The organism is Leucobacter sp. 1207-22, assembly GCF_052850455.1.
Genome location: NZ_VXCR01000003.1, coordinates 173,015 through 535,354 on the forward strand (window position 1 = coordinate 173,015; position 362,340 = coordinate 535,354).

Here is a 362,340-nt window from a genome sequence, read left to right on the forward strand (position 1 = left end):
GGCAGTGGATCAGGTGGGGTGGACACGCTCGTCCACCTCACCCTGCCCGCCATCGCGCTCGCGGTTGCGAGTGCCGCCTACCAGACGCGTATTACGCGTGCTTCGGTGTTCGAGGAGGAAGGTCGCGAGCACGTGCAGACTGCTGTTGCTCGCGGTCTCCGCCCGGGGCTCATCGTGCGTCGCCATATTCTGCGCAACGCACTCATCCCCATTACGACGGTCCTCGGCCTGACTGTTGCGACGCTCATCGCTGGCGCTGTCGTCGTGGAGAACGTGTTCGCGCTCGACGGTCTGGGGTCGCTCCTGGTCCGCGCGATCCTGCAGCGCGACTTTGCGGTCGTGCAGGCGGTGATCCTCGTGCTGGTGGTCGCGTTTGTCATCATCAACGCGATCGTTGACTTCCTGTACACGATCATCGATCCGCGCATTCAATTGGGGAGTAAGCAGTGACGACACTCAGCACGACTCAGATCGCGCTTCGGCGCGTGGCAAACGAGGGTCCTGGCCCGATCACGCGCGCATACCGCTTGCTCGGTGTCACGGGTGTTATCGCGGCCGCGGTCCTCACGATCATCGCCTTGCTTGCCCTGCTTGCGCCGTGGCTTGCGCCGTATGATCCCGACTACCCGGATCTGCTTGCCGCACTCTCCGGGCCAAGCAGCGCTCACCTACTCGGGGCTGATGCGCTTGGCCGTGACTTGCTCTCGCGGCTCATGTACGGTGCGCGGATCACCCTGGTTGGCCCGACATTCGTGATCCTCATCGCTACGGTCGTTGGCACGACGCTTGCGCTCATTGCCGCGTGGAATCGTGGCCGTGTTGACACCGTCATTTCGTGGGTCCTTGATGTGTTGTTCTCGGTGCCTGGCATCGTGTTCGCGCTCATTGCGGTTGCAATCTTCGGCCCGAACCTGCCGACCGTGGTCGTGGGTCTCTCAATCGGGTACATCCCGTATGTCGCCCGCGTTGTACGCGGTGCGGCGCTGCGTGAGCGGGGCATGCCGTACGTGCAGGCCGCGTGGCTGCAGGGGCAATCTGGCGTTGGCATCAGCCTCACGCAGATTCTGCCGAACGTGCAGCCGATCATTGTGGCGCAGGCAGTGTCATCGCTTGGTTTTGCAGTCATCGACCTCGCGGCAGTCTCCTTCTTGGGGCTCGGCGTGCAGCCACCAACTGCGGATCTCGGTCTCATGGTGAAGAGCGGCTTCGATTCGCTCCTGCGCGGCCAGAGCATGGAAGCAATCAGCGCTGGCCTGACAATTGTGCTCATTGTGTGGAGCATCACCGTGCTCGGTGATCGCCTCGCCTCGAACAACAGGAGAATGCGATGAGCGATGCCCTGCTCGAAGTACACTCACTGCACGCGAACCTCAATACGAGAGATCGCAAGCTACACCTGCTCAACGGCGTGAGTTTCTCGCTCAACCGAGGCGAAGCACTTGGCCTGGTTGGTGAGTCAGGATCAGGCAAGTCACTGACCACGCGAGCGATCATGCGCATGCTCGCGCCTGGCTTCACCACGCGAGGCGAAGTGATTTTTGATGGCGAGAACGTGCTCGACATGGGCCGCGAACGGCTTCGTCAGTACCGCGCGGCAGACGTGGGAATGATCTTCCAAGATCCGCGCGCCCACGTGAACCCGGTGCACACGGTTGGTGACTTCCTCACGGAGGCGCTCGTGCGCGACCGGGGAATCCAGCGTGCAGAAGCCGAACGACGTGCGGTGCAGCTGCTTGATGAGGTTGGTGTGCGACATCCGGAGCAGCGATTGCGACAGTACCCGCACGAACTTTCTGGTGGTCTACTGCAGCGCGTCATGATCGCGAGTGTGTTGCTTGCGGAGCCGCGGTTGATCCTCGCCGATGAACCGACGACCGCGCTTGACGTAACCGCACAGTCTGACGTCATGGCAATCCTCGACGAACAACGTCGTGCGCGCGACTTGTCGCTGCTCTTCATCACACACGATCTTGAACTCGCGAACGCGTGCTGCGACAGGCTCGCAGTCATGTACGCGGGTGAGATCGTCGAACAGGGAGCACACGTGTACTCGGCGCCGACGCACCCGTACACGATTGAGCTGCTGGGCGCGCGTCCAAGTATCGATGAACGGCGTGACCGACTTCCGGTGCTCGAATACAACGCTGAGCTACACAAGGAACTGAAAGAGAGGACCGCCTCATGAGCGCTCAACTGTCGCACGCAGACGCTGCTTTCGATGGCGTCGGTCACTCAAGCGGCGCCGCCGGGAACGATCCTGCGGCACCGCTCGTGCAGGCCACCGATCTGCGCAAGGTGTTTCCCGCAGCCCGTGGGAGCAAGAATCGTGATGGGGTGACAGCTGTCGATGGTGTCTCCTTCGCGCTCATGCCGAATGAGTGCCTCGCGATTGTGGGCGAGTCAGGATCCGGCAAGACCACCGTTGCGCGCATGATCGTCGGGCTTGAGACGGTGACGAGCGGCGAAGTGCTTCTCGGTGGCAAAGATGTGACGGCTGCGCCTCGCAGCCTCGCATCCCGTCGTGAGCGGGCACGCGAAATTCAGTACGTATTCCAAGATCCGTATTCCTCACTCAACGGACGTCAGCGGATCGGTGACGTCATCGCGTCAAATGTGAAACTGCATTCACGCGACAAATCGCGTAGCGCGCAGGCTCAAGCACAAGAGATCCTTGATGCCGTTGGGCTACCTGAACGATTCTTTGACAGGTATCCGCGCGAGCTCTCCGGGGGCAGCGACAGCGCGTCGCGATCGCCCGCGCGCTCGCCGCCGAGCCGAAGGTGATCGTGCTCGACGAAGCCGTCGCAGCGCTCGACGTGTCGATTCAGGCCCAGATCCTGAACCTCCTTGCCGACATTCGACAGCAGCGTGAGGTGAGCTACCTCTTCATCTCGCACGATCTTGCCGTGGTGAACCAGATCTCGGAGCGCATGCTTGTTATGGAAAACGGCAAGGTCGTCGACCAAGGAGACACGGCCGAGCTGCTCGCAAACCCGACGCACCCGTACACGCGTGCACTGCGCGCAGCGGTGCCGGGCCCCGGCTGGAAGCCCACCCGACGAGAGCAGTTGGCGTCGTGAAGGCGATCCGCGCCGCGTATGTGATCGCGGAAGGCCAGGGGCCCGGGGGTATCGTCTGGACCGGCACCAACGCCGGTTCCGGTGCTGGTTTCAATAGTGGCGACAGAGCGAAGGCACCTGGCGCTGTTACTGTCAGCGCTACGGGCGCTGCGGCCGTTGCACCGTTTCTAGAGCTGCGCGACGCAGTTGTGCTCGTCGACGGTGATCGGATCGTCGACGTGGCCACAGGTGCTGCGGGTGACGCGCTCGCTGCCCGTGCCGCAGAAGTCATCGATCTCGGCGAGAGCGTGCTTATGCCAGGGCTCATTGACCTCGAAGGCCTGGTAGATATTGACCATCTGCAGCTCGACTCCTGGTGGTCTGGAGAACATGAGGCTCGACTCGAGTGGTCAGAAGCGTATGCACGCGACCCTGACGCGGTGCTGACCAGCGATGAACGCAGTACCCTGCGTCGGTACGGGCTGGTGCAGTTGCTGCTGCATGGCATTACGTCGGCGATGCCGATCTCCACCGAGGTGCACGGTGCTTGGGCCGAGACACACGATGACATGCTCGACACCGCCCGCACTGCGAGTGAACTCGGGATCCGTGTGTTCTTGGGCCCCTCGTACCGCTCTGGCGTGCACGTCACGCGCGCGGATGGCACACCGAGCATCTTTTGGGATGAGGAGAAGGGTCGCGCTGGATTCGCTGACGCCGCCCGCTTCTTGGATACCGTCGAAGCGCTTGCCGATCCGCTCATCACAGGTGTGCTCGTGCCGTGCCGGGTGGAGACAGTCACCGACGAGGTGCTGCAAGCAACAGCGAAGCTCTCGGCAGAACGAGGCACGCTCGTGCGTGTGCATGCGACGCAGGGACTTGCATCAGAAATCGACATTCTGCGCGAAGAACGCGGTGCAACGCCACTCGGCCTGTTGCAGCGCGTGGGACTGCTGAACGATCGACTCATCCTCGCGCACGGAGTGTATATCGACGTGCATCCCGACGTGCACGGTGAGGACCGCGGTGATCTCGCAACGCTTGCTGAGGCTGGAGTGAGCATCGTCCACTGCCCGGTGACGAACGCGCGGTACGCGTTCCTGCTCGAAAAAATCTCGCAGTATCTTGAAGCTGGTGTCACCGTTGCGCTTGGGACAGACTCGTTCCCGCCAGACCTCATTCGAGCTATCGATACTGGCGTGCAGCTCTCAAAAGTGCAGCACAATGACCTCGGTATGGGCATGCTCGCGGAATACGTCGAGGCGGCAACCCTCGGTGGCGCGCGTGCCCTGCAGCGACCCGATCTGGGGCGCATCGGCGCCGGGCGCACTGCCGACCTCGTGGCCTTTTCGCTCGCCGACTTCCGGATGGGTGCCATCGACGACCCGCTGCGAACTCTTACGTTGTCCGGCACCGGGCGAGATGCGAATTTCAGCATGGTGAACGGTCGCGTGGTGATGCGTGATGGGAACCTGCCAGGCGTCGACCTCACAGCGCTACGCAGCGAGGGGCAGCGGATCTTCGAGAAGCTCCGTGCTGCTTATGCTGGGCGCGATGCACTACAGGGGAAGTCGCACCTGGGGGAGTTGTTCCCGCCGCTCTTCCCGCGCGGTAGTTAGGGGCGCGGATCCGCCTCTTCAAACCGCGGATCCGCCCGCTCAAACAATGGGACAGTGTCAGCGCGGCTGTGCTCGACGTGCGCAAGCGCGAGGGCGCAGGCGCGCGTGACCTGTCCCTTCAAGATTGCGTCACACAGGTCGTAGTGTTCACGATGGAGATCGAGCGCGTCGCGATCGTGTGTGAGATTAAACAATCGGGCCACGCGGCCCTGCACAGGGACCATAAGGTCCGAAAGCAGGGCGCTGCCGGCGAGTTCCACGATGGAGCCGTGGAGCTGCGCTGTTGCAAACGCAATGTCTTTGACGACTCCACTCGCAACTGCCCGCTCTGCCTGCGCGAGTGCCTCGGTTACTACTGTGCTGTCTGCGCCGTCAGCGCACCGCTGTGCTGCGAGACGCGCTGCGAGCACCTCGAGTGAGGCTCGGACGTCGAACACCTCGTTCACCTCGGGGAGACCCATTGGGGCAACAACTGCCCCGCGGCGCGGGATGGTTCGGATATAGCCTTCGGCTTCAAGCCGTGGGAATGCCTCGCGGATCGGAATGCGCGAGACCTGAATCTCTTCTGCAAGATCACGCTCTCGGATGCGGCTGCCGGTAGGGAATCTGCCGTCAATGATCCGCTCACGAACCCACTCGTAGACGATCTCGCCGCGGCTCGGTGAGGATGGGGTGCCCGGCTCGGCTGTATCGCTATCGAGCATGCGGTCAATCGCCAAGGTGCACCAGTCCGTTCTGAGGGGCTCGCGAGTGTTCGAAGAGCCAACAATTAATCATGCCCGAAAGCACGATCTGGATCCACTTGGTATTCCAAATTGGTGAAACTTTCCGATAAACGTGTCTCGATTTGCGTCAGATGGGGGCATTTGGCATACAATCTGACGGGGCTTGGTGCGAAACTGGGCCCGGGCAGTCACAGCGCACAAAGGAGTCTGAGTATGACCACCCCCGTAACCTCACGCAGCGAAGAAGCACAGCGTCCACGAACTATGAAGCGAGAGTTGGGGCTTCCGGCACTGGTGCTCTATGGCCTGACCTCCATGGGTGTGCTCTCGGTGGTCTCGGTCTACGGGCCCGCCTCTGCCATCAGTGATGGCCATCTGCCTGCCTCCTATATCGCGGCAATCATCATCATGCTCTTCACTGCGCACAGCTACGGTCGTATGGCCGCGCACGTGCCGATCACTGGTGGCGCGTATGCCTACGTCACCCGTGGCTTTGGTTCGGTGACGGGCTTTCTCACCGGCTGGGTCATGATGCTTGACTACCTCTTCCTGCCGATGGTGAACTTCCTGTTGTTTGGTCTCTACTTCAATAGCATGTTCGGCGGAGTTCCTGCCTGGCTTGGAACCCTGATCTGTATCGTTGTCGTCGCAGTGCTGAGTGTGGTCGGCGTCTCGTGGATCCGCCGCCTGAACTCAGTGGTGATCACCGCGTCGATTCTGCTCGTTCTGGGGTTCCTGGTGCTGGCAATCATGAACGCGCCAGAGGTGAGCATCGAGGCGGTTGTTACTCCGCTGTCGATTGGCGATGCTGGCATCGTGCCGATCCTGTCAGCAGCTGCGCTGTTGTCGTTTGTGTTCCTTGGCTTTGATGGTGTGGCAACGCTGTCAGAAGAAACAAAGAACCCCCGCCGCACGGTTCCCCGTGGCATTGTGCTCGCGACACTCGTTGCTGGTCTCGGGTACCTGGCATTTGCAATCGCTGGCAGCCTCATCATGCCCGACTGGACCAAGATCGAGAACCTCGATGCTGCTGGCACCGAACTCATGCAGCAGGCTGGCGGAGACTGGTTCATGGCAGCGTTCGTCATCATTAACCTTGCTGGCCTCATCACCTGTGGCGCCGCCGCGCAGATGAGCGTAAGTCGCGTGCTCTTCGCGATGGGCCGCGACAAGATCCTGCCCTCGGTGTTTGCAAAGTTGCACCCGCGCTTCCGCACCCCGTATGTCTCAGCGCTCGTGGTCTCTGCCGTGTCACTCGTCGCACTCTTTATTACGCTCGACCAGGCCGTCTATATGATCAACTTTGGTGCGCTCGTTGCGTTTGCCTTGGTAAACCTCGCGACGGTGAAGGTGCTGTACCTTGACCTCAAGCTGCGCCGAGGCTGGGGCGCCCTGCGTCACCTCGTCATGCCGCTCCTCGGCTTCGCGTCGATCGTCTGGCTATGGACCTCGCTCGCGCCCTTCACCTACGTGCTTGGTGGAGCGTGGCTTGCCGTGGGTGTCGCCGTCTATGTTCTGCGTCGAAAGCAGCGTGGAGGCCCGCTTGCCCTCAACATTGATGGCGCCGCGACTGAGACGATGCCGACAATTCCTTACCAGGAGGATGCGCGCGCCTAGCCCCGTTGCTTGGAGCGCCGGCCTTCGACCCGTGAAACTGAGTGGTTTCGTGGGTCGGGGGCCGGTTTTGCGTTTCGTGCTTGGCGCTTGATGTGGGCGCGTGGGTCCGTGTTGGGGCGGGTATGCGTGCGTGCTGTGCGACGCGATCCAGGCGCTTGCCTGCTAGTCCGCCATTCTGTTTGCGAGATCGCAAGCCTTCTTCTGGAAATCGGCCGTCGTTAGGACGAATTGCGCCGAAAACGTCTGGACGACGGCCGATTTCAAGGTGAAGGTGCGGAGAGGGCTGCGCAGCGAGGCGCTAGGCGTCACTGTTGCAACTTTTTGTAATGTGAGAAATAAGCGAAGTGAATAGGTGCTAGTGTTTCTCCTTGTTGGCCCGACTTCTGCGTTAATACGCAGGGACGGCACGGGCAGCGCGATCGGCTCCGGGGGAGCCGCGTCGGGAACACACAATGTAGGGCACGCCCGCCCTGGCCCCAAGGCGCCGAGGCCCGGCCTCGCGCCCAGGCCTAAGCCCAGAATCAGTGGAAACGCTGCCTGAGCCTGAACCTGAGCCAGGCAGCTACTGGCCAGCGGCGGGATTGAGAGGAAAACATGTCTGCAGATGCAGCAGTGAAGAAGCGGAAGCTCCCGAAGTGGGTTACTTCCTTTGGATGGCAGATTCTCGCGGCACTCGTCGTGGGTCTCGTGCTTGGCGGCCTCGCTCGGTCGCTCGGGCCGGATGTTGAGGGCAACCCCAACGGTCTCCAGGCGACTCTGTCAGTCATCGGCAGCAGCTATGTGTCGCTGCTGAAGGCGGCGGTTGTGCCGCTCATCTTCACCGCGATCGTGTCGAGCATCGTGGGCCTGCGTAAGGTCACGAACGCTGCGCGACTTGCAGGTCAGACCCTGCTCTGGTTTGCAATCACTGCACTCATTTCGGTGACGATCGGTATCGTGCTTGGCGTCGTGTTGAAGCCTGGCGCTTCAGCATCGCAGACGCTTGAGACCGGCGACCCCTACGCGGTTGGCACCTGGTGGAACTTCCTCATCGGTCTCGTGCCCTCGAACTTCCTTGGCTTGTCAGTCAACGCATCGTTCGATGCTGATGCAGGCGCGGTTGCTGCAAGCCCATCGTTCAACGTGCTGCAGATCATTGTGATCTCGGTCGTTGTCGGTATTGCTGCCCTCAAGCTTGGCGCGCAGGCTGAACCGTTCATTCGGTTCACTGAGTCGGCACTCGCAATTATTCAGAAGGTCCTGTGGTGGATCATTCGCATCGCACCCATCGGCACCCTCGGCCTGATTGGTAACGCAGTTGCAGTGTACGGCTGGGACAAGATGGGTTCGCTCACCTCGTTCGTGGCGGTGCTGTACCTCGGCCTACTGCTCGTGATGTTTGTGGTGTACCCCGCGATCATCAAGGCAAATGGTCTTTCGATCAAGCAGTACCTTTCGGGTGTCTGGCCCGCAGTTCAGCTTGGCTTCGTGAGCCGCTCATCGATTGGCACCCTGCCGCTGACCCAGCGTGTGACCGAGCGAAACCTTGGTGTTCCCCGCGGCTACGCGTCGTTCGCAGTCCCCCTCGGCGCGACGACAAAGATGGACGGTTGCGCGGCAATCTACCCTGCTGTTGCGGCAATCTTCATCGCGCAGTTCTTCGGAATTGAGCTCACCATTGTGCAGTACCTGCTCATCGTGCTTGTCTCGGTCGTCGGTTCGGCAGCGACCGCTGGCACCACTGGCGCGACCGTCATGCTCACGCTGACCCTGTCGACGCTTGGTCTGCCGCTTGAGGGTGTCGGCCTGCTGCTCGCTGTTGATCCGATTATCGACATGGGTCGCACCGCGCTCAACGTTGCTGGTCAGGCACTGGTTCCTGCCGTGGTCGCGAAGCGCGAGGGCATTATCGATCTCGATCTGTACAACGCTCCGCGTCGTGGGCTTGCGTTCGACAATGACGACGTCGATGCGAACGCCGAGGCAGCCGTGAACGCAGACGCGACACCGAACGCCGAAGAAACCGCAGACGCAGACACCGCTTCCAAGGCGTAAACGCCCGCGAAGTAGTCGCGATCCGCGCCCTGTTCCCGGCGTCGTGCGCAGAACCGATGGCCAGGTCTTCAGTGACCTGGCCATCGGTCTTTGTGTGTGGCGAGATGCTTCGCCGAAAGGCAACGTAGAATTATGAGTATGACCACCGCACGCGAGCAGCTCATTGAACTTATTACGACCGAGGCCGTATTCCACGGCGACTTCACGCTCACCAGCGGCAAGAAGGCGACGTACTACATCGACCTCCGCAAGCTGAGCCTTGATCACCGTGCGGCTCCGCTCATTGGCCAGGTCATGCTTGACCTCATCGACGATGTTGATGGCGTTGTGGCAGTCGGTGGCCTGACCATGGGCGCTGACCCGATTGCTTCGGCGATCATGCACCAGGGCGTCGCACGCGGCAAGGTGTACGACTCCTTCGTCGTACGCAAGGAGCCTAAGGACCACGGACGTGGCCGCCAGGTTGAGGGTCCTGATCTTGATGGCAAGCGCGTGATCGTCGTTGAGGACACTTCGACGACCGGCGGATCCCCCCTCAAGGCAATCGAAGCGCTCGAGAAGGTCGGCGCAATCGTTGCTGGCGTTGCTGTCGTGGTGGATCGCCAGGCACCTGCAAAGGCGCGCATCGAAGAGGCTGGCTACGAGTATCGCTACGCGATCGGCCTCGACGACCTCGGTCTCGACCCGCAGTAGGTTTTCGTGGGGCGGTTGATGCCCGGTGTATCAACCGCGTACACGTAGAGGAGGGGAGCAGCTCAGTGAGCTGCTCCCCTCCTCTACGTTGTGCCGTGTTTAGCGGGCTGCGACCGAACGGCTGATGATGCGGTAGACAACCGCGAGCGCTGCAACAGCGATGAGTGAAACGATCGCGACGGTGCCGAAGTACTGCGCCTCTGCGCCCTCCCGGTAGGACTGTGAGATCCACCCCGAAAGGGTCGATCCGCCAGCCATGGTGAGGAAGTAGAGTGCGGTCATCTGCGAGCTCGCCGCCTTAGGCGCCAGCTCTGCGGTGAAGGAGAGCGCCGAAGGGGCGAAGAGCGCCTCGCCGAAGGCGAAGAAGATCATGACGAGGAGCGCGATTGCGAGCGGCATCGACTGCCCTGCACCGAAGCTGAACGGCACGATTGCTGCCGCACCAGCCGCCATGGCAACGATGCCGACGACGAGCTTGGTGATGGGTTCCATGCGGGTTGAACGGGCGCGAGTCCACATGACAGCGAGGAGCGCAGTGACCGCTGCAACAGCAAGGCTCTCGAGCGTCACGATGAGGCTCGGGGGCATCGTGTACGAGCCAATGGTGAGATTGATCTTCGTGTCAGCAAACACGGCGAATGCGGTGAAGAGCTGGAAGAGCAGGGTCCAGAAGACGAGGCTCATCAGGAACACTGGCACGTAGGTGACGATTGCTCCGCGCTCGCTGCGGGTGACCTGCTTGTTCGTGAGGAGCATGGTGAAGAGGCCGATTGCTGCCACGAGTACGATCAGCGCGACCACGCTGCTGATGTTGTCGGGGCGGATCAGGCCGGTCATGACCGCAATTGCGACGAGTCCGAGGCCAATCAGGGTGATGATGATCCACTTTGCGCGCTGTGCCGCGGGGAGCGGGTTGGGCACGACGGCGGTGCTCGCCGGGAGGCGGCGCATGCCGAAGATGTACTGGCCGAGTCCGAATGCCATGCCAACGGCTGCAGCGCCGAACGCCATGTGGAAGCCCCATGACTGGTGGAGCGCGCCGGTGATCAGCGGGCCAGCGAACGCGCCAACGGTGATGCCCATGTAGTAGATCGCGTAGCCTGCGTCGCGGCGTGCGCCGCCGTCAGGGTAGAGCGCGCCGACCATCATGGTCGTGTTGACCTTCAGGCCTCCGGTCCCGATCACGATGAGGACGAGGCCAATGATGAGACCGATGAGGCCGGGCACCACTGCAAGCATGATGTGACCTGCGAGGATCGCGGTTCCGCCGACGAGGACGACGTACTTCGGCGCGAGCACGCGGTCGGCGACCCAGGCGCCGATGATCTGCGAAATGTAGACGAGCCCGCCGTACGAGCCAGCGATGCCGAGCGCGATGGGCTGGGGGAGGCCGAGGCCGCCGTCGCTCAGTGAGTAGTAGAGGTAGTACGCGAGCAGTACCTGCAGGCCGTAGAAGCTGAAGCGCTCCCACATTTCGACGCCCGAGAGCGTCATCAGGCCGCTTGGCTTGGCGTCGCGCGATACGACGTCGAGGGCACGAGTGACGCCTACGGTGGCGGTGTCTGGTGCCTTCGTGTGCGACGCCGCCTTGGCGCCACCGGACTGGGGGTTCGTCATTGATACTCCGAGATGAACTGGGCGGATCGGCTGCGTGCGATTCGCTATCTGATCGGGGTGCCAAACACTCACGCCCGAAATAAAGATGATTAGTTGGTCAGACCAACTGCTTAACAATTACAGAAATGTACCCTGTTGGGCCGGTGGCGTCAATTTGGGTCTGGTGGTTGTGCGGATGCGTCGCTACGTTCAAGTTTTAAATATGAAATTGATCTGGAGTTTTGCCACCTTTCCTATCGTGTGGTTTGCAAATCGTGAGTTGCGGGATCTAGGATCATTGGTACTTGGTCAGACCAACTGATCAATTGGCTTGTGAAGATACCCGGTCACTCTTGCGTAAGTCAATGGCATATCTGACAGAGTTACGGTGCAGCATTTCCGCGGCAAATCTCACACACGAACAGAAGGAGGGGCGATGGACTGGACAAATATTTCGCGAGCAACGACGCTCTCACTCCCAGATCGCCTTTCGGTAGATATCGAACGATTGATCCTCGACGGCAAGCTTGCCCCGGGGGATCGCCTGCCACCAGAACGCGAGCTCGCCGAGCATCTTGGCGTCTCGCGCGTCTCGATTCGCGAAGCGCTTCGCGAGCTCGAAAACCGTGGCTTGATTGACCGAAAGCCCGGTCGCGGCACCATTGTGCTGAGTCCAGGTGAGCAGTCGCCCATGGCTGAAAGCATCGGCACCGCGGTGAACGCGGCGGAGGCCGAGATCCGCGACATCATGGAATTGCGCGCCATACTGGAGCCGCCCATCGCGCGTCTCACTGCTGGCCGCGCAAAGTCTCGAGACGTCGCGCAGCTTCGTGAGCTCGTTGAAGCGATGGAAAAGGAAACCTCGAACGAGCGCTATGCAGAGCTCGACCGGGCCTTCCACCAGACGATTGCGCAGTACACGCACAATCCCTTGCTCGCGCTCATTAACGAGCAGCTTGCGCAGCAGATCGCGCCGAGCCGTGCAAAGCGGTATCAGACGAGTGAGCGACGCAACGCGTCAAGCCGCGCGCATCGACTCATCTTTGAAGCGATTGAGGCGGGCAATGGTGAGGCTGCAGAGCAGGCTGCACGTGACCATGTCCTCGACATTGCGCATCAGATCGCCCTCGCAGGGCGCGAAGAATAAACAGATAGGAACACACGGACCATGACGATGCCTAAGGGAGCCATCTCAACGTCGCACCACCTCGCAACTGAGGCTGGCGCAGCGGTACTCGAGGCTGGCGGCAATGCGATCGACGCGGCAATCGCTGCAGCAGCAACGCTGTGCGTCGTGTACCCCAACAACGTTGCACTCGGTGGCGATCTGGTCGCCATCGTGCGTAGCCCCGACGGGCAGGTCCGGTTCTTGAATGCGACGGGCACGGCTCCCAGCGGGCAGTCGCTTGAGGCGCTCCGCGCCCAGCACGGTGACGCGCTCCCGCTGCGCGGTGTCGACACGATCACCGTTCCCGGTGGCATCCGCGGGTGGGAAGCACTGCACGAGCTCGGCGCAACGCGGGAGTGGGCGGATCACCTCGCGCCTGCGATCCGCCACGCTGAACAGGGGTTCCCCAACTCGCGCTCAGTTGCCCGCGCGCTCATCGATGCGAAGGGCACACTCGACAAGGATCCCGGCGCACGCGCGATCTTCTACCCGAACGGCGAACCCCTTGCCGAGGGTGAGACGCTCACGCAACCCGCGCTTGCTGAGTCGCTCAAGCAGCTCGCTGCAAACGGTGCAGCCGAGTTCTACGAGGGTGAGCTTGCGCAGCGTTGGACCACCGGCCTCGCGAAGCTTGGCTCGAAGATCACCCGCGAGGATGCCGCGGCGTACCGCCCGTTCTGGGGTGAGCCCATCGAGACTGAGTTCAACGGTCTGCGTGTGCTCACTGGACCGCCGAACACCTCGGGGTTCATGCTCCTTCGCGCGCTGAACGAGATCACCGCAGGCATTGCTGATCCCCTTGGTGCCGGTGCTGGCGAGCTGTCACGCGCGTTCTACGAGAGCAATCTCGTGCGCACGGCTTCGCTTTCTGATCCGACTTTCGGCGGCGCAACCGGCGCCGAGCTCGTCGCGGCCAAGGCGCCAGCTGGGCCGCTGCGCGGTGAGGCGAAGGCGAGTGGTGACACGGTCGGCTTCTCTGCGGTCAGCTCCGATGGCTGGGCTGTCTCGTTCATTAACTCGGTGTTCTGGGACTTCGGTTCGTACATCCTCGAGCCAGATACCGGCATCATCTTCCAGAATCGCGGGACGTCGTTCTCGCTCGATCCTGCGTCTCCCAACGCGTTCGAGCCGGGTAAGCGCCCACGCCACACGCTCATGCCGGTGCTCGTGCTCGACGGCGAGGAAATCGCGTACGTTCCCGCGACGATGGGCGGGGCAGCACAGCCGCAGATCCATGCGCAGCTGTTGCAGCGCATGATCGAGGGCGCGGATCCCAGCACCGCCACCCACGCGCCGCGTTGGATGGTCGATGAGGTTGTCGGTGATTCGCCCGTGCGCGTCACCATTGAAGAAGACGTCCCGCTGGTTGCGCGTGCAGCAATCGAAGCCGCAGGTTTCGCACTCAATGTGGTGCGACCCTATGACGAAGACTTGGGCCACTCGAACGTGATCCGCGTCGATCGCAGCGCAGGCACTGCTACCGGCTACTCGGCAGCGAGTGATCCGCGCTCTGACGGATCCGCAATCGTCGTTTCTGCCTAACCGATATAGAGAAGATCGAAGCAATGACAAACTTTGACGTCGCTCACAAGCGGCAGCCCGTAATTATCCTGCTCCTCCTGGGTGCGCTCACCGGCATGCTCTCGGGCCTGTTCGGCATTGGTGGCGGCATCGTGCTCGTCCCGTTGCTCGTGCTCGTTCTTGGCTACCAGCAGAAGCTTGCAGCAGGTACTTCGGTGGCGACGATTCTCCCGGCTGCGGTCGTGGGTGGCATCACCTACGCCGTGCAGGGACACGTGGACTGGGTTGCGGCGCTGTTGCTTGCGATCGGCATTATCGGCGGCGCGCAGGTTGGCAGCTACTTGCTGCAGCGGATCCCGACCGGGGTGCTGCGCTGGACCTTCATGGCCTTCCTGGTGCTCGTTGTGGTGAGCCTGTGGTTCATTGTGCCGTCACGCGACTCTGAGGTGACGATCACGATCATCAGTGGCATCGCGCTCATCCTTGTTGGGTTTGGCACCGGCATCTTGTCGGGTCTGCTCGGTGTTGGCGGTGGCGTCGTCGTGGTTCCAGTGCTGATGTTCTTCTTTGGGGCGAACGACCTTGTCGCAAAGGGCACCTCGCTCATCATGCTGATTCCTGGCTCGATCTCGGGCACGATCGGTAACTTCCGCCGCCAGAATGTTGACCTGCGGGCAGCGGTTCCCCTGGGCATTGCAGCGAGCCTGTGCTCGCCCCTTGGCTCAATCGTGGCAACCTACATCACCCCCATGTGGTCGAACATTGCGTTCTCGGCACTGTTGGTGCTGGTCATCGTGCAGATGGCAGTGAAGGCAATTCGCTCGAAAAAGTAGGAATGCCGATCAGTCACCGCGCCAATGGCACGTGAACATTCGGTGAAGGGGCGGACGAGTATCGCAAGAATCGCGATTGCTCGCCCGCCCCTTTTCTGTAGAACGCATGCAACGACAAGGCCGGTTCAATGCATGCGAATTGATCTAACTGACAGGTGTTGTCCTTCCGCTGGGCGATTTCAGCGCTGTGTGTCACTCTTGTGAACCACCAGACGCGTTTCGGAGGGGCCAAATGCGTGATCAGTACTTCCATCGCAAGGGGGCGACGGAGCGTCGTTTCCCGGCGATCGTGCCTGCGGCTGTCATTGCACCCGAACGGGTGCAGCGCCTGACCGAGGAGATCTCACAACCGAACGCGAGCGTGCTTCTGCTGGGTGAACAGGGCAGTGGCCGACTCCAGCTCGCGCAAGAGGTTGCGAATGCATTCGCGCAGCAGGCCGAGGAGCCCTGGCATGTCGTTGAACTCCCTCCGCCGCCACACGCTGGTCATATGTCGGTGTTCAGCATTGCGTTTCCAGAAATTGAATTGGGTGATGATGACCCCGACATTCGGGCGGTGAGAGTGGGCGACGCCCTGCGGCAGCTCGGACGCGTCGCGGCGGGCGAGCCGCTCCTGATCCTCGCTCCGAACGTTGATTTCTATCTCCCGATGGATATCGCCACGCTCATGTTGCTCCAGCGGTATCCCTTTGTTCGATGCATTGCAACGGCCTCGCGGATGACGGGTCCGCTCACCCGCTGGACCGCAGGCACAAACCTCGTGCGTTTACCGGTTCCGCCGCTGACCATTGACGAGGCTGACCGGATGCTCAGCGAGCTGCTCTCAGTGCCGCACATTGTCCCGTCGACCCTGCGGCGTTGGCATGCGGTGACCAGGGGTAATTCCTATCTGCTGCTGACGCTCGCGATTGAGGCTGAGTATCAGGGGCGCATGCGCTATTCCCGTGATGGGGCTTGGGTCAACGAAGCAGAAAACGCCCCTTTGCGTGGCATCGGGGAAACCGTGGCTGGGGTGTGTACCCCAGATGAGTGGGAGCTTCTCGAGCAGATTGCCCTGCTAGAACCGGTCTCAGAGGTCGTGCTGTTGCGTCGAATGCCAGCTGAATCGCTGAAAGCGTTGATCACGTATGGATTTGTGGCCTCGAGTACGCACCATCAAGCCGTCGACGCGCTTGAGGTGGCGCACCCGATGCTTGCTGACTCGATCCGCGCAGGTGTTCTGCCACAGCGCAGATACGAAGTGTATAGCGAGACGCTCGACATCTTGCAACAGGAATATGCAAAGTACGACCTGCTGCAATCACCGCAGCGCATGCTGCGGCTGGTGATGCTCAGTCTTGCGGTTGGCGTCGAGGTGCCAATCGCGTGGTTGTGGTCTGCGTTCGAATCAACGCGATACAGCGGCGAACGAATGTTGAGAATGCGGATCGCGCAGGAAGTGCTTGCGAGCGAGCAATCAACGGCAGAACAACGCATTGAATGCACGTTTGTGGTGATCAGCGTTGCTCGTCTTGTCGGCGACGTCGAAGCATATGCGAGCGTGATGGCTGCGGCAGGAGCTGTACTCGGTGGGGCGAGTGGCGAGACCGTGCTCACCGCACACACGGCAGCCCACATTGGCGCGGAGCTCGCACTGTGGGAGCTCATGCATCATGCTGATTCGAGCCGCGCCTTTGCCATGCTTGACAGCGCGGAAGCGGCGTCTGTGGCGGCCACCGGTGAAGGGTCGCACTATGTACGGGGCATGCGGGCGCTCATGCTTGCTTCTACCGGCAGGCTGCGGGAAGCCTTCGAAACGACCGAGCCTACTGCAATACGCGCAGGATCGGAGACGGCTGGCGCCGGAGCGTTGGGAAGTGCAGTTCGGGCATTGATTCTGACCCAGCGCGGTGAGTCTGGTGCTGCGGTCGAGGAAGCAACGGCGGTACGGGTGATGCACGGTGCGGGGCAGGCTAGCCGCACCGAATTGACGCAGTTGGTTGCGTTCGCTTGGGTACTCGCACTCGTCGCCCACAGTGACGTTGAGCGGGCACACGAGGCGCTTGCTGAAATGGAAGAGCGCGCACTGCGGTCAGGCGAGTACCTCGTGTTGCTCGGTGGATGTGCTGCGATCATCGCCATCGAAGAGGGCCGATGGGACGTCGCGCTTGGCGAAACCGAACGGTTGATCGACAGCATCAACGAGCGAGACATGTATGGCGTACTCCCGGTGGTGCACGCCATGCGCGCGTTTGCTGCCGCAGCTCTGGGTGATCAGCACATCGCTGAGCGTTCGATTGCTCTCGCAGAGCAAACGCGGCCGGGTCTCGGCCGCGCAGTTGGTGGAATTCGGCGGATCCTCCTGCTTCGTGCGCGGCAGTGGATGCGGGATCCGCTCATTGCCGAACACGCTCGACAGACGGCAGAGTGGGCACGCGACCAGCATCTGCCAGACACCGAACTGCAGGCACTCCATGTGGCAGTGTGCGAGCGTCGCACGGCCACGAGCGATGAACTGGAGCGGGCGATGCTACTCGCCGATGTCGTAGCAACCGCGAAGGGTGATGCGATGCTCGCGCACATCCGGTGCTTTGCGGCTGAGGGTCATGCAGCAGTACACGTTGACTCTGCAGAAGAGCGTCGCCTCGCAAGCCTTGGTGTGCACTTGCCGCCGCCGCCAACGGCTGACCTCACCTCACGTGAACGGGAGGTGATGCTGCTTGCGTCACTTGGCTATTCCAACAAGTTCATCGCGGATCGCCTGTACATCGCGCATCGTACGGTGGAGACCCACCTGGCCCGTGTGTTTCAAAAACTGGGTGTTACCAATCGCGACGAACTCGGCACTTGGGCGTCGAGGGAACGGTGGCGTCGTGACGAGTGAGTAACTTACGTGGTTTTCCACGATGTTTTCGAGACAAGTTGATACGTAATCTCCTTCACAAGATGACCGAAATCATGCGCAGGATCCCGACACGACCGAGACCTTGCGCTCGGTCTTGTGGAGGGAAAGATCATGAGCGCTCGACGACACGAACGGGACTCAGAACGAAGACTTGTCTGGCGAACGGTGCGACGCAGCATCATCGCTCTCCTTGGCGCCGGTGCACTGGCATTGGGGCCGGGAGCGCTCGCCGCATACGCGGTAGATGAGGGGGTGGATCAGGCTCCTTCTGCGCAAGCTGCAGCACCTGATGCCGGTGCTGACACCGGGGGTGGAACACCAGCGGATACGCCAGCTGAGCAGCCCGCACCCGAACCAGCTGCCCCCGCGGCAGAAGAGCCTGCTGCAGAAGAACCTGCTGAGCCTGCGCCCGCGGAGCCTGCGGTCGAGGCACCAGCGGAAGCGCCCACCGCCGACCCTGTTGCCCCCGCTGATCCGGTAGCGCCTCCTGCTGACGACGCTGAGGGTCCTGACGGTGCAGATTCGGGCGAGCCAGCGGCTCCAGCTGACGAGGCAAACGCTGCACGCACTGCAGCGCCTGCGGCATCGAAAACGCAGGAATCTGCAGAGCCAGCGGCGCGTGGTGGCAATGATGCGAACATCACCTATTGCCACTGGCGCGGGCAAGAAAATGGCTGGGCGAAGCCACTGACCTCAAACGCGAACAGCATCATTTCGCAGGGTCACACCTCCCACCAGGGAAATCGCGACATCATCCCGCCGTTCACTGTGACACAAGGACACCAAACCCTCACCTACCCGGGCTTGAACTGGGATGCAGAGGGGCAGGCGATTCTCGCAAACGGATGCCAGGAAGTTCCACCCGAGGTAGATCCACCAGCGATGGTGCTGGCGGCGACACCCGAGTGTCTTGATGCAGATACTTCGACGCAGGAAATGCTTGCGGTGACGCTCAGCAAGGTACTGTCACGGTCTGGTGTGAACATTGAAGTCACTGGCCCGAACGGCTTCACAAAGACGCTGAGCAACCTCGGCGACGGTACGACAACGTTCGCGCTGGGAGCGCCTGGCGAATACAATCTGACGCTGTTGCTCTCGAATGAGACCGTCAGCACGATGGAGCTCACCTTCGACTCCTGTGAGGAAGAGCCACCTGTCTATGAGGGTGAGACCCAGGTCTGTCACTTTATCTCTGACGAAGAAGGGTGGGAGAAGCGCACCGTGACCGGTGAAGAATTTGCCAACGGATACGCGCAAGACAATCCGCAATCGATCTTCAACGATTTCACCTTCACGGTTGACGGTGAAGAGGTCGCTGTTGTTGGGCAGCACTGGGACGCTGAGGGGCAAGCCTTCTTCGCCAATGACTGCCAAGAAGAGCCGCCGGTTGTAGATCCGCCAGTAGAGCCACCGGCCAAGCCAGGAGTCGTGACACCGACTCCGGTGGTCCAGGTCACCCCGGCTCCGAAGCCGATTGCGGTAGCTGAGACGAAACAGCTTGCCGTCACCGGTGACGACGGCAACATGTGGCTCGCGATGGTTGGCGCACTGCTGCTGGTCGGTGGCATCACCGTCCTCGCAGGGTACCGGTCACGTGGGAATGATTACCGGCCACACGGTCGACGGTAACCGCATATGAGTGGGTTCGGGCGACAGCCCGGACCCACTCGTGTGTGTGTGTGTGTGTACTTCGAGGCACCTTGCGTGACAAAGGACACCGCGGCATACGTAGTTTTCACGCAGATGCCGGTGGCGATGGGGAATGGACGGTCGCCCAACGCACTACTTCTGGCGAAACGTGAGTTAGTGTCACCACATGGGAATCTTCGACCGCTTCAAGAAACGTGCACCTGAGGCTGTGGCGCCAGTACAGCCGGTTGCGATCGAGGCGTCACCTGACATCGATTACACCCCACTCATTGAGATGGCAAAGATTATCAGTAACGGGGATGCAGCTGCGGTTGCTGACATCTCGCTCCTGGTGACTGACCCAGACGCATTCAGCGTTCGGCATCGGAGCTGGTTGAACGACTTCGGTTATGAGGAACATGTGGCGTTCAGCGATGTGGAAGTTCGCGATACCTTCGCCTACCGGCTTGCCGGGTACGAAACTCCGTTTGGGTTTGGCGCCTACATTGACTGGAAGGAAGCCCCGGAGGAAATCACCGCGCAACTCGACGTCGTACTGAAAAACCTCGGATACCCGGTTGATACCTCAAGCCTCAATCTCGAGAACGAGCACACCTGGGAAGCGCTCGTATTGATCGCGCGGCACCTCGAAGAGTCAGACCTGAAGCTTGCGATCCTCGATACTGAAAGCGACTGCTACCACCTGTATGTCGTCCCGACCGCGAGCTTCTTCCGGCTGGTGACGCTCGCTGCTTCGCTCGATATCAGGGTGCACTCAGCGGACTAGAAGATCCGCCACCGAATTCAGCACCTCATCTGGGCGGAACGGGAACTTTTCAATCTCAGCTGGATCCGAGATGCCGGTCATCACCAAGACCGTGTGCAGCCCGGCTTCCATGCCCGCGACGATGTCAGTATCCATGCGGTCACCGATCATTGCGGTGTTGTGCGAGTGCGCGCCAATCTTGTTGAGCGCGGATCGGAACATCATCGGGTTCGGCTTGCCAACGATGTATGGCTCCTTGCCGGTGGCCTTGGTGATGAGTGCCGTGATCGCGCCCGTTGCTGGCAGTGGCCCCTCGGGACTCGGCCCGGTTGCATCGGGGTTGGTTGCGATGAACCGCGCTCCGCTATTGATGAGGCGGATCGCCTTCGTGATTGCGTCAAATGAGTAGTTGCGCGTCTCGCCAACCACCACAAAATCGGGATCAGTTTCGGTCATGATGTAGCCAGCGTCGTGGAGCGCAGTCAGGATTCCTGCCTCGCCGATGACGAAGGCCGATCCGCCAGGCTTCTGCTGCTTGAGGAAGGCCGCGGTTGCGAGCGCGCTCGTCCAGATGCGATCTTCTGGAACATCGATGCCAGAAGCCGCGAGGCGGGCCGAGAGGTCACGCGCGGTGAAGATTGAGTTGTTGGTGAGCACCAGGTACGGCTGCTCAGTGTCGCGCCAGTGCTGCAGCAGCTCTGCAGCGCCGGGAATCGCGGCTTGTTCGTGTACGAGCACGCCGTCCATGTCAGTCAGCCAGCATTCGATGTTCTCGCGGTGCGTTGCCTGCGTGTTCATAGTGTTTACATTACGCCGGAAAGATGAACGAATGGCAAACGGCCACGGTGTGCGCTTTGTGGGCGCTCGTCTCACGGGTGCTCGTTCTCGCGGGTGTTCACTTCGCGGGTGCTCGCCTCGCCGGGCATGTGAACTTCGATGTCAGCGGGGGCTGGCAGACTAGCCGTATGCATGCACGAGCTGGCAAAGCCCCCATCGCAGCTGATCTCATTGAAGTTGAGGCGCTGCTGAGCGCCTACGCTGAGGTGACGCCTGACCCCGCAGTCGCGTCGCAGCGGGTGGCATTTGGCACCTCTGGTCATCGCGGCTCGGCGCTCAAAGCCTCGTTCAACGATGCTCACATTGCTGCGATCAGCCTCGCGATCGCAGAATACCGAGCGGAGCAGGGCATTACCGGGCCGCTCTACATCGGCGCTGACACGCACGCACTCTCGGCTGTCGCAGAGACGACCGCGCGTGAGGTGCTCGTTGCTGCTGGGGTACACGTGATCGCGTCGGCGGGTGAGGGCGATGCAGTGTTCGTCCCGACCCCGGCGTTGAGTCATGCGATCCTCACACACAATCGTGACCTCGCGGTCGATGACCCCGCGCGCGCTGACGGCATTGTGGTGACGCCGAGCCACAACCCGCCTGCTGACGGTGGTTTCAAGTACAACCCGCCGCACGGTGGCCCGGCCGACACCGACGCCACCGGGTGGATCGCAGCTCGTGCGAATGCACTTCTCGAATCGGGTGCTGAGATTGCGCGCGGCGACGCCGATGCCGTCGACCGCTATGACTTCCTTGGCGCATACGTCGAGAGCCTCGGCGAAGCGATCAACATGGCGGCTATTCGTGACGCTGGAGTGCAGTTTGCTGCGCATCCGCTTGGTGGAGCGAGCCAGGCCTACTGGGGCGCGATTGCCGAGCGCTACGAACTTGATCTCACCGTGCTTGGCCCAGGGGTCGATCCGCAGTGGGGCTTCTTGCACCTTGATTGGGACGGCAAGATCCGCATGGATCCATCATCAGCGCACGTCATGTCAACGGTCGAAGCGTTCCGTGATGACTTTGCGCTCGTGACCGGCAACGATGCCGACGCCGATCGACATGGCATCGTGACGCGTGACGCCGGTCTTATGAATCCAAACCACTTCCTCGCGGTTGCCATTGAATACCTGCTCGGGCACCGTCCTGAGTGGTCTGCTAGCGCTGGCATCGGCAAGACCCTGGTCTCTTCTGCGATGATCGACCGCGTTGTCGCGGCGCATGAGCGCACACTGCTCGAGGTGCCCGTCGGATTCAAGTGGTTTGTACCTGGCCTGTCAGACGGCACCGTCGTATTTGGTGGTGAAGAGAGCGCTGGCGCATCATTCTTGCGCTTTGACGGCACTCCTTGGAGCACTGACAAAGATGGCATCTTGCTCGCGCTTCTCGCGGCTGAGATTCAGGCGGTCACCGTTAAGTCGCCCTCTGAGCACTACCGTGATCTCGAGGCACGCTTTGGTTCCCCTGCGTACGCGCGCATCGACGCGGCAGCAACCCCTGCGCAGAAGGCCAAGCTTGCGAAGCTCAGCGCAGACGATGTCACCGCAACTGAGCTCGCTGGCGACCCCATCGTCGCAGTACTCACAGAGGCGCCGGGCAATGGCGCGAGCATCGGCGGCCTGAAGGTGCAGACCGAGCATGCGTGGTTCGCAGCGCGCCCGTCTGGCACGGAAGACGTCATGAAGATCTACGCTGAGTCGTTCCGCGGCGCAGCACACCTCGCAGAGGTGCAGCAGGCAGCACAGGCACTCGTAGGTCGAGTGCTGGGGGAATAACGCCCTGGGGCAATAAGCTGGTGGGCATGTCCTCGAACACCACCGCGCCCCTTCGTCGTTACTCGTACCTCGGCCCGGCCGGTACGTTTACCGAGGCTGCGCTCAAGCAGGTGCCAGAGGCAGTTGGTCAGCACTGGAATCCAGTTGCCAACCTGGGTGAGGCGCTGCAAGACGTCGTGAGTGGCGAGAGTGACGCGGCCATGATCGCGATCGAGAACTCGATCGACGGTGGCGTCACCGTTGCGCAAGATGCGCTCGCGACGATTCCCGGACTCCGCATCATTGGCGAGTACCTGGTCTCAGTGAACTTCGTGCTCGTCGTGCGGCCCGGTACCAAGCTCGAAGATGTGCGCGTTATCAGCGGCCACCCGGTTGCGTACGGGCAGTGCCGCGCGTGGCTCGACGAGCAGGTGCCAGCACACCAGCACATCCCAGCGCCGTCAAACGTGCAGGCGGTCGTTGACCTCTTCGAGTCGAACGCCAACATCGACGCTGCCATCGCGCCTCCCGGTATCGAAGACCACTACGACGTTTCGGTGCTTGCCTCGGGCCTTGCCGAGAATCCCGATGCGCAGACCCGCTTTGTGCTGGTGAGCAGTGTGCTGCCCGTCGCTGAACCCACCGGCACTGACAAGACGTCACTCATCGTCGAGCTGCCAGAAGACAAGTCGGGTGCGCTGTTGCTGCTGCTTGAACAGTTCGCGACGCGCGGCATCAACCTCACGCTGCTCGCCTCACGGCCTGTCGGCGATCGCATGGGACGCTACCGCTTTGTCATCGACGCAGAGGGCCACGTGAAAGATGAGCGAGTCGCAGACGCGATCCTCGGTGTGAAGCGTTTCAGCCCCCGCGTCGTGTTCCTCGGCTCATACCCGCGCGCAGATCGACTGCCAGCGTCATACGCTGCTGGGCACAGTGATGACTCGTTCCGAGCAGCACGCGAGTGGCTGAGCGATGTCGTTGAGGGGTCGCGCGCGTAACCTTGCGCGTCACGATGCGTGGCTTGACCTGCGCGGGGCTGAGGAATCAGCGCCCAGCGTTAGCCCTCGGCAACCCAAGCGGGGTCAACGCGCAGCACGAGTGAGCGCGGGTCGACCGATCCGCTCACCTGTACGGCAAGGCCGAAGTCATCGCCATCGAGCTGCACGGGCTCGGGGTGCGGAACCGACAGCGCATACTTTCGAGCAAGCGAATAGGTGACTGCGCGACGACCGCGGCCAAGGTCGATGATGCGACGGCCAAACCGGCTCTTGGAGAGCACGCCGTTTTCCAGGCCGATCTTGCGCCAAATGCTCAGCCAGCTGAAGGGGCCGAGTGGCTTCATCACGATCACGTCGAGCATGCCGTCGTCAAGCTTCGCATCGGGAATGAGGTGCACGCCGCCTGGGAGCAGACCGCAATTGCCGATCATGACGGTGAACACGCGAAGTGACTTCACCGCGCCCTGATCAAGCGAGTAGTGCACCTCGAGTGGCTTCTCCTTGACCATCGTGCGCACGCCAGCGTCGACGTACGCGAGCCAGCCAACCTTCTTCTTTAGGTCAGGGTTCGTGATTGAGATCGTGCGCGCATCGAGTCCCATGCCCGCGAGCACGAGGAAGACATGCTCCTCTTCTGACTCGTCGGGGCGCACAATGGTGAGCAGCCCGAGGTCGATGGGGCGATCCACGCCCTGGAACGCAGCGCGCACCACATTCTGCATGTCATCGAGTGGCGCACCGAGATTGCGTGCGAGCAGATTTCCCGTGCCCTGTGGCACGATCGTGAGCGGAACTTCGGTGCCGCGCATCCCCTCTGCCAGGGCGCGGATCGTGCCGTCACCGCCAGCACCAATCACCACGGCAGCGCCCTCGTCGACCGCGCGCCGGGCAGCACCGGTTCCCGCGTCAGCCTCTTCGGTCTCGTACCACCGGGTCGGGCCCCAGCCAGCGTCGGTCTCTGCGATCGACACCGCAATTCGTAGTGCGTCGACGTCGGTTTTGAACGGCTGGTACACCACTGCTGCGTGAGGGACAGGCTCGCTCTTCTCGCTCGACATGGCTACAAGAGTAGTAGGTTGTGCATCTTTCAAGCGGACGCCCGGCTGCAGGCTCTAAGCTTGGGGTGTGATCGATCCCGTACTTCTCCGCAACGATCCCGAGACCGTTAAGCGTTCCCAGCGAGCGCGTGGCAACGACGAATCGGTGGTTGATCGTGCCATCGAGGCAGATATTGCACGTCGTGCCGCACTGGCAGAGTTTGAGAGCCTCCGCGCTGCTCAGAAAGATGTCAGTGCCAAGGTCAAGACTGCAGCAAAGGAAGACAAGCCTGCCGCTGCTGCCGAGGCGAAAGAATTCGCCACCAAGGTCAAGGCCGCTGATGCTCGCTCGAAGGAGGCCGCAGAGGTTTTCGAAGCAGCCGCGATGGCAATTGAAAACCTGGTGATTGACGGTGTGCCTGAGGGTGGCGAAGAGAACTTCGTGACACTGCGCACGGTTGGCGAGATTCCCTCGTTCGACTTCGAACCCCGTGACCACCTCGAGCTCGGTGAGATGCTCGGTGCGATCGACATGCAGCGCGGTGCGAAGGTGTCTGGCGCTCGCTTCTACTTCTTGCGTGGCGTCGGTGCCCGTCTCGAGCTCGCGCTCATGAACCTCGCGCTCGACCGCGCACTTTCGCACGGTTTCACGCCGCTCATCACTCCGACGCTGGTCAAGCCGCAGATCATGCAGGGCACCGGCTTCCTTGGCGAGCACGCTGACGAGGTCTACCACCTACCGAATCAGGACCTGTACCTGACCGGCACGAGCGAGGTTGCGCTCGCTGGCTACCACTCAGACGAGATCATTGACCTCGAAGGTGGCCCACTGCGTTACGCCGGTTGGTCAACCTGCTACCGCAGCGAGGCAGGCTCACACGGTAAAGACACCCGTGGCATTCTGCGCGTGCACCAGTTCAACAAGCTTGAGATGTTCGTATACATCGACCCGAAGGACGCAGAGGCAGAGCACGACCGTCTCGTCGCGTGGCAGGAAGAGATGCTGCAGTCGCTCGGTCTCTCGTACCGCGTGATCGACGTTGCTGCGGGCGACCTCGGTTCGAGCGCGGCACGCAAGTTCGACATTGAGGCGTGGATCCCAACCCAGGGCACCTACCGCGAACTCACCTCGACGAGTAACTGCACGAGCTACCAGGCCCGTCGCCTGTCGACCCGCTACCGCACGGAGACCGGCAAGACCGCTCACGTTGCGACTTTGAACGGCACGCTCGCGACCACTCGCTGGCTTGTCGCAATTCTTGAAACTCACCAGCGCGCTGACGGCAGCGTGACGGTACCTGAGGTGCTTCGCCCGTACCTCGGTGGACTCGAAGTGTTCGAGCCCATCGCAGGCGCAGCAACCTCGGGAGACACCAACTAGGAGGAATCTTTGGCGGCATCGCTTCGCGCAGACGAACGACACCTCATTGCGCTCGATCTCGATGGCACCGTACTCGGTCACGAGATGCCAGGTGCAGATGATGACCCATCAGAAGGTCACATCTCGGAGGAACTGATCGAGGCGATCCGCGCCCTCCATAACGCCGGGCACCTGGTCGTTGTCGCGACCGGGCGCTCGGTGGACGCCACGCTGCCGATCGTCGAGCGCCTTGGCATCGCAGCAGAGTGGGTCATTGCGGCAAATGGTGCGGTGACGCTGAAGCGCGATCCGCTTGCGACGCGTGCGTACCGCCGCGAGATCGTTGAGGCGTTTGATCCGACTGAAGCGCTGTTGCGGATCCGACCCCACCTCTTCAACGCCCGCTACGCGGTCGAGCTTGCTGATGGCGGCTTCCTCTACACGCAGCAGATTCCTGCTGGCACGCTGCCGTCAGAGCAGAAGCAGGTGACGTTCGAGGAGCTGCTGCACGTCAATGCCTCGCGCGTTGTCGTCGTGTCGCCAAACGCGAATGTCGAAAAATTCTTTGAGACCGTCGAATCGCTCGGCCTTACGCACGTCTCGTACGTTGTCGGAACGACCTCGTGGCTCGACATCGCGCCAGCAGGTGTCACCAAAGCGAGCGCGCTTGAGGTCGTGCGTTCGCGCATGGATGTCAGTCAGGCACACGTATTTGCGGCCGGTGACGGTCGAAACGACATTGAAATGCTGCGCTGGGCTTCGCGACTTGGCGATGGCGTTGCGATGGGTCAGGCAAGCCCTGAGGTACAGGCCGCCGCGTCGCGCACGACCGCGTCAGTCTTCGATGACGGACTGCTTTTGGCGCTTCGTGAGCGTTTCCCGGTTCTCCTTGGCTAAAAAGTTTTGCTAAGCTCTTTCGCGGAGGGTTGTCCGAGCGGCCGAAGGAACTTGTCTTGAAAACAAGCAGGCGGTGATCCCGTCTCAGGAGTTCAAATCTCCTACCCTCCGCCACTGAAAGCCCCCGACTCGTAGTTCGCTACTTGAGTCGGGGGCTTTTGCGGTGGGTGCGCAGGGCTGATTCTGGTGGTGGGTGCGTAACACCGTGGTTTTGGTGCTCAACCCCGCGACACCGGCGCCCAACCCCGCGGCTTTGGCGCTCAGCCCCGCGAAACTGGCACTTTCTCTCGAGATTGCCGCTTTATGCCGGCAGAAAGACCTCTTTTCGGCGGGAAGCCCCTTTCTCGCGGATCCGCCGGCCGATCCGCCCACTGCCCACCAGCGGCCCGCCGCCGCCCGCCCGCCAGCGGCCCAGGCCAACGCCAGCACGAAAGACCGACCGCAATGCGGCGCAACCCTGAAAATTTCCTTGAGAGAAAAGGATCGCAGGAGTCCTCCAGCGTTTCGCGGTAGATTGGAAGCTTGAATATCGTCCGGCAACCGTCCGGCGTGTGGGAGGGAACTGCCTTATGGCAAGCAGCAAGGAACGAGACGCAGCACAGAGTGCGGGCGTCCGCCACGGCTCGCTGCGCCGTTCACGCACCTGGGTCAATGTGCTCCGCTCGATTACGGGCCTTGTCGTTGTGGTCGCTCTGAGCGGCATCGCGACAGTCTCGTACGCGCTGCTCAATGTTGCATCAGGCCTGCAGACTGTTGACCTGAAGTCAAAGGATGCCGTCGGTGCCGGAGACCAGTCGATCGATGGCGAAATCACGATGTTGCTCGTCGGCTCTGATACCCGCGAGGGGCAGGCCTACGACGACGGTGAGACCGGCGAGCTCAACGACGTGAACCTGCTGTTGCATGTCTCGGCGGATCACCAGAACGCGACAGTTGTCAGCTTCCCGCGTGACCTCATGTTGCCGATTCCCAGCTGCCCCGGACCTGACGGCGAACCCGACTACTACTCGGCGATGAGCGAGCAACAGCTGAACTCAACGCTTGGCTACGGTGGTTTGCCGTGCACAGTTCTGACGATTGAAGAACTCACTGGCATGGACATCCCTTACGCGGGGATTGTCACCTTCGACGGTGTTATTGCGATTTCGAACGCAGTGGGCGGCGTTGACGTCTGCCTCACTGCACCGCTTGAAGACGTCGAGAACACAGGTCTCGATCTGCCAGCGGGTATGAATACGCTGCAGGGTGACGAAGCGCTGCAGTTCCTCCGCACCCGCCACGGTGTTGGCGACGGTGGCGATCTTGGCCGCATCAACAACCAGCAGGTCTTCATGTCTGCGCTCATGCGTGAACTCAAGAGCTCAGACACGCTCTCGGATCCGCTGAAGGTATACGGCCTCGCGAAGGCTGGCGTTGAGAACCTCACGCTCTCGAGCAACATGGCCTCGGTGAACTTCATTCAGGCGATGGCTGGAACGGTGAAGGACATCGACCTTGAGCGCATGAACTTCGTGCAGTACCCCTCGCTTGACCACCCATACGAGTCGGGGCGCTTGACGCCAAACTACGAGCTTGCAGATGTGCTCTTCGAAACCATCAAGAGTGGCCAGCCGTTCGATGTGACCGGTAAGGGCCTCGTTGCGCAGGTTGAAGGTGAGACTGACGCTCCTCCTGCAGAGGAGGCCCCTGCAGAAGAAACGCCCGCTGACGCTCCCGCAGCAGAAGACTCTTCTGAATCTTCTGCTGGCGACGGCACCGCAGCGACAACACCTTCAGGCCCTGTTCAGCTGCCAGAATCCATCACCGGAGTGAAACCAGACAAACAAGTCTGTTCCGGCGGTAGTGGTTATTAGCGCGTCTGATTTCTCTATCCGGGGATTCACCCAGTAGGATTAGAGAGCTGTCCACGCATGGAGACGTGCCGGAGCGGCCGAACGGACTTCACTGCTAATGAAGGGTTCTTGTTAAAGGGAACCGGGGGTTCAAATCCCCCCGTCTCCGCCATAGCTGGATAGCAGAAATTCCCCCTGATCGTTGATTCGTCAACAATCAGGGGGAATTTTTTTGTCTGCGCTCATGAACTCGCCAGACCAGCAATGGGTCCCCTAGAAAGTAGCCAAGATTTCGTGCCGGTACTTGCTTGTTCTGTTCAGGATGAGACCCGACAGAACAAGTAACCAGCATCGATCCAGACTGCTCCGAGCGGCGCTGGTTGCAGGTTCTGATGAAAACCGACAAAGAAAAATGCGGTGTACGGGCGACATCACCCATACACCGCATTCTGGGATCTAGAAACTCTTTGGTCGAGCCTCACGAGGCCTAGTCTTGTTTAGTTCTTGATTCACGAACCCATCTGACAGCGTAGAAAACTGCACCTCCCAGTAGAACAAGCGCCGATACCAATATGATGTACGCGACGGGCCCGTGTTCCGCCCGATTGGCTCCGAAACACCCCATTACTGCACCAAATATCAGAGTGGCAATGCTCAGCGCGTACCTGTGACCACGGGGCTTCGAGGTGGGAGCGGTTTTCATGTGTATACACCTCACTTACTTGAGCTCAATTGCGGTACACAAGCAGGCTAGAAAAACACAACAACGATCGCGTGAGATGACCGGGTTAGCTGCTCAATACGCCTCATCCAAGGTGATCCCATTGGAGACGGGGAGGCTCAATCTCAGGCCTTTGAGGCGAGGGTCCCGCGGTTAGGCGTCCTTCGGTCCGGGCTGTTGATCAAAGCGTCGTGCGACCACAATCGCGACCACGATGTAGATGCACAGCATGACCGCCATCGCACCACCCATGACGAAGACTGCGGTCATGATCGAGTCACGCAGCAGCAGGATGACGGCGAACGGCACGGCCATGTAGAGCATCGAGAAGATCAGTGAGATGTGCTGGCGCTCAGTTACAACAAAGACCGTCGAGATCGGCGAAGTAATGAGGTTCATGAAGAGCCACGGCACGAGCGCCCGCGCAAAGTAGCCAGCATCGCCCCAATTGTTGCCGAGCAGAAGTGGGAACAGCCACGGTGACAGCACCCAAACGAGCGTAAACGGGAGCACACCGAACAGGGCAGACTTTTGGACGCTTGACCGCACCAACTTCAGCATGCTGCCGCGCTCTACGACAGAGAATCGTTGGAAGAAGACCTGTGCCAGCGCTGCACTAATCAAGGCAGCTGGGACTTCTACGAGTCTCCAAGCCACCGTGAACTGGCCATTTGCAGACAGCGAAATCGCCGAAATGAGAAGAGTGATGCCACTCATTCGCAAGGTGTCGATGAGCGCAGTGGGCGCGTTAAAGAGGGCCATGTTTCGGTATCGGCGCATGAGCCTCGCATGATCGTTGCGTGAGGGCTTGGGCCCCCCACGCAGTTCAGGGGTCTTTCTGTGCAGGGCAAACACTGAAACCACTTGGCCCAGCAACGTTCCGAGAATAAGGCCACCAAAACCAAGCGGCTTCACAAAGCCGAGTGCCAGCTGCGATGCAGCAGTCGTGCCACTCTGCAATACGCGATTCGTTGCGATTGCTTTGTACTGACGCTTTCTGTTGAGCCAGTAGCCCAAGATGCTGATCTCGGTCAGGGTGAATGCTGAAACTCCGGCCAATGTGAGCCAAGGAGCGATCATTGGCGCATTGATCAGCTTTGCGATCCACGGTGAGATCAAGATGATAACAACCGTGGCGACCATGCAAAGCACGAAAGAAACCCAGCGCGCCAACCTCGCCAGCGACTTTGCGGCGTCATCGCGCTCAGGCAGCATGATCGCCATGTCGTACTTCAACGTTGCGATCGCTACGATGATTGCGACCACGGAAGAAAAAGCCCCGACGAGACCCCAGTCCGCATCCGTATAAAAACGAGTGAGAACTGGCAGCGTGGCAAGAGCGATGACCTGTGCGAGCGCGGTGCCAGACATGAGCGTCAAGACGTTCTGCAAGAACGTGTTGCCCTGCAGGTAGGCTTTCCAGCTGCGCTTGGTTCGTTCCACGTGACTTCTACTTCTCTCCAATGAAAGTACGGACAGCTACCGCACGAATTTCAGCAGGCTTGGAGTTCATGAAAGACAACACGCTTTCTCCTTGGTTGCTTTCACCGAGGCGTACCCAGGCCAAGGCGTCAGTCGTTGCCGCAGGGCACTTCGATGTGTGACCCATCAGGGGCAAACGCGCCGCAGCTTGATCTGGGAGGGTCCCCAACTGTTCCGCCGAGCGGCGATTGGAGTGCCCCGAACACCTGAAGTGGCAAGAATACGAGAGCGAAAAGCGCCACCATGATGAGCGTGGCGCGCTCCAGATCCCTCTTGCCTGAGATGTGGATCGCCATGCCGAGACCCACTGAAGACATGATGAAGAGCGGAATGCTCGCGAAAAACATCATGAGAAAAGCTGTAGTGAGGGGCGAATCGCACACGCTCGCTGGCGCGCACGGGGAAGAAGCACGGTCAATAAAGCCGAGGATGAAGAAGAATGCGCCGCAGCTGACGACACCCATCAGCCCAAATAGGAATGCCTGCGAAGTTGAGTGCCTTGTGCTGAGCGCCGGTCCGAACAAAGTGATCAGCAGCGCAAAAATCGGAACTGGAACAGTCGTAAACACCAGGCCGATCGGTCCGACGAACTGGCCTCCCTGGCCCAGGGCGAGCGTTGACAGCAGGCTGAGCAGCGTCATGCCGGCCATCCCGACACCGAAGCAGGTGACCGCGGTACGCCAGCACATGCCCCATCTGCTGAGACCTTCCCACGCGCGCTCGCCCATTGGGGGTGACGCGATCTGGGACGTTTCGTTTGCGGCCCCGCTCATGACTTCACTCCAGGCAGAAGCTCAATGCCAGGGACTGCGAAGGTATGTATCCCGTTCGTGATGACTCCCTCATTTGCTTGGGCTCTCACACTAATACACTTTCAATTTCCAATGAACCTCGGAGCGCAATGTGTCCGAGGCAACAAGTCAGCGCGCATCTGAGTTCAATCGAAGGTCGCATACTATTGCTAGGTGCCCTCAGGCTGATGGTGCGTTCAACGTGAGGAGTCCGAAGTGAAGCAACATCGACGTTCAATGCTCGTCGGTGCCGCAGTCATCGTCGCGGCAATCGGACTGAGCGGTTGCGCAGCTTCGGAACAGCCCAAATCTGACGTGTCGGCAGCACCAGAATTGTCGCAGGAGGCTAGCGCGAAAGAAGCATCGGCTATCCGAGAGATCCCAGACAGCTGCTCTGCGCTTGAATTGCAGCCGAACGCGCAGTTCACTGGCGGCGACCTCGGTGTGTGTGTTGCGGACTCGCTCGCAAGCTTCGGCTCTGGCAAGATGCAGCTCACTGCCGACTCTTACGGTGTTGTCGAATTCACGTACGACCCCGAATACAGTTTCCAGGCCACGCTTGAGGGCGCTGGCGAGAGCACCAAGTTGGTCTTCCAAGATGGTGAGATGTGGATCGACGCTGGTGCGGGGCCGATTAAGGGAGACCTTGAATCAGACGATCCGCAGCAGCAACTCATCGGGGCGGCCGCTCAGATGTACCGCTACTACTCCGACCCCAAGCAAACTGAGGGGCTCATTGCAGCCCAGCCCGCGTGGCAGACCGACGCCGAACAGGCGCTTGTTTCGCTTCCTGATGGCAGCGACATTAACGCGTACCGCATCACGAGCGCTGATGAATTCACCTGGAACGGTTTTCCGGTGAGTGAGGCTATTCTCTGGTTTGCTCAAGACTGGACGCCGGTTGGAGTGCAGGCGACCGTGGCGTTTGGCGGAAACGCTGAGACCTACAGTCAGCAGTTCTATGATCTTGGGGTGCCGGTAACGATCCGCCCCCTCTAGCGGGACGCGTGGGCCCTGGCCGTGCTCTCGGGTAGGCTGGGAGATGTTTGAGGTCGGCGCATATTTGCCAACGGGCAAGGATCATATGCGGTAATGCGAATGTGAGTGATCGTGGCAGAGGGACAGAAATCTCGTGCTGGTAGCGAGCAGTCGTTAGATCGGCATGGTCGCCCGCTTCCGGTCGGTGGCGGAAAGCAGGCAGCAACCCGAAGCCGCATCGTTGCGGCAGTCGTGGTTATCGTGCTTGCGTTACTGGTTGGCGTCGGCGGGGTGCTGCTGCTTTCGCAGACCCCGGTGACGAATTCTGGGTCCTTCGGTGGGTTCGTGCCCACTCTCACTGTGGGTCTACTGCTGTAGTTTGCGGCTCACGCAGCTGCCGCTCTGAGCCGGCACTGCGAAGCCTTCGCGCAGCCTCTCTGCGCGAAGGCGTAATCTGCAGCACCCGGTTTGGGCGCGCGAGAACGTCACGTCTTGGCGAGTTGAGCGCTCGAATGCACCTCTGGCTCCATATACAGACTGGAGCCAATGTTGGCTTCCGTGGAACAACTACAACATGAATCCCGTGCGTGTCGAATTCCGGCTGATGAAAGTCACATATTCATTACATAACCTGTTCATATTGAGCGACGGGTGTTACTTTGGGCCGTGTGTGCCCTGAAAACAATCAGGGAAGAGCCTGAGATATTGCCGAATTCCCAGGCCACACGAAGGAAAGTGGACGGGGAGTTCCATGGCATCACCAAAGGTCAAGAAATTCCGAGCCAAGATTGTGGGCGCGCTGACCGCGTTGCTGACGATCGGGCTGGGAATGGGCAGCATCGTGCCCGCATACGCTGCGGAGCCGCCGATTACCTTTACGGTATCGGCGATCGACCTCAACACCGGCTGGCCGGTGACAGAGGTGGAAGCTGGGGCATCATTCACCTACATGGGAAGCGTTGGCTGCCCTGATCCTGCTGGTTGTGGTCCGACCACGATGACGTTTGAATTCCCTGACGAAGTGCGCTTCGACGAGAGCGGATTCGTTACTCCTCAGGGCGCTGAGAAAACCTTTACGGGTGCAGTCAACGGTAAGGGTGGCACGCTCAGCGTGACCTGGCCAAACCTTGGCGGCACTGACATCGTGTATGTCCCTGCGAAGTTTGATGCTGATCTTGATGCGAGCCTGAACGGCTCAAAGCACACGGCCATTGCGTCGCTCGCCGCTGACGAAGCAAAGATCGATCAAGAGTTCACGGTTGACCTCCGTGTCTATGGTGTGCCCTTGGTGGCTGCGCAGAAGGTGACCTGGGAGGGTGCGCCTTTTGAAGAAGGTACGCGTGCTGACGGCAAGCTCGTCATGACCGCTCGCACAGACGCGAACGCACCGAGCGAATTGAGTTTCATCCTGCCCAACGGTGCGACCATTCCCTCGAACGCGATCGCAGTGTCGGAAGCGTTCGACCTGTCGAAGATCGAACTGAGCCAGAACCCCGCTGGCGCAGAGGTCTACTTCACACTTGCTGACGGAACGATTCTTCCTGTTCAGACGCTTGCGGCAGGACAGACAACCGTCGATGCGCCAGCAGACGTCGTGGGCTACACCGTGCGTGTCGCAGAGATTCCGTCACGTGCGACTGCTCCCGAAGCAGCAAAGCGCACGGTGACCGTCACTGGCCACTACAAACTGCGTGACAAGACGCGCACCGACAACGCACGTATCGTAGACCCGACGACGGGTAAGCGAGCGGTTTACGCCTCAATCGACGTTGTCGACAAGGTTGCCGATGCAGAGCCTGGCAAGAGTGCCACTGATCTCCGCACCGCGCAGGCAAGCACCGATGTCACTGCGCTCCTGCCACAGGTCACCTCAAAGGTGACTTGGACGACCGACTCGGGCGACAGCACGAGTGTCTATGAGTCCGGCGAAGCTTCGACCGTCAACGTTGAGTTTGCAAACGAGGGAACTCCGCTGCTCGAGCAGTTGCTGATTACGATTCCCACCGGAAACGTCAACTACTTTGATTACACCGATCTCACTGCCGTACCGAACATCACGTTCCCTAAGGGTGCAACCGGTGCCAAAATTCAGTACACCTATGGGGCCGCTGGCCAGGGCGCGATCCACGATTTTGCTCCGAACGGGACTGTACCTGGACCAGACATGGACTTGGCAGAAGACGGAGTAACTCCACGCACCCTGGGTGAAATCACCGGTGTACGTGTCGTGTTCACCGCTGCGACCGCTGGCATGGACGGCGGCATCAAGGTTGGGGAGCCAGGCGCAGGCAAGATTGAGCTGCCAGGTAAGCTTCGGAACACCCTTCGCTCCACAGGCGCTGCAATTGAGGCACCCGCTGCGAACCCCGGTGAGACAAATGTGCGCGTGAACGCACTGATTCAGGCTCAGTCAACGACGCAGACTTCGACGACTTACACGTCGCAGAACGCGACACTGACGCTTATTAAGCCGCAGTTTGATGTGAGCCTGTCAAAGCGCTTTGGTGATGGAACTGACACGACCGTCTACCCGCTCACCGGTGTAGCGAGTGCTGGCGACTTCTATGACAACACGAAGCCGCAGGACGAGCAGGTCTTCCGAGATCACAAAATGAAGTTTGTCATGCAGACAAAGACGAGCGAACAGGCGACTGAAACTCAGGGCGCAAAGGAACTTGTCATTTCTGACCCCAGCACCGCCCCGACCGTGGCGAATCTGAAGGATACCCCGTTCAACGTGATGAAGTTCACCGCGATCGATCCGACTCCGGTGGTCTGCCGCACACCTGATGCGCAGGGAACGGTGGTTCCGACGACGACGACTCAGACAGTTTGGCTGCTTGATGAACTGGCGAACCCCGGGTCTGTCACGCAGGTCGCACTTGCCGATATTACGGCTGCTGACTTTGAGCGTGTGGTTGGTTTGAACATTCGCGTGACTCCTGCAGACGGTGCCGAGCGATTGCCTGTTGCCGTTCGCTGTGAAGCGGGCGATGACACGACTGTGAAGTTCCGCCTGAATCGTGTCAATGACAAGATGATGGTGTCGCCGTCGACCATTGGCGCGGCAGAGACCCCTGGTCTTTTGGCTCAGGGTAACGGTGCGACGCTTGGAACCGGCAAGAACACGAAGACAGCAACAGGTGCTGACTCGTTGTTCCTCGTTGACCTTGTATACGCGACCATGTACAAGCACTACGCAAAAGACGCGAAGGCGTACGGCGTGCAGGGCCAGAACAGCCCGACTGGGTTTGTGATTTCGGCAGTTCCGCAGGGTGATAACCCAGTCGAACTTCGCATGCAGGACTTCTCATCTGCCGTGAACGGCGCGAAGCAGGGTCTCGATGTATTCGCTCTCACGAAGGTACGTGATGCGCGAGTTGGTCCAGACCAGCAGATGACGATCCGCTTCACCGATAGCGCAGGTGCCCCTATTGGCCCTGAGGGCAAGGTTGAGGCCAGCACTGAACTTGAGGGTGTGCAACTCACACCAGAAGCAATTGAGAACTCACAGAACCCTGATTACCTCGCATTCCAGAAGGTTGAACGAGAAATTACCTGGGACCGTGAGTGGACCGATGGCGAGATGGCAAAGGTTGCTGGCGTCGACGTGCGTGTGAAGCGCGCGGATCCGGCTGTGGAACTGCAGGAGTACGGTGCAGCGTCAATCGTGCTCGACATGCAGCTGCGATCGCACTACCTCACCGATCCGTCAACTGAGATCGTCGGCAACCCCTCCGGTGTTGACTATTACAACTACGCAAAGACAAACACGCGAAGCGCCGGGGGAACCTGGTCGGATGAGCGTGAGAGCCGCCAAAAGTTCAAGGTCTTTGCGACCACTGAACTCTTTGGCAATTCGGTTGCGACCTGGACGGATGTGAATCCCACCTATCGTTACCTCGTCGCGAAGAACCAGACGCCTTCGCAGCTCGTGCTTGACGCGTCGAACCGCACCGCAGTTGGCGTTGCGAACGTTGATCCCGAAAACCAGTGGGAAGCAACCGGTAGCGTCGGCGTGGGTGCAGAATCGCTGACTGTGACCGCCAATGGAGCGGCCGCAGACGGGCGCAACCCGTTCGCGATCACTGACTTCATGGGTATCACTGAGATCCGTTGGCCTTACCGTGACGGCGCATCTGCGGTGTCGCCGACCCCGGCGGATCGTGTGGCTGCGAAGATCACGTACACCTTCGCTGATGGCACGACCGAGACGATTGATGCACCTGTGGGCGCAGACATCGCTGATCTCAACCCAGACGAGAGCAAATGGCCAGACGTCGTTGGCGTTTCGGCTACTTGGCACGAAGCTGGCAAGTTCATCGGTATTGACCGACCGAATATTGCAAACCACGCACGTCTCGCGTTCCGTTCAGATCTGCTCGATTACGTGCACGACGGATTCGATTACGAGTTCGAGGTGGGCGATCCGAAGACGCTCGTCTCGGGTGAGAGCATCGATGGTGCGATGGATAACGGAGATCAGACCGTTCCACAGAAGGCGACATTCGACAGCAAGGTGAAGCTCGAACTGACTGGCGTTCCTTCGAAGGAAGAGACCGTTGTGAGTAACCGCATCGGTATCGATCCGGAGACCCACTCAGTGAGTGTTGCCGCTTCGGTTCCGACAAACCAGCGGATCTACCGTGACCTTGCTGGCACACAGAATGCCCGCTGGTCGGTAGAAGTCCTCAACCAGAGCAACGTCTCGGTGTCGAGTCTCTGGCTTGCCACCGACTGTGAGCTGCTGTCAAGCGCGCCAGACTGCGCAACCGGTCCCGACCGTTCGCTGTGGCCGCAGGGCACTCCTGCCGGATACCAGGTGAAGCCAGGATCCGCGTTTGATGCGTTCGATGTCACCGCCGCGTATCTCAGCCTGCCCCGTGGTGCAGTCACTGCGACCGCATGGGCACTTGGCGAAGACGGGAAGTGGACCGACGCAATGGAGGTTACCTCGGTGACACCGTCGCCAAACGGTCTCACCGCCCTCACCTTGCCGATGACTGGTGACGGTCCGAAGGCTTGGGGAGAGGTCATTGGCTTCCGCGTCCAGTTCGACGGTGACGAGTCTAAGCGTCAGCGTATCGACCGTGCACTCAACGGTGACTCAGGCGAGCTCGTGCTCGATTCGCAGCTGCGACAGACGCTGCGATCGGACGCGAACGAAAAGGCGCCAGCGACTGACCTTCCGACTGGTAAGGACGGCTGGGAAGTTCCAGGCTCGGTCGCAGGCACCTCACATGTCGGTGCCAAGCCGGGCACTGGTGGACCATACGCCAAGGCAGACGAGTTCATCACCGTTCGCGCTGGCACGCCTTCACCGAAGTCGGAGAAGTTCGTGAACAACCCCGCCGTGAGTACCGCGACTTCGATCGTCGCTTACCCCGGTACCTGGGTTGACTTCCACATCCGAATCACGAATGCCACTGGTGCAACGAGTAACCTCTACGATCTCGCGATCGTCGATGAGTTCCCGTCGCAGCTGCGTTACAACCCAAGCGCTCCGAACTACGAAGCGCGTGTGGTCTCGGCGCCGTCACGACCTGGATTCAACACTCCGAAGATGGACATCGCGGATGGGCGGATCAAGGCAACGTGGACGAATGGCGAAGTACTGAAGCCGGGTGAGAGCATCGTCGTGAAGGTGCCGCTCATGGTCACTGATGGTCTCCCCGCGGGTGACCGAGTGAGCAACAAAGCCTACGTACAGGGCACCGGTATCGAGGGTGCACTGAGCCCAGGTGCATGTGTTCCATCGGCGGGTGCACCACACAGCTCATGTACGTCGACTGCGACAGTGACCTCACTGCGTACCGACCGAGTGCGTGTCGAGTCGTACCTTGATGCTTCGGCAAGTGGTGCGGAAGAGCCCGACGGAACCGTGTGCAAGCCTGCACCAGCGGATCCGGCAGAGTTCGACCCTGCAGTGCACTGCCCAAGCAACTGGCTGCAGTCGCCTTGGGAGGTCCTGACGACAGTCGGTAACACTGACACCTACCGTCTGAAACTCATCAACTCCGGCAACATTGCGTTGACTGAGATGCGTTTCGTGAACGGTTTGCCGTTCGTGGGCGATCAGGGCGTTGTGCTGAACTCGACACGCGATTCGAAGTGGGCTCCGACACTCGTTCCTGGCTCCGTTTCGGTAGTCACAGGTGCGGAGCTCGGTGGCGCTGGTGCTCGAAGCGACGCTCAGATTGCGAACGGTTCGTTCCGCTACACCTCGGCAGACAAGCCGTGTTTCCTGGATCCTGACGCATTTGGCAGCATGAAGACGCTTGACTGTGCACAAGGAACCTGGACCGCTGATGACTCGGCAGCAGGTGGCCCGGTGCGCGCATTCGGTGGCGACCTGACGTTCCCTGCTGACAAGCCACTCAAGGGTGGCGAGTACGTCATCATCGAGTTCAAGGTCACCGTGCCCGCGACGAGCAACACCAATAAGCTCGCGTTCAGCTCTGCTGCACTGACTGGTCGCCAGAACAACGGCAGCACCTGGCTGCCAGCGAGTGAGTCGTTCCAGTCTGGTCTTCGCACGAAGGACACCGCGATGACGCTTACCAAGCAGCTCACCGCTGACGAGGTCTCGAAGTGGCACCTGAAGGCCACAGGCTTCGACGTTGAACTCGCATGTGTTGCGCCTGATGGCACGGCGTTGGCGCCAATCAACGTCCAGTTCGATGGAATTCCAACGCTTGATGGCAAGGTCAGCAAGACCATCACCGGCCTGCCAATTGGCGGTACCTGTGCGGTGACTGACGAAACGTACGAACCCAACGCCACCACGGCGGCGGATCAGTACGGTAAGCGTTCGACATTGGATGACGCAAAGACCGGCTTCGACTACGCGACGGATCCGCAGGATCCGATCACGTTGGTTCCGTTCGAGTCAGACGATGCGCAAGCACCGACCCCGAAGGAAAACGTCATTGGCGTGACGAACACCTTCGTGGAGTCTTCGCTCACGGTTGGTGTGGAGCTTGCGGGCGACGCAACCAACGTGATCCGCCCAGATGATGAGTTCAAGGTCGATGTGACGTGTGACTTCGGTGACACGACGAAGAAGTTCGATTCGCTCATGATCAAGGCTGGCGAGACGAAGCAGGTTGAGGGGCTGCCGGTCGGTGCAAACTGCTCGGTTACTGAGACGGATGCTCGTGGTGCTGAGCCGGTCACGGCGAAGTACGACGGTGCAGACACCGCGCTCGATGCGAACCGCACCGCCAAGGTTGTCACGATCGAGCAGGGCAACCACACGGTTGACTTCTTGAACACCTTCAACGCTGGTGGTGACCTTACCGTCACGAAGAAGATCGAACTGCCGAAGTCGGGTCTTGCTGCGGGTGACGCAACACTCGTGACGAGCTGTGTACTCGGTGGTCACGAGCTCGAGCTTGGTGATGACGCTACGAAGACCCTGAGCTTCGGTGCAGGGGAAACTGAGAAGGCGTTTACGATCAAGGGCATCCCGACCGGCGCTGAGTGCACCGTGAGTGAGACCGACGCCGGTGGCGCGAATGTGCCAGCCCCTGACCGTACGGTCACCATCCTGCAGCAGGACGAGGTATTCGTTGAGATGCTCAACGTGTTCACCCCGGCGACGCTTGAGGTCACCAAGGAACTCGCTGGTGCGGGCGCCAAGGAGAGCCGAGTGCCCGGCAAGTTCGATGTCCGCGCAACCTGTACTCGTGACCTCACGGTTCAGGGTGAGCAGGTCACCGTGACCGACCATGACGCAGTGTTGGCACTCACGCCGGGTGCACCGCTCAGCGTGACTCAGCTGCCGGCTGGCTCACAGTGTGAGGTGACGGAACCGTACGCTTACGGTGCCGAGAAGACCACCTACGCATCGCTGACTGCTGGTGTTGAGAACCAGGCGGTAGAGACCGAGGCTGCGCTCGTGAAGCTCGCTGAACCTGACGCGAACGACAACGTGGTTCCCACGCAGGTCGAGGTCACGAACAGTTACAAGAAGACTGAAGGACTCGTGAATACGGGTGGCATTGCACTACCAATTGGTGCGGCGCTGGCGCTGATCCTCGTCGGACTGGGTGTCGTGATTGTTCGCAAGCGACGTGCGCGAGAAGCATAAGCGGATAGCGCGGTAACCGACCGAGCCCCTGGCCTTCCCACTCTCGAGTGACGAAGGCCAGGGGCTCGTCTCATTGCCCGGAGGCCCGCGAGCGGACAGGGTGAGGCGCCGCCACCGAAGGCGCTTCCATGAATGCGCTGGGAACTCTGCGCAAAATGCGGTGACGCGCAGCTTTGTTTCGTATGCTAGCGAGCATGAGCAACCCGTATTCGCACGACGCAGAGCGCGCCCAGCGAATGGGCCACCCGTTTCTGAAGAAACTCACGTCGTTGCGCACCCGCATTCACTCGCGACCGGTGCTCGGCTTCTTCTACCGCCTGCTCGTCGGGTTGGTCGGTGGCGTGCTCATACTGGCGGGTCTCATCATGCTCATTACCCCTGGACCGGGCTGGCTCACCATCTTCATGGGCCTCGCGGTATTGGGCTCAGAGTTCAAGTGGTCGCGCACACTTCTGCTGTGGCTGCGACAGAAACTCACGCGCATTTGGGAACGCGGCAAGATCATCAAGCGTGCCCGCAGTGCCAAGCGCGCGGAACGCCGTGCCCAGCGTGATCGTAATCGACAGAGCGCACGGGGCGCATCGGGCGCGTCGGGGCACAGTCAGGCCGCGTAGCCGACCCGCGTGTGCGCGGATCGACGCCGTAGCCTCAAGCGCACGACGACGCTGTACGTCGTGCGCGGCCATGCCCCTGCTTAGAAGCGGTCGGGGCTGGGACCAGCTGCGTGCAGGATCGAAACGTCTGCGTGACGGTCGAACCGGTAGCCAATTCCACGCACGGTGCGGACGATGTCCTGGTACTGGGCAAGCTTCACACGGAGACGACGGACATGCACGTCAATCGTGCGCTCGCTCGGAACCTCTTCGGCGGGAGCGTCAGCCCAAAGTCCCTCGATGATCTCGTCGCGGCTCACGGTACGACCCTCGCGCAGTACGAGGAACTGCAGAAGCTCGAACTCACGGAAGGTGAGAGTTGCGGGGGTGTTGTCGAGCAGTACACGTCCGCGCGAGAAATCGAGGATGACGCCGCTCTTCGCGCGGTCCTGTTCTGCGGCAGCAGCCTGCTGGCGACGAGCCTTCGCTGATGGATCTCCAAGTGCGAAGCGAACGACGTCAACGTCGCGGCCACCGGTGCCCTCGGGAGCGAGTGCCACTGCTGCGTAGGTGTCTGCTGCCGGAGCGAGACGATTCACGAGGTGCTTGATTTGGTTGACGATGTCGCTGATCTGCGGATCGTTGGAGTTGAGCTTGTCCTCCGAAAGACCGACGTAGAGTGCGAAGCCTCGAACCTCGGTGCCCTCTGGGAGCGAACGCGTCGGCTGCGGCGCGATGTTTGCTGCAAGGTCGGGGCGAGCGGTGCGGAGGGTGGTGGGAGCTGCGTTGCTGATGGTAGCCATGATGATGCTGAGTCCTTAAAGGGTGCCGAAACGGCGAGAAGATGTCGAGAATAAAGGGAGCGACCCGGAATGAACATCGGGTTCGCAGAGTGCGCGCTAAAAGTAAGAAAAAGTCTTAGCTGCACATTCGACAACGCATGACGCCAGCCATCATCATGCCGCGACGCCCGAGGATTACCTCGCAGGCGGATACGGAACTGGTGATGTCATGCATAAGCCAAAGTATAAGCAAACTTCGGCGGTTGACACAAGTAGTAATCTTCTTGCGGTGTGACGGGCGGAACATAGAAAACGGCGATACCCCGCAAATTCTGCGTGATATCGCCGTTCGTCAGCCGAGGGCTGAAGGCTTGTCGTGCTTACGCGGTGCCGTACAGGCGGTCGCCAGCATCGCCAAGACCAGGGACGATGAATGCGTTCTCGTCAAGGCCCTCGTCGAGCGAAGCAAGCACGAGGGTCACGTTGCGGTCGCCAGCGACCTCCTTGATCTTCTCTACGCCCTCGGGAGTGCCAAGTACGCAGATTGCGGTGACATCGTCTGCACCGCGGTCGAACAAGAACTCAATTGCTGCGGCAAGCGATCCACCGGTGGCAAGCATGGGGTCGAGCACGAAGCACTGACGTCCCTCAAGCGAATCGGGAAGGCGCTCTGCGTAGGTCACTGGCTCAAGCGTTTCTTCGTCGCGAGCCATGCCAAGGAAACCGACCTCTGCGGTTGGGACCAGCTTGACCATGCCCTCCAGCATGCCGAGACCAGCGCGCAGAATAGGGACGATCAGCGGCAGCGGCTCGCTCAGGCGAACGCCCGTGGTCTGTGCGACCGGGGTCTGAATTTCCATGGGGTCGACACGAACGTCACGGGTCGCTTCATACGCGAGGAGCGTCATGAGCTCTTCGATGAGAAGTCGGAAGGTCGGCTGAGGCGTCTGCTCCTGTCGCAGCACAGTGAGTTTGTGCGAGACGAGCGGGTGATCTGCAACGATAATGCGCATACGCCTATTCTAAACGTGTGACTGCGATTCAGACCTCACAGATTCCGGCATCGGCAGATGAATCTGCTGCGATGCAGCTTGCGCTTGAGGCTGCACGTGAGGCTGGGGCAGCAGGGGAGATCCCTATTGGCGCGATTGTGCTTGGCCCAAACGGAGAGGTACTTGGCACCGGACGCAACGATCGCGAGGCAAGTCTCGACCCGACCGGGCATGCTGAGGTGGTGGCGATCCGCGCCGCTGCGAAGCAGCTCGGAGATCGCATGCTCACCGGGTGCACGCTCGTCGTGACGCTTGAACCATGCGTGATGTGCGCAGGGGTGATTTTGGCGGCGCGGATCCCCCGAGTCGTCTTTGGGGCGTGGGACGAGAAGGCCGGAGCCGTTGGCAGTGCATACGACTTGCTGCGTGATGGGCGATTGCCGCATCCCGTGCCCGAGGTTGTTGCGGGCGTACGTGCAGACGAGTGCGCTGCGCTGCTCGAAGCCTTCTTCGCAGCGCGGCGCTAACCTCGCGGTGAACCCGCGGGCGGTTAGTCGCTCGAAAGCATGACGACCGAGCTCGTGGTCGGTGCGGTCGCGTTGGGATCGAGCCACACGTCGGGCTCGATATAGATCGTGTGGGCGGCGGGGACTGCTGCGCGGATCCGCCGCTCTGCAAGATTCACAATGACCGAGATCTCACGCGCGGTGATTTCAGGCGCCACACTGATCTTTGCTGCCACGAGGAAGCGGTCGGGATCGACGTACAGCGTCTTCATGTGGATGATGCGCTCGACATCGCTCGAAGCTAGCAGCGCTTCTTCAATCTTCTGGACATCTTCGGAGCTGGCGCCCTCACCAACAAGCAGGCCCTTGATTTCTACGCCAAGTACCACGGCAACGGCGACGAGCAGCACACCGATGAAGATCGTTGAAATGCCATCGAAGATGCTGTTTTCGGTGATGACTGTCAGGCCAACACCGAGGAATGCAATGACGAGGCCGATGAGGGCTGCGAAGTCCTCGAGCAGCACGACAGGCAGCTCAGGAGCCTTGGACTTACGAATGAAACTGACCCAGCTCTGCTTGCCCTTCAGTGGACGGCTTTCGCGAACTGCCGTGCGCATGGAGAACGACTCAAGAATGATCGCGATACCCAAGACGGCGAGTGGCAGCCACCACATTTCGAGTGGGTGTGGGTCGCGGATCTTCGATACGCCCTCAACGATTGAGAACACGCCACCGATTGAGAACAGGATGATCGCGACGACGAAGGCGTATACGTATCGCACGCGACCGTAGCCGAAGGGATGTTCGTCATCTGCGGGCTTTGCAGCGCGCTTGCCACCGATTAGGAGGAGGAGCTGGTTGCCGGAGTCGGCTAGGGAGTGCACGCCTTCAGCGAGCATTGCTGATGAACCCGAGAAAATCCAAGCGACAAGCTTCGTGATCGCGATACCGAGGTTCGCAAGAAAAGCCGCAATGATCGCCTTGTTGCCGTGGGAAGCACTCACCAGATTCCTCCTTGGTGTCCGTGACACGTGTGCCGATAAGTCTACGCGCGCGGGATGCACTTTCGGGAGTACGGGGTGAAGACTGGTGCGCTAGTCAGAAACAGCGGTGGTTGTGCTTGCCACAGCTGCAAGGTCCGAAGCACCCCGTCAACCGAGATGTCGGTGGTCAGCCTTAGGGTTGGGGCATGGCTGATTTTTCGTCTGCGCAGGCTCGTCGCATCGCGCTCGCCGCACAAGGGTTCAGTGGTGCGCCCAGGCTGAAGAAGCGGCGCCCCTTTGATGCTGCGCTCGCGCATCTCGGGGTGTTGCAGATCGACTCGGTAAATGTCTTCTCGCGTAGCCATTACATGCCGATGTTTTCGCGGCACGGTGGGTATGACCGGGATGCATTTGATGGGCACCTGTGGGGCAGTGGCGAGTTCACCGAGTACTGGGCGCACGAGGCTGCGCTCATTCCGATCGCAGACCGGCCGCTGTTTCAGTGGCGTATGCGTGAGTTCGAGGCAAAGCATCGCGAGCGGGCTGTGCCGCTCGCGCGCACTATCGACCTGGTGAGAGATCAACTTGCCGCTGAGGGTCCGCAGCTCGTGCGTGAGCTCGAGTCAGGCCCGCGTGAGAAGCGTGGCCCGTGGTGGGATTGGAGCGACACGAAACAGGCCGTGGATATCCTCTTTGCTGCAGGCGAGGTTGTTGCGGCAACCCGCGAGGGGTTCCAGCGTCGTTATGCGCTTGCAGAGCATGTGCTCCCCGGCCATGCGCTCGAAGACTGCACACGTGAAGATGCACAGCGTGAACTGGTGAGTCGTGCCGGGCGTGCGCTGGGCATCGGTACGCTCGCTGATCTCGGTGACTACTATCGGCTCAAACCGAAGGACGCCGCGCATGCGGTGCGCGCGCTTGAAGACGCAGGTGAGCTCCTGCCAGTCACCGTCGAGGGCTGGGTCGACAACGCCTGTAAGCCGCAGGCCGCGTGGCTGCACCGCGACGCCCGCATCCCCTCACGGCTTGCGCCACACGCGCTACTCACCCCCTTCGACCCGATGGTATGGTTCAGGCCGCGAGCAGAGCGAATGTTCGACTTCCACTACCGAATCGAGATTTACACCCCAAAAGAGAAGCGAAAGTACGGCTACTATTGCCTCCCGCTCATGGTCTCTGGGCAGCTCGCAGGTCGCATAGACCTGAAAGCGGATCGTGCAGCGAAGAACCTCCTCGTACAGGCGGCCTGGCAAGAGCCTGGCGCTCCGGTGCATACGGCCGAAGTTGCTGCCGAGCTCCTGCAGCAGGCCGCAGACTGGCACGGGCTTGAGCGGATCGTGTCGAGCGGTATCGGAAACCTCGCACTACCGACCAGTGTCGGTGGTCAGTCCTAAACTGATTGCATGAGTGCAGCCACCGAAGTTTCATCGTCAGCAGTTCGTGTCGCAATGCTCGGGTCGGGCTCCATGGGCGGTGCGATCCTTGCGGGGCTGCAGAACCCCGAGTCCGGCGTCGCGACCCCTATTGAGGTCACGACCCGCAGTGCAGCGAGCGCAGCGGCTCTGGCGAACGCCCGAGTGCACGCAGTCGCACTCGACGACAATGCAGAGGCCAACCGTCTCGCGGTCGCTGATGCCGACATCGTCGTGCTCGGTGTGAAGCCGTGGTTGATCGTTGAACTCGCAGGTGAAATCGCTGGTGCGGTGAAGCCCGGCGCGATCATTGTGAGCGTTGCCGCTGGTGTCACTGCCGAGCGCATCGAGGCACAGCTGCCAGACACCGTCTCGGTTGTTCGCGTGATGCCCAACACTCCGTCGACCATCGGTCTCGGCGTTGCAGGCATTGCGGCTGGTAGCCGCGCAACCGACGCAGAGGTGACTGCGGTCGCGCGACTGTTTGAGACCGTTGGCTCGGTAGTGATCGTCGACGAGTCGAAGATCAATGACGTCGCTGCGGTGTCTGGCTCAGGCCCCGCATACCTGTTCTACTTCACCGAAATGCTTGAGGCAGCCGCACGTCGTCGCGGCTTTGGCGACGCAGACGCACGCACGCTGGCATACGAAACGGTCATCGGTGCTGCAGCGCTGCTCAAGCACAGCGGCGAAGACGCGGCAGAGCTGCGTCGACGCGTCACGAGCCCAAAGGGCACGACCGAGCGCGCGATCGAGGTCTTCCAGGCCGCTGGCTGGGACGACGTGTTCGACCGAGCGCTCGCCGCAAACGCGGCACGCTCAGTCGAACTTGAGCAGGGCTAGCGCAGCAGGGCGGTCGGTCGCGTGGAGCGGCCGACCGTGATCCGCGCCCCGCTAAGCGATAGCTGCGAAACGCTCGACATCGCTCGCAGACCCCGACACGATGATGAGATCGCGGGGCGACACGACGGTGTCCTGCGTTGCGTGCGTGAACGGCTGACCCGGCGTCTTCACACCGACCACCGTCACGCGGTAGCGGGTGCGCACACCGCTGGCTTCGAGCGACATACCGCGGATCGAGCGCGGCGGGTACATCTTCGCGATGACGTAGTTGTCATCGATCTGAATGAAGTCGAGCATCTTGCCGCTGAGTAGGTGCGCGACGCGTTCGCCAGCCTCACGCTCAGGGTAGATGACGTGATTCACGCCAATGCGCTCAAGAATCTTGCCGTGTGAGGCAGAGATAGCCTTCGCCCAGATCTGGGGGATGCCGAGATCAACAAGGTTCGCCGCAATAAGTACACTCGATTCGATCGAAGCGCCGGTTGCGACGACTGCGATCTGAAACTCGTCCGCGCCAATCTGGCGTAGCGCCTCCATCGAACGTGCATCAGCCTGCACCGCGTGGGTGACACGGTCCGACCACTTCTGCACGAGGGTCGGATCGGTATCAACCACGAGCACTTCGCGGTCCTGACGGTCGAGCTGACCCGCGGTTGCGGCGCCAAAGCGGCCGAGCCCGATCACCAGAACGGGGGCGTCATTTCGAATATCAACCAACGATTGGCCTTTCCTCGGGGTAGCGGAAGAATCGGGGGCTGCTTGTGGCAGCGACAGCCGCGGCAAGGGTCACGGTGCCAACTCGGCCTGCCCACATGGTCGCCGAGAGGATGTATTTTCCTGAGTCTGGCAGGTTTTCAGACAGACCGGTACTCAACCCACAGGTGCCGAACGCAGAAATAACCTCGAACATCACCTGGTCTTGCGGCATCTTCGTGATGTGCATGAGCGAGATCGTCGAGATGAGCACGATCGTCGCACCCCAAATCAGGACCGAAACCGAGACACGCAGCACCTCGTTCGGGATGCGGCGCCCGAAGGCTTGCATGTCGTTGTATCCGCGGGCTTCAGCGTAGGCCGCAATAAATAGCACGGCGAGGGTCGTGACCTTGATGCCGCCGGCGGTAGATGCGGATCCGCCACCCACAAACATGAGCATGTCGATGACGAGCCGCGTTGAGCCCTCCATCTCCATCGGGTCGATGATGCCGAGACCGCCGGAGCGGGTCATGATCGACATATACAGCGTCGTGAACGCCGAATGGCCGAAGCCATCTGAGCCGAGGGTGCGAGGGTTCGCCGCTTCCAGGCTGCCAATGAGGATCCAGCCAAGGATGATGAAGACCAGGGTCGCAGTGAGCGTGAGCTTCGTATGCAGCCCGAGGCGCTTGTGGGATCGCCAGCCCCGATCAGTGAGGTAGTGGTACAGCGCGAAAATGACCGGGAAGCCGATGCTGCCAAGGAAGACACCAATGGCAAGTACGCTCAGCAGGTAGTAGTCGTCGAGGAACGGGTCGAGACCGTCAGCCAGCGGCACGAAACCGGTGTTCGTGAATGAGGACGCCGCGAGGTAGAAGCCGTTCCAGAGGCCAGACCAGAAGTCGAAACCCGCTGCGATAAGACGAGGCGTGATGAGGAGTGTCAGTGCTGCCTCGATAAGCAGCAGGCTCACCGCTACGGCTCGCAGCAGGCCGCCAATATCGCCGAGGCTGATGGCCTGGCTCTCAGAGGCGCCGCGGCCGGTGCGCAGCGGATTGGTATCACTCGCGGCAAGCAAGCGCTGACGCAGACCAAGGCGGCGAGTTACCGTGAGCCCCAAGAGGCTTGCGATCGTGAGGACGCCCACGCCGCCAATCTGGAGACCAATCAAGATCATGATCTCGCCAAAGAGCGACCAGTGTGTCGCCATGTCGACAGTCGACAGGCCCGTCACGCAAATCGCCGACACAGCCGTGAAGAGTGCGTCAGCGAGAGGAGTGATTGTGCGAGTTGCGCTTGATATGGGAAGCGCGAGGATCGCTGTCCAGGTAAGGGTCAGCCCCGCGAACACCATGATCGCGAACCGTGCTGGTGAGGTGTGCGCCATTGCGCGGAACCACCCCTGGCCGGACTGAGGCTTGGTCTGCTTCAGCCGCACCGTACGTGCGCTCAACATTCCTTCTTTCATGGAGCTGCCTGGTCAATCGACACTCATAGTTTCCAAACGATGTTGTCATGGTACACATCAAGCGGGATACCCTAGGGTTTATGCCTGATATTTTTGGAGTCATCGCTGACGCGACACGGCGGGATATCCTGCAGGTGCTGCTTGAGCGGCACCTCCGGGATAGCGAAATCAGTGTGTCCGAAATTGTGAGCCAGCTTGAGATCAGCCAGCCAACAGTTTCAAAGCACCTGAAAGTTCTACGTGACGCAGAACTCGTCACCGTGCGCGAAGAGGGTCAACACAGATTCTACTCGCTGCAGCCGGAGCCTCTGGAGATGATCGAAGACTTCGTCATCCCCTTCCTGTCTGCCGGTTTTGAGACTGAAGTTACCGTCGAATACCGCGATGAAGAGGGCTCACTTCTCGCTGACCCCGAGGGGCTCGGTGAAGAGGTGCTCCCCGAAGAGGCAGCTGCCGCTGCCGAACGGATTGGCCGTGCTGCAGCCAAAGCCGAGCACCGAGTGAAAGAGCTCGTTGCGCGGTTCAAGTTGCGCGGCTGAGAGTTTCCAATTCGCGCAAGCGCTTTGCGCGATATAAGATTAGTGTTTTGTGGGCCGCTGTCGGTCCCGCACGATAATTCAATTTTTGTGAGGTAACCGATGGGTTCAGTCATCAAGAAGCGTCGTAAGCGCATGTCGAAGAAGAAGCACCGCAAGCTGCTTCGTAAGACGCGTCACCAGCGTCGCAACAAGAAGTAGTCGACGCGCCGCAGGCGCGATCGATGTGAGGTCCCGAGCTTTCGAGCTCGGGACCTTCTTCTATGTGTGGGGTCTTTGTGTGTTGGTGTTGCGCGTTGTGACGCGCTTTGTGCGGTGCATTGCGCGACGCGCGTTGGCGTTGGTGTTGCTCGGTGCGTGTTGCGCGGAGCCCGACCCGTCGAGACGGGGTGTTGCCTGCGAAACACGGCGTTCTTTGCGCATGAAAGGCCCCGTTTGGGCAGAAGCGGGCGTTTTCGCGGGGTTGGGTGACTTCAGCGGTCGCGGGGCGGTCGCGGGCTGCTCGTGCACTGCGTTTCGGGCAGACCAACACCACCAGCTTTAGGCGACAGCTGTGAAATAACTATCTCTAAATATGGGATCATGTCGGTATGAATGATGAGTTTTCTGGAGTGGGGCCAGAGGCAAAGCAATCGAACGCTGGGAAGCGCAAATTTACGCTCTCAACCGGAATCGTTGGGGCAGCGTGGCTGATCTTTGCCATCTCGGGGGCAGCAACCAATGGGTTTGCTGGGTTCCTGGTGATGACGAGCATCTTCGCGATTGCGACCGGCTTGTACACGCTGATTGGGAATCGGCCGTCATGGGCGAAGCTGTCGAGCCGCAAAGCGGGAGCAATTGTCGCGGGCGCTGGCGTCGTCGCGATGATCGCTGGTGGCGCGTTACTGCCACCCAGCGAAGACGCGAACCTTGCGACTGAAGACCCCGCTGCGAAGGTTGAGGCGGTAGACGACGTTGCCGACACGCCACCGCTCGATCCGGCAACGATCACCACGCTGGAGGCTGATCCGAGCGTCGCGATTCCAGATAGCGAAGCTATCGCGAAGCCTGCGCTGATGCTGCTTGAAGACCTGCAAGTCAAAGGCCGTTCGCCAAAGACCGGGTACGACCGCAAGGCAAAGTTTGGTTCACCGTGGACCGACGTGGATCGCAACGGCTGCGACACCCGAAATGACGTGCTGCAGCGGGATCTCACCGGGGTGACATTGCAGGGCAAATGCAAGGTCATGACTGGCCTGCTGGCGGATCAGTACACCGGCAAACAGATTGATTTTGTGCGCGGAAACAAGACCTCATCACTGGTGCAGATCGATCATGTTGTTGCGCTCTCAGACGCTTGGCAAAAGGGAGCGCAGCAGCTCACCCAAGAGCAGCGTGTGACGTTTGCAAACGATCCGCTGAATCTGCTTGCAGTCGATGGCGCAGCGAACTCTTCGAAGGGCGATGGCGACGCCGCGACGTGGTTGCCAGCAAACAAGGAGTTCCGTTGCGAGTACGTGGCCAGGCAGGTCTCAGTCAAGGCAACCTACGGTCTGTGGGTGACGCGGGCTGAGAAAGACGCGATGAAACAGGTGCTGAGCACCTGCCCGAACGAGCCCGCTCCGGTCTCGACGTTTGTTGCCGAGCCGAAACCAAAACCGGCCCCGGCGCCAGCTCCAGAACCGGTTCCTGAGCCAACACCTGAACCGGCGCATGAGCCCGCACCCGAGTACGTGCCAGAGCCTGAATACGTGCCAGAGCCAGCTCCGGCTCCGGCTCCTGAGCAGTCGTGGGACGTGTTCTACCAAAACTGCGATGCGGTTCGTGCGGCAGGCGCGGCTCCCATCTACGTGGGTGATCCGGGCTACAGCCGCAAGCTCGACCGCGACGGTGACGGGATCGGCTGCGAGTAAGCGGCTTGGGCCGGTGTCGGTATGTGCGGCGCCGGCCCAGCTCGATGAAACGGGGTGTTTCCGCCGAGACGGGGTGTTTCTGCCCGCTGAACGGGGCGGTTTCGGCGGAAAGGGTCGATCTCGAAGGAGAGGCGACGTACCCTAAGGGCATGTGCGCATCAACGGGGTTACGGCATGGCGGATCCGCGATCGGAATCGATGGCCAGCCATTCACGCCGCTTGATGGCAGGGAAGAAACGCTTGAGCTTGCCGGTTGGTGGGATTCGCAGCACGGCAACGCGAAGATCACCGGGAAGAATGCGCGCAACCTCAACCCGATTATTCGCGCGGTGTTGAGCGCGGGCGGCGCAGGTGGCGCGAGCGTGGGCGCAGAGGGCGCGGGCGCGGAGGGCCCAGGCGCAGACCTTGCACCGACGCCGCTGGCCCGCGAACTGCAGTTCGCCTGGTGGTGGATCTGGAAGAACAGCAGCGGCCCAGCGAAATTCTCCGCGTTCAACTCGCGCAGCGACAGGCTGCTGCAGTCGTGGTCGAGCGAGTTTCAGCAGCGAGCGCTCATTCCAGCAAGTTGGTACGTCGAAAAGGGTGTGCGGTTTGAGCATCCAACGGGCGGCACATTCGGTATCGCGGCGATCACCTCGACGGTGCAAGACGCTGACGGTGCAGACCTCGTCACCTACTCGCTCGTGACGCGCAATGCCGTAGGTGAAGCTGCGGGTGTGCACGACAGGATGCCGCTCGTGATTCCGCCAGAAATGCACGACGATTGGCTTGATCCTGCGCGCCCAGGTGACCGTGACTTAGTACTCGCGGCCACGACCTGGTCTGAAGATCTCTCGCACATGATGACCGCGGCCAAGCCCGCCGACCCCGTGCCGCCGACCCCGTTCTGATTCAGGGCTATGGCAGAACCGCCGAAACAGATAACGTATTCCGCATGACTGCTCAGAATGCCAATGGCGGCATCGTAATCACAGCACTCGACGTCATCGCAGATGGCATCGAATGCCCCGAAAACAGCACGCCCCTCGCAGGCCTCACGCTCGCGGTGAAGGACAACATCGATGTTGCTGGCGTCCCAACGACCGCAGGCTCACAACTGCTCGGCCACGAGGACGCCCTGCGCACGGCACCTGTCGTCAGCTCGCTTGAGGCGGCCGGTGCACGGGTGAACGCGAAGGTGAACATGCACGAGTTTGCGTACGGCGTGAGCAGCGACAACCCCTGGTTTGGCAGAACCCCGAACCCGCGCTTCCCTGAGCACGTTCCAGGCGGCTCGTCTGGCGGCAGCGCGGCGGCGATTGCCGGTGGTGTCAGTGACGTGGCGCTTGGCACGGATACGGCTGGGTCGATCCGCATCCCCGCGGCGTGCACGGCGACGGTTGGGCTGCGCCCGCGCAATGGCGTGCTCGATCTCAGCGGAGTCTTCCCGCTGTGCCCGTCCTTCGACACGGTCGGACCGATGGCCGCAACCGTGCAGTTGGTCGATGTGGCGTGGCAGGCGATGCGGGCTGGCGGATCGGGGGCAAACGGCAGATCCGCGGCCCGGCACGGAGCTGACGCCGCAACGGGAAGCGCAGAGCGGAGCTTGCCGGAGCGTGTGGGCTATTACGGCGAACCAGATGCGCGTGCGCTCGAGCTGCTCACCGAGCTTGGCGTTGAGCTGGTGCAACTGGAGCTCCCACTCGAAGAGATCGAGGACGAGTTCTGGCCGCCGTTCCGCGCTGAGATTGCGCGGACGCACGCAGCCACCTATCCGCGGCTGGCAGACGCGTATGATCCGAATGTCGCAGCCAAGATGCAGAACACCCAGGGTGTCTCGACTGCTGAGTACGAGCGGAGTATGACTGCGCTCAGTGCGATCCGCGAGCGTGTACTCGTTGCGTGCAAGATGCATGGCGTCACCTCGGTGGTCAGCCCGGTCTTGGGGCTGCCGGTGCCGCGGGTGACCGATGACGAGGTCGAATATCGCAATCTGCTTGGGCTATACACGATCCCCGCCTCTGCGCTGAACTTGGCCTCGCTTGCGATTGGCAACCTGCTCATCACCGGACTCACTGAGGGCGACGTGCTTGCCCTCGGATTGGCGCTTGAGGAGGCTGGGCTCGCTCCGGTGCTGCCTGAGCTGGCATAGCGCTACCCGGGCGCTTACCCGAGCGTGGTCGCGGCGAGCGTCTCGCGCAGGCGCTGGAGGAGTCGCTGCGCAGGCTGCTGCATGCCGCGCTGCGTGCAGAGCGCCCAGACGTGACGCACGAGCATGAGCTCAGGAACTTGCAGCACGCTGACGTTGTCGGGGAGGTTACGCAGTGCGGCTTCGGGGATGAACGCGGCGGCGTATCCGCTCGCGACGAGCTTCGCAGAAACCGCGAAGTCGTCGCAGCGCGCCACCACACGAGGCCGAAGCGACTGCGCGGCGAAGAGTGTCTCGATCTCGTCGCTGTCGCTGTTGCCGCTGTGGTGCATGATCCACGGACGTCCGACGAGCTGCTCAAGGGTGACGATGTCGTATTCGTGGAGCTTCCAACTGGTGGGAGCAAGCACGCGGTACCGATCTTCGCCGAGGTACACCGCGCTCACGGAGTCTGGCCACGACAAACCGCTCTCACCGACGCGGTAGACGAGCGAAACGTCGATGTCTTCGCCATTGCGCAGCGCCTGTACCGCGGGTGAGGGGTCGCGCACGGTGAGGCGGATCGCGAGTGATGGCTCGTCGGCAAGCTGCTCGGCGAGAAGCGTTGGGAAGATTTGGTGCGCAAGGCTTGCATAGGTGCTCATCCGCAGCTCGCCGCTCGTCTCGCGATCCACGCCCGCCGCAGCTTCGATGAGCGCGTCGAGCTCGCCAAGTACCGCGACAGCGTGCTCAGCCATCACCTCGGCCGCGCGGGTAGGGTGCGCGCTGCGGGCGCCGCGATCAAACAGCTGAATGCCAGAGTCGCTTTCGAGCGCGGTCATCTGCTGCGAGACGGCGGATGGGGTGTAACCGAGCCGGTTCGCGGCTGCGGCAAATGAACCGAGCCTGACGACCTCGAGCAGGGTGCGCAGGTGTACCGGGTTGAGCACGGTGGGCCTCCGATCTTCAGTGAACGAATGAGCGAACGAGAGCGATTGCGGGCGTGAATGTCCCGCAACTCAAGATAAGCATAAGCAGAACTGATGCTCAGCGCGGAAAATTCTCTGAGTCCTCAGCTGGCATTCGCCCTGATTATTGCCTTACGCTGAGGCAAACAACGAACTCACCGGTGACTTCGAAAGGGTAAGTGATACTTATGGTGTCGACGCTTTTCTTGCATCCTGCGATCCACGCCCTTGACGTCGACACGAGCACGTTCAGTGCGATGCTCGTCACCGATGGGCGGATCGTTGCCCTCGGCGCCGAAGCAGACCTGCGCGAGCAGTGCCCCGAAGGCACCGAGACCGTTGAGCTTGACGGCGGTGTCGTGCTCCCTGGATTCCACGACGCGCACTTCCACATCGGAAACCTCGCGCGTGAACTTGAAGCGCCAGACCTGCGCGAGGCAAACTCGCTGACCGAGACGCTGGATCTGCTCCGCAGCTGGAAGGTCGCTCACCCCGGTGACACCTGGGTGCTCGGCGGCCGCTGGAACCAGAACCAGTGGACCGACGGCGAGACCCCGCACCGCAGCCACCTCGACCGCGTGTTTGGCGAGCGCCCCGTCGCGCTGCCGAGCGTCGATGGTCATTCCGTGTGGGCGAACTCAGCTGGCCTGCGGGCGGTCGGGATTGACCGCAACACCCCAGATCCCGTCGGCGGTCGCATCGACCGTGACGAAGCGGGAGAACCAACGGGCTGGCTCTTCGAGTCAGCGATGGATGAGATCCGCGACCTGTCAGAGGCCGCACTCATCAGCACGCTGCATGAGAGTCTCGACCTCGCCCAGCGCGAACTGCTCGCCGTCGGTATCACCCACATCACGAACTTCGACGGCGATGACGTGCGCCAAGGAATGCTGCGGCTGCAGGCCGAAGGCCGCTTGCGGATCCGCGCCCACCTCGGCAGCGCGGCAGCCGATCTTGAGCAGACAATCGCAGCTGGCCGCCGCACCGGTGACGGTGACGAGTGGATCACCGAGGGGCCCGTGAAGCTCTACTCTGACGGGGCGCTCGGCTCACACACTGCGTACATGCACGAAGACTTCGTCGGCGAACCAGGCAACCACGGCATCGCGATCGTGCCCTTCGAAGAACTCTGTGCACAGGTCGAACTCGCTGTGAGCAACGGTATTGCCGTCGCGACCCACGCCATCGGTGACCTCGCGAACACAAACGTGCTCGACGCATACGAACGAGTCGCAGCGCTCGCCGCAGAGCACGGGCTGCGCAACCGCGTCGAGCACTCACAGCATCTGCAGTGGGCAGACATCGACCGCTTCGCGGCGCTCAACGTCGTTGCTTCGCTGCAGCCGATTCACTGCACGACTGACTACCCGCTGAGCCATGAGCTCATCGGTGATCGCGATATCGCGCACTACCCCTGGCGCTCGCTCATTGACGCAGATGCGCTCGTCGCGTTCGGCTCAGATGCACCCGTTGAGCCAGCCAACCCACTGTTCGGCGTGCACGCCGCAGTCACCCGCGAAAACCGCGCGGGTGAACCGGCAGGCGGGCGCGAACCAGAACAGCGAGTCAGTCTGCTCGAAGCGCTGCAGCGGTTCACCGCAGCAGGCGCAGAGGCAGCTCAGCTCGATCACCAGGTCGGCCGCTTGGCGCCAGGTCAGCTCGCTGACTTCATCGTCTTGGATCGCGACATCTTCGCCGTAGAACCGAGCGAAATCCCTCACTTGCAGGTGCGCACCGTCGTTGTTGACGGTCGTATCGTCCACGAGTCCCGCTAACTGCTGGCTCGCCAACACACCCAGTGTTCAAAGGAGAAACACCATGAAGAAAAGCACCCGATTTCTGCAGGCAGCAGGAGTGCTGACCGCAAGCCTCGCAATGCTGAGCCTCACAGCGTGCGGTGGCCAGTCGCTGGCAGACGCCGATAAGGGCGCAGGCTCTGACGGCGCAGCTGCCGAGTTTATGGCGGTTCACGACGAAGAAAAGGCGAAGGACATCATCGAGGGCATCGAGCCGTCGGCTGAGGCTGCTGCACTGCTTCCCGATGAGTTCAAGCAGAAGGGCCTGACCTGGGTCACCTCGGTCGGCTACCCGCCCATGGAGGAGTGGGCAAGCGACAACGTCGGCATCATCGGTGTTGACCCCGCGATCGCACACGCAGTGTCACGCACGCTCGGCGTCTCGATGAAGATGGAAGATCAGGAATTCAACTCGATGATTCCTGGCCTCATCTCGAAGCGCTACGACGTGCTCGTCAGCTCGATGACTGATAACGAGGAGCGCCGCGAGACGACCACCTTCGTTGACTATGTGAGCGCTGGCAACGCGTTCCTCGTCGCAACCGGCAACCCAGAGAAGATCGCGAAGCCCGAAGATCTCTGCGGCAAGATCGTTGCAGTTGTTGACTCGGGTTCGTCTGCGGTCCTCGCCGGTGAGTTCTCAACCGCGTGTGAGAGCGCGGGCAAGGCACCCTACGAGATCCTCGCCTTCGACGGCGACTCGGCAGCAAACCTCGCAGTGCAGAGCGGCCGCGCAGTAGCGACGATCACTGACTACCCGGTAGCTGCGGCGCGTGCGGCTGATCCCGAGAACAAGATGGATGCCGTCGCAATTGAAGGCGGCGAGAGCCTCTGGGGCCTCGGCATCGATAACGGCAACCCGGAACTCGCGAAGGCTGTCCAGGCGGCGCTCCAGGAGCTCATCGATAACGGCACCTACGTCGAAATCCTCAAGGCGTGGAACGTTGAAGGCATGGCAGTCGACGAAGCGCTGATCAACGGCGGCGCGTAAGCGCCCCGCATCACACCGAGCACGACACCCAACAATCAGAGAGGACCCAACCATGAGTGGGACTCGTACAGCGCCCTTCCCAGGGCCAAACGGCGCGCAGATCCAGATCGCGCCACGACTCCATGTGAGTCGGTGGATCGTCGGTCTCATCGCCGTTGCAGCGGTGCTGTGGGCCGTGTCGATCGTGGTGTTCAACGAAAACATTCGTTGGAACCGCGTGTGGGAATACCTCTTCTCGAAGACGATCCTCGATGGCGTGCTCGTCACCATTTGGGTGAGTATCGCCGCCACCATTGTTGGCCTCGTGCTCGGTGTGATCTTGGCAGTGATGAAGCTGTCGAAGAATCCAGTGCTGCGCTGGATTGCGGAGGGCTACATCTGGTTCTTCCGCGGCACTCCGGTGCTGGTGCAGCTCATCTTCTGGTTTAATCTCGCCTTCCTGCTGCCCTACATCACGCTGCAGATCCCGTTCACTCAGATCGGTATGCGCTGGGACACGAATCAGCTCATCAGTGGATCGGTTGCCGCGCTGCTCGGCCTCGGCCTGAACCTCGCGGCATACTTCGCCGAGACTGTGCGTGCAGGTATTCAGGCTGTCGATCGCGGCCAGCGCGAAGCTGCGCTCGCCGGTGGCATGACGCATCGCCAGACCATGCGGCTCATCGTGCTGCCGCAGGCGCTGCGCATCATCATCCCGCCGACGGGCAACGAGTTCATCTCGATGCTGAAGACCACCTCACTCATCGTGGTCGTCGCAGGCAACGACCTCATGACGAATGCAAGCCGTATCTACAAGCAGAACAACCTCATCATTGAGCTGCTCATCGTTGCGAGCCTCTGGTACATGCTCATGACCGCGGTCGCCACATACCTGCAGTCGCGACTTGAGAAGCGCTTCGGTGAAGAACGTGTGCACCTTGTGCGCGGTCCTGGCTTCAGCCAGCGACTCCTCAAGGTCGCGACCGGCGCGATTATGCTCCCGCGCAACGGCAAGAAGAACAAAGAACTGACGGAGGTCTGACCATGAATGACATCCTCGTAGAAGCAACTGGCGTACGTAAGTCGTACGGCCAGCACGAAGTACTTCGTGGCGTAGATTTCACCGTTCGCCGTGGTGAGGTGAGCTGCATCATCGGCCCGTCTGGGTCTGGCAAGTCCACCTTCTTGCGCACCATTAACGCACTCGAAACCATTGATGGTGGCAGCTTGCTCGTGCGCGGCGACCAGGTCGGCTACGAGCTGCGCGACGGCAAGTACCACGAGTGGTCCGACAAGGAACTCGCGAACTTCCGCTCGCACATCGGCATGGTGTTCCAGCGCTTCAACCTCTACAACCACTACGACGCGGTTGAGAACGTTGCGGCAAGCCTGATCCACGTGAAGCGGATGCCCAAAGCCGCAGCGAACGCGCGAGCAGAGCGTGAGCTTGCGCGCGTTGGGCTGGCAGAGCACATGCACAAGCGCCCACACCAGCTCTCGGGCGGTCAGCAGCAGCGCGTGGCGATCGCACGTGCCCTCGCGATGGACCCAGAGCTCATTCTCTTTGATGAGCCCACCTCGGCGCTCGACCCCGAGCTCGTCGACGAGGTGCTTGAGATCATGAAGCAGCTCGCGCGTGAGGGCATGACGATGATTGTCGTCACGCACGAGATTGGCTTCGCCCGCGAAGTTGGCGACACCCTGAGCTTCTTCGACGAGGGGCGCGTGCTGGAAAGCGGCACCCCTGAGAGTGTGCTCACCTCGACTGATTCGCATCGCATTCGTGGATTCTTGGAGCGCGTGCGATGACACCCGCATTCGATCCAGAGGGCGGGCGCCGCGTGGTCGGCGTGCTCGGTGGCATGGGGCCAGCGGCGACCGCTGACTTCTACGGCAAGATCGTGCAGATCACCCCGGCTGAGCGTGACCAAGATCACCTCCGCACCCTCATCTGGTCCGATCCCACCATCCCCGATCGCACTGGCGCACTCGTTGACCGCGGGCCGCACCCGGGTCGACAGCTCGCTGACGGGGCGCGGATCCTCGCAGACTCCGGAGCTCACGTCATCGCCGTGCCGTGCAACACCGCACACGCGTTCCTCCCCGAGATCCGCGCTGCCGTGGATGTGCCAGTGCTCGACATGATCCTCGCGACGCGTGACCGGGCACTTGGCATGGTGCAGCCAGGCATGCACGTTGGCCTGTTAGCAACGCACGGCACGATCCGCGCCCGCCTGTACGAGCAGGCGTTCGCTGAACGCGGCGTGACGGTGATGACCCCCGATGCGCGGCTGCAGGAAGACGTCATGGACGCGATCCGCCTCGTGAAAAAGCAGCCGCAAGACCCCGAAGCCACCCGCCTGCTTGAAGCCGCGGTCGCCGAGCTTTCGGCGGAGGGTGCTGGCGTCGTCATCGCCGGCTGCACCGAGATTCCCGTCGCGCTAGCGACAAGTGAGCACCTTGCGGTGCCCATCATTGATTCAACGGACGTGCTCGCGCACGCCGTCGTGGACTGGGCCTTCAGCGGAGGCCCGACTCCCGAACTTACGAAGGAGCAGCGCGCATGGAGCCTGTAGAGAACTCGCGTCCTCGCCTGGAAGAGCTTGGCATCGGGGCTGGCAAGTATGCTCGCGGACCGCTCAACGCGATCACCGATGTGCCCGGCGTGCGCATCGGTCAGTCGACGCTCATCAGCGAGAAGTACAACACCGGAGTGACGGCAATCGTCCCGGATCAGCTCACCGCCGAGCGGCGGCATCTGCCCGCAGCCCTCGCTGTGGGCAACGGTTACGGCAAGCTCGTCGGAGCGACACAGCTGCAGGAACTCGGCGCGATCGAGACGCCGATTCTGCTGACGAGCACGCTGTCTGCGTTCCGCGTCGCTGACGCGCTCGTCGCAGAGTTGCTCACAACTCCCGCGCACGAGAAGACGACCACGTTGAACCCGGTCGTTGGCGAGACGAACGATGGTGCGCTTTCGGCGATCCGCGATCGTCCTGTCGGCCCAGAACACGTCGCCGAAGCGCTTGCGGGCGCGGTCACTGGGCCGGTTGCCGAGGGCTGCGTCGGTGCAGGAACCGGTACGACCGCGCTTGGATTCAAAGGCGGCATCGGCACCTCATCGCGCCGTGTGACTGTGGGCAACGCTGAATCTGGCCAGGAATACACCGTTGGCGCGATCGTGCAGAGCAACTTCACCGGCATACTGCGTATCGCTGGCGTTCCGATGCCTGCCGCCGAAATGCTCGAGGGGACGACCGCCGACACGATCGGTAACTCGTGCATGATCGTTGTCGCGACCGATGCGCCCCTCGAATCTCGCCAGCTCGAGCGGCTTGCGCGCCGTGCTGCGTATGCGATGCGCGGAGTTGGTGCCGACTATGACCAGGGCAGCGGTGACTATGCGATTGCTTTCTCGGTGGCGGATCCGGCGATCGCGCCGAACGACTCCGAGCTCTCGCCGATGTTCCACGCGACCATGCTTGCCGTCGAGGAAGCGCTCATCAACTCGATCTTGCGTGCGACGACCGCGTTTGGACCGACTGGGCGGGCAGGCTATGAGATTCCCATCGATGAGGTGCGTCGCCGCCTCGCCGCAGCTGGGGCGACCGAGCTGAACTAGGGGTTGGTGGTGCGGTGGTGTGCTGCGGTGGTGCGGTGGTGCCAACCTGCGGCGACCCCACCCTGCGGTGACCGTACCTCGCTGAAAAGGGGACGTTCTCTCCAAAACAGGTGTTTCATGCGCATGAAAGGGCCTCTTTCGAGAGAACGGCCCCTTTTCGGCGCAGTGGCTTCTGGTCCACCACGCTGACTGGTCTGCCCGGCCCGTCGACTCACCACACTGATCTGGATGCCCGGCTTGCCCGTCGTCGCGCGACCTCGCGACCTTGCGCCGGAGCCCTCCAACCCCACACCTCGAAATCGGCCGTAGACCAGACGATTCTGGGGAGTTTCGTCTGGTCTACGGCTGTTTTCAAGATGTGGGGTTGCTGCCGAGCGGGCAACCACCCCAAGCGGCCCGAGCACGGTAACCGCCGCGCCACAAACTGTTCTCTTTTGAATAATTCAAAACTGAGGTAGAATAGAAGCGTGAACCACGCAGCCATCATCCTCAGCGACACCGAGCTCGGTGCGCGCCTGAAAGATGCCGGTTTGCGTTCGACCGGCCCCCGCAGGGCCGTGCTCGCTGTGCTCGCCCGCGGCGACCACTGGAATGCCAGTGACGTGTTTGATGCGGTGAGTAAAGACCTCGAGGGAACTTCGTTGCAGGCCGTGTACGGCGTGCTTTCAGCGCTCGAAGAGGTTGGTCTCGCCCGCAAGATCGAGCTTCCTGGCCACCCGGCACACTACGAGTATTCACATCACGACAACCATCATCACCTGGTGTGCACAGAGTGCGGCGCGATTCGTGACGTGCCCTGTGTCGTGGGTGCGGCGCCATGCCTCAGTGCTGAGGACGACTTTGGTTTCGCGATCCGCACCGCCGAGGTGACTTACCGCGGTATCTGCGGCGAGTGCCAAGCGAACCAAGCGCATGAGGCACTTCAAGCAGGCCAGGCGCATGAGGCGCGTCAGACCGCAGCATGACCGGGTCTCGGCGCACGCGCCGCGCCGCGCCACGACCACACACAATCTTCACGAACCATTTAATCCACCGCGAATTGAAAGGTGTGACCTTGCAGAAGATCACGACTACCCAGACCGGTACCCCCATTGCTAGCGATGAGCACTCGCTCACCGTTGGTGCTGACGGCCCCACCGTTCTTCATGACCGCTACCTCGTAGAGAAGCTCGCTGCGTTCAACCGCGAGCGTGTCCCCGAGCGTAACCCGCACGCAAAGGGCGGCGGCGCTTTCGGTGAATTCGAAGTCACCGAGGACGTTTCGAAGTACACCCGCGCGGCCGTATTCCAGAAGGGTGCGAAGAGCGAGACGCTCCTTCGTTTCTCGTCGGTTGCAGGCGAGCAGGGTTCGCCCGATACTTGGCGTGACGTGCGCGGCTTCTCGCTGCGTTTCTACACGACCGAGGGCAACCTCGACATCGTGGGTAACAACACCCCGACCTTCTTCCTGCGTGATGGCATCAAGTTCCCTGACTTCATCCACTCGCAGAAGCGCCTCGCTGACTCAGGTCTGCGCGACGCTGACATGCAGTGGGACTTCTGGACCCTCTCGCCCGAGTCGGCACACCAGGTCACCTACCTCATGGGCCCCCGTGGTCTCTCGAAGTCGTGGCGTCACCTGAACGGCTACGGATCGCACACCTACCAGTGGATCAACGCTGAGGGTGAGCGCTTCTGGGTGCAGTACCACTTCCTCTCGCAGCAGGGCGTCGAGCACATGAGCCCCGAAGAGGCAGATCGCATCGCGGGCACCGACGCTGATTACTACCGTCGCGACCTCTTCAACGCCATCGCTGAGGGTGACTTCCCGAAGTGGGACGTCTACGTTCAGGTCATGCCGTACGAAGATGCGAAGACCTACCGCATCAACCCGTTCGACCTCACCAAGACCTGGCCGAAGGCTGACTACCCGCGTATCAAGGTGGGTACCTTCACCCTGAACCGTAACCCGCAGAACTTCTTCGCGGAGATCGAGCAGGCAGCGTTCTCGCCCGGCAACCAGGTTCCTGGCACCGGCATCTCGCCCGACAAGATGCTCATGGCTCGCGTATTCTCGTACCCCGATGCACAGCGTTACCGCGTCGGCACGAACTACAACCAGCTTCCGGTGAACCAGCCCCGCGCAACCGAGGCGAACAACTACATGCACCAGGGCAACATGCAGTACCACTTCCCGCCCGCATCGCAGCGCGTCTACCACCCGAACTCGTTCGGCGCAGCAGGCGGTCCCGCAGTTGATGCAGCTGCAGGCGTTGAGGGCAGCTGGGAGTCGGACGGCGAGCTCGTTCGCGCAGCAGCAACCCTGCGCGCTGACGACAGCGATTTCGGCCAGGCAACGATCCTGTACCGTGACGTGTTCTCGGACGAGGATCGCGCAAGCATCCAGGCAACCCTGAAGGGCCAGGCTCAGGCCATCACGATTGATGACATTCGTGAGCGGTTCTTCCAGTACTGGACCAACGTGGACGCGGGCCTCGGCCAGCTCCTCCGCGACTCGTACAAGTAAGCACGAGTACCGCAGTACCGCTCGGGGCGGCGCAGGACTTCGGTCCGCGCCGCCCTTGGCGTTTCTGGGCTGCAGGCCGCGGGTCGCGGCTGGCGGGGGCGGCTTGGAACGATCCGCGCCCACCTGACCGGGCGCAGTCGGGCCGCGGATCACCCGGCCCCGCATAGAATTACTGTGTGTCTGTTTCGATCACTCTGATCGGTAAGCCCGGTTGCCACCTCTGCGACGATGCTCGCGAGGTGATTGCCGGTGTGCGTGCCGACTTCGCCGAGAACGGCCTTGATACGTCGTTTGAAGAACTCAACATTCTCGATGACGCTGCGCTTGCGAGGAAGCACTCGGAGAACATTCCTGTCGTGCTCATCAACGGTAAGCGTCACGCGATCTGGCGTGTGGATCCTGCGCGGTTCACGGCCGGCATCGAAAAGGCGGCAAAATCCTGGTGGCCGGTCGGCCGCCGCTCACCCAAGGAGAACTCATGACCCTCAAGCACATCGTGAACTGGAAGCTCGGCGGCGATACCCTCGAAGAGCGCAATGCGCAGGCAGCAGAGATCATTGCTGCGCTCGAGCCGCTCATTGATCTGGTGCCTTCGCTGCGCAAGATCAACGTGTATCGCAACGAGCTGTTCGACGGTGACAACTTTGATATCACCCTCATCGCTGATTTTGACGACGCTGAGGGTCTTGCGGCGTACGCGACGCACCCTGACCATGTTGCAGCCGGTGCAATCGTCAAGCGCTATGCGGTCGCACGCGTAGCAACCGACTTCACGGTCTAATCACCCTGGTGCCGTGCGCTGGCGGGTGCCAGGGCTTGGCACGGGGCGCGGATCGGCACGAAGCCTGCAGCGCGAAAGGGGGGGGGGTCCAGCCTGAACGGCTGGGCCCCCCCTTCGTTTGCGCGTGACTACGCTGAAGCGAGCTCCTCGTCGTAGACGGGTCGCGATGACCCCTCGTAGCGGAGGTAGCCGCGCTGCATATCGATCTGGTCGGCGATGTAGTTGGCATCGTGCCAGACGCCCCAGATGAAGGTCGATCCGCGGCGTGACTGCCAGGGAAGGCCGAGGAAGTAGACACCGGCCTCGGTCGAGACACCCTTCTTGTGGGCAGGGCGCCCCTGCTCGTCGAACGCGTCGACCTGGAGCCAGTCGTAGTTGGTGCGGAATCCGGTTGCCCAAACGATTGAGGTGATCCCGGCCTCGGCGAGGTCAAGCTCAAGGGTGGGGTTGGTCATGCATTCTGGATCCGCGCCAATGATGTGTGCCTCTGGCTCTTCTGGCAGATCGATCCCGGTGCGCTTCACATACTCGTCGGCCTGCTCGAGGAGGTCGAGGTAGTTTGCGTCTCCACGGCGGATGTTTGCCGCGAGGTCGGAGCCGAACTGCATCTTGCCGTCTGCGAAGGCGTTCGCGCGCCCAACGAGTCGGATGCCGTCGTGCGCGAGGTTGCGGAAGTCAATCGTGTACCCGCCGCGCGCGCCCGTCACAGCGATGGTGACGTGTTCTGCACCCTCGGCTGGGGTCGCAGCCTCCCAGAGGCCGAGTACACCGAGCCACCAGACGAAGTTGCGGCCGCGGTATCGCTGGGGCGGGCGGTCGTGCGGGCCAACCGCGAGCGTGACCTCCCGGCCTGCGCGGCGCAGCTCTTCTGCGATCTGTACGCCTGAAGAACCCGCGCCGACCACGAGCACCCCGCCCGCGGGCAGCTGCTCGGGGTTCTTGTACTGAGCCGAGTGGATCTGTGTGATGCCGCTATTCTCAGGCACGATCGGTGGGATTGCGGGGAGCTGGAACGCGCCGGTCGCGCTGACGACGTAGTTTGCTTGGATGGCGCCAGCAGAGGTCTCAACGTCGAAGCCGGGAGCGCCTTCGCGCCTGCGCACTGAGGTGACTTCGACACCGGTGCGGATCGGTGCGTTGAACTGAGCTGCATAGTCCTCGAAGTACTGAGCAACGCGATCCTTGCGCGCGAACTCGTCTTGGTCGACACCTTCGAATTCAAGGTTGGGGAACCGGTCGTGCCAGGCGGGACCGTTGGCGACGAGCGAATCCCAGCGCTCGGTGCGCCAGCGTTCTGCGATCCGGTCGCGTTCAAGGACCACGTGCGAGATTCCGCGCTTGGTGAGGTGTTCGCTTAGTGCGACTCCGGCTTGTCCGGCGCCGACGACGAGGACTTCGGTGGCCTCGACTTCTTGGCTCGACATACGTTGTTCTCCGCTCAGAAATTAGTCGTAGTGCCGTTGCGCAGTCGCGTGCGACGATGCCGATCGACTGCGTGCGGGTACAGGAATTGCGCTGTACCCCGGGCTGTTTCCAAGCAAACAACACCCAATATGGTGTTGGCCAATATACGTTTTCGGAGCACTGGATCACCTCAAGTGATTGCCAAGTTACGCTCCATCTGATTGCCTAATTCGGCGATTTGAGGGGATGTATATGGAGGGATCGCTCAGGCCTTGCAGGCTCAGAGTTCTCTAACAGTTACTCCGGACCCACACCCAGAAGGCGGCATGCCCACCGACGGTGACAATCCTGACCAACGGGTGCATGCCTATAACGCTTGCAAGGGCTCGCCAGGCTGCAGTATTGAGTGCGCCTGCGATTTTCGCTACTTGACTACACCACGGGTGGGCCTGCAAATAGGTAGTTTCTCGACTGGTTTTGGCCGGGGCATATGCGGAAAGTCCTTGGGCGTTCAAATAGCTCAGTCCTTCTGGACTGGCAAGATATTCATCAACCAATCCTGCGGCGAGTTGTTCGAGCTCGTCGAAGGTCACACTCGTTGCTGACCCTCCGGGGAGTTCGAGAGTGACAATTTCTGCCTGCAGGTCAAATGAATACTGGTGTGTGATGCCTTCACTGTGAACGGTTTCGACAATGACCGAATCTGACGCCCGGTTCGCTTCAGGAATTCTTGTGTTGGGGTTTCCCTGTATCTGTAGAAATGAAGTGGCGAAATACAGGGGGAGCATCGTCGTTGCAAGAGATTTGAAAGCTGTTTTCGAGCGCATAAATTGACCAATCATCGTGGAAAAGTTCACTTGCGGAGAAACTTATCCGGGACGGAGGGTCGCGTAAATATATGCTGAAATTATGAAGACAAAACGAGTCACCGTATCGATACTGGCGGTTTTGTGCTTTGTCGCTTTCGTCGGGTGCAGCGTCTATTTCGCTGTCCAAAAAAAGTGGCTACTGAGCATCGTCTGCGCTATGCCTGGCCTCGTCGTGGCATTCGGTGCTATTTGGGCACTTACTGCTCAAGCGTTGCCAAGCGATCGGCAGCGCGCGAACACTTCATTCACTTTATGGGAGGCCGTCGGTCACTCAGTAATGGCGGCAATGATTGTGGCCGCACTCGTAGGAAGCGTCATCACAGGCGAATGGGTCTGGGCATGCTTCGCGTTTGCTTCCTTGTTGACTTCGATTGGTTTCATATCAGCTCGGATTCGTCGTGGTGAAAAGCTTTCGCTCCGTGATGTGGTTGATGCACTCTTCTGATGTTCGTCCATCGTTTCGCTCGAACGCTTCTGGTGCTGGGGTCAGTAATTGTCCTTTGTGGTGGATGTCAGGCCTCGGGCGGGCAGGCTTTTCGCGACTCTGATCGTGAGTGCGACGAGCTTCTCAAGAAAATGCCGGTCAGTGAGGGGTACCTCATGCCGGAAGACGGAGATGACTCACGCATATCCGAGCTTTGGAGGTCTGGAGAACTTGTCCCATCAACTGGTCCGGGGACGCAAATCGGGAGTTTTGGGTTCGGTTGTGTTGGGACCTTTGTTGGGCCGTCGGTGGCGGTGACCGCCGCACACTGCGTTACCAACTCACGTGGTGGCCCTTCTGCGCAGAGTATGGCCTTCTATATCGACGATGACGTTCTCTGGCCTGAGGCAGTGCTAATCCCGAAGACCTGGCAGCTTGGACTCAGCGAAAGGGATTGGGCTTTGCTCCAATTTCCAGACTTTGCTTGCACAACCTGCGGGTGGAAGAAGATCGCAACTTCTACCGCAGACGTGGGCGACAAAGTCACCCTTTTCTCGCCTGACCCAAAGCGGACAAACATCTTGGCAATGGCGGGAGAGATAGTTGAGGCGCTTCCTGAGCACCTTGGAACATCGTTCGTGACGCTACCAGGCATGAGTGGGAGTCCACTAGTCGAGCGTGACAAGGAAGAAGAAATTATCGCGCTGCATGTACGGGTGGATCCTGAAACAGGCCTTGGCGAGAGTGTGAAGCTCGACTCGATCGTTGCTGCAGGCGCTCCAGAATGTTTAGCAGCATCAAAATAGGTTCGGCCGCCTCGTATGCATGGGGAAATCTGATTGGGTACGCCTACTCGCCCGGTTTCCCCACCGCACGTCCCGGCTGCTCTGCGACGATCTCGCGCACGATGTCTGTCACGGCTAGCGCTCGCGCCGACTTCGAGAGCTGCTCGAGTGATGACACGGTCAGCACCAGGCTGGGCACGTCGCCAAGGATCTCGACGGCGACGGCGCTGCGTCCGGTGTAGGTCTGGCTGATCCGCGGTCGCTGGTTGAGGATCGTGTATCCGAGGCCGGTGGCGACCATCGAGCGAACCGTCTCGTAGCTTGAGCTGCGGTGTGCCAGCTGCGGCGTGATACCCGCGCCACGCAAAATGTCGAGGAAGTAATCGCTGCTGTCAGGGAGGTCGAGGAGCACGAATGGGTCGTCTGCGAGCTCAGACAGTTCAACCATGGATTCGTTTGCGAGCGGATGATCGACGGGGAGCAGCACGTAGGGTCGCACGCTGCCGACCGATTCGCGTTCGATGCCCTCTGCCTCGGTGAGCGCGTAGCCTACTGAGATCTCGGCTCGTCCACCGCGTACCGCGGCAAGGTTGCTCTCGTAATCACCCTCGATGATTTCGAGTTCGAGCTGCGGGTGGCGTTTGTGCACGCGGTCGACGAGCTGGGGGATCATGAACGGCGCGATGGTGCTGAACACGGCGACCGTGATGGATCCGCGCACCTCGTTGCGTTCGGCATTGATGGAATCGATGGTGTCGGTGAGCATGCCGAACATTTGCTGGGTGTCGCGCAAGAGGTGCTCGCCTGAGGGTGTGAGGATGAGTCCCTTGGAATGTTGCCGAATGAACAGCGTGGTGTCGAGGGAACGCTCCAGGTGCGAAATCGCGGTCGAGACGGCTGACTGGGCGACGTGAAGTCGTTGGCTCGCGGCCGTCATGTTGAGCGTTTTTGCGCACTCGACGAAGTAACTCAGCTGCGTGAGGGTGATCGAAAAACGTTGGGTCATCGTTGAACCTCTGTGTGGTGATCTGGCACTTTACAACTGCATCTGTTTAACAGATGCTCTAGCTATATTTTGCCTATTTTACAGATATAGTGATGCTTCTGAGAATAGGGGGAAAGGCGAAATAGCGCCAGTGATGCCGAGCATCAGCAGACTCAATGAGGAGGAAACGTGTCCGAGACCACCCACGTTCGTATTCGTAAGTTCAACACGAAGGAAACGTACCCGGAGCAGAACCTCGATAACGACCTGTGCCAGGCAGTTGTGGCGAACGGCGTCGTGTACCTCCGCGGCCAGATCGGTCAGGATCTCGAAACTCGCGAGTCAGTCGGCATCGGTGATGTCACCGCCCAGACCGAGCAGGCAATGCAGAACATCAAGATGCTGCTCGACGAAGCCGGCTCGAAGCTCGAAGACATCGTCAAGGTCACGATCTACATCATCGATCCGCGATACCGCGAGGACGTCTACCGCACCGTCGGAAAGTGGCTCAAGGGCGTGTACCCCGTCTCGACCGGAATCGTGGTGCAGGCGCTCGCTCGTCCTGAGTGGCTTGTTGAGATCGACGCAACCGCGGTCATTCCTGAGGCGAACTAGCCATGACGTTCTCACTCATCCTTCGGGACCCGATCACGGGCGAGTTCGGCTCGGCGATCTCGTCGTCGTCGCCAGCTGTTGCGGCGCGTTGTGTGAACCTTGCAGACGGGGTCGGCGGCGCTCACTCGCAGAACGTCACCGATCCGCGCCTTGGACCAAAGCTGATTGCGGAGCTGCGAAGCGGACGTACCGCGCAGGCCGCCATTGATGTGGTTGTTGCGGGCGCGGATCCGGCAACCATCGACTACCGCCAATTGCTCGCGCTCGATAACGCGGGTCGTGCGGCGGTCTTCTCCGGGGGCAAGGCCCTCGGCAACTTCGGTGCTGCCGTGCGCGAAAACGCCGTTGCCGGTGGCAACATGCTCGCGAGCCTCGAGGTGCTCGACGCGCTTGTCGACACCGCACTGTCAGCGAGCGGGCGCATCGAGGAACGATTGATGGCCGCACTCGAGGCCGCAATCGCTGCCGGCGGAGAAGAAGGCCCCGTGCACTCGGCAGGTCTCGCTGTTGTGAGCAACGCTGGCTGGCGGGTGACCGACCTCCGTGTCGACTGGTCAGCAGACCCCATCGGAGACTTGCGCGGCGCGCTTACTGAGTGGCTTCCGCAGCGTGATGACTACGTCAGCCGCGGCCTGAATCCCGACGCCGCGCCCTCCTACGGCGTACCGGGCGACGAGTAAGTCAGAGCGGACGAGACCGATGACCACGACCCTGAAGCAGCGGATCGCGACCCGTGAGCAGCAGATTGATGCTGCTCTGATCCGCCTCTCCAATCAATTGCATGCCGATCCCGAATTGGGATGGGAAGAGCACCGCTCGTCGGCCGCAGTTGCCGCGGTGCTTGCAGCACACGGTTTTGAGATCGAGCAGCCATACCTCGGTCTGCCGACTGCGTTTCGCGCGGTCTTCAACCCTGGGGCAGCGTTCACCGTTGGATTCCTTGCGGAATACGACGCGCTTCCTGGGCTTGGCCACGCGTGCGGGCACAACCTTATTTCTGCGATGTCGGCCGGTGGGGCAATCTCGCTTGCAGAGGTCGCTGAGGAAGTCGGGCTGACGGTCGAGGTCATCGGTACTCCTGCAGAGGAAGGCTACGGCGGAAAGATCGAACTTCTCGAGCGCGGTGCGTTCACCGAACTCGACTTTGCACTGATGGCACACCCCGCACCCGTCGATGTCGCTGAGGCAGAACCGTTCGCGGTGACCCACTGGCACATTCAGTACGACGGGAAGTCAGCGCACGCCGCGGCCTACCCCGAACGCGGAACGAATGCGAACGACGCATTTGTGATTGCACAGACCGCGATTGCGTTCATGCGTCAGCAGCTGCCGTCATCGGTTCGCGTGCACGGTGTGCAGACTCGCGGAGGCGAGGCCCCGAACGCGATCCCAGAACGTACCGAGGGTCGCTGGTACGTGCGGGCTGAGACCACCGAACAGCTGCTCGAACTCGAACAGCGCGTACTGCACTGCTTTGAAGCCGGCGCGCTTGCGACAGGGGCGAAGCTCATCGTCACGCCAGAGGGTGGGCGTTACTCCGAGATGCGCACCGATGATTCGGCGCTCGACTTCTACCGCGCCAACGCCACAGCGCTTGGCAGGGACTTCAACGTTGACCCCGCCGCAGCGACCATGAACCGCGCATCGACCGATATGGGGAATGTCTCCCTCGTCGTCGACGCGATCCACCCCTATATCGGAGTCGGTGGCACAGCAAGCAACCACCAACCAGAATTTGCAGCCGCGTGCATTGGCCCGACCGCAGAGCAGACGCTTCGCGACGGTGCGACCGCACTCGCCTGGACAGCCCTCGACGTCGCACTTTCGCGGCTTACAAGCACGGAGGGTGTTGCGCGCAGCCGCACTCCCCATCCCAAGAAGTGAAAGAAGAGAGACATGTCTCGCACCTTTGAAGAGTGGAAGGCAGCTGCTGCTGCACTCACGTTTGATGGCCGCCCGTTTATCAACGGCGCTCGGGTTGCTGCCAGCTCGAACTCAACCATCGAGAAACGCAACCCTGCGACGGGTGAAGTCATCTCACAGATTCATGACTGCGGTGAGACAGAAGTTGACGCGGCAGTCGCCGCGGCCCGTGCAGCTTACGAATCAGGCGTATGGTCACGAGCCGGAGCGGGATATCGCCGTGAGCGCCTGCTTGAGTTCGCTCGCCTGATCGAAGCCCGTGCAGAAGAATTTGCTCTCTACGATTCGATCGACATGGGTAAGCCGGTACGCGAGGCGATGGCGATCGATGCGCCAGGATCCGCCGCGCTCTACCGCTTCTACGGCGAGGCGATTGAGAAGCAGGAAGACCTGATTCCGGTTACCCCTCCCGGTTCGACCGCGCTCGTCACCCGCGAGCCGTTGGGCGTCATCGCCGTCATCGTCGCGTGGAATTACCCGCTTGAGATCGCGACCTGGAAGCTTGCCCCCGCGCTCGCCGCAGGCAACACCGTGGTGGTGAAGCCCCCGGTGGAGGCGTCGCACTCGACGCTCTTGCTCGCGGAGATCGCAATTGAGGCCGGGATCCCGGCTGGCGTGCTGAACGTTGTGACTGGGCGCGGATCAAAGGTCGGCAAGGCCCTCGGCACTCACAACGATGTTGACATGCTTGCCTTCACTGGCTCGACTGAGGTGGCAAAACAGCTGCAGCAGTACGCTGGCCAGTCGAACATGAAGCGGTTGGCGCTTGAAGCTGGAGGCAAGAGCGCGAATCTTGTCTTCGCCGACTGCGATGACTTGCAGCTTGCCGCAGAGAAGGCCGCTTTCGGCAGCTTCTACAATCAGGGCGAGATCTGCTCGGCGAACTCCCGCGTCTTCGTGGAGCGTTCGGTCTACGAGGAGTTCCTCACACTGTTTGCAGCGGCTTCGCGTGCGTACTTCCCTGGCGATCCGCTCGACCCCGAAACCGGCTGTGGTTCGCTGGTCTCTGAAGCGCACGCTGACACCGTGTGGGCGACAATCGAGAATGCCCGACGCGACGGCACCATCGTCTCGGGTGGCAATCGTCCCGTCATCAACGGTTCGCAGGCATTCATTGAGCCGACGATCGTTACGGATGTTGCGGCGGATCATGAGGTACACACCCGTGAAATCTTTGGTCCGGTTGCAGTGGTGACGCCGTTCGACACCGAAGAAGAAGCAATCGCAAAGGCGAACGAGACACCCTACGGTCTGGCCGCGTCACTGTGGACGGGCAGCCTGCGCCGTGCGCACCGTGTCTCTGAACTCCTCGTCGCCGGAACCGTCTCGGTGAACACCGTTGATGCGCTCGGGTTCACCACCCCGTTCGGTGGCTTCAAGCAGTCTGGTTTTGGCCGTGATCTTTCGATCCACGCCCTGGAAAACTACACGGATTACAAGACAACCTGGATGCAGTGGGGCTGATCCGCTAGCCGACTTCCCACTAGCATCAGCCCAATAGAGAAAGTAGAAGTAGAGAAATGAGTGGAAAAACCCCAGAGCTGCGGTTTGTCGAATTCATTCCGCACAAGGAAAGACATGGTCACCCGGCCAGCCAGTTCCCACTGTGGTTCAGCGTCAACATGATGGTGCTGACCACGCTGACAGGTGGCATTGGCGTTCTTGCCGGTCTGAACATGTTCTGGAGCATTATTGCCATCATCGTGGGCAATCTGCTCGGTGCAGTGTTTGTTGCTGCCCACGCCGTACAAGGGCCACGACTCGGCATTCCCCAGATGATTCAGAGCCGAGCACAATTCGGGGTCTTCGGCGCAGTACTACCGCTCATCGCGGTACTTGTCATGTACGTGGGGTACTTCGCGAGTAATTCCGTTATTGCGGGCGACGCAATTCACGCTGGAACCCCAATTGATAAGACCTGGGGCATTATTATTTCCGGGCTCGTAATCCTAGTTATTACGTTCTACGGACATGACCTCATCCACAAGGTCGAGCGTTGGTTCGCTGTGCTTCTTGCAATTGGATTCATCGCTATCTCTGTTGCGGTGCTCCGTATTGGGCTCCCTGAAGGTGTATGGAACTTTGAAGATTTCAATGGCAATGCATTCTTGCTGTTGATTGGCGCCACAGCGACGTGGCAGCTCACGTTTGCTCCCTACGTTGCTGATTACTCGCGTTATCTCCCCGCGAACACCTCCGCAAAGCCCGTCTTCTTGTACACCTACGCGGGTCTCGCTGTCAGCACGATCTGGCTCATGTCGCTTGGTGCGGCATTGGTAACTATCTTCCCGGAATATGGGGATACACCCAGTGAAACGCTTGCGTCCCTCTTCCCGGAGGGAATAGCTCCAATTGTTTACATCTTCATTGTGCTCGGTGTGATCGCCACCAACGTGTTCAACCTGTATGGGGCGTTCATGTCTCTGACGACGATCATCGACACATTTAAGCGCGTGCAGTCCACGGTGGCGGTTCGTGCGATTTTCCTCTGCATCGTGTTTATCGCGGCGACAGTTGTAGCAGTCGCGGCGAGCGACGACTTTATGAACTTCTTCTCGAGTCTGCTTCTGCTGCTCGCGTACCTGCTCTTCCCTTGGACTTCGATCAACCTCGTCGACTTCTACTTCGTGCGCAAGGGGAGGTACGTCGTGAAGGACATCTTCGATCCGAATGGCCGCTATGGAAAGTTCAACCGCCCTGCACTCTTGGCGTATGTGCTCTCCATCATTGTGCAACTTCCATTTATGGCAGTGGGCTCGTACGTTGGGCCTATGTTTGACGCCCTTGGTGGAGTAGACATTGCATGGATCATTGCGCTTATCTTGCCTGGACTTCTCTTCTTCTTCATGATGAAGGAAACGAGAATGCACGCTGACGAGCTTGAAACAGACACGATCGATATTGAAGCCGCAATGGCGCTGCGTGAAGACCAGCAGCACTAGTGACGCGACTGGCAAATTTACACACAACTACAAAAGAAAGGACACGACATATCATGCGTGGACTTGAAGGAAATACTTACATCGTGACCGGTGGCGGCTCGGGCCTCGGCAAGGCTACCTGCTGGCGTCTTGCTGAAGAGGGAGCCAAGGTAGGCGTACTCGACCTCCGCAAGAGCGCGGCTGAGGAAATTGCGGCAGAAATCAACGCACAGTTCCCGGGCGCTGCAGTTGCGATCGAAGCAGACGTGACCAAATCGGAGGCAGTGAAGGCTGGTGTTGAGGTAGCAGTCTCAACATTTGGTGGGCTGCATGGCGTTGTGAACTGTGCGGGCATCGCCCTTGGAGAAGGTGGCGTCGTCGAATGCACAGAAAAGTCCTGGGACCTCATGATGGACGTCAACGTCAAGAGCATCTTCCTTACAGGAAAGTACGCAATTCCTGAGATCATCAAGGCAGGTGGTGGCTCAGTCGTCAACATCTCTTCGGTATTCGGGTTTGTGGTGAACCCTGATGAATGCGCTTACGCTGCATCAAAGGGTGCGGTGATCAACTTGACTCGTCAGATGGCATTGCAGCATGCAACTGATGGCGTCCGCGTGAACGCGATTTGTCCCGCTGATGCAGACACTCCGCTCATCAGCAACCTCCTCGGGAAGGAGGGTGAGGCACTGATCGAGGCAAAGGCAGAGCTCGCCGCTCCGATCCCTATGGGGCACCTGACGAAGCCAGAGGACGTCGCATCCGCAGTGGCATACCTCCTCTCGTCGGATTCGGCCTTTATCACTGGCGTCTCGCTCCCCGTTGATGGTGGATTCCTCGTCAAGTAGATAATTCGCAGAAGGGCGATACCTCGAAGGGTTGAGGTATCGCCCTTTTGTGCTCTCGGCAACAAGTGCGTGTGCGGCAGTCCAGACCTGACTGTCGCTATTCGCGAACACCTGAGCACGATGTCAGTGGCTGTTGGTAGCGTTGCCCCACGTCGATGTTCAGCGAAGGAGCGAAACATGCCAAACACAATTGCCGATGGTGGCATCGAAACCGCACTTGAAGAGCGCTTGGGCCAGAGCCTGCGTGAGTTTGCAGCATTTGAACTGCTTGAGACCGAAGCCGGCCGGGCTGCGTTGGCTGAGTATTACACGCCGTTTATTGAGCTTGCCATCGCCGCAGAGTTTCCCATTGCACTTGATACGCCCACCTGGCGCGCGAGCAGCGCATGGGGTGATGTGCTCGGCTACGATGCCGCTGCACTTGCACGCCTCAACCGCTCAGCCGTTGAGTTTGTCCGTGAGGTGGCAAGCAATGTCGATGGCAATGCGACGCTCACCGTTGGTGGCTGCATTGGTCCACGCGCTGACGAGCCGGTCGAGGGCGAGTTCATGACTGCCGAAGAAGCAGAGGAATATCATCTTCCGCAGGTGCGTGCGCTCGCCGCAGCTGGCGCAAATCGCATCGGCGCGGTCACGATGGGCTACGTCAACGAGGCTGTTGGTATCGTTCGCGCGGCAACCCGCATGGATGTCCCTGTTGTGGTGTCGTTCGGCGTCGGCGCAGACGGGTTGCTCGCAGACGGGACAACCGTAAGCGATGCGATCACAGAAGTTGATCGTGCGACCAACGAATATGCGAAGGGTTTCATGGTGAACTGTGCGCATCCGAGCGAAGCTGCGAAGGCAATCGGCAACTTGACGACGACTGACCGTCTCGCAGGTTTCCGCCTGAACGCGGCCCGTCACGACGATGACACCGCTGACAGCCCAGAGATTTTCGCAGCGCAGCTGCTTGAGCTGCGTGAGCTGGCGCCACGAGCACAGCTCTTCGGTGGCTGCTGCGGCACTGATGTGCCGCATATCGCGGCCGTAGCCGCTGGGCTTGCAGCCGACGGCGACGAATAACAGTAGGGACGACCGGAGGCCGAATGACTACGTCCAAAACACACGCCGACGAACAACACCACACGCACGTGGCGAGCGGTCAACACCCAGCAGAGTTCTGGGAGAACCGCTATGCCGACGCCGACCGAGTCTGGTCTGGCAAAGTCAACCGCACGCTGCAGACGGCAGTTGAGCAATTGTCGGTCGGGCGCTCTCTCGACCTCGGTTGTGGCGAAGGTGGCGACGTGCTCTGGCTTGCTGAGCACGGTTGGGATGCGCTCGGCATCGACCTCTCTACGACCGCGACAGCTCGCGGACGAGCCGAAGCAGCGGCGCGTGGTCTCGCAACGGCTCATTTCGTTGCAGCAGATCTGGGGGAGTGGGCCGAGCATCCCGAGGCGATCGATGGTGCATCCGACGGGTTCGACCTGGTGACAGCGAGTTTCTTCCAGTCACCAGTGGAGTTGCCGCGTGAGCGGATCATCCGTAAAGCGCTTGACCGACTCACCCTTGGCGGATCTCTCGTGCTGCTCTCACATGCTGCGGCACCAGGCTGGGCGAAGGGACATAGCGGGCCGAAAGACTTCTATCGTCCTGAGGATGAGCTCGCAACGCTAGAACTCTCTGAAGGTGAAACAACGGCGAGAGCAGACGGCACGGCATTCGAGGTCGTCGAAGCATCGATCGTGCTCCGAAACGCAGTGGGGCCTGACGGTCATGAGCATGAGCTTGAAGATTCGCTCGTCATCGTCCGCCGCGTAGCCTGAGCGGCACCCGGCCCGCGCACCCGGCTACCGGCTGAGACACAAACGTGCGGGTCAGCCAAGCACCTGGCTGACCCGCACGCGTGCGATCTAACGAGCAGTGACGTTACTCGACGAGCTTTCCAGCGACCGAAGTGTCGATCGTTTCGGCCGCGAGATCGCGGAATGACTCTGGTGCCTCAGCAGCAGGCTCGAAGGTGACGCCGTCGGTCGGCGACCAGATGAAGTTGCCGCGAAGCGCGTCGCTCTGCTCAGGGAAGTCTGAGCGGTTGTGGCAACCGCGGGTCTCACGGCGCTCAAGCGCGCATTCAAGCGTTGCGCGAGCTGCGAGCAGCGATCCGTACAGATCATAAGCGTGCGCGAGATCGTCGAAGCCTGCGATATCAGGGTGCACGCCGAGATGGTTCGCACGTTCCTCAAGCTGAGCGAGCTTCGTGAGGCCAGCCTGCAGGCTCTCCTCGCTGCGCACCACACCGGCGTGCTCACTCATGAGGTCACGGAGTTCTCGCTGCAGTACGCGCGGAGTCTCGGTGCCCATGCTGGACAAGAGCTGCTGCATCTCTGCACGCGCTTCAGCGACGACCTCTGGGGAACGGTGCACCGTTGTGAGGTTCTTCGTGTAGTTGGCGGCATCGGCGCCGGTGATGCGGCCGTAGACCAGTAGCTCAATGAGCGAGTTGCCGCCGAGACGGTTGGCGCCGTGCAGACCACTCGATGCTTCACCGATGGCGTACAGTCCGGCGACGCCGGTGTTGTGCGACTCGGCGTCAACCCACACGCCACCCATTGAGTAGTGCGCGGTCGGTGCGATCTCGATGGGTTCCTTGGTGATGTCGAGCATCTGCAAGTCGATGAGGTTGCGGTAGACACGGGGGAGCTTCTCGAAGATCACCTCGCGCGGCAGGTGTGAAACGTCGAGGAAGACTCCGCCGTTGGTGGTGCCGCGGCCTTCAGCGATCTCGGTGTAGCTGGCGAGTGCGACGCGGTCTCGCGTCGAGAGTTCCATACGCTCAGGGTCGTACTTCGACATGTACCGCTCACCGAGCGCGTTGGTGAGAATACCGCCCTCGCCGCGTGCTGCCTCAGACACCAGCGTGCCCGCGGCATCGGTCGGCTCAAGAATGCCAGACGGGTGGAACTGCACGAGTTCAGCGTCGCGGATCTTGCCGCCCGCGAGCGCAGCGAGGCGGAACGAATCACCCGTGTTCTCGTCGCGACGTGAGGAAGTGTTGCGCCAGATACGGTTGTGGCCTCCGGCAGCAAGAATGACCGCGTCAGCGTGGATGATGACGGGTGAGCCGTCAACGATATCGAAGCCGTACGCACCGAAGATGCGGCCCTCATCCGAGAGCAATCGCGTGATGTAGACGGTGTCGATGATGGGGACATCAAGCTCGCGCGCACGGCGCAGCAGTGTGCGCTGGATCTCGAGACCGGTGTAGTCGCCGGCGTAGCAGGTGCGACGGTACTTGTGTGCACCGAAGAAGCGCTGGCTGATCCGCCCGTCCTCCTCGCGCGCAAATGGCATGCCCCAGCGTTCGAGGTCAGCGATGCCCTGCGCTGCGCCGCGGGTGACGGTCTCGATGATCGCCGGATCACCGAGGAAGTACGACTCGCGCAAGGTGTCGGCTGCGTGCTGCTCCCAGCTATCCTCAGGGTCCATTGTGCCGAGGGCCGCATTGATGCCGCCGGCTGCGAGGGTGGTGTGCGCATCGTGCTTGCGGCGCTTGCCGACGGCGAGCACCTGGACACCGCGCTCTGCGAGCTCAATTGAAGCTCGTAGACCTGCGCCACCGGTGCCGATAACGAGCACGGAGGTGGAGAGCTGACGTTCGGTTGGCTGCGCCGATTCGGCGGTCGGAATGTTCATGGAGGCCACGCTAGGCGTCAATTCACGATTACTCCAATGTATTGTCATCATCGGTTCGATGCATTTAGGCTATGAATTATGAATCTTGAGCAGCTCCGTGGGTTCGCAGAAATTGCAGAAACTGGCCATTTCACGCGGGCTGCAGAGCAATTACATCTTGCGCAGCCGTCGCTCAGTCGTCAGATTTCAGCGCTCGAATCTGACCTTGGAGTCGAGCTTTTTCAGCGAACTCGCGGAAATGTGAGTCTCACGGCGGCGGGTGAACGACTCCTGCCGCTCGCTCGACGCATGCTTGCCGATGCCGAATCCGCCAGAAACGAGATGGCTGAACTCGCTGGTTTGCGCAAGGGGCGCATCCGCCTTGGGGCGCCGCCAACCCTGTGCACCACGCTCGTGCCAGAGGTGCTGGCGGAGTTTCATGAGCAGTACCCTGGTGTTGAGATCCGCATTCTTGAGAGCGGATCCCGTAGCCTCATCGCGGCGCTCATGGAGGGCTCGCTTGACCTCGCACTCATCGTGACCGGCGTCTCGTCTGGTGCGGCTCGCGCGGTGCTCGAACGTGAGACGGTTCTGACTGAGCGACTGGTTGTGGTGTCTTCGGCTCAGAGCATCGATCCGTTTGCTGAGGTGCCTGGCGCGGTCGTGAGCTTGTCGGATCTCGCGCGGATACCTCAGGTCGTGTTTCCCGAAAATTATGACCTGCGGGCAACCATGGATGTGGCGTTTCGGGCCGCGGATCTTGAGCCGCTCGCTGCGGTTGAAGGGGCTGAGATGGACGCCGCGCTTCGGTTTGTGGAACGCGGAATTGGCGTGGCAGTCGTGCCTGCCATGGTCGCAGCCCTGCAGCCTGGGCTTCGAGTGGCCCCGCTTGCTGACCCAAACTTGGTGCGCACGGTGAGCCTCGCAAAGCGATCAGATATGGCGCCTACCCGCGCAGCTGCGGCGATGCAGGCGCTCATTCGTGAGGTTTCTGACCGCTTTGTCACGCGAGAAAGCGAGAGTGAGCGGCTGGTTACGCGTGCGGGTGATGCGGTTCGTGTGCCCACAGGGCATTGAGCTCTACCTCAAGTCTGTGCCAGTAGCTCTGCATGATTGAGCTTGACCGTGCACCAGCCCAGAGGAGGAAGTGGGCGCCATTGGTTGGGGTGGCGCGCAGCCACTCGTCGAACCACGCGTCAACCGCGTCGGCAAGCGCTTGCCCCCGGGGGATCCCGATGCCTGGCCGGGGGCTGGGGCGAAGGCTCTCGCGGCAGATCCAGGTCACCGCTATGCCAGGCGGGGTCGGGAATGGTTCGATCTGGATCGGGGCGAACACTTCGATGAAGATCTGGCCGTAGCTTCCCGGCGGCAAGTCGTTGCACCACGCTTGGAGTCCCCCAAGGTCTCCTGCGTCACCGGCCGCGAGGACGTAGTGGACGTGCTCTGGCTCGTGGGCGAGAAACGGGTCAGGAATGGGGAAATCGTTCAGGTTCACTCCACCAGGTTAGGCCAACCTAACCAAGATCGGATGAATTCTCAGGAGACGGTCAGGACTGAGAAGCAGGCCCGCAAGTAGGCGGGCCTGCGAGCTCGCGAGCGATTACTTTGCGAACTCGGGTGCTACGGCTTCGCAGCGCACAGGCTGACCGGGAGCATCGCTCGTCGCGGTCGCAAGCACTTCAGTCTTGTCGAGCATGATTTTGCAGGTCGCACGCACGCCCTCTGGTGGAATTGCAGAGATGCTCAGGTCTTTGCCAACGACACCGAGGGTGTCGAACTTCCAGCCATCTGCTGACACGTCAACTTGGTTTGCCTTGACGACGGACTGCCCTGTCGCGCGGTCGGGGGTATCTCGATACGCAACGTTGCTCACAGTCGCGCCGTCGACGTTGTCGACACTCAGCTCGTAAGTTACGGCCCACGTGTCTGCGGAAGTGGTGACCATTTTGTCAATGAACGCGCATCCTGTCAGGCTCAATGCAACGCCGGTCATTGCTGTGGTCGAAACGATCGCGGTAAGAATTTTTGCGTGCGGAGTGTTCATATTTCCATTGTGTGTGGAATCCTTGCTCGCGACATCGGACTGTGGGCTTGAGGTGGTGCGGGTGGTTGGCACTGAGGTACCAGTCCGTGTAGTCCAAGTGGGCCAGGCAGCAGAAAGCCCCTCCCGGCAGCTGGGGCTGCGGAGAGGGGCTTTCGAAGTGGGATCGCGCTTGCGTGCGATCGGCACGAAGGTCTTACGGCATGAGACGCGTCGGGCCGCGGAAGAGGTAGGTGACCTCGCGGATCGACGACTGCTCAAGCATGAGCATCAGCACGCGGTTCAGGCCCATTCCGAAGCCGCCGTGTGCAGGGACGCCGTAGCGGAAGAAGTCGAGGTAGAACTCGAGCTCCTTCGGGTCCATGCCCTTCTCGATTGCCTGCGCTTCGAGCACCTCAATGCGGTGCTCACGCTGAGCGCCGGTGGAGATCTCGGTACCGCGGTAGATGAGGTCGTAGCTGTTGGTCAGCTCCGGGTTGTCAGCGTGACGCATGTGGTAGAACGGGCGGATCGAGGTTGCGTAATCGGTGAGGAATACGAAATCGTGGCCGTACTTCTCCTTGACGTACGCGGCAATCTGGCGCTCGCCCTCGGGGTCCATGTCGGCGTCTGCGCGAGGTACTTCGTAGCCGCGCTCCTTGACGATTTCCTTCGCCTCGGCGAGGGGAATGCGCGGGAATGGGCGCTCGGGAACAACGAGGTCAACATTGAAGAGCTTCTGCAGTTCTTCGCCGTGCTTCTCCTTGACCGCCGCGAGACCGGCCACGATGAGCTCTTCGTGCAGCTCCATGACGTCTTCGTGCGAGTCGATCCACGAAAGCTCGGTATCGATTGAGGTGAACTCGGTCGCGTGACGTGACGTGAACGAGTGGTCTGCGCGGAACGCGGGGCCGACCTCGAAGATGCCACCGAAGCCTGCTGCCTGTGCCATCTGCTTGAAGAACTGGGGGCTCTGGGCGAGGAACGCCTTGCCCTCGAAGTACTCGACCTCGAAAAGCTCTGCTCGTGACTCAGAGGCCGAAGCCATGAGCTTCGGGGTCTGGATCTCGATGAAACCGCGATCTACCCACACGTTGCGGAGAGCGTGGAGGAAGGTGGTCTGCACGCGGAACACGAGGTTCTGCTCGGGACGGCGCAGGTCGAGGAAGCGCCAATCGAGACGCACATCGATGTTCGAGTCGTCAGCAACCGGGTTGTCGGGAAGCGCCTTGGTGATGACTTCGATCGTCTCGATCTGAATCTCAACGCCGCCGAGCTTGACGCGCTCGTTGTGCTGGAGCTCGCCCTCGACGGTCACGAAGGTGCCGTGGGTGAGCTCGGAGATGGTGGTGGTGCGGGGGACGAGGATGTCCGAGCGCGGGTTCTCGGGATCCGCCTCGCGAAGCACGCCACCATTGACGAGCTGCACAGCGCCCGACTCATCACGGAGGACGACGAACTGTACGTAACGCTGGTCACGTACCTTCTCGACCCAACCGGATACTCGTACGGGGCCGTCTTCTCGGGCAGCCAGGTCCTTAATCAATACACGCTCAGTCACCCGTTAAGTCTACCTGCCTACTCTGTGCGCGGTGTGCGTGTTTCTTGTCGGGATTCTTTGCCGCTTGAGCGTGACTGCGTGGCCTGGTGGTGAAGCCTGTCTGGGTGAGTGTTGGGGTATGAAACTTAAAACATTGCAGAATGTGACGCATTAGTTCGACTAATGTTTCAGGGGTTGCAAAACTACATATCAACTCGGACGGCGAAGTTGCCGTCTCATTTGAAAGGAACCCGTTATGAATCGCATTGCCCGCAGTACCCTCGCCCTCAGCGCCATTGCCGCTGTCGCGATGGGCGCTACCGCGTGCTCATCGGGAACCGAGACGGAAGCCGCGGCAGACGGCGTCACGACACTCACCGTCGCGACCGGAGCAAGCCCGAAGCCCTACACCTTCCTCGACGAGAATGACGAGCTCACCGGCTACGACATCGAGATTCTGCGCGCGGTAGATGAGAAGCTGCCAGAGATCGAGTTCAAGTTTGAGGTCGTTGACTTCCCACAGCTCTTTGCGGGCCTTGATTCTGGTCTCTACAACATCGTGGCGAACAACCTCTCCGCGACCGAAGAGCGTCGAGAGAAGTACGACTTTGCGACCCCCACGATTGAGGCACAGTTTGGCATTGTCACCAAGGATGATTCTCAGAACATCACGCGACTTGATGACCTCGCTGGCAAGCGCACCTATGGTGAGCCCGGTCTGAACTTCACTCGTGTGCTCGAACAGTACAACGAGCAGAACCCGGGTAAGGAGATCAAGATCGAATACACCGAACTTGATACTCAGACCCAGTACAAGAACCTTGCGACCGGTGGCATTGACTTCATCTTCAATGAGCGTGTGGTGTACAACGAACTAGGTGGCCCTGACACGGCGCTCAAGCTCAACTTCACGGAACTCGACGGCGCGTACCTCAGCGACACGTTTGGCACGAACCTCTACTCGGCATTCGCCTTCTCGAAGCGCACAAAGAACGTCGATGACATCGTTGAGCAGGTCAACGGCGCGATCGCTGAACTCGACGCAGACGGGACCCTCGCGAAGCTCAGCGATGAGTTCTTCGGCTACGACGTGACGCCGAAGAACGTGAAGTAACCTCCGCAATGAACCAGATCATCGACTTTGAGGCGATCCTGAAATATGCGATCGCGCTCCTGCCGTACATCCCGATGACGCTTGCATTGAGCGTCATCGCGACGGTGCTCGGCACGGTGCTTGGCCTCGGTATTGCTCTCGTCAAGAAGGCGAAAGTCCCAGTGCTCAGCCAGATCATTGCGGTGCTGGTCTCGTATCTGCGCGGTACTCCGCCGCTCGTGCAGTTGCTCCTCGCGGTGAACGCGGTGCCGATCGCCGTGCTCTATACGAACCAGGTGTTCGGAACTGACTACGACGCTCTCGGGATCTCGCCGTTCTTAGTCGCGACTATTACATTCGCGCTGATTGAGGCGGCGTACAGCTCTGAATCGATCCGAGCCGCCCTGCTAGCGGTGGATCCGCGAGAGATCGAAGCTGGCCGCTCCCTCGGCATGACCCCGTGGCAGGTGCTTCGCCGCATCACCGTGCCAAATGCGTCGGTGATTGCGTTCCCCACGCTCGTGAACAACTTCATTGGCATGCTCAAGGCGTCGTCGCTCGCATTCGTTGTGTCGGTTGTCGAGATTACGGCGTACGCCAAGATTCTCGGCGGCCGTGACTACCGCTTCTTTGAGGCGTACCTCGCCACGGCGATCCTGTACTGGATTCTCACAGTGGCAATCGAGCAGGTCGCGCGCATCATCGAACAACGCATGCAGCTGACCGGCCGGGCGGATCGCGGCAACCGATTCGGCTTCGGCGGGTGGGGCGCACGGCGCAGCGCAGACCCCGTAGGGGTCCCGAGTGCCGCAGCAACTCACCGTCCAGTGGCCGACAACGCCAAAACGCGGGAATCAACCCCGAAACGAGAGGAGGTGTCGGCATGATTTCGCTCGCGAACATCACAGCTGCCTATGGCGACCGCGTCGTCATCGATGGTGTCTCCCTCAACGTTGCACAGGGCGAGGTTGCCGCGCTCGTCGGTCCGTCAGGTGCAGGCAAGTCAACCCTGCTGCGCTGCACGAACCTGCTTGAGAAGCCGCTGCAAGGCACCATCACGGTTGGCGACCTGACCGTTGATGCAGCGTCGGCCTCGCGATCCGAGGTGTTGCGGCTGCGCCGAGCAACGGCGATGGTGTTTCAGCAGTTCAACCTGTTCTCCCGCAAGACCGCGCTTGAAAACGTTGCGGAGGGGCTGCTCACCGTCCGCGGGGTCGATAAGCGGGAGGCCGTGCGGGAGGCCGCCGAACAGCTTGACCGCGTGGGACTCACCGACCACGCACATCAGTACCCAACACAGCTCTCTGGCGGGCAGCAGCAACGAGTCGGAATAGCGCGTGCACTCGCCATGCAGCCAGAAGTGTTGTTGCTTGATGAACCAACGAGTGCGCTCGATCCAGAGCTGGTTGGCGAGGTGCTCGCAACGATCCGCCGCGTGGCCAGCGATGGGCAGACCATGATTCTCGTTTCGCACGAGATGCACTTCGTGCGTCAGGTCGCGAACCGCGTCGTCTTTCTTGAGGGTGGTGCGATCCGCGAAGACCTGCCGCCAGAACAATTCTTCGGTGCCGAAGCCAACGAGCGCACTCGTGCGTTCCTGCACGATTACCACCTCGCACACGGCAACACCGAATACCAGATTTAACTGACTCGCCGTCTCGAACGGCATGACTGAACGAGGAGCCACCATGACTCAGACACCCCGCCCGATCCGCAGCCTTGGATTCATTCACCTAGCGCCCTTCGATCGTGACTCACCTCGCGCCGGTCTCGACGACGCGATCGAGCTCTTCAAGTACGCCGAAGAGCTCGGACTCGACAGCGGCTGGTTGCGCACGCGGCACATGCAGTACGGTCTGCCGTCGCCAGCGGTGCTGTTCGGGGCGTTGTCGCAGGCAACTGAGCGGATCGGCCTCGGCAGTGCCGTCATTCCCGTCGGCTACGAGAACCCGTTCCGTCTCGCAGAAGACCTCGGGACCGCTGATGTGCTCGCGGGTGGCCGCGTGCATGCTGGCTTGAGCGTGCACGGACCGGGCTACGGAGACGACGCAGTGAACGATGCCGTCTATGACGCCGGATGGCGCGAGGAAGACTACGGATACGGACGCATCGAGCGCCTGCGCGGTCTGTTTGCGGGCGATCCTGTGCGCGAGGTGCCGGAGTACAACGGTATTGGGGGAGACTTCGATTCTGAGCGAGTCGAACCGCACTCGGCTGGCCTATCTGACCGCCTCTGGTACGGCGGCGGATCGCTCCGCTCGGCAGAGTGGGCAGGTGAAGCAGGCCTGAACTGGCTCATCAGCAACATCTCGTCGACCGAAAACGGCGTGCGTGACTTCGGTCAGGTGCAGCGGAACCAGATTGAGGCGTTCCGCGCCAAGCACCCAGCTGGCGATGCTGCGCGTGCATCGGTCGCTCGTGTGCTCGTGCCGACAACGGGAGCCACCCCCGAGCAAGTAGAGAAGTACGAGGCATACGCAGCAGGCCGCCTGCCGCGCACAGAGAAGATCCACGGAAAGGCCACCATCATTGCCCCCGATGTTGTCGGCTCCGTTGACGAAATTGTTGAGTTCATTCGTAACGACGTCGCTTTCCAAGCGGCAGATGACTACATCTTCGAGCTGCCGTTTGAGTTCGAACTCGAGGATTGGAAGCACATTCTGCGTGTCCTCGCGACCGAGATCGGACCTGCGATCGGTTGGACCCCCGCCGCGTGACCGAGATACAAGTTCGGCTCGCGACGCCAGCTGACTACGCCGCGATCGACGCGCTCGTCGAAGCCGCATACGCGCATGACTACGGGGCACAAGAGGCCGAGGTTGATCCGGACAGCATGCACTTCGCGCGAAATCGCGCGGCAGAGTTTGATGTGTGGATCGCCTTCCTCCCCGGTGTCACGGAGCCCGTCGGCAGCATCACGACGCGGCATCTCGGTGGGCCGCCGCTTCACGAGGATGTGCTGGACGACGAACTCGATCTGCGCCTCCTCGCGGTCTCATCAGCGGTCCGGCGCAAGGGCATCGGCGCACAACTCATGCGCTTTGTTGAACAGCACACTGCAGAGCAAGGTTGGCGAGCAGTCTTCCTCAAGACCGCTCCGCACATGAGCGGTGCTCATCGCCTCTATGAATCACTCGGTTTCGAGCGTGACAGCGCGCGCGACGGGCTCTGGCTCGGCGGTGAACATCAGTTCCATTTACTGACCTATGTGAAGCCGGTGTAATGATCCGCGCCCCGTACCCACAGCGGTGCGGGGCGCGTTGCCGAGTTCCCACGAAACATCGCGGGAACTCTCAGGCGTGCTGAACATAGAATGAGGGACGTGAGCGACAAACTCCTGCATTTGGTGCGCCATGGCGAGGTTTATAACCCCGACAAGGTGCTGTATGGCCGTATCCCCGGGTTCCGACTGTCTGAGCGAGGCCATGAGATGGCCGAAGCAGCGGCCCTCGAACTCGCGGGCAGTGACCGCAAAATTGCAAAGCTCTTTGCATCGCCGCTTGAGCGCGCACAGCAGTCAGCACGACCCATTTCGAGCGTGTTCAGCCTGGAGATTCAGACCGAGCCACGCATCATCGAGCCAACAAACTTCTTTGAAGGCATGGTGAACAACGGACCGGACGCGGCATTCAAGAAGCCGCGCTACTGGTACAAGTTCTGGAACCCAGTGCGTCCAAGCTGGGGCGAGCCGTACCGCAACGTTGCGGCACGCGTTCGTGAGGCAATGGACGACGCGTGGGAGAACACCCGTGGCGGTGACATCGTCATGGTGTCGCATCAGTCACCCATCTGGATGGCACACCTCGACATCGTCGGGAAGCCGCTGCCGCACAACCCTGCGAAGCGTCGGTGTGACCTTTCAAGCATTACGACGTTCGAAAAGCGCGGCGAGCGCTGGTTCGAAGTGGACTACCGCAATCCCGCGGCTGGTCTCGTTGACGATGCGATTGATGTAGGTGCAGTGTGAAGTCTCGCTTTGGTGTTCGGTCTGTCTTGGTCGGTGCAGCGCTCGTTGGCGCACTTGGGCTCGCAGGCTGCAGTGGCGGCAGTAACCTCTCAGATCAGTGGAACGAAGGCGGAGACAAGGGCTACGTCTCGGGTGACGGTTCAACGACCTCGACGTCGATCGACGAGCGCAGCGAACCCGTCGTATTCGAGGGCACCGTTGAAGACGGCAGCACGTTCTCGAACAAGGACATCGCCGGTGATGTGACCGTTGTGAACTTCTGGTATGCGGGCTGTGCGCCCTGCCGTGCCGAGGCACCAGACCTCGTGGCAGCCCACGCTGAGTTCGCAGACGATGGCGTGCAGTTCATTGGTGTGAACACTCGCGATCAGGTCGCGCAGGCTGAGCAGTTCGCTGAGCAGTTCAATGTTGAGTACCCCTCAATCATGGACAACGCCGGTGGCCGTGAGGTGCAGCGCGCGTTTGCCGGTCAGGTGCCGCTCAACGCTGTGCCAACGACGCTGATTCTCGATCGTGAGGGACGTGTTGCCCACCGTGTGATTGGTCAGCTCGCTGGTGAATCACAGTTGCGCACGCTCATCCAAGAGACGCTCGACGAGTCACCGGCAGAAGCCAAGTCGTAAACCGTGGGACTGCAGGATCTTGTCGCTGACGGGCAGCTGCTCGTCGCATCGTTGATCGCGCTCCTCGCAGGCCTGGTGTCATTCCTATCGCCCTGCGTGCTGCCGTTGATTCCCGGGTACCTCGCGTACGTGTCTGGAGTTGCTGGCAGTGGCGGATCCGCCGCAGCCGCAAACCCCGCCTCCGCAAAGAAGGCCGAGCGACGCCGAATGGTGATCGGCTCGCTGCTCTTCATCGCTGGCTTCACACTGGTGTTCCTGCTCATCAATATCGCAGCTGGTGCGATCGGCTTCTGGCTGTGGGACTATCAAGACACCATCATCCAGGTGATGGGTATTGTCGTCATCGTCATGGGTCTCGTGTTCATGGGCGCGTTCTCCAAGCTGCAGAACAAGAAACAGCTGAAGCTCAAGCCGCGCGTCGGCCTTGCCGGTGCCCCTGTGCTTGGCATCGTGTTTGCGATTGGTTGGGCACCGTGCATGGGGCCAACACTTGGCGTCGTCACGACGCTCGCAGCGCAGTCAGGGTCGGTCGGTCGTGCAACCGTGCTCGCACTGTTCTACTGCGCTGGCCTCGGTGTGCCATTCGTGCTGGCCTCGTTCGGCTTCGGTTGGATGACCCAGACCATGTCCTTCTTTAAGCGCCACATTCGTGTCGTTAACTTGATCGGCGGCGCGCTGCTGATCCTCATCGGTCTCCTCATGGTGACCGGACTCTGGAGCAAGATGATGTTCGCAATGCAGGCGGTGATCGGCGACTTTGGCACGATCCTCTGACCCCATTGAGCCCACAGATGCGGCTGCTACCGAAGCAGTGAAGGCGCCGAAGCGTCGCTTCAGCGGTCGTCCTGATGATTACGAGGATGGCTCGGGCGCCGCTGCCCCCATCAGCCAGCCAGATCTTGGGATCAAGGGCTGGTTCCGCTGGTTCTGGCGCCAGCTCACGAGCATGCGTGTCGCACTCGTGCTGTTGCTGCTGCTCGCGGTCGCTGCAATTCCTGGGTCGCTCGTGCCGCAGCGCGGCGCAGACCCCAACGGCGTGCTGCAGTATGAAGCGGATCATCCCAAGATGTTCAAGGTGCTCGACGCCTTCCCGATTCAGGCGTTTGACGTCTACAGCTCGGTCTGGTTCTCGGCAATCTACCTGCTGCTTTTCGTCTCGCTCATCGGCTGCATTCTGCCGCGTATCGGCGCTCACTGGCGCGCATGGCGCGGAAAGCCGCCAAAGACCCCCGCTCGTCTGAACCGCATGGCCGGCTTCAGCGAGACTGTCGTCACCAATACCGAAGCTGACGACGCTGAGAAGCGCGAGTTTGCTGAGCACGCTGTCGAGCTCGCTCAGGGCATGCTGAAGAAGCAGGGCTATCGCGTCGAACGACAGGGCGGCGAGGCCGTCGGTAAGCGTCCGGCGTGGATCTCGGTGTCGGCTGAGCGTGGCTACCTGCGAGAGACCGGCAACCTCATCTTCCATACCGGTCTGGTCGGCGTGCTTGTGAGCGTCGCAATCGGTGGCGCCTTGACGTTTAACGGTCAGAAGGTGCTCGTCGAGGGTGAGACGCTGGTTAACCAGCTCATTGACTATGACACGGTGAACTCCGGCAACAGCTTCGACTCAGACAGTCTCGAACCGTTCGGGCTTCGCCTTGACGACCTCGAGATTGACTACATCGAGCCCGACGATCCCAACGTGAACGCGATCGGCCAGGTGAAGGAATACCGCGCACAGACGACCCTCATCTCGGCCGACGGTAGCGAGGAGAGCAAAGAGCTGATCCGCGTGAATCACCCGTTGCGCGTGCATGGTTCGCCGATCTACCTCATCGCGAACGGCTATGCGCCGACGATCGTGATTCGTAACTCGGCTGATGAGGTGGTCTATCAGGAGTCGATGCCATTCATCCCGCAGGACACCAACCTCACCTCGCTCGGTGTGGTGAAGGTCATGCACGGTCTCACTGATGCAGACGGCAAGGAGACGCAGCTCGGCCTGCGCGGCTTCTTCTACCCGACGCAGACTGAGAACTCGAGTGGTGCGTTCACCTCGAACTACCCGGACCTGCTGAACCCCGTACTGACGCTCGACGCGTTCGTGGGTGACCTCGGCGTCGACGACGGGATCCCGCAGTCGGTCTACGCGCTTGAAACGACCAAGATGGAGCAGCTCACCGGTCGAGCCATCGACGTGCCTTCGCTGCGTCTGACCCCGGGTGACAAGGTTGATCTGCCCAACGGTCTTGGCACCATTGAGCTGACTGCGACACCGCGCTACGCGTCCTTCGACGTGATGCAGAACCCGGCCCAGATCTGGATTCTCATCTTCGCCGTTGCTGCCCTCGGCGGCCTGATCTGGTCGCTGTTCGTGCCCCGACGCCGCGTCTGGGTGAAGGCGATCATCGGCGACGATGGCATCACACTGCAGTACGCCGGTCTCGCGCGCGGAGATGATCCTTCGCTCGATCGCGCGGTGGCTGAGCTGCGCGAGCAGCATCGCGAGGCGCTGTAGCGACCTGGCACCACGCGCAATAAGCGCCCCAACCTCGGTGAGGTTGGGGCGCTTATTCGTTGTTGGGGTGGCGGCTGCCGGGTTGCCGGGGCGCCGGGTTACCGGATCCGCGCCCGTGACTATGAGTGCGCCCGTGACTATGTCCTTACTCACTGCCAGGCCCGGCACGTCGTATTCCCTACGTCTGCAAATCGGCGGTCGTAAAGACGAAAACAGCCGATTTCATGCAGATAGAGGTCAAAACTCTAGACGGGGGCGGGCGCGGAGCGAAGGTCGGCCCCAGCGCCGAACTCAAGCCGTCGAGCTAGGCAAGCCCATCCAGGTACGCGCGCACGTCGGACTCGAGCTCGGCGAGCGCGGCTTCGGCAGCTGCGCGGCGTGCAGGTCCGCACCCGGGCCCGGAACCCACGTCACTAAACGTGTCGAGGTAGATCTTGAGCTTTGGCTCGGTGCCACTCGGCCGAATCATCACGCGTGAGCCGTCGGCGAGGTCGTAGCGCAGCACATTCGCGGGAAACTCCGCGAGTCCTGGCTCAAGGAGGTCCTGGGCGCGGCTGACCGCGCGGTCGCCGAAGCTGGCGGGCGGCGATGTGCGGATCCGCGCCGACTTCTCAGTAGCCGCAGCCATCGAGCCGAGGCGAAGCGTGATGGGTGCGCTCGCAAAGTGGCCAAAGCGTTCGCTTGCTTCATCGAGCAGGTCCCAGACGGTCTTGCCCTGTGCAGCGCACTCGCGCGCCATGGCGATCGCATCTGCGCTTGCCGAAATGCCGTCCTTGTCGTGGACGTGTTCTGGGTGAGTGAGGTAGCCGAGCGCTTCCTCGAAGCCAAAGAGCAGGCCGGGCACACGAGAGACCCACTTGAACCCTGAGAGGGTTTCGGCGTAGTCGAGTCCGTAGTCTGCTGCGACTGCACCGAGTGCTGGCGATGACACGATGGTGCACGCGAGCGCTCCGCGGGGCGTCTCGCCCAGGCTGGCTGCCCGGCGGCGTTCGCGTGCTGCCGCGCGCCAACCCAGGAGCAGGCCTGTTTCGTTGCCGGTGAGGCGGCGGTACCCGGCGGGGTCGTCGGCGCAGGGGAGTGCGATTGCGAGGCGATCCGCGTCGGGGTCGTGCGCAATCACGATGTCAGCGTCAATCTCGCGTGCCGTGCGGAACGCGAGGTCGAGCGCGCCAGGTTCTTCTGGGTTCGGGAACGCGACGGTGGGGAAGTTGCCGTCTGGTGCATCCTGTTCAGGAGTTGAAACCGGAAGCGGGAGTCCAGCGGCGGCGAACACTCGGCGTGCGATGTCGGCTCCGACGCCGTGCATCGCGGTGTAGGCGATGCGCAGGGTGGAGTGCTGACCGATAATCTCACCGTCATTGTCGACGGGGAGTCCAGCGAGCACGGCGCGCGCGGTGGCCGCCACATAGTCGTCGGTCACGCTCGAATCGGCAGTCGCGTAGGTGCTGGAGCGGGGCAGGCTGGTGACTGGAAGTGCGGCGGCTTCTGCGATCCGCGCCGCAATTTCGCCATCGGTAGGCGGCACGATCTGTGAGCCGCCATCGGCGTCGCCGAGGTACACCTTGTAGCCGTTGTCGCGGGGCGGGTTGTGACTCGCGGTCACCATGACACCGGCCGAGGCGCCGAGGTGGCGAACGGCGAAGGCGAGGAGCGGGGTGGGTCCAGCCTCTGGCATGAGGGTGACGCGGATCCCGGCACCGGCCATGATCTCTGCAGCGTCGCGTGCGAACAACGCCGAGTGCGTGCGGCCGTCGTACCCGATCACGATTGATGGTGGCGTCGTTGTTTCGCCACGGGCAGCGCGGTCGTGCAGGTAGGCGGCGAAGCCAGCTGACGTTTGGGTCACGACGACGCGGTTCATGCGGCGGGGGCCGGGGCCGACCTGGCCGCGTAGCCCGGCGGTGCCAAACTCCAGACGGCCAGTGAACGCATCGGTGAGCTCGGCGATTGCCTCGGTATTGCCTGCCTGTGCAAGGTCGAGCAGTCGTGCTGTCTCGGCCTGAGTTTCTGCCTCAAAATCAGCCTCTGACCAGGCCTGAACCTGGTGAAATAAGTCACGCTGATCGGTCATCCGGCTGCCCCCTGAGATCGACGGATATCTAGACGTTCTCACACGGTACCACCGGAGTGGGCGTCGACCTGGGAGTGAAGAATCAGAATCGGGGTTTTACAATCTCGACCAAAGTGGATACATTGTGCGTAGCGTCACTGCACACAGTGTTCAGTCAAACAAAGCGGTTTGTACTGTGTGACATGACACGAGGTTCGAGGAGGAACTTCATGACAGATCCCAATGCGCAGGACACCGAAGGTGAACTCGGTCGTCGCATCGCAGCATTTCGCGCCCTGAGTGGCATGAGCTTGCGTTCGCTTGCCGCAGCCTCAGGGGTGAGTTCAAGCTTCCTGAGCCAGCTCGAAAACGGCCGAACCAGTGCAAGTATCGGCTCGCTCCGCAAGATTTCTGCTGCGCTTGGGGTCTCACCGGCGAAGTTGCTTGATGATTCGGCAGATCACACCCGCGGTGTCTTGAAAGCGGCGGATCGACCAACCCTTCCGCTTGCGCCCGGCTCGCAGAAGTATGTGCTCGCGTTGCCACCACTCCGGAACCTCGAGGTGTACGCGGGTGTGCTCGGGCCTGGCAGCTCGACAGGTGCCGAGAATTACACGCACGGGAACGCGCAGGAGATCTTCATCGTCACTGAGGGTGAGGTCATCTTCGAGCTCGGTGGCGAACGGTATCCCATGCGTACCGATGATTCCATCGAGTTCTTGAGCTCTGTTCCGCACCGTGCGCTCAACGAATCGGAACACGAAGCCAAAGTCTTGTGGATCGGGAGCCCGCCGACCCCTGACCCGGTCGAGGCCTAATTGGTCTTCCCCGAACCTGGTCAACGTTGACCACACAGTCTTACTGACACAGCTCGTCAAATCAAAGGAGATCCAGAGTGAAGAACAAGAATACCCGTCGCGTATTGACCTCGGTGCTTGCTGCCGGAGCGGCTGGTGCGCTGCTTGTTGGATGTAGTGGTGGTGGCGGCGCAGGTGCTGAGATCGACCTCGGTGAAGGTCCCGCAGCAGTCGGCACGGTGAAGGCCGGCGCACTGGATGGCGTTCCACTCACATTCGTTTCGTGGGGTGGCTCGTTCCAGAAGGGGCAGATGGACGCAATCGCGTATCCATTCGCTGAAGAGTCTGGCGCAAACATGCTCGAGGACGGACCCACCGAGTACGCAAAGGTCAAAGCTCAGGTCGATAGCAATAACGTCAATTGGGACGTTGTTGATACTGACGTGATCTGGGCAGAGAAGCAGTGCGCTGACGAGAATGGTCTGCTGCAGAAGATCAACTACGACATTGTTGACTCGTCGAAGATTCCAGAGGGACTGTTCGGTGACTGCTACGTTCCTGCGATGCAGTACGGCTACGTGTTTGTGTACAACACTGAGAAGTACGACACCGCGCCTACAGGCTGGGCTGATTTCTTCGACACCAAGAAGTTCCCCGGAAAGCGCGCAATTGCTGGCTTTGAAGACGTGGGCCCGGGCATCCATGAGGGTGCGCTCCTTGCTGACGGTGTAGCCGAGGACGAGCTGTACCCACTCGACATGGATCGCGCCTACAACAAGATTGATACGATCCGCGACGATCTTGTGTTCTGGAAGACAGGTGCAGAGTCGACCCAGATGATCGAGTCCGGCGAAGCCGATATGGCGCTTGTCTGGTCAGGCCGCGGCTATGAGGCCATCAAGAACGGTGCAAAGTACGCGCCGGTCTGGAACCAGTCGCTCGTGCTCTTTGAAGCGCTCACTGTTCCGAAGAATGCCAAGAACCCTGACGCGTCGATGGCGTTCCTGAACTACTACCTCGGTGCTGACCAGCAGGCCAAGCTCACTGAGATGACCTCCTACTCGCCGGTGAACGTCGATGCGAAGCCGCAGGTAGACGAACTCGGCCAGAACTTCCTGGTCACAAACCCTGAGATCGCAGAACAGATGGTTGTCTCCGACACCGCATGGTGGGCGCAGAATTACGATGCTGAGCTCGAGCGTTGGATGAAGTGGCTCCAGGGTTAAGAAACATCTAAGTAGGAATCTGTGACTACTACGAACATTCCGGTGGTGAGCGCTGCGAGTACATCGAAGCGCTCACCCTACCGGGCACTGTTGCTCCTCCTGCCAGCGTATGCGCTGTTGGTTGCGGTCTTCGCGTACCCGGTTTTCGAGAGCATGCTGCGAAGCGTGACCGACCCCGAGGTTGGCGTCTCGAACTACGTGTGGGTATTTGAAAACCCGCAGAACCTGGCGGTGATTGGGCGGACCTTCAGCAACGCACTTATGGCCACCGTCATCTGCTTGGTACTTGCATACCCGTATGCCTTCCTCATGACGATCGTTGGCAAGAAGGCTCGCGCCGTACTGCTGGTGGTTGCCATGATCCCGTTCTGGACAAGCCTCATGATCCGTACGTTCGCGTGGATCGTGCTGCTGCAGGACAACGGCGTCGTGAACAACCTGCTTGGTGTCTTTGGCCTTGGCCCATTCGAACTGTTGCGCACGAACCTCGGTGTCATGATCGGTTTGAGCCAGGTGCTCATGCCCTTCATGGTGCTGCCGCTCTACGCGGTCATGTCCGGCATCGACAGCCGTCTGGTGATCGCGGCTCGCTCGCTCGGTGCGCGACCAACAATCGCGTTCCTGCGCATCTTCTTGCCGCTTTCGTTGCCCGGTGTCGCTGCTGGTTCGCTGATGGTCTTCATCCAGGCGCTCGGCTTCTACGTCACCCCTGCACTGCTTGGCTCGCCGTCTGACAGCATGCTTGCCCAGTCGATCTATGCGCAGGTCAGCAGCCTTCTGCAGTGGGGTCGCGGTGGTGCGCTCGGAGTTGTTCTGCTCGTTGCAACGTTCGTGCTGCTCGGTCTGATTGGACTGATCATGCGCGCAGCGAAGCGCAAGGGCCTTTCTGTGGAGGTGTTCTGACATGGTGAAGATTCATCCCATCACCCGCGCGATCCTGTGGATCGTCAGCATGCTCGTCGCCCTGTGGCTCATCGCGCCGACACTCGTTGTTATCCCGCTGAGCTTCACCGGCAAGGCATCGTTCGTTTTCCCGCCTGAGACCTGGTCGTTGCGCTGGTACGAGTCGTTCTTCACGAATAAGCAGTGGACGACGGCGCTCGGGAACTCGCTCCTCATCGGACTGCTCGTTGCATTTGTCGCCACCCTGCTTGGTCTCCTTGCAGTCATGGGCCTGCGCGCGCTCACCAAGAAGAAGCTCGCGGGCGCATTGCGGATCGGTCTCATGGCCCCGATGGTGGTTCCCGGCATCGTCGTCGCAATCGGCATCTACGCGGTCTTCCTCAAGCTGGGTCTCGTTGGTACGATTCTCGGCTTCGTGTTTGCACACACGGTCCTTGCGTTGCCGTTCACCGTCATCGCAATCACTGCTGGTTTCTCAAGCTTCGACGAACGGCTTGAACTTGCGGCCCTGAGTCTCGGTGCGAACCGCATCACGACCTTCTTCAAGGTCACGCTCCCCAACATCATTCCCGGTATGGTCTCTGGCGCGCTCTTTGCCTTCGTGACCTCCTTCGATGAGGTTGTGCTGTCGCTCTTCATTAAGAGCCCGTACCTCAACACGCTCCCGGTACTCATGTACTCGAGTGTGACCCGCGATACCGATCCGACACTCGCAGCAGCAGCGACTGTCATCCTCGTTCTCACCACGACGCTCGTCATTGGCGCGCTCGTACTTACCGGAAGGAAGAACCGTGCACGAAACAGCTAAGCAGGCAGGTGCCGAGATTGTTCTCACCGGAGTCTCCAAGCACTACCCAAAATCAATCGCGCTCGACGACGTTGACCTCGTTGTGAAGCCCGGTGAGTTCATGACGTTCCTCGGACCGTCTGGCTCGGGCAAGACAACAACGCTGAATCTCATTGCTGGCTTTACTGACCTCACTGAGGGCGACATCACGATTGATGGTAAGCCGATGGCAAACGTCCCGGTGCACCAACGCGGCCTTGGCATCGTGTTTCAGCACTACGCGTTGTTTCCACACCTCAGTGTGCTCGACAATGTGATCTTCCCGCTGTCGCAGCGCAAGGTGGCAAAGGCAGAAGCTGCGGATCGGGCACGCAAGGCACTCGCCACTGCTGGTCTTGCTGGTTTTGAAGACCGGTACCCGAAGGAGCTTTCGGGAGGCCAGCAGCAGCGAGTTGCGCTCGCACGCGCGCTGGTGTTCGAACCACAGGTGCTGCTCCTCGATGAGCCGCTCGGTGCACTCGATAAGCAGCTTCGTGAACGTCTGCAGCTTGAGCTACGCCGTATCCACAAGGAAGTCGGCCGTACTTTCATCTTCGTTACGCACGATCAGGAGGAAGCGCTCATGCTTTCCGACCGAATCGCCGTGTTCAACGAAGGCCGCATCGAACAGGTTGGCACCTCGAAGGAACTCTATGAGAAGCCCGCTTCACTGTTTGTTGCTGGCTTTATTGGTGAGTCGACGATGATCCGCACCGATGAACAGGTGACGGTTGTTCGTCCCGAGCACGGCGTGCTGCTGAGTTCGGTCGCTGATATCCCTGTCGGCTTCGAATCAATCGAGGTTTCCGTGCGTCAGGCCATTTACCTCGGCTCTGGCTGGAAATACGAGATCGTTCTCAACGATGAGTCGACAGGCGTTGTCCGTGGCACTGAGGCCCTGCCGTGGCTCAACGCCGACAATCAGACAGCAATTCTCGCTTGGGAGCCTGAAAAGGCCTCAGTCTTCGCTGTGTAGCGATCCGCGCACAGTCCCGATACCCACTACTCCGAAACACCTACTTTCAAAGGAACCCATGTAATGATCAACGGCAACGTCTCACACTGGTGGGAACAAATCGGTACCCCTACACCGCGCCCTGAACTTCCGGGTAACCTCACCGCCGACGTGGCGATCGTCGGCGCGGGCTACACGGGACTGTGGACGGCGTACTACCTGAAGCAGGCCCGCCCTGACCTGAAGGTTGTCGTTGTTGAGCAGCGTCACGTTGGTTACGGTGCCTCTGGCCGCAACGGTGGCTGGCTCACGAGCGCGATCACGGGTGGCCGCGAGCAGTATGAAAAGTCGCACGGTCGCGATGCTGCAGAGCGCTTCCAGCGCGCAATGAACGAGACTGTTGATGAAGTGATCCGCGTCACCGAGGCCGAGGGTATCGACGCTGACATCAAGAAGGGCGGCGAGTTTAACGTCGCGTATACCGTGGCGCAGGAGAAGCGACTACGCGAGTTCGCTGCCGCTGAACAGCAGTGGAAGTACACCGATCTTGAGTTGCTTGAAGCTCCTGCGGCACAGGCAAAGATCAATGTTGCGAACACCCGCGCAGCTGTGTGGCACCCGCACTCTGCTCGTATTCAGCCTGCGAAGCTTGCCAAGGGGCTTGCCGAGGCGTGTGAGCGGCTCGGCGTCGAGATCTACGAGAACACTCGTGTGGTCGAAATCGCGCCCCACCAGCTCATCACGACTCATGGCACCGTCTCTGCACAGTACGTTGTGCGCGCAACCGAAGGCTTCACTGCAAACCTCAAGGGACTGCACCGCCTCTGGCTGCCGATGAACTCTTCACTCATCGCAACCGAGCCTCTCTCGGCAGCGGTGTGGGACGAGCTCAACTGGAGCAAGGGCGAAGTGCTCGGCGACTGGGCACACGTCTACATGTATGCGCAGCGCACGGGAGACGACCGGATCGCGATCGGTGGCCGCGGAGTTCCCTACAAGTATGGTTCGAAGACCGATACCGACGGTCAGACCTCGGAACGCACTGTCGATACGCTCAGCGAGATCCTGCACCGCTTCTTCCCGAGCACTAAGGGCGCGAAGATCGATCACGTCTGGTCTGGCGTGCTTGGTGTTCCCCGTGACTGGGCAGCGACTGTTGGTCTCGACGAGCAGACTGGTATCGCATGGGGCGGCGGATACGTCGGCACCGGCGTCACTTCGACCAACCTCGCTGGCCGCACGATCGCTGACCTCATTCTTGGGAATCGAAGCGAACTAACGATACTACCGTGGGTGAACCACCGCGTTCGGAAGTGGGAAGTCGAGCCGCTGCGTTGGATCGCGACGAAGGGCATGTATGCGGCGTATGGCGTCGCCGACAAGTCTGAGCTCAACGGACGCCCAACCACTTCGCCGATCGCGAAGGTCGCAAACATCATTAGCGGTCGGTAGAGACTTCCCGCTTTCTGTAGCCCGTCTGGCGGGCCATCGGTACCTGTCGGTGGCCCGCTATACGCTGATGTAAACGGTTCTGGGGTTACTCTCCAAAGACGTCACTGACCTCAGCCGTCAATTCAAAGGAGAAACTTGATGACTACGATTCGAACCCTCGCTGCGCACAACTCTGCAGCGGTAGACCTCGGTGCGCTTGCCCCGAAGCCCACGGCTATCACTGCAGGCCAACAAGAAGCAGCACGTGAGGTGTGGTCAAACGATCGTATTGGTACTGGCCTGTGGGAATGCACGCCTGGCACGTTCACCGCAGAACGCAACGGTTATACCGAGATTTGCACGATCCTCTCTGGCCGTGTGGTCATTGAGGTCGAAGGCGAAGATCCTGAGGAGTTCGGGCCCGGTGACGTTATGGTCATGCCATCAGGTTGGAAGGGCAAGTGGCATATTACTGAGCACTTGCGCAAGCATTACACCACCATTAGCGACTAGCAGGTACCTTCATGAAGCAGCATGCGATTGTTGTCGGTGGCGGCACCTGGGGCCTTCCCACGGCGTTGAAACTCCAAGACGAGGGCTGGCAAGTCACCGTGCTCGAGCGGTTCGAAACTGGCGGCCCCTTTGCTTCGGCTGGAGGGTCATCTCGACTCTGGCGCCTTGCCGACACCCAAGTGTGGCGATCGCGGGCGATGCTCGGCACGCTTGCTGCGATGGAGCGACTTGGCGAGCGCATCGGTGAGCCAGTGTTCAGGCGGACCGGTGCGCTCTGGCGTGACGACGAGTCGCTTGATGATGTTGCACGGGCGCTTGCCTCCATTGATCAGCGGTACGTGCGCGTGCCTGCAGCTGAGGTTGGCGAGTACTTTCCTGGTCTGCGCCCAGACGGCCGCGATGCGTTGTTCGTCGAAGAAGCAGGTGTTGTCTTCGCAGACAGGCTGCTTGCTGGTGTGCTGCGTGAGTTCGTCGCCGCCGGTGGCGACTACCGACCCAACACGCGTGTGACGCGGATCGCTCCAGACCTCGAGCACGCAACCGTGACGCTTGCTGATGGTACGGAATTGACTGCGGCTCAGGTGCTGCTGTCTGCTGGTCCAGGTACGTCTGAGTTGTTACCTGGGCTGAACCTCACACTCCCGCTCACGCCTTACATGGAACAGGTCGTATACGTTGGAGAACCGGGCAGCACGCCCCCTGCTCCAGACCTTCCAGGGCTCATTGACTGCACCCGCAGTGACGAGCCCGGCGTTTATGCCATGCCCAACGGGAATGCGGGCTACAAGATTGGTCTTGATGTCCCGTTGCGGACGCTTGCCGGTCGAACCCTCGGTGATGACCTTGATCGAGCCGAATGGCCAGATCGTACAGAGGAGATCCGCGCTCGTGTCGAACGCGATCTCACCGCGATCGTTCCAAACGTGCTCGCCACCCAGGTCTGCACTTGGACCGATTCTGGCGACGGTGACTTCATCATCGGGCGCACGCACCCGAGCGTCGTGCTTGCTTGCGGGGACTCAGGTGAAGGCTTTAAATATGCTGCATTTATGGGTGAATACCTTGCAGATCTCTTGCGTGGAGGTGACGGCGACGCCGAGTTCCAGCAGTATTGGAACCCAGACCGTTTTGGCTCGGCCGCCGTACCGCGAGATGATTTCTCGCCTATCGGACGCCACTGAAGCTTGCCCCACTCGTGCCCTGAAAATTCCGACCCCTTTCGAACAGCCCAGGTTGCTCCGCGCTGTTTCGTTTCATCCCGTTCCTGTTCCGTGAAAGGACCTCACATGACCTCGGATAACTCACGTACCCTCGCGCTCATCGGCGCACGCTTGCGTACCAATACCGATGCACACGCAGATGCGACCGCGCTGCTCATTGAGGGTGGGCGGATCTCCTGCATCGGATCCGACGCAGAGGTCACCGAGCGGGCTGCTGCGATGGGCGTATCCGTGCGGGATGTTGCTGGCGCCGTCATCACCCCCGGGCTCTTCGATTCCCACACGCACCCGCATTGGGCAGCTGATGTGACCGCAGGCATTGACCTCGGCGGTCTGGGCACCGTCGAAGAGATCCGGTCAGCCATCGCCGCAGAGCACGCACGCCTGCCCGAGGGTGCGTGGGTGCGCGGCTGGAACCTCGAGTACGAACCCTTCGAAGAAACCGGGATGCGCGGTGATCTATTGGAGAGCGCAGCACCGGGTCGCCCAGTTGCGCTCATTTGTTACGACCTGCACACCGGGCTCGGCACGGCTCCTGCGCTCGCCGCAGCGGGCATCACTGGTCCGGTCGAGTTCGCTGATGCGAGCGAGGTCGTCGTCGATGCAGACGGTACTCCGACCGGCGAGCTTCGCGAGCCGAGCGCGTACGGCATGCTGTTTGACGCGGCCCCGAAGCCCTCGCATGACGAGGAGCGAGACGCGCTGCGTGACATGTTCCGCACGCTTGCCGCGGTCGGACTCACGGGCGGCGCAATCATGGACGGCAAGCCCGCAACGCTCGACCTGCTCGAAGAACTCGAATCCCGCGGCGAGCTCGATCACCGTCTCACCGTGCACCACTGGCACGCGGTTGGTGCAACCGATGACGATGTCGCAGCGGTGATCGCAGCGAAGGATCGTCGTGGTGATCTCTGGCAGAGCGGCGCAATCAAGCTGTTCAGCGATGGCGTCGTAGACACCGGTACTGCGTGGCTGCACGAGGCTGATGCATGCGGTGACGGACGCGATGGCTTCTGGCCCGATTGGAACCGCTACGTCGAGGTCGTGCGCGCCTATCATGACGCTGGCATGCTCATCGCGACCCACGCGGTCGGTGACTACGCGGTGAATCGCGTGCTTGAGGTGTACGAGCAGCTCCCCGGGCGTGATGGCCAGCCGTTCCACTCGATCGAGCACCTTGAGGTGCTTTCGGCGCAAGATATTGAGCGTCTGCGCGGCTTCCAATCAGCGCAGGTCGGTGGCGCGCAGGTCACGGCGTCGATGCAGCCCTTGCACATGCAGTGGCGTGCCGCGGATCACAGCGACAACTGGACCGTCCGCCTCGGTGAAGACCGCAACACTGCTGGCTACCGCGTGCGCGACGTCATGAACACCGGCGTACGCGTGACGCTCGGCTCTGACTGGCCAGTTGCGCAGTTTGATCCTCGCCTTGGCATGGCCTGGGCCCGCGGACGCCACACTCCCGGAGACGCCTCAGCACCTGTCTTCGAGCCTGATCAGTGCCTGACGGGTGAAGAGGCGCTGCTTGCTTACACGCTGTGGCCGGCGCAGGCGCGCGGGCACGAAGACCGCGGTGTGCTGGCAGTTGGCGCGGTTGGTGACCTCACTGTTTGGGCGGCGGATCCCATCGACACCGGCGCAGACCAGCTCCCCGAACTGGAGATCACGTTGACGGTGGTCGACGGTCGCGTGGTGCACGCAGCCTAGTCTGTGTCCACGTAAACCCGGGCTACACCGCCGAGAAGGCCCCTTCCCGCCGAGAAGGGGCCTTTCTTGCGAAAGAAAGGGGGCGTTTCGAGAGAAACGCCCCCTTTCGCGGGGTTGAGGGGAGCGCACGACCCCTACAACGCGAGCGCGCGGCCCCTACAGCGCGGCAGCGACGCGACGCGCCTCGCGCAATCCGCTCTCGATCGCGCCGTCGATGAAGCCGCCCCAGAGATTCGCGTTGTCGGTCGTTGCGAAGTGGAGCACGCCCTGCGGCTCCTGCAGTTCCACTAGATCGCGGGTCAACTGACCAGGGCGATGCGTCATCCAGGTGGTCTGCGCTAGCGGATCAGTCATCCAATCATGTGCCGCCACATCGGTGATGGTGAGGCCGGGACGGAAGATATTAACCGCCGCCTGCACATCGGCGAGGTCTTCGAGGTTGATCTTGGAGTGATCCGCACCAAAGCCAACGAGCAGCGTGTAGTCACCGCGCTCATCGGTGCAGTAGAACTCAGCTTTGAGAACAGACAGCGGATCGTGCTGGCTGGCATACGCGAAGAAGCGGGGAACGTGGCCCTCAGCGCGCATCCACACCTTGGTGCCGCGTGAGGCAACGCGCTCTGCGTTTTGGCGCTGCCAGACCTTGGGGAGCGCGGGTGAAAACTCGATCTCAGCGATTGCGTTCACCGGGAGGGTGCTGATGACGCGGCGTGCGGTGATCCGTTCACCATCGGTCGTCGTGATGACTGCACCGGTACCGGCACCAGCACCAGTCTGCGTGATCGATGCGACCGTGGTGTTCAGGCGGATCTCGCCACGAACATCCTTCGCAATCTCAGCCGTGAAATCACGCATGCCGTCGACCACGCGGTACGTCGCTGATGCCTCGTGCATGAGTTCCCAGTGACCGCCGGTCGCGGCGACCCAGCGTAGTGCACTCGACAGACCGACCTGTGAGAGGGGCGCGTTGACGTGGCCGGTCCAGACGGAATCGTTCGCCGCGCGCGCGGCCGGGTCGAGACCGAGCTGGTTCATTCGGTCTTCAATGCTGAGCGCGTCAAGGTTCTGGATCTCACCGACCGTGGGCTCGGGCCCGCGTGGCATCGCGGATCGCACATCATCGATCAAAAGCTGCTGACCTGGGCTGATCAGCGCCATGAATTCTTCGAGGGTGCCCTGCACTGGGTTGCCGTCTGCGTCGTGCCAGTATGCTTCCTCGGCCTTGGGGCTGCGGGTGATCTCGCGGTTGTAGCGTGTCATTTCTGCCCAGACGTGGGGCTGTACCCAGTGCACCCAATTGGCGCCCATCTCGAGTGTGTGTCCGAGCCGCTCGTCGGTCCAGGTCCGGCCGCCGATGCGGTCACGCGCCTCGACGAGCAGCACGTCGTGGCCGGCCTGACTGAGTTCGCGGGCTGCGACAAGGCCAGCGAAGCCAGCACCGATAACAACAACGTCAACGTCAGCGGTGACATCGTGTGAGTGGTTGGTCATGATTTCCTCCGTATTCGGATGGTGAACTACAAGAAATATGGTTGTGAGGCGCGAGAAATAGCGGCGCTCATACGTTTGTACGTGGCTTAGGATTCCTCTGGTTCCAAGGCTCCGCAACGAACTGCGGCTCGAATCGCGAGCCAACAGTCAGAGGCATCCTGCATGTTGCCGAGGTCTTTTCCGAGCACGCTTTCGATGCGCGCGATCCGCGACACGAGTGTCTGGCGGTGGATAAACAGGCGTTCAGATGCGCGGACCCAACTGCGGTTGTCCTCAAGGAAGACCCGCAAGGTCTCCATGAGGTCGGTGCCGCGTTGGGCATCGTATTCCTGCAGCGGGCCGAGCACCTGTTGGGTGATGGCGCGCAGCTGTTCGTTGTCATCTGGAAGAAACAACGACGAAGGCTCAGCGTCATCGAACCGGATTGCTCCGGTTTGCTCAGCTGTGCGGGCACGAGTGAGCGTCACGTTCGCCTGCCTGACCGCGGTCTGGAAGCCGAGCAGATCGGTGAACGGCGCACTCGCACCGACGACCTTGAACTGCTCGCCGAACCGTTCGAGCAGGTGCATATCATCGGCGCGGATCATCGCGACCGTCTGGTGGTCTTTCACGGTCGCAATAGCGGCGGATCCCTCAGCAGCAGCAACTGCCTGCACCGTATCGAGGGACTCGCGGCTGTCGCGGTACCCCCACACGCATAGCCGCAGCGAACCAGTCAGGCCGTGTGACTCGAGCAGACCCCGCGCGAAGCCAGCAGGAATGGTGCCGTCAGCAAGGTTGCTGAGCAGAATCGAACCGTACAGCCAGTCCCGTCGGCGAGAAGCAGCAGAGATTGACAGCGCGGTGCCCACGATGCCCGCAGAGTGCTGAAGCAGTCCATAATCAGGCTCTTCGGTCACGACCTTGAAGCTGAGTACAGGGTCGCCAGGTGCGACGAGCGAAGTGGTGAAGAGGCCAGGGGTGACCTCTTCAATGCTGCCGCGTGCACCTCCAGGGAGCGCTGGCTCGATCGCGAAGGTGCCACCGAGCAGTGCACCAAGTTCGGCAAGCAGCGGCTCCGCGTCCTCCTCCGTCGCGTGTGTACGCAGTGCGGCATACATGCGCTCGGTGAGGCGGACGCGACGCGCTCGCTGCTCCTGGGCTGCCTCAATGACGGCCGTTGCGAGCGTGAGGAATGGAACCTCATATGCCGTTTCGAGTACGGGAAGCCCGAGCGATGACGCGTAGGCAAGCGACTCTTCTGCGAGCGGTGGTGCAGACATGTGTGCGCCGATTGTGACCGCTGCGATCCCGGCTTTGTGCATGCCTGCGAAGTACGTGCATTGATCCGCCACTGAGACTGGAACGCCAAGGCCAGTGGTCATCACCAGGGAGCCTTCGCCGAGCCAGAGCCAAGGGTCTGGCTGCTCACACGAATGCGCCCACAGGATCTTGCGATGCTCGCCGACACCCGGCGTCAGCGACCACGTCTTCACTGACGGAAGTGCGATCAGCTCGCCAACAGTAAGTGTCATGCCGTGGCCTACCCGGCAGCGAGTGTACGCGTGAGCGCTGCGACCGCGCGATAGCCCGAGGCGACCGCACCAGACAGCGACTGTGCGAGTCCGGTGTGCTCTCCGGCGATGGCGACGCGGCCAGCGGTGGTCTCGAACGCGGTGGCGTCGGCGGAATCCCAGTCGAGTGCCGGAGCCGTGTACGAACCGCGTGCCCAGGGGTCATCGGCCCAGGTCGTGAGCAATACGTCCCCAGCGAGCTCGAGCTCTGGGCGCATCTTCTGCAGTTCGGCCTGCCAGGTGGCAGAACCTTCGGTGACCTTGAGCGCAGCGAGTGCATCCGGGCCACCAGCAAAGCTTGAAAGCGCGTTGATTCGGTGCTCACCATCGACCGACATTGAACGCCACGACCACCAGGTATGGCTGGTGTTCTGGAGCGCAATGTCATTATCGACGCGGCTCAAGGGGACGCCGAGCTTGGCTGCGACACCCATGAAGCGGTGGTCGAGCGCGCGCTGCTGTGCCTCGGGCAGGTCGAAACCGAGTTCGAGCTCGCGGAGGATCGGGAACGGAACGGAGAGCACTGCGGCGTCGGCCTCAAGGCGGGTGCCGTCCTGCAATTCCACCTGGACCCCGGTCGCAGACTGGTCAATCCGCGCGACAGGATGCTCAAGGCGCACTCGATCACCGAGGCGGCGCGCGATCTCAATGGATAGCGACTGGTTACCGCGAAGGAAGCGGGCACCATCTTCGACGTAGCCGTTCACTGTTGACGACTCATGCAACAGGACGGCTTCGGCGCTCACGCGTGTGGGATCCGCGGCACTTGAGGTCACCGTGCGGCGGTAGACCGGGTCGAGGAGGTAGTCAGCGCCAAGGGCGGTCTCAAACGCGGTCGCAAGCGATACATTGCGTTCGCCGTCCGCCATCATGCCCTTGAGTGTCGCCTGGACCTGTGCGCTCGTGCGCTCAAGGTCATCGAACGAGATGACTCGACCGTTGGTTGTACGGCGGCCGTATCGCACTCCGTGCGTGAGCAGCGGCACCTCAAGCTCAGCTGCGAGCTTGCGGATCGGGAACTCTGTCGGGAAGACATATTCGCCACCACGTTCAGTGATGACGCCGTTCTCAAGCTGAGTGCTCCAGGTGCGGCCGCCAACGCGGTCGCGGGCCTCGAGCACGGTGACGTCATGGCCTGCCTTCTGCAGTTCCCAGGCCGATGTCAGGCCGGAAAGACCGGCACCAATCACAATGATGTTCACGGGAAGAGCCTCCTTGCTCTGTTTTCCACCGAAGTAGCAGTTTGCGGGTTCGAATTACATTCGTACGGCGCTCGTTTGGCAATGACACTACGCGACGCTGCGCCAATAATTGGAAAATTACGCACAATTTTGCGCGTCCGCACCTCTCATTCGTACCGGTCATAAGACCGTATGTGTACGAACGTATGACATATCTCAGAGCCGGTAACGAAGTCGTAACACAAGTGACGAATGGCGAAATAGACGTGTAGCTTCAATGTTCATCCGAGGGCGACGAGCTGATTGCTTGTAGAGGTTCGGTTCAACAGGAAAAGTAACGATGCTTCGCCTGCGAGTGCGCCCCGGTACCAATCACAGTGAAGTGAGAGGACCATTTCAAATGGTAAAAAACGCGAAAGCGCGTCGCGGACTTTCTGCGGTGGCAGGTGCAGCAGCACTTGCACTGACGCTCGTAGGTTGCAGCGGTGGTGGCGGCTCTGAAGAGGCAGCACCCGAGCGCGATCTGGGCACCCCCGTCGCTGGCCAGGTGAAGGAAGGCGCGTTCGACGGCGTCACGCTGACCTTCGCAGGTTCGGGCGGTATCTTCCAGGACGGTCAGAAGGCCGCACTTTGGGATCCGTTTGCAGAGGCATCGGGAGCAACCTTTAACCAGGATGCATTCGACGCAGGCAAGCTCAAGGCCATGGTCGACGCAGGGAACGTCACCTGGGACATCGTGAACACCACCCAGTTCGATACCGCCCGTGGTTGTGGCACGCTCTTCGAAGAGTATGACTACGACCAGATCGATATCTCGAACATTCCTGAGGGCACCATCACTGACAAGTGCATGACCCCGCAGATTCTCTACGGCTTGGTCGTTGCCTACAACACTGACGCTTTCGGCGATAACCCGCCCACGAGCGCAGCTGACTTCTTCGACACGAAGAAGTTCCCAGGCAAGCGCACCGTGAGCCAGTCGACCTACGTCGATCCGCAGACCGTCGAGTTCGCACTCGTCGCACAGGGCAAGGACGTCAACGACCTGAAGCCAGCAGACATCGAGGGCGCATTCGACGAGTACAAGAAGCTCGGCGATGACGTCATCGGCTGGACGACCGGTGCACAGGCGCAGCAGCAGCTCGAGTCGGGCGAGGCAGTCATGGGCCTTGTCTGGTCGGGACGTGGCTACGGCGCGGCTTCGGCTGGCGCACCTATCGCTCCCATGTGGGACGAGTGGATGCTCATGGTCGACTCGAACGGTATCCCGAAGGGTGTCAAGGACAAGCAGGCTGCTTTTGCAGCAGTGAACTACTCGATTGGTGATCTGCAGCAGGCCGAGATGACCAAGCTCACTTCGTACGGTGGCGTCAACGTGAACTCGAAGCCAGAACTCGACAAGCAGCTCGAGACTTGGATGACGACCTCGCACATGGACACCGCTGTGAAGCCCAACGTGGACTTCTGGGTTGAGAACTACGACGCCCTCTCCGCAGCATGGGCTGGATGGGCAACGGGTAACTAATCATCATGTCCGGTAACTCTGTTCCAGGAAACACCACCGTCACTGAGGCGTTGGCTGTTTCTGGTGCGGATGCCGGCGCTGGGAAGAAGCGGGGGCCACGCAACTGGCGCCCGCTTCTTCTCCTGCTCCCGGCATTCGCGATTGTCTCCCTGTTCTTCCTGGCGCCACTGTTCGACGTCGCCCTACGTTCGGTGACCGATCCGCAGCCGGGATTGCAGAACTACGAGTGGTTGTTCACCACCCAGGCGAACATCGCTGTGGTCACGCGAACCTTCAGCACGGCATTCATCGTCACGATCGTGTGTCTGCTGCTTGCGTACCCGTACGCCTACCTCATGACCGTGGTCTCAGACCGCACCCGAAACATGTTGCAGCTCTTCATCATGCTGCCGCTGTGGACCTCGATCCTCGTGCGTACGCTCGCGTGGATGGTGCTGCTGCAGGACACCGGTCCGATCAATGGCATCCTCATGGCATGGTTCGGCATCGGCCCGGTACCGCTGATCCGCACCACGTTCGGTGTCGCGCTTGGTATGTCGCAGGTGCTTCTGCCCTTCATGGTGCTGCCGCTGTACTCGGCAATGGCCAAGATCGATAAGCGTCTGCTGCCAGCAGCATCGAACCTCGGCGCGAACCCGATTACCGCGTTCTTCACCGTCTACCTGCCGCTCTCACGCCCAGGCATCTTCGCAGGCGGCGTGACCGTGTTCATTCTCGGCCTCGGCTTCTACATCATTCCCGCACTGCTCGGTTCGTCGAAGGAGATCATGATCTCCGCGCTGATCCAGCAGCAGATTTCGGTCTTCCTCATGTGGGGCCAAGGAACGGCACTTGGCATGTTCTTGCTGATCTGTACGATCCTCATATTGGTAATCGTGTCGAAGTTGAACAAGGGCCAGAGCCTCTTCCCGGGGGTGGATAAGAAGTGACCACGAAACGTCTCCTTGGCGTCTTCGCCATCATCATCATCCTCTGGTTGGTGCTGCCAACGCTCGTCATCGTCCCGATGTCGTTCAACGAGGCGCCATCCTTCAACTTCCCACCGAAGGGCTTCTCGACCAGGTGGTACGAGAATTTCTTCACTGACGCATCCTGGATGAAGGCGCTCGGGTCATCGCTCCAGGTCGCGATCCTCACCACGATCGTTGCAACGACGGTCGGCGTGCTCGCATCGCTCGGCCTCTCGAAGGTAAAGTTCCGCGGTAAGAGCCTCGTTGAGGGCTACTTCTTGCTCCCGATGATCGTCCCCGGCATTGTCCTCGCGGTCGGCCTGTACTCGCTGTTCCTGCGCATGAACCTGCTTGGCACCCTGCCCGGCTTCGTTCTCGCGCACACCATCGTCGCAATGCCGCTCGTCATCACCAACGTGATGGCATCGCTCGCAGGCTTCGATACCCGCCTCGAGCAGGCCTCGGCCAGCCTTGGCGCGGGACGCATGCGGACCTTCTTCTCCATCACCCTCCCGCTCATCGCACCGGGCGTGACGGCAGGCGCACTGTTCGCCTTCGTTACCTCCTTCGACGAAGTCATCCTGTCGCTCTTCATCCAGTCGCCGTCGCTGCAGACGTTGCCGGTGAAGATCTACAACAGTGTGACGCAGACCAATGATCCGACTGTTGCAGCCGTGGCAGTACTCACGATGGTGGTATCCGTCGTCGTCATGCTGTCGGCCCAGTTCGCGACGCGAAAAAGAAAGCGAGTAGCAGCGTGAACGCAATGACTCACAACGACATTCCAGTCCCCGCAGGTCACGAGCAGGAGCTCCGTGAAGAGGGCCTGAACACCAGCGCAATCTCGGCGATCAATGAGGCAGGCATCAGCCTGAACCAGGTCACCAAGAAGTACGGCGACAACACCGTCGTCGATGACATCGACCTTGTCATTGAACCCGGTGAATTCATGACCTTCCTCGGCCCCTCGGGTTCGGGCAAGACCACGACACTGAACATGATCGCAGGATTCACCTCGGTGACCGAGGGCATGCTGCATATCTACGGCAAGCCCGTTGCCAAGCTTCCCGCGCACAAGCGTGACATCGGCATGGTGTTCCAGAACTATGCATTGTTCCCGCACAAGACGGTGGCAGAGAACGTTGCGTACCCACTGCAGCGCCGAAAGATGTCAAAAGCGGATCAGAAGGTCAAGGTCGCCGAAGCCCTCGGCATGGTGCGCCTCGGAGACTTTGGTGATCGCTTCCCGTCAGAACTCTCTGGCGGCCAGCAGCAGCGCGTTGCGCTGGCACGTGCGCTCGTCTATGAGCCCCGCGTGCTGCTCATGGATGAGCCTCTCGGCGCACTCGACAAGAAGCTGCGTGAGTGGCTACAGGCAGAGATCAAGCGCATTCATCGCGAGGTTGGCTCGACGTTCGTCTACGTGACGCACGATCAAGAAGAGGCGCTCTCGATGTCTGACCGCATCGCCGTCTTCAACAACGGCAAGATTGAGCAGGTCGGCACTTCAGAGGAGTTGTACGAGACCCCGCGTACGCTCTTTGTGGGACGCTTCCTCGGTGAGTCGACCGTGCTGCTTGGCAAGGGCGAAGCGGCAGGCGATCAGCACACTGCGATCACTGTTGCGGGCCACCGGGTCGTTGCAGAAGGCCGGAGCATCCACGAGAATCTCGCGATTCTGATCCGCCCCGAGAATCTGCGTCTTGAAGCGGCAAACACCGCGGCGACCGAGGGCTGGAACGCGATCCCCGTCACAATCACCGACGTCACCTACCTCGGCTCGTCGCGTCGATACACGGTCGAACTACCTGATGGCAGCGAGGGCGCGGTGCGTCTCAGCCACGAGGCGCGCGCGTTCGAGCGCGGCCAGGTCGCGACGATGCTGTGGGCAGTGAAGTCGGGCGTCCTGCTGGTCGACACCGGCGAGGCAGGCGAGTCGGCAACCTAAACCGACCGCGGCAGCGATTCGTGCGGCAGCGGTATTGGTCACCGTTACCGCCGTCGCTGTCGTTAGTCAGAAAGCCCGGTCCGACGCGCAGTGCGCGCGGGCCGGGCTTTTTGGTGCGCGGATCCGCGTTGGTGCGCGTGTGCGTGAACGTTTGCGTGCGCGTGCGCTGGAGCGTGAACGCTAGCGTCAGCGGTTCAGCGAGGGAGTCGCGTGACGACGTCTGTGAGCAACGCTGCGAGACGAGGCTCAGCTTCACGGCCAGCGGCGACAACCTCCGCGTGACTCAGCGGAGCATCGCCGAGGTTTGTCGCGGGGTTCGTGACGAGCGTCAGTCCCAGCACCTCCATGCCCGCCTCACGCGCTGCGATGGCCTCGATACCCGTCGACATCCCTACTGCGTCGCCACCAATGGTGCGGAGATATCGCGACTCAGCTGGCGTCTCATAGTGCGGACCAGGCACCTGAACATACACACCCTCTGCAATGCCCGGCGAAACCTCACGCACGATCGCGCGCAGGCGTTCCGCGTAGAGATCGGTGAGATCAACAAAGTTGGCTCCCTCGATGGGGGAGACAGTGGTGAGGTTGATGTGATCCGCCATGATCATCGCCTCGCCAGCGCTGATCGTGGGGTTCAAGCCGCCAGCGCCGTTCGTGAGAATCATGATCTTTGCGCCACACGCGGCAGCAGTGCGCACCCCGTGCGCGACCGCTCGTACACCCTTGCCCTCGTAGAGGTGCGTGCGAGCACCGATGATGAGTGCGTGGCGACCATCGGGAAGGCGGATCGACGTCAGCGTGCCAGCGTGACCCGGAATGCCAGACGGGTGAAAGCCGGGAACCTTCTCAGCGGGAATCGTCGCGACGACCTCACCGAGGGTTTCTGCTGCTTTGCCCCAACCGCTCCCGAGTGTCAGCGCGATGTCATGGCGGGGGACGCCAGTTTTTATCGCAATCGTTGCTGCGGCCTCGGCTGCTGCGGTGGCGGGGATCAGCTCCGGCGAAGTTGGTGCGTGCGCCGGGGTTCCTGAATGGTGGTCCATGCTGCCAGCCTATGAGCGTTGAATTCGGAATGCCAGAGTCGACGGTCGTTCTTGTGCAGCTTCGCAGGAATCTGCGCCGCACCGCGGTGCAGATGATGCGTCATGGCACTCAGCGTCCCTCATCCCGGCCCGCAACGGCCCGCATCTGGCCCGCAACGGCCCGCAAACCCGCGAAAAGGGGCGTTCCCGACAAAACAAGGCCTTTCATGCGCATGAAAGTGCCACTTTCGACGGGAACGCCCCTTTTCACGGGGTTGACCTCCTTAGCGGGGTGCGGCGAACAGGGTGCTTCGCCAGGCCTGCCCTACGAGAGCACCCGGTACCCGCGTCGCGCGTCGTACCCGTGGATCTCGCGCGTATCAAGCGCGGCCATAAAGTCGATGATCTCCTTCGAGAACACCTGGCCTGGCACGAGCACGGGGAATCCTGGCGGGTAGGGCGTCACAAAGTTAGCCGAGACGGGCTGTTCACCGCGCGCGAGACGGGCGATCAGCTCTTCAGGCTGTACAAACTCGACGCCGCCTCGACGTTGACCTGAGTAGTACGCCTCGCGCAGCGCACCATCTGGCAACACCGGCGAGGTCACGGGCGATGGCGCGAAATCTGCCGAGAACGACGTGAAATCGGGCAGCGCCGGGTACGGGGTGGCCTCGCCGGGAGCCGAGAGCGTCACATCCGGATCGCCGAGCTCCTTCTTCTCTTCGAACTTCTCGGCGAGCTTCACGAGCACCTCAATGAGGTACGCGACGTCACTGCGCGAGGTGCCAATGTTCGTCATGAACAACACCGTGTTGCGGCTCGTCTTGTTCACCTGGATGCCATAGCGATCCATGAGGTAATCGTGCTTGAACGTGTCGCCATCAACGCCGGTGCGGCTGATCTCAACCGTGACGCGTGACGGTTCGACAACGAACTCGTCGTTGTCCCACGCCTTCCACATTTCAGAGAGTCCGTCCCGTAGCGGCATCGGTCGCCCGGTACGGGGGCCGCCGCTAGCGCCAGCTGGAATGAGTTCTTTTGCCGTGAGCACCCGGTAGGTGCGGCGCAGCAGCGGGTGTCGTGCGATCGCCTGCGCAAGACTTGTCGCAAGGTCGAGCTGTTGCTGAACGAGCTTGTAGCCCTCAAGCTCGACCTGGCGGCGACCGATGTCGAGCGTCGAGAGGATCTGGTAGTTCGGCGACGTTGAGGTGTGCGTCATGTACGCCTCATCGAATGGATCCTTCGCGTCACGTTCCCAGTCTTGGTCGTAGACGTGGATCATCGAACCCTGACGCAGCGAGGTGAGCGTCTTGTGCGTCGACTGCGTTGCGTAGACGCGGATCCGCGCATCGGGTGACGGTACCAGTCGTTCGGCGAGCCACACCTCGTCTGCAGCCGGGGTGCCGTCTGCGTTCCAGAGCACCGCCTGCTGCGCGTCGTAGGCTTCGCTGTGCGCATTGGTGCGGAGCGTATCTTCGAGGTGCTTTGCCGCGAACATTGCGGTGCGGCGACGCGTGACGGGATGGAACCCGCCAAACGCGAACCAAGCTTCGTCCCACAGGAACACGAGGTCTGGCTTGATCGCAAGGCACTCAGACATGACGCGGATCGGGTCGTACACGAGGCCGTCGAACGTGCAGTTCGTCAGGGTGAGCATGCGCACTTCATCGAGGCGACCGGCCGCGCGGTAGTCGAGCAGGAGCTGCTTGACGCTACTGATGGGTACTGCGCCATAGAACGCAAAGTCATCGAGCGGATACGCCTCGAGGTATGCGGGACGGCCACCCGTGAGCATCATCGCGTGATGATGCGACTTGTGGCAGTTGCGGTCGACAAGTACGACATCGCCAGGTGCGACGAGGCCCTGATGCACGATCTTGTTTGCGGTCGAGGTGCCGTTGGTGACGAAGTAGGAGCGCTTTGCGCCGTACGCACGTGCCGCGAGATCCTGGGCCTTCTTGAGGGGACCGACCGGCGCGAGCAATGAGTCGAGGCCGCCCGAGGTCGCCGAGGTCTCTGCGAGGAGCAGGTTTACGCCGTAGAAGTCGGCAAGGTCCTTGACCCACTGAGATGAGAGGACGGATCCGCCGCGTGCCACGGGGAGTGCATGGAAGACTCCAACCGGGCGCCGTGCGTGGTCTTGGAGCGCTGAGAAGAAGGGAGTGTCGTACAGGTGTGAGATGCGCCGTACGAGCGAGAGGTGCAGCTCGATCTGGTCGTCACGGCGGAATACCCTGCGGAACCGGCGAGTGAGCGCGCCAGCAAGATCTTCGATGTGCGCGCCAGCGACGAGATACAGGTCAAGTTCGGGGCGGATCTCGATGAGCGTGTCAGCAAGGTCCACAACGCGCTGCACCGATGACAGCGGGCTCTTCGGTGACGGCGCGGAGGCGTGGGTCGAGGTCTGTGACTTCGCGAGCTCGATGGTCGCGGTGAGATCGCGGCTGAGCTTCTGGCGGGTGCGCTGGCTGAAACCTGGGCGGATCACGCACGCGAGAATGTTGGGATTCGTCAGGATGGCGGCGACAGCATCGTCCGCACTTGGCACGATGACGTATTCGTAGATGAAGTCATCTGCGGGGCTGCGGTACGCGAGCGCCTCGGCGCGGGTCGCGTCGCGGTCGGCCTCGGTGGTTTCGTCGACGATGAGGACTTCGAAGCGTTGGCGCGGATCCGCGTCCATCTGCAACTGCTCAGCGAGCTCCGGATCATCGGAGATGTCTTCGCGCGGTTCGCCGTGATCGGCTGATCCGCGCAGGCGGTGCACCACGCGCCCGATGCGTTCGAGCGCAAGATCGTATTTGCCCTCTTCGATGAGATTGCGGACGTTCTGGACGTACCGCTGACCGAAACCGGCCCAGTACATCTCGATCGTTCTCAGCGCACGCAGTGAGCGCGTGATCTCAGGATCGGCCATGATGTCGCGCGCTTCATCGGTACCAAGCGCGAGCCGCTTCACGACGAACCGCAGGTACTCCCAGGCATCGCTGCGCAAGCGCCACGTGCTGGTCGGCATTCCGGGATCTCGTTCTAAAGCAGACTCGGGTGTTGTGTTCGTCACTGAACTTATCTCTCCCACATCATTGTTTGTTCCGGAGAAAACTGGCGACGGAGCGCTCTCCGGCGAAGCGGATCCGAGTCATATCTTAGTGACCGCAGTATGCCAGCTGCAGATATAGACGTGAAGAGTGCCTAAAATGGTGAGTATGGCTAAGGCGTATGAACGGAAGCACCGCATCGCGATTCTCGGCGGCGGTCCTGGTGGCTACGAAGCGGCGCTTGCGGGCGCTCAGCTCGGAGCAGAGGTCACGCTCATTGAGCGTGCGGGCGTTGGCGGATCCGCCGTGCTCACCGATGTGGTTCCGTCGAAGAGTCTCATCGCGACCGCGGGTGCTGCACAGGCAGTGCGTGACTCTGGCAAGCTCGGCGTGCAGGCATTTGTGCCTGGCTCCGATGGCAAGCCAGTGCGTCCCGAGATCGCGGTAAACCTCGCAGCGGTCAACAAGCGACTGCTCGCAATGGCAGGCGCACAGTCGACCGATATGCGCGAGAAGCTTGAAAGCGCTGGTGTGCGCATCGTGCACGGATCGGGTCGCCTTGACGGTTCGAACCGCGTGCTTGTCTCGACCGAAGATGGCGTCAGCGGTACCGACTTTGACAGCGTCGAGGTCGACACCGTCGTCGTCGCAGTTGGCGCGAGCCCACGCGAACTTGATACGGCGAAGCCTGATGGTGAGCGCATCCTCACCTGGAAGCAGCTCTACAACCTGCAGTCGATCCCTGAGCACCTCATCGTGGTCGGTTCAGGTGTGACCGGTGCAGAGTTTGCGAACGCGTACCGCACCCTCGGCGCAGAGGTCACTCTCGTGTCGAGCCGTGATCAGGTGCTTCCTGGCGAAGACCCCGATGCCGCAGCTGTCATTGAGCGTGAGTTCAAGAAGATCGGCATGAACGTGATGTCGAAGTCGCGCGCCGATGCCGTTGAGGTTGTTGACGGTGGCGTTCGCGTGCAGCTCGCAGACGGCCGGGTTGTTGAAGGTTCGCACTGCCTGATGGCGGTCGGCTCGATCCCGAACACCCAGGGCCTTGGCCTTGAAGAGGCTGGTATCGATCTCACTGACAGCGGTCACATTCGTGTGAACAAGGTTGCACGCACGACCGTTCCCTCGATCTACGCCGTCGGCGACTGCACCGACTTCTTCCCGCTTGCGTCTGTCGCATCGATGCAGGGTCGCACCGCGATCATGCACGCACTCGGTGACTTCGTGCGCCCGATTGACTTGCGCAACGTCGCATCAAACGTGTTCACGTACCCCGAAATCGCAACCGTTGGTTGGAACGAGCGCTCGCTCGAAGACGCAACCGACATGGCGAAGGCGATTGAGCACACGATCCCGCTGCACACGAACCCGCGCGCCAAGATGATTGGTTTCACCGATGGCTTTGTGAAGCTTTTCGCTTGGAAGGCATCTGGCACGGTCATCGGTGGCGTCATCGTTGCGCACCGCGCAAGTGAGCTCATCTTCCCGCTCGCGCTCGCCGTCGAGCACCGTCTCACCGTCGACCAGGTTGCTTCGGCATTCACCGTGTATCCGTCACTCACCGGCGCGATCACGGATGCCGCACGCGCCATGCACCTTCGCTAACCCGTCAGCCACTCAGGAGTCATCAAGATGTCGATCGATCAGGCGCGGATCACCGCTGGCCTCAGCCGCCGCAACTTCGTCACGGGCGTGCTCGGTGTTGCCGCAGCGACCGCTGGCACCCTCGCGCTTTCTGGCTGTGTACAGCCGAAGCCGCCGGTGGTGCCGTCGAATGCACCCTCGGGTGTGAAGCCAGTAGTGCAGATCTCAGTGATTGACAACGAGTATTCACCAGCTGAGGTAACGGTGCGCCCAGGTGACGCTGTTGAATGGATCTTCGAAGGCCACTCTGCAGACCACGACGTCGTCGCTGACGACGGCAGCTTTGTGAGTGAACTCATGCGTGAAGGCAGCTACGTGTTCGTCTTCGAGAAGGCTGGCACATTCGGGTACGACTGCTCAATTCACCCCGAGATGCGCGGCACGGTTACCGTCGCTTAGCGCTGGTCGGGGCTGATCCGCGCCCCGTCATGGACCGGTCGCGCGCCAGCCGGTGGCTCACCGACCTCAGCGACGGTGTGCCCGGTGCAGTCGAGCGTTGTGACGCTCGCGCGGGTGATGCGCGACAGCTTGAACCAGCGCATCGCATCGCGTAGCCGGCACCAGCCGACGAGGTACCACTGGCCGTTCGTCGAGGCGAACAACACGGGCTCAACGTCTCTGGTGGTGGCATCGCCTGATGCCGCGACGTAGTCGATGCGGACGACTTTTTGTTCTGCCATCGCAGCTTCGAGCGCGGATCCTGTCGCGCGAGAAACCGGTGACTCGGTGTTCACCCACACCCGGTCAGCGAGCGCTTCTGCCCGGCTCCGGGTGAGCGGGTCGAGGACATCGATGATCTTACGCACGCCTGCGTTTGCCAGGTCGGCGTAGGGAGCGTCGGCAGCGGCTGAGACCGCGGCCATGAGCGCGACAGCCTGCGTCGGTGAGAGCGTGACGGGTGGGAGCGTGGATCCAGCGGCGAGACCGTACCCGCCGCCTGGTCCGGGTCTTGCCCAGACCGGTGCGCCGCTGTTCTCGAGCGCGTCAATGTCACGCTTGATCGTGCGCACCGAGACACCGAATTCGGCCGCGAGGCGGTCTGCGGAGATTCCACGAATGCCACTCCGGCGAAGCGACTCCGAGATCGCGTGGAGCCGTTCGGCACGTCTCATCGGGCGCCGCTCAGCTGTGCGCGGGGCGCCCGGGTACAACGGGGAACCCGAGCAAAACTGTCGTGAATCATGTCATAAATAGTGACACACTGTTGTCCAGCGGCGATGCGAAAGTGGAGTCATGACAACAACAATTGTGTGCATTGCCGGTCATTGGCTTGGGGCTTGGGCCTGGGATGAAGTTCGTGAGCAACTTGCTGCAGCGAGCAATGGCGCGAATATGAACATCGCGGTGACACTTGCCGGACTCGACGAAGCAGACCCCGAACGCGCAACTCGAACGCTTGAGGAACAGGTCACGGGGATTCTCGACGTGTTCGCGCAGCACAACATCACTGCGGATCAGCCCTGCGTGCTCGTTGCCCACAGCGGGGCGAACGGACCCGTGAGTATTGTGCTCGATCGGTACCCAGAATTGGTCAAGCGGGTTGTGTGGGTGGACTCGGGCCCGGTCTCGTCAGGCACCGCGTTTGCCGCAGATCTGCCGCGGGAGATCGCTGAGGTTCCCCTGCCAGCGTTTGCAGTACTGGGGGAGCAGGCAAGCCTTGCCGGGCTTACTGAAGAGCAGCTTGCCCGTTTCAGTGAGCGTGCAGTTCCGCAGCCAGCGCAGGTCATGCGCGACGAGATCATCCTGAGCAATGAAGCTCGTCACGCGGTGCCAGCAACGTTTGTGTGCTCGTCAATCACATGCACCCAGATACGTGAACTCGCGGCTGCAGGTCATCCAATGTTCGCTGAGACGGCCAAACTCACCAGGGCATCATTCGTCGACTTGCCTACCGGTCATTGGCCCATGTGGAGCAAGCCAGCGGAGCTCGCCGCACTATTGATTGAGGCGGCCGCGGCGTAAGGATTCGGCGGGGGTGCGGTGCGCTGCAACAGGGGTGCGCTGCGCTGCAACAGGGCTGCGCTGCAGGGGTGAGCTGCGTGTTCGGCGCTTAGCTTTTCGGGCTGGCGACGATCCGCGCCCCGGCAAGGCGCTCAGCGTGCGTGGGCGCTGCGAAGGCGAGAATAAGCTCGTCTGCATCAGCGTGCCGTGCGAAGGCATCAAGCTCGTCGATGACGCGCTCCGGGCCGCCGATCGCGGTGTATCGGAGCATGTCACGGATCTGCTGGCCAGCAGGAGTGTCGTACAGTTCGCCAGCCTGGTCGAGGGTGAGTTCGACCTCGCGGCCGCGCGAAAGGAACTTGCGTACGCGCTCGAGTTCACCGCGGGTGAACTGTGCTTCTGCTTCCTCGTCTGTCGCTGCGGCAACGACATTCACGCCCGCGAGCACGTACGGCTTCTCAAGCTGTTCGCTTGGGCGGAAGTTTGCGCGGTAGTGAGCGACAGCAGTCGTCAGGGCCTCTGGCGCGAAGTGCGAGGCAAATCCGTAGGGCAGGCCGAGCTGGGCTGCAAGGTTCGCTCCGAAGAGACTCGAACCGAGGATCGTGAGGGGCACATTGGTGCCGCGTCCGGGGTACGCGTTCACGGCAGTTGAAGCGATGTCTGTGCCGAGGTACTTCTGCAGCTCGACAACATCGTTCGGGAAATTGTCTGAGGCCTGGTGTGTGCGGCGAAGCGCCCGGAACGTTGCGCCGTCAGTGCCGGGGGCGCGTCCGAGGCCGAGATCGATGCGATTCGGATGCAGCGTCGCGAGCGTGCCAAACTGCTCAGCGATGACCAGTGGGGAGTGGTTCGGAAGCATGATTCCAGCTGAGCCGAGACGAATTCGTTCAGTCTGAGACGCGATGTGCGCGATGAGCACAGAGGTTGCGCTCGATGCAATGCTCGACATGTTGTGATGCTCGGCGTACCACATGCGTTCGTATCCGAGGGCTTCTGCGGTGCGTGCGAGCTCAACCGAGTGGCGGAGTGCTTCGGCAATATTGCCGCCGTGGTCTACCGTTGCAAGATCGAGAATTGAGAGAGGCACAGCAGTCATACTCGGTACAACGTGGTGCGGGGTGCGTGTATTCCCTTGAGAGGCGCATATGCGAAAGCCGCCACATGCGCCAGCCTCGCGAAAGCGGCCCTTTCATACGAAAAGTGGCCTTTCATGCGCATGAAAGACCACTTTTCGAGAGAAGCACCGGTTCTCGCGGGGCTGGCCCGAGGCGGCAAGGGCAATCCCGCACCGACCCGATCCAGCCCGCGCTGAACCGCGGGCGGAAACTTACTCCGCGTCTGCGATAGTGAGCAGCACGTGGCCGCTCGGTACGGTCTGGCCGATCGGTGCGTCGATTGCCGTGACGATGCCATCGCGGTGAGCGTAGAGCGACTGCTCCATCTTCATCGCTTCGAGCACTGCGACAAGCTCGCCCTCAGAAATCTGCTGGCCTTCTTCAACCGCAACCTTGACGACGGTTGCCTGCATGGGCGCCGCGACAGCGTTGCCCGTTGCGCCTGAAACGCCAGCGCCCTTAGCGCGCTTGGGAGCAGGGCCGCGGGTGACATCGAGGTCGGATGCTGGGAGCAACGTCATCGGCATCGAGACCTCGACGCGACGTCCGTCAACCTCAACAGCGACCGTCTGGCGGCGCGGATCCGTAGCGAGTACGGTGTTCTCGCCTTCCCACGGCTCGATGTCGTTGTTGAACTCAGTCTCGATCCACAGCGTGTAAACGCCGAACTTACCGTCAGGAGCGGTGAACGCAGGATCGTTCACGATCTTGCGGTGGAAGGGGAGTACCGTCGGAAGACCCTGAATCTCGAACTCTTCGAGGGCACGGCGGCTGCGCTGCAGTGCCTCTTCACGGGTCGCACCGGTGACGATGAGCTTGCCAAGCATCGAGTCGAACGAACCCGAGATGACATCTCCCGACTGCACGCCGGTGTCGATGCGGACGCCTGGGCCGAGCGGCGGGCGGAAAACAGCAACCGGGCCAGGCGCTGGCAGGAAGCCGTTACCGGGATCTTCGCCGTTCAAGCGGAACTCGAATGAGTGGCCCTGCGCGACGGGATCACCGTACTCGATGACACCACCCTCAGCGATACGGAACTGCTCGCGAACGAGGTCGATGCCCGTGATCTCTTCCGAAACACAGTGCTCAACCTGCAGACGGGTGTTTACCTCGAGGAAGGAAACTGTGCCGTCCTTCGCGACGAGGAACTCACAAGTACCTGCGCCGACGTAACCGACCTCTTTGAGGATGGCCTTTGACGAGCTGTAGAGACGCTCGATCTGCTCATCGGTGAGGTACGGCGCTGGCGCCTCCTCAACAAGCTTCTGGTGACGGCGCTGGAGCGAGCAGTCACGGGTCGAAACCACCACAACGTTGCCGTGCGCGTCAGCGAGGCACTGGGTTTCAACGTGGCGGGGCTTCTCGAGGTACTTCTCAACGAAGCACTCGCCGCGACCGAACGCAGCAACAGCTTCACGGGTTGCCGATTCGAAGAGCTCTGCGACTTCGTCACGCTCGTATGCGACCTTCAGACCGCGACCGCCGCCACCAAATGCGGCCTTGATCGCGATGGGCAGGCCGACCTCGTCAGCGAAAGCGAGAACCTCGTCTGCGTTCTGGACTGGGTCGCTCGTGCCAGCTGCAAGCGGCGCGCCAACCTTCTCAGCGACGTGACGTGCACTGACCTTGTCACCGAGACGATCGATCGCTTCGGGGCTTGGGCCGATCCAGGTGAGTCCCTGATCGATGACGGCCTGCGCGAATGCAGCATTCTCTGCAAGGAAGCCGTATCCAGGGTGCACTGCGTCTGCGCCTGAGCGGCGTGCCACAGCAAGAAGCTTTTCTACAACGAGATAGGTCTCTGCGCTGGTGGTGCCATGCAGGGCATATGCCTCATCGGCAAGCTGGGCGTGGAGAGCGTCGCGGTCCTGATCCGCGTACACGGCAACGGAAGCGATTCCGCTGTCCTGGGCAGCACGAATAATGCGTACTGCGATTTCTCCACGGTTGGCAATGAGCACTTTACGAATGCGCGACATAGGGTTAAGCCTATTCCAGTGCATGTCCCTGACGTTGGATATTCCCGACAAACCTCGCGCGGAATCTATTGCTGGATGGCACAGTCCTAGTGTGGATCCGTGCCCTCACCGCAACTCAGCACCACCGGCGGTGCTCGCTCTGTAGACTGAACCTCGTGGTCAATCCAGAGATTCAGGGGCGTGAGTATCCGCCCACAAAGCCGTACCTCGTAGGTCGCGAGAAGGTTCGTGAGTTCGCGCGCGCCGTACTGAGCGCTTCACCATTGCACACCGATGTTGCAGCTGCGCAGGCTGCTGGTTTCGCTGATGTTGTTGCACCTCCGACCTTTGCCGTTGTAGTTCAGGAGTCGACCCTCGCACAGCTGCTCGCTGACGAGGAAGCTGGCGTTGACTTCAGCCGTGTGGTTCATGGCGACCAGCGATTCAGCTATACCCGTCCGATTGTTGCTGGTGACGAACTCACCGCAACGCTTACGATTGCCTCGGTTAAGCAGCTCGGTGGCCACTCAATGGTGACTGCATCAAGCAACATCGTTGACGCATCGGGTGAACACGTTGTGACGGCGATCTCGACCCTCGTAGTGAGAGGAGAAGAGGCATGACCTCCCCAGCTTTTGAGAACCTCACCGTCGGCGACGTTGTCGCGGAAGACGAACTCGACTTCAGCCGCGACAATCTCGTGCGGTACGCGGGTGCATCGGGCGACTTCAACCCCATTCACTACCGTGACGACGTTGCGCAGTCTGTGGGCCTCCCCGGCGTACTTGCGCACGGCATGCTCACCATGGGAGCTGCCGGCTCGGTCGCGACGAACTGGCTCGGTGCTTCGGCGTGGGTGAAGGACTACCAGTCGCGATTCACGCGCCCGGTGCCGGTTGACGCTGCCGAAGGTGCGAAGGTCACCGTTACCGCAACCGTCGGAGCGCTCGATGCCGATGCTCGCACTGCGCGCATCGACCTCAAGGTGGTCTTTGACGGTTCGACCGTGCTGGGCAAGGCTCAGCTGCTCGCGGCGTTCGCGTGAAACACGGTGCAGTGGCGGGCCCCGCTGCTGAGACGGCTCCGACCCTTGCACAGCTGACCACGATGCACGTGGGCGGCCCAGCAGAGCGTGTGCTTGTTGCGCAGACCCGCGATGAACTCGTTGCTCTGGCCGAAGACCTGTGGGACGAAGGCGACCCCTGGCTGCTGCTCGGCGGCGGGTCAAACACGATTGTCTCCGACGCTGGGTACCCCGGTACAGTGCTGCTCGTTCGCACGACAGGCATCGAGCGCATCGCTGATCCTGAGCTTGCGCCGGGTGTCGTTCGCCTGCGAGTACAAGCTGGCCATGATTGGGATGAGCTCGTCGCGACCTGTGTCGAACAAGGACTTGCAGGCATCGAGGGGCTTTCGGGTATTCCCGGGCTCGCAGGTGCAGCACCCGTTCAAAACATCGGGGCGTATGGGCAAGAGCTCTCGGATGTATTGCATTCGATTGAGTTCCTTCCTGGTGATTTTGCGTCTGACGGTGAAGTACGTCGGATGTCGAAAGACGAGCTTGAACTCGGATACCGTGACTCCGTGATTAAGCAGGGGCTAGAAGGCGTTGTCCTCTCCATTGATCTCCTGCTTCGCGAGAACGACAACGGTTCAGCAACCGCACCCGTGCAGTATGAGCAGCTTGCTCGCGCGCTCGGTGTAGCGCTTGGTGATGAGGTTCCGATTGGGGTAGTGCGCGACTCTGTGCTGCGACTTCGTTCAAGCAAGGGCATGGTGCTCAACCCCGAAGATCGCGACAGCTGGAGTGCTGGCTCGTTCTTCACGAACCCGATCGTCTCGGAATCGTTTGCTCGAACTCTGCCTGAGAATGCGCCGCGGTTCCCTGTGGGCAACGCAGAGCCAGAGGCTGTTGCTACGACGTTTGAGGAGCTTGCTCGTGGCGTTGAGCTGCGGGTCGCGCCTGCTGCTCCTGAGCAGCGAGTCAAGCTCTCTGCTGCGTGGCTCATCGAGCACGCTGGTGTTCCTAAGGGATTCCGTTTGCCTGGTTCTGGTGCGGCAATTTCGTCGAAACACACACTTGCGCTGACCAACCGCGGTGGCGCTTCTGCTGCCGACATCGCAGAGCTTGCCCGCTTTGTTGTGCAGCGCGTACAGCAAGAGTTTGGTGTGATCTTGGTGCCGGAGCCTAATCTGTATGGGCTGCAGGTATAGCTGACGCTCGCGTGCGGCGCTCAAGCTCTCGAAACGGACAGTTGCTGTCGAAATCGATAGCTTCTGCGGTGTGAAAGGGGCTGTTTCGAGAGAAACGGCCCCTTTCGCCGTGTTGCGGGCGCTCATGCCTGTCGGCCGCTCATGTGAGTAGCTCCCCTCGACGAGATGTATGACGAGGTGGAGTGGGGATCCGCATCTGCACCAACCACCGAGAGAAATCGTCAAATGAACGAAGCTCGGTGGCTCCCCACCGGATGAGACGTTTGCCAGTTTGCCCAACGATCCAATCAGAGCGACGTTTCTCCTGCAATAGCACCGCCTCAGGAGACCGGCCCGTGAGCATGGTCGGATCACGGTATTTCACGAGGCCATCGACCTCGCAGAGCACATTGTGCCCTGGCAGCTCGAAATCGAGGAGATAGCGACCACCGTTGGGTGCTCGAACTTCTACCTGGGTAAGCGGCTCATGGCCGAGCGCGAGGAGGTACAGCCTGCTGACGCTCTCGAGAGGAGATCCGGACGAAGGGTCTGCGATGTCAATCAAGCTGCGTGCCCGTCTGCACCCGCGACGAACTTCCTCGGTGTGCAACATTGTGAGCAACGCTTCGCGCCATGCTGTGAGCGTGGTCCCGAGCGTGGTCTGGAGTCGTGCGGCTTGGTCAAGCACTGAGACTGCAACCTCGTGGGTGGAGGTGCAAGCAACATCAAGTGCAGTTCGGTTGGGGGCCGTGAACTGCAGGCCGTATCTTTCGACAATGTGACCGAGATCGATGTGAGCAACGCTGCGTGCACGTGTGCGCGCTTGCTGGAAGCGGTATATCGGGAAGCCGTGCAAGATCGCCGCCGAATGATGCGAGAAGACAGGTGGCTCAGGAGCTGTGCGAGCTGTCGCAATGATTTGCGTCAGATGGCGGGCCTCAGGTGACAGCTTGCGCCAGTAGTCGTAAGGCACGTACATGCCGCGGCGGATCCGCACCAGATCTTTGGCTTCGCACCTCGAAGCGATTTGCCGGTCAGATAGCCCCAAACGTGTGAGTTGGCGGCGCGTGCGAAGCTCAGCATCAGCGTGCGCAAGTGCGTCGGCAATTACGTGGTCGTGGTCTGGGCTCAGCTCCGGAGGGGGCTGGTGGGTGAGTGGCAGAGTGGTAAACATGCCACGAGTTTGGAACGCTCAAGCCTGTTGAACAACGTGTGAAACTGCGGCTTGTGGATAACCAGCTCGGGGCGTCGAGGCGGCTCAGTACGCGTTGATCGAGATCCGCCCAGCCGTCAAAATGAGGCTTCTCGCCGAAAGCGCCCCTTTCATGCGCAAGAACGGCCCAGTTTCGGCAACAACCGCACATCTCGAGGCATTGAGCGAAGCCAGCCAGCCCGCCAACCAGCTAGCCAGCCCGCCAACCAGACCTACAGCGCCGCCACCTGATCGAGCCCGGAACGCAGATCCGCGATGAGGTCCTCAACATTCTCAATGCCGACAGAGAGACGGAGCAGGCCGGGCGTGATCCCGAGACGTTCGTTGATCTCGGGCGCAAAACTCGCGTGAGTCGAGGTGCCCGGGTGGATGATCATCGAGCGGGTGTCACCAATGCCGGTCATGCGAGAGAAGACGCGAAGACCGTTGGTAAACGCGCGCGCTCCTTCAATCCCGCCGCGCACCGTCACGCTGAATACCGATCCGGTGTTTGCGTAGGTGCCACTCGCATCGAGGCCGTAGTCGCGAACTGCAAGGTCAAACAGTGGACTTGAGGGGAGCCCGGCGTAGCCAACTGATTCAACCTCAGGCTGGGTCTCCAACCAAGCGGCGATCCGCTGGGACGATGCCACGTGGCGTTCCATGCGTAGTGAGAGTGTCTCCATGCCCTGCTGCAGCAGGAACCCACTAAACGGTGAGAGCGCGGGGCCGATATCGTTCACGACCTGTTCGCGGGCAGCACGAGCATAGGCGTGCTCAGGGCCAAACCGTTCGAGGATCGAGCGTGCACCTGCACGTGGGGCCTTGCTCAACAGCGGGTAGCTGCGACCAACTGACTCCGCAGCCGACCAGTCAAATGTGCCGCCGTCGACGATTGCGCCGCCGACAGCGGTGCCGTGACCGGTGAGGAATTTCGTCGTCGAATGCACGACAATATTCGCGCCGTGCTCGATCGGGCGAATGAGCGCGGGTGTCCCGACAGTGTTGTCCACAACGAGCGGGAGATTGTATTTCGCAGCAATCGACGCAAATCTGTGTAAATCGGTGACGTCGTTGCGTGGGTTCGGAATAGTCTCCGTGTAGATCGCCTTCGTATTTGGGCGGATCATCGCCTCCCATTCGGCATCATCGTTTGCGTCCCAGACGTAATCGACATCGATACCGAATCGCTTGAAACTGCGCCCGAAGAGAATGCGCGTGCCACCGTAGATCGATGCAGTCGACACGATGTGGTCACCGCTTTGGGCAAGTGTGAAGAGTGCTGACGAGATTGCTGCCTGACCGCTCGACACGGCAACAGCCTCGGCCCCACCCTCGAGCGAAGCGAGTCGTTGCTCAGCAACGGAGTTCGTTGGGTTTCCCTGACGAGAATAAATAGCCGAAGGAGGTTCTTGTGGGAAGAGATCTGGTGCGTCCATGCTTCCGCGCGCCGGGCGGCCTTGGAACCGCTCCACGCAGTCATCGAAGTCTTCGAACACATATCCTGCAGAGAGCGCGAGGGGAGGCACGCGTACACCGTGGTTCCGGTCCGCATACTCGCCAACGTGCACCTGACGGGTATCGAACCCGTACCCGGCCCAATCGTACTCAGGGCGCACCGCGGTCATTTTGCGTCGCCTTCCGTGATGCCGAGATCGACATTCAGGCTCTGGCGCAAAGGGAGAATTGCAGCCACACGGCGGATCGCCTCTCTGATCGTCTCAGGCGCGCAAGCAAGGTTGATCCGCACGTGGCCCTGGCCGCCGTCACCAAAGAAGGCGCCGTTGTTGAACGCGACCTTCGCTTCCGACAGGATCCGTTCATATGGGTCGTCGCCGAGGCCGGCCTCTCGGAAGTCGAGCCACGCGACGTAGCTCGCGGCGGGGCGAATGTGTGCGACGCCAGGAAGATGCTCTGCGATGAGTTCAGCCAACAAATTATCGTTGGCTTTGATTTGCGTGATGGCGCGATCGAGCCATTCACGCCCCTCGATGAAGGCGGTGGTGCCCGCATGTAAACCGAGGATGCTGGCCCGGGTGACTGCTTCGGGTGGGAGCCTGTTGAGGAGCTCCGCTGAACGGTCGTCGCTTGCCACCAAGATTGCGCACTTTGCGCCCGCGATGTTCCAGCCTTTACTGGCTGAAGTTGAGGTGAGTGAGAGCGCCCCTGCTGGAGCAGCGACCGACGCGAACGGTACGAAGGTAGACGCATCATGAACGAGCGGAGCATGGATCTCATCGGAAATCACAAACACGTCGTACTGCGCTGCGAGCTCAGCCAAACGGGTGAGCTCATCAAGCGTGAACACGATGCCGTGTGGATTGTGAGGATTACACAAAATGAAAGCGTCAATGCCAGCTGCGAACTCGCGCTCGATGGCGCCTAGGTCAAGACCACCCGCTGTCCGTGACCTGTGATCAGGAGCGGTGAGCGGAACTTGCACAGTCTCGAACGAAAGCTCCTCAAGCATCTCAAAGAAGCCGGGATAGGTGGGCACCGAAAGAGCGAGGCGACCACCGTGTGGCCGAGCAACACGCAGCGCCTCAACAACGCCAGTGGCCACGTCGGTGACGAGGCGTACGTGTTCTGCGTTGACATTCCAACCCCAACGGTCACGAGCGAAGTCCGCAAATGCTGGGGCGAGGGGACCTGGGCTGTCGAGGTACCCGATATCTGAGTTTTCAATGCGATCGATAAGCGTGCGCTTGATCTCAGGCGCGACGGTGAAGTCCATCTCGGCGACGAACATCGGAAGTACGTCCGCGGGGAACCGCGTCCACTTCAGGCTCGTGCGCTCGCCGCGCAGCAGTGCGGGGTCGAGGGCAGCAAACGGGGTGCCGCTGGGATCGGTACAGTCGCTCATACTCTCATCTTCACCCTCGCCATTGAATTTGCCGAACCCTTTTGTAAGCGGGTGTCATATTCTGAGGACATGGAGACGTTCGCACGCAACCGCACCGCTCGCCGCCACGCAGAGCTGGAATCCTCACAGCACGCCGCATTTGAGGGATCACTACAGCTCGCAGAGAGCCCGGATACCCCCGAAGCGTTCCGTGTTGATCTCGAGCGGATCCGATTCTCATCGTATTTTGCGCGTCTCTCGGATGTGACTCAGGTGGTACCGCAGACAGGCGTAGGCCCAGTACTGCACAATCGCCTCACCCACTCACTCAAGGTGAGCGCCGTCGCACGTGTGATCGCTGCACAGCTCGCAGGTCACGCGGCACAGTGGGCGGCGTTTGAACGCGGCGAAACCGCTGAACGAGATGAAACCGGCCGGATCATTGCAGAGCTCGGCGGATGCGACACCGTCGTTGCGCAGGCAGCTGCACACGCGCACGATCTTGGTCATCCGCCGTTCGGCCACTTGGGTGAGCGTGTGCTGGATCGGCTTGCGCGTACCCGTCTCGGGCTGCCAGAAGGCTTTGAAGGTAACGCCCAGACGTTCCGCATTCTCACGCATCTCGACACGCTCGGTCGTGACTTCGACGGACTGAATCTCACCGCAGCGACACGTGCAGCAACCTTGAAGTATCCGTGGACGAGGGCTGCCTGGGCAGGAACCTCGCTTGCTGACGTTCGAGCAGCGGATCGGCCACGTGGTGCGGGAATCAACCCGCTCGATGGGGCTGACAAGTTCTCAGCGTACGCACTCGAGGCCGCAGAGATGGAAGAAGTGCTCGCCGCGTTCCCCGCAATCTCGCCTGGCATGCAGACGGTTGAGTGCGCGGTCATGGATCTTGCGGATGACATCGCCTATGCGGTGCACGACCTCGATGACTTTGCCAAAGCTGGAGTGCTACAGCGAGGCGAAGTCTTGCGCGAGTTTTCTGCGTGGCTTGCGTCCGAAGGGTCGCTGGCCGTCGCGAATGAGGCCGAACTAGATTCGCGTGAGGCAGGTCAAGCACTTGAACTTCTGTGGCGGCGCCTCCAGATGAAAGACCGATGGATCGCTGAGCGCGACGCTTTTGCAGACGCAGTACGAGTGGTTGCCGAAGAGATTGGGGACGGGCTGCTCGCTGTTCCCTACGACGGAGGCATCGCGAGTGAGCGCGCGATTTCTGGGTTCACGCGACGCTGGATCGACCGTTTGCGTTCGTCAATCGTGGTCGATGAGAACCCAGACATTCGTGGCGGCTACGTCAGGCTCAATCACCGTTCGTGGCATGAGGTCATGGTGCTGAAGTTTGTACACGCGCACTTCGTGCTCGAGCGTCCGGAGCATGCGCTCCGCCAACGTGGTCAATCACGCATTATCGAGAGCATCACCCTGGGGCTCGATGCGTGGCTTTCTGATCCAGCTGACGCGTCACATGCCCCGCGAAGCCTACTGGAATGGGTCGAAGAAGGCACGCAGGGCCTCCTTGATTTGCGAGCTTCGCGGCCAGACCTCCTCACAGGTGACACGTCAACTGATGGGCTGATTCGACAGGGTCGAACTCGTGCGATTCTCGATTACGTTGCAGGGCTCAGCGATCAGCAGGCGATTCAAGTACACGCGCAATTGAACGGTGCCATCGTCTGACGACACAACGTTGTGGCATCGTATGCGCATCAGCTGTCGCGAGCTGAAGTCCGAGCGTCTGTGTCAGGCGCGTTCGAAGGCGATGCGTCGGTGGCGTGCGGTGTGAACCCTTCACGCACGGTGACCCAGATCGGCCAGCCAAGCAGCCAGATCCCGGCAATGAGCCAGACGCGGCCAATCCAGCTGAGCAGCTCATCGGTTCGGCTGGTGTCTGCGACGAGCAGGATCATCGCGCCGAGCACGATCGATGCGATGACCGCACAGAGCACCATCCGAAACCACTGTTGCCACTCGTATCGGATCGCCGCGACGCCGCGTGTGGGTGGCTTGACGGGTGCTGGTCCATCCGCAAATCGATGAGCAAAAATAACGTCGGTACGCGCAATGATCTGGCGGCCGAACGCAACCGTGAAGCCGAGGTAGATCGCGCCAAGGCCGTGCGCAAAGTCAGCGACTTCCTGGTTGGCGAGAAGATCCCATGCAATGAGACTGAGTAAGGCAAGGTCAATCAGCGGCACACACGCTAGCAGCACCGTTGAAAGTCGCTGGGCACGTAGCAGATAACGCGCGAAGAGGCCCGCCCCGAGCACCACCCAAAAGCCGATTTCGCAGGCAATAATTCCCGTAACGATAAGGTTCATGTTTCTCAGACTGCCTCGGGTTGAGAAGCGGCGGATCCTCCATGAAGACGCACTTCCTCCTCCGGACGGAGGATGCGGGTAGTTCACGAATACGCCAAAATGAATGACATGTTCAGGCAGTTTCTCAACAGGCTGAGCGAGCATCCTCGTGAACGCGACACGGTCATTGGTGTTGTCTGGCTCCTGCTCGGGATCGCCTTCGTGCAGTTCGGGATGTACGGGTTGTGGCAATCGGTGGCGCTGCTTGAGGGGCCAGGATGGGTCTTCTTGCTCATTGCAGTGGCGCTCGCAGCGGTATCAACGCAACGCTCGACACGACCACTCACGGCGCTCGCGCTCGGCGCAGCGGTCGTGACTGTCGACCTTGCATTCGGCGGGAGCCTCATAGCCGTCATCGTGGCGACTGACCTGATCTATGCTGCCGTGAAATACGCGAGTGATATCGGCCTGAAACGGCTCCTGTTCGTTGGGCTTTCGATAGTCGCACTGGTCTCTGTTGCACTTCTTATCTGGCGACCGCAGAATGCCGCAACTTTGGTCTTGCTGCTCCAGTGGGCATTGATCATCGGCGTATCTGCGCTGTGGGGATGGAACGTCCGTCACGAGCGGCTGCGCACGGTTGCTGTGCTCGATAGACAGTTTGCGCGCGACATGCAGGTGTTGCGCGGGCAGATCGCGCACGACCTGCATGACCTCGTGGCAAATCAGATCGCGGTCGCAGGACTCCACATCGAGGCCTCAAAACTGCAGGCTGAACGTCTGGGCATCACTGCCGAGCCATTGATGACAAGTCTGTCTCGTGCGAAGCGGGGCACAGATGCGGCCAGTACTGAGCTCAGACAGCTAATTTCTGCCTTGAGCGCACTTGAAGAAATCACCGCTGCGGCTGCTGTGCCGATTAACCAAGCGCTGCATGAATTTGAGGAGCTGTTGCCATCGGGACGTGAACTTGTTTGGCAGCCAGGCTCCAAGGCGCAGCTCGAGCGATTCTTGGAAACATACGCAACTTCTCATGCGGACATGGTGGTGCGAGCACTGCGTGAACTCGTGGCGAACGCAGTGAAGCACGGCGCCGGTGACGTGCAGGTGAGGCGTCTGGCGGATCAAGACCCTGATGAGCAACAGGACGCAGCAGATGGGTTGGTGCTCTGTGTTGAAAATCAAGTTGCATCAGCCCGAGCACTACCCGGTAACGGGATGGGACTGCGTGGAACCCAGTTGCTACTCAATGGCCTTGGCGGCAACGTACATGCTGAGCGCAGCGATGACGGGAGTGCCTGGCAAGCAAGGATCGAATTGACCCCGCCGGCCGTGCACGCAAGTGAGGCTCAACGTGTGGCCCAGGCTGCAGGCGCTTCTGCGGGCGCTTCTGCTGTCGATTCCACCGCCCGGCTGCGCAGAGGAACCAACGAATGACAGAAAAGCCAGTAATTCGAGTGCTGCTCGCAGACGACCATGAGGCCGTTCGAAGCGGAGTAGCAGCCATCTTGAGTACCGACCCGGGTATCGCTGTCGTAGCCGAAGCTGAAAACGGTTTCGATGCGTTGGTAGCTTGCCATCGAACACTGCCGCACGTAGCGCTGATCGACCTGCGTATGCCGGGAACTGACGGAATTTGGGCAACCGAGCGGATCGCAGCCGAAACCGACACCCGAGTGCTGGTCCTGACAACCTACGATTCAGATGACATGTTGAGTCGTGCCCTCACTGCAGGCGCAAACGGATACCTCTTGAAGAGTGCGAGTGGTGCAGAGATCATTCACGCTGTGCGGCACGTCGCGGCGGGCCGACATGTGCTTGACCCTGCAATGGCGGGCGCACTTATCGCGCAGGCTACTGCAGCACAACGAAACGAAGACCTCGCGGCGGCACCTGTTACTCCCGAATGGTGGGAACGTACGACAGCACGTGAACGAGACGTGTGCAGATTTCTTATGGCTGGCATGACCAATCAGGAAATTGCAGCCGAACTTCACATCGGGGTGACCACCGTGAAAACCCATGTTGGCTCGCTGTACGCAAAGAGCGGGACAAGCTCGCGAGTTGAGCTCGCGCAAATCGCTTCGGGGATTCCCAACCAATGATCCGCGCACACGATGTCGATACTGACCGGTGTCGATACTGATCGCTCAGTAAGGGACTGAGGTCACTTCGCCAGCAGAAACTCCCGACGGCGGTCCCACGGCTGCGCCCAATGCAATTCGTCATACAGCGAGGAGAGCAAAATGCCGGTGAAACCCCAGACGATGTGACTGCCGAGTCGCGGGGCGAGCTGGAACGCTGGTCCGCGATGGGAAGCGCCACCGCGACGTAACACTGAGGTGCCACGTGCAGACGGATCCAACATCTCACCAACAGGGGCACGAAAGACCTCGACCGACTCACTCTGGTCCGCACGCACTTCGCTTGGCGCGCCCCACCAGCCGACAACGGGGGTGACGAGGTTATTGCTCACAGGAATGGCGACCTCGGGCAGAGTGCCGAGTACTTCGACGCCCTCCGGATCAAGCCCAGTCTCTTCCTGCGCCTCCCGCAAAGCTGTGGCAGTCGAATCAATGTCTACGGGTTCGACACCGCCTCCGGGAAACGAGATTTCACCCGCGTGATGACGTAACAGGGATGAGCGACGCATGAGCAGCACATCAAGGTCGCGAGACACCGGTGAAGCGTCTGGCGCGAGACTTGGCTTTCGGTCGAGTGCCCCGAACAGAATCAGTACAGAGGAACGCCTGTATGGCTTGTTGTTTGGGGGCGCTTGGGGAGTGATCCGCAAGTCCATGCCTCGTTCGAGTAGCGCACACAGTTGGTCACGTGCGAGCGTTACATCAGGGGACAGGGGCATATCGAAAGCATAACCTCCGAAGTTCCTCATTCGAACTTGTAACGACGACCGTGCATCCGGACATGTAAAAGATATGGGCTATTCAGAAGACCGCGAACGCGCATACCGGCATCTCTTTGCCGACGTGTACGATGACGCGCTGCGGTTTGCGTTGCGCCGTGCCGAGCCCACTGAGGCGGAAGAGGCTGTCGCCACAGCGATGCTTGTTGCTTGGCGCCATTTTGAACGTGCGCCGAAAGAGCCCGACGCTCGTCGCGCATGGGTATTTGGCATCGTGCGGAAGACACTCCTCAACGAACGACGCGGGTCCACACGGCGCCGGGCACTTGCGGTGCGTGTGGCTGAGCACGCACACCGCGTCCATCGCGCCGAAGACAACGAACTACAAGTTGTCGAGATCCGCGCAGATCTTGCCTCCGCATGGAAGCTGCTCACTGCGACCCAGCAAGAGGTGCTTGCGCTTGCCATCTTCGAGGAACTTGACGCGGAATCAGCGGCCATTGCGCTGGGTATCCGAACGGGAACCTATCGTGTTCGGCTCTCACGCGCACGAACCGTGTTGCGAACGTTGCTCACCGACACGAGCGTGCAGAGCGGGCCGGAACCACCAATCCGACAACCCACACAGACTTCGCCAAAAGCCGAGACCCAGGAAGCACGATGAAACTTGAAGATGAGATCCGCGCCCTGGACATCGCCGCGAACCGGCCTGACAGCCGACAGCGAGCAGCGGCGGACCGCCTCGTGGAAGAGATCTTGAGTGTGCCACCTCGGCGCCAGCGGTCTGGGCATTGGCCGCGATTCAGCCTACGGACCGGAACGGTGCTGGCGCTCGGGGCGTGTGCTGCGGTTGCGATGCTGTTGTTGCCGCAAGAATCTGCTCGAGTACCCGCAATCGCTACATGGACCGCAACTGCCGAGACCGTCGCTCCGGCAGACCTCGCAATTGCGAAGGAGGCCTGTCAGGAATCGATCGCGGAGTTTGACCTGGCGATTGCCGAACACCCGACGTCGTTGCTGTCCGAGCGGCGGGGCGACCTTGTTGGGGTGATGTTGTGGGGCGCGGATCCAGAAACCCTCCTCACCTGCCTCGTTGAACTGCCCGAAGGCACGAACCGTGCCGTGGCGACCACTGGCGGCGCGGAACTTGGCGTCACTGCTGCAGGTCCAGCAGCTGCTGGAGAAGTCGAAGGGGGGAACCTGTGGGAGCTCAAGCTCGATGGGGGAAATGCAATCATGACATGGGGGGCAGTCGGGCCGGACGTGAAAGCGGTCACCATGCACATTGGAAAGACCGCGGTCGAGGCAACGGTGCAAGACGGTCGCTATGCTGCCTGGTGGCCGACGTCAGACCTTGTCATGTTCTCACCGGCTTCACCCGCGAACGTCATCACCTTTGATCTCACCTTCAGGGACGGGTCGACGAAAACTGGGGTGCACCCTCGGTCATCTGAAGCCGTTGGAAACTGGCATGGTGTGACGTCTGAACTGGTTGCGCGGTGACTTGGTCGTGAATAGCCAAGAAATCATGGCTTGTGATGCGTTCTTCCTCGCTAACCTGGAAACGACTGCAAAGGCGGAGACGGAATGAACCTCGAAATGTATCGCCATGGAGCTAACGCTGACCAAACGACTGGTGCACGTGAACTCCTTGATGCCGAGACACCTCTCGATGTGCTGCCCTCGCGCAGCCACGTAAACCGCAGACGTGCCTTCTGGGTTATCGGTGGTATCGCTGCTGTGGGTGTGCTCGTAGCGGTAGGCGCGATGTTGATTCCGCGTGTAGATCCCGCGACCGAAGTGAATGCAGAGTGGACCACAGAACCGTCTGCGGTGTCGGCTGCTGATCTAGCAGTTGCCGTCGCATCCTGCCAGGGTGAAATGAGTCCCGCTAAGGTGCCTGCGGGCATAGCGGATGGCTCTTTGCTGGTGGCAGAACGGCGCGGCAACGCGGTCGCGCTGATGCAGCAGGCTGACATGAACGGGCACGGCTACTGTCTCGTCGCGATAGCGCCTGGTTCGAAAGAACATCATTTGGTGTTGAACGGGTGGAGCGGTTCTGACGAACCGGTGACGGCCATTGAACCAAACCAGCTCGTCAGTGATGCGCTGTTTGGGTCGGGCAACGTCCTAGGCGGGCCTAACGCTATGACGGGCGGGATGGTCGGGGAGAACGTTCTCGGAGTGACCTTCCACGTGGGTGACATGGCTGTGGAAGCCTCAGTCGAAAACGGAATGTTTCTCGTGTGGTGGCCGCTGGGTGACTCCGACTCTGAGCCTGCAGATGAGGGCCTCGAGTACTTCGTTCCTGATACCGGTGAAGAAGAGTATGAGACCCTCACGGCGGCCGAGCAACTTATGACCTACGACCTGCACCTCAAGGACGGCACGACGCTGGCCGGTCTCGAGTACTGGGACGGTCTCGAGTCCTAGGCTGGCGTTGGGGGCGGACCCCGGGTGTAGCGGCTTGACCGCCGGGCAGCCAGGCGGCGAAGTCAGTCAGGTGGCGAAGGCGGCGAAGTTGTGGCTGTGGTGCTGTGGTGCTGCGGTGAGAGCTGCGCGCACATGAGAAAACCCCGCGAAAAGCGCCCTTCTCGCCGAAAACCGTGGTTTCTGCAGGTAGAAACTATCGATCTCGGCGAGAAGGTGCGTTTTCGCGGGGTTGGGTTGAAGCCAGAGCCAGAGCCAGAGCCAAAGCGGCAAAAGCCTGCGGCTTTAGCCCTCGATGAGCAGGTCTGCGATGCCTTCTGAGACGCGCTGCGAACGAGCCCAAGGCTCGCGCTCGCGGCGCTCACGACGCTTCACACGGCGCGCTTCATCAGCACGCGCCTGAGTGAGTACGGCGATGACGGCCGCACGCTCTTCGTCGCTGACCTGCTTCGTGACGAAGGTGATGTCTTCGCCGCGGAGTACGGCATCATCCGAGCCTGCCTGCTCGCGGCGCAGGGCGTCGCGAGCAGAGGCGTCGGGCGGAAGCAGCTGGTCGCTCACAGCGGGATGTTGCCGTGCTTCTTGGCGGGCAGCTCTTCACGCTTGCCGCGGAGACCACGGAGTGCCTTGATCACTGCGAGGCGGGTGCCGGCAGGCTCGAGCACGTTGTCGAGCTCGCCGCGCTCTGCCGCGAGGAACGGCGACGTGACGTCTGCCGCGTACTTCGCGGTGAGTTCCGCACGGAGTGCCTCAACGTCCTCACCGCGCTCAGCAGCAGCTGCGAGCTCCTTGCGGTAGAGGATGTTGACGGCCCCAGAACCACCCATGACGGCGATCTCAGCGGTGGGCCACGCGATGTTGAAGTCTGCGCCCATCTCCTTCGAACCCATGACGATGTACGCGCCACCGTACGCCTTACGCGTGATGATGGTCACGAGCGGCACGGTCGCCTCTGCGTATGCGTAGAGCAGCTTCGCGCCGCGGCGAATAACGCCCTGGTGCTCCTGGTCTGCGCCGGGCAGGTAGCCGGGAACGTCAACGAGGGTCACGATGGGGATCGAGAATGCGTCACAGAAGCGCACGAATCGTGCGGCCTTTTCACTAGCTGCGATGTTCAGCGTGCCAGCCATCTGGTTGGGCTGGTTCGCGACGATGCCAACCGAACGGCCTTCAACGCGGCCGAAACCGATGAGGATGTTCGGTGCGAACAGCGGCTGCACCTCGAGGAAGTCGCCACCATCGAGGATTGCCTCGACGATTTCCTTCATGTCGTAGGGCTGGTTCGGGCTGTCAGGAATGATCGAGTTGAGACGGCGATCCGCCTCAGTGATCTCAAGAACGGCCTCGCTGTCATACACGGGAGCTTCTGCGAGATTGTTGTCAGGCAAGAAGCTCACGAGGGTACGCGCGTAATCGAGCGCGTCGTGCTCGTCGCTCGCGAGGTAGTGCGAAACACCGCTCGTCTGGTTGTGCGTGAGTGCACCACCGAGCTCTTCGAAGCCGATCTCTTCACCGGTAACGGTCTTGATGACGTCAGGACCGGTGACGAACATGTTGCTCGTCTTGTCGACCATGATGACGAAGTCGGTGAGTGCGGGGGAGTACACCGCGCCGCCAGCCGACGGGCCCATCACGAGCGAAATCTGGGGGATGACGCCGGAGCACTTGGTGTTCAGGCGGAAGATCTTTGCGTAGTTCGAGAGTGAAACGACACCCTCCTGGATACGAGCTCCGCCCGAATCCAGAATGCCGATGAGTGGCGCACCGGTCTTGAGTGCGAACTCCATCGCCTTGACGATCTTCTCGCCCGCGACCTCGCCAAGCGAGCCGCCGAAGGTGGTGAAGTCCTGCGAGAAGACGACAACCTGGCGGCCGTGGATCTCACCAGCACCCGTGACGACTGCGTCGCCGAAGGGGCGGTTGTTCTCCATGCCAAAGCCGTGCGAGCGGTGACGCACGTACTTGTCGAATTCGACGAACGAACCCGGGTCGAGGAGCGACGCGATGCGTTCGCGGGCGGTCAGCTTGCCGCGAGCATGCTGCTTTGCGGCAGCGGCAGCGTCACGGTCGCCAACGGCTTCCTGATACTTGCGTCGGTGGTCGGCAATGCGTCCGGCGGTAGTCGCCAGATCTTCCGGGGAGAATGAGTTCTCTGCAGTCACATCATTCAGCCTAGCGCGGACCACATGTCTGGAGTGGGAGAGGTTCTCCAGCGGGATCGTTAAATCGTTGTGGAATGATCACAATCAGGTACGCTCGCCCGTATGAACTTGCCGCACACCCGCACCGCCTTGCCACGTGTTGAGTGGCGTGAGAGCTCCGCGTCGACCAATGCAGAACTGCGTGAGCTTGTTGAGCGTGAGGGCGACGCAGTGCCGCACGGAACGATTCTCGCGACCGCGCAGCAGACGGCGGGCCGTGGGCGTCTCGGCCGTGGCTGGGAGATGCCTCCAGGCACTGGGCTCGCCATGTCGATGCTTATTCGAGGAGTGGGCGGATCCGCGCCAACCAGTCTCGACATCAGCTGGCTCCCGCTGATTGCTGGTTCTGCCGTTTCTGCGGCGCTGCAGCCCTTTTTCACTGCGCTGACCGAGCGCGCCCTGGAACTTGGCGAAGAAGTTCCTGAGACGCGACGCGTCGGTGTGAAGTGGCCGAACGACGTGCACGTGCGCGACGAACACGACGCGGAAAACAACAGCCCGGGGAAAAAGCTCTGCGGGATTCTTTGCGAAATGCTTCCGGGCGGTGACGTCATTGTCGGTATGGGGGTCAACCTCTTCATCGCTGAGTGGGACCTGCCGACCGAGCGATCAACGTCGCTTCTTGCGGCCGGAGCGTATCTTGGCGAAGACATCTACGAAGGGGACGAGTTCACCTTTGGCGAGCCGGGTATCTCCGCGTTTGACCCACGAGGAGCTCAGATCGTCGACCGCATCATGAGCGAAGTTGGCACGGGTTTACTTGCGCTCGTTGAGCGTTCGAAGAATGAAGCGCAGGGGGTGCGGATCCGCGCAGCACGAGACTCCGTCACCCTTGGCAGCGAAGTGCGCGTGCACTTGCCGGGCGGGGAGATCGTTGACGGTCTGGCCGTTCGGCTCGCCGAGGATGGCGCACTCGTTGTGGACCGGCCGACCGGCAAGCAACTCGTTGTGCACGCCGGCGATGTGGAACACCTGCGATAGCCGAATCCTTCGAAGTAGGAAAACACAAAGGTCGGGCACCAGCTGAACTGCTGGTGCCCGACCTTTGTGTTTTGGGAAGGTTAGTTACCCTCGGCCATGAGCGCCTGGATGCGCTGCACGCCCTCGAGGAGCGGGCCCTCACCGAGCGCGTAGCTCAGGCGGAGGTAGCCGCCGCGGCCGAAGCCCTCGCCAGGAACCGTTGCAACCTCAGCCTCGGTGAGGATGAGATCAGCGAGCTCAAGCGACGTTGCTGGGGTGACTCCGCGGTAGGTCTTGCCAAGTGCACCAGCAACGTCGACGTACGCGTAGAACGCGCCATCGGGCATCGGGCAGTGGAAGCCGGGAACCTTGTTGAGCTCTTCAACGATGAGGTTGCGGCGGCCTTCGAAGGCAACGCGCATTTCCTCGATGGGCTCCTGCGGGCCGTTGAGTGCCGCGATCGCACCACGCTGAGCGAGGTTGTTCACGTTCGAGCTCATGTGTGACTGCAGGTTTGCTGCACCCTTCATGATGTCGGACGGGCCGACCATCCAGCCGAGACGCCAGCCGGTCATTGCGTAGGTCTTTGCGACGCCGTTGACGAGGATCGCACGATCCTGGAGCGCCGGCACAGCCTCAACGATCGAGGTTGCGCGAACGCCACCGTAGACGAGGTTCTGGTAGATCTCATCAGCGATGACCCAGAGACCGTGCTCCTGTGCCCACTCGCCAATAGCCTTGGTCTCCTCGGCCGTGTAGACCGCGCCGGTCGGGTTCGAAGGTGAGACGAAGAGGAGGGCCTTGGTCTTGTCGGTGCGAGCTGCTTCGAGCTGCTCGACGGTGACCTTGTAGCCCTGATCCGCGCCCGCGAAGACCTCGACGGGTACACCGTCAGCGAGCTGAATCGCCTCGGGGTAGCTCACCCAGTACGGAGCGGGGACGATGACCTCGTCGCCCGGGTCAAGAAGCACCTGGAACGACTGATAGACAGCCTGCTTGCCGCCGTTGGTGATCATTACCTGCGATGCCTCGACCTCCCAGCCCGAGTCGCGAGCGGTCTTTGCTGCGACTGCGGTGCGCAGCTCGGGAAGGCCCGTAGCTGCGGTGTACCGGAAGTTCTTCGGGTCATCGAGGGCGACACGCACGGCGTCAACGATGTGCTTGGGCGTGGGGAAGTCAGGCTCACCAGCGGCGTAGCTGATGACCTTACGACCTTCTGCCTGAAGTGCCTTGGCCTTGGCGTCGACCTTGAGGGTCGCGGACTCGCCAATAGCTGAAATTTTCTTTGAAAGACGGGAGATGCTGCTCACGGCACTAATCGTAGCCCGAATACGTATGCTCAGTTCGACATTGAGCTTGGAATCCCGTAAAGTAATCCGAGGTAGTTGACTTCTACCAAAATTTCTTGTGCCTGACACCCTCAGCGTGAGAGAGTTTTGGTGGGTGAATTCATGGTCAATGAACCATAGGGTGGTGGCGCAATTGGTAGCGCAACGGTCTCCAAAACCGTAGGTTGCAGGTTCGAGTCCTGTCCGCCCTGCCAGATACCCGGTCGCAGATAACTGCGACCGGGCACCTGTTGGGAAAGGAAAGCCTGAATGAGTAGTACGGAAGTAGAAGGCGTCGGTTCTGCCGACTCTCATGCTCATTCGAGCGATGCGAAGAAGCGCGGCTTCTTCGGTCGAATCATCCTTTTTATCCAGCAGGTTTTCTCTGAGCTGAAGAAGGTCGTTACTCCGACCCGTAAAGAGCTCGTGAACTTCACGCTCGTTGTGATTGGCTTCGTGGTCGTCATGATGGGCCTCGTGTGGGTCCTCGACCAGCTATTCGGTTGGCTTGCAGTGTTCGTGTTCGGTTCGCTGCCGGCCTAACGGTCAGCGCGAGACTTCACACGTTCCCCCTACAGAAGCAAAGGCAGCACTGAGATGACTGAGAATCAGATCAACCCCGAGGCAGATCTCGACGCAGCGCTCGACGCGCTGGTGCAGTCGACCGATTCGGTCGCTGATGAGGCTGTAGAAGACGCACTCGACATCGATTCCGCAGAAGAGGCAAACGCCGCTGCTGCGGCCATCGAAGACGAAGAGACCGAAGCTGATGCCGCTGTTGCTGGCGATGCTGAGGCAACTGAGGGCGAAGACGGCGAGTCTGAAGAGACTGACGCTGCTGTTGACCCTCTCAAGGCTTTTAAGAAGGATCTCCGCCGCCGTCCGGGCAAGTGGTTCGTTATCCACACCTACGCCGGTTACGAGCGCAAGGTGAAGTCGAACCTCTGGAACCGCCGTGAGGTCATGGGCACCGTAGATGACATCTACGAGATCCAGGTCCCCATGGAAGAGGTCATGGAGGTCAAGAACGGCCAGCGCAAGATGGTCACCCGTGTTCGTATCCCGGGCTACGTTCTTGTTCGCATGAACCTCAACGAAGACACCTGGTCGGTTGTCCGCCACACGCCTGGCGTGACCGGCTTCGTTGGCAACGCGCACAACCCTGTACCGCTGCGCCTCAACGAGGCGTTCGAGATGCTCAAGAGCACCGTCGAACTTGATGCATCGGCTACCCAGAAGGGCTCGGCAGCTGCGAATGCTGTTGCTCAGGGTCAGGTTGAGATCGACTTCGAGATTGGTGAGACCATCACCATCAAGTCGGGCTCGTTCGAGGGCCTTCCCGGCACCATCAGCGAGATCAACCCCGCATCGGGCAAGCTCACCGTTCTGGTGTCACTGTTCGAGCGTGAAACCCCGGTCGAGCTCGGCTTCGACCAGGTCACCAAGCTTGCGTAAGTAGCTTCTGCGCTGACGCGTAACCCCGCGAGACCGGGTCTTTCTCTCGAAACCAGCGCTTTCATGCACATGAAAGCACCATTCTCGAGAGAAACGGCTCATCTTGCGGGGTTTACTTGTCCCCGCTGTCAGCCCACCCGGCATTGATTAAGCTTGCAGGGTGAACACCGTGACGTCGAACTCAGCACATTCTGGCTCCGCCCGTTCTGGCTCAGCACAGAACTCCGCTTCGAGTTCTCTTGCCCCCAAGACCGCCGCGCCAAAGGTGCGCGTTGCGCTGTGGGACAACGCTCGATTTGTGCTCATCGTGTTGGTCGTGATCGGACACATGATCTCGACCGTCCGAACGACGACCGACTTTGGCTTCGCGGCCTACGCGTTCCTCTATCTCTTCCACATGCCAGCTATGATCATGCTGTCTGGCTTGTTCGCGAAGCCAGAGGTGAATGCCAAGGCGATCCGCTCAACGATTCAGCTTGTCGTCATCTGGGTGCTGTGGGAGGGCATTTGGGCAGTCATCAAGTTCGTGGTGAATGACCAAGCTCCCGGCAAGGGCTTCCTGGTGAACTCGTCGTGGACGCTCTGGTTCCTCGTCACCCTTGCGACCCTGCGCATCGTGTTCCCATACATTGCGCGGCTGCGTTACCCGCTGACATTCTCCATTGCGCTTGCGCTCATCGGGGGCCTCAGCCCGGTGATCGGAACCAACTTCTCGGCCGCGCGTACGCTCGCGTTCTTGCCGTTCTTCGTTCTTGGCTGGCAGATCAAAGATCGAAACTTGCTCGGTGGTGAGTGGTTCATGAAGCCACGTGCGCTGACGAAGATCATTGCCGCCGGAACCCTGGCGCTTATCGCGGCTGCGTTCTTCCTTCCTGCTTTGCAGAAGAGCAATTGGCGGATCGACAAATGGTTGACGCACCGCGACAGCTACGAGTGGCTCTTCGCGAATGCACCCATGGGAAGTCTTGTTCCTGAGGGGTGGCTTGCGACCGCTGGGCTCGGAATTCTTATCGCTGGTGTACTCATGCTGATCGCTGGCATCATGACGCTGGCGCTGCTCATCCTGGTACCACGGGCGGAGACCCGAATGACTCCGTGGGGCTCACGCACCCTCTTTGTCTATCTCTTGCATGGCGTAGTGATCTGGAGCCTGCGCGAGAGCGGCGTGATCGATGCGATCGGTGGGCTGGGTAACTGGGGCATTTTGCTGCTCATTGCTGCGGCAGTCGGACTGTCGATGCTGCTCTCCATGAAGTGGGTCACGCGGGTCTTCGCGCCCGTCGTCGAACCGAAATTCGATTGGCTGTTGAAGCGAAGCTAGCTCCGCTCGCAAGCACGCGCACGCATATGCGCGGTGACGTGACGCCCGAACTCCCTCATAGGACGCGATTCCGCGCCTGGCAAACGGGATCCGCGCCCCATGCTTGAGCGTGATCCCGGCCGCAAACTAGGCTGGAACGATGACGGGTAAACTTTCGGGCGATATCGCCCTCCGCATCTCTGGGCTCGTAAAGCAGTTTGGTGAGAACGTCGTGGTCTCGGGTATCGATCTCGACGTTCCCACAGGCTCCTGCTACGGGCTTGTCGGCCCGAATGGCGCAGGCAAAACAACGACGCTCTCCATGGTGACGGGTCTCTTACGCCCCGACGCCGGTGCCGCGTGGATCCATGGCATTGATGTCTGGCAGGATCCGGTTCCGGCAAAGGCAATGATTGGCAACCTCGCCGACGGTGTGCGTCTGTTTGACCGCTTGACTGGCGAACAGCTGCTCACCTACACCGCGATGATCTTCTCGGTGCCGCGGGAGGAGATTCCGCAGCGCGTCGCCGACCTCATCGCGATGATGGACCTCGGGGCAGCCGCAGGCAAAATGGTGACCGACTATTCGGCCGGTATGACGAAGAAGATCGCCCTCGCGTGCGCGCTCGTGCATGCCCCTAAGCTGCTGGTGCTCGATGAACCGTTTGAATCGGTCGACCCGGTCTCTGCTGCAAACATCGAGGATGTGTTGCGAAGCTACACCGCATCTGGCGGCACCGTGATCGTCTCCAGTCACTCGATGGACCTTGTACAGCGACTCTGCGACCACGTTGCGATCATTGCGGCAGGCAGACTGCTTGCCTCTGGCACGGTTGATGATGTGCGTGCGGGTGAGACGCTGCAGGAGCGTTTCCTCTCACTCGTTGGTGGCCGTCACACTTCGGAAGGTCCGGCGTGGTTGCGACAATCCTAAAGCTGAAGTTCCGCATCCTCGGCAATACCCTCGCTCGCAGCCCCTGGCGCATCGTCGGCCTCGTCTTCGGCATACTTTGGGGCCTCTGGATGCTCGGCCTCCTCACGGCCGGCATGGTCGCGTTGCTCGTCTTCGGTGACGCTGAAGGCGCGCGAATGGCAGTGGTGATTGGCGGATCCGCGCTCACCCTCGGCTGGGTCATCGGACCGCTGGTCGCAGCTGGCATGGACTCGACGGTTGACGTCGAACACCTCGCGCCGCTGCCGCTATCGCGTACGCAAGTGATGCAGGTGCTCACCGCGACCGGTCTAGCCGGTGTGCCAGGCATGATCACGACGCTCGCAGCCCTCACCAGCGTCATTGCGTGGGCACGCTCACCGATTTCAGCGATTATCGCTGTGCCGTGTGCGCTCATCGGTGTGGTGTTGTGCGTGGTTGCGAGCCGTCTACTCGGAGCGGTCTCGTCGTCGCGTGGCGGCCGCCGCTGGCAGGAGATCGTGGGTACGGTCGTGCTGCTTGTGCTCATCATGACTGGCCCGATCATCACCGGTATCGGTGCAGTGCTCACCTCGGTGCGCGATCTCCCACAGCGATTTGCCGAGGTCACCCGCGTGCTTGAATGGACGCCCATCGGCGCGATCTGGGCGGTACCTGGCGATGCACTTGCCGGAGACTGGCTGTTCGCCTTTGCGCGCGTCGTCATCGCTGTCGCGAGCATCGCGGTGCTCTGGCTGCTGTGGGCACGTGCACTTGATCGCAGCGTGACGGCACCTGCCCGAAAGGCTGAACGAGTCGCGAAGGCTGGCGCACTAGGCCTGTTTGGACGTATGCCAACTGGTCCGCTTGGTGCGACGTGGGCACGGTCGCTGACCTTCTGGCTGCGTGATCCGCGCTACATGCGACAGCTCATTGTGCTCCCATTGTTCCCGGTGCTCATGCTCTTTGTCTCGGGTCTTGAAGGACTGCCATTCGCGCTTTCGGGCACCCTCGCGGCGTTCATCATGTGCACGGCCCTGTACACCGATGTTTCGTACGACGGCACGGCATTCGCCTCGGTGCTTGCCACCGGCATCAAGGGGTGGGCGGATCGCGCAGGCCGACTCCTCGCTGCAGCGTGTGTTGTCGTGCCCATCATTCTGTTGCTCGCAATTGTGCCCCCGATCCTTGGCGGAAACGTGGAACTCATTCCAGTCTCGATTGGTGCTGCGGTGGGTGTGCTGCTGATTGGCCTGGGTGTTTCGTCAGTGTCGTCGGCGCTGATGGTGATGCCAGTGGCCGCTCCGGGAGATAACCCATTCAAAACGGTTCCAGGACAGACGTTCTTGAACGGACTGGCGGTATTCGCTGTGATCGGCGTGACCTTCGTCTTGAGCATTCCTATTGTCGTGCTTGCCGTCACCGCACTCATGACCACTGACCCGCTGTTCAGCTGGTTGACCCTCGGTGTCGGTGTGGTCTGGGGTGCGGGTGTTTCTGCGCTTGGGATCCTCGTTGGGGGTCGTGCGTTTGACCGGAGTGCGCCGCGACTGCTCGCGAGTATTAGGGCGTTCCCGACGTCCTAGCGTGACCGTATACGGTCAATGCAAGGGGGGCTTCGAACTGCAACAGCGTTCGGAGCCCCCCTTGCGTGTATGCGAGAGCTAGGCGTCATCCTTAGGGACGAGGAGCTGGTGCTGCGCAAGCTCGCGGTACAGCGGGGTCGATTCGACAAGCTCGGCGTGGGTGCCTTCGCCAACGACCTTGCCACCGTCGAGCACGATGATCTTGTCAGAGTCCACAACCGTCGAGAGACGATGCGCAATGACGATGAGCGTACGCCCGGTCGAGACCGAATCAAGCGCCTCACGCATGAGACGCTCGTTAACGCCGTCGAGTGAGGCGGTCGACTCATCAAGCAGCAGAATCGGGGGAGCAGTCAACAGCGCGCGGGCGATTGCGAGTCGTTGCTTCTCGCCGCCGGAGAGCATGATGCCATTCTCGCCAACGGGCAGATCGAGTACCGAAGCGAGCGCTGGCGCCGTCCCGCGGTCGAGCTGATCCTGCGTGCGGTCGAGCAGACCGCCGAGGTTCACGGCGCGCAACACGCGTTCGCATGCCGCGTCAGATGCATCGGGGGAAGCGAGTCGAAGGTTGTCGCGCAGCGTGCCTGCAAGTACCGGAGCGTCTTGCTCGACGTATCCCATCTGTGAGCGCAGCTCGCGGCGATCGAGGAGGCGCAGGTCAGCGCCGTGCATCGAGACGACGCCAGCGGCGGGGTCGTAGAAGCGCTCGATCAGCCCGAGAATGGTCGACTTGCCAGCACCGGAGGGGCCAACGAGGGCGACGCGGGATCCGCGCGGCACATCGAAAGTGACGCCGTGCAGTACCTGTGTTTCCACGATGGTGGCTGGCGCGGCTTCCATATCGCGTCGGGCACCACGGCCAGACGAACGCACGAGGTCCCGCGCATCCGCGCGCTCTGGTGCAGCCGACCGGTAGTTGAAGTGGACATCATCGAAGCGGATCGCGGGAGCCGCGTCATCGCTCACCGTTGCGAGCGGGACGATCTTGCCGGTGGGGGAGCGATCCGCGTCGCGTTCGGTCTCGGTCTCAAGCGCCGTGATCTCTTGGATACGGCCGAGAGCGCCAAGCGCCTGGTTCACTGCTGAGATCGCGCCAAACGCCTGACCGAGTGGCATCACCATGAGGAACAGGAAGATGATGAACGTAACAAGCTGCGCGATGGTGATGGCGCCCGTGGCGACGCGGAAGCCGCCAAGGCCGAGCACGATTAGGAACGACAGCTGCATTGCGAGGAACGAGATCGGCACGATGAACGCCGAGATCTTTGCGACCTTCAACCCAAGCGTGTAGGCCTCGGTTGCATCCTGCACAGTCGCGGCTTCTTCGCGCTCGGTCGCACCAGCAGCGCGAATGGTGCGGATCGACGAAATCGAACGATCTACCTGTGCTGCGAGGTCGCCGACCTTCTCCTGGGAGCGAGCGACTGCTGGGCGGATCTGGCCCGAAATGAGCACGACGGTGATGAGGGCGATCACGATGACCGCGAATGTCATACCGAAGAGAACTGGGTCGATGACGAGCATGCCGATGAGTGCACCGACGAAGACGAGGAGGCCGCTGATTGCCTCTACAAGCCCCTGAGTGAGGACTGCGCGCAGCATGGTGGTGTCGCTACCAACGCGGGAGACGAGGTCGCCAGTGCGGCGCTGGTCGAACTGCGAGATGGGCAAGTTCATGATCTTTGCAATCAGGCGCTTGCGGCTCGTGAGCACCACACCTTCGCCCATCCGCTGCAGCACGAAATGCTGAATGCCACTGAGGATCGCGCCAACCACAACGATGCCAGTGAGCAGTGCGAGGAGGCCACCGAGCGCCTCGCCTGCCTGCACCTTGTTGATGATGAGGCCGAGCATCGGAGGTTGCACCAGCGAGGCGATGGCAGCGACGACGCCGAGCACGAGGGCAACGACCAGAAGTTTGCGCTGCTCGAAGAGGTACGGGAGGAGCTCCTTGAATGAAGCCCTTGGCCCACGTGGTTGCGAGGACGCACTGCGGGCCGATCTGGACGCGCCCCGACGCGAGCGCTTCGACGAAGCTTGCATTGATTCGTTGGTCGAGCCGGGAGCGGTTACATCAGACGTTTCAGCCACCCCAACACCTTACGCCAGCACGGCTGGACACATGCCTGAGAATTGCGCTCATTGCACACTCGTGACGGAAACGAGACGCTGTGCGGGTGCGGCTGGCTGAGATTTTACGCGCAGGTGTCGAATGTATACCCAGGAGAACCGGGCTGCGTCAGGTCACGGTCTCGCAGCACCATCCAGGTGGGATCACCATGCGCCGCGCAGACCGCTGCAAACGAGTTGTGCGTGTCAGCGAGCGACTCGGGATACTCGATGTCGATGACCTGTTCGCCGTACGTCTGGGTGTAGAGCCCACACTCGTCGTAGGCACCGCACGACTCGCTGACGGCAAAGTCGAAGCCAGCGGATTGCTTGAGTGATGCCGCATAGGCAGGCGCATTCTTCTGGCCTGCTGCGAGGCCCACGTCGTGTGCAACGGTGACAAACGCTTGTGCGAGTTCTGCGTTGTCTGACTGTGTGAGGGCTCCGTGTGAACGCTCAAAGGTATCGAGGTTGTCGAATTCGACTGCGTTGAAGCCGTCCTCGGCGCACTGTTCGATCCATGGCTTCACACGCGCGACAATCCCAGCGCGTGACTCAGCCGTCGAGGTGTCGAGCAGCACCTCGTCTGGCCAGGCAGGGTCGTAGACAGGTTCTCCCGCGCGCTGTAGCAGCAGATCGTCTGGCCAGGACGCAAGTTCTCCCGGTTGGGTTTGGAAGCCGTTCACGTAGCAAATGGAGTAGACGCCGTCGGCTGGGGGATCCGTCCGATCTCGGCCCACGATGCCGACCTCAGCTGCCGGATCGTATGCGCCGCCGAGCTGATAGTCAGGCGTTGCACCTACCGGGAGTTCTGGTACCGCGCCACTCACCGCACTGCCCGGAGTTGCGCTGCCAGGGCCGTGTCCAGTGTCTGCCTCAGCGCATGCAGAGAGTGAGAGCGCGCAAGCCGCCATCACGACGCATGCAACGGCAGGCGCAGCCACGCGCTGCACATGTCGTCTGGTGCCACGCACTCTCACCCCCCAACTGGACTAGGCCTGTGGTGTGCCAGGCACGAGCCGCATCGAGGGGCCCTCAGTGCGAATGTGACGTGCGGTGACCGCGAGATGGAGTGCTGCCTCTGCGGCTTCCTGACCCTTGGACTCGGGCGCACCTGGCGCACCTGAGCGGTCGATTGCCTGCTGCTCGTTGTCAGTCGTGAGAATGCCGAAGCCAACGGGGCGGCCGGTATCGAGCTGGACACGGGTGAGGCCGTCAGTCACGGCATTTGCGACGAAATCGAAGTGCGGGGTGCCGCCACGAATGATGATGCCGAGGCACACGACCGCGTCGAAGCCGCCGCCACCCTGCTCGGCAGGGGTGAGCGCAGCCTGCGCTGCGAGCGGCAGCTCGAAAGCGCCACCCACGCGGAACAGGGTGTGATCCGCCCCCATCCCCATGATGGTCTCGTGCGCACCCTTGATGAGATCGTTCATGATCTCCTGGTGCCAACTGCCAGCGATAACGGCCACCCGAAGACCGGTCGCGTCTACGCGAAGATCAGGTGCTCCTGCGCCACTCATGAGTACTCCTTGAACTTAGATGGAATCGGGAAGCTGGTGACCCATACGGTCACGCTTCGCGTTGAGGTAGCCGACATTCGTTTCGTTCACACCGACGACGAGGGGAACGCGCTCGGTCACGACGATGCCGTGCTCCTCAAGCTGTGCAACCTTGTCTGGGTTGTTTGTGAGCAGCCGTACCGAGGGGATGCCGAGATCAGCGAAGATCTCTGCCGCAGCGGTGTAATCACGGGCATCAGCAGGCAGGCCAAGACGAACGTTGGCGTCAAGGGTATCGACGCCCTGCTCCTGCAGCTGGTACGCACGAAGCTTGTTTGCAAGGCCGATGCCACGACCCTCCTGGCCACGCAGGTAGACGACAACGCCGCCCTCCTCGTGCACACGATCCATTGCGGCTTCGAGCTGCGGGCCACACTCGCACTTCAGCGAACCGAACGCCTCGCCGGTGATGCACTCAGAGTGCACACGTACGAGTGCGTCCTTGCCAGGCAGCTCACCCTGTGCGTTGAGCGCGACGAGCGCGAGGTGATCCACACCCGTGCGACGGTCACGGTAGGCGAGTGTGCGGAAGTCACCGTGCGAAGTCGGCAACAGGGTGTCAGCGCGGCGGCTCACGCGACGGCTGTGACGATCCGCAGCAGCAGGGCAGCCTGCGGGGTCGTGCTCGTTCAGGTACGCGATGAGCTGTTCGATCGTGATAACCGGCACTCCCTCGCGGGCACCCAGTTCGACGAGGCCAGGCAGACGCATCATCTCGCCGTCTTCTGCGACGATCTCTGCGATCACAGCGACCTCGCGCAGACCAGCGAGACGCATGAGTTCGACGCCAGCCTCAGTGTGGCCGTCGCGCACGCGTACGCCGCCATCAACCGCTCGTAGCGGAAGGATGTGGCCGGGGCGATTGACACTCGTGGGGGTGGACTCAGGGTTCGCAAGGGTACGTAGCGTCTGGGTGCGGTCACTCGCGCTGATGCCGGTGGTCACGCCCTCGGCCGCGTCAACCGTGACGGTGTACGCCGTGCCACGCACGTCTTCGTTCCGCTCCACCATCATGGGCAGGTCGAGCTGATTCGCGATCTCATTCGACATCGGGGCGCAGAGCAGGCCCGATGACCAGCGAACGGTCCATGCGATCCACTCAGGAGTTGCAAGCTCAGCCGAGAGAATGACATCGCCCTCGTTCTCACGATTCTCATTGTCAGCGACGATGACGGGGCGCCCGTCCGCAATCGCTGCAATCGCTTCTTCGATGCTGGAGATACCAGGAATGCTCATGAGCGGAATCCTTCGTTGGTGGTGATGGAAGAGGGAAGTTCGTGTACGGGGCGGTCAAACTGGAGCATGCGCGCAACGTGGCGGGCAATGATGTCGGTCTCGACATTGACGCGGTCACCGGGGGCGAGCGAGCCAAGGATCGTTGCTACAAGCGTCTCAGGAATGAGTGAAACCTCAAACCACTGTTCGGTCTGATCCGCAGCCGAGATGTCTGAAACCGTGAGTGACGTACCCGAAAGCGTCACGGAACCCTTGTCAACAAGCAGCGGAGCGAGCTCAACACCGATCGCGAAGCGGTACGTCTTCCAATTGTCTTCTGGCGTAATAGAGAGAAGCGTCGCGGTGCCGTCTACGTGACCCTGCACGATATGGCCGCCTAGGCGGGTATCGAGACGGGCGGCCCGCTCGAGATTGACCCTGCTCCCAACCGTGAGATCAGCGAGCGCTGACATGCGGATCGACTGCGCCATCACATCAGCGGTGAACGTACCACGGCCGTCAGCAGTCTGACCCTGCTCGATGACCGTGAGGCACACACCCGAAACGCAGATCGAAGTGCCGTGGGTTGCGTCGGAGGTGACGAGCGGGCCAGCGATGGTGAGTCGCAATGAGTCCCCGACTGGGGAGATATCGACGACTTCGCCGATTTCTTCAATGAGTCCGGTGAACATGGTCAGTTCTCCTCTGTGTGGTTGGTCGGCACAGCGACAACGAGGAGGTCGTCGCCAAGCTGTGAAATCTGGGCATCCTGCAGGCGGATGATGTGCGACATCGTCGGGATTCCTAGGTCGCGGACTGCGAGCTTCTCACCGCCGAGAAGCGCGGGAGCGACATAGACGAGTACCTCGTCGGCGAGGCCAGCCGCGATGATCGCGCTCGCGACCTGGGGCCCGCCTTCCACGAAGACCGAAGTGATGCCCTGCACTGCGAGCTGGGCGAAGTCGGCAGCGAGATCTTCACCGGTGAGGTGGATCGGGGCCGTCAAGCCGCGACCGGCAAGCGCCGGATGCTGCAAGATCTTCGCGTCCGCCGGAATCTCTCGCCGCCCAAGCACGATTGGAAGCGGCTGTTCAGCTGGCGGAACCAACAGCGAGCCATCGGCCGCGCGGGCAGTGAGCGATGGATCATCTGCGAGCAGGGTGCCAGTGCCAACAAGGATTGCGTCAGCCTGTGCACGACGCACGTGCACATCAGCGCGCGCCTCGGGGCCGGTGATCCACTGACTCGAACCATCAGCTGCCGCGGCACGACCGTCGAGCGTTTGCGCCCACTTCACGATCACTCGCGGGCTGGACGCCATCGCAGCATGCGACGCTGCCGCTGGTGATGTCACGTGTGCGCTCGCCGCAGCTTGGCGTGTGAGCCAACCACTGAGCAGCTCCTCTGCCGAGGCAGCGAGCACGCCTCCGGTCACGGGAATGCCAGCAGCTTGCAGGGTCGCGGATCCGCCGCCCTCTGCCTTGCCAGGGTCCTTGAGCGCGTACACAACCGCGCCAACTCCGGCCTCTGCAAGGGCGACAGCGCACGGACCGGTGCGCCCAGTGTGATTGCACGGCTCAAGTGTGACCACGGCGGTGAGCTCGGCCATGCGGTCGCGCCACTCTGCGGGCAGGTGAGCGAGCGCGGAAGTCTCTGCGTGCTGAGTGCCAGCACCCTCATGCCATCCCTCAGCAACGATGCGTCCATCGGCATCGATGAAGACGCATCCAACTTGCGGGTTCGCGTTGTCGGCGGGGCCGCGCGCAGCGATTGTGAGCGCACGCTGCATCGCGTCAACGACCGTGCGTTGCGATGTCTGCTCAGTCATCCGAATCCGCCATTTCTCAAGCGTGACCGGGTTCGCAGAACGCCGTCGGGGTCACCGACGGGCCGCGTTCCTCTCATCCGGACTAAGTGTGTGCACTGCACACACCACTACCGTCGGTACCGGAATTTCACCGGTTCAACACCCGCAGGCTGCGAGTGCTCGCGGACTTTCACCGCCGGTTTGGAATCTCACCAACCCCGGAACACATTTCTACTGTAATAGTTGCCGTCTGAGAGCGGGCAGATTTCTGCCTGGAGCGGAACGCCAAAAAAATACGTAAACGCGGGAATAAAAGAGGTGGTGTGCGAGTAACCCGCACACCACCTCTTTGCTCAGCGCCAGGAGTTAGCGACGCAGAATGCCCATCGCATCGTATGCGCGGTTGAGCGATGCCTGGGCGACCTCGTTTGCGCGGTCAGCGGCGCCTGCGAGCAGACGATCCAGCTCAGCGGGGTCTGCAAGGAGCTCCTCAGTACGTGCGCGTACTGGAGCGAGCTCAGCGTCGACGACCTCTGCGACTGCCTTCTTCAGGTGGCCATAGCCCAGGCCAGCGAACTCTTCCTCGAGGGATGCAATCGTGCGATTACCCAGCACCGAGAAGATGGTGAGGAGGTTCGAAACGCCAGGCTTTGCCTCGCGGTCGAAGCGAATCTCTGCCTCGTCGTCGGTGACGGCGCGCATGATCTTCTTTGTCGTCACGTTCGCCGGATCGAGCACCTTGATCAGGCCGGCTTCGGTCTCTGCAGACTTCGACATCTTCGCGGTCGGGTTCTGGAGATCGTAGATCTTGGCCGAACCCTTCGGAATGACCGCTTCTGGCACGACAAAGGTGTCGCCGAAGCGCGAGTTAAAGCGCTGCGCGAGGTCGCGGGTGAGCTCGACGTGCTGGCGCTGATCTTCGCCAACGGGCACAGCGTTCGCCTGGTATAGCAGAATGTCAGATGCCATGAGGATGGGGTAGGTGAAGAGGCCAACTGACGATGCCTCGATACCCTTCTTCTGCGTCTTGTCCTTAAACTGCGTCATGCGGCTTGCCTCACCAAAACCGGTGAGGGTGTTGAGGAGCCACGCAAGCTCGGCGTGCGCCGAAACATGCGACTGCACGAACAGCGTCGACTTCGCAGGATCAATGCCAGCCGCGATGTACTGCGCCGCGGTGCGGCGGGTACGAGCAGCGAGTTCTTGTGGGTCCTGCGGAACGGTGATTGCGTGCAGATTCACCACGCAGAAGAACGCGTCGTAGTCTTCCTGCATCTGCGTCCACTGGCTGAGAGCGCCAATGTAGTTACCAAGCTGGAGTGAATCGCTTGAGGGCTGCATGCCCGAGAAGATGACGGGCTTTGCTGGGGTGTTCTGTTCAGTCATTACTGCTTCTTAATACTGGTGATGTTCGGCTGCGAAAGAATGTGTGCGCCAAGGGGTCGCGATCCGCGCCCTGACCGGCGCAGCGGATTGCGCCGTGAGTTAGATGCGGTAGTCCGCGATGACGGGTGCGTGGTCGGACCAGCGAGCGTCATAAGAGGGGTAACGGTCGACTCGGTAGTCAACAACGCGCTCTGCGAGGGCGGGGGTCACGACGTGGTAGTCAATGCGCCAACCGGTGTCATTCACGAATGCCTGGCCACGGTTTGACCACCACGAGTATGGGCCGTCGACCTCGCCAGCCCAGGTGCGGCCGACGTCAATCCAGCCGAGGCCGGGACCCTCTGAACCGTCGACGCCGGTCACGGTCTCGCCGCGGGGACCGAAGAACCTGTCGAAGTATGCGCGTTCCTGGGGGAGGAAGCCAGACTTCTTGACGTTGCCCTTCCAGTTCTTGATGTCGAACTCGCGGTGCCCAACGTTGAAATCGCCAACAATCGCAACATGCTCGTGGTCGCGCTCAAGTTCGGTCATTCGCTGGCCCATTGCGGTGAGGAACGCGAACTTTGCGTCCTGACGCGGAGTGCCGACCTCGCCTGAGTGGGTGTAGTTGCTGATGACGGTAATGCTCTTGTCGCCGAGCGCGAAGTCGGCCTCGAGCCAGCGGCCCGAAGACTGGATGGTGTCTTGCTCATCAGCGGCACCCAGGCCAACGCGGTGAGCGGTCGACGGCACACGACTTGCAATCGCAACACCCGCTCTGCCCTTGATTTCGCAGGGGTCGTGGAGCCAATGCCAGCCCTGCTCGCCGAGGAATTCCTGCAGGTGCTCATCTTGGGCACGCACCTCCTGGAGCGCGAGAATGTCGACGCCACTAGCGTCGAGCCACTCGCCCATGCCCTTGCGGTAAGCGGCACGAATGCCGTTGACGTTCACCGATGCAACGCGCAGAAATTCAGACATGACTGTCATTCTATGGCTGAATTTGGCGACACGCAGCCTCGCAAAGCTGAGGAATTCACGAATCACGGTTTACACTTTCGGACTTGACTTATGTGAATCACAACGGTGTAATTATTGACGACCCACGAAGACGTGGCTCGAACAATGTTTTACCCGGAGGAGATGTACAGATGACGACACCAGCGCGCGCTCACATCCCGGGTGATTGGTATGTGGATCCGGTTCTGCTTGGCATGCCGGGCGTACGCCAGGATGATGAAGTACTCGCTTGGCAGGGCGACGCGCTGTGCGCGCAGACCGACCCTGAGGCGTTCTTCCCTGAAAAGGGCGGATCGACTCGTGAAGCTAAGCGCATCTGCGAGAGCTGCGAAGTTCGCGCTGAATGCCTTGAGTACGCGCTTGAAAACGACGAGCGTTTCGGCATCTGGGGTGGCCTCTCTGAACGAGAGCGCCGCAAGCTGCGCCGCGAAGCTATCTAAGGCCGCGATCCGCTCATCCGATCTCTCGGTGGCAGCTGCATACCCAATCGCGTGTCGTGCTGATCGACAGATCGCGGCACGCCTCCAGCCTGTCGCCAAGGTCGCAACATAAACTGGCCGCCATATGCGCAGCAAAGTTACCGTCGTTCTCGTCGCCAACCAGGGTGGAGAATGGCTCAACGAAACAGTTTCTGGGATTAGGTCGCAGACCCGTGTGCCGGCGACCCTTGTCGCGGTAAACAACGGCGGCGGCACTCGTGTGGACAATCAGCTCCGCGAGGCCGGGGTAGACGCGATTGTCGCGCTGCCCTCCAAGGTGTCATTTGGTCGCGCGGTCGCGCAGGGCGTGGAGAATCGACCGCCAGCGGAGCCAGCTTCTGGCGACGAGACAGACTGGTTCTGGCTGCTGAGCGAGGACGCCTGCCCAGAACCCGAGGCGCTCGATCACATCCTTTCGCGCGTCGAGGTCGCACCTTCGGTCGTTGTCGCTGGCCCCAAGCTTGTTGACTGGGACCATCCCGAGCGCATCATCGAACTGGGTCAGAGTCTCACCAAGCGCGGTTCACGTTGGCTCCTGCGCCGCCAGGAGCTCGACCAACAGCAGTACGACCACATGCAAGATGTCATGGGCGTTGGCCCTGTCGGCATGCTTGTGCGTGCTGACATCTGGGCACAGCTTGGCGGCTTCGACCCCGCTTACGCGACCTACGACGATGGCCTGGACTTCTGTGTGCGCACGCGTATCGCCGGGTACCGTGTAGAGGTTGCAGCCGAATCGCGCGTACGATTCGCGCGCAGCGGTGTCGCTGGCCCGCGGATCGACCGGAGCCGTTCTGTGCTGCGGCAAGCACACAAGCAGGCTCGCGTTGCGCACCTGCACCGCCGCATCGCATATTCGCCCGCATACCTTGCGGTGCTCATGTGGCTCGGTCTACCGTTCCTATCGATCGCGCGAGTAGCGTGGGCCCTCATCCGAGAGCAGCCGGGAAACATGCTTGGCGAGTTTGTTTCCGCCTGGACCGTGTTCCTGCGCCCGCAGATGCTGCTGCAATCACGCAAACGTGTGAAAGATGCGTCGCATGTTGGGTGGCCTGCGATCCGCCAATTGCGTATCGATCAGAAGCATGTGCGCACCGCTCGAATGATTGACCGAGAGGCGATCCTTGCGGCGCAGGGCCGTCAGCGCCGTGAGATTCACTTCATCTCGACCGGCGGGCTCGCGGTGCTAATTGCTGCGACGGTGCTCGCAATCGGGATGACGTGGTGGGCGATTCCGCAGACGAGCCTGAGCGGCGGCGGCATGGCGCCCCTCAGCGATTTCGCCGAACTGTGGCGTAACACTCGCATGATTGATGGTGTACCTGCTGATCCATTTACCTGGGTACTTGCGGTCCTCGGTTCGCTCACCTTCTGGAATCCCTCGCACGCGCTCGTGCTCCTCGTTATTGTCGCGATTCCGCTGTCGGCGATGGGTGCTTGGACCTGGGCTGCCCAGCTCACTGAGTCGCGCGCTGGCCGTGCCATCACCGCTCTTGGCTTTGGGCTGAGCCCGGTGCTCCTCGGTTCTATCGCTGCTGGTCGACTCACGACCTTGATCCTCGCGATCGTGCTGCCGTGGCTATTGCTCGCAGCGACGCGTTGCCGTGAGTCATGGAGCTGGGCTGGGACCGCATCGCTGCTTGCCGCAGTCGCACTTGCCTGTGCTCCGGTCTTGCTTCCTGTCGCCCTGGTCTTCCTGCTTGTCGGGCTGTTCAGCAGCGTGCGCGGAATCGCTCGAGTGCTCACGGTCGCGATCGCACCAGCAGTGCTGTTTGCGCCGAAGATCATCCACGCGCTGTGGAACGGTCTGCCACTGAACATCTTCATGGATCCTGGGGCCGTTTCGCCCTTCGCTCCTGGAAACACGTGGCACCTCCTGCTTGGCTTCCCAGAGTTTGGTCTTGAAGGCTGGGGCAAGATCTTCGAGACCATCGGTCTCGGCGGTGCGCCAGCAACACTGCTGGTCGGTGTGCTCATGCTGCCGCTCGCGCTGCTGGCACTGCTCGGTCTGTACACCGGCCGTATCGCGGTCACGGTGCTCAGTGCGTTGCTCGGTGGCTTGGGAATGTTCACGGCAATCATGTCGAGCAACCTCATTCTCACGACGAGTGGTGACACCGGAGTCGCGCTGTGGCCTGGCTCAGGTCTCGCGTTGTACTGGCTCGCAATTGTCTCGCTTGCGGCGCTTGGCGCAGAGGTGATCGGGCGTGCAGCACCTGCGGTCGTTTCTGTCGCTGTGCTCGGTGCCCTGATCGCTGTCGGTCCGCTTGCGGTGACGCTCGCCTCCGGAAATGTGCCGCTCGCAGAGCAGCGCCAGCAGACTCCTGCGATCGTGCAGGCTGCTGGCTCAGGGAATACGTCAACTCGGACGCTCGCACTCACAGCAACGGGTGACCGTGCTGTTCGCGCCGAGATCCTGCTCGGAGCAGGCACCCGCCTTGATCAGATGCGTACCGCCGACTTCCGTAAGGAACCGACCGCGCATGACACCGAAATCGCGGATCTCGTTGGCGCACTCGGTTCAGTCGGTGACCCGACCGTTGAACAACGGTTGCAGGATGCTGGCGTGAGCTTCGTGCTGTTGACTCCCGGCCCTGACGCGAGCGCAGATGCTGAGATGCAGCGCATTTTCGAGCAGCACGCAGAGTTGCTCAGTGCTGGTTCAACGCAGCAGGGTCTGCTGTGGCGTGTAGCCGATGACGTCGTGCAGAAGACCGAAGCCGGTTCAACGGCTCGGGTCCTCGCTGGGACGAACCTGAGCGGCCATACGATTTGGATCATTCAGATCATCGTGCTGTTCGGCATGTTCATGCTTGCCCTGCCAACCGGTGAGGTCGTCGAGCAGCCAGAACGCCGTGCGCGTCCAGCGAAGGCGAGGCCTGAAAAGCCCGCAAAACCTGAAAAGCCAGCGAAGCCGAAGAAGGCCAAGAAGGCGAAGCAGAGTGTGACAGCTCAGGCTGCGCTCGCGACGAACGCCGAATTGGCGCCTGCGGCGGAGCAAGAATCTGAAGTGGCAGCGTCTGACGTTGTCGTCGAGCCGGAGCCAGCTGTTGAGGCTGCAACAGAAGCTGCGGTCTCTGAGACAGCTGCCGGTTCCGCCCCCGTTGTCGAGTCACCAGAGGTTGCCGCGGTGCTCGAAGGACCGGTGGACCCCAACGCTCCGATCCCGCCCGGCTTCATGATGGTGCCGCCTGCACCGGACGCACCCGTTGCTGACGTGACGGCAGCTCCTGTCTCGCCTGAAGCAATGCGTGAGGCGACCGAGACAACTGAGGTTGCTGAGGTTTCTGAGGTTCTTGCAGTTCCTGAAGCTCCCGAGGCTGCCGAGCCAGCTGCGGGTACCGACGCGTCCACAGTGACAACCGAGCCTGACACCAACACCGAGGAGGGTCGCTCATGAGTAGCCGCACCAGCATTGTTCGGGGCAGCGTTCGTGCCGCGACCGGTCTGCTCATCACCGGCATTGCCGCGACGGCCGCGATCATACTCGGCACAGGCCCGGTGTTCCAGATTGAGCGAGATCCGCTTGCCGTAAGTGTTGATACCCAGCAGGGTGGTGCTCAGCGGCTTGTGTGCGCTGGCCCATTCGGTGAGCTTGGCGCAGACCCGAGTCGTCCCGACGTCTCAATCCCTGTCGGTACGGTTGACGTTGCATTTGCAGGAGCGGACGGCGTTACTGCCGACGAGCAGACTTTGCGTCCGCTCAATGGCTCAACAGACGGTGGAAAGACCTACACCGGAGTCGCAGGTGACACCATCGGTGCCGCGCAGCTCGTCCAAGTGAAGACGCCGACGGTTGCAGGATCGGCAGCATCCACCTGCACGGAGCCGGCCAATAGCCAGTGGCTCATCGGTGGTGCCTCCACTCTCGGCGTGACAACGACGGTGACGATTGGCAACCCATCGAATGTGATCGCTACGGTGCACCTGGCGGTGTACGACGAGAACGGTCGCGTTGACGCATCTGAGTCTGCGGGCGTCATCGTTCCCGCAGGTGGTCAGCAAACGGTCTCTCTCAACGGCTTCGCGCCCGAGCGTGAGCGTCTTGCTGTGCAGGTGACCAGTACGGGAGCCCCAGTAACCGCGACGTTGAGCGTCGCTCACATTACTGACCTGACACCTTTCGCAATTTCTTCTGCAACACGTCAGCTTCGACCCGCACAGACCTCGGTCATTCCTGGCGTCACACACCGTGATGTGTCAGGCCGCGAACACCGTGCGAGCGATGCTGGCGATGGCGACGAGGTTCCCGTTACTGTGCGTGTGATTGCAGCAGATGGCGCCGAAGGTCAAGCCCGTGTGCGGGCAGTGGATGCCTCTGGCGCGAGCACTGATCTCGGCACCATTGATCTTGCGGCAAATACCGTGGGCGAGCTGGTGGTGCCAAAGTGGCCGACGAAGGCGAATGCGGTCATCGTCGAGTCTGACGTTCCCGTGTACGCAGCAGCACGTGCTGCTGCGCGCATGCTTGGAAGCCAGGATTACGAGTGGTTTGCTGCTGCGCCAATCATCGGTGCTGACACGTCGGTTGCGGTTCCCGCGGTCGGTGGCGGCCAGCTGGTTGTCACGAACGCAGGAACTGAGACCGCCGAGGTCAGTGTCCGCGCAAAGGGCGGCGCAACCGCTGATGTGAAGGTTCCTGCGGGTGCAGCCGTGCCCGTCGCACTGAGCGGCGGATCCGTGCTGTCTACTTCGGCTCCTGTGTATGCGGCCGTCCGAGTGGTTGGCGACAACCGCATCGCGGGATACCCAGTCGTGCCCGAGGTTGATCGTGATGGTGAAATGACGGTGTACCTGCGGTGATCCGCGACCAGATTCTCCTCGTAGAATTACAGCTATGACTCACCGGGATCGTTCGTCGCGAGGCGTTGCGCGTAGGCATGATCGGCGGCCGATTCGCTCGTCGATGGCTGGGCCGTCGATCCTGGACCCCGGGAATCGTGTCACGAAGTTTGAGCGTTGGGCACGCGCGGTCGTGGATTACCTGCAGGCAGAATTCGCTGACGACCTGCAAAACGTGCAGATCGGTTTTCAGACGGCCCCGCACCCTGATGTGCGCGGCGAGAATGAAAGCCAGATGCCGTTGTTCTACAACGTGAACCGTGCTGAACGCATGATTATTCTCTACCGAATGCCGATTCAGCGAGCGCGTGGCCTCCACGTTGATGATGAAGAACACCGCCGGTACTTCGTCGAGCACTGTGTCTATCGCGCGGTATGTGAGTATTTGGGCCGGGAACCATGGGAAGTCCTCCCTGGGCGATTTGAACACTTCTAACAGCTTGCCCCGATCCGCATCCGGTGACAGGCATAATGGTGACATGACTGCACGGATCCTGGTGGTTGATGATGACCGGGCCCTCTCTGAAATGCTGAGCATGGTGCTTCAGGGCGAGGGCTTCGCTATCGAGCACGCCTACGACGGCACCGAGGCGGTCGAGACGTTCCGAAAGGTTCGTCCCGACTTGGTGCTGCTCGATCTCATGCTGCCCGGTATGGACGGCATTGAGGTCTGCGAGGTCATTCGTGAGGACTCGGGCGTTCCGGTCATCATGCTGACTGCGCGCACCGATACACGTGATGTCGTGCGGGGGCTCGAAGCTGGCGCTGATGACTACGTCGTCAAACCGTTTAACCCTGCCGAGTTGGTTGCGCGCATTAAGGCCCGCCTGCGGGAAATGCCCGCGACCGTTGGTGAGCGTCTGCACATTGGTGACCTAGAAATCGATGTGACTGGTCACGAGGTGCGCCGTGGCGACCAGGTGATCTCGTTGACACCGCTTGAATTTGATCTGCTCGTGATCCTTGCGCGTACGCCGCAGCAGGTGTTCACACGTGAGGTCTTGCTTGAGCGCGTGTGGGGCTACCAGTACAAGGCAGACACCCGTCTCGTCAATGTGCACGTGCAGCGCCTCCGCGCAAAGATCGAGCCTGACCCTGACCGTCCCGTCATCGTGACGACGGTGCGTGGCGTCGGCTACCGCGCCGGCGCACGTTTCCAGTAAGGCTGAACACATGGCTCAGTCGGGGAAGCGGTCGCGCTTCAGCCGTGCGCTGCGTCGCGCGCGGCTGCGGTTCATACGCCTGGTTGAGCCTGTATTTGGGCCGCTGCGACGTCAGTGGGAACGTTCGCTCATGGTGCGAACCATGGCAACGACCGGTGTGCTCACGGGGCTCATCGTCATCGTCACTGGTGCGATCCTGCTTGCGAGCATCAGTACTGACCTGTACAGCTCACGCAAGAGCCAGTCACTCAACGATGCTGCGCGCGCGACACTTGCCGCGCAACGGTTCATTGACGCATACGATGCGGCGGATCGCGGCGGACTTTCCACGCTGTCAGCGTCCGTGCGTCGGACCGTGCAAGACACTTCGGCGAGCCAGATGATCTATGTGCGTCGTCAGCCAGGGCAGGCACCGTTCTTGGAGTCGCCGCAGGAATTCAACACCAACTCGGCGCTCATGGACGCGGTGACTCCCGAGCTCGCTGAATCGCTCAGTGAGGGCCAAGATCCGCAGTACGTGCAGCCGGTGACCTTCATTCATCAGGATGGCACGCAAGCCCCAGGTCTTGTGGTGGCATCGACGCTGGTCTTCCCTGCTGGTGCGGGAACGTATGACCTCTACATTGGGTACGATCTCTCAGATACCCAAGAGACGCTGGCGTTCGTGCAGCGCACGTTCTTGCTCGCAGCGGTTGGCATGATGCTGCTCATTGGTGCCCTGGTCTGGACGATGAGTCGAATTGTCTTCCGTCCGATCCGCCTCGCGGCCGAGGCGAGTAAGCGCGTCGCCGGTGGCGATATTGATGCCCGTATGCCGCGCCAGAACGACCACTACTTCGACCAGCTGTCGAAGAGCTTTAATGAGATGGCTGACACGATTCAAGCGCGTATTCGCGAGCTTGATGAACTGTCTGCGATGCAGCAGCGATTTGTGTCAGATGTCTCGCATGAGTTGCGTACTCCGCTCACGACGATCCGCCTCGCGAGTGCGGTGTTGCAGGCGCAGCGTGACAGCTTTGATCCGGCGCAACAGCGTGCGGTTGAGGTCATGGAGACGCAGCTGGAACGCTTTGAATCGCTGCTTGCAGACCTGCTCGAGATTTCCCGCTACGACGCAGGACACGTGACGCTCGAGCGTGAATCGACCAAGATTGTGCCGTTGGTGGAAGAGATCGCCGACCAGCTGCGTCCGCTGTCTTCGAGCCTCATTGAGGTGCGCCCCATCGGTGGCTACACGCCAATTGAGGTTGATGCGCGCAGGATCCGCCGTATTGTCTCGAACCTTATTGGCAACGCGATTGAGCACGGCGAGGGCAAGCCTGTGGTCATCACCGTGGACTCGAACGAGAGCGCAGTCGCAGTCACTGTTCGGGACTGGGGCGTTGGTATGTCTTCCGAAGCGCTCGAACACGTGTTTGACCGTTTCTGGCGCGCGGATCCCTCTCGCAAACGCACTCTCGGTGGCACGGGCCTTGGCCTCGCCATCGCACTTGAAGACGCGACTGCGCATCAGGGATCACTCGAAGCATGGTCAGCGCCGGGCGAGGGATCGAACTTCCGTCTTACCCTGCCTCGTTCGGAACGCAGCTCGGCAGGCGTCTCACCGCTCCCACTCGTGCCAGAGGATGCTGCAGCCGAGGGCACCGTGCAGGTGACTGGCAACTGGTTAAAACGCAAGCTTCGCCGTGTGGCCGGAATTGCGAAGGAGGACCGCGCATGACCCGCACCAGACGACTGGGTCTGCCAGCTGTGCTTGCGCTGTCTGCCGTTCTCGTGACGGGATGCACTGCGATTCCTACCCACGGACCAGTCGAGGTCGGACTCGACGATCTTGCGCAGGGCGAGCAGCAGGTGCAGTTCAACCCGTCTGGCCCGCTTGTTGGTTCGAGCCAGGAGAATCTTGTCCGTGGCTTCGTGCTTGCCGCAACGTCGAGCACCGATGATTACGCAGTTGCGCGCGAATTCCTCACACCTGATTACGCTCAGCAGTGGGATCCATACGCAGGCGTCATCATTGATGAAGGGACCCGACCCTTCCGCAAGGGCGCAAACGACACCGGACTCCTTTCGGTCTCACAAACCGCAGAGATCGATGAATCGGGCACCCTTTCTCCCTCACGACCGGGGCCAAGCATTGACATGCGCTTCGAGTTCGAGATGGTCGGAAATGAGTGGCGGATCGCCTCGGCACCAGCTGGCATCATCGTTGACCGCGCGAACTTCTCATCAATTTGGTCGGCGCATCAGCTGTACTTCTTAGATCGCAATGGACAGCTGGCTCCGGAGACCCGCTGGTTCCTCAACCGCGCTGCGTTGCCCACAGAAATCGTGACTGAACTTCTCGAAGGTCCGAGTAGCCTCTTCATCACTCAAGTGGCGAACGCGTTTCCTGCTGGTGCGCGGGTGCGCGGTGACTCCGTCGTGATCATCGATGGAATCGCACAGGTGGACCTCACCGGGTTTACTCCGCCGACCCATGCAGATGAACGGAAGATGCTTGACCAGCTACTCGCGAGCTTGCAAGCAGTGCCTGGATGCTCAGGTGTGCGGCTCTCCATTGACGGTGTGGTCATTGCTGAAGACCAAGAAACCGATCAGAAGTCAAAGCCACAGGCTCGCGGTAGACAGCTCATTGGCGCCCGTGAAGATGGCTTCGGCCCGATTTCGAATGGGGTCGTGCACCCCATGGCAAACCTGAGCGCTGCGATCACCGAGCTCGAACCAGATGCTGTCTCTCTCGGACGTAACGACGCGCTTGCCGCGGTGCGCCATGAGGGGGGAGTCAGCCTGGTTACACAGTCCGAAACGTCCATCATTGACAGCCGCGCGCAATTGCTCGAGCCGAGCATCGACGACTGGGACTGGGCATGGACAGTGGCAGCAGATGCCCCTTCCCTCGCACGCCTCACCTCAGACACGGGCGAACAAACCGATATGCGCCTGCCATGGCCCAATACCGGCGAGGTCGTAGCGGTACGGGTGGCGCCAGGTGGAAATCTCATTGCGGCGCTCATGCAAGACGGCTCGAACAGCGTTGTACTTGTCGCTGGAATAACGCGAGATGAAACGGGCCGGCCGATCGGGATTGCTGAGAAGGCCGTTGAAGCGCTCTGGACCTCCGGGGGTCCCATCGACCTCGACTGGATTGACCACACTCGTTTTGCGGTGCTCACAGGAACGAACAGTTCGACCTCAAAGGTGACCGTTGGTGGCGTTGGCGTGTTCTCATACGAGCAGGGAAGCGTGCCTGACGGAATCCAGATTTCCGGCAGTGGCGGTCGTGCACAGCTTCGCGTGCGTAGCGCGTCCGACTTCGTGTTCGCGCCCCAGGGCGGTGGTTGGCAGCGTGTAGAAACCGATGTGACGGCGCTCGCCACCAGAGGGTAGACACCAGAAATTCGCATGCTCGACTCATACGAGGGTCTTGCCATGGCTCCCAGAAGAGCGGAGTATGAGGATATGACTGAAACTCGAGGTGTCCCAGCCCATGCCGATGCACGCGTCGCTGGTGCGACCGATGCCGATGTCGTTGACCAGCAAGCCGGCCACTCTGCGGTCTTGTTTGCGACATTCCGACTGAGTTCTACTCATCCGATGGTCGTTGATGGCCGAGACGTTGCGAGCGTTGTTCGTGAGTTGGAAGACGTCGTCGAGATCGTTGAGAATGAGGGAGTCCAGCTGCACGGCTGGTACGACGTGAGTGGTTTGCGCAATGATGCGGACCTCATGGTCGTGCTGCACGGGCCGGCTGTCGAAGATCTGCAGTGGGGGTTGCGTGAGATCCGCCGCTCTGGACTCATCCGCCCGCTCATCAGAACCTGGAGTGCTGTTGGCCTCGCGAACGAGTCAGTAGCTTTTGATAGCGCGGCCCAGCCATGGCTGACCGTCTCCCCGGCTTCACCCGGACTCGTGGACTTCGCGGCGTTCGCAGAGTTCCTTGATTTCCCGGACTTCGACGAAGACGGAGCCGACGAGTCGACAACGTCTGCAGCAGACGATGACGATGCAGTGATGCTCGACGGCGATATCGTCGTGCACCAGTTCGCCGGATACGGACTCGGCGATTTCCCCTGGGTGCTGGCAATCGAGGCGGACTATCTTGAAGATCTCTCGAACGTCGTGGGTGAGCTGATGAGTGACAGTGATGGACTCCTGCTTGAAACACCGCGTGTGACGGGACGCCTCCTCGAAACCGCAGAGATCATCGAGGTGCTGCAGTAACTTCGGCCATCTGGCTGGTTTTCCACAGATGCCGAACGTGGAGTGCGGATCAGCTGTGCGCACCACCACAATCGGTGCATGCATGAACGACCCCTCTCACACGATCCGTTGCGTCGTGAACCCACTGGTGTCCTCCGAAGCGTTGTCAGGGAGGTCGCACAAGATTTACTCGCGGTGATCTGGCCTGCCCAGTGCGCCGGGTGTGGGCGCGCGGATAGGGAGGTCTGCGACTCCTGCGCGCAGGGCATTCGTGCCTGCGAGGTGGAGCTGACTGAAGTTGCAGGGCGGTGGCCCCTGTTGGTGTGTGGCCCCTACGAAGGTGTCGTGCGGGATCTGCTTGTGCGCTTCAAGCACGCTGACGAGTTTGGATTGCATCGAGTGTTGGGGGACAGACTCGGAGTGGGGCTTCGAGTCGCCCTGCGGATGGCTACCGCAACAGCCCCAAAGGTGACCGCGAGCGTGCGGGGCACGGCTAGCCCGGCAGCTGAAACGTGGCTTCCGCCGTTGATCGTGCCCGTGCCCTCGCGTCGTTCTCGAGTGCGGAGCCGCGGGTACGCTCACGTCGAGGTGCTCGTGAGGCGCGCACTTCGCAGCATACGACGTGACAGAGTGAACACTCTGCCGCACGATCGACTTTTTCGGGCCGTTGTTTACCGAGGACTCGTTGCTACCCGCGGCCGGACAGGTCAGGTGGGATTGACCTCCCAAGATCGCATGCGAAACGCGCGGCGGATCAAGGTGCCTGCTCGCTGCCAGCGAATATTGCGGGGGCGGCAGGTGGTGCTCGTAGACGACATTGTGACGACAACCGCCACAATTTCGGCGGCAGCAGAGGCCCTCATTGGCGCTGGGGCACAGGTCACTTGTGTTTTAGCTATGTGTCGAGCTGAGAGAAAGGACAGTGTCGAAAAATAGGGGTGGAAAACCGCAAAGTGAACCGAGTAAGGTTCCGGTAAGGCGTTACGGTGCGTCAAACCGAGGCACCCGCCTGAGCTATCACAGGAGGTCACCATGGACGTGCACATCCGAGGCAAGAACGTTGGCGTTACCGATCGTTTCGAGGAGTATGTGAACTCGAAATCGGAGAAGGTTGCCGGTCTGCTTCCGAAAGCGCAGGCATTTGAAGTTACTGTCTCACGGCTCAGTGATCGTAGTCCGAAGCAGGGCGACCGCGTTGAGGTCACCCTCGTCGGCCCAGGCCCGGTCATCCGTTCCGAGGCATCTGGTGGCGACAAGTACTCGGCATTCGACATCGCTTACGCGAAGGTTCTTGAGCGCATCCGCCGACTGAAGGACCGCCAGAATGACCGCCGAGGTCATGGTCGACTGTCGCTCGGTGATGCAGCTGCAGCAGATTTCGCCGGGGTCAGCTTGACGCCAGCTTCTGCAGAGGTGATCGACGCGGTTGCTACCGGTGCTGTGCCTGTTGCAGAGACCGAAGAAGAAGAGGCATACACACCTGTTGTTATCCGCTCGAAGGAGTTCCCTGCTGAGCAGCTGTCGGTTGACGCGGCGGTCGATCAGATGGAGCTCGTTGGGCACGACTTCTTCCTCTTCATTGAGGAGACCTCGGGTAAGCCTTCGGTGGTGTACCGCCGTAAAGGTTGGAACTACGGCGTCATCTCGCTGAGCGAAGAAGACTGACACTGTAAACCAGTAACCGAACGGGGTGGCGGATCTCAGGATCCGCCACCCCGTTCGTACTGTTCAGAGCTGCACGCGAAAATAATGCGTGAATTCTGGAGATTCAGTACAGCTTTCTCAGCTGCTAGCAACAGACCTGGTTGCTAAGCTGAAGGGAAGTTGTCACATTTTGGCAACGACGGTGCCGTGTAAAGGCGGATCATCGCTATTACCGTACAGGAGACACACGTGGCGACAGTTTTCGAGAAGATGCTTCGGATGGGCGAAGGCCGTGTGCTGAAAAAGCTTCAGCGCCAGGCAAAGCTCATCAACGATCTCGAATCCGGCATTCAGGAACTCACCGACGAGGAACTGAAGAGCGAGACGACTGAGTTCCGCGCGCGCTTGGAGGCAGGCGCGACGCTTGATGATCTGCTTCCCGAAGCGTTTGCGGTGGTTCGTGAGGCAGCGCGCCGAACGCTCGGCCTGCGTCACTTTGATGTGCAGCTGATCGGTGGCGCAAATCTGCACCTCGGCAACATCTCGGAGATGAAGACCGGTGAGGGTAAGACACTGGTCGCGACGCTCCCTGCATACCTCAACGCCCTCACGGGCAAGGGCGTGCACATCATTACCGTGAACGACTACCTCGCGACTTACCAGAGTGATCTCATGGGCCGCGTCTTCCGCGCACTTGGCATGACGACTGGCTGCATTATTGCGGGCCAAGATCCCACGGAGCGTCGTGAGCAGTACAACGCAGACATTACCTACGGTACAAACAACGAGTTTGGCTTTGATTACCTGCGCGACAACATGGCGAACACTGCCGCTGAGCGTGTACAGCGCGGCCACAACTTCGTCATCATCGATGAGGTCGACTCGATCCTGATCGATGAGGCACGTACCCCGCTCATCATCTCTGGTCCTTCGTCAGGCGAAGGAAACCGTTGGTTTGCTGAGTTCGCACGTATCGTGAAGACCCTTGAGCCGGGCGTTGACTACGAGGTTGACGAGAAGAAGCGCACCGTTGGTGTGCTTGAACCTGGCATTGAAAAGGTTGAAGACTACCTCGGCATTACCAACCTGTACGAGTCGGTGAACACCCCGCTGATTTCGTTCCTGAACAACTCGATCAAGGCACGCGCTCTCTTCACGCGTGACAAAGACTACGTTGTGCTCAACGGTGAGGTACTCATCGTTGACGAGCACACTGGTCGTATTCTGGCAGGTCGTCGATACAACGAAGGCATGCACCAGGCCATCGAGGCGAAGGAAGGTGTGCAGGTCAAGGCAGAGAACCAGATGCTTGCCACCGTGACCCTGCAGAACTACTTCCGCCTGTACGAGAAGATCTCGGGTATGACCGGTACGGCAGAGACCGAGGCCGGCGAGTTCATGTCGACGTACAAGCTCGGCGTCGTGCCTATTCCGACCAACCGTGCAATGCAGCGCAAGGACCAGCCCGACTTTGTCTTCAAGTCTGAAGAAGCAAAGTATGCAGCGGCCGTTGCAGACATTGCCGAACGCCATGAAGCAGGCCAGCCAGTACTCGTCGGTACCACGAGCGTCGAGAAGAGCGAGTACATCTCGCGCCTGCTCGCGAAGGCTGGTGTACGCCACGAGGTGCTGAACGCGAAGAACCACGCTCGTGAAGCTTCGATCATCGCGCAGGCAGGTCGCCTTGGCGGCGTGACAGTCGCAACCAACATGGCTGGTCGCGGTACTGACATCATGCTCGGTGGCAACGCCGAGTTCCTTGCTGTGCAGGAGATGACTGCGCGCGGATTCTCAACCGAGGAAGATCCCGAAGCATACGAAGAAGCTTGGGATGACGTCTTCGAAGCCGTGAAGGCGGCTGTTGCTGAAGAGGCTGAGAAGGTTACTGCTGCTGGTGGCCTGTACGTTCTCGGCACCGAGCGTCACGAATCGCGTCGTATCGATAACCAGCTGCGTGGCCGCTCCGGTCGTCAGGGCGATCCCGGTGAGAGCCGTTTCTACCTGTCGCTCGCAGACGACCTCATGCGCATGTTCAACTCTGGTGCAGCCGCTGCACTGATGGGTCGTGACGGATTCCCTGATGACCTCGCAATTGAGTCGAAGGTTGTCTCGCGCGCAATTCAGAGCGCACAGAGCCAGGTTGAGGCTCGCAACGCAGAGATCCGCAAGAACGTTCTGAAGTACGATGACGTCCTCGATCGTCAGCGTAAGTCGATCTACGGCGACCGCGCACAGATTCTTGACGGCGAAGACATTGCACAGCGCGTCACTCAGTTCCGTGAGCAGACGATTGATGCGATCGTCGATACCCACGGTGCCGATGGCAACTGGGACTTTGACGCGCTCTGGACTGACCTCAAGCAGCTGTACCCCATCGGCATCACCGCCGACGAGGTCCTTGCTGAGGCTGGTGGATCCGCGTCCCGAATCGATCGTGATTTCTTGGCGCGTGAGATCCGTTCAGATGCTGAAGTCGCATACAAGAATCGCGAAGACCAGCTCGGCAGCGAAGCGACTCGTGAGTTCGAGCGCCGAGTCGTGCTGACGACGATTGACCGCCGCTGGCGCGATCACCTCTACGAGATGGAATACCTCAAGGAGGGCATCGGCCTTCGTGCGATGGCACAGCGCGATCCGCTCGTTGAGTACCAGCGCGAGGGGTACTCGATGTTCGAGGGAATGATGGGCCAGATCAAGGAAGAAGCGACAGGCTTGCTCTTCAACCTTGAGGTGCAGGTGCGCCCCGCAACCGAGGATCACGACCACGTGCACCTCTCAGGTGGCGGCCTTGACGAGACCACCACTCCTGACGCATCGAAGCTGAGCTATAGCGCTCCGACTGAAGACGGTGACGCGAAGGTCAGCGGCGCAGGCGCCCCAGCTGAGAACGTTCAGGGCAGCCGCGGTGCATTCGGCCAGCAGACCGGTGCTGACGCAGGCTCAAATCGCGCACAGCGTCGCCAGCAGAAGAAGAAGTAACGACACCCCCATTAACCCGTAACTGCGGTCGCCAACGCGGTGCCCGCAGGGAGAAAAGATATGTCTGATACACAGAAGAAGCTCACGAAAAATGAGCGTCGCGAGCAGGCGCGCGAGCAGGCACGCAAGGCGCGCGCTGCTGAGAAGCGCCGTGAGAAGCGTTCACGTCTGTTCATCCAGGGCGGCGTTGTCGTCGGAATCATCGCGATTCTGGCAATCGTAGGCGTCGTGATCTCGACGAGTATGAAGCCTGCCGGACCCGGCCCAGAAAACATGGCCACCGGCGGCATCATCTTTGGCAAGGACCTTGAGGTCGTCAAGAGCAAGGCGATGCAGGACCCCACTTCGGAGCGTAAGGCGCCCGAGGTAGAGCGAAGCAAGCTGCCCATCGACATGACGATCTATGTCGACTACATGTGCCCTGCGTGTGGCGCATTCGAGGGACAGTACGGTTCAATTCTTGAGCAGTACGTCGGCAGTGGCGATGTGCAGCTGCAGGTATACCCCGTGACCTTCCTTGACCCGCAGTCGAGCGGCACCCGCTACTCAACTCGTGCGGCGAACCTCATGGGTTGTGTGGTTGAACAGCAGCCTGAATTCGCCTTCAAGCTCCACAACACACTGCTGAGCGAAGACGTCCAGCCGGCAGAGGGTTCGACCGGTCTCACTGACCAGGAACTCCTCGATGTGGCAAAGTCGGTTGGCGTAGATGCGACGTCTGAGCTGAAGAACTGCATGCAGGAACAGCGCTTCCGCGGATTCTTCGATGCGAACTACAGCACGCTGAGCGAGTACGGCGTTCCTGGCCTCGCCGATGGTGCGCGCCTCATCGGTAACCCGAGCACTGGTGAACTGCAGCCTGAGGGCAAGCAGGCCCTGGTCAGCACCCCCACGGTAATCGTGAATGGTCAGCAGTGGAGCCCGAACCGCGATGGTGATCTCGAGCAGTACATCCTGAAGCTCAAGAGCGAAATTGAGCAGCAGGCCGCGACAAATGAGACAGCGACCGCCGAATAGCACTATGCTGTCAGAGGGCGGTCATTGATCGCCCTCTGCACGCCGCCTTAGCTCATCTGGTAGAGCAGCGCCCTTGTAAAGCGCAGGTGGTCGGTTCGAGTCCGACAGGCGGCTCCATGAAACCCCCACTTCGGTGGGGGTTTCTGCGTGTGTGTGGGTCTTGCGTATTCGGCGACATGCCGATGCGCGCGAAACGTCATGAAAAGTTTTGCGGGAGAGCGGTCGGATGCACATGGTGTGCTTCGTGGCTGGTGGGTCTGGGAGTTTTCGGAAGCTCACGCTTTGCGCTCTGCCGGACTGCTTCTGTTCCCGGACGCGGCGGTAAACTACACGAATGAATAACGCGGCATCAGGGCGAAGGTCAGCACGCACGCCTGTGTGGGCCGCGCTGCTGTTGTCTGGCTTCGCGGGAATGCTCGTTGCCACACAGTCGCGCATGAATGGACAGCTGAGTGTTGAGATCGGCAACGGCTACGTCGCTGCGGCGATCTCATTTACGATCGGCCTGGTGATCGTTTCGGCAATTGTCGCCTGCTCGCCGAAGGGGCGACGTGGCATTGGCCGTGTCCGTAAAGAAATCACCACAGGTAGGCTTCCAGTTTGGGCCCTCTTTGGTGGCCTCGGCGGAGCGCTCTTCGTGCTCGGCCAGGGAACCATTACGCCGATCGTTGGTGTCGCGCTGTACACGATCGGAATTGTTGCAGGCCAGGTCATTGGTGGCCTCGTACTGGACACGACGGGCCTCGGCCCTGGCGGGCGCATGCGGACCTCTCCGACCCGTCTCACTGGCGCGACACTGGTGATTATCGCGGTTGCGATCACTGCGTTCGCCGATATACATGACTGGATTGGACTGCTCTGGTTGGTGCTGCCAATACTGTTCGGTGCGGCAGTGTCGATGCAATCAGTTGCGAACGGACTGGTGCGATCCGCCGCTCAGAGCGCCCTGACCGCCACGTTTGGAAACTTCATCGTCGGCGCTTCGACCCTCTGCGTTGCTGCGCTGGTGTCGGTGCTTCTCAACGGTCTTCCTGAAAGCTTGCCTGCGACGCCGTGGCTGTACTTTGGTGGCCCGATTGGCGTGCTCTTTATCGCGATTGCTGCGGCGCTCGTGCGAACGGCTGGGGTGCTCATGCTCAGCATGTCCAATGTCGCGGGACAGCTCGTGGCAGCAGTTGCGTTTGAGGTCTTTCTCCCGCTCTCAGCTGGTGTCACGGTATCTCTGTTGTGCGGGGCAGTGATTGCTTTGCTCGGCGTGGTGGTCGCGGCGCTGCCGAGCAAGCGGACCGCTGCGTAGACGCGAAACACTTCTGTGCGCTGAGCAACGCAGAGCTCAGCGCACAGAGCGCGTTACAGCGCAGTGAGCGCCCGGTCGAGGTCGAGCGGACGCCGGAACTTCGGACGAGCTTCCTCGCCAGGGATCCCTCCGATGTACAACCAGCCAAGAAGGTATTCCTCTGGCGCGAGTCTGTGCGCGCGGTGTACTGGCGCTGACCGAGTATGTGGCCCGCTCCGCCAGATTGATCCCCAACCTGCCTCGTGTAATGCGAGGCCGAGCAGGTGGGCTGCGCCGGAAGCCGCTGCCTCTTGTTCCCACAGGGGAGCCTTAGGGTGCGTGCGTGGACTCACCACAATCGCGAGAATGAGGGATGCTCGCTGTGCCTTCGACACAAACTTTGCGGTGTGAGCGAGCTCGCGATCGGCTGACATCGGAGTATCACGGGTTGCAGCGGCAGCCTCAGCGAGCGCGAATCCGAGGCCGTCTCGTGCATCGCCGCGCAGTTCGATAAAGCGCCACGGGCGCAGTGCAGCGTGGTCAGCAACCGAAGCGAGCGGCGCGATGAGTGTCTGGAGCTCGGTGGTCGTTGGTGCCTGTGGGGTCACCTTTGAGTATGATCGTCGGGCGCGGATCGCCTCAAGCGCTGGCTGCATACCAGTCATGTGTTCTTCTGTGGTGTGTGACGGGGTCACTCTGCCTCCGGGGTGAATGCCAGCGATACCGAGTTCATGCAATACCGATCACCGGTTGGGGTTCCAAAGCCATCGGGGAAGACATGGCCGAGGTGGGAGCCACAGTTCGCGCAGCGCACTTCCGTGCGCACCATGCCGAGGGAGCGGTCTTCGAGAAGCTCGACTGCTCCCTCGCGAATGCTCTCGTAGAAACTTGGCCAGCCGCAGCCCGAGTCAAACTTGGTTCCTGCGAGGAACAGTTCGTTGCCGCATGCCCTGCAGGTGTACAGGCCTGCGCGTTCTTCGTCGAGGAGTTCGCCGGTCCAGGCACGTTCGGTGCCACCCTTGCGAAGCACATCAAACTCGGTCGGTGAGAGCAGATTGCGCCACTCATCACTGCTGCGCTGTAGCGGGTAATCAGCTGATTCAATCGGCTTGCTCATGTGAATTCCTCCCCGTAATAATGCCTACAGTGTAGGCGAGATATCGCAATGTTTTGTCTTGAACGCGAAGCCTATGTGCTTGCCAACTTGCATCATCAGATGATATTCGTCAGACTAATAGATGGTTCAAGAGAGTAAGGGTAGCCTAACCACCCTCTGATCTTGATGTTCATCCGTCTGAATGCAGGGAGTTTCTTGCGCATGTTTGCCCGTCTCAAAGCGCGTGGTGCGGTCGCCGCGGTGCTTGTTTCAGCATTGGTGGCTGGAGGTGCCTTCCTCGGGGGAGGCGCAGCCTACGCAGCTACTCCCGAGTCCGTCGCAGTAAGCAACAGTGCCGAGACGCAGGAGGCAGCGGCAAACGCTGCTGACGGCGCAGAGACTGAGGCGAGCACAGACGCTTCTCGGCCTGCTGAAACCGGCGATGTCGCGGATCAGGGCGGCGGAGCCGCGCCGAGCGAAAGCGCTGGCGAGTCCTCTTCCGAGGAGACCGCAGCAGAAACCACCGATGAGGGCGCTGTAGACGAGAACACCGCACCTGTTGAAGAGCCAGCGGCTCCGGCAGAGGCGCGCAGCGCGAAGGCAGCTCTGCCGGCGTCGCTTGAGACGGTGCGCGAAAATGGCGGGCAGCTCAGCTGGAACTTCACTGACAGCTGGGTGAGCTACCTGAACGGCTTTGGCGGAACAATTACGCCGTATGGCGGTGCGACCGCCGGTGACAACGGGCTCATCAACTTCCCTGAGGCTGCATCGACCGCATATGACGCTCAGGCTGGCACGGGCGTCATCGCCTACACCGGCGGTGTCGAATGGGACAACCCGAAGCACGGCTTCACCATCGCGATGCAGAACCTGCAGATGAAGGTTGCGGCTGACGGATCCGCGACCCTGAGTGCAGAGACCAGCAAGACTGACACCGATGGTGCGGCGGCAATTGAACGCGTGGAAATCGCGACAGTCGCGGCACTTGGTACCGCAACCGATGAGTCTGACATGCGCACATGGTCGGGCGTCGCAGCGAACTTCGTCACTGGTCTGAAGCCCGCAGGGCTCTCCAAGTACGATGGCAAGACTGCATCGCCAATCACACTTTCGACTTCGGTTCCGGCCGCTCCTGAAACCGTGTGGAATCCTGCCATTCAGGTGTTCCTTGGCGATTCGAAGACGCCGCTCGCAGCTGGTGCGAAGGTGAACAAGGGCGATGTCCTGACGATTAAGGGCACCGGCTTCGACCCCGCGTCGAACGTCGGCGGCTACGGAATGCCGATTCCGAGCACGCTGTCGCAGGGTGCGTACGTTGTCTTCGGCAAGTTCGCCGATACTTGGCGTCCTTCAGAGGGCGCCAAGGGCGCCGCGCGCGCAGCTGGTCCACAGGGCTGGGTGCTGCCCGAGTCTGTCGTTAATCAGGTTGATGCAAAGTACCAGGACACGATCCGCGGCCAGTGGGTACAGCTCGCTGACGACGGTTCATGGACTGCGAAGCTGACCCTTGCTGATCCGGCAAAGGCTGGAACTATCACCAGCGGTGATTATGGCGTGTACACCTACGGTGCTGGCGGCGTTGTCAATGCGTCGCAGGAGCTCAAGCTTGCACTTGACTACGCTGACTCGGCGCGCACGTTTACACCTGAGATGCAGGTGTTCCTTGGCGATTCGAAGAAGCCGCTCGCGGCTGGTGCGAAGGTGAACAAGGGTGATGTCCTGACGATTAAGGGCACCGGTTTTGACCCCGCGTCGAACGTCGGTGGTTACGGAATGCCGATTCCGAGCACGCTGTCGCAGGGTGCGTACGTTGTCTTCGGCAAGTTCGCCGATACTTGGCGTCCTTCAGAGGGCGCAAAGGGCGCTGCACGTGCCGCTGGTCCGCAGGGCTGGGTGCTGCCCGAGTCTGTTGTTAATCAGGTTGACGCGAAGTACCAGGACACGATTCGTGCGCAGTGGATTGAACTCGCGGCCGATGGCTCGTGGACAGCGAAGCTGACCCTTGCTGATCCTGCAAAGGCTGGAACCATCGCCAGCGGTGACTACGGTGTGTACACCTATGGCGCCGGCGGCGTGGTCAACGCCTCACAGGAGCTCAAGCTTGCACTTGACTACACCGATGAGCAGCGAGTCTTTACTCCTGAAATCCAGGTATTCCTTGGCGATTCGAAGAAGCCGCTCGCCGCAGGCACGAAGGTCTACAAGGATGATGTCCTGACGATCAAGGGCACCGGCTTCGATCCGGCGTCAAACGTCGGTGGCTACGGAATGCCGATTCCGAGCACGCTGTCGCAGGGTGCGTACGTTGTCTTCGGTAAGTTCGCCGATACTTGGCGTCCGTCAGAGGGCGCAAAGGGCGCTGCACGTGCTGCTGGTCCGCAGGGCTGGGTGCTCCCTGAATCTGTCGTGGATCAGGTCGATGAGAAGTACCAGGACACGATTCGTGCGCAGTGGGTTGAACTCGCGGCCGATGGTTCATGGACTGCGAAGCTGACGCTTGCTGATCCTGCAAAGGCTGGAACCATCGTTAACGGTGACTACGGTGTATACACGTACGGTGCCGGTGGCGTGGTGAATGCGTCGCAGGAGCTCAAGCTTGGTCTCGACTACGTGAATGATGTGCGCCAGTCCGGTCCGTCACTGCAGGTATTTGTTGGTGATTCAAAGACTCCGCTCAAGAAGAACGCGACTGTTTACAAGGGCGACGTACTCACCATTAAGGGAGCCGGTTTCGACCCAGAAGCAAACGTTGGTGGTCGTGGCATGCCCGTGCCGAAGCATCTTCCACAGGGCAGCTACGTCGTATTTGGCAAGTTCGCACCAAACTGGAAGCCCTCTGCCGACGTTGCATCAAGTCAGCGCGTGGTGAGCTCGCAGGGCTGGGTGCTGACAGAGTCAGTGCTCAACCAGGTTGACCCCAAGTTCCAGGGAACAATTCGTGATCAGTGGGTGCCGTTCGCTGAGGATGGCACTTGGGAAGCCAAGCTGACTGTCAGTGATTCCGAAAAGGCAGCAGCACTGCTCGACGGGCGCTACGGCGTGTACACCTATGCAGCTGGTGGCATGAAGAATGCTGAGGAAGAGCTTGAACTCAACCTGCGGTATGTCGACAGCGAGCGCCCCGAGGGCACCATGGGTGACCCTGAGATCCGCGTCTACAAGGCAGACGGCGTGACCTTGCTGGGCAACAGTGAGGTGCACGAGGGCGACAAGCTTGTCGTCAAGGGCAGCGGCTTCGACCCATACGCGAATCTCGGTGGCATTGGCCAGCCGATTCCTGCAGACAAGCCGCAGGGCACGTTCGTTGTCTTCGGTAGCTTCGCTGACAAGTGGCAGCCCTCGCAGGGTGCGACATCTGCTGAACGTACTTGGAACAAGGAAAGCCGCGCATGGTTGCTTGCGAAGGACACCCTCGAGCACGACGTTCCGGATGAACACCGCGCCTTGATCGAGCAGCAGTGGGCTGAACTCGACCCGATCACTGGCTCGTTCACCGCAACGATTACCGTGAAGCAGCCTGAGAAGGCACTTGCGAACGGCAAGTACGGCATCTACACCTACGCAGGTGGCGTGAACACCGAGAACAAGCATCAGGAGCTTCGTAGCCTGGTCAACTTTACGGGAAAGCCTGAACAACCCAAGCCGCAGCCAAAGACTGGTGGCCTGCAGTGGGGTGTCAAGGGCAGCTTCGTGAACTACATCGAGAACCAGTCAGGCGATGGCAAGGTCACACTGGGCGGTAGCGCCAAGCGCAACGGCGATGTATTCAGCTTTGTTCAGCAGAAGGGTGGCACCTGGAACGCCGATAAAGCAACCGGCGAGGCTCGCTACTCGGGAAGCGTCACGTTCTCTGCGCACAAGGGTGAGCTCTTCTTGCTCGTGCAGGACCCCATCATTACGGTGAAGAACGAGACAACCGCCGTCATGACCGCGGTAACGCTCGATGATAAGGGCAAAGAGACACGAATTCCGTTTGTCGATATCGCGCTTCCCAAGAAGACAGTTGACGACAGTGGCTCGGTGACTTGGACTGACGCGAAGACTACGCTGCGCGCAGAAGCAGTCGGTGTCTTCCAGCAGTACAAGGCAGGCGAAGCGCTCGACCCCGTGACCTTTACAGTCGGTAAAGCATCTGAAACGGTCGAGCCGACGAAGCCTGTCGTAAAGCCGACAAAGCCGACTCCGAAGCCGAAGCCGAAGCCCATCGTGGTTCCCACTGGTACCGAGAAGCAGCCCGGCTCCCTGACCTGGGGTATCTCAAGCGGATTCGCTGGGTACACGACCGGCAAGATCGCAAAGGGTGCCGTCACCTCTGACGGTGTCGGACGGAGCGGTGGGGCGTACGTCTTCCCGCAGGCTTCGAGCAGCTGGAACACTGCCTCGCAGACCGGTACCGTGCAGTTCTCGGGCGTCGTGACCTTCACCGGCCACAAGGGCGCAATGGTTGAGACCTTCAGCAACCCAGTGATCACGGTGAACAGTGCATCATCGGGAACATTGAACGCTGGCGGTCGCACCTTCTCGTTGGACCTCGGCTCCGCAAGCAAGGTGGTCGGGGCAAACGGTGAAGTCACCTGGAACGGCGTCTCTGTCGGTGGCGCGATCTCCGGTGGTGGCTCTGCCGGCGGCGGCAGCGGCGCAGGCTCCTTCTCGGCCGATCCGCTCTCGTTCACGGTAGGCGCAGCAAACTCAGCCAACTACGGTTCGACTGAGCAAACTGCACCGAGCACGAAGCGTACGGCGGCAGATACTCCACCCGCTACGACCGGCATCAAGCTCATCACTGATAAGAAGAAGCTGATTCCGGGCGCAGAGATCGAGTTTGAAGCGACTGGCTTTGAACCCAACGAGCGTGACATTCTCGTGGTGCTCTACTCGGATCCGATCGTCCTTGATGATGCAGCAGGCGCTGATGAGAACGGCGTTGTCCGTTGGATCGGCAACTTGCCAAAGGACCTGAAGCCGGGCGAACACACGCTCACCCTGCAGGGCAGCAAGAATGCCGGTGTGGTGATGACGGTATTGAGTAAGGAAGAAGCGAAGGCGAAAGCCAAGGCAGAGCTCACCGCAGAACCCATGACAGCGCAGAGTGGTATGTCTGCGAAGGCAGAGTCCGGTAACCTCGCGGATACCGGCAGCCAGCTTTGGATCTGGTGGACTGCAGCGATTGTGCTGCTCGTCCTCGCGGTCATCGGTGCAGCACTCGTTGTGCGCCAGCGCCGAACCATCGAGTAACACCAACACCGCAGAGGGGCCTGTTCACGATCATGTGGGCAGGCCCCAACTGTTCGATACGATTTGTGTGACCGTCTGGAAGGACTGATCCTGATGAACGAAAACCCCACCGCACTGCGTCGCGCAACCGCGACCGGCACGAAGCTTGCAGTCGCGGCCGCAATCGCAGGAGGCGCACTTGCTGCACCTACAATGGCGACGGCAGCGCCGCTATCGGCTCATGAAGGGCACGAAGCAACCGCTGCCACCACCTGCACGGTTGCATCAGCTGACCTGCACTGGGGCGTGAAGTCACGCTTCCGCGCATACATCAGCGGCACGATTGCGAACGGTGAGTGGACCGTCAGCGACGACATGAAGTATGAAACTCCCGATTTCATTTGGAACAAGTCTGTCGGTGCGTTCCCAGCTGGTTTCGCCGACGGTCTCATCAGTTTCACCGGCGCGGTGCACTTCACCGGACACGAGGGTGCCCTGCAGTTTGACCTTGCGGACCCCGTCATCGAATTTGAGGGCGCAGATACCGCGTACCTCGCATTGAAGATCGGTGCGACCGATACCGGTGACGCGAGCGCGGTGCAGACGACCTCGATGCGTGTTGCAAAGATGGATCTCACCACCTCGCTCTCGGCAGAAGGCACCGAGCTCAAGATTGATGGCGCGCTCCCACGCCTCACCGCAGAGGGCGCTGCTGCCTTCAACGGCGAATACGGTTCGTACGTGGCGGGTGAAGAGCTCGACCCGATCAACCTCACGGCAACCGTCACCGGCTGTGAGCTCGGCGCTGTCGTCGCAGAAGAAAAGCCAGCTGAGCCGGCTGACGACGCCAAGCCGGAGGTCGTAGCAACCAAAGAAGACGAGCAGCAGATCCCCTGGATCCCCATTGTCATTGGCGGCATTGCGCTCATCGTGATTGGTGTCACCGGTGGCATGCTCATTGGCGGCCGCAAGAAGAAGCCTGCGCAGGAAACACCTGCACAGGACGAGACAGCGGCAGAGTAATTTCACAGCACAGCGGCCGAATCCGGGATACCGGGTTCGGCCGCTGTGTGTTTCCCTGCGGACATTGTGAGGCGGATCCCGGACGCTCGCAGCAGAGCAGAGCAGAGCAGAGCAGAGCAGAGCAGAGCTGATCCGCGCCCCAAATTGTGGGCCGAGGCGCAGGACATTGCCTGGTCTGTACAGCGAGAGACGAACTAGCCGCGCAGCGGCAGCACGATCCCCTTGCCCGTCACAGGATGCGTGATGACCTCAACCGGAGTCTCATAGACGTCGGTGAGGATCTCAGAGGTGAGAATCTGCTCGGGGGTATCGCACGCAACGATCTTGCCCTTGCGCAGTAGTGCGATGCGATCTGAATATGCCGCGGCAAGGTTCAAATCGTGCAGCACGACGATGACCGCGTCGCCCGCCTGCGCGCGCTCGCGGGCGAGGCTGAGCACGGCTTCCTGATGCTTGAGATCAAGCGCCGCAGTCGGCTCGTCGAGCATGAGCATTCCCGTGCGACCAGCGATCACTCGTGCGAATGCGGTGCGGGCACGCTCGCCGCCGGAGAGCGACGGCACGCGGCGACTCCCGAGGTGTGAAATATCAGCGGCAGCGATGCCCTCGGCGATCGCCTCGTTGTCCTCGTCCTCAAGATCGGTGCGGCGCCAGGGCGCACGGCCCATCTCGACAACCTGATGAACGGTAAACGGGAAGAGCAACTGATTGTCCTGCAAAAGCACACCACGGCGGCGGGACAGGTCAAGGAGAGACCAGTCAGAGATCTCCTTGCCGTGGAACTTCACCTTGCCTTCGTCAGGCTCCATGTCGCCAGAAAGTAGGCTCAGCAGAGTCGACTTACCGGCACCATTCGGGCCGAGCAGCGAGAGTACCTCGCCAGCGCGAAGCTCAATGTTGACGCTGTCGAGAAGGCGACGTCCACCGCGAATCAGTGTGACGTTCTCTGTCGCGCAGATAACGGTACCTGCTGAGATGCGCTCTGGGAGTGCGTGATGTCGGGCAGCCATTTATCCCCACCCTCCATTCCGCTTGCGGGTTCGTCGCAGGAGCCAGAAGAAGAAGGGGCCGCCGACGATGGCAGTGAGCAAACCGATCGGTAGCTCGGCCATGGGCACGATTGTGCGGGCTGCGAGATCCGCCACCGTCATCAGCAGCGCGCCACCGAGTGCAGACGCGGTCACGAGCGGCAGGTGAGCTGGGCCGATGAGTCCGCGCATAAAGTGCGGAACAACGAGGCCAACAAACGAAATGATGCCGGCGAAGGCAACCGAAGCGCCAACGAGCAGCGACACCACGAAAATCATGAGAATGCGCAACAGTTCAACGTTCACGCCGAGGTGACGAGCGTTGCGTTCACCGAGCGCGAGAAGGTCGAGCTTGCGAGCCGAGAAATATGCGGCGAGCATGCCGACCAAAATGATGGGCGTGATCACTAGGACCTGTGACCAGCGGCTGCCCTGGAAACTTCCGAGCTGCCAGAACACGATCTGTTCACGAGACTGCGTATCACCGAGGAAGGTGAGGAGCGCGATGCCCGCGCCACCAATCGCGTTCACCGCGATACCGGTGAGTACGAGCGTGACCACCTCGGTGCGACCGTCGGCACGGCTCATTGCATACACGGTAAACGTCGCAGCAAGACCTGCCAGGAACGCGAGGATCGCAGTGGTCCACTCGCCAAAGATGGTGAGGCCGAAGACGATGGAGAGGCCAGCGCCGACAGCTGCACCAGAGGAAATACCGATGACACCGGGTTCAGCGAGCGGGTTGCCGAAGATCGCCTGCATGATGAGGCCTGAGACAGAGAGGCCGATGCCCACCAGCATGGCCATTGCGATACGCGGGAAACGGATGCCCCACAGCGTCGCGTCACCCGTCGGGTGCGAGGGCATCGGGAGAATGTCGATGCCAACTTTGTGCAGCACAGAACCGAGCACCTCGCTCGGCGGAATTGCGAGCTGACCGGTGCCTGCAGAGACCAACACCGCGACGATAAGACCCACCGACAGCAGTGTGAAGAGTGTGGTGGTGCGCAGCGCGTGACGCGATACAGCTGGGCTGTCGGACGGCTTCTTTCGCACGAACGTCGCTTTCTAGACCAGAGCGGAGTGGCTGCAAAGGAGCCGATGACAAACAGAAGTTCCAGGGGAACTCTCATTTCATCATATCTTTTAAAGGTTAGGCTTGCTGAGTTGTCCATCGGAAGGGGATCATGTCCACCACAACCGCTGTTCGTCGACGTATTGTCGGTCCGCTCGCGATCGTTGCTGCGCTGACCCTTGGGCTCACCGGCTGCCAGGTGGGTACTGAGCCCGGAACCACCGATGCAAACGTGCACGAAAAAGTTGAGCTTCCTCCGATCAGCTCGTTGACACCATTGGCGGATCCCACCGCATATGTCGGCCCGACCAGCGTCGTGGTGTCAGGCCCAGAAATGGAGCCGCTGAGCGATACTCCTGAGCCTGTTCTGCCCGCCACGGTCGTTTCGAAGGACCGCGGCGGCGACAAGGAAGTTACCGTCACCGATGACTCGCGGATCATCGCGCTCTCACAAACCGGTGAAATCGCTGAGATCATCTACACGTTTGGCCTGGGGGACAACCTCGTTGGGCGTGATGTCTCAACTGAGTTCCCAGGTTCGGAAGACCTTCCGCTTGTCACCAAGGGTGGCCATGAGATCGACGCAGAGACGATCATGAGCCTGAACCCGACCGTCATCATTACTGATGGCTCAATCGGACCGCTCGACGTGCTGTTGCAGCTGCGCGACCTCGGGGTCCCAGTCGTAATGGTTGACCGTGCGGTTGATCCAGAGACTTCATTCAATGCCTCGAAGCAGATCGCGGCCGCGCTGGGTATTCCCTCGGTGGCGGATCAGGTCAACGAACAGCTGGCTACCCAGATTGCAGCAAAGGAAGCCGAGATCGAGCAGCTCGTTCCAGCAGATGAGGAGAAGCGCCCTCGCGTCGCCTTCCTCTACGTGCGTGGTACGGCCGGTATCTACTACCTCTTCGGTGAGGGGTCGGGTGCAGACTCGCTCATCAACTCGGTTGATGCGCTTGATGTTGCGCAGGAGGTCGGCCTGAAGGGTGAAAAGCCCATGACCGATGAAGCGCTTGTCGCGCTGGACCCAGACGTGATTCTCGTGATGACCAAGGGGCTTGAAAGTGCTGACGGGGTGGAAGGACTGCTGAAGGCGCAGCCGAGCATCGCGCAGACCGCTGCAGGCCGAAACAAGCGCATCATTGATATTGATGACACGCAGATGTTCTCGTATACGCAGCGCGCCAACGTCATCGACGGGCTTGCTCGTGCACTGTACGCGCCTGAGTCGCTTGCCGGAATCGGTGGGAACAAGTAACCACTCGGGAGTTCAAGGTGCTTCAGCTGCGTGCTCGCAGTTGAGCAAGGTACGCTGAATGTACTAGGCGGGTCTCCCGCCAGCTATAACCGTGCGATGGGAGAACCCGTGTCAAGCAGTACCGAGGAGAAGCAGGCTCCGAAGCGTGGCCGCCAGGATTACCCGGCTGACCGCTTTGACGTGCTGGAACCCTCGGGTCGTGTCGGCGCGCACCGGGTGAACCCGCGTCCGCGATACGTGTGGCAAGTGCTGATTGCTTGCGTGCTTGGTGTTGCCGTTTTGACTACGGCCGGGGTGCTCTGGCTGACCATCGGTACGGGGTCGTCCAGTTCAGTGGTTGAGAAGGCTCGTAATAACGCCGCTGAGTCGACACAGACGGTGACCGGCAAACTTGATCCAGAAGCTACCGTCGCAATTCTTGAAGGCACTGCGAACGACGGCCAGCTTGCCGCGGCCGTTGATACTGCGATCCGCACTGAAAAGCTCGGCACCGTCACCGCGGCGATGCCTGCGAACACCAACGACATCAAGATTTCGGCTGTCTTCTATACAGACCCCGCCGACGAAGCTGCAGCCATTGGCCTCGGTAAGGAGCTCGGAGGTATCGCGGCATACCGAAACGAAGCTTACGCAGAGTACGAGTCGCAACTGGTCGTGTTGCTCGGAGCTGACTACAAGGGCCCTGGCGCAGACACCGTGCCGCCGGTCGCTGGTGAAGCAGCGAAGACCCCAGCAAGCTAAGTCTGGTTGTTCGCTGCCCGCGAGCGGGATTTCTTGCACTCGACAGGTTCGAGTGCCAGAATTGCATTAGCAGTCGAATCGACTGAGTGCTAGAAGTGAGCGCGGGTACCCCCTGCGCCACGGGTTATCCACGAAACGTCCAGGAGGGCGAACACATGGCAAAGATGATTGCGTTTGATGAGGAAGCACGTCGCGGACTCGAGCGTGGCCTGAACACGCTCGCTGATGCTGTCAAGGTGACGCTTGGCCCGCGCGGCCGCAACGTTGTCCTTGAGAAGAAGTGGGGCGCTCCCACCATCACCAACGATGGCGTTTCGATCGCTCGCGAAATCGAGCTCGACGAGCCTTTCGAGAAGATCGGTGCTGAGCTCGTCAAGGAGGTCGCTAAGAAGACCGACGACGTCGCAGGCGACGGCACCACCACCGCTACTGTTCTTGCTCAGGCAATCGTGCGCGAGGGCCTCCGCAACGTAGCGGCAGGCAGCGATCCCATCGCAATCAAGCGCGGCATCGAGAAGGCTGTTGCAGCTGTCTCGGCTCAGCTCCTCGCTAACGCACAGGAGATCGAGACCACCGACCAGATCGCGGCTACCGCTTCGATCTCGGCAGCTGACGAGCAGATCGGTGCGCTGATCGCAGAGGCTATCGACAAGGTCGGCAAGGAAGGCGTCGTCACTGTTGAAGAGTCGAACACCTTCGGCACCGAGCTCGAGCTCACCGAGGGCATGCGCTTCGACAAGGGCTACCTCTCGGCATACTTCGTCACCGACGCAGACCGCCAGGAAGTCGTCTTCGAGGAGCCTTACATCCTCGTCGTCAACAGCAAGGTCTCGAACATCAAGGACCTGCTCCCCGTCGTTGACCCCGTGATCCAGTCGGGCAAGCAGCTCCTCATCATCGCTGAGGACGTCGAGGGTGAAGCACTCGCTACCCTCGTGCTCAACAAGATCCGCGGCATCTTCAAGTCGGCAGCTGTGAAGGCTCCCGGCTTCGGTGATCGCCGCAAGGCAATGCTCCAGGACATCGCGATCCTCACCGGTGGCCAGGTCATCTCGGAAGAGGTTGGCCTCAAGCTCGAGAACACCACTCTCGACATGCTCGGCACCGCTCGCAAGGTCATCATCACCAAGGACGAGACCACCATCGTTCAGGGTGGCGGCGAGGAAGACGCAATCCAGGGTCGCGTGCAGCAGATCCGTCGCGAGATCGAGAACACCGACAGCGACTACGACCGCGAGAAGCTCCAGGAGCGCCTCGCTAAGCTCGCAGGCGGCGTTGCAGTCATCAAGGCTGGCGCAGCAACCGAGGTTGAGCTCAAGGAGCGCAAGCACCGCATTGAGGACGCAGTCCGCAACGCAAAGGCTGCAGTTGAAGAGGGCGTTCTCCCCGGCGGCGGCGTCGCACTGATCCAGGCTGGTAAGGAAGCATTCGCTACCCTCGAGCTCAACGGTGCAGAAGCTGTTGGCGCAAAGATCGTTCAGACCGCTATCGAGGCTCCCCTTCGCCAGATCGCACTCAACGCAGGCCTCGAGCCCGGCGTTGTTGCTGATCGCGTCGCAAACCTCCCCAACGGTCACGGTCTCAACGCTGCAACCGGCGAGTACGGCAACCTCATCGAGCAGGGCATTCTTGACCCCGCAAAGGTGACCCGTTCGGCTCTCCAGAACGCAGCTTCGATCGCTGGCCTCTTCCTCACCACTGAGGCAGTCGTTGCAGACAAGCCCGAGCCCGCAGGTGCAGCAGTAGCTGATCCCACCGGCGGCATGGACTTCTAAGTCTGAGACGCTTACAGGCGGGGGTCGCACCGAAAGGTGTGGCCCCCGCCTTGTTTTGTCTCTGAGGATGGGGCTAGGCGCGCGCTGGGTTTGGCGCGCGGTGACGGGTTCCCGATTTCTCGAGTTTGTGGGTTGCTCTCGGGCCCCTTGGGTCCCTAATCCCCTGAAAACACCGCTTTCCCCCGAAACGGGGCCTTTCTTGCGCAAGAAATGGGCCTTCTCGCAGGCAAGGCCCGTTCTCGCGGGTGTCAGGGCGTCCGGGGACTCCGGGGACTCCGGGGCGCCGCGCGCTTAGAGTCGCTCTGTATAGAAGGCGCACAACTGCACACACGTGAGCGCACAGTGCACGAGTCTCCACCGCAGCCTCCGCCGCCGCCTCCGCCGCCGCCACCCAAGCCCGTGAAAAGGGGTCGTTCAAACGAAAAGGGTAGTTATTCACGTGAATAACTACCCTTTTCGGCGAGAAGACCCGGATTCGCGGGGCCGGCGTTTGCTCGACTGCGGGGCTGGCGAGAGCCGGCCAGGGCAGGAGAGAGACGGAAACCGCCGCCAGCCCGCGAACCCTACCGCTTCAGCGAGTCGATCGGGACGGTGTCCTGCGACACAGGCGATAGCGGCAGTTCTACGTGGAACGTAGCGCCCCCGCCAGGCGTCTCGCGTGCGTCAACCTTGCCACCGTGCGCCTCGACGATTGACTTCACGATTGCAAGCCCAAGGCCCGAGCCGCCAGTTTCGCGGTTGCGCGAGGTGTCTGCACGCCAGAACCGACCGAAGATCTTGTCACGAATCTGCTCAGGAATGCCTTCACCGTGGTCAACGATCTCAAAGCAAGCAACCGGTGCCGTTCCCTCGGGCACGTCTGGCGTTGAGATGACAATCTCAATCGGACTTCCCTCTGGCGTGTGCCGCATGGCGTTGCCAATGAGGTTGGTCATGAGCTGGCGAACTCGATGCTCGTCACCGCGTACGTAAGGGTCCGTGGGATCCTCAACGACGGTAACTGCGCGATCGGGTGCCTGGGCACCCGCGTCGAGCGCCGCATCGTGTGCGAACTGATTGAGTGGCAGTGCCGCGAGTTCAAGCGGGCGGCGCTCGTCGAGGCGGGCAAGCGCGAGCAGGTCCTCAACGAGTGAGGTCATGCGGATTGCTTCCTTCTCGATGCGGTCCATCGCCTGACCGATCTGTTCCTCGGTCTGCAGCGCACCCATTCGGTAGAGCTCGGCGTAACCGCGCACCGAGACGAGCGGTGTACGCAGTTCGTGGCCTGCGTCACCAACGAAGCGACGCATGCGGCGGATCGTGTGCTCTCTGTCTTCAATCGACCCGTCGAGTCTGTCGAGCATGGTGTTCAAGGACTCGCCAAGGTGGCCCACCTCAGTGTGCGGGCTCGTCACCATGATGCGTTTCGAGTAGTCGCCACGGGAGATCTCGAGAGCAGTTTGTTCGACCTCAGCGAGCGGGAGGAACGTTGTGGTCACGAGCACTCTTGTGAGTGCAGCCCCGAGCAAGATGACGGCGATGCCAAAGCACGTGAAGATCATCACGTACTGGGCGACCATCTGGTTGATCGCTGATGTCGAGGCAGCAATCAGTAGTGCACCGCCAGGCTCACCGTCGACGTAGATCGGGATCGTCACCGCTCGCCAATGCGTGCCGTCGATGCTCTTGAGCTCGAAGAGGTCGCTTGCGTGCTCAATGACCCACGGGAAGTTGAGATCACTGGGAACGAGGGGAAGGTGCTTCCCATCGACGTCTCTGCTGTTGTCGTACCGCACGGTGCCGTCAGAGTTGAGGAGTGCCGTGTAGTAGCGACCGTCGGCAAAGATGACGTCGTTTTGGGTGAGTTGTTTGAGGTCAGCGCCGGTCGCGAGGGCCGGTCCTGGGTCCAGCCGAAGCTGGTTCAGCGTTGCTGTCTGGCTGCTCAGCAGCATCGGGCGGAGCACACCGAGTGTGCCCACGCCCGCCACGATGAGACCGAGGAAGAGAATGAAGACCGTAACGCCGGTGATCTTCGTTCGCAGTGAAACATCGGCCCAGCGTTCGCTGAACGTGCGAAGAGGGTGCACTTACTTCGCTTCCGCCTTGAGCATGTAGCCGAAGCCGCGCTTAGTCTGGATGAGAGATTCATCGGTGAGCGGATCGAGCTTGCGACGCAGGTACGAAACGTACGACTCGACGATGCCAGCATCGCCGTTGAAGTCGTATTCCCAGACGTGGTCGAGGATCTGCGCCTTCGACAGCACGCGGTTTGCGTTCTGCATGAGGTAGCGCAGGAGCTTGAACTCGGTGGGGGAGAGCTCAACGGGGGTGCCGCCGACGGATACCTCGTGGGTGTCCTGGTCCATCGAGATGGGGCCGACCTCAAGCATGGACTCTTCGTCGTCCTGGATCGTGCGACGAAGCACAGCGTTAATGCGGGCGATGATCTCGTCAAGGCTGAAGGGCTTGGTGACGTAGTCGTCGCCGCCGACGTTCAGGCCTTCGACCTTGTCTTCGGTGTCGTCCTTCGCGGTGAGGAAAATGATGGGGGCCGTGTACCCGGCAGAACGGAGGCGCTTGGTGACGCTGAATCCGTTCATGTCTGGGAGCATGACGTCGAGCACGATGAGATCGGGCTCTTCTTCGAGAACTGCGGAGATGGTCTGGGCGCCGTTTCCGACCGCTCGGACTCCGAAACCAGCGAACCGCAGGCTCGTGCTGAGCAACTCGCGGATGCTGGGCTCGTCATCGACGATCAGGATACGGGGGCCCTTGTGCTGAGTAGTCATGTTTTTAGTCTCTGACAGTTTGCTATGAGGTTGCTGGAAGTCTGTGACACTCTACAAGTGCTCAGGCTTCCAGCAACCTCAGCTGCGACTAGTTGCCAGTGACCCAACCAGCCCAGGCGGTCGACATTGCATCGTAGTTCTCGACCCAGAAGTCGACGTTTGACACCTTGCCTGTTTCGAAGCGGGTGCTTGCGAGCCAGTCCGAGAGGAGCGGATCAACATCGGGCTTCGCATCAACGTTGACGGGCGACATGGAGTTGAGCTCAGTCATCGCTGCTTGCTGATCCGCGCCAAGGAAGTAGTTGATCGCTGCGTGGGAAGCAGCGACGTCCTTTGCACCCTTGGGGATTGCGGTTGAGTCGATCGCGACAAGCCATTCGTCCCAGACGGGGGCGATTGGAGCGCCTGCTTCGGCGGCGCCATAGCCGCGGCCCGACCAGACGAAGCCCATGACGGCTTCACCCGATTCGAGCTGCTGCTGTGCCTGGGCGCCGGTGGTCCAGCCGATCATGTCGTCGCCGAGCGCGCGATACATATCGAGCGCCTGGTCGATGTGTTCTGGCTTGAGATTGTCGAGGTCGACCCCGGCAGCAAGCAACGGGAACTCGAGGTTCTGCGGATCAACGTAGGTGGTCTGCGGTACCGCACGCTTGCCAGGGAACTTCTTTGTATCGAAGAAGTCAGCCGCGCTCTTTGGTGGATTGTCTCCGAAGACCTCGGTGTTGTAGGCGATGACAAAGCCATACATGACGTTCGGGATCATGCACTCATCGGTGAGGGTGCCCTCCGGCAGCTTGGAGGTATCGATGAGCGAGCGGTCGATCTTCTCGTACATGGTGCCGCAGCCGCGGGCTGAGTCGACCTGGGTGGTGTCGACGATGTCCCATGACACGTTTCCGCTGTCGACCATGGCCTTGAGCTTGCCAGAATCGAATGCGTCCATCTGCAGCGTCGCACCTGAGGCCTGCGCGAGCGGCTGCCAGATGGCTTCGTCTTGACCCTCCTGGAAGATACCGCCTGGGCCGGCATAGGTGAGCGTCGTGCCTTCGAGAATGCCTTCCTTGATCTGGCCCGCAACTGGCGTACCGAAGTCACGGTCCGCCGCGGGGGCCGCGTCGTTGCCGCCGCCAGAGCAGGCCGTCAGCAGCAGCGCCGCGGCACCGAGAGAGGCGAGAAGAGTTGTGGTTCTGATGGGGTTCGTCATTGAACTTCCATTTCTCTGTTGCGAGCATGCTCGCGGGGTGTGGCAGCTCACGCTGCAGGGTGGCGACCGAGGTCGCGGGGCGGGGCGATGCCGAGACACCGCCCCGGGGATGTGCTGAGGTTAGAGCCCCCAGATGGACAGGAATTCGTAGGCCACGTGCGCCGCAGCGAGCGAGGTCACGTTGGCGTGGTCGTACGATGGTGCAACCTCAACGACGTCTGCGCCGACGACGTTGAGAGGAGCGAGACTGCGAATCAGGAACAGGAGTTCGCGGCTCGAGAGCCCACCGGGTTCGGGGGTGCCGGTGCCTGGGGCGAACGCGGGATCGAGCACGTCAATGTCGACAGAGACATAGACGGGGCGATCGCCGAGGCGGGCACGCATCTGGTCGGCGATGCCGTGGAGCCCGGTGGTGAGAAATTCACTCGCGTGCACGGTCTGGAATCCGAGCGCGCGATCGTCTGAGAGATCTTGATGATCGTAGAGGGATCCGCGGATACCAATGTGCATGCAGCCCTCGGGATCCAGCAGCCCTTCCTCCGCGGCTCGCCTGAACGGGGTGCCGTGGTGCGTAGACGCACCGAAGTAGGTTCCAAATGTGTCAATGTGCGCGTCGAAGTGCAGTACCGAGATCGGTCCGTGCTTGTCGAAGAGCGTCTTGATTGACGGGTATGCGACCGTGTGGTCCCCGCCGAGAATGACGAGCTTTCCCGCACGCTCTCGCGCAGCGGTGAGACCAGACACCATCGCGTCGATCGCGTGCTCGATCCCGAACGGTGTGACCGCCAAGTTACCAACATCGGCGACCTGGTGCTTTGCGAACGGGAATGAGTCAAGCTCAACGTGATGTGGGCGGATCAGGTGGCTTGCGCTGCGGATTCCTTCTGGGCCGAAACGGGCACCAGGGCGGTACGTGACGCCAGAATCGAACGGGATGCCGATAACGCCTGCCGCGGATTCACCAACATCAGACAGTCGTGGCAGTCCCGCAAATGTACCGGGGCCAGCGAACCGGGGAACCTGCGAGAAGTCCACCTGGCCGGTGATGTCGCGCCCATCAGGGCCTGGGGTGCGTACGTAGGGAATGTCGAGACTCATGCGTCTGCTCCTGGGTTCAGTGAATCGGCTTCAACGCGGTGGTCGGCGGGCGCCTGCACCACGATGACTGAAAGGCCCGGGCTTGCTGTCGAAACTTTGATGGCGGCTTCGAGCTCTTCCGGGGTGGTCGGCTGCACGACGTGGGCGCCAAAGCCGCGGGCGATCATGCTGAGATCCTGTGCGGTGGTGCGAACGCCAGCGGGCATGATGTCGGTACGGGCGAACGACACTTCGATCTCGCGGTAGCCACCGTTGTCCCAGATGACGTGGGTGACGTTCGCGCCGAGGTCGCGCGCGGTAGCGAGCTCCGTGAGCGTGAACAACGAGCTGCCGTCACCAGCAAGCGAGATGATCGGAGTATCTGGCTTGCCGATCGCGGCACCGATTGCCATGGGGAGCGCGGGACCGAGGGTGCCGTACCCATACGGTGCGAGCCAACGCCCCGGCTCGTCGAGCGTGAGGAAGTGGTGCGACTGGTAGGCAACCTGCGCGGAGTCAGCCGTGAGGATCGCGTGCGCTGGGAGCGCGCGTTCGATGGCTGCGATCCACGGGGTGTGCGGATCCGCGTCCCGTGCCTCAGCGAGTCCCTGGCGAGCGACCGCTGCCCGTGCCATGCCAGCCGTCGAGGCGGCTGGGTCGAGCGAGGGAAGCTGCGAGAGCGCATGCGCGACGAAGTCACCGACGCGCATTTGCAGGGTCGGCCGGGTCTGGTCGGGGTGCGTGACCGACGGATCGATGTCGACGCGCACGATCTCGGCCATGCTCGGTTCGGGTGATCCGGTGAAGAGCACCTCAAAGTCTGAGAGCTCGGTACCGAGACCGATGATGAGATCGGCGTCCTCGACAAGTTCTTGGGTGCGGGGGAAAGGCATGCTGATGCCCGCGTTGAGCGGATGATCCGTGGCCAACAGCCCCTTCGCGTTGCCGGTGAGGATCAGCGGGGCAGCAAGACGCTCTACGAGCTCCTGCACCGCTGGTCCATCGTGACGAGCGCCGCCGCCCGCAATGATGACGGGCCGCTTGGCCGCTGCGATCCGCACCACTGCCTCATCAATTGCCGAGGCCGATGCGCCAGGGATCGGAGCAGCTGCCGCTGTCGCTCCAGACGCGATCGATGCGCTCGCCGCAGGGCGGTGGATCTCGCCGACTTCTTCTTCAAGCATGTCGCGTGGAATGCCGATGTACACGGGGCGGGGGCGCTCAGCCTCCCACCGTGTGAATGCTTCGTCGATGAGTTCGATCGCGCGCTCAGGCGTCGTCACGGTTTCACTGATGAGTGTGAACGGACGCAGGACCTCTGCGAGATCAGGAGTGTCATGGAGGGTGCCGCGGTGCGCACCGAGTTCGGGGCGAGTGACGGTCGAGCCGATGATGAGCATGGGGATCGAGTCATGCCAGGCCTGCCCGATCGGGGTGAGTGCGTTGAGGACACCGGGGCCCGTGATGAGGTAACAGACACCCGGTTTGCCCGTCGTGCGTGTGTACGCATCTGCCATGAATCCAGCGCCCTGCTCGTGGCGAGGGATGGTGACACTCAGCCCGCTCTTGTCGATGTCGCGAAACAGTTCGAGTGTGTGCACGCCTGGAATGCCGAAGATGTGCTCGACGCCGTACTCCGTGAGTAGTGAACTGATGGCCTGACCGAGTCGCATGTGACCCCTCCTGCGCAGACTTCCTTGTCTGCAGTCGATGTGCGTCACAACCTCATTGTTTTGTGACACGTTACTCTTTGCAGTGATACTAAACACGCAGTGTGGGCCAGGTCAATCATCGATTTGTAACAAAGCCGTATGCTGCTGGTAGACACAACGAGGTACTTTTCCCAAGGAGCGACCGCATGACGGAGCAGACCACCGCGCGACCGCCGCTGAATTCAGGCATTGATCAGCTCGCGCAGATCGGCTTCAGGCTTCGCGTCGCGAGAGAAGAACGTGGCATGACGATCAGCAGTGTTGCTGATTTCACCGGTCTCACCAAGGGGTTTATCTCGCAGGTGGAGCGGGGGCTCACCTCCCCATCGATCACCTCACTCGCGGCGATCTGCGATGCTCTGACGATGCCGATGGGACGCCTGTTTGATCCGCCCACCGTGCATGTGAGCCGGAAGGGCGAGCGGTCGCGCCCGTTTCTCATGGGTTCAGGGCTGAGCGACTCGATCCTCACCCCGCCGGGGCAGAGCGATGTGCAGGTCATCGAAACCTGGATCGAACCGCACGGCGGATCCGTGACCGAACCCTATCGGCTCCCCGTCGATCGTGAATTCGTGGTCGTGCTCGACGGCGCACTCGAACTCACCATTGAGGGAACCGTCTATGAGCTCAACGAAGGTGATGCCGTGAGCTTTAACGCACGCCACGCTCACACCTGGCGCAACCCCTCGGGGACCGACAGCACCCGGGTGATGTGGGTGCTGACCTCGGCATAGCCGGGTGGCCGGGTGGCCGGTCACCCGATTGCCACCGTCGGGTGACCGGCGTTCAGTGCGCGGATCGAAGCTGGTGCAGCCGTAATCCGCGCCCTCGAAAGACCTAAATCTGGTCGGCGTCGAGAATTGTGTACGCGTATCCCTGTTCGGCAAGGAAACGCTGGCGGTTCTGCGCGAAATCCTGGTCGACGGTGTCACGCGCGATGAGCGTGTAGAACGACGCCTTAACGTCTTTCCCCTTCGGACGCAGCAGGCGACCGAGACGCTGCGCTTCTTCTTGGCGCGAGCCATACGAACCCGAGATCTGCACGGCGACCGACGCATCAGGCAGGTCGACAGAGAAGTTCGCGACCTTCGAGACAACGAGGGTTTTGATCTCACCCGTACGGAACGCGTTGAACAGATCCTCGCGTTCGTTCACCGGCGTCTGACCCGTGATGAGTGCCGCGCCGAGCGACGCAGCCATCGATTCGAGTTGATCGATGTACTGGCCGATCACCAGTACACTCTCGCCTGGATGCTTCGCGATGATGCGGCGCGCGATCTCTTCCTTCTCGGGAGTCGAAGACGCGATGCGATAGCGATCCTGATCTTCTGCTGCGGCATACTGGTAGCGCTCGCCCTCAGGCAAGTCGATACGCACCTCGAAACACTCAGCGGGGGCAATGAAGCCCTGCGCCTCGATGTCCTTCCAGGCTGCCTCGTAACGCTTCGGACCGATGAGGCTGAAAACGTCGCCCTCGCGACCGTCTTCACGCACCAGCGTTGCGGTGAGGCCGAGGCGGCGTCGTGCCTGCAGGTCGGCCGTGAGCTTGAAGACAGGGGCGGGAAGCAGGTGGACCTCGTCATAGACGATCACGCCCCAGTCTTCTGCGTCGAGGAGCGACAGGTGAGCGTACTCACCCTTCCGCTTGCTCGTGAGGATCTGGTAGGTCGCGATCGTGACAGGCTTGACCTCTTTGACCTGGCCAGAGTACTCGCCAATGTCTTCAGCAGTGAGGTTGGTGCGACGCAGCAGCTCGTCACGCCACTGGCGTGCAGAGACAGCATTCGTGACAAGAATGAGGGTTTTTGCGCCGACGGCGGCCATCGAAGCAGCGCCGACGATGGTCTTGCCAGCACCACACGGAAGGACGACGACGCCCGATCCGCCCTTCTCGAACGCCTCAACTGCTCGCTGCTGGTAGTCACGGAGGTGCCAGCCGCCCTCGCCATCACTCTGCGCGAGCTCGATGTCGTATGGCTCGCCTGGTGTGTACCCCGCGAGATCTTCTGCTGGCCAGCCGCGAGCAACGAGCTGCTGCTTGAGCTCACCACGCGCCCACGGCGCAATCACATAGGTGTGCTCATCGAGCTTGGTTTCGATGAGCGGTGCGATCTTCTTCGCGCTCACCACCTCACGCAGAATCGTGGGCTCGTCAGAACGCAAGATGAGTGCGCCAGCGGTTGCAGCCAGCGCCTCAGTTGCCGACGTCGGGAGCGGGGCAGCCTGAGCTGCAGCGATCTCTGCCTCGGTGAGTGGCTTGCGCTCAATCGTGAGTCGACCGTAGCGTCGCATGGTGTCGGCGATCTCGCTCGCGACGCCTGAGGGCACTGGGAACTTCGCGTACTTGTTCAGTGTCTCGAGGATCTCCTCGGCAGTGTGTCCAGCCGCGCGAGCATTCCACAGACCGAGCCGCGTGACGCGGTAGGTGTGGATGTGCTCAGGTGCACGCTCCAGCTCAGCGAACACCGCAAGCGCATGACGCGCCTCTTCTGCATCAGGGTGTGCCACCTCGAGCAGAACAGTGTGGTCGCTTTGAACAATAAGAGGACCGAGAGTCATAACGAACTATTCTACCGGCGACTGCCGAACTTCGGCAGGGAGCGGGGTGAGTCGGCCAACGGGGTTGATTCGACCAGCGGGCCGAGTCGGCCACTGAGTGCAGGGATGAACTAGTCGACGGGTTCGGCGACAGTGATCGCTGCGACCGGGAATGTGCGCTCCACGCCAGCTTGCACATCGAGGGCACGCACGCGACCGGCGCCGATCGAGATCGGAGTGACCACGAAATCACGACGGTCGCCACGAATCTCTACGGTCACTCGCATCGTGAGCTTGTCTTTGTGAGCCAACGCAAGGCGACCAGGAATGTCACCGAGGCCATCGCTCTGCGAGTTCACGTTCGAGACGCGGTCTACGAGCGCAGTGAGCGGATCCGCCACTGTCTCGGCCTCTGCGTCCGTGGCGACCTCGGAAGCGGCCGCTGCAATCGCGAGGTCTGCTGGAGTTCCCTGCGCTGTGCCGGGGGTCTTGGATGCGACCGATCCGCTGCCATTGCTGTCGTGGATCGATTGGCCTGATGCGCTCGGAGGCGTCTGTGACTCGGGTGTGTGTGCCTGGGCAGCCATCGCTGGATAGCGCGCCTCAACGAGCGCGCTGAGAACATGGTCGGCGCGGAGCTGCGAGTACAGCGTGTGTTCCCCGCCTGTCGTTCGCTCACCGGACGCACGACCGGACGCAGTTCGTTCGCCCGCTGTCACTTCAGCATGGTGAAGCTGAAGATGGGCAAGCGTGCGGTCGACAAGAAGCGTCGCTGTGAGTCCGGGATCCCGAACTTCAAGTCGCGTACGCCCGTTGTAGCCCTCGTGTTCGTGCACGACGAGACTGCCTGCGCGGGCCGCTGCGGCCGCGATGAGATAGTCAAGGGGCTGCGGAATACCCGTGAGTGACAAGCGTTCGAACGTGGCGCGGATCGTGGCCTCGGTCACACCGCGGTCCAGTGCGCCCATAATTGCGCCCTCTGTGACACGCAGGGTCGACGCGACACCGATGTGTTCGGGAACGGTGCACGCTGCGAGCGCTGCCTCGTCTGCTGCTGCGAGCGGCCCGGGCACCACCACACTCAAATCAGGTTGCACGTAGACGCCCGGAACCGGCGCGGGAAGTTCCTTGGCTGCGACGCGAGCGGCCTCAAGGTCGCCTGTGAGCAACGCTGCACCTGGACCTGAAAGGTGACCGTCGGCGGTGACCCCGAGCGACTCCCACAGCGCAACAGTGTGTGCGGCTTCGGCGAGCTTCGTCTCTGCGATGAACGGGAACAACCGAGGGAGCTCAGCAAGAGCTGCAGACACCGCCGTGTGGCCTGCAAGCGCGTAGGTGAGTACCTCTGGAGCGGGGAGCGTCGCCAATGCGAGCGCGAGCCAACGCTCAGTATGCGGATCCGCCAGCCAACGCTCACCAGCTGCTGCCGGGACGAGTGCATCTGCCTCAGCGGAAACCAGTAAGCCAGCCCGGCGCGCAAGCGCAATCACTTCGAATGCGTCGTCTTCGTGTGTGCCATGCTGCTCGGCGAGCGCTCTCACCGCGGCCGCCTGCGGCTTGCCGGTGCGGTTGAGTCGAAGTGGACTCTGAGAAAGCGCGCGGATCACTGCGGCGACCTGGCCCATGATTGTGAGTGCTGGTACGTACCAGTGTGTGAGTTCGGACGGTGCCGCGAATGCAGCCTGAGCGGGGCAGGGCTGATCGGCGCTCCAGCCGTTGTCAGCGCTCAGCGCGGAAAGTGCTGCCTCGACCTCGGGGAGTGCAACCGCAGCCTGTTCAGGCGAACTGCCGAACAAGCCAAGCGCTTTAAGGTCAGCGATTGCCTCGGTCGATGCGTCATCAGGCTTGGCTAATGCGCGCAGCTGATGATGATTGAGCGAGCGCAAGACGTACTGCAACGAATCCGTGCGCAACAACGCCTGTGCAAGATCGATGCTGTCGTTGATCTGGTCGGGATACCCGACACGGCGAGCTTGCACGAGGCGCGTCAAGCCACCTCTGTCGAGGTCTGCGATCGAAGTGGCAAGCGCCAGGGTTCCGCTCATTTTTGTGAAAGCTTGAAACTACGCCTTGCGCGACTTCTTCGCTGCGCGGCTGCGACGGACCTGAGCGGTAATGATCAGTGCGATGAGGAGCGCAAAGCCGGTCGGCAGACCGTAGATGGTAATGCCGAAGACATACGGCCAGAAGCCCTCAGCGAGATCAGCGCTGCCGTTCAGTCCAACAATAAGCGTCGCAAAGAATGCAAGCAGGGCGATAGCGATGATCGCAATAGTCGCGTACGCCAGCACGCGCTCGATCACCGAGGCGGAAGAGTTATCGGTAGTCATCCGCTCCATTCTACCGGCGAAGGTGAAAACTGCCCAGGGCGATGCTGGGGTTTGCGCGGTAAGCTTGACGAGATATGCCGGTGTTCCGGCAGGTGGACGATTGTTCTGCCCCTTATCCGCAGCGATGCTTGAAACTCCGCTAGGTCGCTCTCCCGCGATCACGCGGAGTACGGCAATGTTGCGAATCAGAGACGAAACAGGAGTGTCAAGACATGCCAAACGGCAAGGTCAGGTTTTACGACGAAGAAAAGGGCTTCGGCTTCATCCAGGGTGAAGACGGTCAGCAGGTGTACCTGCATGCCTCCGTGCTGCCCGACAACGCAGATGTTCGCGCTGGAACTCGCCTCGAGTACAGCGTGGGTGAGGGCCGTCGCGGCCCCCAAGCCCTGTCTGTGCGAGTTATTGACACCCCGCGTCTCGCACGTCGGTCAAAGCGGTCAGCTGATGAAATGGCAATCATTATTGAGGACCTCATGAAGCTGCTCGACGGCGTCGGAACTGATTTGAAGGCTGGTCAGTACCCTGACCGTCCAATGTCGCGCAAGGTTGCGACAATGCTGCGCCACATCGCAGATGATTTTGATGTCTAAATTGAGTGAGGAAACGCGCATGACCGTAGAAGAGGCTCACGAAGCAACGACCACCGCCGGCAACGCCGGTGCTGGTGACGGTGACGCCGCAAACGGTGCGACGTCGGTTGACGCCGGTGCGCTTCTCACAGCGTTGCTTGCCGAGCGTGAGCTCGCCCGCACCGCACTTGCAGAGATCACAGACCTCAAGAGCATCGGCAAAGAGGCTGGCCATGAAGAACATGAGGCCGGTGTCGTCACCCTCTACTTCGAGAGCTTGCTCGCTGGTTACCCCGGTTGGCGCTGGGCGGCAACGCTCGCGAAGGTCGGCAACAATGAGCCGGTTACCGTGCTCGAGGTTGAATTGTTGCCCGGTGAAGACGCTGTCCTCGCTCCCGAGTGGGTGCCCTGGTCTGAGCGTCTCGCACAGTACCGTGAGGCACAGGTGCGCCAGGCAGAAGAAGACGCAGCAGAAGCTGCCGCAGCAGAACTCGCTGATCTTGACGAGGTCGATGCAGAGGACGACATCCTCGACAACGATCACACTGAGCACGATTCAGACATGCACGGCGCCGATGTCGATGACGACGAGTCGGATGATGATGACTCGGACGACGCGGATGACTCAGATGACGAGGAATCGGACGATGAGGACTCAGACTCAGACTCGGACGATGACGATGACGATGACGATGACGATGACGCTGATTCGGATGACGAAGACGACGAACTCGACGACTAACTGCGTCGGCTCACTCAGCTCACTCAGCTAACCCAGCTGGCTCAGCTAACCCAGCGAAACGGGCACTTTCTCTCACAGACATCCCTTTCATGCGCATGAAAGGGCATCTTTGGGGAGAAAGTGCCCGTTTCGCGTGGGTGGCATAGCTCGAAAGAGTCGTTAGCGGTCGCGCTCGGGGCGAAACGCTCCGCTGCGGCGATACACAGACGATACAAAACAGGAAGGTCCCGGAGTGAACACTCCGGGACCTTCCTGTGATCCGCTCACGTGCGACTGCACGCGAATGGCGAATGACTAGATGCGCTCGAGCACGTAGTCAATGCACTCGGTGAGCTTCTGCACGTCAGCGGGGTCGATCGCGGTGAAGGTCGCGATACGCAGCTGGTTGCGGCCGAGCTTGCGGTACGGCTCGGTGTCGACGATGCCGTTTGCGCGGAGCGCCTTCGAGATTGCCGACGCATCAATCGAGTCATCGAAGTCGATGGTGACAACAACCTGCGAACGGTGTGCCTCTTCGGTGACGAAGGGAGTAGCAACAGAGGAGTTCTCGGCCCACTTGTAGAGGATCTGCGAGGATTCAGCGGTGCGAGCCGAAGCCCACTTCAGGCCGCCGTTGCTGTTCATCCAGCGAATCTGCTCGTCCATCATTGCGAGGGGAGCGAGCGCCGGGGTGTTCAGCGTTTGGTTCTTGCGCGAGTTCTCGAGTGCACCGCCAAGGTTCAGCGTCTCGGGAATGTAGCGGTCGCCAGCGGTGAGGCGCTCGATGCGCTCGATAGCCGCGGGGGAGACGAGCGCGAACCAGATGCCACCGTCAGAAGCGAAGTTCTTCTGGGGCGAGAAGTAGTACACGTCAGTCTGGCTTGCATCGAAGTCGATGCCACCAGCTGCGCTCGTTGCGTCAACGATGGTCAGTGCGCCAGCGTCGCCCTGCGCGCGAACAACGTCGGTCATGACACCGGTCGAGGTCTCGTTGTGGGGGTAAGCGTAGACATCGATGCCCTCAGCAGCGAGCAGCGAGGAACGCGAGCCTGCGTCTGCCGCACGAACATCCGGAGCTTCGAGGAAGGGAGCTGCTGCAGCTGCCTTTGCAAACTTCGAGCCAAACTCGCCAAACGTGAGGAACTGACCGCGACGCTCGATGAGCGAGTGCACTGCCGAATCCCAGAACGTGGTTGCGCCGCCGTTGGCGAGCAGAATCTCGTAGCCCTCGGGTGCCTGGAAGAGTTCCGAAAGGCCATCGCGAACGCTGCCAACAAGGTTCTTTACGGGAGCCTGGCGGTGCGAAGTGCCGAGGGTGCCGGGCTGGAGCGAGCTCAGGAACGAGATCTGCTCATCGCGCACCTTCGAAGGGCCACAGCCGAAACGGCCGTCAGCGGGGAGCAGGTTTTCAGGAATGGAGATGTCTGCCATGGAACAATTCTACGCTCATTCCTCGGCAGGGACGCTCTCATGTCATAAACTGGGTAGCGGTCAGTGCCGTAAGGAATTACGAAGACCAGGTGAACGGAGTGCTCGTGGCAGATCTCATTGATACGACGGAAATGTATTTGCGCACGATTCTCGAACTCGAGGAAGAGGGCGTGACGCCCCTTCGTGCCCGAATCTCAGAACGACTGAATCACTCAGGTCCGACCGTTTCGCAGACGATCGGGCGTATGGAGCGACTCGGCCTTGTAAACGTGACGGAAGACCGCCGCCTCGAGCTGACCGCTGAAGGTCGCACGAAGGCCGTGCAGGTTATGCGTAAGCACCGTTTGGCAGAGCGACTGCTTTCGGACGTGATTGGCCTTGAATGGGAGTACGTCCATGACGAGGCGTGCCGCTGGGAGCACGTGATGAGTGAGCGAGTTGAGCGTCGGCTCCTCGAACTCCTCGGCCACCCGACGGTTTCTCCCTACGGCAATCCCATCCCTGGGCTTGAAGAGCTTGGCGCACGTGGGGTGATCCGCGGTCAGAAGAACGTGGTGAGCGTGCTTGAACTGCTTCCTGTGAATGGTTCTGAGGTCACAGCAGAGGTGCTGCGGCTTGCAGAGCCAGCGCAGGTCGACCCTGAAATGCTGGTGAGCTTGCGTCAGGCAGGGGTTACCCCCGGAAGCCGGGCGACGTTCTCGCGTGACAGGGGTTTCGTGCGCGTCTCAGGCGACGCGACCGACGTGACGATCGAGATTCCTATCGAGATCGCCGCACACATTTTCATTGCCAGAGGGGTTCGATAGACATCGCGCTGTAGATCCTTTGGGCACTGGTAGGCCAATTCCGGCCAGAAATATATGGAGCCGATAACCAGGGCATAAGAAGGAGACGAAGATGTCGCTTCCAACAGCAGAAGAACACGTACATGCGGTGTTGGCAACAGCTGCACGCCGCAGTGTTGGCGAAAAGGAATTCATGCAGGCAGTGCATGAGGTCCTCGAAACGTTGACGCCGGTGCTGCAGGAACATCCCGAATACATTGAGGCGGGAATTCTCGACCGTTTGGTCGAACCTGAGCGACAGATCCTCTTCCGGGTCCCATGGGTAGACGACACCGGCCGCGTGCGGGTGAACCGCGGGTTCCGCGTGCAATTCAACTCCGCGCTTGGACCGTTCAAAGGCGGGCTCCGCTTCCACCCGAGCGTGAATCTCTCCGTGGTGAAGTTTTTGGGCTTCGAGCAGATCTTCAAGAACGCACTCACGGGGCAGCGGATCGGTGGCGGCAAAGGCGGTTCAGACTTTGATCCCGCAGGTCGCTCAGACGGTGAAGTCATGCGCTTCTGTCAGAGCTTCATGACCGAGCTTGTCCACCATATTGGCGAGAACATGGACGTACCCGCCGGAGATATCGGCGTCGGTGCGCGTGAGATCGGCTATATGTTTGGACAGCATCGGCGGATCACCCAGCGCTATGAAGCGGGCACCCTCACTGGTAAGGGGGTCGGCTGGGGCGGAGCGGAGGTGCGCACCGAAGCGACCGGCTTCGGTGCGGTCTTCTTCGCAGAAGAGATGCTTCGCAAGGCTGGCCAGGGAATCGCGGGCCTCAAGGCCGCGGTCTCTGGGTCGGGAAACGTCGCGATCCACGTCATCCAGAAGGTTGAGCAGCTCGGGGGTCGAGCAATTACGGCCTCTGATTCGTCGGGCTACATTGTTGATGAAGACGGTATCGACGTCGAACTCCTGAAACAGGTGAAGGTCGTGGAACGAGCGCGCATCTCTGCATATGCCGAGCGGCGGCCGAGTGCCCGGTTCGTGAAAGATGGCAAGGTCTGGGACGTACCGGTCGACCTCGCCTTCCCGTGCGCAACCGAGAATGAGATTGGGCTTGCTGATGCGCAGGCGCTGATCCGTGGCGGTGTCAGAGCGGTCACCGAGGGCGCAAACATGCCGACCACGCCAGAAGCGGTTGCGCTCTTCCAAGAAGCGAGTGTGCTTTTTGCTCCGGGTAAGGCAGCAAACGCAGGTGGCGTCGCAACCTCCGCCCTCGAGATGCGCCAGAATGCCGCTCGCTCGCGTTGGGACTTCGACACGAGTGAGAACCGTCTTCACGCGATCATGACTGACGTGCACGATTCCACCTACGAGGCGTCGGAGCGCTACGGCAGGCCAGGCGACTATGTGCTTGGCGCGAATGCTGCTGCGTTTGTGACGGTCTCGCAGGCGATGCTCGAACAGGGCGTTATTTAGGTCGCCGAGCGCGGATCACACGCGTGCGACCGCCATCCGTCCTGTAGGCGGCTGGCGGTCGCAGTGTGTCTGCCTCAAAGTCAGCGAAATCACGCTCGTGGTGTTTCGATGTCGAAAAAACTGTGACGAAAAATTCCGCAAGATTCCGCGGAATTTTCATCAAACCTGAGCGTTCTGTGACCTGAGCGTGACATATTCGTAATCTTCCGTTACTCTTAAACAGTCCTGCACCGACCGTATTTCGCACAACGGAATACGGGGAGACAGAAACGTAAGGTAGTTATTTTCGTGAACAATCAGAACGCTGGCACTGAAATCGCGCTCGCATCACAGCCCGCACCGGGTAAGGCGAAGCGAGTAGCAAAGGTAGCCGGAGCGGCGACCCTCGCTCTCGGACTCTTCGGAGCAGTCGCACTTCCCGCATACGCCGCTGAGAACTCTCAGGACGTCGCAGTGCAGGCAAGCGCGCAGAACCAGGCACTCGTTGTCGCAGACTTCGAAGAGAAGGCACTGCCGATTGTCACGGCTTCAGTACCCACTGAAGAGATTCCCAAGCCTGTGGTAGCTGTGCCTGAGAAGCCCGCAGCTGGCGCTGATGCAGAGGGCCAGGCAGCGGTCTCAGACGCACCGATGATTCCTTCGGGCGCTGGCGCTTCGGGTGTTGTGAATGCAGCACTTGCACAGCTCGGCCAGAACATGGACTGCACCGACCTCGTACAGAACTCGCTTGCAGCGATCGGTCTCACCGAGCGTCGCGACCAGGGCGGCTACGACCACGGTGTGGGCAGCTTCGACGGCTACGGCACGATCTACCCTTACAACCCGCTTACCGTTGCAGCAGGCGACCTGCTCGTATGGCCTGGCGCACCCCACATCGCAGTTGCTGTAGACAGCGGCTCGGCAGTGCACGGCGGCTGGGGCGACACGGTTGTGTTCGCTGGTCACCAGAACCACGGCGCAAACCCGGATTACATCATCCGACTCGGCTAAGACCGACACAAACTACCTTTCAATGGGCGCTCGACTTTTCAGTCGAGCGCCCATTGGCGTTTTTAGAGTTGAATGCGCGGCCTGCGTTGTGGTGAGCAGAGGGCTGTGCGGTAAGGTTGCTCTGTTGCGTTCACTTCCTGAGTGATCGCGATCCACGCCTCAGTAGCTCAGTGGATAGAGCACCGCTCTCCTAAAGCGGGTGTCGTAGGTTCGATTCCTATCTGGGGCACTTCTTAATTAAACGTCTTCGTCCTCTCCTGCGCTCGCATGGGGCGTTCGTGTTGGCATCTCGACATCAGGTGTCGGTAGTGAACCCTCCGCCTTGACCTAGCGAGTGTTGGGGTGCGTTGGGGTGAACCCAACGCACCCCAACACAAAGTCCAACGCAAGACCTAGTCAATTGACTGGTGTGCAATTTTTGCGCAGAACATAAGTTTGACTCCAGGGGGTGTTCGCTGTGCCTTCGCAATGTCGAAGGTAGCGAAGCCAGTGGGCTGTCGAAGGGACGACAGCCTCACAAATCAAGGGGGCAATCTTGCGCGCGCGCAAAATCTTTGCACGCCGGTTTGGTGCGTCACAGCGTCGAAATCGGGTGCTCGCAGCACTGCTGGCTGTCGTACTGCTCGGCGGTGTCGGCCAGACGGCAGCATTCGCTGTTGACGGTGCCGGTGGAGACACTGCTGCCCAAGCTGCGGCTGATGGCCAGCAGGGCGCAGAAAACGCTGCAACTGAGCCTGGCGAGAGCACGTCGGGCCAGACGAACGCGGATCCAAACGCATCCGCAGACGCTGAGACCGCTGACGGCGGCGCGTCCGATGAAAGTGTGGAAGAACACACGACCGAAGACCCAGCACCTGCGCCCGCTGCACCCCGCCAGCGAAATGCTGTGCCTGCGCCACTTGCTGCGCCCGTTGCAACCAATACTGCGGTGATTTCGGTGTCAGTTGCTGGCGACCGCAAGGTCAACAGCGCGGATCGCACAGGCCTCGCAGGGGTGACACTTCGCCTGTATGACGGTACGAGCAACGGAGCAGGCAACGCTGTCAGCGAGCAGTGGGCCACCTGCGTCTCTGACGCGAATGGCAACTGCAAGTTCACCGTGCCCCACACTCAGCCAGAACAAACTGAATGCCGTTGGTTCAGCTGCTGGGTGGTCGAGCCTGCTGGTGAAAACCACAACCGTCAGTTCTGGGTTGGCGTCGAGGCCGCTCCTGCTGGCTGGTTTATAAATCCACAGCTTGAGGTTGGCGCTGGAACCGCGACGAAGTATTTGTTTCGCACTGGTTCAAAGCTGGTCGTAGGCAACACTTACGAGTCCGGCACCGCGTTTATGACGTACTCCTCGAGCGGTACTGCAAGTTCGAGTGGCGCCTGGGCGATGTCCCGCAACAATCCAGAAATCACCCTCGGTTGCCGAACCGGTGTGAAGGTCGCTCTTGTACTTGACCTGTCGGGATCTGTCGCAGGATCGCTCGGCGACCTGAAGAACTCTGCAAAGTCGATGGTTGACGCGCTTAAGGGAACCGGGTCGTCCGTCGCACTGTTCACTTTTGCTGACGCGTCTCCTCGAAACAACAAGGCCTCAGGCATGAGCTACCCGCTCATGACGATCGACGGCGGAACTAACCTCAACACGATCAAGTCACGCATCGACAAGTACGAAACTGGCGGCGGTACGAACTGGGACGAGGGACTCTACAGCGTCGCTGCCTCGAAAGACTCGTATGACCTCGCGGTTATTGTGACCGATGGCCTCCCGACGTTCTCAGGTGGAACCGAGGGACGCAAGATGGTTGGGCCTGGCAGCTCCACCCAGTTCGAGCAGGTTGAACGTGCGATTTCCTCTGCCAACGCCATTAAGGCTCAGGGCACCCGCGTGCTCGCGGTCGGTGTGGGACAGGGCATCAATGGTTCCTCCAAGAACCTCAGCGCAATTTCCGGTCAGAACAAGTACGTCAAGGGTTCGGCTCTGAATGACGTTGACTACTTCCAGGCCGACTGGAAGCAGCTCTCATCGATGCTCGAAGGCATCGCGCTTGGTGCAACCTGTCAGGCAACCGTTGACGTGTCGAAACTGACGATCGCGTACGGCGCGAAAAGCCCAGTTTCAGGCGGTGAAGGCTGGAACTTCAACGCGACCTCCAGCGGAGCGACGCTCAAGTCAGGTGCACAACGCACCACCAATGCGCAGGGCAAGGCGTCGTATCAGCTTGAGTTCGGCTCACCGACGGCCAAGACCGCACAGGTGTCGCTGAGCGAAGCGATGACGAATTCCCAGAAATCGGCAGGCTGGTCACTTCAGAGTGTGAGCTGTTCCGTGAATGGCGGATCCGCACAGCAATACCCGAATCTCGCAGCGAATCTGCAGGTGGGACCTGGTGACCAGGTGAGCTGTGAGTTCACGAACGTGCAGCGAATGGTTCCCGGAGTCACTATCGAGAAGCGTGCGTGGGATACCCCAGACCCGGCGAAAATCAAGGGTTCGACTGAGCTGGTCGACGGCGCTGCCGTTGCGAGCGGACGCAAGGTGAGCTGGTCGTACCTCGTGACCAACACCGGACAGACGACACTCACTGGCATCACCGTCACTGACGACAAAGTAGCCAGCGTGAATTGCCCGACAGACACGTTGCAGGCCGGGAAGTCGATGACTTGCACGGCCAGCGGCCCAGTCACCGCTCAGTAAAGACCCGGGCGCACTTCTCACGACCGAGGTCGGGAGGCTTCGTGCGCTCAAAACACCAAACTTCACTACGAAAACAGGAGTACATCATGAAGAAATCAACCGCAGGAATCGTTGCAGCTGTCGCCGGAGGCGCACTGCTGCTCGGTGGCTCGACATTCGCCCTCTGGAGCGACAGCGTCAAGGAAGCAGGCGGGCAGATCACCGCAGGTAACCTCGACGTCAACCTCGTCGGCACCACTTGGCAGGACGTCTCGGGAACCACACCGAAGAACATCGATCTTGCCACCTTCAAGATCGTTCCGGGCGACACCATCAAGGGTTCGTTCGCAGTGGATCTCGCGCTCAAGGGCGACAACCTGAACGCAGAGCTTCGTCTCTCGGAGAACGAGGCGCTGCAGGGAGCGCTTGCTTCAGGTCTTGTCGGCCTGAAGTACGAGGTCAAGGACGCCGCAACCGGCAAGGTCGTCGCAGCGAACGAGAACACGGCTGAGGCTGCGCTTCGTCTGGCTCCAGGTGCAAACACCTTCGGCGATGTCACGGTCAACATTCCTGCATCGCTCGGCGGCAACGCAGAGCTTCTTGTAGATGTGACGGTCACGTTCGACCCCGCGACCAGCGCGCGCGACCTGACCGAGACGACCGCAACTCTTGCATCGACGGGCATCGAGCTCGTCCAGGTTCGATAAGACACCTGACTCCTGTTGGTCGGTGCGCGTAGTCGTATGCACTCGCGCACCGACCGGAGCCGGAATCACTCATGAAGCACGGAGCACATGAAGACACCACCCAGATTTCGATCTGGCATGTGGTGCGATCCGCCCTGCTTGGAGTGATCGTCACAGCCGGAATCGCGGTCGCACTCCTTATCGGGGTCATACCGCGTGTCCTTGGCGGGGCCGCGTTGACGGTTTTGACCGGCTCGATGGAACCGACGTACCACCCCGGTGACATGGTGGTATCAGCGCCAAAGGAACGGTACGCGGTTGGCGACGTCGTCACTTTCCAGCCGGTGTCTGACGATCCCACACTCATCACACATCGCGTTGTTGCAGTACGCGCAACCAGCAGCGGGAACGAATACGTGACCCGGGGCGACGCAAACACTGCCGACGATGAGCCGATCGTCGCAGCACAGGTGATGGGGAGCGTGCGCTATCACGTACCGAAAGTCGGGTACGTCTCGATTGCGCTCGGGCAGCACAAACAAGGCATTATCACTGCCGCAGGCGTACTGCTTCTCGGATATGGCGTCGCAACCGTTGTCGGCACACGGATGAAGAAGCGCAGCACGAAGTCCCAAGATGCTGACGCAGCACACGAGCCGGCTCCAGAGCCACAACTGACAGAAGGATGACATGGGGAAGAAACTGAGCTGGCGTCTGCCGATCATTGCAGCCACGGCACTCATTGCTGGAGCAGGTGTCTCTGGTACCACGCTCGCCATGTGGTCGGGCGGATCAACCACCGATGCCTCTGTCATCACCTCGGGAAATCTCAACGCACAGGTGCTTGCACCCGTCTGGCGTGAGACATCGGCTGATGTTGCCGCATCGCCGCACGTGATCGACCCGAATACCTTTCTTGCGCGCCAGGGCGACACTCTGACCGCAACCTACGATTTCCCCGTCACCGCAGCGGGCGACAACCTGCGCACGACCGCGAGCCTGCGTTGGAAGCAAACGCCCAAGCTTCCGGCCGGTGTCACCGGGACGTACGTTATCCAAGATTTGAACGGCGCCGCTATCACCGGTTCGAAGACGATCGGCCAGTCGACCGAAGCACAGCCAGTCCAGCTTCCCGCAACCGACGCGGGGGTACGCGTCGTATTCACCGTGGACCTTGCAACGCTGAGTGACCGGTTTGGCGCGACGAGCGCAGAACAGTCGTTGAACCTCGGAGACTTTGCCGTCGAGTTCGCTCAGGTACGCCCGGATGGAGAGAACTCATGAACGCACACGCAGCGCGCGCCCCGCGCCGTGGCAAAGGCCTACTCGTCGGCTCCCTCGCATTCGCACTGGGCATCGCCGTGACGGCGGGTGCGACCTTTGCGCTGTGGAGTCAGCAGGCTGGTGCGAGCGGATCCGCGCGCACTGGGTTTGAGTCGTTTGCCGCTGGTACCGCCGGAGCAGTTACTCCCGCCGAAAGCGGCAAAGTCTCGTTCGCCATTGGAAAAGATGCGGCCAAGACTCTCCTCGAAAAGAAGGCCGTCGCGATTCCTTTCGAGACAGCGTCAGTGAGCCAGGGCAACAAGGGGCTTACCTACGACATCACCGCACCCAATTGGGGGACGGGCATCTTTGGGGCTTCGCAGCTGGTGCTCGTGAGCGTGCCAAACGCTGCAGGTTGCACGGTGTCGGCAGCGGAGAAGGCTGGCGGGTATGCGTTCACTACCGGATCCGCCCCCGTGCGATCCACAACGGTGACCGCAGATTACTCGACCTCGACCAGCCCAGTCATCGAGCATTGGTGCCTCGTCGCGACGCTCGGAGATGTGCCAGGGTCAGGGTCGTACACGAACACCGCGACCGTCACTGGTACAGACCCCGCAGGTGCCCAGGTGCAGGCATCCGATGATTGGACTGCCCAGGTGCTTGGCAACGTTGATCTCGATGCCGAATCGCAGCACAAGATCAGCCTCACGTACCAGACCTTCCGTCCCGGTCAGGAGAACCAGTGATGACACATACACACCGCACGTCTCGAATGGTGGCGTTCACCGCGGGCGTTGGAATCGTCATCGGCTCGTTCTTCGTGTCGCAGCCAGCGTTCGCCGCAGTTCACGAATCAGAGCCAATGTCTGATGGTGCTGCGATTGAGCTTGCGTGGGCTGATGGCGCTCCGGTTTCTGCGACTGAGAGCTTCTTCGGAATGCCCGTTGCCGTGCCTGGTGATCGTGCAGAGCGCACGATCAAGGTCAAGAACGTTGGTCCTGGCCCAGCGGTGTTGTATGCCGACATCCGTGAGGTTTCACTGCTCGCGCCAGGTGCTCCAGACGTGCATCACAACGCGGATCACGTGGCGCCTGAAGGCTCAGACGACTTTGCAGGCGCAGGTGACCAGGGCGACTTTTATGACGACGTCAAGATCACCTGGAACGGCGGTGAAGCCTCGTTCACCGAGCTCGCAGCTGCTGGCATCACTGACATCGCGGAGGTGCCGGTTAAACGTGGCGAGACTGTTGAGCTGACGCTCTCATACGATTTCCCAGCTGAATCGACCTCTGGAAACGGGGCGAATGTGGATCCTCGAGAAGCGACCTTCGATGTGCTGTTTACCCTGAGCGGTGACACTGACGAGATTTGGCCTTCGAAGCCGCTTCCAGAGAAGCCCTCACCTGGCGGAACAACTGGACAAGAACACGGGCTCGCGAATACCGGTGGTACTCAGCTGAACCTGCTGCTGGTCGGAGCGACTGTGCTCGTGGGCGCTGGTGGCTCCCTCGTTGTTGCGCGGCGCAAGCATGCACAACGGGACGAAGTCGCCTAGTCGACGCGCGCCTCGTAGAACACCTTTGCGATCTCGCCGCGCGACGTCAGGTCGAGCTTGGTGAGAATGTTGGAGACGTGGAATCGAACTGTCGCTGGCGAAATCACCAGGGTTTGAGCGATGTTATTCGTCGAGTGGCCCTCAGCGATGAAGTTCGCAATTTCTAGCTCGCGCGGTGTCAGCCCGTCAAGTGGGGTGCTCGCAGTTGGCAGCGCGGGAGCCTGCGGCCTGGTCTCATTCACAGCCTGAAGTTCGGCGAGATCCGCCGCGGCGCCCAGCGTCGTGAATATCTGTTGTGCCTGGGTCGTCCACGAGTCTGCGGCGGTGTGTTGCCCGGTCGACCGCAGGTAGTGCACGAAGTCACGAATCGTTCGACCGCGATACAACGGAAGCTCAGTTGCCGCAATTGCACGCTCAAACGCCCGCTCAATGGCAGGGTCAGCGATGCGCGGATCTTTCTGTGCCGCATAGGCAAGCTTGGCGGAGAGCCAGTCAATCGTGCCGTAGGTCTCGTACCAGTCTGCTCCGTTGCGGCGTGTGAGATCCGCGATGAGGAGTTCGGCAGAAACGAAGTCACCCAGCGCGATGAACGAGAGCGTGCGATAAGTGAGAAAACCGTGCCGCGTTGACGTGAACGTGCGGTATCGGTGAGGCTCGGTCAGCGCGATCACTTCGGCGTGCTGTCCTGCGAGGAAGGCGGCCTCGACCTCAGCGAAGAGCACCAGATCGATGCCGTAGGCCTCCCAGTGCAAGTTGTAGAGCCGCTGAGCGCCGAGCTGATACGGCGCGGGATCTTCGGCTCCCGTGAGAGTCGCAAGCCACGCGTGCAGCGCTGACAGAGTCAGTCGGACCTCGACATCAAGGAACTCGTATGCCTGCTGCTCGAACTGCTTCACGAGTTGGAGCGCTTCGTTGAAGCGGCCGCGTAGCGCGAGGGTGTGAGCGTAGATGATGCGAATCCCGCCAGCCGACCACGGCCGAGGCTGCCCCTCGAGCAGGTGAAAGCCCTCGCTGGCAAGCTCGTATGCCTGCGAGACGCGACCGAGCGACATCGCTGCACCCGCGAGCGCTACGAGCACATCGATCTTGTGCGGTGTGGGTCGCAGCGCCATCGCTCGGTCGACCAGCCGGGGGAGTCGATCGGCGATTTCTTCGTTCTTCCCCTCAATCGAGAGTGGAACCAGACGGAAACACTCAAGCAAGAGTTCGTACTCGCGCGGGGCAACCATCCACGCAAGGCGCTGGTCGCTCAACTCATCAGGTGACTCTGGTGCTGTTGCCCACAACTCCAGCGCGGGTGCGATGAGACGACTAACAGCTGCGGTGTCACGGCTGCGGAGCTGCGCGATGACGACGAGGAACGAAACGAATGCCTGGATGGTCTTCGTATCAGGTGAATCGTCGGTGAGCGCGAGGAGCGCAGTGATGCGTTCCATGGGGTCGTGATCCTTCAACTGATAAGTGCGGATGAGGATCGCGAGGCATTCGCGCAGCGGCGAGTTCGGAAGTGCCTCGACCTTTGTGAGGAGGTCGAGTACCAAGAACCCTGCCTTGTGCCTAAAGCAGTGCAGCAACAGTTCAATGAGGAGGTCATCGTGCTCGGCGCCCTCAGTGATCTGTAGGCATCGGCGGATCGTCTCATTGACAAAGATGACGTTGTTGACAGCGAGTGCGTCTTGCACGTCCTGATCGACGGCCTCACGAAGCTCTGGGGTGAGTGTCGTTGCTGCACGAAGCGCGAATACCAGTGAGCGGTGGCCGTAGGTCAACGATGCGAGCGCACTGAGAATTTCTTTGGACCGCTCCACAGACATGAAGCTGTCGTCTGAATCTGCAGACTCGACAAGCAGCGGGTGCCCAGGTGCGAGTGAATCGCCAAAGTCCACCTCGTGAACGAGCTCGTGTGTGAGTGCTTCAGACGTGTCGATGGGAAGTTGCAGCAGGTCTGCAACGCGCAAAACTGTGCTGAGCTCGATGGGTGTCGCCGCGAGCGTGACGATCTCAACAGCGAACTGACCGGCTGGTGTCAGCGATGTGTATCGTTCGACAAGCTGGGAATTATCGCGCCCTTTTTGCAGTCGAGCGGGGAAGTCTGTGCGCAGGTGCAGACTTTGCGCTTCTTCTTGCGTGAGCTCATCAAACATGCTGCTCACCTGGGCGAATGACCCGCCTGTGAGGTCACGCACGCGCTGCGCCATCTTCCGCGAGATGCCAGTGCCAAACCGGTCGAGCGCCATGTCTTGCACGTCAACAACTGAAAGTTCGAGCAACTCGATGCATTGCCAGTTCTGGTGCAGTGGGGCTTCATCCTGCAGGTGCCACATTAGTGTGTGCTCTTCTACTGGCGGGCGAGAGGCGAGCACGAAGAAGACGCCACGGCCTGCAAGACGAGGCACGATGTAGCGCAGGATCTGAGTGGAATCGGGGTCCGCCCACTGCATGTCATCGAGCAGGATCGTGCGGACCCGGTGTGAAACCGGTGGCACCAGACGGTGAATGAGTAGCCGAGCAATGTCGTCAGGCTCTGTCTGTGCGCTGAGGAGACCTGGCACGTCAAGGCCAGCGCCGAGGAGCCGCTCGATGAGCGCATATCGGGTCTGCTGCTCGTTTTCGTCGGCTGCTGCGACGTGGATCGGGCCAAGCTCAGCGGCAGACGCCGTCTCTCGGAGACGCTTCAGGAAGAACGTCTTTCCAAGACCGCTTGTGCCAACCACCAGGAGCAATCCACCGTTGTTTGCCTGCGCCGCATCAATGTACATTTCTGCTTCACGGGCGCGGCGGGTGTTCGGATTCATTTGGGTAATTTAGACAATCTCTGAAAGACCTGAAGCGAGAAAGCTCACAGGTGTAACTTAAGTCTTCACCTTAGCGAGCTTTGCGTCAATGGCTGACGCGAAGTGAGTGCGCTGTTGAGGCAGCGACCGAGTGAAAGCTCGAAGAACCAGCATCAAATAGACAGGTTTCTTGGGTGCTTGAAATATGTAATACATAGGAAACGCTAGTCCTGTGATCTGATAGTTCTCCGAGTTTTCTTTCGTTTTGTAGTCCTGGAAATGCGGAGCTAGGGAATGTTTGGGCGCGTTTGTTGCAGTCCACAATCGAAGCTTTCCCGCGGATTTCGGTGACTGGGCAAGTTATGCTGGCGGCATGCGTCGAGCGTTCACTACCTCAGCACGGGTCATCGGGTTCACCGGACTTGCTGCCGTCTCAGCTCTGCACGTTGCGTGGGCTGCGGGGTCCTCCTGGCCCGCCAAGAACAAGAAGAAACTGGCGGAAGCGACAGTTGGCTCGGCGATTGAGATGCCTGAAGCCGGTCCCACGCTTATAGTTGCTGCCGGTACGGGTACAGCGGCGCTCTTGGCAACAGGGATGCTCGGAAACGGGCGCATGCAGCGCACCGGACTTCGCCTCATGGGCAGTGCGCTCGTTCTCCGCTCTGTGCTTGGCGGTGAGGCTGCACTCGCAGTATTGGGGCTTCCCGAATCAGGGAAGAAGTTTCGTGAGCTTGACGAGAAGTACTATCGCCCGCTGACAGCGGTACTCGGGGTTGCACTTTGGGTGGCGGGTGCGAAGCGCTGATCCGCGCCCGCGTCGCTAATTCGCCGTGCCCGTGCGCCGTGCTCGTGCGCTAACCCGGTGAAACGTGCCGCTTCTTGCAACGAGTCCACTTTCATGCGCAAATAACGCCCGTTCTCGGGAAAAACGGTCGTTCTCGCGGGGGTCGGGAGGGAGCAGGGAGCCGGGAGCAAAGAGCGCAGGAACTCAGGCCACGCGCAGCGGGTCAGCTACCAGCCGCCCTGCTCGTCCTGGATCGTGTTGCCGCCGTCCACCGCGATCACCTGGCCGGTAACGTACGATGCCCCCGGTGAGGCAAGGAACTCAATAAGGGCAGCAACCTCGTCCGGGGTGCCAGACCGGCCGAGAGGTGTGGCATCACCCATCCGGTTCTCGTGTTCGGTGGCTGAGCCGGTGTTGATCCACCCCGGAGCGACGGCGTTCGACGTCACTCCTGTGTCTGCGAGGTCGACGGCGAGTGAGCGGGTGAGACCGACAAGTCCTGCCTTGGCCGCGTGGTAGCCGACGTCACCGCGGTAGGCCATGAGCGGTCCCGAGACCGACGAGACGGTGACAATGCGCCCGTGCTGGGCCTCGGAAAGATGCGGGATCGCGTTGCGAGTGACGAGATATGCAGTAGTGAGATTTCGTTTCAGCGCATGTTCCCAGCCGGTGCGGTCGAGCGCGGTGGCAGGCTGCGGATCCTCAGGGTCTGACACCGAAGTCATACCAGCGTTGTTCACAAGAACATCGAGCCGACCAAAAGCAGACAGCGTGCTCGAGACGAGATGTTCGGCCCCTTCCTCAGTGGTGAGGTCGGCGGTGACCCCGATGGCAACCGGTTGTCCGAGTGGAACGTCAATGGAGCCCAGTTCGGTTGCGAGCGCGTTGAGTTCTGCGGCGCGCTCGTGGATCCGCCCCGTGGTTGCTCCGATGGCCACGTGATAGCCAGCGCGAACGAGGCGGGTTGCAGCTGCGAAGCCGATGCCGGTGGGGGAGCCAGCGCCCGAAATGAGTGCTACGCGGCTGTGCTGAGGGGCGGTATGCGACATTGCCATGGTGTGAGCATACGGCCTCGTGGGTGAGACTGTTAGGCGCCCTGCGGCGGGTTCACCAAGAATTCAAGTCGCTCAGACAGGTAAGTAGCGAGCACTGGCGCGCCTTCGAGCCCCGCTCCTGCACGCCACCGTACCCGCAGTTCGCCGTCGGCGATGCCGAGCGGAAGCGAAGTATCTGCAACGCAAGCAGCAAGACCCTCGTCAGTAAACGGTAAGGCTGTAGCGTCGTAGTTGACGGAGGTGCCCTCGGGATAGCCGCCGCGAAGTGCCGCTGCAGCAATCTCACGGCGTTCTTCACGTGATACTGAGGTGTTGTTCGGACGGCCACGCTCTGCAGCACGGGTGACCGAGCCTGCTGCGTACAGCAGCGGTTCGCCAGGGGCGGGATCGTCTGAGCGGAGCAGCAGCGTACCGAGTCGCCACACCTGACCCACGGGGCGCATGCGTGCGGCACGGGTGATGAGGAACTTGCGTCGCTCAGGCAGATACTCGGCAAACTCTTCTGGCGCTACCTCTGCGGCGATAAGTCGAGCGCGCGTCTCGGTGAGCGTAGCGATGCCGCGCTGAAGCAGGTTATCCACATCGCTAGTGTATCGAGCGGCGGCGACTGCGCTCCCTCGTTAGGCTTGGAACATGAGCGAACAGAAGGCGCACGAATCCATCGAGGTCGAACGAAAGTATGACGTCGCATGGGGTGCCGAAGTGCCAGCAGATTTTGACTCTGCAGGCTTGCGTGTTGCTGAGCGTGTTGAACATCGCATGGTGGCCCGTTACTTCGACACCCGTGATGGCGCACTGGGCAAGCAGCGAGTCGCGGTGCGGGTGCGCGAGGGTGGCGCTGATGCTGGCTGGCACCTGAAAGAAAAGAATGAGCTTGGTGCACGGGAACTTGCCTGGCCGCCCGCTCCTGAAATGCCTGCGGGCCTGGTAGACGAAATCCGTACGCGGATCGGCGATGCAGTTGGCAGCGTTCAGGTCATTGCCGAGATTGCGACGACGCGCCTTGCGATCCGTTTGGTGAATGAGCTCGGAGAAGACCGAATTGAGCTTGCTGACGATCGGGTGGTAGCTCGCGACGAGCGTGCTGGTGTCAGTCGTGCGTGGCGTGAGTGGGAAGCTGAGTCGATTGCGCCAGAGGGTGCAGGTGTTGGTGTGACTGCGCTCGATGCCCTTGAGCCGGTGCTGCTCGCGGCGGGCGCAGTGGTCTCGCCAAGCTTTGCGAAGATTGCACGCGCAACGGGGCAACTTGCTGCAATTGCCGAGCACAAGGGCGCGCCTACTGATCTGGTGACAAAACTCTCAGCAATGGATCAGGCCGATCAAGACGCGGCGCGTAGGCTGGGAGCATGAGCAAGAAGCCAGTGAACTCGGGCCGCAATGGCAAGAACTCGAAGCCCGAAGTGAGCCCTGAAGCGCGGCGTAAGCAGATCATCGTGGCGCTCATTATGGGCGCTGTCATGGGGCTCATTCTGAGCTTGCTCACACAGTTCTGGCTGTGGCTCCCTGCTGGCCTCGCGATGGGTCTTGCTACCGGCGCAATCATGCGTCCACCAGCAGACGAAGACACGAACAAACGTCGGAAGTAAACCGCGAGTGTGATTAGTCAATGGCTTTGACTAATCACTAGCGTTCTGCTCGATGTTGTGGAAAGATCGTGAACGGTACTGACACCCGCGTTCGCAAGAGCGCAGGGGTTCAACTAGACAAGGACGTTCATGGAACCCACCATTTTCGAGACAAATCCACCCGCAGCACACACGGTTGACGCATCGCTCGCTGACACCAAGCTCGCGTGCTTCTGGCTCGACGACATTCGCGATTCGGCAGCTCGCTACCCGAAGCTCGGCAATGACCTCACCGCAGACGACGTGGTCGTTGGCGGCGGTTACGCTGGGCTGTGGACTGCCATCAAGCTCAAGGCCGAGCACCCCGAGCGCCGTATCGTGCTGCTTGAAGCGGTCGAGGTCGGGTGGGCAGCATCCGGGCGCAACGGTGGCTTCTGCGAAGCAAGCATCACCCACGGCGAGCCCAACGCTGAGGCGCGCTGGCCGAACGAAACTGGCATCCTTCGTCGCCTTGGCTACGAGAACCTCGACGCAATCGAGAAGTTCATCGCAGACAACAAGCTTGACGCAGAGTTTGAGCGCAATGGCGCCCTCAGCGTCGCGAATGCGCCGTACCAGGTCGATTGGCTCGGCGAGAGTCCAGATCCGCTCGTGCAAACGCTGAACGCCGAGGAAACTCGGAAGCGTATTAACTCACCCACCTTCCTCGGCGGCGAGTACTCGCCCCGTGAGAACGCGAGCATCCACCCGGCAAAGCTCGCCGCTGAACTCGCTCGTCACGCGACCGAGATCGGCGTAGAGATTTTCGAGCGCTCACCAGTCACCAAGCTCGAGGGTGACAAGTTCGGGCCGATCCGCCTTGTCACTGATGCGGGCACCGTGAGCGCTGAGCGCGCCGCGCTCTGCACCAATGTCTTCCCATCGCTGCTCAAGCGCTACCGCCTGCACACTGTTCCGGTCTACGACTACGTGCTGATGACTGAACCCCTCACCGACGCTCAGTTGAAGTCGATCGGTTGGGAGGGCCGTGAGGGCCTCGCCGACATGGCGAACCAGTTCCACTACTCACGCCTGACCACTGACAACCGCATTCTCTGGGGCGGTTACGACGCTGTCTACTTCACTGGTGGCAAGATCAAGGCCGAATACGAAGATCGCATGGAGAGCCACCGCCGTCTTGCAAGTCACTTCTTCACGACGTTCCCGCAGCTGGAAGGACTGAAGTTCACACACCGTTGGGCCGGTGTCATCGACACGAGCACCCGCTTCTGTGCCTTCTTTGGCGAGGCATTCGGTGGTCGCGTGCAGTACGTCTCTGGCTTCACTGGTCTCGGCGTTGGTACGACCCACTTCGCGGCAGACGTCATCGTCGACCGTCTGGAAGGTCGCGTCACTGAGCGCACCGAGGTCGAAATGGTCAAGAAGGTGCCGCTGCCCTTCCCGCCAGAGCCCGCGGCCTCCATCGGCATCAACGCGACGCGCTGGGCACTTGACCGTGCCGACCACAACCAGGGCAAGCGCAACATGTTGCTGAAGACCCTTGACGCTCTCGGCCTTGGGTTCGACTCGTGAGCGCCGAACTGCTTCCCGAGGGCAAGAATCTCGCGGTCAGTGCAACAACCACCCCGATCGAGCTTGAGCCAGTTGACGCCGCAGACACGGTGTCGGGCTTGCCTCGCCAGGGCATCGCAGAGCTCGGCACGATGGGAACCGCTGATGTCGGCATCTGGGAGCTCCGCGAAGGCATCGTGACCGATACCGAGGTTGACGAGCTGTTTGTCGTGCTTTCCGGCGGCGCGCGGATCGAGTTCCTCGACAACGAAAACAACGTCATCGATGGGCCCGTTGAGGTCGCTCAGGGTGACGTCATGCGACTCGTTGGCGGGTCCCGTACGCGCTGGACTGTGGAAAATCACATCCGCAAGGTGTATATCGCCTCAGAATAGGGCTAAAGTCTTTCGAGGAATATTTCAGCTCCACCGAAAGGAACACAGGGGATGGCCTGGAAGCAGCACGGTGACGGAAAGCACGTCGCACCCGATGCAATCGTTCTCCCTGAGGAGCGATTGAGCTGGCCGAAAACCATTGGTTTTGGCGCGCAGCATGTTGTCGCAATGTTTGGCGCTACCTTCTTGGTGCCGCTCATTACGGGCTTCCCGCCCAGCGCGACGCTTTTCTTCTCGGGTCTCGGTACGATCCTCTTCCTGCTGCTGACGGGTAACCGTCTGCCGAGTTACCTCGGTTCTTCGTTCGCGTTCATCGCGCCGATCACCGCGGCACTTGCTGGCGGGCCTGAGGGTGACCTGTCACGTGCGTCGTTTGGCATCCTGTCGATCGGTGTGCTGATGGCGATCGTCGGCGTCATCGTGCAGAAGTTTGGCACCGGCTGGATCAATGCGCTCATGCCGCCCGTTGTCATGGGCACCATTGTCGCCCTCATCGGTTTCAACCTGGCGCCCGCTGTCAAGAACAACTGGAACGCAACCGAGAATTCGGGATGGGTCGCACTCATCACGATTGTTTCGGTGCTGCTCATCACGATGCTCTTCCGTGGTCTCATTGGCCGCCTGTCGATCGTGCTTGGCATGGTCGTCGGGTACATCGCGGCGATCCTCTTTGGCGAGATCGACTTCACCGCGGTGAAGGAAGCAGCGTGGATCGGTCTCCCCGAATTCCACCTGCCGGCAAACCCGTTCAGCGATCCCGCACTGTGGGGCCTGCTGCCGATGTTCATTCCCGTTGTGCTCGTGCTGATCGCCGAGAACGTCGGTCACGTGAAGAGCGTCGGCCTGATGATCAACCGCGACCTCGACCCCGTCACGGGACGGGCGCTGTTGGCTGACGGCATTTCGACGATGCTTGCTGGCTTTGGCGGCGGATCGGGCACAACTACCTACGGCGAAAACATCGGCGTCATGGCGGCAACGCGTGTCTACTCGACGGCTGCCTACTGGGTCGCTGGCATCATCGCGATCCTGCTGGGCTTCTGCCCGAAGGTCGGCGCCGTGATCTTCACGGTTCCCGCGGGTGTGCTCGCAGGTGTCACGGTTGCGCTGTACGGTCTCATCGGCCTGATCGGTGTGAAGATCTGGATCGACAACAAGGTCGACTTCTCGAAGCCGATCAACCAGTTCACCGCGGCTGTCGCGCTCATCGTCGGTATCGCCGACTTCGGCCTCACTGTCGGCAGCGAAGCGAACCCGATCGTCTTCAATGGCATCGCGCTCGGCACAATCGCCGCAGTCGGTGTGTACCACCTCATGCGTCTCGCAGCGAAGGTGCGCGGCGGTGAACCCGTCGTTGCAGATCCAGTCGTGACCGGCGGCATCGTTGTGAACGCCGACGACAAGTAATCGAACCTGCGTGAGAGGCGCGGCACCCGATCATCGGGGTGCCGCGCCTCTCTGCGTGTGGGGTGTAAATCGGTCAGGTTGACTCGAAACACACCGGCTTCATACTGCGGAAATCATGCTTGAACGCTTATGGTGTGGTTGTGTGGAGTGCTGACCGTCGAGAATCAACCGACCCAACAGGTTCGGATGATCCGCGCGCCTCGAACACCGGTAGTGAGGAGGCCGCCATGCCACAGGAACAGACGGCCGAGCAGCTGACTGAACAGCTCGGCGGGCCAACGGCAGTCGTTGATGCGAACTCTCGTGAGCACGCGCAGTGGCGCGAACAGCTCTCGCGCATTGGTGGCCACAGCCCGCTCCTGCACTTTGATGATCACCCCGCGAACCGGATCGAGCTCTCTTCCACGCATCCGGGCGGCCTGCCACAGTTCATCAGTGGAAACAAGATTTTGCTGTCTGCGCTGATCCGCGACGACCTCGCACTGCGTCACGCACGGTTCGCAGCAGCTCGCGTTACCGACAAGGCTGTCGAGATGCGCACTGTACGCGGACTTGAGACGGTCAACCTCGCTGTCGGCCTTGCGAAGTGGACCTTCGAAGGCACCGATTTCTGCGCGCCTGTGCTGCTGCGCCCGCTCGCGATTCGACGTTACGGTCGCGACTTTGAGCTCAAGCTCAAGCAGTTCCCTGTGGTGAACTCTGAGCTGATCCGCGTACTGCACGAACAGTTCGGCATCATGCTCGATGCGCGCACGCTTATTGAGCTGTCTCAGACCGAGGGCGTGTTCAAGCCGCAGCCAGTGATCGATCGTCTGCGTCAGATGGTTGCAGGGGTCGCCGGTTTCGAGGTGCAGCCGCGCCTCATTGTGTCGTCGTTCCACAACGTCTCACAGCAGATGGTTGCGGATGCGCGTGACCTCGACATTCCCGTGCTCGACGCGATCTGTGGCAGTGAGCCGGCTCAGCAGGCGCTGCGCGACAGCTACCGTCCGGTCGACGCAGCGTCTCCTGACCACCGTGCGCCAGATACCGATCGAAATCTCTACGATTCTGACGCTGAGCAAGATGACGTGCTCGCGCAGATCAGCGCCGGGCACTCGCTCGTCGTACGCACGCTTCCTGGTACCGGTGGCACGCAGACCGTCGCAAACGCGATCGGCAATCTCGTGCGTGACGGCAAGCGCGTGCTGGTCGTGTCCCCACGCCGCGCGACGCTCGATGGCATTGCGCATCGCTTGTCGCGTGCGTCACTTACCGGCCTTGCCGTCTCACCGCGTCGCTTGCGCCGCAACCTCGTTGAGGCGATCAGCCGCAACGAGAATTCGCAGCCTGAACAGCTGCGTGACGTTGATGACGCACTCGTTCGTCTGCGCGGAGTGCTGCTGGACTACGGCAATGCGCTCAACCAGAAGGACTCGCGCTACGGAGTCTCGCCGGTGGAAGCGCTCCGCAAGCTTGCGCTGCTTTCGCGCACTGCAGAGCCGCCAGCCACGACCGTGCGTCTCGACGATCAGGCCCTTGGCCAGCTCGCGATTGACCGGTCGTCGGTTGCTGACGCGCTCACCGAGGTCGCACGCCTCGGACAGTTTGAATACGGTCCAGAAGATTCGCCGTGGTACGGCGTCTCGTTCGACACGACCGAAGAAGCACGCGCGGCATACGCGCTCGCAGTAGACCTCGCTGAGTCACAGCTGCCCCGCCTGGTCTCAATGGCAAACGAGGTCATCGGTCAGACCTCAATGCGCCCGTACGAGACGGTTGCCGAACTCGGTGTCTACCTGCGTCTGCTCATGGGCGTGCGTGATACGCTCGACCGCTTCACACCGCAGGTGTACGACCGTTCGCTCACCGAGGTCATTGCGGCGCACAGCCCCCGAAGTGCTTCTGGTGAAGAGATGACGAACGCCAACAAGCGTCGTCTGAAGAAGCTTGCACGCGAGTACGTGCGCCCCGGCGTGAGCATCACAGACATGTACTCGCGTCTCGTGCAGATTCAGCAGCAGCGCGTGCTCTGGCAGCGCTACTCGACCGTTGCCGGTGCACGCCCTGAGGTTCCGCTCGGCATTGCAGACGTCGTTGTTGCTTTCCAGTCTGCGTACGAAGATCTCGACAAGCTTGACCGGATTCTCGGAACCTCGGCAGAGTCGAGCCGTCTGAAGAATTTGCAGCTTGGCGCTTTGGCTCAGCGCGTCGCTGATCTTGCTCAAGAGTCAGAAGTACTCAAGAACATCCAAGAGCGCACGACCATCGTTGAGCGCCTGCGTGGGGCGAACCTGCAGCCGCTGCTCGATGACCTCTCCGCACGGCACGTGCCTGCAGACCAGGTTTCGGCAGAGTTGGAACTCTCATGGTGGCAGTCGGCACTCGAACGCATGCTGCAGACGAACCCGGCCCTACTCAGCGCAAACACGAGCGTCATTGAGCGGCTTGAAGCAGACTTCCGTCTCGTTGACGACGCACACGCTGGAGCCAACGGAGCACAGCTCGCCGCGTCGCTTTCTGATAGCTGGCGTGTGGCAGTGCTCGACCACAAGCAAGAGGCTCTCGCGCTGCGAGGTGCGCTCCGCAGCGGATACGCATCGGTCGGTATGCTCCAGCGCCACTCACCAGCGCTGCTGTCGGCACTGGCACCGGTCTGGACGATGTCGCCGTACGAGGTCTTCCAGCTGCCAGAGTCAATGCGCTTCGATACGGTGCTGCTCGTCGACGCCGGCGCGACGACGCTTGCCGAGAACCTCGGTGCGATCCGCCGCGCAAAGCAGGTTGTCGCATTCGGTGACCAGATCACGCAGTCGCCGTCACCGTTTGAGATTGCAGTGACCGGTGCGGGAACGACGCGCGATCCGCTCCCTGAGACCGCTGAGGATTCGGCGCTCACCGAGCTTGCCGAAGTACTGCCCCAGCTCTCGCTCACGCGGAGCTACCGGGCAGGCGGCGAAGACCTCACGAACCTCGTGAACTCGCGGTTCTACAACGGTGAGATTCAGTCGCTCCCGTGGGCAGGAAGCTACCTGGGTCACTCGAGCCTCAATTACGAATTCGTGCCGCACGGCCAGGGCCTGCCCGATCAACACACTGGCGCGGTCGAGAGCACCGACGCCGAAGTTGACCGCGTGGTACAGATGGTGCTGCAGCACGCTGACGAGCGCCCGAGCGAATCGCTCATGGTCATCACCGCGAGCGCAAAGCATGCGGTGCGTGTGAACCAAGCGGTGCTAAAAGCATTCGCGAAGTACCCGCAGTACCGTGAGTTCCTGCTCGGTGATCGAGCGGAACCCTTCGGCGTTCTCACCCTCGAACAGGCGACCGCGCAGAGCCGTGACCGTGTGATCTTCTCGATCGGCTACGGCCGTACCCCGCACGGCCGCGTGCTGTCGAACTTCGGCTCGCTCGGTCAGCCAGGTGGCGAGAAGCTCATCGCGGTTGCGATGACCCGAGCGCGACGTGCAATGACGATTGTGAGCTGCTTCAAACCAGAAGACCTCGATAGTGATCGTTTGAAGCACGGCGTTGTCGAACTCGCTGAGCTGCTTGCGTTCGATGCGCCCGCGGCTGCTCCCGAGGTGCTGCCGTCAGAGGCGGATCCGCTCGTGAGTGACCTTGCTGTTCGCCTCGAGGAGCTTGGACTCAACGTCACCCTCGACTACCACGGTGTCATTCCGCTCGCGGCGTCGTTCGGCGATGCCGTGATCGCAGTTGACTTCGACCTCGGCGAGCATCCTGAGAGCCTGCGTGAGGCCTTGCGCTTGCGACCTGCAGTGCTGCGTCGCCTCGGCTGGCACTACCAGCGCGTGCAGCGGTTCGACCTGTTCTCTGACGCAGGTGCGGTTGCTGAACGCATTGCGCGGGTCTTGGGACGTGACGAGGCTGCTCGTCGTGCGGCCGAGTCTGGTGCAGACGAGGGCGGATCAGGTGCCGAGACCGGCGTCATCGCCGACGCGACTGACACCCAGGCGTACTAGTCATGGCTGAACGCAAGAACCGGCGGGCGTCCCGACCGGCGCCTGAGGGCGTCGATCCGCGCCCCTCTGAACAGCCGATCACGGAGAAAGCTGGCGAAGATCGTCCCGAGGCGTGGGGCGATGCTCCCGCAGCGCGTGCTCGTTCTGCGTCGGAGGAACAGCTGCTGCGGGATCGTCCGCCGCACTGGGGGTAGCCGAGACGCGCTCGGCTAGAGCCGCTAGACCGACGACGAAGATGAACCCGAGCTGCTCGGGCGTGAGTCGGTGCGGTAGAAGCCGGAGCCGTTGAAAGTCACACCAATCGACGACCCGAAAACCTTGCGCAGCTTGCCGCCGCACTCGGGGCACTCGGTGAGCGCAGCATCAGAGAACGACTGGTAGGCGTCGAAAGCGTGCTCGCAATCGGCGCAACGGTAAGCATAGGTTGGCACGCCTTGAGTTTAGCGCGTCTCGCTGGGTGGCCGTGATCCGACCTCACTCGTGCCTCCCGCGGGCGCGAATCGCAGCACGCGATGCTCGGTCACGGCACCCGCGATCGGCGCATCGTGCGGCTCGACCGGCACCGCTTCAAACACCTCATCGTCAAACACCACCGCAAAGACGGGCGGCGGATCGGCGAGACCAGCAAGACAGCGGTCAAAGAACCCTCGGCCCCAGCCAAGCCTGTTGCCGTCAGTATCGATGCATGAGGCAGGGATGAGCATGAGATCGGTCTCTTGGGGAGCAGTCGACGGCAGCACATCGCCAACGGGCTCGGGGATTCCAAAGGCCCCGGGCGCGAGTCCGCCGTCGGGTGCCGTTGTCAGGACGCCCCAGTCCATGTGGCCGTCCTCACGCACACGGGGGAGCAGCACCTCAATCCCCTGCGCAAGCGCCCAGGAGTTGAACCCTGCGGTAGAAGGCTCGTCACCGACACTCACGAAGCTGGTTACGCGGGTGACCGGCGCCTTCCGCGATACCGTGAAGTCGCGCACGAGGCTGATGAGGGATTCGGTATGGGCGGATCCGCGCCTCGAATGGGCAGCTAGCCCCGACCGCGCGGCTAGCCCCGACCGCGCCGCACGCTGCGTACGCACGCGGGCACGGAGCGCACGCTTCTCATCAGCGATCGAGGAAGTCATACGCATGAGCCTAGCCTTGACTACGGGTGTAGGAACTGACGAAATCAGCCTGCTTCGGCAGAATCTCGGAGGCGGAGCGTTAAGCTGTGCGTTATGACTGAAACCCGAAACGTAAACGCGAAGCGCGTCGTGAAGGCAGTGATTCCTGCGGCTGGCCTTGGCACGCGGTTCCTCCCGGCAACGAAGGCGATGCCGAAAGAGATGCTGCCGATCGTTGACAAGCCCGCGATTCAGTACGTCGTCGAGGAGGCCTCAGAGGCCGGACTGACCGATGTGCTCATCATCACCGGTCGTAACAAGAACAACATCTCGAACCACTTTGATGGCGTCCCCGAGCTCGAGCGTGCGCTCGAGAAGAAGGGCGATGCGAAGAAGCTTGAGAAGGTCAAGCAGTCGAGCGAGCTCGCCGAGGTGCACATGCTGCGCCAGGGTCAGCCCCTTGGCCTCGGTCACGCGGTCGGCCGCTCACGCTGCCACGTTGGCGACGAATCGTTCGCCGTGCTGCTCGGTGATGACCTCATCGATGCGCGCGATACGCTCCTCACCCGCATGGTTGAAGAGCACGATGCACGCCAGGCAACCGTGATCGCGCTCATGGAGGTTCCTGAGGAATCGATCCACCTGTACGGTTGCGCCGCGGTCGAGCCAACCGACGATCCCGACGTTGTGCGGATCACCGATCTTGTCGAGAAGCCCAGCCGTGAAGAGGCTCCCTCGAACCTGGCAATCATTGGTCGCTACGTGTTGCGTCCCGAGATCTTCGACGTGATCGACGGTCTTGAGCCCGGCCGTGGCGGCGAGTACCAGCTCACCGACGCGCTCAACGTGCTTGCACAGGGCGGCGGCGAAGCTCCCGTGTACGGCGTCGTGTTCCGTGGTCGTCGCTACGACACCGGTGACCGCGCTGACTGGATCAAAGCGAACGTGTTGCTCGGTGTTGACCACGATGAACTCGGTGGCGAGCTTCGTGACTGGATCATCGATTTCGCGGATCGCATCCGCGGCGAGTAGTCACTCCCTCACATGCCTGCATTCCGACCCCGCGTGAAGCCGCCAAGGCTATACGCGGGGTCGGTTGGTTTGCGGGTGATTCTGCCCCGAGACGCCGAACGCATGGGCGACCTCCTGCGAGGAAACCGGTCTTGGCTGCAGGAGTGGGAGGCGACACATCCCGAGGGCTACTCGGTCGCGCCCGGATCCACCCCCTATGGCCCAGTCATCAAGTCGATGCGTCAAAATCTGCGCACTGGCACCGGTATTCCTTGGGTGATTACCTACAACGACGAAGTGGTTGGCCAACTCAATGCCTCCGAATTGAGCGGGGGCGCACTCCGTTCGGGACAGCTCGGATACTGGATTGCCGAAGGATATGCAGGAAAAGGCATTGTTCCAACTGCGGTCGCGCTTGCAATGGATTATCTCTTCGACATCTGGGGCCTCCACCGGGTCGAAATCTGCATCAGGCCAGAAAACGCGGCGTCACTTCGGGTCGTAGAAAAGCTCGGTATGCGGTACGAGGGATGTAGACAGGCGTATATACACATTGGTGGGCAGTGGCGCGACCACGAATCCTTTGCAATCACTCGTGAAGAGCGAGAAACAACGATGCTCGAACGGTTGCGTCGGTAGATTATTCGACGACGACTGTGGGCGACTCGCCGATCCGCGAATTTTCCTCGGCGCGCCACGAGACACGCCGGTCTAAATCGGCATATGGTTAGCCCATGAGTGGCGGTGCGCTAGGCGGTGGAATGATCTTCGTGATCATTGCAGTGCTCTGGGCTGCTGTTTTGGTGCCAGGGTGGAACCGACGTCGCGAATTCAAAGCTGCAGAGCGGAATGCGTTCCGACTGCAGCGAACGCTCCGCGTGCTTGCCGAAACCATGGAAATGCCAGAAGAGATGCGCATCGAGGCCACTGCGAAAGAGGCCCTCGCGCACGAGAAGCTGCTGCGCTCTGAGAAGAAGCGTGAAGAAGCTGAACGGAATGCCGAGCTGGCAGAGGCACGCGCCGCGCAGGTGCGTGCCGAGATCCGCGCCCAGCAGATGCAGCGCAAGCAGGCTGCGACCCAGCGGGCGGCTCGTCTGAGCAAGCCCGGCGTGCGTCGCGTGCGCTCGCTCGCTGCGCTCATCTCGCTGCTTGGCGTCGTCGCCTCGTTCGTGAGCATCGGCCTGCTGTTTGCAGGCGCGGGTGCTGTACCTCTGATCTGGTCGCTGCTTGGGCTTTCGCTCGGTGCTGGTGCGTTGGTGCTGCTCGCCCCTGGGCGTGCGCGACTTGCACCGATCGCTGCTGAGGCGCTTCCTGAAGAGGCTGTTTCGCCGGTCGTCGCTGAAACCGTCGAGGCTGAAGCCTCCTCGGTCGCGGCCGACGATACTGCCGCAACCGAGGCTCACAATGCGGCCCAGCGTGCTGCTGCCGAACGCATTGCGCGTGCTCGCTCGATGGCCCGTGCGCGTGCGTCGCGTACCAGTGCACAGCCTCGCATGGAGAATCAGCCTGACTCGATGCTGCTTCGCGAAGCTCGCGAGCAGGTTGCACGCGAGCAAGGGCTCGCTCGGGCGGGTGCGAAGATCCCTGATGAACGTCCGGTGACTGCGCAGATTGCCGAGCAGAAGAGCGAAGAGGCCGCGGCTGATTCTATGTTTGCCCGCTACGAGCAGCAGGCTTCATCGAAGAACACTCAGAAGAAGAGCCCGTTCAGTGAGATGGGGCGCGTCGGCGATACCGCCGAGGGCATGCCTGACCTCGACGACGTGCTGCGCCGCCGCCGCATCAGCTAGCTCGGCGCCTGGCAGCCCGCGGTCGCTAGCCCGCGGCGCTGTTGCTGCGCTGTTTCCGCTGCTGTTTGCTTCGTGCTTCGTGCTTCGTGGTTCGCTGCGCACTTGGCGAGCTTCTCTAGCCCTCCGTCTAGAGTTTCGACCTTGCTCTGCACGAATTGGCGCAATTCATGCAGAGCAAGGCCTGATCTCAAGGTTTGGGCAGGTGGAGGGAGGGCCGGGCAGCGGGCAGCCGGGAGCGCGCCGAACACTGCCGCGGAGTCCACATACGAGGAACGGCCGGTTACCACGGCATCCTCGGAAGGATCCGCGTGTAACCGGCCGTCTGCACCGTATGTAGGCCTGAAACTCACAGGCCTTGGGGGGACTAGGGGCGGGAACTGGTCAAGGAGTCGTCAGCCCCTGGCTCGGCAGAAGCATCACCGGCAGCCACTGCATCAGCCTCAGCCATGGCCTCAGCCCCGACAACACCCTCAGCCTCGGCACGAACCGCCTCAACAGGCGCATCGCTCTCGCGCCGCAGCAGCTCGAGCGCCACCAAGAACACCACGAGCGAGACAACAGCGGTCCAAATGCTCGCTCCGCGTACCGGGCGGTCCATGAACACGAGCAGCGTCGCGACGAGCACGGCCGCAATGTAGAGCGCGGTATGCCACTGCTGCACAAAAACACCGAAGGAGCGCGTGTGCATTCCATGCCGGTCCATGGCGCGCCGCACGGCGCCGAAACCTGCGTCGAGCATGCCACGCAGCTTGCGAGCGAACTTCGCCCCGCTTGCAAACCAAGCGCCGACGGCGATGATCACACTGAGCATGACGAGTGCCATTGTGGTTGACGAAATGAAGGTCGTCACCTGAGTAAATACAGCCTCAGCGGTTCTGATGGGCATGACCGACGGAGACAGCGTCGCGATAAACACCTCGCGCCCGATGCCGATACCAGCGGCCAACGTGAGGAACGAGATCGCGAGTCCGACACCTGCCCACGCGAGCGCACGCATACGATGACGCGCAATGATCACACCGGCGATGATGCCGATGAGTACGACCCAGGGGAACCAGCTTCCTGCGACAACAGTGGCGTTATGGAGGGTGCGGATTGTCACCAGCGAATCGGCCGAGAACAGTGGAATCGACTGATCCACCTCTGGAATTGCTGAGGCAAACCCGAATCCTTGGTCAATGAGCATCGCCTTCACCTCAGTGATGACCTCGCGAAGGCTGAGCGACATCGTGCCGTCCTGCTCGAGTTGCAGCATCGCATTCGGGTCACCCTGGATGAGTGCAATCGCTTGGGTGTGACCCTGGCGCAGCGTCATCTCCCACACCTGGCTGAACTGGTCAGACTTGATGACTTCGGTGACGCCAGAACGCAGCATCGAACGAATGCCGTCAGCTGCCGGGCCGCTCAAGAGCGGGATGATCATTTTGGTCTGCTCGGGGAGTCCGAGATCAGCGACACCGGTGAAGACATCCTTGACCATGCCATCGATGTCGACGTTCTCTTCGACCGCAATCATGACCTGATCGGTGATGTATGACTGCACGTGCGGGTTCTCGGCGAGCGGAGCGAAGGTCGCAGTGAACCGGTCAGTGTCGATGAGCTGCGAGCGGGCCCAGGTGCTGAGCAGCGCGACAGGAGCAAAGACGACACCGAGCACAATCAGCACTGCCGAGAGCGCACTGATGCCTCGACGCGCGGCCTTTCCAGTCCCCGACGACTTCTGAGTACCCGTGGTGCGGGGTGCCGTCTTCTGGAGTTGCTGGTTCTCTGCTTCGAGATCCGCGACCCTGGCACGCAGTGCCCGAAGTTCGTCGTCTGAGGTGGTGAGTGGCTGTGTCATCGAGTGCCTTCCTGCGCTGCGCTGCAACGCCTATGCACTAATAATGACCTAGTTTTGGAAGAGTCGGTATGCCTCAGCATGTGAAAGTTGGCCCCACTGCGGGATTACACTAGCTCAGTGACGTTTAACGTATGGCTTTCCTTACTCGCCGCTGTCATCGTCATTAGTTTGACTCCCGGTGCAGGGGCCATCAACACGATGGCGAATTCGATGCGCGTCGGTTGGCGCGGAGCGATCTGGGGCATCATCGGCCAGCAGCTTGCGTTGCTCACCCACGTCATTATTGTGGCGGCTGGCGTTGGGCTCATCGTTGCGAGTTCGCCAGTACTGTTCACGGTGATCCGATATGCGGGCGCGGCCTACTTGGCCTATCTCGGCGTGCGATCAATCTTCACGAAGCCGACCGAGACAGAGGCCGCCAAGACGCAGGCCAGCATGACGCGTCGCGCGATGATTTGGCAGGGGTTCTGGGTGAACATCCTGAATCCCAAGGCCATTGTGTTCTTTCTCGCGTTTATTCCACAGTTTGTGCGCGCGGATCAGCCCCAGCTTTTGCAGTACGCCATCATCATCGGCACGTGCGTTGTTGCTGATGTTTGCATTATGTGGGGATTCTTCGCGATAGTTGCAAAACCGTTCAGTCGTTTCTCGCGCACGGTGAAGGGACAGCGGGTGCTGAACACGGTATTCGGTGCGCTCTTCGTAGCGGTCGCCGTGCTGCTGCTGTTCGTGCACTGATCAGTTCGGCGCAGAAACGCGGGGCGTGTCAGAACGTAACTTCGTCACCCACACGGATCACTCCGCCGGTCGTCGTTACCCCAGGTTCACCCATGGGCAGCAGGAAACGACCGAGGGTTGGCTCCGTCATACCCAGTTGCTGCGTGAACGCGGTCAGCAGTTTGGCGTCACGCACCCCGGTGTCAGGATTGCAGTGGGTTGCGAGGCAGCGCACGATGTTTTTGTCGGTGTTGAACGTCACATCACCGATGCGTACGTTGCCGTCCCAGCTGAGTTCGGTGCGCGGATCAACACCGGCGATCACGACATTCGAGCGGAAGCGACGGTCGTCAACCTCCGGCTCAACGCAGGCGGCAATCTCAGCGACGCTCGCCTCGCTGTGGACTGAAATATAGCCGCGGGAGCTGTCTTGGAAGCGAGAGGTCTCGCCGTCACCGACGAGCACGAGCGGGAGCCTTCCTGGCTTTTCGAGACGGCGAGCTTCTGGCGAAGCGAGCACGAACTCTGTGATGGCTGCGGTGAGCTGGTCTCGGCCAGCGGGATCAAGGCCTGCTTCGACGAGTTCGGTGCTGCCTTCGGTGATCCGCACTCGTTTGGCCTGTTCGTCGTATGACAGTGAGAGGCGTGCGAGCGTAGGGAAGTCCTGGAGCGAGAGGCCTTTGCTCTTCGACCAGTAGTCGCGACCGTCTTTGTGCTCGGGTGTGGTGGCATCGCCAAAGCGGAACGTGAGCACACGGTCTCCAGCGATGCGCCCGTCTGGCTGCACGGTGAGCTCTGAAAGCGATTCAGCAGTGAATCCTTTGACCGGGAACCGATAGAGCGCGACAACACTGGGCATGGGTTCATCCTTTCACGAGAAAGCTGACCTGGCACGTGTTTTCAAGGCAGCGGTACCCGGGGAAATGTCGGTCGGGTGACAGTCGCGGCCAATACTTCAATGCACCAGCTTGTTACCCCTGAAGCTGAAACACTGCTGCGGCCGAGCCAGTGCCGAGCGCAATGTCGGCCAGTGTCTTTCCGATTGCTGGGACGAACTTGAAGCCTTCGCCAGCGAAGCCGGCGCCGAAAGTGATTGATCCGCGCCGATCGAGGATGAAGTTGCCTTCTGCTGAGGTCGTATAGGTGCAGCTGATCTCAGTTGCCGATTTGGGGTCAAGTCCAGGGAAGTAGCGGGTGATGTGTGCACGCAAGGCATCGCGGTTACGCTCGCTGCCGCGGAAAGCACGAGCATCGGGATCTACTTCGTCACCCGTGCAGTGAAAACCGACCTTCACTCCCTCACCGGGGGTGAGCATGCCGTACACATCGCCGGTGCCGGTCTCGGGATGCGCCGAAATGAGGTGGTTGAACGAAGGCCAGTCTGCCTCGGCGAACGCGACAGCGGGCTGGAAGTGCGCCGGATGTTCTTCAGTAACGGTGAGCTGGGGGAGCGCAATTTGCGTCCCCAGGAGCTTAGTCGTCCAAGCGCCAACGGTGACCACTGCGCCGTCAGCGGTAAAGTTCAACGTCTCACCGGAGGTGTCTACCGCTGAGACGGAAACGCCTGCCGCTGTCTGCTGCACAGAGGTGACACACATGCCATCACGAAGATCAGCGCCATATGCGACTGCTTGGTCGCGGAGCGCTTCGAGTACCTGTGCTGAAGCGATACGACCGGCTTGATGGCTCAACAAGACGCGATCATCGAACTGAATACCTGGCCATCGACGTGTGGCCTCTTCAGGATCAAGCCATTCGACTGGTGCGCCGCGTGCTGAAAGCTTCTCGAAGACAGGCGTGATCCGCGTATCTGGACCCATCGTCACCAATCCAGCCATCGTCAGCAATTTAGTGCTGCTCGCTGACTCTAGCTCGCGGTACAGCGAGAGCGACAGGTCATAGAGATCAAGGTAGCTGTCATCGAGATACGCATTGTTGAGGTTGCGAGCAGCGCCGTGCGAAGCGCCAAGATCATGACCGAACTCGAACTGCTCAAGCAACAGCGTGCGAACGCCGCGCTGAGCGAGCTGCCATGCGGTCGCAAGACCCATTGCGCCTCCACCGATAACGATCTGTTCGAAGTTCTGCGTCATGCTGCCCAGTGTGTCAGAGACCACTGACATCGTCTGTCGTTATGTACACACGACGTAACTCACGATGAGGCAGGAGCGCGGCTGAGATCTCACTCCCAGGAGCGAGTGGAGAGCACGAGGAGGTAGCCGTCAGGGTCTTGGAAGGTCACGCCATGTTCATCCCAATAGGGATTTCGCGCAGCAGCACGTACTCCACCGGCAGCTTCCACCCGTGCGACAAGATCAGTGTGCAGCCGTACACCTAGCGTCTCTGTGTCGACTCCCGCGCGATGAGCGATGGTGGCTCGGCAACGATGTAGTCGTCGTAGGGACGTCCCTCGGCGAGCGCGATAGCGACTTCGACTGCTTGGCGAGCGAGCGCCTCCGGCTTGAGATCGAGTACGGAAACTGCAGGCCGCGAGGTCATATTTTGCACCGAACCAGACGCCGCGATGAGCATGAGGTCCTCTGGGATGCGGATCCCGCGGCGCGCGGCCTCCGCTTGCACGCCCGCGGCGTGACGACCCGTGAGACAGAAAAGCGCGTCGGGTGCGGTGCCGGTTGTAATGGCATCGTGCTGTTCCGCGGCGGTAGTGCCGAAAAAGTGATCGAGAATGCTCGGGCCTGCGAGCTCGCCGTCACGTTCGGGGGCTGCGAATGTCATCGGCTGCTGGCTACGCGCTGCGCACCACTGCTCGTATTCGGTCTTTGAGAATTGGTTCCACGAGTTGGTGTCGGTGCCGACGACAAGGCCAACTCGTTGTGCCCCTGCCGATACGAGGTGTTCGAGTGCAATCTGCGCCTGTGCATCCTCTTCACCACCAATTGACGGGAACTCGTCTGATCGGGAGAGGTCGACACCGACGGTGACAAACGGGATGTGCATGTCAGTGAGGAACGTGAGAATCGGGTCGTTGTCGAACGGCTCGCTCACGATGTAGGCATCTGCCGCGCGCGTGCTTAGTGAGGCCCCGGGCTTTGAGGGGTCATCAACGAGCATGAGTGAATACCCCTGCTCCATGGCTGCGAGTGAGGCCGCGCCGGTCAGACGGAGGAAGTAGTCAACGCCTTCTGGCAGGTAGGTCTCGAGGTTGTTGAGTGGGCGAAAAATGAGCGCGATGAGCTTGAAGCTAGAGGTGCGGAGGCTGCTCGCGATGGGGTTGGCGTGATACCCGATCTCGGCAGCGGCCGCTTCGATCCGCGCAACGGTCTCGCGGTTCACGACACCCTTGCCATTGAGAGCGTGTGACACGGTCGTTGGAGAGACGCCCGCGGCCTTCGCCACGTCTTTGATCGTCGGTTTACCCTTGCGCTCCACCCTGTCAGCCTACCCGGCGGCCTGTGCATCCGCGCGTTGTGTCTCACCTCAATCGATGTTTATCGAAGTGTTATCCGAGATGTTACCAAATCGATTTTACAAAATCGATTTGGGTGTTACGATCCTGTTCGGGTCTTAACGTCGAGCTACCGCACGACTTCGAGAGATTCAATGACGAAACTTCGAATAAGGAGAAACCTCGTGAAGCACACGAAAATCCACGCAACAATCGCGCTTGTTGCGGTTGCTGGCCTCGCGCTCACCGGCTGCTCGCGCGGCACGGAGGCTGCAGGCGGCGGCGCAGAAGACAACCTGCTGCAGACCACTCCCGCACCGGTTGGTGAGATGGACAAGATCACCTGGAACTCGGCATACGGCGAGCTTGCCTCGCTTGACCCGATCAAGGCGTTCAACTATCCAGAGAACACGATCGTGTCGAACGTGTGTGAGTCGATGTTCCTGCTCCAGCCTGACTTCACGGTCACACCGAACCTCGCAAAGAGCGGTGAAATGTCGGATGGCGGCAAGACCTGGACCTTCGACATTCGTGACGACGTGAAGTTCTGGGATGGCAACCCCATGACCACCGAAGACGTGCTCTTTAGCTTGCAGCGCCACCTGGACCCCGACGAGGGAAGCTACATGGCTTCAAGCTTCGACAAGGTCACGAGCATCGAAAAGACCGGTGATTGGGAAATCACCATGCAGCTCAGCGAGCCAAACACCGTGCTCGACCAGAGCCTTGCGACCGGTCTTGGCACCGTCGTAGAAAAGGCACACCGCGAGGCGGCTGGAGCAGACTACGGCAACCCGAGCGCAGGTGTCATGTGCACCGGACCCTTCTCGTACACCCCGGGTGACTGGAAGCAGGGGCAGTCGATCACCCTGAAGAAGAACGAGAGCTACTGGAACGCTGAGAAGAGCGCACACGCGAAGGCAGTTGAGATTGGCTTCGTGGTGGATCCCACGGCAATCGCAACCGGCCTGAAGAGCGGTGACATTCAGGGTTCGTACGACGTTCCGCTCCCGGCGCTCGGTGAGCTTGCGAGCAGCACTACCGGATCGATGTACTTCGGCGAAGGCATGCAGATCATGGCGATCATCTCGACCGGCAATGGCGCATTCGGTGACGCCGCCGTACGTCGCGCACTGACCCGCGCAACCGACCGCCAGGCCGTTGCTGACACCGTCTACGAAGGAACCGGCCAGCCTTCGCGTTCGATCGTGCCGCAGGGTCCTTGGAACCGCTACCCGGATGTCGCTGAGTTGCGCGACGAAAAGCTCCCTGACCTGAGCTTCGACGTCGAGGCCGCAAAGGCCGAGTTGAAGGAAGCCAAGGCTGATCTTTCGCAGCCCATCAAGATTGCCTACCCGAGCGAGCGTAGCTTCTACGCTGACATTCTCAACGAGATGGCGAACGGTGCAAAGGAACTGGGTCTCACCCTCGAACCTGTCGGCGTACCCTCGGCACAGTTTGGTGCATTCTTCTCTGACCCCGAGGCTCGTAAGGGCTTTGATGGCTTCGTCACCACGAACTACCTGAGCTCGCCCTCACCCATCACCCACCTCGCCAACGTTGCCTACACCGGTAGCGAGCAGAACTACGGTGGCTTCTCGAACCCCGCGATCGATGAGGCAATTGATCAGGCACGCGCGGCGGCGGATCCCGCAGAACAGGCGAAGCTCACCGTTGAGGCCGAGGCCCTCGTCATGCAGGAACAGCCTTGGGTACCGATCAACGACCTCTCGGTTCGTATGTACATGAACGAGGCGATCACCGGTGCACCCGCATCGTTCGTCTACCTCTACTACCCGTGGGCTGCTGATCTCGGCGCAGCCGAGTAGTTCACCCATCCCCACTGGAAGGGATCGTCCATGATCTATCTACTGCAACGATTCGGTGCGCTCATCGCAGTGCTCATCGTGTCAAGCTTCATCGTGTTCTCCGGGATGTATTTGGCTCCCGGTAGCCCCGAGCAGTTCCTCGTGCAGGGACGCACCGTGAGCCCTGAGGTGCTCGCGTCGATTCGTGCACAGTATGGGCTCGACGATCCCTTCCTCGTGCGGTACTGGCACTGGTTCTCAGGCGTACTGCACGGCGATCTCGGCCGTTCACTCGTGACCCAGCAAGACGTTTCCACCCTCGTCATGTCGCGGCTTCCAACGACGCTGTTCCTTGCAGCGTTTGCCGCGGTACTGATCGTGGTCTTCGGCGTCGGGCTCGGCGTCCTCGCTGCGACTCGATCTGGCGTCTTCGAGAAGATCGTCGTTTTCGGTTCAAACCTCGGGTTTGCGGTGCCGACCTTCTTCGCAGCGCTCATCCTCATGTTCCTCTTTGCCTCAAACCTTGGTTGGTTCCCGGTCTCGGGGTCAGGCGAAGGGTTCACTGACAGGCTGTGGCACCTGACATTGCCAGCTTTTGCGCTTGCGCTTCCCGGAATCTCGGTGGTGTCACGTATCACCCGAACGGCGGTGCGTGAAGAACAGGGCTCCGAACACGTGGTGATGGCAATTGCGCGAGGCGTGCCAAAGCAACTTGTCTTGTGGCGACATACGATCCGCAACTCGATGCTCCCCGTATCGACCGTCATCGGCACGCAGATTGCTGGCTTGCTTGCAAGCGCGTTTGTCATCGAATACGCGTTCACGCTTGATGGCATCGGCTCTCTGCTTGTGAACTCGGTGCAGAAGAAAGACTTCGCGGTCGTGCAGGCGATCGCGCTCATCATGGTGCTTGCTTTCGGCATCATCAACCTCATTGTTGACCTGCTCTATGCAGTGATTGATCCGCGAGTTCGCGTGAGCAAGGGAGCCACACGATGACTCAATCGAAATTCACCCGTCAAGCAACAACGAATACTGCAACGCAAGACACCGTCGCGGTGCAGCTGATCCGCAAACATCGCAACGATGTTCCGGTCACCGGCTGGCGCGTGCTGGCCAAGCGGCTCGGTCCGGTCGGAATCGTCTGCCTCGGCATCATTGCGCTGGTGATTCTTGCTGCACTGCTTGCCCCGGTGCTTGCACCCTACGATCCGTATGAGGGCAGCATCACCGCACGTCACGAGCCCATGAGTCTCACGCACCTGCTGGGCACCGACCAGTCAGGGCGCGACATTCTCTCGCGGATCATGTGGGGTGCACGGACGAGCCTCATCGGGCCATTCCTCGTGATCATCATCACGGCTGTGCTCGCAACCATCCTCGCGCTGACCGCCGTGTGGTTTGGTGGCAAGGTCGACGCGCTCATCAGCCGCGTGCTCGACATTCTTTTCGCGTTCCCAAACATGCTGCTCGCAATCCTTGCGGTCGCAATCTTTGGGCCTTCGCTCGTGACCGCTTCCATCGCACTCGCCATTGGCTTCACGCCCTACTCAGCCCGCGTGATCCGCTCGGTCGCGTTGCGCGAACGGAACCTGCCCTATGTCACCTCGGCGCAGCTCCAGGGCATTTCGGGTTTCATTATTACTGTCCGGCACATCTTGCCGAACGTGCGCACCCAGATCCTTACCGGCATGACGATCAACTTCGGCTACGCGATGATCGAACTCGCAGCGCTCTCATTCCTCGGCCTCGGTGTGCAGCCGCCCGAGCCTGACTGGGGCCTCATGGTCTCGAACGGCCAGGCATCGCTCCAGCAGGGCTTCTGGGAGCAGAGCATCTTTGCGGGTCTCGCAATCGTGCTCACCGTCGCCGCATTTGGTTACGTCGGCGAGCAGCTGGGTGGCCGACGAGCAGCAGGAAGGACTCGATGATGCTCGAACTTACAGACCTGGTACTGACGGTGACCGATCCCGAGACCGGACGCGAAACCGAGATCCTGCACGGCAACTCATTTGCCCTTGCACAGGGCGAATCGCTCGGCTTGGTCGGCGAATCCGGCTCGGGCAAGTCGATGACGCTGAAGTGCATTCTTGGGATCGAACCAGCTGGCGCTCGGGTTGAGGGTCAGATCTCGCTGGGCGGTACCGACCTCTTGTCGTCAAGCGGCGAAGAGCTGCGGCGGATCCGCGCAAACGATCTTGCGCTCATTGCACAGAATCCGCACGGTGTACTGAACCCGGTCCTTCCGGTCGGGAAGTTTCTCGTCGAAGGAATGAGCGACGCACGTTCAATGCCGCGTGCAGAGGCCCAGGAACGCGCAGCCCAGCTGCTGCGCGAGGTAGGCATCACCGACACCGATCGAGTGCTGCGCTCTTACCCGCACGAGCTTTCGGGCGGCATGCTGCAGCGCGTAGTGATTGCGGGTGCGATGTCAGGTCAGCCGAAGCTGCTGCTCGCCGACGAACCGACGACCGCACTCGATGTGACGACGCAAGCTGAAGTCGTTGCGATCCTCGACGAAAAGCGTCGTGAGCACGGCATGTCAATGATCTTCGTGACGCATGATCTTGATCTTGCCGCTGCGGTTTGCGACCGGCTCGCGGTGATGCGTGACGGCGAGATTCTCGAGATCGGCACTCCCGAAGAAATCCGAGACAACCCGAAGACCGAATACACCCGTGCGCTCATGGCTGCACGTCCGATGCTGTACCCCGAAGACGGACCGCAGCCCGAAACCACACAGACTGACACTCGTGCCCCGGGGGAGGCCCGCTCATGACGAACGAACCGATCATTGAGGTCGAGCACCTGGCACGCACCTTCCACCTGAGTCGAACCTCAAGCGTCGCTGCGCTTGACGATGTCTCCTGCACCCTCCGCGCAGGTACCTGCCTTGCCGTTGTTGGCGAATCTGGCTCAGGCAAGTCGACGCTTGCTCGTGTGATTGTCGGCCTCGAATCGGCAGACTCGGGTTCGGTCAAGATCGCGGGTGGAGCCGTCTCGCCTACGACCGCTCGACGCGAGCTTCGTAAGCGCGCAAAACTCGTGCAGATGGTCTTCCAAGATCCACAGGGATCGCTCAACCGATCGCTCCCGGTGAGCGCAACTATCGATGAAATGCTGCGTGCGCACCGACCAGACCTTGACCGTGCCGGACGAAGGGCTCGCGTACTTGAGCTCTTTGCCGAGGTTGGTCTCACTGAGCGGCATGCCGATGCAAAACCGTCTGCGCTTTCTGGTGGGCAGAAGCAGCGCGTGGCAATTGCGCGAGCGCTCGCCGCAGAACCGCAGATCATCGTGCTCGACGAAGCTGTCTCTGCACTCGACGTTTCAGTGCAGGCGCAGGTGCTTGATTTGCTTAAGCGTTTGCGCGCCGATCACGGACTTTCGTATCTCTTCATCACGCATGACCTCTCGGTCGTCCGCGACATCGCAGATGACGTGGTCGTGATGCGGAGCGGAAAGATCATCGAGCGAGGCACCGTTGGGGAAGTTCTGGACGATCCGCAAGAGCCGTACACGCAGCTCCTGATTGCATCCGCGCCGAGGCCTGGATGGAAGCCGCAACGCAGTTTGCGGGCCGCAATGTTGCAGGCCGAAGAAGCTAGCGCCTAGGGACGCTTGCCCGCGTCGCTCATGCGGCCCGGGAACACTTTCTCTGCGCTGAACACCGCGAACCGGAGGCCGGACCGGCCCTACCGGTGTTCAGCGACGCCCTCTCTCACTACTGACATAAGAAATGAAGGACATCATGAGCCACGAAGCAGCACGCCTGCACCTCGATATTGCGGGAGCAACCCATCATGCGGTGGGTACAGCTCGCGGTGAAGCGCTGCGCGCAACGCTTGCTGGTGCATACGCGAAGTATGCCGAACTCTTCAGGCTGCTGGGTATCACTGCCGAGATGGAGCGCGACGGGGTGCGCCGCGTACTCACCGCGCTTGGTGAATGGAAGCCAGAGCTCGTCGAAGAGATGTCAGGTATCGCAGCCGGCGCGGGGGTGACCCTCGAACAGGTGACAGCCCTGAATGCGCGCACTGAACTGATTGCCCTTGGCCGATCCGCATCACACGAATGCTCGACCTTTAGCGCGACGATTGATGGCACGCCGTACGGGGTACAGACCTGGGACTGGCACGTTGAACTTGATGAGTTCTGGCACACGCACACTGTGACTGGTCCCGGTTACCGGTTTGCCGGTCTCACCGAGCAGGGAATCGTCTCAAAGATCGGCGTCAACGAGGCAGGTCTTGCGCTGCACTTCAATATCTTGGGCCATGCTGCAGACGGCCCTGACGGGGTTCCCATGCACGTGCTCTCGCGGGCGGTGCTGTCATCGTGTGCGACTGTTGAGGAAGCAATTGCATTCGTTCGCGCGGCACCCATTGCTTCGTCGTCTGCGTTTACCCTCATCGATGCGGATCAGTCGGTCACGCTCGATATCAGCCCAGTGGGTGTGTTCGTGATCGAGGCGGTTGGTGGATCGGTGCAGCGCACGAATCACTTCCAGCACGAAACCCCGTTGGCCGAACAGAAGAGTGAAGTGTACGAACCCGACTCATCTGCACGCCTCGCACTCGTGCGCGAACGTCTTGCTGCTGGCGCCCCGACTGACCTTGCAGAGATGGTGCGTGTGCTGCTTACCGATTCAACACAGCCACCGCTGACGTGCGTTGCCGACATGTCGAAGCAGTATGGCGAACGCTGGGCGACACTTGCGACAGTGATCACCGATCCTGTGCACCGCGAGATTCGCGTGCTCGACGGCATGCCTACTGACGCAGAAACCGGCGAGTGGCGCGTGCTGAGCGTGTAGCGCGTACCTGGGTGAGGGGGAGTCCTCACTTGTGGCTGGAGGGGTACCATGCGTTGGTTCGCGCGGTGCCCCTTTCTGCATTGAAAGTTGACCGTCTGATCGCTGGTGAAGTCGTGGTGCCCCCGCACGGGCTCGAACCGTGGACCCAAGGATTAAAAGTCCTTTGCTCTACCAACTGAGCTACAGGGGCAACGTTGGAAAGTATATCGGAATCCGAGTGCGAAATTTTGACGGTGACTGTGGGTGAGTGTGGCAAGGCAATAGGCGGACGTATTCGCAGCACATTCGAGCCGATTTCGTTGGTGTTTTCCTCCGGGCTGCATGTCCGTTTATGCGGTCAATACTGAACGCATACGACGGCTTTGGAAATTCCATGAGTTGGGCATTTTTTACCTGGTGTCAGGATAAATGTGTATGTAGCTTTTTCTATGACACACGTGTGTGACAAATCTGTCGCGCTGCACAAGTAACAAAGGGGAGAAGTGTGAAGGCGAAAACACTGGCCGGGGGCGGTCTTGTGCTTGGGCTACTCGTTGCAGGCATGGTTCCTGCAACAGCGCAGGCTGTAGAAGACCGTGCAGGCTGTTCCGCAACCGCTGTGCCCTTGTGCGCAAATGCAGCTCAGCAGACGCTTCGAGTCACTCTCGCCGATGACTCCGAAGACGAAGGATCATTGCGTTGGGCGTTTGAACAGGCTGAGCACGACGGCGGCATCACCGAGATTCTCGTGGCTGAGGGGCTCGTGATTGAATCCTCCGGAGACATTCCTTTTGTTGGCGGAGTGCGCCTTATCGGTGAGGGCGAAAAGGGTGCGACGATCCGCGCAATTAATGAAGACGCGAGCGCGCTGCTGACTTCTGAGTGGCGAGGCGACAATCTCGAATTCTCTGATCCCGTGCACATTGAGAATATGACTTTTGAGGCCCTTGAGCCAGAGATGGCCGGAGTGCAGCTCAGCCAAGGCGTGAGCACCGTTGGCGTTTACGACTCTGAGTTTGTCGGTTTTCGGACGAGCGGTCTTACGGTAGTCCCGGCTGATGATGCGCTCACCAACATTGAGGTAATCGGAAGTCGTTTTGCGAACACCCGGGAAGGTGGCGAAGCAGGACTCTACCTCGTGAACGAGGACTCGGAAACGAATGTCCTCGTGCGTGGTTCAACGTTTGAAGACAACGCAGGCACGGGCTTAGCTATTGATTCGACGATTGCTGGTACTCCGGGCAAGCATGCGACAGCCACTGTTGAAAACTCTCAATTCCTGAGAAACGGGTCGGGCGATGATGCAACTGCCGGGATGAGTGTTTTTGGTGTGCGGCTGGACGAGGAGCAGCCGGGGGAACAGCTCTCTGAGCCGTTCGTCACCGTCCGTGATTCCCTCTTTGACGGAAATCATGGCCAAGAAGCCGGTGGACTCAGGCTCCCAGATATCAACGTTGAGGTGTCTGGTTCGCTCACAGGTACCCTGGTCGACGTCACTGGAAATACGTTCGTTAATAACACCAATGACTCTGGTGTTGGGGGAAGCGAGATGACGCTCCCTACAGTGTTCTCGTACGATCTGGAAGCGGCGAGCGGGCAGCCAACGCCGCTGTGTTCGGATTTGGCCTCAGTCGCCGTGCGTAACTCAACGTTCTCGAACTCAACCGGAACTCAGCCGGAACTCAGCCGGCTGTGTCGATCGGTAATGTTGAATGTGGATCGGTTGAGCTCTTGCACGACACCTTTGTAGGGGCTGGCGCTGCCTTCACTGGGCCGTTCGCGGACGCTCAGGTTTCGCTCACGAACACAGCGTTTGATACTGCTCAAGAACCCCTCCAGGCTGCATCCATCGCAGGCCTCAGCCTGAAGGAATCACACGTCGCATACACGACGGCCCCTGCGGCTCTCGCCGCCGGTGACGGACGAGTGGTGGCGACGAGTAAAGAGTTCGCACTTGGTGCGCTTGGGCTTGCTGGTGGGTCGACTCCAGTACATGTTCCTGGACTGATCGTTGGTGAGAAGCCCGAACGGCTGTCTGTGATGATCAATGCAGCTGAGCCTTCCGAGCTGACGCTCGATCAGCGAGGCTCAGCGCGTTCGCAGGCAGGATGGATCGGTGAAGCGGTGCAGCCTGACATCGGTGCAGTTGAGGCTGACCCGCGGAAGAAGCCGGACGCACCAATCGATCCGATCGACCCGGTAGATCTGGTCGATCCGGTAGATCCGGTCGATCCGATTGATCCGGTGAAGCCGGAGCCGGTCAAGCCCGCAGTGGTCAAGCCAGGGAACCTTGCGCACACCGGCGCTGCCACGGGACCGACCGCCTGACTAGTACTGGGTGGCATCGTGGTGCTCGCTGGTGGGTCGCTGCTCGTTGCACGTCGATTCTTGAACAAGAAGGATGACGCGAATATCTAAGCAGTAAGAAGAAGGGCCGGAAACACGTCGTGGTGTCCGGCCCTTCTTTGTTTCTGAAACAGGCGCGACTTTTGATGGCTGAAAGTAGTCAGCCCGCGAAGACCACTGCGCTCACAGAAGCATGGCCACAGGAGTGTGGCAAAAGGTTCAGCTTCCCTCCAGCTCGTGGTCGAGAAGTTCGGGTTATGCTTGACGCCGCTGCTCGCAGATGATGAGCAGCACGGAACCCCTGAGGAGCTGCGTGACCCGAGAATTTCAGAAGCCAATGATTCAACCGAACCATGCGTTCAACTGGGTTGTGGGAGCTGACGATCCGGGACGAGCGAACCAGCTTGCACATGACTCATCGTGGGCGCTGTTGCATCGCGTGCAGGAGCACGCTGATCCCGTGGTGGTAGACCGGGTACTGCAGGTCGCAGCTAGTGACGGGATCAGTGATCTCGCCGAGCTGTGGTCTTCGCAGAGCACACATACGCTCGCGGGCGTGCTGTGGCGACTCTTCTTGTTGCGCCGGGTCGTCGCTGCAGATGCTGAGATGACTGCGGAGCTGTTTCGCCGCGGAGCTGCGCGAATCGGCACGATTGATACTGCCGTTGCCGGCGCAGTCGAACCGGTGACCCCCGCGTCGATTACTGAGCTGTGTGACCTGATCTTGCGTGGTGCGTTCGTCGGTGACCTTGGCGATGCACTTGATCGCGCGGTGGCATACGCGAAGATTATGTCGATGGGCGCCGCAGATCTGGCTGACGACCGCGATACTGACAACCCAACCGAGGCTGCGGCTCTCACAGCACGCGCGCTTCGGTACGCGACCATCGGCGCTGAACTTGCGGCAGGTGCCGAACGGTGGCGCTTCGGCGAGCTCGAGTAGTGAGCGGATCGCCCGGTGCAAACTCCCTGCGACGTCTCCGAGTGGCCGCGCTAGAATAGACGGTGCCGGGCCGCAGTAACCCCGGGCTCCAACTTTTGCCGCTTCGAGCGGCCTTCCGCCGAGAGGCGTTTCTGCGGTCTGGTATTTTTTATGCCAAATTCTGGCCCAAACACCAACGGGGATATATACGCCAACGGCGACCCAAACTCCAAGAGTGTGAGCCGCCATACGCGTGTGACTGTTCGAGTTGAGTTACCCGAAACGGCCCGAGACGTAGTCTTCGGTTGCCTGGATCGAAGGCGTCGAGAAGATCTTCGAGGTGTCATCGAACTCGATGAGCTTGCCTGGCTTGCCGGTGCCAGCGATGTTGAAGAACGCGGTGCGGTCTGAGACGCGTGATGCCTGCTGCATGTTGTGCGTCACGATCACGATCGTGTAGTCCTTCTTGAGGTCATCGATGAGGTCCTCGATTGCAAGGGTCGAGATCGGATCGAGCGCCGAGCAAGGCTCATCCATGAGCAGCACCTCGGGCGAAACTGCGATCGCGCGGGCGATGCAGAGACGCTGCTGCTGGCCACCCGAGAGGCCTGAGCCAGGCTTGTCGAGGCGGTCCTTCACCTCGTTCCAGAGGTTGGCACCCTGCAGCGACTTTTCGACGAGGTCGTCTGCATCGGTACGCGAGATCTTACGGTTATTGAGGTTGACGCCCGCGAGTACGTTTTCGCGGATCGACATCGTCGGGAACGGGTTCGGACGCTGGAAGACCATGCCCACCTGGCGGCGAACGAGCACGGGATCGACGCCTGCGCCGTACAGATCTTCACCATCGAGCAGCACCTCACCTTCGACGCGTGCGCCGGGGATTGCCTCGTGCATGCGGTTGAGCGTGCGGAGGAAGGTGGACTTGCCACAGCCCGAGGGTCCAATGAACGCAGTCACGCTGCGGGGCTCGATGTTCATCGTCACGCCTTCAACAGCGAGGAACTTCGAGTAGTAGACGTTGAGGTCTGAAACCTCGATGCGCTTCGACATGGTGTTGTCTTTCGTTTCAGGGAGTCGGTGGAAGATTAGCGGCCGAATGACGGCGAGAAGTATCGCGCAATCAGGCGGGCAAGCAGGTTGAGCGCCATCACGATGAGGATGAGCAGCAGGGCCGCAGCCCATGCGCGCTCGAGGAACGCCCATGCGGGGTTACCCTGGTTCGCGAACTGCGTGTACACGTAGACCGGAAGCGACTGCATGCGGTCTGAGAAGAGGTTGTAGTTCATCGACGCGGTGAAACCTGCGGTGATGAGGAGCGGCGCCGTCTCACCAATGACTCGCGAGATCGAGAGCATGACGCCGGTCGTGATACCCGCGATCGAGGTCGGAAGTACAACCTTCAAGATGGTGCGCCACTTGGGAACGCCAAGCGCGTATGAGGCCTCGCGAAGTTCGTTGGGGACGAGGCGGAGCATCTCTTCACTCGATCGCACAACGACCGGGATCATGAGCACTGAGAGCGCGACTGCACCGATGATTCCCATGCGCACGCCAGGCCCGAGGAAGAGCGCGAAGAGGGCATATGCGAACAAGCCAGCAACGATCGAGGGAATACCAGTCATGACGTCAACAAAGAACGTGATGATCTTGGCGAGCTTGCCACGACCGTACTCGACGAGGTAGATCGAGGTGAGCAGTCCAAGCGGAACCGAAATGATGGTCGCTGCAAGCGTGATGAGCAGCGTGCCGATCATTGCGTGCAGTGCGCCGCCACCTTCGCCGGTGACGTTACGCATCGAGGAGTTGAAGAACTCAGCGTCCATGCGGCCGATGCCATTCGAGATCACCGTGATTGAGACTGAGACCAGGGGCACCATGGCGACGATGAACGCGCTCGTGACGAGAGCTGTCACGAAGCGATCTTTTGCCTGACGCTTGCCCTCAACTGATGCAGAGAGGACGGTGATGACCACCATGTACGTGATGCCGCCGACAAGTGCGGTACCCACGAGTGAGAAGGAGGATCCGCCAGCCATTGCGAGCAGCGCAAACAGCGCGGTTGCAACGAGGAAGGACGCAGCCAGGGTGATCCATGGGGTGCGCTTGGAGAGGCGATTACCCGCGAGTGACGAACCCTGCGAGACGGGACGAACGGTGATTGCCATGGTTAGTTAGCTCCGTTGAACTCGGCGCGACGGCTTACGATCCAACGCGCAAGGGCGTTCACGAGGAAGGTCACGATGAAGAGGATAAGACCGGTTGCAATCAGCACGTTCACGTTCTGGCCGTAGGCCTCAGGGAAGGTGAGCGCGATGTTCGCTGCGATGGTTGAAGGGTTCTCGGAGGTCAGGAGCTTGAAGCTGACGATGCCCGTAGCCGAGAGCACCATTGCGACTGCCATGGTTTCGCCGAGTGCGCGACCGAGGCCGAGCATGGCGGCAGAGACGATGCCAGAGCGGCCGAAAGGCAGCACTGCAAGGCGGATCATCTCCCAGCGGGTCGCACCGAGTGCCAGGGCAGCCTCTTCGTGAAGCTTTGGCGCCTGGAGGAAGACCTCACGGCAGATAGCCGTCATGATCGGAAGGATCATAACGGCGAGAACGACAGCGGCGGTGAGGATCGTGCGACCGGTGCCGGTTACGACACCGCCAAAGAGCGGGAACCAGCCCAGGTTGTCGTTGAGCCAGGCGTAGACCGGCTGCAACGCAGGAGCGAGAACGCCAATGCCCCAGAGGCCGTACACGACGCTCGGTACCGCAGCGAGGAGATCGACGATGTAGCCGAGCACCGAAGCGAGCTTGCGGGGCGCGTAGTGCGAGATGAACAGCGCGATACCGATTGCAACGGGAAGCGCAATCGCGAGGGCAAGCGCTGCGGCCCAGATCGTGCCAAAGACAAGGGGGCCGACGTACGACCAGAAGTTGCTCGTGATGAGCGACGCGGTCTGGTCAGTGGCAACGAACGCCGGAAGGCTCTGCACGATGAGGAAGATCGCTACAGCAGCCAAAGTGACAAGAATCATGCTGCCTGCGAAGACAGCGGATCGTGAGAACACGCGGTCGCCGCGGCTGAGGACCGGTCGTGGCGCTTTGGTAGTGGCAGTCACTGGGTGGGTGCCCTTCGAAAATGTGCTGATCAAAGTGTGAGTGGAGCGTATCGCACGGAAGTCGGAGACCCGTGTTCAGAGGCTATCTATGGCGTTGTTGCCGAGATATGAACGCGGATCCCCGACTCTGGGTGCGAAGCGATTTAGCTGATTGCGTCGATCGCTGGCTGAACCTTCGAGCGAAGCTCTTCGGTGATCGGAGCGCTGCCCGAAGACGTCTCTGCGTCCTTCTGGCCCTGCTCGCTCACGATGTAGCTGAAGTACGACTTCACGAGCTCTGCGTTTGCGGGCTCTGCGTACTTCTCGCAACCAACGAGGTAGCTGACGAGAACGATCGGGTAGACGCCTGCCTCTGACGAGGTGCGGTCAAGCTTGATCGCGATGTCGTGGTCGGTGCGGCCCTCTTCAACAGGCGATGCGTCGACGATTGCTGCTGCAGCCTCGGGGCTGTATGCAACGTACTCGTCGCCAACCTTGATCTCGACGGTGCCAAGATCGCCAGCACGCGATGCGTCTGCGTAGCCGATGGTGCCAACACCGTTGGTGACTGCGTCAACGACACCCGAGGTGCCCTGTGCGCCTTCGCCACCGAGCTCGGTGGGCCACTCTTCGATCGAGCCTGCGGTCCAGTCAGCGGGTGCTGCTGCCTCGAGGTACTCGGTGAAGTTGCCGGTGGTACCCGACTTGTCCGAGCGGTGAACTGCGCTGATGTTCGCATCAGGCAGGGTGACACCGGGGTTCTGGCCGACGATTGCCGGGTCGTTCCACTTGGTGATCGAACCCGAGAAGATCTTTGCGACGGTCGAAGCGTCGAGCTTGAGCGAGTCAACGCCGTCGAGGTTGAAGATGAGTGCGATCGGCGAGATGTACGCCGGGAACTCAACGATGCCCGAATCAGGTGCGCAAGCGTTGAAGGGGCCTGCTGCGATCTCGTCGGTCTTGAACGCGCGGTCCGAGCCAGCGAACGACGATGCGCCCTGCTGGAAGGTCTCGCGGCCTGCGCCCGAGCCGGTCGGATCGTAGTTCACCGTGACGCCTGAGTTGGCGGTCTGGAAGGCTGCGATCCAACCTTCCTGAGCGGATCCCTGCGACGATGCGCCTGCACCGATGATCTCGCCCGACAAGTTCGACTCGGCGGGAGCGGTCGAACCGGATTCATTTGCCGCGCATGAGGTAAGTGCGAGTGCAGCGGCGCCGCTGACAATTGCGGCCTTGGTCAGAGCTGAAAGCTTCACCGTAGATTCATCCCGTCTTGAGAAGTATCGTGATTTGGTGCGACCGGAATTGGCCACATCTCTACGGTAGGAAGCCTGTGTGACCTGCGGGATGCCACTAAGTGAACAGCGGGTGAACGAAAGTGGTGAAACTGTGAACCGGACGCACAATTCGAGCATCAGAGCAGTACAACTTCTGTTGACAACTCTCGTGACAACTTTTGGCTAGAACAACGCTGCGTTACAACTTCACGGGGTAGGTTTCGACGCTGAGTATCCCAGCGCCGGGATTCTGTTTGGAAAAGTGAAAGATTGAAAAAGCGCCGGGCGGCAGATCGGCCGCTTCTTGGAGGTAGCTTCCCGGGAGACTGCCGGTAGCGAGTGCCAGCTCACGGACAGCATCTGGTAACACTGGGCGATGGGTGCAGATCAGCGTGTTGCGAGTCTTGCGTACGGTCTTGCCGATGACGGTGCGCAGGCCTGTGAGATCGCCGCTTTCCCACGTGTCTTGGCTCAGACTGTCTTTCTTCCTGACGCGCTTGCCGAGGAGCTCTGCAAGAGGCGAAACGGTCTGCATGCAGCGAGCCGCGGTGGAAGAGATGATGCGGCGGGGTGCAAACGGCAGCAAGATCGGGACGAGCTTTTCTGCCTGCTCTTCGCCAGCCGCAGCAAGGGGACGCAAATGGTCAGTGGGATACACGTCACTGCGCGGCTCAGCCTTGGCGTGACGCAGCAGGATGACTGAGAAAGTGTCGAAGGCGTTGCGTTCGACGAGCTTCGTGAAGACGCTGTACAGGTCTCGGTCTGCCGCGTAGGTGAGTCGGTCAGCGACCTCATCGGCGGGGAGCCACTCGAGGGCTTCAACCTCACTATTCGGACGGAACTTCGATGCTGACACCGCCGCATCCGTGACCTCTGCTGCCCAGTACTGCACCGTCTTCACGTTCTTGTTGGACAGCGGGTAATGGATGGTGCCGAGGTTCACGCCGAGGCTGACCTGTAAGCCAGTCTCTTCAAGGGTCTCTCGCACTGCAGCCTGCGGCATGCTTTCGCCAGCGTCGAGTTTGCCTTTGGGAAACGAAATGTCGCGCTGCTTGGTGCGGTGGATGAGGAGCACCATGAGTTGTTCGGCACCGCGTTCATCTGTCACGCGGCGCCAGCACACAGTACCGGCTGCGAAGAGTGACTTGCTCAACGATTTCTCCGGTCGCGTGCCTCCGTACGGTCAATCATGACCAGGTCTTGAAGGTCAGGAAGCAGCTCGCCAGAGCTGTTGACCACGCGACGCTCCCAGGTGCCGTCAGACAGGAGTCGCCACGATGAGACATCGTCGCTGAATGCGAACTCGAAGAATCGGTCGATACGGGCGAGATGCTCTCGTTCAGTAATTCGAACGAGTACCTCAATGCGACGATCAAGGTTGCGGTGCATGAGGTCGGCACTACCGATATACACTTCACGGTCGCCGTTGTTCTCAAAGGCGTAGATACGTGAGTGTTCGAGGTAACGACCGAGCACAGAGCGAACCTGAATGTTCTCGGAGAGGCCAGGAACACCCGCGCGGATCGAGCAAATGCCGCGGATCCAAACTTCGATTGGCACTCCAGCCTGGCTCGCGCGGTAGAGCGCGTCAATGATCTGCTCATCGACCATCGAGTTTGCCTTGAACTTGATTCCGCTCGGAAGGCCGGCACGTGCGTTTTCGGTCTCACGTTCGATACGTTCAAGCAGCCCCGCACGCAGCTGCAACGGTGCGACGAGCAACCGGTTGTAGTCGGTCTCGATTGCGTAGCCTGAGAGCACGTTGAAGAGCTTGGTCACGTCACGGCCGACTTCAGGCGATGACGTGAAGAGTCCGAAGTCTTCGTAAATGCGGCTGGTCTTTGGGTTGTAGTTACCCGTGCCGATGTGGCAGTAGTGCGTGAGCTTGCCGGCCTCTTCGCGAATAACGTGTACGAGCTTGCAGTGGGTTTTGAGCCCCACGATGCCATAGACGACATGCACGCCGGCTTGTTCAAGCTTGCGTGCCCAGGTGATGTTTGCTTCTTCATCGAATCGCGCCTTGACCTCGACGAGGGCAAGTACCTGCTTGCCTGCCTCTGCCGCCTTGATGAGTGAGGCCACAATGGGGCTGTCACCTGAGGTGCGGTAGAGCGTCTGCTTGATCGCCAGCACATCTGGGTCGGTTGCTGCCTGCTCGATGAACGCCTGCACACTCGTTGCGAACGACTCGTAGGGGTGATGCACCAGTACTTCGCGGCGCGCAATCGCAGCGAAGGTATCGGGCTTCTCACTTGGCGAGCTCGTGCGGAACTTCGGATGTGTCACCGGAATGTGCGGCGTGAACTTCAGGTCCGGGCGGGGAATGCTCGTCAGTGCGAACAGGCCAGAGAGATCGAGCGGTGCAGGCAACACATATACCTGCTCAGGATCAATGTCGAACTCTCGCTTGAGGAGATCAAGCGTTGCTTCGTCCATATCGTCAGAGATCTCAAGACGAATGGGTGGGCCAAAGCGGCGACGCAGAAGCTCTTTCTCGAGCGCCTGGATGAGGTTCTCGGTCTCGTCTTCTTCGATCTCAACATCTTCGTTGCGTGTCACACGGAAGACGTGATGGTCAATGACCTGCATTCCCGGGAAGAGGCCGTCGAGCTGGTTCGCAATGAGCGCCTCAAGCGGGATGAAGCGGACGTTATCTTCGGTCTCGCGGCGGTCAACGCGTACATAGCGAGGAATCATCTGCGGGACCTTCAGGCGTGCAAACTCGACCTTGTCATTGCGCGGGTTGAAGACCCGGATCGACAGGTTGAGCGCACGTCCCGAAATGTAAGGGAACGGGTGCGCAGGGTCAACAGCGAGGGGCATGAGCACGGGGTAAATGTGCTGCTCGTAGTACTCAGTGAGAACTTCGCGGTCGGCCGAGTCGAGACTCTGCCAGTCGACGATCCGCACGCCCTCAGCAGCGAGCCCGGGCTTGACGACCTCGGAGTAACAGCGGGCATGACGCTTCTGCAGGTCATAGGCAGTCTGAATAATGTCGGCAAGAACCTCTGTCGGTGCGCGGCCGACGTTGGTGGGCACCGCCAGGCCGGTGACGATACGACGCTTCAAACCAGCGACGCGAACCATGAAGAACTCATCAAGGTTGGAGGCAAAGATTGCGAGGAAGTTGGCACGTTCGAGAAGCGGAACCGAGGGGTCCTCTGCAAGCTCAAGCACGCGCTGATTAAACGCAAGCCAGCTCAGCTCGCGATCGATGTATCGATCAGCGGGCAATGGCTCGTCGAAACCGGCAATGGTGGGCGTAGCGTCGCTCATGGTTTCCATTCTTACAGTTTGTTGGTCTCAGGGCGCAGCCATTGTGCGGAACGCGCCGCCACAGTAAAGCCGTGACGCTCGTAGAGATCGACCGCGCGCGTGTTCTCACCGTCAACATAGAGCGATACCGAAGCCGGGTGGTGAGTACTCATTTGGGCGAGCGTCTGCGAGAGGAGCAGCCTGCCAAAACCGCGGCCCGCTGCTTCAGGTGAGACACCCAGCGCATAGAGCTCGGTGTCAGGCGCGCTGCCCTGGTCGTTACGTATTGTCTTCACCCAGCCGTAGCCCGCAAAGCCCGTAATGTCGTCTGTTTCGAGCACAAAGAGCTCAGCCTGATCAAACCAGTCTTCGGCCGTCATACGTTCGAAATCTGCGACCGTGATGCGGCCCTGCTCGGGGTGCGAAGCAAATGCTGCAGCGTTGACATCGACCCAGTTCGTGACATCGGATGCAGATGAGGGATCAAGTGTGCGGACCCTTACGCCAGCAGGCATGAGCGGGAACGTTGCGGGAAGCGCCAATGGATCGAGTGTCATACGCAGCAGCGTGCGAACGGGGGAGAACCCCTTCGCCGACAGGATCTGCTCGGCATCAGGCTGCGACCCATGCACCCATGCGCGGACCGGGCCTCGAACGCCGGTCAACATGCCATTGGCCAATGCGGTGCCGACACCGTGTCTACGTTGCTCAGGGAGCACCACGACATCGATCTCCCTCTCGCCAAGGATGCCAAACCCGATCGCGCCTGCGCCCACTTCGTTCGCCATGAAGAGCTCTCGAGCGCCTGACGATGCCGCAATGAAGGCCTGGTCAGAGACCGGTGGTGCACCGTCGAAAGCTTCGGCGGTCGCGGCAATCGAACGAGCAGTGCGCACACCCGAAGCGAGGTCTTTCTGCGAAACGACGGTAAGTGTGAACATCGGTGCTCCTCCTTCAGGTGTGTGAACCTTTGGTGCTCATGATCTTACGGGGGACCACTGACAATTCAGGGTGGGCACTTGTGTGATGACTGTTTGTGGGGCGTGTGCGAAGATGGGACGCATGAGCGAATCCGTCGAGGCATCAGAACCGCATCCGTGGCATATCGGTCGGCTCATCACCGCCTGGGCTGTCGCAGCTGTGTTCGGTGTCATGGTGTTGGTCTTCTCGCCTGAGGAGAGCCGTTTCGCCTGGCTCGTATTTGCCATCGGTCTTGGTTCGCTTGTGACCTTTGCGCTGCAGCTTGGAACGGCCCAAAAACACGGTTTCATTACGCGTTTGGCGTTCAGTATTGCCGGTTGCGTGCTGATTACTGCGGGCGTTGACGGCATCGGTACGCTCATCGGCCGCATCTAGACCCGAACATTTTGTGAATTAAAGGAGTACACTGGGATCATGCTTCTCGCGCTTGAACTCTTTTTCCTCGGCCTGCTTGGCTTGGCGTCGTTGGCTATTGCTTGGGTTTCCGGCACGGTCATTTACAAGCTTTTCAAAGGCCAGCGCTAACCAACGCATATTTGCTGCGGCCCCTGAATCGTTCTGAGCTCGGAGGTCAATCCGGTGAGTAGTCCTTTGTTGAACCTACCGGGCGCTATTGCGCTCGGTGACCGCACGATTGCTGCGCACTACGGTTCCCCGCTGCCAGAGCAGCGCTCGCTCGAGTCTGGGCGAGCCATTGTCGATCTTTCTGATCAAGCGATCGTGACCGTGAGTGGCGCGGATCGCCTGAGCTGGTTGCACTCGTTTACATCGCAGCATCTGCTCGGCCTCCAGCCAGGCGAGAGCGTCGAAACGTTGTTGCTTGACCCAAACGGTCGGATCCAACAGGCAATCCGGCTGGTCGACGACGGTGAGACCGCATGGTTAACCGTTGACGCTGCGGCAGGCGACGGACTCATGAACTTTCTGATGCGTATGCGGTTTGCGCTGCGCGTCGAGGTCACAAATGTGACCGAAGAGTATGCGGCTATTGGCGCATTTGACACTGTCGAAGCATCAGAAGGCGCGGTCGGTCAGTTGCGTCAGCTTGGAAGCGCAGCCGTTGAGTGGCGGGACCCTTGGGCTTCGCTGCAACGCGGCGGTGTGCAGTACGCACGTGGTGACCATCCGGGTGAGCGATGGTCATTCGTGCAGTTCATCTTCCCGCGCACTGAACTTGCGCGTATTTCTGCGTTGGTGGACGCTGATGAGATATCGGTAGCTGGCACGATGGCGCTTGATCCGCTCGAGATTCGTGCGTGGCGTCCGAACTTTGCGAGTGAAGTTGATGAGCGCGCGATCCCTCACGAGTTTGATTGGCTCCGCACCGCGGTCCATCTCAATAAGGGGTGCTATCGCGGGCAAGAGACCGTTGCAAAGGTGCACAATCTGGGGCACCCGCCACGACGGCTCGTCATGTTGCATCTCGATGGCTCCGCTGGCGAACTGCCAGCGGCAGGCGCCCTCGTCTACCGTGCTGGCGAGTCCGCTGCAGACGATGCTCGGCCAGTGGGGCGGATCACGCGCGCCGCAAACCATTACGAATGGGGGCCGATTGCTCTCGCCTTGGTAAAACGAGGCATCCCCGAAGATGCCGGTCTTGAGGTTCGCCTCGAAGACAGCGGTGAAACGATTGCCGCAAACCCTGAGGTCATCGTGCCTGCAGACGCGGGCGCAACCGCCAACATTCCAAAGCTCAAACGAATCTGACTGAATAGACTGGAACCATGACCAATACCCTGATTCTGCTCCGCCACGGCCAGAGCGAATGGAACGAAAAGAACCTCTTCACCGGTTGGGTGGATTGCCGCCTCACCGAGAAGGGCAAGGGCGAGGCAGCTGCTGCAGGCAAGCTCCTTGCTGAGGCAGGCGTGCTGCCCGACGTGCTTTTCACCTCGCTGCTGAGCCGTGCGATTCAGACTTCGAACCTTGCGCTCGACAACGCTGATCGCCTGTGGATCCCGGTCAAGCGCTCGTGGCGTCTGAACGAGCGTCACTACGGTGCACTGCAGGGCCTCGACAAAGCTGAGACTCTCGAAAAGTACGGCGAGGATCAGTTCATGGAGTGGCGTCGTTCGTTCGACACCCCGCCGCCCGCACTCGATGACGCAAGCGAGTGGTCGCAGGCGAATGATCCGCGCTACGTCGGCATCGATGGTGAACGTCCCAACACTGAGTGCCTGCAGGACGTCATCACTCGCCTGGTTCCCTACTGGGAAGGTGAGATTCTTCCTGAGCTCAACTCGGGCAAGACCGTACTCGTCACTGCGCACGGCAACTCGCTTCGCGCACTCGTGAAGCACCTCGAGGGCATTTCAGACGAAGACATTGCATCGCTCAACATCCCGACCGGCATGCCGCTCGTGTATGAGATCAATGAAGACGGCACCCCAACTGGCAAGGGCCGTTACCTCGATCCGGAAGCTGCAGCAGCTGGTGCGGCAGCGGTCGCAGCACAGGGCAAGAAGTAAGCGCTCAGCGCTGACGGTCTGCGGCCTGGTCGCAGCAGCAGGAGGGGAGTCCCAGTCGGGGTTCCCCTCCTTTGCGTATGAGGGTGCATGCATTGGATTGACACGCAAAGACGCGAGCCACTGCGCATCGCGGCGAGGTGCCTGATTGCAGGCACGCAAAAGACGCCATCGGGGGTGGTGATGGCGTCGAATTTGCGCGGTCACTTGATCGTGACCAGAGCAAAGCGGAGAGAGCTAGTTCTCGTCCTCTTCGTCTTCGATGTCATACTTGTCGGCGTATTCGGCCCACATGTCTTCCTCGGACTCCGCAGAAGACTTCGTCGCGAGCTCGCGCTCGAGCGCCGAATAGTTCGTCTCCGGGCTGAAATACTTCAGCTCCCGAGCGACCTTGGTGTGCTTTGCCTTTTGACGGCCGCGCCCCATGCGTGACCCCCTTACCAACTCAGGCCCCGCGAACTCTCGTTCCGCGAGGCAAAACCCATGCAATATAGACGTATAGGGCAGATTCTAGCACGCGATTCAGCACACTCCTATCGCCCAAGGTGAGCAGAAACTGCGTCTTCGGTTATCTTCACCTGAGCATTACGATTGAGGCATGACTACCGCTTCGCGCCGACGCCCTACATTGCGGGCGCTGCTTATTTCACTGCTGGTAATTGCAGTCGTTGTGCTTGGCGTGGTCGCAGTGATCGTGATTCCGATCTTCACTCACCAGAGTGCTGGCTCTTCCGGACAGGTTGTTCCGGATTCTTATGTAAGTCGGGATTCCGCGCGTGGCGAGGACGACCGTAACCGCACGGTCGAGGTTCGAAGCGCGACCGGAGACGAGCTCGACATGGCCGCGCTGAAACCCGGCCAGAAGATTGTGGTGACTGGCTCTGGCTTCGATGCCGGGATCGGCATATATGTCGGATTCTGTGCAATCCCGAGCAGCCCGGATATCAAGCCAGGGCCGTGCCTTGGCGGCCTGCCTGAGGGAGCGATGGACGGCGAAGTCGATGCCGAGGATCCGCTCGCGAGCGCTTGGGTGACAAGTGACTGGGCCTGGAAGAGCTTCGCGACACATTCATACCTCGACACCACGGCTGGGACGTTTGAAGTCGTGCTGACGGTACCAGAAGCCAAGTCAGAGGGCGTTGACTGCACCGTGGATCGTTGCGCAGTCACAACCCGCGCCGATCACACTGCTGCGAGCGACCGCGTCCAAGACATTCTGCTGCCCTACGGCTACGCGAAGTAGCTAGCCAGCGTAGGTGAGCGGCGCAATCACCAGCGTCGCAAGAGAGTAGATCGCGAGCCCCGCGAGCGCGCCGATCACGGTGCCGTTGATGCGAATGAATTGTAGGTCCTTGCCGACCTGTAATTCGATCTTCTCCGCGGCTTCCCGCGCATCCCAGCGCTCGACCGTATCGACAACCACCTGAGAAAGGTCGTGGCGATACTTCCGTACGAGGTGAGTCGCGCCAGTGACAAGCCAGGAATCAATCTTGCTGCTCAACACCACATCGTTATCCAGGCGGGTGCCGAGTTGGGTGAAGGCGGCTGAAATGTGCCGACGGAGATCGCTTGCAGGATCCGCCAGCATCTCAAGGAGCGCGGATCGCACCATGTCCCACGTGTGCTCTGCGAGGGCACGAACACGTGGACTATCGAAGATCTCGGCCTTGAGCGATTCGACCTGTAGCTGAAGAGCCGGTTTGGTCTGTAGATCCGCGCTGAGGGTGGTGATGAAATCGCCAATGGTTGCGCGGAACGGATGATCGAGATCTGTCGCTAGATTGTGCGCGAACTTCACGGCCTCTGCGTGAAGCTTGCTGTCGACGAAACCGCTCACGATGCTTGGCACCCATGCGGGAAGCTGAGCTGATACCAGGTTGTCAAAAACGTGCGGGTGCTCAGTGAGCCACTGTTCAAAGCGGTCCGCAGCGATGCTCACAACCGCCTCATGATGTCCACCTGCAACAAATGCCGCGGTTGCGCGGCCGATGGTAGGCGACCAGTCTGGCTCGATGAGGTTGTTCCGCACGAGCGACTCAAGCAACCCTTGCACATCGCGATCATCGAAAACGTTGAGTATCGCGGCAAGTCCGTCGGCGGTAAGTGCGGCTGCGCGATCCGCGTGCTGGGGATCAGAGAGCCACTCGGCCGCGATGCGACTACCGCTGATGTCTGCGAGCTTGGTGTCGATGACGTCGTCGGCGAGGAAGTTCTCTTCGATGAAGGATCCGAGGCCCTCGCCAATTTCGTCTTTGCGCTCAGAAATGATGTTCGTATGCGGGATCTTGATTCCCAGCGGATACCGGAAAAGCGCGGTGACCGCGAACCAGTCTGCGAGTGCGCCGACCATGCCACCCTCGCTTGCCGCCCGGACGTATGACAGCCATGGGTAACGCGCCTCAAGCGAGAAGGAGACAACGAAGAGCACCGCCATGAAGCACAGCAGTCCGATCGCGATCCACTGCATTCGCCTGAGCGCGTGCAATCGATCGAAGTCAGCGGGTGTGACAGCGCCGAGAGTTCGGCGTAAGCGACGGCCAGTCATGCACATCATTATCGCTTGTTGAAGATTCCTTGCACCGTATTGCCCGTGCCGCGCTATTGCACCTGTCAAGGGTGGCGGTCTGTATCGGCCCACGGGGGCTGTTGAAACGCCGAGCGCTCCGCAGACTCGAGTGGGATACTTGATTCCATGCACTTTCTTACAGCGTTAAGCCTGAAGAACCGCGCGTTGATCGCCCTCGTGACGATTGTCGCTGCGGTGTTTGGCACGCTCAGCATGGGGTCCTTGAAGCAAGAGCTCATGCCGTCGGTACAGTTCCCGACTGTTGCAGTGATGACCACCTACCCAGGCGCGTCTCCTGAGGTCGTAAACAATGATGTTTCGACCCCGATCGAGACGGCCCTGCGTGCCGTGCCGAACCTTGAGACGACGCAGGCGACTTCCTCGACGGGGTCGTCGGTGGTGCTTGCTCAGTTTGAGTATGGCGTTGACCTCGCGAGCACTGAGCAAAAGGTCGAGCGTGCGGTGAGCAGGCTCGCGAGTGTGCTTCCGGAGAGCACAGACAGCCAGGTCATGTCTGGCAGCATCGATGACTTCCCCGTCGTGCAGATCGCTGCAACTCCTGCCAACGGCATGGACGCAGAAGAGGCAGCGGATCTGTTGCAGCGCATTGCTGTGCCTGCGCTCAAGGACCTTTCGGGGGTTCGTGATGCGCAGCTCCTTGGCGCGCTCGGGGACCGCATCTCGATTGTGCCAAATGACACTGAGCTCGCGAACCGGGGACTGACCCGCGAAGACCTTACTGCTGCGCTCCAGCAAAGCGGAATCTTGATGGCGGCTGGCACCGTCGCTGACGAAGACCGCACGCTTGCGGTGCAGCTTGGCACCGAGGTGACCTCGGTCGACGAGGTCGCCGCGATTGCTATTCCGCTGCCAGCCTCGGCCATGATTCCGCAGGCGCCTGTTGACACCAGAGAAACGTTTGGCGACAGCGAAGAAGAGAAGGTCGTTGCGCCAGCGCCGATCGCAACCCCCGCGATGATTGCTGACGTTGCAGAGGTCACGCTCGAGAAGAACCCTGTGAGCTCGATCTCCCGGGTGGATGGTGAGCCAGCGATCACGATTGCCGTGACGAAGACCTCGTCTGCAAACACCGTCGAGGTGTCGAAGGCTGTGCAAACGGAACTCGATGATCTCAGCGACAAGCTCGGTGGAGTTGAGCTGAAGGTGGTGTTTGACCAGGCGCCCTACATCCAAGATGCAGTGCACACGCTCACCACAGAGGGGCTGTTGGGGCTCATCTTTGCGGTCATTGTGATTCTGTTGTTCCTGGTTTCGGTGCGAGCGACACTTGTGACAGCGATTTCAATTCCTGTTTCGGTGTTGCTCACATTTGTTGGTCTGAATTTTGCTGAGTACACCCTCAATATGCTCACGCTGGGTGCACTCACCATCTCGATCGGTCGCGTCGTTGATGACTCCATCGTCGTGATCGAGAACATCAAGCGTCACCTCAAGACTGAGGCAAACCGGTCTGCCACGATCGTGCGGGCGGTACGTGAAGTCGCAGGCGCAATTACCGCTTCGACGCTGACCACGGTTGCAGTGTTCCTGCCGATGGCGTTTGTCAGTGGCATGGTTGGGGAGATGTTCCGCCCGTTTGCGTTTACCGTGACCTTTGCGCTTGCTGCCTCCCTGCTGGTGTCGCTCACAATCGTTCCAGTGCTCGCATACTGGTTTGTGCGACCCTCAGATGAGACTGCAGCAAAGCTGACAGAAAAGCCTCGTCGCTACACCGAAGACAGCTTGAGCAAGAAGATGCAGGGCTGGTATCGCCCAGTCATCGAGTGGACACTGCTGAAGCCCGGCGTCACCATCATCATTGCCGTTGCGGTATTCATCGGGACGATGGCACTCACCCCACTCTTGAAGACGAACTTCATGGGCTCAGACGAGCAAAACTCAATTGGTCTTACGCAGACGTTGGAGCCGGGCACGAGCCTCGAAGCTCAGCTTGACCAAGCAGAGCGAGTTGAAGAAGCACTTGTCGACATGAAGAATGTGGAGACGGTACAGGTCACGATCGGCGGCTCCGGCGGCATGAGCGCGATGTTTGGAGGCAGCAGCGACGGCGTCATCACCTATTCGATTACGACGAACCCTGATGCCAACCAAGAGCAGGTGCAAAACCGGATCCGCACGGCGGTTGACGATCTGAGCGACGCAGGCGAATTCGCCATTGCTCAGTCGGGTGGCGGCATGACGATGTCGTCAGCGATTGAGGTCTATGTGACCGGCCCCGACCAAGAGACCCTTGCCGCGGCAGCTGAAGCAGTGACAGCAGAACTGCAAGATGAGTCAGGCATCAAACAGGTCGAAAGTGACCTCGCTCAGTCGCGCCCGTATCTCCGTGTAGCGGTTGATCGGACGAGCGCTGCAAAAGTCGGACTGACCGAAAGCGCAGTCGCGGCCATGGTCGTCAACCAAATGCAGCCGCAACAGGTCGGCCAAGTCACACTCGATGCTACTTCGGTGAATGTCTACCTCGCAGACCGAGACATGCCCAGTGACAAAGCTGCTGTCGAAAACCTGATCATTCCAACGATGCAGGGCGAGCGCACCCTTTCTTCCCTCGCGACTGTCGAAGTGGCTGACGGCCCGGTTTCGATCCGCACGGAAGATACCGCGCGCATGGTGACAGTTTCTGCTCTGCCAGAGGGCGATGACCTTGGCAGTGCCGGCGCTGCTGTGAACCGGGCGCTTGAACGCGTCGAGCTTCCCGCCGGTGCGAGCGCTGAAATCGGTGGCGTGATGTCGCAGCAGTCTGAGGCCTTCGGGCAGCTCGGCATCGCACTGCTCGCTGCAATTCTCATTGTGTATGTCGTGATGGTTGCGACATTCAGAAGCCTGTTGCAGCCGCTACTGCTCCTCATCTCAGTGCCGTTTGCGGCGACTGGCGCCCTGCTGTTGCTCCTCGTCACAGGAACTCCGCTTGGCGTCGCCTCGCTGATCGGCGTGCTCATGTTGGTCGGCATCGTGGTGACCAATGCGATCGTACTTATTGACCTGGTGAATCAGTACCGTGACCAGGGCGAACCGCTGCGCGATGCGGTCATTCACGGCTCACTGCAGCGACTGCGCCCCATCGTGATGACCGCGCTGGCGACCATTCTTGCGTTGCTGCCCATGGGACTCGGCATCAGCGGTGGCGGTGGCGGTTTCATCTCGAGACCGCTGGCTGTCGTGGTGATTGGCGGCCTCCTCTCCTCGACCGTGCTCACACTCGTAGTGCTTCCGACCCTGTACTTCCTGGTCGAACGTCGTAGAGAGAAAGGTCGAGGAGACAGCGGGCCAACTCTGGATGGCGGAGAGACCGAGCCTCCTCGCGTTGAAGAACTCGGACGCACGCGTCGCACCGGCTTCACAGCGGTAGCTGGGCAAACTGCGGGATCGGGCGCATCTGATGACGCGTTCGGCTGCGCTAGTGCTGGCGCTGGGAGTGCTGGCTTTGTCACCGCTGGTTCTGGCCTTGAGACTCCCTCGTACGCGTCTGCCGCGGCCGTGGGCCGTAGCGTTGGAAACGCGGGTGCCACGGTGGGCGAAGCGATGAAGCGTGGAGCTTCGCTGTTCCGTCGTCGGGCTGCGGAGCGTTCGCCGGTTTCTCCGGCTGATCTCGCGCTCACCGCCGAAGAATTGGACTCGCTCAACTCAGACGCCGGTGTGCAGTTGCCGGCTCAGCCGGAGAAGTCTGTACCTGTTTCGGCTGTCTCCACTGAGTCGAAGTTTGACCTCGCCGCAGCCGCTGCAGTTGCAGCTGAAGCGCTCGCAGACGAACAGCGTGACACCGAACTCGATGCCGAGTTTGAGGCTGAGCACGTCGCTGACTCTGGGGTCGAACGTGCCATTGAGCTTGGGGCAGAGCATGATGCTGAACCTGATTCCGAGGTGCCTTTCCCGACAGAGGTGCGGAGTACCCTGATTGATGTTGAAGCACAGCAGGCATTACTGAACAACCTTGTTCAGGCCGGACTGAACGCCCCCGCGAGGGATGTTGCCGCTGCCGAGGCTGCTGAGTCGGTGGAGTCCGCAGTGACTGCTGAGGCGATGGGCTGGGCCGGAGACACTGAGATGGCGGTCGAGCCTGAAATAGCTGAGGAAGCTATGGCAACGGACCCAGCGGACGCCACTGACACTGTTGAAGAACCTTCAACGGTCACATCGGCGCTACGTTCCCTTGGGCTGAACGTGACAAGCGAACCAGCAACTGGCGGACTCGAACGAATCTCCATCCACACCTCGGAGCTTGAGGTCGTGCCCCCGTTGGTGGAGACCGAACTCATTGAAGCTGACCCCATTGCTGATGAGGAAGCGGCAGACGAACTTCTTGTCGAGCCAGAACACATTCCTGAACAGATCGAAGCCATGACGCATGAGATCCTGGATGCAGATCTCGTTGAAGAGACAGATGCGGTTAGAGATATCAGCGTTGTCAACGCTGAGAACCCACGCGCCGGACATCGTAAACCCCCGGTTGAGGACGTGCCTGCGAGCGCGATCCCCATCACCGGTGAGATCAACTGGGAAGAACTCATGTGGCAGGCTGCGCAAGAAGTCGACGGTGACTCAGAAAACGAAACAGACCAAGACTCCGACACCGATACTGAAAGCGGGCGCGCGTAAGTGGCAAAGAAGAAGAGCGGCGGGTTTAAAGCCCCCGGTAATTACGACCCGCGTCGAGGCAAACGCCCGACGAAGGCCGGCCGGTTTGGGGTGCCTGAAGGGGAACGTGCCGCTGACCGACCTGCTTCTGGCCGTGCTGCGGGCGGACGTACTGCGTCAGGCAGAGGCGCGGATCCGCGCGATGTAAAACGACCAGACACCAGTGCGACGAGCGGCCAGGCAAAGCGCGAACCCGTGAAGAACGGACAGTCCAAGAACTTCCCGGCTCAGGGCGGTGCTCGCGGAGCGCAGGGACCTGTGGTGTTGGACGCTCCGCGTCAAGACTCGGGCACGAAGCTCGCAAATATTCAGACGCAGGTCACCACTGCCGCTGATGCCGCGCATGCCACGTGGGAAGGTCTCGGCCTTGGCGGAAATATCGTGCGTACGCTGGGCGAGCTTGGAGCCAGCCAGCCATTCCCCATTCAGGTTGCAACGATCCCAGATGCGATCGAAGACCACGACATTCTCGGCAAGGCAGCGACCGGTTCTGGCAAGACCATCGCCTTCGGCGCAGCGCTCGTCGAACGTATGTTGTTCTTGAAAGCTGCTGGCAAGATTCCCGCAGCACCAAAGAAGCCAAAGCTGAAGCGTGGTGAGCGGATGCCGAAGGCAGAGATCCGCAAGCCCCGCGCGCTCATCCTCGCGCCAACTCGTGAACTTGCGCTGCAGATCGACCGCACGGTTCAGCCCATTGCTCGGTCAGTCGGCCTGTACACGGCCCAGCTCGTTGGTGGTGTCCCTATCGACCCGCAGGTTGTTGCACTGGAGCGTGGCATCGACATCGTCATTGGCACTCCTGGCCGCATCATCGACCTGGTGCAGCGTCGTAAGCTCGACCTCCGCGAAGTACTCATCACCGTTGTCGATGAGGCGGATCACCTGTGCGAACTCGGATTCCTTGATTCGACGCAGAAGATCATGCGCCAAACTGTTCGCGGTGGCCAGCGCATGCTGTTCTCTGCGACGCTTGACCGTGACGTGCAAGAGCTTGTCGAGGAATTCCTGAACGAGCCTCGCGCGCACGAGATCGAGGTCGATGCGCGTGCTGGTAAGAATGTTCCGCACCGCGTTCTCCTTGTGCAGCGTGAAGAGAAGGATGCCGTCACCGTGCAGCTTGCTGAGCTCAAGGGCAGCGTCATGATGTTCTGCCGCACGAGGCTCGGCACCGAACGCGTCACCGAACTCCTCACGGTAAATGGGGTCTCAGCTGTGGCTCTGCACGGTGACCTGAGTCAAGCACGTCGTGAGCGCAATCTTGAAAAGTTTGCGACGGGCAAAGCCCGCGTACTCGTTGCGACCGACGTGGCCGCCCGTGGCATCCACGTCGATGATGTAGATCACGTTGTTCAGGTGGATGCTCCGCACGATCACAAGGCGTACCTCCACCGTTCCGGTCGCACCGGTCGCGCGGGCAAGCGTGGCAATGTGTTTACCCTGTCGCTGCGAAATCGCCAGAAGCTCACGAAAGCGCTGCTCGATGAGGCCGGTGTGAAGCCTGTCTTCTTCGGGCCTTTCACTCCAGGGGCGAACCCGACCAAGCTGCGCGATTAGCTGCTGCGCCGCGCCCCACTTTGAGGGGGCGCGCGCGCCCCTACGTCTGCAAAACGGCCGTCGTCCGCAAGAAAAACCTCAATTTCTTGCGGACGACGGCCGTTTTCTAGATTTGGGCGGGCGCTCGCGGGCGCTCGCGGGCGCTCGCGGGCGCTCGCGGGCGTTCACGTGAGCCCATGCGAGCGCGCAGACAGAAGCCCAAGATTGCAGACTCAACCCCAACCTCAACCTCAAGCAGCACTGAACCCTGTGTGTCATGTATACACATCAATCACATGCTGATTGTGTGCACTCTACAGAAAGTTCACGGCCCGAACATCGCACAAATGTAGAAACCCCAGACGACTCAACGCACGCTCACGCAAAGAACCTAGCCTGACGGTACGCCGTGGATGACGAAGCATGAGCCCGGCCCCGAGAGTTTGAGCGTCAAGGAGGACCTCCGATGAGCGAGCACACGATGAACAAGCACACGACGAGCGAGCGCACAGCGAGCGAGCACGCGATGCACCCCCACACCGGCCCGAACGCAACAATCCCGCAGATTGACAAGGCTGAAGTGACCAACCTCCTCCTCGGCAAGTGGCAGAAGGAGCGTCTTGAGTCGCGTGAAGTTGCAAAGAATCCGCGCTTCCAGGGTATTCCCGGCCTGTCGATGGACGAACATCGCGCAAGGGTGCTTGAGCAACTGCACGGCCTCGTCGAAGAGCAAGCGATTCAGCGGGCGTTCCCCTCAGACCTTGGCGGCTCAGACAATCAGGGCGGAAACCTCGCCGCATTCCAGGAGCTTGTGCTTGCCGACCCGTCACTCCAGATCAAGGCGGGCGTGCAGTGGGGACTGTTTGGCTCCGCAATTCTGCACTTGGGCACGCGCCCGCACCACGAAAAGTGGTTGCCGGATGTGATCAACCTCAAGATCCCCGGAGCATTTGCCATGACAGAGATCGGGCACGGTTCAGACGTCGCCTCGATCGGCACAACGGCGACCTATGATCCCGAGACTGAAGAGTTTGTTATTCACACTCCGTTCGCTGGGGCTTGGAAGGAATTCCTCGGCAACGCAGCGCTGCACGGCGAGGCAGCAGTGGTCTTTGCGCAGCTCATCACGCAGGGCGTGAACCACGGTGTGCATGCGCTGTTTGTGCCGATCCGCACCCCTGACGGTGAGATGCTGCCTGGCGTGCAGAGCATGGACGACGGGGTCAAGGGCGGCCTCAACGGCATCGACAATGGGCGGTTGGCGTTTGACCACGTTCGTGTCCCACGTGAAAACCTGCTGAACAAGTACGGTGACGTGGCGCCTGACGGGACCTACACCTCCCCGATCGAGAGCCCGGGCCGCCGGTTCTTCACCATGCTCGGCACTCTGGTGCAGGGCCGTGTGTCGCTCGACGGATCAGCCGTGCGCGCGATGCAAGCCGGGCTCACTATCGCCGTGAAGTATGCGAGTGAACGCCGCCAGTTCCCCGGCGCATCGGGGGCTGAGACCGTGCTGCTCGACTACGGGCAGTACCAGCGGCGCATTATTCCGCGCATTGCAGAGACCTACGCGATGGGCTTCGCGAGTGAACGGCTGCTAACTGTGTTTGACGAGGTGTTCTCGGGAACGAACGATTCCGATTCGCACCGCGAAGATCTTGAAACCCTTGCGGCGGCGCTCAAGCCGCTGTCGACCTGGGGTGCGCTCGACACGCTCCAAGAGGTGCGTGAGGCATGTGGCGGATCAGGGTTCATGGCCAAGAACCGCATCGTGGGGCTGCGCTCAGATCTTGACGTCTATGCGACGTTCGAGGGCGACAACCACATTCTGCTGCAGCTCGTCGGGAAGCGGCTGCTCACCGACTACGCGAAACAGTTCAAAGACGGTGACCGGGCGGCACTCGTCAAGGCTGCGGCGAGCCAGCTGGGCGACCGCGTGAGCCGCTTCGGCCTGCGCCAGGTGGGTCAGAGTATCGCTGACCTGGGGCAGGTGGGGCGTTCAGTCGAGAGCCTGCGTGCAACCGAGTCGCAGCATGCCCTGCTGGCGGATCGCGTGCAGACGATGGTCGCTGACGTGGCTATGGCGATGCGCGACGCAACCAAAGATATTCACGGTGACAAGCGAGCGAAGGCCATCGCGAGCGAGCGTGCATTTAACGCGCAGCAGGCCAAGCTCATCGAGGCCGCCCGAGCGCACGGCGAGTTGCTGCAGTGGGAAGCCTTCACAGATGCCCTCGGACGGGTTTACGACCCAGAAACCCGCCAGGTGCTCACCTGGTTGCGTGACCTCTTCGGCTTCACCCTCATTGAACGGCATGCGGCCTGGTACCTCATCGAAGGTCGGCTCTCTGGTGCGCGGATCGAGGCGGTCACCGCCTACATCGACCGACTGATCGGCCGGCTTCGGGTGCAGGCGCTCGACCTTGTCGATGCATTCGGACTCACGCCAGAGCTGCTGCGTGCAGAGATTGCGACGGGGATCGAGGCTGAACGACAGGCAGAAGCCGCCGACTACGTCGCAACGCAGAAGGCGGCTGGTACCTGGCCGGTGCATGAGAAGGAGTTGCGCGCTCGGGAGCGCGCAACTCGATCCGCTAGCTAATGACCGAGATGCCGAGGGTCGCAAGCACGCCGAAGAGAACGCCCCAGATGATGATCGAGATGATCTGCCAGAAGATGACGAGGTTCTTGGGCGCACCGAACGACACCATTGCGGCCGAGGTGATCTGGCTTGGCAGGAAGACCTGACCCGCAAGGCTCACGACTGGGACGCCGAAGCGGTCCATGCGGTCCTTGAGCTTCTGGCGCTTCGGCGTGAGGGCGACTGGCTCGCGGTTGGCGGTGGCCTTCGACCGGATGCCGTGCGCCGAGAGGACGAAGATCAGCATTGAAATGATGTTGCCGCAGATTGCCGCAGCAACTGCGACGACGGGATTCAGGCCAGCGAGCACGCCAATTGCGGATCCAAAGTAGGACTCGACGAAGGGGATTGCCGCGACGAGCAAGACGCCGATCCACTGCAGTGCCTCCGGAAGTGAAGCAGCGAAGTCCTGGAACGTGGTGATCATGATTACCTTTCGTGGCCGGTAACGGTTCGGCCGAGTAATGCGCTGGGCAATGCTTGCCGGTGGGGCGGATCCCGCAGCGGCGATGTATCTATCTTTTCGAGATCCCGCGGGCCGGTGTAGTGCCGCGCATCATGGGTTCACCTGCGGTTCTGCACGGTGTTTGTGTGACATTTGTCATGGGGCGGCATGAGTGTCACACCATAGGCTGGAATCAATGAATACGAAGAATCACTCACAGCCGCAAGATGCAGGGGCCGGAGTCAACGCGACCTGGAATTACACGCTCGCATCGATCGTGTTCTTCTTTGTCGTGCTTGAGGGCTTCACGCTGCTCTTGCTCGCTGAGCAGGTCGCAGCTGGGTGGAACCCGACACTCGCAGTGCTTGCCGCGTTCATGCTCGTCACATGCGTCGTGCAGATTCGGTGGTCATGGTTCTTGCGTGCCGGAATCGGTGGCGGCTTGCCGTCACGGGGATGGATCGTTGCGCTCATGGCGCCAAGCGTGGTCGCGTGGGCATGCGGATTCTTTGCAGAAGGACTGTCGTTGATCGCGGCCATACCTGTGTGGCTGTCGTTCTCGCTCGTTAGCTGCCTCGTGTCTCGCGGCTGGCGGTGGGGGATTCTGATGCTGGGTGCTGTGTTCTGCCTGGTTCCGCTGTGGACGCGGGAGCCGGAGGCGTGGGCTCCCATGTTGCAAGGCGAAATCTGGTTCGTGCTGATCTATGCAGCCTTGATGCCGACGATGCTGCTGCTCAGCCTGTGGATGTGGGGAATCGTCAAGCAACTCGATGACGCCAGGCAAGCGGCAGCAGAGCTTGCGGTCACCCAAGAGCGTTTGCGGTTTGCGAGCGACCTGCATGACATTCAGGGCCACCACCTCCAGGTCATTGCGCTGAAGGCTGAGCTCACCGAGCGCATGCTGGAGCGCGTGCCAGAGCAGGCCGACGCGCAAGCGCAGGCTGCGGCGCAGGTGCAAGAGATCCGCCTCATCGCAAAGCAGGCCATGGAGGAGACTCGTGCCCTCGTTGCCGGGCTGCGTGAGGTCGGCCTCAGCGAAGAGCTTGAGAATGCGCGCGATGTGCTTACCTTGGCAGGTGCAACATGCACGCTTGAGCTGGCTGCCAGCCCCGGGGACACCCGTGCAGAGCACGCGCTTGCGCTAGCGGTACGAGAGGGCACGACCAACATTCTTCGGCACAGTGACGCAACGACCGCAGCGATTTCGCTCACGAGTGATGGCAGCCGCTGCATCTTGCGCATGACCAATAACGGGGTCGCAGCGGCAGCACCGACTGCGGTGCCTGGACGCGCGCCAGGCTCGGGGCTCACAGGGCTTCGCTTGCGACTCGAAGCCGTTGGCGGTTCGCTCGTCAGTCATGCGGATCCGAACGCCGGTACATTTGAACTGCGAGCGGAGGTTCCGCTCGGTACCGGGCAGACGTCTGGAATCCCAGATTCCGTGAGAGGAACAGCGAGTTGACCGGAGTCGCGCAGGAGAAGATCCGCCTGCTTATCGCAGATGACGAACACCTCATCCGTGGTGCACTCGAAGCGCTGCTCGGACTCGAGCCAGACATCGAAGTCGTGCGCGGGGCAGGCGATGGGGTTGAGGCGCTCACGCTCGCCAGAGAAACGCAGCCAGACGTGTGCCTCCTCGACCTCGAGATGCCGAACGCAGACGGGATCGAGGCAGCGATTCGCATCTCAGAAGAGGTGCCGACCGCGAGAACGATTATTGTCACGAGGCATGCCCGACCAGGCGTGCTGCGCCGTGCGCTCGCTGCAAAGGTCTCGGGGTTCGTGCCGAAGTCAACGCCAGCTGGTGAGCTGGCCGATGTTATTCGTGATGTGGCAGCCGGTAAACGCTACATCGATCCTGAAATTGCGGCCGCGGCGCTCACCGCAGAGCGGTGCCCGCTGACCGATCGTGAGCTTGATGTGCTGCGCGCGAGCCGGGCGACAGAAAGCGTGCAAGACATCGCAGAACAACTCTTTCTCTCGCCGGGAACCGTGCGCAACTATCTCTCAGCCGCGATGACCAAGCTCGGCGTGAGCTCGCGGCACTCGGCGGCAGAACAGGCATGGCAGCAGGGCTGGATCTAAGCTAGCCACATGACCGAATTGCGCAGCCTGTACCCATCGATCGAGCCTTTCGACCATGGCATGCTCGCCGTCGGAGACGGTCACGAGCTGTACTGGGAGGCATGCGGCAACCCGGCTGGTAAGCCAGTCGTGTTCTTGCACGGTGGCCCTGGTGGTGGAAGTACGCCCGATTCGCGACGCTTCTTCGACCCTGAGAAGTACCGCATCATCGTCTTTGACCAGCGTGGTTGCGGTCGTTCGACCCCGCACGCGAGTGCGCCAGAGGCTGACCTTGCGACCAATACGACCTGGCACCTGGTCGATGATATCGAGCGGCTGCGTGAGCACCTTGCAATCGACAGCTGGCAGGTATTTGGCGGATCATGGGGCTCAACGCTTGCGCTCGCCTATGCACAGAAGTATGCAGAGCGCGTGACCGAACTGGTGCTCCGAGGCATCTTCACGGTGCGCAAGGAAGAAGTGCAATGGCTCTACCAGGAGGGTGCGAGCTTCCTCTTCCCTGACATGTGGGAGAAGTACCTGTCACCGATCGCGGGTGATGAGCGTGACGACCTGGTCGAAGCGTACAACCGCCGACTGTTCGATGCCGATCCCGCAGTGCATGTCCCGGCGGGCGTTGAGTGGACGGTCTGGGAGAACTCCATCGTCAAGCTGCACCCCGATACCGAGATGATCGCCGAGGCACGCGAGGACGTTGAATCTGCGGTCGCATTTGCGCGGATCGAGAATCACTTCTTCAAGAACGCTGGCTGGCTCGAGGAAGGTCAGCTGATCGCAGGCATTGAACAGATTCGTCACATTCCCGGCGTCATCGTGCAGGGACGCTACGACGCATGCACGCCGATTCGTACCGCGTGGGACCTGCATCGTGCATGGCCAGAGGCAGCGTTCGAGATCGTTGCAGATGCCGGGCACGCAGGCAGCGAGCCAGGTATCACTGATGCGCTCATTCGCGCAACGGATCGCTTCGCGAGCTAGGGTAACCCCGAGACCAGCGTCGCCGAACCCTGTGCGCAGTGCGCTGAGCGCTGTGACCTGAGCTTCGAACTACCGGCGCTTGCGGCGCTTTGCCGCTGCCTTCATCGCGCGGTTGCGCTCTGCCTTCTCGCGGCTCGCCGCGAGCTGAGCTCCGCGCGATCCTGGCTTGAGCTTCGGCTGCTTCTTTACCTGCTGCTGCGGCTTCTTTTTGGGAGCAGCCTCGACAGGAGCGTCAGCGTCAGCGCCCGGGCGTGAGCTGCGGACCGTACGGCCACGAAGCACGCCGACGAGCGCCTGCACTTCTGCGTTGTCGCGATCCGCGCCCCACGTCGCCCAGATATGACCACCGTTGAGGCCCGCGCTCTCAGCAACCGGGATGACGCGGTGTTCGCGCTTCGAGGTTGCGTGACGCGCGTAGGGGAGTGGCAACAGAATCGCGCCCGCACCCGTCGCAACGATGCCGAGCGCGACAGCGGCTTTCTTTGGCATCCAGGAAGGATCTTCCCAGCGCTCTGGCGCTGGCCAGTCCGCGACATGGTCAGGGTGATCGAGCAGCTTCACAAGCGCAATGTCTTCGAGCGTGACAGAGGTGGCCTCGGCGAGCTCGTGATCCGCTGCGACGACCAGGCCGACGGCCTCTGTGTAGAGCCTGAGCGAGCGACGCTCCTCGCCGTTCGCACCGGTTGCTGCTGGCATTTCACCGGGGCGGGTGCGCTCGAGGAGCACGTCGTAGTTCGCTTCGCTCGCGATGCGGTGGCCGAACACGGCGTTCACCGGTACAAGCTCGAGCGGCTTGCCGGTGATTTCCTTCCAGCGCTTTGCCCAGCGACTTGGCGCCGCGCCGCGCACGAATCCCAGGCGGATCCCGGTTGGTTCCTCTGGGGCTGGAGCGGTCGCGGGCTCAGCAGCGATTTCAGGTTCGGTATTCACAGGGCGACCTCCGCGTAGATTTCGTGCGTGTAGGGGAGCCGAGCCGACGATAGCGCGATGCGATAGTCGTCGGACTCCGGTCGTCGAAGGGGCGTCCCCTCCGCAAGGTAGTGAGGAAGCGCGAGGTTCGCGTGCCCCTGAGGCGGGAGTCCACTCGCCGGGACCACTCGCCACCAGGGCGATGCGTGCCCAAAGAGCGCCATGACGCGACCCACTGCTCGGGGAGCTTCGACCCCAATGGCGATTCCAACGTCGCCATACGTCATCACGCGACCGGGTGGAATGCGTGCGACAATCTCGAGCACTGCGTCGACGAGCTCTTGATTTGGCATGCACTTAGCGTACTTTGTCAGAGCACGCGCTGCGTAGTTAGCGCAAGGTTAGCCGAGCGCGTCGACCCCAAGGAGTTTGCCAATGGTGAACGTCGCGACCACTGCCACAGCGCCGAAGGTGAGCTGACGGAAGGCGCCTGCGAACCAGTTGCGACCGGTCGAGAATGCAGCGAGACCGCCCGCGAGCAGCAGGCCTGCGCCACCAAAGATCAGGCCCCACCAGAGGTTCCCGAAACCGAAGAAGAACGGAATGATCGGAATGAGCGCGCCGATACTGAAGGAGAAGAAGGAAGAGACCGCCGCAACCATGGGGGACGGCTGGTCGTCGAAGCTCAAGCCGAGTTCTTGCGAGAGATGTACCTTGATCGCCGATTCGGAGTTCGCGTGCACCTGCTCGGCAGCGTCGGCAGCGGTGCCGCGTTCCATGCCGAGCCGCTCGAAGAGCGACGCGAGTTCGGCCTGCTCACCAACGGGATTGCGCAGGTGAGCGGCCTGCTCGGTCTGCAGCTCCTTGCTCAGCTGCTCATTCGAGGTGCGCACCGAGGTGTACTCGCCAAGTGCCATCGAAATTGCGCCTGCGATGAGGCCAGAGACACCGGTCAGCATGACAACCGGGGCCGGAGCTCCTGCTGCTGCAATACCTGCAATGAGGCCGACGTTGGACACGAGGCCGTCCATCGCGCCAAACACCGACGCGCGCAGCCAACCAGAAGAGACGTCTGCGTGGGTGTGATCCCATTCATGCGGGCGTGAAATGTCGATGTCACTCATAGGTATAGACTGCGTTCCTTTCGGCCGTAAAGCCCAACCGTAGCAACGATTTTGCGTGAGGGAGAAGCCCGTTTTTGACCTCGATTCTGGCGTGAAATGGAGTTCGGGTACGCGAAGTTTTGCGTCGGTGTCGCACGGAAAACACGAGGGCTGTGTCGAAGCTGTTGTCACACCCTGAGGAGCCACCTTGCTTCGCGCAGATAAGCTACACATCTGCGCGGGAATCCTGCGATGTACGCAGAGCTTGAAGGAGCACGAAATGACATATGTGAGCGGACGCCTGGTTCGAACGAGTCGTGGCAATGATCTCAAGCTGTTTCGGTCACTCGCGCTGCCCATCGAAGAGACCTGGGAATATCTCACCGACCGCGACCTCACTGACAAGTGGTTTGGTCCGTGGGAGGGTGACGCACGGCCTGGTGGCGCGGTGAGTGTGCACATGCGTTTTGAAGCGGGAGAACCCCTGATGCGGATGCGGATCGACGCCTGCGAAGCGCCGCATCGACTCGCGCTCACCTCAGACAACGAGTCGGGCAACTGGCGACTTGAGCTGCAGCTCGCCGCCGATGGCCCCGACACCACCCTCGCATTCATTCACCATTTGAACGGTGACGAGAGTATCGGCGAGATCGGTCCAGGATGGGAGTACTACCTCGACCTCTTGGTCGCTGCGACTGATGGTGCTGAGGAGCCCATGCTGGATCAGTACTTCCCCGTTCTGCAGGAGGAGTACGAAGCGCTTACCGCTGAGTAGCGCGGGCCTGAGGCCTGAAGCCTGAGATCTCAGGACTTAGGTTGCTGGCTGTGGGTCGCCACCTGTCGGTCCCGCCTCAGCCAAGTCGTTGCTCGCTGCATCATCATCTGCGCAGATGAGGTGCTGGGAGTTTTTCGGCATGCCGGATTCGAGCGTTGAGCTGTCATCGATGCTGATACTCGAGAAGAGCATGGGAATGCCTTGACCTGTCCAGAATGATCCGCGATCCATGAGCTGGGCGTGGACGTGCGGTTCTGAGCTATTTCCAGAGTTGCCACAGCTCGCGATGTGATCACCTGCGGTGACCCGATCTCCCTTGCGAACGACTAGAGATCCGCGCTTGAGATGGGCGATCGCCGCGTACACACCATCGTCGCCGCGGATGACGACATGGTTACCCACGACGAACCCCGGGCCACCGAGCTCACGGACGGTGCCCTCTGCCATGAGATACATGAACGCGATGGAGCTGCCGCGTGACTTGTGGTCGCGTCGCCAGTCGCTCGCGCGAACGACCGTGCCAGAAATCATCGCGTGTACCGGGGCGCCGAACGCCCGAAAATCCTCTGGCTCGCGCATGCCAGGCCAACTACCGAATGCGGGACGCTCCCACCCCGCAGGCTCAAAGACCAGGTCAACTGCGTCTGACTGACCGTAGGCGCGCGTGCCGTGGCTCGGCGTGCGTGACGCCGGGCTGTTCAGCGCGAGCCAGCGTCCGCGCACCGGTGATTGCACCACGCGAGTGTCATGTGCTGGCCTGAGTCGCGCACCTGCCATGAGGAGCACCAACGCGAGGATCCACCCAGCAAAACCGACCACTGCAAGCGCGATGGTGAGCTGCTGGGCAACCTGCGAAGGGAAATACCTGGCGAAGAACGCGATAAATACCAGCGCAGCGGTAGCACCAGCGAAGATCACGCTGCGAATACGGTAGAGGCTGCTGAATACAGCGGTCATCTGAGGTGCTCCTGTGGGGCGGTTGAAAGACAGTGCCTTCATTATCGCGTGCTTGTCGCGTGAGTGCCTGTGACCGAAGGTGCGGGCAACAGCGTGAACGCCGCGTAAACACGCTGCGTGTCTGGCGCACGGCCGGTTTGCTTGCGACCAGAGTGGTATTCGGTGAGGTCGTACTGAGAGCAGGAAGAACGTGGCAGCAGGTGAACGGGGGCTTTCCCGTCGCGTCGGAACTGTGTTCTGGGTGTTTCTGCGGCTTGGTCTGACATCCTTTGGCGGCCCGACGGCTCACCTTGGGTACTTTCAGCAGGAGTTCGTCAGTCGACGAGGCTGGTTGAGTGACGCTGAGTACGCGGATCTCGTCTCGCTGTGCCAGTTCTTGCCGGGCCCTACTTCGAGCCAAGTCGGGATGGCGATCGGCCAGCGCCGGGCAGGACCTCTCGGGGCTGTCGCAGCGTGGATCGCGTTTACGCTGCCATCTGCCGTGCTCATGATCGGGCTCGCGCTTGGCGCGCTACGCTTCGACAGCGCGATTGGTACTGGAATCGTGCACGGCCTCATGGTGGTTGCCGTCGCCGTGGTCGCGAGTGCGGTGTGGAGCATGGCGCGTACCCTGACGCCAGATCTCACCCGGCTCTGCATCGCTGCCGCTGGCGCGTGTGTACTGCTCGTCGGGCCACGCGCCGGATGGCTGCAAATGCTGGTGCTGCTTGCTGGGGCGGCAGCTGGTTGGCGTTGGTGCGCTGCGGGAGAACTTAGACAAGGGTCTGCAGCATTGGTACACACAAGCATGCGTGGATCGCGCGTTGCGCTCACGCTCGCCGCAGCAATCTGGGCGTGTGTCGCGGTCGCGTGTGCAGCAGGAGCGACGGGTGGCATCCAGCTCTGGGACGTGCTCTACCGTGCAGGGGCGCTGACGTTTGGCGGTGGGCACGTGATGCTGCCCATGCTTGAAGCCGGTGTCGTGACGCCAGGGTGGATCAGCGAAACGGAATTTCTCGCGGGGTATGGCGCAGCTCAGGCACTGCCAGGCCCGCTGTTTGCGTTTGCAGGCTATGTCGGTGCGGCCGTCACTGTTGGGCCAGGCGGTTTCGTTGGCGGTGTGCTTGCGCTAGTCACGATTTTCCTGCCCGGTGTACTGCTGTTGTACGGAGTCGCCCCGTTGTGGTCACGAGCACGCCAGCACGCTGCTGTGCGAAAGGCGTTGTCTGGTGTGAACGCTGCGGTCGTTGGAGTGCTGGCTGCCGCCCTCATCGACCCGGTCGCGACCTCGGCGCTCACTGATCTGTGGAGCGTTGGGCTCGCGGCCTTCTGCGCGCTGCTCCTCATGCGATTTCGCTGGCCGGCCTGGCTCGTGGCTATGGTCGGAGCGCTTGGTGGGGTGTGTATTGCTGTTGTTCAATGAACCCTGACAACTCTGCGGCGACGTCGGGCGGAGCAAAGAGGCGTTGACACCCACGCGGTACTTTGGGCGGAATCGAGACGGTACTCGAGTACGAATACCCCGGTACCCGTGGTCGATCCGCGACAACGCACGACTCCGTACCTTCGAAGTATGGAAACAAAACCGAGTGAAATGGGCCTTGTCGCCCGAGTGGCGAACGTCGGCAAGTACTACGGCGAGGGCGGGCATCGCGTAGCTGCGCTCGACGATGTCTCGATTGGCATTCGTCGTGGTTGCTTCACCGCAATCATGGGCCCCTCGGGTTCGGGTAAGTCCACACTCATGCACCTGATGGCTGGACTCGATACGCCGACCACGGGACGTGTATGGCTCGGTGATGACGAGATCACTGGTCTCGGCGACGCTGCGCTGACGCAGCTGCGACGACGCCGGATCGGGTTCGTGTTCCAGTCGTTCAACCTCGTGCCAACGCTCGACGTCATGGGGAACCTCCGACTTCCCTTTGAACTTGACGGACGCAAGCCTGATGCTGCCGAGCAGGAACGTATCAATGCCCTCGTCAACTATCTCGGGCTCGATGGCCGCACAACGCATCGCCCACACGAGCTGTCAGGCGGGCAGCAGCAGCGAGTGGCAATCGCGCGTGCGCTTGCAACACGTCCCGATGTGATTTTCGCCGATGAGCCGACCGGTGCACTTGATTCGCGCACGAGCCGTGAGGTGCTCCGTTTGTTGCGATCCGCTGTCACCGAAAGTGGACAGAGCATCGCGATGGTGACGCACGACCCGATTGCAGCGAGCCACGCTGATCGTATTCTCTTCCTCGCAGACGGGCGTATCGTTCGCGATAGCGGCGCGATGACGGCCGAGCAAATTTCAGCCACGATGCTGAGTCTAGAAACAGCAGCAGCATGAACCGGGGAATGAAAGAACATGCGGCAACCATCATTGTCGCTGCGCTCAGCACAGTCTTTGCATCGGTGCTCATCTTGCTTACGGGAATCATGACGGCCACACTCGACCCGGCGCTCATTGCTGAATCGGGGACATTCCGTGCGGTGCTCCTCATGGTGTCGTTCATCTTCATCATCATCGCGCTCTACGTTGGTTCGATCGTGACCTCGAATACGTTCGCGACGGTCATCGCCGGCCGCACGCGCGAGATTGCGTTGCTCCGGCTTCTCGGCTCGACGTCAGCGCGTGTGCGCAACCGTGTCGCGTTCGAGGGTCTCGTGATGGGAACTATCGGCTCGGTGATCGGTCTTGCTATCGCTGAGGGCCTTGCCCTCGTATCGATTGGGCTTGGTCGTTCGATGGGCTGGCTGCCTGCTGACCGCGTGTATCCGATCTTCGATCCGCTTGTGCTTGTGGCGATGGCAATTGTGATTGTCACGACCTGGCTTGCTGCCTGGACGGGGTCACGTCGCGTTGCTGGTGTCTCACCGATTGCTGCAACCGGTGCTGCAGTTGAGATGCGCCCTGAGGCGTCTCGCGGGCGTACCTCGCGCACCGTGCTGGCGATCGTCTTCATCGTCGTGGGAGCCGCACTGCTCGCGCTCGGAATCATTTTGAGCTTCATGACTCCGCTCGCACTGCTGGTTTCGTTCTTTGGCGGCTTGTTCTCGTTTACTGGCATCGCGATTGGTGCACACCTCATTATGCCGCCGATGCTCCGGCTCGCAGGCATGCTCTCAGGTCGAGGAATTACCGGGCGGATCGCGGCAGCGAACACCGTGCGATTCCCCGAGCGCAGCGCCCGCTCGACCATTGGTCTCGTGATTGGCGTGACCCTCATCGTGATGTTCGCAGTTGCGCTCGAGAGCTACCGCGTCGTGTCGCAGCAGTTGTTTGAAGCGGATCCAGAGATGGGAGCTGCACTCGAACAGACGCTCACCATCACCTCGATCGTGCTGACCGTGCTTGTCGGATTCTCTGCGGTGATTGCCGCGGTAGGTCTCGTGAACACGCTGTCGCTCAGCGTGCTGCAGCGTAGCCGTGAGCTTGGCCTGTTGCGTGCGCTCGGTTTCACCGGCTCGCAGGTGCGCAGCATGGTGATGGCTGAAAGCGCACAGATGACCGTCGCGGCACTGTGCAGCGGGGTACTCCTCGGTATCTTCTACGGCTGGGCTGCGACGCAGTCCTTGCTCGGATCGCAGGCAGGGCTCGTCACACCTTCGGTGCCGTGGCTCATGATTGCAGGCGTCGCTGTCTTCGGTATTCTCCTTGCCTTCGTTGCCGCGGCTGCTCCGTCACGACGAGCGACCAAGGTCTCCCCAGTGCTCGCGCTCGCCGTCGACTAAACACCTGAAAGACCGGAGTCAAGACATCTGGACTTCGGAAACCACAGCAGCGTCTCTGCCCGCCAGCCTTTGAACGTCTGAGTTCAAAGCACGGTGTGCAGAGACGCTGCTGTGAGTTTTACCTTGGTCGGTGTGCTGCTTCTAGACTGCACAGTATGGAACCGGTGACGAGAATTGCGACCGTAGCGGACCTTGGGCTGCTTGCACGCATCGAAGATGCAGCTGATCAGCTGTTTATTGATCGGTTTCAGCCGGACAGTTGGGGATCCGCGCCAAGCGGATACTTGCGCGCTGCAGAACCTGGGTTCGTACTCGTGCGAGAAACAGCTGGTGGGCAAATCGCTGGATTTGTGCACGTACTGGAAACTGATGGCGCGTGCCACCTTGAACAGCTTGCTGTTGACCCTGCCTTTGCCCGTCAAGGCCACGGTCGAGCCTTGGTCAAGGCAGCGCGTGAACATGCCGCCGACCGCGGGCACACGAGAATGACGCTCCGTACCTATATTGACGTGCCCTGGAATGGGCCGTTCTATGCTGCGATCGGATTCACGTCAGAAGAACCGCGCACGCCGTTTGAGCAGGATCTGGTGCGGATCGAAGCCGAGCTGGGACTCGAGCAGTATGGTCCGCGGGAACAGATGGCGATCTCGCTGACGTAACCCGTGAAAGGCTGAACCGGTGTACGTAGAGACTCAACTGCCAATGGGCTTCACGCTGTGGCGGTCGCAGGGCGGCGCTGACGCGATGATCCCCGCTGACGGGTGTGCTGACCTCATCGCGCGCGAAGGACAACTGATCGTTGTTGGGCCGTCGACTCGGTGGATCGCTGCGACAGGCGACGCTGAAGGAGAATCGGTCGGGTTGAGAATTCCGCAGGGCTTTGCGAGCTCCGTGCTCGGGACCAACCTTGTAGAGCTGGCAGACAACGCCGTTGCTCTTGAAGATGCGGTCTCGCACAGCGCCGCGATTGAACTCCGCGCAGCGATGCTGGCTGTGAGCGCTCGGCAGGGGCAGGCCGATGCGCTCGCTGCACGTGTATGCGGCCGCATGGCAGTGCCTCCCTACCGCGTGAATTTTATTCGTGAGGCAGCCGTGAGAGCACTCCCGGCCAACGCCGTTGCAGCTGAGCTTGGGGAGTCTGAGCGCACGTTGCGGCGACGAATGCTTTCGGAATTCGGGTATGGCTATGCGACCCTCGTCCGCATTCAACGGGCTGCGAACGCCCGGCGACTACTTGCTCGAGGCACAACAGCCTCAGACACTGCTGCCGCGGCAGGCTTTGCCGACCAGGCGCACATGACTCGAGAGTTTCGTCGGCTGGTCGGCGTGACACCCGCTCAGTTCGCAGGGAGCGCTGCGTAAAGATCGACAGAGTTTCCGTCTGGGTCGAGCAGGGTCGCGTAGCGCTGGCCCCAGTGCGCGTCCCACGACTCAACATGTGAGGTGTGACCCGCCTGCACCAATGCAGCGAATGCGGCATCAACGGCTTCTGGTGAACCCTTGTCGAATGCAAGCGCGATGCGATGCCCGCCAGTGCCAGGCACGTACGTGGGATCAAAGCTGCGAATGGTTTCGACGGTGTCCCAGGCAAGGAGAACGCCATCATCGAGCTTCGCTTCAACGTGTGGTGAGGAGTCCTGGCCCTCCTCAATCGGGACGCCGAGCGCGCGATAGAACGCGAGAGAAGCACGCATGTCACGGGTGACAATACCGATAAAACCAAGTGTGAGTGTCATGCGTCTAAGGTACGAGACAGTGGGCAGGGGGATCTTGAATAAAACGGCCAAGTTCTCCTGAGCCCGGTCTTGCTTCACTCAATTCGGCCGAATCAAGCGTCGCTCAACCAGGCGTTGCCAGCCCGTGCACGATGCGTGCTGAGATTCTGAAATCTCGTGTTCAGCGCAAGTGCGCGTGCCTAGTGCGGATCACCAATGCAGAATTCGTTGCCAGCTGGGTCGGTAAAGGTGTCCCACTGGAAGTCTGCATCGCCACGGGTTTCAATGTGGGTGGCTCCCGCGGCTACCCACTCACCAATCATCTGTTGACGGTCAGTTGCGGCGTCCCACGACAGGTCAAAGTGCATGCGGTTCTTTCCCGGAGTCGGGTCAGCCACTTTCTGGAACCCGAGGGTGACACTTGAGCCTGGAACCTCAACCATGCAGAACCAGCCGTCGAAGTCCTGGGCTACTTTGCCGCCCAGTCGTTCTGCCCACCAGTCGGCGAGAGTGCGCGCGTCGGTCGTGTCGATGGTGACCATGTCGAGTGTGATCATGAGGTGCTCCTTTGCGAGTGCGTTCTCAGACCATCGTGACACTCAAACTGGTCGAGCGCGAGCGCCAATTACGCTGCCGGAGGGTCGGTGAGCGCACCTGCTCGCTCGTCGGTATCCCAGCGCTCGGTCGCCGCGAGGTTTGCTGCGGCACTGCGCCCTGCTGCCTCGGGATCACGCCCCTTGATTGCTTCAAGAACTTCTTCGTGCCCGCGCGGATCATCGCGACAGAAGCCGGTACGGTCGATCGCTGACTGCACCGATTCTTGGAGCCTCGGCAGGAGCGCCGTGTAAACCTCGAAGAGGATGGGGTTGTTTGCCGCTCGGGCGATTGCCTCATGCACAGCAGCGTCGGCCGCGGCCCAGTAATCAATCTGCACGGTAGCCCGGTGACTGAGTGCATCCGCGATACGGTCGATGTCCTCTGCGGTTGCGCGCTCCGCGGCTAAGCGTGCGAGTTGTGGCTCGATCGCGGCTCGTGCTTCAAGGACGTCTGCGATCGTGGCACCGGATCGTGCAAGTGCGCCAGGCACCTCACTTCGGGCAGCAACAAATGTGCCGTCACCGCGACGGATATCAAGCATGCCGCTGTATTGCAGCGCGCGCAGTGCTTCGCGCAGGGTGCCGCGAGCCACGCCAAGACTTGCCATGAGCTCGGGTTCTGGCGGGATCCGCTCTCCCAAAGCCCATCGTCCTTCGACGATTTCGGTGCGCAAACGTTCGAGCACCTGATCGCTGAGCGAAGTTTGGCGTATCGGATCGAGGGTCATGTGTGTAATGATAGTACGGCTCAAAAGTTAGACGTTAGACGTTTGGATGAATATGTCCCGTACTCCCACCCGCGGAGCTTTGCGCTCCCGCCCGGCGTTCATGATCGTCGCGTTGATTCTCGTAGCGGTGAATCTTCGCCTCGCTATCACGAGTGCCTCAGCACTCATTGCTGCGCTGACCGATAGCGGAGCGCTCACCCCGACCACGATGGTGCTTGTTCCAGCGATTCCGACCGCGGTATTTGCCGTCGCAGGTGTGAGTACCGCCAAGCTTTCAGCGCGTTTGGGTGTCGAGCGTACCGTGGCCCTTGGCCTCGTGGTGCTGTCTGTCGGGCTGCTCATCCGCGCAGTCCCGCAGCCGTGGATCGTCGTCATTGGCACTGTGATCGCAACCGCTGGCCTCGCCGTCGTCAACATCCTGTTGCCGGCAGTCGTGCGCGCGCACTTCGGTGCTCACATTGGTGCAGTGACCACCACTTACTCGACCGCGATGTCGATTGGTGCAGCCCTCGCAGCTGCAGTTGCCGTGCCGGTCGCAACGCTCGTTGGTAGCCCTTCGATCGGACTCGCCGCGTGGGCGCTGCCCGCAATTCTCGCCGTGGTGGTGTGGCTGGTTGTCATGCCACTCACGCGCCCTGACGCACAGGACTCGGACGCCGAAGTGACGGAAGAAGCTGCGACAGGAGCCGCTTCAGCCCAGACGACAGCTGAGGGGCACGACGCAGGGAAAGCCGCGAAGCGCGATCCGCTGCCACGCGGCACCTGGCTGCTCGCGGGGTTCTTCGCGATCCAGTCGCTCCTCAGCTACATTCTCATGGGCTGGATTCCAAGCATCACGATCGACGCGGGACTTGCCCCTGAGCGTGCGGGGCTGCTGCTCGGCATCATGATGGCGATCGGTGCACCCGCGACGATTCTGGTGATGCCGCTCACTCGCAGCCGTGAACGTATGCGCGTGGGGTTCATCATCATTGCGAGCTCAACGATCGTCGGCGTGTGCGGGCTCGCATTCGCACCACTCGCCATGCCAGAGGTGTGGGCCGCGTTCTTGGGGCTCGGCATGTGCGCCTTCCCGTTCGCGCTCGTGCTCATCGCTGGAATTGGACGAGACGCGGTTGAATCTGCCCGCGCATCGACCGTGATCCAGTCGGTGGGTTACACGCTTGCGACGCTGGGCCCGCTCGCTGCTGGAGCACTGCGCCAGATCACGGGATCTTGGACGCCGGTCCTGTGCCTGCTCGCCGTTGGCGCGCTCGTGCTTGGAACCATTGGTGTGTTGCTTACGAAAGTGATTGCGCTTCCCGGGGCAACGCGCACGTCCGCATAGACGTCTCCGGGCTCGTGTAGTACGCGCTTCGCGGTTAGCCCGGCATGGGATTGCACGTGAAGTGCGTACTGACGGCAACCTACGCAGCGAGTGCCGCGGTGAGGACCTCGCGTGAGTGGGTCCAGAGCAGCGCGCCACCCGCATCATCAAAGACCGTGCGGGTTGCGCCGGGAATGCGCCCGGTGAGCGTCACACCGAGGTCGGGCGAGTGCGTGCGATCAAGCGGACCAAAGAATACCTGCACGGGGCAGCGGATCTCGGCAAGTTCGAGTCCCCACTCCCGCATTGCGAGCAGCGTGTCACGCACGTAGCCCGCGCCACCATTCGCGAACCCTTCGTCGAGCGAGCGCCGGTACAACGTGTGGAATGGTTCTGCCGTATAGAAATCGCGGTCTTGTGGGTGCGATCCGCCAAGCACCATCTCGAGCATTGCCGAGGCTGAAAAGCTGCGCAAGACCTCGGCAGCCGTATCAGGGGCAGACTGGGCGAGGTCTGCGAGGGCCGTCGCCTCTGGGGGCAGCATGGCGTGGATCTCGGGATGGGCGAGTTCGTCAGCAGGCGACGCAAGCACCAGCCGAGTGACTGCACCGGTCAGCGCGAGCGCAAGTGCGAACACGCTTCCCTGTGAGTTGGCGATCACCGGCAGCGCGGTATCGGGTGTGCCAATGACCGAATCTACGAACGTGCGATAGTCGGCGGCGGTCGAAGCAAGGGTGCGTTCGGGGTCGTTGGCGGAGTCGCCGATCCCTGGGCGATCCATCGTCAGCAGGCGTACGTCAAGCTCAGCAAGCACGGTGGGATCAATATGCATTGAGCGTCCGGTTGCCGCGCCCGCGATGAAGAGCACTGGCTGGCCAGTCAGGGGGCCGAAGCTCGATCCAGAGATCACTCGACCGTCAGGTGTGGTCGTCTGGTGAGTCTGTGTAGGGGTCATGGTTTCTATCCTAAAGAGGGTGTTGAAGAGGACGAGCGCTCACGCGATCTGCATGAGAATCGCGATGAGTACAGCGATGAGGAGTGCGATGTATCCCCACGCGTGCACGCGGTCGGGAATGCGTGGTGGACGCCTGCGCCAGAGCACCACGACGGGAACCGAGCCAATCAAGAGCAGAGCGGCTGCGCCGAGATCCACTGTTCCGATGAGCCAGATGCCTGCGGTCTCTGGGCTCGGGCCCGAACCTGAGGCGAGAAGAAATACTGCACCTGCTGGTACCGCAACGCACAGTGTCAGCGGGTTTGCGAGTGCTGCGGCGATGCGCATCGGCAGACCTGACCGCCGCAGGAGTGGGACGGTCATCACACTGCCACCCACCCCGAGAAACGCAGCGAGTGCACCGATGGGAAGTCCGAGGGCTGGGCGGATCACAAACTCGGTTTCGGGCTTTGGTGTGAGCGTGCGTGTGTTGGCTGGGCGCAAGAAGCCTGGTCGAATCACTGCGTCGAGAATGGTGACACCGAGGTAGACCGCGAAGCCGATGGTGATTGCTTGCTCGGGGGCGTGTGTTGCCGCGATTGCGCCGACCGCCCCGCCAACGGCAAGCAGGATGAGAAGTGGGGTCGTGCCGTGAAGTCGGCACAGAATCTCACGCGGTGTCGCAATTGTCGCGATGCACGCGTTGACCACCATGACCACGGCTGAGGTGGCGACGGCAATGGTTGCGGCGGTCGGCCCTGCCGCGGCGCTCACCCAGAGAATGACGGGGACAGTCACAAAGCCGCCACCGAACCCAAACAGGACGGTCGTTGCGCCGGTAAATATGCCAATACAGATCAGTAATACGATGCTCACTGTCCCTAGTCCAGCAGGGAACAGGTTGGCTGACAATCGAATGTCAGTGTGATTATTACGAGTTTCAGCCTACAGTGGTCATGTGCGCAATATTTCACTTGCCGAGGTTGATGCACACGACCAGATCGTGCTGCCCATCGCGACTGACTACCCGCCTGGCTATCTGCTTGATTGGCACGAGCACCGTCGTGCACAGCTCTTGTATGCCGCAACTGGGACGATGCTTGTTGAGACCGCTGACGGTGCCTGGACCGTGCCGGGGGAACGAGCGGTGCTCATTCCGCCGCGAACTCCGCACCGTGTGCGCATGCTCGACGTGCAAACGAACAGCTTGTACATCGAACCTGAAGCCGTACCGTGGTGGCCGGAACGCTGCCGCGCAGTTGAGCTGACGCCGCTTCTCCGAGAGCTCTTGCAAGCGGCAGCAGACCTCAGACTTGAACAGGTAGGACAGACCGCAGGCGCAGACGACGAAACGCGTCGAGCCCACGCGTTGCTGGAACTCATTCTGATCGAACTTGAGCAAGTGCGAGAGGTGCCGCTACAGCTCCCTCTGCCGGTGGATCCGCGCCTTGCCGATCTGTGCCGCGCATACTCCACAAGCCCTGACTTGACGGTCGACAATGTGAGTTGGGCGGCTGCCGCAGGTATGAGTGAGCGTGCGTTCACGCGCGAGTTCCGTCAGGCCACGGGAATGAGTCCGGCGGCTTGGCGTGGTCGTGCTCGGCTGCTCGCGGCCATACCGATTCTTGCGCACCAAAGTGTCACCGAAGTATCGGCGCTGCTCGGGTACGCGTCACCGGCATCGTTTTCGTATGCGTTCACCCGTGCGCTCGGGGTCACACCTTCGTCGTTGCGCGACGAATGACACAGAAACGACACTGGGTGCGCGCCTCGCCATGGATAATGAAGTCAGCAAAAGTGCTGATTGAAGGAACCAGACAACATGAAGAATGACGCGTCGACAACTGCAATTCGCAGGGCGAATACTGCTGACCTGGATGAGATGACTCGAATCCTCACCTCGGCGTTCCTCGACGATCCAGTATGGGGACCGTCATTCCCGGATCGCGCAACACGGCCGCAGGTTGCCAGCCAGTACTGGCGGTTCATGGTCGGAGAAGCCCTGCGGTTCCCTGAGGCACGAGTGCTTGATGCAGTTGGTGCTCCCTCAGCGAGCGATGAGCCTGACGCCGAGATGGCACGTCTCCGAGCAGTGTCTGTGTGGTACCCACCTGGTGCAGACGAACTTTCGGACGAGGCACACCCCGCTTATGACGCCTTGGTCGCGAAGCTCCTTGGTCCAGAAGCAGCCGCTGCATTAGACCGAGCTGGCGCCCAGTTTGCCGAGGCGCGGCCAAGCACTCCGCATGCCTACCTCACCCTGCTTGGGGTGGCACCTGAGGCTCGTGGCGGCGGACACGGCATGGCACTGCTTCGCGCAGCACTTGCGGAGTACGACGCTGCAGGGATCCCAACGTACTTGGAATCTTCGAACCCGGTGAATGACCTGCGGTACGAGAAGCTCGGATACCGCGTGCATGCTGTCGTTGAGCTTGAGAGCGGCGCACGCGTCAATACGTATTTGAGAGAACCGGGTAACTAGTAAAGCCTCGGGTCTTCGCTCGCGTCTGCATAGGCTACTGGGCAGCCCTGCTCGACAGCGTCAGCAACAAACTCGTAGTGCCACAGCTCGTTCGAGTAGGTCTGGCAGAGGCCGTAGTCTGAGCCGAACTGTGCGAGCCAATCTGTTGCCGTGAGTGGGCCGATGTCAACTGCCTTCCCCTGCACATGCATCGAGGTCGGCGGAGCAACCCAACGGGCAGCTTCGGCTTCTGAGCCATACTGGTCGACAGCTTCAGCAAAGAGACGCTCTTGCTCTTCGACCGTGCGCCAGCCGCTGTTTACTTCGAAGTAGACGTCTGAACCCGCTGCATCGTGAGCCGCGGCTTCAAGAGCTTGGCGCAGTTCGGGGTCGAGATTGCTGACCATCGGGTCGTCGCTATTGATGATTGCTGAACCTGTGCTCTCCTCTGCAGGTTCCAAGTCAGCAACTGCCAACTCGCTTTCAGAAGGGGCAACTTCGCCGCGGACGAAGAGAGATTGCTGCATCCCCGCAATTGCAAAGATCACTGTGGTGACCAAAACGGTAGCGAGGATCAGGGCGATGAGTAAGCCTCGTCGACGGTTCGTGCGGTCTGCTGGGAGCCAAGTTTCACGGTATTGCTTTGGTCGGGTATTCATATGAGTCTCCATCGATTAGCCGTTCAGAGCAGCGGTTGGTGGGGTGCGTGAGGCGCGCACAGCCGGGTACAGCCCAGCCAGAGCGCCAACGACAAGGGTTGCCACCGCCGCGATGAGCAACACATTTCCGGGCACTGTTGGTGTCCATCCGTTCCACGCGGCAACCCCAAAAGTCACGAGCACGCCGATAGTGATGCCTGCGGCGCCACCCAGCCCTGAGAGCACCAATGCCTCACACACAAACTGCAGCTGGACGTGACGTCTCGTAGCCCCGAGTGCACGGCGCAGCCCGATCTCACGGCGACGTTCGATCACCGAGATGATCATTGTGTTCGCGATACCGATTGCACCAACGAGGAGTGAGATCGAGCCAAGGCCGAGCATCATGCTGGTGAACACCTCGTCGGCCGCCGCTGCGGCTGCAAGCGCATCAGAGGGGCGCGACATCGCAATTGCGCCAGGCTGGTCTGGCCTGATTGCTGCAGGAGCAAGGTTTCGTACCTGCTCAATGTGCGTCTCGCCGATTCGTAGGTAGAGCTTGCTCGGGTGCCCGGAGAAGCCCAACTGTGACTGCGCGAATGCTGTGCCAACAAGGGCCGCACTATCGAGTTCGGGTGCCAGCGCGACCGGTTCGAGAATGCCGATGACTCTGACATTCATATCTCCCAGCCAGACATCCACATTGGGGGAGGTGACACCGAGCCGTTCAGCTGTTGTAGCGCCAAGAACGGTGCTTGGTTGTGCGATGGAAGTTTCGCTCAGCCAAGTGCCCTGCGCCAGCTCCGCTGCCACCACTTTTTGAAGCTCTGTGCCCGCTGCAGTCACTGTAATACCACCGTTGTGCGACGGATCAACGTGCAGGCTGCGATACACCGAGACTTCGGGAAGGTTCGCAATCGCTGCAGAACCTTGAGTACCGTCGAGACGGTCAAGTCGGCCCTGTGCACGCTCCGGCAGCAAGCTATCGTCACCGCTCATACTCTGACTCGCCTCAATGGTGAAGAGATTGGTGCCGAGCTCGGCAAGTGTGGCCTGCAGTTTTGCTTGACTGGAGGCCGAGATTCCCAGAACCGCCACCATGGCTGCGACCCCAATTGCGACGCCGAGCGCAGAAAGCGCGGTGCGAACAGGCTTCGCCCTGAGACCGACGAGACCGAGCCGCAGCATGTCGGACGGCAATAGCGTTGAGCGCGTCATACTGATCCACCGCCCTGCACATCTGAAATAAGGTTGCCATCTGAGATGGTGATGCGTCGGGGAAGCCGCTCAGCGAGCACCGGGTCGTGCGTGATCATGAGCACGCTCGTGCCATCAGCATTGAGCTCACGAAGCAGCGCCACGATGGTGTCGCTTGACCGCGAATCAAGGTTTCCGGTTGGCTCGTCGGCTAAGAGCACGGGCGGATCGCCCACGACAGCACGTGCGATCGCTACGCGCTGGCGCTCGCCGCCAGACATCTCATTTGGACGGTGTGAAACCCGGTGGCCGAGGCCGACCTTTGTGAGCGCAATCCTGGCTCGTTCCTCACGTGCAGCCTTTGAGATTCCTGAATACAGCAGGCCATCCGCGACGTTGCCCAACGCGCTCACCCCTTCACGAAGGTGAAACTGTTGGAAGACGAAGCCAACGCCGTCGGCGCGCAGCGCCGAAAGCTCATTGTCGTTCAGCGCGCCGGTATCGATGCCGTTGATCTCGACTGTGCCGCTGCTTGGGCGGTCGAGGGTGCCGAGAATGTTGAGCAGTGTCGACTTTCCTGATCCGCTGGTTCCGACGATGGCAACGAACTCACCGCGCTGCACATCGAAGGTGATGCGCGACAGCGCAGTGACCGGAGGCGTGCCGTAGGTTTTGGTGACGTCGGTCACACGAATGACGCTGTTCATCGTGCTGGTACCGTCACTTCCAAGCCTGCCTTGATGTTCTTGCCAGAGATTTCGACCCTGTCAGCGGCGAACGTGCCAAGCTCAACCGGCAGAAGCGTGCGTTCTGCGTCCGCAGATTTGCGGGGCAGTTCTACCGCGAACTTGCCCTCAGCGACGGGCACGAGCGCATCGACAGAGACGCTCAAAACGTCTTCACGCACCACATTCTCGAAGTGCGCCGTGACCGAAATCTTGGTGAGTTGGCCGAGGGAGGCCTGATCGGTGAGCGCGATGCTGATGGGCACGACGATGCTCTTGTTGTTGTCTTGAGTGCGTTCGGTCGGGCTGCCAACGCCTGCGATCGTGCCGGTCGTTGAGGTGCCGTTCGGAAGGTCAATGGTGACCGGAGCGTCTGCGACCGCAATTTCTGCGTTTTTCATCGGAACATCCGCGGTCACTACCTTGCTCGGACTCGTGATACCAAACAGTTTTGTGCCAGGAGCCACGGAGCTACCGATGCCAAGCTCGATACTGTCGATCCGAATTTCCCCGCTCGTGAAAACGATTGAGCTTCTACTGAGCGAGTAATCGGGTTCTAGACCGAGGTCGTCTTTCCAGTCATACACTGCCTCGCGAGTGCGCCAGTCGTAGTGCCCGTCGGCCTCACCATCGAGGTACCCGAGTGCACCGAGATTTTGCTGCAACTGCATCACATCGTCACCGTGTTCCATGCCAGGCAAAAAGTCACGCCAAGCAGGCATCGTGCCGGCCATCAAGAACACCGGTTGCTCGTCAGCGCGGTAGAGGATGTCGCCCGCACGCAACACCGTGCCTGCCTGGGGCACATAGGTGAGCGTGCCGGTTGTCGTCGCTTGCAGGCTGCTGGGGGCCGCGAAATCTAGCGTGCCTGGCACGGTGACCTCGGCCTTCAGCGAGCCAGATTCGACGGCCTCGGTGCTGGTCTTGGTGGGTGGTTGCACCACAGCTTCACTGGGTGCGGTGAAGCTCGTGTAGGCGAAGGCCCCGCCGCCGACAAGCGCGAGCGCGCCGGCGATGCTCAGCGAAATGATGAGCGCCTGCCTGGGCCGCTGATGAGTGCTCGGTGCTACTGAGTGATCTGGGTCAGAAGTGGTGTCGTTGTGCAATGCAGTTGGCTTTCTCAAGGGGCCTTGGCCAGGGGCGAACCCCCGGCGACGGCGTGATGTTTAGCTGGTGAGATCGCAGGCGGCGAGGTCTTCTTCGGTCACGCTCTCTGGGATGGAGAGGGCGTCGCCCTGCTTCGGGTCGGTCACCTCGTTGCCGCGCTCACGAAGACACGAGATGAAGGCGCGCTGCTGCTTTTCGTACTCCGGACTGCCCGGCTTGATCGCAGGGGTGGGCGGATCACCAAGCTCCTGCATGCACACCGAAGCTGCCTCGCGAATCTCAGGGGAGTCCTCGGTGATTCCTTCGCCTGGGCGCGGATCCTTCACATCAAAACCCTTGTCTCGCAGGCAGCCAGCGAGACTCAGATCGTACTTGTCGCGCTCGGCACTGAAATTGTCTTCGGTGACGGTGGGGGATCCGCCGCTGTCGGTTGCGCCTTCGGGAGTCTGACCGGAAGCAGCGCTGCACGCTGGCAATCCGATGAGGAGTACGGCTGCGCCAAGTGCAAGCGTGAGACGTTTCGTCAGGGGGTTCATGGATGGTCCTCTCGTAGGAAGTGCACCGCAACTGCGGCTGTATCCATTCGAGCAAAATGGCCGTTTCGGCAGCGTAACCAGACATCGTTATGTTTCGCTTATGCAGCGCTTTAGGTTTTCGAAACATGCGTCGGCGTAACGTGGTCAACATGAGAGTGCTAATCGTTGAAGACGAGGAACTGCTCGCGGAAAGTGTGCGCGACGGTCTGAACTATGAAGCCATCACCGCAGACATTGCGCCAACTGGCGAGCTTGCGCTGGAACTCATGACAATTAATGAGTACGACGCGGTCGTGCTTGATCGTGATCTGCCAGGCATCTCAGGTGACGAGGTGGCGCGCCAGATCATCGCTGAAGGTATGAATGTGCCGATCTTGATGCTGACCGCGGCACGCAGCCTTGCGGCGAAGGAACTTGGGTTTGAGAGTGGCGCAGATGACTATCTCACCAAGCCGTTTGAACGTCGAGAACTCGTGCTGCGCCTGCGGGCATTGCACCGGCGTCGCAGCTCGAAACGTGACACCGTGCAAGAAATTGCGGGAATCAAACTCGATACGTTTCGTCGCGAGGTGTACCGCGACGGTAGGTACATCTCGCTCACGAAGAAACAGTTCGCTGTGCTTGCAATCTTGGTTGAAGCGCAGGGCGGTGTGGTGAGTGCAGAAGAGCTTCTCGAAAAGGCGTGGGATATGAACACAGATCCGTTCACCAACGCGGTGCGTGTGACCCTCTCCGGTCTGCGAAAGCGACTTGGCGAACCCTGGGTCATCTCGACTGTCGCTGGGGTCGGCTATCGCATTGAAGCTGGACCACGCACCGCCGAATCTGCTGGGCCAGCTACCGAAGCAGCTACCGAAATGGGCACAGCATGACCGCACGGGGCCACGAGACGGCTCTTGCCGGGCAGACGACACGTGCGCGAGGAATGAGCACAAAAGTTCAGCTGTCGCTCGTGTTTACCGGAATTCTGGTGGTGAGCTGCGCACTCGTGCTGTTCATCGTGTGGGCGTTTCTCATTCGCTACATTCCCAACGAAGCGATGTACACCTGGGATGGCAACAATTTTGTGCCAACGCGTCGTGACGTGCTGCGCGAATTCGTGCCGCGTGTGACCGTGGCGGTCGCAGTGCTCGTTGGCATTGGTCTGCTTGTTGCGTGGTTTGCATCGTTCCGTTTGCTTGCGCCGCTCTCGAACATGAAAACGGTGGCAGAACAGGTGCGCGGGGGAGATCTGTCGCGCAGGGTGAACCTGACCGGCTCCGAAAATGAGATGACGGTACTGGCTGATTCGTTTGACACGATGCTTGACCGGCTTGAATCGCTGTTGCATTCGCAACAGGCCTTTGTCGCGAATGCCTCGCACGAGCTTCGAACGCCCTTGGCAGCGACCCGTGCGCTGCTCGAGAATGCGAAGTCTGCGGATGCCGGTGCAGACCCTGACTTGATCGACAAACTCACCGGCGTGAACGAGCGGGCAATTGCCCTTGTCGATGCGTTGTTGTTGCTGCATGAAGTTGAGTTCACCGAGATTGAGCGACGCGTGAGTGACCTCTCACTGGTGGTCGAAGAATCGGTCGAAGAACTGATTCCGCTCGCTTCGAAACGTGGCGTCGAAGTCCGTCTTGACGTGGACAGCGTGATGGTGCTGGCCTCCGAGCCGCTCGTGCACCAGCTCGTCAGCAACCTCGTGCAGAACGCGATCGTGCATAACGTCGCCGTGGGTGGGGTGCTCGATGTGACGCTCACCCGCGAGGCTGACTCGGCCGTTCTGGTGGTCGAAAATACGGGAGCCGAACTCGATGCCGAATTTGTGGCACAGACCCGTGAATTGTTTGTACGCCGAGGTGAACGAGTGCGAGCGCAGGGGAGCGATCACGCTGGTCTTGGTCTCGGTCTGGCAATTGCGGAGCGTATTGCCGCCTCGCAGGAAGCACATCTCGACTTGCGGCCGCGAGCCGGGGGCGGACTCCGTGCAGTGGTCACCTTTGCGGTTGTTGACCAGCTTGCGTAACTGGCTTGGCATAGGATCGGCTGCACAGGCCGAGCAGCGGTTGTGACTCGGCCAGGAGCCAATTCACCCCGAAATGAGGGGCTACACCGCACAAAGGAGAGACCACATGTCAGTACTCATCGTCGGCGCAAGTCGTGGGCTCGGGCGCGCGCTTCGAGACGGCTTGATCGCCGCTGGTCACGACGTTATCGGGGTCTCAAGATCGGTTCCGACTGACCTCGCAGATGATGGGGCGTGGATCGCGGCTGACCTTTCAGATCCGCGAGACGCTGCGGAGCGGATCGCAGCCGAAGCACCGGACTCGGTCGATACCGTGATCTACAACACCGGTATCTGGGAGCGCACCGCGTTCACTGAAGACTACGACTTTCTCGCTGGCACTGCCGCCGAGATCGAAACACTTGTCGCCACGAATATCACCTCGGCGCTGCTCGTGATGCGCGGGCTGCTGCCGACGCTCCTGACTCACGAGCGGCCGCGGATCATTCTCACCGGTTCAACCTCGGCCCTGCCACGCAGCGGTCGGCCTGAAGTTGCTTTCGGTGCATCGAAGTTTGCGCTCAACGGCATCGCCGATGCGCTTCGTGAGGGATACCGAGACCGAAACCTTGCGGTTTCAACGCTGCAACTCGGGTACCTGAACACTGAAGACTCGCTTGCGGTGCCTGTCGCCGATGCGGCAGCGCGAGGCGATGGCGAACTCATCCCCGTTCACGACGTCGTGCGGGTGGTCGAAATGATGCTGGAACTCTCGCCAGCCACATTCGTACGTGACATAACGCTCCCCGCACTCCGTGATGAACGTTTCTAACGTGCGGTGTTGATCCGCCGGTAAATTGAGCCGCGGCGGGATTGCGCCGTACCTACAACGCAGAAAGCGCGACATGCATTACGCCGGTCAACAGCGATACTCACATCAGAACCCCAATATGTGGTGGTTCATTTTGGCGGCCGCGAACGGTGGCGCGCTGCTCTTCCTCATCATGCTCGTTGCCACGCAGATGAGCGGGCTGCGTATGCAGAGTTTTCTCGTCGGGGTGATCGTCTGGACCGTGACGAATGCCGTGCTGGTTCCCATTGCGATCACGCAGATGCGCAAGCAACTTGTCATCGACTTCGACCGGGGCGTGATCGCGGTGAATGGAATTGCGTACCCAGCGACTGAGTTTCTGCGCGCGGTTGAAGTTGCTCGCTACTACCCGGGTCAGGCCCGCATGATTGTGCTCGTGTATCAGCGCGGTGCTGTGGAAGTGCAGATCGACGGGTTCGCACAAAGCCCAGCGTTGCGCGAGCGAAATGAGGCGCTGCTGCATTTCGTGTACCGATGGTTGCCGATACCCGAGCAGTACCGGTCGCGTATTGAGACCGGGCCGATGCGCGTGCAAGACCTGGTGGGACGGCAAGAAATTCTTGCGCTGCTCCGCGGCGTTTGAGCGGTCTACAGTTCCCGTTGCATGCGGTAGTTAGTGAGCGTCACACCGGCTCGCACCGGATGCTGTTCGCGCACAAGCGTGAGCCCGCGGTGTTCACAGAGCGCACGAGCGGTGATGCTCGCATCTATGGTGAGCGAGGTTGCGCCCTGGCTGCGGGCGCGGCTTTCAGCTTCGAGTAACAAGGCAGACCCCACTCCGCGGCTGGCGTAGCCGGGGTCAACAAACAGCATGTCGATGTAGCCGGTCGCTGAGACATCTGAGAACCCGATGACCTGGTCGTCGCAGGTTACGACGAATGATCCGCGCCCCTGCATCGCAGCATCCCACTCGGCGAGATCGAGGGGGAGCGTGCGCACCCACGCCGCGATCTGCACTGAGGTGTAGTCGCGCGCGGCGGTCGTCGTGATCGCAGAAAGACAGAGCGCATGGGTTGCGGCCGCGTCGGATGGCTCATACGCGCGAACCGCCAGTGGGCGTTCACGATGCTCAGTGAGGTCGTTCGCGTATCGTGTGACGGCGCCGGAATACATTGGGAGTGACGTGGCCAGCGCTGTGAGTGCGGTGCGCAGGGCTGCGTCTGCGTCGCCAGCCGCGTGGAGCGCGAGGGCGAGAAACGCTTGGCCGGCGTCTCCGGTGAGGTGGTGTCGCGGGGTGCTACGCAGTACGCGGATCGCGTCATGCGCGCGACCGACGTTACGCAATGAGCTTCCGAGCTGAATTACCGCCTGCGGAAGTCGGTCGCCCGACAGCCCTGCCGCGAGGGCAGCTTCATAGAGCGGGATCGCCTGCTCTTCCATCCCCAAGAAGTCGTGCACCGATGCCCACTCGTACTTCGCATCGGGGTCGCCCGCTGGACGTTCATTGACAAGTTTGCGCATCGTGGCGAGCGTGGCAGCCGGGTCCGTCTCATCGGCCTGCGCCCAGAAGGTGTCGACGCGTGCGTTCCAGTCAGCAGTCATGCAGCCAGCATGGCAGATCGCACGTTTGTTAACGATGCGTCAGGAGTACTTCGCAAGGGAAATAGCGTGGTGCTCTGGCATTCCAGTTTGCGATGAATCACGAAGTCGTACCGTACGCGGGCCACCGTCTGACGAGAAGATTACAGCTAAGCGTATAAATAAAATACCCATAGCCAATCTAGATCTTTCATATTAGTGTGAGACCAAGTTCATCAGAAATATAAGCAAAGGCGCTATTTCTGAGCTCTGTTTTCCACCTACAGGAAGTACCGGATTCGTCAGGGGGTAAGGAATTTGAATTCCCCTTTTACGAGCCATCGCATCGTGAGCTGTTATCGGCTGTTTCTTGTGAACAGTCGACTTCTTCGTGAAGCTTCAGCTGAAACTCATGCGGTCCATTCGGCGATCGATCGTCACGTGACCCGAAGTTCATTCATTTCGTCAGATACATGACTTTGAGAGGACAATCATGTCTGAACGTTACCGTGCCGCTGTAGAACAGAATGCTGCAGCACAATTCGAGATCAACCCTGTGTTCACGCGACCAGGTGAAGCAACCAGTCTCTCGAAATTCGAGATTCCCACAGGGATGATGGACCCTGACACTGCCTACCAGATCGTGCATGACTCAGCGATGCTTGATGGAAACTCGCGATTGAATCTTGCGACCTTCGTATCGACCTGGATGGATGACAACGCACAGAAGTTGCATCTCCAGGCGGCTGATAAGAACATGATCGACAAAGATGAGTATCCTGCGACCGCGGAAATTGAAGATCGCTGCTGGCGCATGCTTGCCGATCTGTGGAATGTCCCGGAGAAGAACGACACCATCGGAACCTCAACTATTGGTTCGTCTGAAGCCTGCATGCTCGGCGGACTCGCGCTCAAACGTCTATGGCAAGAGCGCCGAAAGAGCGAGGGTAAAGCGACAGACAAGCCAAATCTTGTGCTCTCTGCTGGGGTGCAAGTCGTCTGGGAGAAGTTCTGCAACTACTGGGATGTTGAGGCACGATATGTTCCCGTCACTGAGGACCACTTGGTGCTCGACGGGTTTGAACTCGAAAAGTACGTCGATGAGAACACCATCGGCGTTGTAGCAATTCTCGGTCAGACCTATACCGGGCTCTACGAACCAGTCAAAGAGATCGCTGCGAAGCTTGATGAAATACAAGCGCAGACAGGTGTGGACGTCAAGATCCATGTTGATGGCGCCTCAGGTGCAATGGTTGCGCCATTCTGCCAGCCAGAGCTTGAGTGGGACTTCCGAATTGCCCGTGTGAATTCAATTAGTACATCGGGTCACAAGTATGGCCTTGTCTATCCCGGTGTTGGTTGGGTTGTCTGGCGAAACAAAGCAGTTTGCCCCGAGAGCTTGATCTTCCATGTCAGTTACCTCGGCGGAGACATGCCGACCCTCGCCCTCAACTTCTCGCGACCGGGCTCTCAGGTGCTTTTGCAGTACTACCAGTTCCTACGTCTCGGACGCGAGGGGTACCGTGCGGTCCAACAGGGGTCCATCGACGTAGCGACGTTCCTCTCCTCGGCGATCGCAAAGATGCCAGACTTCGAGCTCATCAGTAAGGGCGACACTATCCCTGTGTTTGCGTGGAAGCTGAAACCGGGCGAACGAAACTGGGACCTGTATGACCTCGCAGACCGACTTCGGATGCGTGGCTGGCTTGTTCCCGCTTACCCGATGCCAGATGACATCTCTGATGTGGTTGTTCAGCGAATCGTTGTGCGAGCTGACCTGAGTAAAGATCTTGCCGGGTACCTGCTCACTGCGATCCGCGAAGAAGTTGCGTTCCTGACCAGCCTGACAACTCCGCTTCCAAGAGAAGCGAAGAAACAGAGCTTTGCGCACTAGAACGGACACCCGATGGGGCGAGGTAACTGTAACGCCAGTGCCCCATCGGCTTCATCCTTCTTCTCTGGAGCACGTATGAATGAGTCATCAACGAGGCGGCATCACGCCGGCTTCCTCGTACCAGATATCTCGAAGCAGAGCTGGTACTTTATCGTCGGTGGATCCCTGTTCGCGATTGGATCCGCTGCATCGATCTGGGGGTTCGCCGGTGCGAATTTCACCAACTGGGTGTGCTTTGTTGGTGCATGGTTCTTTACCACAGCAGGGTTGTTTCAGCTCACGTTAAGCGGTGATGCGACGACCACAGCAAGTTCTGGGCAAGGCAAAGCGCTCCGGGCAGAATGGCTTGCTGCTGCAACGCAAACATTCGGCACGTTGCTGTTCAACGTCAGTACGACGTCAGCCCTGACTGCTGCCTCTGTTGACGCCGAAAAGCGATTCATCTGGAACCCAGATGCTGGTGGATCAGTTGCATTCCTCGTGAGCGCCTTCTTCGTGTATGTCGCCTTCTACCGTGCACAAAACAGTTTGTGGGAACCAAAGAATCCAGGCTGGTGGGGTGCACACGTCAACATGCTCGGGTGCATCGCCTTTGCGTTCTCTGCGGTTGGGGCGTTCATTCTGGATGACGGTGCGGCAAAAGACGCGTCTCTTGCAAACTGGGGCACCTTTATCGGCGCGATCTGTTTCGTGCTTGCTTCAGCAGTTGCATTGCCTGGAATGCCTTGGAACCGCCAACCAGCTCATCCGTAACGAGTATGTAGACATTTCATTTGCTTGTGCGAAAACCTTCGCACTGTCACCTGCATTCGAAATCGAAATTGAAATTGAACCTGTCTGACTTTGTATACATGCAGACAACAAATGAGTAAGGGAAAAGGTACACACTATGTGCACACGAGTTGTATGGCCCGACGCCAATGGAACGGTAATTGTCGGGCGAAACATGGATTTCCATATGGACCTATTAACGAACTTGTGGAAGATGCCTCGCGGGATCAAACGGACGGACGGTGTCAATGGTGACCTGACATGGACCTCGCAGTACGGAAGTGTCATTGCCACCGCGTTTGATCTGATTGCTACTGACGGCATGAACGAGGAAGGCTTTGCCGGACACGTCCTCTGGCTCGCGGAGTCCGACTACGGCAAGCCTCAGGACACCGACGTTCAGCTCAGCCAGGCTGTCTGGCTGCAGTACTACCTCGATAACTTTGCGACCGTCGCGGAAGCGGTTGAGTGGACAAACCGCACGGGCGTGCAAGTTGCGCAGCTGTTCGATCCAACTGGGCACCTGGTGCCCACACTGCACCTTGCCCTGAACGATGCGACGGGCGATTCGGCAATTATTGAATACATCGGCGGAAAGCCGAAGGTATACCACAGCCGTGAGTACACGGTGATGACCAATTCGCCCACTTACGACAAGCAGCTTGAACTCGTCAAAGAGATTTCTGGGTTGGGTGGAACCAAGCCCTTGCCAGGGTCAACGCTCGCGAGTGACCGTTTCGCTCGGGCATCGTATTACGTGAAGCATCAGGTGCAGCCAAAGACCCAATTGCAGGCGATGGCCGCAATGTTTAGCATCATCAGGAATGCGGCACAGCCTTTCCGTACGCCCGAGCCGGGGAAGCCCGATGCATCGCAGACCATTTGGCAAGTCGTTGCTGACATGACGAACAAGCGATACGCGTTTGAATCAACCACGCGTCCCAACATTGTGTGGGTTGACTTCGAGAAGATGAGTTTCGCTGAGGGAACTGAAGTACTCAAACTTGACCTCATTGGCAAGCTTGCGCTCGAAGGTGGCTTGGCCGGCGACGTCAGTCACAAGTTCCACAGCCCTGGTGAACTCGGGCTTGGGTTCTCCCAGGTTGGCCTTGAGGCACTTGAGTTCGTTGCGAAGAAGCAGGACGAATTCGCTGAGATTTCCAAGGCCGTGAAGGCCGTGAAAGCGCTTGGCCACGGTAAATAGCAATTTCGTTGTGAGCCGGGGTAGGGAGATCATGTGGCCCGCCCCGGCTTCACGCGCAGGCCGGACTCTGTAGCGCCGTGCTGAGCGAATAGTTGAGGAAGTAGCGGAAACCAATGCGTACATCGATTCAACCGTTGAGGTATGACAATGAATAACGCGCTCAAAGTGTATGTACGCGATCTGCGACGGTTTGCCCGCGTGCCTCAGGCGATCGTGATCTTGGTCGGCATCATCATCATTCCCTCGCTCTATGCATGGCTCAACATCGTCGCATTTTGGAACCCCTATGGTGACACCAAAGCTGTCAACGTTGCAGTTGTGAACTTAGACGCTGGCGACTCTTCCGCACTCACGGGCGACCTGAACGTCGGCGACCAAGTCGTCGCCCAGCTGAAAGCGAATGACCAGCTGGGGTGGCAGTTCATGGAAAAAGAAGCTGCAATGCACGCTGTGAAATCGGGAGATTCGTACGCAGCAATCGTCATACCCAAGCATTTCACGAGTGACCTGCTCAGTATGACAACGGGTGATTTCACCCGTCCCGAACTCGAGTACTACGTAAACGAGAAGGCAAACGCAATCGCACCGAAAATTACCGAGGTGGGTGCGACTACCGTCCAAACTCAAATCAACTCGACTTTTGTGTCGACGGTTTCTGAAACGCTGATCACGGCGCTTGAGAAAGCGGGTGTGGAAATCGATGGTCACATCGCGACTGCGCAAGACAAATCCTTGAATGGGCTTGGCAAGGTAATGACACAGATTGCGGCGGCGAAGAAAACTATTTCCGATATCGGTGTGACGCTTTCTGCTGGAGAATCTGCGCTCGACGATGTTCGGTCTTCACTGCAGGAAGCTCAAAACGCAATCGACAGCACACAGTCAGTTATCGGCGAGGTGGAAGCCTTAGTCACTGACGTGCAAACGGGGCTTGTCTCGTTTACCGGGTCGATGACAAGTGCCGCGACCACTGGGTCGGCACAGCTGGCACAGATCTCAACAAAATTGAATCAGCGAGTGGCAGCCGCGACCGCTGGCATGGAGCAAGCGGGGGCTGTCATCTCAACTGCGGTCGGGGACGCCGCTGCTGTTGTAGATGCCAACGGGCGTGTACTGGCGGAGCTCCAAGACGTGCTTGCTACGCTTTCGCCCGGTGACCCTCAGTTCCAAGAGATCACGGACGCTATCGCTGAACTCCAAGCTCGGAATGCTGAGGACCAGCAGTTGCTCAGCAATCTTGAGACCATTAACGCTGACGTAGCGAATACGAACTCAGCGATGCGGGCATCGGCGCAGGCGATGAACGCCGCACTGGACAATACGGTCCAGACAGCTGGGGCGGTTGGCTCGGCCGTTCAAGAATCGATTCCACAGCTCAATCAAGCGTTGAGCACACTGTCTGCGGCTACGAGCGGAGTTTCGGCCTCCCTTGGGAGCCAGAAAGCGTTGCTGTCGGAAGCTGATCGGCTCGTCGATAATCTTGCAGAGACCTTCAAACAGGCTGGCACATCAATAACAGCGCTGGGAAAGAACCTTGACGGTTTCCAGCAACAGATCGTCGCACTCAGGGCCGATGTTGGCGCACTGCAATCAGCGGAGCTTTGGAAGCAAGCAGAAGCACTCAGCAATCTCGATCCGAAAAAGATCGCGGACTTCATGACCTCGCCCGTGACAGTCAAAGAGAAGATTGTGTTCCCAGTCGCAACCTACGGCTCGGCCATGGCTCCTTTGTTCACAAACCTCTCGCTCTGGATTGCTGCCTTCGTATTGGTTGTCTTGCTCAAGCTTGAAGTCGATACCGAAGGAGTCGAAGGACTCACCGTTCGACAGGCGTATCTCGGGCGCTGGATGCTTATCGCTACGATCAACTTCTTCCAGGCGTTGCTTGTGAGCGTTGGAAACGTCGTTATCGGGGTGCAGATGGCAAGTGCCATTGCATACGTGTGCACGAGCATCTTTGTTGGGTTTGTCTACACCGCAATTATCTACGCCTTGGCCGTATCCTTCGGCTATGTCGGTAAGGGCATAGCGGTGCTGCTCGTCATTATGCAGATTCCAGGTGCATCGGGTATCTACCCCATTCAAATGATGCCGAGTTTCTTCCAAGCGTTGTATCCATTCTTCCCATTCACATACGGGATTGACGCAATGCGAGAAACCATCGGTGGTTTCTATCATGGCGACTATTGGCGCTCGTTTACGGTCCTAGTGTTCTTCGCAATTCTCGCTTTCGCTTTTGGGCTCTTCTTCAGACAGCGACTCGGCAACTTCGCGCGACTCTTCAATAGCAAGCTGACGATGACGGGGCTGTTCCCGAGCGAGAATGTTCAGGTGCTTGGGTCGCATCGCCGCGTCACCCAGCTCGTTCAAGCGCTCACCAACCGGGAAAAGTTCCGTGAACGGACCGTGAAAAAAGCACAATGGTTTGAGGAACGCCACTTGACGTTGCTCAGAGTCTTGGTTCTGATCTGGACCGGAATGACGGTTGTATTGGTTATCGCCGCCTGGATGCTTCCGGAAGCCAGAGCGACCATTCTTGGGTTGTGGGGTCTGGTCTGTCTCGCCGCAATAGGTCTTGTCGTCGTGCTCGAGTACCTGAAACAGAACGTCAGTTTTGCGAAGAAGGTGGGGGATCTCTCCACCCCAGAGCTCAAGAAGAAACTCGCATTTGAAGAAGACGCGACACACTCCGATGCGACGCTTGACGAGCTCAGAGAGCGAGTGTGATTTCGCATGAAGAACATCGTTTCGATCTTTCTCACGGATCTACGTAAGGTCACGCATAACGCCATTGCTATTGTCGTGCTGTTCGGAGTCGTCGTTATCCCATCCTTCTTTGGCTGGTTTAACGTGCTCTCCAGTTGGAATCCATTTGGGAACGTCAAGAATTTGAAAGTTGCAGTCGCGAATACCGACACAGGGTTCGTGAGTGAGCTTTTCCCGATGCCTCTGAACGTCGGCGATCAAGTGCTCTCCAACTTGCGAGGGAACTCAGACCTTGACTGGGTATTCACGTCAAAAGAACAAGCTATCGAGGGCACCAAGTCTGGTGAGTATTACGCAGCCTTGGTGCTCCCAGAAACTTTCAGTCGTGACATGATGACCTTTTTAAGTCCAGGGGCCGAGGCTGCGCATATCGAGTATTACTCGAATGAGAAAACGAATGCGCTCTCACCAAAGATTACGGACGAGGCAGCGACTGAGGTTTCCACAACGATCAACGACACGTTCACTAAGTCGCTCAACGAAGTAGGACTGAGCACCATTTCTGCACTCGCACAGAAGCTTGATTCTCCGGAAGCTCAATCAGCGATCGGTAGGCTCGGCGGTGCAGCGGAGTCTGTCGCGAGCAATCTGAGATCTACCGCAAACACCCTCGACCTGTTCAGCGCACTGTTAGCTTCGAGCCGGAGCCTTGTTGAGAGCGCTGACTCACTCACGAAGACCGCGAGCGGCGTTGTCAATGACAGCGCTGGCGCCATTGGTGAAGGGGTCAGTGCGGCTCACTCCTTGCGGGAGGTGTTGAACGCTTCGACAGGGTCAATCTCATCGGCGCTTTCTGGGACGTCAGCCAGCTATCAAACACTCATCGATCGTGTGGGTCAGCTTGAGAATGCTGTGGGTCAAGAACCCGCTGCTATCTCAGCACTTCTCACCTCATTGTCCGACGACGTTGGTGTTCAGATTACTCAGTATGAGGCGTTCCGTGATGAGCTGCAGAACCAATCAGCGAACGCCACGGATATAGCGCTGAAGCAGGCCCTCGAACGCTCGGTAAGTGAACTGAACGAAGCTATCGAGCGTCAAACACGACTCCAAGAGCGTATTGCCCGCGGCCAGAGCGCCCTTGCGAACGGCGACGCAGAGATTGGCGCGGTTGTCGGGGAGATCCGCAGCGCAGCGAACGAGGCAAAAGACACGCTCGAGCGTGCGCGTTCTTCGTTTGAAGAGGATCTGCGACCGAAACTCGAGCAGCTTGCGAGTACTCTCGACTCGGTGACCGGCTATGTGGATTCGATTGCCGGTCACCTTGCCAATGCGACCCTGACGCTTGAGAACGGATCTGGCACATTGGCCGAGGCACTGACCGAGGCCGAAGCGACGACGACCGCAATCGCAAAAGATATGCGGATCGGGGCGGACCAGAGTTCCGCTCTTGCGGGTGCGTTGGGCAAGGCCGCAGCGACCGGGGACTTCACCGAGGTGAAGGAACTCATTGGTCCGAATTCGGCAGTGCTCGCTGGTGAACTTACGAATCCAGTTGGCTTGAAAGAAATCGCGGTTTTCAAGGTTGATTCTTTTGGCGCTCAGATGGCGCCGTTCTATACCGTTCTTGGACTGTGGGTCGGTGCGCTATTGCTCGCAGTCCTGATCCGCACAGACGTTGATCACGACAGGATCCCAAACGGTGAGCACCCGACAAAAACGCAAGAGTACCTTGGCCGCTTTGGCATTTATGCGGTGTTGTGCCTCGCGCAGAGCTCTCTTGCGTATCTGGGGCTGATGGGTTTTGTCGGCGTAAGACCAGCGCATCCAATGCTCTTGTTGCTCGCTGGGTGGGTGATGTCGCTGGTATTTGCCCTGATTACGTACACGCTTGTGTTGTCGTTTGGTGAGGCGGGTAAAGCAGGAGCGGTGTTCCTGCTCGTCGTGCAAATCTCTGCCGGTGGTGGGGCGTATCCGCTCTCAGTGCTGCCTGAATGGTTCCAGAACATCAGCCCCTGGTTGCCGGTGACGCACGCAACAAATGCAGTTCGATCTGCGATAGCTGGGGTGTATGACGGGGACTATTGGATTTCGCTTGGCCTCCTTGCGCTGTTCATTCTGCCTGCGCTCTTGATTGGGCTCGTGCTTCGACTTCCCGTCCTCAAGATGAACAACAGCTTGGCTCAAGCCCTTGAATCAACGAAACTCATGTGAAAGGAATGCCCGTGCGAGCACTTGTGACGAGTTCGAGAAATACGTTTGCCCTGGACATCATTCGAAAGCTTGGAAGTAGTGGCCACTACGTTGTTGCTGCAGATACCTACCATGGTGCCATAGGTAGCCATTCGAAATACCTGGCGGATCATGTACTGACGGCTTCGCCGCGGTTCGATACTGACAGGTTTATTGAAGACGTGTGTGCGGTCGTACGCGCTCACAATCTTGACATCATCATTCCGACATTTGAGGAAGCTTTTTACCTCGCAGCTCGTCGGGCTGATCTGCCGGCAGGGGTGAGGCTTTTTACCGGGAGCTTTGACAAGCTTGCTCGACTGCATGACAAAGGCAGCTTCCAACGCTTGGCTGAGCAGGCAAGTGTGCCGATCCCAGAGACTGTTCTCGTGGCGAGTGAGGAAGAGCTCCATCGGGCGATTGCACGCTTTCCCAGATTTTTCGCGCGTGCTGTGTTCTCTCGCGGGGGTGTCGGACTTTTAACAAACACCGGTCCGCTTGCGGGGAAAATGAGTGTCGAAGACTGTCATCCGACTATAGATCAACCCTGGATCGTGCAACCTTTTGTTGATGGTCCGATGTTGTGCACCTACAGCATTGTTGTTGACGGTAAGGTCACCGCGCACTGCACCTATAGTGCTCCTGAGCAGTGGGCTCACAGCACGGGCATCGCTTTCCTTGCGGAGGACAGTACGCTGACGCTCGAATATACCGAGAGACTTGTCGGTTGCCTTGACCCCACCTACACCGGACAACTTTCCTTTGATTTCGTCAAACGTGACGGCGGTCTTGACGCAATTGAGTGCAACCCCAGACCGACCAATGGGGTGATCTTGCTCGATACAGACCAGTTTGTGCAAGCCCTGCTTGGGGAGACGGCAGAGCCGATCGTTGTGAAACCCGGGGTAGAGCGCGAGATCAAACTGGCGGTGTTTGCTGATGCATTTGCCGAGCCAGCTCAACATGTAAAAACATCACTGCACGACTTGATTCGGGTGCGTGATGTAGATCAGGGCTGGCATGACTCATTCGCGATGATGTGGGGGCCGGCTGCGTTGATCCATGGAGTTACGATGGCGAAGGGAAAACGCGAAGCGCTGCTGAAAGCGATGGGTGAAGACATCGTGTGGAACGGCGAGGCAATCCAGGGCCAGTCGTCGGAGGACGCGGCAGCGCTCAGACTTGTGCATGAGCAACGCATCTGAGTCACCCGGGTAGGAGCAGGTGATGCTTTCTGCCACGTCGGTAAACGCGCACCTCTAGTCCGTGGACTGGGGGTGCGCGTCATTACCCGTTGGTATCGCGTCATCTGGTGCGTCTGTCACCGTTTCTGCTTGCGCAAGACGAATAACTCCAAATATTGCAATGCCACCTGCGACTGCCATGACCAACAAAGACCACAGAGATGCGCCACTCGCCTCGTGTAGAACCGTGATACCGAGCACGACGGCAATTGCTGGGTCGATGACGGTTAACCCGGCAATCACCACATCAGAGGGGTTGCAGGTGTAAGCGGTCTGTGTGAAGTAGATCGAGAGTGCCGAAGCGATCCCGAGACCAATCAGACAAAAGAGCGTGAGCAGACCGTTCTTATCCACTGAGAAATGGTGATCGTTCAGGAGTGCTTCAACGCGCAGAAGGACAGTTTTGCCAAGTGTTGCCACGAAGGCCGAGAACATTCCGCCAAGGATCACATATAGAAATGGGACACGCTGAGAACCCCACTTGCGTGTGAGGCGGATCGCGCCAGCGATGAGCAAGGCAACACCGAGAGCAACGAGTACTGCAATGAGTTGTGCGTCAGTGATCTTGCTTTGTGAAGTGATCAATGAGGCGATTGTGACGTATGAAGCAACACCGAGCAAAGCGATGAGTACGGCTCGGACGATTGAGACGCTTGGCCGCTTGCCGGAAATTTTCGCATTGATGAAGATTGAGAAGACGAGGGCAAGTACGCCAATCGGCTGTACGAGCATCAGTGGCGCGAAGGCGAGACTTCCCATCTGCAGCACGATTGCTAGGCCGAACATGAGCGTGCCGAGTAGCCACACTCGGGTGCGAATCAGTGACATCGCCATGGACCGGCTGCCTCGGGTCGCAGAAGCCATCTCAACACCTTGGGACTGCCAAATGTTTCCAGCGGAAAGTGACAACGCGGAGACGACTGCAAGTGAGATACCGGCGATCGTGGATTCAACGGACAAGATGCAACCTCTCAAGCAATTTGGTAGAAGAGATGCTTCACCTGATCATATATTGTGATTTTCCAATGATCTATGTTTCCTGCAGCATTCCTCGATGCTGGTGATTGGGCAAAGTGGGGCGGACGGCTGGCTCACCATGCTGAGGTCGAGTGTTGCTTGGTGCGTCGAGTGTAGCCACTTGTCGGCTCGCAGCGAGGAGGAACGGGCCATTTGAGCGAATGTCGATGCGGGCTCGGAACTTCAGTCGTCGTGCTGAAGTGCCAGGTGAATGATCGGATAAGGCCGACCGTCGCCATCGAGCTCGCTGCGACCTACCTGCACGAAACCCTTGCTGAGATAGAACCCGTGAGCGCCAGGGTTCTGCTCATTGACGTCTACCTTGGTGACTGCCTGCTTGGCGAGGACTTCTGCGAGGAGGGCGGATCCGATGCCCTGCCCACGAACAGAATCTGAAACGAAGAGCATCTCCAGGCCATCCTCGTGCACTCCAGCGAACCCGACGGGTCGTCCGTTCAGCTCAGCAACGGTGAGCGTCACGACCGGGAAGTAGTCGGAAGCGAGGTGTGACTCGATCCGCGCGAAATCTGCCTCGTCGAGAAAATCGTGAGTTGCGCGCACCGCACTGCGCCAGATTTCTACGAGTCGCGGGTACTCATCTGAACCGGTAGAGGGGCGAAGCTTTAGGTGTGGTTGACGCACCATGATGACATCGAGGTCTTTCTCACTCTCCGCGACAAAACCGTGCCGTTCGTACAGGCTGCCAGCGCTGCTTCCACGCAGCATGTGGAGGCGGATCGGTGTTGTCCCTGACTCCTCGAGTATGCGTTGGAGGACTTGCGTACCAAGGCCGCGCCCCTGCAGATCTGGGTTGAGATAGAAATTCTCGAGCCATCGGCCCTCAGGCTCGTGGCGCACGGTCACGCACCCGGCAACTTGGTCACCGAGCAAAATGACGCGAGTGTTGGTCTTGTTGAAGGCATTGCGCAAACGCTCGGCAACACGCACAGGATCGAAGCGTCCCAAGCGCTCAAAGTCTGCTCTGAGGACACGAACTCTGAGATCGACGATCCAGTCGAGATCTTCATCGGTGCTCTGACGGAACGAGAATGTCATGACGCAATCGTAATGAGTGATCGGGTCTGCGCGCCATCGATGAATTGCGGGTGTTGCGCGGGGTGCGGAAAGGCTATTCTGACACAGGTGCTCACTACTTAAAATGTGAGCGAATGTGAGCGAATGTGGCTATGCGCTTGGCGCCGAGAGGGAGCCCGGATGTACGTGTCAGAGTCGGCCGATAGTTCTCAACGGGCCGTGCGCGTGCGCGAAGCATTGAGTCTCGCGTTGATGTGCGTCCCGTTGGTCGCAGTGCTTTCGTTCCTTGTCATGAATCCTGGTGCTTTGACAACTGACTTTGCGGTGTTTTTCTCGCAAGACCGTACGCCGCTGCGAAGCGATTCTGGTTGGCTTCTTTCGGGAATTGCGTTGCTCGCAGCAACGCTCTGCGCGGTTGTCGGAGTTGTCGGAACTCAGCAGAAGTGGCAGTACAACAGGCGGTGGCAGCGAGGGATCCTTGGCTCTCTTGCTGCCACCACCGTCAGTGTTTTGCTCAACGCTTGGTCGATGACTCAGGAGATCGAGCTTGGAGCAACACCCAGCGTGGGACTCGCGATGTTTCTCACGATGTGTGCCATGTTGTATGGCGTCCTCTGTGCTGCGATCTCACCCAGCGACCTGATTGACACTTGGTACCCGGATCAGGACGCGCACGAAGAAAGCGAGACGTTGTAACCGTAGCCGCTTTGATGACCCGCGCCTGCGACTAACCTTCCCAGTTCGGCTTCCACCCAAGCGCGGGCGCAACGTGCTTCGCGAACGATTCGAGCACGTGCAGGTTGTACTCGGGGCCGAGCTGATTCGGGATCGTGAGCATGAGCGTATCGGCTGCCATGACTGCTTCATCGGCGAGTAGCTGCTCGATGAGCTTGTCTGGTTCGGCGGCGTACGTCTTGCCGAAGGTCGACCGGTAGCCGTCGATGATGCCGATCTGGTCGCTGCTTTCTTGGCCGCGGATCCCGAAGTACAGATTGTCCTGCTCGTTCATGATCGGGAATACGCTGCGGCTGACCGAGACGCGAGGCGTGCGAGTATGACCAGCCTCCTTGTAGGCGGCGCGGAACAGTTCGATCTGCTCACGCTGTAGCACGTCGAATGATTGACCGGTTGCTTCGGTAAGCAGCGTAGAGCTCATGAGGTTGAGGCCCATGCGCCCAACGTCCTCGGCAGATGCGCGCGAGCCCGCTCCCCACCAGATGCGGTCACGTAGACCGGGGGACTGGGGCTCGATGGCAAGGTAGCCAGGAGGCGCCATACGAGTGTCAGCCTCTACGAGACCTTCGCCGTCGATGGCGCGCAAGAACTCGTCGAACTTCGCACGGGCGAGATCCGCACCACGGGGATCTTCCGCACCCGTGTATCCGAACGTCTCGTACCCGCGAACAGCGGTCTCGGGTGATCCCCGGCTGATGCCGATGGCGATCCGCTGATCCGCGATCAAATCGAGTGCAGCAAGCTCTTCTGCAAGGTACAGCGGGTTCTCGTACCGCATGTCGATGACGCCGGTGCCGACCTCGATGTGCTTGGTGCGCGCTGCCATTGCTGTGAGCAACGGTACGGGCGAGGCGGCCTGCTTTGCGAAGTGGTGCACGCGAACGTACGCACCATTCACGCCGATCTCGTCAGCGCCCTCTGCAAGTTCGATGGTCTGCTTGAGCATGTCTCCGGCCGTGCGCACGCGTGAGCCCTGCACGTTGCCGTAATGCCCGAATGACAGGAAGCCAAATTTCTCCATGCTCAGTGCAACGCCGGTCAACGAGTTATATTCCCGCGCATATGAATATTTGGTTCTCTCTGCCACGCCAAGAATCTCAGGAGTAGGCTTAGGAGTATGAGTGTTGTGATTGATCCCGCTTTCAACCCTGCTCCATCCCTCGAACGCATGACCGGTGTGAGCGTCTCGTCGACGCCAGCCGAAGGTGCTGAAGCTCGCGCGCTGTTCGTGGCTTCTGAGGGCGAGCTTCCCACTGACATTGCTGAGATCGGTCGCGAAGCGCTCGCCGCAGCTGGCTTTACCGGTGCAGCGAACCAGACCATGCTGCTTCCTGGTGCACCCCTGACCGTTCTCGTTGGCACCGGTGCCACCCCGATCGAGAACCCCGCGCAACTGCGTGACGCCGTCGCAGCGTTTGCGCGCGGTGCACGTGAGGCAGGCCGCATCGCTGTTGACCTCACCGGCGTGCTCGCAGAGCGTGACTGGGACGCAGACGTAGCCGTGCAGGCAGCAATCGAGGGCGCGATCCTCGCTCGCTACCGTTTCGATGCGCTGAAGTCCGACGCGAAGACGGTTGTGCTTGATGAGCTCATGATTCAGCTCCTCGAGGAAGATCTTGAGGACGCAGAGTACGGCGTCGAGCGCGGTCTGATCCTCGCCCGCACCGCTGAGCTGGCTCGCGATCTTGGCAACACCCCTCCCCGTCACCTGAGCGCAGAGAAGTTCGGTGAGCTTGTTGCTGCGATCGGCCCTGAGTTTGGCCTTGACGTTGACGTCTACGACCGTGAGCAGATCATGGAGATGGGCCTCGGCGGCCTCCTCGGTGTGAACGCTGGCTCGGTTGAAGAGCCTCGCATGATCAAGCTCAGCTACCGTCCCGCTGATCCCGAGGGTCACCTCGCGCTCATCGGTAAGGGCATCATGTACGACTCGGGCGGAATCAGCCTGAAGCCTTCGAACGCGATGCACGCTGCAATGAAGTTCGACATGATGGGCGCTGGCGCCGTATTCGCGTCGATGACCGCGCTTGCAGACCTCGGCGTCGAAAGTGCTGTTACCGGTTGGCTGATGTGCACCGACAACATGCCGAGTGGCAGCGCGACGAAGCTCGGCGACGTGCTCACGATCCGCGGCGGCAAGACCGTTGAGGTGAAGAACACCGATGCTGAGGGTCGCCTCGTGCTCGCGGACGGCATTGTGCTCGCAACTGAGGACGTAACCGTGAACGAGCGTCGCCCAGACGCAATCGTTGACATTGCGACGCTGACCGGCGCAGCGATGGGTGCCCTCGGTCTTCGCACCGCTGCCATGCTCGCGAACGATGACATTATCGCTGAGCAGCTTGAGGCTGCTGCAGAGTCGACCGATGAGAACATCTGGCGTCTGCCGCTCGACCGTCGCTACCGTGATCAGCTCAAGTCAAACGTCGCTGACATTTCAAACATGGGCGGATCCTACGGCGGCGCGATCCTCGCAGGCCTCTTCCTCGACGACTTCGTTGATGGCACCCCGTGGGGCCACCTCGACATCGCAGGCACGATGCAGTCTGAATCGGATGATCTGTGGCGCTCGGTCGGTTCGACCGGTTTCGGTGCGCGTCTGCTCGCCGAGTTTGCGGAGAACTTCGTTGCTCCCGCAGAAGCAGCACAGGAAGACGCTGAGTAACTAACGATGGGTGAGATGATGCGCGACGAAGCTGTTCTTGACCGAGATGTGTTCATCTCGAACTTTGCGGATTTCGTTGCCGCATCGCCCACCTCCTATCACGCGGCCGCTGCCGCAGCCGAGGTACTGACCCGCGCCGGATTCGTCGAACTCGACGAGGCCCAGGCGTGGGAGTCAGCCTCCGCTGTGCCAGCGGCCTTCGTGCGTCGCGACGGCGCGATCATCGCATGGCGTGCTGGTGCGGAAGTATCGGCGACGAGCCCAGTGCGCGTGCTTGGTGCCCACACCGATTCACCTGGTTTCGTACTGAAGCCTCAGCCAGACTTCACCGCTCACGGCTGGGCGCAGCTCGGCGTCGAGGTGTACGGCGGCCCGCTCATCAACTCCTGGCTCGACCGCGACCTTGGCGTTGCAGGCCGTGTGGTGACCCGTTCGGGCGAAGAAAAGCTCGTGTGCACCGGTGCCGTGGCGCGGATCCCACAGCTCGCCATCCACCTCGATCGTGAGGCGAACAGCGGTCTCAACCTCGACCGTCAGCGCAATACACAACCGATCATCGGGATTGCGGGAGCCGATGTCTCGCTCAGCGAACTCCTCGCGCATGAGGGAATTACCGCCGATGACATTGCTGGCTTCGACCTGCGTCTCTTCGATACGCAGCGTCCTGAGCGGATCGGTGCGCGCCGAGAATTCTTCGCTTCGCCCCGTCTCGACAACCTCAGCTCGACCTACGCCGGACTCGCGGCGTTGATTGTTGCAGAGCCTGCTGAGGACAGCATTTCGATGCTTGCAGCGTTTGATCATGAAGAGCTCGGCTCTGAAACGCGCTCTGGCGCGAGCGGACCGTTCCTCGTCGACGTGCTCGATCGTCTGTGGGCTGGTCTCGGTGCTGGCGTAGAAGAGCGGGCACGTGCACTCGCAAACTCGTGGTGCCTCTCGGCAGATGCCGGCCACTCGGTGCACCCGAACTACGGTGAGAAGCACGACCCGAACGTTCGCCCACTTGCCGGTCGCGGCCCAATGCTGAAGATCAACGCGAACCAGCGTTACGCATCTGACGCGCACGGTGGCGCACTCTGGCGGTCACTCTGCGCAGCGGCGGGAGTACCAACGCAGGACTTCGTTTCGAACAATACGGTGCCGTGCGGGTCAACCATTGGCCCACTCACGGCCACCCGAATCGGTATGCGAACCGTCGATGTTGGGGTTCCGCTCTTGTCGATGCATTCGGCTCGTGAACTCGCTCATGTCGACGACTTGCACGGGCTCGCGCTCGTCAGCGCAGAATTTTTCGCGTAAGAACGCCTCCCGAGCAGGGAAGAGATTGACTAGGATCAAGCTATGAGTGAGATGCAGAATCGGGCAGAGAACCAGGTACTTGCCCTGTCAACCGACCGGTTGCAGCCGCGCATCCAGCGCATCGGCTCGCAGGACATCGAGATTACGTTCCTCGGTCCCAACACGAACGGTCAACCTACCTGGATCATGTGGAACGCGAACGAGCCACATCTCATCGGCATGCTCATGCAAGGCAAGATGGGCTACCACTTTGAGCAGCGAACGAGTGTCGGCGTGGATCGCTTCGAGAACATGTCACTGAACCGCGTACAGCGCGTGCTCGGCGGCTAATCTCGCGCATGTGTTTCACCCGATGTGTTGCTAACACACCGTCTGATCTGCCGTTTTAGTTCGATTTGCGAGATATTGCTCGTTCCTCGTAAGCTATTACACGGCAGCCAGCGAGCATGAAGCCAGCGGGTGAAAGCCTCGGCCCCATCGTCTAGCGGCCTAGGACTCCGCCCTTTCACGGCGGCAACACGGGTTCGAATCCCGTTGGGGTCACTGGATTGCCAACACAACTTAATACATATGGCCCTGTAGCGCAGTTGGTTAGCGCGCCGCCCTGTCACGGCGGAGGTCGCGGGTTCAAGTCCCGTCAGGGTCGCCAAGGTGAAATGCCCTTCTCGTAAGAAGGGTTTCTTCATCTCAGGCGATCGCCATAACAGTGATTGTCTGGCTCTGTAGCTCAGTTGGTAGAGCGCACGACTGAAAATCGTGAGGTCACGGGATCGACGCCCGTCGGAGCCACGAAGGAGATTACACCTTCATCGAACCCCCGCGTAGCTTCTACATCGCGGGGGTTCATTTTTTTATTCTCTCGGGCCACAAGCCATTCTGCGCACACATGCACCACTTTGCGCTGTATGTCGCTCATGACCCACCTTGGGTAGCCTCTGCACGCGTATTTTTACGGTGTGAAAGTATCTGAACCAAGTTCTTGGGCAGCCATGTGGCGCCTGACTGTGCTCACGCTCGGTATCGTGCTTGGGGGCGCTGTTGCCCCCGCTGCATATGCCGAAGCGAACCCCGTTGATGTGGAATTTACTGTTGACGCGCCAGCACACACCACGCAGGTGTGGATCGATGCCGAAGGCATCAGCGCAACCGAAATTACGGGAACCCTCGCCCAGGGAAGCGGATCTCCGCAGCCTATTGAGTGGAACACCACCGTCGGCGGTCCCGGAGCTCGCAGCGTCGCTGCGCCCGGAAAACTCACACTTTCCTTCGCTGCATCTGCTGATGCGATCTCCCGCAAGCCAATTGTCGCGGTGACGTTTGCCGATGATGCTGGTGCAGTACTTGACGCATCGCGCCTTGACCTGTTCACAGAGACCGATGGCAATGCCGCTGCGGGTGCCAGCGACGGGTCGAGCAACGCAAACGGCGGCGCCGGCGCGAACGGCAACAGCGCAAGCAGCGGCGCTGAGGGCTCGGCGAATACCAAGGGATATCAGGGGAACGGTTTGGTGCGTACCGGCGATACAGGGTATGGCCTGTTCTGGGGTATCGGTGCGCTGCTGCTGGTCACCGGTGGCACGTTCGTTGCCGTTCGTAGCTCACAACTGAAGCGACGTTCGACACTGCACATTGAGGAGCCGGGCGCATGACCGCGAAGCACACTGTCGGCCGCGTTGTCGCGGCGACCGCCGCAATCGCCCTCGTCGGCGGGCTTGCGACTGCGGTTGCAACCCCGGCGCTCGCAATGCCAGCAGACCTGCGAGAGGTCGCGGCTGGAAAAGATATTTTCACCCCGGTGTCTGATCGCCTTCCCGCGGTTGAGAGTGCGCTTGAGTGGGGATCACCCCTCGCAGCCGACCCCGGCGCGCGGGTGTCCCTGCCCGGTCTGAGTTCGGGAAACACCGGAGCGCTCGTCCGCATCTCGCTCGCGGCGAGCACAGATCCGCGCACGATTTACACGGGAACGACGGACCATCCCGTTGCCGTGCTCACGGCGCCAGCCGGGCAGGCAGTCTCGATGACCACGCTGCTGCGAGTGACTGACGGCACTGCGCCGCTCTGGAGTTCAGCGAAAACTGATGTCAGGGTCGAGGTGATCGCTGGGCTCGACGGCAGTGCACCGCGGATCGGCGAAGACGGCACGCTCCTTGAAGCAGGCACTCCTGGCTCAACCATCACGCTTGATGAGCCAGTCACATTTGCTGACAGCGGTTCGGGGCTTGGCGGATCCGCTATCACGCCCTCGACGCCAATGGACATTGGCATTACGGGAGTCGGAGGCATTCCGACGACTGACGTACGCGCAGCATACGCAGCGGTCACCGTCGACCTCACACAGGCCGCGGATCTGACGATCGATGGGGCTGCGCTGCATCTCCCGGCTGGTGTGACCTCGTTCACGACTTTGGTCACGCCGAACGAGCAGGGACTCATCAGCGCAGCGATCGACGGTGGCAGCGCAAGCATGCATATCGACGTCCTGGGTTGGATGCCGAACGCAGACGAGTTCCACTCGACGGTGAACGTCACGGGTGGGTTCGATGTCGCAAGCGACCGAGACGTCGAGTTCGCGACGCCGGTTGGCCGCAGGCCAGCGACGGTGCCCATTACTGACGTGAGCGAGGGTGGTTATGTGCTCATGCTCGCCCAGACCGGAACGAGCACGCAGAACGGGTTCTTGGACTTCGGTGCTGCGCCAGATGGGCGCGCGACTGGCGCTGTCGTAGATGCCCAAGCAGGAGCAATTCCGCAGTTGCTGCTCGCCTCGGCTGCAGACATTGAGCAGGTGCACCTGAGCCGAGGTACCTCGGTAGCTGGTTTGCATTTGATCGGTGAGTTCTTGGGCGAGCCGGCGAAGTCTGCCGACGTTGACTCACAGGTGAAGATTGACTCGGTGAAGTCGGGTGCTGCTATCGATCTGAATGAGCAGGGCTTCTTTGAACTTGGCGGATCGCTGACGCTCGGTGAACAGCGCATCGACCACGTCGAGGTTGCGATCGCTGCACTCGATGCACCAGGGTTCAATCCTGCTGATTATCCAGACGAGATTGGCACCGATGGGTACTTGGGCAACGCCGATGTGTTCGTCAATGACGACGGTCAGCTGCGCTTCAGTACCGAGGTGGGCGCCCCGGTAGATGGTTCATACCGCTACACGGTGACGATGGTGGATCGTGCAGGAGAACGCGCGAGTACGAGCATCGAGGTGCAGGTCACCGCTGTTGCGGAAGACGCCGAAACCGTGAATCCCAACGCAGTCGTCGTGAATGGTACCGGCGGTACTGCGATGGGCGCGACTGACGATGGGCGAGTGGTGAGTTTCACTGAGCTCCCCGAGGATCTCACGCTCGACAGCGTCATTGTCTCTGGTGTTGCTGCAGGTTTCGCAGATGGCTTCATCGGTCGGGTCGAGAGCATCACGCGTCAGAACGACCTGTGGCTCGTTCGCACGAGTGAAGGTGCGCTGGGCGACATCGTGCTGAACTCCGCGATTGATGAGGTACTTGAGTTCAACGCTGACACCGTCGAGCAGGACCCCGAATCACTCGCACCAGTTGCGGGTGAAGCTGGTGAAGATCCGCTCGAAGTAACGATCACCGACCCAGAAACGGGCGAGACGCTCACTCGCGATGACGTGACCTACGAAAACCAGCGAGTGGGAACCGGCGAGATCATCACCGGTGAAGACGCGGTGTTTGCGCACGAGAAGAATTCGAGTGGCGTATTCGCTGAGAATGACAACTCTGTTGCAGGATCATGGGACAAAGAGGCAGCGCTCGAGGTGAACCCCGTGTTCTACCTGATGGTGGGCGACGGCGAAGGCAAGAGCAACGTGATCGTGCGAACGATGACGAATGCGAGCGAAGATCAGACGCAGAACATTCTGTCGCGCATCGTTGATCACCCGGTGGACGGCCTGTTCGAGGCCATGATCCGCGCGAATGTGAAGACCAAAGCCAACGTACATATTGCGCTCGATGTGGCACTGAAGAAGAAGCTGAAGTTCATCCCAGCCGGGGTGAAAGTCAACGAATTCACCGTGCGTGCCGATGTCGTTGCAGGCGTTGGTGTTGAGGTTGCAGCGAACGGAAGCGCAGAACGCAAGGTCACACTCGCAGAGCCGCTGAAGCGAACCGAGACCGGGTCGTTCACGGTCTACTTGGGGCCAATCCCGATTGTCGTGAAGAACTACGTCACGCTGACCATTGACGCTGAAGCGAAGATTCAAGCGAACGTGCACGTGCGAGATCTGCGTTACGACCGCACGATCTCTCAGGGATTCACCTATACCTCAGACAAGGGGTTGAGTGTGCTGTCTGGCGAGGGACGATCACAGTTCACCTCGCCAAAGGTGACAGCGTTGAATGGCAAGATCGCGCCGGAGCTATCTGGCGAGCTTGCCGTGGGGCCAACGGTGAAGACCGAGACCCTGCTGTACGGTGTTGCTGGCCCGCAGCTGCTGGTGAAGCCGCGTGCGAATGTTTCTGGCGTGCTGACCGACACGGTCACCCCGCCGAATACGCATAACCTTGCGTTGAACGTGCGCGCCTGGGCGTCAGTTGAAGCAAAGTTCTCGGGCAAGCTGCGGATCCATAAGTGGGACATCGTCAACATTGATGCAGCTTCACCGAAGAAGGAATGGGAGATCTGGCGGCACACCTGGTTCTGGACGGTTCGCGGCTCAGCGCAGCCACCTGCAGCTCAGAACCTTGGTGAAGGTTCGGGCGCAAGCCAGGGCGAAGATGCGAGCGGCGAAAGCGACGTTCAAGACCGCCAGGGAGATGCTCCAGACAACTCAGACGAAAACGAGGAGGCCAACCCCGAGGCGTCGTAAATAGCAGGGGAGGGCATGGCACGCAGCATGCTGTAATGCCCTCCCACCACACATATAGATAAAAAGTTTCTCGAAATGTCGAGTTACACCACACCTGTGCCATATTTTTAATGCATGGGAATGAGTTCTGCCGCGAGCCTTGAAGGGCTGCCAGATCGGTCAATCACCGACTACGGTGACAGTGACCTTCGCCGCACGGGCGTTCGGAGCGCGAGCGGCGAACTCGGCATGCAAGCGCGTGTGACCGCGTTTGGTGCGCACATGGTGATTGAAGCGTGGGGAACTGGCGGGGAGATCGAACGTCGCGCGCTGCGACCCGGACTCCCAACGATCGACATCATCTTCGTGCAAGAGGGATCATTCGAATACCTGCACGGCACCTCGTGGTTGAGCTCAGCAGGTCCGCTCATGATTGCGCCAAGCGGGCTGCCGCATCGTGTGCGATTCATTGGCGCGTGGCGATTCATTGTCGTCCGAATCCCACGCGAGGCGCTGCTGCCGTATGTGCCAATGCTCGCGGACCAGGTGATGATCTTCGCTGACCTCACTGTCTCGGAGCGCTCGATGCAGGCCTTCCTTGAACAGGCCGTTGCTGGGAAAGAGCTTGCGTCTGAAGACGAGAGCCGCACCGTTGACCGGCTGGTGCTCGACATGGCAGGCACGCTCATCCGAGGTCGTCAGAGTGGCCCGCAGCAGACAGGCACACCCAACGCAGTATTGCGGGAGCGCGCACTCAAAGACATTGCGGATCACCGCGCAGACACCGGGCTGACACCGCAGAACGTTGCCGAACATGTCGGTGTATCGCTTCGTCGGTTGCAGGCACTGTTTGCTGAGGCGAATAGTTCTGTTGCTGGTGAGATCCGCCGAGAACGCGGCCGGGTGGCCCGCTCGATGCTGCAAGATGCGAGATTTGATGATCTCGACGTTGCTCAGGTCGCGGATCAGGCTGGGTTCGGTTCTACCGCGAGCATGCGTCGTGCCCTCGGAGACTTGTACGGCCTTGGTCCGAAAGAGTTGCGTACCAGGCGATAGCCCAGCCGATCTAGGTTTGTGAATTCAGAACGCGCGTAAAGGGTGCAGTTCGCGCAGACTTCATGACCAACTCATGGAGAAGTCACATTTTGTCGCGCACACTTGTGGAATAGACCATCGTCGAGACGGTCTGGTCGAATCTTCAAGTGTTCACGTCAAGGAGTCAGCCTCATGCGAATCAGACTTGTGAGCGTGCTCGCAGCAGCCGCGGTCAGCACACTGGTACTTGGCGCCTGCTCCTCAACGCCAGAGGGATCAGAGAGTAAAGACCAGAGCGAGCAATTTGCCTCGTTTTACTCCCAGACGGTCAACTGGGGCCAGTGCGACGACCGGTTTGATCTGAGCGAAGACACTGCTGAACGATTGAGCGTGCTCAAAGCGCCAATTGAATCGTTTGAATGCGCAATGATCCAAGCCCCAATTGACTGGAACGATGCAGAAAACACCAAGACGATTGATCTCGCGGTCGTGCATGTGCCAGCAACGGGGAATGACAAGATTGGCACCCTGTTCGGCAACCCTGGCGGTCCGGGCGGAAGCGGCCTGAGCTATACGTACGGCATGGTGGCGAGTGAGGACTTCGCTCCGGTGCTTGAACGCTACGACATCATTGGGTTTGATCCGCGCGGCATCGGACGGAGTACTCCGGTCGAGTGCGAAGAACAGTCGAACGTGCGCGAAATTCAACTTGCGTTGTGTGCCGCCGAGCAGCCCCTCGCCCACTCAATGGGGACCTCGCAGGTCGCGCGCGACATGGATCTCATGCGCGCGCTGCAGGGCGAAGAGAAACTTGACTATCTCGGGTACTCGTACGGCACGATTCTTGGAGCAACGTATTCGACGCTGTTCCCTGAGCGCGTGGGACGCATGGTGCTCGATAGTGCTCCCGACGAGACGTGGGCGGCGCCAACCGGCAATTACACGCAGACCCTGTCGATGCTCGCTGAGGTGACATCGATGCTCGAGCGGTGCCAGACAGAGTACGCCGTCACTTCGTGCCCGATCACGACCGAAGACGAGCTCGCGGCAAAGGTCGAAGCTCTCAACGAACACCCGTTGCTCACGACGGACGGAAATGAGATCTCAGGAAACACGTTGTACGCGTATCTGCAAGCTGGGCTGTACGGCCTTGACGTGCAGCGTCCGATCGTGCTTGAGACGATGGGCGGCGCATTGGCAGGTGACCAGGCGAGTATTGATGCCATCGGTGAGGCACTCGCAGGCGGTGGCGCAAGCGTGAGCTTTGCGGGTCAGATCGTGAGTTGCCACTCGCTGCCGCAGGACCCCGACATTCTCGGTCTGCTCGAGACCATGGAAGAACGCGGAGTGCCGAAGCTGCTCGGCGGACCTGAGCTTCCCGAAGAACTCGTCGCAGAATTTGCAGACATCTCGTGCGGAGCCCTTCCAGAAGCAAGCGACGATCTCGAAGCGTTTACCGCACCGCGCGATACCACGATGCTGATGATCGGTATCACCGGAGATCACGCGACACCCTATGAAAACGGGCGTGCGCTGGCGGAGCAAATGGGCAATACGAGGTTTGTCACGCTCGAAGGCCACGGTCACGGCGCGAGCTTCACTCAGCGTTCGAAGTGCGTCGATGACGTTGTCACATCGTTCTTGATCGAGGGTGATCTGCCGAAGGACGGGCTCGTCTGCGAGGTCGATTAACGGCGAGGTCTCTGCGCTCACTCCTGACCCGCACCGCTCACATTCACGCGCCCTGCCACATCGCTCTCCACGCTTCTCGCTGCCATCATGCAGCGTATTCCCCGATCAGTTGACCTATCATTGGGAAACTTATTGGCGAAAGTTTGGAGCAGAATGCACGATCGGCAGGACCGGCAAGAGCGAACCGTAGGCGAGGACAAGCCATTCGTATTTGAGCCTGAACCGGTGCCGAGACTGGATGCTGAACCCGAGCCGCTGACCGGCCCACTGAAGTGGTACAGGATCTTCGGAATCTCAATCGCGATCTTGCTCTTCGTCTCGGCTGTTGTCGCGATACCGCTCGCGCTGCACTTTGCGAACAAGACTGAATACCAGACCGACCTCGATAGCCTCGAGAAGGTCCGTACTTCGATCGCAACAAACGAGGCGACTCGAGATGCTGCGACTGCACTGTTGGGCCTTTCACACCAGGAAGCCGAAAAAATCGCGGCTGACCTGAAAGCTTGGGGATCCGCCAGCACGACTGCGCTCGGGAAAGAAGAAGCGAAGTCGCTCGCAGCCGCAGGGCAAGAGTTGCAAGAGGGCTTGAGCAAGATCAAGCCAGCTAGCGACGGTGCTGGGCTTGCCGCCGGGCTGAAATCGCACTTGGCAGAAGTGCAGGCTGACGCTGGGGCTGGCGCAGACGCAGAAACCGACGCAGGCGCAGACGCCGAACTGCCCGCGAGCGTCATTGATTGGTCAGCGGATCAGGCAGCCAGCGTGCTCGGCGCACTCCCTGTTGACGGTGTTGAACGAGAATTCAGCGAGAAGTACAGTAAGGCGAAGCTCGAAGAACTTCGCACGGTACTTGAAGAAGCCAAGACTGCTGAAGCGGCATCGACGGAAGCACGAGTCGATGCGGTTGACGAAGTTCGCGCCCTGTCGAAAGTGGTACAGGCCTCACGGCCTGCGCTTGTCGCCGCTGCGGAGTCACTACCAGGCAAAGTCGCGGGCCTCAAATCTGCCTATAGCAAGGGCGACAGTAAGCCCGTCGACCAAGCGGCCCGGGCAGCGGCAGAGCTTGCCGGGAAACCAGATGCTACTGCTGCAGAGCTTCACGCGGCACTCGCACAGTACTTCGCTGCGGTGAACGCCCTTTCAGCAGAGCATCAGAAGGCCGCGGGGTAATCTCACGAGGAACTGGCGCTGCATGGCGACAGTTCATTGGAGGTGAGAATTGGGAGTTCAGCAAGGATTTTCAAGTATTCGGCGTGGCGAACTCGCCTCGATTTGAACTGCTGCCCGCTTACCGGTTAAGCTCATACCTGTTCGGCCCTGTAGCGCAGTTGGTTAGCGCGCCGCCCTGTCACGGCGGAGGTCGCGGGTTCAAGTCCCGTCAGGGTCGCCAAGCGACGAAAAGCCCCTCTTGCGAGGGGCTTTTCTGATTTCAGTGACCTTTTCTAGCTGTTGCCGTCTGCTGACTCGTTGAGGTGGTCTGTGATCCGCGCCGCGAGTGCGCTGGCGTCTTGCACCGTGAGTACGACACGTGCGAACTCTGCGCCTGGCACAAGTTCAAGCCTGAGCGAAGGGCCGAATCCAGAAACGTTAAAGTACATCTTTTCGCCGTCGCGGAAGAACTTGCCAACGCGTTTTGCGCCCGTATCGAGGCCAACGCGATAGGCAAATCCGAGTGGATACCGTTTGGCATCTACCGTCACAGATGCGATGTCGGCGTACGGGATGGCGAGCGACCGGCGAAGGCCCCACACTGCGTCGAATCCGCGCGGAACAATGGTCACCGAATGCTTCCCCAGGATGACACGATTTCTATTCGTCACAGGAATCCTCTCGTGTTGCTGCAAGTGTGCAGGTGTGCGCGTGCCTCTCAGCGCACACATCGTGACTCGATGGTGTCACTAAACCGGAGCGAATGACAAGAAAAGTACCGAGGTAGCGGGACTGCGAGCTCACTCAAGTACGAGGGAGCTTGCCTCCGCAGCGAGTGCCGCGCGAACGGCGATGAGCGCGGGGCTTTGCGCACGCGACTTCCTCGCGGCCGTGAAGATTGTGCGGGTGGGGGAGCCTGGCAGCTCGACCATTCGCATGCGGGTGTCTGCCCCGACCCGGGCAAGACCAGGCAGGAGCGCGACTGCCTCGCCCGCTTCGATGAGGCGCTGATGGGCTTGCAGATCTGCAGTTTCGAATCGCACGTCGGGCTCGAATCCAGCCTGCCTGCAGGCTTGCTCGGCCCAGTGTCTCGTTGCGGCTCCCTGCGGTTCCATGACCCAGGGCGCGTTGGTGAGATCGGAGATGCTGCCTACGCCGTCGTAGCTCCCGCCCGCAGCCCCGAACGCCGGGATGCCCAGGCGGATCGCGTCGCTGGTGAGATCGACCCGGTCGAGCCCGGTGAAGTGCGCGGTTGAGTGATCCGGATACTGTTCAGCGATGACGAGGTCAAAGCCACGTGCCCAGGTTTCTTGGAGCGCGGCGCCAGGCTCGTACTGCATGACTTCGACGCGGAGTTCTGGATGTTCAGCCCGAATGCGCCGCAGCGCGCCAGGCACGATCGTGAGCATCGCTGTTTGAAACGTGGCCACGCGAACGGTGCCGATGACTTCGTCGCGTACACGTTGCATTGCGGCTTCGGCTTGTTCGAGCCCAGCGAGGAGCGCCTCGGTCTCAGCGACGAGCACTTCGCCTGCTGGGGTGAGCTCAAGTGACCGCCCGACGCGACGCAAAAGCTGCACGCCGACCTCGCGTTCCAGGATGCCGAGTTGTTGGGAAACGGCAGACGGACTGAAATTGAGCGCCAACGCCACCGACGAAATCGTCCCTCGGGCGTGGAACTCCCAGAGCAGCCGAAGCCGCTTGATCTCAAGCACTGCAACACCTTTCACCGCATTGTGAAGTTTTTCTTCATTTTATTCTAAAGATTCTGTCGCTGTACTTCATGCTCCCTGACTGCCCACACTGGCTATATCAATCCCCGTGGCAGAGCAGCCACGCAGTGTTCAAGAAAGGCCTTGAATGAACAGCATCCGTCCCCAGGACCTCGCCGACTCCGCAATTGCGCTTGTTGAGCGGTGGATCAGGGAAGCAGCATCATTCCCCGCTGACCCCTCCGCGGAGCGGTTAGCGGGGGTACTCCGTGATCCAAACGGTCTGGAATTTACTGTTGGGTTCGTTGACGGTGTCGTGCGGCCAGAAGACCTCCATGCTGCGGCGAAGAAACTGAACGAGCTGACACCTTTGACGCCCCAGTTTCTCCCGGCCCCGTTGCGAGGTGCGATCTCGCTCGGTGGCACCCTTGCGAAGCCGATGCCACGAATCGTCGTGCCAATTGCGCGCAACGTCCTGCGTCGCATGGTGAGCCACCTCATCATTGATGCGAGCGAAGCGAAACTTGGCCCGGCAATCGCAAAGATTCAGCGTGAGGGCGTCAGGTTGAATATCAACCTGCTTGGGGAAGCGATTCTTGGTGAACGGGAAGCAGCAAGGCGTCTCGCAGGAACTCACACCCTCCTTGCACGAGACGACGTGGACTACGTCTCGATCAAGGTCTCATCGACGGTTGCGCCGCATAACCACTGGGCGTTTGACGAGGCAGTTGAGCAGATCGAACAGCAACTGCGTCCCCTGTTTGAGCGAGCCGCCGCGGCAACCCCGCACAAGTTCATCAATCTCGACATGGAGGAGTACAAGGACCTCGACCTCACGATCGCGGTCTTCACCCGCTTGCTTGATCGACCTGAGTTCCTGCACCTTGAAGCCGGGATCGTGCTGCAGGCATACCTGCCAGATGCGCTCGCTGCGATGATGCGTTTGCAAGATTGGTCAGCTGCTCGCGTGGCTCGCGGGGGTGCTCCGATCAAGGTCCGTGTCGTGAAAGGCGCGAACCTGCCGATGGAGCAGGTTGAGGCTGAGATTCACGGTTGGCCCACCGCTACGTGGAACACCAAGCAAGCATCAGACACGAGTTACAAGGCCGTGCTGGACTATGCGCTCACTCCCGAACGTGTACGTCATGTGCGCGTTGGCGTTGCCGGCCATAACCTCTTCGACGTCGCGCTCGCATGGCTGCTTGCGAAGGCCCGCGGTGCCGAGGCTGGCATTGAATTCGAGATGTTGCTCGGGATGGCTACCGGTCAAGCGGAAGCCGTGCGCCGCGAAGTCGGGTCGCTGCTGCTGTACACGCCGGTGGTGCATCCGCAAGAGTTTGATGTTGCCATCGCGTATTTGATCCGCCGTCTCGAAGAGGGTTCGAGTTCAGAGAACTTCATGTCGGCAGTGTTTGAGCTCGACCACAACAAAGCGCTGTTTGAGCGAGAGAAAGCGCGCTTCCGAGCTTCGCTGGATGCACTCGAAGCGATCACGGCTGATGGGAATGACAAGAACTACCGAGTGCCCGCTCCGAACCGTACGCAGGATCGTCGAGTTTTTGACGAGGCTTCGCTGGAAGCTCGCGTTGAGGCTCGGGTGCAAGCGGGGCGCTTGGGCCAGTTTGAAAATGTTCCTGACTCTGACGCGGATCTGCCAGGCAACCGTGAGTGGGGCAGGGGTATTGCAGGCCGTATGGCGACCTCCACACTTGGCATCGAACGTGTTGACGCGTCAACACTTGCGAACGTTGCAGACATCGAGCGGGTCATCGCGACCGGCACGCAGGCTGCCGTGAGCTGGCAGGCGCTTGGCGCAGACGAGCGCGCACGAATCCTGATCCGCGCGGGAGAATGCCTTGAACGACGTCGTGGCGATCTGCTTGAGGTGATGGGTGCCGAGTGCGGCAAGACGCTGGACCAGGGCGACCCAGAAGTCTCAGAAGCCATCGATTTTGCGAATTACTACGCAATGCTGGGGCAGCAGCTTGAGCAGGTGAACGGTGCGAAGTACGTCCCGAGCTCAGTGACTGCGGTGATTCCGCCCTGGAACTTCCCGGTGGCGATCTCAGCGGGTGGAACCTTTGCCGCGCTTGCCGCAGGATCCGCGGTCATTCTGAAGCCCGCTGCAACCGCAGCGAGATCTGGTGCGGTCATGGCTGAGGCCTTGTGGGAAGCAGGCGTGCCTCAAGACGTGTTGCAATTCGTGCAGTTCGACGAACGCGAACTCGGGAGCGTGCTGGTCGCAGATGAACGAGTGGACCGGGTCATCCTCACAGGCGCATACGAGACGGCGGTCAAATTCCGAGGATTCCGTCGCGACATGCAGGTGCTCGCTGAGACAAGCGGGAAGAACGCGATCATTGTGACGCCTAACGCCGATCTTGATCTGGCGGCACGTGACGTCGCACAATCGGCGTTTGGCCACGCCGGGCAAAAGTGCTCGGCAGCATCGCTCGTCGTGCTCGTCGGCTCGGTCGCGACGTCGAAGCGCTTCCGGGGCCAACTGCTCGACGACATCGCGTCGTTACACGTTGGTACCCCAGACGATCTCAGCACGCAGATGGGCCCAGTGATTGCGGCACCGGCGGGCAAACTCCTTCGTGGTCTGACGACGCTCGGTGCAGGAGAGCGATGGCTCATTGAGCCGAAGCCTGTTGACACCACAAGTTCACTGGCGCGCGACAAAGTCGGGAAGAACCGACTATGGAGCCCTGGCGTGCGTGATGGTGTTCAGCCGGGTAGCGAGTTTCACCTGACCGAGTACTTCGGCCCGATTCTTGGCATCATGACAGCACAGACGCTGGACGAAGCGATCGAACTGGTAAACGGAACCGATTATGGCCTGACGAGTGGCTTGCACTCACTCGACGCTGATGAACTGCGCACCTGGCTTGGTCGAGTAGAGGCGGGCAACCTGTATGTGAATCGCGGAATTACTGGAGCGATCGTACGCCGGCAGTCGTTCGGCGGTTGGAAGAAGTCGGCAATTGGCGCGGGAACGAAGGCTGGCGGGCCGAACTATCTCTATGGTCTTGGCTCTTGGGAAGACGCACCGGTGCTTGGTGAAACACTTCCAATGTCGCCGAACGTGTCGCAGCTTTACCGGGCTGCCGAGTCCGCGACAGAAGTGAGCGGAGAAGCGCAGGCATGGCTGCGGTCGGCATACAGCTCTGATGCGGCTGCGTGGACGGCAGAGTTTGGCGCAACCCACGATGAGTCGGGGTTGCGGGCCGAACGCAACGTGCTGCGGTACTTGCCACACGATCGTGTGCTGGTGCGTGTAGCTGCTGACGCATCAACTGCCGATGCGCTGCGTGTGCTCGGTGCGGCGCTCGCAGCACAGGCCAAGCCGGTTGTCAGCGTTGAGCAGGAGCTGCCTTCCTCTGTGCGCGCGGCGCTTCAGGCCGCTCACCTCACGGTCGTTGTTGAGGATGCTGCGTCCTGGCGCAGGCGCATCACCGAACTTGCAGCAGTCGAAGGTCCGGCCGCAGGTGGCCGAATCAGGCTTGTTGCAGGCTCATCTCGCGATGCAGCGCTTGCCGAAATCTACGAGACGTCAGGCGGAAAGCCAGATATCGCGGTGTATGGTCACCGACCTGTTTCTGCTGGGCGCGTGGAGATGCTGCCGTTCCTTCGTGAACAGGCTGTGTCGATCACAGCGCACCGATTTGGAACGCCCTACAAGTTCTCAGAAAACGTGATCTAACACGGTCGTGCGGCCGGCCACCGTCGGCCGCACGACAAACCCCAGAAAGGTGACAATGATGTCCGACCAGATATACCTGTACATCGCCCTTGGCTTGTACTTCTCGCTGATGTTGCTTATCGGCTTTCTCGCGTTCCGAAAGACCAGCTCCCACGAGGGCTACATGCTTGCTGGTCGCGGACTGCCGCCGTGGGTTGCTGCACTCAGCGCAGGCGCATCTGACATGTCTGGCTGGCTCATCATGGGTCTTCCTGGTGCGATCTACGCGACAGGTCTCATTGAAGGGTGGATCGCGGTTGGCCTGCTCATCGGCTCCTACCTGAACTGGCGAATCGTGGCGCCACGGCTTCGGGCATATAGCGAGGTCTCACGAAACTCGATCACCATCCCGAGCTTCTTCGAGAACCGGCTGCGCGACAAGACCCACGTGCTCCGCATCGTCTCGAGCGTCATCATTCTGGTCTTCTTCACGATCTACGCTTCAAGTGGCATGGTCGCGGGCGGAGTTTTCTTCGAGAGCGCATTCGGCGGCGACTACATCATCGGCATGATGCTCGTCACCATTGTGACGCTTGCCTACACGCTCTTCGGAGGGTTCCTCGGAGCCTCCCTCACTGACGTTGTGCAGGGACTCATGATGGTCGTCGCACTCATCGTGGTGCCGGTCATTGCGATCATCAACATTGGTGGTCTCAGCGAGACCGCCACCATCGTCGAGTCAGTCGGCGCGAGCAATCTGGCGATCTTCGGTGGGGCCGATCTCAGCACCACCGCAACCACGCTCATCATCATCTCGGGCCTTGCCTGGGGTCTTGGCTACTTTGGCCAGCCACACATCATTGTGCGATTCATGGCGCTGCGTAGCCCGGCTGAAGCTGCAAGCGCACGACGGATCGGAACAAGCTGGCAGTTCATGTCGCTCGCTGGCGCGGTGGTCTCAGGACTCGTTGCTATTGCGTACTTTGCGAAGACCGGAGGCGAAATTGGCAACCCTGAAACAGTTGTGCTGTTGATGTCACAAACGCTCTTGCATCCACTCGTTGCAGGACTCGTGCTTGCCGCGGTGCTGGCTGCAATCATGAGTACGCTCTCCAGCCAGTTGATTGTGTGCTCGTCGGCGCTCGTTGAAGACATCTACCGCCTTGCGCGAAAACCAGCACCGAGCGAAAAAACCCTCGTGGTGCTCGGCCGTGGTGGAGTGTTGCTCGTTGCGGTCATCGCCGCCCTGCTTGCGATCAGCCCGAATGACAATATTCTCGGCCTCGTGTCATTTGCCTGGGCTGGATTTGGTGCTGCGTTTGGCCCGATCGTCTTGCTGAGCCTGCTGTGGCGCAAGCTCACAAACAAGGGTGCAATCGCAGGCATGATCACGGGTGCCCTGGTGGTATTCGTATGGAAGCAGATGAACACCGGCCTGTACGAACTGTTGCCAGCGTTCGTGCTCGCGACCATCGTCGCGGTGATCGTCAGCAAGCTGACCTACAAGCACAACGCTGAAATCGATAGGGAGTTCACCGACACCGGTGCCCTCATGGTTGCCTCGCGCGAGCGCTAGGGGGATCGCGCGAGGCTCCGGCCTCGCTCCTGGCTTGCCCGACCCCGCGAAACGGGGTGTTTCTCTCGAAAACGGGCCTTTCATGCGCAAACAAGGCCACGTTTCGGGAGAAACCCCTGTTTTCGCGGGGTCGGGGTCGTAGCCGTTAACGGGGTTGACGCCGTGCAGACGCGGGCGGATCGTCGCCGACAACCGCTAGCCAGACCATACTGTGAAGCCCGGGCTACCACGGCCCGGGCTTCACTGTTTCTGCCCATTGCGTGTTCACCAAGCCCGCGTACAATCTGGCTATGGCTGGACATCGCATCTACAAGCTCGCGTTCTCGGATCTCTACCCGAACTACACGGCAAAAGCAGAGCGCAAGGGACGCACCGCAGCAGAGGTCGATGAAATCATCTGCTGGCTGACTGGCTATTCAGCAGCCGAATTGGAAGTCCTCATTACCCCAGGGAATGACACGAACCTCGAACAGTTCTTTGACGCGGCCCCCAAGCTGAACGAAGCTCGCTCAGCGATCAAGGGCGTCATTTGCGGGGTGCGGATCGAAGAGATCGAAGATCCACTCATGCGAGAAATTCGATACCTCGACAAGCTCATTGATGAACTTGCGAAGGGCAAAGCGATGGAGAAGATTCTGCGCAGCCCGCAGGCGAGCTAAACACCTGGCGATGCGCGGCTCACCGGTGGTGACACCGGTACGCTGACGGTATGCATGACTTTTCGCGACTTGACGATGCGATCGCAACAACACTTCGAGCTGGAGTTGCCGAGCTGCGTGAGGCAGATGCATCTCTCGTCATGCTCGCGTGCGGCATGGTGGAAGACCTCACGGGCTTCTTCATCTCTGGTGCTGGGAGCCACTGGATTGCTGCGCTCCCTGGCACGACCGCGGAGCGTTCTGAGTATGCCTGGTCTCCCTCTGAGTGGCCGCTTTCGGCGAATGACGAATCTGATGCTGCGCCCGGGCGAGTGACCGCGGCGATCTGGGAACTCTCTGGAACACAAGCCGAGATCGACGGGACCGGCGAAGAACTCGCAGAAGAAGCGTATGACGAGTTGCGGGTCGAATACGAAGACCGGATCATGCGTGCACTCGAAGCCCTGCGGCAGGCTGGTGAGCTACGCAACGCTGCTGGGCGCGAACTCATGGTGTGGCTGCATTCGGCAGACGCGGCTGATGAAGATCTTGATGACCGCTCGTTTGCCCGGTTGCAATCTCCTGAGCTTGTCGCGCTCTTTGAGCAGCGGTACGCCTCGAGTGAGGCAGCAGATGCGCTGTTTACCCGGGTCACTGCTGCTCACGTAACCATCACTCAGGAAGACACCCCGAACGCGTAGCTAGGGCTATCGCCTGTTCCCGCAATAGACCCCGTCGGGCTTCTCGTCTGCCTCAGATCCCATTTCCACATTCGGTGGTTCCTAGCAGCAACCCCGCGAGATCGGCGATTGCCAGAGATTTGAATCCACCTATCGCTTCACCAGTATTTCAAGGTCCGGAGAGCCTCCTGATGAGGCGGTGCTGCGTGTGGTGCGGTTTACAACGAGTCTGATCTCGTCAGAATTCACCGCCGGGGTACACGCCTTCGGGTAGCGTGAAGCATTCGGAGCCTGACGCGATGCGCAGATGGTCGTCCTCGACGTCCTTCGCGATGATGTAGTTCTCACCCGGAACAGGGGGAAGGAGCTGGATGCGGTAGTTCCCGTCCACATCCCTGTCTACGGAAATCTCGGTACCCGCTTCTCGGTAGTGAGCTTCGATATCCTTCACAATCGACTCGATGTCGGTTCCTGGGGTGAGGGTGACCGTAGTGGCGCCGGTCCAGCTGTGACTCGTATTGTCGCAGGAAAGTAGCACGCCCTTTGTGTGCTGGTCGACATTGATAACCAGCTCCGCGGGGATGAGGTCTACAATTTCGAGTTCCATCTCCTGGGTAGCAGTCTTTGCTTCCTCCCAGGTCAAGTCACTGTTCACCTTCTGCTGATCGGTCGTTCCCTGGGGACCTGAGACGTTGCTACCTGGTGCCGTGCAACCTGTGAGTGCAAGGACAGTGGCGAGCGCAATCAAGCCTGCATGTCTGCTGAGAAAAGTCATCGGACGAGCTCCTTCAAGTCTTCCAGCGCCATTTGTTTGTCCTTTCTGTTCCAAGTGATGCGGTTGTGATTGTCCATCAGCACATCGAATTCCTCACCCGTGTTGACGTTCTTTCCCTTCACAGTCAGGAGAACGAACCAGGCCACCCGACTCCACACGATGGCGTGCTTTTGTCGGGCGCTCCGTTCAGGGCCACGCACATAGAGCATAGAGCTGATCACAGAGCAGACGATTGCAGCGATCAACAGTGCTGGGCTGAGCAGATATCAGTTCATCACCAAGGTGAGAGACGTGAGCCGGCCGGAGCTTTCGGCGTCGACGGTTACGAGGAACGGTGAGAGATAGGCCGAGACAGTGAGCGCGCCGAGGGCCATTGCGGGCCATCTGGAGGCTTTCGTCTTGCGGTCATCTCAGTGAAAGGCTGTTCCCTGGCGCTTTTGTGTTTGCGCGGCCTGTATCGAATCTGAACTTGTCAGAAATCACCGCCAGGGTACACGTCTTCAGGCAGAGCAAAACAGTCTGAGCCCGCAGCGATGTTGATCGTGTGCGGATCGAACTCGTCGATCAGGTAGAGCTCTGCCGAACCGGGCTGCCCCACTTTTATGCGTAAGGTATCGAGAATCGTTTTGCCCCTTGTGACAGCGAAGCCAGTGTCAACGAAGTGGCTCTCGAGCTTGGGGACAAGCGCCTCAATCGCAGAGGCAACATTGGATCCGTCGGTCAACTCGACGCGTACCCAGCCGTTCCAGTTGTACTGGGTCTCACCGCAGGACATCAGCGTGCCCTTTTCGCTTTCGCTGACGGAGGCGACCTCGCCCGCGGGCACAAGAGCCGCAATTTCCACTGCGCGTGCAAGCGTTTTAGATTTCGCATCTTGCCAGGTCAGTGTTGTTTCCACTTCGGGCTCCTTTTCTACCTCAGCGCCATCTCCACATCCAGTGACTACTAGTAACAATCCCGTGAGAGCGGTGATTGTCACAAATTTGAATCCACGCATCACTTCACCAGCATTTCAAGGTCTCGGAGGACCTCCTGATTATCGGTGCTGTCACGCGTGATCCGGTTGTGGTTGTCCAACAGCACACTGGCTTCCTCGCGGGTGTTAATAAACTTCCCCTTGATCCTGTCATCTTGGTAGTAGAACTGCTTGAATTCATCACTGAAAATGGGGCTGTTTCCCTTCCAGACTAAGTTCTTAGTCTGCGCGTGGATCAGCAGACTCCTGTAATACTGCGCGAGAAGCCGGAAGCATCTGGCGGAGCCAAAGTTACCAAGGCCGCTTCGTCGCTTGGAAATCGAAAGATTCTCCAGTTGCCTGGGAAGTCAACCGTGAACCCCAGTGGGTGCCGTGCTCTCATGTTCGCGCTTTCATCTCTTCTTGGATCAGACGCGCTGCAGCTGCAGCTGCTCGCTGCTTGATCTCGAACAACTGCTTGCCCGACGAAGCAGTGACGAGGAGCCGCGGTCCGAAGCTCCTGCGGGAGATACCGGACATTTTGATGGAGCCGATGTTCCTATTGCCGGGCACCGAGTGAACCTGAATGATCTCGCCCCATTCCACCGAAGCCGGGTTGGCGGTGTGTTCTACGGAGCGCAGCGGGTCAAACCATAGACCGCCCTCAGAGACCCACAAGTGGCCCTTCATTACTTCGTCGCGTGAAGGGCTTTCTGAGTTGAGGAGTTGTGCGCCTTCCCAGTAAGCAAGCGCGGATCCCGCCCACGCTGGGCGTCGAGCCTCGGCGCGACGCAGGACGTCTTCTCCACTCTCCTCATCACGGACCCGCCTTTTCGAACGCCGCGTGTACCAGCGAGGTCCCCACCCGCGTCGTGCCGGCCACCACGCGAGACTCGCTATGGAGATCAGCAGACCCCAGATGAAGCAGACTCCGGCACCGATGAAGAGGAGGGTTCCGGTAAGCCAGAAGGGGGCGCCGAAATGGTCGAGCGCTGCCGAGAGAACAGTGAAGCCGAGTGCCGGAAGGCAGACAAGTACGGCAAGTTCACCGCTGCTGCTCCGAGTCCACCACCTCGAGGCGTGAGTCCGGCCCAGCCACGACTACACCGATGCCCCGATCAGGGCTATCCCAACGGCACCGAAAACAAAGTAGGTCATATTTCAGTCCCAGAAAGTCAACGCGTCACCAAGCTCGGAAAGGCCATCCCCGATGGTATCACCGACCTTGCCACCGAGGTCGACAACCTTGTCTGCTACCCAATTGCCTACTCCAGCCCCGATGAGTCCACCGACAACGGTACCGGCCGGGCCGAAGAAACTACCTACGATGGCTCCTGCTTTAACCCCAGCAGCTGCCCCAGCCCAGGCCCCTGCACCAGCCGAGACAGCGCGGGTAGCTGCCCGGCCGATCCGCTCGTCGGTGGCGTACCCAGCGCCTTCGTCCATTGACCACTGGTCCAAGCCTCCGGCAACCAGCGCTGAGCGCTATTCCACTGTGCTCGGCTGCCTGATGCAGAAGGCTTCGCCGTCCAGTTTCCCGGCTTGATCGCTTGGCTGCCGCGACCTACACGAGTTGGGGCGAGCGGGGTGAACCGTTCATTGAGCCTGCCGAACTTGAAGTTCTTGAACCACTCCGCGGTCGTCTCTCCCTGCGTGCCAAGATGATCCATCGCCCAGACTGTGAGGCGGAGTGGGTCATCAGATGGATTAACAAGACCGACAAAGGTCTCCTTGATCCAATCCAGGAGGCTGAGATCTTCCTTCTCTTGGGAGGTCAGCGTGCCGATGGCTTGCTCAGCAGCGACTGGATCGAGCTTCGCCAGCCACGACAGCGCCAGATCTGAATCGGAGAGGGTGCTTCCGCCTGCCCTCTGGAATGCTTCGGCGAAATGCTCGAGCCAAGCGGCATCGGCTTGATTCTCTAACAGATAGCTTGCGAAACCTTCCAAGAAGGTGGCCGAACCGATTCTGGCCCAGGATCAGGAAACGGTGAAGCTACTTCAGGCTCCCTGCAATCGGGTGAGCTCTTGAGCCAGGGTATTGTTTCCTGCGCGTGAGACCGAGGAGAAGGTTCGCAACTTCGCCGGGTTGGCAGAGGTCTTCCCTACCCCAGTCGACGAAGAGGAACGGTGACGAGTTGACGCTGAGAATGCAGCTGTGACAGTCTCCCTCGCGTCTCGTTTAGTTGCGTCGATCAGAGATAGTGGGTCGACAGAGCTCGTTGTCTCGAACTCAATCTCCGAACGCGCCGATGCGTCGGAGTCGCAAATCAGTAGCTGGGGAGCGCCTGCTCTTGTGATTCGCCATCGATTGCGTTTAGTGTTCGCAGAGCAGTAGGCGCCGCCTTGATCTTCTTCTGCAGCTGCTCGCCGCATATCGGGCAGCGCATCTCGCCCTTAAAGTCCTTCTTACAGGAACGGCATTCCATTTTCTTTTAGGGAGGCTCCTTTTGCCTTGATCACGTGTGGGGGGCCGCTTTAACCTTGCCGTCTTCAGTTTCATCAATGTTCATGTGAATGCATAGCTTGAACTCCGCACTATTGGCAGATCGGTGGCAAAGGAAATTTAGGTTTGCGCACAATCACCACTGAGCTCCCGTGCGTCTGCCTGGCTGCAGCTTTCAAGGCACCGAATTTAGTCCGCTCAGGTATATCCCGACAGATCTATTTTGTTACCCACTAGTTAAATTGCTGCATATGTGATCGTCACTCGGGAAACACTCCGAACGCGTAGCTAGGACTGTCACCTGTTCCTTCACCAAGTCTCGTCCGGCCAGTCGACAACGGCGTCGAAAGCAATGCTGCTCGACTCGTGGGTAGCGAATCATCGAACGCCCAGAAAGCGCAGGCAGCTTCACTCTAGAAAGGGAAGCACAACCTCGGTTCGCGTGATCGGATCATCTGTCGTCACCACCCACTCCGCCGGGAGCTCAGCGCGAACGCGTTTAGCGAGATTCAACCCGTCCTCGAAGAAATTGTCGGGCACAATGCTGTTGGTCGGATCGTCAGCATTGAACACGGCATCTGCGTTATCTCCCCATTCGAGCAGGTCATGCACAAGCTCAGGGCTGAGACCGATCTCGTGCCCGTCTAGGTTCTCGAAACCGTATCTCCCCGACACCCAGAGGGCATATTGTGTCCACTCGTAGTGGACATTCGCTACCGGTGGCTCGTTCGTGTGCTTGACCTTGAGTAGGACCTTGAAGTCGTTCATGAATTAAGGTTCGCCCTTACGATAAAACCGTTGTCGCTGATAATGATGGCAACCTTTAGGGTCTTGCCTTTGCAATCAAACTTATAGGTTTGTCGACCTGTTCCTCGGGTCTGGTACAGGAAGGTGACAGTTCTGGCCGCGGTATCGAGATGTTGTTCCAAGTGACGGTCATGTAGGGGTGATCCGCGCGTGCCGTGTTTTCGCATCGTTTGCCGCCAGCCGGTTCAGCGAAGCGGCGCGGTGAACTCGCGAACCATCTCAGCGACAGGCTGGGCACTCTTGATGATCGCTTCATGGCCGCGGCCTGGAATCTCTTCCATGCGCGCGCCCGGGATAGCCTCTGCGACCTCGCTCACCCACCGTCTGGGGCACACGCGATCGATTTCGCCGCGGATCACGAGCGTCGGCACCTGGATGTTCGGGCATAGACGTTCGAGATGGTGATGCAGCATAAATTTCAGCTTGCTTGCAAACCATCGCGGGCTCGTGTGCAGGTATTCCCACATGCCGGTGAAGATGACTTTGGGGTCTTCGCCAGTGAGGTCCTGCACCATTCGCATCGCTTGCTTGGTCGCGGTGCGCTCGTACTTGTTCACCGTTGGGGCGATGAGTGTGAGGCTCGCAACGAGTTCTGGGTGATGTAGCGCAATCTCTGCGACGATCTGCGTGCCCATCGAGTGCCCCACAAGGTGCACGCGACCGGGTGCCTCAGTACGGATGAACTCAGTGACCACACGCGCAGTTTCTTCCAGCGACGTGGTTGACCCGGGCTCTGGTGAGTCACCGAATCCAGGCAGGTCGAGGGCGAGCACCCGACCTTGAACAGCGAGGTCAGAGGCCACCTCGGTAAAGGTCACTCGCCCCATTCCGATGCCGTGAATGAGCACAAACGTTGGGCCAGCCGGGCCCGGCGTCTCGGTGAATGCGATCTCGATTTCGCCTGCGCGGTACGTGCGATCTTGCCCCGTCATGGCTCCACAATAGCCGCGGTACGGCCGCTTATGGCTGAACTCAGCAGGCTAGGCGCCTGCGAGCGCCTCAAGCTGTGCGCGTAGGCCGACCGACTCCTGCTGAATCCAGTACTCAACGATAAACCCGTCGACGACGCGGTACACCGCGCTTCCGATGGTTTCAAGCGGGTGACCAGTGGGTTCGAAACCGTCGATCACGCCGATGTGGTGGCCGTGCTGGATCCACCGTACATAGGCCTTATCGCCATTAACAAGAAGCTCGTCAATCGTCAGTTCAAAGTGCCCGAACATCTCGATCATCTCGTGCACGTGCTCGGTGTAGTTGCTCGGAGTACGTTCGAGCGTCTCCTGCATGCCGGCGACGACCTGGTGCGCGAGCACCTCGGGAGCGAGGTAGATGTCTGCGCGCTCAGGGGCTTCGCCACTGCGGATCTCGGCGAGGAAGCCGTGGATGGTTTCTGCGGTGCTTCGCGTCATGACTCAAGCGTACGGTGTGTGGGAGGTCTTCACGTACTCGCTCATGTGCGTCGGAGGTCGCTAGACCTCGTCAGTCATCGCCTTGGCAAGCACCGTGAGGGCCGCATCGCGGGCTGCGCGACCTTGTGCACCGCTTCGCGAAACGTACAGGTCGACGAGCTCTTCGGTGAGGAGCATGAGCGCCGCCCGCGAGGTGTGAATGAGCTCGTCATGGAAGCTGTCGTTGATTGGTGGCACGACGAGTGCCACGTCGGCTCGGGCAACAATTGCGGATCGCGCAAAGGAGGTAATCGCAATCACCTGTGCACCCCCTTCTTGTGCGGCAGCCATTGCATCTAGCGTTGGTCGGCTTGCTCCGGATCCAGAGAAAACGATGCACGTTGAGCCGGGGCCGAGCTGGCGCGCTGCGATCTGTTGGGCAAAGGGATCTGCGAAGTGTTCGACCGAACGGCCAGCAGCGTTCAGGCGCATCACCAGAGCGAGGCCGAGCGGCCCAGAGAGACCATTGGCGACGACGAGGAGGCGCTGTGAATGCTCAAGTGCCGCGAGAAAACCGTCGACTGCCTGTGGGGTGAGGGCGGCGAGCGTGTCGTCAAGACGGGCGGCAACCTGGTGAATTCGTGAACGCAACGCGCTCAGTGCAGTTGCCTCGACATCAATCTCGTTGACGACGGTATCTGCTGAGCTGGTGGTCGCAGATTCGAGCGCGAGTTCTTGCACGAGTGCCACTCGGAGCTGTGGGTAGCCCTCATAGCCCAACGATTGTGCGGCGCGAATGACCGTGGTTCGCCCGACGCCGGCCCACGTGGCGAGGTCTTGGGCTGTGAACTCGACGACGCGTTCGCGATCCGCAGCGATTGCTTCGACAACCTTGCGTTCAGTCTTCTGTAATCCTGGACCCAATGTGGCGATGCGTGCGCTGGGTCGAGCGTCTGAGGATCCTGTCCACGTCATGATGTACGACCTCCTTGCATGAGCCGACGCCTGATCGCACCGGAGACGGTGTCCATCAGCATCGTGGCGACAATGACGACGATGAGGAGCATGCCAACGGTGTCCCACTGTCGATAATTTGTGTAATTCGAGAGCATGCTGCCGATACCGCCCGCGCCAACGAGGCCAAGTACCGCAGAGGTTCGAATGTTGATCTCGAACCGGTAGAGCGCAAATGACATGAGCGCTGGCGCGACCGCAGGCCAAAGTGCCCAGCGGGTGACCTCGGCGGTGGTGCCGCCCGCCGAACGTACTGCCTCAGGGGCACCATCGCGCACGGATTCAACGGCCTCGTACACCCATTTGCCTTGGGTGCCGATGCCCGCGATGCCAAGCGCGAGGGCACCGGTGAGTGGAGTCAGCCCGGTCACAGTAAGCAACACCAGCGCGATAATGACTTCCGGCACCGCGCGGATGACTGCGAATACACCTCGGAGTGCCGTTCGTAACCACCACGGTCCGACCGAATTTGCTGCGAGCATTCCGAGCGGAACTGAGATGATGACGCAGAGCATCGCCCCGAGCCAAGCCATCGAGATGGAACGCCAGGTCTCAAAGAGCGCGCGCGGCAGTTTTTCCCAATTGGGGGACTCAAACATGAGCCAGAGGTAGTTGGCGATCCGCCCGGGAAGCGAGGGAAGATCAGCCCAGGTGATCTGCAGACCGCTTGCGGCCACGAGCACAATGACTGCTGCACCGAGTGACCACAGTGTGGCGGCGAGGCGCGAAGGGCGTGGTGGGAGCATCGCAGCGGTCGGCGCCAGGCGTGATGCAGTCATACGAGCCTCCTGCGCAACAGGTTTGAAAGAAGCTCAATTGCGATGACCACAACGAGGATCTCGAGAATGATGACTGAGACGTCAGAGTACGCGTAGAAACCACGGCGCTCGTCAAGCAGTCGGCCAATGCCGCCTGCACCGACGATGCCGAGGATCGCCGAGATCCGAACGTTCAGTTCGAGGGCATACAGCCACTGGTTCGTGAAGAGTGGCCAGACCTGTGGCAGAGCGGTTGCGCGATTGATCTGGAACTGGGTGCCACCGGCAGCGCGACCAGCCTCCATATAACGGTGATCGCCAGAGTCAATCGCCTCAGAAACCAACTTGACCACGACGCCCAGGTTGAAGAGCACGAGCGTGACGACGCCCGGGAGCGCGCCGACGCCGAGCATGGCGACGAGCACGGTTGCGTAGACAAGGTCTGGCACTGCGCGAATGACATTAATGACGGTGCGAACGGCGCCGCGCATCACGGTGTTGGGGTTCGTAGGGGCCGCCGCCCACAGCGTCACCGGTACTGAGATGAACGCGGCGATCACCGCGCCCACCAGCGCCATCTGCAGCGTCTCAAGCATGGGAGCCCACGTGCGCGGCAAAAACGCGAAATTGGGCTGCATGAGCTGAGCTACCTTTTCAGCCCCGTTTCGCCAATTTCGTGCAATTGCCCCGAGATCGATCTCGATGCCGCCAATCGCCGGGATACAGGTGGCGATCGTGAACGCTGCGACCGCGCTGATGATGAGCGTCAGTCGCAGCGCCCGTCGCGGCTTTGCCGGAAGGACAAAAGCTGAATTCGAATTCGTCGCCAACTCAGATACTCGTTCCAAGCTGATCGCGAGGCTGGATGGGGCGACCGTAGATTTCTTCAAAATCAGCGTCTGAGGCATCGGCAGCCGAGCCGTCATACACAATGCGACCGTCGCGTAGGCCAATCATGCGAGTGGTGTATTGCCGTGCGAGATCCATGAGGTGAATGTTGACGAGCACGGTGAGTCCGCGGTCGGTGTTGATGCGCGCGAGATCCGCCATCACGGCGTGCGCGGTGGGCGGATCAAGACTTGCGACCGGCTCATCGGCCAGCATGACGCTCGGTTCCTGCGTGAGCGCGCGGGCAATCGCAACGCGCTGTTTCTGGCCGCCTGAGAGTGAGCCAGCACGTGTCCACACCTTCTCAAGCATGCCAACAGAGTGCAGCGCAGTGAGCGCGATGTCGCGATCGTGAGCGCTCGGGATACCGAGCAAGGTGCGATAGCTCGGGGAGTGCGCGAACCGTCCGACCAGGGTGTTGCGATACACGTTGGCGCGCTCGGCAAGGTTGAACGCCTGAAAAATCATGCCGATGTGCCCGCGAGCTTCGCGGAGTGCCTTCCCGCGCAAGGCCGAGATACGGTGCGGCCCAACGAGCACCTCGCCCGTGGACGCCGGCACGAGGCCATTGATGGTGCGAATCAGGGTCGACTTTCCTGAGCCAGAGAGCCCGACAATCGAAACCATTTCTCCTGGATCGATGGTGAGCGAGACGTCTTGCAGCGCACGTGTGCCGTTGGGATACGTGACTGTGACGTGGTCGAGGGCGATGCGCCATGAGGCGGCGGGCACGACAGGTGCCGCCGCCTCATGGCGCGCATCGGGGTGAAGCGTCATTGTGTTGCAGATGCCTTAGTTGCTGAACTGGGTCAGGATCTCGCCATAGCGCGCGATCTCGGCCTCATCGGTCTTGCTGGTCCAATCGGAAAGACCGACGAGGTCGAACATGACGGTCTTTGCCTCTTCTGAAGAGTCGGCGTACTCGTCCATGAGCTTGGTCAGGTCAGCAACCAAATCTGCGGGAAGCGACGACGATACTGCGACGCCACCGTTCGGGATCATCTCGGTGTACGCGAACGCCACGACCTTGTCTGCGACATCTGGCGCTTCCTTGGTGACGGTGGTGCGTGCGTCCCAGTAGCCGAAGCTGACCTCTGCGTCACCGTTGTAGACCGAGAGCACGGCATTGTTGTTGCCTTCGACAGGAACCTGGGTGATGTCCTTGTCAGTGTCGATACCTGCATCGCGCATGGCAACAATCGGGTACTGGTAGCCCGCTGGCGAGGTCGCAGCCTGCATCGCGACCTTGGTGCCCTTGGAAATCTTGCTGAGCGATTCGATGCCCGCGGGGCCAGCACCTGTCGCGTCAACTCCGGCCTGTTCGGTGCCGTTGCAGTACGAGAGTTCGATGTTGCTCGCTGCGTAGTTTGCCTTCACCGGGGTATCTGCGCAGTACTTGTCGGGGTTGTTCGTGTATCCGACGGCAGCATACGAGGTCGCACCGAAACGAACGTCGCGCAGTGCGAGCTTCGCGTCATACTGTTCCATTGCGTTGTAGAGCGAACCGGCGTCTGCGATGATGACCTGTGCCTGATCCGCGCCCAGTGCCTCGACAGTTGCCGCGTAGTCGCTTGCGACAACGCCCTCAACCTTGATGCCGAGATTCTCGGAGAGGTACGTCGTGAGCGGATCAAGCGCCTCAGCGAGGTCTTCGCCCTCAACTGAGGGGACGAGTGAAAGCGTGATCGAATCGGGCCATTCGGTGGTGCCTGTAGCGGCTTCTGCGTCGCCGGTGCCACTGGTGCTGCAGCCGGTGAGTGCGAGTGCCGCGACGGTGAGTGCGCCAGCAGCAAAGAGTGATTTGCGCATGAGGATGATTACCTTTCGATGGCGTTTTCTGAGTCGGATGACTCATGGGTACTGGACGCCGCGGTCGCGGCCCAGGCTTCAATATCGGCACGAATCGCGGCAAGCGAGCTGCCGCGCATCGTCACCGAAGCAGGGGAGTGCAGCGCGGTTGCGCCGACAAGTGCGGTATCTGCGCCAAGCTCAGCGGCTGGCGTGAGATCGAACTCTGCGATGTCGCCGATCGTGAGTACGGGACCTGACTTTCGCAAGCGAGTAACCAACCGGGTCAGTCCAGTTGGTTTTCCGATGGCAAAGTGCATCTCGGTGAAATACTCACTGACGCCCCAGCTATCGAGCACACGATCGACCCCAACATTGGGTGCGTTGGTCGCGAGCACGAGGGTTGCGGTCTGCGCAAGGCCTGCGAGAAAACCAGCGAGATCTGGCATCGTCGAGACAGGGGCGAGCTCAGTTCCGAGCGCCTCGCGGCTCCCGTCATAAGCAGCTTGGGTCTTGGCCTCTGGCACCCCGGATTTCCGCGCAAGTGAGCCGACGACGTCGTACCCATCGCGGTAGCTCGAGAGACCAGCATCAAAGTGTTCGAGTTCTGCATCGACGCGATCCGCAAACCCTGCGCCTGCGAGTGGGGCGACGATGCGTGCATACTCGCGAACGGGGCCGTGACCCGTGGCGAGCGTGCCATCGAAGTCGAAGACGATACTCGGTGCCATGCGCACTTCCTTCCGATTTGGACGATAAATCCAAACCTAGAAGTGCAAATGGACGAAATGTCTATGGGGCGATGAACGTCAGGTTAAGAGTCAACGACGGCATTCCAACGAGGGCGCGGATCGGCGACGAATTCGGCCGCAAGGGCGTGCGGATCGCCAGAAAACGGGAACGCAGTGATGAGCTGGAAGCGGGGACGAGAACGAGCAATGGGACTGGTCTCCGAGATGCCGTAGATGAGCGCGGACGGCTGTGCGGTCGACGTATCTGGTGAGGGAACGATGACCAGGCGGCTGTGCTGCTGGTCAGAAACACACGTGAGGTCAGCATCTGCGGTCGTTGCCGCTTGCGGTGGAGCTTCAAGCGCTGGACTGATTGCGGCAAGCACGCGTTCGAGCGCGGTGGTACCGGTGCGATCAGGGGTCTCGATCCAAAATGCATGAGCTGGGAGATGCAGTGCGCGTGCGAGTGCTCCGTCACGCCAGCGGTCGAACTTGTACCCAAACGGTGTGAGCACATCTGAGAACCAATACCCATAGACATGGATCAGCCCAGCATTTCCAACCGGAAACGTGGCCTGCATTCCTGCTGCAGCGTGCAAAGCGTCAAAAATCTCTCGCGAGAAAGAAGCGACCTTCGTGTGTTCATCGATGACGGTCGAGTGTCCCCAATGATCGAGCCGGTCGGTTTGCGCGTCGGCACGCACCTGATCGAGCACGGTCGAAAGCGGAGGTGGTGCTGGAAGAGCTGAGAGGGAGGTCACTGCTTGACTCTCGCATACGAGATGGGGAAAGGGAGAACGGAAATACATGAACACTTGGTGCAGACTTGATGATCGGCCTTGGGAAGTCAGGTGACAACTGTTAATAAACTGATTGAAAACACTAGTGCTGCTATGAATATCCCGTTAGTATTGGCCTGAAGTTTGGCTCATTGACTGCGCTAACCGGGGGACTTCGACCTGAAAGCGCTGTGCAATGGGCCATGTGAATCATTCTGGTGAACGGACATTGAAAGGGCACAAGCTCTCGTGGAGAACCAAGGTTTGTTGCGCAATCAACGGCGAAAGCGGGGGAGCCGTGTGCTCGCTGGCTTCGCCTCGCTCGCACTCGTGGCAGGAATGGGCGTCGCTGGAAGCGCGGCAGCCTTTGCCGTTGACGCGCCAAACGGGACCGACCGGGTTCCGTTTGGTGATCCGCAGCTCGTCGCGTGTGTCAATGCGAAGCTTGGCGGGGGTCGCGCCCCAGATAGCGCCGTCACCCATGACGAACTGAATACCATCTACGGTCTGTCGTGCAGTAGCGATTTTGCGGTGACGTCACTCGACGGAATCGAATACGCGGAGAAAATGACCAGCCTGTTCTTTGCAGGTGGCAAGCATGACTTCTCTGCTAGTGGATCGCTTGCAGCAGTGAGCAAAATGCCCAAGATCAATAGCATCACGCTGAACGACTCGAACGTGTCGAACGCTGGGCTCACAGGTCTTGCGGATACGGCAACCATCTCGACGATGTCGCTGACGGGCAACCCAGAGCTGACGGACATCTCACCGCTCGGCACACTTCCGAAGCTCAGCAAGCTTGATATTTCAAAGAATGTGAAGCTCTCTGATCTCTCACCGCTTGCCGACTCGAAGACGCTGAAAGACTTCACAGCCTCGCAGAACCCCGAGCTTGCTGACCTCTCGCCGCTGGCAGGGATCACCACACTCACATCGGTGAGCGTATACAAGACGGCAGTCTCAACGCTTGAACCGCTCGCAGGCCTCACTGCGCTGACGAACATTAGTGCCGGGTATAGCGACGTGACCTCGCTCGAGCCGCTTGCGGGACTCACAAAGATGAAGTTCATCAGCATGGACTATGCCAAGCTCACGAGCCTTGATGGCATTGAGAATATGCCAGAACTGCGAACGCTTGACTTCAACAGCAATGTCGAGGTTGGCGACAATATCGACGCGATTCGTAACAAGCCCGATCTCTACCGCGTTCATATGAACGGCATCGGAGCTACCTCGGTTGAACCGCTGTCGGGCCTTACGGGTCTCACAAGTTTGCAGGCACAAGGCAACAGCCTTGCCTCGCTGGTGGGCTTGCCTGAGGCGCCAGAAGCTGCGGCTCAGGGCGCATTCTCTGTGGCATCGCAACGCATTCTGCTCGATACTGCCTATGTTCCCAAGGGTTCGAAGAGCTTCCGATACGACCTGGCTGATGATGTGCAGCGTCGCGACGGGAGCTTCCCGGTATTGGGCGGAAACCTGGAGCCGACACCAGACCCAGAGCTGCCGATCGTGCAGATCAAGGTGATGTCTGGTTGGAAGACTCTGGAATATACGTTCGAAGATTCCACAAAGTCGAATGATCGCTACTCGGGCACGGTTGAACGCCCGATGGTGTGGACCTCAATTACGAGCCCCGATAGCGCGACCATTCCGTTCGGTCAGACGTGGGAACAGGAAGTAACGTACACCGCTGGCTTCCCTGCAGCATCTGTTGTAGTGAGCGACACGGCACCTTCATGGCTCACTGTTGTAGATGGAAAACTCACGGGTACCCCAGACGCGGTCGGTGATTCAGAATTTGAAGTCCGTGTTGCCGATGCGCTCGGAAACACGATGACGCAGCGGTTCAATATCACTGTCCCCGCGCCTGGCGTGACCGTTGTTGAGATCGGTGATGACCAGATTGCTGAGGCAGGTAACGACCTTGACTTCACCATCTCGCGCACTGACGCAGTCGAGAACCCGTACACCGGTGAGGCAAGTGTCCGCGTGCAGAGTGTTGATGGCACTGCGGTAGCTGGAACGCACTACGCCGCTGTCGATGAAACCATCAGCTGGGCCGCTGGTGAAACCGCAGATAAGCACATCACTGTGAACACGATGGATGATGTTTCGCTTTCTGGTGAGTTTGGTTTCGAACTCGTGCTTTCGGATCCGACTCCGGCGGGGTTGACTGAGCTTGGTGGCGGGTTCTCAAGCGATGGAACGATCACGTACCCAGAACCTGGTCCGACGAAGTTCTCGATCAGTGCACCACAGATCGTTGAGGCCGGAAGTCGGGATCTCACATTCCGCGTCACACGCAAGAACGACGAGACTCGTCCGTACACGGGCGAAGCGAGCGTGCGTGTGGGTTCGCGTGATGGCACCGCAAAGGCTGGTGAGCACTATGAAGCTGTCGACCAGGTCCTGACATTCGCTGCGGGTGGTCCCGACGTGCAGACCATCACGGTGAAAACCGAGCCGGGCAAGGCTGGCGACCCAAGCCGTATGTTCGCGTTGTACCTTGCAGGACAGGGGCAAGATACTGACCGAGTCACGATTCCCCCTCGCAGCGGACTGAGTGGCGTACGCATGACATACCCGACGCCTGAGCCCACCATCTTCTCTCTTGGTGAGGGGCAGAAAGCAACGGCCGGAACGGCAATGACGTTCACTGTGACGCGTGAGAATGCAGACGTGAATCCGTGGACCGGTGAAGCGAGTGTGCGCGTGACGTCACAAGATGGCACAGCAATCGCAGGCACGCACTACGTTGCGGTTGATGAGGTACTCACGTGGGAGGCCGACGATGACGCGCCAAAGACCGTGACGGTGCAGACGACGCAGCAGACTGGTCTTGACGGTGACTTCGAGTTCACATTGAACCTCAGTGATCCTGACCAGTACAGCCTGGTCGGTGAGGAAGTAGCCGCAGGCACCGTGACCTACGTTGATGACAGTGGTAACGCTGACAGCGACAACGACGGTTCGAGTGACGCCGGTACCAATGGCAATGCTGATTCGAATGGAAATTCGGGTTCCGGCTCGAACGGCAATTCGTCGGCAGGCGCCCAGGGCGCATCGGCCAACGGCACCGCTACTGGTGCGCACACCCAGGGCACTGCGAACAGTAACGGTGGCCTGGCAAACACCGGCGCAGGTTCGCTGTGGGCGGTTGCCCTCGGTGGCGTGTTGCTTGCGATGCTGGGCGGATCAGCCCTGATTGCGGTTCGCAAGCGCAAGCTGAGCTAGCCGGAAAGAAACGCCAGTGGGGTGGAGCAAGTCGAAAAGGACCTGCTCCGCCCCACTCGTATCTGTCGGCGTGCCTAAAAGTGTTGTTTGCTATTCAGGCAGTGCGGCGTGCCTGCCGAAGCACGCTGGTGATGAACGCAGCTGAGCGGCGTGCGAGCGCGGCGCGATGCTCAGTCACGAGTGCTTCTGCCGGAGGGTCGAGCGGCGTGAGGGGCTGGAGAGCGTTTACACGCGCGTTGCAGTCGAGATCTACACATAGGTATGTTCCAAGCCCAGATTGACTGCGCTGGTGCGTCGCAGTTGACGCGGTGAAGAGGGCGACCTGTTCGAACCTTCGCGGGATTCGGCAGAACTCACACATAACGGCACGGCCCGCGGCGGTGTGGGTTCGGGTGGTAGTGAGCATGATGCCGGTGAGGGCGCCTGTCTGTTCAGTGAATAGGTATCCGCGTTGTGGCGCGCTGGGGTCACGCCAGCCGTAGTAGTCGCGAAGCTGACTGGAGGGCTTGAGCGGGTGTCTGGGAAGTCGAACCGTGCGTCTGGTTGCGTCATCGACGTTGCCGAGGGCTGCACGGAAAGTGCTGAGTGGGTAGGGGAGCATGAACCTTTCTCCTAAATTGTACATGCGTACAGATTCAATTGAATAGACTACACGTGCTTGTTGGAATGGAGAATTGATGGTCTATCTGCCTCGTGATGAACGACGAGTTGCATTGCTCGATGCGACATTTCGAGTGATTCGACGTGATGGATTTGCCGCGGTTTCAGCGAGGGCTGTTGCCGACGAAGTGGGAGGGTCGCCAGGGCTTGTCCACCAGCACTTTACGAGCGTGGTGGAGCTAGTGGGCCACACCTGGAGACGCTTCGTCGCAGAGGAGTTGCAAGAATTTCTTGCCGCAACTGAAGGTGAAGGCACTGATCCGGTGGGCGAGTTCTTTGGCAACCATCTCAATGCTGAGATGAAGTCAGAGCTGTGGCTTTGGGCAGACGCGTGGGCGCACGCCATGCGAGTGCCTGAATTTGGTGCGGTATTTTCTGCCTCGATTGATGATCTTGTTGTTGCTCTGCAAAGCCGCGCTCCTGAGCTGTCTGAAGTTGCGGTACGGCGGATAGTGTTACTTGCAGTTGCGTTTGCGGGGATGCAGCGTATCTCGCCCGAGCAGTATTCGGTCAAGTTGGTGCAGGAAATACTGGGCATTCCTCGCGCGGAATAACGAGCTTTGCAGTAACAGCGGCCCCACGGTGCGCACGGGTGCTTTCCTAGGCTTCGGGGCAGCGATCCCAGCACAGCCAGGTGTAGTCGGTGTGGAGTGCGGGCCTAGCGTTGCGAGGCATATTCTGTGCTTCGCAACGCTAGGCTGGCTGCAGTATGAGTGCCTTACAGCTTCCCCTGCAAACTGAGCGGTTGACCCTTCGGAGTCACGAACCAGCGGATCGCGATTCGCTGCTGCGCTTCCACGGGCAGGCGAACGTCGCAATGTATCTGCTTGACGAGCCGTGGGACGCAGAGATTGCCGACCAGAAGCTTACGAAGCGTCTCGACAATACGGATCTCAACGGGGAGTCAGGTGCACTGGATCTCGTCGTGGAGTGCGATGGCAACGTGATCGGGGACGTACAAATCTGGTACACCGACCGAGCGCGCGCAGTCGCCGAGATCGGTTGGGTGCTTGACCCCGAGTATGGCGGTCGCGGCTACGCTCGAGAAGCGGTGGCGGCAGTACTTGATCTCGCCTTTACTCACTATCGGTTGCATCGTGTTGCTGCACAGATGGACGCACGTAACACCGGTTCGGCAAAGCTTGCTGCCGCAGTTGGCATGCGGCACGAAGCCTCGTTGCGACAAGACTGGTGGAGCAAGGGCGAATGGACTGACACGTTCGTCTTTGGCATGCTCGCAAGCGACCGCACTGAGTGACGATCGATACAGACGCACAATTCGGTTTCGCGTCTCATAGGCCCACGTCAGGTTTCAGACGATGAGATAGCAGTGGGCCGTACTCAATACTGAGTACGGCCCACTGCTCGTTATTGCGAGATACGCGTCGTCACGTAGAGATTCAGCTCTGACGGGTCCGGCGTACGCGCTGCACGACAACGGTTGCTGCCCCTGCAAGCGCTGCGAAGATTGCGCCGCCGAGTACCCAACCGTTTACGCCGTCAGCACCCGTGTTCGCCAGAGCTTCACGCGGGTTCTTCTCAGACTGGGGCTTGTCTCCCTGAGCGGAGCCGACCGCATTCGTGCCGCCCTCTCCTGCGCCTGCATTGCCGGTGGCATTCGCTGTTGAGGTGCCAGTGCCGTTGGCTGCTGTTGAGCCTTCGGATCCGCCAGTGCCAGCGGCAGTGCCTGTGCCGTTTGCGGCACCGCTTGCATCAGCTGAGCTATCTTGGCTGCCCTCTGCGCCCGGCGTCACTGGAGCGTCTGGCTGCGTCACGCGTACCTGGTCGATGGCCCAGAACGCGCTGTTTACTCCCTCGTACGAGAAATGAATGCTCATTGTCTTGGGTAGCTCGCCAGCGTCATTCTTCGGCAGCGAGATGGTTTCGCGTTCGACCTGGTTCACCGGGTTTGCTCGGGTACCGTCTGCGGGGTACTCGATGAGCTTCTGACGTGGAATGCCAGAGGCTGCATCGAAGTGGAGCCACACGGCAGCGCCCTGAGGGCCGTCGACCGCGTAGTCAGAGACGAAAGAAAGGTCGACGGTTTCGGCGCCGTTGAGCTCATAGGCTGGGGTCTGCAGCGTCGAATTGAAGTTGCGGCCACTCTTCGGGTTGACGTCGTCCCACTCGTCAGAATCTGCAACAGCAAACACGTTGCGCGAGCGCACGTTGTTCTCACGGTGCTGGCCCAGCTCAGTGTTTGAGAAGAAATCATCGGTCATGAACGTCCACCCGCGGTACTCCGGGGCACCGCCCTCGGGCATCTGCGAGTTGTCAACAGTCCAGCCTTCTGGTGCCTGCGCGGTCCATCCGAGGAGATCACCTGGGCCCTTCTCCTGTGCTGCCGGCTGCAGCAGCGGGCGCAGTGAGTCGAAATCGTCAGGCACGATGTCTTCGATGTTCGAGCCATCGAGATCCCATGCTGCGTCTGCGGTGATACCCGCGTGAGCGAGTACGGTGGGGGCGATGTCGGCGATGCGAACATCGTCACGCCACGAGCCAGCTTCGAATCCGGCGCCGTCTGCGATGACGTGAGTCTTGCGCTCGAGCTTCGTCGATCCGCCATGCCCACCAGTCGGGGTATGCCCGTGATCTGAGGTGACGATGATGAGCCAGTCCTCTGCTGCGTAGGTTGCGCGTGCCTCGACGGCTGCAACGATTTCGCCGATCTGGCTGTCAGCCCGTTCAAGCGCCGTGAGGTATGCCTGCGAGCTTGATCCTGAGCTGTGACCCGCGCCGTCGACCTCGTCAAGGTGCACAAAGATGTCGTCGGGGTCACCGTTCGAGATTCGGTCAATCACGGTTGCGGTGGTGTCAGCATCGTTCTTGCCTGCGACTCGCTCATCAACAGCGGCACCGTAGATGGTCTTCGAGATGGGACCCCAGGTGCCAACGACCAGGCTATTGCGGTCGCTAGCTGCCGCCTCCATGCGGGTGAGGTAGTCCGGATACTGCGCGTAGTTTGGGTTGGTGAAGTTGTTATCACGCACATTGTGCTTGTCTGGCCAGACACCGGTTGCGATGGTCGACCATGCGACACCCGAGACTGTAGGACCCATGGGGTTTCCGGGGAGGTTGCTTGGCGAGGTGAGACCCGATGCCTGGAGTGCCTGCACGTTCGGCATGTTCGCTTTTGCCATCACATCAAATGAAGCGCCATCGACGCCGATGACGAGCGTCTTCGGTTTTGCGTCTGCGTCTGTCGCGGCAAACGCCGCGGGCGTGATGCCCGCGCAGACTCCTGTGATGCCCAATGCCACCGCGCCAACCGACGCGGCAAATGTTTTCTTCCGCACTATGCACTGCTCCAAGCTGTAAAGAAAGTTACGTGGATCGCGGCCAACTAGCCGCGACGTAGCCAGTGTGAAGAGAACTATGTGCGAACTCCAGGACACGCCCGAGGAACACCTACGCTTCGTGGGAGCGTTACCTCGCGTTCAGTTGTATAGACAGCATTGCTTTCAGGCGCATCGCCATACCTGTATTGACAAGTTCAGGTCTGTGCCCGCCTGCATACCTCGCCGGGTGGCGTGTTGCTGGGGATTAGTACGAAAGTGGGAAATCATTCTCACGTTTTTGCGTCATTCTCGCGATGAGGCCAAACGCAATCGCCCCAGTGCCGATCAGGAACGGCACTGGGGATACACCCCAGAACGCTGCGGGCCACGCAAGATTCTCGTTGCCGACGCCGGAGGTATCGGCAACTGTGCCGTCACCTACAAAGCTGGCCAGGACGACTGCGCCGGCGCCGCCGAGCACAAGGACCACCATTCCCGAACGTGTGACGAGCTTCGGGAACGTGAGCGGGCTCAGCCTCTCACGGCGCGCTCGGGCACAACTTGAGGCAACCATAACTGCAGGAACGAGCACTGCGCACAGGATGAGCAGGTGGCCAAGTGTGAGAAAGGTTAGCGCAAGTGGGTCAGCAGCTGTTGACGTAAAGATACTCAATGAAGCGTCACTCGTCGGGGAACCAAGTGGCGTCGGCACAGACGGAGGCGTGGAGTGGCCGTGCAAGTCGCCGGTCGCAGTGTTGCTATGAAACAGGGCGATGAGTCGACGCGTACACTGCACCACTGCAACGAGCGCTGTCACTGTTGCGACAGCGATTCCGGCGAGCAGACCGAACATTGCCCCACGGCTGCGGACAGGATGGGCAGTGCTGGGGCGCTCCTTACTCATGCTGCAATGATAGGCGGCTCTCAGCCTCGATTGCACTCGCTTGCAGTTCGTTTTTGCTCTATGAAACTGGTATCTCGGGAATTGGAAACGGGATGTCCCCGTGCCTGTTTCACATCTGTGGCGGGGCAAGAACTCGCCCAGAGCTTCCCTTCTGCCCCGCCACGCGTGATTGGTTGCAGCCATTCGAAGGCTGCTGGGGGAAGCTACCTCGGGAGCTTCCCCCAGCAGGGCAGGCTAGAAGTCCCAGTCATCATCGGTCGTGTCCTCACCCTTACCGATGACATACGACGAACCTGATCCGCTAAAGAAATCATGATTCTCGTCGCTGCCCGGTGAGAGCGCGGCCAAGATTTCTGGGTTCACCGCGGTTTCCTCTGGAGAAAATCGTTCGGGGTACCCGAGGTTCATGAGCGCCTTATTGGCGTTATATCTGACGAAGACGGCTACGTCTTCCATGAGCCCGAGCGGCTCGTAGAGTTCGCCAGAGTATTGCAGTTCAAGCTCGTAGAGTTCTTCCAAGAGCTCGTAGGTGAACTCCCGCATTTCTGCCTGTTCTGTGGCAGTGCGCTGCTCAAGACCGCGTTGATACTTGTAACCGGAGTAGTACCCGTGTACCGCCTTGTCTCGCAGAATGAGGCGGATCATGTCGGCCGTATTGGTGAGCGTTGCATGCACCGAGAAGTGCAGAGGCAGGTAAAAACCTGCGTACAACAGCAACGAAGACAGCAGCGTTGAAGCGACCTTTCGCTTGAGCGGATCGGGCCCGTAGTAGTGCGCGAGCACTTTCTTGCAACGCTCTTGCAAGAGATCGTTGTTCACGGCCCAGCGGTATGCGCTGTCGATCTCTGGTGTTGACGTGAGTGTCGAGAACACCGAGGAGTATGAGCGGGCATGCACGGACTGCATGAAGGCAATGTTCGTGTACACCGCCTCCTCGTGCTCGGTGCGTGCATCTTGAATCTGACAGATCTCACCGACGGTTGCCTGCACGGTGTCGAGCATTGTGAGTCCGGTAAACACTCGCATGGTGAGTGCGCGTTCTTCGACGGTCATTTGCTTCCAAGCCGGGATGTCGTTCGACAGTGGCACCTTCTCGGGGAGCCAGAAGTTCGCGGTCAGTCTGTTCCATACCTCGAGATCTTTTTCATCGCTGATGTGGTTCCAGTTGATCGGGCGGAGCCTGGCCGTTGGATCGTGGCGGTAGGCAGGTGGCGTTACTGAGCTCTCTGTGAGGGGGAGAAGCGGATCAACGTGCGTGGTCATGTGGGTGCCTTTCAGAAGCGGAGCGGATGCAGAAACTACAGGGCGCACGAAACGCAGCCTTCGATCTCGGTTCCTTCGAGGGCAAGCTGGCGCATGCGTATGTAATAGAGCGTCTTGATGCCTTTACGCCAGGCGTAGATTTGCGCTTTGTTGATGTCACGCGTGGTCGCGGTGTCCTTAAAGAACAGGGTGAGGGAGAGGCCCTGATCAACGTGTTGTGTTGCCGCAGCGTAGGTGTCAATGATCTTCTCTGGCCCGATTTCGTAGGCGTCTTCAAAGAACTCGATATTCTCGTCGGTCATGTGGGGTGCCGGGTAGTAGACACGACCGAGCTTGCCTTCTTTGCGAATTTCGATTTTCGCTGCGATGGGATGAATGGAAGCGGTTGAATTGTTGACGTAGCTAATCGAACCGGTCGGTGGAATCGCCTGGAGGTATGCGTTGAAGATTCCGTGTTCGCGTACGGAATCGCGCAGATGTTCCCAGTCGTCAGCTGACGGCAGTTCGACGCCTGCCTCCTCGAAGAGCTGACGAACGCGTGCGGTCGCTGGCTGCCAATCCTCGTGCACGTAACGCGTGAAGTAGCTGCCATCTGCGTATGTGGATCGTTCGAAGCCGGCAAAAGTCTCACCTCGTTCGATCGCGATACGGTTTGAAGCTCGCAGCGCGTGGAACGTGATCGTGCGGAAGTATGCGTCAGTGAAATCGACGCCTTCCTCGCTCCCGTATCGGATGTGCTGTGACGCGAGGTACCCATGGAGGTTCATCTGGCCGAGGCCAATAGCGTGTGATGCGTCGTTGCCTGCCGCGACCGACGGTACGGCGTCAACATCGGTAAGCAATGACACACTTGTCAGCGCACGGACTGCTGCCTCAACTGTGTTTCCAAGGTTCGGTGAAGCCATGGTGAGCGCAATGTTCAGTGAACCGAGGTTGCAGGAGATATCGTGCCCGACGGTCTGGTACCCGATTGCTGCGTCATACGTTGACGGGGAATTCACCTGCAGGATCTCTGAACACAGGTTTGACATGTTGATGTGGCCCTCAAGCGCGTGAGTTCGGTTGACCGTGTCTTCGAAGAGCACATATGGGTACCCGGACTCGAACTGCAGTTCTGCGAGCGTCTTAAAGAACTCGCGTGCGCTGATGGTCGTCTTGCGAATGCGAGGATTCGCAACGAATTCTGCGTAATGCTCGGTGATTGACAAATCTGACATGGCTGTCCCGGTCTCCCGCAACACGTCATATGGCGAAAAGAGGTGCATGTCCTCGTTGTTCTTCGCAAGTTCAAAGGTGATGTCCGGGATGACAACACCGAGGGAGAGTGTTTTGATGCGGATCTTTTCGTCTGCGTTCTCACGCTTGGTATCCAAGAAACTCATGATGTCTGGGTGGTGTGCATGCAGGTATGCAGCACCAGCGCCTTGGCGGGCACCCAGCTGGTTCGCGTAGCTGAATGAGTCCTCGAGGATCTTCATGACGGGGACGACACCAGAAGCCTGCTGCTCAATGTGTTTGATTGGCGCGCCAGCCTCTCGCAGATTGGTGAGTAAGAGCGCGACGCCACCACCGCGTTTTGACAGTTGCAATGCGGAATTCACGCTTCGGCCGATTGATTCGAGATTGTCTTCGAGGCGCAGGAGGAAGCAAGAGACGAGTTCGCCGCGCTGTCGCTTGCCTGCGTTCAAGAAGGTTGGTGTCGCTGGTTGAAACCGGCCGCTCAACATTTCGATGGTGAGTCGCTCTGCAAGCGCAGCATCGCCCTGGCCGAGGAACAGCGCTGTCGTGACGACTCTTTCAGTAAACGACTCAAGAAAAGTGGTGCCATCAAATGTGCGTAGAGCGTATGACGTATAGAACTTGAAGGCCCCGAGGAAGGTCTGGAACTCGTGCCCATGGGCTTCGGCTTGTGCATGGAGCGAGACCACAAATGCCTCGTCGTAGCCGGCAAGGAAATCCGATTCGTAATATTCGTTCGTAATGAGCCAATGCAGGCGATCCCACACTGTCTCGAACGGTCGGGAATGCGGCAGCACCTGCTGTGCAAGGTAGGCGGCCGCGGCCTCCCGATCCTTCTCAAACTGAATCGAGCCGTCGGCAGCGAACAAGTTCAGTTGTGCGTTGAGCGCGTGATAGTCCTTGCGTTCACCAACGCCGGAGCGCGGTGTCGATGGAGTGGAAAGGGCTGGGTTGGTGATGGAAGTCATACGGAGCTTTCTGGTTGAGTGATGGATGCAGGGTGCGTAGCCCAGAACTCATGGAGTCCCGAGCGCACACGGGCGGTGTCGCGATCTGTGCCGAGCAGTTCGAACCGATAGAGCTCAGGCACATGGCACTTTCCCGAGATGATGGGGCCGGCGATGCAGTAGTGCTCACCGAAATTGGTGTTTCCTGCCGTGATGACACCGCGAATGAGTGACCGGTTATTGGGGTCGTTCAAGAACTGAATGACCTGTTTTGGCACCGCACCATTTGCTGCGCCACCGCCGTAGGTTGGCACGATGAGCACATATGGGCGTGCTACCTGGAGATGCCCGTCGAGGCGTGGCCGCAGAGGGATTCTTGCGGCGGGAAGTTCGAGCTTTTCGACGAATCGTTTGGTGTTTTCAGAGACGCTTGAGAAGTAGACCAAGTTTGGTGATTTCTCTTCCACCAGCCGGTGTACCGGCGGAGATGCACCTCCTGGCCGAGCGAGACCTTGGTGATTGGACACGGCAAATTCCTTTCCTCAACTCACTGCATTGCACTAGATATAGTCATTCGAAGCACGTAAGGCACTAGATGTTGTGGTTGTTTCGAATAACACGTTTGTACTACGTCGCAGCTCGACTTGTGAATACGACATGCCGAACATTAGAGTTTGAGTGTCAGATCATCAACGGGTGACGAATCGAATCTGTTGATCAACGCAGTCCAGACTGGGGCGATAGTGAGGGGTACAGCGTTATGACCGGTGAAAATTTGGCCGATGCCATCGAGGCGAACACGAACACGCACATTCGCGCGTTCGTGGCGGAGTGGGCAGCGATCACCCTGCCTGATCGCATCGAGGTAGTGAATGCGGCAGATGACGCGCGGTTGATCCGTGAAGCACTCGATGACGGCACGCTGCTCCCAGCTGGCGCCGGCAGGTATTACTCTCGGTCGCACGTCACCGATACGGCGAGGTCCGAAGAACGGACAGTCGTTGCGACGGCAGATCCAGCCGACCGTGGGGTGTACAACAACTGGCGGCTTGCTTCCGAGGTGAAGCATGAGGTTACCGAGCGGATGCGTGGTGCCTCCCGCGGTAAGACCATGTACGTTGTGCCCTATCTGATGTCACCGCCAGGCACACCGCTCGAGGCATACGCGGCGGGTGTCGAACTCACTGATGATCGCAATGTGGTGTTGCAGATGATCCGCATGGCGCGAGTAGGCATGGAATACCTTTCTGGTCTCGCCGACCCAAGTATGTTTGTGCGGGGTGTGCATGTGACGGGCGATTTGGACACGCTCGGGCAGGGGACTGCCGCAGACCAACGGCTCTTTGCCACGATCGCCGATGAACGAACGATCTTGCACTTTGGTTCTGCGTATGGCGGCAACGCGCTGCTCGGCAAGATTGCGCATGGGCTGAGGCTTGCGAGCTATGACGGACGCCGTTCTGGCAAGTTTCTTGCGGAGCAGTACTTGGTGCTCGGCATTGTCGACTGTGAGACGGGCGAGCGACGTCACGTCTGTGGCGGCTTCCCCAGCGCGTCAGGTAAGACGAACCTGGCAATGACGCTGCCGCCCGAGGCCCTGAGCGACCGCTACCGTGTCGAGTTCTACGGCGATGACATTGCGTGGCTGTGGGTTGACGAACAGGGGCAGTTGCGCGGCTTCAACCCCGAGAACGGAGTGTTTGGTGTGGCCAAAGACACCAACACTGCAACCAACCCCACCGCGATGGCCGCAATCGGTGAAGGGTCGGGAGCGATCTTCACCAACACTGCCTACAACGAACTCTCACACGATGTGTGGTGGGAGGGGCTGACCCCCGAGCCGCCTGCTGACACCGAGGGATGGCTTGACTGGACAGGCGCACCAATCGCAGAACGAAGCCTGGCCGACACGAACTTGCCATGGGCTCACCCAAACAGTCGGTTCACGATTTCGCTTGACCAAGTGCCGAATATTGCAGCCGATGTGCATGCGCCTGAAGGGGTGGTCATCGATGCGGTGATCTACGGTGGTCGCACGAGAGACCGAGAGCCACTCGTGCGCGCGATTACCGATGCGGCAGAAGGTGTCTACGACGGACTCACCCTTGGCGCTGAAGCTACATTCGCTGCAGAAGGTCTTGACGGTCAACTCCGCTACGACCCGATGTCGATGCGTCCCTTCATGTCGTATGCCGAAGGTGACTATGCGGCGCACTGGCTTGAAATTATTGGTCGCGTCACTGAGCAGCCGATTTTTGCTCATGTGAACTGGTTCCAGCGAGATGAGCATGGCGGCTACTTGTGGCCTGGCTACCGTGAGAATCTGCGCGCGCTTCTCTGGCTGAGCGACTACCGAGAAGGCCGTGCGACTGGACGACGTACCGCTGTTGGGGTTGTGCCTCACCCAGACGAGCTCGATCTGACGGGGCTGCCCATCGAAGAGGCGAGAGTCGAACAGCTGTTGCATATCGACACTGCGCGCTGGCAGGAAGAGATCGCGCACCGAGCGACGCACCTCGAGCAGTTCGTTCGTATGCCAGGTGAGATTTGGACGGCGCACGCGCGAGTTGCGGCCGCGCTCAATGAGCCATCGCCAGCTTCGCCTCCCGGTGCGGAAGCACCTGACCGCCAAGCCAACCGCTAGTCGCTACTCCACGAACCGAACGACGAGTAAAGAAAGTCTTATCACTATGTCCCATCGCCGTTTTGGCATGATCCGCCGCCCAATTGCGCTCGCCGCAGCTGCCTCGCTTGCTCTGGGGCTCGCGGCCTGCAGCTCGCCTGAGTCCGCGCCAGCGGACGACAAGCCGGTAGTACTCACAACGTTCACGGTGCTCTCTGACATCGCAGAAAATGTGGCAGGTGAGCATTTGCGGGTCGAATCAATCACGAAGGTGGGCGCTGAGATCCACGGATATGAGCCGACACCGGGAGATATTCGCAAAGCCTCAGAGGCGGATCTCATTCTTGATAACGGAATGTATCTCGAAGCGTGGTTTGAGCAGTTCGTTGACAACCTCGATGTGCCGCACGTTGTCGTGAGTGACGGTGTCGCCGCAATTGATATTCGGGAAGACGCCTACGAGGGGATGCCGAACCCCCACGCATGGATGAGTCCGCTGAACGTGCAGGTGTATGTCGACAATATGGTAGATGCCTTTAGCGATCTCGACCCCGAGCATGCTGCCGAATACGCTGCGAACGGGGCGGCGTATAAGGCCGAACTCCAAGATGTACAGGACGAGTTGGTGGCATCGCTTGCCGTGCTTCCCGAGCAGCAGCGTGCGCTTGTGAGCTGCGAGGGGGCATTCTCGTACCTTGCACGTGATGCCGGACTCACTGAGAAATACATCTGGGCGGTCAACGCAGAGCAGCAGGCGACGCCTCGTCAGATCGCTTCGACGATTGAGTTTGTGCGCGAGAACGACGTGCCGGCGGTGTTCTGCGAATCAACGGTTTCGGATGCTCCGATGCGGCAGGTGGTTGAAGCGACTGACACATCATTTGGTGGCTTGCTCTACGTTGATTCGCTGTCGGAACCAGACGGCCCAGTGCCGACCTACCTCGATCTGATTCGGCACGATGCAGATACCATCGTTGCCGCGCTGACAGGAGCAAAGTCATGACCACTCCTGCAATTGAGGTCTCAGATGTCACCGTGCACTATGGCGACGTGCTCGCCCTTGACGGCGCATCGTTGACGCTCGCCCCTGGCCGCGTGTGCGGACTCGTCGGGATGAATGGCTCAGGCAAGTCGACGCTCTTCAAAACCATCATGGGGATTGTGCGTCCTGATGCTGGCTCGGTGCTGATTAATGGCGACAGCCCATCGAAAGCACGAAAAACCGGGGTTGTCGGGTACGTCCCACAGAGTGAAGATGTCGACTGGGCGTTCCCGCTTTCCGTGCGCGACGTGGTGATGACTGGTCGCTACGGGAAGATGGGATTCACCCGGCGCCCACGTGCGGTTGATCGCCGGGCTGTTGATCACGCGCTTGAACGGGTCGAGCTCACTGAATATGCGGATCGTCAGATTGGGCAACTCTCGGGTGGCCAGAAGAAGCGCGCGTTTGTTGCACGAGGTATCGCGCAAGAAGCGACCGTGCTGTTGCTCGATGAGCCGTTCGCTGGTGTAGACAAGCGTTCTGAAGCGACCATTACGCGATTGCTACGTGAACTTGCCGCTGACGGGGTCACGGTGCTGGTGTCGACACATGATTTGCAGGCGCTGCCACTGCTTGCTGATGAGGCCCTGCTGCTCATGCGGCGTGTGCTCATGCACGGTGACCCGAGCGAAGTCCTTCGTCCAGAGAATCTTGCCCTTGCGTTCGGGCTTGACGTGATGCAGCGAGGAGAAACCGCATGAACCTCATTGATTTCTTCATGGAACCCCTGAGCTACGACTTTATGATGCGTGCGTTGATGACCACACTGGTCGCATCGATTGTGTGTGCGGTGCTGTCATGTTGGCTCGTGCTGATTGGTTGGTCGCTCATGGGTGATGCCGTCTCGCATGCAGTGCTTCCTGGCGTTGTGCTTGCCTATATCGCCGGAGTGCCGTTCGCGATCGGTGCGGTGATCTTCGGGTTCCTCGCCGTTGGACTCATTGGTGCCGTGCGCGATACAAGCCGTGTGAAAGAGGATGCAGCGATTGGGATCGTGTTCACGACGTTGTTTGCGCTCGGTCTTGTGCTCATCTCGGTCACGCCTTCGCAGACAGACCTGAATCACATCATCTTCGGTAACCTGCTTGGGGTGTCTCAGCAAGACCTCACGCAAATCATTGTGCTTGGGGCTTTGACCTTCGCCATTCTCATTGCGAAACGGCGTGATTTCACGCTGTATGCGTTCGATCCAACGCACGCACATGCGATTGGCTTGAGTCCGCGTCTGTTGGGCGCCGTTCTCCTTGGCTTGCTTGCGTTGACTGCGGTCGTAGCGCTGCAGGCAGTCGGAGTTGTGTTGGTTGTCGCGATGCTCATTATCCCTGGCGCCACAGCGTATTTGCTGACCGACCGCTTCGATCGCATGCTCATCATTGCGCCGCTGATTGCGGCCGTTTGTGCGGTGGTTGGCCTGTATGTGAGTTACTACCTCGATACGGCTTCGGGCGGAATGGTCGTGTTGGCGCAGGGAAGCGCGTTTGCGCTGGTGTACCTGCTGAGTCCCAAGCATGGTCTCATCGGCACTCGCGTGCTTGCGCTGCGGAGACGTAAACAGTTGCAGAAGGAAGAGCTTGCGACGATTGCGCGGGCGTAAGGCAACGTGCTGATGCTGCTGGTGGCGTACGCACGAGTCAAACGGCGCCAGCAGCAACTTCATTAAGGGGCAAAATGTTGCGGTTTCAGTCGCCAAAGTAAAAATTGACTACTGAATCGGTAGCTATATAATGATTTCACCAATGTATGCGTGATCCTAGAGGGGTAAAGGTTGCCTCCCACGCTGCGTTGCATCATTTGGAGTGATACTCGTGACCGCCCCAGGCCACACCCCAGGTTTGCCTTCGCAGACCGCAACCCAGTCCAACGCTCAGGCCATTTCGGCCGAGATGCTTTCGGCAGCAGTGACCGGCCCTGTGGCTGCGATTACGGGGAGTGTTTCGCTCCCGCTTGCTGTCTCCAACGCAAAGCCCGCACGCTTCTTCGGGGGGTCTCCCGTGCTGCGCCGCGTGGTGTTTGTGATTGGTTATGAAGGTTTTAGCTTGCTCTTCACTATTTTCGTGTTGGGTATGCTGCTCGGTCACGGCGGGGCCAACTCAACCCTGACCGCGGTGCTGCTGACGCTCACCGCAACCGGTTGGAACTACCTCTGGAACATGATCTTCGAGGCTATCGAGCGTCGTTCCGGAATCACCCACCGCGGCCCATTGATGCGTGCGATCCACGCGTTCGGGTACGAGGGTGGCGTGCTGATTTTTACGATTCCGCTGGTCGCCATCACCCTCGGCGTGAGCTTGCTCGAAGCGTTTGTGATCGAGTCCAGCCTGCTCGTCTTCTTCCTGATTTTTACGGTCGTCTACACGTGGGCCTTTGACAAGGTCTGCGGTCTTCCCTCCGCTGAATAACAATGGTGCGGATCGATCCGACAAAGCGAAAGAGCCCCGGTGCTGCAGATTGCAGCACCGGGGCTCTTTTGCTTTCCTGAAGACTAGTTCCAGACGACGTACGAGCCGTCGGCCTGGGTGGTCTGCCAAATGTCACCGCACTGCTGGGTGTTGGTCAGGGCGCCGTCGGCGATGAGCAAAATACTCGCGGTCGAGTTTGGAAGCGCGTCGCTTGGCTTGCAGCCTTCTGTGAGTGGGCTCCCCTTCCAGGCGATGGCAAACTCATCGTCGTTGACCTCGACTCGGAGGTCCTTGGTCTCGGGGAAGTTCTTGGGAATGCTGCCAGAGCTTTGTAGCTCGAGGAACATCGACTCGGCGTCGACCGTGGGTGACGTGCCGTTCGTGTTCGTCCCTTCACTGCCCTCGTTGGTGGGAGTATTGGATCCACACCCGGTGAGAATCAGTGGGAGAGCTGCTGCGAGTGCGACTGCGGTGATGAGCGGTGTCTTCATTGGTCTTCCTCTCGTGCTGGAACTCCCAAGCTATGTTTTGGGGGTGTGGTCGCACTGTAAGACCACTGAGAGTTCACTGCAAGGGGTTCGTCGTACGCAGGCTCGTGGAATGCCTGCGCGAGGTGCCGCCTAAGCTTCCGAGGTCTCGTTATTCTCGCGCGGGGGCGGGCAGCGGAAGTGGGTTGGCTTGCCGGGGCCACCGCGGTCGAAGTGGTGCTCGTCCATGGGTGACTTGCAGATCGGGCAAGCTGGATTTGCCGGGCGCACATACGCCGGCTCGCCACGTTTGCCGAGCTGCGATGGTCCCGAGAACTGGTAGATCAACCTGCGGAGGAATGCTCCGAGGCCGGGATCGCCATCCCACGGTGATTCATGCCATAGTCGTCTTTTTCGTTCGCGCACAAATGAAATCGTAACACATTTGTTTGTGCACAAACGAGGGTAAGCTGGGAGTGTGGAACTCAGCCCAGATGATGCACTCGAACTCGACCGTCAGGTCTGCTTTGCGCTCTCAGTCGCAAGCAGGAGCGTGATTGGCGTGTATCGCCCGATTCTTGAGCCGCTCGGATTGACGCATCCGCAGTATCTGGTCATGCTTGCGCTGTGGGGGGACGCCCCACTCAGGTTCCGCGAGGTGGCAGAGATGCTGCACCTTGACCCTGCGACGCTCTCCCCGCTCGTGAAACGGCTCGAACAGTCGGCGCTCATTGAGCGTGTGCCCGTCGAGGGTGACGAGCGCACATTTGCACTGGTGCCTACTGCCGCGGGCATGGAGCTGCGCAAAAAGGCACTCAACGTGCCACCGGCGGTTGTCGACCGGCTCGGTGTTTCCGTCGATAGGCTCATGGCTTTGCGTGACGAGTTGAGCGCGGTAATTGAGTCAGTTCACCGCAAGACCGACTAATTATTTGGTGATGGGATCCGCTTACTCAGTGATCGGATCAGACAAATCGACAAATTCGGCAGCATAGGCTGCCGCAAACTCGTCGACGTCCACTCGTGCAGCCGTCTGGGGCTGGCCTGCACCAAGCATGATTTGGGTGCCAGCGAGTCGCGTATCGATGTAGACCGGCCAGGCGTGGGTGGCGCCGAGGGGGCTGATGGTTCCGGGGCGGTAGCCTGTTGCTTCGAAAGCCACCTCGGCTTCGGGAAGCGAAATGCGATTCACGCCGAGGTGCTTGCGCAGGCGTGGCCAGCTGAACCGTGACTCGAGCGGCGCGATGACGAATGCGAAGCTGTCGCCCTGCTTGACGACTACACTCTTTGCGACAGGGGTGCCGTCAAAATCTGCGAGTGTCGGTCGCCCGGAGGTGTCCCGCGTGATGAACTCGACAGCGAGTCCACGTGCGTCGGCATCTTGCTTGGCGCGGATCGTCATTCTTCCTCCAGTGCTGAGTGGTGACTCTTTTTATGGTCACGCACCACGTTGTAAGACCGCTGAAGAGCTGACATGACCGGCGGACCAAGCACCATGCCGAGCGCGCCAGCAATGAAGCCGCCGGCCATCGTCGCAACGAGGACGGTCACCGGGTGGATCTTCAGTGATGACCCAAGCGCCCAAGCGCTGACAACGTTCTGGATAGGCCCGTTTGAGATGAGCAGCCCGAGTCCGACAATGAGTGCAGCTGACGGTCCGCCGTAGCCAAACGCAATCAGGATCGCGAAAACTCCGGTGAGCCATGCGCCGAGGAATGGGATGAAGGACAGCACGAAGTACAAGATGATCATCGGGATCACGAGTGGGATGCCGAGGATGAGTAGCGGAATGACGAAAATCGGCCCAGTGATAAGGGCAGTAACCGCGGTGCCACTGAAGTAGCCGCGTAAGGACTGCTGTACCTGAGTGTCAATCTCGGTGAACAGCTTCTGGTCCTGGCCGGTCATCCGCGCAACCCACACCGGGAACATGCGGCCGTCACGGAGCACAAAGAACAAGAAATAGATGGCAAAGAATACGCCAAGTGCAAGCGAGATCGTGCCATAGACCGCGCTCGTTACGAAGCCGAGTGCGCCACCGCTGAGCTTGCCGATCAGGTCGTCGCCAGCGGTGCGGAGCTGTTCGAGCCAGCTTGAATCAAGATCAAGGGACTGCATCCAACTCGCGAACTGAGTCCAACCGCGCGCGAGTTGGTGCGAGATCTCAGGAATCTGCTGCACAAACCCGCGTACGAGAATGATCGTCAGAGCAGTGGTGATCAGGCATGCAAGCAGAAGCACTAGCGTCGCAGCGAGCGTGCGTGGAATGCGGTACTTCGTCAGCCAAGTAACGATTGGTTCGAGGACAGTGCCGAGAATGACCGCGATCACGAGCGGCACCACGATCGTGCTGAGCGCGCTGAGACCCGCTGCGATGATGAGCACCAAGAGAATAACGCCGATAGCTGACCAGCTGCCCATGCCTAGTTTGCGGAGCTTGCCGTATCCGGTACCGGGATTCTCTGTCATACAGGGGAGTTTAGGGGCGAGGTGCTGAGACCCCGAGATGCGGTGCTGGCAAGCCATAGTCGTCGCGGAGTGAGCGCAGCGCGGCGTACCAGCCAGAGAGTCCGTGAACGCCCGGGCCTGGTGGGGTTGCTGACGAGCAGAGGTACACGCCCTTCGCTGGGGTCTTCCACGGCGCCGCTGACAATGTGGGCCGAGCAAGAAGCTGTTTCAGCGACACCGCACCAGCGCTGAAATCGCCGCCAACGTAGTTGCGGTTGTAGCCTGCGAGATCCGCCGCTGTCGTGACGTGCACCGATCGAATGCGGTCACGAACGCCCGGCGCGTATCGTTCGATCTGCGCAATGACTCGCTCGGACATGTCAACGTCTGAGTGCGCTGGAACATGCGTGTAGCTCCACACGGCATTGGCGTTGGCGGGATTCCGGCGCGGATCAAACGCAGTCGGTTGCGCGAGCAGCACATATGGGCGATCTGGATGTTGGCCGCGGGAAACCGCGAGTTCAGCCCGGGCTGCCTCCGCGCGTGATCCGCCGAGGTGCACCGTTGGTGCGAGTGCTACTCGCTCATCGGCCCACGGAATCGGGCCATCGAGCACCAGGTCAACTTTCGTTGCTGCGTCACCGAACTTGAAACGCTTGAGGGCGCGTACGTATCGAGCGGGCAGCCGACGTTCCGCAATTGTCGCGAGGCCGCGCGCAGACGTGTCGAAGAACACGGTGTCGAAGCCGTCGAGCTCGCCGATGTCTGAAACTGCGTGGTTGGTGCGGATCGTGCCACCGTGGGCAATCAGATCAGCCGCGAGTGCGTCGGTGATTGAGCGTGATCCGCCGACCGGTACCGGCCAGCCGCTCGCGTGGCCGAGCACGCCGAGCATCACGCCAACCGCTGAGGTCGCCAGGTTCGGCATCTTGCCGATGCTGTGCGCGGCAACGCCAGAGATGAGTGCCGGTGCGGCGGTCTCGGTGAAGCGCTGGTTCCATAGGGGCGTGCCTTGTTCGAATGTACGCAGGCCTGTCATAGCGGCTGCCAGGAGATCGTGCGGCAGCCGCAGCATGCTGCCGCCAAATGCGAAGTCGATTGCGCCGTCAAGGCGGCGGAGGAGTGGTGCGTAAAAATCTGAGTACCGCTTGCCATCGCGGCCAAGCTCGTCTGCGGTTTGCGAAAGGTCACGGTATGCGATTGCGGCGCGATTATCGGGGCTGCCACCCGAGGCGTCGAGCGGGTTCGCGTATGACGCCTGTGGCGTGACAAATTCCATGCGCTTCTCGAGCTCGAAAGCTTTGAAGAATCCCGTGGCGACAGCGGTTGGGTGGATCGCGGAGCACATGTCGTGGAGCACGCCAGGTTCGACGATCTCGAACGTACGTGTGCCGCCGCCAATGGTTTCAGCCGCTTCGAAGACCGTCACGGTGACGCCAGCGCGCGCGAGTGTGACGGCAGCGGCTAAGCCGTTGGGGCCCGCGCCTACAACGGCAGCGGATGTAGAAGACATGAATCAAGCTTAGCTAGATCGATGCATGAGGCCACGCAGGCGGCTTATTTTACAATTGTCAATTTATGCATTGCAAGTTCAAAACTTGTAAAATGGGGATTTGTGTAATTTCTGAAAGGGGAATCTTGGAAAGCACAAAGAAAAAGAAAGTGATGGGGAGAGGTAAGCGTGGCGTTGCTGCTGGCACAGCGGCTGCCGTGCTGATCGCACCCCTCATGTTTTCGTCCCAAGCCGCGTTCGCGGCTGAATCACAGCGGGGGGCTTTCGATCCAAAGGGAATCTCTGCCGCACATTCGCAGCTCATCAACGCAGATCTTGCGACGATTGACCTCGCAGGCATCGCACGTGCAGCGCAGAGCTTTTCGGGCTCAGAGCTGCCAGCCGACACCAGCAAGGTTGATCTCGATGTGCTCGAGAAGTTGCTTGGTCTGAACCTCGGATCGATCGATCTGCCAGTCATCAAGAGCGCACCTGATGCTCGCGGCCTGCTCTACCTCGGTGAGCTTGGCGCGGCAAGCAGCTACGCTTCGAGCCCAAGCAACACCTTTGCGAAGGCCGCAACTGGCACCGTCAGCGACAACGGTTCAATCGAGCTCGACGGCACGGGAAACGATGGCAGCATCGATCCTGCATACGTTGACCTCACCGATCTGCTGGGCCAGCTGCAGATCGACGCGCTGACAGACCAGATCATTGATCAGGCTCGTATCGAGATCGGTGCACTTGCATCAAGCGCGACGTCTGACAAGAACGTTGTTGCATCAGAATACGGCCTGACCGACCTGAAGATCCGCGTACACAGTAAGGCAGTTGAAAACATCAGCAGCCTGCTCGTTCCTGTCGTGGAGGGCGCAACGAGTACGCTCGGCCAGCTCACGAAGACCGACGGTGTACTTGGCGGCACGCTTGACGCAGTGAAGAAGCTTGTGAACGGCGTGGGTCTTGGCGGTGTCGTCCTTCGGGTTGACAACGCAACGATCGCGCTGAACGGTCTTGACACTGTCGGCGAGACCGTGACCCGTGAGCTGATCAAGGAGCCGATCGCTAACAAGGAAGGGTCGATTGCTATCGACCTGGCGAACGGCGAGATCGTGCTCGATGTTGCCAAGCTCCTCATCGAGTCAGGCGCAGGAGACCTCAACAGTCTTGATCCGAACACCTCGGTCATTACTGATGAATTCATTGCTGCCGTCACCTCAGGTGTGACTGAAGCTCTGACCGGTGTGACGACCAAGCTCTCGACGATCCTGCGTGACACGATCAATGCTCTTGAACTTGATATTCACCTTGCTGTGAAGGCCCTCGTTGGCATCACCAAGGCGGATATTCATATCAAGGGCACGCTTGGTGACTTCACCGGCGTGAGCGGCGGCAAGCCGAAGGTAGAGCTGAGCGGTGCGCTTGGCCTGCTGGATCTGCTGAGCCCGCTTGTCGGGGAGATCCTTGGCCTGGTGTCTTCACTCGCCGGTCCGGTCATTGACACTGTCGTACTTGGCGCGGTCGATACTGGACTCGCAACGATTGTGGATCCGCTGAGCAAGACCGTGGTGTCTCCGCTCGTGAGCGCGCTCGAGCCGTTGCTCGAGCAGGTGGTATCGCTTGAGATCAACAAGCAGCGCACACCTGGTGTGCTTGGCGCGGACAGCTTCTCGGTGAGTGCGCTGTCGCTCGGTGTCCTTCCGGGTGTTTCCGATAGCGGACTTGTGCGACTTGATCTTGCGACCTCGACCGTACGTGCTGCTGCGCAGGACGATACGGGTGCAGGCGCAGAGGCAAACGCAACGACCAACGCTGCAGCTGATGCTTCGGTTGATGCTGATGCATCGACCTCTGCTGACGCTGCTGCCTCGGTAGACGCCGATGCTGCTACTTCTGCTGACGCCGCGGCTTCGGTTGATGCTGACGCTGCTACTTCTGCTGACGCCGCCACCTCAGTTGATGCCGACGCGCAGGTAGATGCTGAAGCGGCTGCAAAGGCAGATGCCGGTGCGAACGCTTCAGCATCCGCTGCCGCATCGGCTAGTGCTGATGCCGATGCGAACCCGGCCGCCCAGGCAGCCGCCCAGGTAGCTGCGCAGGCCAACGCATCGACCACGTCCCAGGCCGCTGCAAATGCAGCCGCAGACGTGACTGCGAATGCAGCAGCGGAGTCGGCTGCTGCAAGCACTGCTGACGCGAACGCGGCTGCAGATGCTTCGGCAAACAGCAACGCTGGTGCCCACGCGAATGCTGCGGCATCGTCTCAGGCAGCTGCACATTCGACCGCTGACTCGGATGCGAATGCTGCAGCTTCGGCTGCGGCAAATGCGAATGCTTCAGCAGCATCGGAAGCAAGTGCAAACGCTGACTCATCAGCAGGCGCATCAGTAGATGCGGCGGCTAACGCCAACGCTGCTTCGGCAGCGAACGCTGAAACGGACGCCGCGGCTGATGCAGGTGCTGCTGTTGACGCCGATGCCACGGTTGATGCAAACGCGAATGCTGATGCGAACT

317 protein-coding genes, 10 tRNA genes, 3 pseudogenes and 1 riboswitch (1 of these 331 running past the window's edge) are annotated in these 362,340 nt (G+C 60.4%); of the genes and pseudogenes, 206 read left to right on the top strand and 124 right to left on the bottom strand.

Going from position 1 to position 362,340, the window contains the following annotated elements; all coding sequences use genetic code 11:
• From FW756_RS06535 to FW756_RS06560, 6 genes and pseudogenes are all read left to right on the top strand, one after another.
• Positions 1-450 carry the 3' portion of an ABC transporter permease gene (locus FW756_RS06535; RefSeq protein ID WP_446429356.1) on the top strand. 501 nt of this gene lie to the left of the window's left edge, so 450 of the gene's 951 nt are visible here — the last part of the coding sequence; its start codon lies beyond the left edge, outside the window; its stop codon occupies positions 448-450.
• Positions 447-1,331, top strand: coding sequence for an ABC transporter permease (locus FW756_RS06540; protein WP_446429357.1), 885 nt, complete (start codon positions 447-449; stop codon positions 1,329-1,331). The genes FW756_RS06535 and FW756_RS06540 overlap by 4 nt, the downstream gene beginning before the upstream one ends.
• Positions 1,328-2,185, top strand: a complete 858-nt coding sequence (locus FW756_RS06545) for an ABC transporter ATP-binding protein (protein WP_446429358.1) — start codon at positions 1,328-1,330, stop codon at positions 2,183-2,185. Before FW756_RS06540 ends, FW756_RS06545 begins: the two co-directional genes overlap by 4 nt.
• A gap of 182 nt (positions 2,186-2,367) precedes the next feature.
• Positions 2,368-2,744, top strand: a pseudogene (locus FW756_RS06550) (ATP-binding cassette domain-containing protein); the annotation flags it as partial.
• A 42-nt stretch (positions 2,745-2,786) separates the two neighbouring features.
• Positions 2,787-3,080: a hypothetical protein gene (locus tag FW756_RS06555; protein WP_446429677.1), complete on the top strand. Its 294-nt coding sequence runs from the start codon at positions 2,787-2,789 to the stop codon at positions 3,078-3,080.
• A complete protein-coding gene (locus tag FW756_RS06560; protein ID WP_446429359.1) occupies positions 3,077-4,678 on the top strand; it encodes a chlorohydrolase family protein in 1,602 nt (533 codons plus the stop codon). Before FW756_RS06555 ends, FW756_RS06560 begins: the two co-directional genes overlap by 4 nt.
• On the opposite strand, the gene FW756_RS06565 is transcribed toward FW756_RS06560, so the two are convergent.
• Positions 4,675-5,382, bottom strand: coding sequence for a GntR family transcriptional regulator (locus FW756_RS06565; RefSeq protein ID WP_446429360.1), 708 nt, complete (start codon positions 5,380-5,382; stop codon positions 4,675-4,677). The two genes, FW756_RS06560 and FW756_RS06565, sit on opposite strands and share 4 nt — an antisense overlap.
• A 234-nt stretch (positions 5,383-5,616) precedes the next feature.
• Between FW756_RS06565 and FW756_RS06570 the strand changes: the two genes are divergently transcribed.
• The 3 genes from FW756_RS06570 (at position 5,617) to pyrE (ending at position 9,747) form a co-directional block, all read left to right on the top strand.
• Positions 5,617-7,020 (top strand): APC family permease, encoded by a 1,404-nt coding sequence (locus tag FW756_RS06570; RefSeq protein ID WP_446429361.1) that lies wholly within the window; start codon positions 5,617-5,619, stop codon positions 7,018-7,020.
• A 594-nt stretch (positions 7,021-7,614) separates the two neighbouring features.
• Positions 7,615-9,054, top strand: coding sequence for a dicarboxylate/amino acid:cation symporter (locus tag FW756_RS06575; protein ID WP_446429362.1), 1,440 nt, complete (start codon positions 7,615-7,617; stop codon positions 9,052-9,054).
• Positions 9,055-9,192: 138 nt separating this feature from the next.
• The gene (pyrE, locus tag FW756_RS06580; protein ID WP_446429363.1) at positions 9,193-9,747 is read left to right on the top strand and encodes an orotate phosphoribosyltransferase; all 555 of its coding nucleotides are present in this window, start codon (positions 9,193-9,195) and stop codon (positions 9,745-9,747) included.
• A gap of 99 nt (positions 9,748-9,846) precedes the next feature.
• Here the strand turns inward: pyrE and FW756_RS06585 are convergent, their stop codons facing one another.
• Positions 9,847-11,364 (bottom strand): peptide MFS transporter, encoded by a 1,518-nt coding sequence (locus tag FW756_RS06585; protein ID WP_446429364.1) that lies wholly within the window; start codon positions 11,362-11,364, stop codon positions 9,847-9,849.
• 415 nt (positions 11,365-11,779) lie between these two features.
• Between FW756_RS06585 and FW756_RS06590 the strand changes: the two genes are divergently transcribed.
• The 6 genes from FW756_RS06590 to FW756_RS06615 all read left to right on the top strand — a co-directional run bounded on the left by FW756_RS06590 (position 11,780) and on the right by FW756_RS06615 (position 20,165).
• Positions 11,780-12,490 carry a FadR/GntR family transcriptional regulator gene (locus FW756_RS06590; protein WP_446429365.1) on the top strand — a complete coding sequence of 237 codons (711 nt, stop codon included), beginning with the start codon at positions 11,780-11,782 and terminating at the stop codon, positions 12,488-12,490.
• A 21-nt stretch (positions 12,491-12,511) separates the two neighbouring features.
• Positions 12,512-14,053 carry a gamma-glutamyltransferase family protein gene (locus tag FW756_RS06595; protein WP_446429366.1) on the top strand — a complete coding sequence of 514 codons (1,542 nt, stop codon included), beginning with the start codon at positions 12,512-12,514 and terminating at the stop codon, positions 14,051-14,053.
• A 23-nt stretch (positions 14,054-14,076) separates the two neighbouring features.
• Positions 14,077-14,865: a sulfite exporter TauE/SafE family protein gene (locus FW756_RS06600; protein WP_446429367.1), complete on the top strand. Its 789-nt coding sequence runs from the start codon at positions 14,077-14,079 to the stop codon at positions 14,863-14,865.
• A gap of 232 nt (positions 14,866-15,097) precedes the next feature.
• On the top strand, positions 15,098-17,728 hold the full coding sequence (locus FW756_RS06605; protein ID WP_446429368.1) for a LuxR C-terminal-related transcriptional regulator: 2,631 nt from the start codon (positions 15,098-15,100) through the stop codon (positions 17,726-17,728).
• A 132-nt stretch (positions 17,729-17,860) separates the two neighbouring features.
• Complete coding sequence (locus tag FW756_RS06610) at positions 17,861-19,378, top strand: LPXTG cell wall anchor domain-containing protein (RefSeq protein WP_446429369.1); 1,518 nt, start codon at positions 17,861-17,863, stop codon at positions 19,376-19,378.
• Between the two features lie 187 nt (positions 19,379-19,565).
• Positions 19,566-20,165 (top strand): DUF6630 family protein, encoded by a 600-nt coding sequence (locus tag FW756_RS06615; protein WP_446429370.1) that lies wholly within the window; start codon positions 19,566-19,568, stop codon positions 20,163-20,165.
• Here FW756_RS06615 and FW756_RS06620 read toward each other — a convergent pair.
• The gene (locus FW756_RS06620; protein WP_446429371.1) at positions 20,154-20,942 is read right to left on the bottom strand and encodes an HAD-IIA family hydrolase; all 789 of its coding nucleotides are present in this window, start codon (positions 20,940-20,942) and stop codon (positions 20,154-20,156) included. The two genes, FW756_RS06615 and FW756_RS06620, sit on opposite strands and share 12 nt — an antisense overlap.
• A 167-nt stretch (positions 20,943-21,109) precedes the next feature.
• Here FW756_RS06620 and pgm point away from each other — a divergent pair, with 167 nt between their 5' ends.
• Together pgm and pheA are read left to right on the top strand one after the other, a co-directional pair.
• Positions 21,110-22,744 (top strand): phosphoglucomutase (alpha-D-glucose-1,6-bisphosphate-dependent), encoded by a 1,635-nt coding sequence (gene pgm, locus FW756_RS06625; protein ID WP_446429663.1) that lies wholly within the window; start codon positions 21,110-21,112, stop codon positions 22,742-22,744.
• Between the two features lie 26 nt (positions 22,745-22,770).
• Positions 22,771-23,724 (top strand): prephenate dehydratase, encoded by a 954-nt coding sequence (pheA, locus tag FW756_RS06630; protein WP_446429372.1) that lies wholly within the window; start codon positions 22,771-22,773, stop codon positions 23,722-23,724.
• 59 nt (positions 23,725-23,783) lie between these two features.
• Here pheA and FW756_RS06635 read toward each other — a convergent pair whose 3' ends face one another.
• Positions 23,784-24,782, bottom strand: coding sequence for a diacylglycerol/lipid kinase family protein (locus FW756_RS06635; protein WP_446429373.1), 999 nt, complete (start codon positions 24,780-24,782; stop codon positions 23,784-23,786).
• A gap of 67 nt (positions 24,783-24,849) precedes the next feature.
• On the opposite strand from FW756_RS06635, the gene serS reads away from it, so the two are divergent.
• The 5 genes from serS to FW756_RS06660 all read left to right on the top strand — a co-directional run bounded on the left by serS (position 24,850) and on the right by FW756_RS06660 (position 29,022).
• On the top strand, positions 24,850-26,142 hold the full coding sequence (gene serS / locus FW756_RS06640; RefSeq protein WP_446429374.1) for a serine--tRNA ligase: 1,293 nt from the start codon (positions 24,850-24,852) through the stop codon (positions 26,140-26,142).
• A gap of 9 nt (positions 26,143-26,151) precedes the next feature.
• Positions 26,152-27,018 carry an HAD family hydrolase gene (locus FW756_RS06645; RefSeq protein ID WP_446429375.1) on the top strand — a complete coding sequence of 289 codons (867 nt, stop codon included), beginning with the start codon at positions 26,152-26,154 and terminating at the stop codon, positions 27,016-27,018.
• Between the two features lie 23 nt (positions 27,019-27,041).
• A tRNA-Ser gene (locus tag FW756_RS06650) sits at positions 27,042-27,132 on the top strand.
• Between the two features lie 455 nt (positions 27,133-27,587).
• The gene (locus FW756_RS06655) at positions 27,588-28,871 is read left to right on the top strand and encodes an LCP family protein (protein WP_446429376.1); all 1,284 of its coding nucleotides are present in this window, start codon (positions 27,588-27,590) and stop codon (positions 28,869-28,871) included.
• A 59-nt stretch (positions 28,872-28,930) separates the two neighbouring features.
• Positions 28,931-29,022, top strand: a tRNA-Ser gene (locus tag FW756_RS06660).
• 702 nt (positions 29,023-29,724) lie between these two features.
• Here FW756_RS06660 and FW756_RS06665 read toward each other — a convergent pair.
• Positions 29,725-31,014, bottom strand: coding sequence for a lipopolysaccharide biosynthesis protein (locus tag FW756_RS06665; protein WP_446429377.1), 1,290 nt, complete (start codon positions 31,012-31,014; stop codon positions 29,725-29,727).
• A gap of 128 nt (positions 31,015-31,142) precedes the next feature.
• Positions 31,143-31,826: a hypothetical protein gene (locus FW756_RS06670; RefSeq protein WP_446429378.1), complete on the bottom strand. Its 684-nt coding sequence runs from the start codon at positions 31,824-31,826 to the stop codon at positions 31,143-31,145.
• Positions 31,827-32,060: 234 nt separating this feature from the next.
• Between FW756_RS06670 and FW756_RS06675 the strand changes: the two genes are divergently transcribed.
• From FW756_RS06675 to FW756_RS06690, 4 genes are all read left to right on the top strand, one after another.
• Positions 32,061-32,843: a hypothetical protein gene (locus FW756_RS06675; RefSeq protein WP_446429379.1), complete on the top strand. Its 783-nt coding sequence runs from the start codon at positions 32,061-32,063 to the stop codon at positions 32,841-32,843.
• Between the two features lie 111 nt (positions 32,844-32,954).
• Positions 32,955-33,200, top strand: a complete 246-nt coding sequence (locus FW756_RS06680; RefSeq protein ID WP_446429380.1) for a hypothetical protein — start codon at positions 32,955-32,957, stop codon at positions 33,198-33,200.
• 373 nt (positions 33,201-33,573) lie between these two features.
• Positions 33,574-40,914: a DUF5979 domain-containing protein gene (locus tag FW756_RS06685; protein WP_446429381.1), complete on the top strand. Its 7,341-nt coding sequence runs from the start codon at positions 33,574-33,576 to the stop codon at positions 40,912-40,914.
• A gap of 194 nt (positions 40,915-41,108) precedes the next feature.
• Positions 41,109-41,528, top strand: coding sequence for a TIGR02611 family protein (locus tag FW756_RS06690; RefSeq protein ID WP_446429382.1), 420 nt, complete (start codon positions 41,109-41,111; stop codon positions 41,526-41,528).
• Positions 41,529-41,608: 80 nt separating this feature from the next.
• On the opposite strand, the gene FW756_RS06695 is transcribed toward FW756_RS06690, so the two are convergent.
• Both FW756_RS06695 and upp read right to left on the bottom strand, forming a co-directional pair.
• On the bottom strand, positions 41,609-42,310 hold the full coding sequence (locus FW756_RS06695) for a winged helix-turn-helix domain-containing protein (protein WP_446429383.1): 702 nt from the start codon (positions 42,308-42,310) through the stop codon (positions 41,609-41,611).
• A 359-nt stretch (positions 42,311-42,669) separates the two neighbouring features.
• On the bottom strand, positions 42,670-43,302 hold the full coding sequence (gene upp / locus FW756_RS06700) for a uracil phosphoribosyltransferase (RefSeq protein WP_446429384.1): 633 nt from the start codon (positions 43,300-43,302) through the stop codon (positions 42,670-42,672).
• A 17-nt stretch (positions 43,303-43,319) separates the two neighbouring features.
• Here upp and FW756_RS06705 point away from each other — a divergent pair, with 17 nt between their 5' ends.
• Complete coding sequence (locus tag FW756_RS06705) at positions 43,320-43,808, top strand: nucleoside deaminase (protein WP_446429385.1); 489 nt, start codon at positions 43,320-43,322, stop codon at positions 43,806-43,808.
• A 23-nt stretch (positions 43,809-43,831) separates the two neighbouring features.
• Here the strand turns inward: FW756_RS06705 and FW756_RS06710 are convergent, their stop codons facing one another.
• On the bottom strand, positions 43,832-44,794 hold the full coding sequence (locus tag FW756_RS06710; protein WP_446429386.1) for a cation diffusion facilitator family transporter: 963 nt from the start codon (positions 44,792-44,794) through the stop codon (positions 43,832-43,834).
• 185 nt (positions 44,795-44,979) lie between these two features.
• On the opposite strand from FW756_RS06710, the gene FW756_RS06715 reads away from it, so the two are divergent.
• Entirely contained in the window at positions 44,980-46,167 is a 1,188-nt protein-coding gene (locus FW756_RS06715) for a winged helix-turn-helix domain-containing protein (protein WP_446429387.1), read from the top strand.
• A 9-nt stretch (positions 46,168-46,176) separates the two neighbouring features.
• Positions 46,177-47,028 carry a pyrroline-5-carboxylate reductase gene (proC, locus tag FW756_RS06720; RefSeq protein ID WP_446429388.1) on the top strand — a complete coding sequence of 284 codons (852 nt, stop codon included), beginning with the start codon at positions 46,177-46,179 and terminating at the stop codon, positions 47,026-47,028.
• Between the two features lie 51 nt (positions 47,029-47,079).
• Here the strand turns inward: proC and FW756_RS06725 are convergent, their stop codons facing one another.
• Positions 47,080-47,745, bottom strand: coding sequence for a potassium channel family protein (locus FW756_RS06725; protein ID WP_446429389.1), 666 nt, complete (start codon positions 47,743-47,745; stop codon positions 47,080-47,082).
• Positions 47,738-49,111 carry a TrkH family potassium uptake protein gene (locus tag FW756_RS06730; RefSeq protein ID WP_446429664.1) on the bottom strand — a complete coding sequence of 458 codons (1,374 nt, stop codon included), beginning with the start codon at positions 49,109-49,111 and terminating at the stop codon, positions 47,738-47,740. Before FW756_RS06730 ends, FW756_RS06725 begins: the two co-directional genes overlap by 8 nt.
• A 161-nt stretch (positions 49,112-49,272) precedes the next feature.
• On the opposite strand from FW756_RS06730, the gene FW756_RS06735 reads away from it, so the two are divergent.
• The 5 genes from FW756_RS06735 to FW756_RS06755 all read left to right on the top strand — a co-directional run bounded on the left by FW756_RS06735 (position 49,273) and on the right by FW756_RS06755 (position 53,751).
• A complete protein-coding gene (locus FW756_RS06735) occupies positions 49,273-49,731 on the top strand; it encodes an ArsR/SmtB family transcription factor (protein ID WP_446429390.1) in 459 nt (152 codons plus the stop codon).
• A 99-nt stretch (positions 49,732-49,830) separates the two neighbouring features.
• Positions 49,831-49,929 (top strand): 30S ribosomal protein bS22, encoded by a 99-nt coding sequence (locus tag FW756_RS06740; RefSeq protein WP_005504750.1) that lies wholly within the window; start codon positions 49,831-49,833, stop codon positions 49,927-49,929.
• A 389-nt stretch (positions 49,930-50,318) separates the two neighbouring features.
• Positions 50,319-51,620: a GmrSD restriction endonuclease domain-containing protein gene (locus tag FW756_RS06745; RefSeq protein WP_446429391.1), complete on the top strand. Its 1,302-nt coding sequence runs from the start codon at positions 50,319-50,321 to the stop codon at positions 51,618-51,620.
• 149 nt (positions 51,621-51,769) lie between these two features.
• Positions 51,770-52,510 carry an SOS response-associated peptidase family protein gene (locus FW756_RS06750; protein ID WP_446429392.1) on the top strand — a complete coding sequence of 247 codons (741 nt, stop codon included), beginning with the start codon at positions 51,770-51,772 and terminating at the stop codon, positions 52,508-52,510.
• A gap of 44 nt (positions 52,511-52,554) precedes the next feature.
• The gene (locus FW756_RS06755; RefSeq protein WP_446429393.1) at positions 52,555-53,751 is read left to right on the top strand and encodes an amidase; all 1,197 of its coding nucleotides are present in this window, start codon (positions 52,555-52,557) and stop codon (positions 53,749-53,751) included.
• Between the two features lie 14 nt (positions 53,752-53,765).
• On the opposite strand, the gene FW756_RS06760 is transcribed toward FW756_RS06755, so the two are convergent.
• Entirely contained in the window at positions 53,766-54,677 is a 912-nt protein-coding gene (locus FW756_RS06760) for a LysR family transcriptional regulator (protein WP_446429394.1), read from the bottom strand.
• A 206-nt stretch (positions 54,678-54,883) separates the two neighbouring features.
• On the opposite strand from FW756_RS06760, the gene FW756_RS06765 reads away from it, so the two are divergent.
• From FW756_RS06765 to FW756_RS06810, 10 genes are all read left to right on the top strand, one after another.
• On the top strand, positions 54,884-56,470 hold the full coding sequence (locus FW756_RS06765) for an amidohydrolase (RefSeq protein ID WP_446429395.1): 1,587 nt from the start codon (positions 54,884-54,886) through the stop codon (positions 56,468-56,470).
• Between the two features lie 43 nt (positions 56,471-56,513).
• Entirely contained in the window at positions 56,514-57,482 is a 969-nt protein-coding gene (locus tag FW756_RS06770; protein WP_446429396.1) for an ABC transporter substrate-binding protein, read from the top strand.
• A gap of 52 nt (positions 57,483-57,534) precedes the next feature.
• Complete coding sequence (locus FW756_RS06775) at positions 57,535-58,503, top strand: amino acid ABC transporter permease (protein WP_446429397.1); 969 nt, start codon at positions 57,535-57,537, stop codon at positions 58,501-58,503.
• A 2-nt stretch (positions 58,504-58,505) separates the two neighbouring features.
• Entirely contained in the window at positions 58,506-59,270 is a 765-nt protein-coding gene (locus FW756_RS06780) for an amino acid ABC transporter ATP-binding protein (RefSeq protein WP_446429398.1), read from the top strand.
• Positions 59,267-60,037, top strand: coding sequence for an aspartate/glutamate racemase family protein (locus FW756_RS06785; protein WP_446429399.1), 771 nt, complete (start codon positions 59,267-59,269; stop codon positions 60,035-60,037). Before FW756_RS06780 ends, FW756_RS06785 begins: the two co-directional genes overlap by 4 nt.
• Entirely contained in the window at positions 60,025-61,083 is a 1,059-nt protein-coding gene (locus FW756_RS06790; RefSeq protein WP_446429400.1) for a P1 family peptidase, read from the top strand. The genes FW756_RS06785 and FW756_RS06790 overlap by 13 nt, the downstream gene beginning before the upstream one ends.
• Positions 61,084-61,550: 467 nt before the next feature.
• Positions 61,551-62,048 carry a Fur family transcriptional regulator gene (locus FW756_RS06795; protein WP_446429401.1) on the top strand — a complete coding sequence of 166 codons (498 nt, stop codon included), beginning with the start codon at positions 61,551-61,553 and terminating at the stop codon, positions 62,046-62,048.
• A gap of 83 nt (positions 62,049-62,131) precedes the next feature.
• Positions 62,132-63,589: a catalase gene (locus FW756_RS06800; RefSeq protein WP_446429402.1), complete on the top strand. Its 1,458-nt coding sequence runs from the start codon at positions 62,132-62,134 to the stop codon at positions 63,587-63,589.
• A gap of 176 nt (positions 63,590-63,765) precedes the next feature.
• A complete protein-coding gene (locus tag FW756_RS06805) occupies positions 63,766-64,071 on the top strand; it encodes a glutaredoxin family protein (RefSeq protein WP_446429403.1) in 306 nt (101 codons plus the stop codon).
• Positions 64,068-64,370, top strand: a complete 303-nt coding sequence (locus FW756_RS06810) for a Dabb family protein (RefSeq protein ID WP_446429404.1) — start codon at positions 64,068-64,070, stop codon at positions 64,368-64,370. The genes FW756_RS06805 and FW756_RS06810 overlap by 4 nt, the downstream gene beginning before the upstream one ends.
• Before the next feature lie 128 nt (positions 64,371-64,498).
• Here the strand turns inward: FW756_RS06810 and FW756_RS06815 are convergent, their stop codons facing one another.
• Together FW756_RS06815 and FW756_RS06820 are read right to left on the bottom strand one after the other, a co-directional pair.
• Positions 64,499-65,794 (bottom strand): flavin-containing monooxygenase, encoded by a 1,296-nt coding sequence (locus FW756_RS06815; RefSeq protein ID WP_446429405.1) that lies wholly within the window; start codon positions 65,792-65,794, stop codon positions 64,499-64,501.
• A gap of 270 nt (positions 65,795-66,064) precedes the next feature.
• The gene (locus FW756_RS06820; RefSeq protein ID WP_446429406.1) at positions 66,065-66,616 is read right to left on the bottom strand and encodes a hypothetical protein; all 552 of its coding nucleotides are present in this window, start codon (positions 66,614-66,616) and stop codon (positions 66,065-66,067) included.
• A 184-nt stretch (positions 66,617-66,800) separates the two neighbouring features.
• On the opposite strand from FW756_RS06820, the gene FW756_RS06825 reads away from it, so the two are divergent.
• Both FW756_RS06825 and FW756_RS06830 read left to right on the top strand, forming a co-directional pair.
• Positions 66,801-67,088 carry a hypothetical protein gene (locus FW756_RS06825; RefSeq protein ID WP_446429407.1) on the top strand — a complete coding sequence of 96 codons (288 nt, stop codon included), beginning with the start codon at positions 66,801-66,803 and terminating at the stop codon, positions 67,086-67,088.
• A 155-nt stretch (positions 67,089-67,243) separates the two neighbouring features.
• Positions 67,244-67,873 carry a trypsin-like serine peptidase gene (locus FW756_RS06830; RefSeq protein WP_446429665.1) on the top strand — a complete coding sequence of 210 codons (630 nt, stop codon included), beginning with the start codon at positions 67,244-67,246 and terminating at the stop codon, positions 67,871-67,873.
• 43 nt (positions 67,874-67,916) lie between these two features.
• Here FW756_RS06830 and FW756_RS06835 read toward each other — a convergent pair whose 3' ends face one another.
• Complete coding sequence (locus FW756_RS06835) at positions 67,917-68,858, bottom strand: LysR family transcriptional regulator (protein ID WP_446429408.1); 942 nt, start codon at positions 68,856-68,858, stop codon at positions 67,917-67,919.
• Between the two features lie 168 nt (positions 68,859-69,026).
• Here FW756_RS06835 and FW756_RS06840 point away from each other — a divergent pair, with 168 nt between their 5' ends.
• The 8 genes from FW756_RS06840 to FW756_RS06875 all read left to right on the top strand — a co-directional run bounded on the left by FW756_RS06840 (position 69,027) and on the right by FW756_RS06875 (position 76,955).
• On the top strand, positions 69,027-69,452 hold the full coding sequence (locus FW756_RS06840) for a RidA family protein (RefSeq protein ID WP_446429409.1): 426 nt from the start codon (positions 69,027-69,029) through the stop codon (positions 69,450-69,452).
• A gap of 2 nt (positions 69,453-69,454) precedes the next feature.
• Entirely contained in the window at positions 69,455-70,132 is a 678-nt protein-coding gene (locus FW756_RS06845) for a DUF1028 domain-containing protein (protein WP_446429410.1), read from the top strand.
• A gap of 19 nt (positions 70,133-70,151) precedes the next feature.
• Complete coding sequence (locus FW756_RS06850) at positions 70,152-71,336, top strand: M20 family metallopeptidase (RefSeq protein ID WP_446429411.1); 1,185 nt, start codon at positions 70,152-70,154, stop codon at positions 71,334-71,336.
• Between the two features lie 12 nt (positions 71,337-71,348).
• Positions 71,349-72,839, top strand: coding sequence for an aldehyde dehydrogenase family protein (locus FW756_RS06855; protein ID WP_446429412.1), 1,491 nt, complete (start codon positions 71,349-71,351; stop codon positions 72,837-72,839).
• 56 nt (positions 72,840-72,895) lie between these two features.
• The gene (locus tag FW756_RS06860) at positions 72,896-74,317 is read left to right on the top strand and encodes a purine-cytosine permease family protein (protein ID WP_446429413.1); all 1,422 of its coding nucleotides are present in this window, start codon (positions 72,896-72,898) and stop codon (positions 74,315-74,317) included.
• A gap of 53 nt (positions 74,318-74,370) precedes the next feature.
• Positions 74,371-75,144: an SDR family NAD(P)-dependent oxidoreductase gene (locus FW756_RS06865; protein WP_446429414.1), complete on the top strand. Its 774-nt coding sequence runs from the start codon at positions 74,371-74,373 to the stop codon at positions 75,142-75,144.
• 177 nt (positions 75,145-75,321) lie between these two features.
• A complete protein-coding gene (locus FW756_RS06870; protein WP_446429415.1) occupies positions 75,322-76,209 on the top strand; it encodes a homocysteine S-methyltransferase family protein in 888 nt (295 codons plus the stop codon).
• Positions 76,210-76,232: 23 nt separating this feature from the next.
• Positions 76,233-76,955 (top strand): class I SAM-dependent methyltransferase, encoded by a 723-nt coding sequence (locus FW756_RS06875; RefSeq protein ID WP_446429416.1) that lies wholly within the window; start codon positions 76,233-76,235, stop codon positions 76,953-76,955.
• 103 nt (positions 76,956-77,058) lie between these two features.
• Here the strand turns inward: FW756_RS06875 and FW756_RS06880 are convergent, their stop codons facing one another.
• Positions 77,059-78,822 carry an FAD-binding protein gene (locus FW756_RS06880; protein ID WP_446429417.1) on the bottom strand — a complete coding sequence of 588 codons (1,764 nt, stop codon included), beginning with the start codon at positions 78,820-78,822 and terminating at the stop codon, positions 77,059-77,061.
• 78 nt (positions 78,823-78,900) lie between these two features.
• Between FW756_RS06880 and FW756_RS06885 the strand changes: the two genes are divergently transcribed.
• Complete coding sequence (locus FW756_RS06885) at positions 78,901-79,878, top strand: LysR family transcriptional regulator (protein WP_446429418.1); 978 nt, start codon at positions 78,901-78,903, stop codon at positions 79,876-79,878.
• Here the strand turns inward: FW756_RS06885 and FW756_RS06890 are convergent.
• From FW756_RS06890 to aspS, 3 genes are all read right to left on the bottom strand, one after another.
• Complete coding sequence (locus FW756_RS06890; protein WP_446429419.1) at positions 79,835-80,296, bottom strand: SIP domain-containing protein; 462 nt, start codon at positions 80,294-80,296, stop codon at positions 79,835-79,837. The two genes, FW756_RS06885 and FW756_RS06890, sit on opposite strands and share 44 nt — an antisense overlap.
• A gap of 105 nt (positions 80,297-80,401) precedes the next feature.
• Complete coding sequence (locus tag FW756_RS06895) at positions 80,402-80,845, bottom strand: hypothetical protein (RefSeq protein WP_446429420.1); 444 nt, start codon at positions 80,843-80,845, stop codon at positions 80,402-80,404.
• A gap of 193 nt (positions 80,846-81,038) precedes the next feature.
• Positions 81,039-82,382 (bottom strand): aspartate--tRNA(Asn) ligase, encoded by a 1,344-nt coding sequence (gene aspS, locus FW756_RS06900; RefSeq protein WP_446429421.1) that lies wholly within the window; start codon positions 82,380-82,382, stop codon positions 81,039-81,041.
• A gap of 235 nt (positions 82,383-82,617) precedes the next feature.
• Here aspS and FW756_RS06905 point away from each other — a divergent pair, with 235 nt between their 5' ends.
• From FW756_RS06905 to resB, 9 genes are all read left to right on the top strand, one after another.
• The gene (locus FW756_RS06905) at positions 82,618-83,475 is read left to right on the top strand and encodes a transporter substrate-binding domain-containing protein (protein ID WP_446429422.1); all 858 of its coding nucleotides are present in this window, start codon (positions 82,618-82,620) and stop codon (positions 83,473-83,475) included.
• Positions 83,476-83,483: 8 nt separating this feature from the next.
• Entirely contained in the window at positions 83,484-84,341 is an 858-nt protein-coding gene (locus FW756_RS06910; protein WP_446429423.1) for an amino acid ABC transporter permease, read from the top strand.
• Complete coding sequence (locus tag FW756_RS06915; protein ID WP_446429424.1) at positions 84,338-85,099, top strand: amino acid ABC transporter ATP-binding protein; 762 nt, start codon at positions 84,338-84,340, stop codon at positions 85,097-85,099. Before FW756_RS06910 ends, FW756_RS06915 begins: the two co-directional genes overlap by 4 nt.
• 43 nt (positions 85,100-85,142) lie before the next feature.
• Positions 85,143-86,171: an LLM class flavin-dependent oxidoreductase gene (locus FW756_RS06920; RefSeq protein WP_446429425.1), complete on the top strand. Its 1,029-nt coding sequence runs from the start codon at positions 85,143-85,145 to the stop codon at positions 86,169-86,171.
• On the top strand, positions 86,168-86,677 hold the full coding sequence (locus tag FW756_RS06925) for a GNAT family N-acetyltransferase (RefSeq protein WP_446429426.1): 510 nt from the start codon (positions 86,168-86,170) through the stop codon (positions 86,675-86,677). Before FW756_RS06920 ends, FW756_RS06925 begins: the two co-directional genes overlap by 4 nt.
• Positions 86,678-86,767: 90 nt before the next feature.
• Entirely contained in the window at positions 86,768-87,421 is a 654-nt protein-coding gene (locus FW756_RS06930; protein ID WP_446429427.1) for a histidine phosphatase family protein, read from the top strand.
• Positions 87,418-88,044 (top strand): TlpA family protein disulfide reductase, encoded by a 627-nt coding sequence (locus tag FW756_RS06935; protein WP_446429428.1) that lies wholly within the window; start codon positions 87,418-87,420, stop codon positions 88,042-88,044. Before FW756_RS06930 ends, FW756_RS06935 begins: the two co-directional genes overlap by 4 nt.
• 3 nt (positions 88,045-88,047) lie before the next feature.
• Entirely contained in the window at positions 88,048-88,818 is a 771-nt protein-coding gene (locus tag FW756_RS06940; protein ID WP_446429429.1) for a cytochrome c biogenesis CcdA family protein, read from the top strand.
• Complete coding sequence (gene resB, locus FW756_RS06945) at positions 88,802-90,544, top strand: cytochrome c biogenesis protein ResB (protein ID WP_446429430.1); 1,743 nt, start codon at positions 88,802-88,804, stop codon at positions 90,542-90,544. The genes FW756_RS06940 and resB overlap by 17 nt, the downstream gene beginning before the upstream one ends.
• Before the next feature lie 304 nt (positions 90,545-90,848).
• On the opposite strand, the gene FW756_RS06950 is transcribed toward resB, so the two are convergent.
• Complete coding sequence (locus tag FW756_RS06950) at positions 90,849-92,615, bottom strand: phospho-sugar mutase (RefSeq protein ID WP_446429431.1); 1,767 nt, start codon at positions 92,613-92,615, stop codon at positions 90,849-90,851.
• A 209-nt stretch (positions 92,616-92,824) separates the two neighbouring features.
• Here FW756_RS06950 and FW756_RS06955 point away from each other — a divergent pair, with 209 nt between their 5' ends.
• The 9 genes from FW756_RS06955 to FW756_RS06995 all read left to right on the top strand — a co-directional run bounded on the left by FW756_RS06955 (position 92,825) and on the right by FW756_RS06995 (position 102,172).
• Entirely contained in the window at positions 92,825-93,412 is a 588-nt protein-coding gene (locus FW756_RS06955) for a helix-turn-helix domain-containing protein (RefSeq protein WP_446429432.1), read from the top strand.
• Positions 93,413-93,489: 77 nt separating this feature from the next.
• The gene (locus FW756_RS06960; RefSeq protein WP_446429433.1) at positions 93,490-94,617 is read left to right on the top strand and encodes an ABC transporter substrate-binding protein; all 1,128 of its coding nucleotides are present in this window, start codon (positions 93,490-93,492) and stop codon (positions 94,615-94,617) included.
• 21 nt (positions 94,618-94,638) lie between these two features.
• Positions 94,639-95,520: an ABC transporter permease gene (locus FW756_RS06965; RefSeq protein ID WP_446429434.1), complete on the top strand. Its 882-nt coding sequence runs from the start codon at positions 94,639-94,641 to the stop codon at positions 95,518-95,520.
• A 1-nt stretch (position 95,521) separates the two neighbouring features.
• The gene (locus FW756_RS06970; RefSeq protein ID WP_446429435.1) at positions 95,522-96,328 is read left to right on the top strand and encodes an ABC transporter permease; all 807 of its coding nucleotides are present in this window, start codon (positions 95,522-95,524) and stop codon (positions 96,326-96,328) included.
• Positions 96,312-97,322 carry an ABC transporter ATP-binding protein gene (locus FW756_RS06975; protein WP_446429436.1) on the top strand — a complete coding sequence of 337 codons (1,011 nt, stop codon included), beginning with the start codon at positions 96,312-96,314 and terminating at the stop codon, positions 97,320-97,322. The genes FW756_RS06970 and FW756_RS06975 overlap by 17 nt, the downstream gene beginning before the upstream one ends.
• Before the next feature lie 63 nt (positions 97,323-97,385).
• Positions 97,386-98,753, top strand: a complete 1,368-nt coding sequence (locus FW756_RS06980; RefSeq protein ID WP_446429437.1) for an NAD(P)/FAD-dependent oxidoreductase — start codon at positions 97,386-97,388, stop codon at positions 98,751-98,753.
• A gap of 138 nt (positions 98,754-98,891) precedes the next feature.
• On the top strand, positions 98,892-99,245 hold the full coding sequence (locus tag FW756_RS06985; protein ID WP_446429438.1) for a cupin domain-containing protein: 354 nt from the start codon (positions 98,892-98,894) through the stop codon (positions 99,243-99,245).
• A gap of 11 nt (positions 99,246-99,256) precedes the next feature.
• Positions 99,257-100,426 carry an NAD(P)/FAD-dependent oxidoreductase gene (locus FW756_RS06990; protein ID WP_446429439.1) on the top strand — a complete coding sequence of 390 codons (1,170 nt, stop codon included), beginning with the start codon at positions 99,257-99,259 and terminating at the stop codon, positions 100,424-100,426.
• Between the two features lie 105 nt (positions 100,427-100,531).
• A complete protein-coding gene (locus FW756_RS06995; protein WP_446429440.1) occupies positions 100,532-102,172 on the top strand; it encodes an amidohydrolase in 1,641 nt (546 codons plus the stop codon).
• Positions 102,173-102,328: 156 nt separating this feature from the next.
• Here FW756_RS06995 and FW756_RS07000 read toward each other — a convergent pair whose 3' ends face one another.
• The 3 genes and pseudogenes from FW756_RS07000 to FW756_RS07010 form a co-directional block, all read right to left on the bottom strand.
• Positions 102,329-103,663, bottom strand: a complete 1,335-nt coding sequence (locus tag FW756_RS07000; RefSeq protein WP_446429441.1) for a flavin monoamine oxidase family protein — start codon at positions 103,661-103,663, stop codon at positions 102,329-102,331.
• An 86-nt stretch (positions 103,664-103,749) separates the two neighbouring features.
• Complete coding sequence (locus FW756_RS07005) at positions 103,750-105,177, bottom strand: PucR family transcriptional regulator (protein ID WP_446429442.1); 1,428 nt, start codon at positions 105,175-105,177, stop codon at positions 103,750-103,752.
• Positions 105,178-105,185: 8 nt separating this feature from the next.
• Positions 105,186-106,421: pseudogene (locus FW756_RS07010) on the bottom strand (flavin monoamine oxidase family protein); the annotation flags it as partial.
• Positions 106,422-106,797: 376 nt separating this feature from the next.
• On the opposite strand from FW756_RS07010, the gene FW756_RS07015 reads away from it, so the two are divergent.
• The 4 genes from FW756_RS07015 to FW756_RS07030 are packed head-to-tail and all read left to right on the top strand — an operon-like array spanning position 106,798 to position 110,820.
• Complete coding sequence (locus FW756_RS07015; protein WP_446429443.1) at positions 106,798-107,922, top strand: extracellular solute-binding protein; 1,125 nt, start codon at positions 106,798-106,800, stop codon at positions 107,920-107,922.
• A 5-nt stretch (positions 107,923-107,927) separates the two neighbouring features.
• Positions 107,928-108,851 carry an ABC transporter permease gene (locus FW756_RS07020; RefSeq protein WP_446429444.1) on the top strand — a complete coding sequence of 308 codons (924 nt, stop codon included), beginning with the start codon at positions 107,928-107,930 and terminating at the stop codon, positions 108,849-108,851.
• Positions 108,848-109,633 (top strand): ABC transporter permease, encoded by a 786-nt coding sequence (locus tag FW756_RS07025; protein ID WP_446429445.1) that lies wholly within the window; start codon positions 108,848-108,850, stop codon positions 109,631-109,633. Before FW756_RS07020 ends, FW756_RS07025 begins: the two co-directional genes overlap by 4 nt.
• A gap of 5 nt (positions 109,634-109,638) precedes the next feature.
• Positions 109,639-110,820, top strand: coding sequence for an ABC transporter ATP-binding protein (locus tag FW756_RS07030; protein WP_446429446.1), 1,182 nt, complete (start codon positions 109,639-109,641; stop codon positions 110,818-110,820).
• 194 nt (positions 110,821-111,014) lie between these two features.
• Here FW756_RS07030 and FW756_RS07035 read toward each other — a convergent pair whose 3' ends face one another.
• Together FW756_RS07035 and FW756_RS07040 are read right to left on the bottom strand one after the other, a co-directional pair.
• The gene (locus FW756_RS07035; protein ID WP_446429447.1) at positions 111,015-111,863 is read right to left on the bottom strand and encodes a purine-nucleoside phosphorylase; all 849 of its coding nucleotides are present in this window, start codon (positions 111,861-111,863) and stop codon (positions 111,015-111,017) included.
• A 304-nt stretch (positions 111,864-112,167) separates the two neighbouring features.
• Positions 112,168-114,858, bottom strand: coding sequence for an aminotransferase class I/II-fold pyridoxal phosphate-dependent enzyme (locus FW756_RS07040; protein WP_446429666.1), 2,691 nt, complete (start codon positions 114,856-114,858; stop codon positions 112,168-112,170).
• Positions 114,859-115,048: 190 nt separating this feature from the next.
• On the opposite strand from FW756_RS07040, the gene FW756_RS07045 reads away from it, so the two are divergent.
• Both FW756_RS07045 and FW756_RS07050 read left to right on the top strand, forming a co-directional pair.
• Entirely contained in the window at positions 115,049-116,488 is a 1,440-nt protein-coding gene (locus FW756_RS07045; RefSeq protein WP_446429448.1) for an NAD(P)H-quinone dehydrogenase, read from the top strand.
• Between the two features lie 27 nt (positions 116,489-116,515).
• Positions 116,516-116,926, top strand: a complete 411-nt coding sequence (locus tag FW756_RS07050; RefSeq protein ID WP_446429449.1) for a cupredoxin domain-containing protein — start codon at positions 116,516-116,518, stop codon at positions 116,924-116,926.
• Here the strand turns inward: FW756_RS07050 and FW756_RS07055 are convergent.
• Entirely contained in the window at positions 116,923-117,639 is a 717-nt protein-coding gene (locus FW756_RS07055) for a helix-turn-helix transcriptional regulator (protein ID WP_446429450.1), read from the bottom strand. The genes FW756_RS07050 and FW756_RS07055 overlap by 4 nt on opposite strands.
• 121 nt (positions 117,640-117,760) lie before the next feature.
• Here FW756_RS07055 and FW756_RS07060 point away from each other — a divergent pair, with 121 nt between their 5' ends.
• The gene (locus tag FW756_RS07060; RefSeq protein ID WP_446429451.1) at positions 117,761-118,489 is read left to right on the top strand and encodes an alpha/beta fold hydrolase; all 729 of its coding nucleotides are present in this window, start codon (positions 117,761-117,763) and stop codon (positions 118,487-118,489) included.
• An 88-nt stretch (positions 118,490-118,577) separates the two neighbouring features.
• Here FW756_RS07060 and FW756_RS07065 read toward each other — a convergent pair whose 3' ends face one another.
• Together FW756_RS07065 and FW756_RS07070 are read right to left on the bottom strand one after the other, a co-directional pair.
• On the bottom strand, positions 118,578-119,564 hold the full coding sequence (locus FW756_RS07065; protein ID WP_446429452.1) for an LLM class flavin-dependent oxidoreductase: 987 nt from the start codon (positions 119,562-119,564) through the stop codon (positions 118,578-118,580).
• 231 nt (positions 119,565-119,795) lie between these two features.
• The gene (locus FW756_RS07070) at positions 119,796-121,562 is read right to left on the bottom strand and encodes an acetyl/propionyl/methylcrotonyl-CoA carboxylase subunit alpha (protein WP_446429453.1); all 1,767 of its coding nucleotides are present in this window, start codon (positions 121,560-121,562) and stop codon (positions 119,796-119,798) included.
• Between the two features lie 155 nt (positions 121,563-121,717).
• On the opposite strand from FW756_RS07070, the gene FW756_RS07075 reads away from it, so the two are divergent.
• From FW756_RS07075 to FW756_RS07085, 3 genes are read left to right on the top strand one after another with little or no spacing between them, the layout of a single operon-like run.
• Positions 121,718-122,164 carry an FAS1-like dehydratase domain-containing protein gene (locus FW756_RS07075; protein ID WP_446429454.1) on the top strand — a complete coding sequence of 149 codons (447 nt, stop codon included), beginning with the start codon at positions 121,718-121,720 and terminating at the stop codon, positions 122,162-122,164.
• Complete coding sequence (locus tag FW756_RS07080; protein WP_446429455.1) at positions 122,161-122,586, top strand: MaoC/PaaZ C-terminal domain-containing protein; 426 nt, start codon at positions 122,161-122,163, stop codon at positions 122,584-122,586. Before FW756_RS07075 ends, FW756_RS07080 begins: the two co-directional genes overlap by 4 nt.
• The gene (locus FW756_RS07085; RefSeq protein ID WP_446429456.1) at positions 122,583-123,755 is read left to right on the top strand and encodes a UDP-N-acetylmuramate dehydrogenase; all 1,173 of its coding nucleotides are present in this window, start codon (positions 122,583-122,585) and stop codon (positions 123,753-123,755) included. The genes FW756_RS07080 and FW756_RS07085 overlap by 4 nt, the downstream gene beginning before the upstream one ends.
• Positions 123,756-123,894: 139 nt before the next feature.
• Here FW756_RS07085 and FW756_RS07090 read toward each other — a convergent pair whose 3' ends face one another.
• From FW756_RS07090 to FW756_RS07100, 3 genes are all read right to left on the bottom strand, one after another.
• Positions 123,895-124,908, bottom strand: coding sequence for a type IV toxin-antitoxin system AbiEi family antitoxin domain-containing protein (locus tag FW756_RS07090; protein ID WP_446429457.1), 1,014 nt, complete (start codon positions 124,906-124,908; stop codon positions 123,895-123,897).
• A gap of 251 nt (positions 124,909-125,159) precedes the next feature.
• The gene (locus FW756_RS07095) at positions 125,160-126,554 is read right to left on the bottom strand and encodes an O-acetylhomoserine aminocarboxypropyltransferase/cysteine synthase family protein (protein WP_446429458.1); all 1,395 of its coding nucleotides are present in this window, start codon (positions 126,552-126,554) and stop codon (positions 125,160-125,162) included.
• Positions 126,551-127,789, bottom strand: a complete 1,239-nt coding sequence (locus tag FW756_RS07100) for a MalY/PatB family protein (protein ID WP_446429459.1) — start codon at positions 127,787-127,789, stop codon at positions 126,551-126,553. Before FW756_RS07100 ends, FW756_RS07095 begins: the two co-directional genes overlap by 4 nt.
• A 69-nt stretch (positions 127,790-127,858) precedes the next feature.
• On the opposite strand from FW756_RS07100, the gene FW756_RS07105 reads away from it, so the two are divergent.
• A complete protein-coding gene (locus FW756_RS07105; protein WP_446429460.1) occupies positions 127,859-129,451 on the top strand; it encodes a deoxyguanosinetriphosphate triphosphohydrolase family protein in 1,593 nt (530 codons plus the stop codon).
• A 29-nt stretch (positions 129,452-129,480) separates the two neighbouring features.
• Here FW756_RS07105 and FW756_RS07110 read toward each other — a convergent pair whose 3' ends face one another.
• On the bottom strand, positions 129,481-130,092 hold the full coding sequence (locus FW756_RS07110; RefSeq protein ID WP_446429461.1) for a hypothetical protein: 612 nt from the start codon (positions 130,090-130,092) through the stop codon (positions 129,481-129,483).
• A gap of 108 nt (positions 130,093-130,200) precedes the next feature.
• Between FW756_RS07110 and FW756_RS07115 the strand changes: the two genes are divergently transcribed.
• On the top strand, positions 130,201-131,508 hold the full coding sequence (locus tag FW756_RS07115; protein WP_446429462.1) for a histidine kinase: 1,308 nt from the start codon (positions 130,201-130,203) through the stop codon (positions 131,506-131,508).
• Positions 131,505-132,176, top strand: a complete 672-nt coding sequence (locus FW756_RS07120) for a response regulator transcription factor (RefSeq protein ID WP_446429463.1) — start codon at positions 131,505-131,507, stop codon at positions 132,174-132,176. The genes FW756_RS07115 and FW756_RS07120 overlap by 4 nt, the downstream gene beginning before the upstream one ends.
• Positions 132,177-132,238: 62 nt before the next feature.
• On the opposite strand, the gene FW756_RS07125 is transcribed toward FW756_RS07120, so the two are convergent.
• Positions 132,239-132,934 carry an NUDIX hydrolase gene (locus tag FW756_RS07125; protein WP_446429464.1) on the bottom strand — a complete coding sequence of 232 codons (696 nt, stop codon included), beginning with the start codon at positions 132,932-132,934 and terminating at the stop codon, positions 132,239-132,241.
• Between the two features lie 73 nt (positions 132,935-133,007).
• Between FW756_RS07125 and FW756_RS07130 the strand changes: the two genes are divergently transcribed.
• The 3 genes from FW756_RS07130 to FW756_RS07140 all read left to right on the top strand — a co-directional run bounded on the left by FW756_RS07130 (position 133,008) and on the right by FW756_RS07140 (position 135,367).
• Positions 133,008-133,598 carry an RNA polymerase sigma factor gene (locus tag FW756_RS07130; protein ID WP_446429465.1) on the top strand — a complete coding sequence of 197 codons (591 nt, stop codon included), beginning with the start codon at positions 133,008-133,010 and terminating at the stop codon, positions 133,596-133,598.
• Positions 133,595-134,437, top strand: coding sequence for a hypothetical protein (locus FW756_RS07135; protein ID WP_446429466.1), 843 nt, complete (start codon positions 133,595-133,597; stop codon positions 134,435-134,437). The genes FW756_RS07130 and FW756_RS07135 overlap by 4 nt, the downstream gene beginning before the upstream one ends.
• Before the next feature lie 84 nt (positions 134,438-134,521).
• Entirely contained in the window at positions 134,522-135,367 is an 846-nt protein-coding gene (locus tag FW756_RS07140) for a hypothetical protein (protein WP_446429467.1), read from the top strand.
• A 282-nt stretch (positions 135,368-135,649) separates the two neighbouring features.
• On the opposite strand, the gene FW756_RS07145 is transcribed toward FW756_RS07140, so the two are convergent.
• Both FW756_RS07145 and FW756_RS07150 read right to left on the bottom strand, forming a co-directional pair.
• Positions 135,650-135,925, bottom strand: a complete 276-nt coding sequence (locus tag FW756_RS07145; RefSeq protein WP_446429468.1) for a hypothetical protein — start codon at positions 135,923-135,925, stop codon at positions 135,650-135,652.
• The gene (locus tag FW756_RS07150; protein ID WP_446429667.1) at positions 135,922-137,535 is read right to left on the bottom strand and encodes an acyl-CoA carboxylase subunit beta; all 1,614 of its coding nucleotides are present in this window, start codon (positions 137,533-137,535) and stop codon (positions 135,922-135,924) included. Before FW756_RS07150 ends, FW756_RS07145 begins: the two co-directional genes overlap by 4 nt.
• A gap of 93 nt (positions 137,536-137,628) precedes the next feature.
• Here FW756_RS07150 and FW756_RS07155 point away from each other — a divergent pair, with 93 nt between their 5' ends.
• Positions 137,629-138,546 carry a biotin--[acetyl-CoA-carboxylase] ligase gene (locus FW756_RS07155; protein WP_446429469.1) on the top strand — a complete coding sequence of 306 codons (918 nt, stop codon included), beginning with the start codon at positions 137,629-137,631 and terminating at the stop codon, positions 138,544-138,546.
• Between the two features lie 80 nt (positions 138,547-138,626).
• Here the strand turns inward: FW756_RS07155 and FW756_RS07160 are convergent, their stop codons facing one another.
• On the bottom strand, positions 138,627-139,835 hold the full coding sequence (locus tag FW756_RS07160; protein ID WP_446429470.1) for a pyridoxal phosphate-dependent aminotransferase: 1,209 nt from the start codon (positions 139,833-139,835) through the stop codon (positions 138,627-138,629).
• Between the two features lie 157 nt (positions 139,836-139,992).
• Between FW756_RS07160 and FW756_RS07165 the strand changes: the two genes are divergently transcribed.
• The 6 genes from FW756_RS07165 (at position 139,993) to FW756_RS07190 (ending at position 145,104) form a co-directional block, all read left to right on the top strand.
• Positions 139,993-140,068, top strand: a tRNA-Trp gene (locus FW756_RS07165).
• A 55-nt stretch (positions 140,069-140,123) separates the two neighbouring features.
• On the top strand, positions 140,124-140,396 hold the full coding sequence (gene secE, locus FW756_RS07170) for a preprotein translocase subunit SecE (RefSeq protein ID WP_446429471.1): 273 nt from the start codon (positions 140,124-140,126) through the stop codon (positions 140,394-140,396).
• 54 nt (positions 140,397-140,450) lie between these two features.
• Positions 140,451-141,308, top strand: a complete 858-nt coding sequence (gene nusG, locus FW756_RS07175; RefSeq protein WP_446429472.1) for a transcription termination/antitermination protein NusG — start codon at positions 140,451-140,453, stop codon at positions 141,306-141,308.
• 169 nt (positions 141,309-141,477) lie between these two features.
• A complete protein-coding gene (locus FW756_RS07180) occupies positions 141,478-142,629 on the top strand; it encodes an acyltransferase family protein (RefSeq protein ID WP_446429473.1) in 1,152 nt (383 codons plus the stop codon).
• Positions 142,630-142,768: 139 nt separating this feature from the next.
• Positions 142,769-143,542 (top strand): ABC transporter ATP-binding protein, encoded by a 774-nt coding sequence (locus tag FW756_RS07185; RefSeq protein ID WP_446429474.1) that lies wholly within the window; start codon positions 142,769-142,771, stop codon positions 143,540-143,542.
• On the top strand, positions 143,524-145,104 hold the full coding sequence (locus FW756_RS07190; protein WP_446429475.1) for a hypothetical protein: 1,581 nt from the start codon (positions 143,524-143,526) through the stop codon (positions 145,102-145,104). Before FW756_RS07185 ends, FW756_RS07190 begins: the two co-directional genes overlap by 19 nt.
• Before the next feature lie 78 nt (positions 145,105-145,182).
• Here the strand turns inward: FW756_RS07190 and FW756_RS07195 are convergent, their stop codons facing one another.
• The 8 genes from FW756_RS07195 to FW756_RS07230 form a co-directional block, all read right to left on the bottom strand.
• Positions 145,183-147,147, bottom strand: a complete 1,965-nt coding sequence (locus FW756_RS07195; protein WP_446429668.1) for an ABC transporter ATP-binding protein — start codon at positions 147,145-147,147, stop codon at positions 145,183-145,185.
• Between the two features lie 152 nt (positions 147,148-147,299).
• Complete coding sequence (locus tag FW756_RS07200) at positions 147,300-148,157, bottom strand: endo alpha-1,4 polygalactosaminidase (RefSeq protein ID WP_446429476.1); 858 nt, start codon at positions 148,155-148,157, stop codon at positions 147,300-147,302.
• 48 nt (positions 148,158-148,205) lie between these two features.
• A complete protein-coding gene (gene ribH, locus FW756_RS07205; protein ID WP_446429477.1) occupies positions 148,206-148,736 on the bottom strand; it encodes a 6,7-dimethyl-8-ribityllumazine synthase in 531 nt (176 codons plus the stop codon).
• 15 nt (positions 148,737-148,751) lie between these two features.
• Positions 148,752-150,011 (bottom strand): GTP cyclohydrolase II, encoded by a 1,260-nt coding sequence (gene ribA / locus FW756_RS07210; RefSeq protein ID WP_446429478.1) that lies wholly within the window; start codon positions 150,009-150,011, stop codon positions 148,752-148,754.
• Positions 150,008-150,682, bottom strand: coding sequence for a riboflavin synthase (locus tag FW756_RS07215; protein WP_446429479.1), 675 nt, complete (start codon positions 150,680-150,682; stop codon positions 150,008-150,010). The genes ribA and FW756_RS07215 overlap by 4 nt, the downstream gene beginning before the upstream one ends.
• A gap of 2 nt (positions 150,683-150,684) precedes the next feature.
• Positions 150,685-151,818 carry a bifunctional diaminohydroxyphosphoribosylaminopyrimidine deaminase/5-amino-6-(5-phosphoribosylamino)uracil reductase RibD gene (gene ribD, locus FW756_RS07220; protein WP_446429480.1) on the bottom strand — a complete coding sequence of 378 codons (1,134 nt, stop codon included), beginning with the start codon at positions 151,816-151,818 and terminating at the stop codon, positions 150,685-150,687.
• A gap of 61 nt (positions 151,819-151,879) precedes the next feature.
• Positions 151,880-152,027, bottom strand: a riboswitch (FMN riboswitch).
• A 136-nt stretch (positions 152,028-152,163) separates the two neighbouring features.
• A complete protein-coding gene (gene trpS, locus FW756_RS07225) occupies positions 152,164-153,183 on the bottom strand; it encodes a tryptophan--tRNA ligase (protein WP_446429481.1) in 1,020 nt (339 codons plus the stop codon).
• Between the two features lie 99 nt (positions 153,184-153,282).
• Positions 153,283-154,143 (bottom strand): exodeoxyribonuclease III, encoded by an 861-nt coding sequence (locus FW756_RS07230; protein ID WP_446429482.1) that lies wholly within the window; start codon positions 154,141-154,143, stop codon positions 153,283-153,285.
• Positions 154,144-154,313: 170 nt separating this feature from the next.
• Between FW756_RS07230 and FW756_RS07235 the strand changes: the two genes are divergently transcribed.
• The 14 genes from FW756_RS07235 to FW756_RS07300 all read left to right on the top strand — a co-directional run bounded on the left by FW756_RS07235 (position 154,314) and on the right by FW756_RS07300 (position 171,803).
• On the top strand, positions 154,314-154,622 hold the full coding sequence (locus FW756_RS07235; protein WP_446429483.1) for a WhiB family transcriptional regulator: 309 nt from the start codon (positions 154,314-154,316) through the stop codon (positions 154,620-154,622).
• Between the two features lie 124 nt (positions 154,623-154,746).
• Entirely contained in the window at positions 154,747-158,061 is a 3,315-nt protein-coding gene (locus FW756_RS07240) for a glycosyltransferase (protein WP_446429484.1), read from the top strand.
• A complete protein-coding gene (locus tag FW756_RS07245; RefSeq protein WP_446429485.1) occupies positions 158,058-159,464 on the top strand; it encodes a DUF5719 family protein in 1,407 nt (468 codons plus the stop codon). The genes FW756_RS07240 and FW756_RS07245 overlap by 4 nt, the downstream gene beginning before the upstream one ends.
• Before the next feature lie 34 nt (positions 159,465-159,498).
• Positions 159,499-159,939, top strand: coding sequence for a hypothetical protein (locus tag FW756_RS07250; RefSeq protein WP_446429486.1), 441 nt, complete (start codon positions 159,499-159,501; stop codon positions 159,937-159,939).
• Between the two features lie 43 nt (positions 159,940-159,982).
• Positions 159,983-160,666, top strand: coding sequence for an MtrAB system response regulator MtrA (gene mtrA / locus FW756_RS07255; protein WP_446429487.1), 684 nt, complete (start codon positions 159,983-159,985; stop codon positions 160,664-160,666).
• A 10-nt stretch (positions 160,667-160,676) separates the two neighbouring features.
• Complete coding sequence (mtrB, locus tag FW756_RS07260; RefSeq protein WP_446429488.1) at positions 160,677-162,386, top strand: MtrAB system histidine kinase MtrB; 1,710 nt, start codon at positions 160,677-160,679, stop codon at positions 162,384-162,386.
• On the top strand, positions 162,383-164,053 hold the full coding sequence (locus FW756_RS07265; RefSeq protein ID WP_446429489.1) for an LpqB family beta-propeller domain-containing protein: 1,671 nt from the start codon (positions 162,383-162,385) through the stop codon (positions 164,051-164,053). The genes mtrB and FW756_RS07265 overlap by 4 nt, the downstream gene beginning before the upstream one ends.
• Before the next feature lie 72 nt (positions 164,054-164,125).
• On the top strand, positions 164,126-164,887 hold the full coding sequence (locus tag FW756_RS07270) for a chlorite dismutase family protein (protein ID WP_446429490.1): 762 nt from the start codon (positions 164,126-164,128) through the stop codon (positions 164,885-164,887).
• 714 nt (positions 164,888-165,601) lie between these two features.
• A complete protein-coding gene (locus FW756_RS07275) occupies positions 165,602-165,802 on the top strand; it encodes a phosphoribosyltransferase family protein (protein WP_446429669.1) in 201 nt (66 codons plus the stop codon).
• Between the two features lie 96 nt (positions 165,803-165,898).
• Complete coding sequence (gene hpf / locus FW756_RS07280) at positions 165,899-166,531, top strand: ribosome hibernation-promoting factor, HPF/YfiA family (protein ID WP_446429491.1); 633 nt, start codon at positions 165,899-165,901, stop codon at positions 166,529-166,531.
• A gap of 228 nt (positions 166,532-166,759) precedes the next feature.
• Positions 166,760-169,489 carry a preprotein translocase subunit SecA gene (gene secA, locus FW756_RS07285; RefSeq protein ID WP_446429492.1) on the top strand — a complete coding sequence of 910 codons (2,730 nt, stop codon included), beginning with the start codon at positions 166,760-166,762 and terminating at the stop codon, positions 169,487-169,489.
• A gap of 60 nt (positions 169,490-169,549) precedes the next feature.
• The gene (locus FW756_RS07290) at positions 169,550-170,506 is read left to right on the top strand and encodes a DsbA family protein (protein WP_446429493.1); all 957 of its coding nucleotides are present in this window, start codon (positions 169,550-169,552) and stop codon (positions 170,504-170,506) included.
• 41 nt (positions 170,507-170,547) lie between these two features.
• Positions 170,548-170,623, top strand: a tRNA-Thr gene (locus FW756_RS07295).
• 217 nt (positions 170,624-170,840) lie between these two features.
• Entirely contained in the window at positions 170,841-171,803 is a 963-nt protein-coding gene (locus FW756_RS07300) for a DMT family transporter (RefSeq protein WP_446429494.1), read from the top strand.
• 53 nt (positions 171,804-171,856) lie between these two features.
• Here FW756_RS07300 and FW756_RS07305 read toward each other — a convergent pair whose 3' ends face one another.
• Positions 171,857-172,447 (bottom strand): nitroreductase family protein, encoded by a 591-nt coding sequence (locus tag FW756_RS07305; protein ID WP_446429495.1) that lies wholly within the window; start codon positions 172,445-172,447, stop codon positions 171,857-171,859.
• Positions 172,448-172,473: 26 nt separating this feature from the next.
• Positions 172,474-172,899 (bottom strand): peptide-methionine (R)-S-oxide reductase MsrB, encoded by a 426-nt coding sequence (gene msrB, locus FW756_RS07310; protein WP_446429496.1) that lies wholly within the window; start codon positions 172,897-172,899, stop codon positions 172,474-172,476.
• A gap of 165 nt (positions 172,900-173,064) precedes the next feature.
• Here msrB and FW756_RS07315 point away from each other — a divergent pair, with 165 nt between their 5' ends.
• Positions 173,065-178,113, top strand: coding sequence for an HtaA domain-containing protein (locus tag FW756_RS07315; protein WP_446429670.1), 5,049 nt, complete (start codon positions 173,065-173,067; stop codon positions 178,111-178,113).
• A 93-nt stretch (positions 178,114-178,206) separates the two neighbouring features.
• Entirely contained in the window at positions 178,207-179,115 is a 909-nt protein-coding gene (locus FW756_RS07320; protein WP_446429497.1) for an HtaA domain-containing protein, read from the top strand.
• Between the two features lie 194 nt (positions 179,116-179,309).
• On the opposite strand, the gene FW756_RS07325 is transcribed toward FW756_RS07320, so the two are convergent.
• Both FW756_RS07325 and FW756_RS07330 read right to left on the bottom strand, forming a co-directional pair.
• Positions 179,310-180,125: a heme ABC transporter ATP-binding protein gene (locus FW756_RS07325; RefSeq protein ID WP_446429498.1), complete on the bottom strand. Its 816-nt coding sequence runs from the start codon at positions 180,123-180,125 to the stop codon at positions 179,310-179,312.
• Positions 180,126-181,199, bottom strand: a complete 1,074-nt coding sequence (locus FW756_RS07330; protein ID WP_446429499.1) for a FecCD family ABC transporter permease — start codon at positions 181,197-181,199, stop codon at positions 180,126-180,128. It lies immediately after the preceding gene.
• Between the two features lie 131 nt (positions 181,200-181,330).
• On the opposite strand from FW756_RS07330, the gene FW756_RS07335 reads away from it, so the two are divergent.
• The 3 genes from FW756_RS07335 to groL all read left to right on the top strand — a co-directional run bounded on the left by FW756_RS07335 (position 181,331) and on the right by groL (position 184,995).
• A complete protein-coding gene (locus FW756_RS07335; protein ID WP_446429500.1) occupies positions 181,331-182,479 on the top strand; it encodes a heme/hemin ABC transporter substrate-binding protein in 1,149 nt (382 codons plus the stop codon).
• A gap of 108 nt (positions 182,480-182,587) precedes the next feature.
• Positions 182,588-183,220 carry a LytR C-terminal domain-containing protein gene (locus tag FW756_RS07340; RefSeq protein ID WP_446429501.1) on the top strand — a complete coding sequence of 211 codons (633 nt, stop codon included), beginning with the start codon at positions 182,588-182,590 and terminating at the stop codon, positions 183,218-183,220.
• A 155-nt stretch (positions 183,221-183,375) separates the two neighbouring features.
• Positions 183,376-184,995 carry a chaperonin GroEL gene (gene groL / locus FW756_RS07345; RefSeq protein WP_446429502.1) on the top strand — a complete coding sequence of 540 codons (1,620 nt, stop codon included), beginning with the start codon at positions 183,376-183,378 and terminating at the stop codon, positions 184,993-184,995.
• A 563-nt stretch (positions 184,996-185,558) separates the two neighbouring features.
• Here the strand turns inward: groL and FW756_RS07350 are convergent.
• The 5 genes from FW756_RS07350 to FW756_RS07370 all read right to left on the bottom strand — a co-directional run bounded on the left by FW756_RS07350 (position 185,559) and on the right by FW756_RS07370 (position 191,717).
• Positions 185,559-187,061: an ATP-binding protein gene (locus tag FW756_RS07350; RefSeq protein WP_446429503.1), complete on the bottom strand. Its 1,503-nt coding sequence runs from the start codon at positions 187,059-187,061 to the stop codon at positions 185,559-185,561.
• Positions 187,062-187,763, bottom strand: a complete 702-nt coding sequence (locus tag FW756_RS07355; protein ID WP_188023382.1) for a response regulator transcription factor — start codon at positions 187,761-187,763, stop codon at positions 187,062-187,064.
• A gap of 88 nt (positions 187,764-187,851) precedes the next feature.
• Complete coding sequence (locus tag FW756_RS07360) at positions 187,852-188,967, bottom strand: extracellular solute-binding protein (RefSeq protein ID WP_446429504.1); 1,116 nt, start codon at positions 188,965-188,967, stop codon at positions 187,852-187,854.
• Between the two features lie 120 nt (positions 188,968-189,087).
• Entirely contained in the window at positions 189,088-190,065 is a 978-nt protein-coding gene (gene speB, locus FW756_RS07365) for an agmatinase (RefSeq protein ID WP_446429505.1), read from the bottom strand.
• On the bottom strand, positions 190,062-191,717 hold the full coding sequence (locus FW756_RS07370) for a thiamine pyrophosphate-binding protein (protein ID WP_446429506.1): 1,656 nt from the start codon (positions 191,715-191,717) through the stop codon (positions 190,062-190,064). Before FW756_RS07370 ends, speB begins: the two co-directional genes overlap by 4 nt.
• A 185-nt stretch (positions 191,718-191,902) precedes the next feature.
• Here FW756_RS07370 and FW756_RS07375 point away from each other — a divergent pair, with 185 nt between their 5' ends.
• Positions 191,903-192,490 carry a helix-turn-helix domain-containing protein gene (locus FW756_RS07375; RefSeq protein ID WP_446429507.1) on the top strand — a complete coding sequence of 196 codons (588 nt, stop codon included), beginning with the start codon at positions 191,903-191,905 and terminating at the stop codon, positions 192,488-192,490.
• A gap of 103 nt (positions 192,491-192,593) precedes the next feature.
• On the opposite strand, the gene FW756_RS07380 is transcribed toward FW756_RS07375, so the two are convergent.
• From FW756_RS07380 to FW756_RS07390, 3 genes are all read right to left on the bottom strand, one after another.
• Positions 192,594-194,315 (bottom strand): DNA repair helicase XPB, encoded by a 1,722-nt coding sequence (locus tag FW756_RS07380; protein WP_446429508.1) that lies wholly within the window; start codon positions 194,313-194,315, stop codon positions 192,594-192,596.
• A gap of 110 nt (positions 194,316-194,425) precedes the next feature.
• A complete protein-coding gene (locus FW756_RS07385; RefSeq protein ID WP_446429509.1) occupies positions 194,426-196,339 on the bottom strand; it encodes a helicase-associated domain-containing protein in 1,914 nt (637 codons plus the stop codon).
• An 18-nt stretch (positions 196,340-196,357) separates the two neighbouring features.
• Positions 196,358-196,624, bottom strand: a complete 267-nt coding sequence (locus FW756_RS07390) for a hypothetical protein (protein WP_446429510.1) — start codon at positions 196,622-196,624, stop codon at positions 196,358-196,360.
• Between the two features lie 212 nt (positions 196,625-196,836).
• On the opposite strand from FW756_RS07390, the gene FW756_RS07395 reads away from it, so the two are divergent.
• Both FW756_RS07395 and FW756_RS07400 read left to right on the top strand, forming a co-directional pair.
• Positions 196,837-197,214 (top strand): cold-shock protein, encoded by a 378-nt coding sequence (locus FW756_RS07395; RefSeq protein ID WP_446429511.1) that lies wholly within the window; start codon positions 196,837-196,839, stop codon positions 197,212-197,214.
• Positions 197,215-197,233: 19 nt separating this feature from the next.
• Complete coding sequence (locus FW756_RS07400) at positions 197,234-197,935, top strand: DUF3027 domain-containing protein (RefSeq protein WP_446429512.1); 702 nt, start codon at positions 197,234-197,236, stop codon at positions 197,933-197,935.
• A gap of 294 nt (positions 197,936-198,229) precedes the next feature.
• Here the strand turns inward: FW756_RS07400 and serC are convergent, their stop codons facing one another.
• Positions 198,230-199,345, bottom strand: coding sequence for a phosphoserine transaminase (serC, locus tag FW756_RS07405; protein WP_446429513.1), 1,116 nt, complete (start codon positions 199,343-199,345; stop codon positions 198,230-198,232).
• 104 nt (positions 199,346-199,449) lie between these two features.
• Between serC and FW756_RS07410 the strand changes: the two genes are divergently transcribed.
• The 10 genes from FW756_RS07410 (at position 199,450) to FW756_RS07455 (ending at position 208,757) form a co-directional block, all read left to right on the top strand.
• Positions 199,450-200,151 (top strand): iron dependent repressor, metal binding and dimerization domain protein, encoded by a 702-nt coding sequence (locus FW756_RS07410; RefSeq protein WP_446429514.1) that lies wholly within the window; start codon positions 199,450-199,452, stop codon positions 200,149-200,151.
• A gap of 91 nt (positions 200,152-200,242) precedes the next feature.
• Entirely contained in the window at positions 200,243-201,595 is a 1,353-nt protein-coding gene (gene gdhA, locus FW756_RS07415; protein ID WP_446429515.1) for an NADP-specific glutamate dehydrogenase, read from the top strand.
• A gap of 288 nt (positions 201,596-201,883) precedes the next feature.
• Positions 201,884-202,585 carry a hypothetical protein gene (locus FW756_RS07420; protein ID WP_446429516.1) on the top strand — a complete coding sequence of 234 codons (702 nt, stop codon included), beginning with the start codon at positions 201,884-201,886 and terminating at the stop codon, positions 202,583-202,585.
• Positions 202,586-202,741: 156 nt separating this feature from the next.
• Positions 202,742-202,814 (top strand) — tRNA-Arg (locus FW756_RS07425).
• A gap of 306 nt (positions 202,815-203,120) precedes the next feature.
• Entirely contained in the window at positions 203,121-205,271 is a 2,151-nt protein-coding gene (locus FW756_RS07430) for a DUF7507 domain-containing protein (RefSeq protein ID WP_446429517.1), read from the top strand.
• Between the two features lie 86 nt (positions 205,272-205,357).
• On the top strand, positions 205,358-205,957 hold the full coding sequence (locus FW756_RS07435) for an alternate-type signal peptide domain-containing protein (protein ID WP_446429518.1): 600 nt from the start codon (positions 205,358-205,360) through the stop codon (positions 205,955-205,957).
• 71 nt (positions 205,958-206,028) lie between these two features.
• A complete protein-coding gene (locus tag FW756_RS07440; protein ID WP_446429519.1) occupies positions 206,029-206,625 on the top strand; it encodes a signal peptidase I in 597 nt (198 codons plus the stop codon).
• Between the two features lies 1 nt (position 206,626).
• Positions 206,627-207,220, top strand: a complete 594-nt coding sequence (locus FW756_RS07445) for a hypothetical protein (protein ID WP_446429520.1) — start codon at positions 206,627-206,629, stop codon at positions 207,218-207,220.
• Positions 207,217-207,948, top strand: coding sequence for a hypothetical protein (locus FW756_RS07450; RefSeq protein WP_446429521.1), 732 nt, complete (start codon positions 207,217-207,219; stop codon positions 207,946-207,948). The genes FW756_RS07445 and FW756_RS07450 overlap by 4 nt, the downstream gene beginning before the upstream one ends.
• Positions 207,948-208,757 (top strand): LPXTG cell wall anchor domain-containing protein, encoded by an 810-nt coding sequence (locus FW756_RS07455; RefSeq protein WP_446429522.1) that lies wholly within the window; start codon positions 207,948-207,950, stop codon positions 208,755-208,757. The genes FW756_RS07450 and FW756_RS07455 overlap by 1 nt, the downstream gene beginning before the upstream one ends.
• Here the strand turns inward: FW756_RS07455 and FW756_RS07460 are convergent.
• Positions 208,754-211,552, bottom strand: coding sequence for a LuxR C-terminal-related transcriptional regulator (locus FW756_RS07460; RefSeq protein WP_446429523.1), 2,799 nt, complete (start codon positions 211,550-211,552; stop codon positions 208,754-208,756). The two genes, FW756_RS07455 and FW756_RS07460, sit on opposite strands and share 4 nt — an antisense overlap.
• A 352-nt stretch (positions 211,553-211,904) precedes the next feature.
• On the opposite strand from FW756_RS07460, the gene FW756_RS07465 reads away from it, so the two are divergent.
• Positions 211,905-212,336 (top strand): DUF3995 domain-containing protein, encoded by a 432-nt coding sequence (locus FW756_RS07465; protein WP_446429524.1) that lies wholly within the window; start codon positions 211,905-211,907, stop codon positions 212,334-212,336.
• A gap of 206 nt (positions 212,337-212,542) precedes the next feature.
• Here the strand turns inward: FW756_RS07465 and FW756_RS07470 are convergent, their stop codons facing one another.
• Together FW756_RS07470 and FW756_RS07475 are read right to left on the bottom strand one after the other, a co-directional pair.
• Entirely contained in the window at positions 212,543-213,370 is an 828-nt protein-coding gene (locus FW756_RS07470; protein ID WP_446429525.1) for an SDR family NAD(P)-dependent oxidoreductase, read from the bottom strand.
• Positions 213,371-213,402: 32 nt separating this feature from the next.
• A complete protein-coding gene (locus FW756_RS07475; protein WP_446429526.1) occupies positions 213,403-213,951 on the bottom strand; it encodes a hypothetical protein in 549 nt (182 codons plus the stop codon).
• Positions 213,952-214,003: 52 nt separating this feature from the next.
• Here FW756_RS07475 and FW756_RS07480 point away from each other — a divergent pair, with 52 nt between their 5' ends.
• From FW756_RS07480 to FW756_RS07510, 7 genes are all read left to right on the top strand, one after another.
• Positions 214,004-214,720 (top strand): CYTH domain-containing protein, encoded by a 717-nt coding sequence (locus FW756_RS07480; RefSeq protein ID WP_446429527.1) that lies wholly within the window; start codon positions 214,004-214,006, stop codon positions 214,718-214,720.
• A complete protein-coding gene (locus FW756_RS07485) occupies positions 214,717-214,956 on the top strand; it encodes an HPP family protein (protein ID WP_446429528.1) in 240 nt (79 codons plus the stop codon). The genes FW756_RS07480 and FW756_RS07485 overlap by 4 nt, the downstream gene beginning before the upstream one ends.
• A gap of 129 nt (positions 214,957-215,085) precedes the next feature.
• A complete protein-coding gene (locus FW756_RS07490; RefSeq protein ID WP_446429529.1) occupies positions 215,086-216,507 on the top strand; it encodes an NAD(P)/FAD-dependent oxidoreductase in 1,422 nt (473 codons plus the stop codon).
• On the top strand, positions 216,504-216,881 hold the full coding sequence (locus FW756_RS07495) for a cupin domain-containing protein (protein WP_446429530.1): 378 nt from the start codon (positions 216,504-216,506) through the stop codon (positions 216,879-216,881). Before FW756_RS07490 ends, FW756_RS07495 begins: the two co-directional genes overlap by 4 nt.
• A gap of 51 nt (positions 216,882-216,932) precedes the next feature.
• Positions 216,933-218,288 (top strand): uracil-xanthine permease family protein, encoded by a 1,356-nt coding sequence (locus FW756_RS07500; protein WP_446429531.1) that lies wholly within the window; start codon positions 216,933-216,935, stop codon positions 218,286-218,288.
• 227 nt (positions 218,289-218,515) lie between these two features.
• On the top strand, positions 218,516-222,250 hold the full coding sequence (locus tag FW756_RS07505; RefSeq protein WP_446429532.1) for a DEAD/DEAH box helicase: 3,735 nt from the start codon (positions 218,516-218,518) through the stop codon (positions 222,248-222,250).
• A gap of 2 nt (positions 222,251-222,252) precedes the next feature.
• Positions 222,253-222,444, top strand: a complete 192-nt coding sequence (locus tag FW756_RS07510; RefSeq protein ID WP_188023340.1) for a hypothetical protein — start codon at positions 222,253-222,255, stop codon at positions 222,442-222,444.
• 30 nt (positions 222,445-222,474) lie between these two features.
• Here the strand turns inward: FW756_RS07510 and FW756_RS07515 are convergent.
• Positions 222,475-222,681 (bottom strand): annotated as a pseudogene (locus FW756_RS07515) (FmdB family zinc ribbon protein); the annotation flags it as partial.
• Positions 222,682-222,690: 9 nt separating this feature from the next.
• The gene (locus FW756_RS07520) at positions 222,691-223,371 is read right to left on the bottom strand and encodes a 5-formyltetrahydrofolate cyclo-ligase (RefSeq protein WP_446429533.1); all 681 of its coding nucleotides are present in this window, start codon (positions 223,369-223,371) and stop codon (positions 222,691-222,693) included.
• A gap of 93 nt (positions 223,372-223,464) precedes the next feature.
• Here FW756_RS07520 and galU point away from each other — a divergent pair, with 93 nt between their 5' ends.
• The 3 genes from galU (at position 223,465) to FW756_RS07535 (ending at position 226,151) form a co-directional block, all read left to right on the top strand.
• The gene (galU, locus tag FW756_RS07525; RefSeq protein ID WP_446429534.1) at positions 223,465-224,382 is read left to right on the top strand and encodes a UTP--glucose-1-phosphate uridylyltransferase GalU; all 918 of its coding nucleotides are present in this window, start codon (positions 223,465-223,467) and stop codon (positions 224,380-224,382) included.
• Positions 224,383-224,394: 12 nt separating this feature from the next.
• Positions 224,395-225,000 carry a GNAT family N-acetyltransferase gene (locus FW756_RS07530; protein ID WP_446429535.1) on the top strand — a complete coding sequence of 202 codons (606 nt, stop codon included), beginning with the start codon at positions 224,395-224,397 and terminating at the stop codon, positions 224,998-225,000.
• Between the two features lie 95 nt (positions 225,001-225,095).
• Positions 225,096-226,151 carry a hypothetical protein gene (locus tag FW756_RS07535; RefSeq protein ID WP_446429536.1) on the top strand — a complete coding sequence of 352 codons (1,056 nt, stop codon included), beginning with the start codon at positions 225,096-225,098 and terminating at the stop codon, positions 226,149-226,151.
• A 364-nt stretch (positions 226,152-226,515) separates the two neighbouring features.
• Here the strand turns inward: FW756_RS07535 and FW756_RS07540 are convergent, their stop codons facing one another.
• The gene (locus FW756_RS07540; protein ID WP_446429537.1) at positions 226,516-227,991 is read right to left on the bottom strand and encodes a hypothetical protein; all 1,476 of its coding nucleotides are present in this window, start codon (positions 227,989-227,991) and stop codon (positions 226,516-226,518) included.
• A gap of 117 nt (positions 227,992-228,108) precedes the next feature.
• Between FW756_RS07540 and FW756_RS07545 the strand changes: the two genes are divergently transcribed.
• The gene (locus FW756_RS07545) at positions 228,109-228,729 is read left to right on the top strand and encodes a LysE family transporter (protein ID WP_446429538.1); all 621 of its coding nucleotides are present in this window, start codon (positions 228,109-228,111) and stop codon (positions 228,727-228,729) included.
• A gap of 28 nt (positions 228,730-228,757) precedes the next feature.
• Here the strand turns inward: FW756_RS07545 and FW756_RS07550 are convergent, their stop codons facing one another.
• The 4 genes from FW756_RS07550 to FW756_RS07565 all read right to left on the bottom strand — a co-directional run bounded on the left by FW756_RS07550 (position 228,758) and on the right by FW756_RS07565 (position 232,065).
• Complete coding sequence (locus FW756_RS07550; RefSeq protein ID WP_446429539.1) at positions 228,758-229,567, bottom strand: MOSC domain-containing protein; 810 nt, start codon at positions 229,565-229,567, stop codon at positions 228,758-228,760.
• Between the two features lie 112 nt (positions 229,568-229,679).
• On the bottom strand, positions 229,680-230,801 hold the full coding sequence (locus tag FW756_RS07555) for an FAD-dependent oxidoreductase (protein WP_446429540.1): 1,122 nt from the start codon (positions 230,799-230,801) through the stop codon (positions 229,680-229,682).
• An 89-nt stretch (positions 230,802-230,890) separates the two neighbouring features.
• Positions 230,891-231,079, bottom strand: coding sequence for a hypothetical protein (locus FW756_RS07560; protein WP_446429671.1), 189 nt, complete (start codon positions 231,077-231,079; stop codon positions 230,891-230,893).
• On the bottom strand, positions 231,043-232,065 hold the full coding sequence (locus FW756_RS07565) for a LacI family DNA-binding transcriptional regulator (protein WP_446429541.1): 1,023 nt from the start codon (positions 232,063-232,065) through the stop codon (positions 231,043-231,045). Before FW756_RS07565 ends, FW756_RS07560 begins: the two co-directional genes overlap by 37 nt.
• Positions 232,066-232,299: 234 nt before the next feature.
• On the opposite strand from FW756_RS07565, the gene FW756_RS07570 reads away from it, so the two are divergent.
• The 6 genes from FW756_RS07570 to FW756_RS07595 all read left to right on the top strand — a co-directional run bounded on the left by FW756_RS07570 (position 232,300) and on the right by FW756_RS07595 (position 238,738).
• On the top strand, positions 232,300-233,943 hold the full coding sequence (locus FW756_RS07570; protein WP_446429542.1) for an ABC transporter substrate-binding protein: 1,644 nt from the start codon (positions 232,300-232,302) through the stop codon (positions 233,941-233,943).
• Positions 233,944-233,973: 30 nt separating this feature from the next.
• A complete protein-coding gene (locus FW756_RS07575; RefSeq protein WP_446429543.1) occupies positions 233,974-234,921 on the top strand; it encodes an ABC transporter permease in 948 nt (315 codons plus the stop codon).
• Entirely contained in the window at positions 234,918-235,853 is a 936-nt protein-coding gene (locus FW756_RS07580) for an ABC transporter permease (RefSeq protein ID WP_446429544.1), read from the top strand. The genes FW756_RS07575 and FW756_RS07580 overlap by 4 nt, the downstream gene beginning before the upstream one ends.
• A complete protein-coding gene (locus FW756_RS07585) occupies positions 235,853-236,701 on the top strand; it encodes an ABC transporter ATP-binding protein (protein ID WP_446429545.1) in 849 nt (282 codons plus the stop codon). Before FW756_RS07580 ends, FW756_RS07585 begins: the two co-directional genes overlap by 1 nt.
• Positions 236,698-237,537 (top strand): ABC transporter ATP-binding protein, encoded by an 840-nt coding sequence (locus FW756_RS07590; RefSeq protein ID WP_446429546.1) that lies wholly within the window; start codon positions 236,698-236,700, stop codon positions 237,535-237,537. Before FW756_RS07585 ends, FW756_RS07590 begins: the two co-directional genes overlap by 4 nt.
• Before the next feature lie 136 nt (positions 237,538-237,673).
• Entirely contained in the window at positions 237,674-238,738 is a 1,065-nt protein-coding gene (locus FW756_RS07595; protein WP_446429547.1) for a C45 family autoproteolytic acyltransferase/hydolase, read from the top strand.
• A gap of 114 nt (positions 238,739-238,852) precedes the next feature.
• Here FW756_RS07595 and FW756_RS07600 read toward each other — a convergent pair.
• Positions 238,853-238,928: transfer RNA gene (locus FW756_RS07600), tRNA-Lys, on the bottom strand.
• A 294-nt stretch (positions 238,929-239,222) separates the two neighbouring features.
• On the opposite strand from FW756_RS07600, the gene FW756_RS07605 reads away from it, so the two are divergent.
• The 3 genes from FW756_RS07605 (at position 239,223) to FW756_RS07615 (ending at position 242,006) form a co-directional block, all read left to right on the top strand.
• Complete coding sequence (locus FW756_RS07605) at positions 239,223-240,467, top strand: hypothetical protein (RefSeq protein WP_446429548.1); 1,245 nt, start codon at positions 239,223-239,225, stop codon at positions 240,465-240,467.
• A complete protein-coding gene (locus FW756_RS07610; RefSeq protein WP_446429549.1) occupies positions 240,410-241,045 on the top strand; it encodes a hypothetical protein in 636 nt (211 codons plus the stop codon). The genes FW756_RS07605 and FW756_RS07610 overlap by 58 nt, the downstream gene beginning before the upstream one ends.
• Before the next feature lie 331 nt (positions 241,046-241,376).
• On the top strand, positions 241,377-242,006 hold the full coding sequence (locus FW756_RS07615) for a hypothetical protein (protein ID WP_446429550.1): 630 nt from the start codon (positions 241,377-241,379) through the stop codon (positions 242,004-242,006).
• Positions 242,007-242,258: 252 nt separating this feature from the next.
• Here FW756_RS07615 and pstB read toward each other — a convergent pair whose 3' ends face one another.
• The 7 genes from pstB to mshD form a co-directional block, all read right to left on the bottom strand.
• Positions 242,259-243,038, bottom strand: a complete 780-nt coding sequence (gene pstB, locus FW756_RS07620; RefSeq protein WP_446429551.1) for a phosphate ABC transporter ATP-binding protein PstB — start codon at positions 243,036-243,038, stop codon at positions 242,259-242,261.
• Positions 243,039-243,073: 35 nt separating this feature from the next.
• Positions 243,074-244,153, bottom strand: a complete 1,080-nt coding sequence (gene pstA, locus FW756_RS07625) for a phosphate ABC transporter permease PstA (RefSeq protein WP_446429552.1) — start codon at positions 244,151-244,153, stop codon at positions 243,074-243,076.
• A gap of 2 nt (positions 244,154-244,155) precedes the next feature.
• Positions 244,156-245,094, bottom strand: coding sequence for a phosphate ABC transporter permease subunit PstC (pstC, locus tag FW756_RS07630; protein WP_446429553.1), 939 nt, complete (start codon positions 245,092-245,094; stop codon positions 244,156-244,158).
• Between the two features lie 143 nt (positions 245,095-245,237).
• Entirely contained in the window at positions 245,238-246,329 is a 1,092-nt protein-coding gene (gene pstS / locus FW756_RS07635) for a phosphate ABC transporter substrate-binding protein PstS (protein ID WP_446429554.1), read from the bottom strand.
• A 220-nt stretch (positions 246,330-246,549) separates the two neighbouring features.
• Positions 246,550-247,503, bottom strand: coding sequence for an NUDIX hydrolase (locus tag FW756_RS07640; RefSeq protein WP_446429555.1), 954 nt, complete (start codon positions 247,501-247,503; stop codon positions 246,550-246,552).
• Positions 247,500-249,626, bottom strand: a complete 2,127-nt coding sequence (locus tag FW756_RS07645) for an RNA degradosome polyphosphate kinase (protein ID WP_446429556.1) — start codon at positions 249,624-249,626, stop codon at positions 247,500-247,502. Before FW756_RS07645 ends, FW756_RS07640 begins: the two co-directional genes overlap by 4 nt.
• An 11-nt stretch (positions 249,627-249,637) precedes the next feature.
• Entirely contained in the window at positions 249,638-250,546 is a 909-nt protein-coding gene (gene mshD / locus FW756_RS07650; RefSeq protein ID WP_446429557.1) for a mycothiol synthase, read from the bottom strand.
• 121 nt (positions 250,547-250,667) lie between these two features.
• Here mshD and FW756_RS07655 point away from each other — a divergent pair, with 121 nt between their 5' ends.
• The 3 genes from FW756_RS07655 (at position 250,668) to FW756_RS07665 (ending at position 253,054) form a co-directional block, all read left to right on the top strand.
• Positions 250,668-250,961 carry a hypothetical protein gene (locus FW756_RS07655; protein WP_446429558.1) on the top strand — a complete coding sequence of 98 codons (294 nt, stop codon included), beginning with the start codon at positions 250,668-250,670 and terminating at the stop codon, positions 250,959-250,961.
• A 204-nt stretch (positions 250,962-251,165) separates the two neighbouring features.
• Complete coding sequence (ygfZ, locus tag FW756_RS07660) at positions 251,166-252,293, top strand: CAF17-like 4Fe-4S cluster assembly/insertion protein YgfZ (RefSeq protein ID WP_446429559.1); 1,128 nt, start codon at positions 251,166-251,168, stop codon at positions 252,291-252,293.
• Positions 252,294-252,310: 17 nt separating this feature from the next.
• The gene (locus FW756_RS07665) at positions 252,311-253,054 is read left to right on the top strand and encodes a phosphoglyceromutase (RefSeq protein ID WP_446429560.1); all 744 of its coding nucleotides are present in this window, start codon (positions 252,311-252,313) and stop codon (positions 253,052-253,054) included.
• Positions 253,055-253,288: 234 nt separating this feature from the next.
• On the opposite strand, the gene FW756_RS07670 is transcribed toward FW756_RS07665, so the two are convergent.
• A complete protein-coding gene (locus tag FW756_RS07670) occupies positions 253,289-253,477 on the bottom strand; it encodes a DUF3073 domain-containing protein (RefSeq protein ID WP_446429561.1) in 189 nt (62 codons plus the stop codon).
• A 172-nt stretch (positions 253,478-253,649) separates the two neighbouring features.
• Here FW756_RS07670 and FW756_RS07675 point away from each other — a divergent pair, with 172 nt between their 5' ends.
• Positions 253,650-254,294, top strand: coding sequence for a hypothetical protein (locus FW756_RS07675; RefSeq protein WP_446429562.1), 645 nt, complete (start codon positions 253,650-253,652; stop codon positions 254,292-254,294).
• Here FW756_RS07675 and FW756_RS07680 read toward each other — a convergent pair whose 3' ends face one another.
• Positions 254,295-255,596: a DUF445 domain-containing protein gene (locus FW756_RS07680; protein ID WP_446429563.1), complete on the bottom strand. Its 1,302-nt coding sequence runs from the start codon at positions 255,594-255,596 to the stop codon at positions 254,295-254,297.
• Positions 255,597-255,743: 147 nt separating this feature from the next.
• Here FW756_RS07680 and FW756_RS07685 point away from each other — a divergent pair, with 147 nt between their 5' ends.
• The 3 genes from FW756_RS07685 (at position 255,744) to FW756_RS07695 (ending at position 264,408) form a co-directional block, all read left to right on the top strand.
• On the top strand, positions 255,744-260,234 hold the full coding sequence (locus FW756_RS07685; protein WP_446429564.1) for an efflux RND transporter permease subunit: 4,491 nt from the start codon (positions 255,744-255,746) through the stop codon (positions 260,232-260,234).
• Complete coding sequence (locus FW756_RS07690) at positions 260,235-261,827, top strand: DEAD/DEAH box helicase (RefSeq protein WP_446429565.1); 1,593 nt, start codon at positions 260,235-260,237, stop codon at positions 261,825-261,827.
• A gap of 505 nt (positions 261,828-262,332) precedes the next feature.
• A complete protein-coding gene (locus FW756_RS07695; protein ID WP_446429672.1) occupies positions 262,333-264,408 on the top strand; it encodes an acyl-CoA dehydrogenase family protein in 2,076 nt (691 codons plus the stop codon).
• Here the strand turns inward: FW756_RS07695 and FW756_RS07700 are convergent.
• Positions 264,401-264,874 carry a hypothetical protein gene (locus FW756_RS07700; RefSeq protein WP_446429566.1) on the bottom strand — a complete coding sequence of 158 codons (474 nt, stop codon included), beginning with the start codon at positions 264,872-264,874 and terminating at the stop codon, positions 264,401-264,403. The genes FW756_RS07695 and FW756_RS07700 overlap by 8 nt on opposite strands.
• Positions 264,875-265,088: 214 nt before the next feature.
• On the opposite strand from FW756_RS07700, the gene FW756_RS07705 reads away from it, so the two are divergent.
• From FW756_RS07705 to pip, 3 genes are read left to right on the top strand one after another with little or no spacing between them, the layout of a single operon-like run.
• Positions 265,089-266,354: a sensor histidine kinase gene (locus FW756_RS07705; protein ID WP_446429567.1), complete on the top strand. Its 1,266-nt coding sequence runs from the start codon at positions 265,089-265,091 to the stop codon at positions 266,352-266,354.
• Positions 266,351-266,977 carry a response regulator gene (locus tag FW756_RS07710; RefSeq protein ID WP_446429568.1) on the top strand — a complete coding sequence of 209 codons (627 nt, stop codon included), beginning with the start codon at positions 266,351-266,353 and terminating at the stop codon, positions 266,975-266,977. The genes FW756_RS07705 and FW756_RS07710 overlap by 4 nt, the downstream gene beginning before the upstream one ends.
• Positions 266,978-266,986: 9 nt before the next feature.
• Positions 266,987-267,955 (top strand): prolyl aminopeptidase, encoded by a 969-nt coding sequence (gene pip / locus FW756_RS07715; protein ID WP_446429569.1) that lies wholly within the window; start codon positions 266,987-266,989, stop codon positions 267,953-267,955.
• Between the two features lie 69 nt (positions 267,956-268,024).
• Here the strand turns inward: pip and FW756_RS07720 are convergent, their stop codons facing one another.
• From FW756_RS07720 to FW756_RS07730, 3 genes are read right to left on the bottom strand one after another with little or no spacing between them, the layout of a single operon-like run.
• Positions 268,025-268,885 (bottom strand): LysR substrate-binding domain-containing protein, encoded by an 861-nt coding sequence (locus FW756_RS07720; RefSeq protein WP_446429570.1) that lies wholly within the window; start codon positions 268,883-268,885, stop codon positions 268,025-268,027.
• On the bottom strand, positions 268,882-269,217 hold the full coding sequence (locus FW756_RS07725; RefSeq protein ID WP_446429571.1) for an MGMT family protein: 336 nt from the start codon (positions 269,215-269,217) through the stop codon (positions 268,882-268,884). Before FW756_RS07725 ends, FW756_RS07720 begins: the two co-directional genes overlap by 4 nt.
• 48 nt (positions 269,218-269,265) lie before the next feature.
• Positions 269,266-269,988: a VIT1/CCC1 transporter family protein gene (locus tag FW756_RS07730; protein ID WP_446429572.1), complete on the bottom strand. Its 723-nt coding sequence runs from the start codon at positions 269,986-269,988 to the stop codon at positions 269,266-269,268.
• A 259-nt stretch (positions 269,989-270,247) separates the two neighbouring features.
• On the opposite strand from FW756_RS07730, the gene FW756_RS07735 reads away from it, so the two are divergent.
• Positions 270,248-270,742, top strand: coding sequence for an SRPBCC family protein (locus FW756_RS07735; protein ID WP_446429573.1), 495 nt, complete (start codon positions 270,248-270,250; stop codon positions 270,740-270,742).
• A gap of 36 nt (positions 270,743-270,778) precedes the next feature.
• Here FW756_RS07735 and FW756_RS07740 read toward each other — a convergent pair whose 3' ends face one another.
• Complete coding sequence (locus FW756_RS07740) at positions 270,779-271,699, bottom strand: M23 family metallopeptidase (RefSeq protein ID WP_446429574.1); 921 nt, start codon at positions 271,697-271,699, stop codon at positions 270,779-270,781.
• 190 nt (positions 271,700-271,889) lie between these two features.
• On the opposite strand from FW756_RS07740, the gene chrA reads away from it, so the two are divergent.
• From chrA to FW756_RS07765, 5 genes are all read left to right on the top strand, one after another.
• Entirely contained in the window at positions 271,890-273,101 is a 1,212-nt protein-coding gene (chrA, locus tag FW756_RS07745) for a chromate efflux transporter (RefSeq protein WP_446429575.1), read from the top strand.
• Between the two features lie 150 nt (positions 273,102-273,251).
• The gene (locus FW756_RS07750) at positions 273,252-274,016 is read left to right on the top strand and encodes an ABC transporter ATP-binding protein (protein WP_446429576.1); all 765 of its coding nucleotides are present in this window, start codon (positions 273,252-273,254) and stop codon (positions 274,014-274,016) included.
• Between the two features lie 8 nt (positions 274,017-274,024).
• Positions 274,025-275,401: an ABC transporter permease gene (locus FW756_RS07755; protein ID WP_446429577.1), complete on the top strand. Its 1,377-nt coding sequence runs from the start codon at positions 274,025-274,027 to the stop codon at positions 275,399-275,401.
• Positions 275,402-275,556: 155 nt separating this feature from the next.
• On the top strand, positions 275,557-276,060 hold the full coding sequence (locus FW756_RS07760) for a GNAT family N-acetyltransferase (RefSeq protein WP_446429578.1): 504 nt from the start codon (positions 275,557-275,559) through the stop codon (positions 276,058-276,060).
• 19 nt (positions 276,061-276,079) lie between these two features.
• The gene (locus tag FW756_RS07765) at positions 276,080-276,763 is read left to right on the top strand and encodes a helix-turn-helix domain-containing protein (protein WP_446429579.1); all 684 of its coding nucleotides are present in this window, start codon (positions 276,080-276,082) and stop codon (positions 276,761-276,763) included.
• Here FW756_RS07765 and FW756_RS07770 read toward each other — a convergent pair.
• The 3 genes from FW756_RS07770 to FW756_RS07780 all read right to left on the bottom strand — a co-directional run bounded on the left by FW756_RS07770 (position 276,739) and on the right by FW756_RS07780 (position 278,440).
• The gene (locus tag FW756_RS07770) at positions 276,739-277,137 is read right to left on the bottom strand and encodes a VOC family protein (protein ID WP_446429580.1); all 399 of its coding nucleotides are present in this window, start codon (positions 277,135-277,137) and stop codon (positions 276,739-276,741) included. The two genes, FW756_RS07765 and FW756_RS07770, sit on opposite strands and share 25 nt — an antisense overlap.
• A gap of 179 nt (positions 277,138-277,316) precedes the next feature.
• Positions 277,317-277,673, bottom strand: a complete 357-nt coding sequence (locus FW756_RS07775; protein ID WP_446429581.1) for a VOC family protein — start codon at positions 277,671-277,673, stop codon at positions 277,317-277,319.
• Between the two features lie 68 nt (positions 277,674-277,741).
• Positions 277,742-278,440 carry a FadR/GntR family transcriptional regulator gene (locus FW756_RS07780; protein ID WP_446429582.1) on the bottom strand — a complete coding sequence of 233 codons (699 nt, stop codon included), beginning with the start codon at positions 278,438-278,440 and terminating at the stop codon, positions 277,742-277,744.
• A gap of 52 nt (positions 278,441-278,492) precedes the next feature.
• Here FW756_RS07780 and FW756_RS07785 point away from each other — a divergent pair, with 52 nt between their 5' ends.
• Entirely contained in the window at positions 278,493-279,767 is a 1,275-nt protein-coding gene (locus tag FW756_RS07785; protein ID WP_446429583.1) for an MFS transporter, read from the top strand.
• A 79-nt stretch (positions 279,768-279,846) separates the two neighbouring features.
• Here the strand turns inward: FW756_RS07785 and FW756_RS07790 are convergent, their stop codons facing one another.
• Both FW756_RS07790 and FW756_RS07795 read right to left on the bottom strand, forming a co-directional pair.
• Positions 279,847-280,701 carry an alpha/beta fold hydrolase gene (locus FW756_RS07790; protein WP_446429584.1) on the bottom strand — a complete coding sequence of 285 codons (855 nt, stop codon included), beginning with the start codon at positions 280,699-280,701 and terminating at the stop codon, positions 279,847-279,849.
• Positions 280,702-280,740: 39 nt separating this feature from the next.
• Positions 280,741-281,556 (bottom strand): sulfite exporter TauE/SafE family protein, encoded by an 816-nt coding sequence (locus FW756_RS07795; RefSeq protein ID WP_446429585.1) that lies wholly within the window; start codon positions 281,554-281,556, stop codon positions 280,741-280,743.
• Between the two features lie 82 nt (positions 281,557-281,638).
• On the opposite strand from FW756_RS07795, the gene FW756_RS07800 reads away from it, so the two are divergent.
• Entirely contained in the window at positions 281,639-282,424 is a 786-nt protein-coding gene (locus tag FW756_RS07800) for an AraC family transcriptional regulator (protein WP_446429586.1), read from the top strand.
• Positions 282,425-282,502: 78 nt separating this feature from the next.
• Complete coding sequence (locus tag FW756_RS07805; RefSeq protein ID WP_446429587.1) at positions 282,503-283,162, top strand: GNAT family N-acetyltransferase; 660 nt, start codon at positions 282,503-282,505, stop codon at positions 283,160-283,162.
• Here FW756_RS07805 and FW756_RS07810 read toward each other — a convergent pair.
• Genes FW756_RS07810 through FW756_RS07830 form a run of 5 tightly spaced genes read right to left on the bottom strand, consistent with a single transcriptional unit; the run spans position 283,159 to position 287,344 of the window.
• A complete protein-coding gene (locus tag FW756_RS07810; RefSeq protein ID WP_446429588.1) occupies positions 283,159-283,800 on the bottom strand; it encodes a M15 family metallopeptidase in 642 nt (213 codons plus the stop codon). The genes FW756_RS07805 and FW756_RS07810 overlap by 4 nt on opposite strands.
• Positions 283,801-283,815: 15 nt before the next feature.
• Positions 283,816-284,997: an ABC transporter permease gene (locus tag FW756_RS07815; RefSeq protein WP_446429589.1), complete on the bottom strand. Its 1,182-nt coding sequence runs from the start codon at positions 284,995-284,997 to the stop codon at positions 283,816-283,818.
• Positions 284,994-285,683, bottom strand: coding sequence for an ABC transporter ATP-binding protein (locus FW756_RS07820; protein WP_446429590.1), 690 nt, complete (start codon positions 285,681-285,683; stop codon positions 284,994-284,996). The genes FW756_RS07815 and FW756_RS07820 overlap by 4 nt, the downstream gene beginning before the upstream one ends.
• Positions 285,680-286,807, bottom strand: a complete 1,128-nt coding sequence (locus FW756_RS07825) for a peptidoglycan-binding domain-containing protein (protein WP_446429591.1) — start codon at positions 286,805-286,807, stop codon at positions 285,680-285,682. The genes FW756_RS07820 and FW756_RS07825 overlap by 4 nt, the downstream gene beginning before the upstream one ends.
• Positions 286,808-286,867: 60 nt before the next feature.
• Positions 286,868-287,344, bottom strand: coding sequence for a hypothetical protein (locus FW756_RS07830; RefSeq protein ID WP_446429592.1), 477 nt, complete (start codon positions 287,342-287,344; stop codon positions 286,868-286,870).
• 149 nt (positions 287,345-287,493) lie between these two features.
• On the opposite strand from FW756_RS07830, the gene FW756_RS07835 reads away from it, so the two are divergent.
• From FW756_RS07835 to FW756_RS07850, 4 genes are all read left to right on the top strand, one after another.
• A complete protein-coding gene (locus tag FW756_RS07835; RefSeq protein WP_446429593.1) occupies positions 287,494-288,216 on the top strand; it encodes a response regulator transcription factor in 723 nt (240 codons plus the stop codon).
• Between the two features lie 53 nt (positions 288,217-288,269).
• Entirely contained in the window at positions 288,270-289,355 is a 1,086-nt protein-coding gene (locus tag FW756_RS07840) for a sensor histidine kinase (protein WP_446429594.1), read from the top strand.
• Between the two features lie 106 nt (positions 289,356-289,461).
• Positions 289,462-290,166: an SDR family oxidoreductase gene (locus FW756_RS07845; protein WP_446429595.1), complete on the top strand. Its 705-nt coding sequence runs from the start codon at positions 289,462-289,464 to the stop codon at positions 290,164-290,166.
• Between the two features lie 118 nt (positions 290,167-290,284).
• Positions 290,285-290,788 carry a hypothetical protein gene (locus FW756_RS07850; protein WP_446429596.1) on the top strand — a complete coding sequence of 168 codons (504 nt, stop codon included), beginning with the start codon at positions 290,285-290,287 and terminating at the stop codon, positions 290,786-290,788.
• 5 nt (positions 290,789-290,793) lie between these two features.
• Here the strand turns inward: FW756_RS07850 and FW756_RS07855 are convergent, their stop codons facing one another.
• On the bottom strand, positions 290,794-291,747 hold the full coding sequence (locus FW756_RS07855; RefSeq protein ID WP_446429597.1) for a tetratricopeptide repeat protein: 954 nt from the start codon (positions 291,745-291,747) through the stop codon (positions 290,794-290,796).
• Between the two features lie 469 nt (positions 291,748-292,216).
• Here FW756_RS07855 and FW756_RS07860 point away from each other — a divergent pair, with 469 nt between their 5' ends.
• The 6 genes from FW756_RS07860 (at position 292,217) to FW756_RS07885 (ending at position 301,735) form a co-directional block, all read left to right on the top strand.
• Positions 292,217-293,617, top strand: a complete 1,401-nt coding sequence (locus FW756_RS07860) for a glutamate decarboxylase (protein ID WP_446429598.1) — start codon at positions 292,217-292,219, stop codon at positions 293,615-293,617.
• A gap of 75 nt (positions 293,618-293,692) precedes the next feature.
• Positions 293,693-294,370 carry a hypothetical protein gene (locus FW756_RS07865; protein ID WP_446429599.1) on the top strand — a complete coding sequence of 226 codons (678 nt, stop codon included), beginning with the start codon at positions 293,693-293,695 and terminating at the stop codon, positions 294,368-294,370.
• 136 nt (positions 294,371-294,506) lie between these two features.
• Positions 294,507-295,592: a linear amide C-N hydrolase gene (locus tag FW756_RS07870; protein WP_446429600.1), complete on the top strand. Its 1,086-nt coding sequence runs from the start codon at positions 294,507-294,509 to the stop codon at positions 295,590-295,592.
• A 141-nt stretch (positions 295,593-295,733) separates the two neighbouring features.
• Complete coding sequence (locus tag FW756_RS07875) at positions 295,734-298,319, top strand: YhgE/Pip family protein (protein WP_446429601.1); 2,586 nt, start codon at positions 295,734-295,736, stop codon at positions 298,317-298,319.
• Positions 298,320-298,325: 6 nt separating this feature from the next.
• Complete coding sequence (locus FW756_RS07880) at positions 298,326-300,512, top strand: YhgE/Pip family protein (RefSeq protein ID WP_446429602.1); 2,187 nt, start codon at positions 298,326-298,328, stop codon at positions 300,510-300,512.
• A gap of 5 nt (positions 300,513-300,517) precedes the next feature.
• Positions 300,518-301,735 carry a carbamoyl-phosphate synthase large subunit gene (locus FW756_RS07885; protein WP_446429673.1) on the top strand — a complete coding sequence of 406 codons (1,218 nt, stop codon included), beginning with the start codon at positions 300,518-300,520 and terminating at the stop codon, positions 301,733-301,735.
• A gap of 54 nt (positions 301,736-301,789) precedes the next feature.
• Here the strand turns inward: FW756_RS07885 and FW756_RS07890 are convergent, their stop codons facing one another.
• On the bottom strand, positions 301,790-302,734 hold the full coding sequence (locus tag FW756_RS07890) for a multidrug DMT transporter permease (RefSeq protein WP_446429603.1): 945 nt from the start codon (positions 302,732-302,734) through the stop codon (positions 301,790-301,792).
• A gap of 240 nt (positions 302,735-302,974) precedes the next feature.
• On the bottom strand, positions 302,975-303,847 hold the full coding sequence (locus FW756_RS07895; RefSeq protein ID WP_446429604.1) for a GNAT family N-acetyltransferase: 873 nt from the start codon (positions 303,845-303,847) through the stop codon (positions 302,975-302,977).
• A 159-nt stretch (positions 303,848-304,006) separates the two neighbouring features.
• On the opposite strand from FW756_RS07895, the gene FW756_RS07900 reads away from it, so the two are divergent.
• A complete protein-coding gene (locus FW756_RS07900) occupies positions 304,007-304,522 on the top strand; it encodes a hypothetical protein (protein WP_446429605.1) in 516 nt (171 codons plus the stop codon).
• 31 nt (positions 304,523-304,553) lie between these two features.
• Here FW756_RS07900 and FW756_RS07905 read toward each other — a convergent pair whose 3' ends face one another.
• Positions 304,554-305,582, bottom strand: coding sequence for an LLM class flavin-dependent oxidoreductase (locus FW756_RS07905; RefSeq protein ID WP_446429674.1), 1,029 nt, complete (start codon positions 305,580-305,582; stop codon positions 304,554-304,556).
• Positions 305,583-305,678: 96 nt separating this feature from the next.
• On the opposite strand from FW756_RS07905, the gene FW756_RS07910 reads away from it, so the two are divergent.
• The 12 genes from FW756_RS07910 (at position 305,679) to FW756_RS07965 (ending at position 317,452) form a co-directional block, all read left to right on the top strand.
• Positions 305,679-307,226: a leucyl aminopeptidase family protein gene (locus FW756_RS07910; RefSeq protein WP_446429606.1), complete on the top strand. Its 1,548-nt coding sequence runs from the start codon at positions 305,679-305,681 to the stop codon at positions 307,224-307,226.
• A gap of 15 nt (positions 307,227-307,241) precedes the next feature.
• A complete protein-coding gene (locus FW756_RS07915) occupies positions 307,242-308,525 on the top strand; it encodes a M18 family aminopeptidase (protein ID WP_446429675.1) in 1,284 nt (427 codons plus the stop codon).
• 42 nt (positions 308,526-308,567) lie between these two features.
• Positions 308,568-308,855 (top strand): hypothetical protein, encoded by a 288-nt coding sequence (locus tag FW756_RS07920; RefSeq protein ID WP_188023284.1) that lies wholly within the window; start codon positions 308,568-308,570, stop codon positions 308,853-308,855.
• Positions 308,856-308,995: 140 nt separating this feature from the next.
• A tRNA-Glu gene (locus tag FW756_RS07925) sits at positions 308,996-309,068 on the top strand.
• 29 nt (positions 309,069-309,097) lie between these two features.
• A tRNA-Asp gene (locus tag FW756_RS07930) sits at positions 309,098-309,174 on the top strand.
• A gap of 67 nt (positions 309,175-309,241) precedes the next feature.
• Positions 309,242-309,314: transfer RNA gene (locus FW756_RS07935), tRNA-Phe, on the top strand.
• Positions 309,315-309,481: 167 nt separating this feature from the next.
• Positions 309,482-310,174, top strand: coding sequence for a hypothetical protein (locus tag FW756_RS07940; protein WP_446429607.1), 693 nt, complete (start codon positions 309,482-309,484; stop codon positions 310,172-310,174).
• Positions 310,171-313,359, top strand: coding sequence for a hypothetical protein (locus FW756_RS07945; protein ID WP_446429608.1), 3,189 nt, complete (start codon positions 310,171-310,173; stop codon positions 313,357-313,359). Before FW756_RS07940 ends, FW756_RS07945 begins: the two co-directional genes overlap by 4 nt.
• A gap of 114 nt (positions 313,360-313,473) precedes the next feature.
• Positions 313,474-314,394, top strand: coding sequence for a helix-turn-helix domain-containing protein (locus FW756_RS07950; protein ID WP_446429609.1), 921 nt, complete (start codon positions 313,474-313,476; stop codon positions 314,392-314,394).
• A gap of 171 nt (positions 314,395-314,565) precedes the next feature.
• A complete protein-coding gene (locus FW756_RS07955) occupies positions 314,566-316,065 on the top strand; it encodes an alpha/beta hydrolase (RefSeq protein WP_446429610.1) in 1,500 nt (499 codons plus the stop codon).
• Between the two features lie 153 nt (positions 316,066-316,218).
• Entirely contained in the window at positions 316,219-317,232 is a 1,014-nt protein-coding gene (locus tag FW756_RS07960) for a hypothetical protein (protein WP_446429611.1), read from the top strand.
• A gap of 143 nt (positions 317,233-317,375) precedes the next feature.
• Positions 317,376-317,452 (top strand) — tRNA-Asp (locus FW756_RS07965).
• A 52-nt stretch (positions 317,453-317,504) separates the two neighbouring features.
• Here the strand turns inward: FW756_RS07965 and FW756_RS07970 are convergent.
• Both FW756_RS07970 and FW756_RS07975 read right to left on the bottom strand, forming a co-directional pair.
• Positions 317,505-317,882: a hypothetical protein gene (locus tag FW756_RS07970; RefSeq protein ID WP_446429612.1), complete on the bottom strand. Its 378-nt coding sequence runs from the start codon at positions 317,880-317,882 to the stop codon at positions 317,505-317,507.
• A gap of 129 nt (positions 317,883-318,011) precedes the next feature.
• Positions 318,012-318,926 (bottom strand): LysR substrate-binding domain-containing protein, encoded by a 915-nt coding sequence (locus tag FW756_RS07975; protein ID WP_446429613.1) that lies wholly within the window; start codon positions 318,924-318,926, stop codon positions 318,012-318,014.
• Positions 318,927-319,071: 145 nt separating this feature from the next.
• Here FW756_RS07975 and FW756_RS07980 point away from each other — a divergent pair, with 145 nt between their 5' ends.
• The 4 genes from FW756_RS07980 to FW756_RS07995 all read left to right on the top strand — a co-directional run bounded on the left by FW756_RS07980 (position 319,072) and on the right by FW756_RS07995 (position 325,523).
• Positions 319,072-322,629: a proline dehydrogenase family protein gene (locus FW756_RS07980; protein ID WP_446429614.1), complete on the top strand. Its 3,558-nt coding sequence runs from the start codon at positions 319,072-319,074 to the stop codon at positions 322,627-322,629.
• Between the two features lie 58 nt (positions 322,630-322,687).
• Positions 322,688-324,184, top strand: a complete 1,497-nt coding sequence (gene putP, locus FW756_RS07985; protein WP_446429615.1) for a sodium/proline symporter PutP — start codon at positions 322,688-322,690, stop codon at positions 324,182-324,184.
• Between the two features lie 290 nt (positions 324,185-324,474).
• Entirely contained in the window at positions 324,475-324,843 is a 369-nt protein-coding gene (locus tag FW756_RS07990) for a DUF2200 domain-containing protein (RefSeq protein ID WP_446429616.1), read from the top strand.
• 50 nt (positions 324,844-324,893) lie between these two features.
• Positions 324,894-325,523, top strand: a complete 630-nt coding sequence (locus tag FW756_RS07995; RefSeq protein ID WP_446429617.1) for a hypothetical protein — start codon at positions 324,894-324,896, stop codon at positions 325,521-325,523.
• A gap of 217 nt (positions 325,524-325,740) precedes the next feature.
• On the opposite strand, the gene FW756_RS08000 is transcribed toward FW756_RS07995, so the two are convergent.
• From FW756_RS08000 to FW756_RS08020, 5 genes are all read right to left on the bottom strand, one after another.
• Entirely contained in the window at positions 325,741-326,277 is a 537-nt protein-coding gene (locus tag FW756_RS08000) for a hypothetical protein (protein WP_446429618.1), read from the bottom strand.
• Entirely contained in the window at positions 326,274-326,486 is a 213-nt protein-coding gene (locus FW756_RS08005; protein ID WP_446429619.1) for a hypothetical protein, read from the bottom strand. The genes FW756_RS08000 and FW756_RS08005 overlap by 4 nt, the downstream gene beginning before the upstream one ends.
• Before the next feature lie 263 nt (positions 326,487-326,749).
• Positions 326,750-327,175, bottom strand: coding sequence for a hypothetical protein (locus FW756_RS08010; RefSeq protein ID WP_446429620.1), 426 nt, complete (start codon positions 327,173-327,175; stop codon positions 326,750-326,752).
• Positions 327,176-327,631: 456 nt separating this feature from the next.
• Positions 327,632-327,922 carry a hypothetical protein gene (locus FW756_RS08015; protein WP_446429621.1) on the bottom strand — a complete coding sequence of 97 codons (291 nt, stop codon included), beginning with the start codon at positions 327,920-327,922 and terminating at the stop codon, positions 327,632-327,634.
• 471 nt (positions 327,923-328,393) lie between these two features.
• Positions 328,394-328,693, bottom strand: a complete 300-nt coding sequence (locus FW756_RS08020) for a glycine zipper domain-containing protein (protein ID WP_446429622.1) — start codon at positions 328,691-328,693, stop codon at positions 328,394-328,396.
• Positions 328,694-328,782: 89 nt separating this feature from the next.
• On the opposite strand from FW756_RS08020, the gene FW756_RS08025 reads away from it, so the two are divergent.
• Positions 328,783-329,076 (top strand): hypothetical protein, encoded by a 294-nt coding sequence (locus FW756_RS08025; protein WP_446429623.1) that lies wholly within the window; start codon positions 328,783-328,785, stop codon positions 329,074-329,076.
• Between the two features lie 1,009 nt (positions 329,077-330,085).
• Here the strand turns inward: FW756_RS08025 and FW756_RS08030 are convergent.
• From FW756_RS08030 to FW756_RS08075, 10 genes are all read right to left on the bottom strand, one after another.
• Entirely contained in the window at positions 330,086-330,445 is a 360-nt protein-coding gene (locus FW756_RS08030; protein WP_446429624.1) for a hypothetical protein, read from the bottom strand.
• Between the two features lie 224 nt (positions 330,446-330,669).
• Positions 330,670-331,416: an alpha/beta fold hydrolase gene (locus FW756_RS08035; RefSeq protein ID WP_446429625.1), complete on the bottom strand. Its 747-nt coding sequence runs from the start codon at positions 331,414-331,416 to the stop codon at positions 330,670-330,672.
• A gap of 48 nt (positions 331,417-331,464) precedes the next feature.
• Complete coding sequence (locus FW756_RS08040) at positions 331,465-331,893, bottom strand: ester cyclase (protein ID WP_446429626.1); 429 nt, start codon at positions 331,891-331,893, stop codon at positions 331,465-331,467.
• A 60-nt stretch (positions 331,894-331,953) separates the two neighbouring features.
• Entirely contained in the window at positions 331,954-332,847 is an 894-nt protein-coding gene (locus FW756_RS08045) for a MurR/RpiR family transcriptional regulator (protein WP_446429627.1), read from the bottom strand.
• Positions 332,844-333,665 carry a phosphonate ABC transporter, permease protein PhnE gene (gene phnE / locus FW756_RS08050; RefSeq protein ID WP_446429628.1) on the bottom strand — a complete coding sequence of 274 codons (822 nt, stop codon included), beginning with the start codon at positions 333,663-333,665 and terminating at the stop codon, positions 332,844-332,846. Before phnE (FW756_RS08050) ends, FW756_RS08045 begins: the two co-directional genes overlap by 4 nt.
• Positions 333,662-334,474, bottom strand: coding sequence for a phosphonate ABC transporter, permease protein PhnE (gene phnE / locus FW756_RS08055; RefSeq protein ID WP_446429629.1), 813 nt, complete (start codon positions 334,472-334,474; stop codon positions 333,662-333,664). The genes phnE (FW756_RS08050) and phnE (FW756_RS08055) overlap by 4 nt, the downstream gene beginning before the upstream one ends.
• Position 334,475: 1 nt before the next feature.
• A complete protein-coding gene (phnC, locus tag FW756_RS08060; RefSeq protein WP_446429630.1) occupies positions 334,476-335,309 on the bottom strand; it encodes a phosphonate ABC transporter ATP-binding protein in 834 nt (277 codons plus the stop codon).
• Positions 335,310-335,324: 15 nt separating this feature from the next.
• Positions 335,325-336,341 carry a phosphate/phosphite/phosphonate ABC transporter substrate-binding protein gene (gene phnD / locus FW756_RS08065; protein ID WP_446429631.1) on the bottom strand — a complete coding sequence of 339 codons (1,017 nt, stop codon included), beginning with the start codon at positions 336,339-336,341 and terminating at the stop codon, positions 335,325-335,327.
• An 8-nt stretch (positions 336,342-336,349) separates the two neighbouring features.
• Positions 336,350-337,051, bottom strand: a complete 702-nt coding sequence (locus FW756_RS08070; RefSeq protein ID WP_446429632.1) for an HAD family hydrolase — start codon at positions 337,049-337,051, stop codon at positions 336,350-336,352.
• Positions 337,052-337,134: 83 nt separating this feature from the next.
• A complete protein-coding gene (locus tag FW756_RS08075) occupies positions 337,135-337,812 on the bottom strand; it encodes an amino acid deaminase (protein ID WP_446429633.1) in 678 nt (225 codons plus the stop codon).
• A gap of 267 nt (positions 337,813-338,079) precedes the next feature.
• On the opposite strand from FW756_RS08075, the gene FW756_RS08080 reads away from it, so the two are divergent.
• Positions 338,080-341,064, top strand: coding sequence for a Calx-beta domain-containing protein (locus tag FW756_RS08080; RefSeq protein WP_446429634.1), 2,985 nt, complete (start codon positions 338,080-338,082; stop codon positions 341,062-341,064).
• Positions 341,065-341,158: 94 nt separating this feature from the next.
• Here FW756_RS08080 and FW756_RS08085 read toward each other — a convergent pair whose 3' ends face one another.
• On the bottom strand, positions 341,159-341,665 hold the full coding sequence (locus FW756_RS08085) for an FBP domain-containing protein (protein WP_446429635.1): 507 nt from the start codon (positions 341,663-341,665) through the stop codon (positions 341,159-341,161).
• A 76-nt stretch (positions 341,666-341,741) separates the two neighbouring features.
• On the opposite strand from FW756_RS08085, the gene FW756_RS08090 reads away from it, so the two are divergent.
• Both FW756_RS08090 and FW756_RS08095 read left to right on the top strand, forming a co-directional pair.
• Positions 341,742-342,278 (top strand): TetR family transcriptional regulator, encoded by a 537-nt coding sequence (locus tag FW756_RS08090; RefSeq protein WP_446429636.1) that lies wholly within the window; start codon positions 341,742-341,744, stop codon positions 342,276-342,278.
• A gap of 155 nt (positions 342,279-342,433) precedes the next feature.
• Entirely contained in the window at positions 342,434-342,982 is a 549-nt protein-coding gene (locus FW756_RS08095) for a GNAT family N-acetyltransferase (RefSeq protein ID WP_446429637.1), read from the top strand.
• A 142-nt stretch (positions 342,983-343,124) separates the two neighbouring features.
• Here the strand turns inward: FW756_RS08095 and FW756_RS08100 are convergent, their stop codons facing one another.
• The 5 genes from FW756_RS08100 to nrdI form a co-directional block, all read right to left on the bottom strand.
• Entirely contained in the window at positions 343,125-345,020 is a 1,896-nt protein-coding gene (locus FW756_RS08100) for an alkaline phosphatase family protein (RefSeq protein WP_446429638.1), read from the bottom strand.
• Between the two features lie 247 nt (positions 345,021-345,267).
• Complete coding sequence (locus FW756_RS08105; protein WP_446429639.1) at positions 345,268-345,906, bottom strand: hypothetical protein; 639 nt, start codon at positions 345,904-345,906, stop codon at positions 345,268-345,270.
• 234 nt (positions 345,907-346,140) lie between these two features.
• Complete coding sequence (gene nrdF, locus FW756_RS08110; RefSeq protein ID WP_446429640.1) at positions 346,141-347,169, bottom strand: class 1b ribonucleoside-diphosphate reductase subunit beta; 1,029 nt, start codon at positions 347,167-347,169, stop codon at positions 346,141-346,143.
• A 35-nt stretch (positions 347,170-347,204) separates the two neighbouring features.
• On the bottom strand, positions 347,205-349,376 hold the full coding sequence (nrdE, locus tag FW756_RS08115) for a class 1b ribonucleoside-diphosphate reductase subunit alpha (protein ID WP_446429641.1): 2,172 nt from the start codon (positions 349,374-349,376) through the stop codon (positions 347,205-347,207).
• The gene (nrdI, locus tag FW756_RS08120; RefSeq protein ID WP_446429676.1) at positions 349,373-349,822 is read right to left on the bottom strand and encodes a class Ib ribonucleoside-diphosphate reductase assembly flavoprotein NrdI; all 450 of its coding nucleotides are present in this window, start codon (positions 349,820-349,822) and stop codon (positions 349,373-349,375) included. The genes nrdE and nrdI overlap by 4 nt, the downstream gene beginning before the upstream one ends.
• 293 nt (positions 349,823-350,115) lie before the next feature.
• Here nrdI and FW756_RS08125 point away from each other — a divergent pair, with 293 nt between their 5' ends.
• The 5 genes from FW756_RS08125 to FW756_RS08145 all read left to right on the top strand — a co-directional run bounded on the left by FW756_RS08125 (position 350,116) and on the right by FW756_RS08145 (position 355,419).
• Complete coding sequence (locus tag FW756_RS08125; RefSeq protein WP_446429642.1) at positions 350,116-351,999, top strand: phosphoenolpyruvate carboxykinase (GTP); 1,884 nt, start codon at positions 350,116-350,118, stop codon at positions 351,997-351,999.
• 46 nt (positions 352,000-352,045) lie between these two features.
• Positions 352,046-352,981: a metal ABC transporter substrate-binding protein gene (locus FW756_RS08130; protein ID WP_446429643.1), complete on the top strand. Its 936-nt coding sequence runs from the start codon at positions 352,046-352,048 to the stop codon at positions 352,979-352,981.
• The gene (locus FW756_RS08135; protein WP_446429644.1) at positions 352,978-353,721 is read left to right on the top strand and encodes a metal ABC transporter ATP-binding protein; all 744 of its coding nucleotides are present in this window, start codon (positions 352,978-352,980) and stop codon (positions 353,719-353,721) included. Before FW756_RS08130 ends, FW756_RS08135 begins: the two co-directional genes overlap by 4 nt.
• Positions 353,718-354,614, top strand: a complete 897-nt coding sequence (locus tag FW756_RS08140; protein ID WP_446429645.1) for a metal ABC transporter permease — start codon at positions 353,718-353,720, stop codon at positions 354,612-354,614. The genes FW756_RS08135 and FW756_RS08140 overlap by 4 nt, the downstream gene beginning before the upstream one ends.
• 211 nt (positions 354,615-354,825) lie before the next feature.
• Positions 354,826-355,419: a PACE efflux transporter gene (locus tag FW756_RS08145; RefSeq protein ID WP_446429646.1), complete on the top strand. Its 594-nt coding sequence runs from the start codon at positions 354,826-354,828 to the stop codon at positions 355,417-355,419.
• An 83-nt stretch (positions 355,420-355,502) separates the two neighbouring features.
• On the opposite strand, the gene FW756_RS08150 is transcribed toward FW756_RS08145, so the two are convergent.
• Both FW756_RS08150 and FW756_RS08155 read right to left on the bottom strand, forming a co-directional pair.
• Positions 355,503-355,910 carry a hypothetical protein gene (locus FW756_RS08150; protein ID WP_446429647.1) on the bottom strand — a complete coding sequence of 136 codons (408 nt, stop codon included), beginning with the start codon at positions 355,908-355,910 and terminating at the stop codon, positions 355,503-355,505.
• Between the two features lie 129 nt (positions 355,911-356,039).
• Complete coding sequence (locus tag FW756_RS08155) at positions 356,040-356,312, bottom strand: hypothetical protein (RefSeq protein WP_446429648.1); 273 nt, start codon at positions 356,310-356,312, stop codon at positions 356,040-356,042.
• A 52-nt stretch (positions 356,313-356,364) separates the two neighbouring features.
• On the opposite strand from FW756_RS08155, the gene FW756_RS08160 reads away from it, so the two are divergent.
• Positions 356,365-356,814: a MarR family winged helix-turn-helix transcriptional regulator gene (locus tag FW756_RS08160; RefSeq protein ID WP_446429649.1), complete on the top strand. Its 450-nt coding sequence runs from the start codon at positions 356,365-356,367 to the stop codon at positions 356,812-356,814.
• 21 nt (positions 356,815-356,835) lie between these two features.
• On the opposite strand, the gene FW756_RS08165 is transcribed toward FW756_RS08160, so the two are convergent.
• The 3 genes from FW756_RS08165 to FW756_RS08175 are packed head-to-tail and all read right to left on the bottom strand — an operon-like array spanning position 356,836 to position 359,847.
• A complete protein-coding gene (locus FW756_RS08165) occupies positions 356,836-357,288 on the bottom strand; it encodes an aminoacyl-tRNA deacylase (RefSeq protein WP_446429650.1) in 453 nt (150 codons plus the stop codon).
• On the bottom strand, positions 357,285-358,355 hold the full coding sequence (locus tag FW756_RS08170) for an AI-2E family transporter (protein WP_446429651.1): 1,071 nt from the start codon (positions 358,353-358,355) through the stop codon (positions 357,285-357,287). The genes FW756_RS08165 and FW756_RS08170 overlap by 4 nt, the downstream gene beginning before the upstream one ends.
• 10 nt (positions 358,356-358,365) lie before the next feature.
• On the bottom strand, positions 358,366-359,847 hold the full coding sequence (locus tag FW756_RS08175; RefSeq protein ID WP_446429652.1) for a phytoene desaturase family protein: 1,482 nt from the start codon (positions 359,845-359,847) through the stop codon (positions 358,366-358,368).
• Positions 359,848-359,999: 152 nt separating this feature from the next.
• Here FW756_RS08175 and FW756_RS08180 point away from each other — a divergent pair.
• Positions 360,000-362,340 (top strand): choice-of-anchor G family protein (locus FW756_RS08180; protein WP_446429653.1); only part of this gene is annotated, 2,341 nt, incomplete at its 3' end.

Bases quoted from the DNA above. Each gene is read 5' to 3' on its own strand.
- FW756_RS06545 (WP_446429358.1), top strand. From the start codon at position 1,328: ATGAGCGATGCCCTGCTCGAAGTACACTCACTGCACGCGAACCTCAAT.
- FW756_RS06565 (WP_446429360.1), bottom strand. From the start codon at position 5,382: ATGCTCGATAGCGATACAGCCGAGCCGGGCACCCCATCCTCACCGAGC.
- FW756_RS06570 (WP_446429361.1), top strand. From the start codon at position 5,617: ATGACCACCCCCGTAACCTCACGCAGCGAAGAAGCACAGCGTCCACGA.
- FW756_RS06575 (WP_446429362.1), top strand. From the start codon at position 7,615: ATGTCTGCAGATGCAGCAGTGAAGAAGCGGAAGCTCCCGAAGTGGGTT.
- pyrE (WP_446429363.1), top strand. From the start codon at position 9,193: ATGACCACCGCACGCGAGCAGCTCATTGAACTTATTACGACCGAGGCC.
- FW756_RS06585 (WP_446429364.1), bottom strand. From the start codon at position 11,364: ATGACGAACCCCCAGTCCGGTGGCGCCAAGGCGGCGTCGCACACGAAG.
- FW756_RS06590 (WP_446429365.1), top strand. From the start codon at position 11,780: ATGGACTGGACAAATATTTCGCGAGCAACGACGCTCTCACTCCCAGAT.
- FW756_RS06595 (WP_446429366.1), top strand. From the start codon at position 12,512: ATGACGATGCCTAAGGGAGCCATCTCAACGTCGCACCACCTCGCAACT.
- FW756_RS06600 (WP_446429367.1), top strand. From the start codon at position 14,077: ATGACAAACTTTGACGTCGCTCACAAGCGGCAGCCCGTAATTATCCTG.
- FW756_RS06605 (WP_446429368.1), top strand. From the start codon at position 15,098: ATGCGTGATCAGTACTTCCATCGCAAGGGGGCGACGGAGCGTCGTTTC.
- FW756_RS06610 (WP_446429369.1), top strand. From the start codon at position 17,861: ATGAGCGCTCGACGACACGAACGGGACTCAGAACGAAGACTTGTCTGG.
- FW756_RS06615 (WP_446429370.1), top strand. From the start codon at position 19,566: ATGGGAATCTTCGACCGCTTCAAGAAACGTGCACCTGAGGCTGTGGCG.
- FW756_RS06620 (WP_446429371.1), bottom strand. From the start codon at position 20,942: ATGAACACGCAGGCAACGCACCGCGAGAACATCGAATGCTGGCTGACT.
- pgm (WP_446429663.1), top strand. From the start codon at position 21,110: ATGCATGCACGAGCTGGCAAAGCCCCCATCGCAGCTGATCTCATTGAA.
- pheA (WP_446429372.1), top strand. From the start codon at position 22,771: ATGTCCTCGAACACCACCGCGCCCCTTCGTCGTTACTCGTACCTCGGC.
- FW756_RS06635 (WP_446429373.1), bottom strand. From the start codon at position 24,782: ATGTCGAGCGAGAAGAGCGAGCCTGTCCCTCACGCAGCAGTGGTGTAC.
- FW756_RS06655 (WP_446429376.1), top strand. From the start codon at position 27,588: ATGGCAAGCAGCAAGGAACGAGACGCAGCACAGAGTGCGGGCGTCCGC.
- FW756_RS06670 (WP_446429378.1), bottom strand. From the start codon at position 31,826: ATGAGCGGGGCCGCAAACGAAACGTCCCAGATCGCGTCACCCCCAATG.
- FW756_RS06685 (WP_446429381.1), top strand. From the start codon at position 33,574: ATGGCATCACCAAAGGTCAAGAAATTCCGAGCCAAGATTGTGGGCGCG.
- FW756_RS06690 (WP_446429382.1), top strand. From the start codon at position 41,109: ATGAGCAACCCGTATTCGCACGACGCAGAGCGCGCCCAGCGAATGGGC.
- FW756_RS06695 (WP_446429383.1), bottom strand. From the start codon at position 42,310: ATGGCTACCATCAGCAACGCAGCTCCCACCACCCTCCGCACCGCTCGC.
- upp (WP_446429384.1), bottom strand. From the start codon at position 43,302: ATGCGCATTATCGTTGCAGATCACCCGCTCGTCTCGCACAAACTCACT.
- FW756_RS06715 (WP_446429387.1), top strand. From the start codon at position 44,980: ATGGCTGATTTTTCGTCTGCGCAGGCTCGTCGCATCGCGCTCGCCGCA.
- proC (WP_446429388.1), top strand. From the start codon at position 46,177: ATGAGTGCAGCCACCGAAGTTTCATCGTCAGCAGTTCGTGTCGCAATG.
- FW756_RS06730 (WP_446429664.1), bottom strand. From the start codon at position 49,111: ATGGCGCACACCTCACCAGCACGGTTCGCGATCATGGTGTTCGCGGGG.
- FW756_RS06735 (WP_446429390.1), top strand. From the start codon at position 49,273: ATGCCTGATATTTTTGGAGTCATCGCTGACGCGACACGGCGGGATATC.
- FW756_RS06740 (WP_005504750.1), top strand. From the start codon at position 49,831: ATGGGTTCAGTCATCAAGAAGCGTCGTAAGCGCATGTCGAAGAAGAAG.
- FW756_RS06745 (WP_446429391.1), top strand. From the start codon at position 50,319: ATGAATGATGAGTTTTCTGGAGTGGGGCCAGAGGCAAAGCAATCGAAC.
- FW756_RS06750 (WP_446429392.1), top strand. From the start codon at position 51,770: ATGTGCGCATCAACGGGGTTACGGCATGGCGGATCCGCGATCGGAATC.
- FW756_RS06755 (WP_446429393.1), top strand. From the start codon at position 52,555: ATGACTGCTCAGAATGCCAATGGCGGCATCGTAATCACAGCACTCGAC.
- FW756_RS06765 (WP_446429395.1), top strand. From the start codon at position 54,884: ATGGTGTCGACGCTTTTCTTGCATCCTGCGATCCACGCCCTTGACGTC.
- FW756_RS06770 (WP_446429396.1), top strand. From the start codon at position 56,514: ATGAAGAAAAGCACCCGATTTCTGCAGGCAGCAGGAGTGCTGACCGCA.
- FW756_RS06775 (WP_446429397.1), top strand. From the start codon at position 57,535: ATGAGTGGGACTCGTACAGCGCCCTTCCCAGGGCCAAACGGCGCGCAG.
- FW756_RS06780 (WP_446429398.1), top strand. From the start codon at position 58,506: ATGAATGACATCCTCGTAGAAGCAACTGGCGTACGTAAGTCGTACGGC.
- FW756_RS06785 (WP_446429399.1), top strand. From the start codon at position 59,267: ATGACACCCGCATTCGATCCAGAGGGCGGGCGCCGCGTGGTCGGCGTG.
- FW756_RS06790 (WP_446429400.1), top strand. From the start codon at position 60,025: ATGGAGCCTGTAGAGAACTCGCGTCCTCGCCTGGAAGAGCTTGGCATC.
- FW756_RS06810 (WP_446429404.1), top strand. From the start codon at position 64,068: ATGACCCTCAAGCACATCGTGAACTGGAAGCTCGGCGGCGATACCCTC.
- FW756_RS06815 (WP_446429405.1), bottom strand. From the start codon at position 65,794: ATGTCGAGCCAAGAAGTCGAGGCCACCGAAGTCCTCGTCGTCGGCGCC.
- FW756_RS06820 (WP_446429406.1), bottom strand. From the start codon at position 66,616: ATGATTGGTCAATTTATGCGCTCGAAAACAGCTTTCAAATCTCTTGCA.
- FW756_RS06825 (WP_446429407.1), top strand. From the start codon at position 66,801: ATGCCTGGCCTCGTCGTGGCATTCGGTGCTATTTGGGCACTTACTGCT.
- FW756_RS06830 (WP_446429665.1), top strand. From the start codon at position 67,244: ATGCCGGAAGACGGAGATGACTCACGCATATCCGAGCTTTGGAGGTCT.
- FW756_RS06835 (WP_446429408.1), bottom strand. From the start codon at position 68,858: ATGACCCAACGTTTTTCGATCACCCTCACGCAGCTGAGTTACTTCGTC.
- FW756_RS06845 (WP_446429410.1), top strand. From the start codon at position 69,455: ATGACGTTCTCACTCATCCTTCGGGACCCGATCACGGGCGAGTTCGGC.
- FW756_RS06850 (WP_446429411.1), top strand. From the start codon at position 70,152: ATGACCACGACCCTGAAGCAGCGGATCGCGACCCGTGAGCAGCAGATT.
- FW756_RS06855 (WP_446429412.1), top strand. From the start codon at position 71,349: ATGTCTCGCACCTTTGAAGAGTGGAAGGCAGCTGCTGCTGCACTCACG.
- FW756_RS06860 (WP_446429413.1), top strand. From the start codon at position 72,896: ATGAGTGGAAAAACCCCAGAGCTGCGGTTTGTCGAATTCATTCCGCAC.
- FW756_RS06865 (WP_446429414.1), top strand. From the start codon at position 74,371: ATGCGTGGACTTGAAGGAAATACTTACATCGTGACCGGTGGCGGCTCG.
- FW756_RS06870 (WP_446429415.1), top strand. From the start codon at position 75,322: ATGCCAAACACAATTGCCGATGGTGGCATCGAAACCGCACTTGAAGAG.
- FW756_RS06875 (WP_446429416.1), top strand. From the start codon at position 76,233: ATGACTACGTCCAAAACACACGCCGACGAACAACACCACACGCACGTG.
- FW756_RS06880 (WP_446429417.1), bottom strand. From the start codon at position 78,822: ATGAACATTCCGACCGCCGAATCGGCGCAGCCAACCGAACGTCAGCTC.
- FW756_RS06885 (WP_446429418.1), top strand. From the start codon at position 78,901: ATGAATCTTGAGCAGCTCCGTGGGTTCGCAGAAATTGCAGAAACTGGC.
- FW756_RS06895 (WP_446429420.1), bottom strand. From the start codon at position 80,845: ATGAACACTCCGCACGCAAAAATTCTTACCGCGATCGTTTCGACCACA.
- FW756_RS06905 (WP_446429422.1), top strand. From the start codon at position 82,618: ATGAATCGCATTGCCCGCAGTACCCTCGCCCTCAGCGCCATTGCCGCT.
- FW756_RS06910 (WP_446429423.1), top strand. From the start codon at position 83,484: ATGAACCAGATCATCGACTTTGAGGCGATCCTGAAATATGCGATCGCG.
- FW756_RS06915 (WP_446429424.1), top strand. From the start codon at position 84,338: ATGATTTCGCTCGCGAACATCACAGCTGCCTATGGCGACCGCGTCGTC.
- FW756_RS06920 (WP_446429425.1), top strand. From the start codon at position 85,143: ATGACTCAGACACCCCGCCCGATCCGCAGCCTTGGATTCATTCACCTA.
- FW756_RS06930 (WP_446429427.1), top strand. From the start codon at position 86,768: ATGAGGGACGTGAGCGACAAACTCCTGCATTTGGTGCGCCATGGCGAG.
- FW756_RS06950 (WP_446429431.1), bottom strand. From the start codon at position 92,615: ATGACCGATCAGCGTGACTTATTTCACCAGGTTCAGGCCTGGTCAGAG.
- FW756_RS06955 (WP_446429432.1), top strand. From the start codon at position 92,825: ATGACAGATCCCAATGCGCAGGACACCGAAGGTGAACTCGGTCGTCGC.
- FW756_RS06970 (WP_446429435.1), top strand. From the start codon at position 95,522: ATGGTGAAGATTCATCCCATCACCCGCGCGATCCTGTGGATCGTCAGC.
- FW756_RS06980 (WP_446429437.1), top strand. From the start codon at position 97,386: ATGATCAACGGCAACGTCTCACACTGGTGGGAACAAATCGGTACCCCT.
- FW756_RS06985 (WP_446429438.1), top strand. From the start codon at position 98,892: ATGACTACGATTCGAACCCTCGCTGCGCACAACTCTGCAGCGGTAGAC.
- FW756_RS06990 (WP_446429439.1), top strand. From the start codon at position 99,257: ATGAAGCAGCATGCGATTGTTGTCGGTGGCGGCACCTGGGGCCTTCCC.
- FW756_RS06995 (WP_446429440.1), top strand. From the start codon at position 100,532: ATGACCTCGGATAACTCACGTACCCTCGCGCTCATCGGCGCACGCTTG.
- FW756_RS07000 (WP_446429441.1), bottom strand. From the start codon at position 103,663: ATGACCAACCACTCACACGATGTCACCGCTGACGTTGACGTTGTTGTT.
- FW756_RS07005 (WP_446429442.1), bottom strand. From the start codon at position 105,177: ATGACACTTACTGTTGGCGAGCTGATCGCACTTCCGTCAGTGAAGACG.
- FW756_RS07015 (WP_446429443.1), top strand. From the start codon at position 106,798: ATGGTAAAAAACGCGAAAGCGCGTCGCGGACTTTCTGCGGTGGCAGGT.
- FW756_RS07020 (WP_446429444.1), top strand. From the start codon at position 107,928: ATGTCCGGTAACTCTGTTCCAGGAAACACCACCGTCACTGAGGCGTTG.
- FW756_RS07030 (WP_446429446.1), top strand. From the start codon at position 109,639: ATGACTCACAACGACATTCCAGTCCCCGCAGGTCACGAGCAGGAGCTC.
- FW756_RS07035 (WP_446429447.1), bottom strand. From the start codon at position 111,863: ATGGACCACCATTCAGGAACCCCGGCGCACGCACCAACTTCGCCGGAG.
- FW756_RS07040 (WP_446429666.1), bottom strand. From the start codon at position 114,858: ATGCCGACCAGCACGTGGCGCTTGCGCAGCGATGCCTGGGAGTACCTG.
- FW756_RS07045 (WP_446429448.1), top strand. From the start codon at position 115,049: ATGGCTAAGGCGTATGAACGGAAGCACCGCATCGCGATTCTCGGCGGC.
- FW756_RS07050 (WP_446429449.1), top strand. From the start codon at position 116,516: ATGTCGATCGATCAGGCGCGGATCACCGCTGGCCTCAGCCGCCGCAAC.
- FW756_RS07055 (WP_446429450.1), bottom strand. From the start codon at position 117,639: ATGAGACGTGCCGAACGGCTCCACGCGATCTCGGAGTCGCTTCGCCGG.
- FW756_RS07060 (WP_446429451.1), top strand. From the start codon at position 117,761: ATGACAACAACAATTGTGTGCATTGCCGGTCATTGGCTTGGGGCTTGG.
- FW756_RS07065 (WP_446429452.1), bottom strand. From the start codon at position 119,564: ATGACTGCTGTGCCTCTCTCAATTCTCGATCTTGCAACGGTAGACCAC.
- FW756_RS07070 (WP_446429453.1), bottom strand. From the start codon at position 121,562: ATGTCGCGCATTCGTAAAGTGCTCATTGCCAACCGTGGAGAAATCGCA.
- FW756_RS07080 (WP_446429455.1), top strand. From the start codon at position 122,161: ATGACCTCCCCAGCTTTTGAGAACCTCACCGTCGGCGACGTTGTCGCG.
- FW756_RS07090 (WP_446429457.1), bottom strand. From the start codon at position 124,908: ATGTTTACCACTCTGCCACTCACCCACCAGCCCCCTCCGGAGCTGAGC.
- FW756_RS07095 (WP_446429458.1), bottom strand. From the start codon at position 126,554: ATGACCGCGGTGCGCCCTGAGTACGATTGGGCCGGGTACGGGTTCGAT.
- FW756_RS07100 (WP_446429459.1), bottom strand. From the start codon at position 127,789: ATGAGCGACTGTACCGATCCCAGCGGCACCCCGTTTGCTGCCCTCGAC.
- FW756_RS07105 (WP_446429460.1), top strand. From the start codon at position 127,859: ATGGAGACGTTCGCACGCAACCGCACCGCTCGCCGCCACGCAGAGCTG.
- FW756_RS07110 (WP_446429461.1), bottom strand. From the start codon at position 130,092: ATGAACCTTATCGTTACGGGAATTATTGCCTGCGAAATCGGCTTTTGG.
- FW756_RS07115 (WP_446429462.1), top strand. From the start codon at position 130,201: ATGTTCAGGCAGTTTCTCAACAGGCTGAGCGAGCATCCTCGTGAACGC.
- FW756_RS07120 (WP_446429463.1), top strand. From the start codon at position 131,505: ATGACAGAAAAGCCAGTAATTCGAGTGCTGCTCGCAGACGACCATGAG.
- FW756_RS07125 (WP_446429464.1), bottom strand. From the start codon at position 132,934: ATGCCCCTGTCCCCTGATGTAACGCTCGCACGTGACCAACTGTGTGCG.
- FW756_RS07130 (WP_446429465.1), top strand. From the start codon at position 133,008: ATGGGCTATTCAGAAGACCGCGAACGCGCATACCGGCATCTCTTTGCC.
- FW756_RS07135 (WP_446429466.1), top strand. From the start codon at position 133,595: ATGAAACTTGAAGATGAGATCCGCGCCCTGGACATCGCCGCGAACCGG.
- FW756_RS07140 (WP_446429467.1), top strand. From the start codon at position 134,522: ATGAACCTCGAAATGTATCGCCATGGAGCTAACGCTGACCAAACGACT.
- FW756_RS07155 (WP_446429469.1), top strand. From the start codon at position 137,629: ATGAACTTGCCGCACACCCGCACCGCCTTGCCACGTGTTGAGTGGCGT.
- secE (WP_446429471.1), top strand. From the start codon at position 140,124: ATGAGTAGTACGGAAGTAGAAGGCGTCGGTTCTGCCGACTCTCATGCT.
- nusG (WP_446429472.1), top strand. From the start codon at position 140,451: ATGACTGAGAATCAGATCAACCCCGAGGCAGATCTCGACGCAGCGCTC.
- FW756_RS07185 (WP_446429474.1), top strand. From the start codon at position 142,769: ATGACGGGTAAACTTTCGGGCGATATCGCCCTCCGCATCTCTGGGCTC.
- FW756_RS07195 (WP_446429668.1), bottom strand. From the start codon at position 147,147: ATGCAAGCTTCGTCGAAGCGCTCGCGTCGGGGCGCGTCCAGATCGGCC.
- ribH (WP_446429477.1), bottom strand. From the start codon at position 148,736: ATGAGTGGCGCAGGAGCACCTGATCTTCGCGTAGACGCGACCGGTCTT.
- ribA (WP_446429478.1), bottom strand. From the start codon at position 150,011: ATGAGCATTCCTGGTATCTCCAGCATCGAAGAAGCGATTGCAGCGATT.
- FW756_RS07215 (WP_446429479.1), bottom strand. From the start codon at position 150,682: ATGTTCACCGGACTCATTGAAGAAATCGGCGAAGTCGTCGATATCTCC.
- ribD (WP_446429480.1), bottom strand. From the start codon at position 151,818: ATGACTGAGCAGACATCGCAACGCACGGTCGTTGACGCGATGCAGCGT.
- trpS (WP_446429481.1), bottom strand. From the start codon at position 153,183: ATGACTGAACAGAACACCCCAGCAAAGCCCGTCATCTTCTCGGGCATG.
- FW756_RS07230 (WP_446429482.1), bottom strand. From the start codon at position 154,143: ATGTCTGAATTTCTGCGCGTTGCATCGGTGAACGTCAACGGCATTCGT.
- FW756_RS07235 (WP_446429483.1), top strand. From the start codon at position 154,314: ATGACGACACCAGCGCGCGCTCACATCCCGGGTGATTGGTATGTGGAT.
- FW756_RS07240 (WP_446429484.1), top strand. From the start codon at position 154,747: ATGCGCAGCAAAGTTACCGTCGTTCTCGTCGCCAACCAGGGTGGAGAA.
- FW756_RS07245 (WP_446429485.1), top strand. From the start codon at position 158,058: ATGAGTAGCCGCACCAGCATTGTTCGGGGCAGCGTTCGTGCCGCGACC.
- FW756_RS07250 (WP_446429486.1), top strand. From the start codon at position 159,499: ATGACTCACCGGGATCGTTCGTCGCGAGGCGTTGCGCGTAGGCATGAT.
- mtrA (WP_446429487.1), top strand. From the start codon at position 159,983: ATGACTGCACGGATCCTGGTGGTTGATGATGACCGGGCCCTCTCTGAA.
- mtrB (WP_446429488.1), top strand. From the start codon at position 160,677: ATGGCTCAGTCGGGGAAGCGGTCGCGCTTCAGCCGTGCGCTGCGTCGC.
- FW756_RS07265 (WP_446429489.1), top strand. From the start codon at position 162,383: ATGACCCGCACCAGACGACTGGGTCTGCCAGCTGTGCTTGCGCTGTCT.
- FW756_RS07270 (WP_446429490.1), top strand. From the start codon at position 164,126: ATGACTGAAACTCGAGGTGTCCCAGCCCATGCCGATGCACGCGTCGCT.
- FW756_RS07275 (WP_446429669.1), top strand. From the start codon at position 165,602: ATGCGAAACGCGCGGCGGATCAAGGTGCCTGCTCGCTGCCAGCGAATA.
- hpf (WP_446429491.1), top strand. From the start codon at position 165,899: ATGGACGTGCACATCCGAGGCAAGAACGTTGGCGTTACCGATCGTTTC.
- FW756_RS07290 (WP_446429493.1), top strand. From the start codon at position 169,550: ATGTCTGATACACAGAAGAAGCTCACGAAAAATGAGCGTCGCGAGCAG.
- FW756_RS07300 (WP_446429494.1), top strand. From the start codon at position 170,841: ATGAATAACGCGGCATCAGGGCGAAGGTCAGCACGCACGCCTGTGTGG.
- FW756_RS07305 (WP_446429495.1), bottom strand. From the start codon at position 172,447: ATGACTGGTATGCAGCCAGCGCTTGAGGCGATCCGCGCCCGACGATCA.
- msrB (WP_446429496.1), bottom strand. From the start codon at position 172,899: ATGAGCAAGCCGATTGAATCAGCTGATTACCCGCTACAGCGCAGCAGT.
- FW756_RS07315 (WP_446429670.1), top strand. From the start codon at position 173,065: ATGTTCATCCGTCTGAATGCAGGGAGTTTCTTGCGCATGTTTGCCCGT.
- FW756_RS07320 (WP_446429497.1), top strand. From the start codon at position 178,207: ATGAACGAAAACCCCACCGCACTGCGTCGCGCAACCGCGACCGGCACG.
- FW756_RS07325 (WP_446429498.1), bottom strand. From the start codon at position 180,125: ATGGCTGCCCGACATCACGCACTCCCAGAGCGCATCTCAGCAGGTACC.
- FW756_RS07335 (WP_446429500.1), top strand. From the start codon at position 181,331: ATGTCCACCACAACCGCTGTTCGTCGACGTATTGTCGGTCCGCTCGCG.
- groL (WP_446429502.1), top strand. From the start codon at position 183,376: ATGGCAAAGATGATTGCGTTTGATGAGGAAGCACGTCGCGGACTCGAG.
- FW756_RS07355 (WP_188023382.1), bottom strand. From the start codon at position 187,763: ATGACTACTCAGCACAAGGGCCCCCGTATCCTGATCGTCGATGACGAG.
- FW756_RS07360 (WP_446429504.1), bottom strand. From the start codon at position 188,967: ATGACGAACCCCATCAGAACCACAACTCTTCTCGCCTCTCTCGGTGCC.
- speB (WP_446429505.1), bottom strand. From the start codon at position 190,065: ATGAGTCTCGACATTCCCTACGTACGCACCCCAGGCCCTGATGGGCGC.
- FW756_RS07370 (WP_446429506.1), bottom strand. From the start codon at position 191,717: ATGCGACTCGGTCAGGCCATCAGTTCACTACTCACGGAGTACGGCGTC.
- FW756_RS07375 (WP_446429507.1), top strand. From the start codon at position 191,903: ATGACGGAGCAGACCACCGCGCGACCGCCGCTGAATTCAGGCATTGAT.
- FW756_RS07380 (WP_446429508.1), bottom strand. From the start codon at position 194,315: ATGACTCTCGGTCCTCTTATTGTTCAAAGCGACCACACTGTTCTGCTC.
- FW756_RS07385 (WP_446429509.1), bottom strand. From the start codon at position 196,339: ATGAGCGGAACCCTGGCGCTTGCCACTTCGATCGCAGACCTCGACAGA.
- FW756_RS07390 (WP_446429510.1), bottom strand. From the start codon at position 196,624: ATGACTACCGATAACTCTTCCGCCTCGGTGATCGAGCGCGTGCTGGCG.
- FW756_RS07395 (WP_446429511.1), top strand. From the start codon at position 196,837: ATGCCAAACGGCAAGGTCAGGTTTTACGACGAAGAAAAGGGCTTCGGC.
- FW756_RS07400 (WP_446429512.1), top strand. From the start codon at position 197,234: ATGACCGTAGAAGAGGCTCACGAAGCAACGACCACCGCCGGCAACGCC.
- serC (WP_446429513.1), bottom strand. From the start codon at position 199,345: ATGGCAGACATCTCCATTCCTGAAAACCTGCTCCCCGCTGACGGCCGT.
- gdhA (WP_446429515.1), top strand. From the start codon at position 200,243: ATGTCGCTTCCAACAGCAGAAGAACACGTACATGCGGTGTTGGCAACA.
- FW756_RS07435 (WP_446429518.1), top strand. From the start codon at position 205,358: ATGAAGAAATCAACCGCAGGAATCGTTGCAGCTGTCGCCGGAGGCGCA.
- FW756_RS07440 (WP_446429519.1), top strand. From the start codon at position 206,029: ATGAAGCACGGAGCACATGAAGACACCACCCAGATTTCGATCTGGCAT.
- FW756_RS07445 (WP_446429520.1), top strand. From the start codon at position 206,627: ATGGGGAAGAAACTGAGCTGGCGTCTGCCGATCATTGCAGCCACGGCA.
- FW756_RS07450 (WP_446429521.1), top strand. From the start codon at position 207,217: ATGAACGCACACGCAGCGCGCGCCCCGCGCCGTGGCAAAGGCCTACTC.
- FW756_RS07455 (WP_446429522.1), top strand. From the start codon at position 207,948: ATGACACATACACACCGCACGTCTCGAATGGTGGCGTTCACCGCGGGC.
- FW756_RS07460 (WP_446429523.1), bottom strand. From the start codon at position 211,552: ATGAATCCGAACACCCGCCGCGCCCGTGAAGCAGAAATGTACATTGAT.
- FW756_RS07465 (WP_446429524.1), top strand. From the start codon at position 211,905: ATGCGTCGAGCGTTCACTACCTCAGCACGGGTCATCGGGTTCACCGGA.
- FW756_RS07470 (WP_446429525.1), bottom strand. From the start codon at position 213,370: ATGGCAATGTCGCATACCGCCCCTCAGCACAGCCGCGTAGCACTCATT.
- FW756_RS07480 (WP_446429527.1), top strand. From the start codon at position 214,004: ATGAGCGAACAGAAGGCGCACGAATCCATCGAGGTCGAACGAAAGTAT.
- FW756_RS07485 (WP_446429528.1), top strand. From the start codon at position 214,717: ATGAGCAAGAAGCCAGTGAACTCGGGCCGCAATGGCAAGAACTCGAAG.
- FW756_RS07490 (WP_446429529.1), top strand. From the start codon at position 215,086: ATGGAACCCACCATTTTCGAGACAAATCCACCCGCAGCACACACGGTT.
- FW756_RS07500 (WP_446429531.1), top strand. From the start codon at position 216,933: ATGGCCTGGAAGCAGCACGGTGACGGAAAGCACGTCGCACCCGATGCA.
- FW756_RS07505 (WP_446429532.1), top strand. From the start codon at position 218,516: ATGCCACAGGAACAGACGGCCGAGCAGCTGACTGAACAGCTCGGCGGG.
- FW756_RS07510 (WP_188023340.1), top strand. From the start codon at position 222,253: ATGGCTGAACGCAAGAACCGGCGGGCGTCCCGACCGGCGCCTGAGGGC.
- FW756_RS07520 (WP_446429533.1), bottom strand. From the start codon at position 223,371: ATGACTTCCTCGATCGCTGATGAGAAGCGTGCGCTCCGTGCCCGCGTG.
- galU (WP_446429534.1), top strand. From the start codon at position 223,465: ATGACTGAAACCCGAAACGTAAACGCGAAGCGCGTCGTGAAGGCAGTG.
- FW756_RS07530 (WP_446429535.1), top strand. From the start codon at position 224,395: ATGCCTGCATTCCGACCCCGCGTGAAGCCGCCAAGGCTATACGCGGGG.
- FW756_RS07535 (WP_446429536.1), top strand. From the start codon at position 225,096: ATGAGTGGCGGTGCGCTAGGCGGTGGAATGATCTTCGTGATCATTGCA.
- FW756_RS07540 (WP_446429537.1), bottom strand. From the start codon at position 227,991: ATGACACAGCCACTCACCACCTCAGACGACGAACTTCGGGCACTGCGT.
- FW756_RS07550 (WP_446429539.1), bottom strand. From the start codon at position 229,567: ATGCCCAGTGTTGTCGCGCTCTATCGGTTCCCGGTCAAAGGATTCACT.
- FW756_RS07555 (WP_446429540.1), bottom strand. From the start codon at position 230,801: ATGACGCAGAACTTCGAACAGATCGTTATCGGTGGAGGCGCAATGGGT.
- FW756_RS07575 (WP_446429543.1), top strand. From the start codon at position 233,974: ATGATCTATCTACTGCAACGATTCGGTGCGCTCATCGCAGTGCTCATC.
- FW756_RS07580 (WP_446429544.1), top strand. From the start codon at position 234,918: ATGACTCAATCGAAATTCACCCGTCAAGCAACAACGAATACTGCAACG.
- FW756_RS07585 (WP_446429545.1), top strand. From the start codon at position 235,853: ATGCTCGAACTTACAGACCTGGTACTGACGGTGACCGATCCCGAGACC.
- FW756_RS07590 (WP_446429546.1), top strand. From the start codon at position 236,698: ATGACGAACGAACCGATCATTGAGGTCGAGCACCTGGCACGCACCTTC.
- FW756_RS07595 (WP_446429547.1), top strand. From the start codon at position 237,674: ATGAGCCACGAAGCAGCACGCCTGCACCTCGATATTGCGGGAGCAACC.
- pstB (WP_446429551.1), bottom strand. From the start codon at position 243,038: ATGTCGAAGCGCATCGAGGTTTCAGACCTCAACGTCTACTACTCGAAG.
- pstA (WP_446429552.1), bottom strand. From the start codon at position 244,153: ATGGCAATCACCGTTCGTCCCGTCTCGCAGGGTTCGTCACTCGCGGGT.
- FW756_RS07645 (WP_446429556.1), bottom strand. From the start codon at position 249,626: ATGAGCGACGCTACGCCCACCATTGCCGGTTTCGACGAGCCATTGCCC.
- mshD (WP_446429557.1), bottom strand. From the start codon at position 250,546: ATGTTCACACTTACCGTCGTTTCGCAGAAAGACCTCGCTTCGGGTGTG.
- FW756_RS07655 (WP_446429558.1), top strand. From the start codon at position 250,668: ATGAGCGAATCCGTCGAGGCATCAGAACCGCATCCGTGGCATATCGGT.
- FW756_RS07665 (WP_446429560.1), top strand. From the start codon at position 252,311: ATGACCAATACCCTGATTCTGCTCCGCCACGGCCAGAGCGAATGGAAC.
- FW756_RS07670 (WP_446429561.1), bottom strand. From the start codon at position 253,477: ATGGGGCGCGGCCGTCAAAAGGCAAAGCACACCAAGGTCGCTCGGGAG.
- FW756_RS07675 (WP_446429562.1), top strand. From the start codon at position 253,650: ATGACTACCGCTTCGCGCCGACGCCCTACATTGCGGGCGCTGCTTATT.
- FW756_RS07680 (WP_446429563.1), bottom strand. From the start codon at position 255,596: ATGACTGGCCGTCGCTTACGCCGAACTCTCGGCGCTGTCACACCCGCT.
- FW756_RS07685 (WP_446429564.1), top strand. From the start codon at position 255,744: ATGCACTTTCTTACAGCGTTAAGCCTGAAGAACCGCGCGTTGATCGCC.
- FW756_RS07695 (WP_446429672.1), top strand. From the start codon at position 262,333: ATGCACCCCCACACCGGCCCGAACGCAACAATCCCGCAGATTGACAAG.
- FW756_RS07700 (WP_446429566.1), bottom strand. From the start codon at position 264,874: ATGATCACCACGTTCCAGGACTTCGCTGCTTCACTTCCGGAGGCACTG.
- FW756_RS07705 (WP_446429567.1), top strand. From the start codon at position 265,089: ATGAATACGAAGAATCACTCACAGCCGCAAGATGCAGGGGCCGGAGTC.
- pip (WP_446429569.1), top strand. From the start codon at position 266,987: ATGACCGAATTGCGCAGCCTGTACCCATCGATCGAGCCTTTCGACCAT.
- FW756_RS07725 (WP_446429571.1), bottom strand. From the start codon at position 269,217: ATGCCAAATCAAGAGCTCGTCGACGCAGTGCTCGAGATTGTCGCACGC.
- FW756_RS07730 (WP_446429572.1), bottom strand. From the start codon at position 269,988: ATGAGTGACATCGACATTTCACGCCCGCATGAATGGGATCACACCCAC.
- FW756_RS07735 (WP_446429573.1), top strand. From the start codon at position 270,248: ATGACATATGTGAGCGGACGCCTGGTTCGAACGAGTCGTGGCAATGAT.
- FW756_RS07740 (WP_446429574.1), bottom strand. From the start codon at position 271,699: ATGACCGCTGTATTCAGCAGCCTCTACCGTATTCGCAGCGTGATCTTC.
- FW756_RS07750 (WP_446429576.1), top strand. From the start codon at position 273,252: ATGGAAACAAAACCGAGTGAAATGGGCCTTGTCGCCCGAGTGGCGAAC.
- FW756_RS07755 (WP_446429577.1), top strand. From the start codon at position 274,025: ATGAAAGAACATGCGGCAACCATCATTGTCGCTGCGCTCAGCACAGTC.
- FW756_RS07760 (WP_446429578.1), top strand. From the start codon at position 275,557: ATGGAACCGGTGACGAGAATTGCGACCGTAGCGGACCTTGGGCTGCTT.
- FW756_RS07770 (WP_446429580.1), bottom strand. From the start codon at position 277,137: ATGACACTCACACTTGGTTTTATCGGTATTGTCACCCGTGACATGCGT.
- FW756_RS07775 (WP_446429581.1), bottom strand. From the start codon at position 277,673: ATGATCACACTCGACATGGTCACCATCGACACGACCGACGCGCGCACT.
- FW756_RS07780 (WP_446429582.1), bottom strand. From the start codon at position 278,440: ATGACCCTCGATCCGATACGCCAAACTTCGCTCAGCGATCAGGTGCTC.
- FW756_RS07785 (WP_446429583.1), top strand. From the start codon at position 278,493: ATGTCCCGTACTCCCACCCGCGGAGCTTTGCGCTCCCGCCCGGCGTTC.
- FW756_RS07790 (WP_446429584.1), bottom strand. From the start codon at position 280,701: ATGACCCCTACACAGACTCACCAGACGACCACACCTGACGGTCGAGTG.
- FW756_RS07805 (WP_446429587.1), top strand. From the start codon at position 282,503: ATGAAGAATGACGCGTCGACAACTGCAATTCGCAGGGCGAATACTGCT.
- FW756_RS07810 (WP_446429588.1), bottom strand. From the start codon at position 283,800: ATGAATACCCGACCAAAGCAATACCGTGAAACTTGGCTCCCAGCAGAC.
- FW756_RS07815 (WP_446429589.1), bottom strand. From the start codon at position 284,997: ATGACGCGCTCAACGCTATTGCCGTCCGACATGCTGCGGCTCGGTCTC.
- FW756_RS07820 (WP_446429590.1), bottom strand. From the start codon at position 285,683: ATGAACAGCGTCATTCGTGTGACCGACGTCACCAAAACCTACGGCACG.
- FW756_RS07830 (WP_446429592.1), bottom strand. From the start codon at position 287,344: ATGAACCCCCTGACGAAACGTCTCACGCTTGCACTTGGCGCAGCCGTA.
- FW756_RS07835 (WP_446429593.1), top strand. From the start codon at position 287,494: ATGAGAGTGCTAATCGTTGAAGACGAGGAACTGCTCGCGGAAAGTGTG.
- FW756_RS07840 (WP_446429594.1), top strand. From the start codon at position 288,270: ATGAGCACAAAAGTTCAGCTGTCGCTCGTGTTTACCGGAATTCTGGTG.
- FW756_RS07845 (WP_446429595.1), top strand. From the start codon at position 289,462: ATGTCAGTACTCATCGTCGGCGCAAGTCGTGGGCTCGGGCGCGCGCTT.
- FW756_RS07850 (WP_446429596.1), top strand. From the start codon at position 290,285: ATGTGGTGGTTCATTTTGGCGGCCGCGAACGGTGGCGCGCTGCTCTTC.
- FW756_RS07855 (WP_446429597.1), bottom strand. From the start codon at position 291,747: ATGACTGCTGACTGGAACGCACGCGTCGACACCTTCTGGGCGCAGGCC.
- FW756_RS07860 (WP_446429598.1), top strand. From the start codon at position 292,217: ATGTCTGAACGTTACCGTGCCGCTGTAGAACAGAATGCTGCAGCACAA.
- FW756_RS07865 (WP_446429599.1), top strand. From the start codon at position 293,693: ATGAATGAGTCATCAACGAGGCGGCATCACGCCGGCTTCCTCGTACCA.
- FW756_RS07870 (WP_446429600.1), top strand. From the start codon at position 294,507: ATGTGCACACGAGTTGTATGGCCCGACGCCAATGGAACGGTAATTGTC.
- FW756_RS07875 (WP_446429601.1), top strand. From the start codon at position 295,734: ATGACAATGAATAACGCGCTCAAAGTGTATGTACGCGATCTGCGACGG.
- FW756_RS07880 (WP_446429602.1), top strand. From the start codon at position 298,326: ATGAAGAACATCGTTTCGATCTTTCTCACGGATCTACGTAAGGTCACG.
- FW756_RS07885 (WP_446429673.1), top strand. From the start codon at position 300,518: ATGCCCGTGCGAGCACTTGTGACGAGTTCGAGAAATACGTTTGCCCTG.
- FW756_RS07895 (WP_446429604.1), bottom strand. From the start codon at position 303,847: ATGACATTCTCGTTCCGTCAGAGCACCGATGAAGATCTCGACTGGATC.
- FW756_RS07900 (WP_446429605.1), top strand. From the start codon at position 304,007: ATGTACGTGTCAGAGTCGGCCGATAGTTCTCAACGGGCCGTGCGCGTG.
- FW756_RS07905 (WP_446429674.1), bottom strand. From the start codon at position 305,582: ATGGAGAAATTTGGCTTCCTGTCATTCGGGCATTACGGCAACGTGCAG.
- FW756_RS07910 (WP_446429606.1), top strand. From the start codon at position 305,679: ATGAGTGTTGTGATTGATCCCGCTTTCAACCCTGCTCCATCCCTCGAA.
- FW756_RS07915 (WP_446429675.1), top strand. From the start codon at position 307,242: ATGATGCGCGACGAAGCTGTTCTTGACCGAGATGTGTTCATCTCGAAC.
- FW756_RS07920 (WP_188023284.1), top strand. From the start codon at position 308,568: ATGAGTGAGATGCAGAATCGGGCAGAGAACCAGGTACTTGCCCTGTCA.
- FW756_RS07945 (WP_446429608.1), top strand. From the start codon at position 310,171: ATGACCGCGAAGCACACTGTCGGCCGCGTTGTCGCGGCGACCGCCGCA.
- FW756_RS07950 (WP_446429609.1), top strand. From the start codon at position 313,474: ATGGGAATGAGTTCTGCCGCGAGCCTTGAAGGGCTGCCAGATCGGTCA.
- FW756_RS07955 (WP_446429610.1), top strand. From the start codon at position 314,566: ATGCGAATCAGACTTGTGAGCGTGCTCGCAGCAGCCGCGGTCAGCACA.
- FW756_RS07960 (WP_446429611.1), top strand. From the start codon at position 316,219: ATGCACGATCGGCAGGACCGGCAAGAGCGAACCGTAGGCGAGGACAAG.
- FW756_RS07980 (WP_446429614.1), top strand. From the start codon at position 319,072: ATGAACAGCATCCGTCCCCAGGACCTCGCCGACTCCGCAATTGCGCTT.
- putP (WP_446429615.1), top strand. From the start codon at position 322,688: ATGTCCGACCAGATATACCTGTACATCGCCCTTGGCTTGTACTTCTCG.
- FW756_RS07990 (WP_446429616.1), top strand. From the start codon at position 324,475: ATGGCTGGACATCGCATCTACAAGCTCGCGTTCTCGGATCTCTACCCG.
- FW756_RS07995 (WP_446429617.1), top strand. From the start codon at position 324,894: ATGCATGACTTTTCGCGACTTGACGATGCGATCGCAACAACACTTCGA.
- FW756_RS08000 (WP_446429618.1), bottom strand. From the start codon at position 326,277: ATGACTTTTCTCAGCAGACATGCAGGCTTGATTGCGCTCGCCACTGTC.
- FW756_RS08005 (WP_446429619.1), bottom strand. From the start codon at position 326,486: ATGCTCTATGTGCGTGGCCCTGAACGGAGCGCCCGACAAAAGCACGCC.
- FW756_RS08015 (WP_446429621.1), bottom strand. From the start codon at position 327,922: ATGAAGGGCCACTTGTGGGTCTCTGAGGGCGGTCTATGGTTTGACCCG.
- FW756_RS08030 (WP_446429624.1), bottom strand. From the start codon at position 330,445: ATGAACGACTTCAAGGTCCTACTCAAGGTCAAGCACACGAACGAGCCA.
- FW756_RS08035 (WP_446429625.1), bottom strand. From the start codon at position 331,416: ATGACGGGGCAAGATCGCACGTACCGCGCAGGCGAAATCGAGATCGCA.
- FW756_RS08040 (WP_446429626.1), bottom strand. From the start codon at position 331,893: ATGACGCGAAGCACCGCAGAAACCATCCACGGCTTCCTCGCCGAGATC.
- FW756_RS08045 (WP_446429627.1), bottom strand. From the start codon at position 332,847: ATGACGTGGACAGGATCCTCAGACGCTCGACCCAGCGCACGCATCGCC.
- phnE (WP_446429628.1), bottom strand. From the start codon at position 333,665: ATGACTGCATCACGCCTGGCGCCGACCGCTGCGATGCTCCCACCACGC.
- phnC (WP_446429630.1), bottom strand. From the start codon at position 335,309: ATGACGCTTCACCCCGATGCGCGCCATGAGGCGGCGGCACCTGTCGTG.
- phnD (WP_446429631.1), bottom strand. From the start codon at position 336,341: ATGCGCAAATCACTCTTTGCTGCTGGCGCACTCACCGTCGCGGCACTC.
- FW756_RS08070 (WP_446429632.1), bottom strand. From the start codon at position 337,051: ATGGCACCGAGTATCGTCTTCGACTTCGATGGCACGCTCGCCACGGGT.
- FW756_RS08085 (WP_446429635.1), bottom strand. From the start codon at position 341,665: ATGCTCCCCTACCCACTCAGCACTTTCCGTGCAGCCCTCGGCAACGTC.
- FW756_RS08090 (WP_446429636.1), top strand. From the start codon at position 341,742: ATGGTCTATCTGCCTCGTGATGAACGACGAGTTGCATTGCTCGATGCG.
- FW756_RS08095 (WP_446429637.1), top strand. From the start codon at position 342,434: ATGAGTGCCTTACAGCTTCCCCTGCAAACTGAGCGGTTGACCCTTCGG.
- FW756_RS08105 (WP_446429639.1), bottom strand. From the start codon at position 345,906: ATGAGTAAGGAGCGCCCCAGCACTGCCCATCCTGTCCGCAGCCGTGGG.
- nrdF (WP_446429640.1), bottom strand. From the start codon at position 347,169: ATGACCACGCACGTTGATCCGCTTCTCCCCCTCACAGAGAGCTCAGTA.
- nrdE (WP_446429641.1), bottom strand. From the start codon at position 349,376: ATGACTTCCATCACCAACCCAGCCCTTTCCACTCCATCGACACCGCGC.
- FW756_RS08125 (WP_446429642.1), top strand. From the start codon at position 350,116: ATGACCGGTGAAAATTTGGCCGATGCCATCGAGGCGAACACGAACACG.
- FW756_RS08130 (WP_446429643.1), top strand. From the start codon at position 352,046: ATGTCCCATCGCCGTTTTGGCATGATCCGCCGCCCAATTGCGCTCGCC.
- FW756_RS08135 (WP_446429644.1), top strand. From the start codon at position 352,978: ATGACCACTCCTGCAATTGAGGTCTCAGATGTCACCGTGCACTATGGC.
- FW756_RS08140 (WP_446429645.1), top strand. From the start codon at position 353,718: ATGAACCTCATTGATTTCTTCATGGAACCCCTGAGCTACGACTTTATG.
- FW756_RS08150 (WP_446429647.1), bottom strand. From the start codon at position 355,910: ATGAAGACACCGCTCATCACCGCAGTCGCACTCGCAGCAGCTCTCCCA.
- FW756_RS08165 (WP_446429650.1), bottom strand. From the start codon at position 357,288: ATGACGATCCGCGCCAAGCAAGATGCCGACGCACGTGGACTCGCTGTC.
- FW756_RS08170 (WP_446429651.1), bottom strand. From the start codon at position 358,355: ATGACAGAGAATCCCGGTACCGGATACGGCAAGCTCCGCAAACTAGGC.
- FW756_RS08175 (WP_446429652.1), bottom strand. From the start codon at position 359,847: ATGTCTTCTACATCCGCTGCCGTTGTAGGCGCGGGCCCCAACGGCTTA.